Source organism: Bacillus sp. GW823-FHT06A11 (genome assembly GCF_058795355.1).
In genome coordinates this window covers 168,288-574,597 of sequence record NZ_JBXAHS010000001.1, presented here as the reverse complement: position 1 = coordinate 574,597, position 406,310 = coordinate 168,288, and the positions used below count along the sequence as shown (strand labels likewise).

Genomic DNA, 406,310 nt, shown 5'->3' with positions numbered 1-406,310 from the left:
AACTTCAATAGTGAACGAGTAATCTATTAATTATTGACGGTATCAGCCGTTATCTGAACTTGAGCAATCTAGGGAGAAATACGTCTAGATTGGAACAAGGGTGGAACCACGAAAACACATTCGTCCCTTTCCTAGGGATGGGTGTGTTTTTTTACTTTGAAAGGAGGTGCAGTAACATGGAACGATTTGTACGTACGGAAATAACCACCACCTGCATGATTAAAAAGCAGCGCAAGGTGATTGATAGAGATAAATAATAAAATTGTAGGAGGAGATTAGAAGATGAATAACGTTATAAATGTTGGGGTATTAGGTTTAGGTACGGTCGGAAGTGGTGTTGTTCATATTTTGAAAGAACATTATAAAAAAATCGCTCTTGATACAGGATACGAAGTGAAAGTGAAAACAGTCGTTGTACGTGATTTGGAAAAAGAACGCGATGTTTGTATTGACGGAATTGCAGTCACAAGTCATGCAGATGAAGTTCTAAATGATTCAAATATTGATATTGTAGTAGAGGTAATGGGCGGAATTGAAGAAGCAAAACAACATATTGTTAAGGCTTTAGAAAATAAAAAACATGTCGTAACAGCAAATAAAGATTTAATGGCTGTATATGGTGCAGAGCTTCTTCAACTGGCAAATGATAATGATTGTGATTTATGTTATGAAGCGAGCGTAGCAGGCGGTATTCCAGTGTTAAGAGGACTAACTGACGGGCTAGCATCAGATCAAATTGAAAAAATAATGGGAATTGTAAATGGTACAACAAATTATATGTTAACAAAAATGAGTCAAAATGGGTGGTCTTATGAAGAGGCTTTACAGGAAGCACAAAAATTAGGTTTTGCAGAATCGGATCCGACAGCAGATGTAGATGGACTAGATGCGGCGAGAAAGGTAGCAATTCTTGCAAACTTAGGTTTTTCGATGAATGTTTCATTAGATGATGTGCAAGTAAGAGGGATTCGAAAGGTCGAAAAAGAAGATTTACAAATGGCTGAAAAGTTAGGATTTACTATGAAGTTAATTGGGAAAGCAGAAAAACAAGGATCAGCCATTCATTTAAGTGTAGAACCGACACTTTTACCAAGTCGTCATCCATTATCGAATGTAAATAATGAATTTAATGCAGTATATGTTCACGGTCAAGCGGTAGGAGAAGTAATGTTTTACGGACCTGGAGCTGGAAAGTTGCCAACTGGTTCTGCTGTAGTAAGTGATATTATTTCCATCGTTAAAAATATGAATCAAGTGCCGAAAAATAAAAGTGCGTTAAAAGAACCAGTTCCTTATGAATTACAAGGTGATGAAGAAGTAGTTTCGAAATATTTCTTGCGTATTTCATTACGAGATGAGCCTGGGATGTTGCAAAAAGTAACAGAATGTTTCGTTAATTATTCTGTAAGTTTAAAAGAAGTTATTCAATTACCTTTAAACCGTGAACTGGCAGAAGTCGTTGTTGTGACACATCGAACTTCCAAGTATCAATTCGAACGAGTTTTAGGAGCGATAGAAGCTGTCGCAAGTGAAATAAACAGTTACTACATTATTGAGGAGGAAAAACAATATGTATAAAGGACTATTAAAACAATATGCTTCTTATTTACCGGTGAATGAAAACACACCTGATGTCAGTTTAATGGAAGGAAACACACCTCTTATTCCGTTATTAAATATATCAAAGCAATTAGGGATTCAGCTATATGGTAAGTACGAAGGAGCGAATCCGACAGGTTCTTTTAAAGATCGTGGTATGGTGATGGCAGTTGCTAAGGCGAAAGAAGAAGGTTCAGAAGCAATCATTTGTGCATCAACAGGTAATACATCAGCATCAGCTGCAGCATATGCGGCACGTCTTGGGATGAAATGTATAATCGTAATCCCTGAAGGAAAGATTGCGCATGGAAAATTAGCGCAAGCGGTCGCTTATGGAGCTGAAATTATTTCAATAGAAGGGAATTTCGATGATGCACTTAAGGCTGTAAGAAATATTGCTGCAGAAGAGCCGATTACATTAGTAAATTCAGTGAATCCTTATCGAATTGAAGGACAAAAAACAGCAGCATTTGAAATTTGTGACCAATTGCAAAATGCACCAGATGTTCTAGCTATCCCTGTTGGGAACGCAGGGAATATTACAGCATATTGGAAAGGCTTCTGTGAATATGAGAAAGAAAAAGGTTATAAGAAGCCAAGAATTCATGGCTTTGAAGCAGAAGGAGCAGCGGCAATTGTAAAAGGGCATGTAATTGAAGAGCCTGAAACAATTGCAACAGCAATTCGCATTGGTAACCCAGCAAGTTGGGCGTATGCAGTAGAGGCTGCCGAGCAGTCTTGTGGTGAAATAGATATGGTATCAGATGAAGAAATTTTACATGCGTATAGGTTATTGGCAAAAACTGAAGGAGTTTTCGCTGAACCGGGATCAAATGCTTCATTAGCTGGCGTAATTAAACATGTTAAATCTGGAAAAATCAAAAAGGGAGAAACAGTTGTTGCAGTATTAACTGGAAATGGTTTGAAGGATCCTGATATCGCTATTTCTTCAAATCAACTAGACATCGCAAGTTTGTCAAATGATATAGAACAGATTAAAGATCATATTAAAGGGGTGATTATGTCGTGATACCATTAAGTGTTCGTGTCCCTGCTAGTACGGCAAATGTTGGTCCTGGATTTGATTCAGTTGGAATAGCTTTGTCATTGTATTTAGATGTGGTGGTTAAAGAAAAAGCTGATAAATGGCAAGTAATCCATTCCTTTGAAGAATCAATTCCGACAGACGATAAAAATTTAATCGTTAGCACGGCATGTAAAGTCTGTCCTTCTATATCACCCCATATAATAGAAGTTACTAGTAATATCCCATTAACAAGAGGGCTAGGAAGTAGTGCATCAGCGATTGTAGCTGGGATAGAACTTGCGAATCAACTAGGCAATTTGAACTTAACTGCTGATCAAAAAGTTCAAATTGCTACAAATTTTGAAGGACATCCTGATAATGTTGCTGCTTCTATATTAGGTGGAACTGTAATCGGAGCACTTGATGGAAAGGATATTTCCGTCGTAAGAATTGAGAGCAAGGAGTTAGGGGTAATTTCTCTTATTCCGAATGAAGAATTAAATACAGATGAAAGTCGATCTGTATTACCAAAGATGTTTCCGTTTCATGAGGCAGTTAAAGCTAGTGCGATAAGTAACGTATTAGTAGCTGCATTATGTCAAAAGCGGTGGGAAGTTGTAGGTGAAATGATGGAGAGAGACCATTTTCACGAGCCATATCGTTTAGAACTCGTACCGTTATTACCATCTATTCGTAAATGCGCAAAAGAATTTGGTGCGTACGGTACAGCACTTAGCGGTGCGGGACCATCTATTTTTATATTAACGCCATATGAGAAACGTCAAGAAATCGCTGAGCAATTAGCGAGAGTATTTACAGATATGAAAGTATGTGAGCTTGAAATCGACCATAAAGGTATTATTGTAAATAAGGAAGAGCATATTGGATCGTAAAGAAAGCTGGCATGGCTAGCTTTCTTTACGTTGCAAACCTATTTTAAATTAGGTTTTTTCGGAAAAAAATATAAAACAAATGTTGATTTTGAATAATGTAAGTAAAGAGTGCATTCATTTTGGAGGTGATTAAATGAATAAAGAGTCACCAGAAGAAAAAAGAGAGCGTATGAGACAAAGTGAATTAAAAAGTAATCCTACGGGTTCTTTACATGACGGACTCAATAGAGCGGAAACAGGTAGTCCAGTTGATATAGCAGGCGGTATGAATTGGAAAGGTACAGGGATAATCATTTTAGTACTACTTTTAGGATACATTGTATACACTTATTTTTTCAGTTAAAGAGTGCTTGTTAAAATTTTGATTTGTTTAGTTTCATAATTGTTGAGAAAAAATGCAGTTACTGTATTACATATCTTCTAAGCGAATTATAGTTGTTCATATCAACTTTTAATACTCCAAATAGAGCTAGCAAAATGCTAGCTCTATTATTTTTTGCCACATTCCTGTAACAAACCACCTGTATATTCATTGGTGGAGGTGCAGAGGATGAAAAAAATGATAGCGATATGTCTTCTAACAACTATGCCATTTTCGACTTTAGTCGGTTGTGACGTAAAAGGTAGTAATGCTGTACAAGAGTCTAAAATAAAGAAATCGACGTATAAAGATTTTACTTATGATGTAAATCCAGAAACATTCACATTAACTGTAGAACATGAGGGGGTAAAGGAACAGGCATCACAACCCCTACCGAAAATGAAGGTATCGAATGTAAAAAAAGAAAAGGATCGTACATCGTGGGAATATCCAGATCAAAAAGTAAAAATAAAATTAGAAAAGAAAAAAGACCACTTAAACATTGAAGTGGAATCGACTGGTGCAGAAAGCTTTACATGGCCGAAAGTAGAAGCTGAAAATTATACACTTCCGTTATGGGAGGGTAAGCAAATTCCGAGCAATGATGAGAATTGGAAGAAGTTTTTAAAGGATGATGCATATTCATTTGCTGAATCATTTTCTATGAAGTTTTTCGCATTAAATGGTTCGAAATATTCAATTGTATATATTGCAAACAATATGTTTAATAATGAATTGAAATTTCATTCGGATCCGAAAATAGGATTTGATTTTACACATGAATTTCCGAGCATAAATAAAAATAAAATATATGGATTTCAATTATATGTGACAAATAATGATGCGGTAAGCATTGCTAAACTGTATAAGGATGATATTGTTCGAAAAGGTGAATTTAAAACATTACAAGAAAAGGCTAGAAAAAATAAAGAAATCGAAAAGTTATATGGAGCGGCGCATTTTTATTTTTGGAATCAAAATGGTTTATCAGAAAATAATATAAATTGGCCAAAACTAAGGGAGCAAATAAATAGCCCGCTGTTTAGTCATATAAAAGAACTTATTCAAAAGAATAGTTCAGAGCCTGGGGAACTGAATGTATTAGATCAAGTAAGTAAACAAGATTTCATTGATAAGTATCAAAAAAATGTTATTTTACGTTATATAAACGAAGTATTATCCATGAAGGAATTTTATAAAGAGGATATTTTTCAAAACGTTGATCAGGAAGCTAGTGTGCTATTAAAGAAAGGTGTAGGTCACTTAACGAACACAGAATTGTATAGCTTAAATAAGCATTTATTAAAGTCGCTACTTGGTGATGCGGTTGAAGAGGTAAGTAAATGGGGTAATGCAGATGGAACGGACATACTAAAGGAAATGAAAGAGGTAGGAATAGAAAAAGCGTGGATTGGTCTGCCGAACTGGGAACAAGGATTTATGCAACCTAATTTCGTGACAAAAGCGAAGGAAATGGGGTATTTAGTTGGTCCGTATGATTCATATCATTCCATTCACGAAAAAAGTGATAAAAATTGGAACACAGCATCCTTTAATGACCCATCATTATATGAAGTGGCTACTGTAACGAAGAAAAACGGAGAAAAGGTGCAAGGCTTTTTAGGCAGAGGTCGCAAGTTAAACCCGACTTTATCGCTGCCTAGTGTAAAGGAACGCATGAATGATATATTACAAAATGGTCCTAAATATAATTCATGGTTTATTGATTGTGATGCGACAGGTGAAATTTACGATGACTATTCAGCGAAACATATAACGACACAAGAGCAAGATTTAAAAGCACGTTTAAAACGAATGGACTACATTGCACAAGAAAAGGGTATGGTCGTTGGTTCTGAAGGTGGAAATGATTTTGCTAGTAGTACGATTGCATTTGCACACGGAATTGAAACACCTGTTATTAAATGGGACGATGAAGATATGCGGAAAAATAAAACAAGTCCGTATTATGTCGGTGGATATTGGTCACCAAATCAAAATGTTCCCGAAAAATATGCAAAACAAGTACCATTGAAAGAAGAATATAAACAAGTGTATTTAAACCCAGTATATTCGGTACCATTATATAAATTAGTATACAATGATTCCGTTATTACAACGCACCATTGGGAATGGGGAAGTTTAAAGGTAAAAGATGAAGTGGGAAATCGAATGCTGTCTGAATTATTGTATAATGTTCCTCCGTTGTACCATTTAGATGAAGTAGAGTGGAATAAACATAAAAAAGAAATTACAGAGCATCTAAAAGTTTGGAATGAAGTTCATGAAAAAGCAGTAAAAGAAGAGATGACGAATTTTACGTATTTGTCAGAAGATAAGCTAGTACAATCTGTTTCTTATGGAAAAAATATTAAAATCATTGTGAACTTCTCAAATGAAGACATGGAAGTAGAAAAAACGAAAATAAAAGCAAAGTCGGCTTTTATTGATAATCAGGGGAAGAAAAGCATGTATACGCCGTTTGAGAAATAATAACGTGAAATATACTGTATTCATAGAGGTTTTATCATTAGCTGGACTCTTTATTCATATCGTTTATCTGGAAAAAGATATCCTAATTTAAAATGAAAGAGTTAATGAATTTATAAATTTGCATGTTGCGAAGTGCTAAATTTTTGAAATTGGTAAATAGTGACTTGCCAAAAATAAGTACGAGAGTATAATGTGAAATGGAATACATATTGGGTTTTAGTAGTAACCTTACAAAATTGTAAGGTTAATGAAAGGAAATTCAATATGAAGATAAATAGACTTACATTATACTTGGTAAAGAGAAAGAGAGGCGAATGGGTATGAGCTCTGAATTAGAACAAAATACGAGAAGTAATAAAAAGCGTTCTAAAAGAAAGTCAATAAAATGGTTCATATTAATTCCATTTTTCCTACTTATTTTTGGAGGAGTAGGATATGGTTCGTTTATATATAATAAAGCAAAAGCTGTTGTAAATGATGCGTATGCGAAAATTGAAAAGTCATCAAAGCGTGATAAAGAAGTTGAACCTTTAAAGGATAATATTTCAATATTAATCATGGGTGTAGATGGAAGTGAAATGAGAAAAAGCCAATATGGCGAAGCAGTTCGAACAGATGCACTTTTATTAGCAACAATTAATAAAGATGATAAGTCTGTTAAGCTAGTAAGTATTCCACGTGATTCACGTGTTTATATTCCAACTAGAAAAAAATTAGATAAAATTACTCATGCTCACGTATTTGGTGGCGTAGAAAGCACACGCGATACGGTGGAAAGATTTTTAAATGTCCCTGTTGATTATTATGTGAAGTTTAACTTTGAATCATTCGTACAAATTGTCGATTCAATTGGTGGTATTGATATTGATGTACCAGTTACTTTCACTGAACAAGATAGTAAAGACCAAGCTGGTATGATCCATTTAGAAAAAGGTTACCAACATTTAAATGGAGAACAAGCACTTGCACTTGCAAGAACGCGTAAAATTGATAGTGACGCAATGCGTGGACAGAGACAGCAACTTGTAATAGAAGCAATTGCCAAAAAAGCGATGTCTGTTCAATCAATTAGCAAAATGGGCTCTTTACTAGATGCGGTTGATAAAAACATGAAAACGAACTTAACATTTGACGATATGCTTGCCATTACAAAAAATATGGCAGGATCTAATTTGGAAATGGAAAAAATGCAAATAGAAGGTACAGATAAACGTATCGGTGGTATTTATTATTACATTCCAAATGAAAAAAATGTAAAAGATATTTCAAAAAAATTAAATGATCATTTAGGTGTAACGCCAAAACCAGTTCGAAACGAATAATAAAAAAAAGATTGGCTTTTGCCAATCTTTTTTTTTGGAATGTATTTGTAACTTTTCTGTAACGATTTTTTAGTTTAGAAAAATTATACTCATATGTATGAGTATAATGGATAGGTAAAAAAGTAAAAGGACATATTCAAAATTTGTGGTAAGGAAAGATATCATATGCAGAAATGGTTAAGCATGATGGGAATTATCTTTATATTGACTGGATGTAAAATGTCTGAAGCTCCAACAAGTCTAATGGAAGCTCCTACAAATAAAAAATGGATTAATGAATTAAATGAACAAATTGATAAAGATTTACCTGTTAATTATCGCTTACTTACTCCAATGTCTAATAGAGATAAACAGACGACATGGTCAATGAATTTCGAGCGAGATAATAAAAAAGAAGCTGTCATCGTATATAAAATACCTAATGAAGATTATCATATATATTTAGCCGTATATGAGAAGAAAAATAATGGATGGAATATGAAGTCAACCTATACATTTGATGGGGAAGAAGTAGATATTGTTGAGGTAGGAGATTTCACAGGGAGTGGGAAAAGGGAACTATTGATAGGAATAACTACCAATCGTGATTTATTAGAAAACACAATGTATGTTTTTTCCGATGAGAGTGACGATATAAAGGAATTTTATAGACAGAAGTATACAAAGTTATTTATAGATGATTTAAACAAAAATGGTTTTAAAGACATAAGCCTTGTTTCGCATATGAAAGATGAACAGTTGAAGGTTCAGTTCATTGAAAAGTTTAAGGTATTGTCAGAGGTTACATTTGATCCGTATATAAATAGTATTCAAAGAATACAAATGGGTCGTATTTCTAAATCATTAAAGGCAGTTGTAATCGATGCGGGAACAGGGGCTCATTCAGGTATAACTTATGTAGCAAAATTTGATCAGGATCATTATGAAGTATTACCTATAGATGGGAAAGAAGATTTATTTAATGAATATGTTGTAGAAAGTAAAGATGTTAATGAAGACGGCATTATTGAATTTGTTCGTACTGTACGCCCAAAAGGTTGGGAAGATAAATCACATGGTGATAGTCCGCTTTTCGAACGTTACATACAGTGGAGTGAATCTGGAATTAAACCAATTGAAGAACGATATATAGATATAGAAAAAGGGTATTATGTGAAAATCCCTAAAGAGTTAATAGGGAAAATTACAATACCAGATCAGCAAAAAGAATCAAATTCTCAAAAGTTTTTGGATACAAGAACAAATGAAATATGGCTTGAAGTTCATATTTTTAAGCGGAAAGAATGGTTCAATATAAAAGGCTACAGCGCAGCAATTAAAACGGCTTCTCACGTATATGCAGTACCGAAGCAATCAAAATTTGAAAAAGTGAAAGCATATATAAAACCGCTAGCGGATTATCAACAAGAGTAGGAGGTGAGAATTATGTCAAAAATTTTAGTTTTAGAAGATGAATTAACAATCCGTAGCTTTATTGTTTTAAATTTAAAACGTGCTGGATTTTATGTAATAGAAGCTACTACTGGAGAAGAAGCGTTACAAATTTTGAGTGAACAAACTGTTGATATAGCACTGCTGGATGTAATGTTACCGGGGATTAATGGTTTAGAAGTTTGTAAGGCTATCAGGAAAGAAAATAAAAAAATGGGTATTATTATGTTAACCGCACGTGTACAAGATGAAGATAAGGTGCAAGGACTAGGAATAGGTGCAGATGATTATATTGCAAAACCGTTTAGTCCAGTAGTATTAACTGCACGTATACAGTCTTTATTAAGAAGAATAGAAGTACATGAAGAAAAAACGAATATTGTTACGTCAGGTCCATTTTCGTTAAATATTATAGAAGAAAGATTGTATAAAGATGGACAATTAGTCGATTTAACACCTACAGAGTATATGATATTACAGTATTTAATGAATCAGGCTTCAAAGCCAGTTTCGCGTGATGAAATTTTAAATATGATTTGGGGAACCAATTACGTAGGTGAGACGAAAGTGGTAGATGTAAATATGAGACGGTTACGTCAAAAGATAGAATGTAATCCATCAGAACCTGAATTTATTCTTACGGTGTGGGGAAAAGGATATGTGTGGAAGGAAAGTATAAGATGAAACGGAAAGTGACTTTATATTTTATGACGGTCATTACACTTATGCTTGTATTATTTGAAGTTGTATTTTCAGTCTCAATTTATCGATACTATTATAATGGTATTGTGCAATATATAGAGTCTCATGCGAAAACGAGTACACGTTTTTTTTCAGAATACAATTCACTATACTTTATTCGGTTACAAGAATATAGTGGTGACATAATTAGTAGCTTTCAATTAGAAGGAACAGAATTACAGTTAATTGATCGTCACGGCTCGGTTATACAATCTTCAAGTGGTGAAAAGATAGAAGGTAAAGTCAATATTCCACAATCATTATTAGAAGGTGAAATGTATAATCAAGTTACTAAGAAAGGTAATAAAAAACAACTAGAGGTGCTAAGCCCACTTATACATCAAGGACAAACTATTGGTGTTTTAAAATATACGACTGTTTTAACAAATGTAAATAAAAAGATTATTGAAATTATTACGTTTACTATTTCTGTAGGTATTGTTATTTCGGGAGTCGTCTTCTTAATTAGTAGACGTTTGGCAAATTCATTTGTTGAGCCAATTGAATCCATTATTCAAGCCTCTTCACAAATTGCAGAAGGCACATTAAAGCAAAAAATTAAAGAAGATTATCCTGGAGAATTAGGTGACTTGGCACATAGTTTAAATTATATGGCCTATAAAATAGATAAGGCTGAGCAGATGAAAAATGAATTCATTGCTTCTATTTCGCACGAAATACGAACGCCTTTAACAGGAATTAAAGGTTGGAGTGAGACGTTAAAAACAGTAGATCATTTAACAGAAGAAGAAATAAAGCAAGGTATGGGCATTATTTCAGGTGAGACAGATAGGTTGATTCATTTAGTAGAAGAATTGTTAGATTTTTCAAGATTACAATCAAATCATTTTAATTTATATAAACAAAAGGTGCAATTGTACGATATACTAGAGGAGACGATTTGGCAATTAACTCCTAAATCGGAAGAGAAGGAAATTCAATTTATTACTACTATAGACCGAATTGAATTGATGGGAGATCGAAATAGGCTAAAGCAAGTTTTCTTGAATATTGTTCAAAATGCAATTAAGTATTCACATAAAAAAAGCACAATACACATTGAAGCGACTAAAATAGAAGGACAAGCAGTGATTAAGGTAAGAGACGAAGGGATTGGAATTGCTAAAGAACATTTACCATATATTGAGCAATCATTTTACCAAATTAATAATCATGCTGCAGGTGCAGGTATTGGTTTAGCTATCGTTAAAAAAATGGTGGAGCTTCATGGCGGTGCGCTTAGTGTTACAAGTAAAGAAGGAATAGGAACAACAATTTTGATAAAACTCCCATTATAATACAAATAAAATCTATTTATATGGTGAAATAAAAATAAATAGATGTATAATTATATTGGGCGATTTATATATAAGATTAATAGGGAGAGGAATTCGATAGAATGGAAAAAGCTTTAAAAATTAAACAAATAGTAGTCGTTTTAATAGCGATTGCCGCAGTAGCTATTGGGTATTACATGTTTCAATCAATTACTTCACCAGCAAAAGCTGTTGCGAAACAAGAAAATGTAGTGCAGCTTGCAAGTGAACAGCCGAAAGTTGAAATGAATAAAACGGCACCAAGTCGTTTTAATGGAAAAGAAAGAAAAGTTGCTTATCTTACATTTGACGATGGGCCAGGGAAATATACGGCTGAATTATTAAATACGCTAAAACAACATGATGCGAAGGCGACGTTCTTTTTAATTGGAGCGAATGTAAAAGAATTTCCTGATTTAGTGAAACGTGAAAATGCTGAGGGTCATTATGTAGGCATGCATAGTATGACACATAATTTCGCAAAGTTATATAAAAATGGCGAGTATGTAAATGAGATGAAAGAAGATCAAGGTTTAATCGCTAATATTATTGGGAAATCACCTAAATTAACACGTCCTCCATATGGTTCGATGCCTGGATTGAATGAAGGTCTTCGAAATAAAGTGGTAGAAGGCGGATTTAAAGTGTGGGATTGGACAATTGATTCATTAGATTGGAGATACAATAAAATGCCAGTTGATGCAGCTGCAGCACAAATTGCTCAAAACGTATTAACAAATGCAACAAAACCACAAGAAGTAATTTTAATGCATGATATTCACCCGCAATCAGTTGCTGCTGTGCCAGCAATTTTAAAGGGGCTAAAAGAAAAGGGTTATGAGTTTGAAGCTTATCATGAAGAGAGTCACTTCCCAGTGAACTTCTGGCATGATAACCGTATGTAATGGAGGAATGAACGTTGAAGTATGGAAAAGTAGCAGTAGTTGGAGCATTATCAGTAGGACTTTTAACAGGTTGTTTCGGTGAAAAGCCAGAAGAAAATCTATATACAGCTTTTGAAACAGCAGCAACACAAGAAAAATCTTTAGTGGATGAAGCAAAAAAATTAGAGCAGTTAGAGAAACAAGGGCAAGAATTATATGCTCAAATTTTGCAAGAAGGTAAAGATCATAATGAAGCAGTTGTGAAGAAAATAGAGCAAGCTACTGCAAATGTAGATGATCGTGAAAAAGTATTGAAAAGTGAAAAAGAAATGCTAGAAAAAGCACAGAAGGAAACGAAATCTGTTCAAAGTAATATAGAGAAGATTGAAGATATGAAGTTACAAAAACAAGCAAAAGCAGTAGAAGAGTCGTATAAAAATCGTTATGATGCATTCAAAAAGATGAATGAAAATTACACGAAAGTGTTAGCGACTGAAAAAGAACTGTATGAAAAATTAAAAGTAAAAGAAACGAAATTAAAAGAAATCGGTGAAAAAGTTAAAACTGTTAATGAATTAAATGTGGAAGCACAAAAGTCGAAAGAGCAGTTTAACAAATTTACAAAAGAGTATAATGACAGTAAATTAGCATTCTACAAAGATGCAGAAATTAAGATTAAAGATCAGAAATAAAGAAGAATCTAAAGTGTAATAAAAAGCCGGAGAAACATCGTTATAAATGTTTTTTCGGTTTTTTACGTTAAATGAATAGAAAAGACTGGAATTGATATCATAAAAGAGTTATAGTGAGTTATTCTAAGGGAAACATTGTAAAGTAAGGAGAATGGAAATATGTCATATGAATTTTTACTCAAATTAGGTTTAGCACTCTTTTTAGGATTATTCATCGGGATAGATAGGCAGCTAAAGAATAAACCACTTGGTGTGAAAACAAGTATGGTTATTTCTGTAGCAAGTTGTTTAATTACGATGGTTTCAATTGAATCTGTGCATGTATATTCTGTTCCAGGACATACAAATATGGATCCGATGCGACTGGCCGCTCAAATTGTTAGTGGAATTGGTTTTCTTGGCGCAGGTGTCATTTTACGAAGAAGTAATGATGTTATTTCTGGATTAACAACAGCTTCTATGGTGTGGGCTGCTTCAGCTTTAGGGATCGCAATTGGTGCGGGATTCTATTTACAAGCGACAGTTGCTATGGTTTTAATTATTTTAGCGATTAATGTACTTCCGCAACTTGTGAAAATTGCAGGACCGTATTCATTAAGACAAAAGGATTTATCTATAAAAATTACTGTTAAAGAGCATCATGAGTTAGATGGTATATTTAAGCAAATTAAAAATTTAGGCATGCATGTGAAACGCGTGAAAATTAAAGATATAGATAGTGGAGCATTTCAGCAACTGGAGATGGTTATTTTAGCTCCAGAAGATTTATATACAACAGAGTTATATAGTTCCCTGAAAGAGATTGATCGAGTAGTTTCAGTTGAAGTGGAAAGTAGATAATTGTGATAAAAAAGAGTGGAGTGAAAATTCACTCTTTTTTATTTGGATTTTTAAGGAATGAAATTGATATAATGATGAGTAACAAGGGGGAGAAATGATGGGAATACATATTAGAAGAGCAATAAAGGATGATATACCAGGTATAGCAAAGGTGCATGTTGATAGTTGGAAAACAACGTATAAAGGGATATTTGCTGACGAAATTCTAGATAATGTAGCATATGAGAAACGAGAAAAACAATGGGAAGATATTTTTCAAAAAGAAGGTAATCATCAATTTAGATTTGTAGCAGAGAATTTAAATGGAGACATAGTTGGATTCGTCGATGGGGGAGTAGAAAGAACTGGTACATATAATTGTGATGGAGAATTATATGCAATCTACCTTTTACAAGAGTATCAAGGAATGAAAATAGGACAAAAGTTATTTCAAGCTTTATTATCGGATTGTATAAACAATGATATGCAATCACTTTTAGTTTGGGTTGTTACGAATAATCCTTCTAAAAAGTTTTATGAAAAATTTAACCCTGAAAAAATTGATACGAAATTTTTAGAGAGAGTAAGGGTAGAAGAAACAGCGTATTGTTGGAGAGATTTGAATTTGTTATACAAAAAGTTATATAGATTTGCTTAAATAATATTATTATGTAAACTTTATGTTTGAAAGAGGTATACCAATTAAGGTATACCTCTTTTGTTTAACAATTTTGGATAGATTACTAATGAAAAATAGTAAGTATGTAGTTTGAAACTGAGTATTTTTTTTCTTGTATTTTTAACTAGATTAAAGAAAAGAGAGAAAACAAGAAAAATTAAATCAGATAAAAAAATTCTGAAATATACTCTTGAATTGAATATCATTATCAATTAGAATCATAATTGATAACGACATTCAATTATCGTTTATTATATAAAATTTCGATAGCTTTAATATAAAGAGGAGGACCAACATGCAGCATGCGAAACAAATCGCAGAACATGCAACATTACAAAGCTTTTTAAACTGTTATTTAAGAGAAACAGGGAGTGGAGAATGGATTACAGAGGATGAAAGAATGAAGATTATCTTCAGTAATACGTTGAATAGAGATACAGTCCCCACATATTTATGTTGTCGGCTATCGGCACAGAACGTTACTTTGTATGGAGAAGTTATATATAAATCATCAACAGATCGTCATTTGTTTGGAGAACAATTTTATTATCAAATTGGAGATAGTAATTCTGTTATTAAAGCAGATTACGTTACAGTTATTACATTTTTAATAAAAGAGATGTCTATCAACTACGGAGAAGGGACGAATCCTGCGGAACTTATGCTTCGAGTTATCCGTAGTTGTCAAAATATTGAGGAATTTACAAAGGAGAGAATAGAAGATACGTCCGCATTATACGGTTTCCATACAACTTTTATAGAAGCGGAGCAGTCTTTATTATTTGGGCATTTAACTCATCCTACACCAAAGAGTAGACAGGGGATATTGGATTGGAAAAATGCAATGTATTCTCCAGAATTAAAAGGAGAATGTCAGCTTCATTATTTTCGGGCCCATAAAAGTATAGTAAATGAAAAATCATTATTATCAGATTCTACAACAACGATTATAAAAGAAGAATTAAGTAATGATGAGATGGTTAGTAAGGAATTTATAGAGAAGTACTGTAAGGAAGATCAATATGCATTAATTCCAATTCATCCGCTTCAGGCAGAATGGCTCTTGCATCAAGCTTACGTACAAGATTGGATAGTTCAAGAATTGCTTGAGTATATTGGACCTGTAGGTAAGTATTATATGGCAACATCATCACTAAGGACACTGTATCATCCCGATTCGAAGTATATGCTTAAGTTTTCATTTCCGGTGAAAGTAACGAATTCAATGCGTATTAATAAACTGAAAGAACTTGAGAGTGGTCTTGAAGGGAAGGAAATGTTAAAGACGGCTATTGGTGAAGTACGAGAAAGATTTCCAGGCTTTGATTTTATTTGTGATCCAGCCTATATTACATTAAATTATGGAACACAAGAATCTGGATTTGAAGTGATTATTCGCGAGAACCCTTTTTATAGTGAACATGCAAACGACGCAACATTAATTGCTGGGCTAGTTCAAGACGCTATACCTGGGGAACGTACGCGGTTATCGAATATTATTCATCGCCTAGCAGATTTAGAAAGTAAAAGCTGTGAAGAAGTAAGCTTAGAGTGGTTTAGACGATATATGAATATTTCTTTAAAGCCAATGGTATGGATGTATTTACAGTATGGTGTTGCATTAGAAGCTCATCAGCAAAATAGCGTTGTTCAACTAAAAGATGGTTATCCGGTCAAATATTATTTCCGTGATAATCAAGGATTTTATTTCTGTAATTCAATGAAAGAGATGCTTAATAATGAATTAGTTGGTATTGGAGAACGTACTGGAAATTTATATGACGACTATATTGTGGATGAGAGATTTCGTTACTACTTAATTTTCAATCATATGTTTGGCCTCATTAATGGTTTTGGCACAGCAGGATTAATTAAGGAGGAAATTCTTCTCTCGGAATTAAGGTCTGTACTTGAATCATTCCTTCCGTATAACCGGGAACCTTCAACATTTTTAAGAGAATTATTGGACGAAGATAAGTTAGCGTGTAAAGCAAATTTACTAACGAGATTTTTCGATGTCGATGAGTTAAGTAATCCATTAGAGCAAGCAATTTATGTGCAAGTACATAATCCGCTCGTTAGAGAAGTGGCTGTTCGTTCATAAATAGCGTTAAAATTTCACGTAATACAAATAATGGTATTTTGTCATAAGGTGGAGGGTTTTATGAGAGTGGACATGTATCATACGAAAGTATTGAAGGCGCTCGAATCAGAAGATTACATTTCAGTACGAAGAAGAGTGCTACGTCAATTAGTAGAATCGTTAATTTATGAGGGGATTATTACACCGGTTCGCATAGAAAAAGAAGAACAGATTCTTTTTATAATACAAGGACTTGATGAAGAAGACAAAAGTGTCACGTACAAATGCTATGGCAGGGAACGGATGACATTTGGACGTATTTCGTTAGACTCATTAATAGTAAGAGTCCAAGATGAACAGCAAGAAATACAATCTGTCTCGCAATTTCTAGAAGAAGTTTTTCGGGTTGCTAGTGTAGAACAAGCTAAATTAGATTCTTTTATGCACGAATTAGAACAAACAATATTTAAAGACACGATTGCGCAATATGAAAGAAATAATAAGAAAGAATATACTCAAAAATCTTACGATGAGTTTGAAAGCCATTTAATAGACGGCCATCCATATCACCCTAGTTATAAAGCACGTGTTGGATTTCAATATCGTGACAATTTTCAATATGGATATGAATTTATGCAGCCAATAAAACTCATATGGATTGCAGCGCATAAGAATTATGCGACTGTAGGTTATGAGAATGAAGTGATGTATAACGACCTTTTAAAAGAGGAGATTGGCGATCGTAAATTAGAAGAGTTTATGGAACGAATTCGTAATAGGGGATGTTATCCAAAACAGTACGTGTTTATACCTGTTCACCCATGGCAGTGGGAGAATTTCATCATTTCAAATTATGGGGATCATATACAGGGTAATTTTATTATTTATTTAGGAACATCAGAGGACGATTATTGCGCGCAACAGTCAATGAGAACGTTAAGAAATATTACGAGTCCAAAGAAACCGTACGTTAAATTATCGATGAATTTACTCAACACTTCAACACTCCGTACACTGAAACCATACTCTGTTGTGAGTGCACCAGCAATATCAAATTGGTTAAATGATGTTGTAAGTAATGACGCCTATTTAATGGATGAAGCACGTTTAATCTTGTTAAGCGAGTTTTCAAGTGTAACGTATGACACGAATAAGAAAGCTATATATGGTTCATTAGGATGTATTTGGCGCGAAAGCATTCATAAGTATTTAGATGCACAAGAGGATGCAATTCCTTTTAATGGTTTATACGCTAAAGAGAAAGATGGTACACCAATTATTGATGCGTGGTTGAACAAATATGGAATGAAGGATTGGCTACAATTACTTATTCAAAAAGCGATAATACCAGTTATACATCTTGTTGTAGAGCATGGTATCGCACTGGAATCACATGGACAAAATATGATTCTAGTCCATAAAGAAGGGGTGCCTGTTCGTATTGCGTTAAAGGATTTTCATGAAGGGCTTGAGTTTTATCGTCCATATTTGAAAGAAGTTGACAAATGTCCCGACTTTACTAAAATGCATAAAACATATGCGAATGGAAAAATGAATGATTTCTTTGAAATGGATCGCATCGAATGTTTGCAAGAGATGGTGTTAGATGCACTATTCCTGTTTAATTTAGGAGAATTAGCATTCGTATTTGCGGATGAATATGGATTGAAAGAAGAACATTTTTGGATGATGGTTGTTGAAGAAATTGAAAATCATTTAAGAATATATCCACATTTGAAAGGTAGATTTGAAAATATTCAATTATATGCACCTACATTCTATGCTGAACAATTAACGAAACGTCGATTATATATGGATCTGGAATCGCTTGTTCATGAAGTTCCAAATCCATTGTATAGAGTAAGACAACTTATGAAACAAAAATCAGCTGTTACAGGGGGAAATTATGCTAATTGTTAATAAACAAGAGTATAGCAAAAGTGATTTTGAATTGAGATTACAAGTTTATGAGGAAATGGAACAATTTAAAGAAGCAGAAGGAAATAGATTTGCACTTTGTCTGAAAGATCCATTCGATATTATTACGATTGTGTTTTTCTTAAAAGAAAAGAAATCATCAGTATTACTTATACATGAAGATACACCAAAAGAAACAGCTATTGAAATGGCAAAGCGTGCAAATTGTGTAGGAATTTTATATGGAGAATATGGCGATTTTACAAAATTAGAAGTAGGGAACTTTTTACTAGAAGAGCCTTCTTTATTGCAATATAGTTCTGGAACTACAGGGGAACCGAAACTAATTCGTAGAGCATGGACGGAAGTTGATACGGAAATTACCGTTTATAATGAAGCTTTAAACTGTGAAGTAGATGAAGTGCCAATCGTTATGGCTCCTGTTTCACATTCATACGGACTAATATGTGGTACTTTATCAGCAATTAAGAGGGGGAGCCAGCCTGTAATCATTACGAATAAAAATCCTAAATTCGCATTAAATATAGTTCGCAATACAGAAAAACATATTATATATGCAGTACCACTTATGTTACACATTATGGGGAGTTTTCCATTAGGAGTGTTCCAGTTTCATAAAATTATGACATCAGGATCGCCTTTGCCAGAAGCACTATTTTATAAACTAAAAGAAATGACAACATATATGATGCAGCAATACGGTTGTTCTGAAGCAGGTTGTATTAGTATATGTCATGATATGAAAAGCCATTTAGATTTAGGAAACCCTCTACCTCATGTGAGTATAAGCATAGGTTCAGATGAAAAAGCACCGGAAGAAATCGTCGTGAAAATGAATGATAAGGAAATCTTCACGAAAGATTTAGGGTATAAATCTGAGCGTGGCATTCATTTTATGGGGCGTATGGACGATGTAATTAATGTTTCGGGATTAAAAGTCTTTCCTATAGAGGTAGAAGAAACGATGCTTCGATTGGAAGGTGTGCAAGAGGCAATTGTATATCGAGGGAAACATCCTGTGATGGGCGAAATAGTTAAAGCGAAAGTGATCTCTCATGTTGATCCAGTGAAAATAAGAGAATGGTGTATTCAACACTTACCTTCTTATAAAGTTCCGCATGAAATTGAAAGTGTAAATGAAATTCCTAAAAATAAAACTGGAAAAGTAAGTAGAAAGTTACTAGAGATGGGAGAGGTTACAACATGAGACGGGAAGCGTTAAAGAATGCCGTGTTAAAAATTATGATAGAAAAAATGGAACTGAAAAATGTAACGCATTTAGAAGAAACGATGCGCTTAAATCAAGATTTATATATAGATTCGGTAATGATGTTACAGCTTATTGTATACATAGAAATGGATGTAAAGCTATGCGTTCCAGAGGATGAGGTAGATCCAAAGGCATTTCTTACTGTAGGATCTTTGCTTGATTTTATGGAGGAGTTAGAGCCGTTACAGGAAGTAAATGTGAATAACTAACCTTTAGGAAAGTGGATGAGAGTATGACTTCAATTAAAGTGCACTGTTTAGTGAGTTGTTTTTGTGAAATTATAAAAAGGCGTAGCGACATTGATTTTCGTCCATTTTATTTTGGACTATGGGATGGAGATTTTGATATAACAGAAGGCGGAATTATTTCATATCACTCTGAAAACATTAACCATGATCATTATTTACTTTGGTTTGAAAAATTGTACGGTATTAAAGTAAACGAATGGTATGATCATGCAAAAAATAAAGATAGCAATGTAGAAACGTTTTTAGAATTAGTAGAAAACAAGCCGGAAAATCGTTATGTCATTGTAATGGTTGATATGTCTCTATTACCAGAGAGGGAAAATAAATTTCATCAAAAACCGTTTCCACATTATTTAATGATATCAAAAACAGAGAAAGAAGAAGAGTGGTTCATGCTAGATCCTGATTTTCGTTGGGAAGGAAATATGGAAAGAGAAAAAGTACTTCACTCTATTCAAGATAACCCATTTGGTGGAGGTTATTTCATTGATATAGAAGGAATTGGGGAGCCAACGCAAGAAACAGTAGCTAGTTATTTCGCAGAAACATTCAAAAAGAACGACAATGAACTGACTATGGAACTGAAAAATTTAATTGTAAAAATGGCAAATGAGGAAGAAGGATATGCGCTTTCTGGACTTGTAGCAGCAGTAAAACAAATACCAGTACTTGCAATTCGTAAATATAGTTATGAGCATGCCTTTGCATACTTCCGTGAAACGTTGCAATATTCGGAGCAAGAATTTGATTATTGGTGTGATCGGGTAGAGGATATTGTACAAGGATTTACAAATGTACAGTATCGTGCAATTAAAATGGCAATGACGAATAATAAAGGTATGCTAGTATCGATTATTGAAAAACTGGATGAAATGAATGCAATTGAACTGCAAATTAAGAAGGAATTAGAGAGACAGTTTCTATCATGGAAAGGTATGAAAACAAATCAATCTGTCGCAACTCTTTAATAAGCTAACTGAATTTAAGATAGGGGAGTTTAATACTATGAAATATTCGCTATGTACCATTTCATTTCGTCATCAATTAATTTCATTTACTGATATTGTTCAATTTGCATATGAAAACGGTTTTGAAGGAATTGAATTATGGGGGACGCATGCACAAAATTTGTACATGCAAGAACGTGAAACGACAGAACGAGAATTGAATTTTCTAAAGGATAAAAACTTAGAAATTACGATGATAAGTGATTACTTAGATATATCATTATCAGCAGATTTTGAAAAAACGATAGAGAAAAGTGAACAACTTGTAGTACTAGCTAATTGGTTTAATACGAATAAAATTCGCACGTTTGCTGGGCAAAAAGGGAGCAAGGACTTCTCGGAACAAGAGAGAAAAGAGTATGTGAAGCGAATACGTAAGATTTGTGATGTGTTTGCTCAGCACAATATGTATGTGCTGTTAGAAACACATCCCAATACACTAACGGACACATTGCCTTCTACTATAGAGTTATTAGAAGAAGTAAATCATCCGAATTTAAAAATAAATCTTGATTTTCTTCATATATGGGAGTCTGGCGCAGATCCAATAGACAGTTTCCAGCGATTAAAGCCGTGGACACTACATTACCATTTTAAGAATATATCTTCAGCGGATTATTTGCATGTGTTTGAACCTAATAATGTATATGCTGCAGCAGGAAGTCGTATAGGTATGGTTCCGTTATTTGAAGGTATTGTAAATTATGATGAGATTATTCAGGAAGTGAGAGGTACGGATCTTTTTGCTTCCTTAGAATGGTTTGGACATAATTCAAAAGAGATATTAAAAGAAGAAATGAAAGTATTAATAAATAGAAAATTAGAAGTAGTAACTTCGTAATGTGAAATGATGTTAGAGTCTCGTTTTAGAGGCTCTTTTTTTATGGTGAGAAATAACCAAAAATTACCATGTATTTTAATTTGAATTTAACACAATTTATATATAAATAAGGAGGTGATTGGTAATGGCTAGAAATCGTAATTCTAATCAATTAGCATCACATGGAGCACAAGCAGCTTTAGATCAAATGAAGTATGAAATTGCACAAGAGTTCGGTGTACAACTTGGAGCTGATACTTCTTCACGTGCAAATGGTTCTGTAGGCGGTGAAATCACAAAACGCCTAGTAGCGATGGCAGAACAACAGCTTGGTGGCGGATATACTCGCTAAATGTATAAGGTTATAGGAGAAAGGAAGGATTCTTCCTTTCTTTTTTTTTCAATTAATTGGTATGGATATATTGTGAACTGGATTCAAAGAATAGGAATAATACTATAATTTCCCCAATTTCTTTTGTTGTGAATGGGAAGTAGTAAAGATGTAATAGCCCTGGTGGAATGAAAAGTTACGTTCCAGCGGGGCTATTATATGGTAAGAAATATATGATGAAAGGTTTCGAAGCCAACATGTTAAAAAAAGAAAACTGTTGTTTAATTGCGCTTGCATCAGTTCCACTTGTTATGACATTAGGGAATTCAATGCTCATCCCAATTCTGCCGACTATTGAAAAGAAATTACATATTTCATCGTTTCAAGTATCCATGATTATTACAATTTACTCTATCGTAGCCATTCTACTTATACCGATTGCTGGTTATTTATCAGATAGATGGGGACGAAAGATGGTAATGGTTCCGAGTTTGCTGATTGCAGCTATAGGAGGAGCGATAACTGGTTGGGTATCTTGGAAAGTTGATAATCCCTACAATTGGATATTGATTGGTAGAGCGATTCAAGGTATTGGTGCTGCTGGTGCAATGCCAGTTGTTATACCGTGTGTTGGTGATTTATACAAAGACGAAAAACAAGTTAGTACAGGTTTAGGAATCATAGAAACATCCAATACATTTGGGAAAGTGCTGAGCCCTATTTTAGGGTCTGCTCTTGCAGCCGTTGTATGGTTCTTACCGTTTTGGGCGATTCCAGTTTTATGCGTAGTATCAATTGTTTTATTACTTGTTCTAGTAAAGGCAAAGAAACAAGAAGGAGAAGTACCACCACTTAAAGAGTTTATAAAATCTATTCTGTCTACGTTTCGAGAAAAAGGAAGATGGTTAATTGCCATTTTTGCATTAGGTGCAATTATTATGCTTATTTTATTCGGAATTCTCTTTTATTTGTCGACTATACTGGAATCAAAGTATGACATTCATGGTATATGGAAAGGGTGTGTGCTTGCTATCCCGTTACTTGTACTGTCACTTAGTTCATATATGGCCGGTAAAAAAATTGGAGATAATCAAAATGTTATGAAGAAGTGTATTTATATTGGTTTTTTAATGGCAGCTGCATCAGTCATCGTTCCTTTATTTATAAAAGGGATTTATTTACTACTTCTTTGTCTCGTTATTATGGGGATAGGAATTGGTATGGCACTCCCATGTTTAGATGCCCTCATTACACAAGGAATTGAAAAGGAGCAAAGGGGAACAGTTACGTCATTTTACAGTTCAATGCGATTTATCGGTGTAGCAGCTGGACCACCTTTATATTCTTTTTTCATGAAAGGGGCGGACCATGAAGTGTTTTATTTGACAAGTATTTTCGCTGCCATTGGTGCTGTCATAGCAATCATTTGGATTAAACCAGCAAAGGATGCAAAGGCGGTAAAACAGAAACCGGAACCTACTTCATAATTTGTAAGAGAATTGCATGATGTTTTGAGTAACATGCAATTCTCTTTCGTTCATTAAGAATAAATAACTTGTTTTAACATATAAAGTGCGACACCCCATATGATGAGACCAGAAAATTTATTTAATAATAAAATTGTCTTTCCGGTCGAGTCTAGTCTTTTTAGAAATTTCCCCGCTAAAGCTAAGCTTATAAACCAAATCCAAGAAACGATAATAGTTGCAAGTGTAAAAGCCCATTTTTCACTTCCTATGTATTGAATAGAATTTGTTCCAATTACACCGATTGTGTCTAAAATTGCATGTGGATTTAATAACGAAACGGATGCTGCGAAAAGGATTTGCTTTTTTAAGGGCATACTTTTTTCTTGTTTTACATCGTTGGAAGGGTTACTTCTCCAAATAACAAAGCCCATGTATAGGAGAAAGAAAAATCCAATTATATATAACGAGTTAGTTAGCCAAGAAAAAGTAAGGAGTACAAGGGAGACACCTTGCACTGCAATCAATATGAGTAACGTATCACATATAGAGGCAGTTAATACTACGGGAGCTGTCCTCCAAATGTTTGGTTGGCTCGCACCTTGGTTAAAGACAAAAACATTTTGTACACCTAATGGAATGATAAGTCCAAATGCAAGAATGATACCATGAATAATTGCTTCACTCATCATATTACCTCCTATTTTAATTCATTATGATAGTGTATATTGTATAGAAGAAATGAAAATTTGTATCCATCCATATGGTTGGGGAGGTTACCAACCAAAAAGAATATAAGGTGATATAATGGGAAGATTCGTTTGGAAACCGAATATGTCTCTAGCGACTCCGCTGTATAAACAAATAGAAACTTATATAAAAGAAAGGATCGTTAATGGAGAATGGACCGTTGGAACGAAATTACCTTCACAAAGAGAGTTGGCACATACATTTGGTGTGAATCGAAGCACAATTGTAATGGCTTTCGATGAACTAGTTGCAAAGGGATACATAGAAGGGAATGGCAGGAAAGGAACAATTGTTGTAAATAATAATGAGAATGCTTCAACTTACGCACCCCCGCCTAATTGGCAGTCTTATGTAGAAACAGGACTTCATTATCCGAATCTCCCAGCTATTCAGGAGATTAATCAAGCTGAATTTTATCCACATGTAATTCGATTAGGAACAGGTGAGCTCGCGCCGAGTCTCTTACCTGAGAAAAAGATGAAAGAAATTATGAATAAGCTTTTAAAGTCAAATGTGACGCTTGGGTATGAAGAGCCGAAAGGAAATTTTTATTTAAGGGAAAAGATTTCCGAATACTTAAAGGGGCATGGTGTATATGTATCTCCTGACTCTATATTAATTGTTTCAGGAGCAATTCAAGCGCTGCAACTTATCTCTATGGGGCTTCTTCCAAAAGGGGCATCCATCTTATTAGAAAAACCATCCTATTTATATTCGCTTAATGTTTTTCAATCCGCAGGAATGCGTTTCATTGGAATACCAATGGATGAGAACGGTTTAAATACATCATATATTACAAAATATAAGAAGCAATTTAATGCATCTATTTTATATACAATCCCGTCTTTTCATAATCCAACGAACTTTAGTATGAATGCGAAGAGACGAATAGAAGTGATGGAAATATGTAATGAAATTGGATTACCTATTATAGAGGACGCAGTGTATCAAGACTTATGGTTTGATGCACCTTGTTCGAAACCTTTAAAAGCCTATGATAAAAATGGAATCGTACTACATATTGGAAGCATGTCCAAAGTAATTAGTCCAGGGTTAAGAATTGGATGGATTGTTGGACCTGAGCCAGTAATTCAAAGATTGTCAGACATAAAAATGCAAACAGATTATGGTTCAAGCACTATATCCCAGCAAATTGCAGCAGAGTGGTTTACAAATGGTCTATATGATGAGCATTTGCGCTTTGTAAGAAGTGAATTGAAAAAACGAAGAGATTTTATGTTACTAATGTTAGATAAATATCTTCGTGAAATAGCAACTTGGCATGAACCAACAGGGGGATTTTATATATGGGTACATATAAAAGTACCCATTTCATATCGCAGTTTATTTGATAAAGCTCTGCAAGAAAAGGTTTTATTAAACCCAGGTACTTTATATGATAGAAGTGCAAATCAATTTTTGCGCCTATCGTATTCATACGCAACGTTAGAAGAAATTGAAATAGGTATAAAAAAACTTGCACAACTAATGAAAAAGTAAGAGGAGAAAGTAATGAAACAATATGTAATTTGCCAAATGATCAATGGAGAAAAATATTTAGCTGCTTATGCGGAGACGCAGCAAGAAGCAATTGAAAAAGCAGAACTGTTAGGATTAAGAACGGGAAATCGTTACATAGTTATTACTGCAGAAGAAGCCGAAGGGTTATCGTACCCTTAAACAATGTACGAGATTGTATAGGAAGTAAATAAGTCTAGTAATATAAGAAATTACTAGGCTTATTTACTATTAATTTGTCAAACGTTTTTGTATGCAAAATAATAATATTATGAGTCAAGTTGACGAAAAAATCGATTTGTCTTTCGGTCTTGATTTCCTTTTCTATATTCATCAATATATTGCCTAAAGTTCCAAGCTTGTAAAAATTTATTAGCAGAGTTATAACCAGAATTGTAAAGCCATTCTTTTTCTTCCTTTGTCAGTTCAAAATTAGTACTTGTAATCGTTCCTGTTGGAATTGTAATGGTTCTTGCTTTTGATTCGTTATCTAAATGACGTAAATCGTGAGCTTGCATCATTGTTTTAAATAGTCCTTTGAACATAGAAATAGGCTCGTTATAGTGAGCAGGGTCAGCTTGAATCTCATCTTTTACAAAATGAAATCCGAAAGTCGGCCAGCGAGGAGCGGTAGGTGAATCGAAGATCCAAATTGGATAATTACTTAGAATTCCTCCATCAACCATATAACAAGGCTGCTTCCATTTTGGAGTTCTCCATTTTACGGGTTCAAAGAAGAAGGGGATTGTACTACTCATTCTTACCGCTTTAGCGATAGAGAAGCGATAATTTAAAAATCCGTAGTTTGGTAAGTCGTCAGGAAAGACAACCATTTTACCATTACTGATATCAGAGGTGATAATTTTGAGTTTGTTTAGATCTGGTAAATCAGTAAATAAATGAACCCCTTTTTTTCGAAGTAATTCTTCAATCCATTCTTCTATAAATACATTAGAGTATATACCTAGAGTAGTCCATGCACTGAGTCCCTTACCGATAAAAGGAATTCTATCAATAAAAGTTCTTTTCGTAAATTTATTATAATCAATATCAGTTATAATCGTTTTTAACTCTGAACAAGAATATCCTGCCGCTAGGAGCGCTGCAATAATCGAACCAGCCGATGTACCAGCTACACGTTCCCATTCATAACCTTTTTCGGCTAACGCGCAAATTGCCCCAACATGCGCAATACCGCGCACACCGCCTCCTTCAAAAACACCATCAATCTTCATTAAACATACTTCCTTTCAAATAAAAGATTTGGAAATGGAAAAAAAGCACGTATTGTACGTGCTTTTTTTCAATAGTTTTTAAGTTTACTAGCAGCCTACAAAGCCGCCCCAACAGCTAGCTCCGATGATGATTAGAAGGATGAATAAAACGATTAATAAAGCGAAACCTCCGTAACCACAACCACCACAGCTACCGCCGTAACCGTAACCGCCGCAACTATATCCGTAACCCATGTGGAATTCCTCCTTATATTAAAAATAAAAATGAACGAGGGGAAAATGTACTGGAAGAACTAAAGAACTATCGTGTTTGTAGGAACAATGTATAGTATGCTTTTTTAAACTTGTTCGCGTACGAAGGATAAGCCCGTTTTTTGGAGGCTTGTTGATTTTGTAAAGAATGAAGTATAATCTTTGTACTATGATATAAATAAGTATGTAAATGTAAGGAGAATTTATGAATAAAAAAATTGAAGTGTTAATTGATAAATATGAACTAACACACTTGAAAGAGGAACTTATTAATACTGTATTTCCTTGTATAAAAGTTGTGCCAAAGCAGCAGGAAACTGTTGCGATAGGTAGTTCGAAAATGGGAGGAGTTCCTGATCTACCAGCTTTATTTGAATATCCAAAGCATAAAGGAAATCCACTACAATTTATCGCGCAATTTAACTTAAGTGATTTACAAAATGTTGGTATGGATCACAATCTTCCTAAGACGGGGATGCTGTATTTCTTTTGCATTGAAAATTATTTTGAAGAAAATGTGAATCTAACAGAGGCTGGGCGTGTACTTTATTATGATGTTCCTGTAGAGCAATTACGAAGAGAAAATGAAATACAAGCGAAATATAACCAGTGTGCAATTACTTTTGAACTGACATACAAATTACCAGAACTTTTCATTGAAGATGAGGCTGATTCAGATCGTTTCTTGCAATTACTTGAAGAGCTAATTCCAGATAACTATGATAACCATCAAATGTTTGGTGAGCCATTCTCTGTACAAGAAGAAGTGTTATATGAGACAGGAGAATATATGGGAGTAGACCCGCAGCAAATGACTCTTTTATTCCAAATTGATTCAGATCATAAAAATTGTAATATGGTTTGGGGAGAACTAGGGATGCTATATTTCTGTATTAGTAATGAAGATTTGAAAAATCAACGTTTTGAAAATACATGCTGTGTATTACAAACATGCTAATGAAAAAAGGTTGTTCTTTTAAAAAGAACAACCTTTTTATGTGAATTAGTTAATATGCATAATCTCATATGACCTATACGAAAAAGTATTGTATACTCTGAAACTATACGATACTTTTTCGTATAGTTATAGAATATAAGGAGTGACAAGATGGGAAAGACAATTAAGTATGTGACAGCTGCCGCACTTTGTTCAACTATAGTAATGGGAGGCTTACAAGCGTCATCTGTATCTTATGCAGCTACAAATCCGAATACGGTGACAGCACAATCAGATGTAAAGTTATTAGATGATTTCAGAAAAGAATTAAAAAAACAGATTGATAATCGAGAAGAAAATATTACAATCACATATAAAACAAAAGATAGAAATGCTAGAAATATTATGGATCAATTGTATGGTGAGTTTAATAAAATTGTAGATGCTGATGAGTATGTAAAATATAATGTAGCGTCTACTAGATATTCTATTAAAGGAATGCCAGGGGACTATACGTTTACACTGCAAGTAAAATACCGTGAATCAAAAGAACAAACTCAATATGTAAAAGCTCAGGCAAAATCAATTGTTGGATCAATTGTAAAACCAGGGATGGATGAGCATGAGAAAGTAAAAGCTATTCACGATTACGTTGTGAAGCATGTGTCTTATGATACGTCTTATCAAGCGTATACAGCATATGAAGCATTAGCGAATCGTTCTGCCGTTTGCCAAGGATATACATTATTAACGTATGAGTTGTTAAAAGAGGCAGGTATTCAAAATCATATTGTAACAGGCACAGGAAATGGACAAGCTCACGCGTGGAATTTAGTGAACATTGAAAACAAATGGTATCACCTAGATACTACATTTGATGATCCAGTACCAGATAAAGCAGGGCGTGTAACTTACTCATATTTTAATATGTCTGACGAACAGTTAAGTAAAGATCATGAATGGGATCGTAGCAAATATCCAGCGGCAACTACAAGTTATTTTGGTGAATTAACAAATAAAATAAAAGCTGGTAGCTCAAAAACTATTGTATATGAGCAGATGTTAAAAGAAACAAATTTACAATACTTATCTGCAGAATACGGAGCAGAAAATTATAATGAATTTAAGCAAAAGTTGCAGCAACAGTTTGCAGGCAAACCAGAAAAAGTAGAAGTACGATATAAGCAGTCCATGGATGGAACGATGCAAGATATAAAGAAAGTATTAAATGAAATAAATTGGCCAAAAGGTGCAAAGCGTGTGTCTTATCAAGTAGCACCTTATAGTGCACTGGCGGGTTATTCATTGGCGACAATTACATTTACGTATTAAGCAATGAGAAAGAGCATCTGTAAAAGATGCTCTTTTTATATTTGTTGATCACTTTAAAATATTGGGAATTATGTGATAAAATAAAAAGGAGAGGATGTGAATGCTGAATGAACTTGTTCGAAAGTAATATTTTTACATTGATATATACTTGTTTAGTAATCGGACTTATCGTTTTGTTTTTCATATCATTTACTTTGTTTATTAGAAGAGTATTACAAAGCAGCGTTGCAAAGAAACACCACGTGATTAATATGAACCAGAAGCTAGATCGAATTATTGAATTGCTTGAAAAAGATAAGAAATAGCGATAGAAGAAGTATGAAAAGGGGAAGAGAATGGCGAATTATATAAAAGAATTACGTGAAAAAGTAGGGCATGATTATGTTTTCTTAAACTTTGCCGGTGGTTGTGTATTTAATAAAGAAGGAGAAGTATTACTGCAAAAAAGAGGAGACTTTAACGCTTGGGGCTTTCCAGGTGGCGCAATGGAGATAGGAGAATCGGCTGCGGAAACTGCAATCCGAGAAATAAAAGAAGAAACCGGGTATGATGTAGAAATAAATGAGCTTATTGGAGTGTATACAAAATATTTTCAATCATATCCAAATGGAGACAAGGCACAGTCAATTGTGATGTGTTTTTCATGCTCAATAGTTGGGGACGACAAAAAAGTAGATGGTGATGAAACGTTGGATTTGAAGTTTTTCCCGTTAGACGACATGCCACCGTTATTTTGTAAACAGCATGAAGATTGCCTGCAAGATTTATTGGAGAAAAGAGTAGGGGTATATCGTTAACATATAAAAAAGAAGCTAAATGAGATTAGCTTCTTTTTTATGTTTTATTTCCACCAATCATCAAACATTGACGCTGGTACTTGTCTTTTATGCTCACTCACTGTGTAACGTTTTTCAATTTTCTCTGCAACGTCAGCTGGAACTGCTTTACCTTCTAAATAATCATCTAATTGATCATAAGTAATACCTAACTCTGTTTCGTCAGCTTGACCTGGTTTTTCATCTAATAAATCAGCTGTTGGCATTTTTAAGTAAAGTCGCTCGTCTGCACCTAACTCTTGTAATAATGCACGTCCTTGGCGCTTCGTTAATCCCGTTAATGGTAATAAATCTGCACCACCATCTCCGAATTTTGTAAAGAACCCTGTTACAGCTTCTGCAGCGTGATCTGTTCCGATAACAAGTAGCCCTTTTTGTCCACCAATTGCATATTGAGTAACCATACGGATACGTGCTTTCACGTTACCTTTATTGAAATCTGTTAATGATTCACCCAATAAGTTTTCATATTGATTTGAAAAAGCATCAACAGTTAAAGCAATATCAAATGCAACAGATTGATCTGCTTGAATGAATTGTAATGCTAATTGTGCATCATCTTCATCTTTTTGTACTTTATAAGGAAGACGTACGGCGATAAACGTTACATTACCACCTTCGTTACGAATTTCTTCAACTGCAAGTTGTGCTAAGCGTCCTGCTAAAGTAGAGTCTTGGCCGCCGCTAATACCAAGTACAAATCCTTTTGCGCCTGTTTTTTTTACATAATCTTTTAAGAAATCAACTCGTTTACGAATTTCAACTTTTGGATCAATTACAGGCTGAACATGTAATGCTTTCATAATCTGTTCTTGTAATGTCATTATGTTTTCCTCCTATTCATATTAAAGCGGTAAATAAGTTTATATGTATAATGGCACATACTTCTATCCTTTATTATTTCGCAAAACTAACGAATATACAATAGGATGTGTGTATGAATATGAATGTAGTCATTATAAATAAAGTACTACGTATAAGCAATTTTTTTAAACCTTTCAAAACTGTAAGGTTTTTGTCATTTGAATCGATGGAAGGTATTTCCGTACTTTACTAATATAAAAACATAGTTAGTAGAAAGAAGGGCGGAGAAGTAATATGAACATTAGAGAACTCGCATATCGGAATGTAACGCGAAATAGACGGACATACTCAGCCTATTTTTTGAGTAGTGCATTTGCTATTATGGCCTTTTTTGTGTATTCATTTTTTGCGTTTCATCCGGCATTAAGTGCAGGAGAATTGGGTCAGTACGTATTCGTAAGTATGTCTTTTGCACAGTCTATTATTTACTTATTTACATTCTTCTTTATTTTATATTCGATGGGAATGTTTTTAAAAACGAGAAAGCGTGAGCTAGGAATTTTAATGATGCTAGGTATGACGAAATATCAATTAAAGCGTCTTATCTTTTTTGAAAATATTATGATTGGAATAGGGGCAATTATTTTTGGTATTCTTTCAGGTATGTTATTTTCAGGGGTATTACTATTTGTCGCCCCGATGATATTAAAACTAGATATATCCTTATCCTATTACATACCGATGAAAGCAATTGTTGTAACAAGTATTATGTTTTTCATATTATTTATGATCATATCATTGTTTAGTGCAGGAATGATTCGTAAAAATAAAATTATGAAGTTGTTTAGAGGGTCAGCAGAGGCAAAACCGGAACCGAAAGCATCAATCATTTCTTCAATATTAGCAGTAGTATTGCTTAGTGCTGGCTATGTAGGAGCTCTTCTATCGCATGGCGCAATGGTATTTATTATGATGATTCCTGTTACAACGGTAGTTATTATTGGGACGTATTTGTTGTACAAGCAGCTGAGTGTCTTTATTATTCGATTATGTAAAAAAAGTAAACGTTTCTATTGGACACAGACTAATATTATTACGTTATCAGATTTAGCGTATCGCATGAGAGATAACGCAAGAATGTTCTTTATTGTAACCATTATTTCTACTGTAGCATTTTCCGCAATAGGGACATTAGTCGGCTTCGCATCCATGACGAAAGGGATAATGGAGAGACCAATTGCGTTTCATTACCATTCTAAGCAAGGGAATAGTAACGAATCACAACATATACAAATGATTGACAAAGGATTAAAGAAACATAATATAGCAGCTTCAAAAACTAATATTTCGACAAAGAAAACGGAGGAACAGTCGTTAAGAAGCGCCACTTTTATAAAAGAATCAGATTATAAGGAATATGCAAAGTTAACAGGAGAACCATTTAATACTGTAGCCAATAAAGAGATTGTATTTTTGTCAGCTGATATACCAGGGCCAGCGATGAAAGAAAGAAAAGAAATTACTTTACCCAATATGAATGAAAGTTTAAAGGTGAAAAAAGTTACTTCATCTTCATTGGGGAAAATATTAAGAGGAAATGTTTATGTAATCTCTAATAATCAATATGATTCATTACAAGATGGATTTATAGAGACAAAAGATTATATGTATAAAACTGAAAGAACGAAAGATGAGATTGAAATTGGTAAAGAGCTTACTCATCAAATTAAACCGTATCAAGAACAGTCAACGTTTAGTGCGGAAGAGTACGAACAAAACCAAAGTTTACAAATTGCAGGACCGATTTTATTTGTAGGTTTCTTTATTGGTATAGTATTTTTCGTTTGCGCAGGAAGTTTCCGTTACTTCCGTTTATTCTCCGATTTGGAGGATGATGTTCGCTTGTTCGAAATGATTCGAAAAGTTGGATTGACGAGTGGGGAATTATCGAAGGTAGTTACAATTCGATTGGCGCTTTTATTCTTCGTTCCAATTGGTGTTGCAACATTACATGGGGCAGTAGCCTTAACTGCGTTAGGGCAAATGTTTGAGTACTCATTGTTTAAAGAAAATACAGTTGTATTAAGTATTTTCATAGGTATTCAAATTGTATACTTCTTACTTATAAGATCCCGTTATGTAAAACAATTGAAAGAGAGATTACGTATGCATTAAATGTGTTTTTTTAACTCGAGTACAAAATTTTCTAAAAAGAGGCAAGTATTGCCAAAAAGTGATAAAATGGAAAAAGCGAGGTGGAAAAATTAATATAGAGTAAGGGGGGAGAAATATGAAAGCAACAGGAGTTATTCGAAAAGTAGACGAATTAGGACGAATTGTTATCCCTAAAGAATTACGCGATGTATTGGGAATACAAATCAAATCACCGCTTGAAATTTTTGTAGAAGCAGATAAAATCATTTTACAAAAATATCAACCTTACAATGCTTGCCAAATCACAGGTGATGTTTCAGAACAGAACATATCATTAGCAAATGGAAATATTACTGTTGGGATAGAGGGAGCGGAATATTTAGTAAAAGAAATAGAAAAGTTTTTAAACAAGAGTGAGGTTTAGTCTTAATTTATATTATTTTTCAAATTACATATCATTCTTTTAAAAGACTGTAAGAGGACCATTAATTGGTTCTCTTATTTTGGTTAGTAGTTGAACGACATGGGGTGTTACTTCCTACAAATCATAGGGAAAATAAAAAAGTAGTATAAAGTTAGTAAATGATGTTGAGAAATATTTGAAAAGAAGGAAAACAAAAAGAATAAAACGAATGTTACATTTACACGTATTCAAAAGTGGTCTGAAATGAAAATAATACATTTTCAGGAGGGATTACGATGAGTAGTACAGTGAATAAACAAAAAGGTATACAATTGATTCCGTTTACCGTAAATAAGGTGGTAGAACAAGTAAATGAAATTCCACCAGGTGTACAAATGATTCACGCTCCGCAAGTATGGGAAAAGAGTGTGAAGGGGCAAGATGTAGTCGTTGCCGTATTAGATACAGGGTGTGATACTAATCATATAGATTTAAAAGATCGTATTATCGACGGAAGAAATTTCACAAAAGATTATGAAGCTGATCCAAATGTGTATCTTGATAATAACGGACATGGTACTCATGTAGCGGGGACGATTGCCGCGACTGAAAATGGTGTCGGTGTATTAGGAGTTGCACCACTTGCTAAAATGTTAGTATTAAAAGTTTTAGCGGGAGATGGTTCTGGAAGTTATGAGCAAATTATTGAGGCAATTCATTATGCTGTAAATTGGAGAGGGCCGAATCAAGAGAAAGTGAGAATTATTTCAATGTCACTTGGTGGTCCGCAAGATGTTCCAGAATTACATGAAGCAATTCAAAATGCGGTAAAGCAGGATGTTCTCGTTGTATGTGCTGCTGGAAATAATGGAGATTGCGATGATGAAACAGAGGAATTAGATTTCCCAGGTGCTTACTCTGAGGTAATTGAAGTTGGTGCTGTTAATTTAGAGCGGAAGATTGCATGTTTTAGTAATTCAAATCAAGAAATTGATCTAGTAGCGCCAGGTGATGAAATATTATCTACGTATCCAGATGGGAAATATGCTGTGTTAAGTGGAACTTCCATGGCGACGCCGCATATTGCTGGGGCGCTCGCCTTGCTCATTAAACAGTGTGAGAAAGAATACGGTCGAAAGTTATCAGAGCCGGAAGTATATGCACAACTTATTAAAAGAACTGTACCTTTAGGGTACGAACGTACATCTGAAGGGAATGGATTAATAGATTTATTAAAAGAATAGCCATATTAAAAAACATCTCATATTCATATGAGATGTTTTTTAATATGGCTCTGTCGCATGTAATACAACTTGTAACAAACCTGGGAATCTAGCATTTAAATCTTCTTCACGAATTGAAATGAAACGTTGTGTTCCTTCAAGGCGTGTGTACATAACACCTGACTCACAATGAATAGAGTACTAGCTGTATTTTTCACGATAATGTTTATGATCGGTACAGACACTTTCTTAATTTCACCACTGTTGCCGACATTACAACAGGTGTATCATGTTTCAACCGAGTTGTCAGGATGGATGGTGAGTTCGTATGCTTTAGGGTATGCTGGATTTGCGCTTATTGCTGGTCCTATATCAGATGGATTAAACAGAAAAAAAGTGATGGTACTAGGTATGAGTTTTTTTGCAATAAGTACGTTTTTGTGTGGAATTGCACCGAGTTTTTGATGGATGCTAACATTTAGATTTTTAGCAGGTGTAAGTGCAGCTTTTGTATCTCCACAAGTGTGGGCATCCATTCCGCTCCTTATAGAGAAAAAGCAAATTGTGAAAGCAATTGGGGTTGCAACAGCAGGGTTATCAATCTCTCAAATTTTAGGGCTGCCACTGGGAGCTTATTTAGCAACGATACATTATACAATCCCATTCTATTTCATTGGTATATTATCAGCACTACTTGTTATTCTTATTTATGTTGTATTACCAGAAATACAGTCGGTTCATATAGGTGGAAATAAAAAAGTGATTTTACAGCGTTATAAACAATTACTTACAGATTCAAAGGTTTCACTTTCTTATTTTGCATACTTTGTTTTTCAAACCGGAAATTTTGCTGCATTTTCATTTTTTGGTGTATGGCTTTCCATTCAATTTGGCTTACAGGTTCATGAAGTAGGTACGGCTATGCTTGTACTAGGATTAGGAAATTTAGCTGGTAATATTTTTGGCCCTAGACTTGTAAATAAAATTGGATACAATCTTTCTTTCTATGGTGGAATTGTATTTACGGCAGTGTTATATGTAATACTTCCCTATTTAAAGAATCTTATTTTTGTTGAATTCTTTTTCTTTGTTTTATTTTTTGTGACAGGAATTTTGTTTGTATTAATGATGGGACATTTACAAAACATGTCTACTATAGCAAGGGGAACAGGTGCTGCCCTTGCTAACGCCTCGATGTACATTGGCCAAATGATTGGTGCGGTAATAGAAGGAATGTTATTTGCAACATCTCACAATTTTATACTAGTAGGTAGCTTTACAGCGTTATTATATGTTGTAGCTTTATTTCTGTTTAGAAAAGGTGAAAACATTAGTAAAGATAATGAAAAAGGAATTGCATCATAAAGTTTTAGTAAATCAAAAAACAATTTTTTAGGATAAGTTAAAAAGGTGCTTTTTGATTGCATAGTTGCTGTATTTTTAATAATTCGTCGTTGAGCTGTATGATTGAAAAGGATTTGTAATAAAATTATGGGGAAATAAAAAACCCCTATATAGATAGGGGTTTATATATCGGCATATAGCTCCTCGGAAAAGGATATACCTAGTTTAACATATAGGAGTACTTATAATTGTGAAATAGATGTGAAAGTAATGTGAAAAATGTTGTAATAAAAAGCACTGTTTTAGCTAATGTAGCTAAAACAGTGCTTTTCTCTTTGATTGAACAGTTGCAGCATTTTCATCATGTATACCTGCATCTTTAATAATTCGTTGTTTTGCTTTATTTAATAGATGGTTTACTGCTTCACCAAAATAGTTAGCTTCGCTTTTTGTGCGGGCTTCTCGTAAACATTTATAGTTTTCTAGCAGTTCCTCTTTTTCGGAGTTTGTTAAGAAATCTTCTATTTTCTTTTTTGTCATACGAAACACCCTTTCTCCTGACAAACGACGCAATAGAAAATATTTATTTCTCATTATAACAATAATTTTAAAAGAAAGTATACACTAACGTCGCAATAATTTGTCAATTTCTTGAATCTTCTCATCAGCTTTCCCAATTTGCGTATTTTTAGCCTGTTCGCCACCAAGAGCTTGATGTAGTAAGAAAGTTTGACCGGAAATAGCAGTTACAATGGATACTTTTATAATTTCTTTTATTGCGGTGACATCGAATAAAACGAGTCCAAGAAGTGCAGCTAGGCTACCGGTAAAAACATCAGTTAAAAATCCAAAGTGAAAAAAAGTTTTCAAACGGCGTGGAAGCAATAACTTACCTTGGTTATTGATTAGATGGGAAACGAAGCCAGTAATGCCACCAACGAGAACAGCGGTTAGCCATTGATACATTTCCATCGAATCCACTCCTTTTAGTGAATAAGATTCGATTATTTTATATTGATTCCTTTTAATATTTCATATAAGCATATTGAGAAAGTTTGTTTGGGTATATTTTGTATTCAATTTAATTATAACAGAAAATTTCGATAGATTTCAGTCTATTATATGAATCATTTTTACAATAATATGAATGCAGAAAGGGGTGCGTCATATGAATATAGATTATCGAATAAGAAGTGTAGATGGTTATACAAAAAAAATAGGGGAATTAGTAAGCATGCTTGAGCATACGAGAGCTGTAACATTAGGCGAAGTAAAAAATTTATCAGTTGAGCAATTAGATTTAATTATGCAGAGCAGCGGAAATTCAATTGGCGCCTTATTAAAGCATATAGCAGCTATTGAAAAAGTTCATCAGCTTATTTCATTTCAAGATCGTGACTTTACAAAAGAAGAATTAGAAATATGGGAAGATGCATTGTATTTAGGGGAAGCAGGTAGAGCGATCTGTGGTCATGAAATACAGTATTATGTACAACTTCTACAAAGTGTTCGAGAAGAATCTCTGAAGTATTTAAGTGAACAAGGTAATGAGTGGCTCATGTCAGAAAGAAAGTGGCCTAACGGTGTAGTATATAACCAGCACTATCTTTGGTTTCATGTGCTAGAAGATGAAATTAGTCACCGAGGACAAATTAGAATGCTCAAAAACAAGTTATTTGAAAATTACGTTAAATGATGTAGCTTTTTATAGGAGAATTCCATATAATGAGAGTAATAAAAATAAGAACGGGGTGATGTATTATGGCGAAAATAACTTATATGAATAATAAACCAAATACAAAGGTGGATGGAAAGGGCGAAACGATATAAGTGAGCGCACTATCCTTCCACTTAGCTTAAACTAGGGAGGATATCAATTTGAATCAAAATATTTTAGAATCGTATGGCTGGGATTCTTTTTTTGAGGAACAAGCTGTAGAGAACTTTGAAGTAGGGCGTATTTTACTTGAGCATAAGCATATATATCGAATTATTTGTAATGATGGTGAATATATGGCAGAACTGTCTGGAAAGTTTCGGCATGAAGCAGTAACGAAGGGAGATTATCCAGCTGTTGGTGATTGGGTGTATATAAAGAAAATAGAGAATGAAAAGAAAGCTATTATTCATCGTGTTTTTCCGAGAAGAAGCTCTTTTTCTAGACAAGAAGCTGGTACTCGAACGGAAGAACAAGTAATAGCAGCAAATGTAGATTATTTATTTTTAGTGAATGCACTTAATCATGATTTTAATGTTAGAAGGATGGAACGTTATTTATTATTAGCGTATGAAAGTGGCGCTATGCCAGTTATTGTTTTAACAAAGAGTAGTATATGTAATGATGTAGAACAGAAAATTGTAGAAACGGAAGCTATAGCAATTGGTGTTCCTATTTTCGTTGTTGATAGTTTAGAGCATACAGGTATTGATTCGTTGAAACAATTCGTTTCTTCAGGGAAAACAATTGCTTTAGTTGGGTCATCAGGGGTAGGAAAGTCAACTTTGTTAAATGCGCTAATAGGAATTGAGGTAGCAAAAACGGGAGATATACGTGAAGAGGATAGTAGGGGGAGGCATACGACAACGCATCGAGAGTTATTTCAATTGCCAAGTGGCGCTCTCGTAATTGATACTCCCGGCATGAGAGAATTGCAACTTTGGGAAGGAAGCGAAGCGATTCAAACAACATTCTCTGATATTGAAAAACTTGCGACAACATGCCGTTTTCGTGATTGTAAGCATGAGGATGAACCAGGATGCGCGGTGCATAGTGCAATTGATAACGGACTTATTACGATAGATCGTTTGAAAAGCTATAAAAAATTACAAAGAGAACTGGCGTATTTTATGAGAAAACAAGATGTAATCCTTGCCAGAGCAGAGCGTGATAAGTGGAAAAAGCTTTCTAAACAACATAAAAAAATGTAAAAACCAAAGGGTGCCCCTTTGGTTTTTTCTATTTGTAAATTTTATAATAATATTATTCGTATATATAGACAAAGGGAAATTAATTGTTTAAACTTTACAAAGTATTCATCATAATAGGTTATGAAAATAATAATTAGGGATTGGGAAATATTCATAATTAACTCAATTTAACTTTTAAATTTGAAAATTAGGAGGTTCATAATGGATAAACTATTAAATTTGTTTCGTGATATGAAAGTAGCAAAAAAGCTATTAATTTCATTCTTTGTAATTTTAATTGCGGCTGTGTCTATTATCGGAGGCATGTCTTATCAAACAGCCAAAAAGAATTTTGAATCGCAAATTAAGAGTAGTGCCAACGACAATATAAAAATACTGGATAATTTAATCAATCAAATGATTGATGCAAAATTTAATGATGTAAATAATTTTGCACGGGTGATTCAGGGGAATATGTATCAAGGAGATAATCAGGATGAATTAAGAAAAATGTTATCTCAATATATAAATTTGAATAAAGATGTTGAACAAGTATATGTTGCCGGAAATGATAAAAAATTTGTACAAGAACCAAATATACAAATGGCAGCAGACTATGATCCAACAGAGCGTTCTTGGCATAAAGATGCAGTTGCAAAACAAGGTGGTATTGTTGTTACTGAGCCATATAAGGCAAAAGGAAATGGACATATTGTCGTAACAATCGCAAAACAAACAGAAGATAAAAATGGGGTTGTTGCGCTAGATTTAAGTTTAGATAATTTATTAAAAACATCAAAGTTAATTAATATTGGTAAAAAAGGATATGCCTTCATTTTAGATGGAAAGCAAAAAATAATTGCTCATCCACAAGAAAAATCAGGGGAAAAAGCGGCTGATTCTTGGGCAAAGAAAATTTATGAAGATAATCACGGTGCTTTTTCATATTCTTATGGCGGTAGTGAAAAGAATATGGTATTTGCTACAAATGTAAAAACAGGTTGGAAAATTGGTGGGACTATGTACTCAAGTGAAGTAATTGAAGCTGCTCAACCTGTATTTTATAATATGTTAATTGTTATGCTTATCTCATTAGTAATAGGTGGAGCACTTATTTATTTTGTAACACTTTCAATTACGAAGCCTTTAAAGAGATTAGTTGTTACCTCTAAAGAAATAAGTGAAGGGGATTTAACGCAAACAATTGAAATTCATTCTAATGATGAAATCGGCCAACTTGCTAAAGGATTTAATGAGATGACGAATTCGTTACGGACGTTAATCGGAAGAATTAACGATTCAGCTGGGCATGTTGCAGCGGCATCAGAAGAGCTAACTGCAAGTGTAAGGCAAGCAAGTGAAGCGACTGAGCAAATCACAATCGCAATGGATGAAATATCAAGTGGGGCAACGACGCAAACAACAAGCGTAGAAAATGGCGCTATGTTACTGTTTGATGTAACGGAAGGAATTCAGCATGTAGCAAATAGTTCATCATCTATTAATACGGCTTCTGCACATGCTCGTGAAAAAGCAGAAGATGGTGGGAAACTAGTAGGAAGAACAGTAAACCAGATGCAGTCTATTGCAGAATCTGTGTCACAATCAGATGCAGTTATACAATTACTAAATAATAAATCAAAACAAATTGGTGATATTTTAGAAGTAATTCAAAATATTGCAGATCAAACAAACCTTCTAGCTTTAAATGCGGCGATTGAAGCGGCAAGAGCCGGTGAGCATGGAAGAGGTTTCGCAATTGTTGCAGATGAAGTGCGTAAATTGGCAGAGCAGTCTAGCGTATCTTCTAGTGAAATTAGTAAATTAATATGTGAAATACAAGATGATATGGGTAAGACAGTCAAATCTATGAATCATGTAAATGAGGAAGTTCAATCTGGACTTGTTATCGCAAATGAAACGAAGCAAAACTTTGCTGAAATTTTACAATCTACAAATGAAATAGCTAATCAAATTAAGACGATGGTTGAAACGGCTAATGGAATGTCAAAAGGGGCAAATGAAGTATCTATTTCGGTAGGACAAATTGCAATGACAGCGCAAAATAATGCGACAAGCACACAAAACGTTGCGGCTTCAGCTGAAGAACAGCTAGCTTCGATGGAGGAAATTGGATCCGCAGCGGGCACGCTATCTCAAATGGCTGAAGAGTTACAAGGACTAATTGACAGATTTAAAGTTTAATAGAGAACAGACTATCCCCTAGTAGCATTATGCCACTAGAGGGTAGTCTGTTTTATTGTGTAAAATCAAATAGGGATGTAGACTTTCTTTATGACGTTTAAAATGGCATTTTACATAATGTTTGTCGAAAAATAGAGGTATTTGTTAGCTTTGTGTATAATTATTAACGTATAGAATACAAATAAAAGGAGAGTATTATGGGAGTGTATTGGGGGACAAAAAGACATTCTTGGCTTAGTTACGTCTCATTTTGGCTAAGTATTTCATTTTTTATTGTTTTTCTAATTGAAGTGTTTATATTAAAAACACTTTCGAATAGCTCGGTACAAATTGTTAAATATTTTTATTTTATACTTGTACCAGTAAATATTTTTCTTAGTTTAAAGTTACTATTTAAGAAGAATGAAAAGAAAGCGTTACCTATTTTTAGTTTCATTGTCTCATTATTATTTGCAATTTTAATAATCGTATTAGTTTTAGCAGCTATAGGGAAGTTCTTTTAAGGGGAGTGGTATAAGTCACTCTCCTTTTTTATTTGTGGTAGTCTTATTATATGTAAAAGTATGAATGCTGTGAGCTAATAAAAGCGGAGAGTAGACAATATTTGCATGGATTAAAGCCTGTCGTTATTTAAACTTGTAAGAGTGTATGGAGTAATGAGGTAATATACATAATAATGGAGATAGAATTAGTTATTTTATAAGTATCTATGAAGCAAATGAATACGGTAAGAACGGTGATATATGGTACAATAGCTATGGATAGTGATAGAGATAAAGGGTATATAAAATACTCATCGTTTTTTAGTAAGAGAGGGGTTATCTTATGCTATACGAGGATTTGGAGACATTATTTCAAACAGCTCCGAAAGAAGATAGAGGCGGATGGAAATATATAATCCAAGAACAAAATGATACATATAAAATTGTTGATGAAATACTGAAAAATCAAATGAGTGTCGAATTGTATTTTAATGAATACGATGAGGTGAAAATCACTTTATATAAAGATGGAATTCCCATTACGACTATACAAAGAATTGTGATTTCAAAAGTTGAATTAGACGAAGATGAAGAAGGTATTCAATTTGTTTTAGAGCGCATGCCTAGTCGAATGATCCGGTTGCAGTTAAAGCCGTATTTAGCATTAGAAATGGGACCGTACTGGGAAGTATGTGATGATTGTGAATGAACATAAAAAAGCATCCAATAACATGGATGCTTTTTTATGTTTTTTGAAGTTGTTTAAACGCAATGATTGGAAGTATAACAATACTTACCCATCCGATGATAGGATATAGAATATGAAGTAAGTCACTGTAACCGATGTAACTAAAGCAATAACTAATTAGTAAAATGAAGAAAATAATATTGTGATTTTTCCACCCAGTAATAGATTGCATCTGTTTTGTCATTCCGAACACATTACCAACTAAAGTTGTGAAAACTTCACCGAAAATAATGAGAACGAAGAAGAAGTGAAAAGTTGCATTAAATCTTCTTATGACTTCAGCCATTGGGATGTTATATTGATAAAATTGATCGACTGATAAGATTGCTAAATGGCTGCATAATAAAATTAAAGAAAGTCCAGCACCACCTAAAATCCCACCCAAAAAAATGGCTTTTCGATCCTTTACTTCACTGGCTAATGGGACGAGAACACTTTGGGCGAGAGAAAGATTTAAGGCGACATATGTAATAGGGCTAGTAATCCATTTCATATTCCAACTCTCTGCAGGAATAGTGTTATTAATGGAAGGTGTACCGTGAAAAAAGGTTGTAATAGCAAGTCCGATAATAAAAATCATCATAATAGGTACGACAAGTGTATTTACTTCAAAAACACCTTGTAATCCGCGGCTACTTATAATGAGACAAGCGATAACTGTAATGAGAATACCGAGTTGTCTTGGTAAGCGAAGTTGCTCTTCAAATACTGCACCAGCCCCTGATAACATAACGCTCGTTACGCCGAATAAAACGAGTAATAATAATGTGTTTACAACATTCCCAAATACATCCCCAAATAAATATTTGTTAAATTCTTGCGCTGAAAATGCCCCGATTTGTGATGAAAGTAACATCATCTTTGTGCCGAGCCAAATAAAAAAAAATCCACTTACACATATGCCAATTGTCCCGTATAATCCATTCACTGTGAAAAATTCAACAATTTCTCGTCCAGTAGCAAATCCAGCTCCAACGACAGTTCCGATATAAGTAGCAGCTACTTTCTTTGCTACTTGCCATTGTTGATTGTCCATGTTATCCCTCTTTCTACTATGATGAGCTTGATGTACTATTATGCATATGTATGAGCTTGGACAATTAGACGTATGAAGTGTTTGAAAAAATACATGAATTAAATGATATTAGGGAAGTATTAAAGGTGTTAAAACTTTGTTACATATAAGCCGATTGTTCGAAAGGAAAGGGAATGTATGGTAAAATGTAATTAGGTTATTAAAAGATAAACATTACAAAATGATAAGAGGAGTGGATTGTATGAGTACGAAAACAAATGTTGTTGAAGTATTAAACAAGCAGGTAGCAAACTGGAATGTGTTATATGTGAAATTACATAATTATCACTGGTATGTGACAGGGCCACACTTCTTTACATTACATGAGAAATTTGAAGAGTTTTATAATGAAGCTGGAACGTATATTGATGAGTTAGCAGAACGTATTTTAGCTTTAGAAGGTAAACCATTAGCGACAATGAAAGAATATCTCGCAACATCTAGTGTCAGCGAAGGGACAAGCAAAGAATCTGCAGAAGAAATGGTGCAAACATTAGTGAATGATTATTCTGCACTTATTCAAGAATTAAAAGAAGGTATGGAAGTTGCGGGCGAAGCTGGCGATGAAACATCAGCTGACATGCTGTTAGCAATTCATACAACATTAGAACAACATGTATGGATGCTAAGTGCATTCTTAAAATAACGATAAAAAATATAAAGAAACCCATTGAAAAATTATTTCAATGGGTTTTTTTATGATTTTTCAGTTTTCTTTTATGCTATAATATAGTAAAAAGGAGGCGATGCGATGTTTCGCTTTTTCAGAACTGGAAAAGAAGAGCGGGAAATTACGAAAGATGAATTAGAACAAGCGATGGCTCAGTTTTTAGAAACGAATGCTAATATCGTTTATACAGTATTAGTAAATGAAGATTATACAGTAAATTATGATTTGTTAAAACCGTATTTACCTGCATTTCCAACAAATGATTTTCTCATAACGAAGGAAACGCTTGAGGTATTTGAACATACAGCAGAAAATTTAAACCTAGTGAAAGAAATTGATGTCGTACAAAAAGCAGTAGATCAATACGTAACAGAAAAAGAAATGTTCCCAATTGTTGAAGGTAGCGAAGATCGCCTCATATGCGGAATGAAACTAGGACCTTACTTAAATCGTAGCTTAAAAAGAGACTTATATATTTCAGAAAAACATTATTTAGTTTCAAGTAAACCAGATAGAAAAAAACAAAAGAGCGGGTAGACGTAATGAAAACAACAATACATATATTGTTGTCTTTTTTTTGTTTGTTAAAATATTGACTTTTCAGTTTATTAATATTTATATTAAATGTATTGGACAGAGAAGGATAACTATTAAGTATCATTCGGAGAATAAGATATTGCTAGGGCGAGTTATATAAAATCTTCACAAAGTGGTATAAAGATTCGCAAAATAAATATTATAAAAAGTTTCGGGGGAATTGGTACATGAAAAATAGTATGACTTACATTCAATTATTAAATGAAACGTTACGTTGTTATGCAAATAAAGGAAGTTTTGAAGCGTACAATTATATAATGGAAAACGCTACAGGTGTAATAGGGAATGAGGCGCAAATATATAATTTTAAGTATGCGCTCGCAAGTGCATCAGGACTTGAAAAAGAAGCATTACATTTAATGAGGAAGGCCATTATAGAAAAGGGATTCTGGTATGGAAATGAATATTTAATTTCCGACGAAGATTTAAAATCACTACATAAATTTAAAGAATTTCATACAATGGTGCAATTATGTAAAGAAAGAGAAGAATTAGCACATAAAAAGGAAAGACCAGATGTGAAATATATATACAGCAAGAAAGAGGGGAAACTACTACTTACATTACATGGTGACCAAGAAAATATTCAAATAGTAGAGCCATATTGGAAATCAGTTTTGGCACAAGATTACACGTTAGCTTTACCACAGTCTTCACAAATTCAGTTTTCAGATGGATTTGTTTGGGATGATATAGAGAGAGGGAAAGAAGAATTAAAAGAGCATTACAATAAGTTTATAGAAAATCATACAGTAGAAAATGTGATAATTGGTGGTTTTTCTGCAGGGGCAAGAGTAGCTTTATATACGATTTTACAAAAAGATATAGATGTAGATGGTTTTATTTTTATGGCACCATGGCTTCCTGAGATTGAAGAATGGGATGAGTTGCTAAGAGTGCTGCAGGATAAACATATAAAAGGATATATAATATGCGGGAATCAAGATGAAGATTGTTTCGAATCCACGCAGCAATTTGTACGATTATTAAGAGATAAGAATATAGAACATAAGTATAAAGTTGTGCCTAACTTAGATCATGATTATCCTATTAACTTTGATGAGCTATTAAAAGAAGCTATTGAATATATAGGAAATAAAAACAATAAGTAGTAAGAAAAAGAGATGCATCATATGTGATGCATCTCTTTTTAGAGTTATAAATTAAAAGTATTTGCTAGTAAGCGATAAGACTTTAATTTATGTTCAAATTGATGGGTAATCGTGACAATCATAAATTCGTCAGTATTGTATGCTTTGCTTAAGTTTATTATTTTTTCTTTTACAGAAGACGGATCACCAACAATCATACGTTGACGATTTTCTTTTATACGGAATAAATCATAAGCACTGTATGAATAATTTTGAGCAGTTTCAATAGAAGGTGTACCAGTAGTTCGTTTTCCTTGCTCTAATAATAAGATTGATAAATCTAAACTAGAAGCAATTTTTTCCGCTTCTTCATTTGTTTCTCCGCATATAACAAAGATGGCAACGATTGAATTAGGCTTATCTCCTAAAAATGAAGGCTGAAATTGTTCTTGGTAAGCCCTCATAACTTCAGGGCCTCCGAAGCCATTAATAAATTGTGCAAATGCGAAAGAAGCTCCGTTGTTTGCAGCAATTTTAGCGCTCTCTCCGCTAGAACCGAGCATCCACATTTCAGGAGATGTTGGGATAACTGGAGTAGCTTTTAAGTTTGCATAGTGATGGTTTTCTGGTATTTGATCATGTAAGTACATTGCAACGTCTGCAATTTGTTCTGGATATTGATCAAGTGAGACCATTTTCCCTTCTTGAAGTGCGCGAGTTGCTATTGGCATACCACCAGGAGCTCTACCAACACCGAGATCGATGCGGTTCGGATACAGTGCTTCTAGAACACGGAAATTCTCAGCAACTTTATATGGGCTATAATGTGGTAACATAACACCACCTGAACCGACTCTAATACGGTCCGTTTTTGCTGCAATATGAGAAATAAGTATTTCTGGACTTGAACCAGCTAAGCTTACGGAATTATGATGTTCGGATACCCAAAAACGTGTGAATCCGAGTTTTTCAACTTCTTGTGCAAGCGTAACTGTATGTGAAAAAGCTTGGGCTGCTGTGCTACCATCTGAAATAGGTGATTGGTCTAATACACTTAACTTGATCATAGAATATACCTCTCAATCTTAATGTACATCCTATTATATATTTACTTATGAAAAATGCGTAGTGAAATGCTCAAAATGAAAAGCGGATAATCCTATTTCCGCTTTTAACGAGAAAATCCGCGTTCATAATGATTCATTTCGACCAGATTTAAAATATATTCATAGTTGTCAATTTCACATTTTAGCTGTTCACGTTCTTTTTCAGATAGTGTTATATTGCTAAGTTTTTTACATAAGTTTTGTTTCTTTAATTCTAAATGCTTTTTTGTAGCGTGGTAATCATAAGTATGTTTCATTTTTTAGTCACTCCTTCGTTGCGGTTGCTATATTATACGAAGCATAAAGAAATATGAAATCTGTCTCTTATGTACTTTTAGTGAATATTCAAATTGCAATGGTGTTATGTTTATGGAGATTTATGAATAAAATGCACTAAACCACTAACGTCCATTTGATGAAGTAAGGGGTGGAATTGTGCAGAAAGATATAATGTATAACACTGAAATGGATGAAGCGTTAAAAGTTATAGATAAAGGATTGAAGAAGACGATAAATCCAAAACAAATTATTGTAGTGGGAGCTGGTATGGCTGGATTAGTTTCAGCATCTTTATTAAAGGCTGCAGGACATGATGTGAAAATTTTTGAAGCAAACAATCGGGTAGGTGGCCGTATAGAAACGGTTAGAATGGAAGATACCGGATTATATTTAGATGTCGGAGCAATGAGAATTCCGTATTCGCATACATTAACGATGGCTTATATAAGAAAATTTGGGCTACAGGTGAGTCCATTTATTAATAGAAATGAGACGGATATTATATACGTAAATGGACGAAAAACGACGTTGAAACAATATGAAAAGGATCCAAGTATTTTAAGGTATCCTGTGGAAATGAATGAAGTGGGAAAAACGTCTGAAGAACTATTGTTATTAGCAGTACAGCCGATAATAAATTTTATTAAAAGAAATCCAGAGAAAAATTGGGATGTTGTAGTGAAGGACTTTGGGAGATATTCCACAGGACAATTTTTGAAGTATCACCCTTATCAGTATAATACTTACTTTTCGCCAGTAACAATTGAGATGATTGGTGTTCTATTAGATTTAGAAGGTTTTTTGGAACGATCGTTTGTAGAGACTTTACGCTTTCTATACATTATGCAAGAGGAGAGCGGATTTTGTGAAATTGTGGGCGGGAACGATAGATTGCCAAAGTCATTTTTACCGCAATTAGAAGAGAATATTATATATAATCAAAAATTAATGAAGCTACATCAACACGATAATGGTGTGACAGCTTTCTATCGGAACGAGGAAACTTTTGAATATAGTAGTATTACAGGAGATTTAGTTATTGTTACCATTCCGTTTTCGACAATGCGTTTTGTAGAAGTAGATCCGTTTGATTCTATATCTCATGAAAAATGGAAAGCAATTCGTGAATTACATTATATGCCTGCGACGAAAATAGGAATTCAATTTAAAAGCCGATTTTGGGAAGAACAAGGACAATTAGGTGGCAGAATTATAACAGATTTGCCAATTCGTTATGCCTATTATCCAAGTTATGGAATTGGTGAGAAAGGACCGGCTATGATGTTAGGTAGCTATACATGGTCTTATGACGCATTGTTATGGGATGGTTTATCAAAAGGTGATCGTATTTATTACGCATTACACAACTTAGCAACAATATTAGGTGGTCAAGTGTATGATGAGTTCATATCTGGAATATCAAAAAGCTGGACATTGGATCCGTATGCGCTTGGAGGATTTGCACTTTTTCAAGCAGGTCAAGAATCTGAGCTGCAACCAGCGATTGTCAAACCAGAGGGGAGAATATTCTTCGCTGGAGATCATACAACGCTATATCACGGATGGATTCAAGGTGCGATTGAATCTGGAATTCGTGTAGCGGCGGAAGTGAATGAGTAAAAGGTTTTCAATTCAGAAAATTCTTTACTATATAACTTGAGATGGATATTATTATATATAAAAGAATTATGGGGAGTGTTTACAGTGAATCCGTTATTATTCGATTTTCCTTCTGAATTTTATACTGACAGGCTTTTTATTCGAATGCCGAAACCAGGAGATGGTAAAGTTGTATATGATGCAATTCAGGCTTCAATACAAGAACTAAAACCTTGGATGGTGTTTGCACAAAAAGAGCAAACAGAGCAAGAAATAGAAGAAAGTATTAGAAAATCACATATTCAATTTTTGCAACGTGAGGATTTAAGATTACTAGTATTTTCGAAAGAAACAGGTGAATTTATTGCTTCAGCCGGATTACATCGTATTAATTGGGATATACCTCAATTTGAAATCGGATATTGGATTGATACAAGGTTTAGCGGAAAAGGCTATATGGTAGAGGCTGCGAAAGGTATAACGGATTACGCTTTTTCTGAATTGAAAGCAAACCGTGTAGAAATTCGTTGTGATTCTTTAAATAAGAAGAGTAGAGCGATACCTGAGAAATTAGGCTTTAAGTTAGAAGGTACGTTAGAAAGTGCGAGTGTTACGGTAGATGGAAACGGATTAAGGGATATGTGTGTATTTGCCATGACTAGAAATACATATGAAAAAGAAGAGCTGTAAGAAAACAGCTCTTCTTTTTATGCATTATGGTACAGGATGCCCATTAGAGCTTTCGAAAATTGTAAACCATTGTTGACGGTCTAAGTTAACGTTTGTAGCAAGAGCAGCCGTTTTTACGCGATCTAATTTACCAGAGCCAACGATTGGCATCATATTAGCTGGATGAGCAAGTAACCAAGCATACATAACCGTATCGATACTAGAAACACCTAACTCAGTAGCAACTTTTTGCATAGTTTCACGTACACGTACGGCGCGTTCTGATTGACCAGTAAAGATTTCCCCACCAGCAAGAGGTGACCAAATCATTGGATTGATTCGTTTTTCTTGGCATAAATCAATTGTCCCTTTTTCAAAATGCTCAAGCTGCAATGCAGAAACTTCAATCTGGTTCGTAATAAGCGGGAAATCTAAGTACGAACTTAACATATTAAATTGTGAAGGTAAGAAGTTAGATACACCGAAGTGACGAACTTTTCCTTCTTGTTTTAATTGTGAAAATGCTTTTGCCACTTCATTTGGATCCATAAAAGGATCGGGACGATGAATAAGTAATACGTCAATATAATTTGTATGTAAATTTTTAAGTGATGCTTCTACACTTTGCATAATATGCTCTGCACTAGTATTGTAGTGAGCAACATATCGCTCTGGAAATTTCGGTGATGGGGGAGCGATTCCACACTTTGTAATAATTTGCATGTTTTCTCGTAAGGAAGGCTTTAATTGTAAAGCTTCGCCAAATAACCCTTCACACGTATATCCGCCGTAAATATCAGCGTGATCAAAAGTAGTAATTCCCATATCCATACAATCTTCAATGAAAGAAAGTAATTCTTGTTTCGTCATATTCCATTCTGCTAAACGCCAAAATCCTTGAATAATACGAGAAAATTCTAGCGTTTCAGCCATTTGAACTCGCTCCATTATAAGTACCCCCTTGATGAATAATAATGTTTTGAAAAGGCTTTCTTACTACATGTTATTATATAGTTAATTAGGTGTACAGACAATAAATATGTTTTGCTACAAAAATGATTTTCTCTATATGCTATAATGTAGAAACATATAGCTATAAGGAGAGGTACGAAATGATTCCAGTAACAATATTAACTGGTTTTCTTGGATCAGGGAAAACGACTTTATTAAATCGTATTTTATCAGAAAATCACGGTAAGAAATTAGCGGTGATTGTAAATGAAATAGGGCAAATTGGCATTGATAATCAGTTGATTATGAATGTAGAAGAAGAAATTATGGAAATGACAAATGGCTGTTTATGCTGTACTGTACGTGAAGATTTACTTGTTGCTTTAAAACAGTTACTGGACGTAAAAGCAGAAGGGAAAATGGATTTTGATGGTTTAGTAATTGAAACGACTGGACTTGCAAATCCAGGGCCGATTATTCAAACATTCTTTTTAGATCCAGTCATTCAATCTGCATACCAAATTAACGGTGTTGTAACGGTGGTAGATAGTTATCATATACATAAACATTTTGAAAAAGGATTAGAGGCAAAAGAGCAAATTGCGTTTGCGGATGTCGTTTTAGTAAATAAATTAGATTTAATTGAAGAGAGTGAGAAAGAAAATCTCTTGCATGAAATTCAAGGAATTAACCCGACTGCAAAGTTAATTGAGGCGACTAACTGTGAGGTAGATATACCATCTTTATTACAAATCCAAACGTTTAAAACGAAAGATACGTTGCAAATTTACCCTCATAAAGAACATAATCACTTAGAAGGTGTGAAATCATTTGTATTACGTGAAGAACGTCCGCTGGATTTACAAAAGCTTAATGAGTGGATGTCAGCTGTCGTTCAAGAGCTAGGGGAATATTTATATCGTTACAAAGGAATTTTATCGATAGACGGAGTAGATAAACGTATCGTTTTCCAAGGTGTACATACGTTATTTGCCGCTTCGTACGATAGAGAGTGGCAAGAGGGCGAAGAGCGAGTAAGTGAAGTAGTTTTCATCGGAAGAGATATTAATAAAGAGTGGTTCCAAGAACATTTTGAAGAGTGTGTGAAATAAGTCTGCGTAAATTGCAGGCTTATTTTTATGAGCATTCTATTAGATTGCAAAACAGAATTAAATAAGGGAAAGAAATTAAAAATTGATAAATGTATAATAAAAAGCCTGTTTTCACAGGCTTGTATTTTCGTCTATTAGTAACTCCATTACAACACCTACAACTGGACCTTCATCATCAATATCACCATTTAAGCGGAAACCAAATGATTCATACAGTCCCATTGCAAGTTTGTTGTCTGGATGTAAACTTAAGTAAATTATTTTGCATTCAAATTTTTCTTGTAAGAATTGAATGAGTAAGCGAAGGAAACGTTTTGCGTATCCTTTTCCTTGATATTGTTGGTCAATCATAAAGCGATCGAGCCATACACTTTTATGTTTTACTGAATACCATCCATACATTGCATAACCTACAAGTGTTTCTCCATCATATAAACCTACTGACATTCCGTTTCCTTCATATAATGATTCTGCTAAAGAAAACGCGTTACTTTCAATAAATTGTTGCTGATCTTTTGCGACGTCTAAAGCAACTACTGAACGCCAATTTTTTGCTGTTACTTCACAAATGTGAAGATTCATAATTCCAACTCACCTTCTAAATTAATATAGCTTTAAAGCTAATATGGATAATTTTACTTGTTATTTTGGTCAAGTCAAGGATAAATACATAAAAAGGCAGCTGAATACTAGATTCAGCTGCCTAGAAAATATAATGGATTAGTTTGTTGCTTCTTTCAATGTGTTTACGTTTTCTTCCATTAAAGTGAAGTAATCTTTATTATTTTTTGCATCATCTTCAGAAACAGTAGCTAAGTGATTTAAGCGTAAAACTGTTGTACCAGTTTCTTTTTGAATAACAGATGCTACTTTTGGAGTAGAGAAAGTTTCGAATAAAATATATTTTAGATTATGTTCTTTTACTGTTTTTGTAATGTCAGCAAGCTGTTTTTGAGATGGTTCATCAGAAGCTGAAATTCCAGCGATAGGAATTTGTTTTAGGCCGTATCGTTGTTCCCAGTAACCATAGGCAGCATGAGAAACTAAAATTTCTTTCGTTTTTGCGTTCGCTACAGCTGCCTTAAATTGATCGTCTAAATCAGTAAATTTAGTTTGAAGTGCTGCAAAGTTTTTTTCGAATTCTTTTTTATGTTCAGGTTGTAATTCTACAAGTGCATTTTTAATTTTTTCTGCCTGTTTCATTGCTAGAGTAGGATCTAACCAAACATGTGGGTCTTTATCGTGATGATGTTCATCTTCTTTATGGCCATCTCCATGATCATGATGCTCTTCTTCAGTAGAAGCACGAAGCTCAATACCTTTAGATGCATTTACAATTTTAACATTTTCTTTTTGTAATGTTTTTTCCATTTTTTCAGCAAATGGTTCTAATTCAGCGCCGTTATAAACGAATAAATTGGCTTTTGCAACTTGTACTGTTTGTTTTTGACTTGGTTCAAATGTATGTGAATCTGCACCAGGTGGGTAAATTGCTTCAACATTTACATAGTCGCCACCGATTTTCTTTGCGAAATCAGCAAGTGGGAAAATCGTTGTATAAACTGTTAGCTTTCCATCTTTCTTGGCATTACTTTCTTTTTTATTTGAGCAGCCAGCGAAAATTAAGGTAAAAATAAGTAAGAATGAAAATATAGTCAATCTTTTAGGCATGAAGTTCTCCTCTTTTCTTTTTTACGGATATATTTTCCCCAATTATAGAAGAAAAATATCATTTTAATACAAAACGGAATAATTACGTTTTAGTTTGCGAACTTAGTATAATACATCTTTAATAAAGTTGCAATAAATAATAATCATTCCGATTTGTTTTTGTTATAAAGTTGTCAAATATAGGTGTATTATTTTTGCAAATGCATGCATATGTGACAACGCTGTTTTCATATATTGAAAAGGAGGTAAAGAGGGGGATGAGCGCTTGGGTTACTTAATGGAAGCTATTTTATTAATATTAGCGGTAGTATTGCCATTATCTTTCGTATTAATTTTTTTAAGAAGATTAATAAGTAATTTAGGGGACGCTACAACAATAACGAAATTACAAGAGAGAGATGAGAAAAAAGAGTGAGTAAAACACTATGCGTACGCATAGTGTTTTACTTGTGGTAAAATAAGAGCAGGAAACTCCTAAAGGTTGTATTTTACTGAAGGAGAGAAAAGTAAAATAAGAGGTATATGCATATATGAATAAGCGAACAGCGTTAATACTTGGTGCAAGTGGTTTAGTTGGACAAGAGATAACGCGTCTATTACTTGAATCAGATTACTACGATTCGGTTACTATTTTTGTAAGAGAGCCAATGCAATTGCAACATGAGAAGTTACAGCAGAAACAAGTTGATTTTTCGGTATTAGAGGAATATAAAGAGTTCTTTGCTGTGGATGATGTTTTTAGTTGCTTAGGAACAACAATAAAAAAAGCAAAAACAAAAGCAAATTTTAAAAAAGTAGATTATGAATATACGTTACGAGCTGCTTGTTTAGCTGAAAAACAAGGGGTGCAAAATTTCCTTGTTGTGTCTTCTATGGGAGCGAATCCTAAATCATTTTTCTTTTATTCACAAGTGAAAGGAAAAATGGAAGAAGAATTGCAAAAGTTAGTGATCGGTGGTATTCACATTTTTAGACCATCATTATTAGTAGGAAACCGACAAGAATTTCGTTTCGGCGAACGAATGGCTGAAAAGTTATCTCGTATTATTCCTTTTATTTTTAAAGGGGCTTTCAAAAAGTATAAACCAATTTCAGCTAAAGATGTGGCGAAAGGTATGTATATAACCGCGCTGCGAGAAGAATCGGGTATCTATACTTATAATTCAAATGAAATTACAACGATAGAATAAATAAAACCGAGAAGAATGACTTCTCGGTTTTATTTATTCGTATGAATTTTTCCTGGTGCTCGCTTATATTGGTGAGGTTCTTGCAATTCAAAGCCAAGTTCATTGGCTGCTATTCTTGGGAAGTACGGATTGCGAAGTAATTCACGTCCGATGAAAATTAAATCTGCTTCGTTATTATTTAAAATTTGCTCTGCTTGTACTCCGGTCGTAATTAATCCAACTGCACCAGTTGCAATGTTAGCATGCTCTTTAATATGTTTAGCATATTGTACTTGATACCCAGGATAAACATCGATGCGTGCAGGGACAACAGCCCCAGAGCTACAATCAATTAAATCTACTCCTTGTTCTTTCATCCATTTTGTATACTGAACATAATCTTGAACTGTTAACCCGTCAGGATGATAATCATTTGCTGAAATACGGACAAATAACGGTCCGTTCCAAACTTCATTTATCGAGTCAATGATTTCGCGTAAGAAACGATAGCGGTTTTCAGGTGAACCACCATATTCATCAGTCCGCTTATTGGAAAGCGGAGAAAGAAATTCATTAATAAGATAACCGTGAGCACCGTGTATTTCAATAACATCAAATCCAGCTTGTTTTGATCGTACTGCAGCTTGATGAAAAGCTAATACAGTATCTTTAATTTGGTGTTTGCTCATTTCTATTGGCATTTTCATTGTTTCATTAAATGGAATGGCTGAAGGAGCTAACGCATCTGTTTCTAATTCTGCTTTTCTTCCGGCGTGAGCGAGTTGAATGGCAGCTTTTGCACCGTTATCATGTATAAAAGTAGTCGTTTTATGTAAGCCTTCAATTAGGTTGTCATCCCAAATGCCCAAGTCTTTGTTAGAAATTCGTCCTTCAGCTAACACCGCAGTTGCTTCAACCATAACTAAACCTACTTGGCCAGCAGCGCGAGTTCCATAATGAATGAGATGAAAATTCGTAACGCTGCCATCCTCATTCCCTGATGAATACATACACATAGGCGACATAACGATACGATTTTTTAGTGTAACGTTCTTAATTGTATAAGGTGAAAAAAGCTTGGAATTCATCAAATAGCCTCCTTGATTGAATTTTCTTATATTTTATCATTCTCTTTTTTGTTTCTCTAATAAAACGCTTATACGAAAAATTTTGTATATTCGTGTTACAATGACTAATATGAACTGAATTGGAGGATGACATATGTACCAGGCTTATTATGAAAGTGAATTAGGCTTGCTTGAAATTACAGCGAATCAAGAAGGAATTACGTCTGTTATATTTGTTGATGAACGACAAGAAGAAAATAAAAATGAAATGATAGAACAATGTATAAATGAGTTAGATGAATATTTTAAAGGGAAAAGAAAAGAATTTACGGTCCCGCTGTCTGCTAAGGGAACAGCATTTCAAAAAAATGTATGGGATGCACTTTATACTATTCCGTACGGCGTAAGTGCTTCATATTTAGATATTGCAGAGAAAGTTGGAAATACAAAAGCTGTACGGGCAATAGGAGGGGCAAATAGTCGGAATCCAATTTCGATAATTGTTCCATGTCACCGTGTAATAGGAAAGAGTGGAAAGCTTGTTGGATATGCTGGTGGTTTATGGAGGAAAGAGTGGTTATTAAAACACGAAGGTATTTTGAAATGACGTATGGATGGGAAGAGGGATTGTTTTGAAATGTATAAATTGTGGGCAACCTTGCGAGGAGGAACAGTTAAATTGTACAAGTTGTCAGCGAAACTTGGATAATGAACAAGAGGAAGGTAGCTCGTTAATAGATAAAGAACTGGAAGTATATGTAGGGAGACAATATCCGTATTACAAAAGGAAATGGGAGCTTGAGAATAAGCGGATTGCTAGGTGGAGCTGGAATGGTTGGGCTGCTATTTTCAATATAGGCTGGCTAGGATATCGTAAGTATTATGTACCAGCTGCTTTATTTATGTTGTTATTAGTAGCGTGTGATGCATTTTCGTACTATATGGGATTTAATGTAGCGTTGCCAATCATTAATATGGTGCCTCTTACGTTTTTATTACTCATTTTTATTCTGTTTGGAATGGGGATTTTTGCAAATGGATTGTACTATCAATTTGCGGAAAGACGTATATACCGAATAAAAGCAAGAGAAATAAAAGATAAATCAGTTGAAAACTATCTAATCAATGATAGCGGCGGAACGAGCAAAATGGGAGCGACAATTGTTACTATTTTAGCAGTTGCTAGCATATTTTTTAGTCATTTCTTTTTTCCGACTGATCGAGACGTTATTCAAAAGGTTCGTACAAGCTCGCTTTATGAATATCCTTTCTTTTCAATAGGTGAATCTTTCGAAAATTATTTTCAAAATTCAGGTTGGATATATTATCGTGGAACGGAAGGGTTAGAATTAGTAGAATTCCAAGGATATAACACCGGAACGTCAAGACAAAAGGTGAAAATTCAATTTGTTGTCGATTATAAATTAGGTGAAGTGGAACCATACTCACTTATGGTTAATGGTGAATCTAAAACTGAAGAAGAGTTTTTGAAGCTGATGGAAGAAATATTTAAAGTTCAAAATCCATTTGATATAGAGGATGGATTACAAGTAAATGCTATTCAAGGAAGCGGCTGGAAAGAAATTTCCGCTCGCTTTTTTCTATGTTTGTTAAAATAAATATTTAAAATAATCAGAATCTTTTGTATAATAAAATATATTATATAGGATTTAACTTATACATATAGATTGGGGGAAGGAAGAATGAAGAGAAAGACAACAACAATTGCTGCACTTGCGTTAACGACGAGTGTATTGGTTGCAGGATGTGGGAATGGTGAGAAGGCTTCGACAACGAAGAAAGAATCGAATAAGGGAATGGCCGATAAACAAGTTTTAAATTTGCTAGAAACAGCTGAAATTCCTTCAATGGATACATCTAAATCAACGGATTCTGTATCTTTCCGTGTATTTGTAAATGCAATGGAAGGTTTATATCGTCTAGATAAAGATAATAAACCAACACCAGGTATGGCAAAAGATGTGAAGATTAGTGAAGATAAAAAGACATATACATTTGAATTACGTGATGCGAAATGGTCAAATGGTGATCCAGTTCGAGCACAAGATTTTGTATATGCATGGCAACGTACATTAGATAAAGCAATAGCGGCAGAATATGCATTCATTTTATTTGATGTGAAAAATGCACAGAAAGTAAATAAAGGTGAATTACCAGCAGATCAATTGGGTGTTAAAGCGAAGGATGATAAAACGTTGGTAGTAGAATTAGAGCAACCAGCACCTTATTTTCTTGAGCTTACGTCGTTCCCTACATTTTTCCCATTAAATGAAAAATATGTGAAAGAGCAAGGAGATAAATACGGATTAGAAGCAGATAAATTATTATATAATGGACCATTTACAATGAGTCAATGGAAACATGAACAAAATTATCAGTTGAAGAAAAATCCTAATTATTGGGATAAAGATACTGTAAAGTTAGACGAAATTAATGTAAGTATTGTGAAGGAAACAAGCACGGGAGTAAATTTATATGATAGTGATCAAGCAGATCGAGTTATTTTAACTTCTGAATTTGTTGATAAATATAAAAAGAATAAGCCAGATGAATTTAAAACGAAGTTAGATCCACGCATATATTTCTTACGTTTTAACCAAAAAAATGCAACATTTAAAAACCAAAAAGTACGTGAAGCAATTGATTTAGCATACGATAAAAAAGGAATTGCTGATGTTATTTTAAATGACGGTTCATTGCCAGCATATTTCTTAGTACCTGAAAAATTCACGACAGGTCCGGATGGAAAAGATTTCCGCTCTGTAAATAAAAACTTCCGTGATAGTAAAGATAATGCAGAGAAAGCAAAAAAAATATGGGAAGAAGCGAAGAAAGAGCTTGGTCAAGATACAATTACGGTTGAATTACTAAACGATGATAACGGTAGCCGTAAAAAAGTGGGCGACTTTATTAAGGAAGAACTAGAGAAAAACTTGCCTGGTATTAAAGTGAATTTGAAACAGCAACCATACAAGCAAAAGCTAGATTTAGAAAAGAAATTCCAATATGAATTCTCATTATCTGCATGGAGCCCTGATTATCCGGATCCAATGACTTATATTGATATGTTTGTTACTGGAAGCTCATTTAATGAAATGGATTATTCTAATCCGAAGTATGATGATTTAGTAGCGAAATCAAAAGGAGAGCTATTAAAAGATGATAAAGCACGCTGGAATGCACTTGCGGAAGCTGAAAAAATCTTAATTGGTCAAGACGCAGCAATTTCTCCTACGTACCAACAAAGTACAGCTTATTTAGAGAAGCCATTTGTAAAAGGTATTGCTAATCATACGTTTGGCGGGGACTTCAGTTATAAATGGGCATATATTACAAAAAAATAGTATAATAAAAGATGAGTGAATTTTCGCTCATCTTTTATTTGTATAAGGAGGAATTATAGTTGTTAAGGGGAATCAATCATATTTGTTTTTCGGTATCTAATTTAGAAAACTCTATAATGTTTTATGAAAAAGTATTAGAAGGAGAATTATTAGTTAAAGGAAGAAAATTGGCTTATTTTAACATATGTGGAGTATGGATAGCGCTTAATGAAGAGACGCATATTCCGAGAAATGAGATTCATCAATCTTATACGCACATTGCATTTTCTGTTGAACGAGAAGACTTTGAATGTTTAATACAGCGATTAGAAGAAAATGATGTTCATATTTTACAAGGAAGAGAACGTGATATCAGAGATTGTGAATCTATATACTTTGTTGATCCTGACGGTCATAAATTTGAGTTTCACTCAGGGACACTGCAAGACCGTTTAAATTATTATAGGGATGAGAAACCTCATATGACATTTTATTAGGGAGGGATAGCATTTGCATGCACTAGTAATTGGTGGAACAGGAATGCTAAAGAAAGTTTCTATGTGGCTTTGTGAGAAAGGATTTTATGTTTCTATTATCGGGCGAGATGAAGTGAATTTAGAAAATGTTAAGCGAATGAGTTCTGCACCAGAAAATATTACATGCCTTTCGTTAGATTATCATAATGATGGAGATGTAAAGCTAGCTATTAAAAGTACAATTGAGAAAAATGGCCCGATCACATTAGTTGTTGCATGGGTACACACAAGTGCAAAGCATGCACTATCAAATATTTGTAAAGAACTAGATTTGTCGTCTAAAACATATAGTTTATTTCATATTTTAGGTAGTAAAGCATCACGTATGCCTGCACAAAAAATAGGAAGTACGCGATGTATTTATTATAGAATTATTTTAGGTTTTATTTTAGAAGATACATATGGAAGATGGCTTACGCATGAAGAGATAGCTGATGGAGTTATAAAAGGGATTGAAAGTAAACGAGCAGAGTGGATTGTAGGGAGAGTTGAACCGTGGGAATTACGACCAACATGGTGAGGGGGAGTAAGAAATGAAAACAACTATATATGTAACAAGGCATGGTGAAACAGAGTGGAATGTAGCGAAGCGAATGCAGGGACGAAAAAATTCTGCTTTAACTGAAAATGGTATAGTTCAGGCGAAACAATTAGGGAATCGAATGAAAGATTTACCAATCCATGCGATCTATAGTAGTCCGAGCGAAAGAACACTTCATACGGCAGAGTTAATAAAAGGGGAACGTGATATACCCATTATAGCGGATGAGCATTTCTATGAAATCAACATGGGTATATGGGAAGGACAAACAATCGAGGATATAGAAAAGCAATTCCCAGAAGAAGTACATCTATTTTGGAATGAGCCACATCTTTTTCAGTCAACATCAGGCGAAAATTTCGAGGCCGTTTATGAAAGAGTAATTGAAGGGATGCAGCTTCTTTTAGAGAGGCATAAAGGACAAAACATATTGATTGTTTCTCATGCGGCAGCAGCAAAATTACTTATAGGGCATTTCGCGGGAATGGAAATAGAAAATGTGTGGGATGATCCATTTATGCATAGTGCCAGTTTGAGCATAATAGAATTTGAAGAGGGTATTGGTAAAGTGAAACAATTTGCAGATATAAGTCACTTTCAATAAATGTAAAAAAGGCCGCAAAACGGCCTTTTTTGGGTGGTATAAAAACTAGCAGTTACGTTTTTTATACCAGAAGTGATCGAATTTCTTATTTTTGCAAGATGGGAATTTATGTCCGCCTTTGCAATCATTCCATTTGTGTCCGCTATCGTGACAGTCTTTACCATGATCACATGAATCATCGCAAGAGTGACCGTGTCTGTTAGGGAAGAATTCGCATTTTTTACAGAAACTTCGTTTTGTCCAGAAAAATTTCTTTTCAAAGCGTATGCATTTTGTAATGAATGTACAATGTTTTCTGCGAGTCCGTTTTGTAACTAAAACGCATTCTTTTCTACGCGTTACTTTCGTAACGAACGTCCATTTTTGAACACGTACACGAGTACATTTTGTAACAAATGTCCATTTTTTTACATGTGTACATTTTGTAACGAACGTACAATGTTTCACGCGAGTACATCTTGTTCTTGGACATTTACCCCCAGTTGTACATTTACATCCAGTTGTACAATTATGATGAGTGAATTTATCATCATCGCATTCAAAAGTACTTGGATCTTGGTGTAAGAAATCCTCCATCCCAGCACTTTTGATTTCTTCGACAGCTTTTCTAATATCACGTTTCATAGAAATCCTCCTTATCATGTATTAAAGTGAAAAGGTATTCTTTTTCCTTAACATGATATGTATGTAGGCATCTTTCTGAACAGGACAAGAGTGTAATTTTATATAAATAGATGATTGCGGATGTATGGACAAGACAAGGCGCATACATTGAATGAAGAGAACTGAGAAGGGATGAGAAAACATGCTGCCTTCATATGATTTTTTTGTTCATCCAATGTACTTAGTGGAATTGAAAAAGGACATTTGGTCAGATAGTCCAGTGCCAGCAAAATTAACTTATGGAAAAAAGAAGTATGACATTGATATCGTATACCGTGGGGCTCATATTCGCGAATTTGAGAAAAAGTCTTATCATGTTATGTTTTATAAGCCTAAAAAATTTCAAGGTGCGAAAGAGTTTCATTTAAATTCGGAGTTTATGGATCCGTCTCTCATACGAAATAAATTATCTTTAGATTTTTTTCATGATATTGGTGTACTTTCGCCAAAATCACAACATGTATTTATAAAAATTAATGGTCAAATTCAAGGTGTGTATTTACAGTTAGAATCGGTTGATGAAAATTTTTTGAAAAATAGAGGATTACCGAGTGGTTCTATTTATTATGCGATAGATGATGATGCGAATTTTTCATTAATGAGTGAACGAGATAAAGATGTTAAGACAGAGCTCTTTGCGGGTTATGAATTTAAATATTCGAATAAAAATAGTGAAGAACAACTGAGTGAATTTGTATTTCAAGCGAATACTTTGACGAGGGAAGCCTATGAAAAAGAGATTGGGAAGTTTCTACATGTCGATAAATATTTAAGATGGTTAGCGGGAGTTATTTTTACACAAAACTTTGATGGTTTCGTTCATAACTACGCACTATATCATAACGATGAAACAAATTTATTTGAAGTTATACCGTGGGATTATGATGCGACTTGGGGGCGAGATGTACAAGGAAGACCACTCAATCATGAATATATTCGCATTCAAGGGTATAATACGTTAAGTGCAAGATTGCTAGACATACCTGTATTTAGAAAGCAGTATCGAAGTATTTTAGAAGAAATATTAGAAGATCAATTTACAGTTTCGTTTATGAGGCCGAAAGTAGAAGGGTTGTGTGAATTGATTCGTCCATATTTACTACAAGATCCATACATGAAAGAAAAATTAGAAACATTTGATCAAGAGGCTGATATGATTTATGAATATATAAATAAGAGAAGAAAGTATATACAAGACCACTTACATGAATTGGATTAATTTTGAAAGAGATTGAAACGTTATCAATCTCTTTTTTTTGTATAATAAAGATGTATCAATAAAAATGAAGTAATATATTTGATAGAGAATGGGGATGCGGATATATGACGATTAAATGGATTGATTGGGTAAAACAAATACAATCTATAGCTCAAGCGGGTTTAACGTATTCTAAGGATGTGTATGATATTGAGCGTTTCCAGCAATTACGAGATATTTCTATTTCAATGATGTCACATTACACGAAAACAGATTGGGAAGTCGTAGAGAAATTATTTGCAAGTGAGACAGGCTATCAAACACCTAAAGTTGATATAAGAGCGGTTGTTTTTCAAAATGAAAAGTTATTATTTGTGAAAGAAAAAAGCGATGGGAAATGGGCATTGCCAGGTGGATGGGCTGATGTCGGTTATACGCCAACCGAAGTTGCAGCAAAAGAAGTTTTCGAAGAGACTGGTTATGAGGTAGATCATTTTAAGTTACTAGCTATATTTGATAAAGAAAAACATCAACCATCTCCATCGGCGACGCATGTATATAAGATTTTCATTGGATGCGAGATTATTGGTGGAGAAAAGAAAACTAGTATTGAAACAGAAGAGGTGGAGTTTTTTGGTGAAAATGAATTGCCTAATTTATCAATTGCTAGAAATACAGAAGACCAAATTAAAGAGATGTTTGCCTACATGAAAGACCCGCAGAAAGAGAAATTAATAGATTAATCCTGCTTGAATTGTACATATTGTTAAAATGAAGATATTGGCAGATTGCAGCCTTTATGTAATAATGGGATGGTATGTGAAGAAAAAAGGAGATAAAAAAGAACATGTTAGCAAACATAATAGATCAGTTATTGCAATTTTTTGCAAGCTTAGGTTACTTTGGAGTAGCTCTTGCTTTAATGATTGAAGTAATCCCAAGTGAAATTGTACTTTCGTATGCTGGCTTTTTAGTAGCGAATGGTAAAATTAGTTTTGTTGGTGCAGTTATCGCCGGAACGATTGGTGGTACTTTAGCACAAATCTTTTTATACTGGCTTGGATACTACGGAGGGCGTCCGGTTGTAGAGAAATACGGGAAATATCTACTTATTAATAAACATCATTTAGACATAGCAGAAGGTTGGTTTAAACGTTATGGAGCAGGCGTAATATTTTCTGCGCGCTTTATACCAGTAGTACGTCATGCGATCTCTATTCCAGCAGGACTAGCTAAGATGCCATTAAAACTATTTACACTTTATACGGTTGTAGCGATCATTCCGTGGTCAATTCTATTTATATACTTAGGTGAAAAACTTGGTGGGAATTGGCGACAAATTAAAGAGTATGCATCTGATTACACACATTACATAATTATAGGAGCTGTTCTTTTTATTGCTCTATACTTTGGTTTAAAGTATTTCAAAAAGAAAAAAGCTGCGCGTTAAAGTCAATGATTTTTCATTGGCTTTTTTATTTGTTTCCGGTTCTAAAAAAAAGGAGTTGTCCATAATGTGTAATAATAAAGCGTAGCGGAGGAATGTGATGAAAGGGTCACCGTTTATACGTGGAACTATATTTTTAACGATGGCAACGATGATATCAAAAATGTTAGGATTTATATATGTTATACCATTTACAGCAATGGTCGGTACGAGTGGGTATGTTTTATACACGTATGCATATCGTCCCTATACCATTATGCTCAGCATTGCGACAATGGGATTACCACTTGCAGTTTCAAAAATGGTATCAAAATATGATCAACTGAATGATTATCATACGGTTAAGAGAGTGTTGAAAAGTGGAATCGTGTTTATGTTTATAATGGGAGTCATTTCGTGTTTTACGTTATATATGCTAGCTCCGCATTTAGCTAAGCTTGTCATCGATGGGAATGATCAAACGGGGAATAGTGTAGGAGCGGTTACTACTAATATTCGAATTGTAAGTTTTGCGTTAATACTTGTGCCAGTAATGAGTTTATTAAGGGGCTTCTTTCAAGGATTCCAATCGATGGGGCCTTCTGCATTAAGTGTCGTTGTAGAGCAATTTTTTCGGGTTTTAACCATTTTAATAGGAAGCTTTGTCGTTTTATATATTTTAAAAGCATCTGTCTCGCTAGCAGTTGGTATTTCAACATTTGGTGCCTTTATGGGAGCGGTAGGTGGATTAACTGTTTTAAGTGCGTATTATATGAGAAGGAGAAGGCACTTAAAGAAAAAAGAAATGGCAAGTATACCACAAACAACGAAATCTTTTTTCTCGCTTTATAAGGAGCTCTTTACATATTCTATTCCTTTTGTTGTGGTGGGCTTAGCAATTCCGTTGTATCAGACGATTGATACATTTACAATTAATAAACTACTTATACAAATAGGGTATATGCAAGGAGAAGCGGAAAAAATTAATGCGATAATTGGTCTTGTTCAAATGGTTGTGCTTATCCCGGTATCCGTTGCGACAGCTTTTAGTATGTCTCTCGTACCAGAGATGACGAAAGCTTACACAGCAGGAAATACGAAGCTATTGTACAAACATTTTACGAGAACAAATGTATTAGTAGTAGCGATTACGGTACCGGCGGCAATTGGAATGATGGTGTTAGCCAAGCCTGTATATACTCTTTTATTCGGTGCTGGAAATGATCCAGAGATGGGGAGAATCATTTTACAGTATTATGCTCCTGCTTGCATATTATTTTCTCTTTTTACAGTAACGGCTGCTATGCTACAAGGAATCAATCAACAGCAGAAGACGGTGCTAGGACTAGTGATTGGAATTATTGTGAAGATAGTTTTAAATATTGTATTGCTTCCGTATTTCGATTATGTAAGTTTTATCATTTCAACATACGCTGGCTATACGATTTCAGTCGGTTTTAACTTGTGGATGCTTTCTAAATATGTTATAAAGGCAACATAAGCTTTTAAGGCAGAGAGCACTCTGTCTTTTTCTATGTTTATCCCGCTTTAACGGGCAGTGAGACCCTCACCTCAAAATTCAGCGAAAGAAAAGAAGTTTGGTTGGGGGCGGGTAGCCTGTAAAAGCCCGATTTGTGAGGGCTAATAATCAGTGGGGGATGAAGCCACCCACTGATTAAAGTTTCACTTTATAATATTTTTCCTATAAAAACGTTTTCAAAATAATTTTTCTATTGAAATTTAAACGTATGTTTCATATGCTGAGAATGGCGGTTTAAAAACTGTGATTTAAGAGAGGTAGATTCCTACATGTAAAAAGAATCGGGGTGATAGTATGTTAAATATATATTTAACAGACCGAAACGGAAAACTACAAGAGATTGAGGAAATGCAAAAGGGGTGCTGGATTAATGTACTTCATCCAACAGAAGAAGAAATTCAATATCTAGTACAAACTTTAAATGTAGACTTAGATTTCATTAAAGACCCTTTGGATGATGAAGAACGCTCTCGTATTGAAAAGGAAGACAATAATACTTTAATTATCGTGGATATTCCGACAGTTAGACATGACGAAGAAGGAAATTCGATTTATGACACGATTCCAATAGGTATGATTGTGATGCCGGATTGTTTTGTTACAATCTGCTTAGAAGAGAATCCAATTTTTGAACGTTTTATTAATCAACGTATTAAAGAATTTTATACGTTTAAAAAGACGCGCTTTGCACTTCAGCTCTTATATACGATTTCTACTTATTATTTAAGATACTTAAAGCAAATAAATCGAAAAACAATTGATTTAGAGCATCAATTAAATCAGTCAATGAAAAATAAAGAGATCTTCACATTATTAGGCCTTGAGAAAAGTTTAGTATACTTTACAACGTCATTAAAGGCTAATAAAATTGTAATTCAAAAGTTAATGCGTAATAGTACATTTTTAAAAATGTATGAAGACGATCAAGATTTATTAGAAGATGTATTAATTGAAAATAAGCAGGCTATTGAAATGGCGGAAATATATAGTCACATTTTAAGTGGAATGATGAATACTTTTAGCTCCGTTATATCAAATAATTTAAATAGTGTTATGAAACTGTTAACGTCAATTACAATCATTTTATCTTTACCGACGATGGTTTCTAGTTTCTTTGGAATGAACGTAAAGGTTCCGTTTGAAGGGGAAGCCCACGGTTTTGTAATTGTACTCATCATATGTGTAACACTATCTTTCACGTTAGCTTTTGTTTTTTGGAAGAAACGTTACTTTTAACGATAAAAAAGCTGCTCTAGCATAGTTATATAACTACGCTAGAGCAGCTTTTTTGCTATGAAATCTCAAATTTTGAATAGAATATAACTTGTACAATGTAATGTATATAAAGGGTATGTATGCCATATAATCCTTGTCCAATTAATGAAATGGGGTTAAAATTACATATTGTTAATGAAAAGTTGGAGGAAATACATCATGGAATTGTTTCAATTACCGAAAGCATTCCTGCAAATGAATACAATTTTTATCTCCATATTGATCGAAGCACTTCCGTTTGTGCTAATTGGTGTATTTATTTCAGGATTCATTCAAATGTTCGTGACAGAAGATATGGTGGCTAAATGGATGCCGAAGAACCGATTTCTGTCTGTTTTATTAGCTACTTTTTTAGGCATGTTGTTTCCAGGTTGTGAATGTGGAATTGTTCCGATTGTAAGACGATTAATTGGAAAAGGCGTTCCACCATACGCAGGGATTGCATTTATGTTAACTGGACCTATTATTAATCCAGTTGTATTATTTGCTACTTATGTTGCCTTTGGGAGTAGTATGCACATGGTATGGTATCGTTCTATTGTAGCGATTATCGTAGCCATTATCGTTGGAATTATATTATCCTTTATGTTTAAAGAACATCAATTAAGAGATGATCACTTCCCAGAAGTGAATAATAAGCGTCCACTGCGTAAAAAAATGTGGGATGTATGTACACACGCTGTTGAGGAATTCTTCTCAATGGGAAAATATTTAGTACTAGGTGCGTTAATTGCAGCAGCGGTACAAACGTTTGTACAAACTTCAACACTTCTTGCTATTGGACAAGGTCCGTTTTCTTCATCAGCTGTTATGATGGGACTTGCTTATATATTATCACTTTGTTCAGAGGCAGATGCATTTATCGCTTCTTCGTTCCAAAGTACGTTTTCAACAGCTTCACTTGTCGCGTTCCTCGTTTACGGGCCGATGGTGGATATTAAAAATATGTTTATGATGCTTGCGACATTTAAAACGAAATTTGTAATTGTTGTTATAGTTACAGTTACTCTTGTTGTTTATGCAAGCTCACTACTCATTTATGCGATGGGGTGGTAGGTTATGTTTCGAGCATATATATTATTAGGTTTTACAATATTAATTGCGCAGCTTCATATTTCCGGTAACATTACGAAGTATATCAATATGAAGTATGCCTATTTATCAACAACAGCAACAATTATTTTAGGTTTCTTAACGATTATACAAATTATCGTCGTTTTCCAAAAAGAGCACCAAAAGGAAAAAGAGAAAAATGATTGCAGTTGTGACCATAGCCATTGCGGGCATGATCATTCAAAAGATGAGAATACATGGTGGAAAAAAGCATTTTCGTACTCCTTGTTTTGTTTTCCAATTATCTCAGGGTTATTTTTCCCAATTGCGACGTTAGATTCGGATATTGTTAAAGCGAAAGGATTTCATTTTCCTGTTGCACAAGCAGAAAGTAAGGATCCATTTATGACAAGACAATTTCTAAGACCTGATACGAGCATTTATTACGGGAAAGAAGGATACCGTGGTGTAATGGAAAAAGGGAAGAAAGAGTTTGTTACGAAAGACAATATTAATTTGAAAGATGAAGACTTCCTAAAGGGTATGGAAACAATTTATAATTATCCTGGCGAGTTTACTGGGAAAAAATTATCTTTTAAAGGGTTTGTTTTTAGAGATGATTCTTCTAAAAAAGAACAATATTTCTTATTCCGTTTTGGTATTATACATTGCGTAGCAGATTCTGGTGTGTATGGTATGTTAGTGAAAAAACCAGAAGGTGTAGAGTGGAATAATGATGACTGGATTCAAGTAGAAGGAGAGATAACTACTGAGTTTTATCAGCCGTTTCATGCGAATATTCCTGTATTAGAAGTAACAAAATGGAATAAAGTTGAACAGCCGAAAGAACAATATGTATTTAGAGGAGCCGATTGATAAAATCGGTTCTTTTTTGTGGACTAAAAGTTCTGAATGTTGTTAATATTAAACGTGTAATTCATTTAGTATAGTGATTATTGAAATATTAGGGATAAATCATTAAAGGGGTGATAACAATGACAGAAGTGAAGGGGAAAACAGCCAATGAGTCAAGGGTGTTCAAAACGAGCCGGGTATTCCCAACAGATTTAAATGATCATAACACGCTATTTGGTGGGAAGATATTAGCGGAGATGGATATGGTTGCTTCTATTTCAGCATCCAGACATTCGAGAAAGGAATGTGTCACAGCATCTATGGACTGGGTTGATTTCTTACATCCTGTTCGTTCTTCAGATTGTGTTAGTTATGAATCTTTCGTAATTTGGACGGGAAGAACTTCGATGGAAGTGTTTGTGAAGGTAGTGGCTGAAGATTTAATTTCAGGTGAGAAGCGTATAGCGGCAACGTCATTCGTTACTTTTGTTGCACTTAGTAAGGAAAATAATCCAGTTCCAGTACCGCGTGTTATCCCTGAAACAGAAGAAGAGAAAGAATTACATCGTATTGCAGTGTTACGTGCAGAGCAGCGTCATATACGTAAGGCAGAGAGTAAGAAAGTAGCCACATTGTTAACCTTTTGAGATAAATGTTTAGCCATTTAAGTTACAATAGCAGGCGGAAATGGTTTTAAAATGAAAAGCGGACACCTAAAAATAGGTGTCCGCTTTTATAGTTTTTTCATCCACATATCATATGGCAGTAGCTACTTAGCAGAAGCAAGCAGCACCGACGATGATTAAGAGGATAAATAATACGACTAATAGCGCAAATCCATTACCATGTGCGAAGCCCATTGTTATTTCCTCCTTTTATTTTAAGATACAACATACAATATGCAAATGAGCTATTGTTTGATATGGACATATATCATGCAATGACATATTTTCTTGAATGATAATGTAATAAAAAAGGGAAGATATAGAAATAACAGTAAGTGGAGAAAGGAATTTATCCATGAAGCACTTTTTCGCTATAATCCTTTGTTTAATAGGTGTATTCATTTGGATGAACATCGATGTGGAAATGGGGAAGGAAATGGCTAGTGAATATGAATTAGGACAAGTTCGATTAGGTGAATTTCAACTATATACGAACGGTGAAGAGTTATATAGAAAATTATTTGAAGATATAAACGAAGCAGAAAAGTATATATATATCCATTTTTATATTGTAGGAAAAGATGAAATAAGCGAAGAGTTTTTACAGTTATTAGAGAAAAAAGCATCTAGTGGAGTAGAAGTGAAATTGTCAGTCGATCGAATAGGTGGATATAAGCTGAAGAAAAAGGTAATTAGCCGATTAAAGGAAAACGGTGTGAAGTTTACATTCAGTAAAAAACCGAAACTGAAAAATGTTTTCTATTCTTTGCATCAACGAAATCATAGACGTATTGTTACGATAGATGGAAAGGTATCATACGTCGGTGGTTTTAATATCGGAAAGGAGTACCTTGGACAAGATCCGAAGTTCGGGCCATGGCGTGATTATCACGTGCGCATCCATGGTGAGGGTGCAGCGGATATGGAAAGAAAGTTCGCCGAAGATTGGAAAGAAGATACAGGAGAAAAAATGCCTATACATGAAAGTATACCGACATTAGGGAATGTACAATATCAATATCTATTTTCAAATGGAAAAGGCTTATGGGAAAAGTATGGGGCACTTTTAAAAAAGGCTAAAAAGTCTTTAATTATCGCTACACCATATTTTGTACCAAGTAAAGAAATGGTGAAAGAGTTAAAAGCTGCATTAAATCGTGGTGTTAATGTGAAAATTCTCGTGCCATTTAAAAGTGATGCCATATTGTTAAAACAAGCTGCCTATCCATATTTGAAAGATATGTTACATGCTGGAGCGGAGATTTATCAATATCGAAATGGATTTTTTCATGGGAAAGTAACAATCATTGATGGAGAAATTGTTGATATTGGGACAGCGAATTTTGATAATAGAAGTTTTTATTTAAATTGTGAGTCTAACTGTATCATATATGATAAAACAGTTGTTGATGAAGTATGGAGTCGATTAAAGGTAGACTTTCATAAATCAAAACGATTTTCTGAAGAAGATTTTGAGAAAATTAGTAGATGGGATTGGTTTTTAGCAAGAATAGCAAATGTTTTAGCATCATATTTATAACATATAGACCCTAGAGAAGGGAGGCACTTTCATGGATTGTATGAAAGAGTTAATGAGATATAGTTATATGCTAATATACAAGGTTGGAGAGTATGCTGGAAAGGTCAGAGACGAAGAATTAAAAAATCTATTACAGCACCATTTACCATATATGTTACAAGCATATAATGAACAAGTAAATTTTCAAGAAGGAGAGAATGTGCAGCATATAACCTGTGAAACAACGGAGTTTGGTTTGCATGAAATGGAAAAGGAAACAGTTAGTAAATATACAGGGGATATTCATATTGCAACATGTTATATTGCGCACTTAAAACGATTAGCTCTAAAGTTTGCTCAAGTTGCAGTGGAAGTTGCTAATCCGGAGTTCCGCTCATTTTTGGAAAATTGTTTCCTGAAAATGAACCGTTACGCTTATAGTGTGTGGCAATATGTTATGAAGAAGGAATATAAGATTACACATCTATATGAAAATGAAAAGTTTGCATGAGAAACTAAGGCGGAATGGTATGCGCCTTAGTTTTTTTATGTCCATTTAGAGAAAAAATTAGTTTTATTGTGTATCGATTGGAAATGAAATATGTAAATTTAAATTAGTTTTTGTTATCAGAAAATTTACAAAAATTTACCGTATATTTACTGTTTTTCAATCTCTCCTTTAAAAATAGAGAGTAATATGAGGTTGTACATATTCTATCACAGGGAGGAAACGCAAATGAACAAATGGGTTAAATCATTAACTGCTATGGCACTTGCAAGTTCTTTATTAATGGTAGGTTGTAGTAAAGGTGAGGACAAGAAGAAAGAAGACGACACAACAACACAACAAGAGGATAAAAAGGATAAAGAAACAAGCGGAACCGAGAAGTCTACTGATTCTAAAGAGAAGAAATAAAGTAATAAAAAAGCTTCCTCTCATATATGAGGAAGCTTTTTTGTTGTAAATTGATTGATATTATTGAAAAATAGAAAGAGAATGAAAGAGGGGGAAAACAAATGAAAGTATGTATATTGGGAGCAACAGGACGAGTAGGTTCAAACATAATTAATTTAGCATTAAAGGATTCAGCTGAAGTGACTGCATTAGCGCGTGATTTAAATAGAATAGAAATACAACATGAAAGGTTACGAGTGATAGAAGGTAATGTATTGAACGAAAATGATATAAAAAAAGCGATAGAAGGAAGCGATATAGTAATTAGTGCACTTGGAACGGATCAAAATGGAACATTAGCGAAGAGTATGCCACAAATTATTAAGCAAATGGAAGAAGAAGGGGTTCATAAGATCATAACAATAGGAACGGCTGGTATTTTACAAGCAAGAACGGATCTAAATTTATATCGTTTTCAATCAACGGAATCAAAAAGGAAAACGACAACAGCAGCAGAAGATCATTTGGCTGCATATAAGGTACTAAGTAATAGTAATAATTTATGTTGGACAGTTGTTTGTCCGACACATTTAATAGACGGTGAGGCGACAGAGGTATATCGAACTGAAAAAGATATATTGCCAGAAGGTGGATCGAAAATTACAGTGGGTGATACAGCACACTTTGCATGGGATCTATGTAAGAAAAACATATATGAAAATAGTCGAGTAGGTATTGCATATTAAAAAACCATCCCGAAGTCGGGATGGTTAAAATATGATATAACACAAGAAGATGACAATCATAATGATTTGGAGAATTGCTTTCGCTACTGTACTGCTTAAAAAACCAACTACAGTAGCGACTCCAACTAGAAAGGCATCTTTTGGCGCTTTTTTATGCACTAGTTCTGTTATAAATACTGATAAAAACGGTATGATAATAAGTCCGAATGGTGGGAAGAAGAACGATCCAACAATGATAGAAATCATTCCGACACGTTCGCCCCATTTAGAACTACCGTATTTTTTTAAGAAATATCCATTTGCAATAAAATCAGCAACGAAAATGAAAAGAGTGAAAATGACTTGAATAATCCAAAAAGAAGTTGTTAATTCTCCTCCATTTATACCGAAATGGTAAATTAAATATCCAGCCCAGACAGCAAGTATGCCAGGGATAATGGGATAAATAAAGGCGAGAAATGAAACAAGGAAACAGGCAATGATACAAATTGTTAATAAAACCGTCACTTTATAGCTCCTTTTTAATATCTAGTTTATGTACAGCAACTTTTTTGACTTGATGTCCATCAAGTTCTAATACTTTAAATTGAAAACCAGCATATTCAATGGAATAACCAGCTTCAATATTTAAGTCAACTGCTTGAGAGAGAAGCCATCCTCCAATTGTATCTAAATCACTATCATCAATATGTAGGCCAAACATATCATTTACTTCAGAAATGAGCACCTTTCCATCTAAAACAGTAAGCTTAGGTGTACGCTTTTCAATCATAGGTGATTCATCCGCATCGAATTCATCTTGAATTTCTCCAATGATTTCTTCAAGAATATCTTCCATCGTTAAAAGTCCGGCAGTGCCACCATATTCATCCATAACGATTGCCATCTGAACGCGATTTTTTTGAAGATGGACTAACGTTTTACGAATTGGAACTGTTTCAAATACTGTTAAAACAGGATGTATATAAGATTCAAGTGGTTTATAAATACCTTTCGTTTGATCATGGAATACTTCTTTAGTATTAATCATCCCGATGATATCATCTTTATCTTTTTCAATGATTGGATAGCGTGTATATTTTTCAGTTGCGACGATATCCATATTTTCTTCTAACGTATTTTCAGTAGATAAGCAAATCATTTCGGTACGAGGAACCATTATTTCTTTCGCAACTCGATCATCAAATTCAAAAATGTTATTTACATATTTATATTCGGTTTGGTTTATTTCACCGCTTTTAAAACTTTCACCTAAAATGAGTCGCAATTCCTCTTCAGAATGAGCAAGTTCATTTTCTTTGGCAGGTTCTAATCCGAGTAGTTTTGTGAAAAATATAGCTGCACTATTGAGTAACCAAATAAATGGATACATAATTTTATCAAATAAAATAAGAGGTCTTGCAAATTTGAGTGTGATTGCTTCTGCTTTTTGAATTGCAAAAGACTTTGGAACTAACTCACCTAATACAACGTGGAAAAATGTAATAACACTAAAAGCAATAACAAAAGATAAAGTGTTAGCCATTGTTCCAGTAATATTAATTTTTTCAAAGAGCGGTCGTAGTATATGTTCCACAGTCGGTTCACCAAGCCAACCAAGCCCTAAAGAAGTGATTGTAATTCCGAGCTGACAAGCTGATAAATAAACATCTAAATTAGATAGGACGCTTCTTGCAGCTAAAGCTTGTTTATTACCTTCATTTGCAAGTTGGTCAATTCGACTTTTTCGTACTTTTACAACAGCGAATTCTGATGCAACGAAAAAGCCAGAAATAAGAATAAGTACAAAGATGAGAAAAATATTTAATATGTCCAAGTGTGTTCTCCATTCCAAGGTTTGGAATAAAGATGTCACCTCCTGCAATTATGTTATACTTTTATAATAAATCTAAATGAAAAGAATAGTCAAAGGAAAAGGGCAAATATTGGTATGTTTCTGTAATAGTTTTTGAATTTGCTGTTATTTTGTCCGCTATACAAAAGGAATAACCCCCTACTTTTAGATTATAGAGGGTTATTTCAATTAAGGTTTTGGAACGCTTCTCGTTAAAGTGTATGACTGTTGCTTGGAGTAGTTTGTGGTCCATAGTGTTTGAAGGAAAGAAAGTATGCTATATGGGATATAGAGTAGTAATAAGCCGATTGTAGCAATTATGGGTGAATTTCCGCCAAATTGAACGATAAATTGTAACAGTCCACTTGCATGAAAAACGCATTCCATAAAAACGAATGAAAGAATGATGGAACCTAAAATTGATTTATGGTTCGAAGTAAGCGCCAAAAACAATGTATCCACAAGAAAAGAATCATGTTTTATTTCATATTCATTTGTGTTTTTCAAGAAAGGAATCCATTTTTTTACTGCTTGCATAACGATAATCATGGAAGTACTACATACGATGATAAAAGATGAGTAGTAAGGAAGGTTTATAAATTGTGCGACGTATAGAAGTAGTAATAAGACTGAACATTGTAATATTACAGTGCAAAAAGAGTAAGGTATCCAATTCAATACAGTAGTAAACTTTTTAAACGAGTTAGGTACTTTGAAAAATAAATGGCCGATACCCAAACTTATGAAAAATCCGATCGCAAGGGTAAAAGTAAAACGAACAATCGATATAAAATATATTTCCCATATGTAAGGGAATAATGGTGTTGAATGATTAGAAGTATGTATCATTTGATTTGCTGAGAAAAAGATAGATTCATGCATCCAATCAACCTTTGGAATTGATATAGAAGAAAGCTGTGCGAAGTTTTGAAAAATGCTAATAAATCCATTTTGATAAGAGTAATTGTGTGTAATAAAAAGAGCTGGAATAGGACTTATGGCAAAAATAACAATAACACCAATTATAAATTTACATATATGTGAGCGTAATAAGGACATATAAACCACCTACTCTTGGAATATTCAGAAAATTCTTATTCTTATTTTAGCCGTTTTTGGAGCAAGTTACAATATATTTTTCTTCATGTATGGGCATATGGATAATTTTAAATTGTATTTAGAAATCTATTTTTTGTGTGGAATGAAGAGAATGTAGGGAAATGTCGAAAGTATTAAATAGATTTTTACAATTGGAAAGTGATACCATAAAATTAAACGATGTTTAAATCGTTGTTTAACTGATACATTCTAGAGGGGGAGATAAATTGGGAGGGAATGAAAACGTATCAACGAAAAAAAAGATTTTAAATACAACATTGGAATTAATTAAAAAAGAAGGTTTTGAAAAGGTAACGATAAGGAAAATTGCAACATTGTTAGATATAAATATAGCGCTAGTAAATTACCATTTTGGTTCAAAAGAAAAGTTAATTAGTGAGGCGATTAGAGTTTTATTAATTAGCTTTCAAGGCACTTTTTCTATTTTAGATAATATTACAGTGCCAGCAAAAGAAAGATTAAAAATATTTTTATTGGATTATGTACTAGTAATTCGGCAATATCCGGAGTTAGTTAGGAAGATTATTGCAATGGGAACTACGGTATTTACATCTCAATACGAATATGGGGATTTTTTGAAGAGGCTAGGTTTCAGTAAAGTGAAGAATATTTTGAGCGAGATAACAAATGAAACGGATCAGGAAATTTTAATGATGATGACGGTGCAAATATTTGGATCCATTTTTCTTCCCACATTAATGATGCCAATTCTCGAATCAGGGGCAGATATAAAAGTACCATCTGTAGAAAAACAGATTGATTTCCTATTTGAACGCTATTTTTATAAAAATTGAGATAGTGGGTGATAGAGGTGGCTAGTTTCTTTAGAAAGCATTGGTGTGATATAGGGTTAGTTGTCGCTATTGTTGTCGTTGTTTCTTTAGTCGCGAATTTGGGAGAAATGAGTGAAAAAAAAGTACTGTTAGGGTTAAGTTTTGTGGCCATTTTAGTGCATCAATTTGAAGAGTATCGTTGGCCAGGTTATTTTGCTGGTCTGTTTAATGTAGTTATATTTAAAAGTGATATACCAGACCGCTATCCATTAAATACGCAATCTGCTATGGTAATAAATATTTTGATTGCGTATGTTTTTTATTTACTCCCGGTTTTTTTTCAAAATATAATATGGCTTGGGTTGGCACCTATTTTAATGGGATTTTTTCAATTCATATGGCATGGTATTTTTGCGAATATAAAAGCTAAAACAATATATAATCCGGGATTAGGTGCGGTTGTATTACTACATGTTCCAATTGGTTATGTATATATGAGGTATATTCTTTTACACAATCTGGCTACAAATTTGGATTGGTTATTTGGGGTGATCTACTTTCTAATAGCTACCTATTTTTTAATTATAAAAGGAAATATGTTAATGAAAAGTAAGGAGACAAATTATTACTTTTCTAAAAAACAATTAGGTCCGTACAATGATACATTGAAGTGATTCAGAATTCAGAGGGAGGGTTTTAGATGCGGAAGAAAGTGCAAGTGAAGGATTCATGAATAAATTATGACAAGAAAATGAATAATTTTCAGAAAAATAAAATAAATCATTTATTTTTTTCTGAAAATATAATATAGTTATGGCACAGAAAGTATTTTAACATAAGGAGGCTTTTTATGAGGATTAAAGGGAATTACGTGCCAAAAAGGGAAGTTTTACTGTGCTCAAGTTCGATTACGATAGGGGAAGCGTTAGAGCATTTAAATAAAACGGGGTATCGCTGTGTACCAGTTTTAGATGAAAAAAAAGAGAAATTTTTAGGGAATATATATAAAGTAGATATTTTAGAATATAAAGGATCACTTGACGAGAGTGTAATGCAATTATTAAACGATAAAGAGGGATTTGTGAGAGAAGATTCTTCTTTCTTTAAAGTATTTTTTACAATAAAAAAATTGCCTTATTTATCAGTAGTTGACGAAAAAGGGGTTTTCCTTGGAATTTTAACGCATAAAAAAGTTTTTGAGTTATTAGAGGATGCATGGGGCGTTCACTCTAGTAAATACTCTGTCATGATTGGAACGCAAGACTATAATGGAGCAATCCAAAAGTTATCGACAGTTTTAAAGAAATACACTGGTATTCAAAGTTTGATGACTTTTGATAATGATGCCCTATTAGTTCGTAGGATTATGTTTACATTAGGAGAAGAGTTTAACGACGGTGAATTAGAGACATTATTGAAAGATTTAGAAGATCACGGATTTAGAGTTGTATATGTGGAAGAGATGAAAAATCCACGTGAAGTTGAAACGATAGAGTAACATACAAAAGCCATCTAATTATTGGATGGCTTTTGTTATGTTACGTGTGTGAAGTTATTTTAAAATAACGACAGGGTAATAGGTGAGATTATAACAATATTTGTGTAAGAGAATAAAAAATGTAGATAATTTCGATTTTCAAAAAAATCAATTTGAAAATATGTTTTTATTTTGCAACTAAATATGTTACTATATGTGTGATAAAAACAAAGAGGTCTGACAACTATACTCCACGTAATAACACTCTAATGATTTAAAAATTCAAAAAACTCAAAATTCAAAAATAACAATTGTATTAATGATTAGAGTAAAAATAAGGGAAATGGAGAAATTATGGAGAAAGACACTGCTTTGTAAGGGGCATATTTTATCATCTTGAGCAGAGAGGAGGATGCATAGCATATTGTAAAATATAGAGATAAACAATGAAAAAGTGCTATGCAAATGAAGAGCATGAAGGGACGTTTAAGGCCAGGTGATACGGTAGCAATTGGTTTGATGCTATTTGCATTATTTTTAGGAGCAGGAAATTTAATTTTCCCGCCAGTTTTAGGTCAACAAGCAGGAGAGAATGTTTGGATTGCTACAATAGGATTCCTTGTAACGGGAGTCGGATTACCCCTACTAGCTGTAACAGCTGTCGCGTTTGTAGAGGGGGACTTGAAAGCGCTATCTTCTAGAGTCCACCCTATATTTGCGTTTATTTTCCCATTGATTAGTTATTTAGCAATTGGACCATTTTTCGCGATTCCGCGTACTGGAGCTGTTTCGTTTGAAATGGGTATGAAGCCGTTTTTATCAGAGGCAATGGTTTCAGAGTGGTACATGCTATTTCTTTTCACGATAGTTTTCTTCGGAATAACGTGGTATTTATCATTAAATCCATCTAAATTAGTGGATTGGTTTGGAAAGTTTCTTACGCCACTATTGGTATTAATTGTTGCTGTTATTGTCGGAAAGGCAATTATTGATCCAATTGGAGAGCCGGCTGCGCCGTTAGCTGCTTACCAAGAGAATGCTTTCTTTGGTGGATTTATTCAAGGGTATTTAACGATGGATGCAATTAGTGCTCTCGTATTTGGAATTGTCGTTGTACAAGTTATTCGCTCTAAAGGGATAAAAGAGAGTAGCCAAATTGCAAAAATAACAGTCGTATCAGGTATTATTGCTGTACTTGGTTTAACGTTAATCTATTTATCACTTGCTTATCTTGGTTCAACAAGTACATCACTTGGTGTCTCAGAAAACGGTGGTCTTATTTTAACGAATGTTGTAAATGAGCTATATGGGACGAGTGGTAAAGTTTTATTAGGGCTTGTTATTATACTCGCTTGTTTAACAACTTCTGTTGGGTTAACATCTGCGTGTGCGGGTTTCTTTACAAACTTATTCCCAAAACTTTCGCATAAAACGATTGTAACAATGGTATGTGTATTTAGTTTAATTGTATCTAACCTAGGTTTAACACAATTAATCGCAGTAACATTACCTGTGTTAATGATCATTTATCCAGTTGCAATTGTATTAATTGTACTTTCGTATTTCCATAAGTGGATTGGGAAGCGGAATACAATTTATATTGGAGCTATTTTAGGTGCATTGTTAATTAGTTTCTTTAACGGTTTAGAAAGTGCGAAAATTAAAATTGACGCGATTTCTAATGTACTACAAATGTTACCGTTATATAACGAAGGAATCGGATGGTTAATTCCATCATGTATTGGCGGGATTCTCGGTTTCTTCTTCTATAAATCAAATGAATCAAGTGAATTACAAAAGAAAGGTGCTTAGGCACCTTTCTTTTTTTGAAGGGAATTTTTGTATTTTGTCTAAGTAATAATTGGGGGGAATGATAAATGGCTAATTTTGAAGATTTTTTAAATTTGGATTTGAGAATTGGAACTGTAATACATGCAGAGGAATTTAAAGAAGCGAGAGTACCAGCGATTAAACTAGCAATAGATTTTGGAGAAATCGGGATAAAGCAGTCAAGTGCTCAAATTACGAAAAGGTATATTCCAGAAGATTTAATCGGTCAACAAATCGTTGCTGTTGTAAACTTTCCACCAAAGCGTGTAGCTGGATTCAAATCAGAAGTGCTTGTGCTTGGTGGTGTTCCTGAAGCTGATGATGTTGTGTTACTTCAGCCTAATATGGAATTGCCAAATGGAACGAAAATTAGCTAGGGTGAAGGTAGGGGCTAATATGGATATCGGACGAGAATATTTGCAATGTGCGATTTCGAACTTTGAAGCAACAAAGAAGCAAGGGGAACGGGCACTTTCTCAATTATCATATGAACAAATACAATGGTATTCTCATGAAGAAACAAATAGTATAGCGATTATTATAAAGCATCTGCACGGTAATATGCGTTCTAGATGGACGGATTTTTTAACGTCTGATGGTGAAAAAACCGATCGTAATCGAGATGGTGAATTTGAGGGATGCTATCATTCAAAAGAAGAAGCCCTTATAGCTTGGCAAGAAGGATGGAAATATGTTTTTAATACGATGAATACTTTAGCGCCGGAGCACTTATTGAAGACGGTATACATTCGCGGTGAAGCACATACTGTCATGCAAGCAATTGAAAGGCAAATTTCTCATTATGCATTGCATATTGGTCAGATTATTTACATTGGGAAGATGTTAAAAGAAAATGAGTGGGAATGTTTAAGTATTCCGAGAGGTCAGTCTGCACGTTATGTAGAGAAAAAACGTTCAATATAATAATAAGAAAGAAACCGATAAAAAATGGGAAATAAGAAAATCAGCCAAATAATAGATGGTTCTGTAATCATAAGAATGCTGCCAAAAATAAGTCCATACATAATAAGAAAGAAATTGAAAAGTGTATTTACTGGGATAAATCGTGAGAGGAACACTTGCTGTCGTTTAAAACAATCACTGTGAAATAAATAAAAGCGGAAGTACCATGTGGCGGTAATAAGATCTTTCTTTCTCACAATTCTTTTTTTGCATGTATGACAGATAAATGTTGGTTGCATTTCATTACGCTCCATTTTTTATTTTTATAATAATGTGAGACATAAGTAGGTACAACGTGTATGTTCCTATATACGCTCCTGCAATAAGGAAAAATGGATTCAGTAAAATCCCATGAATGCTCGTCATGAAAACTAAATCTTGTATTAAAACATCGTATATATTAATGGAAATAATTGTACCGAGTACATACAGTGCCAAGTACGCAGAAATATGTAGTACAATAGAGACTTTTGGATGCTTAGCGGACAAATAAAAAATGAATGATAGAGCGATTGGTAATATTCCTATTAATAGCTTCAATTCATTTCACCTCATTAACAATATAGCCGAAATTTTAACGGTCTATTCTCTAGGGCTTGTACATAACTTGAAATAGAGAGGTGATAGTATGAATCGGGGCTTTTTTTTTATGAAGTTTACAAGTATGCGTAAGTTAGTTTTATTTGTTATTACTACAGTGCTAGCGACTTTTTTTCTTATTAGTATGATGGTAACCTCTATGAAAGAGACGAAGTCAACGTATTTATATAATTGGTTAAATGAGTTATCGATGAATGGTTACATGTATGTACTTGGAAAAGAGAATCATTATTTTACACAGGAGTATCGAAAGTTGAATCAAGATTTTTCAATTTCTTCTTTTCTCTTTTCTATGGCTACAAATATTCGCTTTAATGATGTACGCAGTTTTGTCGGGAAAGAGCTACCCGGGTTTGGTAAGTACGATACAGAAATTGTTATTGCGGGTGAGGGCACAAACTATTCTAACTTACCGATAGAGTCGAGTGTACCTCTTGAAGAAGTAGTGAAAGAACGGACTAGTGGAACTGGACAAGCACCTAAACAAGATACGAATAAAGAGAAAAAACAGCCGTCCCAAACGACCGGGAAAAGACAAGTTGCGTTTATTTATCATACACATAGCTGGGAATCTTATTTACCTTTACTTAACTTAACGAATGACCCGAATCCGAATAAAGCAACGAGTTCTGTATCGAATATTTCTATATTAGGAGATCGTTTCCGTGAACAACTAGAAGGTGAAGGGATTGGAGCTACTAACGATAAGAGTGATGTTGGTCAAAAGTTAATAAGTAAGGGTTTAAACAGTAATAGTTCGTATAAAATGTCACGAGAAATTGTGCAGCAAGCTATGGCTGGAAATAAAGATCTTCAATACTTTTTTGATTTGCATCGTGATAGTGCTCGAAAGAATGTAACGACAAAAACAATTGGAGATAAATCATATGCGAAGCTTGCATTTGTAGTAGGGAAAGGAAATAAAAATTATGAAAAAAACTTACAATTAGCGACAGCTTTACATGAGGCGATTAATAAGAAATATCCAGGAGTGAGTCGTGGGGTCATTCAAAAAGGTTTCCAAACAGGAAATGGAATCTATAATCAAGATTTATCAGGGCAAGCGATATTAATAGAAGTTGGCGGTGTAGATAATACGGAGGAAGAATTGAATCGATCAATTGATGCACTTGCTAAGGCATTTGGTGAATATTTTTGGCAGGCAGAAAAAGTGAATGGATAAAGTGAAACTTGAATTAGCCAGGGTATCTATCGATAATTATTAGCTCACTTCAATCTTGGAAAAGCGTAAGTGTAATGCTTACGTTTTTTGTGTTGGTTTGAAATGTGGATAGCAAGATGTCACAAAATGGACATGATTAATAATTATTATAGCGATATCGAAATTTGTCTAATTATAATAGGAGAATTAGAAAGGGATTTTTGAAATGGCAGAGAAAATCTTTTTACAAGGAAAATTTTTATATTATGAAATTGATAGGGTGATTTAGGTGATTAGGGAGATCAAAGTAGAAGATGCAGCATCATTTTTGCAATTAAGTAAGCAATTAGATGAAGAAACGAAGTTTATGTTATATGAACCAGGAGAAAGGAAAACTACAGCTGAGCAACAAGAAAAAATGATCCAGCGATTTATAGAAAATGAATATGCAACAATATTTGTAGCAGTTGAAGATGAGAGAATAATAGGTTTTATATTAGTGAATGGAAATAACATTCAAAGAAAGAGGCATGTGGCAAGCATTGTAATTGGTATTTTGCAAGAGTATAACGGGCGAGGTATTGGGACGAGATTGTTTAAAGAGGTTGAGAAGTGGGCAAAATTACATGATGTATGGCGTTTAGAATTAACAGTAATGGCCCACAATACAAGAGCTCAGGCACTATATAAAAAAGCTGGATTTGAGAAAGAAGGTGTCAAAAAAGCTGCTCTTATTATCGATGGAAAGGACATCGATGAGTATGAAATGGCCAAATTATTAAAATAAGAGGTCGTTATATGAAAAAAAGATGGGCACTACTCGGTATCGTAGCTGCAATAATTATTGTTGGAGTAGCAGGAATCAATTATAAAATGTATAAGGATAAGCAGGCGCGGGAAGTAAGTGTAAATAGTATATTTCCAAAAGCGAAAGAAACGATTGCTAATATGGATGGGGATATTGCGGTAATTAATAATCCGAATTCAATGCTTGTACTTGTGAATAAAAGTAGGCGTTTACCAGATGGTTATAGACCGCCAGATTTAGTTATTCCGAAAGTGCGCTACTCTAGTGAAGGTGATCAAGAAAAGAAAAAGATGAGAAAAGAGGCAGCGAGGGCGCTTGAGGAAATGTTCCAGCAAGCTAACAACGAGCGTATTTTCCTTTTTGCAGTTTCTGGATTTAGATCCTTTGATCGACAAAAAGCATTAAATACGATGTATAAAAAACAAGATGGGGAAGCAAAAACAGCAATGTCTAGCGCGGTTCCTGGCACAAGTGAGCATCAAACTGGATTAGCTATGGATATTACGTCTCAATCTGCTAAATTTCAGTTAGAGACGGTTTTTGGGGAAACGAAAGAAGGTCAGTGGCTTTCTGAAAATGCCCATAAATTTGGTTTTGTGATTCGATACACAAAAGCGAAAGAAACGATTACGGGCTATCGGTATGAACCATGGCACGTAAGGTATGTGGGAAATCCACAAGCTACTTATTTGTATGATAATCAACTGACGCTTGAAGAAGTAACAGAGTAAATGATTGAGGGGAGAGACGTATAATGACGATGTTATATAAGAAAAAAGTACATGCATATATTACAAGAGAAAAAGAGGGGGTTATGCAATTACTGGTTTTTAAACATCGTGATATACATGAAGCTGGTATTCAAGTGCCAGGGGGAACGGTTGATGAAGGTGAAACGTTAGAAGCGGCTATATTGCGTGAAGTACAGGAAGAATCCGGATTACGTCATTTATGTATAGAGCGTTTTTTAGCAGATTACATTATACATGTGAAGGAAAAACAGGAATATGAAAAACGTCACTTTTTTCATGTAACTTTACTAACTGATGTAAAAGATACATGGGAACATATAGTAAGTGCTGGTGAGAAAGATCAAAGTTTAGCGTTTAGCTACGAATGGGTTAATATTGCAAAATGCCCTGAATTAGCAGGGAAACAAGGAGAGTTTTTACACTTATTAGATGAGATATATGTAAAGTAATAAAAGAGTCTGAAGCGAAAGTTCATTCGTTTTAGACTCTTTTTATTTTTCGGGAAATTAAAGGCTTTTTGAATAGATAAATTGAATTTCTTTAAAGGAATATTAGTTTGGAATAGTTGGGATGAAAAGATGAAAAAGTAAGAGTTATACGCAAAAAAGTTGCTATAAGGGAGAATATAAATGGAGATTCAGTTTAATCCAGTATTAAAAAAAGAATTAACAATTCATGATATACAAACCGAAATGGAATCTGGGCAGTTAACTTCAAAGGAATTAGTGATGTATTATCTTCATAGAATCGCAAAGTATGACCAAGACGGACCGGAAATTAATTCTATTTTAGAAATCAATCCAGATGCTATTTTTATTGCAGAAGCGTTAGATTATGAAAGAAAGACAAAAGGTATAAGGGGTCCATTACATGGTATACCTGTTTTGCTTAAAGACAATATTGAAACGAATGACTCCATGCATACAAGTGCAGGTACGATTGCTCTAGAACAAAATATAAGCAGTGAAGATGCATTTCTCGTTACAAAATTACGAGAAGCCGGAGCAGTAATAATAGGAAAAACAAATATGACAGAATTAGCAAATGCAATGTCTTTTGAAATGTGGGCTGGATATAGTGCAAGAGGTGGTCAAACAATCAATCCATACGGAACGGGCAAGGACCATATGTTTGTTGGCGGATCTAGTACAGGATCTGCGATAGCAGTTGCCGCTAACTTTACAGTAGTATCTATTGGGACAGAAACCGATGCTTCTATTTTGAGCCCCGCTGTTCAAAATTCTGTAGTAGGTATTAAACCGACTGTCGGTTTAATTAGTCGTAGAGGAATTATTCCATTTACTTATTCGCAAGATACAGCTGGACCATTTGCTAGAACGGTAACAGATGCTGCTATTTTGCTAGGGAGTTTAATTGGAGTAGATGAGAAAGATGTTGCTACTCATAGAAGTGAAGGTAGGGCAGAGCAGGATTATACAAAATATCTTAATGTTAATGGCTTAAATGGAGCGAAGATTGGTGTGTTTAACGATGCACCAAAAGATTATTACGAAAATGGTGAGTATGATGAAATCTTGTTTAAGGAAACGATCCAAGTATTACGTAATGAAGGAGCGACAGTAGTAGAAAATATTAATATTCCTTCTTTTCATAGAGAATGGAGTTGGGGAGTGCCGATTTATGAACTGAAGCATAGTTTAGATAACTATCTTTCTAAATTACCTTCTACTATTCCGGTACATTCTATTTCGGAGTTAATGGAGTTTAATAAAAACATAGCAGAAAGAGCTTTAAAATATGGACAAACTAAGTTAGAGGGAAGAAAAGATTTTCCTAATACGTTACGAAATCCAGAATATTTAAATGCAAGATTAGAAGATATATATTTTTCACAAGAACAAGGCATTGATTTTGCATTGGAAAAATATAATCTTGATGCGATACTGTTTCCTTCCTATATAGCTTCTACTATATGTGCGAAAGCGGGTTATCCGTCTATAGCAATACCTGCAGGGTATATGGAAAGCGGGAGACCTTTTGGAATTACGATTGCAAGTACTGCCTTTAGTGAAGGGATGTTAATTAAGCTAGCTTACGCTTTTGAACAGGCGACAAAACATAGAAAAATCCCAAACTTGTCATGAATAGAATAAATAAAAAGGACAGGGAATGCCTGTCCTTTTTGTTTTAGTGATTAAAGTGAAATATCGTTCTGCTCTGTTTTATGATATTTTAATAAACTAAAAGATAAACAAGCGGAACATAAAATAAGAATAGAAGCGATGATATAAATTGTACGAACACCGAACATATCAGTAATAATGCCAACACTAAGCATAGATAGTCCAGAGGCTGTTGAAAGAAGTACACCATGTGCTGTATACATTTTTGATAATAAAGCAGGGGCGACACTTGATTGTAAAACAGTCGTTTGGGAAATATCTCTAATTTGATAACATGGTCCCATTAGAACACATAGAAAAAGCGCAATAAATCCGCTGCTCGTCATACCATATAAAAATGTAAGAATGCTAAATATAAGAGAGCCAATCGACATAGATCGTATTAAATTGTTTTGAATATAGGAACTCATTTTCCATGCTAATAGACCACCGATTAACGTGCCAACATAATAACTTGTATTAATATATCCCCACCATTCTTCGCCTTTATGAAGAATAGTCGTAACATATGCCATCGTAATAGCGCCAATCCATATTGTCCCGGCGAAAGTTTCAATTAAGTCCATATATGTAACGGTACGGAGAGAAGGATTTTGAAATAAGAGTTTCCAACCTTCCGATAAAGCAGTACTTTTTGAAGAGGGAGGATCTGCTATTCGTTCAGTATGTATGGTACGTAATGAAAAGTGTAATGCAATACATCCAAAAATCATTAACATGTTATTAATCATGAGTGTAGATGTAGCGCCAATGAGAAGAACGATAACACTCGTAAATGAATAAGCGGCGGCTTGCGCAATTTGTGTTGAAAAGGAAAAGATACTATTTACTTTTACTAATTTTTCTTTCGGTGTAAGGCGCGGAAGAATGCTGTATAGTAATGGAGCGCTCCATCCACTACATAATGAAATGAAAAAAATAAAAGTTAATAGAGCTATAATGTTTGTGGATAAGACCGGAAACAAAATCATTAATAATAGTAAAAAGACTGTTTTTAGCCATTGTAGCGTATATAACAACGTATAAGACGGAAAACGATTTATTATTAGTGGTGCAGAGATGTTAGCAATTAGATTTGTGATAACTTGTAATAATGGAAAAAGAGCAGTAATAGTAGCTGATTTAGTTGCTATATAAATATGAGTTGTAATAACCATTACATATACGATGTCAGCGAGAGTAATGCATGTTTTGGAACCTAAGTAGTAGGTTAGTGACAGGTTTCTCAATAAGAATAACACCTCTATAAAAATAGTATTTAGTAATTAGAATAATTGTAATTTAAAAAATGAAATTTTTAAAGAATTTAATTTTTTTGTCACTTTTTGAAAGGAATTTTCATGTATAATGAAGAATATATTGATATAGTATTATATTAATAATCATAGTAACAGTGAGTATGTACAATAGCTTGTAGCAAACGCCCAAGTGTAAGAAAGGGCGGATAAACCATTCTTTTCTTCATATACATATAGAAAATGAGAAAGAAAGTGAGGGTTGCATATGGCTGCTTGGGTAATTTGGTTTATAATAGCTGGTATTTTATTTATTGCAGAAATGTTGTCGATTACATTTTACATGCTTTGGCTTGGAATTGGAGCTGTTGTCGGAGGTCTTATTGCTTTGTTTGCTCCTGATGCACTACTGTTACAAGTTACTGTTGGCGCAATTATAAGTTTAACTTTGACATTCTTTACGAAAAGAATTTCAAAAAACTTTCGAGAAGCAAAAGGTTTTACGGATACAGTAGATATGCTTGTTGGTAAAAAAGGGATTGTTATGCAAGCGATTACAAATGAAGCGAATGGTATTGTGAAGGTGGATGGAGATACTTGGACAGCTATTGCAGATTCTTCAATTGATGCTGGAGAAAAAGTCGTTGTTATAAAGAGGCATAGTACTATATTACAAGTAAAAAAGGAGAGTGAATAAATATGGTAGCATTAACGTTAACGATTATATTCGCACTAATTGTAGTTACATTTATCGCATTAACAATTAAAATTATTCCTCAGCAAAAAGTTGGGGTTGTTGAAAGATTTGGTAAGTTTCAACGTATCATGCACCCAGGATTAAATATTTTAATCCCAATTGTAGATCGTGTTCGTGTATATCACGACTTACGTATTCAACAAACGAATGTACCACCGCAAAAAGTAATTACGAAAGATAATGTTCAAGTAGAAATAGATACAATTATTTTCTATCAAATTGTTGAACCAGAACTTGCGACATATGGTATTTCAAACTATGAATATGGTGTTCGTAATATTACTTCAGCAACGATGCGTCAAATTATCGGTAAAATGGAACTGGATGAAACGTTATCTGGTCGTGAAAAAATTTCAACAGAAATCCGCTTAGCGCTTGATGAAGCAACAGAAAAATGGGGCGTACGTATTGAACGTGTCGAAGTTGTTGATATTAACCCGCCAAAAGATGTGCAAGCATCAATGGAAAAACAAATGAAGGCTGAGCGTAATAAACGTGCAATTATTTTAGAAGCTGAAGCAGCAAAACAAGATAAAGTTCTTCGTGCTGAAGGGGAAAAGCAAAGTAAAATCTTGATGGCTGAAGGGGATAAAGAAGCGCGTATTCGCGAAGCTGAAGGTATAAGAGAAGCAAAAGAATTAGAGGCACAAGGGGAAGCGCGAGCAATTGAAGAAATCGCAAAAGCAGAACAAAACCGTATTGAATTGCTTCGTGAAGCGAATTTGGATGAGCGCATACTTGCTTACAAATCATTCGAATCATTAGCTGAAGTTGCAAAAGGACCAGCAAATAAAGTCTTTATTCCGTCTAATGCAATTGAAACACTTGGTACTCTTGGGGCAATTGGAGAAATATTTAAAGAAAAACAAGCGAAGAAACTACCTTCAAATGATACAGGAAAAGAACAATAAAAGTGAGGAAGAGAAATGGGATACCATTTCTCTTTTTTTTGTGCGTATATTCCGAAAAGCTTGTACATATTCATGTATAAAGAAGGTGATGCAGTGAAAAAGTATGCAACTCGAATACATGGGAAGAAATTAATTTCGTTACTCCTTTTATATGCGCTAATAGTAATTATAATAGCGTCGATTTTGACGTCACTTTTACATACAATGAAATCGAATTATGCAAATCAATGGTTTGGAAAAGTATCGATGCAAGGTTTTGTTCAAATGATAGAAAGTGAGAATCACTATTACGGATTTGATTATTTTAAGCAGAATAAAAGAGAGTCAGTTGGGAATTTAATGTTCTCTATTGCGACAGATTTGAAAATTAAAGATTTAAGAACATTCGTCGGTAAAGAAGTACCTGGTATGTCAAAGTATTATTCTAATATTATCGTAGCTGGGGAAGGGACAAACTTGACGAATATCCCAAATGAATCTAGTGTACCGATTGAAGAAGTAACGAAAGAACGGGAAGTAGCAAAAGATAAAGTTACAGAAGCGGAAAAGAATAATCCGGTTCAGAAAAAGAACGGAGCGAAAAAAGGTGAAAGTGCAGTATATATTTATCATACACATAGCTGGGAATCCTTCTTTCCATTATTACCAGGGGCAACTGATCCATCTAGCCCAGATGTAAATGTGTCCTTACTAGGAAAACGTATGAAGGAACAACTTGAGGGGCAAGGAATTCCAGTAATTCACGATAAAACGAATATGGGTGATTTATTAGCGAGTAAAAAGTGGGTATGGTATCAGTCATATAAAGCATCTCATGAATATGTAAAAGGAGCATTAGCACAAAATAATAAAATTGCGTTTCCGATTGATATACATCGTGATGATCAGCGTAAGAAAGTAACAACAAAAGTAATTAATGGAAAATCGTATGCAAGATTATATTTTATTATTGGGATGGAAAATGAAGGCCGTGCTGAAAATGAAAAAATTGCAAGAGCGATCAATAGTTATTTAGATGAAAACTATTACGGATTAAGTAGAGGGATTTTTCCGAAGTATAAAAAAGATGGAAATGGCGTTTATAACCAAGATCTATCGAAAAATGCGATGTTAATTGAAGTTGGTGGTGTTGATAATACGTTAGATGAATTATATAACACAATTGATGTGTTAACAGAAGCGTTTAGTAAATATTATTGGAATGATGCGGAAAAAGTGAATGGATGAGGGACGGGAGACCGTTCCTTTTTATTTTGAAATCTTAAAATGTGATATAATAGAATTTTGTGAATGTTAAATAAAGGGGGAGAGAGAAACATGCAAATACTACTAATACGCCACGGAGAATCAGAAGCTGATATTTTACATGTGCATGAAGGACGAGCTGATTTTGAGTTGACTGACAAAGGGAGACGACAAGTACAAAGACTTGTACAGAAAGTGAAAAAAGATTTTGCACCAGATTTCATTTGGGCAAGCACATTAAAACGCGCTCGCGAAACGGGTGAAACATTAGCAGAAGCAATTGGTTGTCCAATTCAATTAGAAGAGGAATTAATGGAGTTTAATAATGGAATACAAGCTGGCTTATCATTTGAAGAAGCAAAGAAATATCCAGAGCCAAAATTTCTTCATGACCGTTTTGAAAACGGAGAGTCATTTATTGAGTTTCGAATGAGAATAGAAGGGATTTTTTCTAAAATTGTGACAGAGAATACATATGATCGAATTGCGATTGTTGCCCATGGAGGAGTAATTAATAGTCTATTACGTGCATTTTTCAATATGCCAATTTCAATGGACTACTATTTCAAAATGGGAGATACGGGAATAAGTTTAATTGAAATTGAGGGTGAACAAAAAACGGTGCATTTCATTAATGATACGAATCATTTGGACGGGATGTAAAGACTTATGTACAAAGTTGCATTTTTTGATGTTGACGGTACGCTTTTAAGCGAGATTGATAGAAGTATGCACGAAAGTACAAAAGAAGCGGTACAAAGATTAATAGATAAGGGGATTCACGTAGTTGTTACAACAGGGAGACCATATAGTTTATGCTCACAATTTAAGGGGCTAGGCATAAAAACGTATATTTCTGCAAATGGTGCACATATAAAATTTGGGGAAAAAGTTATACATAAATCAGTACTTTCAAGCGAAATCGTTCATGATATTTCAAATTTTGCTGAATTACATGGTCACAGTGTTTCTTACTTTACAGAAGAATTTGCAATGAATGATATTGCTTCCAAAGATGAACGTGTCATACGAGCGTTAAATGAAACTTTAAATTTAGAGCGGTATCCTGACAAAGTTAAAAACTTGTCAGATGAGATGTATTGCATATGTCTGTATGCTGATGAAGCAGAAGCTCAAAAATTCATTGAAAGATATCCAGCACTTACGTTTGACCGTTTTCATGGTTACGTTATGAATGTATTGGAAGATAGTAAAGTATCGAAGCTAACTGCAATTCAAAAAGTATTGGAACATTTAAATATTAGTAAATCAGAAGCCATTGCTTTTGGTGATGGTGGAAATGATATTGAGATGTTGCAGTATGTAGGATTAGGAGTTGCGATGGGAAATGGTGGAGAGGAGTTGAAGAGAAGGGCTGATTTCGTTACAACGAAGGCGAGTGAAGGCGGAATTTCTTATGCCTTAAAGAAGTTGCACATTATTTAAAACTGATAGCTAGTCAGTGTGAAAAATCCTGTTTTAATAATAGGATTTTTTTGTTCAACAATGTGCTTGCAATAAAAGGAAAAATATGAGTATAATGAGAAAGTAATTAGGTAAGCTAATTATTTAATGAGAAAGGAGAGTGAAGATGAATGGATTCAAGAAAAGATTCTCTTCCTTTAGGGATTGAGCCGTACGCAGAGTTAATCAAAAAGACAGCGTCAGCGGAAACGGATCCAATCGCAGCAAAACTTGGTTTGTTAATGTTATGGACGTCTGATAATGTTCTTGATGCGGTTGACGTAGATTTAGCTCCGCTTGGTATTTCAGAGAGTAAATTAGATTTTTTACTATTGTTTATTTTGCGTGAAATGGAAGCGAATGGGGAAGAGGTGAACATGAGTCCTTCGGATATTGCGAGTCGATTAGGGATTACACGTGCTTCTGTCACTGGCTTATTAGATTGGATGGAGAAACGAGAGTTAATCGTAAGATTCCACCATTCTGAAGATCGAAGAAGATTAAAGGTGAAAATTACTCCGAAAGGAAAAGAACTAGTTACACATTCTTTACCAACTTTTTGGTTATCTTGCGCTTCGTTAGTTGATGGCTTTAATCAAGAAGAGCGTCAAGTTTTAGAAAAGCTATTAAATAAAATGCAAACAACTATGCAGGTGAAATTAGGAGAAGGTAGGTAAATAAGTTGATTATGAAGATCAACTTATTTATTTGGACATATAATTAGCTTACCTTATTATATGCTTAACTAACTTTATGAGCGGTGATAATTTTTGCTATGTAATTAAAATAAATAAGAGTTAAAGGAATGCTATTTTAGTAATTTAGAGAGTTTAAACTAATAAAAACAAATCGTAATAAGGGAGAGAGTTTATGATGGAAATAGGAAAGGAAGTAAATAGTGAAAAGAATTATACAATAATGACAGCAGTATTATGTTGGTCGGGTATGGTAGTTATGTCTAGCCTATATGTAACAATACCTTTAATCTCTCTATTTTCAAACATTTTTAATACGTCATTAGCACAATCGGCAGCTACAGGAAGTATATTTTCTGTTGGCTTTGCTATAGGGTGTTTGTTATTTGGGGCAATTTCTGATAAATATGGACGAAAAAAAGTGATTTTTATTGGATTGCTTGCACTGTCGATTGTTTCTTTTTGCTTAGGGCTTGTAGATAGTTTATTTTGGCTTGTTATTTTTAGAGGTATACAAGGGATAGCAGCAGCTACATTTTCTCCAGTAGCGCTAGCCTACGTTGTAGAAATGTTCCCAGTAGAAAGAAGGGTTACAACAATAGGATTTGTTAGTACTGGTTTTTTAGTAGCTGGAATTGTAGGGCAGGTAATAAGTACTGCTGTTAGTCAGCATTTTGGATGGCATATGGTTTTCTTTCTTCTTAGCATTGTCTATATAAGTACTGCTATATGGGTTTATTATTCTCTTCCGAAAGAAGAGACGTCTCAATCCTATACTGATATTTTGGGGCCAATTAAACAGATGGGTAAAGTTTTTACAAATAAAAGCTTAGTATTAAGCTATATAATTGCATTTGTTTTATTAATGGCTTTTGTTAATATGTATACTGTTTTAGGGAATTATTTGAGCTCTCCTACTTACAATTTAATTGCAGAACAAATTCTTTATTTTCGCTTAGCGGGGCTATTTGGTATGTTGCTGTCACCGCTTACAGGTCGTTTAACGAAGAGGTTTGAAGTAAGAAAAGTTCTTCCGGGAGGATTGTTGATCGCTATTTTTAGTCTAAGTTCAATGGGCTTTGTTTCGTATCTATCTCTACTTGTAATGATGAGTGTCTGTTTTGTAATAGGTATTGCTATATCCGTTCCGTCTTTAGTTTCTCTTGTAGGTCAATTAGGAGGGAAAGCGAGGGGAATAGCAGTATCTATTTATACTTTTATTTTATTTTTAGGTACTAGTATAGGACCTATCATTTCTATTTATCTAATGAAAATAGGAGGGTATGCTCAAACATTTATTTTATTAGGAATGCTACTTTTTATTGGTTTTGTAGCTTCTCTATTTATAATTAATGAATAAGTGGAAAATCACTCAAATAAAGGAATGCGAGGATCTTTCATATGCTCACATAATAAAAGATGAATTTGTCCACGATGATGATAAAAGTGTGCAACGATTTCAAGTAACCATTCAAAGCGCGAATAAGAAATACCCCAATAGGCAGTCATAACTTCTGCTAATTCTATTTGGGAGTAGGAAAGAAATGTTTTGGAGAGAAGGTTGTATCCTTCAATCATCGTTTGTTGCATTTGAGCAACTGTTACGGGCGTATGTTCTATATAAAAGGTATGTAATTCTTTTTCTGGAATACCATTTAAAATGAGCAAATCAGCATGACAAATAAGAGAAAGATGTGTACACATTTCAAATAATGATCGTTTTGAGTGAATCGGTTGTATTTTTAAATCGTTTTCACTATATTGGTTAAGCATATAAATAGAAGTATCAATAGCAACTTTTAGTTGATGTAATGCAGATTGAACAAACATTGTAATTCTCCTCGTCTCCGTATATAATAGTTTCTTGAGGATATTATATCATACTCAAAATTCCGAAAATTCTAGTAGTTTGACTAGCATAATGAAAAGTATTATATTGTAAAAGGTCATATGAAACGTGAAATAGAATGGAATGCAATTATTGAGTTAGGAGTTAGACCAATGAGTTTGAAATATGGAAGAGATACAATTGTAGAAATTGACTTAAATGCTGTAAAACATAATGTAAAAGAATTTAAAAAACATGTAAATGATGAAGAAATTAAGATGATGGCTGCTGTAAAAGCGAATGGGTATGGCCATGGGGCAGTTGAAGTTGCCAAAGCTGCAATTGAAGCTGGAATAAATCAACTTGCAGTTGCATTTGTAGATGAAGCAATAGAATTAAGAGAAGCAGGAATTACTGTGCCGATTTTAATTTTAGGATACACACCAGTAGCGGCTGTAGAAGATGTAATTCAATATGACGTTATGATGACTGTTTATAGAGTAGAAGATTTACATGGTATAAATGAAATTGCAAACCGTCTTCAAAAGAAAGTACAAATTCAAGTGAAAATTGATACAGGAATGAGTCGTATCGGTTTACAAGAAGAAGAAGTTAAACCATTTTTAGAAGAATTAAACCGTATGGAGTATATAGAAGTAGTAGGGATATTTACGCATTACTCTACGGCAGATGAAATCGATAAATCATATACGAATATGCAAACAAGTTTATTTGAAAAAGCTGTTAATACAGCGAAAGAATTAGGAATTCAAATACCATATATTCATAGTTCAAATAGTGCAGGATCAATGGAATTAAGTAACACATTTCAAAATATGGTGCGCGTTGGAATAGGAGTGTACGGTATGTATCCATCAAAAGAGGTGGATCATTCAGTCGTTTCTTTACAGCCTGCGTTGTCGTTAAAATCAAAAGTGGCTCATATTAAACATGCGAAGAAAAATCGTGGTGTAAGTTATGGGAATACGTATGTAACAACTGGTGAAGAATGGATTGCGACTGTACCAATTGGTTATGCTGATGGTTATAATCGTCAATTATCTAATAAAGGCTATGCGTTAATTAACGGGGTTCGAGTACCTGTAATTGGCCGTGTTTGTATGGATCAGTTAATGTTGGATGTTTCAAAAGCGATGCCAGTACAAGTAGGAGACGAAGTAGTATTCTACGGTAAACAAGGTGAAGAAAATATCACAGTAGAAGAAATAGCGGATATGTTAAGTACAATAAACTATGAAGTTACATGTATGCTAGATAGAAGAATTCCGCGTGTTTATAAAGAAAATGACGAAACAACTGCAGTTGTAAATATATTAAGAAAAAACTGAATCATTTAGATTCAGTTTTTTTATTTTTGGCAAGTGAAAAATGCTCTATTTGTACCGTACGATTGAATATTTTTAAAACCTACAGATTGTAATGCATGAGTAATTTCGTCTTTAGTGTAACATGTTTCTTTAAAAGAAAAGTCACTTCTTTTCCAAATATCATTTGTATCACGTGTAAATAATATGAAATTCATTTCTGCTTTTTTGTTTTTATTATCAAATGTAGAATCAATCGTACAAACATATTCTTTCTCTGAAATATGAAACGAAGCAATCCAGTTTTCAAGAAATCCTTTTTCCATATTCATATCAAATGCGAATATACCCTCGTTATGTAATACGGAGTAAACGTTGTGAAACACACTTTTTAGTTCATCTAAATTCATAATATGGTTTAAACTATCACCGGCAGAGATGACGTAGTGGAATTGCTCATTTATATTGAAATAGCGAGCGTCATCGACGAAAAAGGTTGCATCTGGCGCATTTTCACTTGCATATTCAATCATTTGAGTAGAACCATCTATACCAGTTACTACAAAATTATTATCAAGTAGTTTCCTTGTAAGATGACCAGTCCCGCAACAAAGATCTAAAATATGAGAACGTGGTTGTGCATATTGTAAAACGAGTTTTTCAAAAGCTAGATAGGAGTGTTCGGCAAAATTTCCCCAATGTTTATTATAAATAGATGCGAAAATATCGTAATCAGAATAAATAAGTTTTTTAGACATAAATATTCTCCGTGCTATTCATTAAATTATAATAGTCATGCTTCGTTTTAATTTTAAAACCACATTGTGTATATAGTTTTAAAGCATGGTTATTTTTCGTTTCGACGTCTAATTCAATTGTTGAAGTTCCTTCTGTAATAAGGGTATGTACCATATAACTAAGAATATCTTTTCCATATCCTTTACCTTGATAAGAAGGATGAACGGCGAATCCTGATAGTGTAGTAGATTGTTCTTGCTCAGTAACTGTAATTGTTCCAATAGCTTTTTCGTTAATAAGAGCACTGTAAACTTTATGAGAAGGTGAAGTCATCATTTTTTGTAACCATGTAGCCGTATTGTCTACTGAATCACCAAAAGCTGTACTAGAAATTTCAATAAGGTCAAGAAGTGATTCTGAAGTTGCAAGAGTAAGCTGTATATTACTTTCTGTTGTTTTTTGAATTTCGTTTGTTTTGAACTCCATACTATATTCACTATATAAATACGGTAACTTCATATGTTTTACAAATTCATTCCCAGAAATAGAATCCCCATTGATAATAAGAAGAGCTTCATCTGCCTCTCTATTTTGTATTTCTTTCATTGCAGTTTGTAAAAGGGTAGTTCCGAAACGTTGTTTTCTAAAATGAGGATGTACAAAGCCTATTAGTTCAAGCTTTGTTGGTCTTTCGAAATCATACATATTTAAAGTGCCAATTAATTGAGTACCGTTATAAAGAAGAAAATCGTTTATATGATCTTCATTTCGATTTTTTAAAAAGTTGATATGTAAATCTGAAGAGTAATCAAGATTGTCTTGTTGCCCGCAAATATAAGCCAAATCCTTCATTTGCTGTATTTCACTTTCTGTTACAGAACGCTTTTTCTGAATATCCATTGTATACTCCCTCTCAATTGTATTTAAAAATAGGATGGGTGACTTAACCATTCCTTTAATTCCACACTACCTTGCACAGATAACAGTCGGTATAAATAACGATATGGTCGTCTACATTCTTCAAGATGAGGAATAGGCATAATTGTTTCGTAACCACTTTTAAAGGCATGTGCTTCTTTTTCGGTAAGTACATATTCTAGTCCGATAAAATCAAACTCTCGCGGGGCAACCGCGTAAGCTTCAGTATCTACTAAACCCGTAATAGTTGTACCGTCATATAAAAATTGGGTAGGGTCCATATCAAGTAAGACGAGTGTAGCTTCTTTTGGTAGGGACAGGGAAGAAAGCTGTGATTCAAAGGTAGGAAAAGCATTTTGTATGCTTTCATCATCGGAATAAAACATATTCACAAGCTCTTTACTCACGTTTAAAATATGTGATTGGAATTCATCTAGTGGAACTTGGAACGTGCCTGACGGATTTCCTATAAAATCGGCTTTAAACTTATGTATTTCTGCAAGTCCTTTTCCTAGGCTAAATAAAATAGAATCTGGTTGCTCGATAAAAGATTGAACTGTGTTACCTACTAACTTTTCGACCACCACAAATTCACGGCCATTTAAAACATGTTTTTCTAATATTGTTGGGATAGGAAGATTCGTATGTTCTTGCAGCAATGTATGTACAGTTTCTAAATGATGGACGTTCCTTGGATCAATTCCAAATAGATTTTTACATCCCCACCAAAAATCATTATTTGGTTCTTCATTCATTTTAGAAGTACGAACGATAACTTCTGTATCTTCTGTTTGAACGAGAAAAACATCACTTGCATGATCTTCATAACCTGGGTGCAAGGCCTGAACGGATAGAATAGTTGAATTGAATAGTTGTTGTAGCATGAAAAGACTCCCTTTTCTGTAAATTCTATAAATTCATTATATAACAGATGATGTGTTATGAGGATAAAGATAAAAAGATTGAAAGCATAGTTACATTTATAGCGAAAATTCATTAAAAACATTATATTTCTACATTTTTGTGTGAATTGTCTAAAAATTATAGTAGTAAGACTCATATCTTTAAATCTATGAAGAGTAAAAGTAAAATTAAGCATTCATTTATAAGATTGTGAATCAAAATAATGTAGACTATAGAAAATATTTCTCAATAATAAAATGAAGAGAAAAGCATGAAGAAGTAGAATGCATTCATTTATAATAGACTTAAATTAATTAATATAATTAATTGTTAACTTTATAAGATTGACTGGATAGGAGAGAATATTATGGCAAATGTACTCGTAATAAATTTCCCTGGGGAAGGTCATATTAATCCGACTTTAGCTATTGTAAGTGAGTTAATCCAACGAGGAGAAACAGTTGTTTCGTATTGTATTGAAGATTATAGAAAGAAGATTGAAGCAACAGGTGCAGAATTCCGAGTGTTTGAGAATTTTCTCTCTCAAATTAATATTATGGAACGAGTAAATGAAGGTGGGAGCCCTTTGACGATGCTATCTCATATGATTGAAGCATCAGAGCGTATTGTTACTCAAATTGTAGAAGAAACAAAAGAGGAAAAATATGATTATTTAATATATGATAATCATTTTCCAGTAGGACGTATTATAGCGAATATTTTACAATTACCAAGCGTTTCATCTTGTACAACGTTTGCTGTTAATCAGTACATTAATTTTCATGATGGGCAAGAATCGAGACAAGTAGACGAAATGAATCCATTATATCAATCTTGTTTAGCGGGAATGGAAAGATGGAATAAGCAGTATGGAATGAAATGTAATAGTATGTATGATATTATGAACCATCCTGGTGATATTACGATTGTATATACTTCAAAAGAATATCAGCCGCGTTCAGATTTATTTGATGAATCGTATAAATTTGTAGGTCCATCAATTGCTACTCGAAAAGAAGTGGGGAGTTTTCCTACCGAAGATTTAAAAAATGAAAAAGTGATTTTCATTTCTATGGGAACAGTTTTTAATGAACAACCTGCTTTGTATGAAAAGTGTTTTGAAGCGTTTAAAGATGTAGATGCGACAGTCGTATTAGTCGTTGGTAAGAAGATAAATATAAGTCAATTTGAAAATATCCCGAAAAACTTTAAGTTGTATAATTATGTCCCGCAATTAGAAGTTTTACAGCATGCTGATGTATTCGTGACACATGGTGGTATGAATAGTTCGAGTGAAGCGTTATATTACGGTGTCCCATTAGTTGTAATTCCGGTAACAGGAGATCAGCCATTCGTTGCAAAACGATTGACTGAAGTAGGGGCAGGCATAACACTTAATCGTAACGAGTTAACTTCTGAATTGTTACGTGAGACTGTAAAGAAAGTAATGAATGATGTGACGTTTAAGAGAAATAGTCGTAAAGTGGGAGATTCGCTTAGAAATGCTGGTGGATATCAAAGGGCAGTTGAGGAAATATTTGAATTAAAAATGAAGCCGTACGTAAAGATTAAATAGATGTTAGAAACACACTTACTTTTAATTTGTAAGTGTGTTTCTAGTATTACGTGTTACATAAAAATAGCGATAAAGGTGAAACTTTTTTGTATATAAATCGATACCTTTGAATTAGTAGTAAAATTACGTTAAAATAATACTAAGAAAATATATAAGTTTTGGGGGTAATGAATGAAGAAAGTATTTGAATACGTATTATTAACAATTGGCTCAATTATAGTAGCAGGTTCATTAGAGCTTATTTTAGCACCTAATGGATTAGTAGATGGCGGGGTAACGGCTATTGCTATTATGGCAAATAAAGTCGCAGAATTGCCGCTTTATGGTGTGTTCTTAGGAATTAATATCCCAATTTTATTATTTACTGCAAAAGTAATGGGAAAGAAATTTTTTATCCGTACATCTTATGCGAATGTAGTTACAACACTCGGATTAATTTATTTAAAACCATTTCCAGCAATTACGACTTCTGAGTTATTAATTGTACTTTATGGTGGAGTGCTGTTCGGAATTGGTGTTGGGATTGTTGTTAAAATGGGTGGAGCAATTGACGGTTCGGAAATGTTAGCAGTTTGGATGAATAAACACTTTAATGTACCGATTAGTACTTTTTTACTTGCAGTAAATGCAGTTATTTTCATCTTTGTTGCCATTTTATTTTCAATCGAACAAGCGATGTTCTCATTAGCCATTTTCTATATTGTTACGAAAATGATTGATTTTATATTAGATGGTATAAATCAAGGTAAGAGCGTTATGATTATTTCTGGTAAGAATAAAGAAATAGGCGATTTACTTATGAAAGAATTGCAACTATCTGTTACGTATCTACATGGAGAAGGTGGTTTTTTAGGGGAGCATAAGAGAATCATTTATTGCATTACAAACCGATTCATTTATCCGAAAATGAAAGATCTCGTTCTCTCTGTAGATCCAACCGCTATAATTGAAGCTTCTTATTCAACAGAAACGACTGGTGTGAAACGTCCGGGAAGGAAAGCTAGGTCAGGTGAATAACTAGCAGAAGGCTGTCCAAAAAGTTATTTTGGAACAGCATTCTTTTTTATTTTGTTGAATTGTTAGTATGTTACAAGTTAAACCCACTGTTAACAAGTTTCCTTGCAACTAGGGAACCAAGCGTTTTTCAATAATATAGCCAACGTTTCAATTTTATTTTCTGGAATGCTACCAAAACCGAGTAATACGTATGATTCCTTACGTAAATCATTCACGAAATCATATGGAGAAACCGGGTATAATTTAACGCTTTGTTTTTTAGCGGATTCAATCAGTTCGTTTTCATTCATACTGTTATGGACACATAAAACAATATGAAGTCCGGACTGTTCGCCAAGAATTTGAACATTAGCCCCCATTTCTTTCATAATGGATTTTACTAACGCATGATGTTTTCTTTTATATAGTGTACGACTCCGGTTAAGATGACGTTCCCAATTCCCGCTTTGTATAAAGTTAGCAAAAGCAAGTTGTTGTATTGTAGCGACTGTTTGTTTGAAAATTCCATGCAGTTCTTGATATGTTTTTAAAAGATGTGGTGGTAAAACAACATATCCCATTCGTAAAGAAGGTAAAAAAGATTTTGAGAAAGTCCCCATATAAATAACGCGTTCATTTGAATCAAGACTTTGCAAAGAAGGAATCGGCTTACCAGCGTAGCGAAACTCACCGTCATAGTCATCTTCAATAATGTATCCGCTGCAATCATTAGCCCACTTTAACAATTCTGTTCTTCTAGATAAAGGCATAATAATCCCGAGTGGAAATTGGTGTGATGGTGTAACGTATGCGACATTGGCATTTGTGTTATATAAGCTAGAAATATCAATACCTTTTTCATCCAATGGTATGGGATGAATTTGTCTATCACAGCTTTTAATGATTGCGTGTATACGGTGAAATCCAGGGTTTTCAATGCCGTATTCTTTTGTAGGGCCAAGCAGTTGAAGTAGTAGCCAGAGAAGTGGCTGCGTTCCGGCACCGATCACAATTTGATCAGGTGAAGAATGTACACCGCGAGAATGATATAAATATGTTGATATATGCTCTCGAAGAGCGAATTCACCTTGAGGGTCTTCTTTGGCAAATAGTGCATTTTCGTATTTAAGAATGGATTCTTGTAATGCTCGTTTCCAATTTGTAATCGGAAATGTATTTTGATCAATAAGCCCTTGGCTACAATCATATTCGAATTTTTCGTCTATTAAATTGCTCGTCTTCATTGCTGCATTTCGTTTTTTATTTGGGATAACGTCAATATCGAAATTTGCTACAAAAATACCACGTTTCGGTTTACTTTCTACATAACCTTCAGCTAATAATTGTTGATAAGCTGATTCAACAGTAATGCGGCTAATATTAAGTTGTGATGCTAAATTTCTGTGTGAGGGTAGACGTGTGCCAACAGAAATACTCCCTTGTATAATTTCAGCTTTTATATAGTCGTAAATTTGCAAGTAAATAGGTGTGTTACTTTGTAATTGCAATGGGATAGTAAAATCCATATAAAACTCTCCTTTAAAACTGGCCTTATAAAAAATAATTAAACTGTCACTTAAGTAAAGGGCAGTTACTTTCTATAATAATGATATAACATTTAGAAAATTAAATAAATAGTTAGAGGAGAGTTAAAAATGAATGTTAAAGAAGTAGTAACAGAAGAGCAATTACATGAAGTATTACCTGTTTTACAGCAATTAAGAACGAAACTTTCAAAAGAGGAAACAAGCTCTTTATTTCGAAATATGAAAGAAGAAAATTATAAATTATTTTCGCTGCGTAATGAGGAGGATGAAGTTGTTAGCCTTGCAGGTGTAGCGATTTGTACGAATTTTTATAATAAGAAGCACGTTTTCGTATATGACCTTGTAACAGCAGACACACATCGTTCAAAAGGACATGGAAATGTATTACTTTCGTATATAGAGAACTGGGGAAAGGAAAACGGATGTGAATCTATCGTCCTCACATCAGCATTTGCAAGAATTGATGCTCATCATTTTTATGAAAGAGAAGGGTATGATAAGGTGAGTTATTCTTTTCATAAAGAATTATAAATAATAAGAAGAAGCTGTCCCGCAAAAGTTGGGAACAGCCTCTTCTTATTTATTAAGTTATTATTGAACGGTAAATAGGTTGTAAGTTATGGTATATGTATTTGAAAAGGTTATATAGTGTATTTTGTCGAATTGTTTTAATTTAATAAAGAGAATGATTGGAGCGCTTATACTTGAAGAAAATAAAGAAACTATCAATCCCTAATGATGCTAGAGTTATCGTCATATCTGATATTCATGGAGAATTAAATCTTTTAAAAGAAGCACTATATAAAGTTAACTTTAAAGATGAAGATTATTTAATTATTAATGGAGATCTTTGCGAGAAAGGACGAGATAGCGTAGGTGTAGTAAACTACGTTATGAATCTTGTAAAGAACAATTCAAATGTTCACGTTGTTGAAGGAAATTGTGAAGTTTTAGTTGATGCTCTTCTAAATGAAAATCCTCGTCTTATTAATTATTTATGTACGAGAAAGCATTCAATTTTTAATGAATGGCTAGAGCAATTGGATTTTTCAGTTCATGAAGGCACTTCAATTCGTGAAGTGAGAGAAGCCTTGCTAAGTGAATTTTCACAAGAACTATATTGGCTAACGGAGTTGCCAACAGCGATTGAAACAGAAGATTATATTTTTGTGCATGCCGGGCTAGAAGATAGAGTAGATTGGAAAGAAACAGAGCGCAAAAATGCGATAGCAATGCCAGAGTTTTTTAATAAATCACATAAAGCAAATAAGTATGTAATAGTTGGTCATTGGCCTGTCGTGAACTATTCTGAAGAAGCACCGTCTAACAATCCAGTTATTGATGAGGAGAAAAAAATTATTGCAATAGATGGAGGAAATGCAATTAAAGAAGCAGGACAATTAAATGCATTTATTATTCAGAGGAAACAAACGGGCGATACGTTTTCTTATACATATGTAGACTATTTTCCAGGGTACGAAGTAATAGCGGATTTTAATGCGAATTCAGAAATGCAGGGCGGAGTGACATATCCGTATTATTACATAGAGCCTATCGAGAAGATGCAAGATTATACAGTATGTAAGCAAAAGGAAACAAATAAATTACTCACTGTAAAAAATGAATACATGAAACAACTTGAGTCAGGTAAATATACAGTGAAAACTGATATTTCTTGTGCGCAAATAAGCGTTAGAAAAGGAGATATCGTTTCTCTCATTGATGGTAGTTGTTCAGGATATGATTTAATTAAAAAAGATGGTGTAGAGGGGTGGATAGAGAAAGGCATTTTGCTTGAGCTGAAATAGGAGGGATGTAACCTCCTATTTTTTATTGCCTATTTTGCGCCTTCGTACTTCAATTAACCTTTTAAATTAGTGGACTGCCTGCTGTCTTTAATAAGTAAATAAATCGTACTCGGTAGAATGATAAGCGTCATTCCTAAAAGAATTGCTAGTATGCCATAACCTCTATAGGGAGCAGAAACGCTAAAAGGAAGTATCGCTAAAAAAATCCCTGCTATCATCATTGAAATACTACTAATATTTGAAGCTCTTTTTTCGAGGTGCTTATCATTCCATTCTAATGAAACGGTTGATTTAGTCGTATCAATTTTGGAACTGAAATAACCTATTAATATAAATAAAAGCCCTAATGCTAAAAATATGAAATGATCAAGAGGAAGTGAAAAGCCAAGAGCGATGAGGGCAATGACAATATCGACAAAAAATAAGAATAATAACATTGTGTTGCCGATCCAATGGAGAAATTTCTGGTTACTCACTGCTTTAGATAAAGCTAAAAATACAAAGAATAAGAAGAAACATATAATTATATTTACGATTACAAAAGTGCTTTTATCCATTGTTGATGTAGGCGTTCCATTGAAGTCCCATTTTGTAACAATATTTGATGGTAAGAAGAAATATAGAATAATATTTGTCGTAATAATAGTGAGAAATAAAGCAATACTAAATTGATTATTCATTGAATCACCAGCTTTCTAAATCAATAATTGGTATCTTATAACAAAATTATACAATATAATATATGATATTAGTTTTGATTTTTCTGAAAAAATATTATAATTATATATGAAATAAAGGTGAATGCAGGAGGGAATTATGCAAAAGGTTGTATTAAAGGGGAAGAAAGTTACAATTCGTACAATAGAAGAATCGGATATAGAAACATTATGGAATATCATATTTAAAGAAGAAAGCCCAGAATGGAAGAAATGGGATGCGCCATATTTCCCGTTCTCAATGCAAGAATACTCTTCCTATAAAGAGAAGATGCAAACTCGTTTGAAAGAAGAACCACTGTCAAATTTAATTATAGAAAATAACGGTCAAATCATTGGGACAGTCGGGTTTTATTGGGAATATAAACCGACGCGTTGGTTAGAGATGGGGCTTGTGATTTATGACCCAACATACTGGAATGGTGGATACGGTACAGAAACATTGACATTATATAGAGATTTGCTATTTGAAAAAATGGAGATTGGTAGAGTAGGAATCACGACTTGGTCTGGCAATGAACGAATGATGAAAGTAGCGGAGAAAATAGGAATGAGCTTAGAAGGTAGAATGCGAAAGTGTCGTTATTATAACGGAACATACTATGATTCTATTCGAATGGGAATGATTCGTGAAGAATGGGAAGCACTATGTGTAACGAAGGGGTGAGAAAGATTGTACGCTATTATTGCTACATTTGATCGTGTATTTACTAATAAAATTACAGAACTGCAAAATGAATTAACGAATATAATGGGAACAAATCAATTAGCTGGAGTAGAACCTCATATTACGATTGCGGATTATAATGAGTTAGATGTTAATTTGTTTATTGAAAAATTAAAGGGATTTGTAGCTATTCAAGAAAGTATGTCTGCAGTCACTTTTCCTTCTGTTGGAACTTTTCCTACTAACGGTACGATTTTTCTAGCTCCGACTGTTACCGATGAATTGTTAAAACTTCATCATTCTTATCATGATTATTTTAAAAATTTTCATGACAATCCAAATTCATATTACGTACCGGGAAAATGGGTTCCGCATTGTACGATTGCGAATCATTTGAATTCAACTCAGTTTTTAAGTGCGATGGAGTATATATATGAGAATTTTGATGTTACAACAGCCTCGATTGAAAAGTTAAAATTAATTAAGGTGAATTATGAAAATGGTTCTGCCGTTTCTTCTAGTATATTAGCAGAATGTAATTTAAAGAGAATGGAGACATCGAGATGACATATATAATTAGAGAAATGAAGCAAGAAGACATTCACGCTGTACAATCAGTAGCAAAAATAGCTTGGCATGATACATATGAAGGCATTATTCCAAGAGAAATTCAAGACAGTTTTTTAGACGAGGCATATTCTGATGAAAAAATGAAATATCGTCTTAAAAATACACATTTATTCGTTGCGGAAGAAGAGGGAGAAGTAATAGGATTTGCTAACTTTTCACCTGTTAGACTACAAAATGAAGCGGAATTAGGTGCGATTTATTTGTTACCAGATCAGCAAGGAAAAGGGATCGGAAGTGCTTTATTACAAAGAGGGATTAAGGAATTAAATGGGATACGTAAATTGTACATACATGTAGAAGCAGCAAATGAAAAAGGAAAACGCTTTTATGAAGCGAAAGGTTTTGCTGAATTAGAGCAATTTGAAGAAGACTTTGAAGGACATATGATGCAGACAGTAAGGATGGTTTTATATGTATAAGGAGGACTAGCAATGAAAATTTTTGATTTTAGTTAAAAAGTAGGAAAGCACATATCGGTATTTCAATCTAATTTCATAATGTCGAAAATAGTAAACCATCAAGGAAATGTACATATCGGTGCTATGCGTTTACAAGAGAATGGAATCATCGGTTATCATGAAGCAGTTGTATCTCAACTGCTTCTTATTGTGGACGGAGCAGGATATGTATGTGGGGCAAATAAAAAAAAGATAAAGGTAGAGGCGGGACAAGCTGTGTTTTGGGAGAAGGGAGAGCCCCATGAAACAAGTACAGAACAAGGATTAACGGCAATTGTTATGGAGGCGGAGAATCTTGAACAAGGGATAGTAATGCCTATTATTCCAGGGGAGTTGTGAAAAATGATAATTAAGGCAAATCAAGAAGATACCAATGAAATATTAAAACATACAGCTCAAGCGCTTTTTGAAGGGACGAGAGGAAATTGTCAATTAAGTACCGAGAAAGCGATTGAAATTACAAAGCCGATTGTAGAAAAAGGAGCATTTTATTTAATCATTAAAGAAGAAAATAAAGTAATGGGATGGATATTAATAGGGGAAAATACAGACTATTTTTCTTGTGAAAAACTTGGATTTATATATGAATTGTACGTTTTCCCAGAATATCGCGGGAAAGGATTATCGAGAGAACTGATGGAAGCTGGTATTAAGGAATTGAAGGAGAAGTATTCAGAAATTAGGTTGAATGTATTTACTGGGAACTTTGCAAAAGAGATGTACGAAGAGTTTGGGTTTGTTGAAAGACAGGTAATTATGACTTTGAAGTGAGTATAATAGTCTGAATGAGGGAAGCGAAAGCATGAGAAAAGAAAATGAGTATGTATAAAAGCCGATTTTAAATCGGCTTTTAATTATCGATACATCGTCTATTCTTATATTTTCTATGTTATTGCCATATAGCCTACCTAAAAAGATGGCTCTTATTATTTTTGTTTTAATTTTAGGAGCTATTTCCTTAGGGGCGAATAAAGTGGTAGGACGAATACATAACAAATTTAAACAATAATAAAGTTTGAAAAAGGATAGGGATAATCCACTATTAATTAGGAAAAGAAACGGGATTATACGTTAGAGATGGTTATAGGATAGGTGATACTAATAAATTGAAGGATTAAGAGAGGGGCATATTAATATACAATCATTTAAGGCCGGAAAATATATTACATATGTTGCAATTGCTATATTACTTGTAGTCGCTATTATGTCTCCTTATGAATTACCTAAAAAGATTGGCTTTATTATAGGTGTTCTTATTTTAGGGGTATGTGCACTTGGTACTAATAAACTTTACGAACGGATATTCCTTATATGGAAGATATAACTGTAACTCAAAAAATGCACGATTTTAGTAGTATTGTAGGTTATGATGAGTATACAGCCAAGGTAGGTGCGGAATATAGTTCGCGCAAGTATGAATTGCTTTTAGAGAAAATTGATGTTCCGGATATTATTCCGTATTTCAGTGATCACGATATAACAATCCGCTTAGAATTGGGAGTAGGGACTTATGGGTATAAGCTTCACATGGGTCAAGAGAAAGGTTTTTATGCATCATACGAAGGTTTTGGAGGAGGTTTTTTCTTGAAACCTGAAAAAAAGGAGTAATCACACATGTTTAAACAAGGACGTATTTTGATGTATATTTTTACCGCGGTTTTATTTTTTTCTTCATTCTTTTTTCCGCAGCCAATGGAAAAAAGGTTTTTAACAGCTATTGCAGCATTGATTATTGGTGGAATAGGTATTGGAATTTCCTATCTATTAGAAATTTTGAGTAACAAGTCGAATATATCTAAAAAGAACGGAGAATGACGATGGAGCTTTTCCCGATTGGTTCAGTTGTGAAGCTAAAAGATCTAAACCAACCTGTTATGATTATTGGAAGAATGGTCATTTCAGCAGATAAACTTGATTTTGATTACGTAGGGGTTCTTTATCCGGTTGGTTATTTAGGCGATGAAAAAGTGTTATGCTTTAATCATGATAAGATTGTAGAGGAAATACATAGAGGGTATTTGAATGAGAGTGAATTAATTTTACGTGAGAGATTAGTAGAATTGTAAAAATATTGAAAAATACATATTGATTTTAAAAATACGATAGGGGAAACAAAATGGGAAAGATAATGAGAACTATAGTAATCATTGGCATACTTGTTCCTCCAGTGCTGCTGTGGAGTGCACCTGGTATTCCTTTAAATGATAAACTGCTGTTTACAGGTTTACAACTAACTGTAGGATTCACCACAGTAGTAGCGTTAGAGATTATATTTAAAAATCGAAAAAAGAAGAGGGCAAAATAGAGATAGATTGTATGGAATAACAGCTGAAAATATGTAACATGTATTATTAATCGTTTTACTTGGGAGGTGACCTACTGGTTGCCTCTTTTAACGTTATGCTTATAGTTTTATCTGAAAAAGAAAAAAGGAGCAATCAAGCATGTTTAAACAAGGGCGTATTTTAATGTGTACTTTTACCGCAGTGCTATTTTTTCTCCCTTCTTCTTTCCACAGCCAATGGGAAAAAAGGTTTTAACAGCTATTGTTGCTCTAATTATTGGTGGAGTATGTATTGAGATTTCCTGTTTATTGGAAAATTTCAGTAGCAAGTCGAAAAATATATCTAAATAAGAAAAGAGAATAACGATAAAGCGTTCCTAATTGGTTCAGTTGAAAAGATAAAAGATTTAAATTGTTTTTTTATGTTATAAAAATTAACAAGCGTTAACAAGTAAATGCGTAGTATATCATATAGTAACGGCAAGCGGAGTACATGTGAATAGATATTAGTTAAGAAGAGGCTACTTATAATAGGCAGCCTCTCCTGCGTGTATTATGCATTATTATCGATACATCGTCCACATCCCAATGTCTTTAAACCCTAGTCGTTTATAAATTCGTCCAGCAGCTGGATTGTTATAAAATAAACAAAGTGTTCGGCCTTCTTTCGTAAAGTCTTGAATCATTTTTTGTAATATGAGTGAAGCGTAGCCATTTCCGCGATAATTCGGGTGTGTACATACACCAACTACCATAGCAGATAATGAATTTTCAGCGGAAGTAGAGGCGGATGCGATGATTGCACCGTCTTTTTCAATATAATATGTACGTCCTGTATTTGTTTCGATAGCCTGCCTTAATATTTTCTCTGATTCATTAGTAGTCGGAAATTCAGCGATGTCACTTCTTAATTGCATAATTCGCTCTACATCATCTAGTGTGGCAAGTTTAATTGTTTCTTGGATAGGCGTGCTAGGTAAGTTGTTGTCATTTAGACATTCGCAAAAATACATTTCATTTTTGGCGCCTAATTGTAGACTTGGAGAAGTTTCAAACCTTTCTACAATAGTTGACTTGCCAGAGAGTTTAAGCGGTTTATATGCGGAAAGAAGTGCCTCATAATCAATGGTAACAAAGTCTTCTTTACTATATGGTATAAATGAATCGTGGAATCGGAGTAGAATTGATTTTAATGTCCCATTCTCTTTAAATACTCCCCATAATTCTTGAAAATCTGTGTCATAACCGAAAGCTTCAATATCTCCAATAATAAACAAGTTAATGGCTGCTTCTTCTTTTAGGTAAGCGAATACTTGTTCATGATCTTTCTTTTTTAATTTTCGCATCATAACGAATCGACCTCTTTTTTTATTTTTTCTAAATATTACAACTTAAGTTTTTTGAAATCAATATAAAATTTTATGTTTAGTTCACAAACTTTCGGAAAAACTAGGAAAGATATGACAAAGGAGGTTATGAACGGTGGATCATCCAATTCAAGGGTTAATGAAAGCAGCAATGGAAAATTTAAAAGAAATGGTTGATGTAAATACGATTGTTGGAGAGCCTGTTCAAACGGCTGACGGTGGTGTGGTGTTAACGGTTTCTAAAGTAGCGTTCGGTTTTGGAGCAGGAGGTTCTGATTTCCAAACGAATGATGGACAAAGAGCGAACGGTAACCCTGCATTTGGTGGCGGTAGCGCGGGTGGTGTTTCTATTACACCAGTAGCATTTCTTGTGGTGAATAAAGATGGAGTAAATATTCTTCATTTACAAAATGCGACACATTTAGCAGAAAAAATGATTGAATTAGCTCCACAAACAATTGATAAAATTCAATCGATGTTCCAAAAAGAAGAAAAGAAAGAGGGAAATCATCATCCTCAAAACCCTGATGAAATCCTTTAAAAACGCCTGCTTATGAGCAGGCGTTTTTTCTTGTAATCACTATGTAATAAAACACATGAAATTGTAAATAGTTTTTGAAGTTTTTTCTATGTTTCTAAAATTTTTCATGTTAAAATATGCTATAGAATTGAAACATATAAAACGAAGGTGGCTAGGTGCTTTGTCTGGAGGATCTGACCAAGTAAAGAATATGATATATATTAATGGTAATCGTCGAGGTCATTGTTTTATTACATCAGGAATTACGTTTAAAGAGTTTGCGAGTAACATCCCTTCACCGCTTCATCAAGTGTTGCTTTTGAAGCACAACTTTGAATGGACGGATTTTCATTATCATACTTTATTTGAATATGTTGAGGAAGAAAATATACATAAGTTAATTCAAGCAGAGATTGATGAATTTGATGAATTTTGTTGGGTAGATTTTGATGATGCAAGCGATTTAGATGAATTAGAGCCGAAAGAAATTGCAGAATTATTATATTTGGCTCACAAAAAAGAACCACTTGCAAGAACATTCTTTCCGTTACTGAAAAATAGATTTGTTTATTTTTCACATGATGACGGATGGTACAACAAAGTGTATTATCGTAGAATTGCCGATTTTGTAGGAATGTTAAGTAAAGTCATTCCGTATAAACTCGGTGCTTTCGGTAAGAAACGTTTTTCTTTCTTTCAAAAATCAAAAATTTTCCCAGCGATTTCAAAAGAATTGATTATGGGACTTATTCCACTAATGGAAGATGGTCTTTACATTGATCTAGCAGGAAAAATTGAGTCAAGAAGAGGTCTTGAAATTCCGGTATATGTAGTTGGTTCGTATGAAAGTACGGATGAGGTACTAGATAACATTGATGAATTGAAAGAACAAGCAACAGAAACAGGTTGGCTCATTTTTGATAAGAAAGAACAAGAGTGGCAATGGGTTGTTGACTAAGAAAACTTGGCGCATGAAGTCAAGTTTTCTTGTCATTTGAAAGGAGAAAAAATGAAGAAATATTATACAATTGTGGGTATTGTAAGTATTATTCTCGTGGCGATACTACTTATTACTTGTCCGAAAGAATCTGATTTTAATTTGTATTTAGAGGATAAGTATGCGTTGAATTGTAATGAGAGTAGTTTTGAATGCACGCAAAATGTAGATGGTAAAAAAGAAAAACTACAATTTGAAAGTACAGATGCACGAAATGGTGTATTCTTTATGACTGTAAAGCAAACATTTAAAACAGAAGCTGGTGTTTCAAAAGAATATAGCGGAGTAGGAATGTTTGGTACATTTCTTTTTGTTTCAGAGAAGACTTTCTAGTAATAGAAGGTCTTTTTTTTATGCTTATGTTCATATAGATGAAGTAAGACAAGCATAGGAGGGATAGCGATGAAGAACACATGTATCGTTTGCGGTGGTGAGGAGTTTTTTTCCTCAACATTATATGCACGTACGAAACAAGATTGGGCATATGCACCAAACATGTATCGGTTTGAAAAAGTATTTATTGAGCATAGGGATGAAGAAAATTATCCAGTGTTTCAAGAAATTACAGCGAAACATTGTTGTGGATGCGGTCATATTATGTTGTATCATGAATGAACACACCAAGTATAACTTGGTGTGTTTTTTTAAAACGCTGACAAAGCAAGCGGATAAAGTAAAGTAAATAAAACAGAAAAACTACCAAAACCAATTGCTGTATATCCAAGTGTTCTTGCTCCGAAATTGACAGCTAATAGGCCAACTAAAATTGCTAGGGAGCCGAGCGTAACTGGATAAAAAGCAATGGAGAATAACGAAAGAAATAAAGCGACATAGCCTACCATTGCGCCGGTATTTGTACCTTCTATTTCATTTGCAATTTCTTTACGCTTATGTCTAATTGGTATGCCAGCTGGTGATATTTCAGCAGCATACTCTTCGTTTTTTTCACCACTTTTAAAATGATGATTTCTCTTTCTTCGCATGTACATCCCTCTCTTTCAATTGGGTGTACCTATAGTATCTTACATAAAGGTAAGAACATGAGTATGAGTTAAACCCAAGTAAAGCAAAAAATGGAGAATACGTATTCCATCGTTAACATATCCATTTCCTATTGAAGATAAAGTGCGGGATTTTTTCCATCACGACTGATTATCAGCCAGCAACAATTGGATTTTTATGAGCAGTTCTCTCCCATTAACTGGTCCGCATCCATTGAATTTTGAGGTAGGTGTCTTACTGCAAGCGGGATAAAACAGGAATTTTGGAAAATGATGTAGAATGAAATGAATGATAATACGTGAAGGTAGGGGAATGTATGACAACATTTAATTGGCATGAATCAGCAGAGAAGAAATGGGATAGTAGTGCGGAGTTTTGGAATAAAAATAGTCAGGAAATGTGGGATAGCGGGAGTAGGAGCACAATTATTCCGTTTTTTGAACAATACGTAAAGAAAGAAGCACAAGTGCTCGATGTTGGTTGTGGTGATGGGTACGGTACATATAAATTAAGTAGCGCAGGCTATAAAGCAGTGGGAGTAGATTTATCGGAAGTGATGATTCAAAAAGGTAAGGAGCGCGGAGAAGGACCAAATTTATCTTTTATAAAAGGAGATCTTTCTGCATTACCATTTGAAAATGAGCAATTTGAATCAATTATGGCAATTAATTCTTTAGAGTGGACGGAAGAGCCATTACGAGCGTTAAATGAAATAAAGCGTGTGTTAAAGAAAGATGGATATGCATGTATTGCAATTTTAGGACCGACAGCAAAGCCACGAGAGAACAGTTATCCTCGCTTGTATGGAAAAGACGTTGTTTGTAATACGATGATGCCTTGGGAATTTGAACAGTTAGCGAAAGAACAAGGTTTTAAAGTTATAGATGGCATCGGCGTATATAAGCGCGGAGTAAATGAGAAGATGTTAGGTCAACTACCTACAGAGTTACAACAATCGTTAACATTCTTATGGGTATTTATGTTAAAAAACGTATAAAGAAATGAAAGAATTTTTAGGAGGTAAATAAGTGCAGAAAATACAAAAAACTGATACAATATCATCAGAACCAATTAAAGGGGGACTAGGGTATATGACAACTACTACAACAGTGAAATCCGATATTGAAATCGCACAAGAAGCGAGTATGAAGAAGATTCAAGAAATTGCAGCTGATTTAAATATTTTAGAAGATGAATTAGAGCCATACGGGCATTATAAAGGTAAGTTATCTCTTGATATTTTTAAGCGCTTACAAGATGAGAAAGACGGTAAAGTTGTTTTAGTAACAGCAATTAACCCAACTCCAGCTGGAGAAGGTAAATCAACAGTAACAGTTGGTTTAGGTCAAGCTTTTAACAAAATTGGTAAGAAAACAGTAATTGCACTTCGTGAACCATCTCTTGGACCGACGATGGGATTAAAAGGTGGAGCAGCAGGTGGCGGTTTTTCACAAGTCGTACCAATGGAAGACATTAACCTTCACTTTACTGGAGATATCCATGCGATCACAACTGCTAATAACGCATTAGCAGCGTTTATTGATAATCATATCCAACAAGGAAACACACTTGGAATTGATACGCGTAAAATTGTTTGGAAACGCTGTGTTGACTTAAATGATCGTGCCCTTCGTAACGTAGTAATTGGTCTTGGTGGACCTGTACAAGGTGTACCACGTGAAGACGGTTTTGACATTACAGTCGCATCTGAAATTATGGCTGTATTCTGCCTTGCAACAGATATTCAAGACTTAAAAGCGCGTCTATCTCGCATCGTAGTTGCTTATAACTTTGCAAATCAACCTGTAACGGTTAAAGATTTAGGTGTAGAAGGTGCGTTAACGCTATTATTAAAAGACGCATTAAAACCAAACTTAGTACAAACATTAGAAAATACACCAGCTATCATTCATGGCGGACCATTTGCGAATATCGCTCACGGTTGTAACAGTGTTATCGCTACAACAATGGCAGCAAAATTAGGTGATTATGTTATTACAGAAGCTGGATTCGGTGCTGATTTAGGCGCTGAGAAGTTTTTAGATATTAAAGCTCGTGCAGCTGGTATCAAACCAGAAGCAGTTGTTATTGTTGCGACGATTCGTGCACTTAAAATGCATGGCGGCGTAGCAAAAGATCAATTAAAAGAAGAAAATGTAGATGCATTAGCAAAAGGTATGGAAAACTTACAGAAGCATGTTGAAACAATTCAAAGCTTCGGTGTGCCTTTCGTAATTGCAATTAATAAATTCATTACAGATACAGATGCAGAAGTTACATACTTACAAGAGTGGTGTAATGAGCGTGGCTATGCCGTATCCTTAACAGAAGTTTGGGAGAAGGGTGGCCAAGGCGGAGTTGACCTTGCTGAAAAAGTACTAAAAGAAATCGAAAAAGGTGAGAACAACTACGCACCACTTTATGAATTAGAATTACCATTAGAAGAAAAAATTCGTACAATTGCTCAAAAAGTATATGGCGCAAAAGATATTGAATTTGCCCCGAAAGCACGTAAGCAATTAGCTCAATATGAAGGAGAAGGTTGGAGTAACCTACCAGTTTGTATGGCGAAAACACAATACTCTCTTTCTGACGATGCAACGAAATTAGGTCGTCCATCCGACTTTATCGTTACAATTCGTGAGCTAAAACCATCTATCGGTGCAGGTTTTATCGTTGCGTTAACAGGTACAATGTTAACAATGCCAGGTCTTCCAAAACAACCAGCAGCACTTCAAATGGATGTAAATGAAGATGGAAAAGCAGTAGGTTTATTCTAAAAGGTTGTAATTCATCTCGTTTATCTGTAAACTATATATACATCAAGTGGCGCCTTTCCATCGAAAGGCGCCTGTTTTTTGGAGGAAATTATGTTTGATCCAACTGCTTTTGACAATTTAAAAGTAATCGTAGAAGGTGCTGTGTATGATTTTGATCTACATGGAGATATTCTTGTAACAGATCGAAAAGATATGATGGACCTTGCCTCATTAAGTCGTATATATCATATCTCATTTCAATTAACAGAACCGTTCGAACCATTAGTAGAAGCAACATTTTCATTATCTGTGGATGCAAAGAACTTGTCTGGTGAAATACTAGAAGTGCCTCAGTTTACACCAGGTTGTGAAATGAAGCTAGCATTTTCATTCCCGTTAGAACAACCAGAAGTAGGATGCGAAGAAATTGAAACTTTAATGCGTTCTATATGGGGAAAAGAAAGAATGATTATGCAGAAAGTTTCATACGAATATAATAAGCAAGCGATTTCATATCATAATAAGGTAGAGGTTCTATTTCAAAAAGCGATTACAGAAGACCATGTTGATGATTTAATAGCTGTTATTTCACACATGATAGAAACGGTGCGAACAATACAGCATTTTCTTCAAAAATAGAGATAAAGGAGAAAAACAAATGATAAAAGATATGCAACCATTTTTACAACAAGCTTGGGAGAAGGCTGGTTTTAAAGAATTAACTGAAATTCAAAAACAAGCGATTCCAACTATTTTAGAAGGACAAGACGTTATAGCTGAATCTCCAACTGGAACAGGAAAAACGTTAGCGTACTTATTACCCCTTTTACATAAAATTAATCCTGAAGTAAAACAGCCACAAGTTGTTGTTTTAGCGCCAACACGTGAACTTGTAATGCAAATTCATGAAGAGGTTCAAAAGTTTACAGCAGGAACTGAAATTTCAGGTGCATCTTTAATTGGTGGTGCAGATATTAAGCGCCAAGTTGAAAAATTAAAGAAACATCCGAGAGTAATTGTCGGTTCACCAGGACGTATTTTAGAATTAATTCGTATGAAAAAGCTAAAAATGCATGAAGTGAAAACAATTGTATTTGATGAGTTTGATCAAATTGTAAAACAAAAGATGATGGGCGCAGTACAAGATGTAATTAAATCAACGATGCGCGACCGTCAATTAGTATTCTTCTCAGCGACAATTACCAAAGCGGCAGAAGACGCGGCACGTGATTTGGCAGTTGAACCACAAGTGGTACGTGTAACACGTGCAGAGTCAAAAAGCTTAGTTGAGCATACGTACATCATTTGTGAGCGACGCGAAAAAAATGATTATGTAAGAAGAATTATGCATATGGGCGATGTAAAAGCAGTTGCTTTCTTAAACGACCCATTCCGTTTAGATGAAATTACTCAGAAATTGCAGTTCCGTAAAATGAAAGCAGCAGCTCTTCATGCAGAAGCAGGTAAGCAAGAGCGTGAAGCAACGATGCGTGCATTCCGCGGCGGAAAATTAGAAATTCTACTTGCTACTGATATTGCAGCACGCGGTATTGATATTGATGATTTAACACATGTAATTCACTTAGAATTACCGGACACAGTAGACCAATATATTCACCGCTCAGGACGTACAGGACGTATGGGTAAAGAAGGAACTGTCGTATCTCTTGTAACTCCACAAGAAGAGCGCAAATTACTACAATTTGCGAAAAAACTAGGCATCGTATTTACGAAGCAAGAAATGTTCAAAGGAACATTTGTAGAATCGAAGCCACCAGCACCTAAGAAAAAGAAACCAGCATTTACTGGGAAGAAAAAGCCTAGATAAATAATGGGGAAGGCGTAACTATTTATAGTTACGTCTTTTTGTTTGTAATTGAATAACAAAGGGAATTTAAATGTATCTATCTTATAAGAAATATCGATAAGGGTGAATCATTTCTCATTTAGTTTGTACAAGGAAGTAATATAAAAAAGTCGAATATTAAACTGATGCGAAATAATAAAAAGAAGGTACATATATGGATAGGAAATTAGGAATGTTTTTGAATACGAAACATATTGAAGTAAACGAAGGAATACAAAAAGCAAGGGAATGGGATTTAGAATATACTCAATTATATGCTATGAATAAAAACTTCAACTTAGCTAATATTCCAGTGGTAGAATGGACTGCTTTAAAGAAAAGCTTATCTTTTAATGGGATAAAGATTCCATCATTAGCAATTAGTTTTGGAGAAAATGGAATTACAGGAACAGAAGCTGACAGTGCAATAAATCAGATTAAATATATTACTGACAGAGGTTTGGAGCTGGGAGCAAAGATAATAACAGCTCATATTGGGAAAGTTCCAGATGATGAAAAAAGTGAGAGCTATGATAAAATGGTGCGGGTTTGTTATGAGATAGGGGAATTAGCATTCAAATTTGGGGGAGTCTTTGCTATTGAGACAGGATCTGAAAAAGCAATAGTATTAAAACGATTTTTAGAAAATGCAAACTCGAAAGGACTAGCTGTTAACTTTGACCCAGCAAATTTAATAAGTGATGTAAATGAAAATCCGTTAGAAGGTTTATTACTATTAAAAGATTATATAGTACAAACTCATATTAAAGATTGTAAAGAAGTGAAAAGTAATAGTTCAAGTAAGTATATAGAAGTAGGGGTAGGAAATGGTGAAGTGGATTTCGATATATTCTTCAAAGTATTAGATGAAATTGGATTCGACGGATATAACATGATTGAAAGAAACAATTATTTTGACGAACTGGATGGGATGAGTCAGTCGATAAATTTTGCAAAGAAGTACATACCAACTCAAAAGGAATAACGATACCAGCTGTAGAAAGCTACATAGAATGTAAAAAAACAATAGGAGGAATACAAATGATTCATAAAGTAGGACAAATTATGTTATATGTAAATAATCAAGATGAGGCAGTAAATTTTTGGACGGAAAAGGTAGGGTTTCATGTAGTTGCGGAGGAAGATAACAAGCAAGGAATGAGATGGATTGAAATTGCTCCAACTAATGGTGCTGAAACGAGCATTATATTACATAATAAAGAAGTTATTTCGAAAATGAGCCCAGAATTAAATCTTGGTACACCGTCCTTAATGTTCTTCTCAGAAAATCTGGATCAATTATATGCAGGTTTAAAAAATAAAAATGTTACTGTTGGAGAAATGGTAACTATGCCTTCTGGTAAAGTGTTTAACTTTGCTGATAGTGAAGGGAATTATTTTGCGGTTATGGAGAAGAATCAATAATAATATTGCTATGTGAAAATCCCCCTCAAATATATTGAGGGGGATTAAATCTTTGAAGTGGATTTTTCATGAGAGAGTTGTTTAATAAAAAATGCACCTTTTTCAATAGCGGTTTCAATGTAACCGACAATTTGATTAAACGTAAACACCTGTAAGTCTTCATGCAAATGTTGCTCGGGATACAACATATCTTCAAAAAGATACTTTCGAAAAGCTAAAACGTTTTCTTTAGAAACCTCTTCAATATCCACAATGTGAGCCTCTTGATTGAGAAGAGAGAAGAGCTGTTGTTCTTTATCGTAATGATGAAGCAACTTTGCATTTAACAATTTAAAATCGTTATAGTACAGGGGTGCGATAGTTTCGTCATTTTCTATTCTATTTTTTAGCCATGGTAGAAAAAAGCCACTTAGCCAATTATCATCGGCAATGAGGTGGGTGTAATAGCCTAAAATAAAGGGGGAATCTATATGTGCTTCGTATTTATGAAAAAATGAATCATAATCTATTCTTCTCGTATAGTTCTTCGTTGTACCAGCATAAAAATGTGAGGTTCCTTTTTCTTTTTTTGAATGAACAGCATCAGGGGCTACAGCTCCAAGTAAGAAAGAAGTTTTATCTTGAATAGATAGTTTCTCAGCAATACCGTTAGCGATAATAACATGCATAATTCGTGATCCCATGAATGCCACCTCTATTTCAAGTATTCATTTCAGGAAGAAGACTGAACAGTTAGTATTACTTTCCCTGTACTTTTTCTACTTTCGACCCATTCATGTGCTTTCCCTGCATCTTGAAGGGGAAAAGATTTTGTAGCTTTCATTTGCAAACTTCCGTCACGCAAATAACGGAAAACTTCATTTGCCGTTTCTTGGAGTAGTTCAGGACGTTTTTTCCGTGTAGTGCCAAAGCTAAAGCCTAGTATAGAGCGGCAACTTGCGTGTAAATCTTTCGTTTTGAAATTGCCAATTTTACCGCTTGCATTACCGAAATGAACGAGGCGACCGTAATAAGCTAGGCAGTTTAAACTTCTTTCAGAGACAGTTCCAGAAATAGAGTCCAAAATTATATTCACTCCTTCTCCGTTTGTCAGCTCATTGACTTTCTCTACAAAATCTTCATCTTGATGACAAATAACATAATCAGCTCCAGCATCTAAAGCGATTTCTTTTTTCGTTTCACTTCCGACAGTACCGATAACTGTTCCAGCCCCTAATCGTTTTGCAAGTTGAATCGCGGTAGTACCAATTCCGCCAGCAGCTGCATGAATCAGCACGGATTCATTTTGTTGAAGCCTTGCAACATTCACGAGTAAATTATAGCTTGTGAAAGATACGATCGGACAAGCAGCTGCGGTTTGAAAGTCGACTTCATGGGGTAAAACGAAAGTGAGATTTTCATTTGAAACAACGTACTCTGCGTAAGATCCATTTTGAGGAAAAGCAATGACACGCTGTCCAGGTTGAATATTTTTCACATGAGAACCGACGCGTTCTACAATACCAGTTGCATCTATACCTGGAATAAAAGGTAGTGCTTTATTTCCTTTTTTGCCATAACGTGATTTAATATCAGCGAAATTTACACTAGTAGCAACAACGCGAATTAAAACTTGATCTTCTGAAATAGCCGGTATATCCAAATCTGTATATTTCATCACTTCAGGACCACCGAACGACGTTACAACGATAGCTTTCATCATATATCCTCCTAAATTTGACTATATAAATCATTTTAAATCTTTATCAGAAATTGGAAAATTATATAATAGTTATGTGTGGTTATAAGTGAAGCTTATGAACTCATCGGATCATAATATTAATTTATATAAAAAATTTTTTCGGAAAAATCGAACGAAATATGAATTACTTGCCAATATATAGTGTAAGACAAAGGAGGGCTGGAATATGAAGGCTGAAATAGATTACGCACATTTAATTCGATTAACTTTATCAGGAAATAAAGAAGCGTATAGCGAATTGTATGATGTAACGATTCAAGAAGTATATAAAACAGCACATTTTTTAATTGAAGATAAAACGGATGTAGATGATGTCGTTCAAGAAGTATACATACAGCTATATGAATCGCTTCGTAAATATGATAGCGAGAAGCCATTTCGCCCTTGGCTAATTGGGCTTGCGATTAAACAAATTCATTCTTATAGAAGAAAGAGGTGGATGCGACTACGAATTATGAAAAAAGCAGAAGAGCAAAGAAAGCCGGTGCAAATTGATTTTTCTAACGATGTTGTAAGTAAAATATCAAACCAAAAACTAATCGAACTCATTCATAAATTACCGTATAAATTGAAACAAGTTATTATCTTAAGATACTTATACGAATATTCACAAGAAGAAGTAGCACAAATATTACATATTCCAATTGGTACAGTGAAGTCTAGAATTCATGCGGCATTAAAAAAACTACGTCAAAAAGAGCAAGTAGAAGAAATCTTTTTAGGAGAGGTAGGGAATGTGAAATGAGTTTAGATTGTAGAGTTAGAGAATCTATACGAGAAGAAGCGAAGGGGATTGTTGCCCCGCCGGAGTTAAAAGAAAAAGTAATTGTTCAAATCAAAATGAATCGCGGGGGAAGTAAGGTGAAGAAACGTCTTATCGCCGGAGTGCTTGCAGCAGCATTTTTAATCCCTACGACCGGTTTTGCATATCAATCTATTATGGCGGATGGTATATACGGATCTTTTGAGAATTTAAAAAAACACGCCGGAGCGATGACATTAGAAACGTATATGCGTTTTAATGCAAAATTATCAGAAGCGAAAGATGAAATGAGTTCGAAGGAATATGAAGAGTTTACAAAAGAACTGAAAAAATTAACTAATGCAAAGCTTGCGTACGGGGATTCGAATGGTAATATAGATTATGATCAATTATCACCAGCTAAAAAAGAGGAATTGAAAAAGGTAGTAATGGAGCTTCATCCGTATTTTGATAAATTAAATGGCCATAAATCTAGTAAAGAAGTACTAACTCCTGAAGAGTATGAACAATATATGGAGGCATTAATGTCACATCAAACTGTGTTAGTAAAAACGAAATCGAGTGGCGGGATAACAGTAGAAGAAGTGCCTGAGGCGTACAAAGAAAGATTTATTAAAGCGGAGCAGTTTATGGAGTATGTAGATGAAAAGGTGAGATAAGTAAAAAAGCTCAAAGCTTTAGCTTTGAGCTTTCTTTATTAAAAGAAAATAGAGCATTCAATTATATTTTTTCATCGTTGCATTGTCCTTTTGTATAAAACAATCTAATAGTGAATAACCAGCTATTAAACTAATAATCGTAACAAAAGTTGTATTTATTAGAATAATATTAACTAAATAAGGTAGGTATTCGGCAAGTGGTGAAAAGAGTAGTGCTGGGGAAAAGGAAATGAATAGTGTAGGCACTGTAATAGCAATAAATTTATCCGGTTGAAAGCTCCAGTTTTGTTTACTCGTTTCGCGATTAATAGATTGAAGGAAGCGTAATAAAATGCCAACTATAAGAGGGAAGAGTGTAAAGTAGAATAATCTTGGATAAACGTTAAAGTTCACTTGTGCATCTGTATCTAAATAAAATTGAATTTTTACTCCTACAAATAATAATAAGACGATAAATAATGTGAAGCAGAGGTATAGCATCACTTTTTGCATTATATTCCACCATCCTTTACTCAAAATATATTCAAAAAAAGAAGAGATATACAATAACTACTGTTGTATATCTCTTCTTTTACTGTTAGTTAATAGTGGAGTTTGCTTTTTCTTGCTTCGTGAAATAATCAATAATGCCCATTGCGCTAATTTCTATATCTAGATGTAAAATATTATAAACGGAATGATCTGATGGAACGTTTAACTTTGTAAGATGAGAAGAGATTTTATCCATTAACAAAGTTTGTAAAGCTTTAGTTGCTTCATCGAAATCATTATACTTTTCAAAGACTTCCTTACCAGTATGAACGAAAATAGGTAGCCAATATTCCAGTTGATTATATACTTCTGTAACATGAGAGGATGCACCGTAATGACCGAAATAAATAGTATCTACATTCATACTTTGAATGTGATTTTTAGAAGTAATCATCGCATCTGGTTGGAATTGTGAAGGGGACGTTGATGGTAGATATAACTCTACATCAACGTCTGCGAGTTCTCTATAATAAATTCCAATTGTATCGCCAGTAAAAATCCCGTTTGTTAATGAATCGTGAATGCTAATATGGTGCTTCGCATGTCCTGGTGTATCATAAAATGTAAGGGTACGGTTTTTTGCAATTTTTAACGTATCACTATGTTGTACAATATGAACACGTTCTTCTTCAATTGGAAGAATTGGATCAAAGAGTTTATCGAAATCTTCTTTGTAGACAGCTTTTGCACCCAAAATAAGTTTTGTTGGATCAATCATATGACGAGCACCACGAGAATGCACATATAACGTAGCATTTGGGCACTTTTCCATCATTAAACCAGCTGCGCCAGCGTGATCTAAATGCACATGTGTAACGATAATGTTTTTAACATCGTTTAAATCAATATGTAATTGTTGTAAGCCGTCTAAAATATACGGAAGAGAAGGGGCTGCACAAGTTTCAATTAAAGTAATATCGTCACCTAATAAAACGTACGTACCTGTTCGTTCATTATGCTGTAAATCGAAATCATCAATAAGATATAGGTGAGAAGATAATTGCTCTACTTTTTTCATAGTTATCACTCCTTATATACTGCATGTTTTTATTATACGCTAAAATAGAAAAAAGGCAGAAAACGAAGCTCGTCTTCTGCCTTTTTGTAATATTATTATTTCGTTTGTTGTTTATTAATAGACATAATGAACAGTCCAACAATCCCGCCTGCTAATGGAAGCATAATCTCTCCTGCTAAATTAAAGTAGGAGCTTAAGAATAAACCATTTACATCGATTACCCAGCCAGTAACATACAATAACATCATATATAGTACGAAATAAAACTCGCGATTTGAAATCGTTTCATGTTGTGCAGTTTTCATAATGAACACCATCCTTTTCTTTTATAATGGAATATAAACTGTCACATTTTGTTCACATTTCAATTGTAAAACTTTCCATCATAAAAGTCTAGTAGTTTGTGTCGAATTTTCGAACGGAAATAAAGCGCTATCATTACAACTTATAAGTACGTAATAAGAGCTGTATATTCACGAATGTAGTATAGTATAAACATAGAATGATAGTGAAGAGAGGGGCAAAGACAATGACAGTTTATGATTTTTCAGCTAAAACAATTACAGGTGAAGAAAAATCGTTAAAAGATTACGAAGGAAAAGCACTTCTTATTGTCAATGTAGCTAGCAAATGTGGTTTCACACCACAATATAAAGGATTACAAGAGGTATATGATAAATATAAAGACCAAGGACTCGAAATACTCGGATTTCCTTGTAACCAATTCGGGGGACAAGAACCAGGTACAGAAGCGGACATTACTAGTTTTTGTGAATTAAACTACGGTGTAAACTTCCCGATGTTTGCAAAGGTTGATGTGAAAGGTGATAAGGCTCACCCTCTATATACATACATGACAGAACAAGCACCAGGTTTACTTGGTATGAAAGCAGTGAAATGGAATTTTACGAAGTTTTTAATCGGAAAAGACGGGAAAGTAGTAGGGCGTTTTGCTCCGCAGACGAAGCCGGTAGATTTAGAGGTTGAGATTGAGAAGGTGCTTGGGGAATAAGTAGGAGTTTCACTTTATTAAAAAACGTCTCAAAGAACAATGTAGTTCTTTGAGACGTTTTCTGTAAACTCAAATTTTCAAGATTAAATAACTGTATCAAAGCCATCTGATTTAGGTAGAGAAGCTGCTTTTTTCATAAGCACTTCCCATAAGTGTACGGATTTCTTCCATTCTACCGTAGCCTGCCCCTGTTGATACATAGCGTTCTCATAACTGGCAGTAAGTTGTTGCATATCGGCCGAGTTGTAAAGTGTATCGATATGGAGAGCGTATTCTCGGAATGTTTGACTTTCACCCCGTGGTATGCCAATTCTCGCAAATTGTTTTAAAAGTGCACCGTAAGCTTTTTGATAAACAGCATCATCTTTTCGGTATTTATAGAAATGAATAATAAGAAATGTCATCCATTTCATTCTAGTGGTGAAGAGAATGTATCCTATAATACTAATTAGTATCGTAGAGAGGAATACGTACCACCAAGAAAAACTAGTTTTAGAATTTGTGACCTTTTTAGTAGAAGCTTCTTCTGTATTTTCAATTAAACTTTTAAGTTTTGCTTCATTATTTCGTTGTTGTATTTGCTCGTTATTAGAATTATTTGCTTCGCTATTTTGTGAAATAGGAGCAGGCGTATTATTTATAAAATTATAGGGATTAGTAAATCCTTTTGTCGGTTCGAATGGAATCCATCCGTATTCTGGGAAATATACTTCGACCCAAGAGTGTGCGTTATCGTTCGTGATTGTATAAACATCCTCACCTTCTGCAGAGGCAAGTGTATTGTCAAGAGTTCCTTCTGTATAGCCTTTCACCCAGCGAGCTGGAATCCCGGCAGAACGAAGTAGTACAATCATAGACGTCGAAAAATTATTACAGTAGCCGCTTTTTGTATCGAAAAGGAATTGATCTACATAATCTTGGCTTTTGGCAGGGAATGTGACATTCGTTGATTCGTATGTAAAAGAGTTGTCTGTGAAGTAATTTTCAATAGCTAATACTTTATCATATCGGTTGTCTTTATCATTTGTAAGATTGATAGCCAAGTCTTTTACGCGCTGTGGTAATGACTCGGGAAGTTGTGTGTACTTTGTCATAAAATAAGGATTTGTTTCTTGACCTTCATTTGTTTTTACAGCTTTCAAGTTTTTTATGGAAAACTCAGGGATCTCATATGTTACTTTATACGAATGTAAAGTAGTAGAAGAGTCTCCATTCATTGTATAAATTTTTTCTGAAAACGGGTCAACACTGTATGATACATCAGAAGAAGCTTCAACTGTTACTAATCCTGCTGGATAGGTAAGGTGAGGGTAACTTTTTTGCATGGTAATTGTTGCCTCAGTAGTTTCTGTTTTTGTATTTTGTTCGTACCAGCTTACGACGTCGTTTTTATTTTTAAAAGAAACCTTTTTCGGATTTTCAGAAACCTCCCAGCCTTTTCCGGTATAAAAATCTTTCGTTTCGACTCTCCAATATTGTTTGTTTTGCGTTCGTGCTGTGAAAACAATTGTAGGATCCGCCTTAAAAGGACCACCTAATCGTGAGTCATCTAAACCATACCCAATTGTAGAAACTTTTTTTTCTTTACTTGCTTCAGATGTGTTGAATTTTAAGAAATCCATTGGGTTTGGCCATTGAGGGCCAAATTTTGGAGCAAAGTATGCGATGGTTGCTAATAATACAATAAATATTGTAAGTGGTCTAAGTAATTTTGAGATTTCCCTAGCATAATTTTGTAAGTGTTCACGTTCTTTTATTCGTTCTACTTGAAGAAGACTAAGCATAAAAAAGCCGATGACAACAGTACGAATAATAGCGTAGTTTGCATTGTATAAATGTAAGTTATGAAAAGTTGCGATATAAATAATAGTCAATACAAGAAATAGAAACCCACGTTTTTTATGAATAATCCAAAATGAAGTAAAAGAACTCAAAAACCAAAATGAGAGAAAAAATAAAACCGTCGGAAAAACTGGAGAAATATCTAGTAAATTCCCTTGGAAAAACAGGGAGGAATTTCGAAACATATCAGAAAAGAATGCTGTTAGCCAAGATGGATTTATAAAAGCATTTTTATAATATAGGGAATGAATGATAAATAGGACTGTGACAATTTTTATTGGAATCTGCCACCTCGTTTGAAAAAAAGAGAGAGCGAAGCAAATTCCTATAAATGTTACGAAAATATCTAATCTACCTACATTTGTAATACCTATAAGAGGTCTTAGCCATTCTAGTAAAAGAAGAAATACACATGCATGCATAAAGAATCTGTTCGTATCCCACTTGTATTTTGTTTGTAATGTTATCATTTGCTCACCTCAAAAAACACGTTTGTATAACGGTTTTCATAAACCGTTTTTACAAATATTTGTCGTTTTTTTAGAGTTTCTATTATACTGATTTCTCGGTGTGAAAGTTGATTCGCTTTTTCTTTCACGACAAAAACCATACATTTTCTATTTCTTATAGCAGCACAATCAGCCGCCTTTTGAATATCGGGAGAAAGATTACTGGTCACGAGTATAACCGTGACGGGCTCATAAATTTTTCTTAGTTCCATGTCTACACTCTGGGAGAGCGGGAATACACTGTCTGCTTGCACTTTTGCTAAATGACAAAGGATTTGTTGTAACTGCGTATCTCCATTGTCTAAAGGGAAAATAGTTTGTTCTTTTCCGATAGACACGAATGATGCTGGTGAATTTTGTTTCAAGACAGTCCTTACGATAGAGGCAGTAAATGTGACGACTGATTCGAATAGAGGAGACTCGGTTCTGTCTATGAATATCATGACATTATGGCTGCGCTGTTGTTCAAACTCTTTTGTCATAATAGTGTTTGTTCGTGCAGTTGCTTTCCAATCAATCCATGAAAAGCGATCACCAGGTTTATAGTCTCTGACACCGACAGAGATTGTAGAGTCTTTTGCTGAATTTATATTTGCTGAAAGCGCTCCTTGTTCGAAATGATTTTCCAATTGTCGATATGCTATATCTACATACTGGGGATAGACTAAAAATGTATCTGGAACTGAAAAAGTTACTTCTTTCTCTATCATGCCGAATAAATCGCCAGTTTTTACACGAACGCTTGAAAAAGTGTGCTCGCCTCTAGAGATTGTGTCAATAACATATTGAAACGAAATATTTCGTTTCAATCCTGGGAAGAGTACTACCTTATTCATCTTTGTTTGTTTACAACTTATAAATTGTGGTGGCAGTTCATCTTCTATAACTAAATAAAGTAAGGGAAAAGGAAATTTTCTTTTTATTGTAATCGTGCTTATAAATTGTTCTCCTACTACATATCCATTTTGGTTTGTTATTCGTCTTACTTCAGCGTCCCGAAAAGCGTAAAAGGGGAGTAGTAGTGAATAAAGAGCAATGGGAATTGTGCTGTAAAACAAAAACCAACTTACAAACCCTCCTTGAAACATAGCGTACACAAATGTTAAGACTAGACATAAAGGGAGTAGCAATAACTTCGTAACGTGATATAGCGCTCGCAGTATTCGTTTCATCAAGGGTTCATCGTCCTTTGAGTCGGCACAGTAGTTCGTGCAACGATTTTTGCGATAACTTGTTCTCCAGTTATTCCTTCAAATTTTGCTTCCATTTTTAAAATGAGTCTATGTGCTAAAACGTAAGGAGCTAAAAATTTAACATCGTCTGGAATAACATAATTTCTGCCATGGATAAATGCATAAGCTTGTGAAGCTTTCATTAAAGCAATTGAGCCACGTGGACTTGCACCTAGCTGTATAGAACTGTACGTACGAGTCTGATTAACAAGTTTTACAATGTAATGCTTAATTGCTTTGTCCATACTTACTACCCGTACGCTTTGTTGTAAATAAATTAATTCTTCTATTGTAGTAATGGTCTGTAATTGAGAGAGTGGATTTGTTTTTTCCATCCGGTTTAAAATTTCAAATTCTTCTTCTGGTGTAGGATATCCCATTTTTAGTTTCAATAAGAAACGATCGAGCTGAGCTTCTGGTAGAGAATATGTTCCTTCATATTCGACCGGATTTTGTGTAGCCATGACAAAGAACGGCTTTGGTAAAGGCCTTGTAATGCCATCGATTGTAATATTGCCTTCTTCCATACATTCAAGTAAAGCAGATTGTGTCTTTGGAGATGTACGATTAATTTCATCAGCAAGTACAAAATTCCCCATAATTGGTCCAGGCTTGAACTCAAATTGGAGCTCTTTCGGATTATAAATAGAAACTCCTGTTACATCTGACGGCAATAAATCAGGTGTAAATTGAATTCGCTTATAATCAGCATCAATGGATTTAGAAAGAGCACGTACTAGCATTGTTTTCCCGACACCAGGAACATCTTCTAATAGCACATGACCGTCAGCTAAGAGAGCTGTCAAAGCTAAGATCGTTTCTTTTCGTTTTCCGACCATTATTTTTTCAATATTATTGATTATTTTTTCTACAGTGGGATGTAATGAATCAAGCTGGGGCATCGTAATCCTCCTAATGTTATTATCGTTTTCTAATCTATTTAGTGGACATATTTCTAATTCTATTTGTAGATAGTAAAACTTTTACCTTAAATTCTGAGAATATTCAGATTATTTATTTCGATTACATCTAGTATAATTGTTTCCGTAACTAAGGGCAATACAGTAAATAATGATTTGTAGTTTTATGTAAAATCAGACTCGATATAAAATAATAACATTGGGAAAAAATTTTTTACATACAATTTATACTCTTTTCCTTATGGCAGTTTTGAAATAATATCAAAACTCTTTTTCTTTTGCAAAATAGTCGATACCTCAAAATACCATTCTCCTAATAATTAAGATTAACCATAATCTTCACAACGGAACACAAGATTTTCTCACAAACTTATTTTCTACTGAATTTTTGACAATCTCTTGAACTGTGCGAAATGTCACATCTGTATTTTACAACCTCTCTTATAGTAAGGGTATGTAAGAGAGACGTATTAAAGGAGTGAACAGTATGAAGAAAAAAACTTCAGCACTAATGAGACGTTTAAAATATTTTTCACCAATAGATAGTTATAACGATAATCATACACAAGAAACATATGAAGATCGCGAATGGGAAAATGTGTACAGAAAGCGTTGGCAGCATGATAAAGTAATTCGTTCTACACACGGCGTGAACTGTACTGGTTCATGTAGCTGGAATATATATGTGAAAGATGGAATTGTGACGTGGGAAGGGCAGGAGCTTAACTATCCAACGACAGGTCCTGATATGCCAGATTTTGAACCGCGAGGATGCCCACGTGGAGCAAGTTTTTCTTGGTACATTTATAGTCCACTTCGTGTGAAATATCCGTATGTACGTGGTGTTCTTTGGAGTATGTGGCAAGATGAACTACAAAATAACGAGTCACCACTAGATGCTTGGAAAAGTATTGTGGAAAACCCTGAAAAAGCACGTAAGTATAAGCAGGCGCGTGGTAAAGGTGGATTTATTCGTGCGAATTGGGATGAAGTATTACAACTCGTTTCAGCTTCTCTACTTTATACAGTAATTAAATACGGGCCAGATCGAAATGTTGGCTTTTCACCAATTCCAGCTATGTCGATGTTAAGTCATGCTGCTGGTAGTCGTTTTATGCAACTTATGGGTGGGCCGATGCTTAGTTTCTATGATTGGTACGCAGATTTACCACCAGCTTCTCCGCAAATTTGGGGCGATCAAACAGATGTACCAGAAAGTAGTGACTGGTATAACTCTGGTTACATTATGACATGGGGTTCAAATGTACCGATGACGAGAACACCAGATGCTCACTTTTTAGCAGAGGTTCGATATAAAGGAACGAAAGTCGTTTCTGTCAGTCCTGACTTCGCTGAATCTACAAAGTTTGCGGATGATTGGATTAGTGTGAAACAAGGTACAGATGGTGCACTTGCGATGGCAATGGGGCATGTGATCTTACAAGAATTTTACGTAGATAATCAAGTGGAATATTTCACAAAGTATGCGAAGCAATATACTGATTTTCCTTTCTTTGTCACATTGAAACAAAAAGGAGATCAATTCGTTGCTGATCGTTTCTTAAACGCTGCTGATATTGGACGCGAAACGAAGTTAGGAGAATGGAAACCTGTTCTTTGGAACGAGAACACGAATGATTTTGCAACACCTCAAGGCACAATGGGCTCACGTTGGGATAACGAAAAGAAATGGAACTTGCGTTTAGAAGATGAAGAAACAGGTGAAAAGATTGATCCACGTCTTTCTTTACTTGGAATGGAAGAAACGATTGGAACGGTACAAATTCCGTACTTCTCTGATGATGGAAACAAAGTATTAGAACGTACAGTTCCAGTGAAAAAGGTTATGACAGAAGAAGGCGAAGTGTTCGTTACAACTGTATACGACTTAACGTTAGCAAATTACGGGGTGAACCGAGGGTTTGGCGGACAAGAGCCGAAAGACTTCAATGATGATGTACCGTTTACACCTGCATGGCAAGAGAAAATGACAGGAGTGAAACGAGAACTAATTATTCAAATCGCTCGTGAGTTCGCACAAAATGCCGCTGATACAAATGGTCGCTCGATGATTATTGTTGGAGCTGGTATTAACCATTGGTTTAATTCTGATACGATTTATCGCGCAGTTTTAAATCTTGTTCTTCTAGTTGGGGCACAAGGAGTAAACGGCGGGGGATGGGCGCATTATGTTGGTCAAGAAAAGTTACGACCTGCAGAAGGATGGCAAACAATCGCGATGGCAAAAGATTGGCAAGGGCCACCAAAATTACAAAATGGTACGTCTTTCTTCTATTTCGTAACAGATCAATGGCGCTATGAAGATACACCTGTTGGACATTTAGCATCACCAATTGAAGGTAACTCACGTTATCAACATCACGGTGATTACAATGTATTAGCAGCACGACTCGGCTGGTTACCTTCTTATCCAACATTCGAGAAAAATGGAATTGAATTATATAAAGAAGCTGTTGCTGCTGGTGCAACAACGCAAGAAGAAATCGGAAAATATGTTGCACAAAAATTAAAAGAAAAAGAACTGAAATTTGCGATTGAAGATCCTGATAATAAAAACAACTTCCCGCGCAACTTATTCGTGTGGCGTGCGAATTTAATTTCAAGTTCTGGTAAAGGGCATGAATATTTCTTAAAACATTTATTAGGTACAACAAACGGATTAATGAATGACGATAGTGATTCATTACGACCAGAAGAAATTAAGTGGCATGAAGAAGCACCAGAAGGGAAGCTTGATTTACTCATTAATTTAGATTTCCGTATGGCTGGAACAGCGCTGTATTCTGATATCGTCTTACCTGCTTCAACTTGGTACGAAAAACATGATTTAAGTAGTACAGATATGCATCCATTTGTGCATCCATTTAATCCAGCAATCGGTTCACCGTGGGAAGCACGCTCTGACTGGGATATTTTCACTTCACTTTCTAAAGCTGTGTCAGATTTAGCGAAGAAAATAGATCTTGAACCAATGAAAGAAGTTGTTGCAACACCACTTCTTCATGATACACCGCAAGAATTAGCGCAACCACTTGGCAAGATTAAAGATTGGAGTAAAGGTGAATGTGAACCAATCCCGGGTAAAACGATGCCACAAATTCATGTTGTTGAAAGGGATTATAAAACGATTTATGACAAAATGACAGCACTTGGACCAAATGCCGGAAAACAACCGATTGGTACGAAAGGGATCTCTTGGTCAGCAGAAAAAGAGTATGAGCAATTAAAGAGCAAATTAGGAGTTGTTCGAACGGATACTATTGCGAAAGGTTGCCCAGACATAAAAGAAGCAATCAATGCTGCTGAAGCGGTATTAACGCTTTCTTCTACAACAAACGGTCATATGGCAGTAAAAGCATGGGAAGCACTTGAAAAACAAACAGATCTAAAATTACGTGATTTAGCAGAAGAACGTGAAGAAGAATGCTTTACATTCGAACAAATTACAGCACAACCGAAAACAGTAATTACTTCTCCGGCCTTTACAGGTTCAGAAAAAGGTGGACGACGTTACTCACCGTTTACAACAAATGTGGAACGTCTTATTCCTTGGAGAACGATAACTGGTCGACAATCTTTCTACTTAGACCATGACATGATGAAAGAATTTGGTGAAACGATGGCAACATTTAAACCAATTCTGCAACATAAACCGTTCCGTAAGTCACGCCCTGAAGTAGAAGGGAAAGAGATTACACTAAACTATTTAACACCGCATAATAAGTGGTCGATTCATAGTATGTATTTCGATTCATTACCGATGTTAACGCTGTTTAGAGGTGGTCCAACTGTTTGGATGAATAAAGAGGACGCTGCAGAAGCTGGCGTTGCTGATAATGATTGGATCGAGTGCTTTAACCGTAACGGTGTTGTCGTAGCGCGTGCTGTTGTAACGCACCGTATACCGAGGGGAATGGCATTTATGCACCATGCGCAAGATCGCCACATTAACGTGCCTGGTACGAAATTAACAAGCACCCGTGGGGGAACGCATAATAGTCCAACCCGTATTCATGTTAAACCAACACATATGATTGGTGGATATGGCCAATTAAGCTATGGATTTAACTATTATGGTCCGACTGGGAACCAGCGTGATTTAAATGTTGTAATCCGTAAACTGAAGGAGGTAGATTGGCTTGAAGATTAAAGCGCAAGTCGGAATGGTAATGAACCTAGATAAATGCATCGGCTGTCATACTTGTAGCGTAACGTGCAAAAACACCTGGACAAATCGTCCAGGTGCGGAATATATGTACTTCAATAACGTAGAAACGAAGCCTGGAATTGGTTATCCGAAACAATGGGAAGATCAGGAGAAATATAAAGGCGGATGGGAATTGAAAAATGGTGAAATTCAGCTGAAATCTGGTTCGAAAATGAAACGTCTTATGAACATTTTCCACAATCCAGATCAACCAACAATTGATGATTACTTTGAACCTTGGAATTATGATTATGAAACATTAACAAATAGCCCGCAGCGTAAGCATCAACCAGTTGCTCGTCCGAAATCAGCAATTACAGGCGAATTTATCGACAAAATTGAATGGGGTCCGAACTGGGAAGATGATTTAGCTGGTGGACATATAACAGGATTACAAGATCCGAACGTAAAGAAAATGGAAGAAGAAATTAAAACAGATTTTGAAAACGTCTTTATGATGTATTTACCACGCATATGTGAACATTGTATGAATCCGTCTTGCGTATCATCTTGTCCATCTGGTGCGATGTATAAACGTGAAGAAGACGGCATTGTTCTTGTAGATCAAAATGCATGTCGTGCTTGGAGGTTCTGCGTATCATCTTGTCCATATAAAAAAGTGTATTTTAACTGGCAAACGAATAAAGCTGAAAAATGTACAATGTGTTTCCCACGTATTGAGGCTGGTATGCCAACAATTTGTTCAGAAACATGTGTGGGACGTATCAGGTATATTGGGGTAATGCTATATGACGCTGACAAAGTAAAAGAAGCAGCTTCTGTTGAAGACGAAAAAGATTTATATGAATCTCAGCTTACTGTTTTCCTAAATCCAAATGATCCAGAAGTAGCAGCTGAAGCGAAAAAACAAGGCATTCCTGAAGAATGGATTAAAGCAGCACAAGAGTCACCAATCTATAAAATGATTATCGATTGGAAAATTGCTCTGCCTCTTCATCCAGAGTACCGTACAATGCCGATGGTTTGGTATATTCCGCCGCTTAGCCCAATTATGAATATGGTGGAAGGGAAAGGCAGTAACTGGCAAGCAGAAGCGATTTTCCCTGCTATCGATAATATGCGTATTCCAATTCAATATTTAGCGAATTTACTCACTGCAGGAGATGAATCACACATTCGTCTTACATTGAAGAAAATGGCTGTTATGCGAACGCATATGAGAGCGCTGCAAATTAATAAAGAGCCAAATGAAGCTGTATTAAAAGAACTTGGTTTAACGAAACAGGATGTAGAAGATATGTATCGTCTTCTTGCTATTGCGAAATATAAAGATCGCTTCGTCATTCCGGGCACTCACCGTGAACAAGTGGCAGATTTATATAGCGAACAAGGAAGCTGTGGTTTAGCATTCGCAGGTGGTCCAGGCTCTTGTATGACAATTTCTTAAATAAAGGGGGCAGAAAATGATGAAACAAAGTTTACAAACTGCTTTTTCTTGTTCTTCTTTGCTTCTCTCCTATCCTGAACTAGGGTGGAGAGAAGCTGTAACTGAATTGCAAGAAGAGATTGAAACGATAGAAAAGGAAGAAGTTAAAGCATCACTTACAGCCTTTATAAAGCAAGCGCTAGATAAAACGAATGATCAACTCATTGATAGTTACGTATATACATTCGATTTTGGTAAGAAAACAAATATGTATCTTACTTATATGAACACTGGTGAACAAAGAGAAAGAGGTATTGAATTATTAGAGTTAAAGCAGCATTATAAAAAATCTGGTTTTGAAGTAACGGATAAAGAACTACCTGATTATTTACCACTTTTTCTTGAGTTTTTTGCAAATGCAAATGAGCAAGACAGTGAACCAATTATGAATAAATACAAGCAGAATATACAAGCATTACACGTTCAGTTAAAAGAAGCAGGTAGTATGTATGAACCAATTCTTGCGGCTGTGCTACTCGCTATCGAAGCATGGGATGTACAGACAAATTAGAAAGGAGAGTTGTTAAAATGATGAATCAATTTCTATGGGTATTGTTTCCCTATATCATTTTTGCAATCTTTATCGGTGGACATATTTTTAGATACAACTATGATCAATTTGGATGGACATCAAAATCTAGTGAACTATTAGAAAAGAAAATGCTCCGAATCGGAAGTCTATTATTCCACTTTGGGATTATGTTCGTAATTGGCGGTCATGTTATGGGGATATTAATTCCAGAAGCTGTATACCGTTCGATAGGTATTTCTGAGCATACGTATCACATAATGGCAATTAGTTTCGGGCTTCCGGCAGGTGTTGCTTCTATCATCGGTTTAATTATATTAACGTACCGCCGCGTAACTGTAAAACGTATCATTGCAACGAGCACAAAGGGAGATTATATGGCGCTTATTTTATTACTTATCGTAATGTTAGCAGGACTTTCTTCAACATTTTTAAATATCGATTCAAAAGGATTTGATTATCGTACAACAATTGGCCCTTGGTTCCGAAGTCTCTTTATTTTCCAACCGAAAGTTGAATATATGATGGAAGTACCAGTATGGTTTAAAATTCATATTCTTGCAGGGATGGGTTTATTCGCAGTGTGGCCATTTACAAGACTAGTACATGTATTTAGTGCCCCAATTAAATATGTAAGCCGTAGTTATGTAATTTACAGAAGACGTATTCCTAATGAGTTGAAAAAATAATACTGCTGTAAACGGATAGGAGTTAGCAGCTAAAACGAAACGAGGTCTCATATGGCAGGCCTCGTTTTTGTTTACATAGGAAATAATCGTTAATAAGTAGTTTAAATTGAAAAAAGATTAGCATCTAAATAAGATGCTAATCAATGCTACAAACAGAAGCAGAGCAATCTTCACAAGCAATTTCACATTTTAAAAATTGTAAATCGTGGATTGTAATCTTTCCTTTATGAATCGAAATTGTACCTTGCTTTTTTAATTCATTTAACATTCGATTTACACTTTCACGTGAAGTTGCACAGAAATTAGCAAGTTCTTGATTCGTTAATGGTAAATCGATGAGAATCCCATTTTCTTTTAATACACCGTAACTATTTGTCATTCGTATAAGAGTAGAATACAGGGCACCTTTTTTGCCGTGTAATACTAAATCTCGAAACTTCGTTTGCATTCTTCTTAAATGTTCACTAATCCATTTCATAAATTCAAATACAAGTGCGGGTTTTTGGAGTAATGCTTTTTCTAAGGTTTCACGCTTTATAACTCCTACTTCAACATCTTCAAGGCATTTTGAATTTAATAAATACTTCGCATTGTCCGTGAATAATGTTAATTCTCCAATAATGTCGTATGCCGAACAAATACGGAGTGTTAATTCTTGCCCGTCAGCACTTAATTTACTAATTTGTACTTTTCCTGAGTGGATGATATAGAGCTCTGTTGCCTCCATACCCTCTTGAAAAATAAAACTACCTTTTTTAATTTGCATTTTATATTCAACAGATGCAAGTAATTCTTTTAAATCTTGAGATAATGTCATACTGTTTGCCACAGTGATCACCTTTCTTCTTATAAGCAATACATTTCCTATTTTGAGTGTAAGTATGATGAAAATGCAAGAGCTATTTTAAAAATAAATTGAAATTTCAATGACCGTAAGGGGAAGAAATCTTCAGTTTTTAGTTTGAAAAATTCAATAGACAAAGCGGATGAGATTAAAGATGTGAACAAAATTCGAACGGATTTGTGAAGAATTTTTGAATGGGGAAAGTAATGTGAGAAAAGTCACATTGAATATGTAGCTTCTTTTTTATAATGAAGGCAAATAAAAAAATTGAAAGCTTACTAAGGATTGCAGCAGAAAAGAAGGGATATAGATGCACGAGAACATGAAAGATTCTTTAGAACGGCCACTTCAAGATTTACGTATTTCAGTTATTGATCGTTGTAATTTTAGGTGTACATACTGTATGCCTGCTGAAGTGTTCGGACCTGATTACACTTTTTTAAAGGAAGAGCTTTTATTAACGTTCGATGAAATAGAAAGATTAGCGAGATTATTTATAAGTATGGGAGTCAATAAAATTAGGCTTACTGGCGGTGAACCTTTATTGCGTAAAGACTTACCGACGTTAATTGCAAGACTTGCAAAGCTAGAAGGCTTAAAAGATATTGGACTCACAACAAACGGTATTCATTTAGCAAAACAAGCAAAGGCGTTAAAAGAAGCGGGATTAAAACGTGTAAATATTAGTTTAGATGCGATAGAGGATTATGTCTTCAAAAAAATTAATGGACGAAATGTAAGCACAAAACCTGTATTAAAAGGAATTGAAGAAGCGAAGAACGCAGGGTTAGAAGTAAAGGTAAATATGGTCGTAAAAAAAGGAATGAATGATAGTCAAATTCTTCATATGGCTCGTTACTTTAAAGAACAAGAAATTCAGCTCCGTTTTATAGAGTTTATGGATGTGGGCAGTACAAACGGCTGGAACTTTGAACAAGTTATTACGAAGGAACAATTAATAGAGAAGATTAATCGTGTATATCCGATTGAGCCTGTTAAACCTCGTTACTTTGGAGAGGTTGCGAAAATGTATCGATATGTAGGGAGCGATGCAGAAGTTGGATTTATTACTTCTGTTTCTGAGTCATTTTGTTCTTCTTGTACGAGAGCCCGTATTTCGGCAGATGGTAAGTTTTTTACATGTTTATTTGGAACAAAAGGAACGGATTTGCGAACGCTTCTTCGAGAAAATATTTCTGACGCCTCATTATTAAAAATTTTACAACATACATGGCGATATAGAACAGATCGATATTCAGATGAAAGAACGGTTGAAAGTACAAGTAAACGTCCAAAAGTTGAAATGTCTTACATTGGTGGATAGTGAAAGGCGGAGTTCTTATGCAAGAGCGTTATGCAAGACAAGTATTGTTTTCTAGAATTGGTGAAATGGGACAAAGAAAAATAAGAGAAAAGCATGTGCTCCTAATCGGTGCGGGTGCACTAGGAGCTGCAAATGCAGAAGCTCTTGTTAGAATGGGAATTGGGAAATTGACAATTGCTGACCGTGACTACGTCGAATGGAGTAATTTACAACGGCAACAGTTATATACAGAAGAAGATGCACAGCAGTGCAAACCGAAAGCAATTGCAGCGGCAGAGCATTTAAGAAAGATTAATTCTGAAGTGGAAATTGTATCAGTTGTATCGGATGTCACACTGCAAGAAATAAAAGAGTTAACAAAAGAAGTGGATCTCATATTAGATGCGACTGACAATTTTGATACGCGCCTACTTATAAATGACATTTCACAAAAAGAAAATATACCTTGGATATACGGTGGATGTATTGGAAGTTACGGTGTAACGTATACAATTCTTCCAGGGAAAACACCATGTTTTCGCTGCTTAATGGATCATCCTATGGGTGGTGCAACATGCGATACAGCAGGAATCATTCAACCAGCTGTACAAATGGTCGTTACTCATCAAGTAACAGAGGCGATGAAAATATTGGTGGATGATTTCGAGGCGCTAAGAGGAACAATGTTATCATTTGATATTTGGAACAATCAATATCTCTCATTAAAAGTAAATAGACAGAAGAAAAATACATGTCCATCTTGTGGAAATACACGCACGTACCCAAGTTTAACATTTGAAGCACAGATGAAAATGGAAGTGCTATGCGGACGGAATACGGTTCAAATCCGTTCAGGGGTAAAACGTGTTCTTCATTTAGAGGAAGTTCAAAAACGATTACAAAAAAGTGTACTTGTCCAAAAAACGCCTTACTTACTATCATTTCTAATTGATGAATATCGTTTCGTTTTATTTACAGACGGTAGGGCATTTATTCATGGAACAAATGATGTGAAAATAGCAAAACGATTATACGCAAAATATATAGGATGAACAGAAAGAGAGTTGCCCCTTATTAAAACGAGGTGAAAAAGAATGTTAGAAAAACGTATACCAATTCCAGTGGCAGAAGCAGTTGCACGTGTAATGGAATATGCTTACCAAGGTGAAATAGAAAAGGTTTCTCTTATAGAAAGCTACGGTAGAACACTTGGAGAAGATGTTATTGCAGATCATGATGTCCCGCATTTCAATCGTTCTCCATACGACGGATTTGCGATTCGAGCAGAAGATACAAAAGAAGCAAGTAGCAGTAATCCCATTCTGTTTGAAGTGATTGGTGAAATTGGAGCAGGTTTTGTTTTTACAGAAGATGTGAAAGCATTTCAAGCTGTCCGTATTATGACAGGTGCGGCAATTCCTGCGGGGTGTAATGCAGTAGTTATGTTAGAGCTAACGGAAGGATTTGAAGAAAACGAAAAGACTTATATGAAATTGAAACGCTCCTTTGTTGCTGGGGATAACATTTCTTTTAAAGGAGAAGATGTAAAACAAAATAGCATTCTGGTGAAAAAAGGGACTGTTATTAATCCTGGAGTTGCAGCACTTCTTGCTACGTTTGGTTATAGTACGGTATATGTTGTAAAACAGCCAGTCATTGGAATTGTAACGACAGGAAGTGAACTGCTCGAAGTACATGAACAATTAAAGCCAGGGAAGATTCGAAATAGTAACTCTTATATGGTAGCTGCTCAAATTGAACGAGCAGGTGGAATTGTACAGTATTATGGGCAATTCGCTGACAATTTTGAGACGTGTTATAACACTGTAAAAAAAGCGATAAAAGAAGTTGATATATTAATTACAACTGGTGGCATTTCAGTAGGAGACTATGATTATTTACCGGCTATTTATGAGAGATTACAAGCTAATGTACTTTTTAACAAAATAGCGATGCGACCAGGAAGTGTGACAACTGTAGCTGAGTTAGAGGGAAAACTATTATTTGGTCTATCTGGTAATCCTTCTGCTTGTTATGTCGGATGTGAATTGTATGTTCGACCTGTCATTGGAACATACTTGCATAGGAAAGATCCGCACATATATCGTGCAGAGGCAATTTTACAGAAAGACATTTCGAAAGCAAATCCGTTTACTCGTTTTGTAAGAGGGAGAGTAGAAATTGTAGATGGGCAATTGCAAGTTACACCAGTCGGTTTAGATAAATCTAGCGCAATTTCTTCAATTGCAGAAGCGAATGCATTTATCGTTCTGCCGGGAGGAACAAGAGGATTTGAAACAGGAATAACCGTTTCGGTACTGTTATTAGAATCGAACGTCGGAAGTGAGTGGCCGTGGGAAGAGCCGCTTCGATCATACAAGTAATAGAAAAAGAGATTGCTAACTTATATAAGGATCAGAGGTGCAAGATGACACATACGTATTATGAAGTAATTGATACACCTATTTCAATTGAAGAAGTTACAAACAAAGTAATTCGTCGTGAGTGTGGTGCGGTTACTACTTTTATTGGTACTGTTAGAGAATTTACGAAAGGTCGACGTACACTTTGTTTAGAGTATGTAGCTTATAAGACAATGGCGGAGAAACAACTTGAGAGAATTGGCACTGAAGTAGGAGAGAAGTGGCCGGGGACATATGTCGCTATTACACATCGTATTGGTACATTACAAATTTCTGATCTTGCTGTTGTTGTCGCTGTTTCTACACCACACCGGAAAGCTGCATATGAGGCGAACGAATATATTATGGAGCGTATTAAACAAATTGTTCCAATTTGGAAGAAAGAGTTTTGGGAAAATGGTGAGTCATGGATAGGTGATCAGTTAGAGAAGGTAACATATGCAAATGGTGAGCCTGGAAAGGAGAGGAGTATATGATTGAAGTACTATTATTTGCACATTTACAAGAAGAAGTAAGTAAGCCAGCATTACACATAGATTGTGAAAATATTACAGTTGCGAAGCTGAAGGAAGTTCTGATTAAGGAATATAATGTAGCAATTTCAAACGAGATTATGGTCGCGATAAATGAAGAGTATGCAAATGAGGATGACATCATTCAAGTTGGCGATGTCGTAGCAATGATTCCGCCAGTAAGTGGTGGTTGATTCTTCTCAGCCTAATCATGTTAGGACGTGATTAGGCTGGAGAGAATAAATATAACTATGCATACATAGGAGGGAACAGGATGAAAAGTCCTAATTTTCAATTAATTTTACAAACTTCTAATCTAGTTATCGGTTTTATGGTATGGGTCATTTTATCATCATTAATGCCTTATATTAAAGCGGATATTCCATTAACTGCGGGACAAATTTCTATGGTAACAGCAGTACCGGTTATTTTAGGTTCTGTTCTTCGCATTCCAATTGGTTATTGGACAAATCGTTTCGGAGCAAGAAAATTATTCTTTATTAGTTTTATTTTATTATTATTTCCTGTCTTTTATATTAGTGTTGCCAATTCTATGATGGATTTAATTATTGGTGGATTATTTGTCGGAATCGGTGGTGCTGTATTCTCTGTAGGGGTAACTTCTTTACCAAAATACTTTCCGAAAGAGAGTCACGGTTTTGTAAATGGTATTTACGGTGTAGGTAATGCCGGAACAGCAATTACTTCATTTTTAGCGCCTGTTATCGCAACTTCAGTTGGCTGGAGAGCGACAGTACAATGTTATTTGGTTTTACTTGCAGCATTTGCACTTATGAATTTTTTATTAGGCGATCGTAAAGAGAAAAAGGTGAATACACCATTAATGGAACAAATAAAAGGTGTATATAAAAATGAAAAACTTTGGTTTTTATGTATCTTTTACTTTTTAACATTCGGATCATTTGTCGCATTTACCGTATACTTACCAAACTTTTTAGTATCTCACTTCGGATTAGAGAAAGTAGATGCAGGTATGCGGACAGCTGGATTCATCGTACTCGCAACAATTATGCGCCCAATTGGTGGTTGGCTCGGTGATAAGTTTAATCCATTTAAAATATTAATCTTTGTATTTATCGGTTTAACACTTTCAGGTATTATTTTATCATTTATGCCTAGCATGAACGTGTATACATTTGGTTGCCTACTAGTCGCATTTTGTGCAGGTATAGGTAATGGTACAATCTTTAAACTCGTTCCAATGTATTTCTCAGAACAAGCTGGTATTGTAAATGGTCTCGTATCAGCTTTAGGTGGACTAGGAGGATTCTTCCCACCGCTAATTTTAACGTTACTATTCCAATTAACAGGTCATTATGCAATTGGATTTATGGCGTTATCAGAAGTCGCACTTGCTTGTTTAATCATTACAGTATGGATGTATAGCCAAGAGAAATTGTTAGTGATGTTAAAGAATCATTAATAAGGAAAAAGAACCATCCCAAAGTATTTTGGGATGGTTCTTTTTGTAATAGGCTTCAACATGTTTTTATTGCTATCTCAACAAACGCTCGTTTTCTAAAAGAATGTGTTTTTAAAATGAAAAACAGAAGGTTTATGGAATTTTATTTTAAAATATAGAAGTCAAAAGTTATTCAATTAAAGGGTAGATTAGTGAAGGAAATCTTAAATCTATTCTAAAGATCGAACTCATTTTTAGAATGCAAATATTTAATTGAATCGGGATGTTTAGATGAAAAAAATATAAGTCCACTCAAGATAAACAAGTATCAGGTATGTTAGGTGTTTTAAGCGACAAGTATGGAATTGATGTAAGTATTCTTCGCATAGTAACTGCAGTATCAGATTTTTCTAGGGCCAGATTTTTTGGTAAGGCTAATGGATATTGTGAAAAAGAATACTTATAAATAAAAAATACCGTTTAGGTTGATAAGATAAAATTATGAATTTGTATAAACAATCCATAATTTTCTTTATGAGTTATATTTGATATGTTAAAGAAAAGAGAGGGGAGGGAAATGAAATAAGAATTTTTGATGAGCATTTTCATATTATTGATTTAAGTTTTCTGATTATTAAGAACTGAGGGTGTTTTCAGACGAAATAAATGTGGTCCATATTTAGTAAAGAGTTTAATCCAACTATAATATATTTGGAATGAGGTTTTACATGTTTGTTTTTATTATATTAGACGTGATATTACCAATATTAATATTGATGCTAATTGGTGCAATCTTACAAAGAAAGTTTCAATTTAACTTAAAGCAGCTATCTACACTTATTACTTATTGCTTGATGCCAGCGGCTGTATTTGTGAATATATATGATATTCGTATAGAAACAGGTTTGTTGCTCCAGATAATATACTATTTAATGCTTTATAGTCTGAGTCTGATCATAGTAAGTCATTTCATTTCAAAAATATTAAAGTTAGAAAAAGGAGAAAGTGCAGCTCTAAAAAATAGCATTTCGTTAATGAATTCCGGTAATTATGGGTTACCAGTAAGTCAATTGATTTTCAGTCACAATCCAGTGGGGGTTTCCATTCAAATTTTTATTGTTATTTTCCAGAATCTTTTAACTTATTCATATGGGATATATAACTTACTATCAGCAACAAAAACAATCGGAGGTATTATTCAATCATTTCTAAGACTGCCTGTATTTCATGCACTCGTATTAGGGGTTTTCTTTCAATCTTTTACAATTCAAATACCTAATTCTATCTTTATTCCTCTTAATCAGCTTGCGAATGGTTTTGTTGCAATAGCACTCATATTGCTAGGGGCACAATTATCCAACATTAAGCTTAATTTTTTCCATCGAGTCATAACATGGGCTTTAATTGGAAGGTTACTGATGGGACCATTATTAGCACTTGCTATGATATATCTACTAAACATGGATGGTATTGTTGCACAATCATTATTTATTGCAAGTTCTTTTCCTACGTCAAGAAATACATCAACCATTGCTATGGAGTATCAAATAGAACCTGAATTACATGCACAAATCGTTTTATTTTCAACACTTTTCAGCATTATTACAGTAACTGTCGTTATTTATTTGTCATATATTTTGTTTTGAATGTACGTGCAAAAAACGAATAGATTTGAGGTGGTAAATGATGGACGGAAATCCCATCGATATGAGAAGAAAACAGTCTTAAATATATTGAGTGTCGTTTACAATTGTACTATGTCTGATAATCAAGTGGCTTAATTCAAAAAAAGGAACCTCATTAGGGGTTATTTCGTATGTAAATCTTTAAAGCATCTACATATAGATTTGCGAAAAAAGACATAATCTCGCTTATAATTGACGTTACATGAGCTTAGGTTGATAGTGATGGGGGAGCGTCAAGTAAGAATTTTATCTTTATTGATTCCATGTAGTTTTTCCGTATTATTGTAAATAAGGGGGATGATTCCAAGTTGAGTAAACAGAATATCAGCACAACAGTTTCAGGAGATATAATTGTTACCCATCTAGTTGGTAATATAAAAACAGATGATGTGTATGAATGGTTTAATGGTTTCGAGCAGGTTTGTCAGCAATTCATTTCCGAAGGGCGGAAATACAAATTGTTGGTGGATAGAAAAGGATACACGCCAAATCATTTTTCTGTTCAAAAAGTATGGAAAGAGAAGTTTTTCAATGAAACCATTTTGAATCACAGTAAGGCAATTGCATTTCTCCTTGAAGAGGGGGAGATAATGGATTATTTACAACAATCTAATACGAAAGAATCTGTGAGATTTTTTGATGATTATGAACAAGCGCTAATTTGGTTGAATGAATATCCAATATAAAACCTATATTGAAGCAGTTGCTCTCAAGCAACTGTTTTTTATGTCCGTAATTGTTGACGTTGTTTCCAGGCTTCCAACACCGTTATTTTTCTTCACAGATTCTTGTCCAATTGCTTGTCTGAGCCTAAAAAACGAAACTAAAGCAAAAAGAACAAACGCCTCTAAAAACGTTTGTTCAAAGTTAATTACTATTTTAGCTGAGTGATAGATTACAATTTGCGAGTATGAGAAAGTTTTTTTATAAGTTTAGGAAGTATAGATGTTAATTCTTGCTTCATGCGCTTCGTAAACGATGGGTCCTTACCTGAAGTTGAAATAGTGACAACATATTCATCATTTCGAATGACACCAGGTGTGTGAAAAGATGATGCTGTACTACCACTTACAACGTTAACCCACTGGAAATCATGAGCGGCCTGTTTGACCATCATATTTACAGCATGTTGATTTGTAGCTGCATAAATAAGATGAGCATCTTTAATATCATCATTACTAAAAGTTTTTTGCTTCCAAGTAATATAAGAAAGTTCCTTCATTTCCTCGCAAATTTCTGGGCTGACAACAGTGACGAAAGCACCTGTATTTTTTAATCCAGACGCTTTTCGATATGCAATTTTACCTCCACCAATGATAACGACCACTTTATTTTGTAGATTAAACATAAGAGGGTACATGTTATACATATATGCATTCCTCCATTCGTTCTAATAATGTTAACTTCATGTATGTATCAAACTGAAGACAGTTACAAGTCGTAACGTGATCATATTTTTTTGTATGCAATTTAATTTTTTGAAGTAATAATCCGGTAAAGAGAAGATACGGCATGACATATACATGGGACGCAGTCGATGTTATAGCCTTGAGCTCAGCAGCAAAAGAGGGAGTTCCTTTCGTTAAAAAGGAACAGGATACTGGCATACCAAGTTTTTGTTCGACAGCTGCTCTGATTTGTTGTAATTCATGTATCGGTTGTGGATCACTACTGCCTCGTCCTACGAGTAAAATACTACTATTTTGCATTGACATAGCTTCACGTATTCTTTTCACTACAAGTTCCACCATATGTGGATGTGTACTAAAAGGAGGTACAACTGAAAATGTTATTTGTGGATATTTCTTTTGTAGTTGCTCTATTTCAAAAGGAATATCACGTTTATAGTGAGCTGCTGCAAATAATAAAACAGGTACAATCATTATTTCAGTTACTCCCTCTATTATCGTTTCTGTAACTGCATCCGAAATAGTAGGTGTCGTTAGTTCTAGAAAAGCTATTTTTTGAATTCTTTCGTTTCGCTCTTTCATAACAGATTGAATAAATTGAATGAATTGTTCATTACCTTCTTGTAGCCGGCTCCCATGTCCAACATATACAATTCCTTTCATTGTCTCACCATGTCTTTCTTCATAAGAGTTTCTTGTAATTGATGATCTACGTTATGAAACCCAACTTTATTTGCATAGTGTAAAGTTGGAACGTCGGTATACGAGAATGGGAGAGTAAGAATATTGATAAAGCCAAGGCGTTTTATTTCTGCTAGAAACGTATCAATAGAAGCACGACCTTCAAATACAATGCTATCCCATGAGAATTCAGAAAGAATACGTGAATGAATTTCATCGAAGCGATGATCAATTGTGTACTCATGAGTCATCATATAGGAACCAGCACCAATTTTTTCTTGAATAACAGCAATTCGGTTAATGTTTCGTCCTAAATAAATCGTTGAATTCGAAGAAAATTGCGCAGGTTTACTGAACAATCCATATTGCATGAGCTTTTCTTGAATAGAAAGGTTCATATACTGAAGTTCTGCCTGTAAGGAACGAATATCTTTATGATATTTACTGCATGATTGCATTAAGATGTCTACACTGTCAGCGGAACAAAATACAAGACGATCAACGTTAAAAATCTTATTGATTTGTTCAGAGGTTAATGTGTATTCTTTCTTTTTGAAAGTTGGAATTTGATATATTTCTGCACCGGACTCTTGTAACATTTGCTTTATTGCGCTTTTTTTATTTGTTGCAGATGCAAATAAAATTTTCTTGCTGTGCAATGGCTTGCGTTCTTTCCAAGAGATTTGATTACGTAAGGAAACGACATCACCAACAATTGTCATAGAAGGATTAGAAATATTTTCGTTTTTGACAATAGAAACAATGGTAGACAGTGTCCCTGTGACAACGCGCTGTTTACCAGTTGTACCCCATTCAATGACTGCTACTGGCGTATCTTCTTTTTTTCCTGCTTGTAGTAAGTTTTCACAAATTGTAGGTAAGTTTTTTATACCCATGTAGTAGGCAATCGTGTCGCTATTGTAAGATGAATTATATTTTCCATGATCGCTTAAAGGACCTTTTGCATGTCCGGTTAATAAAGTGACACTATTACTGTAGTCACGGTGGGTGAGGGGAATACCTGCATAGATACTAGCGGCGATGCTAGATGTAATACCTGGTACAATTTCATATGGAATATTTGCTGATGCTAAAGTTTCTGCTTCTTCACCAACACGGCCAAAAATAGATGGATCTCCGCCTTTTAAGCGGACTACGATTTTTCCTTCTTTCGCAAATTGAAGGAGGTGTGAGTTAATCATTTCTTGACGCATAGTATGATTCTTTGGCATTTTTCCGCAATAAATAAGTTCACATGTTTCTTTTGTATAATTAAGAAAGGAAGGGTTTAATAAGCGGTCATATAAGACGATATCTGCACGATTTAAGCACTCTATCGCTTTTTTTGTAATAAGCCCTTCATCACCTGGTCCTGCACCAACTAAATATACATATCCGTTCATATTCGCACCTCGTCTATTTTTATTTAAAAGGAAGCCAGGGGAGGCTTCCTTTTGTAAATTACATGTATATATAAATATCTCCGTCAATAACTTCTACTTCATACGTTTGAATACAACCGTCATCAGGTTTTTGAACTTCACCTGTTAGTAGTGAAATTTTCCAATCATGTAGTGGACAAAAGACGAATTCTCCAGATACAATACCTTCCGCTAATGGCCCGTTTTTATGAGGACAACGATTTTCTACAGCTCGAATATCGCCATTTGAAAGGCGGAATAGGGCGAAAGACATACCTTTCATTTGCACCTCTTTACCGATTTGAATAGGAAGGTCTTCTGCACGCATAACTTTTATTTTTTCTTTCGTTTGTATCATATAGGTCACAGCTCCTTATTTCACAGTTTCTACTTCATACATCGCTTTTAATGATTTCGTTTCTAGTGCTTGTCCCCATGCTTCTTTATATGTGCCACGAGCTTTTTGGAAACGTTCATTTAACGTAGTAACCATATTTGCATCTTGCAGTAGTTCTTTTATGTGATCGAAGCCTAAACGTTCTGTCCAGTAGGCAGTACGCTCTCCGTAAATACCAGTTTCACGATAATATTGCATGTAAGCTGTAGCGATGCGAAGGACATCATCTTCAGTAGGGACAATCATTACAAAATCAGCTTCACGTACTTCTGTGCCACCATTTCCGCCAATACAAAGTTGATATCCATTTTCGACACAAACAACGCCAAAATCTTTCGTCAGTACTTCCGCACAGTTACGCGGACAACCAGTTACACCCATTTTCATTTTATGAGGTGTATCTACCATTTCTAATGATTGTTCAAGCAACATACCAAGTCCTAATGAATCTTTCGTACCGAAACGGCAAAAACGAGAGCCAACACATGATTTTACATTACGAAGAGATTTTGAATACGCATATCCAGAAGTCATATTTAAGTCAGCCCATACGTTAGGTAAATCTTGTTTCTTGACACCGTATAAGCCAATTCGGCTTGCACCGGTAATTTTCACAAGTGGAACATCATACTTCTTCGCAACTTCAGCAATTTTCATTAAATCGTCTGCTGTTGTAACGCCTCCGTACATACGTGGAATAACAGAGAATGTACCATCGTGCTGGATGTTACCATTCATTCTTTCATTAACGAAACGGGACGATTTATCATCTTCATATTCTTCTGGAATCGCCATACGTAAATAGTAGTTTAAAGCAGGGCGGCATTTCGAACAGCCGTCTTCATGTGCAAAACCAAGAACATTTCGTACTTCTTTTGGAGATTTTAAGCCTTTCTCGTGAATGGCCGCTACGACTTCATCACGGGATAAAGGTGTACATCCACACATACCGGCAGATTGCGCTGAGGCATCAAAAGCATCTCCAAGTGTATGAGATAAAACTTGTTCCACAAGCGGACGACATTTACCACAAGACCCTGCGGCTTTCGTACAGCCTTTAACTTCTTCAAAAGTCGTTAACTCTTGTTCTAAAATGGCGTGAACGATTGTACCTTTCGTAACACCATTACATCCGCAAATCGTGTCATCAGCACTCATAGTAGCAACGTTAAGTTCACTTTCTTCACCAGCTTTGTGAAGAAGAGAAGCGGCTGTATATTCTTGTATATCTTCTTCTTTCTTTAACATGCTAAAGAGGCGTGTTCCGTCAGCTGTGTCACCATATAAAACGATACCGATGACTTTATTGTCACGAATTAATACTTTTTTATAGGAACGTTTACATTCATCAAAGATTGATATTGCTTTCGTTTGAGCATCTTCATAAATTTGACCAGCAGAGAATAAATCACAACCTGCAACTTTTAATTGCGTACCGACGATACTGCCCGAATATCCATCAGTTTGTAAATTTGTTATATGTTTTGCTAATATCGCACCTTGTTCATAAAGAGGAGCAACAAGTCCATATGCGATACCGTCATGCTCTGCACATTCTCCAACTGCATAAATGGACTCATCATTTGTTAGCATATAGTCATTGACTACAATACCGCGATTTACAATTAAACCAGCATCTTTTGCTATTTGCGTATTTGGGCGTATTCCGACAGCCATTACGACTAAATCACAATCTACAACTTCACCATCTTCAAATTGAATGCCCTCAACATGGTCTGTACCAAGAATTTTTACAGTTTTCTTTTCCATTAGAAATTTCATGCCTTGCGCTTCCAAATCTTCGCGTAATAGAGAAGCTGCTTTCGTATCTAGTTGCTGCTCCATTAAGTTTGGCATTAAATGAACAACATGTACGTCCATCCCTAAGTCAATAAGACCTCTTGCGGCTTCTAAACCAAGTAACCCACCACCAATAACAACGGCCTTTTTCTTTTCTTTAGCGGTGTCTATCATAAATTGTGTATCTTCAATTGTTCGAAATCCTGTTACACCAGGAAGAGTAGAACCTTCAACAGGTAAAATAAAAGCACTAGAACCTGTTGCGATAATGAGTTTGTCATATGTAAGAGTACGATTTTTTTCTGTGATAATGATTTTTGCTTCTCGGTTAATAATTTGAACTCTTTCGTTTGTATATAAAGTTATTTCGTTTTCTTCATACCAACTGTATTCATTCATAATGATATCTTGCATATTTGTTTTGCCTTGTAAAACGTGAGAGAGCATAATGCGATTGTAGTTTGGATGCGGTTCATCTCCCAAAATAGTAATCTCATATGAATCACTATTATGTTTTAATATTTCTTCCATACAGCGTATTCCAGCCATACCATTTCCGATCATAACTAAACGTTTTTTCATTTTCGTTTCCCCTTTTTCTGTGAAATGTTGAACAAAGGATTATATTTCTATTATAGAAAATCCAAAAAAGGGGAGATGTGATATTTATCACATTTTTATAATGATTCACAAATTGTTAAAATTCGGATTTATTCGAGAGGGATGTGTATATTCTTTACCAAATGAAAAAACAGGACATAAGTATGTATACTCATGTCCTGCACTTGATTTATACTCTCGTAATTGCACGTGGAAATAAAATGTTATTTTCTAAATGAATATGCTCAAATAAATCAGACTCTAGTGCTTCAAGGCGTTGGTAAACAAGTCGATAAGTGCCGCAAGCTCCTTCTGGAGGAGTAAAGTCATTTGTAACTTTACGAAGCTCTTTAATAATGTTGCCTGCGTGGTTATGTTCATTTTCCAACTTATCTACTACTTTACGTAAATTCACATAGTTTTCTTCAATTGGATTTTGTTCAAATTCTAAAATTAATGGAAAATCTTCTGTTTCTTCTTTAATTAAATGTTGTTCTAATTCCATCTTTAATTCGTGAAATAGCTTATGAATTTGAGCTAAGTGAGGCTGACTTGCTCCGTGGACGCGTAATACTTTCGTCACATACGGACTTAACTGTGGTAATTCTTCATTTAAATAGCGATGATGCTTATTTATAACATAATCAATCAATTCACGATAAGAAGCATTTTTCCAATCAATTTCAGATTCATTTAATCGTTTCGTATTATTATAAAGTGTATTTAATTCTGTAAGTACTTCTGTTGCTGATAAATTTCTTTCATGAATTGCATCAATAAGTGGTTTATTACCACCACAACAAAAGTCTATTCTATATGATTTAAAAAGATCACTAGCTTTCGGGAATTGTGTAACGATCTCACCGACAATAGAAGTTTCAGTAAATGCATGTTTCATATGAACGCCTCCATAAAGTTTGAATGTAATAACTAAATTAAGAATAGCGATAAATGAAAATCAATGTGGTGATTGAAATCACTTATTATGTGTCAGTTTTAAGGATAATAAAATGAATTTTATAAAAGGAAGTGGGAGGGGAATTTGTCGTAATAGTTTCTGATAATAAAAAAGAAGCTTACTAGAAGCTTCTTTTTTATTACTATTTTTCGCATGCAACTCCATCGCCATCACGATCAAGATGTGAGTCATAACCTGGTTGTCCTTTATGTAAAGGGGCTTTCCCAGCCGCTCTAACTGCAGCACAATTTTTGTAGTATGCACTACTAGTATTTCCTGAAGCGGGTTGTGTTTGAGTTTGCTGTGCTTTTTGCTCTTCTTGTTGTTTACGAGCCTGTTCGTCAGCCTGACGTTTTTGTTCTTCGTGTTGTTTACGAGCTTGTTCATCAGCTTGTCGTTTTTGTTCTTCTTGCTTTTGAGTTTTTTCGTCCGCCTCTTTCTTTTCTAGCTCTTTTTTCTGTTCGCTATTTTTTTGTTCTTCATTGTTAGAGGCAACTTTTGTACTAGTTGCTGTCGTTTTTTCAGAAGAAGGAGCTGAAATAACTAATAGCGCAACAAAAATGACAAATAATACGGCTGTAATAATAAATTGTTTTTTCGCTACACCTGTTTTCTTAATTACAGATAAGATTGCTATAACAAGGAAGAATATAAATAGAATGAAACTTAAAGTAGAAAAAAACTCGACGACGGGGTGTTCCGATTTTGTTGTACCGGTCGTTATTAATATAATAGAAATCATAAAAAGAATAACGGTAGGACATCCATATTGTTTTGCTTTTCCATTTTTCTTAAAGAATGAAATGATACATAAGATTAAAAGAATAAAAGCAATAGAAAATAAAGCTGCACCAATATTACTCAAAATCGCCATTTTCATACCTGCATTTGTAAGATTTTTCTTATTGATTATATAGGAACTTATTGGATATTACACGTTTTATATAAATTTAGAAAATTAATATTTTTACTAGACTTATAAACGATTATTTTGTATATAGAGAAAAATAGATATATTTCCTATTACTTTTTGAAAGATATTTCATAAATTATAGTATATCGATTGAAAGGAGGAGATTTGAATGGAATTTCAATTGTTAGTAACTTGTATATTACAAGAAGGTAATGCTTACTTTTTAGTAACGAAGGTAGACGATGTTATTACGTTAAAAGTACCGATTACTGCGGGAGTAGCAGGTTTATTTTTAGCTTTAGGTGTACCAAGATGTTCTTAATTTAAATCTCTATAGTAGAAGGGGGAGGGACATGCCTTCCTTTTCTACTATTACATAATATAATTATGTAAACTTAAATATCATATTTGTGATAGCACGTTTGAAATGGACATGCATATACTATAATGTTTCATTGGATGTTAGAGGTGAAAGGTAGTTTTAATAAGTGCATCCAGTGATGTTTTTAAGCTATGAAAATAAAAGAGGTGCTATTATATATGAAAAGAAAAACATTGGATATTCCAGTTACATTGCGAAGAGAGTGGTTTTTAATAGAGTTAGCTCATTTAACGAAAAAATATGGAATTGAAATTGCAACTAGCAAAATGGATGCTGCACCGTTTTTAAGAGATCAAGTTACAGAATCAAAGATAGGGAAAGGGTTACAATACGATAAATATGATGATGAATATATAATTGAAAATTAAAGGGTAACAACAAAATTAAATTAATTTATAACAAAATATAAAATAAAGCAGATTCTAAATATAGAATCTGCTTTATTATGAAATACTTGTAGTCAACTAGCCTCTTTCTAGTGTTTTTCCTACATATTTCTCTTGCGTTATTCCAAAAGAGTCACGAAGAATGCGAGCATAATCTTTAGATTCTATTGGTAGTTTATTTTTGGTGCCTTTAAAGGTTTCTGTATAATTTTTATTTGTTAATGATATGTGACCATAAGTAGTTAATTTACAAGTGATAGCTCCTTTATTAAAAGGAGATTCTTTATGCTCTACAATCACTTTTTGAATATTATTCACTTTTTTCTCATCTATTGGATCTACAGTGAAAGCATAGCCTATTTTCCAATCGTTTGAAGGTTCAGATTGTAAGAAACTTGTAGATTCTCCGTTAGCTCCTTTTCTCATTTCTAAAATATGCGTACCTTTTCGAGTATTTCGCTTACGAATTCGATATTCTCCTGTTTGAGAGGAGATGACTTCTCCGTTAAAAGGTACTGGACGTAAAGGGAGATGAGATGCAAAACCTGCATCCACAACATAATCTTTATCCTCATGACTTAATATGATAATGACATGACCATCATCGGGTTTCCATTTATTATCGTACAGATCATAAACAGTACCGGCTACTTTGTATACTTGAAACCCACAATCAATTAAAAAATAATACAATAAGGAGTTTAATTCATAACAAAGTCCACCTCGTTTTTGAATAAGTAACTTTTCTATTAAGTTATCTTTTGAGATATTTTTAATAGTACCAGCCATAATATCAAGATTTTCATAGGGGAGAATCATTCCCATTTTTAAGAGAATTTCATCTAAATCATCAAATGTTATTTCTTTTGCAGGAATTTTTAAGCGTTTAAAAAACTCCTTTTGTAAATTAGTCATCATAAAGTATTCTCCTTTCTTTTTACAGAATTTTCTTCTGCTCACCGATAGGTTAGTACTTCTAAAAAGTTAATTCAAGTGCGCGGAAATTATCATAATATATATTTCTGGAAATGTGATCTTATATTCTGAAATTTCAGTTTAATTTTTAATCGTAGGAAAGTCTTATAATATAAGCTCCTTTAAAATTAGTTTGTATTTAATGAAAAGAAAGTACATATCTTTATTATATTTTTAAATAACTAACTAGTAATAAAATGTTTTTTTACTAAAATTTTTTCAAGATTTGTATGCTTTATATAAACAATAATGATTTAAAAAATATCTGGATGTAGCGAAGTTAACAATTATTGAGAAACTTTTTTGTCGTATTCTATCAAAAGGAAGAGGTAGAAACAAAGAGAATAACGAGAGTTAAGGAAGAGGGTACACAACTAGTAACCTTCTAAAAATAGGGCTAACATCTTTTTAAAATAAAAGATTAGCTATTATTAAGGAAGGGAAAATATAAAAATATTATAAAGAACACCTTCTTTCAAAAAAATAGGGGGAGTAATATGCGACTGATGAGAAGATTTGTGGTCTTACTAATTGTATTTTTTATCATGGCTCCAACGATTAGCACAAATGTACAGGCAGAAGTTGTAAAAGAGCTTGGAAAGGGGTTTCCTGACACAGAAGTATTCACACCTGGAGAATGGTTTTTAGGCCAAAAACCTGCTAATTATGATGAGAATAAACCGCCAATTCTCTTTGTACAAGGAAGAAATGGTAATGCTGATAGTTGGTATGGAAAGACAGTATATCATGATATAAATGATATGTATGATTATGCTTTAAAAGCAGGCTATCAAACAGTGTTTATACAATTGTATGATGCTGCTGGGAAAGGTTCGGCTAGTCAGTGGGATAACGGAAAATTGTTAGCACAAAAACTTGAAGAAATATATAATCATTTCGGTAAAAAAGTTAATATTGTAGCGCATAGTAAAGGTGGTATTGATACACAAGCCGCATTAGTTGAATATGGTGCGAATCGATTTGTTGGAAATGTTATTACACTTGCTACACCGCATCACGGCTCAAATTTAGCAGATTTATCATATAGTTGGTGGGCAGGGTGGCTTGCTTCTATATTAGGTCAAAAAGATGATGGTACGTATTCGTTACAAATAGGTGAAATGGCAAAGTTTCGTTCAACAATAGATAACAACCCAGCAGCTAAATTAAACCGTTACTATACGGCTACTGGGACTAGCTGGGGGCCAACATTTTCTGCATTATCTATGGGCGGGTTATATTTATCGTCGTACGGTTCAAATGATGGACTAGTAAATGAATGGAGTGCGAAGCTATCGTACGGTACACATTTATTTACAGATTCCAGATTTGATCATGACAATATAAGAAAAGGATCAGCTGTTTTTGCACGAATTGAACCATATTTACGTACGACAAATGTGGGATTACCAGCTTTAGTAGCATCCAGCACTAGTTCAAATGAAAATCTAGAACAATTAAATACAACTTCAAATCAAAATATTTTAGGAGGCGAATTACCACAAAATCAGTGGATAGAGCAAAGTATTTCTGTTGATAAAAAGGCTGAAGGAATAGTTTCTGTACTAACTGCTTCTTCTGATGTAGAAGTACAAATGGTATCTCCAAAAGGAAAAATCTATGCAAACAAAGATAGCGCTATAACTACTGGTGAAGGCGAATCTTTCTTTAATGGAGCGACAATTAGAACATTCAAGTTTGATAAATTGGAAGTAGGCGAATGGAAAATCAAAATGATGGCGAAGCAGTCGAAAGATGCATATTTAGTTGTAAGCGATTACAAGAATGACGCGCCATTTGTTCTTCAAATGCCTACAAAGGTTAAAGTAAATAAACCTGAGTATAAACTGAAAAAATCACCAGTGGCACCTGAAATGAAAGGGGATCTATCCATAACAGTAAGAGTCGTTAATAAAGAAGGTAAGTTAGTCTCTGAATTTAATGAATTACAAAATGTTAATACGAATACATTTACAGGTGCTTTGAAAGATATAAAACAACCGGGAGTATATAACGTTACGATGGATATAAAAGGGATGAATAAAGAAGGAAAACCATATAATCGTACGATTGTTAAGTCGGTTTATGTAGAGAAATAAGGAAGAATAAATAAGCATAATATAAAAGTGCAGAAATCTTGTGTTAGAAAGAATTCTGCACTTTTTTTGCGTGATGAGAGATAATAAAAGTCGAAGAAAACTGTTATTCAATAAAAAAAGATGCTGAAATAGCATCTGAATGTGAAGAAATAATATTAACTTAGTTTTGTAACTGTTAATTCAACTGAATTTATACCATTGTCACAAGTTACAATACTTTGACGATTAAAGCCACTATTATTTCTAAGTTGAAGAGTTGAATTAGCTGGCACTGTAACAATCGTTTCGCCAACGAGTTGAAGACATTCGTTATTTGATGAAGTATTCATTTGAATAGCGAAGTCACCTTGACTATTAGCAAGTGGATTGTTATTTAAAAATATAGTTATGACTGGGATATGTGGAAATACAGGATTTAAAGTAGTATTAATACTGGAAATGAACGAAACTCTATAATCACCAGCTTGTCTAAATTGTATAGTAGTAGGGTTTAGTAAGGAAACGCCTCCAGCTAAAGGTCCAACGTGATTAAATGGAAAAGGGTTTCCAAAAGGAACAGTTATAAATTCAGTTTGCCAAAAAGTTCCGTATGCAGGACAGCTTCGTTTATTTGAATGGTCACATGAACATTTTTTATTTGAACTGGAAGAAGATTTACATGAGCATTTTTTATACGAGTTTGAAGAATGATAGTATGAACCCAATATATTACCTCCTATTCTTAATAAATGTAAAACACATAATAGTTTATGAAAATGAATCACAATTGGCGTGTATGCTTGTACTATAAAAGGAGATAGATTTAGAATAGAAAGTGCTCAAATGATGAAATATAGTATTGGGGTATTACCTGTAACACTTTTTGAAGATGATAAGGTTCATAATTTGATAGAAAAATGAATGGGATTTCTAAATGGATTAAAGTAACGAGGAAAAGTTTATCCCGCTATTTTCCGGGCAGTAAGACCCCCATCTCAAAATTCAGTGAAAGCAAAGAAGTTAGTTGGGGGATGAACAAAACCCCCACTGAGTAAAGTTTCACTTTACTATATTAATTTCGTCTGACAAACAGCAATATTATCTTTTGCTGTTTGGATGTTATCGTTTGGTGAAGTTATGATATTTAATCGTATGTATATTAGATTATTTAGTTTATTTTTTTATTTGTGTAGCTGGGCAGGAAGAAGTCAGAAAATATAGAATAAATGTACATATGAAGCATCGTTTGTTTTTGGTGTGAATAGTAATTAAAGATACGCTAAAATATTTAAAATTGTAACGAAAGAGAGATTAAATAATAGAAGGAGCAACTTACATGGAAAATATATTAAAGGTATCTTCAAAATCAAGCCCAAATTCAGTCGCGGGTGCAATAGCGGGTGTACTAAGAACAAGTGGTAATGTGGAAATTCAAGCGATTGGGGCTGGAGCTATAAATCAAGCGATTAAAGCAATTGCGATTGCAAGAGGGTTCGTCGCTCCAAGTGGTATTGACTTAGCTTTTGTTCCAGCGTTTCAAGAGATTTCTATCAATAATGAAGAAAGAACAGCGATTAAATTAATTGTAGGCCCTAGAAAGAAAAGGTCTTAAAAGTAATTGTGAATGGTTCGTATCAATACAAAGTTCACAACAGTAAAAGCAAAGCATACTATGTAACTGCTAATCCTGCTTATGTGTATGCAAAATGAAAATTATAAAAGCAGAACTCTCATCAGGTTCTGCTTTTATTTGTTGTAATTAATAATCGCTATCTAGTGTAAATCCCTATATAGTTTTTTTCTCTTCAATTAACTTAACATTTTTTAAGTTTACAGACATTTCATATTCTGATTTGTTAACATTTTTCATACATTGTATTTTTTATCCTTTTTTTAATAAATCAACGGTGTGTTCTAACCATTCTAAAGGTGTTACTTTTAATCCCTCAAAATATATTCCATCTGCAGCTTCTTTTATATATCTATTTTTTTCTTCCTTACTGTAATCACTTTGAATAAATTTAGTTAAGAAAATAATAGCATTTTGTATATATTCTTTGTATTCCTCTTCTATTAGTTCTTGAATTACCTCTTCATAGAAAGAATCTTGATGAAAGTTTCCTGCTAGGAATTGATAAATTTCATCTTTTGGATTGTGTTTTAATAACATATTTATCCTCCTATTTATTAATTTGGATAGCCAGTTAAAATAAATTTTCCATTTGCATCTTTCTTTAAAATAATTTTAGCATTGGTCATTTCCTCAATTGTCGTAGAACCTCTTTGAATTCCTCTACCAATTATTTCATTACCACCTGAGAAAGCCAAATTATCGCCTTTGCTCAATATTTGTCCAGCTTTTGAGATACCTTGAGAGAATTTAGCACCTTGCGCTAGCTTTGCAGCTTTACTGACTCCTTTATCCCCCCAATAAGACCTAATCCAATTTGTGTTAAAGCATACGATCCCCATCTTGCGCGGGTTTCTGCATCTCCATTTATCACATCTTTCTTAAAAGAATCTGATAATGCATCCCACATAGCAGGTAAAGCTTTATCTAAATGGGTAACAGTGTAGCCTATACCTTTCCAAGTTTCCCAGTCACCTAATGCCTTTGATATAGGAAAGAACAGATGGAAAAATAAAACAGGCCTAATTCATTTAGTTTTATATTTTGTGGGGGCACCCACAACCCCACCCGCAATTTACCCACAAAATAAAAAAAGTGATGAATCACTATGAAATATCATTTTTATAAAAGTTTGATAAATCAACGTTTTTAGCGCACTTTAAAACTTGATGAATTAAGAGGATATATTTAGAACACAAGTTCAACAAATGGAAGGGGAATGTTTATTTATCAAGGGGATCTAATACAGTTTAATTAAAAGGTTATTATTTGCTCACATTTTGCTCACAAATAATATAAAAACATGTGAAAAAATATGAAATACCCTTTTGAAGTAGAATATAATATAACAAATAAAAAGCGTCGCAAATGCTTGTATAACAGGCATTTGCGACGCTTTTATAGTTTTTCTGAACATAAAATAAACAACCCTAAAACTGTTCATTCTTCTCCCAAGATTCTACGATATAATGAGCAATCGTCGGATTGAAGCCTTTACCAACTAAAAACATAATCGCAGCAACTTCTGTTAATGCGTGTTCGTGTGATGTATGTTTTGCTTCATTTAAACCGTAATCTACCCATGGTTTTACGAAATCTAGTACGGGTTTCTTGAAAGGTAAAAACTGTGTACCGACAACTTGTTGAATTTGTTGTTGTGTTGGTTCAGTAATTGGTCCAGGTGGTAAGATTTGTGGTTGTGTAATGTCTAATGTTGGTCCTGGCGGTAAAATTTGTGGCTGCGTTGGATCTATTGTTGGTGGTTTAGGTGGTGAGACACGTGCGTCGTAGTTTGGTTGATACATTTGTTGTTGGTATTGCGGTTGTTGTGGTTGAGTTGTGTATGGGTTTTGTGGTGCTGCATATGGATTTTGTTGATATGGTTGTTCTTGGTTTTGTGGTGCTGCATATGGATTTTGTTGATATGGTTGTTCTTGGTTTTGTGGTACCGCATATGGATTTTGAGGATATTCATAATTTGGACGTGTTTCATATGGATTTTGTTGAAATTCAGTTTCTTGATTTTGCGTTGTTGCATATGGGTTTTCGTCATATTGTTGTTCTTGCTGTTGTAACTCTTGTTCTTCGTATTGTTCTGTGTATCTTTGTTCTTGTTGTTGAGGGTAAAATGGTTGCCTTGGATAAGGCGGTTGATTATTATAGAACATATTTATTCCTCCTTCATGATGATGCTTACCACTCAGTGTATGGGCGGACAAGAAAATATGTGATGAAAAAATGCGGGCGTGTTACAATAAGTAACTGGGTGAAGATAAAATGACAAAACAAGAAAAGATTCAAAAAACAATTACTTTTGTAAAACATATTTTAGAAAAAGATGCGAGTGGGCATGATTGGTATCATATTGAACGCGTACATAAACTGGCGATTTCTTTATCCGAGCAAGAAGGGGGAAATCGTTTTATAATTGAAATGGCAGCATTACTTCACGATGTGGCAGATGAGAAGTTAAATGAAAGTGAAGAAGAAGGAATGAAAAAAGTTTCTGATTGGTTAGAAGAGTTACATGTGGAAGAAGAGGAAAGTAAACATGTTCTTCATATCATCGCCAATATGTCTTATAAAGGTGGTCATGGCGGTAAAGTGGATTCACTTGAAGGGAAGCTTGTTCAAGATGCGGATCGCTTAGACGCCCTTGGAGCAATTGGAATAGCTCGCACATTTGCGTATGGTGGAGCGAAAGGGAGATTAATGTATGATCCAACTATTCCTCCGCGTGAAGTGATGACGAAAGATGAATATAGAAAAAATAACGATCCATCTTTAAATCATTTTTATGAAAAACTTTTGAAATTAAAAGACTTAATGAACACGAACGCAGCAAAACAAGAGGCGGAAGTTCGTCATCGTTATATGGAACAGTTTATTGAACAATTTATGAAAGAGTGGAATGCACAAATATGAAAATGTTAACTGTGGAAAACTTATCAAAATCATATGGAGAAAAACCGTTATTTGATGGATTATCATTTAGTATTGCAGAAGGACACCGTGCCGGAATTATCGGTGTAAACGGAACTGGTAAATCGACGTTATTAAAAATTATTGCAGGGGCAGAAATTCCTGATACAGGTGATATGACTCATTCTCGTGGGTATACAATTAGTTATTTATCACAGCAACCAGAGTTTGATGAACAACTAACAGTGCTAGAGCAAGTCTTCCATGGTGATACTCCTTTAATTCGTCTTCTTCGTGAGTATGAAAAGGCGCTATTACATATTGAAAAAGATCCAAGTAATGAAAAAGTACAGGAACAATTATTTGCAGTGCAGCAACGTATGGATGCAATGAGTGCATGGGAAGCAAATGCAAATGCGAAATCTCTTTTAACGAAATTAGGAATTACGGACTTCACTGCAACTGTTGGAAATTTATCTGGTGGACAGAAAAAACGTATTGCGATGGCGCAATGTTTTATTGAAACACCGGATCTATTAATTTTAGATGAGCCTACGAACCATCTTGATCATGAGACAGTGGAATGGTTAGAGGAATATTTAGCTCGATATAATGGCGCAGTATTACTTGTAACCCATGATCGTTATTTCTTAGATCGTGTGACGAATCGTATTTTCGAATTAGATAATGGAAAACTGTATAGTTATGAAGGGAATTACAGTACGTTTTTAGAAGCGAAAGCACTTCGTGAAGAACAAGAAATTGCGCAAGAATCAAAACGTCAAAACTTATATCGCCGCGAACTAGCATGGATCCGCCGCGGTGCAAAAGCCCGTTCAACAAAGCAAAAGGCACGTATTCAACGATTTGATGAGCTAAAGGGCCAAGAAGGGCCAGCTGCAAAACAGTCAGTTGATATTGCACTTAGCGGTAGCCGTCTTGGGAAAAAAGTACTTGAGTTAAAAGATGTGACGAAAAAATTTGGTGATAAAACGGTATTAAACAACTTTAATCATATCGTGAAACCAGGCGATCGCATCGGAATTATTGGAGCGAATGGAAGCGGGAAATCTTCGCTATTAAATATGCTTGCAGGTAAGTTATCTCCTGATAGTGGTGAAATTGAAGTTGGGCAAACTGTAAAAGTTGCTTATTATACGCAAGAAAATGAAGAGATGAATTTAAATCAGCGTATGATTGAATACATTAAAGAGATTGCAGAAGTTATTCATACAACAGATGGAAAAGTAATTGGTGCATCTCAAATGTTAGAACGTTTCTTATTCCCGACTCATTCACATGGTACACCGCTTGGTAAACTATCTGGTGGTGAAAGAAGACGTTTATATTTATTACGTATTTTAATGGGAGAACCAAACGTACTTTTACTTGATGAACCTACGAATGATCTAGATACACAAACATTAACAGTACTAGAAGATTATTTAGAAGATTTCCCAGGTGTCGTTTTAACTGTATCGCATGACCGTTACTTCTTAGATAAAGTAGTAGATGAACTGTTCATCTTTACTGGCGGAGGCGAAGTGCGTGAGTTCCTAGGTAGTTATACAGATTATTTAGAAATGGAAAAAACGAGAGAACTTATGGAGAAAGCGGAAGTTCAAAAAGAGAAAAAAGTAGTAGAAGAAGCTCCAAAACAACAACGTAAACGTAAACTTTCATACAATGAGCAGCGTGAATGGGAAACGATTGAAGATACAATTGCCGAACTTGAAGAAAAAATTGAGTCAATTGGAGAAGAACTTGCGAAAGTTGGATCTGACTTCACAAAGGCACAAGAATTATCTGAAGCACAGCAGAAAACAGAAGAAGAGCTAGAAAAAAAGATGGAAAGATGGAGTGAACTATCAGACATGGTTGAAGGATTAAAATAAAAACAAGCTGCATATATTGAAAAGTAAAGAGAAAAACTTTACACTATTGGTAGAACCTATTTTAGGAGGGAAAAAATGAGAACATCTAATCCAATGTTGAAAAAAGAGGCATTCCGTAAAGAGGGAGCAAGCGCTTCTGCGATGACGATTGGCGGAACAGTAGGCAAAACGTTCATTATGCTTATCTTGCTACTTGCAACGTCTGTCTATTCATACATACAGATGATGCAGGGGACGATGAAGATGCCAGTATTAATTGGTGCTTTAATCGTTGCGGCAATCATCGCATTTGCGTCTATGTTCTTCCCGCGTATTTCACCTTTTGGTGCACCAATCTATGCGGCGGTAGAAGGGGTTGTGTTAGGAAGTATTTCAGCAGTTTATACAATGAAATTTGGCGATTCTATCGTTTTAAATGCTGTATTACTAACAATCTCAATTCTATTTGCAATGTTAGTGTTATATGCAACACGCGTAGTAAAAGTAACGGATAAATTCCGTACAGGCGTTATGGCAGCAACACTCGGAATTATGGTTATGTATTTAGTCGTATTCCTACTAAATATGTTTGGTGTAACTGTTCCATACATTCACCAAGGTGGTACAATCGGTATTATTATTAGTGCAGTTGTTATTGTAGTTGCTGCATTAAACTTATTACTAGATTTCGATTTAATCGAAAATGGTGTACGTAGTCAAGCTCCGAAATATATGGAGTGGTACACTGCAATGGGACTAATGCTTACACTAGTTTGGTTATACTTAGAAATTCTTCGTTTCGTTTCTTACTTTACGAAAAATGACTAATAAAAAAACCTGCATGAAAAATGCAGGTTTTTTTATTTTCAAAGATATATTGAATGTATGGTATAATATGGATATTGTCAACTTGAATTTAAGGAGATGGAATATGATGAAAGAGAAGAAGGGGATTATGAAAAAACTATTTTCTAAAAGTTTTTTCATAGAACTAGATGAAGCTTTAACGTATCCATCATCAGAAGTTATTACTTCAGCGATTGAAGGATATGCAACTGAATGCAATGAAAGACTAAAATTTGAGAGTAAAGTTAAACCGATTACTTTTTACTTAGAAAATGTAATGTACCGTGCTGAAATAAAGATGGCTCGCGGAGGATATTACATATCTTGTACTGAAGTGTAATAAATTTTGAAACCATACATGTTTGAACTATGTATGGTTTCTTTTTTTGTTTTGTAAGGTCTAAAATAATACTTTTTACTTACGGATATATCATTTTGTGCTTTTTACTATTCAAATACTTCTCCTTACAATGAAGAAAAATATGTGAGGTGGTATAACTTATGATGAATCGAGTTGTATTAATCGGTAGATTGACAAAGGAGCCAGAATTATACTACACAAAACAAGGCGTTGCTTATGCAAGAATATGTATTGCGGTGAATAGAGGATTTCGAAATAGTTTAGGTGAACAACAAGTCGATTTTATTAATTGTGTCGTTTGGCGAAAATCGGCTGAGAATGTAACTGAATATTGTAAGAAGGGATCACTTATTGGGATTACAGGGCGTATTCAGACGAGTAATTACGATGATGAACAAGGCAAGAGAATATATAGAACTGAAGTTGTGATTGAGAGTATTACCTTTTTGGAGAGAAGGCGGGAGGGGGCATCGTAATAAAAGGTGATTTTAAGTAATAGCTACGGAAAAAATTGTGGAAAGTATTTTAATAAACTTAAAGAAGGAGTACCGCCAGCTTTTTTTTGGAAAACAAGTAAAGAGTATACAAAATTTTATTACGTTTTTCGGCTAATCCAGTAACAATCGAGAACCGTAAAACCCATCACAGTATAGGAATGTATAAAAAGATGAATCGAGTGATAGAAAATAAAAAAGGGATTCCTTCTGAGAGTAAGGAATCCTCCTTTTTATTGTTTCTTGCAAGTGAATTATTTAAATTCTTGTCTATATAATTTAAACGAATAAATAGCTCCAACGAAGAATACAAAGGCTTCAAATAATATAAAGATTTGACGGAAATTCTCAATATCTTTACCAACTAAAGAAATGAATATGCAATTCATTAGAATTTGAGTAGTAAACATACAAGAAATAATTTTAAAATAAATAGGAGTTGTTCTTTCATCTGGTTTACCAATTTTTTTGTAAATAATAATAAGTGCAATTACTGAACCCAAAAATAGAAGTGCTGTAAGTCCTACAACGATATTGAAATTTCCTGTACTTTCTAACATCCATTTATTTAATAAATCAATCATTATTATCTTCCTTTCCTACATAAGAGAATATTTCATTCTTCTTTTTCACTATAATAAAAAAAGAAAAAGGAAAACATCGAACTTTCTTACAAATACTCGTGTATTCTTACAGTTTTGTCATTTTGCAAATGTATTCATCGCCTTGTCTTGCACTATTTTCTTTGGAAAACATAGTGAATTACGAGAAAGAGCGCTACAAGATCAACTTCCGAGAACGAAAAATATGTAAATAAGCTGTCTATATGGACAGCTTATTATATTTTTTTGCTTAGCGTGTTTTTTTCAAAAATAATGGCGATGCCTCAAGAAATGGATAAAAAATAAAAATCATCGGAAACGAAAGCTTTTAAAATCCCATCCCTAATTTGAAATGTAAAAAGAATGAAATAGTATGGTAGCGGGAAGAAAGTAGTAAAATTAAGCACCTGAGTAGGAGTATATAGTGATAACATGTTACAATACAGCTAAGAACACGCAATAAAGGAGAGTTTTTTACGTGAAGATTAAAGCAATTGAACCGACGCCAAGTCCAAATACAATGAAAGTTATTTTGAATGAAGTATTACCATCAGGAGCGCGTAATAATTATACAAATGAAAATAAAGAACAAGCACCAATGCAAGTGCAAGAAATTTTGAAAATTGAAGGCATTAAAGGTGTGTATCATGTAGCTGACTTTTTAGCAGTCGAGCGAAATGCAAAGTATGACTGGAAAGTATTATTACAACAAGTTCGTGCTGTTTTTGGCGAAGAAGTAGTGGAAGAAAGTGAAGAACAACAACTGTCTCATTTTGGAGAAGTGAAAGTGTTTGTTCAAATGTTCTTTACAATTCCAATGCAAGTAAAGTTAACAGATGGAACATCGGAAGAACGCGTTGGCTTACCAGAACGTTTCAAAGAATCAATTATGAAAGTACAAATGTCTGCACCAAACGTTGTAAAAGAGCGTAAATGGGTAGAACAAAGTACACGTTACGGTAGTTTTGAAGAAATCGGGAAAGAAGTAGTAGAAGAGATTGTTGCTGCTTATTCAGAAGAACGTGTAAATGAAACGGTTAAAGAATTATTAAATCAAGCAGGTGCTGTTGAAGTAACGATTCAAAAGCGTGAACCATATAAAGTAACAGAAGAGATGATGAAAGATTCTGACTGGAAAAACCGTTTTGCAGCATTAGAACAAATGGATCCTACTGAAGAAGATATTCCAGTGTTGAAGATGGCGTTAGATGATGAAAAAGTTTCAATACGCCGTTTAGCAACAGCGTATTTAGGTATGGTAAAAGGTGATGAAGTATTACCGTTATTATATAAAGCGTTGTTAGATCGCTCTGTAAGTGTTCGTCGTACTGCAGGAGATTGTTTATCAGATGTAGGTGATCCGGCAGCGATGTTCGTTATGATTAAATCTCTGAAAGATCCAAGTAAATTAGTACGCTGGCGTGCAGCGATGTTCTTATTTGAACTTGGAGATGAAAGTGCGATTCCAGCATTAAAAGCAGCGCAAGATGATTCAGAGTTTGAAGTAGCGATGCAAGCACGTCTAGCATTAGAGCGTATTGAAGGCGGAGAAGAAGCAAAAGGTTCTGTATGGAAACAAATGACGGAGTCTCGTAAAGGGGAATAATGTATGATTGTTTTCTATGATAGTTGGTGTCCGATGTGTACGGTCGTTGCAGAACGTACGAAAAAATTAGATAAAAAGGGTAAGATGAAATTTGTTTCATTTCGAAATGAAGATGTAGTTGAGAAATATAAGCTTTCTCAAGAACTACAAAGTAAAATGGAACAAAGACTGTATATTTTTAAAAATAATAAGTGGTATGACGGCATTCAGAGCATAGATGTATTAGCAAAGGCCGTTCCATCTTATTGGTTTGCAGTTCCTTTTATAAAGCTATCTATCGTACTTGGTTTTGGAAGTAAAGTATACGATTATATCGCTAATAATAGAAAACTTGTTCCAGTGGGACATTGCCGCGGTGGGGTTTGTGAAATCCCTACAAAAAAATAAAATCATCGTTATCTTTCTTTTGCACCTATTAATAGAGCGTGATATGATGAATTTGGAATGAAAGTTGAAGGAGAGATTACAAGATGTCAAATGCTTATGAAGAATACATGCGCCAAATGGTAATCCCAATGCGCCAAGAGTTAGTGCGTTCTGGGTTTGAAGAGTTAACTACAGAAGAAGCTGTAACAGAATTTATGGAAAATACATCAGGTACAACTTTAGTAGTTGTAAACTCTGTTTGTGGTTGTGCAGCTGGTTTAGCACGTCCATCAGCAGGTCAAGCGGTTGTTCGTGCTGAAAAACAACCTGATCATCTTGTAACTGTATTCGCAGGTCAAGATAAAGATGCTACTGCAAAAATGCGTGAATACTTCGGAGAAATTCCTCCATCTTCACCATCTATGGCATTATTAAAAGGAAAAGAAGTTGTTCACTTCATTCACCGTCATGAAATTGAAGGTGCAACTATGGACGAAATTATTACGAACTTAGAGCAAGCTTTCGAAAAGAATTGCTAAAGAAGGGGGAGAGTAAATCTCCCTCTTTTCTTTATATAGAGGTGAAACAATGATCGTAACAACAGCTGGAAGAACAAACAAAGAAATGACAGATTATGCAAACAAGGTAGCAGCAGAATTAAATGCTTCTTTCGTTAAACGTAATGACATACCAGTACATAAGCTGCATGAGCAGTATGAACAAGATGTGCTTGTCGTAGGGAAGAACCGATTAGCTATTTATCCAAAAGGTACGGAAGAACCGTTTTTCTTTCATCCGAACTCAGCGATGTTTCGTGTGAAAAGGTTAATGCGTGGAGAACACGATCCGTTTGTACAAGCCACGCAATTAGAGAGAGGAATGACAGTGTTAGATTGTACGCTCGGGATGGCATCAGATAGTATTGTAGCTAGTTATGTGGTTGGTGAAAGCGGAAAAGTAACAGGACTTGAAGGCAATGAGTATATGGCTTATATTATGGAAAATGGTTTGAAAACATGGTCTTCATCCGTTTCTGAAATTGATGAAGCAATGCAAAGAATCCAAGTAAAGCAAACGGAGCATTTTTCATTTTTAGCGCAATGTGAAGACAATAGTTATGATGTCGTTTACCTTGATCCGATGTTTGAAGAAACTGTCATAGAATCTGACGGAATTAAAGGATTAAAACAATTCGCTTTGTATCATGATATTACTGACGAAACAATTGCGGAGGCAAAACGAGTGGCGAGAAAACGTGTCGTTTTAAAAGATCATTTTCGTAGTTCTAGATTTGAAAAACACAATTTTCATGTATACAAAAGAAAAAGTGCTAAGTTTCACTTTGGTGTAATTGACCCTTGCTAATTGTTTGAAAAGATGTATAATAAGCAATAATTAATTAAATATACTGTCTGTGATGAAGAGAGTAGTCTTTTTTAGAAGGAAAGCGAGCTAGGGATGGTGTGAGCCTAGTACGGAAGAAAAAGATGAAGCGCACTTCGGAGATGCTTCTTGAACGAATAGTAGAGAAAGCCGAGGCCCCCTGTCCTCGTTATAAACGGGAAAGTGGTTCGTAACGAACAACAAGGGTGGTACCACGGGTTAAAACTCGTCTCTTTTTTAGAGACGAGTTTTTTGTGTTTTAAAAAATAAGGAGGTTGTATCATGGATTATAAAATGCAGTTTGCGGAAAGTTTATCTAATATTTTCACGAATGAATTAACGCAAAAACAAATTTTAGATTTAATTGAAACACCGAAACAAGATGAATTTGGAGATGCAGCGTTCCCATGCTTTTCATTAGCGAAGCAATATAAAAAAGCACCAGCTCTTATCGCAAAGGAAGTTGCTAAGAAATTAAATGATCCGTTTTTTACGAAAGTAGAAGCCGTTGGTCCTTATGTAAATGTATTTTTCAATCGTGAAACTGTAAGTGATGCAGTATTAAAAACAGTTTTAGCGGAGAAAGAAGAGTTCGGTCAAAACCACTTTGGCTGTGAAAAAACAGTAGTAATTGATTATTCCTCTCCTAATATCGCGAAACCTTTTTCGATGGGGCATTTACGTTCTACAATGATAGGAAATTCGCTGAAACATATCGCTGAAAAATGTGGCTATGAAGTTGTAGGGATTAATTATATAGGAGATTGGGGAACACAGTTTGGAAAATTAATTACGGCTTATAAAAAATGGGGAAATGAAGCAGTAGTTAAAGAAGATCCAATACGTGAGCTATTTAAGTTATATGTCCAATTCCATGAAGAGGTAAAAGACGACGAAGAACTAGAAGAAGAAGGACGTGCTTGGTTTAAGAAATTAGAAGAAGGTGATGAAGAAGCGGTAGAGCTTTGGAATTGGTTCCGTCATGAGTCCCTTAAAGAATTTTCGCGCATTTATGAACTTCTCGGCGTAGAATTTACTAATTTTCAGGGAGAAGCATTTTATAATAATTTAATGGAAGATTTTATTGGGATTTTAGAAGAACATGAGTTGCTTGAAGAATCAGAAGGTGCATTAGTCGTTAATTTAGAAGAAGAAGGAATGCCGCCTTGCTTAATTAGAAAATCAGATGGTGCGACGATTTATGCAACGCGTGACTTAACGGCAGCTTTATATCGTCAAAACACTTATGGGTTTGATAAAGCGCTATATGTTGTTGGTCCAGAACAAAGCTTACATTTCAATCAATTTTTCACCGTATTAAAAAAACTTGGCTATACTTGGGTTGATGGTATGGAACACGTACCGTTTGGCTTCATTTTAAAAGATGGTAAGAAAATGTCGACACGTAAAGGAAGAGTTATTTTACTTGAAGAAGTACTCGAAGAAGCAATCGAACTTGCAAAACAAAATATTGAAGAGAAAAATCCAAACTTAAAACAAAAAGAAGTAGTAGCAAAGCAAGTCGGTGTTGGTGCAATCATCTTCCACGATTTAAAAAATGAGCGTTTGCACAATATTGAATTCTCATTAGAAAACATGCTGAAATTTGAAGGAGAAACAGGCCCGTACGTACAGTACACACATGCACGTGCTTGTTCTATTTTAAGAAAAGAAAGTGTAGAATTTGAAACATGTACATTTGCTTTAAAAGACAATCATAGCTGGAGTGTCGTAAAATTACTAAATAAATTCCCGCAAATAATTGAAGCAGCTTTCAATAAAAATGAGCCATCGATTATTTCGAAATATGTATTAGATGTAGCACAATCGTTCAATAAATATTACGGTAATGTTCGTATATTAGAAGAGAGCAAAGAAAAAGACAGCAGACTCGCATTGGTTTATGCTGTGACGGTTGTATTAAAAGAAGGATTACGTTTACTTGGGGTGGAGGCTCCTGAGGAGATGTAGCATAAAAGGTGTATGTATCATTACAGATATGTATGCCTTTTTATTTGGTATAGGAGTCATGTAAGCAGTAATCTCCCCTTATTAAAACCAATTTCTGGGGGGATTATTAAAAATGTAGGAATGTTTTTGTTAAATGGAGAATTGTAAGGGGTGTATATAAAAGGAGGCGTTAGAGGTTGGAAACATACGATTGGAACAGTAAACTAGCGTATTTAAAAAATACGAGAGATTTATATTACAATATCGATTATGTAAGTTTTCTAGTGAATTCAGTTTGGAAGATTTCTGAGCCAGTCCATGTTGTTGATTATGGTTGTGGATATGGTTATTTAGGCTTATTATTAATGCCTTTACTTCCAGAAGGATCAAAGTATACAGGCATTGATAGTGGAGAAACATTATTAGCTGAAGCGAGAGAGTTGTTTCGTTCACTTCCGTACGAGTCAGAATTTCTGGAGGGAGATGCTATAGAAATTGAATTGAACGATACATACGATATAGCAATCTGTCATGCTTTCTTATTACATATGACTACTCCAGAAACAATGCTACAAAAAATGATACATTCAGTTAAAAGTGGCGGGAAAATAATCTGTGTTGAACCACATTGGATATCAAATATGTCTTCATACACTTTGGATGGAGAGAACCAATCGGAAATTATCCAGCTAGGCATTTTGCAGAATTTATTTGAAAGTGATACACAAAGAAATGGTAAAGATGGCAATATAGGCATGAAAATACCGATATATTTAAGTGAATTAGGTGTGAAAAATATTGAATGTAGAGTAAGCGATAAAGTGAACTTTTTAGATTCAAATATGCATCACAATGATAAAAACGATTTGTATCAATCATTAAAAGAAGAGGGGATTGCAGGCAATCCAGGTGATAAGCAGCAATTTATAGAACGTTTAATAGGCAGAGGATTAACATATGATAATGCGCTAGCTCAATATGAAGCTGAACTACGATTTTTTAAAATATTTCATGTGCATTCTTCTTTAGTGTACGCTCCGAATATGAAAATTACATTTGGTGACATAGTATGTTAAAAGGTATGATATATAAGGATTGTCATTTAATGTCGATAAGTCGATATTCGACATATAATCGCTGATAAATGTTAAGAATCGGTCTATATAATTTGAAAATCGCCGATAAAATGAAAGAATCGCTGATATATTTGAATTATCGCCGATATAATTTTATGTACTGATTTCAGCTTCTACAAGATAAAAAACCGCATGTTACGTTATTCCATATAATCAAACAAAATACAGAGAAAAACAATCATTTTTACTATATTTTGTTATAAATTTGAATAATATTAATTAATACCATCCATTATAAGAGATTTTAGTTGAATACATACTATATGGTGTGTAAAATCTAAGCAAGTAGCAGTATAAATATAAATTCGAGGTGAATGCATGCTAGATTTTAAGCAGTTAGAAACTTGTTTAAAAGACAAGAGATTTGTAGATGGATTACAAGAAATAAATAATGAAATTGCATATATAAAAGAAACGAATACTTTATCCTATGTGAAGAATTGGCTTGCCAATATTACTTCGCATAAGGAGTTCGATATATTAATTCGCCTTACTGATGAAGGGCTTATGCACCAATACAGTTCATTCCTCATTCGTTACGCTTATAAAAAATTCCCAAATATGAGAACGCTCTCTTTATATTGTGATGAGTTAATTGATGAGCGGAAAATTCTTGAAGCAGAGCAGTTGTTAAAATCTTCTTTAGAAGAGTTAAGTAAAGAAGAAATAGATGCAGATTTTTTAGCGAAAACATATTTTACATTAGTACGATGTCTTTTAGAAATGAAAAGAAATGAAGAAGCGCTAATGTATATGCAAAAAGCAGAGGAGTACAGTACGCGCGTAGTGTTTGATAAATGGGGCTACGTTTATATGCATACAGGCGAATGGGAGAAAGCGGAAGAACAATTTATTGCTGGCATGCAGCATGAAGATTGTGAAGAGTTATCTACCTATTTATTATCACAATTGTATGCAAATAAAGGAGAACAAAAACGTGCGATACAGTTAATTAATGATGCGATTGTAAAGTTCCCACAAGTACCATATTTTCATTTTGAGAAGGTAAAGTATTTATTAGATTTAGAGCAATATGAAGAGATGTTAGCGGTAATAGATAACATAAATACTCAGCTGCCATATCATGCTTATAACACTTACTTTGTACATTTACGTGCAGAAGCGCTGTACAAAATGAATAAATTTGCAGATTTACAAAAGCTATTAAAAGAAGAAAAGAGTTTAAAAGAATCTTTATATCATAATTTAGAAAAAAATCCGGATGGAAAAAAGGTTCACTTGCCGATAGTTCCTATTGTACAAAAGGATAATTATTGTGTTCCGACAAGTTTAGAGATGATGTTGCGTATATGGGGAGAGACACGTACACAAGATGAAATAGCAGAGTTTATTTTTGATATGACAGGATCGAAGTTTTCAGATACTGTTTCTTATTTAGAAGAATTAGGTTATGAATATCGTTATTTTAAAGGGAATGAAGAGAATTATAAGAGACTGATTGATGAAGGAATTCCTGTTTTATTAAGTATAGATATTGAGCATGCTTCACACGTACAAGTTCTATCTGGATATGATGATACATTGCAAGCTTTCTATGTTCAAGATTCAAACTTTATAGAACCAGTTCTTGTAGAATATAGTAAATTACAAGAAAAATATCGTTATACAGGCTGTTTAGCAATCACGTTTGTTCCGAAAGAAAAGAAGGCGCAACTAGCGTTTCTAAGTGAGGAAGAAAATCGTTATTTTAAATCTATTTTTTCTCTTACGGATCATTTAGATGAACATGACAAAGAGGGAATTAGTAACTTAGTACAATTTTTAAAAGAAACGAGCGATAATCCAAATACGTGGCTATATACGATAAAGCACTTAGATGTTGAAGTAGATAAAGAATTTATTTTATATTGTATCGATAAGTTAATGGAAAAGTTTCCGAACTCGGACTTTGTTAAATTGCATGGTGCACAGTGTTTTATTCGTCTTCAGGAAGTAGAGAAAGCGGAGCAAATGCTGACAAGCGTTGAGAAGAAAAATAATCGTGCATTATATCATTTGATAAATGGAAGATATGCTTTTGAGCAGGAAAGTTATATAGAAGCAATTTCAAGCTTTCGTTCATCGTTACAATTAGACGCAGATCAGCCTATTGCTTGGAGTTTTCTCGCTTTATCCTATATGTATATTGATCAATCTGAAAAAGCATTGCAATACTCTCAAGTTGCGTTAGAGCGCAGTCCTGAAAGGTTCACTTTAACGAATCACGGTTTAATATTAATAGATTTAGAAAGATATGAAGAAGCATATGAAATCTTTAATGACTTGTTAAAAGAGTATAAATATGAAGCACATGTATGGTATGAACGAGCGAGATGTGCACATCAACTAGGAAAATTATATTTAGCAATAAAAGGGCTTAAAGTAGCGATTCATTTGGATAGTAATGCACCTTACATTTATACGAAACTTTCGGAAATATACGAATCTGATTTGAAGGATGAGGAAAGTACGAAAGAAATTTTATTAAACGGTATTGAGAATTGTGATGATAAAGCACCTCTTTACGTAAAATTAGGTGACTATCATTTTCAAAATGATAGCTTGGAAGAAGCAGAAGTATTGTATAAGCGTGCTTTAGAAGAAAACGATGAGGATGTTTATTCTCACTTCGGACTTACACAAGTGTATATGGCAAGAGAACAATACAAGGAAGCAAAAGAATACATTCTTGGTCTTGAGAAGCAAATTGAAAAGAGCCAAGATTTCCTCATGAATGCAGGAATGGTTTTATGGGATGCTGAACTTGAACTTGGTGGAAATGAAGAAGGGTTTAAAGTAGCGCTATCTAAGTTAGAAAATGGTATAAAGAAAAGCGATTATAATGTAGCAAGTGCGTTAGATGAATATGTGAATCGAATTAAAGGAACGGAATTTGTACAACGAGGTATAGCGTTTTTAAGAACGTTACACAAAGAAAGTAATGAAGTAAGTGAGTACGGTTGTTATGCAGGTATTTTATATGAATCTATTGGACAGTACGGCCAAGCGATGAAAAGATATAATAAGGCGATAGAACAAAAGGAAACGGCATTACCGTATTACCGAATTGGTGAAACACTTATGGCATTAGGGCAATTGACGGAAGCAAAACAAGCGTATGAAACATGTTTAGAGCTTGATGGGAATTTCGTAGGTGTACATTTACAGCTTGCGGAAATATACGAAAAAGAAGAAAACCGTTCTAAAGAACAAAGTCATATGGTTCAGGCGATGAAGGAAGAGCCGTTGCATATTAATATGGAATATTTGGCACAGCTTTCAGTAGATATGAATCTTCAGGAAGAATTGCTGACTGAACTAGAACAATTAGAGGAAGAAGTACCTGAAATATGGCGTTTAGATGCGATTGCATATGTGTACGGAGCGATGAATGAAATAGATAAAGAACAAGCACAGATTGAATACGCGCTACAATTAGATGGTGAGCATATAGAAGTTCTATATCATTATGCAAAAGTATTAGTGAAAAAAAGAAATGTAAAAGCAATTGAAGTTGCAATGAAAGTAATACAAAAAGATTTTGATAATGAACGTATATTTGATGTTTATGTAAAAGCAGTAGAGCAACATAAAAAATTGTCTAACATACGAGATTTTCTTCATACGTTAAAGGTGAAAAAAGCAGAAAGAAGTACAGCATTCATGTATGCTGCAGCTGCGGTTACGGAAATATGGATTGAACGCCAGCTGCATGAACAGCCGAAACGATCTATCATTACGAGAGCTTTTTATCGTATGAAAAATCGTGCGAAAGAAATTTCAATGGTTACTATGATAATTGATTTATATGAAATCTCTTTAAAGTTAAATCCGAAAAATAGTATGGCAGCACAGCGATTTGCGCTATTTTATGAGAATGTAGAGATGAATAAAGAAGCAATAGAGATTCTGCACACGTCACTAGAAAATAGATGGGATTATGAAGTAGCGAAGCAACTTGTAAATCTTTTCGTTGAGTGCGAGGAAGAAGATATGTTAAGAGATGCTTTGGAATTAACGAAGCAAATGGTTCGAGAACTACCAGATGATTATGATACACTTCTTCTGCAAGCACAAGTATTCTTTAAAGCAGGGGAAGAAAGAAAAGCAGAAAAGATGACCTTACAATTAACGGAGCAAACACCGTTCGTAAGTAGAGCATTTCTTGCTTTAGGAGAAATGTATCAAAGTCAAGAAAGGTTTGAAGAGGCAATTCATGTATTAGAAAATGCTTCTATACATCATCCAAATGAAACAGCAATTCTCCTTTCTTTAGCGTCTTCATATCATGGTGCCGGCCAAACACTAAAGGCAGAAAAAATAGCAAATGAAGTATTAACAATGGATGCAAATGATTTGTTAGCAAGATATGATCGTGCTTGTTATTTAGCACAGTTAAATAGAAATGAAGAGGCGAAGGAAGAGCTTGAAATTGTCCTTCGTGAGGATGAATCGGGATTTTTTGCTGAACTTATTGAGGATGATGAAAATTTAGCAGCATTGCGAGAATTTGAAAAGTAATTGTATAAGAATAGGGGATAAGGATAAGCATATATTTTGAATTAGTTGACAATTAGTTGTCAAATGGCATAAAATAACTTTTAATAAAGTATACAAATCTGAAGACGAGAAAGAGTAAAATAGTGAACTGTTCTCCAGAGAGCCGGTATATTGCTGAAAGCCGGTGGGCAGACGTTATTTGAAAATCATCTCCGAGGAGCCGAGGCTGAAAGTAAGTAAGCCCGGACGGATGTCTACCGTTACAAAGAACACGTATGATAGTACGTTGCTAAGTGCTATTAGTGAAAAAGCTAATAGAATTAGGGTGGTATCGCGGGTAAACCCGTCCCTACTTTATAGGGATGGGTTTTTTGTGTGCTTTAAAATATTCAAAGGAGTGATTGTATATGGAAAAAGTAGATGTAAAAGAATCAGCTGTAGGAAGAGAAATGCGAATTCGCAAACAGTGGAACGAACAAAATATTTTCGAACAATCAATTCAGAATCGAGAAGGCGCACAGTCTTTCGTATTTTATGAAGGGCCACCAACGGCGAACGGTTTACCACACGTCGGCCATGCACTTGGTCGGGCAATTAAAGATTTAGTAGCAAGATATAAAACGATGGCTGGTTATAAAGTAGTAAGAAAAGCAGGATGGGATACACACGGTTTACCTGTAGAACTAGGTGTTGAGAAGCAACTTGGTATTTCTGGTAAACATGAGATCGAAGAATATGGCATTGAACCATTTATTCAAAAGTGTAAAGAGAGTGTTTTCACATATGAAAAGCAGTGGCGTGAATTCACTGAAAGTATTGGTTATTGGGTAGATATGGATGATCCATATGTAACTTTAGAGAATCCATATATCGAAAGTGTATGGAATATTTTGGGGACGATCCATGAAAAAGGATTGTTATATAAAGGACATAGAGTTTCACCATACTGCCCAAGCTGCCAAACTTCATTGAGCTCACATGAGGTGGCACAAGGGTATAAAACAGTAAAAGATTTAAGTGCAACAGTGAAGTTTAAAGTGAAAGATAGTGAAAATGAGTATTTCTTAGGCTGGACAACAACGCCTTGGACACTTCCAGCAAATGTTGCGCTTGCTGTACATCCAAATATGGAATACGTTAAAGCAAAACAAGAAGGTCATGTATACATTGTTGCGAAAGAACGTGTACAAGAAGTATTAAAAGAAAACTATGAAGTATTATCTGTTCATAAAGGCGAAGAATTATTAAACACATCTTATACAGCACCATTTCCGATGAAAGAAGTTACAAATGGTTACCGCGTTATCGCAGCAGATTTTGTAACAGCGGATAGTGGTACAGGACTTGTTCATATTGCTCCAGCATATGGAGAGGACGATTATAGAATCGTTCAAAGTGAAGGACTGTCATTCTTGCACGTTGTAGATGAAAAAGGTGAGTATACAGAAGCAGTACCATTTTTAAAAGGGAAATTTGTAAAAGATTGTGATGTGGATATCGTTCGTTATTTAGCGAAGGAAGGTTTACTGTATCATAAAGAAAGATATGAACATAGCTATCCGCATTGCTGGCGTTGTGATTCACCACTACTTTATTATGCAGGAGAAAGTTGGTTAATCCGAACAACTGCAATTAAAGATACATTTTTACAAAATAATGATTCTGTTACTTGGTATCCGGATCATATGAAACATGGACGTTTTGGAAAGTTTTTAGAAAATATGGTGGACTGGAATATTAGTCGAAATAGATATTGGGGAACACCATTAAACGTGTGGGAATGTGAAAGTTGTAATCATCAGTTCGCACCGAAGAGCATTGCCGAATTAAGAAAGCATAGTACGAAAGAAACACCGGAAGATTTGGAATTGCATAAGCCGTATGTAGATGAAGTGCAAGTCTGCTGCGGGAAATGCGGAGGAACAATGAATCGTACACCAGAAGTGATTGATGTTTGGTTTGATAGTGGTTCCATGCCATTTGCACAATATCATTACCCATTTGAAAATAAAGAGTTATTTGAAGAGCAGTTTCCAGCGGATGTTATTGCTGAAGGAATTGATCAAACACGCGGCTGGTTTTATAGTTTATTAGCAGTATCAGCACTATATACAGGAAAAGTACCGTATAAACGAGTGTTATCATTAGGGCATGTTTTAGATGAAGAAGGACAGAAAATGTCTAAAAGTAAAGGGAATGCACTAGACCCAGTTGATTTAGTAGATAAGTTTGGTGCAGATGCGCTAAGATGGGCTTTACTTGTTGATAGTGCCCCGTGGAATGCGAAGCGTTTTTCTGAAAGAACAGTACTGGAAGCGAAATCTAAATTTGTAGATACATTAGTCAATGTGTATAGCTTCTACGTTTTATATGCAAATTTAGATGAGTATAATCCGAAAGAAACGTATGATGTAAAGCTTACAAAATTAGACGAATGGGTATTATCAAGATTGCATAGTACAACGAAAAAAGTGAGAACAGCACTTGATGATTATCAATTTACGAATGCAGCTCGTGAAATTGCAGTACTAGTAGATGAAGTGAGTAACTGGTATGTAAGACGCTCACGTAATCGTTTCTGGGAATCTGGTATGAACGCTGAAAAAGCTGCTGCGTATGAGACACTTCATGAAGTACTTGTAACAATTAGTAAATTAATTGCACCATTCACACCGTTTGTCGCGGAAGACATTCATCTTAATTTAGAAGGAAGTAGCGTTCATTTAGCTGATTATCCAGTTGTAAATGAATCACTACTTCAGCCGAAATTAGAAGCGGAAATGGATGCTGTTTTACAAGTTGTTGAACTTGGAAGAAGTAACCGTAATCAGCATTCTTTAAAAGTAAAACAGCCGCTAGCAGAACTTGTATTACTTGAGCATAACGAGAATGATATGGATTGGGAATCTTATCGTGATATCGTTATGGATGAGTTAAATGTAAAAGCGTTCCATGTTGAACTCGATGAAACAAAATACACATCATATCAATTGAAGCTTAATTTTAAAACAGCGGGGCCGAAATTCGGTAAAAATGTGAATGCAGTGAATGGTTGGCTAAAACAATTATCACAAGAAGAAGTACAAAACTTTGTATCAACAGAAAGAGCAGTTTACGAAGCAACACCAGGAGAAGAAGTAGTTGTAACTGCTGAAGATGTGTTAGTTGAGAAAGTTGCAAAATCAGGATTCTCTAACACGACTAACGGACAATATACGGTTATGTTAGATACGAATGTAACAGAAGAATTGTTACAAGAAGGAGTAGCGCGTGAATTCATTCGTGCGGTTCAAGAATATCGTAAACAGTTGAATTTACCAGTTAATTTACGAGTCGATGTTATTCTCGATACAGAAGAAGAACTACAACGAACGTTAACGAACCATAAAGATTTATTGGAAGAAAACTTACTCGTTAAACAATTTACATTTGGTCACTTAACGAACGAAGACGATGAACTTTCTTTAGGTGAAACAAAATTTAGAATTAAATTAAGTGCAGCTAATTAAAGAAAAAAGGAAGTTGGAATGATTCCAACTTCCTTTTTCGTATGGAGGTAAATTAACTAGCTAATTTCCTCATAATCCATTCGATAGGTCCTCTAGAAAATTTCTTTCTCCATAATACGCTAAACAAAATACTGAAAATGAAAAATACAGTAGTAAATAATAAAACGAAAAGTAGTGTTTGATGTTCCATTCTATTGAATAGAATTAATGTCCCGATCCCGATAAATACATGACTTACATAATGAGTTAATGTTAATTGACCTGTTTGTATAATGGAAGTAACAAACCAATTATTTTCATATTTTTCAGTGATATAGAGGCAAAGTATTAATATAGCAATAGCAGATCCTGTTGCAGATAAAATGTACAATACATTTGGTAAAATGGGTCCTGTATTAAACAAAAATGTAGCAGCTGCTTTGCCAATGTGTGGAATGAAGTAGTACGTGAGCCCTTTTGATAAAAGTTCTATCAGTATGGTGAATGTAATACCGAGCAAGAGCAACCTATCTCTAATCTTTTTATTATGAAGATCTAATCTGCCAATTATCATACCGATTAAGAAGAATGAAAACCATGGGAAAAAAGGGTGATAACCATTAAAGAATAAATTGCGAAGAAAACCGTTAACTGTCCAGAAGTCTACATAGTTTATAAATGGAGTAGGGCCTCCCCAACCTTCGAAAGCATTGAAAGTAAGCTGAAGAGATTGTGCCAAGAGTAGGATAATAATAGATAAGAAGAGTAATGCTTTTTTTCGGACTGTAATGAGTAAGGCAGCAACGAAAAGGTAAACACCATAGTAGTGTAATATATCCCCAGTCCACTCCATTACGTATAAAAGTAATCCTAAAATAAATAAGAATAGTGCCCGTTTCCATATGATCTTTCGGCTATTAGAAATTTTTATTTTTTCATTTCTAGCAATAGAGGATCTAGTCATTAAAGATATTCCAATTCCAGCAAGTATAACAAACAAGGCAGAAGCTCTACCTTCAAAAAGTGACATGAAGGTTATTAAAAATGGGGGACCATTTCCTTCTGCACCTGTTATCACCATAAAATTAACAAGCAGCATACCAAACATCGCCAAGGCCCTAGCAAAGTCTAAGCCGATAATTCGTTTTTTAGTATTCAATTCAATCCCTTCTTTCAAAAATACTGTTTACAGCTTCCATCCATATTTGTCTATAATCTATATCCACATGTAACATCATAAAATTCCCGACATTATCAAGCACTAATGCTAACATATGAGCTTTTGAAACTAGATTTTTATTTTCAATCAATTGAAGCTCATTTGCTTTTGTAAGGAGTGATTCAAACCCTTGTAAATATTCTGTTTGCACAGTTAGTAATCGATCTTTGTACATATCATTTCTTGAAGATAGTAATACATATTCTTGCAACACACGATTAAAATAAGGATCGTTCTGCTGTTCATCAATTATTTTGAATCCAATTTCAATGCATTTCTCAATAAAATTTTCTTTCGTAAACTCTTCTGTATGGAAGAAGGAAGAAAACTGCATCGCAGCACATAATTCTGTGAAAATACATTCGATTAATGTATCTTTAGATTTAAAGTAATAATAAATGGACGGTTTAGCAATTCCGACTTCTTCAGCAATCATTGAATAAGTCGTTTTGGTAATACCATGTCCGGCAAACAGTCGATAGCTTGCTTCCATAATTGAAGAGAGTGTTTCTGCACTTTTGCTCATAATAAAGCCTCCTAAAAAAGGTTATATAAATCGTATCATTCATTAATATTTTTTTCAACCTACCGTTAGGTAAAAAAAAGTGGCCTGTTTTTTACAAAGTCATTTAAAAAGTTTAAGAGTTAAGGAATTGCTTTAGAAATATATTTCTAAAATATTGTGTTCACTTTACACATAAATATTGAGAAAATTTCACTTACCCTAAATGGAAAGGTAATAGAAGTGTCCATAGAGAATTACTCGTAGATTCAATTTTTATCCCCCCATTTTGTGGGGAATGATTGCCGAGTGGTAATGGGATAAGGTTGAGCTACTTTATTAGGGGGAGTGGTTCTATGTTTAATAAAAAAATGGTGGCAATGGCAATGACTGTACCGTTAGTAATGGGGACGATTTCTACGGTTTCGGCATTGGAAAAACAACAGCAAGTAAAGTTAGAAGCTTATTCGCCACAGAAAAAAGCAACTGAATATTTAAAAGAAAATGCTGCGCAGTATGGATTGAAAACAGACCTTTCAGACTTGCAATATATTTCTACAACAGAAACGTCAGTAGCTTCATATGTTAGGTTCCAACAAGTTGTTAATGGTGCACCTGTATTTTCAAAACAAATAACAGTTACGCTTAACGGAGAGGGAAAGGGAGTACTCGCTGTTTCTGATTATCAGCCTGTTACAGGTGTGAAGGAAGTAACGACAAAAATTAGTGAAAAAGATGCAATACAAAAATCAATGGCGTATGTTGGAGAAGCAAGTGAGCAAAATTTATGGGCTCCTACAGATAAAGAGTTCGGATATATTGTTGAAGAAGGAATTGCTCGTCCAGTATATAAAGTTGTAGTCCATTCTAATAGTCCATTTGGTGCATGGGAAACATTTATTGATGCAGAAAATGGAAAGTTAATTAAAAAGGTTGATATAAACCGAAAAGCTGAAGGATCAGGAAAAGTATTTTTACCTAACCCAGTCGTATCTAGCGGTAGTAAAGTAGGCTTAAAAGATAATAACGATGCAGATTCAACAGCTCTAACGAACCAACTGAAAACTGTTACGTTAAAAGGTTTAGATGGAACAGGATTTTTAATTGGAGAATATGTAACGATTTCTTCAAAAGCGAAAACAAAATCTACGAATTTACAATTTAACTATACACGCGCAAATGATAGCTTTGAAGATGTTATGTCGTACTATCATATCGACACATTGCAACGTTACATTCAAAGTCTAGGTTTTAAAAATATTAATAACCGTTCGATAAAAGTGAATGTTAATGGTACAACTGATGATAACTCATTCTATTCTCCATCAACAAAAGCTTTAACTTTCGGTACTGGCGGTGTTGATGATGCAGAAGATGCTGGTATTATCGCACATGAATATGGGCATTCGATTCAAGATAACCAAGTTCCTGGCTTTGGTAGTTCAGCAGAAGGTGGAGCGATGGGAGAAGGATTTGGCGACTTCTTAGGTGCTACATATGAAGATGCAGTATCGACTACAGGATATGGTAAAGCATGTGTTGGAGAATGGGATGCGACAGCTTATTCTAGTTCAGATCCAACATGCTTACGCCGATTAGATACGAATAAAGTATATCCGAAAGATATAACGAATGAAGTGCATGATGATGGTGAAATTTGGGCTCAAGGTCAATACGAAATGGCACAAGCTTTTGGCCGTGATGTAGCAACGAAAATCATTTTACAATCACACTGGTCATTAACACCAAACTCTAAATTCAGTGATGGAGCGAAAGCGATTAAGCAAGCGGATGCTCTTTTATATGGCGGACAACATGCTGCTGATATCGATCGCATTTGGGTAGCGAGAGGCATTAGTACGAATTAATATAAAAAGTCGTGGCATTAAGCCACGACTTTTTAATTTGCTTACGAACTGGTACTAGTAAATAAAGCTATATCAATGTTAGTGTGAATATATCCGGATCCCATTTACTTTTTAGCTTCTTTCAAAACAAAATGCTCTTTAAATTTTCTAGATTCAACTTTTTGACCATTTCGCATCGATCGGAATGGGTGTTCTTGCCATGTAATAATAACATCAACCTCATCCGCTTTTGTAGCAACAGGTAAATTAGCGTGTTCAAATCCAGTTTTTCCACTTGCTAAACGACTTTCCTTTAGGGAAAAGAGTTCATATTTCGTTTTCTTATTTGGTTCGTTGCGGAATACTTCGACGTTTACGTTATATACCTCACTATTCCCAACATTCTTTACTGAAAAATGATATGTTTGAAATTCATCTTTTTTAGCTTGAAGCATATTCTTGTTTGTTTTTTTCGGTTTATCAATATTCACTTGCCATTGATCAGAGTTTTGAGAGATTGGTAAAGATTTTGGTGAATAGGCGTATGTTTCGTTTACTACAATTAGGCAAAACAATAGGAGAAAGAAACTAATTGCTTTTTGCATATACACACCTCGCTATAAAATTTTTTATTAATATGCGTAAATGAATTGGTTTTTATGTAAAAATTGGAAAAAAGGTGACGATTTGATTCAATTACAATTAAATAAATTGGAAGAGATAGTAAATGGTGAAGGACTACAAGAATCATTTCATTATATAGAGATGCAAGGCGTCTGTATTGACTCTAAAAAAATTACGAAAGGGAATTTGTTTGTTCCGATTATTAGGGTGAAAGATGGACACGATTATGTAAAAGAAGCGATGGAAAAAGGTGCGGCTGCTTCTTTATGGAAAAAGTCTTACGGTGATCCTCCAAAAGGAATACCGATTATTTTTGTAGATGACACATTACTTGCACTGCAAAAAATAGCGCGATATTACCGAAAGACAAGTAATGTGAAAGTTATCGGAATTACTGGTAGTAATGGAAAGACAATGGTAAAAGATATAATAAGCACGATATTAAGTACAACTTATCGTGTGCATAAAACGAAGGGAAATTTAAATAGTCAAATTGGTTTACCACTAACGATTTTAGAAATGAAACAGGATACAGAGTTTTTAATACTTGAAATGGGAATGAGCGAAACGGGACAAATTCGAAACTTAGCACAAATAGCACAGCCAGATGTAGCGATCATTACAATGATTGGACAGTCACACTTAGAAACGCTTGGATCAAGAGAAGAGATTGCGAAGGCTAAATTTGAAATTGTAGACGGATTAAATGACGGTGGACTGTTCTTATATAATGGTGATGAGCCATTACTTTCTCAAAATATTAATATGCTAGGTATAGAAAGTAAGTCGTTTGGTGGAAAGTATACAAATGATTTGTTTCCAACGAACGTACAATTAGATGAATATGGTGTTCATTTTAAATTAAAACATTCAAAAATACAGTACGATGTTCCCTTACATGGAAAACATAATATTTTTAATACGATTGTCGGAATCGCTGTAGGTCAATTTTACAAAGTCCCTATAGAAAAAATACAAGAAGCATTGCAGCAAATAAACATTACACAAATGCGCTTTCAGTTTTTAACCGCTAAAACAGGTTTTACAATTATTAACGATGCATGGAATGCCAGTCCTTCCTCCATGAAGGTTGCAATTGAAACGTTGCAGAAATTAAATGCCTATAAGAAAAAAATTATAGTGATTGGGGATATGTTGGAGTTAGGCAAGAAAGCTGAAACATATCATAGAGAAATTGGTAAAATGTTAAATGAGGAGAGCATTCAATATGTATTTACGTATGGAGAGTTAGCCAAAATTGTAGCGGAAGAAGCAAGAAAGAACTATCATACAGGAAAAATAAAGTCATTTGATAATAAAGCCAAAATAGCAGAGGAAGTATTGAAAGTTATAACGAAAAAAGATGTTGTTTTACTGAAAGGTTCACGTGGAATGGCTTTAGAGGAGATTGTACAAAACTGGATGTGAAAAATCAAAATATATTTAAAAGTGCTTGCATTTTATAGGGTGAAGAGTTAGAATACTCTGTAAATATAAAAAGTGATGATCAGGAAAAGTACATGGTGCAAAGGTCTACAGAGAGCAGCCGGTTGCTGGGAAGGTTGCGATACCGCATGATGGAAAGACACCTGTGAGTGTTGCTTTGAACGTGATTATTAGTAAAAGCAAACGGTACCTACCGTTATCAGGGCTAAGATGGTCAGTATGACAATTTGGGTGGTACCGCGGAAAAAAATCCGTCCCTATTTATAGGGGCGGATTTTTGTATTCTTTGAAAGGGGGTGAGTGACCGTGGATGATGACGATGACAACAATAACGTAAATAAATATAAAATTACTGGAGGGAAAAATAATGGATTCAATAATGAAGCGTTCACTCACAAAAGAATGTACAAAGCAAAGTGGAAAGGTTGTATTACTTCAAGGATGGGTAAAAAAAATTCGGCACCTTGGAAATGTTAGTTTTTTATTATTACGGGACAGAACAGGAGTAATTCAATGTGTATTAGAAAATGAATTGGCCGGATATAAAGTTGATGTAGAAAGTGTTGTCCATGTAATCGGTGAGATAGTCGAGACGTCGAAAACGGAATTGGGTATTGAAGTACTTGCTCATGAAGTGAAAGTAATAAACGGTGCAGAGCCACTTCCATTTGAAATAAATAAAAAGAAGTTACAAGTTGGTTTAGATCAACTACTTAATGAGCGGGTAATATCATTAAGGCATGAGCGAACTGCAGCGATTTTTAAAGTGAAATCTACACTCGTTCAGAGCTTTAGTGAATTTCTAATAGAGAACGATTTCGCACGTATATTTACTCCGAAAATTGTTTCACAAGGGGCAGAAGGAGGAGCAAATGTTTTTAAATTTCCATACTTCCAAAAAGAAGCTTATTTAGCACAATCACCACAGTTCTACAAGCAAATGATGGTGGCTGGGGGACTAGAACGTGTTTTTGAAATTGCACCTGTATATAGAGCGGAACATCATAATTCTTCCCGTCATTTGAATGAATATATATCGTTAGACGTAGAGCTTGGTTTTATTCATGATTTTTATGAAGTGATGCAACTAGAAACGGATGTTTTACGATATATGTTTCAACAAGTAGCGAAAAAATGTGAAATAGAACTACAACTATTACAAATAGAAGTACCTGTTATTACTGAAATACCTAAAATTACATTGTTAGAAGCACAAGAAATTTTGAAAAGTAAGTATCGTAAAGAATCTCCTGTAGGGGATTTAGATACAGAAGGTGAAAAGTTACTAGGGAAATATGTAAAGGAAACATATAATAGTGAATTTGTTTTCATTACACATTATCCGAAAGAAGCGAGACCGATGTATACGATGCAAAATAAAGAGAATCCAGCTATTACTGATTCATTCGACTTATTATATAAAGGGCTAGAAATAACGTCAGGGGCACAGCGAATTCATAATTATGAAATGTTACTCGCTTCGTTTAAAGAAAAAGGATTACACCCAGAGAAATTTCAATCTTATTTAAATACATTCCGATACGGTTGTCCCCCGCATGGAGGTTTCGGAATTGGGTTAGAAAGGATTGTATATAAAATATTAGAATTAACAAATGTACGAGAGGCTAGTGCTTTTCCGAGAGATTGTACTCGTCTTATACCATAATATTAAAACCCTTCTATGAATATAGAAGGGTTTTGTATATTTAAACATAAGTTAAAGAGAAGAAAAATATCTTTTTGTGTGAAAATATGTAAATTATATCGAGAACATTTTATAATAAATTGAGAAAAAGAAAATTCATAAGTTATAATGAAATGTGAATATAAAAAAAGTTCATATAATAATGTATGGAAGGGTATGAAACATGTTATATCAAACTCAAGCAACACAACAAACACCAGCTTATATAATCTATCTTCTTGATGTAAGCGCATCAATGAATCAAATGATGGATGTAGAGGGAGAAGAAAAAAGGAGAATTGACATTGTAACGGATGCTCTTTCTTTAGCGATTCGCCAAATGGTATTTCGTTCGACAAAAGGTAGTCGATTGCTTCCAAGATATAAGTTATCTATTTTAGCTTATAGCGATCAAGTTTTTGATCTTTTGGGTGGGGTGAAAACAATAGATGAAGTAGCAAGACTACGTCCACTAGAAAAAATTCAAACGCATCGCTTAACTGATACAGCAAAGGCTTTCTCTGTAGTGGAGAAGTTATTGCAAAAGGAATTACCGAATTTACAAGATGGGCCAGCTCCTGTTGTTTGTCATATGACAGATGGTGCTTCAACTGGCGAAGATCCAGAATTAATTGTGCGAAGAATTATGAATATGTCTGTACCTGATGGAAATGTACTAATTGAAAATATCTTTATTTCGGATGAAATTATGCAAGAACAAATTACTAGTATAAAGAAGTGGGAAGGGATTATGCCACATACAGAAATTACGGATGAATATGGTGCAAAGTTGCAACGACTTTCCTCTCCTATCCCTCAAAGTTATCGTGAGATGATGACTGAGTATGGTTTTCATATTGGGGATGGTGCAGTGATGATGTTTCCAGGTACAAATGCAGATTTAGTATCACTTGGATTTCAAATGTCTGCTGCAACGCCGGTTCGATAGGAGGGAGAAAAATAGTGAAGTATATCCTGTCGCAAGAAAAAGAAACTGTATTACAAGAGAAGAAAGGTGAACATTTTACATATCGATATAGTTACGTAAGAGCTAAAGAAACGCAAGACTTAAATGAGAGTGGACAAGATTTTCTTATATTTCAAGATAATGGGACTAGTGTTACCTTTGCATTATGTGATGGTGTAGGAATGTCTTTTCATGGTGAAATCGCTGCGAAATTTCTTGGTATGAAATTATTAAATTTATTTGAAACATTGCAGGAAAAGAATATTTCTATTCTATTAAATGAAGAGTTGGAAAAGTGGAAAGAAGAAGCAGCAGAGGAAGTGAGGGTATTTCAATTGCCAGAAGAAACACCATGGTTACTTCTCGATGTATTGGAAGAAAAGAGGAGAAAAGGTAGTGAAGCTATGTTCATTGCTGGGAAAATAGAGCTCATTCCAAATCAAGACGAAGTAGATGTAACAATAGTTACACATGGCGATTCTTTTGTACAATTGTTCCAAAATCAGAAAAAGTGCTTAAATGAATTGAATTTTGAGAGAAGTGTAGGGAAAAGATGGTCTACACATCATGGTATTATTGGTGGTGAATTGGATATTTTTTCAAAGAAGTTATCTAGAGAAGAAGTAACTAGAATTGTAATTCATTCAGATGGACTTATGTCGCTTATGCAGTATAACTTTGAGGAAGTCTTACAAAAAATCGAGAGGGCACAGTGCTCACCGACGAGCGATGATATTTCGTTTTTAGATATTTCTTGGTAAGAATACAACGGAAAGGTGAATATACGTGGAAGAGATTATTGTGACGTACATAAAACAATCAAATGAAGAAATAGATATTGCGATCCCAAATGATGTGAAAGTAATACAAATTATTGAAGCAATTTTACATCACGAAAAAATAGATGAAACATTAAGTGAAATTTACGAAATTAGAGTGACAAAGGATAAAGAAGAGTGGCATTCTATTCGAAATGACGAGACTTTGAGAGATAATGATGTTTGGGATGGACAATATGTAATGCTAAATAAAAAAGGGGCGATTATCCCTTCTTTTGAAATGTTACCGGCAGAAGAAGTTAATAATGAACCTGTTAAACAAGGTATATCTTCTAGTGAAGAAGATTATGTATGGAAAATCATTGAGTAATAGTTTTGAATGGGGAAGGAGAAATGCTTTGTGCAAAAATCACCATATTTTCAGCGCTCTCCGCGTGTGAAAGTAGATATACCAACAGGGGATGTTATTATTCATGATCCGCCGAATATACCGGAGGAGCCGAAATTTTCAATTGAAACGATGATATTGCCAGCGGCGATGACAATTTTGACGCTAGTATTATACTTTGTGATGATGAAGGTTATGAAAATGAATTCAAGCTATATGCCTCTTATGATGGTTTCTAGTATTCCTATGTTAGGGTCATATATATTTACATCGATGGGGCATTTACGTAGAAAGAAAGAACATCGTCAAATGGTTGAACAATTACAAACAAGATACTTAGAGCAAATTCAAAAGCGTCGAGTGGAATTAGATACGTTAAAGGTTGAACAAGCAAAGTATTTAATTACACAAAATCCAAGTCCATTAAAAAGTGTGCAAAGAATTGAAAATCAAGAAAGTAACTTATGGGAGCGAACACCCGAAAGCCCAGATTTTTTAGATATTCGTATTGGAACGGGGGAAAGGCCATTCCTTGTAGAGTTGAAAGTGCCTGAGCAGAAAGGCTACGAAGAAAATCCATTAGTTACAGAAGCACAAAATGTCAAAAGGGATTTTACTACAATTCCTAATGGACATATTTCAATATCTTTGAAAAAAAATGATGTAATTGGTGTAGTTGGAAATAAAGAGGATAGGTTGAACTTTATTCGAATTGTAACGACGCAAATTATGACACATCATGCGCCAAATGAAGTGAAAATAGCAGCCTTTTATCATGAGAAGGAGAAAAAACAATGGGATTGGATGAGATGGCTTCCTCATGTATGGGATGAGCAGAGAAGTATGCGTTTTCTATCTGAAAATCAACAAGACGCTCAGAAATTAGCTGAAGCGTTGTTCACACCACTTAATATGCGTAGAATTTATAATTCCTCTGCACAGGCGGATGCGAAAATACCTTTAATCCCAATTTATGTCTTTTTCTTATCTGCGAGAGAGTTTTTAGAGGATGATCCTCTAATTCCAATTTTACTTAGAGAAGGGGAAAGTGTCGGAGCATCTACGTTTATATTTGCAGAACAGAGAGAACGATTGCCGATGGAATGTGATCTTGTTATTAGCTTAAATGGAGAAAATGGTGAGTTAGTAGAAACATTTTCAAGCTCAGCTGAAAATAGCGGGACAACGCGTGCTAGTTTTAAAGTAGACCGACTTTCATTTGAACGATGCGAATCAGGTGCGAGAAGTATTGCTCCTATTCGAATGAAAAGTTCTACAGCGGCTAACATACCGAAAGTATTAACTTTTTTAGATTTGTTCCAAGTGAAAAAAATGGAAGAGTTACAGGTGCTAGAGAGATGGAATAAAAATCGATATCCGACTTCATTGCCGGTTCCAATAGGTGTAAGAGAAGGAAGTAAACCTGTGTTTCTAAATATTCACGATAAAATTGAGAAGAAAGGACATGGTCCGCATGGTTTAATGGCTGGTACAACAGGTTCAGGGAAAAGTGAAGTGATCCAGTCTATTATAGCAGCGTTAGCGGCTACCTATCATCCTCATGAGATGGCATTTATGCTTATCGATTATAAGGGTGGCGGAATGTCAAACACGTTTGCAGGATTACCACATATTATCGCATCTATTACAAACTTAGAAGATCCGAACTTAATTGAGCGTGCAAGAATATCATTAAAGGCGGAATTAGAGAGAAGACAAAAATTGTTTATTCAGGCTGGAAATGTTCAACATTTAGATGAATATTATGAAACAAGCTGGCGTGAAAAAGAACCTTTGCCACATTTATTTATTGTCATTGATGAGTTTGCTCAAATGAAAAAGGAACAACCAGAATTTATGGACGAACTAATTAGTGTTGCTGCAATAGGAAGGACATTAGGAGTTCACTTATTATTAGCTACACAAAAACCTTCAGGGGTTGTAAATGATAAGATTTGGAGTAACTCACGTTTTCGAATTTGTTTACGTGTACAAGATGACGCCGATAGTCGTGAAATGTTAAAAATTCCAGATGCCTCTAAAATTAATGTACCGGGAAGAGGTTATTTACAGGTTGGAAGTAATGAAATATTGGAATTGTTCCAATCTGCATGGAGTGGAGCACCTTATAATCCAGATGAAGAGAAAGTTCTTGATATTGTTGATTTTACAGAAGTTAAGCTCTCGGGTGAAAGAATAAAAGTGAAAAAGCGTCCAAAACCAATGACAAATAGTCCAAAGCAATTACAAGCTTTTATTCAATATGTACAGAACGTATCCGAAAAAGAAAATATTACAGCGTTGCCAGGACCTTGGTTAGCACCTTTACCAGAGAAACTATTATTAAATCAATTCTATGAAATAGAGAATTGGAATGCGGATGTATGGAAGCAAAGAGAAGATAAATTGCAGTTAACGGTAGGACTAATCGACGATGTGGCAAATCAAGCGCAGTATCCTTTGAAATTAGATGTTCAAGAGGGGCATTTAAATATTTACGGTATGCCAGGTACAGGAAAAACGACTCTATTACAAACAATTATTATGTCTCTGGCATTGTCTCATACACCAGAGGAAGTAAACTTTTATGTAGTTGATTTTGGTCGCATGTTTTTAGACTTTAGAGATTTACCACATGTGGGTGGAATTGTACAAGAAGACGAAGTTGAAAAAATGAAACGGTTGTTTAGCTTTTTGAAGAAGGAAGTCACATATCGAAAAGAATGTTTTTCTGATAGGGGAGCAAAATCTTTCGCGATGTATAACCGAATGGTAGAAACAAAGATTCCAGCTATTGTCGTAATGATAGATGGTTATATTAGGTTCCGTAGTGAGTATGAGAAGGAAAATGAAATTTTAGAGCAATTATTACGTGAATCAAGTACGTACGGTATTTCTTTTCATTTATCACTCAACCAAACAACTGATATGTTTGACCGTGTTCGTAACAATATTCCGATGGCAATTTCGTTTGAATTACAAGATAGAACAGAATATTATAGTTTAGTTGGAAGACCAAACTTCCCATTAATTGATGTACCATCTGGACGTGGTTTAGCGAAAGGGCAGCCCCCAGAACTATTCCAAGCAGCATTGCCTTTCATTGGAGAAAATGAATTGGAATATTCTAAGCAATTAAAAACAATTATTCAAAAAATGAATGGAGCATGGACTGGAGAGAAAGCAAAATCAATTCCAATGGTTCCGAAACAGTTGTTTATTGAAGACATGCTAGAGCAATCAGAATCGTCACAAATTTGTGTAGGTATCGAAACAGAAGATATTCGCTTGCAAAACTTTTCATTGGAGGAAATGACAAATATTTTCATTGGAGGAAGAATTGAAGGTGGTAAGACATCTTTATTACAAACACTAATTTTTTCTCTTACCTATCAACATGCACCTGAAGAAATTGAATTATTCATGATTGATTTAAGTGAAAAAACAACGGGTATTTTGGCTCTTGGAGAATTACCACATGTTAAAAAGCGAATTACAGACGGAATGCAATTAAAAAAAATGTTAGATGAGCTGCTAGAAGTAATAAATAACAGAGAAGTGGTCATGCCGTCTTTAAATCCAAATGAAAAAATGAAATTTCCATATTCAAGGATTATTATTGTTATTGATGATATTGATCAAATGCTGGCGTTATTATCTACTGATTTTGATGCGAAAAATAAAATAGAGCAAATTGTTCAAAATGGAAGAAATAAAGGGATCCATTTTGTTGCAGCTGCTACAACTTCAAGTGTAACTAATTATTCACATGAAAAATGGTTTGCGGAAATCAGAAAACGAAGCTGTAGTTATTTATTAGGCACTACGCAAAATAATGATGTGTATTTCTTTAATATAAAGCTCAAGCATACGGAAATGGATCAAGAATTCCAGAGTGGGGAAGGATATTTTGTACGCAGGAAACCTATGAAAGTAAAATGTGCTTTTACACCACTACATTTACTACATGATTTAACAAAAAAGATTGCTAGAAAATGGTTAGAATCGACAGAAAAAATATAAAACTGGGGTAATTTGCAAAAAAATACTATTTTTTTGTAAACTAAACCTTTAAAAATAGTGTGAATATAGTTTATAATCTAATTGTTATGATATTAATAGATTGAAAGGGGAAAAGCAGAATGGCAGAAATTAAAATTACACCTGAACAACTTGATCAAATCGCTGGACGCTTTACAAACGCAGCAGCTGAAGCTCAACAACAAATCAATAACCTTGGAAATGAAATTCAGAGTTTAGAGGGACAATGGTCTGGGGCAACACAAGATAAGTTCAGAGCGAACTTTGAAAGTGCTAGACAAGAAATGCAAAAATACATTCCGATTCTAGAACATATTTCTACTGATTTGAAAAACATTGCTACTAACTTCCGTAACGCGGATAGCTCATATTAATAGCAGAACAATTGCAAAAGACCAGGAGCTATTGTTCCTGGTCTTTTCTTTAAAAATCGTCATATGAGAGCAAGGGGATAAAATGGGATTCAGGCCAGAAGTAGGAGAAAAAATTATTTTAAATAAAGATGCGTATCATTTTTCAAAGCATCCAGCAGTTATGGGAATTGATATGCCATATGGGCAAGAAGGTAGACAAGGAACGGTATATCAGCTACAACATGAAAATAGTGTAGAACGAATAGCATTAAAAGTTTTTAAGGAACGCTATCGTGATGAAAAACATCAATTAGTATTTTTGAAACCACTTTCTTCCTTAGCGGGTCTTAAAGTATGTTCACGCTACATTGTTACAAAAGAAGAACATACATCTGTAATTGAAAAGTCAGAAGATCTTGCGAATAGTATTGTGATGCCTTGGATTGAAGGGCCAACTTGGGCTGATATTTTACAAGAGCAACGAATGCTATCAAAGCAACAATGTTTTTTTATTGCAGAGGCATTTCTAACAACACTTAAGATAATGGAAGAAAATGAGATTGCTCATAATGACTTGTCATCTAGTAACGTACTAATACCTTTTCTAAGTGAAAATCCTATTGAAGGTCAACACCGTATTGAGCTTGTTGATGTTGAGCAAATGTATGGCCCAAAAACGAAAAGACCTTCATTATTGCCAGCAGGTTCAGCGGGTTACGCACCAAAGTATTTGACAAGTGGAGTATGGCAAAAAGAAGCCGATCGATTTGCTGGTGCTATATTATTAGGAGAAATATTAAGTTGGTGTAGTGAAGAAGTTCGAAATAAAAAATGGACTGATGCAAGTTACTTTAAAACGGAAGAAATGCAGACAGAATGTGAAAGATATGCATTACTTCAGCAAGTATTACATAATCAATGGAATGGGGAAATTGCACAGTTATTTAAGCAGGCATGGAATAGTAAAACTTTTGCAGAATGTCCAAGCTTTGCACAATGGCACGATGCATTTAATAGTGCAAGAGAGATAATAAAAATTGATACAGAAAAGCAGTCAGAACAAGAACAGTCTCTTTTTGTATCGAAATGTTTGGAAATTGCAAGATTATTAGAAGAGAGAGGATTTAAGCAAGCGGCATTATATGAATATAAAACAATTTTCAATTCACTTAATCCATCAACTGCTCTAAAACAAGAACTCGCATATATCATTCAAACAATAGAGAGTCAAGAGCCTGGAATAAACTCAAAAAAGGTGCTACAAAGTTATTTGGAACTAGCTACTGAATTGGAGAGAGAAAACAATGCAGAATTTGCTTGTTTCGTCTATTCACGAATCGTACAATTTCCAAACATTGATCATGCGCTAAAAAAGGAAATTGAAAGCATTATTGAGGAGATAAAAGAAGAACAAGAAACATCATTTACAGAAGCAGCAGCTACAATTACAGTTCCAAATAGCATTCTACAGAGCCGAAAACAAACAAAAAAACAAGTTGAATATGATATAGATGATGAAATTTTAAATGCAAAAGCATCGAATCAACCTCTTACATTAACGCATGAACAAAAAGAACCGTCTGCCTTTTCAAAATGGTGGAGCAAAAATAAAAAACGTATTTTGATCATTGGTTCAATTACAATTGTCGTTATAGGTGGTGCTACGGCGTATTACTTCTATACAACGAATGCTAAATATCAACACTTTATGGAACAAGCAAGGCAAGCCTATCATGATAAAAAATATAAACTTGCAGAAGAGGCTGTTGGTCATGCAATTGCAGTGAAAGGAAAAGACGAAGCGCATCTTCAATTAGCAACAATTTACGTTGCTGAAGGAAAGAATAAAATTGCAATCGACTATATTACCAAATTAATAAAGGATAGAGAAATTGATAAAGAAAATAATGAAGCTGCCTATTTATTAGCTTCAGCAAATTTCCGCATTGGAAAATATCAAGAAGCAGTTCCGAATTTCGAACAAGCATTAGCGAATAATGCAAAAGGAATTGAACCGTATAAAAAAGATGCAATGAGAGATTTAGCTGTAAGTCATATGAAGATGAAAGAATTTGAAAAGGCGGAAGACGTTATCGTCAAAATGAGCACGAAAACAAATGAAGATAAGGCGATTGTTTCGTATTTAAAAGGACAACTAGCTACGGCAACTGTGCAGTTAGACAAAGCTGAATCGTTCTTTAAAGAAGCTATTACACAAGATTCAAAGAACGCTATATATACAATTGAACTTTCAAACTTATATGTGCTTTGGAATAAAACAAATTTAATTGATAGTGCGAAAAAAGAGGCGAATTATCAACAAGCATCTCAAGTATTACAAGCTGCAATCCAAAAGGATATGAAAAATATAGAGTTACTAAATCAACTAGGAATTGTATATTATGAAGCTGGTCAATTTTACGAATCGCGAGATGGTGGAAAAAGTAATGCTGCGTATCAACAAGCATTAGAAGCTTATAATCGAGTTGTCAACAGTGGGACCCGAGATACAAATACACTTGTGAATATAGGGATTTTATACGATAAAGTGGGACAAGGAAATGAAGCCGAGAAATTTTTCGCAGAAGCATATTCGCAAAATGATGAAGATCCACATGTGAATTTTGCATTTGGGATGTTCAAAATTAAACAAAAAAAATATGAAGAAGCGAACCGCTTCTTAAGAAAAACAGTACAAGCAAATGAAAATGAAGCTGAAGTAAGAGCAGCACAAGAAAAACTAACAGAAATGAAAACAAACGGCTGGATTCAATAAAGATGGGAAAAGGGGAAAATGCATGGAAGAGAACAATAATAATTTAGGGAAAAAAGTTGCTATATCAGTAATGTCAGCAGCTTTACTTGGAACATCAGGATATCTTGTGTATGACAAAGGATTTAGCACAGCAGGAAGAGAAACCGTAAAACTAGCAAGTAATACAGAAGAGAAAAAAGATGATCGTATTACAGGAAGCAATTTACAATCTATGTTCCCAAATTTAGTTGCTGATCCTGCAAAAAAAGATGACAAACCTGGCGAAAAACCAAACGTTAATTTAGCAGACCTAATCGGAAATAATAAATCACCAATTACACCAGTGACGTATAAGCCAGATGATGTGTCGGTGGAAAAGAAAGATCCACTAATCAAATTATCAGATGCACCAGCGCCACAAAAGCCGGAACTGCCAACTAATATGGGTGGTCCTGTGGTGGAGCCAGTTAAAAATAATGATAATGTTCAATTACCTACACCTACTGTAGAACCACCAAAAACTAATACCGGAACAGGAGGAACTGGAACAGGAGGAACTGGAACAGAAGGAACTGGAACAGGAGGAACTGGAACAGAAGGAACTGGAACAGGAGGAACTGGAACAGGAGGAACTGGAACAGAAGGGACTGGAACAGAAGGGACTGGAACAGGAGGAACTGGAACAGGAGGAACTGGAACAGGAGGAACTGGAACAGAAGGAACTGGAACAGGAGGAACTGGAACAGAAGGAACTGGAACAGAAAAACCAAAACCAGATCCAGAACCAACATACCCCACAATTACAGTATCACCAAAAACGGGTGATATTCTTGTAGAATGGTATACAGCAAATGGGGAGAAATCTAGTGCGGTGTTTTTTGGAGAGTTTTATAAGGCACAAAATCATTTGAAATTAATTGATGGTATGACAAATACAATGGCGGAACGTGATGATTTACAGCTTATTTCTCAGAGCTCCTCGACAGCCAAAGCCAATAAAGCAGCATTATTGTTAGCAGCACAGGATTCTGCTCAATTTGAAAAAGTAGCTAGTTCAAAATATGAGCAACTATTTTATATTCGAAATCAATTAACTTTATATCAAGATCCAGCGTTTAACGACCAAGAATTTGAACGCTTTAAAGAAAATAAGAAATATGTTATAGAAAAGTTGTCTAAAGACATTTTTAATGCGGCGCTTAGAGAAGAAGAACGAGATGTAAATGCAGCTTTAAGTAAATATTATTTATTAACTTCTGTATTACAAGGCGTTGATGAAGACTTACAAAAACAAGCTTACGATCGAGTGCAAGATATTTTTAATCAAATGCTTGAAAAAGAATTGAAACAAATGGTACAAGGGAAAGTTGATGTTCCAACTGTACCAGTTTTAAATCAAGGAAAAGAACAAAAGAAAAATGTAGAAGAAAAAGCAATGACTGAAAAGGAAGTACAACAATCAAAAGGTGAAGAAAAACAAGAGAATAAAGAAAATTCGAAGCCAGAAGAATCGAAAACAAATAAAGAAGATGTAAAACAAGAAGAAGCACAAACGAATAAAGAAAATGCAAAACAAGAAGAAGCACAAAATAATAAAGAAGATAAAAAGAATGAGGAACAAAAAGATAATAAAGATGGTACAAAGCAAGATGAAGTAAAAACACCTGGACAATGGGCGATTGAACAGGTAACAGCGTATATGAACGAAGCGAAGTGGAAAGAAGCAATTGTACTAGCAGATCAATACATTGATCAGACAAAAGGTGAAGAACAAAACACATTGCGGGATCAATTGAAAAATGCAATTGAGAACTTATTAACAAAATCAAAAGCAGAAGAGACATCTGCAGAAGTGGCATTACAAAATTATCACTTTATCTTAAATGTTAAAAATGTAGTTGTTGAGCAGAGAGAAAAGGCAAAATCGTTATCTTTACCTGTAATGTTAGAAGTAAAGGCAGATCAGGCATTAGTAGAGAAAGATTATTATAACGCTGTATTATATATGGCGAATTCTATTCGTAATGGAAATAAACATGCTCGTGCATTTGAAAAATTACAAACAAATACAAACTTCCTTTGGAATCAAACTATGGAGCAATGGAATAATTTAAAGGGGAATTCTGGATGGCAAAGTGAAGTTAAAAAATCTGTTCAACCATCCCTTGAATTAATTGTATATTTAAAAGATATTTCATCAGCTATAGTGGATGATGCAAGATTCAATGAGAAAATAAAGGAAGCAACGAAGAAATTAGAAGGTATTCAATTGTTGAATTTAGCAAATTATGAAAATAGTAAGAGTGATGAAGCTAGTCAATTGAATGCATTATATTATTATGGACAAGCTTATGAACGTGGTATAGCTAATGCAGGAGATATGAGTAACATTTTTAATAAGTTATTAAATAAAGCACGTGGATTTGAAGTATCTGATCCTGCAAGAGCTATGAATTTATACCGATTAATGTATACAACGCCTGGTGCACAAGGACTTGGCTTCCAAGACGTAATTAGAAATTCTATTGATTACCTGAATGATTTCAATGTAGCAAGTCAATCGTTCGCGAAATATGGCAATAGCTCAAATGTGAAAGATATTGCAACTGCATTAGTTTATGCAAATACAGCTATTGAAAATGGATATACAAATGAACAAAGTAAAGCGAAAATAAGACAAATTGCAGAGACGATGGTTATTGTTGGGCAAAATGCATTAAAGGGAAATGATTTAAATACTGCATATCAGTGTTTCGAATTTGTAAGTCGTGCGGATTATAAACATGTTCCGCAGGACGTTCGAAGCCAAGCAAATGATGGGCTACAAGCGATAAAAAATGCTACTAAAAAATAAAGTAATAAAGTTCGCCATCTTACCCTAGGTAAGGTGGCGAACTTATTTCAAATAAGGAGTGAAAATTCATGAGTTTACTAGAAATTTGTCCATTAGATGAGGCGTTAGTGGAGGCTTTACAGAATGAAGAAAAAAGAGTTCGTTTTTATGAGATATTACAGAAATCAAATTTGTACGTTGTTGCTTCGGTAGAGGGCGATACAACTGTAGATGAAGAAGGAAATTTGATTTCAACTGAAAATACACAATTGCAAATTCATTATTTTGAAATGGAAGAAGGATTAATGTTACCACTGTATTCGGATTTAAAGCATCTAGAAATGGTTATTCCAGAAGAATGTCCGTATGTCTCTATGAATGCAGTTGAATTATTAAAAACAATAGATTTAGAGGCAAATGTCATATTGAACCCAGGAACAAAATTTCAAAAATTATTTGTAAAGGAAGAAATTGAAGCGATTTGTGATAACAGTATTTTTGATGTTTTCTCTAAAGAGAATAAGTAAAAATTAATGCAGTTCTATTTCTTTTTGGTATAAAATAGAGGAAGGTGGGAGAAGGTTTGGAGATTAAAGTCAAACCTGAACAACTCGAACAAATTGCCAAAAACATATCAGAGATGCAAACACACAGCCAGACCATACAACAAAATCTCAATCAATCCATGTTTAGTATTCAAATGCAATGGCAAGGAGCAACGAGTCAGCATTTTTATGGGGAATATATGAGATCAATGAGACTCATGGAATCTTACATACGTAACTTACAAGTTACAGAAAAAGAATTACGGCGTATCGCTCAAAAGTTTCGTCAAGCAGATGAAGAATATCAAAAGAAACAAAATGAAAAATTGAAAGAAACCCATAAAACAGAAAAGAAACATGAAAAATCATGGTGGGAAAAGGGAGTAGAAGGAGCAGCTGAATTCATTGGAGTAAATGATGCAATTCGTGCAGTTACCGGTAAAGACCCTATTACAGGGAAAGAATTATCATCAAAAGAAAGACTCATCGCCGCAGGATGGACACTCCTAAACTTTGTTCCTGTTGGAAAAGTGGCAAGTCTTGCTGGAAAAGGAATAAAGTATGTCGCTTCTAGCTTTGGGAAGACGATTGTAAAAGCAGGAAAAAGACTAGGCGAAGGCGTAACAATGGTAGCCGGAAAAGCTGGAAAAGCAGCTGTTGATGGCATAAAAACAGCCAGCCACAAAGTAACAGAAGGTGTAAACTTTGTAGCCTCGACAGCAAAAGGATTTGCCGACAAAATCGGAAGTCTATGGAACAAAGGTGCTACAACTGTAAAAACAACCTTCTTGCAGGGGAATGAAAAGATCCAGCACGCAGTAAAAACATTACTGGAGTACAAATGGATCCCAGGTTTGGGAAAAGCCTATGTCATGCCTGGAGTAGGAATGGTCCGAGAGATGGGACAGCATTCTCTGAAAGATGCTTATCAGTATATGAAAAGTGTTGGAGAGAAGGGTGTTAAGGGTACGGGCGAAGTCAAGCATTTAGATGATATACCTAGGATAAAAGAAATTGAAGTGAAATTTAACTACAAAACAAAATTCGATTCAGAAGAATTTGCAAGACAGTTAAAGGATCAAGAAAAAGGTATGAATGAATTAACCGTACATGAATACCGGGAAAATCGAAATCGATTTATTGATAAAGGTAGGGCAATAGAAGGAAATGCATACCAGCAGGCAGCAAGAGAAAGAGCATTAAGAGATAAAATTGATGAGTTATTTGAACAAGGATTAACACTTAAAGAAGCAAAGACGCAAGCGAATGAATGGATGAAAACTCAAGCAGCACTTCATAATCCAGATCAGGTTGCGGGTGGAAGACCTGAAATAATAGGAGGGATGGGAGATAAGAGGGTTAATTTCTCTATAGGTAGTCAATGGCGGACTAGAATCAAAATTGTTGATAAACAAATCGAGGAAATAGCAAAAAACATGACATCAGAACAACTAAAAAATACTTATTTGAATGTCAAGTTAACACATTAAAGGAGGAAAAAAATTGCATAAATTAAAAATAATGAAGGAATTTAAACTGGAACAAAAAGTCCCTGAAAGTATAATTGAAAAATATTCTAATACACTTCCTGAATCATTAACTGATATTTGGAAAGAGTATGGATTTGGAACGACCTTGAATGGATTTCTTAGGTTAATTAATCCTGAAGATTATTTTGAAATTGTCAAAGAAACATATATTAGACACCAAAATACAATACCATTATTTACAACAAGTATGGGGGATATCCTTTTGCTTGAGAAATATGGTGATAAATCATATATTATTCAATTAAATTATCGTAAGGGGAAATCAAAAGTCATTGCTTCTAAATTTGAGCTATTTTTAAGGTTTCTTGAGGAAGAAGAATATTTAGAAGAAGACATGGAATGGAATCCTTATTCAGTAGCTATCCAAAATTACGGAATACCAACTTATAATGAGTGTTTTGGTTATGTTCCTCTTCTTGGATTAGGAGGGGCAGAAAAAGTAGAGAATCTGCAAAAAGTTAAATTGATTGAGCATATTTATTTAATTACTCAGTTTATGGGACCGATTGAATAAATAGAAAGAATAAATCATTGTAGACCAAGAGATTACTTAAAGGTAGTCTCTTTTATTTTAGATAATACCTATTGTAACACTATGGAGAAGAATTGGCAGAATCTATGATTCTTTTATTAGATTATATGATTTTGAGTACGATGGAGATATAGATGAAGTGAAATTTAATTTTAATTTATAAAGGATCAGTTGTATATGAGGAGTGGGATGAATAGTTTATAATAAATAATTTAAGAGGTTAAGCATATATGTAGATGAGTAAAAAATAAAGTATATTTGCAGTGAAAAGAAAAAGAATAGGCTGTTAGAAAGTACGTACTTCATGATGGTTGTACCATTATGGAGTACTGTGTGCAATGAGAGAATATAAAACGAAGTACGAGCTTAGGTGAGATGACATTTTACTAGGCGATGAATATAAACACATGGATTGTATATGAAACTAATGAACTCGTATAAATTCGTAAGTTTTAAAGTAGTAGTTTTTATGACATACAAAAGGTATCACATTTTTTACTGCAAAACTTACAAATTCATGCTACTTAAAAACATATGAACTTAAAGCACTTGATTGTCTATGAGAGGCAACAAGTGCTTTTTGCATTTTAAGATAGAAGAGAGGATAGTATAATAAATAATAAGTACATATGTTGTTTCAGCAAATAGTATAAGAAAATAGATTAGAAGGAGCAGCTGAATTCATCGGAATTAATGATGCAATTCGAGCGGTTACTGGTAAAGACCCTATCACAGGCGAAGAATTATCAACAAAAGAAAGACTCATCGCCGCAGGGTGGACCCTTTTAAACTTTATTCCCGTCAGGAAAGTTGCGAGCCTTGCTGGAAAAGGAATAAAGTATGTCGCTTCTAGCTTCGGAAAGACAATTGTAAAAACAGGAAAAGGGCTAGGCGAAGGAATATCAATGGTGGCTGGAAAAGCTGGAAAAGCAGCTGTCGATGGTATAAAAACAGCCAGCCACAAAGTAAAAGAAGGCGTAAACTTTGTAGCCTCCACCACAAAAGGACTTGCAAACAAAATCGGAAACCTATGGAACAAAGGTACCACAACCGTAAAAACAACCTTCTTGCAGGGGAATGAAAAAATCCAGCACGCAGTAAAAACATTACTGGAATACAAATGGATCCCAGAAAAGCCTACGTAATCCCTGGAGTAGGAATGGTCCGAGAGATGGGACAGCATTCTCTGAAAGATGCTTATCAGTATATGAAAAGTGTTGGAGAGAAGGGTGTTAAGGGTACGGGTGAAGGTAGTAAGAGTACTAGTGGGAATAGTAAGCATTTAAGTGATGTGAAAATTCCATCAGTAAGAAACAATGAGTTTAATAAATGGTTTGATAATCTATCAGCAAAAGAATTTGAGGAAATGTGGAATAATCCTCAGTTGAGAAGTAAAATAGAAGATAGGATTAGACGCCCAGGAGGATACCATGAGTGGCATCTTGTAGCGAGAACTCCTAAATCTAAGCAGTGGGGAATTAGTATGGATGATATTAAAGAAATGAGGTCTCTGACTAAAGATGTTGAATTTGTAAATCCACCTGGTCGTCATGGAAGAAGAGGCTCGACAAAAGCACATAATGAAATGTTAAAGATTATTGATTCTGCTTCTGACTATGAAAGTTTTGTTAAAGGGCTTAATGAATGGGCTGAAAATAGAATGAAAAATGGCATTATGGATTTACCAGAAGGTTTGAGGAGGTAAAAAATGAAAAACGATGTTTCTTTATGGTTAGGATGCTTTAGTGATTTTGATGAACTCGAAACGTACACTGAAATAGAATATAATGAAGATGGAGATAGTATTCCCTCTATTTTTGAGAAAGATTTTAAATTAGGTTATTATGATAGGGACTTAGTTGAAAAAGATTGGATTCCTGATGCTGAAGATGACATAGAAAAGCTGTTAGTGGATTTTTCATATGATAATCAATTAATACAACAGTACAATAACATTAAGTTAAAGTCTAAATACAATACCATCATTTTAATTTATAATTATGATTATAATAAAGAAGGTAAAATTGTTAACTTCGTAGATAAGACTACCTACAAGTTGGATTTCATTGGTACGGCAGAATATATAGATTAGTGCGAATAAAGTATATTTACAGTGAAAAGAAAAAGAATAGGCTGTTAGAAAGTACGTACTTCATGATGGTTGTACCATCATGAAGTACTGTGTGCAATGAGAGAATATAAAACGAAGTACGAGCTTAGGCGAGATGACATTTTATTGGGCGACGAATATAAACACATGGAATGTATATTAAACTAACAAGCTCGTACAAACTCGTAAGTTTTAATATAGTATTTGTCATGATGTACAAAAGGCGTAATACTGTTACTACAAAACTTACAAATTTACGCTACTTAAAAACATATGAACTTAAAGCACTTGATTGTTAATTAAAGGCAACAAGTGCTTTTTTGCGTTTTAGCGTAGAAATTTAAAAGAGCATTATAATTTTATAAGTGCATTAAGTGTTAAATTTTTATTGTTGTTTTATAGGCTGTAGTGGCTATGTACAGTATACGACGATAGTAGAGGAAAAAATAAAAGGTTGTGTTATTTTTTGAAGTCATCGTAAAGTACGTTTTAACGGGTGATGTAAGAATGCATATAATAAAAGGTGAAGTCACGTTAAAATATTATTAAGCAAAAAAGAGTCTTCGCAACAACAAGATGACAATAATCAAGAAGATGATACTAATAATCACGGTGATGATAATGATGATGGATAATGAAAAATAAAAAAGGTTTCTCAACAAATTTTAATAGATACCTTGACAGTTACAAATATAACCGATATACTTCATATTAATTTCAAAAGAAAATATATTCTAAATATTAAAATGTGTTGAATAGGAGTAGTAAGGTCATGTATTTGTACAGAGAGCTATGGGTTGGTGCGACATAGTCAAATGACATCCTGAACTCGCCTAGGAGCAGTAAGGTGGAACGGAATCACATTCTTAGTAAATCTTAACGGTTAACCTTCGATATTAGGTTTGTAATCAAACGATTACTACTAAGGTGGATTCATAATGGAATCAATAAGGGTGGTACCGCGTTAAGTAAATGGCTTAGCGTCTCTTTATATAGAGATGCTAGGCCATTTTTTTATTATATGGAAGAAGAAATGGAGGGTTTATTTGGATAGGTCTATAAAATTTATTTATTTATATAAAAAGATTTAATTAGGAGGAAAATGAGATGAAACAGACGGAGCAATGGACTTCGAAATTAGGTTTTATAATGGCAGCAGCCGGATCAGCAATTGGACTTGGTGCGATATGGAAGTTTCCTTATATCGCTGGGAAAAGCGGGGGAGGAGCATTCTTTTTAATCTTTATATTATTTACTGTATTAATTGGGCTACCGCTACTTATAGCTGAATTTATGATTGGTCGCAGTACACAGAAACAAGCGGTTGGAGCATTTAAAAGTATCGCGCCAAATACAGGATGGCACTGGATTGGACGACTTGGCGTTGGAACATGTTTTATACTACTTTCGTTTTATAGCGTTGTAGGTGGATGGGTGTTAATTTATTTATTCAGAGGAGTAACGGGACAACTTATTACTCCGGGACAAAATTACGGAGCATTATTTACTGAAACAATTGGAAATCCCACTTGGGCGATTATAGGACATTTCGCTTTTATGTTCATTACGATATGGGTTGTATCAAAAGGTGTACAAAATGGAATTGAAAAAGCAAGTAAATATATGTTGCCAGCATTGTTCGTTTTATTTGTCGCTCTTATTATTCGTTCGTTAACACTTGATGATGCAATGAAAGGTGTGAAGTTTTTCTTACAACCAGATTTCTCAAAGATTACTTCGGAAAGTATTTTGTTCGCAATGGGGCAATCATTCTTTGCGATTAGTATCGGGATTTCGATTATGGTCACGTATAGTTCCTATTTAAATAAAAAAGAAAGTTTACCAAAATCAGCAATAACAATTGTTGGATTGAATTTATTTGTTTCTTTATTTGCGGGTCTTGCTATTTTTCCGGCTGTATTTTCATTAGGAATGGAGCCGACAGAAGGACCTGGATTACTATTTATCGTATTACCATCTGTATTTAGTCAAATTCCATTCGGTGGATTTTTCTTAACAGTATTTCTTGCACTATTTACATTTGCGACATTAACATCGGCATTTTCTCTGTTAGAGACAGTTGTTTCAGCATTAGCAAATGGTGAACAAGAAAGAAGAACGAAACTATCATGGATCATTGGTTTCTGTATTTTCTTAGTAGGTATACCATCTGCGTTATCATTTGGAGTATGGAGTGATATTACGATTTTTGGAAAGAATATTTTTGATGCGGTAGACTTTTTATCTAGTAATATATTAATGCCACTTGGAGCACTATTTATTAGTATTTTCGTTTCATTCAAAATGGAGAAGCAGGTACTAGAAGCAGAGTTTTTTGTAGGTGGTAATTATGGAAAGAAAGTATTTACTTGTTGGGCATTTTTACTTCGATTTGTAGCACCACTTGCAATAATTATAGTCTTCTTAAATGTAATAGGGATTATTTAACATTAAATGTTATAATATTCAGTAAAAAAAGGGAGGTGATGATCATAAAGGCAAATTTGATAGAAGCAGGGAGATACATGAATATTAGAGGGAAAAAGCTATACGTTGAAACGCATGGAAATCCTAAAGATAAACCAGTCTTATATTTGCATGGTGGACCAGGAGAGAGTTGCTATGATTTTTCATTTCATCAAGCGGAACGTTTAAAAGATTCTTTATATGTAATGATGATAGATCAAAGGGGTGTTTGTCGCTCAGAAGAAATTACTGAGGATGAAGCTTTTGGATTAAATGATTTAATTGAAGACTGTGAGGAACTAAGAAAAGCATTACAAATTGAAAAGTGGTCTGTAATTGGACATTCTTTCGGTGGCTATTTAGCATTGTTATATGCGTCGATATATCCAAGTTCAATAGAGAAAATAATATTTGAAGGGCCAACTTTCGACTTTGCATTAACAAGTAGAGCTTTGTTGCAAAAGACAGGGCATTTATTAAAAAAATATGGAAAAGAAGAAGTAGCAGAAGAGTCTCTTGCTTATTCATCTAGCAATGCTAGTTCAAAAGAGTTGTTAGAAGCTTATATAAGACTAAGCAATGAATTAGAAGAAAAAAGAATGGAGATTTACAATAATAAGGAAGATAGGACAGATGAGAGTTTATACAGTGATGAAGAGTGGGAAATATTTTCAAATCGCTCTCAAATTCATTTTGATAGATTAAAATTAGAGGGCTCATGTCATACGTCATTATTATATAAAATAAAAGAAGTACAGAATCAAATGTTATTAATTGTAGGAAAACATGATGTAGTAACGTGTGAAGAACAAATTAAAACATTTAATAAAGATGCCCGAAACGGCAAGTATATCGTATTTGAAGAGAGCGGTCATTCACCTCATTATGAGGAAGCAGATAGGTTTGCAGAAACAGTCATACATTTTTTGAAATGAAGAAAAGGGTGCTTCTATAAATGAGAGGCACCCTTTCTATATTTCTGGATATGTGATTGTGATGTTAGGCCACTTACTTTGCCAATTCTTTTTTATAACTCTGTTTTTGTACATATGTAATCGTTCTTTCGATTCAAGAAAATGAGCTGTTGGTCTCACTTGTAAGGAAAGGACATCTTCAATACCACATGGGGCTGTTAATATGACGTTGTTTAGTTCATCAAGTGTAACTCCTAAAGCCGTTGCTGTTTCAGGAAATTTAGAAATAGCATCAACAGAAGAAGAATATGGTGGCATATTATTCACTACATGCATACGAGCTTGATTTTTTACAGACCAAGGGATAGTAGCATCCATATTCATTAATTTCGTTTCTAATGATTGTTCGTATATCTCATCTTGATGTAGACTATCATAATAAATTAAATCAACATCAGGCATAGCCGTTTTAGCTTCATAGTCATGTAAAGTATCCCAAATTTTAGAACGAACAAAGCCGGCACAAACCCACCAATCAGGTAACTCTAGTGATTTTGCCATTTGTAATACATTCATCATCCATTCGTCGTTTTCTATTAAGCGAATGATATCTTGTTCTGTTTGTATAGTCATTTGTTATCTCACCTGCTTTTTTTTAGAGAGTAAATTTAATTCATAAGCTTTATAATCCATGTAATCCAGTAAGCACCTGGTATGAATAACAGTTGAGCTAGTAATGTACCAAAAAGTCTAGAAATCATTAGCCAAGCATACATTTTACTCATTGCTTCAGCACCTTCTTCTGATTGAAGAGCTCGCTCTGTTAAAAGAGCAATACGTGGATCTAGTAGCACTGTTAATAAAATAGTAGCAAAACCATTAATAAGACCAGAAGCTGTAGTGGCTTTTGTTGCGAAAGCTGGAATTAAAAAAGAAGCATATAGTGCGGAAAGAACTCCCGCTGTATAAATTGCAGTAGCGAACATGTTAATAAGCATTATACGCTTTGGAATACCGCCGATACGCAGTCTATGAATCATTTCTAACTTTGGAAAGCGGACATATTTTTTTGTGTACTTTAATTTTTGAATGTTATTCGTTTTCATCATTCGAATGAAAGAACCGTCTGTTTCAAAGTTTTGAATGACATATCCAAATAGTTTTGTCAAAGTTGGATACAGTATAATCGCAAGCAACGTACCGATAGAAGCAGATAATAGTACAAGACGTATAATATGCTCTAAATCAATAGAAGGATCTAGTTTTGCTTCGTCCACAATCCCGCCAAGTAAAAAGGCTTGTAGTAAGTTTGACGTTCTTGAAATGAGTAATACGATTCCTACGACGGATAATGCGACAGCAATCTTCTTTAAACGAACCCCCGCTAATCGAATACTATAAGAGCTTGTTTCAACTGCGTGGATTACAATTGTGAAAGCCATTATAAAAATTAACGTAATTGACATTTGTTTCACCAGTTTCTATTAAAATAATTGTAACTTTTTTACTTTATCATATCTATCGTATTTTGTAACTGAAAGTATGTGACATATGGAAATTGATTTTTCGAAAAAATAGATAATGATAGTATAATAGGGAGAAGTGGAAGAGATGTTAGCAGTTATTTATACAGCAAATTAAGTGGAGGAATGAAACATGTATAAAACATTTCTATTTGATTTAGATGGAACTTTAACGGATTCGAAAGAAGGGATTGTAAATTCGGTTTTGTATGCGTTAAAAAAAGTAGGAATTGAAGAAGTACATATAAGTGAGTTAGATTCATTTATAGGTCCTCCTATTCAGCAATCATTCATAGAGAGATATAATATGAGTGAAGGAGAGCTTGAACGTGCTGTTTTTTATTTCCGTGAGTATTTAAAGCAGCGTGGATTGTTTGAGAATAATGTATACGAGGGGATTCTGAAGCTCTTGCAACAATTAAAAAGTTCAGGGAATCGCATATTTGTAGCTACTTCAAAGCCCACTGTATTTGCGAAACAAGTTATAGAACATTTTCAATTAACGAATTATTTCGAAGATATCATTGGAAGTAATTTAGATGGTACGAGAATAAAAAAAGAAGAAATAATTGCTCATATTTTACAAACAAATGAAGAACTAAATAAAGAAGAAATGATAATGATTGGTGATAGAAAGCACGATATAATAGGTGCGAATCAGAATGGAATTGCTTCAATTGGTGTTTTATATGGCTATGGCTGTGAGAAAGAACTGACTGAAGTTAGTGCGACTTACATAGTGAAAGATGTTGAAGAACTGTATCATTTTTGTGCAGAAAAAAGTTTAATAAATTAGTAAATATAGATGCTAGCAATCCCTTTATAACGTATGATGAGGAATTCGTTTCTGTTTAAAGGGATTTTTCATATGTAATCGAATATTTATAATTAGACATTTTTAGCATGAAAAAATTGTATGAATAAGAGGAGGGATGTCAGAATTAAAAGATTAGTAGAAGTTTATCAATAAAATTTAGAATATTCTGTTTAATGGAGGGGTAAAATTGGAGTTAGTTATTATATTATTAGCACTAAGTTTACTTATGTTCGTAGCATACAGAGGCTTTTCTGTTATTCTATTCGCACCGATATTTGCATTATTTGCAGTATTTTTGACAGAACCTAGTTATGTATTACCTTTCTTTTCTAATATCTTTATGGAGAAAATGGTTGGATTTATAAAGTTATATTTTCCTGTGTTTTTATTAGGAGCAATATTTGGAAAAGTAGTGGAAATGTCAGGAATTGCAGATTCTATCGCAAAAACGATTATTGAGTTAGTTGGTGAAAAACGTACTATATTAGCGATTGTATTAATGGGGGCTATTTTAACGTATAGTGGTGTTAGTGTGTATGTAGTAGTGTTTGCTGTTTATCCGTTCGCAGCTAAGTTGTTTCGACAAGCTAATATTCCAAAACGTTTAATCCCTGGAACGATTGTTCTTGGAGCAGTAACGTTTACAATGGATGCACTACCTGGATCACCACAAATTCAAAATGTAATACCTACAACATTTTTTAAAACGGATATTTATGCTGCACCGATACTTGGGATTGTAGGAGCAATTTTTGTTCTTACATTAGGTTTACTATATTTAGAGAGTAGACGTAAGAAGGCAAAAGCAGCAGGTGAAGGGTATTTTGGTTTTAATAATGGAAATACTGAAATGGCAGCATCTTTGCAATTAGAACAAAAAAATATGCCATTAATTAATAACATTGAAATCACAAGAGCACAACAACTTATTGCATTTATACCACTTATTTTAGTAGGTGTAATGAATAAAGTGTTTACTATTATGATACCGAAGTGGTATCCAAGCGGTTTTGATTTTTCTGCAATTGGTATGAAAGCATTTGGAAAAGTAGAATTAAGTGCAGTAGTAGGAATCTGGTCTGTAGAATTGGCACTTATTATAGGGATCTTAACAACGTTATTATTATATTGGAAGCGAGTAGTAACAGGTTTCCAAGCTGGATTGAATACAAGTATTGGTGGAGCACTACTTGCAACGATGAATACAGGAGCTGAGTTTGGATTCGGTGGTGTCATTGCAGCACTTCCAGGCTTCGCAATTATGAGAGATGGTATCTCTGCTACTTTCACAAATCCGTTAGTGAATGGTGCAGTAACGACGAATATTTTAGCTGGAATTACAGGCTCTGCATCAGGAGGTATGGGAATAGTATTAAGTGCAATGGGAGATAAATTTATTGCAGCGGCCAATCAATTTGATATTCCATTAGAAGTTATGCACCGTATCGTATCAATGGCATCAGGAGGAATGGATACACTACCGCATAACGGGGCTATTATTACTATTCTTACAGTAACAGGATTAACACATAAACAGTCCTATAAAGATATATTTGCTATTACAATTTTGAAAACGGTTGCTGTATTTTTAGTTATCGCGTTCTATACTTTAACAGGACTCTATTAAACATTCGAATCGTAAAGATTCATCAAATCGATAATTTATATCATAAAATATTAATTAGGATAAGAAGGGGTGGAGTACTTGCAAGAAGTTTCTGAGTTTCGTATGCCAAAGTCGGTATTATATGGAAGGAATTCGCTTGAAAAACTGGGGGAACAATCAAAAAAGTTAGGGAAAAGAGCTTTTATAGTTACTGATACAATTATGGAGAAATTAGGATATGTTGAAAAGTGTATAAAACAACTAAATAAGAAAAGTATTACTGTTAGTACATATAATAAAGTAGATGCTGAGCCTACAAATATACACGTGTTAGAAGCGTTATCTCTTTGTAAAGAGGAAAAGTGTGATTTTATTATCGGTATTGGTGGTGGAAGTTGTATTGATGCTGCGAAAGCAGTAGCGGTTTTATATACAAATGGTGGAGAAGTTGAGGATTATGTCCAAAAGGATATTGAAATAGAAAACAACCCACTACCACTTATTGCAATTCCGACAACTTCTGGTACTGGATCGGAAGTTACAAGTGTAGCAGTAATTACGAATAAAAAAACAGATGTAAAAATGATGATGAAGCATCCTAGTTTTATACCGAAAGTAGCAATTATAGATCCAGTTTTGACAAGTTCATTACCACCACAAATTACGGCAGCAACAGGAATAGATGCGTTATGTCATGCAATTGAAGCGTATATTTCTAAAGTTTCACAACCACTTACAGATGTACTTGCTCTTTCAGCTATTGAAAGTATTATGAAATATTTACGTATAGCATATGAAGATGGACGTAATATGGAGGCAAGAGAAGCGATGATGATTGCTTCCTTACAAGCTGGAATTGCATTTTCTAATGCATCAGTTACATTAGTTCATGGAATGTCAAGGCCAGTGGGAGCATTATTTCATGTACCGCATGGAATATCAAATGCCATACTATTACCTACAGTGTTAGAGTTTACAAAAACAAGTGCAATGAAAAGGTTAGCAAAAATTGGACGTAGTTTAAATAAGGATTTGTATTCGAATTCTGATGAGGAAGTAGCAGATTACACACTTGGTGAAATAAAAAAACTTTGCTTTGATCTTCGTATTCCAAATTTAAAAGAATACGGAATCGATGAAATTGAATTTGAAAATGCTATTTCTAAAATGGCATCAGATGCAATTGAAAGTGGTAGCCCAGCTAATAACCCACGTGTTCCATCATATGATGAAATCAAAGAGCTGTATCGAGAGTGTTTTAATTATAAGTATAAAGAATTCATAAAAAAATCAGATTATTAATTTCAGAATATTCTATAAAAATTTCCTTGGAAATGAAAGTAGAATTATTCTTTATTATTTCCGTATTTTCCGTTAAAACAAGACTTTATATTCCAAACTTAAAGTCTTGTTTTATTATGTATAATATACATAATAAAACATTGCTATTAGTTTTATAAAAATAGTTTAGGTAGGTGTTTGTATGAAAACGATAGGTCTTATAGGTGGTATGAGTTGGGAATCAACTTCTGAATATTATCGAATTATTAATGAAGAAATAAAAGAGAGATTAGGAGGGCTACATTCAGCAAAATGTTTGATTAATAGTGTGGACTTTGAAGAGATTGAAAGATTCCAGTCTAGAGGAGATTGGAATGGAGCAGGTGAAGTTTTAGCGAATGCGGCGTATTCATTACAGAAGGGAGGAGCGGACTTTATAATCATTTGTACAAATACAATGCATAAGGTAGTTGGAAAAATAAAGGAGAAAATTGATATTCCAGTCTTACATATTGCCGATGCAACTGCAAAAGAAATTAAAAGAAAAGACATTCAAAAGGTTGGTCTGCTTGGAACTAAATATACAATGGAGCAAGATTTCTATAAGTCACGTATAGAAGAAAATAATATAAAAGTAATAGTACCATCAGAAAAAAATAGAAAAGAAATAAATAAAGTAATATATACAGAATTATGTTTAGGAAAAATAGTATCTCAATCTAGAGAATATTATAAAAGAGTCATGGAAGAGTTAGTGCAAAAAGGAGCACAGGGAATCATATTAGGTTGTACAGAAATAGGGTTATTAATAAAGCAAGAAAACGTATCTGTCCCGATATTTGATACGACTCATATACATGCAATTGAAGCAGTCAAGGTAGCTCTAGATAGATTATAATTATATTATGTAAACTTAATTCATATATCTGGAAAACATTCAGAAAATATTTTATAATGTAAGTGGTTACATTTAAGGGGGAATGCGTATGTTTTCAGTTCAACCAATCGCATTTGTACATAATGAAAGAAAGGAAATAAAAGATGATGAGTGGGGAGAAGTAAGATCCCGTATAACTTTAACTGAAATGTATGCAGAAGAAAGTATACAAGGGATTGAAGATTTTTCCCATATTGAAGTTGTTTTTTATTTTCATAAAGTAACTGACGAGCAAATTCAGTATTTTGCTAGACATCCTAGAAATAATAAAGATTATCCTGAAGTAGGTATTTTTGCACAGCGCGGAAAAAATCGCCCGAATCGCATAGGTGTAACAATTGTAAAGGTGATCAAAAGAGAAGGTAAATCAATTATTGTTGAGGGATTAGATGCTATTAATGGTACTCCTATATTGGATATAAAACCAATAATGAAAGAGTTTATACCGAAAGAAGAAATACACCAGCCTAAATGGGCAACGGATATAATGAGACAGTATTGGAAGGGGAATGGAGTAAAATGAGAATATATGAGGCAACAATTGCAGATTTAGATGGACTAGCATCAGTTTTTAATAACTATCGCATGTTTTATAGGCAGGATTCTGATTTAGAAGGTGCAAAAGTATTTTTACGAAATCGAATTGAGAAAAAAGAGTCCGTTATTTTCGTAGCAGTTGAAGACGGCGAATATATTGGGTTCACACAACTATATCCATCATTTTCTTCCATTTCAATGAAAGAATTATGGATTTTAAATGATTTATTTGTACAAGCGGCGAAGCGTGGAGCCGGAACAGGTAAAAAATTATTAGAAGCTGCTAAAGAATACGCATTAGAGAATGGAGCAAAAGGTGTAAAATTGCAAACAGAGATTGATAATTTATCAGCACAACGATTATATGCTGAAAATGGTTATTTGAGAGATAATCGTTATTTCCATTACGAATTAACGTTTTAAAAAATTAAGTTGAAAGAGACATTTTCAAGAAAAAGAATTTCTTTGTAATGAGAAATTCTTTTTTATTTTTGCCTAAATTAAACATGAAGAAAACGATATTTATTTATTGTTAAACGATAAATAATATGATAAAATTATGTTATCATTAAATAAATGAGGTATTGTAAATGAATCTTAAACGAAGTTCAACAACGTTCTTAAAAGTAATTATTTTTCTTGTTGGAATTGCAGTACTTGCCTTATGCATATTTTTAGTGCCGGAAATGGCGAATTTCGCAGCGAATTTGTATCCTAATATTACTCTGATAAAATATCTTGTTTTCATTGTGATGTATGGAGCAGCTGTGCCTTTTTACGTTGCTCTTTATCAGGCTTTCAATCTTTTACAGTACATTGATGAGAACACAGCGTTCTCGGAATTATCTGTAAAGGCGTTAAAGAATATAAAGCGCTGTGCAGTTACAATCAGTGGTTTGTATGTATTAGGTTTACCACTTTTTCATTTTATAGCGAAAAAAATGGACCCTCCTATTGGGTTAGTGGGACTTATTATCGTTTTTGCTTCGCTCGTTATCGCTGTTTTTGCCGCTATCCTTCAACGCCTTCTACAAGAAGCAATTAACATAAAATCAGAAAATGATTTGACGGTCTGAGGTGGCGGATATGAAAATTATTATTAATATTGACGTCATGTTAGCAAAACGAAAGATGAGTGTAACAGAGCTTTCGGAGAAGGTTGGAATTACTATGGCGAATCTTTCTATTTTGAAAAATGGGAAAGCAAAAGCGGTTCGTTTTTCAACATTAGAAGGAATATGTAAAGCTTTGGATTGTCAGCCAGGTGATATTTTGGAGTATAAAAGCGACGAGGATACTCAATAAAAACAGATAATAAATGTAATGAATAGGAGTCAATAAAGAAGGGATAGCCACTAAGCTATTCCTTCTTTACGTTAATTGATGTTAGTGGTGAAAAATATAATTTGAATTGCAATGTTTGCGTATCAAAAGGGAAGTTGTTACCTTTTGAGGTGATCCGTTTTGTATCTTTGGGAAGATAATTATTTGCCAAAAAGGATATTTTAACATTATTTCGAGTGCATCAAAATCTTCATTTGTATTATAGTTGATTTAAAACCCAGTTTGTTGCATCTTCAAAGTTATCTGCAATGTAGTTTGGTTCAATATGTGCCCATTTGTCTCGGTACGTATGCAAAGCATCATACCCAGCGCCTGTTCGGACTAGAATCGTTGTCGCATTTACTTTTGCTCCTGCAACAATATCAGTCCAGCGATCACCAACTACAGCACATTGTATTAAATCAAGCCCATGTTTTTTTGCTGCTTTAAGCAGCATGCCTGTACTTGGTTTACGGCATTCACAACCATCACCGTGTTTATGAGGACATACATAAATATCATCAAAACCGAAGCCTTCTAATTCTTGTACAAAATCGGCTACAGTTGCTATTCCATCTGCGATACCAGGTTGATTTGTGAAAGAGAAAATTTTTATATTTTTAGCTTTTAGTTTTTGCAAGGATGTTTTTGTGAATGGAAATAATGTAAAAGATCCTGGATAATGTATTGTAGTGTCACCACCAATTGTACCGTCACGATCAATGAAAATTGCTTTAATGTTTGTCATAGTTATAGTCCCTTCAATTATAAGTAGTTTAAAAATGTTTTACAAATCGGTAGCCATTTACTTCATATCCTAATTTTTTGTAAAAAGGATGAGCTTCTACTCTTTTTGTTCCACTAACTAGCCATGTGCCAATGCAATTATGTTTCTTTGCTAATTGCTCTGCATAATCCATCAATACTTGTCCAATGCCTTTCCGTCGTATGTTAGAATCGACGCTAATAATTGAAATCTCTCCATAACGTGTTACATCTTCTAAATTTTCACGTATACGAAATCCAAGTAATCCAAATATGGCTTCTTCTTCCTCGTAAACATATAAAAAATCAAACGGACTCATTTGTACGAATTGTAATCGATTGTTCATATCTTCATAGGAAATAGAGGAACCTTTTAATTCTTTCGTTAAAGAACAAAGTGCGTCTATATCATCTATCGTTGCTTCACGAATTTGAAAAGACATATTATTCACCCCAATAAAATGTAATCAAACATTTAATATTCTGTTAAAAAATGTTTTTTCCTGCTATGAAAATAAATATTTTATAATGATATACAGATAGTTATATGTTATTCTTTTCCTTGATTGTATTGGAAATGGAAAGAGGGGAAATGCATGTTAGAAGTAAATATCCGCTCAGCCGGATATGAAATAGGCGAAAAAACAATTCATGATATAGCTTTTTCTATCGAAAAAGGTGAACTAGTTGCTCTTATTGGAGCAAATGGTGCTGGGAAGAGTACGACGATAAAAACGATGCTCGGATTACTTGTAAATATGGACGGTGAAATATCATTCGGTGAAAAGAAAAATCCGTATGCATACGTGCCAGAACATCCAACATACTATGATTACTTGACGCTCTGGGAACATATTGAATTATTAATGGCTGCTCGTGGAAGTGAAATGGGAAGCTGGGAAGAACGAGCGGAACAATTATTACATACTTTTCGAATGGATAAGCATAAACATGAGTATTTATCAAAGTTTTCAAAAGGTATGAAACAAAAAACGATGCTAATATTGGCGTTTTTAACTGAGCCAGATTTTTATATCATTGATGAACCCTTTATCGGTTTAGATCCAGTAGCTACGAAAGAGTTTTTAAGTTATTTATATAAAGAAAAAGAGCGCGGAGCAGGAATTTTACTTTGTACGCACGTATTGGATACTGCTGAAAAAATTTGTGAAAGATTTTTACTCATTTCACAAGGTACATTAGTCGCAGATGGACATTTAGAATCTATTCAAATGTTAGCGGAAATGCCGGGTAGCTCATTACTAGACTGCTTTGATGTAATCGTAAGGCGTGAACAACATGATTAAACAACAATTTTATAAAAGATTACGCCATGAGCTTCAGCGGAAGTGGAAGTCTATACGTTCGGTAACAGATTGGACAGTCGCATTATATATTATTATACCAGCACTTATATTTATGGGAATCTATTATAGGTCACTATGGATAAATGAATTATCAACGGAAGAGACGATTTATTTCGGATTAGGATTACTCGCATTTTATCTAGTAACATATCCGAGAGGAGTTCGTTCATTTTTTGAGCAAGCGGATAGTTTATTTTTAATTTCGTATGCAACACATATGCAAAAATTAGTCCAGTATGGCATGATGTACACATTTGTTCGAATAGCGATAACGAATATAATATTAGTCGTTATTATGTTACCGGTGTTGATGAAAAGTATCGGAGTAACAGAGATACAAGTCCTATTATTTTGGGTATTCTTTACTATATTTCGATTTATGATGTCGTTGTTAACGAGATTTATTCATGTACATGCGGAGAAACGATGGGTTTTATGGATTGTAAAAAATGTAGTATTTTCTATGAGCGTGTCCTTTTTTGGAATTAGTTTATTTTTTATTTATAAAAATCCATTTTATTCAATTCTATTTATCGGTTTAGTAATTTTCTTAAGTAGTGTATTAGTAAAAGCGAAAATGAATTATAAAAAGTTCTTTTTTAAAGAAATTGAGAAAGAAAAGGAGGAAAGCATGCGCTGGACGAGCGGAATTATGCAAGTTGGTGGTCATGCGGCTAAACCGAGTAGTTCGAATAAAAAACCGTGGATGTTTCCGTACTCTAAAAGACTTTTAGGAAAAAAAGCTGATTCTCGTATTGTCGAATCTTTTTTGAAAGAATTTTTCCGTACAAGTACTGCACGAATATTTTATATTCAAATTGTATGTATCAGTACTGCAAGTATAATTATGACTCCTAGGTGGATTGCAGCTATTGTTCTCGTATTTGCTGTAGTTGCAATTTCTCGCTATGCACGTGATTATTGGAATGAATTTACGAATAAGATGTTTCTTCATTTATATTGTGATGAAGGGAACTTACTTTTGTTAAGATGGAAGGCAAATCGTTATTTACTACTACCAGCAATACTTTTGTATGGAATAGTTATACTTGCCCAGTTTTATTTATTGCCAGCTGTGATTGGTGGCATTATTTTTATTTTATTAATTGTATGGATTGTATTTTTACCATTAAAAAAGAGCCATTGACGGCTCTTTTTCTAGTCTGTAACACATTGATAAATAAAATATACTAAAACGAGTATGCTTGCGGCGGAATACATGACATCTAAAGTCATCTGATCGCCTCCTTATTATTGTTGTATTTTTATTGTATGAAACCTTACAATTTCATATTCAAGTGAAAAATATGTGAACGTTAACAAAATTGTAAAGTGCAAAAATTACAATCATTTTGTATAATAGAAGAAACCACCGTTATATAAAAAAATAATGAGTGAAAGGGGAGGGAACATAAATGCCAAATTGGTTTAGAAAAACCTTAGTCGCATTAATTACCGTATTTACATTTGGTTTAGTGACGCCTCCTTCCATATTACTTGATAATGCCAAAGCTGCGGACAAGCCTACGAGCACAGCTGGGCAACAAAGTTTGGAGAGCACGTCCTATACATATGAAGAAACGAATGACAGGTTAACCACCGATACTTTTATTACTTATGCAATGCAAGAAGCAGAAAAGCAGTCGATGCAAAAGTTTGGTACTAAAATTGGTCCAGTAATTGAAGATGAGTTTAAAGATGTAATATTACCGAAAATTGAAGAGGCAATTGCTGAGCTTGCTAGTGATGTACCAGAAGATTCACTACAATCATTAGCGATTTCTCAAAAACCAGCTGGTGGAAATAATGAAAAGATTTTTCACGTCTACGATACGAAATCAGGAAATGATTTATTGCGTTTCCATGTAAGAAGAGATCATCCGCCGCAAGATGGTTATTATTTTAATTTCCATTATCACCGTTTTGATGATGGATACTCTGGACATCATGAGTTAGGAAATATTTATTGGAATACGAATGTACCGCCGAAATGGTTGTCTTAAAAAGAACAAGAGAAAATCTTGTTCTTTTTTATTTTTATAGAAGGGACAGACAACTATGTTGTTGAATAACATAGGTTTAGAAAAAAGAAGCAAAAGGAGTATGGAGATGCAAAAATATATTGTTTTTGACTTTGATGGCACATTAGTAGATTCACAAAATATATTTGTACCGATTTATAATCAACTTGCTGAAAAACATGGGTATAAAGCAGTAAAGGAAGACGAAATTGAACATTTACGTAAATTAACGATGACAGAGAGATGTAAACAACTCGATGTACCACTGTATAAATTACCGATATTAGCTTTGGAATTTTATAAATTGTATCAGCCTGCTATAAAAAATCTTGTTTTATTTCATGGGATGAAGGATGTATTAGATGAACTACATAAAACAGGATACGGTATTGCGGTCATATCATCTAACTCAGAAGAGCATATTCGGGCGTTTTTGCACAATAATGGTATCGAAAATATTCAAGAAGTGTATTGTTCTAAAAATTTGTTTGGTAAAGATAAAATGATAAAAAGATTTTTAAAATCGAAAAAGATAACAGAGCAAGATATGTTATACATTGGTGATGAACAGCGAGATGTAGCAGCTTGTAAAAAGGCTGGGGTGAATGTAATTTGGGTATCTTGGGGATATGATGTTATTGAAACAGTGAAAAAAGACGCACCCGATTATATGGTTCATAAGCCGATGGAAATTGTGCAAGTAGTACAAGGAGTGTATTCATCATATTGAATTTTGAGTAGCAAATTTAGAGGAATCCATTTCTTATTATGATAAGTTGTTTCCGATAATTGGATGGAGAAAGTTAAATGAAGTAGCATATAGCACGGGAGAAAGTGAAATATACTTTAAAGAAGTAGATGAGGAAATCGTAAGGACGTTAGGTCCTAGACATATTTGTTATCAAGCTATTCATAGAGAAGTAGTTGATGAAGTAGCAGATTTTCTTTCTAGTACGAAAGTGAAGGTAATACGTGGTCCAATTGAAATGAATCATTATTCAAAAAGGTACTATACGATTGATTTTTACGATTCGAATGGATTTATTGTAGAAGTAGCCTATACACCAAATGCAGAAATGTAAGGGGAATAGATATGAAGATAATTACAGCACGGCAAAACAATATACAAATTGTAAAAGATGCAGCGAATATTGAAGAAATTTCTAAAGGTTTCTCTCCAGATAAGAAATATGTAATTACGAATGCAAATAATGAAAAATATTTATTTCGGACAGGAGATATAAAAGAGTATGAAAGAAAGAAAATAGAGTTTCAAATTTTAAATGAAATGGTAAAACGTAACGTACAGGCACAAAGGCCAATTGAAATAGGTATATTGGAAGAAGAAGGTGTATGCTATAGTATTTTTTCATATTTAGAAGGGGAAGATGCGAAGAAGCTATTGCCTACGTATTCACCAAAAGAACAATATGATATTGGCATAGAGGCAGGAAAAGATTTAGCAAAAATGCATACATATGAAGCTCCTAATGATATACTTCCATGGCATGAAAGAGCAATGAAAAAACATAGTAAATATTTAGAAGCATACAAAACATGCGGAATAAAAATAAAAAATGATGATAAGATTATTAAGTTTATAGATGAAAATGAAATGTATGTAAAGGATCGCCCAAATCGATTTCAACACGATGATTTTCATTTAGAAAATATAATTGTACGGGATGGGAAATATGTAGGTGTAGTTGATTTTAATGGTTATGACTGGGGCGATCCACTGCATGATTTCGTGAAAATTGCACTATTTGCAAGGGACATTAGTATTCCGTATTCAATCGGACAAATAGAAGGATACTTTAATAGGAGAATACCAGAGGAGTTCTGGAAATTATATGCGGTGTACGTTGGCATGACAGTTTTCTCATCAGTTGTCTGGACATTAAGAGCAGCACCACATATGTTGGATGATACGTTAGAGCGTCTTACTATTGTATTGGAAGATCATAAAAACTTTGAGTTATCAAAACCAAGTTGGTTTCAACCAGATAAGATTGATATGAAATAGAAAAGGTAGGTGTGATTTGCACCTACCTTTATTTTTTACCATCAAAATAATTATTTAATTTTCTTAAATGTAAGCGGCTGTGTACTTAACATAGCAGGTACATGTAACTGAAGGGATGGGAATTCACCACGTACATTCATTTCATAAGCGAATAATAAGCTCATTTTCATTTGGAATAAGTCAACTTTTGTAGAGAAGATGTCGTAATGATGATGCCCTAATTGAATATCCATTTCCATAAATTGTACATATAACGAATCATCTCGTTTGTATACTTGTAATGTTCCGTATGCAGGATGTTCAAAAGTACCAGTATAATCCTCTAACTTGTGCGAAGGTGTAGTCCCTTTAATTTGTTCAGGGAGGGATTCAGTTGCTTCTTTCATCATTTCCTTCATTTTTTTAGTATCTTCTACAGCACGTTTATGCCAATCAATGGATTCTAATTCAAGTAGTTCGTCATAAATTTGATTAGCGAGATAAGTAGGAAGTAATGTTCCTCCAGCATTCGTTAAAATGACAAGGCCTATGTTTTCTGTTGGTATAAATGAAACAAGCGCTGAAAATCCATCGATATTACCGCCATGATGAATCACTTTTTTACCACGATAAGCGCTAATAAACCAACCAAGACCGTAACTATTTAATGGAGATTCAGGGAGTGATAAAACCGGTTGGTCTGGAATTGAATTGTGTGGTGTATACATTTGTTGTAATAATTCAGAGGAGATTAATTCATGATCTCCAAATTTTCCTTCATTTAAGTGGAGAAGTACCCAATTTGCCATATCTTCAATTGTGGAATTAATACACCCAGCAGCGCCAACTGTATCGATGTTACGGAATGGAACTGCTTTTATTTCACCGTCATTTTCAATGTAAGGTAAAGCATAATCATCTGTAGTTTGTGAATCGTTAACAGAGAAGTTTGTATGTCTCATATTTAAAGGTTCTAAAATATGTTCTGTAGTGTATTGCTCCCACGTTTGATTTGTAATGTTTTCAACAATGTAGCTAATTGTTGCATACATTAAGTTGTTATATAGAAATGCAGTCCGGAACGGTGCATCAAGTGGTAAATGTTTTATTTTTTCAACGAGATCTTTTCGAGATAAGGAAGAACTATACCAAAGAGCCTCATGACGACTTACTCCAGTTCGATGAGAAGCTAAATCCCGTCCTGTAACTTGTGAGCTAGCAAGTAGTTCAGATAAAGTAAAGTTAGGTATATAAGACTGGATAGGGGTATCCCAATTAAACTTTTTTTGCTGTGCTAACAAGCTTAATGAAAGTGTGCCAAATGCTTTCGTTGAGGAACCGATTGCGAATCGAGTATTCGGTGTAACAGCCTCTTTTGTTTCTATATTACGATAGCCGAAACCTTCTGAAATAATAACTTCACCGTCTTTTATAACAGCGACAGCAGCACCAGGAACATTTAAATCCTTCATCATTTTTTCAACCGCTGTTTGTAAAGAAGTCATAACAGGCGTTTCAATTTTAGACATACTTCTAACCTCCAAATATAAATTTTGTTCTACCGCACTATACTTTCGGTAATAGAAAATGAAAACCTTTTTAAATTTGGAAAGTTAATAATTTTGTAAGAATTAGCGGAAGAAATTTTATTAATTAGGATTATTAAATTTACCATTTTTCATGTTATGATAAATTGCATATACGATTGAAAGAAGGTTTTCCTACATATGAAACATGCTGAAAATGAATACTTAAATTTATGCCGCCATGTAATGGAACATGGTACGAAGAAAGAAGATCGTACAGGGACAGGAACTGTATCTGTATTTGGATATCAAATGCGTTTTGATTTGAGTAAAGGATTTCCTTTATTAACGACAAAAAGAGTACCATTTCGCCTTGTAGCAAGTGAACTACTTTGGTTTATGAAAGGTGATACAAATATTCGCTATTTATTGCAGCATAATAATAATATTTGGAATGAATGGGCGTTTAAGAGCTGGGTAGAAAGTGATGAGTATACTGGTCCTGACATGACGGATTTTGGTCTTCGCTCACAACAAGATGAAGAATTTAAAGTACAGTACGATGAGCAGATGGAATTGTTTAAAAAGAACGTTTTAGAAGATGATGATTTCTCAAATAAATATGGTTATTTAGGAGACGTTTACGGTAAACAGTGGCGAGCTTGGAAAACGACAGCTGGTGAGACACTTGATCAATTAAAAGATGTAATTGAAATGATTAAAAAAACACCAGACTCACGTCGTTTAATCGTTTCTGCTTGGAATCCTGAAGACGTACCAAGTATGGCATTACCCCCTTGTCATACATTATTCCAGTTTTATGTAGCGGACGGAAAGCTTTCTTGTCAGCTATATCAAAGAAGTGGTGACATATTCCTTGGAATACCATTTAACATCGCAAGTTATTCACTACTAACACATTTAATTGCACACGAATGTGGTCTTGAAGTAGGGGAATTTGTTCATACAATTGGTGATGCACACATTTATACAAATCATTTTGAACAAGTAGAAAAGCAATTGGCACGTGAACCACGTCCGTTCCCGAAACTTACATTAAATCCAGATGTGAAATCTGTTTTCGATTTTGAAATGGAAGATTTAACGATTGAAGGATACGATCCGCATCCAGCAATTAAAGCACCGGTTGCAGTATAATTGTAGAGGAGATGAAAAAATGATTGTTTCATTTATGGTCGCAATGGACGAAAATAGAGTAATTGGTAAAGATAATAATTTACCTTGGCGTTTACCGAGTGAATTACAATACGTGAAGAAAACAACGATGGGTCACCCGCTTATTATGGGAAGAAAGAACTATGAAGCGATTGGTAGACCGCTGCCTGGAAGACGTAATATTATTGTAACTCGTAATGAAGGATATCACGTTGAAGGATGTGAAGTTGTTCATTCTGTAGAAGAAGTATTCGAACTATGTAAAAATGAAGAAGAGATTTTTATTTTTGGCGGAGCGCAAATTTACGATCTCTTTTTACCATACGTAGACAAGTTGTATATAACAAAAATTCATTATGCATTTGAAGGAGATACATTCTTCCCAGAAATGGATATGACAAATTGGAAAGAGATTTTTGTAGAAAAAGGTTTAACAGATGAAAAAAACCCGTATACGTATTATTACCACGTATATGAGAAACAACAATAATAAAGAAGATTGATGTGAGAATTCGCATCAATCTTTTTATTTATATTCACCAATATAAGTTTATAGATGAGATTCGATAGTGCTATAATGATAGGTAGCATGTAAAAATGCTAAAATTTTCAAAAGTACTAATATAGAAAGAGGAGGAGAATCGATTGAGAAAGATATGGGGGATTCTTTTTCTTTGCTTAACATTCATGTTAGTTGGATGTGGTAAAGAAGAAAAACCACAAGAAGCGTTTGATACATATGTAAAAGCGTGGAATAAACAAAAATTTGCAGATATGTATGATCAACTATCAAAAAATGCAAAAAAAGATATTTCAAAGAAAGAGTTTACTGAGAAATATGAAAAAATTTATTCTGGTATCGAAGTGAAAGACTTAAAGGTAGAAACAGGGGAAATAAAAGAAGATAAAAAAGATGAAGGCCCTGTTCCTTTTAAAGTAAGCATGGATACAGTTGGTGGTAAAATTACTTTTGGCCATGAAGCAAAAATGGTGAAAGAAAAAGATGGAGATAAAGAATCTTGGAAAATAGATTGGACTCCTGATTTTATTTTCCCTGGCATGACGAAAGATAGTAAAGTACGTATGCAGACAACACAGCCAAAACGTGGTGAAATATACGATCGTAATGGAAAAGGTCTTGCAACGAATGGGAAAGCTTCTGAAATCGGATTGATTCCTGAAAAGTTAGGCGATACTGCTCCGCAAACGAAAGAAACAGTAGCGAAGTTATTAAATATGTCTGTAGAAGAAATTGATCAAAAATTAGCTGCTAAATGGGTAAAACCAGGGTATCTCGTACCAATTGGAATTTTGCCTGAAGGGGCAACGCAAAATACGTACATTGATTTACCAGGTGTTTCAACAAAACCTGTAAATGTTCGTACATATCCGTTAGGGGAAGCGGCAGCTCATCTGACTGGTTATATTGGAAAGGTAAATGCTGAAGATTTAAAAACGCTACAAAAGAAAGGCTATCAAGCTGATGACCCAGTTGGTAAAGCTGGTTTAGAGCAAGTATTAGAGGAAAAGCTACGCGGTAAAAAAGGTGGCCGTGTCTTTGTAGAAGATGCGCAAGGAAAAGAAATTAAAAACTTGGCAAAAACAGATGCTGTTGATGGAGAAAATGTAACTTTAACTATTGATAGTGCTGTTCAAGAAAAAACGTATAATGAAATGAAGGGCGAAGCTGGTTCAAGTGCAGCAATCAATCCGAAAAGTGGAGAAACAATTGCACTAGTAAGTAGTCCAGCATATGATCCTAATTTAATTGCACGAGGAACATCGAAAGCGCAACGCGAAGCTTGGAATAATGATCCGAAAAAACCGATGACGAATCGCTTTACACAATTATCGGTACCGGGTTCTGTATTTAAACCAATTACAGCTGCAATTGGTCTTGAAACGAAAACAATCGATCCAAAAGAAGAGTTGAAAATTGAAGGATTAAAATGGACAAAAGATTCTTCTTGGGGTAATTATTATGTAACGCGTGTGAAAGATGCAAATCCGATTGATTTTGATAAGGCGATGAAATACTCGGATAATATTTACTTCGCACAAGAAGCTTTGAAAATCGGAAAAGACAAGTTTATGAGTGAAGCGAAAAAATTCGGATTCGATGAGAAACTACCAATTGAATATGGATTCCCTGCTTCTAAAATTGCAAATGACGGCATTAAAAATGATATTCAAATGGCTGATACAGGATATGGACAAGGTCAAGTATTAATGACTCCTCTTCATTTAGCTTTAACGTATGCGCCAATTGTAAATGATGGAACGATTCCATCACCGTATATTATTAAAACAGATAAACAACCAAAAGCTTGGAAAGAAAATGTAATTTCTAAAGGAAATCAGGATATATTAAAAACTGCTATGACGAAAGTAATTAATGATCCGGATGGTACAGGGAAAATTGCTAAAATTGATGGAATGACTCTTGCTGGAAAAACAGGTACAGCGGAATTAAAAGTATCAAAAGAGGCCGAAGGAAAAGAACTAGGCTGGTTCGCTGCATTTGATTTGAATGCGCCAGATATGGTCATTACAATGATGATTGAAGATGTAAAAGGTAGAGGTGGAAGTAACATTCCAGCTGAAAAAGTAAAACATGTTTTTCAAAAATAATATGTAATAAAAGGCTATCTCTATAATTTATAGAGGTAGCCTTTTTGTATGAGAAGTCTTAATATCTGTATACTAAATTTTAGAGAAACAAAATAAATCATTAACTTACGAAAAAAAAGTAGCTATTTTTTATTGACATTGAATAAAACTTTTTGTATTATACTTACATAAGGTAAGTTATTAACTTTTAAAAAACAAATCTTGAATTGAAGATAAAGAGAAAAAAGGGAGAGAATACAATGACAAAAGTACTATTTATCACAGCAAATCCAAATTCAGCAGAAGGTTCTTTCGGAATGGCAGTAGGGGAAGCTTTCATCGAGGCTTATAAAAACGAGCATCCACAAGACGAAGTTGTAACAATTGATCTATTCAATACTACTGTACCAGCAATCGATGCAGATGTATTTGCCGCTTGGGGTAAATTTGCAGCAGGTGAAGGCTTTGAAACTTTAACGGAAGCTCAACAACAAAAAGTAGCAGCAATGAACACAAACTTAGAAACATTTATGCATGCAGATCGTTATGTATTCGTAACTCCAATGTGGAACTTTAGCTATCCACCAGTAGTAAAAGCATACTTAGATAACGTAGCAATCGCAGGTAAAACATTCAAATATACTGAAAATGGTCCAGTCGGCTTATTAGAAGGTAAAAAAGCACTTCACATTCAAGCAACAGGTGGCGTATATTCTGAAGGAGCATACGCAGCTGTAGACTTCGGACGCAATCATTTAAAAACTGTATTAGGATTTGTCGGTGTAAATGATACTGATTATATTGCAGTTGAGGGTATGAATGCAAACCCTGAAAAAGCACAAGAAATTAAAGAAGCGGCAATTGCTAATGCTCGTGAATTAGCAAAACGTTTCTAATATAGAATGCTTAAAAAGTCCAAACACTTGCTGTTTGGACTTTTTTTCTTCTTTTTCCTTCGTTTGTCTAGTATAATGAAGGTCGGAATGATAATAGGTGGGGGTTCTGTATGATTCAAACGTTTTTTAAAATCTTTTATTTAATTTTAATTGTAATTGCGATTACACCGAGAATGTGGCGTCTTAAAAGACAAGTAAATACGATGGCGCCAAAAGAAAAAGATAATGCTGTGTATAAAACGACAAATTGGTTTGGTAAGAAAATGGTACGTGTAGCTGGAGGGACAGTAGAAGTGAAAGGGCTTGAAAATGTTCCGAAAGACAAGCCGGTACTAGTTGTAAGTAATCACCAAAGTAATATGGATATCCCTGTTTTACTAGGTTACTTAAATAAACCAATTGGATTCGTGTCAAAGGCAGAGATTAAAAAGTTCCCAGTTGTACCAACTTGGATGGAACTTATGAATTGTGTATTTATGGATCGTAGCGATCGTCGTCAATCTCTTAAAGCAATTAAAGATGGAATCGAACTATTAAAGAATGGACATTCTATCGTAATTTTCCCAGAAGGAACGAGAAGTAAAGGTGGCGAAGTTGGAGAGTTTAAGGCTGGTAGTTTCCATCTTGCAGTAAAATCAGGTGTAGCAATTTTACCTGTAACGTTAGATGGTACATATAAGATGTTTGAAGCGAATGGAAATCGTATGAAGTCAGCTCATGCAACAGTAACAATTTCTAAGCCGATTACACCTGAAGAGTATGCGAATATGGATATTAAAGAATTAACGAAGCATACACAGGAAGTTATCGCATTACAATTACATAAGTAATAAAAAAGGTTTCAGCTTATAGTAAGCTGAAACCTTTTTTATTATGCTGTAGGTAAGACATAAAAGAGTACACAGAAGAACATCATCGTACTACCACCTAAAACGAACAGGTGCCATATGGCATGGTTGAAAGGTAGCTTTTCCCAAAGGAAGAATATAGCTCCGACAGAATATAAAATTCCACCTGCTAAAAGTAGTGAAAAACCATGTCCAGTTAGATTTTCATAAAGTGGTTTAATGGCAACGATTATGAGCCAGCCCATAATGATGTAACATAAAGTTGATGCCTTTATAAAGCGACGTACAAAGAAGATTTTGAAGACGATACCTCCGATTGCAAGTGTCCAAATTATAGCAAGCAACGTCCATCCTAATGGGCCACGAAGTGTAATAAGTAGAAAAGGAGTATACGTGCCAGCAATCAATAAATAAATGGCTGAATGATCTAAAATAGTAAATATTTTTTCTACTTTAGGATGATGAATGCTATGTAGCAATGTTGAAAACAAGTACAGTAAGAACATGCTTACACCATAAACAGTAAATGCGACTACAGCTGATGCGGTACCGTGCTTAGAAGCATGAATAATCAATATGATTAAGGCAGGGATGCTTAAAATGGCACCGATACCATGTGTAATTGCATTTGCAATTTCTTCTTTTACAAATTGGGTCATTCGTGTCATTTTTTCAGTCATAATGCAAATCCTTTCTACTATCATAAAATAATATGTCATTTCCCTTACCATATCATACACAAGAGCAATAGAAAATGAAATTTGTATAATTGATTATATTTTTGAATTTTTTTGACAAAAGGCAATGGATTTGTTGACGTTTTCAAACTTTTTTGACAAAATAAAATTATGTAATAGTAGGACAAGGAAACTACTAATAAAGGGGATGGGGAAATGTTTTCAAATATTGGCTTTCCAGGGTTAATTTTAATTTTAGTAGCAGTACTCATTTTATTTGGACCTAAAAAATTGCCGGAAATCGGGAAGGCTTTAGGGGAAACGTTAAAAGAGTTTAAAAAATCAACGAAAGAATTGACAGATGACGCATTTCAAGAAAAGGAAAAGAAAGAAAAACTGTAATGTATTTTCCTTGTAATGGATAAATAAAGTGTGGTGAACGAGATGGAAGATCGGGAAATGAGCGTAGTAGAACATATTGTTGAACTTCGAAAAAGAGTAATATATACGGTGTTATCCTTTGTACTATTTTTAATTATTGGATTTACTTTTACAAAGGATATTTATTTTTGGCTTGTAAAAGATTTACCAATGAAATTAACTGTTCTCGGTCCAAGTGATGTATTGTGGATTTTTTTCTCGATTGCTACAGTATTTGCTATCGTTTGTACAATTCCTTTTGCTGCTATACAAATTTGGTTATTTGTAAAACCGGGTTTACATCCAAATGAACAAAAGATGACAATAATGTATATACCGGTATTGTCTATATTATTTATCGCAGGTTTATGTTTTGGATACTTTATTGTAATGCCGTTTCTATTTCACTTTTTAACTACGATAGGTAATGAAATGTTTAATACGATGTTTACGACAGAAAAGTATTTTCATTTTGTACTTAATTTAACAGTTCCATTTGCGGTGATTTTTGAATTGCCAGTTGTTGTAATGTTTTTAACTAGTATTGGAATACTTACGGCGGAATTTTTAATAAAAATAAGAAGGTACGCTTACGTAGCATTGATTATCATTGCATCTTGTATATCACCGCCTGACTTTTTATCTCATAGTTTAGTTGCGGTGCCGCTTATTTGTATTTATGAAGTAAGTATTGCTTTATCAAAGGTTGTAAGTAAGAGGAAAAAGAAAAGAGAAGAAATGCAGTCGAAAAGTGCCTCGTTATAAAGGCACTTTTTTATTTATTTGTTATACTATAGCTATAAACGTATACAATATATAGAAGAAAAAAATTATAGAATCTCCAAAATTTAGACAAACTTTGCGCTTTTATAAGCTTATACTAAATGTATTAAACAATTGATGGGTAATGAGGTTCCCGTCTCAGGGATATTTAGGACGGGAAGATGGATTAGGTGGAGATGAATAGAGTATAAATCTTCTAGCCATAAGGACTACAGAAATCATATAAGTCTGATTTTACTCCACTTTAAACAACGTCTTACAGCGCAAAGTAGAGGAAGTTCAAAAATCCAATGAAAAAGAGGATTGATATTGTGATTACGAAAAGTTTTTATTTCACTCATTCAACAGGGGATTGTATTAAAATATTCGAAATCCCTGTCCTACAGGCACAGCATCCATTATCGTTTCTAATTCAGTCTCGTCTTCAATTATTTATTGCAAAAATTCAAAAACAAAAACATCCAAGATTTTCATATTCTTTCCGTGAATATTTACAAAATTGTTTGAAGTGGAATGATTATTTAAATGTATATAAAACAAATACTCTTGAAAAAAATGCATGATATAGAGTAGAGACAGGGTTAGGAGCTCTGTCTTTTTCATTTTAGATATAAAAATATAATTAATTTGATGAAATTTCGTTCCAAATTGTTGAAAGCAGTGGGAATACTAGTATAATAACAAGGAGAGCGTATTGGAAAGGGAAGAATATAATATGCAAAAAATTAAAATTGTAACAGATTCAACGGCAGATTTATCACAAGAGGTAATCGAGAAGTATGACATTCATGTTCTACCATTATCAATCTCTGTAAATGGACAAACATATTTAGATCGCGTTGATCTACAACCAGATGAATTTATTGAAGAAATGATTAAATCAGAGGAACTACCAAAAACATCACAACCTGCAATGGGTACATTTGTAGAAATGTACGACAAGTTAGGTGAAGATGGAAGTGAAGTACTTTCCATTCATATGACAAGTGGAATGAGTGGTACTGTAGCAACTGCAAATAGTGCTGCATCAATGACTGATACAAAAGTAACAGTTGTTGATTCTCAATTTATTACACATGCTTTAGCATATCAAGTGATTGAAGCTGCAAAAATGGCAAATGAAGGACGCTCACTAGAAGAAATTTTAAAACGTGTAGATGAAGTAAGAAAGAATACTCGTTTATATGTAGTAGTAGATACATTAGAAAACTTAGTGAAGGGTGGACGTATCGGTAAAGGAAAGGCGTTTATCGGTTCGCTGCTTAATATAAAGCCAATTGCTAGTCTTGAAGATGGTGTTTATAATCCTGTAACGAAAGTTCGTAGCCAAGGCCAAATTGTAAAAACATTAGCTAAGTTATTTGAGCAAGATACAGCTGGAAAAGTTGTAAAGGCTGTTGCAATTCCGCATGCGAAAGCAATTCCTTTAGCTGAAAGTATGAAAGCGGCGGTTGAAAAAGTGAGTGGGTTTGCTCAATCAGAAATTTTCTATACAACGCCTATAATTAGTACTCATACAGGTCCAGGTGCAATCGGATTTATGTATTTAGCAGAGTAATAAAAAAGCTACTTGAAAATATATTTCAAGTAGCTTTTTTATGTAAATAGAAAGTAAGAAATAAGAAGAGCTATACAGGCACTACCGCTAATGATATAGCGAGTCTGTAAATATTCATTCATAGATAACACCCTTTATCCTGCTATTTGCGGACAGTAAAACTCCCACCTCAAAATTTAGCTGGAGCAAAGAGGTTAGGTGGCGGGCTGTCCGTAAAAGCCCGATTGGTGAAGGTTAATAATCAGTGGGGATAAAGAAACTCCCACTGATTAAAATTTCATTATAGGATTTTCTATATTATATGTTGGATATAGAAAATCAGTCGTTACGTTACACATGTAAAGTTTCAATTTTTTCATTTACTTGCTTATCATTTGTTGCGTTACTATAAATAAAAGTTTGGCCTAAAAAGAGTACATGCAGTTGTTCCCATGGTAACATGCGCAAATTCCAATTATTTCGAAGTCTAGTTATTGCTTCACGAGGTGTTTCATCGGCGAGTGCAAAAGCTCCGTAATGCATCGGTATAAAATGCGTAGCGTTTAAATCTAAATAAGCTTGCACAGCTTCTTCAGGTGAAACATGAGATACTTTCATAAACCATTCTGGTTCATAAGCGCCAATGGGCATAAGAGCAATATCAATTAAAAAGCGTTCACCGATTTCTTTGAAACCTTGGAAATAGCCACTGTCGCCACAAAAATATATGGTTTCCATAGTCGTTTCATTATCAATAATCCATCCGCCCCAGTGAGACGTATTCATATCAAATAAGAATCTTCTCGTCCAGTGCTGAGCAGGTACGAAGTGAAAAGAAACTTCGTTAATTATCGTACTTTCCCACCATTTATACTCTTCTACATGTTTAAATTTCTTACGAGTAAATAATTTTTTTAATCCGATAGGTACAAGATATAGAACATCATCATTCAACTGACGAAGAGTTGAAAAATCTAAATGATCATAATGACCATGTGAAATAAGGACAATATCAATTTTAGGCAGTGCTTCTATAGAGAGTCCAGGTTCTGTAAGTCTTGTAACTAGCTTTAATTTATTGGCCCATACTGGATCTGTTAATATATTAAGTCCATTCGTTTGGATAAGAAAAGTAGAATGCCCAATCCATGTGACAGTCGTTTTTTTTACATTACTTTGCAAAAATGCACTTTGTTTAACGGGTGATTGTTCTACTAAGAAAGAAAAATCTTTTTTGTTTTGCTTTCGTTCTTTACGCCAGCGTAAAAAAGAGCGAATTGATTTTTTTGTACTAACATTATCCATATTTTCATAGCGCTTTGCCATGAACATCACCTCATTTACAATCGTTGTATTTGTATTGTACCGAAATGTTGTTAAGGAATACAGTGTAAAACATGGATTAATGTTTAAGGAATTGTTAAAAAATAGGGAGAGGTATTTACAAAAGTAACAATAAAATTAGTTTTATCAATTCTATTTATAGAAATAATAGTAAAAAAATATATTTTGTCTAGTAATTCGCTTGAAATAAAGAAGTAACATACGTAAATTCGTACGATTTCGTGAACAAATGTAGTAAACAATTTTCTCGTAGTGTTAACTTTTGTTATTATAAACATAACCTATTTAAATTTAGGATAGAGAAAAGAGGTTTATAAATGAAGCGTTATCAAAAAATAATTGGTCTTATGGTTGTATTTTGTCTCTTTGTACTTGCTGGATGTAGTGAATCAGGTTCAAAGCTTCGTAAACCATTAAATTGGGATTTAGAAACTTTCCAATTTACAAATCAAGATGGAAAGCAATTTGGTACAAAAGATTTAAAAGGGAAAGTTTGGGTTGCAGATTTTATGTTCACAAATTGTCAAACAGTTTGTCCACCAATGACTGCAAATATGGCCAAGCTGCAAAAGATGGCAAAAGAAGAGAAGATAGACGTTCAGTTTGTTTCATTTAGTGTAGATCCAGACCTTGATAAGCCGGAAAATCTGAAAGCTTTTATTCAAAAGTTTACAGAGGATACTAGTAACTGGAATTTATTAACGGGATATTCGTTAGAAGATATTACGAAGTTTTCAAAAGATAATTTCCAATCACTTGTAGATAAGCCGGAGAATGGTCAGGTCATGCATGGTACATCATTTTATTTAATTGATCAAAACGGAAAAGTAATGAAAAAGTATAGTGGAATTAGTAATACGCCATATGAAGACATTATACGTGATATGAAGCGATTAGTGGATTAAAAATAAGGGTGCTATGCACCCTTATTTTTTTGCATTAGTCTATGGATAAAATGTCATGTTGTTGGGGAAGTTTCGGCGCCCGAATTTCTAATACGCCGTTTTGATAAGAAGCTTTTGCTGCTTTTTTATTAATTGAATACGGCAACTTAATCAATCTTGATGCTTCTGAAATGGAACGTTCCCGGCGATAATAGTTATGGGATGTTTCTTCTTCTTCTTCGAGTATCTCTTCTTTTACAGAGACTTTTAAGTATTCACTTTGTATTTCAATTTGAATTTGCTCTTTTTGTATACCTGGTAGTTCAGCTGTAACAACGAGTTCTTCACCAACTTCATATAAATCTACAGGGAATGTTAATAAACGGTTTCCTTTTTGGAAAAAATGATTTAAATCAGCGATTACATTGCGAAGAGGTGTTTGCTCGAAGAAATCATCAATTTGCTTTAAGTAATTACGAACCGGTGGGCGAGAAGAATCTTTTTTTTCTTCACTCATGGTATTCCCTCCTAGAAATCAATTTGCAATATCATATGACAAAAGCGGAGAAAGGTGAGTGCCTAGTTTTCATGTTTTCATAAAAAATTGTTAAAAATGTGAAATGGAGTGATTTTTTTATAGTTTTTGGTCGCCATATTCAGTTGATTATGCTAGTATAAATAGGGTTGATATAGTAGTATAGAAACAGAATGAAAACCGAAAGAGGGTAAGAAGTATGTGTGGTTTTGTAGGATGTTTATGTGAAAACCCTAGAGAGTTTTCAGAAACAGAAAAACATCAATTTGAAAATATGAACACGATGATTTTCCACCGTGGTCCAGATGACGAAGGATATTTTCGTGATGAACATGTACAATTTGGCTTCCGCCGTTTAAGTATCATTGACTTAGAGGCAGGACATCAGCCGCTAACTTATGAAAATGATCGATATGTAATTATTTTTAATGGTGAAATTTACAACTATGTAGAATTACGTGAAATGTTACTTGAAAAAGGTGCAACGTTTGCAACACAATCTGATACAGAAGTTATCATTGCATTGTATGCACATATGAAAGAAAAATGTGTAGACTATCTTCGTGGTATGTTTGCATTTATGATTTGGGATCGTGAAGAGAAGAAACTTTTCGGTGCACGTGACCACTTCGGTATTAAACCTTTATACGTCGCACAACAAGGTGATACTACATTCTTCGCATCTGAGAAGAAAAGTATTATGCATGTGATGGAAGATAAAGGAGTTAATCCAACGTCACTACAACATTACTTTACGTACCAATATGGTCCAGAGCCAGAAACATTAACAATTGATGTTAATAAAATTGAGCCTGGTCATTATTTCGTAAAAGAAATCGGTAAAGAGATGGAGATCCATCGCTACTGGAAACCTTATTTCAATGCTTCAAGCGCAACGAAAGAGGAGCATATCCAAGCAATTCGTGATGTGTTATACGATTCAGTAAAAGTGCATATGCGCAGTGATGTACCAGTAGGTTCATTCTTATCTGGTGGTATCGATTCATCTATTATCGCTTCTATCGCAAGAGAAATGAATCCAAATCTTTTAACATTCTCTATTGGTTTTGAACAACGTGGTTTCAGTGAAGTTGATGTTGCCAAAGAAACTGCTGAGAAATTAGGCGTTAAAAACCATAACGTATTCATTTCAGCGAAAGAGTTTATGGATGAGTTCCCAAAAATCATTTGGCATATGGATGATCCTTTAGCAGATCCAGCAGCTGTACCATTGTACTTCGTTGCAAAAGAAGCACGTAAGCATGTAACAGTTGTTCTTTCAGGTGAAGGTGCAGACGAGCTATTTGGTGGTTATAACATTTATCGTGAGCCAAACTCACTAAAAATGTTCTCTTACATTCCTAGCCCAGGTAAGAGCGTTCTAAAAGCATTAAGTGGTGCTCTTAAAGAAGGATTTAAAGGTAAGAGCTTCCTAGAGCGTGGATGTACGCCAATTGAAGAGCGTTACTATGGAAACGCGAAAATCTTCCGTGAAGAAGAGAAAGTTGAATTAATGAAGTATTACAATGAAAGTGTTAACTATATGGATATCACGAAACCATTGTATAACGAGATTAAAGATTATGATGATGTAAGCAAAATGCAGTACATTGACATGTTCACATGGTTACGTGGTGACATTTTATTAAAAGCTGATAAAATGACAATGGCAAACTCATTAGAACTTCGTGTACCGTTCTTAGATAAAGAAGTATTCGATGTTGCATCTAAAATTCCAACTGAATTTAAGATTGCTAACGGAACTACGAAAGCTATTTTACGTGAAGCAGCACGCGGAATCGTTCCAGATCACGTATTAGATCGTAAAAAACTTGGATTCCCAGTACCAATTCGTCACTGGTTAAAAGACGAAATGCATGATTGGGCTATCAATATTATAAACGAGAGTAAAACAGAGCATTTAATCGACAAACAGTATGTATTAAACTTACTGGAAGCACATTGTGCAGATAAAGGCGATTATAGCCGTAAAATTTGGACTGTCCTTGCGTTTATGGTATGGCACCAAATTTATGTTGAGCATAAATACGATACGAATAAGTTCCATGAAGAAACAAAACGTGCGTATAGCTTAGTTTAATTAGAAAAACCTTAAGATCGCATACGGTCTTAAGGTTTTTTTCATAAATAGGAAATATTATTGATACAATAATAGTAAAAGGATGGACGACATATGATTACGTTTGAGAAAGTTACTGTAGAAAATGAAAGCGTTGTTAAAGAAATGTTTAAATCGCATAGTTTAGGTGAGAAAAAGGTACAGTACTGTGTGAAAGTTGATGATACATATATTGGTGTAATAGATTATAGTGTTCAAGAGGAACGAGCTGTTTTATCACAGCTAATTATTCATTTTGATTACCAAGGTTACGGTTATGGTGCAAATACGTATTTTACATTTGAAGAAATGATGAAACAAAGAAATGTGAAAGAAATAAAAGTGCTACAAGAGGAATTAACAGAAAAGGCGAAGTCTTTCATAGAGAGTTTTGGTTTTACTTCAGAAGATGAAGAGTATGTAAAGAAAATATAACGATGATTACTTATGCGATAAAATAAATATAAGGCAGGTGGATGTATGACGATGACTTCTGGTCTTGTATTAATTGGAGGGTGCTTTATAGTAGCAGAATTATGTCATATACTCATTCGGAAAAGAATGAGTAAGAAAAAAAAGCCGTATGAATTACAATACGTCCCTGTCTTTTTCATTATGTTTTGTATGCTTAGTACATTACAAAATCTAATGAACTTTCCACCACTTGTGAATGTTTTTTTAAAGTTCGGTTTACTTTATAGTGGTGCTGGAATAACACTTTTATTTATTTTATTTTGCATACGTTATGTTCACTATCAATCGTATATATTTATTTTAAATTGGTTAAAGCAAGATGATAGAAAACGCCTTACATAAGGCGTTTTTTTTATTTGTAATTGTAACAGAACTTGTACATTTCACATAAAATAGGACGAGTAGCAATGCAAACATATTACAAGAAAGGGGCGGGGCAATAAAATGAAACTTGTTATAGACGCAGGGCACGGTGGATATGATTCTGGTGCTGTTGGTAATGGTTTAGTAGAAAAAAACTTAACACTTCAAATTGCTAGACGCGTTCGAGACATTTTAACGGTAAATTACCCAATTACAATTAAAATGACACGTGATAGTGATGTGTTTATTTCTTTATCGGAACGTGCTAATATTGCCAATGCTTTTGGTGCGGATTATTTTATTTCATTTCATATTAATAGCGGCGGGGGTACAGGTTTTGAAAGCTATATTTATAATGCGTTATCCAACAGCAGCACTGCATATGCAAAGCAACAAAAGATGCATACAGCAGTAAATCCTGTATTAACAAAATACGGTCTTCGCGATCGAGGAGCAAAAAAAGAAAATTATGCGGTATTAAGAGAAACCACAATGGATGCAATTTTAACTGAGACTGCCTTTATTGATACAACGTTTGATGCAAATTTATTAAAAAATCCACAATTTATTGAAGATCTAAGTCAAGCGTATGCGAATGGAATAGCGGCTATTTTTGGAGTAGCTCCAAATCCACAACCTCCTAACCCACAACCGACACCTCAAACGAAGGGAATCGCTTATATCCTTGGGAAAAATGTAAATTTAAGAAATGGTCCATCAACTTCTTCCTCAGTTATTCGTCAATTAAATTCTCCAGAATCTTACGTTGTATATCAGGAAAGTAACGGATGGTTAGATTTGGGGAATGGACAATGGGTGTATAATGATCCTTCTTACATTAATTTTGTAAAGACAAGTAATAGTGATGGAAGTCCGATTGGGGTTGCATATATACAAGGGATGAATGTAAATTTAAGAAGTGGTCCATCAACTACATCTGCAGTTATCCGCCAATTAAATTCTCCAGAATCTTATTTAGTATATATAAATGAAAATGGTTGGTTAAACCTTGGTGGAAAGCAGTGGGTATATAATGATCCATCGTATATTAAGTATACTCAATATTAGCAATTAAAATGATAATGCAATATGGATGCGTATCTTTGTTATGTATAACAAGGGTACGCATTTTAATAACAACATTTATTTTCATACTTATGCACTATGTTTTAAAAAGAAACATTAGAAAAGCGGATAGAATCTAAATAGTATATATTAAAAAAGTTTTCTGATATACATTGACAATGTATGTAGGATACATTAATCTTTAATTGTTAATGATAATCGATTTCATCTAGGGAGGACATATGATACATACTAAAAAACTAATTATGTTCTGCATTATGATACTCATGGTTGTAATTGCAGGATGTAGTAAAGAAGAGAAAAAGGAAAATGATATATCAGCGAAAGCAAAAGATTCATATACGGTAAAGCATGCAATGGGCGAAACGACAGTAAATGGTACACCTAAAAAAGTTGTTGTTTTAACGAATGAAGGTGCAGAGGCTCTTCTAGCTGTGGGCGTAACTCCAGTGGGGACTACAAAACCACGTGCTGGTGATGAATGGTATCCTCATGTAGCGAAAGAGTTAAAAAATACGGAAGTTGTAGGAACTGAACGTGATATTAATTTAGAGGCTGTAATGAAGCTTAAGCCAGATTTAATTATCGGAAATAAAATGCGTCACGAAAAAATATATGATCAGCTAAAAGAAATCGCACCAACTGTTTATGCAGAAACATTACGCGGTGATTGGAAAGAAAACTTTACGCTTTATACAAAAGCTGTAAATAGAGAAAAAGAAGGGCAAAAAGCTCTTGATGATTATAAAAAACGTATTGAAGGAATGAAAGAGAAGTTAGGCGATAAATTGAATTCTAAAGTTTCTATTATTCGTTTCGTGCCAGGTGATGTTCGTATTTATCAAAAAAACTCATTCTCGGGAGTTGTGTTAAATGATATTGGGTTTAAACGACCACCATTACAAGATAAAGATGATTTTGCGATAAAAGGAATTACAAAAGAGCAAATTCCAAATATGGACGGAGACTACTTATTCTATTTCACGTCTGATAAAGATGCAGATAAGAATAATGAAGGAAATTCGTTAGCAAAGGAATGGACAGAAGATCCACTCTTTAAGCAACTACAGGCTTCTAAAAATAATAAAGTATTCCAAGCAGATGAGGTAATCTGGAATACAGCAGGCGGTATTAAAGCTGCGAACCTTATGTTAGATGATATTGAAAAATATTTCCTTAAATAAATGATAAAATACATCACTTTTACGAAGTGATGTATTTTTTGTTTGTGAAAATACAGAAAATTCCTTCTTTCGGGGTGACATAAGTTGTACAATAAAATCAATCATGTGATAAAGGAGTGGGGAAGAATGAAAGCTACTCATAAAGATTGGATCTTGTTTAATGGGAGAATGATTAATACGAAGGAAGAACAGCCGATGGTCGCATTAGAAGAGCGCGGTTTCCAATTTGGTGATGGTATTTATGAAGTATTTAGACTATACGATGGCAAGCCTCATTTATTAGATTTACATTTAGAACGATTCTTTAACTCTATGGCAGAAATAAAACTAATTCCACCATTTACGAAGGAAGAATTAGTAGAAGAGTTATATCAAATGATTGAAAAAAATCAATTTCAAGAAGATGGGAATGTATATTTACAAATATCAAGAGGTGCACAACCGCGCAATCATGTATATGAATCAGATTTACAACCGACATATTTTGCAAATCTTGTTTCGTTCCCAAGACCAGTTGCTTCAATGGAGGCAGGGATTAAGGTAACAGTAGAAGAGGACATCAGGTGGAAGTTTTGCCATATAAAATCTTTAAATTTACTTCCTAATATTATGATCAAAAACAAAATAAATGAACAAGGATATCAAGAAGCAATATTAGTACGGGATGGCATTGTGACTGAAGGGTGTCATTCCAATTTCTTTATTGTGAAAAATAATAAGTTAATTACACATCCAGCGGATCATTTCATTTTACATGGTATTACACGTCACTACGTGATTACATTAGCGAAAGAGTTACATATCGAAGTAGAAGAACGAGAGTTTTCGTTACAAGAAGTATATGAAGCTGATGAGTGCTTCTTTACAGCGACGCCACTTGAAATATTCCCAGTCATTCAGATTGGTGATGAACAGTTTGGAGCTGGTGAAAGAGGACCAATTACGAAAAAATTACAAGCTGCATATGAAGAGAGTATTCGTTTGTTTAAAGTGACAAATTAATCATGAAGAAAAAAGCTGGTATTCTTCCGGCTTTTTTTCATGATATAATTCAAGCATAGGACAAGTTTTGAAAACGCTGTAAAAAGGGGATTTAATATATGAATTATGAAGATTTTAAAGAAGTAATTCACGGAAGACGAAGTGTTAGAAAGTTTAAAGATCAAGAAGTATCTACTAATGATATAAAAGAAATAATTGATTGTGCGCGTTACGCACCGAGTGATACGAATTCACAAACGTGGGAATTCTTAGTTATCATGAATCGAGAGAAGATTAAAGAAATTGAACAAATGACATGGGATGCATTACATAAACTTGCGGCAAAAGCAGCAGAAAATGGAGAAGAGAAAGCAGGGAAATTACTTACACGTTCTTTCGGACCATATGCAACAGCTTTCTCGGAGGCACCAGTATTAATCGTATGTTTGGCAACACCATATGAATCAAAGTTCCGTGAAAAGATATTTGATCCAATTGCTTTTGTTCCAGATTCAGTTTGGGAAGAAGAAGGGATTAAGAGTAGCTGTTTAGCGGCACAAAACTTAATGTTAGCTGCACATGCAAAGGGACTTGGTACTTGTCCAATGACAGGGCCAGTATTGCTAGCTCAAGATGAACTGCGCCAATATTTACAAATTGAGCCTGAAAAACAAATAAATATGGTTATTTCACTAGGATTTCCGAAAGATAAGCCAAAAAAACTTCCAAGAAAAGAAGTAGAAGAAATCACAACATTTGTTTTTTAAAGTGCTACATAGAAAAGACATTGGACATATCAATGTCTTTTTATTTTTGAGGGGGTATTATATCGATTTGTTGGGCTAAAATGATAAATAAGAAGGAATTACTATTTATTTCATAAAAAAAATTAATGTTCTATTAAGGAAAGTATGATACATTAATCGTGAGCAAGCTTCTATATGTTCATAAAAGTTTTAAAAGTTGTCTTAAAATTTAAAAGTTATTTTTGTATAATAAATTATAATCAAATGACAGGGGGGATGAATTTTGAAAAAATTCATAATCACTGGATTGTCTGTATTGTTATTAGTAGGTTGCGGTGCTCCACAGGAAAAAGAGGACGCGCAATCAAAACAGGAAGAACAAGTTGTAAACGCAAGTGATGAGAATATGGTTGTATTTCCTGAAGGTGCAATGTCAATTGGAGAAGGGAAAGTAAAAGTTATTACTCCAGATGGTACTTCTGAAAATGGCAATATACCGACTGTATTCATTAAAAAGGATACTTTAATTCAGCAAGTTGAATTAGAACTTTCTAATTTTCAAAGTGATAAAGAAACCTTCATATTTGTAGATCAAATGTATACAGATAGACATCAAGTAACTAGTACAACGCAGACAACAGTACAATTAAAAGAAAAGACGCTTGAAACAGGTAGTCATACGATTACTGCAGTTCAGTATGAAAACAATGACCCGAAAGGAAAGGTTATTAGTTTTAATCAAGCAACATTTGAGACAAAGCCTGCGTCTTAATAAGAATAAAAAGTACATTACTTAAAAAAGTAGTGTGCTTTTTTATTTGGACTAGAGTGTGCAAGAGTGAATAACTTGTTTCGTTTTCTAATACGATTAAATAGGAAGAAATCACTTGCTACTACTATGACAGAGAAAGAGGTTGAAGATGTGAATCGGTGTATTCGTATCGTCTTGATTAGTATAATGATGGCAGTAATTTGGTTTACGATACAAGAGGTGATTCAAATTACGTTTAATTACCAAATTCATGACTTAGTAATAGGAGCTAGTTGTTTTACCATTGTGTATCTATTATATCCCGCATTAATGGGCAGTAAGACCTCGCCTTAAAAATCGGTATATGTGAGGAGATTAGGTGGGAGATCAACTGTCCGATTGGTTTAACTAATAATCATTGGAGATGAACAAACTCTCCAATGATTAAAGTTTCACTTTATGATAAACTCGAATTAAGGTAAGTTTTACAAGAAAAATGTAGGTATTTCATTTGAAATGTCGAATAGTACATACGATGTCGTAATAACAAATTTTCTATTGTTTACTGTGAAACAGAAGAAGGAGAGATAGTAGTTATGAAACGAGCTCTTATTAATATTGATTATACATATGATTTTGTAGCGGAAAAAGGTGCTTTAACTTGCGGAAAACCAGGTCAAGAAATTGAGAAGGAAATTGTACATATAACGACGCAATATATTGAAAATGGAGATTACGTTGTCTTTGCGATTGATAAACATGAAAAAAATGATGTATATCATCCAGAATCAAAATTATTCCCACCCCATAATATAGCTGGTACAAGTGGAAGAGATTTGTTTGGGGAATTACAAGATGTATACGAAACATATAAAAATGCTGAAAATGTATATTACATGGATAAAACACGATATAGTGCATTTGCAGGAACCGACTTAGAAATGAAGTTAAGAGAAAGAGGAATAGAAGAAGTTCATCTTGTAGGTGTTTGTACTGATATTTGTGTTCTTCACACAGCAGTAGACGCTTATAATAAAGGATTTAAAATTGTTGTTTATGAAAAGGCAGTTGCATCTTTTAATGCGCAAGGGCATGAATTTGCACTTGGACATTTTAAATCTTGTTTACATGCAGAAGTGAAATGAAAAAGAGGCCTTTAAAAAGGTCTCTTTTTTGCGTTTAAACTGAGACGACATTTTGTTCAATTAATTTTTTTATGAATGGGCTAATATTTTGTGGTAGCTCATTTAAATTAAAAAATTGTACATGTAATGATTCGACTCCATCAGCTTTTAGCAAGCCACCTGTAATATCTTTGCAAAGGTAAGCGATTGTTATAAGGTAAAATTCATCTCCGTTCGTTAATTTCACAAAAAATTATTTACCTGAAAATACAGTTGCTAGCTGAAGTGTACCAATTTCGATTCCGGTTTCTTCAAGTACTTCTCGTTTTCCAGCTGCTTCTATAGATTCACCAAGTTCTACAAAACCTCCTGGAACGCCCCACATGCCATTTCGCCTTTGTTGTAGTAGTATTTGTCCTTGTTCATTGAAAACAGCTACCGCAACGCCTGCTAAATTAAGCGGTCTTGATCCAACAACGTCTCTTAGTTCTTCAATATATCCCATTGCTTGCAACCTCCGTGAGTAATAATATTTTCAAATGAACTATTCGATATTATGTAAATGTTTTCCTTTTATTTGGATGGGTAGTGTAGTCTTAAAGTAAAGTCATAAAAAAATTCAATTGTCAGCTCCCTTTAGGTTATGAAAAAGGGTATATTTATAGAAGAATGTCTAATGAATTTTAAAAATATAGCAGCTTTGTATAGAACTTTTATTAGTTAAGGAAGTGGATGAATGAGCTTATTAACGTATACTGAAGAATTTTTTAATTATGTAAGGGAGTTTTTACTTTTAAGATTTTTACTATTTGCTTTAGTTTTAATCATTATTTCATTTGTAATAAATCGTATTATTGATTGGTTTTTTAGGAAATCAAGCTTTTTTGATGAAGAGGTAGAGCAGACGATTCAAAGTGTAATTCGATCTATTTTTAGATATATCATTATCATCAGTCTTATCATATATTTAATTAGCCAATTTGTAGATATAAAAAGTATTATTGCAGGTGCAGGGATAGCTGGAGTTGTCATCGGTTTTGCAGCACAACAGATGCTAAAAGATGTTATATTAGGCTTTGCAAGATTAGCGGACAAAGAGTTCCGAGTTGGTGATTTTGTAACTTTTAACGGAACAAATTCAGGAACTATTGAAGAGATTAGTATTCGTTTTATGCAAATACGTGAATGGTCAGGAAAACTACTTACCATCCCGCACGGAGAGATTAGAACGGTACAAAATTTTAATAAAGGATGGATGCGTGTAATTGAACGCATCACGGTAAGTTATCAGGAAGATCCAACAAGAGTGAAGGAATTGTTAGAAGAAGTATGTGTTATATGCAATGAAAAATTGAATCAAACTCTTTATAGAGTAGAGGATGACGCTGTTGAACCATTTAAATACGTCGGTGTTACAGACTTAAATCCTAACTTGAAATATGTTGGCTATGAATTTTGTATTACAGGTTTAATAAAGCCAGAAGATTATTTTGAAACTTCTAGACAAGTAAGATTTGAATTAATGTCTATGTTTCATAAGAATCAAGTGCAAATGCCAGCAGCGAATATGGTTGTTACTACTGAAGGTTTACAGCATATCCATGGTGGACAATCTTTATCGGAAAGCTAAAGTAGAATCGTTTGTTAACAAAAATTCTGATTCCAACATTGGATAGAATAACAATAATAAAATGATTGATATAAAGAAAGGGCTGAAGGGATTCGGTTCTTTTTTTATTTATAGAATTTAGAAATTTCTTAATGTTATAATTGTAGTTGGTGATGAGAATGAACTTTGAAGAAAAAGAGATGCATCGTTTAGAAGCATTAAAAGAAATTGCTGAATTATTAAATGAAGCAACAAACTTACAGGATATGTTAGAAAAAGTGTTGCATACATTGTTACAAGTAATGAATTTACAAACAGGGTGGATATTCTTTATTGATGAAAGTGGAAAGCATAGCATGCTTGTAGACGAAAATTTACCAGAGGCTCTTACGTGGCAAGAGAAGAAGCCGATGTGTGAAGGAAACTGTTGGTGTGTAGAACGTTTTGTGAATGGGAGATTAGAAAAAGCGACTAATATTATTGAATGTAAGCGAATAGAAGATGCAATTGAATGTAATTGGGGAGAGACAGAAGATGTTACACATCATGCGACAATTCCGCTTAGGTCTGGATCAGAAAAATTTGGTCTACTAAATGTGGCTGCGCCTCATAAGACTCATTTTTCAGAGGAAGAGTTAGCATTATTAGAATCAATTGCATTTCAAATTGGAACAACAATACAACGTATTCAGTTAGTTGAGAAAGAACGTAAATATGTAGTGGTAGCGGAAAGAAATCGACTTGCACGTGATTTACATGATTCAGTAAAACAATTGTTATTTTCTATTATGCTAACAGCGAAAGGTACTTTGAATATGACGCAAGATAGAGAATTGCAAGAGATGTTAAGTTATATTGGAGAATTATCACAAGAAGCATTACAAGAGATGACTCTATTAATTTGGCAATTAAGACCTGAAGGATTAGAGAAAGGGTTAGCAGAAGCAATTCAAAATTACGGGAAGTTATTAGGAGTTCAAGTGGAAGTTCGAATTGATGGGATGGTTTCAATTGGGGATGAAATAGAAGAAGTTTTATGGCGTATTAGCCAAGAGGCGCTACATAATTGTAAAAAGCATGCTTCGTGTGAAAAGGTACATGTTCTTTTGAAAATAGAAAATAACCAGTTACATTTTTACATAGAAGATAATGGAATAGGATTTATACAAGAGCAAGTAAGGGAGTCAGCACTTGGCCTGAAAAGTATGAAGGAACGTATTCAGTTAATGAAGGGGTCGTTTCAAATTATAACAGAGCTGAGAAAGGGTACAAAAATAGAAATTCAATTGCCGATTTGAAGGGGAGAATAAGATTGAAGATTAAATTGCTACTAGTTGAGGATCATCATATCGTTCGAAGAGGACTTGTATTCTTTTTGAAAACGAGAGAAGAATTTGAAATTATTGGGGAAGCGGAAAATGGCGAAGAGGCATTACATTTCGTGCAAAAAGAAAGACCGGATGTCGTACTAATGGATGTATCGATGCCGAAAATGGATGGAATTGAGGCAACAAAACGTCTAAAGCAATACGATGAGACGATAAAGGTACTTATATTAAGTAGTTTTTCAGAGCAAGATTATGTTATACCAGCACTTGAAGCTGGAGCAGATGGTTATCAATTAAAAGAAGTACAACCTGAGCAACTTGTCGCTTCTATTATTGCAGTACATCAAGGAAATGCGAATTTTCACCCGAAAGTAACACCTGCATTAATGGGGCGTACCGCAGTAAAGAAGGAAATAGAAAATCCTTTTTCAATGTTAACGAAAAGAGAGCAAGAGGTACTTCGCGAAATTGCGAAAGGAAGAAGCAACAAGGAGATTGCAGCAGAACTTCATATTACAGAACAAACTGTGAAAACACACGTTTCAAACGTTTTAGCTAAATTGGAAGTGGATGATCGTACGCAAGCCGCATTATACGCAGTGAAACATGGGGAGGATTATTCATAAGCATGAATAATTCTGTTATATCGTATGACAGAATACATAGGAGCAATTAAAATTTATAGTAATCCCTAATATAGGTTTTTCTTCTTTCAATAATTAGGTACAATAAAGTTAAACTAATCGGTTTTTACAGGATAAAGCTACGATAGAAGAGGAGGATATGCTATGCCTGGTACAAGGAGTGGGATTGGAAAGATTCAGGCTTCGTTAAATGGTTTATCACCGAAATTGCGAAGTATTGCCGAACATATTTTGAAACATCCACAAGATGTTGTACATAAATCTATTACAGAATTAGCTGAAGTTACGAGTAGTTCCGAAGCGACGATATTCCGCTTATGTAAACACCTTGGTTTGCAAGGTTTTCAAGATTTAAAGATTACATTAGCTCGTGAAATTGTACATACACCGATGCAAAATATTCATGAAGAGGTATCAGCAGAAGATAGTATGGTAACTGTTGCTAAAAAAGTTTTTCATTCGCATATTACAGGACTGCAAGATACTTTACATTTGCTAAATGAAACAGCACTTGAGCAGGCTGTACGAGCTTTGCAAGAAGCAAGGCGAATTGAGTTTTATGGAAATGGTGGCTCTGGTATTATTGCGATGGATGCGTATCATAAGTTTATGAGAACGGGTATTTCTTGTATCGCTCATACTGATTCGCATTTTCAAATTATGGGAGCAGGTTTACTCTCGGAAAATTCAGTTGTTATTGGCATTTCTCATTCTGGTAGCAATAAAGGGTTACTTGAAGCGTTAGAAGTAGCGAAAGCAAGAGGGGCCAAAATTATTGCGATTACGAGCTATAAGAAATCAGCATTAAGTCAGCTTGCTGATATAACGTTATATACATCAACACGTGAGACTGAATTCCGTACAGAAGCAAGTTCATCACGATTAGCACAGTTAAGCTTATTAGATACTTTGTATGTAGGGTTGTCGTTGCAGCGACAAGAAGAAACACTAAAAAATTTACAAAGTATACGTGAAACGATTTCGATGAAGCGAATATAAAAAAGCTCTTCAAATGAAGAGCTTTCAGATTGTAGACAAACTATTTTTGGAGAGTTCAAATGCTAAAAATAGTTTGTCTCGTATTTTATGGATAATTTATCTAATTGTATTTATATGTAGTGCTTTCTATATATAATTTACTATAAGTGAGGAAGGTGTCTTATGAAAATATCCGTTTATGTTGCAAGTGCATTTAGCAAGGATCATAAAGGCGGAAATAAAGCAGGAGTGGTATTTATTGAGAATACAAATACATTGACCACTACTCAAAAAATGACAATAGCGAAACAACTGGGTTATGCGGAAACCGCATTTATATCAGAATCTGAAATTGCTGATTATAAATTTGAGTATTTTACTCCAAAAGAAGAAGTTGATTTATGTGGTCATGCCACAATTGGCTCTTTCGCGATACTGATGCATTTAAATAAAATTTTCAAGAATCGCTATACGATTGAAACGAACAGCGGTGTTCTTACTATTACCATAACAGATGACATCATATTCATGGAACAAAATAAACCGATATTCTATGATTTTGTATCTCCAAATGAGTTCACCGACTGTTTTGACATTAAAGATATAGACAATAAATACCCAATCCAAATTGTCTCCACGGGCTTAAAAGATATTTTAATTCCTATAAAAAGCGAAACACAATTACATGCACTGCAACCTAATTTTGAAAAAATTAAAGAAATCAGCAAGTATTATAATGTTGTTGGGATGCATCTATATACTTTTAATGACAATCGAATTATATGCAGAAATTTTGCTCCACTATACGACATTAATGAAGAAGCAGCGACTGGAACTTCAAACGGTGCATTAGCTTGCTACCTTTATGAACAGCACTATTTGCAAAAAGAAGTCTATGTATTTGAACAAGGTTATTCTTTACACTCGCCTTCCGAAATATTAGTTAAATTAGCAACCAATAGCAAAAATAAAATAGAAAAAGTTTATGTTGGCGGTAAAGGCTATTACTGTGAAACTAAGTGTTTAAATATAGAAAATATTGAGTGAAGAGCTTTTTTATCGATGAGAAGTTTGTTACTTTGTTTTCTTTTAGAAATGTATGACTTACTTATAGTCAGTGATAAACTCTCATTTTTAAAAATTTAAAATAAAGACCGATTTGTGTAATAATTCAAATATTGTTCATAATTTCACAAATTGTTTATGAAGTGTCATGTTATGATGAAGATGTAAAGATGATTGAACACTTAAATTTGGTACAATAACTAGCCAAAGTAGTGAGGAAAGTAGTTGTGAGATAAACTCATTAAAACGCTAAAACACTAAAGGGGAGATCACATATGAAAGCAGTAGTGGTTAATAAAAACAGCAAAGCAAACATCGAAGTGATTGAAAAAGAATTACGTCCGTTACGCTCAGGCGAAGCGTTAGTAGATGTAGAGTATTGTGGAGTTTGCCACACTGATTTACACGTTGCGAATCATGATTTTGGTAACACTGATGGCCGTATTCTTGGTCATGAGGGTGTAGGTATTGTTACGAAAATAGCTGATGATGTTAATTCGCTAAAGATAGGTGACCGTGTAAGTATTGCATGGATGTTCCAATCTTGTGGACGTTGTGAATATTGCGTAACTGGTAGAGAAACATTTTGCCGTGAAGTTAAAAACGCAGGTTATTCAGTAGATGGTGGTATGGCTGAACAATGTATCGTTACAGCTGATTATGCGGTAAAAGTACCAGAAGGATTAGATCCTGCTCAAGCATCATCAATTACATGTGCTGGTGTAACTACATATAAAGCTATTAAAGTATCAGATATTAAACCTGGTCAACCTATTGTAATCTATGGCTGCGGTGGATTAGGTAACTTAGCTATCCAATATGCTAAAAATGTATTTGGTGCAAAGGTAATCGCAGTAGACATTAATGACGACAAATTAGCCTTAGCGAAAGAAGTTGGTGCTGATATGACTATCAATCCAATTTCTCAAGGTCCTGCTGATAAAATTGTTCAAGAGGAGCTTGGTGGCGCTTATGCTGCGGTAGTAACAGCAGTCTCTAAAGTAGCCTTTAACTCAGCAGTTGATGCAGTACGTGCTTGCGGTAAAGTAGTTGCAGTAGGGCTACCAGTAGAAACAATGGACTTAAACATCCCGCGACTTGTACTGGATGGAATTGAAGTAGTTGGTTCTCTAGTGGGTACTCGTAAAGATTTGGAAGAGGCGTTTATGTTTGGGGCAGAAGGAAAAGTAGTGCCGGTTGTTCAAACTTGTTCGCTAGATAAAGTACAAAATGTATTCGAAGAAATGGAACAAGGTAGAATTCAAGGGCGTATGGTAATTGATTTTAAAAAACATAATTGTGATTGCAAATAATTCACTTTAAATATAAAAAGCATGAGTCTAGCAAAGGACATGTAAAAAAGTTAAACAGCATAAGAAGATGATCCCTGTATTTAATAGGGATCATCTTCTTTATTTTCTACTAATATCGATGCCAATTAATACTTGATTAATGAGAAATGATTAAAGGTTTACTTTATTTGCAAACGAAAAGGAATCTTTATGTTTAACAAATTTTTTATGATCTGGAACGTTTTGAATTGCTACAATTTGCGAATCTCTTGCTTTCAGTGCATCTTGAATCCCGATGGTCATAAGCTTAATAAATAGAATCGTAATAAAGAATGAAGCGAGAGTATAAAAAATAATCCACCATGAAAGATTCATTTCATTACGATTTAATCCAATAAGACCTGCCCAATCATTAGATAGAGAAACAGGTTTGAGCACTCCGTCATAGAGTTCACGCATTTGTATGCCGCCAATTACAATGTTAAGCAACGCTAAATGGATAACGAGTATGAGTGTTTGGACGATATGTTCCATAAATAATACAAATAAGCGGTCAAGTAATAAGACTCGTAAGTGTTTTTTAATAATATGAAAACGACTAGCCCCCAGTAATTGTGAACTTAAGATGTAATCTTGTTTCATAAATTCATCAACCTCTGAGGATATGTATAAAGAAAGTGTAGGCAGAGCGACGAAAATAAGTACGAGTACTTGATAAAACGTAAATGAAATATTTGGATCTACCCCATCAGCATTTGATGTGATTATAATATTAACGGGCGTGATGAGTATGAATGCGATAAATAGAGTTGGAATATAATAAAAAACTTCTGAGCATGACTGGAAAAATCTCTTGAGTTTTGGAGCATATAAACTTAAGAGGATTCCTATACATGTTCCGCATAAAATTCGAAAGAAGCTAATTGCTACGGCTAATAAAATAGTGAATTTTGCTCCTTCTACAATTTGTAAGAAAACAGACTCTCCAAAACGATCAGATCCAAAAGGTGGAATTAACGATGGCGGAAAGGGGGCCTTTCCAAGTAATTCGTTATTGTCATTGTAAAGTAACTGAGGAGGTTTTGGGATGTTATCTTTAAAGAACCAACTATAAATAAAACTAGCTGAAATAAGTATGAATAGATAAGTAAAGCCGATTAAAAAGCGTTTTGATTTCCAAATAGATTTCATAATGATACTCCTTTCAATTGCTTTTTCCATCTATTCATCATGAATGAGACTATTTGGAAAATGGCATAAAACGGTAAAATAATCATAACAAGTATGATAAATGCAGCGGGAGGTGAAACAAACGCCTTATTAAATAGAAATTGAATAATGCCTTCCATATTAAAAACAAATTCTAAAATGAATAAATTAGAAAGTAAGAAAACAAAAATCGTTTTTAAATGGTGAAAGAAGTGGATAGATATATTTTTGAATAAATGAATGCAGAGTATATAACTTGATGAAAGACCTTTTCCATATGCAACCTCTACGTAATGTTTTCCTTCTTCTTCTTTTATGTATAACACCATCATCCGAAACATTTGTAATGTAGGTAAGACAGCTAATGATAAAATAGGGAGTAAATAAGCTCGATTTTCATTAAAAGAAATAATAGTGACAGGAGATTCCCCGAATTTTTGAAGTACCCATATGAAGAATATTTGCAAACAAATCATCATCATCATATCAGGGACAGCTTCTAATATGAACACAATTCGGTTTATCCATTTTTTTATATAATCTTTCGCTAAAAAATAAAAAAATGCCATGCTAGATGATAGAAAGAGAGCAAGAAAAAAGGCTAAAAATAATATAGTAAATGAATATAGGTAAGGTTCTAAAACAGTTGGAAATAATGGTGTTTTTTTGAAATGGCCAAACTTCGGGTCTGATCCTATAATCACTAATGATTCAGGGGAGAAGACCTGTTTTAACATGGTAACGATCTGATTAAAAAAATAAATTGGTTGAAAGGTAAACCCTTGTTGAGTGATAAATAAATAAGGTAAATTTAATAATAGTAAGAGTGATAAAAGAATTGATGAAAGCTTAATTGTGAATTGAGATATTTTATTTAACATTAAATCCCTCCGACATCTTTTTACAACATTATACAATAAATTCTATATTATTGTTTTATTTTTCTGAAAAATAAAAATACTATTAAATTTTATAGTATGTAAGATATATTTACAAGATAAAAAAGTGATAGCAGGGGGGCCGCGCTCTATGTTTATCAAGATAAAAGGACTAGTGAATCTAAAACAATAAACAAGAGCAAAATGCACAGAATTCTCATTCTGCGGGTAGTTACTTTTCTTGGCTTGATGGTTATGTAACGTGATCCCTAAAAATGAATATTGCTTTTCAACGCTTTTTCATGCAAATGAGTAGAACGTATGGAGGACTATGTATGTGTTGTTAATGAGAGGAAAGAGTGTATTGCGTAAAGAAGATAACGTAATTTTACCGCACGGAAAAGCTAAATTTAGTATATAAGTGAAATGGAATGAGGGGATTTACTTTTCGTTGTGAAAAAAATTTTCTTTTTATAACTTGATAAATGAAAAAATATTTTATATACTAATTCATGTAAACGGTTTACTAAATCGTATTTTGCTAGAAATGAAGGGAAGATTCGCATGGAAACAAGGGGGAGAGTAATCGGGATTGATATCGGTACCACAAGTACAAAAACGGTTGTGTTCACAGAAAAAGGAAAAGTCATTGCATCACATGCAATCGATTACCCAATTATTCAACCGAATGTAGGATGGGCTGAGCAAGATCCTGATGTAATATGTGCCGCTGTATACAAAAGTGTAAGCGTTACCATTGAAAAAGGTAATGTATTACCAGAAGATATTTCTTCAATCGGTATTAGTACAGCTATGCACGCATTAATTGCAGTAGATGAAAATGGTGCGCCATTAACGCGTTCTATCATTTGGGCAGATAATCGAAGTACGAAGCAATCAGAAAAATTATTACAACAAATGAATGGGCATGAAATTTATAGACGTACAGGTACACCGATTCATCCGATGTCACCACTTTCTAAATTGTTATGGATGAAAGAAGAGGAACCAGAGTTATATACAAGTGCCTATAAATTCATTTCCATTAAAGAGTATGTGATTTACCAATTATTTTCACGCTACGTAGTTGATTATTCGATTGCTTCTGCTACAGGGTTATTTAAATTAGAAACATTAAACTGGGATGAAGATGTTTTGACTATGTTACATATGTCACCAGAACAATTATCAACCCCTGTACCCACTACATATATTTTATCAGGTATGAAGCCAGAATTAGCACAGAAGATGGGGATAAGTGCAGAAACACCAATTGTCATCGGAGCAAGTGATGGGGTTCTTGCAAATGTAGGAGTTGGTGCGATATCACCGGGTGCGGCTGCAATTACGATTGGAACGAGTGGTGCGGTTCGAACAATCTCATCAAATATAAATACAGATGAGAAAGGGAGAACGTTTTGTTACGCATTAACAGATGAGCACTGGGTAATCGGTGGTCCAACGAATAACGGCGGAATATTACTGAGATGGTTACGTGATGAATTTGGTAGTCCAGAGCAAGAAGTAGCAAGAAAGCTCGGCATTGATCCTTATGATTTATTAATTAAATATGCAGAAAGCGTACCAGCTGGAGCGGATGGGCTATTGTTCTTACCTTTCTTATCTGGAGAACGCGCACCTTACTGGAATGCAAACGCTCGTGGTACATTCTTTGGAATCAATCTTCAACATAAACGAGAACATTTTATACGTGCAGTGATGGAAGGTGTTTGTATGAGTGTATATTCAGTAGCACTCGCAATCAGGGATTGTACAGGGCCACTTACTGAAATACGAGTTTCAGGAGGGTTTGCAAAATCTGCATTTTGGAGACAAATGTTGTCCGATATGATGGGAAAAGAATTGCTTGTACCTGAAAGTCATGAAGCATCTGCGCTTGGGGCAGCGGCAGTTGCTTTATATGCTGTAGGAAAAATTGATTCTCTTGAAGAGGTAAAGGATTGGATTGATATTGTCCATCATCATGTACCGAATAAAGAAAATACGGCTATATATTTAGAAATGTTTTATATGTATGAACGACTTTACAATCGCTTGAAAGAAGAATTTGATTGTATAGCTGCTTTCCAACGTAAACAATAGGGGGATTGGGAGAAATGGTAGTTGGGATCGTACTAGCGGCAGTTGTCATACTACTTTTACTTATTACGGTAGTAAAATGGCATCCATTTGTCGCATTAATTTTAACAGCAATTGGTGTAGGTTTAGCAATGGGAATGCCTTTAATTGGAACTTCACCAAAAGATCCAGGGATTATTGATGCTATTAAACTAGGGCTTGGTAATACGTTAGGCTTTTTAGCGATAGTTTTAGCACTAGGAACGATGCTTGGAAAAATGATGGCCGAATCTGGCGGTGCTGAACGTATCGCTAACACATTAATTAATCGTTTTGGGAAGAAACGAGTTCACTGGGCGATGATGTTCGTTGCATTTTTAGTAGGGATTCCGGTATTTTTCCAAGTTGGATTCGTCCTATTAATTCCGTTAGTATTTACAATTGCGTTAGAAACTGGGGTATCACTTATTACAATCGGTATTCCGCTAGTAGCAGGACTGTCAGTCGTACACGGACTTGTCCCACCGCATCCAGCGGCAATGGCGGCAGTGGGTATTTTTAAAGCAGATGTAGGGAAGACAATTTTATATGCGTTAATTGTCGGACTTCCAACTGCAATTATTTCAGGTCCACTTTACGGGAAATGGATTGGTGCTCGTATACATAAGGAAGTACCATTAGATATAGCGGAGCAATTTATTGAAAGAGATAAGAAGAAAGAACTTCCTAGCTTCGGAAATACATTGTTTACTATTTTACTTCCAGTATTTCTTATGCTTGGTGCATCCATTGCTGAAGTAGCGTTACATAAAACGAGTCAACTTGCACAAGTGTTACACTTTATTGGAGATCCAATAGTCGCTTTATTAATTGCAACGATTTATTCTTTCTTTAGCCTTGGTTATGCAAAAGGATTTTCTAAAGATAAAGTATTACAATTTACAAATGATTGCCTTGGGCCAATTGCAAACATACTGTTAGTAATTGGTGCTGGTGGTGCATTTAATAAGGTATTATTAGATTCTGGAATTGGTACTACAATTGCTGAAATGGCGAAAGAATCACATATTTCACCAATATTACTTGGATGGGGAATTGCTGCACTTATCCGAGTTGCGACAGGATCGGCAACTGTTTCTATGATGACAGCAGCTGGTATTGTTGCGCCGATTGCAGCAAGTACACCAGGTGTAAATGTTGAATTATTAGCACTTGCAACAGGTGCAGGGTCATTAATTTTATCACACGTGAATGATTCAGGATTTTGGATGATTAAAGAGTATTTCGGAATGACTGTGAAAGAAACGTTATTAACATGGACTGCAATGGAGACTATATTATCTGTAGTAGCACTTGGGCTAATTTCGATATTAAATATATTTGTATAAAATAGGAGATTGATTAATATGAAACTAGGATTAATTGGATTAGGAAAAATGGGATTCCCATTAGCTGAACACTTACATGAAGACAAGCATGAAGTAGTTGTATACGATGTAAATAAAGAGCTTGTAGAAAAGGCAGGAAAACTAGGAATTACTGCACGTCATACATTAAAAGAAATGATCGCTGAATTAGAAGCTCCTCGTACGATCTGGGTAATGGTGCCTGCAGGAGAAGTTGTAGAGTCAGTATTAAAAGATGTGTATCCGTTATTAGATGAAGGTGATATCGTTATTGAAGGTGGAAATTCATTCTATAAAGATACGTTACGCCGTGCTGAAGAAGCAAAAAGCTTCGGATTACATTATGTAGATATCGGTACATCTGGCGGTGTAGAAGGAGCTAGATACGGTGCTTGTTTAATGGTTGGTGGAGAAAAAGAAATTTACGACCAATTAGAACCTTTATTTAAAGATTTAGCAGTAGAAAATGGCTATTCTTATGCTGGCCGCGTTGGTAGTGGTCATTTCTTAAAAATGGTTCATAACGGTATTGAATACGGCATGATGCAAGCAATTGCTGAAGGATTTGAAGTACTAGATAAGAGTGACTTTGATTTCAATTATGAAGATGTTGCAAAAGTATGGGCGAACGGATCAGTAATCCGCGGTTGGTTAATGGACTTAACTGAAAAAGCATTTGCAGATGATCCTAAACTTGATGGCATTAAAGGTGTAATGAACTCTTCAGGAGAAGGGAAATGGACTGTTGAAACTGCGCTTGAGTTACAAGCAGCGGCACCAGTAATCGCGATGTCATTATTTATGCGCTATCGTTCTCAGGAAGATGATACATTCCATGGAAAAGTAGTTTCAGCACTACGTAATCAGTTCGGTGGACATGAAGTTGTAAAAAAATAAGGATGTTTTTGAAAAGAAACTTGTGCATAAGCGCAAGTTTCTTTTTTATAGTTTAAGAAATTACTAATTTAAAAATACCAATCAATCATCGTTTTTTTGTCACAAATGACAGCTTCAACATTCATTGATTGAACAATATAATCTATATTTTCTTCTTTAGCTAATAATAAGGTTGTAAAGGAATCGTATATACTCATAAACGCATACTCATTGTCTTCTCCAGTAATAATTAACTCATTATTGCTAATGTCCCAAATATCTAATGGAGTAGTATTATTTACCTGTAATAATCCGTTTGTATCAAGAATTGGTTCAGAGAAATATAGATTTTTTGCACCTTTAGAACCGAGGAGTTTAAGTAATTTGTGTAATAAAAATATAGACGTATAATCTTCTGTTGGATAATAAAGATCTTTTTTTAAGTTTGAATGTAGCTTTTCAGCTAAATCCTCTCTTTTATATTCTTCTGAAAAGGCACTAATGGAAGTCAACATGGCCATTGCTAGGTCTGCGTATGAATGTAATCCACTACAAGACATCATTTCCTTCCAAGAAACGGATTTCCCATTGTGAATGATTTCTTCAGCGCTAGGATAGATGTGCTCATATGGTCTTTTTCTCACAGACTTTTCCCATCCTAAAGGCATTTGGACAAATGGACGTAGCAATATAGCTGCAGATTTAAAATTACTTGGTAGTTGTTCTAAAATTGGTGATTTGTCATTTAGCCAAATGTAATCCAACAAAATATAACCTCCTCTTATACTTTGAAATGTACGGATTCCCGTATTATGTTTTTTTGTATTGATTGTATCAAATATAAAGCGAAGCATGAAATATGTCCCAACATAAAAGTAAGAATAAATAAAATGAAGTTTTCATAAATAGTAAAAGGGTGCTTATGTCATCAGTATAGCTAAAAAATGTTGTTACATATGAGAAGAGCGTGTTAATAAAATATGAGGTGGTTAAATGGGAAATGAGCAAGTGAAGTCTGTAAAGGAAGAAAAAAAGTTATGTCTTTGTATGATTGTCAAAAATGAGTCTAGAATTATGGAAAGATGTTTAAATGCAACAAAATCAATTGTAGATTATGTTTCTATTTGTGATACTGGATCGACGGATAATACGCCTGAAATTATAGAAAATTGGTGTAAGGAAAATGAGATACCTGGGACAGTTCATCATGAGCCGTTTAAAAACTTTGGTTATAACAGAAGCTTAGCAGTTTCATTAGCGCAAAAAACATATCCAGAAGCGGATTATTTATTAATATTAGATGCGGATATGATTTTAGAGGTTGATCCGAATTTCGATAAAACGAGCTTAACGGAAGATCATTATCTTACATTGCAATATGATGTTCATATTAAATATTGGCTTACACGTCTATTAAAAGCTTCTTTACCATGGAAATCTGTCGGTGTTACTCATGAGTATTGGGATATAGATCGCTCAAAAGTTGGAGCGAATTACAATACGAGGGTAGATCGGTTAGAGACTCTTGTCGTGAATGATCCCGGAGATGGCGGGAGTAAAGCTGATAAATTTGAAAGAGATGAGAGGTTGTTGTTACAAGGAATAAACGATTCAGAAACAACGCCAGATTTGCATATAAGATATTTATTTTATTTAGCCCAAACTTATTTTCATTTAAGTCAATTTGAAGATTCGATTAAATGGTATAAAAAACGAGTGGAAGCAGGGGGTTGGGTTGAAGAGGTATTCTATTCGTTATTGCGAATAGGGTTTTGTTATGAGCAGTTAGCAAATCGTTCAGCAAATAAACAAAATGAAGTGACAGATGCTGATGAAAAAGAAACTGTTAAAGGGCAAGAAGAGAAATATTTAGCATTAGCTGTTTTTTATTTTCAAAAAGCGTGGGAATATAGACCAACTCGGGCTGAACCATTATACCAACTTGCAAGGTTGTATCGATTACGATCTCAAAACAATATTGCTTTGATGTATGCTCTGCAAGGCAAGGAAATTCCTTTTCCAAAGGATGATCTTTTATTTGTAGATTATCATGTGTATGATTACTTATTTGACTATGAAATTTCTATTAGTGCTTTCTATATACCTCATAAAAAACATTTAGGGGCCGTGTCGCAAAAGTATTTGGAATCGATTAAAGAAGAGATTCCATTTCATATAGCAAATGTAGTAGAGAATAATGCGAAATTTTATTAAATACATTTTCGATTAAAGGAGTAGTGGAGTAATCATGGAATTAATGCGATGGGCGATTGAACTAGGAGAATCGGTGCATGGAAATACGTATGAAGAATTGATGCCACTACTAGACTATTATTATGATCGTGATCATTTAAAAGCGTATTGTATCGCAAATCTTCTTTTAAACATGGATGTATTAGATGAACATCGTGAAAGAATCGAATTAAGAAGATGCATCGCTGCTTATTATGCTGGATTATATAAAGTAGCAAGAAAACATGCAAATGAGTTAGTACTTAAACATCCGGATGTAGATTTATATAAAAATAATTTAAAATTAATGGAAGCTTATTTGAATAAAGAATATGATTATTGTCTTTTTATATGCCCAAAGACATACGGTAGTTTCATAGATGTTGCGCGAGCTTTAAAGTGGCGGTTGGAGCAGGAGGGAAATACAGTAATTATATCAGAAACAATACTGGAAAATGTAAAGAATACAGTTGTTTTTGGAGCACATACATACGCATATAACCCGAATCTTCTTCCGAAAGATGCAATTATTTATAATTTAGAACAGCTATACGAAGGAAGTCCATATGCGCACCCCCTTTATTTAATATTATTAAAAGATAGAGTGATTTGGGATTATAGTAAACAAAATATAGAATGGCTAAAACAAAAAGGGGTAGGAAAAGAAATAAAACATGTAAAAATGAACTATGCTCCAACTTTGGAAATAAAAAAAGATGCATTTGAAGATGACATTACTGAAGATATTGATATTCTGTTTATAGGTGCTCTTAATCCGAGGCGGCAAGCTATTTTTGATCATCTAAAAGCGATTGCCCCAAATTTAAATATAGTTTTTAAAAATAATGCGTGGGGAATTGTTAGAAATGAATTGATTGCTAGAGCTAAAATTATATTAAATATTCATTTTTACTTATCAGGAATTCTTGAAACACCTCGCGTGTCTTATGCAGTCGCAAATAAGAAATTTATTATTTCCGAAAATAGTAATCCAGAAGATGAGGTAGAGTGGCCGGGAATTGTATTTACTCCGTACGAAAAAATAATTGAAAACGTAATGAAATATATAGAATTACCAGAAGAACGGAAAAAATTAGCGGGAAAAGCATATAATCATTTTGAAGCAAATGAAAGTTTAGGTACATTGAGTCTGAGAGATGAAACGAAGTAATTGTGCGAAACTCATACGAAAGTATGAGTTCTTTTTTGTTTATCATACTATTTTATGAAACAAGTTAACTCTTTATATTGTGTTTTGTATAGAAATTTCTGATAATATATAAGTAGAACTTGAAAACAAAGGGGAGAAATAATCATGAAACTAGTCGTTATTAACGGTACACCAAGAAAATTTGGTAGAACTCGCGTTGTGGCAAAATATATTGCGGATCAATTTGAAGGGGAATTATATGATTTAGCAATTGAGGAGTTACCTTTATACAATGGAGAAGAGTCACAACGTGATTTAGAGGCAGTAAAAAAATTGAAAACGTTAGTGAAAGCTGCGGATGGGGTTGTATTATGTACACCAGAATATCATAATGCGATGAGCGGTGCGCTGAAAAACTCTTTAGATTACTTAAGTAGTAGTGAATTTATTCATAAACCAGTTGCGTTGTTAGCGGTTGCTGGTGGCGGTAAAGGTGGAATAAATGCATTAAACAGCATGCGAACGGTCGCTAGAGGTGTTTATGCAAATGCCATTCCAAAACAAGTTGTGCTTGATGGATTACATGTGCAAGATGGTGAACTTGGGGAAGATGCCAAACCATTAATTCATGATGTAGTTAAAGAATTAAAAGCATATATGAGCGTATATAAAGAGGTGAAAAAGCAACTAGGAGTGGAGTGATATGTCCTCACTTTATCATGATTCTCGATTGTATTACATTCTAGGGGCCAATAGTCTATCTGCTATTGGTTCCGGAATTGTTATGATAACGATTCCGTGGCTGTTAATTAAAGAGAGTGGAGGAGAGACAACGTTTGGTTATGTTTCTATCATTGCAACCCTCATTATGTTTTTATTAACACCATTCATTGGGCAAAGTATTGATCGTTTTTCAAGAAAATCTTTATTGCTATGTAACGAAGGAATCGGAATTGCCGTAATTGGAATAATGGTTATATGGGGATTTGCTGGGCAACCTTATCATTCTATTCACTATATTCTTATTTATATAGCCGGATCATTCTACTATTTATTATTTTATCCTACAATATTTGCGTTCAACCAAGAGATATTTCAAGCGGAACATTATAAAAGTTTAAGTGGAACGATGGAAATACAAGGACAGTTAACACAAGTTATTTCTGGAGCGGCCGCGAGCTTCTTAATTGAAATTGTATCTTTGAAGTGGATTTTGTTAGTAGACATGTTAACTTTTGCTGGAGCATTTTTTCTTTTCTTATGTATACCGTACGTAAAGAAAAAAGAAGTGAAAAGAAAAATAACATTTAAGAAGCAATTGTTTGAAGGAATTCACTTTATGAAAAAACGTCCTAAGCTCTTTTGGTTCTTACTGGCTACTTATATGCCGTTTATAGGTGTCATGATGGCAAATTATTTAATACCCGTGTATATTTCGGATATACTCAAAGCCAATGCCTCTGTATACGCAGTAGAGGGCACGATGTACGGTGTCGGAGCGGTTGTTGCAGGAATTTGTATTCCACTCATAATGAAATATGTCAAAACAGAAGTTTCAATCGTTATGACGATGTTCATTTATGTAATTTCAATTACCGCAATGAGTATTGAACCTTCCGTAATGTTGTTATATGGACTAGCGATTTTTCATGCAATTGGAAATGCGGGGACAAGAGTGGCGAGAAATGTATTGATGATGGAGGAAATTCCAAATGAAGTAATGGGACGTGTAGACAGCTTATTTCGCCTAATTGGTACTGGAATACGAATTTTATTATTAATGTTGTTTACAGCGGGTGTATCTAAAGTGGGAGTCATGCTGCCGTTTTACGTACTAAGCTGCATATTGATCTTCTCATTAGGAATCGCTATTTATTATGTACTATCACAACGTAAAGTAGCGGCGCATGTTTCTAATAAATCAATCGTTTGAAAAAACACTTCTGCCTCCCTTTCTTTTTCTATATAATAACAAGAAAGGGAGTGAATACTTATTTATGAACAAATGGATCTTTCTTATAATTTTATTATTACCGCCACTATACATCATTTATATGACGTTTCGAATGAACAAAGTTGCTCGTGAAAAGTTGAGCTATCACTCTCCGTACGTTCTTATACTGGGTGCAAAGTTATTTGGAGATAGACCGTCTTTATCTCTTCAAAATCGTTTGGATGTAGCGTTGGAGTATTTATTTTCCCATCCTGAAGCGAAAGTAATTGTTTCAGGTGGTCAAGGAGAAGATGAAGATATACCGGAAGCTCATAGCATGAGAAATTATTTAATGGTACACGGTATAGATGAGAGTCGTATTTTAATAGAAGATCAATCTACAAATACGTATGAAAACTTAAAATTTAGTATGGATTTATATAATGTGAAACATGCGGTAGTTGTAAGTAATACATATCATTTATATCGAACGAAAATAATTGCAAAGCGTTTAGGCATGAAGATGGAGGCGCTAGCTGCTGAAACACCAATTCGTTCTAAGAGAAAAATGTATGTTCGCGAATATGCTGCTATTATGAAAACAATATTGTTCGACCGTTAGAGCTCAAATGCGAGCTCTTTTTTAATTTAAAAGCGTATCATTTGAAATGAATGCCATATTCCATCAAAATAAAGGAAACAACAGTAAAGGAGTTGTGTTTGTGATTCAATTTAATCATGTGTCAAAATCGTATGAAGATGGCACGAAAGCAGTGGATTCATTGCATTTAGAAATTAAAAAGGGAGAATTTTTCGTTCTCATCGGTCCGAGTGGTTGCGGGAAAACAACGACAATGAAGATGATTAATCGTTTAATCGAAACGACTGAAGGATCGATTTTAATCGATGGAAAAGATATTCAACAATATAATATAAACGAATTACGTTGGGATATAGGATACGTGTTGCAGCAAATCGCTTTGTTTCCTCATATGACAATCGCTGAAAATATTGCAGTTGTTCCTGAAATGAGGCAATGGAGCAAAAAGGAAATAAAAGCACGCGTCGATGACTTGTTACATATGGTTGGATTAGATCCGGATATATATCGAGATCGTATGCCTGATGAATTGTCAGGAGGACAAAAACAACGTGTCGGTGTCGTGCGAGCATTAGCCGCAAACCCGAAAATCGTTCTTATGGATGAACCATTTAGTGCGTTAGATCCATTAAGTAGGGAACAGCTTCAGAAGGATATTGTACAGTTGCAAAAAAAGATTCAAAAAACAATCGTGTTCGTAACACATGATATGCAAGAAGCATTATCACTTGGAGATCGCATTTGTATTATGAAAGAAGGAAAAGTTGTTCAACTAGATACACCAGAAGGAATTATACATAATCCGAAAAATGAATTTGTAGAGGAGTTCATTGGAAATCGTGGACGAACTTGGTATGAGGAGAAAAGTGTAGCAGATGTATTGCCGCTTGATCAAAGTGTGCAATTAGAAGGGCAGGCACTATCATTACATTCTTCTTTACAAGAAGCGTTAGTTCGTGTGCGTGATGAGGAAATCGTTCCAGTTGAAGAAAACGGTCAATATATTGGAGCGTTAACAAGTCGTCATATCGTCAATTACATTGTTGAACAAATGAAGGAAAGAGGCTAAACAGTGACTAATTTTATACAAACGTTCCAAGAACGAAAAATAGAATTACTAACTGCATTAAGTGAGCATTTACAAATATCGCTTATTTCATTATTTTTTGCAGTAATTATAGCGGTGCCACTTGGCATTTTATTAACAAGAAAAGAACGAATGGCTGAATTTATAATAGGAACTTCTGCAGTAATGCAGACAGTGCCATCACTTGCATTACTCGGACTATTAATTCCGTTAGTAGGAATCGGAAAACTTCCAGCGATTATTGCATTAGTTGTGTATGCACTATTACCTATTTTACGAAATACATATACAGGAATAAGGGAATTAGATGAATCACTAATAGAAGCCGCGAGAGCTATGGGGATGAATAGTTGGAGAAGGCTGTGGAAGGTAGAGCTTCCTCTTGCATTGCCTATCATTATGGCCGGTATTCGTACAGCGATGGTATTAATTGTTGGAACGGCTACATTAGCAGCTCTCATTGGTGCTGGTGGGCTCGGTAAGCTTATCTTATTAGGCATAGATCGAAATGATCATGCACTTATCATTTTAGGGGCCGTACCAGCCGCGTTACTCGCTTTATTCTTTGATATAGTACTTCGCATACTTGAACGACCGAAACGCTCTTCTAAGCGTGTTATATTGACGATATGTATAGTTGTAGTAATGATTGCTTCTCCATTTCTTTGGAGTACAGAAAAGAAAGATATTGTTATTGCGGGCAAACTTGGATCAGAACCTGAAATTTTAATTCAAATGTATAAGCAGCTTATTGAACAAGATACCGATTTAAACGTACAATTAAAACCAGGTCTTGGAAAAACAGCATTTGTATTTGAAGCGTTGAAATCCGGGGAAGTAGATATATACCCAGAATTTTCAGGAACAGCTTTATCTACTTTCGTGAAAGAAGAACCAAAGAGCACAAATCGTGATGAAGTATATGATCAGGCTCGCATTGGAATGGAAAAGAAATATAATATGGTTATGTTGAAGCCAATGGAGTATAACAATACATATGCACTAGCCATGCCGAAAAAAATAGCAGATCAAAAGAATATAAATACAATTTCTGATTTAGGGAATGTTGCGCAGGAAGCCAAAGTAGGGTTTACATTGGAATTTGCTGATCGTGAAGATGGTTATAAAGGAATGCAAAAATTATATAACTATAAGTTCTCGAATGTTAAAACGATGGAGCCGAAGCTGCGTTATAGCGCAATTCAATCTGGAGATGTTAACGTAATTGATGCATATTCAACAGATAGTGAATTGGAGCAATACGGACTGAAAGTGTTAAAAGATGATAAAGGGTTATTCCCACCTTATCAAGGGGCACCATTATTAAGAAAAGAAACGTTACAGAAATATCCTGAACTTGAAAAGGTATTAAATAAATTATCTGGAAAGATTACAGATGAAGAAATGCGAAAAATGAATTATGAAGTTAACGTAAATGGTAAAAGTAGTGAAGAAGTCGCAAAACAATTTTTAGAAAAAGAGAATTTACTTCGTTAAATTTACAAGAAATATACAAATTTATATGTTTGAAATGACCGTTCATTACAAAATGAGCGGTTTTTTTGTGCATACTTATACATTTTTTCAAAAAAGTATTCCATTTTTGTTCATTTTCTTTTAGAATAAGTAATGTTTTCCTGAAAAAATATAAGAGAAACGTCTATTAGAGAAAAAGGTGACTTTAATAGTTGAACGAACATAACACCTAGAATGACAGATGGGGTGGTACAAATAGAAAAGAAGTTAGGATTTTTTCCGTTAATCGCATTAGTAGTTGGAACAATGGTTGGTGGAGGTGTTTTTAGTTTACCGCATGATTTAGCAGTAGGAGCAAACAGTGGTGCAATAATAATTGGCTGGTGTATTACAGCGATGGGAATGATTCCACTTGCGCTCGTATATCAAACGTTAGCAAGACAAAAACCGGAACTTGAAGGTGGAATTTATAGTTATGCACGTGCTGGTTTCGGTGAATATATTGGATTTAATAGTGCTTGGGGATATTGGCTAGCAGGAATCTTAGGTAATGTCGCAACAATTATGTTACTGTTTAGTACATTAGGTTATTTCTTTCCAATTTTCAAAGGAGGAAATAATGTTGCATCTATCGTTGGGGCATCACTTTTATTATGGACACTTCATTTTCTAATTTTATTTGGAATCCGTGAAGCTTCTATTATGAATGTTATCGCAACAATAGGGAAGTTAGTTCCAATCGTTTTATTTATTGTTGTAATGGTAACAGCCTTTCGCTGGGACACATTTACACATGATTTTTGGGGAGAAGGAACCTTCTCACTTTCCGCTATACTTGGTCAAGTGAAAAATACAATGCTTGTAACACTTTGGGTTTTCATTGGAGTTGAAGGAGCGGTTGTATTATCCGGAAGAGCGAAGAATAGCCGAGATGTTGGTAAGGCAACAGTAATGGGACTTATTTTAGTAATGTCCATATATATTTTAATTTCTGTTCTGTCAATGGGAGCGATGACAAGAAGCGAACTTTCTGTGCTAGAAACTCCGTCAATGGGACATGTATTAGAGCATGTTGTTGGTCCATGGGGTGCAGTTGCGATTAACATTGGGTTAGTTGCTTCACTTGTCGGTACATTAATTGGCTGGTTTTTACTTGTTTCTGAAATTTCTCATGTAGCCGGAAAAGATGGCGTATTTCCGAAAGTCTTTACGAAAACAAATAAAAAGCAAACACCGCACATGGCATTATGGATTTCAAATGGTGTTGCCCAAATTATATTTATCATCGTTCTGTTTTCAGAATCAACATATCAAATTATGTATTTCATTGCATCAACATCAATTTTATTACCATATTTATTATCAGCGTTATTCCAATTTAAATTAGTCATTACAAACGAGCTAAAAGACGCTAAATTAAAAAATGGAGCGTTAGCTTTAATTGCTTCTATTTACTCTGTATGGCTTCTTTATGCAGCTGGTTTAAAGAATTTACTACTAGTTTCAATTGTGTATGGAATTGGAATTATTGTTTACACGTTTGCAAGAAAAGAACAAGGGAACCGTTGCTTTGCAGGTGCAGAGAAATATGTGATGTGGGCAATTATTATTGCGGCTATCACATCACTGTATATGTTATTAACTGGAAATATAAAAATGTAAAAAGTCCTTTTCATTTAAAGGGCTTTTTTCTTTGTTTAGAGAATATTTACTACATAAGATATTCAGGAGGGATGAGAATGGAAGAAAAAGAACAGCTGTCTAGAATAATTGATTTAGCTAGTGAGTTAAGGAAAGTATTAGTGCAAGAATCTTTTTTTAATCATCATCCTGAGCTGAGAGGAGTCATTGAGAATTTAGCAAGTTCTGTTGAAAATTTGGCGGAATTGCAAAAAAGTAAAGATGAAAATGCTGAAGATCGATTACGTTACGTACTTGCTAAAATGAAAATTGCTCATAATGCAATTTTACAAGAGAAAAAAGCATTTCCTTCTCATTAATATACGTTTTAATTTTGAACCTGGCGGATAACGTCAGGTTTTTTATTTCTAGTTTTTCGTTTCTTTCATACACTAAGAATAGTATGAAAAAAGAAGGTGACTAAGGTGAAATTACATAAAGCTCTTCAGCCAAGTTTTATAAAACGAATGTACTATATGAGATTTTTAGGGAAATTTACAAAAGCTGAAAAAGAGAAGAGTGGAGAGAATTTCTTTGTACAATGCTTATCGCCAATACCATTCACTTTACAGGAACAATTTGCAAATGAACCCTATGTATTTGAAGGATTATGTAGTAATAAAAAGAATGAAAAAATCTTTTTGGAATTAAAGAAGAGGAAATTAGAAAAGCAATTAGTGATGTTTCGTCTTTATTATGAAAGAGGAAATGTATACGTGGAGTTAATATGTACAGAAGAACCGAAAGAAATAGCAAGCAGCTATAAAATGATTCCGGCACCTAAAGTTACAAATAATAAAAAAAGAGAATCTTTAGAACGAAAACTTAGCAACGGTTATTTATCATTTCTTATGCCAAAATTTCCGAAAGACTTTGAGCCTCCCGAATTATTGTGGCACGATGGAAGACTGTATGGAAACATATCCTTAAAGTCATCAATTAGCTCAATCGCATATTTTGAACAGAAACGTGAATGTAAATATATAAACTGCAGTGACTGGACGAAGTATGTAGAAATAGCGGTAGAAGATCAATTATATTTTGTAAGTGATCATGTGTATGAGCAATTAAAAAAACGAATGCATGAAGAAGGTAAGCTAGTTGAAGTAGAGGATATAAAAGTGCAAAAAGATGAATGGGAATGGGATGAGCGTGAATCGTCTTTTTTACAGTATGTACAAAGTATGGTGCATAATAAAGGGCTATATTTGGATGCAACGGATATATATAATTTCCATATAAGTGTAAAAACAAATATGTTAACGATTCTTGGTGGTATACCGGGCGTTGGGAAATCACGTTTTGTGCAAACTTATGCAGAAGCATTAGGATTACAGTATGGGGAAGAATTGGTTTGGATTCCAATTTCACCATCGTATCAAGAACCACATGATTTACTTGGTTACCTTCATCCAAATGGTACTTTTATTGAAAGTGAAACGAAGTTAGTTAGGACGTTAATGAAGGCGAAAGAAAATCCCAATCAACTGTATATAATCGTTTTTGATGAAATGAACATGTCACATATTGAGCATTGGTTTACTCCATTTTTATCTGTTCTTCAACTTGAAACAAAAAATCGTATTTTAAACTTGTATGAGGGTGTTCAGGACATTGAGAATTCAATTCCATCAACAATTGAAATTGGAGAAAATATTATATTTGTAGGTACTGTGAATTTTGATGAAACAACGAAAGAGCTCTCCGATCGATTATTAGACCGAACGAACTTAATAACGTTACAAAAAATTCCGTTTTGTGAGATGGGCATGGAACTGGGGAAAGTCGTATTACACCCACCTTTGAAAGTAACAGCGGGAGAATTTCGGATAAATTGGATGAGAAATAAAGCGATGATTGAAGTGTTTTCTGAAGAAGAATTAGAGCTATTAGATAAGTTGCATGTCGTATTGTCATCACATGATGCGTCTAAGGGAATTTCTTTCCGATGTGCAAACGCAATTGCGACTTATTTGCAAAATATACCGTTCCAAAATAACCATACCTATATGATTAGTAGAGAAGAAGGGTTTGATTTACAAATAAAGCAGCGTGTATTGACGAAAATCAGAGGGACCGAAATGATGGTTGGTTCTTTACTTTCTGAAGAAGCAAAAAGGGGAGCGACCTTAGTACCTCTTTTGCAATCTGCACTTGCAAACAGAGTATCTACATTTGAACACTCTTTAGCATATATACGAGAAAAACGTAGGGAACTGGAGCTGTATGGATATGCAAAATGAAGGGCGTTACGAAACAAAAATCGTTGATACGAATGAAACGCTCCCTTTTGTATTAAAGTTAATCATTGGAAATGAGGGGAAAGGAGATTATATTTTATTAAATCGTCTTTGTACATCTACTACAGCATTAGTTCAATGCATTTATAAAGTACAAGAATTAAAACCGATTAGATTGCAGTACAATTATGAAATCCCAATGAATATTACTTTTATATGGAATAAAGTATATGAGGGACAGAAAAATATAAAAGAGGCTCAATATGAAATAAATGAAAAAAAACAAAGAGTATTAATATATGAACATGGGAAAACAGAATTCTTTTATCCATGGCGCTGTGGTTTATACCATTTTGAAGTTCGTATAGAAGATACAACGTATTATGGTGCTTTTCAAATCGTACCGAAAAACTTTTTTGATGATCAATTTGAAATGATTCAAGACTATGTGAAGTCAATTTTAAATGAGTTGATTTTGGATAGAGGTTATTATAAAAAGACTTTCTCTGCACTTAGCGATATTGAGGATTCTTCTTATTTAGTGTTGCTTAGAAAGTTACCCCAAAAAATGAAGATGATAAAGCAAATCTTTAAGAAAATAGAATCAAGCTCAAAATTTATAAATGCATATAAATGGGAAGGAAAAGAGAGAAAGCCAACAAGAAAAGGAACCATAGTGGCAGAAAGAAAACCTTATGCAAAACATTATAATCGTAAGTTTATGGAACAAAAAAATAGTAAGGAAAATGCATTTCTTAAATATAAATCGATGCAATTTTATCATTATTTAATTGAAGCTAAAAGTTTTTTACGTCAAACAATTGAAATATTAGAAAGAGAAAAAAAGAAAAAATCAGAAGAGTTTCAAGCCGTAAAAACAATTATACAAACAATTGAGCGTAATGGATCAGTAACCGATAGAGAGAAGCAAAAATATAAAAATATACATTTACTAAAAGAAGCCGATTTACGAAAGAGCTCAATGAAAATACAAGAATATAAAATATTGGCGCACATTGTTCATGAAAATGTACAATATTTTCAAATGTTAATGCACTCCTCGTTTTGGAGGGAAGTTACTGAAACAAGTAACATGAACTTACATGATTTACCGATACCACATCAACAATTACTACATCATTTAGAAGTACTCCCGCAATATACGGATCAATCTCCATCGTTATTATTTGTTTATAAGCCAACGTTTTTAGTGTATGAATATTACGCTTTTTTTATCGTTATTTCAATTTTAGAGCAAATTGGTTTTGAGGCTAGAAATTCCATTCGTGAACAAATACAAGAACATTTTTATGTAGATGGATTACAAGATGGAACGACAGTAGTTTTACAACGAGATGATTTAAAGGTGCATGTCGCATTTAATGACTTAATTGAAACACATCCTCTTATTGCATTAAGTAAAGGGAGTAATTTTTACAATGGTGAGGATACGAAGAAGCCAGATATTCGCTTAGACTGTTATGTAAAAGAAGATGGGAAATACGTATATAAATCTTCTATTATTATTGAAGTGAAGTATAGTCCAATGTACAATATTTTTCAGCACGTCGGAAATACGAAAGCAACTGAGCAAATGTATAAGTATTGGTCTATAAAGTATGTAGAAGAACAGGATGGAAAGCGAGTCTATTATCGAAGGTCAATTTATGAAGTCATTTGTGTATATCCAGGAAGCCATATGCATAGTAAAAAAATTGAGTCTGGATGCGGTGTTTTCTTGCAGTTATATCCATATAAGACGAAACAAGGGGAAGAGAAATTAGCTGGAAAACACGGGATGGTACAAATTTTTGAAAAGTGGTTAAAAAGCATTGAGAAGTAAAAGAAATCCTTTTTCATAAAGGATTTTTTTAGATTAAGAAGAATTATATGCTGTATGGAAAGAAACATATTGTAAGTTAGATTTGAAAAGTGATACAAATGTGTTATTAAAAGGAATGTGAGCGCGGGATAAAAGTCGATTAAATTGGAATCTAATTCATTTTGCAGAATATAATAAGTAATAAATATTTTTAGTTGCATACGAAGATTTGTTCTTATATGATAGATAGTGAAAGCGTTATCAAAAAACAGAGCGACGATGGGAAAGGCGGTTAAATATGTTCCAGCGTGTTCAAACAAAGGAAGAACATTTTGGGTTCGAGCAACTATGGGGAGATTTTTGTGAAGAAAGAAACTTAATGTTCGTAGAACGTAATTTAAATCCATCACGATTTTTATTAATAGAAGATGAACATCCTATTGGTACAGTAGAATGTATTAAGTATACGGTACCTGAACAATCAAATTCTGAGTTTTTCTATCCGTTTTCTAAAAATGATTTAGTAAAAGATTTGAAGAATGTGTATGAAATAGGCAAGTTAAGTATTTCGAAAACGTCTCGTGGGAGAGGACATTTTAAAAGGTTAACAGCTATTTTATTTATACATGCGTTAGAAACAAAAGCTGAATGGTACATTGCAGCAGTAACAAAAAGAATGTATATGTATTTACTTACACTCGGTTTTCCAATTGAACCGATAGATAATCCATTTCAGTTTCATGATACTTTACAAGGTGTACCAGTAAGAATACATGCTCGAAAAGGGGTTACGCATTTGTATTCTTTAAAAGAATTTCGTGATGTGATTCAAGGGAATGCTCATGCACAGGCATTAATTGCAGAATACAGTAAAAATATTATGTTAACGAAATAAAACGAAGTGAATATGTATAATAAAGAGAATAATATTTTTATAAGATATAACTCTTCATTAAAAAAGACCCTTATTATTTTAATAAGGGTCTAAAAATTATAATCCAAATATACTAAAAATCATTTTGCGGCGCTTCGGTTTCTTTTCTCGTTCGTATGTTGGTTTTGAATCAGGAGTAATATAAATGGGTTCTTCTTTCGTTAGGGCAGCTTCTAACTTTTGAATTCGTTCTAACATTTCCTCCATTTCACGACGGTGTTGTAAAAGTTGGTACGTGACGACATCATTTGCCTTATCTTGCATTTGTTCTTCCATTCGATCGAGTCTTCTCGTAATAGTGTTTAATTGATCAGCTAATTGTTCAAAATCATTCGATGATATGTTTTGAACAATTGTATTGACTTGAGTTTTTAATTCTTCAACCTCATTTGAGGAAGTCTTTTGAGTAGGTTGAGGATTTTGAGACTGCTCTATTTGAAATAGATGGTGTTCTAACATTTGATCGACATCATCTTGTGTAAAAATAAAGTGGCCATATTTGTTTTTTTCTATCGTAAGATTTAATTGTTGCGCGATCCGGACAACAGCCTTTGGGCTAACACCTAATTTTTTTGCGATAAATGGTGTTTTATATTCCAAAATAATCCCTCCTATATATATCCTGTTGAATGATTTCGAGCTATGAAGTAAGTTCCCTTCTAGTGCGACAAAAGAAGTGTGGAATCGGCAAAGAAAGTGTTTTTTCACGAAATTGAGTTGAGAAGAATAGTTCGTTTAAATAAAAAAATTTTATCGTAACATTTAGAATAATTTGACGAGTGTAAATGAATTAGATTATCATAATGATAAATATCTTTTTTATGTATGCATATAATATATAAAAAGGTGGTTGCTAATGTAGAATTTTGTTAGAGTATTAGAATGCTTACTTCACTTGAATAAAATTAAGTAGGAGGTGGCTTCCTTGCTTACAATGTAAGTAAGGAAAAGTATTTGGACATATATAGTATAAGTATAGTGATTGTTTTAATTGCCTTAACGGCATTTTTCGTTGCAGCAGAATTTGCAATTGTTAAAGTGAGAAGTTCACGAATTGACTATTTAATTGCAGAAGGAAATAATCGTGCAACATCGGTCAAAACAGTCATTACAAACTTAGACGAATATTTATCTGCTTGTCAGTTAGGAATTACTGTTACAGCTTTAGGAATTGGGTGGTTTGGTAAACCTGCGTTAAAGCAAATGTTTGATACGCTTTTTGCAAATTGGAATATCTCTACTCAACTAGCAGACATTTTTGCTGTAACTTTAGTATTTTTGTTAATTACTTTTTTACATGTTGTAATAGGGGAATTGGCCCCAAAAACATTTGCAATTCAAAAATCTGAACAAGTGAGTTTGCTTGTTTCTAAGCCGTTAATTTTCTTTTATCGTATTGCATTCCCATTCATTTGGCTATTAAATGGTTCAGCTCGAATCATTACGAAGCTGCTAGGGCTGAAACCGCCGAAGGGGCATGATGAGGTTCATTCAGAAGAAGAATTACGGTTGTTAGTTTCAGAAAGTTATAAAAATGGTGAGATTAATCAATCTGAATATAAATATGTAAATAAAATTTTTGAATTTGATGATCGGATTGCAAAAGAAATAATGGTACCTCGAACTGAAATGAATATTATAAGTAAAGAAATGCCTGCTGAAGAAGCTTTGCAAAAAATGTCTCGCGAAAAATATACAAGGTATCCAGTTGTTGATGGTGACAAAGACCACGTAATAGGTTTTGTGAATTTTAAAGATATTTTTACTGAGTTTGTACAACATAAAGCTGTTAATAAGAAGACAGTAGAGCAATATATGAGACCAATTATTTTAGTTATCGATTCTATTCCAATTCATGATTTGTTTTTAAAAATGCAAAAAGAAAGAACACATATTGCTATATTGATAGATGAATATGGTGGGACATCTGGACTTGTTACTGTTGAAGATATTTTGGAAGAAATTGTTGGAGATATTCAGGATGAGTTTGATACGGATGAGCAGCCAGAAATTCAAAAGGTTAGTGAAACGAAGACGATACTAGAGGGAAAAGTACTTGTTAGTGAAGTGAATACGTTATTTGGTTTAGGGATTGATGATGATGGTGTTGATACAATCGGTGGTTGGATTTTAACGAAGAATATAGAGATTGCTGAAGAGGATTCCGTTGAAATTGAAAATTATAAGTTTTGTGTGAAAGAATTAGATGGACATTATATAAAAAGATTAGAAGTTACAAAGATAGTAGAATCGATTGTTATTTTAGAAGATGAAAAACAAATTTCGTTACAAGAGCAAATTAGCTCGTAAACTCTGCTATATAGCAGAGTTTTTTTGAGCATAATGTTTTTTGAGGGATAAGGGCTATGATACAATGACATAAGTTGAAACCTTCACTAGGTGAAGTATTGTTGTATACATATATTTGGAAGGAGAAGAAGTATGAAAAAGCATTTATATATAAACGGAAATTGGAAATCTGTAAACACGTATAAACCATTATACGCACCATATTCTGAAGAAACATTAGCGGAAATTGCACAAGGAACGGAAGAAGATGTAAAAGAGGCTGTTACTGCTGCAAAAAATGCAATGATAAAAATGAATAAATTATCTGCATATGATCGTGCGACTATTTTAGAGAAAGTTGCACAAAAAATGGATGAAAGAAGAGAAGAATTTGCAGAGATTATTGCAAAAGAAGCTGCAAAACCAATACGTGCTGCAAGGGGAGAAGTAGATCGTACTGTTCAAACGTACAAATTTGCAGCTGAAGAAGCGAAGCGTATATATGGTGAGACATTGCCATTAGACGCCGCACCTGGTGCGGATGGGCGTATTGCATATACAATCCGAAAGCCGATTGGGGTTATAGGGGCTATTACACCATTTAATTTCCCGTTAAATTTAGTAGCGCATAAAGTTGGACCAGCAATTGCTGCTGGAAATACAGTTGTATTAAAGCCAGCTGATCAAACGCCATTATCATCTTATGCATTAGTTGAGTTATTTGAAGAGGCAGGATTGCCAAATGGAGCTTTAAATATCATTTCTGGCCCTGGCGTCACGGTTGGTGAGGCAATCGTCAAAAATGATTACGTTGCTTCTATTACTTTTACTGGAAGTCCAAAAGTTGGAATCGGAATAAAACAAAAGGCTCGGCTAAAACGAGTTACGTTAGAACTAGGCTCAAATGCTGCTGTTATTATTGATGAAGATGTAGAGTTAACAGATGAAATAATTGAACGTGTAAAATGGGGAGCATTTGTTAATAATGGGCAAGTTTGTATTTCCGTACAACGTGTTTTTGTACATGAAACGAAAATGCATGAATTTCTCTCGAAGCTAAAGAAAGCGATGGAATCAGTTGTTGTTGGTGATCCACTGCTTGAGGAAACGGATGTATCAGCTTTAATTTCAAAAAAAGATGTAGAGCGAATTGATATGTGGGTTCAAGAAGCAATTAAGGAAGGAGCAACTGTTTTATGCGGTGGTAAGAAGCGGGATGCAAGAATTTTTGAACCAACTGTATTAACAAATGTTCCAGATCATGTATCTGTGCAGTGCCAAGAAGTATTCGGTCCACTCATGACAGTAAATACATTTAAAGAATTTGATGAAGCGATTGAGCAAGTAAATAATTCGCGTTACGGCTTACAGGCAGGAGTATTTACAAATAATTTATTTAAAGCAATGCGTGCAATTGATGAGCTAGAGGTTGGTGGTGTCATGATTAATGATATTCCAACGTTCAGAGTAGATCATATGCCTTATGGTGGTGTGAAAGAAAGTGGCACGGGGCGCGAAGGAATTAAATATGCAATAGAAGAAATGACAGAAATGAAATTAGTATGTATTAAAAAATAAAATAGAAAACTTAAAATTTGCGCTAAAAAACGAGTAGGGAATGTTTACGATTCCATACTCGTTTTTTTACGCTTTTAGTAACTATTTAATTAAGTGTAACTTTTACTTCATTTCTTGTTTGAAAATAGTATCTTCTACATAAATTTGTTCTTTATCTACAGCAGTAGCATGAGTTAATACTAAACCGATTGGTGTTTCTGTATCTTTATTTTGAACAATTGTAAAAGGAACATTTTTTTCGTTTGCTAATTTAATGTATTTTGATAAATGTGGGTAAGCAATGCTACCATTTAGGAGGAGTTGTAATGATTGAGAAGAGCGCATGCTACCTGCCACTTCAGAGTATACATTACTTTGCATTACTTGACCGATCGTTAAAGCGATTTCTACACGCTCACGTAATGTAGTTAAATACATATTACGTTCTTCTGGTTTGTTTTGCTTTTGGCCGTAAATGCCTTCTTGGAGATAATCTTCCACATTTTTATTTACCATATTTTTCACACCTTTCATTTTCTATTGTACGCAAGAATTAAAAATGATGCAAAAAAAAGTCGTTTTGACTACGGAAATAATGAAAATATGTGAAGGAAAAAGGGAATTTGCATACAATTAGTTAAATAAGAAAGAAAAAATAATTTTATCAACAGAAATTAACAAAATGTGACAAAAATCTATTAACGAATCGTATTTTTTGTGTTAATATTCAAAATATAAAGGGTATTCGTCGTATGGAAATGGAGGGAATGGAGGTTTTTCCAATCGATAAGGATATTAAAGAAATATTTTGTTCACACTTGAAAAACAATAGGCACCAATTCGTAGAGAACTGGAAAAACAAAATGATAATTTCCGAAAAAGATCCATTTAAACTAGAAGTAGTTCAAAATGGAGAGGATTTACTAGAGTTAATTATCGAACTTACTATGGAAGATAAAGATATAAATTATCTTCAACCGTTATGCGAGAAAATTGCTATTGAACGTGCTGGAGCAGATGCGAATATTGGAGATTTTGTTTATAACGCAAACGTGGGAAGAAATGAACTTTTCGAAGCGATGTGTGAATTAGATGTTAGCGCTCGTGAATTGAAACCAATTATGGCAAAAATACATACTTGTTTTGACAAATTAATTTATTATACTGTTTTAAAATACTCGGAAATTATATCGAAGAATTTAGAGGAAAAACAGCAATATATTAACGAAACACATAAAGAAAGGCTGACGATTTTAGGACAAATGTCAGCTAGTTTTGTACATGAATTTCGTAATCCGCTTACTTCCATTATGGGGTTTGTCAAATTATTAAAGGCAGATCATCCGAGTTTATCGTATTTAGATATTATTTCGCATGAATTAGATCAATTAAATTTTCGCATTTCGCAATTTTTACTCGTATCGAAAAAAGAAATGTGGAATGAATCGGAACGGTTTTGGCTTAATGACTTGTTTCAAGACATTATACAATTCTTATATCCGAGTTTGGTCAATGCGAATGTTTTGATTGAAAAGAATTTACCGTATCCAATTCCGCTTGTTGGTTATCGAAGTGAAGTGAGACAAGTATTTTTAAACATATTAATGAATTCAATTGATGCTCTTGAATCAATGAAAGAAGAACGAAAAATTATCATTGATGTATTTGAAGAAGATCAAGCTATTCGAATTGTGATAAAAAATAATGGACCAATGATTCCAGCTGAAAATGTAGAAACGATTTTTGAACCATTTGTAACTACTAAAAAGTTAGGAACTGGTATTGGATTATTTGTATGTAAACAAATTGTGGAAAAACATAATGGATCCATTATGTGTCGATCAGATAACGATTGGACAGAATTTCAAATTGCATTTCAAAAATAAACAGTCTACACCAAATGAATGGTGTAGACTGTTTTAATTTGTAAGTATAACGGCTTCTAATTTAGGATCTTTAGTTGAATAACCTACTATTGAAATTGTATAAATAACATTTGGTTCAACATTGAATTTCGGAATAGTCAATAAAACGTTTTTATTATCTGCGAGTGAAATTTCAATATCTGCTGTACCAGGGCTAACTTGTAAAAAATCTGTTATTTGTTTAAAGAGTACATTTTCAAATAAATGATCTCCATCTTTTAAATCTACATTTACAACAGGGGTATCTGGAGAGAAATGTGCAAAGCGTATTTTAGCTTGACCAGCTGGTAAATGTGTATTATCAAGTATAGGTTGTAATTGTAGGTGATTATCACTATTTATTGCAGCAAGAGTATAAGTATGATTTCCCATTATTGGTACCAATGCTGAAAAGATTGGAGTTTCATTTCCGACAGGGACAATATCTATACGGTATTTACCTTGCACTAATGATAAATAAGGGCTGAATTGCTTAAATGAAATACTTTTAATAACCTTTTGTCCGTTTACTAAAATATCAACCGCTGATATATTTGGATCGGCATGAAAAATTCTTATATGTGACGGTAAAGCAGCTTCTTGTGAATCCCTTTTCTCATGCGCCTGTACAAGTTTTGAAAGTGCATCGCAATATTTCATATATAATTCTATATATTTTTTAGGATTACGAAACTGATAGTAACGTGCGAGCTGTTCGTATTGCGTAACTTCTTGTCCATATTTTTCAATTTCAGATTGAGACATGAACATTCCTCCTTTGTCATCATTAAAACTATATGCGAAGCAAGAAAGCGGTTATGCGAAAAAAATAATTTTATAAAGGGAAAATTAAAAATTGACAACAAATATGTTTTCATAAAGAGGTGCTGGTGCTTACGAGTATTTGGCAGAGTAAAGCAGTACATATGACTGCACGAAAGTAAAATAAATGCCAAATTGAAACTGCATTTCAATTAACATATTGAATACATGTCCAGCAATCGCTAGAAAACTAGAGTTTTTTTTAATTATAGGCAAATACACATACAAAGTGATAATTGTCCTACATAAATTATAAAGGAAAGGTAGTTTGAATCTGAGGAAAGGGGTGCCACTTCGGGATAGGGATATCCCGATAGTAATTGTGAATGAAGTTATGAAAAGGTTTTGTCTTATAGGCTGTAGGATGAATTTGTAAACATGATTTTTCTATTTATTTTAGCAATTGACAGTATTAACCCATAAGAGAGCGTCATGACGAACTGATTAGTGTGGTTAATCGGTTCTTTTTTTATAGTTTAAAAATGAAAAGTTTACATATTAAATATGAATTTGAATTGGTTAGTAAGGTGGGGTGTCGAAATTTGTTTTAAAATATGCAATTTAAAGTAGGATATTAGGAAGGAGTTTAACGGGAGTTCCGTCGAAGTGTACAGAATGTCGGCATTTAAGGGCAGCTGGCATTATGCTATAAAAACATTTGGTGATGTAGTCATTTCATATAAAAGGGAGGGTTATTTGGGCGTATAGAAAAGGATTGGTCTTCACTTTGAGTTCTGAATTTTCTGTTTTATAAATATTTTTAAGCACTCATTTGTATATTTTATAATAGTTTTTTGATAAATTCACTGCTTTTGCAGAGGATTCTTTTTTATGAAAGAAACGTCAATTTTCTTCATATATATATACAAATTGGAGAAATGGGGGAGCGCTATGCGCGATTACTTAATTAAACCACTTGTTGGTCAGCCGTATCCAATGATTTCACATGGAAAAGGTGTTTATTTGTATGATCAAAATGGTAATAAATATTTTGATGGTTCGTCAGGAGCAATTACGGCAGGTATTGGGCATGGCGTAAAGGAGATTGCAGACGTTATTAAAAAGCAAGCTGAGGAGATTGCTTTTGTTTATAGATCACAGTTTACGAGTGAACCAGCTGAAAAATTAGCAAAGAAGTTAAGTGATTTAAGTGTAGGAGATTTGAACTGGAGTTTCTTTGTAAATAGTGGTACGGAAGCAAATGAAACAGCTATGAAAATTGCAATTCAGCATTTTCAAGAGCGAGGTATTCAAGGGAAACATAAAATATTATCAAGATGGATGAGTTATCACGGTATTACGATGGGTGCGTTATCGATGTCTGGTCACCCACTACGTAGACAACGTTTCGTATCTATTTTGGAAGATTATCCGACTATACCAGCTCCATATTGTTTCAGATGCCCTGTTCAAAAGGTATATCCAACTTGTCAGCTGGCATGTGCGACTGAACTAGAAAGATCAATTGAAAGAATTGGTGCAGAGCATATTGCTGCTTTTATTGCTGAGCCGATTATCGGAGCAGCTGGAGGCGCGGTTGTTCCGCCGAAAGACTATTATAAAGTCATTAAAGATATTTGCGACCATTACGATATTTTATTTATTGCGGATGAAGTGATGACTGGGCTTGGTCGTACTGGAGCATGGTTTGCAATGGAGCATTGGGGTGTAGAACCGGATATCATGACACTTGGTAAAGGGTTAGGAGCGGGATATACACCGATGGCAGCGACAGTTGTAAGTGATCGTGTTATGGAACCAATATTACGTGGGTCACGTTCAGTAATGAGCGGTCATACGTTAAGTGCCAATCCATTGTCTGCAGCAACGGCTTTAGCTGTTATTGAATATATGGAGAAACATAATCTCCCTGAAAAAACAGCAGAAAAGGGAGAGTATTTAATAAAAGGCTTACAGAAAGTTCAGCAACAATCGACAATCATTGCTGATGTGCGCGGAAAAGGGTTGCTAATCGGAGTAGAATTGCAACCGTTTACAAAAGCGTCGGAGCTTATTTCAGTTGCAGCTAAAAATGGCCTACTTTTATACCAAGCAGTTTCAGGGCAAGCAGGAAAAGAAGATAGTGCACTGCTTGTAGCACCGCCAATGACAACTACATATTCCGAGTTAGATGAATTACTTTCAATTTTCTCTAAAAGTGTGGAAGAGATGATGCAAAAAGGAGGGCATAGTATCGCATGACAACTATTACAAATACATTCGGTAAATTAAAAGAAATTGAGGAAGTAATTTCTTTGTTCCATGATGATATGACATTAATGTTTGGGGGATTTGGAGGGATTGGATCCCCTCCATCTTTAATACAGGCAATTTTAGAAAAAGGCGTTACAAATTTAAATTTGATTGGAAATGACACTGGATTCCCTGATGTAGGTATCGGTCGTCTTGTTACAAATGAAAGAGTTAAATCACTAATTACTTCTCATATTGGCTCCAACCCAAATGCAGGAAGGCAACTAAACGAGGGAAGATTACAAATTGAGTTTTCTCCGCAGGGAACATTAGCAGAGCGCATTCGCGCTGGTGGCGTTGGTCTTGGTGGTGTTTTAGTTGATGTTGGTGTTGATACGATTGTGGAAGAGGGAAAACGAACAGTTGAAATGAATGGTAAGACCTACTTAGTTGAAACAGCATTAACTGCTGAAGTTTCAATTGTATATGCGAAAAAGGCAGATCCGTTTGGTAACCTTGTATTTGACAAAAGTGCACGAAATATGAATCCTCATGTAGCGATGGCTGGGGATATAACAATTGTAGAAGCAGAAGAAATAGTCCCGCTTGGAAGTTTAGATCCAGAGGAAATTGTCGTTCCAGGTGTTTTCGTAAATTATATTGTACCGTCGGAAGGAGTGAACTGGAAATGGGTATGGGCGTAGAAGTGAGGGATAAGATTGCTAGGCGTGCGGCGAAAGAAATACAAAATGGTATGATTGTAAATTTAGGTATTGGCATACCATCGCTTGTACCAAATCATTTGCCTGACGATATAAATGTTATGTTTCATGCGGAAAATGGAATCGTCGGCATGGGACCAACGCCAAGTAAAGGGAATGAAGACGAAAATTTGTGTAATGCAGCAGGTTTACCAACTTCTCTTATAACAGGAGCGAGTTATTTCGATAGTTGCACAGCGTTTGGTATGATTCGAAAAGGTTTGCTAGATATAACGATTCTTGGTTCATTACAAGTAAGTGAAAATGGTGATTTAGCAAACTGGATTGTACCTGGAAAACGTGTTCCAGGTATTGGTGGAGCAATGGATTTAGCACAAAAAGCGAAGCGGGTCGTTGTTGTGATGAATCATGTTGATAAGTACGGAAATGCAAAAATTGTTTCAGAGTGTACATTGCCATTAACTTCAAAGAAATGTGTAGATTTAATTATTACTGATATGGCAGTCATGGAGGTAACTCCGAGTGGACTTATATTACAAGAATTAATGAGCCCATACACAGTAGAAGATATAAAACGACATACAGAAGCTGATTTTCAAATTAATTCTAACTTACTAGTAATTGAATGAAGGGAGATGTAATATATGGAGCAATTAAAAAAGCAAGTTTGTGATTATATTGAGAGCCATGAAGAGGAAAGTGTGAAATTTTTAAAACGATTAATTCAAGAAAAGAGCGTATCTGGTGATGAAAGCGGTGCGCAGGCGATTGTGATTGAAAAATTACGTGAATTAGGTTTAGACCTCGATATATGGGAGCCTTCTTTTTCTAAAATGAAAGATCATCCTTATTTTGTATCACCCCGTACAAGTTTTTCAGATAGCCCAAATATTGTAGCAACTTTAAAAGGAAGTGGCGACGGGAAATCTATGATATTAAATGGGCATATTGATGTAGTTCCAGAAGGGGATGTGAATCAGTGGGAACATCATCCTTATAGCGGTGAGAAAATAGGAAATCGTATATATGGCCGTGGAACGACGGATATGAAAGGTGGAAATGTCGCACTCATGCTTGCAATGGAAGCGATTATTGAATCTAGCATTGAATTAAAAGGAGACATCTATTTTCAAAGTGTAATAGAAGAGGAAAGTGGCGGAGCAGGGACATTAGCAACTATATTACGAGGATATAAGGCAGATGGTGTCATTATTCCAGAGCCTACTAATATGAAGTTTTTCCCGAAACAACAAGGTTCCATGTGGTTTCGTTTACGTGTAAAAGGGAAAGCTGCACACGGTGGAACGCGTTATGAAGGGGTTAGTGCAATTGAAAAAAGTATGTTTGTTATAGAACATGTAAGAAAGCTAGAGGAGAAAAGAAATAGTCGAATTACAGATCCTTTATTTAAAGGGATTCCGATTCCAATTCCAATTAACATTGGGAAAATTGAAGGAGGGAGTTGGCCAAGTTCTGTTCCAGATGAATTAATTTTAGAAGGAAGATGTGGTGTTGCGCCGAATGAGACTATAGAGGCGGCAAAAGAAGAGTTTGAGAATTGGATTGTTGAATTAAATGATGTGGACAATTGGTTTGTTGAAAATCCAGTAGAAGTAGAGTGGTTTGGAGCGAGATGGGTTCCTGGTGAATTAGAAGAGAATCATGAACTCATTACAACACTTCATCACAACTTTGTTGAAATCGAAGGGAACGAACCAATTATTGAAGCATCTCCGTGGGGGACTGATGGAGGTTTATTTACACAAATTGCAAACGTACCAACAATAGTATTTGGTCCAGGAGAGACGAAAGTAGCACACTATCCAAACGAATATATAGAAGTTGATAAAATGATAGCTGCCGCAAAAATTATTGCATGTACATTACTAGATTGGTGTGAGGTGAAAAAATGAAATACTATGAATCTTTTAGAGAACAGACGAATTGTTATACAGTAGAAGGCGTTTTAGATTATTTTAATAAGCGTATTCGGGTAGATCACTATACAGGAAATGTTGAAAGTATTATACAGACAATTGACGAACTAGCAGAGGAACATTCTTTCACTAAATGTATTATTAAAGGAAAGGGAGAGCATGTTTCAACATGGCTCTCTTTCGGTTTTTTGTTGGAAGCAACGATACCTCATTATTTTCAAGGACACGATGCATACTTTTTGGTGAAATATAATAATGATGAAAGACGAAATAGTATGTATTGGACTGAGGAAGATACTATATTAAGCGGTGTAAAAGGAAAAGAAATAAAAGAAAAAGTAGTTCCAGAGAAATTTTTGCTGAGAAAAGCGACTGAAGAAGATGCAGAAGAATTAGCAACTGTATTCGGAAAAGTATTTGAAGTGTATCCGACACCTTTAAATGAAGCGAGTTATGTATTACAGACGATGAAAGAAGACGATACAATTTACTACGTATATGAATATGAGGGAAAAATTATTAGTACAGCATCTGCAGAAATGAATATAAAAGAAGGGAATGCAGAATTAACGAATTGTGCTACTTTACCTGAATATCGTAAACATGGATTTATGAAAAGTTTACTAATTAAATTAGAGGAAGAGCTTCGAGAAAGATCTATTTTCTGCTCCTATACAATTGCTCGATCGCTTTCTTTCGGAATGAATGCTGCCTTTCATCAATTAGGTTATACGTATACAGGAAGACTGGCGAATAATTGCTACATTTTCGATAAGTTGGAAGATATGAATATATGGGTGAAAGATCTATCTAGCTATTCGAAAGCAGTAAAACTTCCGCCTCAAAATTCGGCTGTAAAGCAAAACAGTTAGGTGGAGCTGGGTGTTCGAAAAGCTGTACTAATTAGAGTTTCGAGTTATCTAATGAAAATATAAAATTGGTCAAAATTATAGAACGGAATCGTCATGCTTACAATCGCACATAGGTGTGCCGAAAATTCGGCATATAATTGCTGGATTTTCGGCAAGAGGGGGGATGACATTGCTAGCAGTTTCGACACAAGAAGTCATTGAAGCGATTTTGGGCAGTATTGATGAGGCTATACACGCTGTAGATGAGAATGGAATTACAATATTTTATAATTCTGTAGCTGCGAAACACGATGGATCGAAGATTGAAAAAGTGTTAGGGAAACATCTGTTAGAAGCGTTCCCGTCTTTATCAAGGGAAACGAGTACATTGATGAAAGTACTAGATACAAAAAAACCTATCGTACATCAAGCACAGCATTATCAAAATTTAAATGGTGAAGATGTTTGTACAGTAAATACGACGTTACCTATTTTTATAGATGGGAATATTGCTGGGGCTGTTGAAATTGCAAAGGATTACTCTACAATTCAAAAACTTACTGACACAATTGTTGACTTACAGTCGAAAATAAAGCGATCATCTAGAAAAAAAGTGATTAAAAAGCATGCTGCATTTGAGACGATAGTGACAAATGATACGCGGTTTAAACAGACGAAAGAGTTAGCACAAAAAGTAGCACCAACAGACGCAAATGTTTTAATATATGGTGAAACAGGAACAGGAAAAGAACTGTTCGTACAAGCAATTCATGAAGCTTCTAAAAGAAAAAACAAGCCATTTATTGCACAAAACTGTGCAGCTTTACCAGAGTCGCTATTAGAAAGTTTATTGTTTGGAACGACAAAAGGAAGCTATACAGGAGCGATTGAAAGAGCTGGGCTATTTGAACTTGTTGATGGTGGTACATTATTTTTAGATGAACTGAATTCAATGCCTCTTGATTTGCAGGCAAAAATGTTACGAGTGTTAGAAGATGGAGTCATTAGAAGAATTGGTGATAATAAGACGAGAAAAGTAGATGTTCGTGTTATTACCGCAATGAACCAGCCTCCAGAAATATGTTTACGAGAGAATAAAATTCGCACTGATTTATATTATCGCTTAAACGTATTTTCATTATATATCCCACCGCTTCGTGAAAGAACTGAGGATGTACTATTATTAGCATCTTATTTTTTGAAAGAATATAATAAAAGTTATAAAAAAGGTGTACTTCAAATTGATGAGGAAGCGAAAGATAGACTGCAAGCTTATCAGTGGCCTGGAAATGTCCGAGAGTTAAAACATACGATTGAACATGCTGTTATTATTGCAGAAGGGAATACATTAACAGCCAATTGTTTACCACGTACATTTCGGAAAGAGAATTTTTCGAAGAAGAAGGGTATAATGCCACTTAGAGAAGCACTTCATCAAACAGAAAAAGAATTAATAGATCAAGCGTTGATTGAAACGGAAGGGAATATATTACAAGCCGCAAAAATGTTAGGTATCCCTCGTCAAACGCTTCAATATAAACTGAGCAAGTACGACAAAACCGCCGAATAATCGGCGGTTTTTGTGTGTTTGCACGAATAAAAGAGCGTTTACATATATAAAAAGTAATGAATATGATGTTAAGTATTGATTTCATACAACGCTTAAAAATATTTTTTCGCTTATGTAATAGGGTTCTCCGCACATTTACTTATCAACAATGTAAAGTTGGCATAACTATTGCTTATATAAAGGATGAGCGTATAAAAAGGGGGAATAGCAATGTTACATGATGTATACAAACCAAATCGTCACTGGAAGGATATCGAATTATGGAAAGATGTTACTGAAGAGCAATGGAATGATTGGGTTTGGCAATTAACGAATACGATCAAAACGTTAGATGACTTAAGAAAAGTAATTAACTTAACACCTGAAGAAGAAGAGGGCGTTAAAATTTCAACGAAAACGATCCCGTTAAACATTACACCGTACTATGCTTGGCTAATGAATCCTGATGATCCACGCTGTCCGATTCGGATGCAATCAGTACCGATTTCGGAAGAGTTATATAAAACAAAATATGATTTAGAAGATCCGCTTCACGAAGATGAAGATTCACCAGTTCCAGGGCTAACACATCGTTATCCGGACCGTGTACTATTCTTAGTAACAAATCAATGTTCTATGTATTGTCGTTACTGTACACGCCGTCGTTTTAGTGGACAAATTGGAATGGGTGTACCGAAGAAACAATTAGATGATGCGATTGCTTATATTAGTGAAACACCACAAGTACGAGATGTATTAATCTCCGGTGGTGATGGACTTCTAATTAACGATAAAATTTTAGAATATGTATTAAAAAATTTACGTGAGATTCCGCATGTTGAGATTATTCGTATCGGAACGAGAGCACCAGTAGTATTCCCACAACGTATTACAGAAAATTTATGTAACATTATTAAAAAATACCATCCAGTATGGTTAAATACACATTTCAATACATCTATTGAAATTACTGAAGAATCGAAAAAGGCATGTGAAATGTTAGCGAATGCTGGTGTTCCAGTCGGAAACCAAGCAGTAATTTTAGCTGGTATTAACGACAGCGTTCCAATTATGAAAAAACTTATGCATGACTTAGTAAAAATCCGTGTACGTCCATATTACATTTATCAATGTGATTTATCTGAAGGTATCGGTCACTTCCGTGCACCAGTATCTAAAGGTCTTGAAATTATTGAAGGTTTACGTGGACACACATCTGGTTATGCTGTTCCGACATTCGTTGTTGATGCGCCAGGTGGAGGCGGTAAAATTGCACTTCAACCAAACTATTTAATCTCACAAAGTGCAGATAAAGTTGTACTTCGTAACTTTGAAGGTGTTATTACGACGTATCCAGAGCCAGAGAGCTATATTCCAGGAAGAGCGGAAGGATACTTTAAAGAGATTTATCCGAACTACGAAGAAAAACGTTCAGATGTTGGTATCGCAGGTCTTATGAGCGATAAGAAATTTAACCTCGTTCCAGACGACTTACAGCGTATGAACCGTCGTAAAGACTATGAAGATAATGATACGCATGCATCTTTAAAAGATAAACGTGATAAGCGTGATCAATTAAAAGATAAAAAATATCAAGCACAAATGGCTAAATTAGAAGAAAACGACAAAAAAACTGAGGGTGATGCAGTATGAATTGTATGTGGTGTGACAGTACAGAAGCGAAAGAAAGCTTGAATACTGTATATTGGGAATTACCAGATGGTACGAAAGCCATTGAAATCCAAAAGACACCATGTATTTCTTGTTCCTCGTGCGGGATGGACTATCAATCAGACCATACAGTAAAAGAAATTGAAGATCAATTATTTTTAATTTACACGAAAGATTTACCAAAACAACTAACGTATGAAGAATTAATGGGAAGACCGCGTCTATTAAAAAGAAATTATTTCGACTTTTAACCAGCTTTTATGCTGGTTTTTTTCTTTTTCGCCTTGTATAATGTACCCAAGTTAGAAAGGTAGGGAATATTTTTGAAAAAAACATTTTACCATTATATGATGAAGCATCGTGCAGCTTTATTTAGAAATGAAATTTCAGATTTAGCAGAGGCGATGTATGATGATTTAAGTTTTCCGAAGCAATCTGAAGACTATGATGAAATTAGTTCATACTTAGAGTTGAGCGGAATGCTAGAAAGTATGTCTATATTTGATGAAGCCTGGGATTTATACATACAAGATAGATAAAAACTATTTGAAAACATACAGAATACATTACTTTGTTTAAAGTGAAGTATTCTGTATGTTTTTTTATACGAAATTTGTTGATTTGAAGCTAGTCTAGTTACTAGCTTTTTTTTGAGTGTAACGTAAATTTTATAAGATTATAATTTTTATTGAAAAAATTTATGAATATAAGCTTCTGTGATAAGCGTTTTTATGTAGGTTGCATATACTGATATCAAAATCACGACGTCAAAAAAAGGAGAGATAGAGATGGCAAGAAAAAAACAACCTAAATACAACGTAGGGGACATAGTCGTGATTACGCTATATGGAACCGTTGGGAAAATCACAAATATGAAGATTTTAGATGGAGTTTATGTATACGAAGTCAATAATCACGATGGATTTTACGTAGAGCAAACATTGCAGCACGTTACAGAGCAAGATATGAAAAAGGGCGATACGGAGTGGATTGAATTAAATTATAATTTCACGTTTGGTGATCTTGTGCAAGTAACTGGATATGATAAAGATGTTTTCCGTATTGTTGGTTTTCGTACAGAAGTATGGAGATATAAGAATGACGCCTGGGAAGATACAATTTATGAATTGTCACGGATTACGGATGGTGAATGGTTAGAAGCGGATGAGTCAGATTTAACGTTACTTGCGAATGCTCAAACGGCAAATGCAATTTTGAAGAAACTGAAACAAGATAAAGCAGGTATGAATAAATTAGATTTAGGTAAGTTAAAGTCAATTAACAACTCGAAAAAAGTGAGTGTTAAGACGAATCGTCAAGAAATCATTGATGGGTTACTTGATATTTATAACGATTATCAATTATTGTTCGATACATTTAAAGATGAAGAATATAAAATTGTAATGGATGTTGTTCATAATTATTTAGTTAAATTGACAGAGAAAAAATAGTTAACTAGAAAGAGAGAATAAATTGAACAACAACATATGCAGTATAAGGTATGCCTACAACTATTAAAAAAATAAAAAGCCACTTTATAAGAGAGTCTGCCCATTGATCTTCATGCATGAACTCTTCTTTTGTTTGTCCTACTTCATATTGATTTTCCATTATTATTTCCCCCTTTGAATAGCTTGTACTACAATCGTATGCATCTCGTCCAAAGCTTATGACCTATAAAAAAATAAAATCTATTTTTCTAATCTCATATACATAATTTTGAGATTTTTTCATAAAACAGAAATAAAGGAGTGATGCTCATGAAGGAAATTGAAGTCGTGATTGATACGGAAGAGATTGCGGAGTTTTTTTATGAGCAACTAATTGAAAGAGGGTACGTCCCAAAACGAGAAGAAATTGAAGATCTCGCAGATATTACATTTGAGTATTTATTAGAGAAATGTATGATTGATGAAGTTTTTGATGAAGAGGATGAATGAAAGTAACGACGGGCATAACTCGTCGTTTTTTACTCTTTACAAACCTGTCACAAATATAGTCAATAATTATTGGTATAATGAAAAGGAAATTTTACTCAAGAGGTGAAGGAATGTTCAAAAAAATTATTGATTCTTTATTAGGAAAGAAAAAATATCGTTCGTATTCAAGTAGTGATTATCGTCGTAGAGGGCGCTCTTATTCAAGTAGCGATTATAAACGACGTTCATCTGGTTATGGACATCAACATTATAAAAGAAAACGTAAAAGCCGTAGCTTCTTTTCAAGTAGCTGATGAAATGGCGTCGTGTACTAGCTTTATTTGATAGACCACTGCGAAAAAATACAATTGTTGCAGAACGTTATAAAATTGAATCAGTAATTGGAATGGGCAGTTATGGGGTTACATATGTCGTTAATGATTTACAAATAAATAGATATAAAGTCTTAAAACAATTAAGACAAAGTAAACAAAGATATGAGTCTGGTAGAAAATCATTTGAACAAGAGAAAATGATTTTACAAACATTGAATCATCATGCAATTCCTAGTCTATATGATCATTTCATATGGGAGAAAAAGAGCTTCTTTGTAATGGAGTACATGCCTGGTAAAAATTTTGAAGATTATATTTTCATAGATGGGTATGTATATACAGAACGTGAAGTTTTTGAGATTTTATATGAAATATTAGAAATTGTATCGGTGTTTCATAGTGAAGGCATTATTCATCGAGATTTACGCATTCCAAACATACTAATGAAAGAAAATCAAATTAGTATTATTGATTTTGGATTGGCTAAATGGAAAGGTGAGGATGATGAGCGAGCTACAACTTACGAAGGTGAACAAGCTTTGATGCGAGAAGTTCACTTTCGTAGTGACTTTTATGCGCTCGGTCATTTCTCATTATTTTTATTATATGCAGGATATGAATCTAATGAAAAAAAGGAAAAACCATGGTACGAAGAATTAACTTTGGAAAATTATAATCGCGAAATGCTTATGCGAATGTTACAAATAAAAACGCCGTACTATGAGAATGTACAAGATTTAAAACAAGATGTAGCTTCTGCTTTAGAAAGGATGAAGACTCCATGTTTCAAAAATTTTTAGCAAGCGTTGGTATTGGAAGTGCAAAGGTAGATACTGTTCTTGAAAAAGATGAGTATATTGTTGGGGAAGAAATAGTTGGAAAGGTTCATATAACTGGAGGTTCAGTTAGCCAACAAATTGAAAGCATTTACTTAACATTATCGACGTCTTATGTACGAGAAGTGGATGATAAAAAAGTAACAGCAACATATGATTTAGAGCGAGTACGCTTAACAGAACCTTTTTCTGTAGAACCGAATGAAAAAGTTGAAATTCCATTTTCTTTTCCAATGCCAATTGAAGCACCACTTACACTTGGTATGAAAACGGTTTGGATTCATACAGGTCTTGATATTAAACGTAGTATAGACCCAAGTGACCGCGACTACGTTCAAGTGTTACCCAATGCATTATTAAGTAGTGTTTTAGATAGTGTAAATGAATTAGGGTTTAAAGCACGTCATATAGAATGTGAAGAATTACCGCATCGATTATGTAAGCAAGTTCCATTCGCACAAGAATTTGAGTTTATTCCGGTTTCTGGAGAGCATTATGGGAAATTAGATGAATTAGAATTATTAATCTTGCCACGTGCATACGACCGACTAGAAATTATTATGGAAGTAGATAGAAAATCCCGTGGTTTAGCTGGATTATTCGCTGAGGCGCTTGATCTTGATGAGAAGGTGATTCGTTTTACCGTAACAAGAGAAGATATCCCTGAGATGAAGCAAAAAATTAATAATTATATTTTTTAATAAACTATGCATAAAAAAGAAATGGAGAGGAAAACTAAAACAACCGCTCCATTTTTTTGCATAGTGAGGTTATGTATGTGAAACGATATCGACATTTATACTTGCTAAGTTTTACGTTACTCATTTGTTTTGTCGTATTATCACTTTCGTATCATACCGCTTGTATTGAGAATTTCGACAATATAGTCGCACATTTTATTCAAAGCTTTCGAAACGATTATTTGACGACCTATTTTACTTGGGTGTCTTTTATCGGTTCCAAAAGAATATATTTTCCATTACTCATTATTCTTGTAATGTATTTTCTCGTTAGAAAAAAGTTGCTTAGTGCGTTACTTCTAACAATTAATTACTACGGATCTCGTTATTTAAACAGTATGCTTAAACTATGGTACGAACGAGCAAGACCTGATGTCACGCAGCTTGTTACTGCAACTGGATATAGTTTTCCGAGCGGTCATACGATGAATGCTACTGCTTTTTTAGGATTTATTGCATACGTCACAATTACTGAAGATCGTATTTCATTGCATAAAAAATTATTAATTATTCTTATAGCAAGCTTTGTTGTATTATCTATTTCAGTTAGCCGAATATATCTTGGCGTGCACTATCCATCTGACGTATTAGCAGGATGGGCAGCTGGCGGTAGCTGGCTCGTTTTATGTGTTATATTTCATAAAACGTTCATAAAAAAAGAACCTATGTCATAATAGGTTCTTTTTTCATTGGCTCAACATGAATGTGTGCATGGTAAATTCCAAACTTTTTGCGAAGCATAGCCTCGATATTGTCAGTAATACAGTGACTTTCTCCAACATCCATACGAGCATCTACTTCAATTGTAATATCAACGTACGTTTGATTCCCGTACATACGAGCTCGAATATCTACAATGTTTTCCACACCGCCAATATGCTCAATAGCATCAGCGTATTCCTCCATTTTATCAGGATCAATTCCATCTGTTAGCATATGAGAAGATTCTACGAAAATCTCCCATGCAGTTTTACAAATAATAAGACCTACAATTAAAGCGGCAATAGGGTCTAAAATAGGCATTTGGAACTGAGAACCGACAATACCTACTACAGTACCAATACTTACGAGTGCATCTGATAAATTATCCTTTGCAGCGGCTTCTAATGATTTACTTTTTGTTCGTGCTGCAATTTTTTTCGTATACAAATACACGCAGTACATAACGACAGCAGAAAATAAAGCAACCCATGCAGCGAGTACATTAGGTGCTGCTTGTTTCGGATTTAAGAAAGATTGAATGGCACTAATAACAACTTCTAATCCGACTGTTGCCATAATGAAGGACGCAACAAGTGATGCGATTTGTTCGGCCCGCGAATGCCCATACGGATGATCTGGGTCACGAGGTTTACGAGATATTTTTAGACCAATTAATATCGCTAAAGAAGCACCGATATCCGTTAAGTTATTTAAACCGTCAGCACGTAATGCACTAGAGAGGGTAATATAACTGATGATGATTTTCATAGAGGATAAAAATATGTAGGCCATAATGCTGACAATAGCACCTTTATCAGCTTCTTTATGAGAAAGAGTATCCATTTTAATCACTCACCTTTCTTTAAAGGAATTCTTCCTATAAATAGAGTATCAAACGAAAGTCGTGTGGGTCTATACAAACATTGTTGACGTTTTATAGCTTTTTAAGAAGGGGATAACAAAGTTTCGTGAAGGAAAAATATGTTGAAAAGTACAAAGTCAGGGTGTAAACCGAATTGGAGTTTATTTACTAAAGAGATAGGAGGGGAGATGGATGAAGAAACGAATACTTTTCTTACTATGTATTATTCTTATAATGACAAGGTGTAATTCATTAAACGATGAAAAACGTCAAAAGATAAGTGTGAAAATAGATGAAAGCCCTCTGAAAAATATTTTCCAGAGGGCTTTTATTTTAGTATGCTTCTAAAAACTCAGTAACTTGCTCTTCAGTTTTTGCGTTAGCACTATGTAAGTGGCCTAACTTCTCACCATTTTGGTATACAAGTAAACTTGGAATACCCATTACTTGATACTCTTCAGCGATACTTGGAAACTCATCTTTATTAATAGAATACCATTCAAATTTATTGAACTCTTCCATTACATCTCCGATAAAGTTGTCCATACGTACGCAATCTGGGCACCATGTAGTAAAGAACTTAACAACTACAGGCTCCTCGCTTGCGATGATGTCTTTGAATTCTTGTTCTGTTTTAATTTCTTTCATAAGTAAAACTCCTTTCAATATCACACGAATTTATATGCAAAATTCGTATTTGCAAACATGTTGCAAACTTATTATTTGTTTTTTAGTTTTGTAGTTCGTTCACACTTATAAAATTGTATGTAACATGACTGCGCTACTAAGTGTGAAAATAACGGAACCTCACTTTTCTTTATAAGCTTTTTCCAGGATTGTGTCAAACTTTTGAATTTTATACAGAAATTAAAGAAGCCCACACTTTGATTGAGTATGGGCAGAGGGACTAAAATTAATCGCTTATTAATTTCGAATAGATATTTAAATCGATAAGCTTTCCAGCTGATTTTTCGCTCTTTCTCAGAGTACCTTCAAAAGTAAAGTTTAATTTTTCTAATACTTTTATGGAATTTACATTTGCAGGTTCAACTTTTGCTTCAACACGATATAGTTTTAGATGTGTAAAAGCATAATCTAATAAAGAGGATATTGCTTCAGGTGCATATCCTCTACCCCAAAATGTTTTTGAAATATCATAGCCAATCTCAGTCTTTGAGTTTTCAAAATCTAAGGAATTATAGCCACATGAACCGATAATGTGATTAGATTCTTTTTCAATAATAGTAAAACGTATAGCTTTATTATTTTGAGCGAGTTCGTTAAGGAATTGAATCATATCTTTTGCCTGGTTCTCATCAGTGAAATTACTTATATTCATGAATTTAGTAACATCAGGATCAGACCATATTTTAAACATACTTAGTGAATCAGATGCTTTCATTTTCCTTAAATATAATCTCTGTGAGTGTAGTTCTGTAATCAATACTTTTACCTCCGTTATGTTGTAATGATAGGTAGATTAAAAATATTGATATCTGCGCATAATTCAGTCCCTTCTAGATTAATTAACTTTTATTATACAAGAAAATTACTACATTGAACAAAGGCGTTAATTGGAGGTAACGAAATGACAAACTCATCAATTGAATATTGCGTTCAGTGTGATTAAGAAAGTGGTGTATAAAGATGGGACGAGATGAGAGTTACTTCCAAACTAAAAAAAGAGTAGATAATTTAAAAACATTTTACATTCATTTAACCATCTACATACTAGTCAATCTGATGCTTTTTTACTTTTTAAGTAGTGAATTAGCTATTTTTTATTTTAATTACAAAAATTGAATAAGGTTAGAAATTATATGGTTGTAATGGGAATTGAGGGATATGAATAAAAAATTTTATCCCGCATTAACGGGCAGTAAGCCCCCACTGATTAAAGTTTCACTTTATTAGGGATTTGCCTTAAACATTTATTACAGTCAAGAATATTTATAATAATATGAACTAAAAAAGGTCCAATTTTTGTAATGTTGGAGGGGATTATTGTGGACATAACTCAAAGCGTGGCAAGAATAGTGGTTAATGGGAAAGACCTTTCTTTCACTTCAGTTCAAACCTCTGCATGGAATCATGGACCTGTAAATGATTTAATCATTACGACGAATCAGAGGGTGAATGAGCTTTTTCAATTCATGTGGTCACAAGTACCGGTTACGATGTCAATATATTTTCTTCAAGGGGCGGATTTACTAAGGTTCGTTAGGGTTGCGGGAATTAATGAGCGTGTAACAGGAGAATATGTATATCATTTCATTTGGTAATAAGAAGGAGTCAAAGTAGTCTAGCAGCTACTTTTTTATTTTGTCATTTGAATATAAGCGAGCGGACTAGCTTTATAGTACCCACTGAAATAAAGAATCATAATATAATTTGTAATAAATTATACGGAAGTGAGTTGAAAATCATGTTTTATTCATATTTTAATTCTCAAGCTGGCATGCGACCAGCGTATGGTACGTCTATAACGTATAGTGGAGCACAAAGTACAGTCCAAGCTATTCAACAAGCATTGCAAATGCAACAACAAATGCAAATGCAGCAGCAAGGTGTACAACCATATTACTCATCCGTAGAGTATTTTTACCCAGTACATCAAGTTACACCGTACGGAAGTTCTTTTCTGACTATTCCATATGGGACTGTATACAACTTATAACTAGTAAGGAATGAAGTGGTGTATATAAATAAGGGTGCAGGTTAATAGCGCCCTTATGAATAATAAAAATAGCTAGTCCAAACCTTATAAATCAATCTTACATAATATGTAGTAATAAGTTTGAAAGGGGAATTAGTATGTCTTGTTATTACTACTGTAAGTATTGTAAGGAGTATAAAAAGAAGCATCATGATTGTTGTAAGAACACTTGTAAGTGCCATGATAACAAGGACAATCTTGTTAGAGCATCCGCATTTAGAGCTAGAAATACAGTAAATCAAAATGTTCCTGCTAATACTTTTGTGAAAGTGTTATTTCAAAATGAACAATTTGATTTAGCGAATGAGTATAATCCAGCAACATCTATTTTTATGCCGAAGACTAAAGGAGTATATTCTATTATTGGAACGATTGGTTTCTTTCCAAACGATCCAACTTTAAATTATAGAGCGCGTGTAGAAATTCGTGTGAATGGAAACGCAGCGATAGCTATAGATAATGACTTTTTTGGTCCCATAAGTTTTGGAAATGTAGTAAGTGTTTCGACGATTGTTCAATTGAATGCAGGGGATGAAGTTGAGATTTATGCACAAAGTAGTATAGATGGAGTTTTAAGTCCTTTAGAAGATGGTGCACATTTTGAAGCAGCAAGATTTCCTTCTTCAATTAAATAAAGTCATTAAACAATGAGTTTACAGAAGCTTAAAGGTAAACCCTCACCGAAATGGTGAAGGTTTTTTACTCTATTAAAAATAGTAACAGGTCGTCCAAGCTATTCTAATCTATATAGCATACTATGTAAAAATAAGTGTAAAGGAAAGGGGGACTAACTATGTCTTATTATTACTGTAAGTATTGTAAAGATTACAAAAAGGAAAGTCATGATTGTTATAGGAAAAGTAGTAAATGTGATAGGAAGTATGTAAAGGTGAAGTGTTGTGATGATAAGAAAGAGGAGCTTGTAAGGGCATCGGCATTTAGAGCTGTGAATACAGTTAATCAACCTGTTCTAGCAAATACTCCTGTTAAAGTATTATTTCAAAATGAACAATTTGATCTAGCGAATGAATATAATCCAGTAACATCCATTTTCACTCCGAAAACTAGAGGGGTATATAGTGTATTAGGAAATATAACATTTTCTCCAAATGATTTTAATGTGAATTACAGAGCTAGAGTAGAAATTCGTGTGAATGGAAATCCAGCAATAGCGATAGATAATGATTTCTTTGGAACAGGAGTATTTTTTAATAATGATGTTTCCGTAACTACTATTCTTCAATTAGAAGCAGGAGATGTAGTTGAAATTTTTGCAGAAAGTAGTATTGCTGGCGTAATTGTACAAAATGTTAATGGTGTAAATACGGTTCACTTTGAAGTGGCAAGATTTCCTTCTCCAATTAAATAAAACAGATCATTAAATGTTTTTTAGTAGGTTTAGTTAATCCCCTTACCAAATGGTGGGGGATTATTATTGTTTTTCTAAAATATATAAGTAAACAGGTTAAGTATAGTTTAATTTGTAAGGGTTTCAATCTTCTTCAGATAATAAACAGAATAATAAGTAACATGCTTGTACAAACTCATTGTTAGTAAGTTTACTAGTTTTCTTATAGAACAAGAAAGAAGGAATACATAAAAGATCGTATCGTTACGTTTTTTCTTTACTATATAGAAATTATATATTGAACATAGATTTGTGAAGGTAATACTAATACACTGAAAAGAATAACATAAAGGCGATTACACTATATAAAAACAAAATCAATCCTAAGATGAGTAGTATTGGATGCAGCTTGAACATATTTGACCTCCTTGAGTATATAAAGAATTTTAATATATTATTGGTCAATTTAGAAGGGGGACGGTTGCATAAAAAAAGAGCATACATAATAAGTACGCTCTAAAGAAAGATAGGTTTTATGAGTGGATAATCTCCATACGATAATATATGTTCTTTTAATAAAAACGTGTAAAAAATCAATGAATTATCAATGGAATATCATAAAATGTGTAATTTTAGTTTAGGAATGCATTTATTTTCTTTCTCAGTTATTTTAGGTAACAAATTTGTGAAAATCGTACATTATGCGGACTAACAACGGGATAGCGATCGTACTTCAGTCACATATTTCTTAAAGTCTGGATATTGCGTGATAGTTTGACATTTAGGGGTGCATAGTTGATTAATTATAGACACATTTGTAATTACTTCGTTACAAGGACCGAAAAATGTAACTTTTAGTTTTGAATTTGGTGGGATTTTGAACACGATAGGTTTTTTTTCCATGAAATCAGCTCCTAATATTGAGTATTATAAGTTAAAGGATGTAGAGTCGTATTAGTATAATATGAAACTTCAGTGGATTTGCTTATAATAAAGAATTTCATAGTAGTAAAATTGCTTAAAGATGTAAAGGGGAAATTGAGAATGCGAAATAAAACGTTTAATTAATATAATCAATAAATACGCAAATGGTTAATATAACTAATGCATTTTTTTATTTTCTACATATTATGTTAGTAAGAATTGTATAAGGAGGTAGTATAAAATAGTGGAAGAAAATGTACAAGCTCAGCTTTCGCCACCGTGGATCACATATTTTAATGAATTAAAAAATTCAATAGGTGCTGATCCAACTGTTACAGTTGGGCCGCTTATTCCTGTTGGTGGTAATTATATTATTTTAGTGCATGCGTTAAGTTTGGAAGTTTTAATTTAATAATGTAGGGGGATGTTTTCTAATATCCGTAAAAATGATTGATACCTGGATTGATAGGACGAGATTACATAACAAATGAATAGTAGGGTATATTTCAAATATGAGAATGTTTTATATGGTATATATGTTAAAGTTAATAGAAATATTTCTGAAAGAGAATATATTTTTTAAAACAGTAACGATTCTTTTTATTTATATTATAGATAGCTAGTTTTAGAGAGATAAGGCTTACAATAAAACAAGCTATGAATAAGACATTAAAAAGGAGCTGGAATGTATGGGGTATATTGTAGATATTTCAAAATGGAATGGAACTATCAATTGGGATATTGCAGCATCTCAGCTAGATTTAGTGATTGCTAGAGTTCAAGATGGCTCTAATACGGTGGATTTTATGTATCAAAATTATGTTAGTGAAATGAAAAAGTATAGTATCCCATTCGGTAATTATGCTTTTTGCCGTTTTATATCTATTGCTGATGCAAAGAAAGAGGCACAAGATTTTTGGAATCGTGGTGATCAATCAGCTAAGTTTTGGGTGGCGGACGTAGAAGTTCAAACGATGGCAGATATGCAAGGCGGGACACAGGCATTTATTGATGAATTACGCCGTTTAGGTGCGGAAAAAGTAGGGTTATATGTAGGGCATCACATGTATTTATCATTTGGAGCACGTAATATTGAAGCTGATTTCGTATGGATCCCTCGTTATGGAGGGAATAAGCCAGCATATCCATGTGATATTTGGCAATATACGGATTCAGGGAATGTTCCTGGGATTGGGAAATGTGATCTGAATCGATTAGTAGGAAATAAGTCACTTTCTTGGTTTATAGATTCGAACAAAGCAAATCAATCTAACATAGTGTATAAACAGCAACCGAATGGCATTGGTATTGCAGTTTCGAAATATCCTGATGGATACGGAATAAATTTATATGAGAACCCCATGAATCCTCAATTTACAGGTGCACTCACTCAGAAAATTCCATATTTAATCTTAACAGGTTATTGGGGAGGCGGTGAGCAAGATATGATTTGTTTAGGGAACGATAAGCAGTGGGCATATTTAAAACATTTTAAGGTGAAATGGTTTTATGCAACTTCGAAATATCCTGTCGGCTACAGAGTAAATTATTATGAAGAGCCTGAATGTATGAATTATAAAGGAAATATAGATGGATCGACATCTTTTCGAGTGTGGGGTAGAGTGGGAAATGCGGTAGATATCGGGCAGAATAGTTGGATACCTGAAGAACATGTAAGTATTAAGTAACTATAGCAGCCGTATTGTTTTTGAGGTGTATGTAAAGAGTCTTCTTACTATACATAATAGTAAGAAGACTCTTTATGTTTAAAAATGGAAATGCATGATACATAGTCAACTCATATGAAATGAATTACATGCAGAAAACACACTGTTTTCACAATGCCTGTGTATAGTTAATTTGCATAATGATAAAAGTGAGGTATTTGAATTGAAAAAGAAAAAAATATTTATTGGAACAATTATTTCATGCGTGATGCTAGCATTATCTGCATGTGGTTCTTCAGACAACGTAGTAACATCAAAAGTAGGAAATGTTACAGAGAAAGAATTAAGTAAAGAATTAAGACAACAATATGGAGAAAGTACTTTATATCAAATGATGTTAAGTAAGGCATTGTTAGATAAATATAAAGTTTCGGATGAGGAAGCAAAAAAGAAAGTAGAAGAAGCAAAAGATAAAATGGGTGAGAACTTTAAATCAACTTTAGAACAACTTGGATTGAAAAATGAAGATGAATTAAAAGAAAAAATGAAGCCAGAAATTGCATTTGAGAAAGCGATTAAAGCAACAGTCACAGAAAAAGATGTGAAAAATAACTATAAACCAGAAATGAAAGTAAGTCACATTTTAGTGAAAGATGAAAAGACAGCTAAAGAAGTAAAGGAGAAAGTAAATAATGGTGAAGATTTTGCTGCCTTAGCAAAACAGTATTCAGAAGATACTGGTTCAAAGGAACAGGGCGGGGAAATATCTGGTTTTGCTCCTGGACAAACTGTGAAAGAATTTGAGGAAGCTGCGTATAAATTAGATGCAGGCCAAGTAAGTGATCCAGTTAAAACAACTTACGGTTACCATATTATTAAAGTGACGGATAAAAAAGAATTGAAGCCATTTGATGAAGTAAAGGAAAAAATTCGTAAAGATTTAGAACAACAAAGACTACAAGATACGACAGGTAAATGGAAACAACAAGTAGTCAATGATTTATTGAAAGATGCTGATATTAAAGTGAATAATAAAGAATTTAAAGATACATTTAAATTTCTAGAAAAGAAATAATGATTGTAATCATAATTAGAAAAGGGAACTCATATAGAGTTCCCTTTTCTAATTAGTGTGTGAGTTATAAATAGATAGTAAGACAATACAATATTACATTTAAATATTAAGAATTACAATGGGAAATAATGGATATCGAACATGGTTTAAAAAATAATACATATAATGTTTTTGAATAAATATTTAATATGGATAATTAGTAAAAAGCTGAGCATTCGAATGGAAAGGATGTTCTTTTTGGTGTGAAAATTTTAGGATAAATAATGAATCGTATTAAACGCGTCATTTACCACATCAATAAATTAAGGTGGGGAGAATATATGAAAGTAATCTTTCAAGGAGAGGGCGGCGCGAAAATTTTTGAGTCATATGATGAAAATGTAAGTGATTTATTAGCTATATTAAAAGAAACGAAAGGGATTAAAATCGGGATTGTTGAGTATAAAGTGTTAAAGTACGAACTTAATTATTTTCGTCATCCGAAAAAAGCGGATACAGAGAGAGAGTTACATATAATAGTACAACCTAAGTATATGTAATGAAATATAATAATAAAAATCACTGATTCAGTTTTGTAAAGTTTCATAGAGTATGTAAGAAAAGAGAGTGTTGTAAATGCTCTCTTTTCTTATGCTTTGTGAGTTCGTTCATCATAGTATATGTGTTCAGTTATAGATGGTTAATAAACGAAAAAATTTAAAACTTTTTTGTTTAGGCAGGGATTTTATATTTAAGTAAATAAATATACTATGAAGTATTTTTTATACGAATATTGGAGGAGTATAAAATGAGTTTAGCAAGTTACATAGGCTGTAATGTAGAAATTCCGTTAACGGAGCCCGATTCTAATGATGTAATTGTTTTTGGATCATGTTTTGCAGAGGAAAGTATGCTTGAAATGGTACAAGAGTATCAATTCCAAAAAAATTACATATATGAGGTTTCAACTAGTTGGGGAATTGAACTTGTCGAGTGGCAAAACGTAAAGGAAAAAAAGAAGCGAAAGAAAAACTTTTAACTTTATGCAAGATTATGGAAGGTTATTTGGAAGATGGAGACTATTTCGAATTATTCAGTTGTTGGGTTGGTGATGAAGATAAGGAACGAGTAGGGGAATTGAAATTAAAAATAAATCATTTTAATATAGATGAATTATGTATTCCAGAAAGAACATTAGTTAGGATAGAAAAATAAACATTGAAATATTTTTTAAGAAAAGGCGATTTCACTTTGTGTGAAGTCGCCTTTTAGTTGTTATATGCATTTTACATAAGAAATGAGAAGTTTATTTGATAAAGGAAAAAAGTATGGAGATAAATAAAATTATGTTTTTTGTTAAAAAATAATAAGTATGGCTCTTCTCAAAAGAACGTAAGTTCGTTTATAATAAGAACGAATGTTCTTTTGAGAGGTAACCTAATTATAGTTTAGAAGTAAATCCGAGTTTAGTGCGTATTAAAAATAACTAAGGGATAGTATGGCTAAATAAATGTATAAATGATCAAGGAGATAAAAATGAACGATGTAAAGATACAAAAGGAAGAAAGAGAGTGGGTTCCGTTTACAGTAATATCCGAACAACTTTTAAATATGAGAAAGATTATTGGAGAGAAATTAAAAGTACAAAAACCGCTTTTAACAAACGAAGCAAAAGAGAGAATTTCTGATAAATTATTAACGTCATTACTGTCTGAGAAAGAAATATTGGTAACATATTTTGAAGATGGTTACATACTAACAAACTACATGACTGTTGTACATATCAATCCGGTAAAACAAATTGTAATTTGTACAGACGCCTTTTATAAAACTTACGTATTTAACGCTATGGATATTATTGAAATAACGTAAAAGAAGCTGAATATTAAATGGCAGCTTCTTTTATTTCTGATTTATGAGACAAATAATACAAGAAAAAGCAGCTAGCTTCGTGCTAGCTGCTGAGCCCCAGGGAAAGGGAGAAAAAGATAGGGTACTCCAAAATCAACAAGAGCTGTCAAACAGCCTGATTATAGTATAGACAAATTAAGATTTTCTATACTAAAAGTTGAACATAAGATTAGGCTGTACCCACTTGGTTTTGATCTGCAAGGTCAGAATCAAATGTATTGGTCGCGCTAACACCGCTAAAAGTATTAACAACAAAACCAACGTTTGATGCGCCAGAGCCATTATAAGCTTTCGTATTTTCTTTTGGAGAAACGTTGTAGAAATCACCTAAGTTAAATGAACCATTACTATTTTGTACAACTAAATTCCCTACAACTGATGGCATAATTTTCACCTGCTTTATAATAAGTTGTTAACATTACTATATGGAGTTATAGTCCAGATGGTTCATATAATAAAAATTGTGGAATAGTAAAACGTTTGGAGCATGGATTTCAATAAAAGTGTGTTAAAATTAATATAATAAAGTTGAGTAATTTTTTAAAAAAATTTGTATAATTGATATATACGAAAATAAAGGAGGCAAAATGTAATGAAAGATATTATGAAAAAAGTTGATTTAACAGATGCCAAATCAAGTAATCTTGTTGCACTAATTTATAGTAATGAAGTTATATTAGTTGAAGACGCATTTTGTCCAAATGAAATAAAATTAAAGTTTAATGAAATTGCAATTTTATCTGCAATTAAAACAGCTCATATTGCGAAAGTGTCTATTAGGAAAGAACTTGAAGCGCTTTTTCATGATACGGGTGTTATATTAGTGAAACAAAATGTTGATTATGGTAGTAGCCAATCTATTACCATGCATTTTGAGCAATTTAAAAAATTGCAATATGAGATTGAATATTTAAATAAAAGTATGTAATAAGGCAGCTAAATAAAGGTTCTATCATAAAGGTGGAATGTGTTGTGTTGAAAAAGTGGTTTGAAAATTATTTGGGTGAATCGCATTGTAAACATAAATATATTTTTATTAAGATGCAGGATAATGAGGATTTTAAAAAAGATACATTAGGTGTAGTTTATATTTACCAGTGTGAAAAATGTGGAAAAGAGAAGTTGAAATGTAAAAACGATAATGAAATAAACAATGAATTTTTAGATATATAGCAAAAAGTAACCATGATGGTTACTTTTTTTATTTATGTATGCAATATCAAAACCATTACTAAAGTATGAGTTGAGTTGATACTATAGTAAATGGCTGAATAAAAATGAAGAGAGTAAGATATAGGGAAGGAGGATGAGAGAAATGCAGAGAAAAGAAATTGGTAAATCTGTAATTATTACAGGTGTGACACAAGGGTTAGGACGTGCGATGGTTGACCGATTTGATGAATTAGGGTGGAACATATATGGTTGTGGACGTTCAAAAGATAAAATTGAAGAACTAAAAAAACAGTACAGTAAAATACATGATTTTCAAGTAATTGATGTTTCAGATTCTCAGCAAGTTAACAACTGGGCAAATTATATACTTAATAGACATACGGCTCCCGATATGATAATAAATAATGCATCGATTGTAAATCAAAATGCACAACTTTGGAAAATTACGGCTCAAGAATTCGAAAATGTAATGAATGTAAACGTGAATGGTGTAGTAAATGTAATAAGAGCGTTTGTTCCCGCAATGGTAGCTAGGAAAGAAGGAATTATCATTAATATGAGTTCTAGTTGGGGGAGAGAAGGTGAAGCTGAGCTTGCGCCATATTGTGCCTCAAAATTTGCAATTGAAGGTATCACTAAATCTATGGCACTGGAATTACCTCATGGCATGGCTGTAGTTGCTTTAGATCCTGGAGGGAGTATTAGTACTCCAATGCTGAAGTCATGTGCGCCACAATATATAAATGAATCACCTACACCTGAAACTTGGTCACATAAAGCAACTCAATATATATTGAATATAACAATAGATAAAAATGGAGATTCACTGACATGCCCAGCATGCATATAAAAAGCACCTTTAAGGTGCTTTTTATATTAGTAGCACATTATATCATTCACAAAATTACATTTAAAAAATAAAATAAAAGATTAAGGGTGGAATTTATTTATTCCGCTATTTGCCGATTAGTAAGACCCCTACCTCAAAATTCAGCGAAAGCAAAGAATTTAGGAGGGGGATGAAGAAAACCCCACTGATTAAAGTTTCACTTTATTTTGAAAGGTTTAGAAAATATTTAAATAGGTGATAAAAATGAATCCAAGCGGTTTAAAAGTTACAGGGGCATGGTTTCAAGTAGGTGGGAACCTTACAGCTGCAATTGGAACGACAAGAGGATTTATTGGAGAAGAGAAAGTTGAATCGGATCTCGTTATTGTAGGAAGCTCATTACAAGCCCTCGGGTATATATTACAAATCATTGCGAGCAATTATGATGATGGGGAAGAAAAAAGAGAAAATCAAAATATAGGCTTAGAGAATCAAAGTAAATTACTTGATCAAATAGGAATTGAGCTATTAGCATTAGGGAATATATCAAATGTAATAGGAACATATTTTAATATAAATGAACAATCGAAAGAAAATGATTATCTTATTATTACAGGGAACAGTTTACAATCGATCGGTGCTTTTTTAGGAGTAGAAGCAGCTTTGATGGATATAAATGTACTACAGAAAATTATTATATTAGGTAACTCCATGCAAAGTTTAGGTGCTGGATTACAAGCGTATCAAGGTGTTTCAAATGTATTGAAAGATGAGAGAGAAAATGAAGATAGTATTTTTGATAAGAAGGATGAGAGAATAATTGCACTCATTGGTATTTGGATACAAGCGATAGGAACGTTAATTTCTGCAATTGGAGTAACTGCAATAGAGGAAGAAAATAGGCTAGAAAACAATGAAAAGGTTGAAATACTTATATAAATAGAAGGAGATACATGAATTTTATAGGTACGTTAAGATTAAAATAGTAGTAGGTTTTTTTGCCTATAGATAGAATATATAAAGTAAGAGATGTTATATATACTTAATGAAAATTTATGTAACAACAACATCATAAGGTTTCTTTACGTATGTTTTGAAAAGGGATATATAAAATACAAAATAAGGAGTTTTCAAGGGATGATGTATTTATTAGCAATTTTTCTTCCACCTGTTGCTGTACTATTTTGTGGAAAACCAATTCAGGCAATAATAAATTTCATATTAACATTAATATTTTGGGTGCCAGGAGTTATACATGCAATTCTTGTAGTGCATGATAAAAAAGCTGATCGGCGTTTGAAAAAACAAATTCAAGCATATGATGAAATTAATAAGAGGAATCGAAGATAATTCATCTGTGAAATGTTTTTAAAAGAAAGGAGGATTAACCTCCTTTTTTTAGTGGGTGTTAAGTTTAAATTTTTGTGTGGCGGAAAGAATTTTTAATATAAGTTTTATGATAATAACTTTTAGATTGTGCATGTAATAGGCCAGTATAAATACTTTCTGGTACATTAAAGAAATCGTACATACCATTCTTTAATTGGATTCGCAAAATCATAGAAAAAGGATTATAGCCAACAGCAACTATGTTTTTTGAAATCACGGGAGATAGCTTCATCATTACGCAACTCCTCACTTTTCATTTTTAATAATTTCTTGTAGATATTGAGGTTGTGAAGTTGAAATCCTTATAAATTAAGAGGTATTATACTTATATGCAATATATTAAATGTTTGTTATACGTAATTATAAGGAAGTTCACACGAAGTACATATCGTTGTGCTATTTTTATTTCACCTTTGATTTATAAATAAGAAAATATTGACCATTTGAAAAAAAGGTATATTATTTATACGAGGTATTAAAAATTCACTTTTTACATTCTATGCTTAAAGGGGCAGCGTTATTAGGAAAAATAGAAGTGAAAATAGTTTGTATAAGAAGTATTCTAAAATTTATAATCTGTGAATTGGGAAAATATTGAATGCTCCAGGTCAATATACTTTCTTAATCAAATGCATTTTAGAAAGTGACCTCAATATTTTTAAGTAAATCAACGGGAGAATTGAAAGGCAGGAGAAAGTAACATGTCAGAAAATTATCGTTCTCGAGAGGAACGACGACAAGTTAAAAAGAAAAAACAACCAGCTTCTAAAACACAAAAACCAAAAGGTAAAACATCATTCTTTCGCAAGTTTTTAATTACTTGTTTATTACTTGGTATTGTTGGTTTAGTGGCGGGGGTTGCTACCTTTTTCGTAATGATTAAGGATGCACCAAAACTTGAGAAAGCAAAACTTGTTAATCCGTTATCCTCAAAAATTTATGATAAAAACGGGGATTTGGTATATGAATATGGAAAAGAAAAAAGGACGAATGTTACGTATGAGCAAATACCTAAATTAGTAGAAAATGCATTTTTAGCGACAGAAGATTCACGTTTTTATGAGCATAGCGGAGTAGATTTTAAAGGTACTGCGCGTGCTGTTCTAGTAAGTCTTAAAGGAGATTACGGTTCTCAAGGTGGAAGTACGATAACACAGCAAGTTATTAAAAACTACTTCTTATCAATGGACAAAACACCAAAGCGTAAGGCGCAAGAAATATATTTAGCTTATAAGCTAGAACAACAGTATTCAAAACATGAAATATTAGAGATGTACTTAAATAAAATTAACTTAGGAAACCGTTCATATGGGATCGCAACAGCAGCACAAAACTACTATGGTAAAGAATTGAAGGACTTAACATTACCAGAAGTTGCGATGCTGGCAGGTTTACCGAAAGCACCGAATAACTATGATCCAACGAAAAAAGAAAATGTTCAAAAAGCAACAGAAAGAAGAAATGTTGTTCTAAACTTAATGAATCGACATGGATATATAACAAAACAGGAAATGGAAGAAGCATTAAAAGTTGACGTAGAAAAGGGACTCAAGCCTGCAACTCAACTACAAACAATGCCATACCCTGCATTTATGGATGCAGTTGTGAAAGAAGTAGAAAAAGAATTGCCAGATGCTAATATTGGTTCTGATGGTTTAGAAATTTATACAACGTTAGATCCGAAAGCACAGAAACTCGCTGATAATATTTTAAATAATAATATCATTGATTATCCGAACGATAAATTCCAAGGTGCATTTACATTTATGGATACGAAAACAGGAGAAGTTCGTGCTATAGGTAGTGGCCGTGGAGAAAATAAAGCTGTATTTAAAGGGCATAATATGGCAATTGAATTAGATCGTGCAGCTGGTTCAACGATGAAGCCGATTTTCGACTACGCTCCTGCAATTGAATATTTAAAATGGGCCACGTACCATCAAATTGATGACTCTCCATTTAAGTATTCAACGGGACAAGAAGTACGAAATTCAGATAGAAGTCATATGGGACCTATTACAATGCGTGTAGCATTAGAAAAGTCACGAAATATCCCAGCAATTAAGACTGCGAAAGAAGTTGGAATTAATAAATCAAAAGACTTCTCTGAGAAATTAGGCATTACATTTAATGCGGCACCGACTGAATCAACAGCGATTGGTACAAATGAAGTATCACCAACTGAAATAGCGGGCGCTTATGCGGCATTTGGTAATGATGGTAAATATACGAAACCGCATTTTGTTAAGAAAGTTGTTTATCCAGATGGTAAGTCACAAAGTTTTGGACAAAAGCCAAAACAAGTTATGACAGATTCTACGGCATATATGATTACAGATATGCTTCGTTCTGTAGTTACATCAGGTACTGGTACATCTGCAAATATAGCATCTTTAGATGTAGCTGGTAAAACGGGTACGACAAACTACTCATCAAAACAATTAGCTCAATATAAAATTCCAGAAAGTGCAACTCGTGATAGTTGGTTTGCTGGATATACACCGCAATATACGATGGCAGTATGGACGGGGTATATGAAAGATGGTAAAGACGAGTATATTAGTAGTAAAAATACGAAAATTGCACAGTTGATCTTTAAAGAAATGATGAGTGAAATGGCTACAGATAAATCACGCTTTAAAATGCCAAGTAGCGTTATTCAAGAAGGTAGTGAGCTACGTATAAAAGGTGAAAAACGTGATTCATCGCCAAATACTAGCGTACCGGATACAACGGAGCAACCAAAACAAGATCAACAGCAAAAAACTGAAGAAGAGAAAAAGCAAGAAGAATTAAAGAAACAAGAAGAACTGAAAAAACAAGAAGAGCAAAAGAAACAAGAGGAACTTAAGAAGCAAGAAGAACAAAAGAAACTAGAAGAGCAAAAGAAACAAGAAGAAGAAAAGAAACAAAATGAACAAAATAACGGAAATGGTCAAGGAACGACACCTCCAGCGAATAACGGAGGAGGCCAAGGAACGACACCTCCAGCAAATAACGGAGGAGGTCAAGGAACGACACCTCCAGCGAATAATGGAGGAGGCCAAGGAACGACACCTCCAGCAAATAACGGAGGAGGTCAAGGAACGACACCTCCAGCGAATAATAATGGAGGTCAAGGAACTCCAACCCCACCTGCAACAGTACAACCAAATAATGGTGGAAATGCAGGAGAGGTTCCTGCCAATAATGGACAATAAGAAAAATTTATAGAAAAGTTTTCAAAAGAGCACTTAAGATTTGTAGGAATTTACAATCTTAAGTGCTCTTTTCATTTTGCTACAGAAAATGTAATGTTAAGGGCTGGATAGAAAAAGAGTGAATGTAGTTTATGTGAAATATAACGTAAAGAGAGAAATGATTGTACGTGCGGGTTATCCCGGAAAGGGACTAACTGTGATGGATTACATAAACCATTAAATGAGTGGGAATTATATTCAAATCTTTAATAAATGTCTTTCTTTAACGGTTACTTTAGTTTGGAAAACAATTAAAAAGTCGAATTTCTTATTTAAGGAATTCGACTTTTTATGTTGAAACTGGATTAAAGGTTCGCCTTATTAAAATGTAGGGGTAATACAGTGATAGCTATTAAATGTTAAACGTACCATAAAAATTTTGAAAAAAAATTGAAGGGAAATGATAAAAGACTTGAGTCGGAGGTAGTGGAGGATAACTATGGCTATGAATGGGAGTACTACTGGGGTGTGTACCATGATGCCAAAATGATGGGGTAACTTGACCGGGAATTTGATATTGCTGCCAAGTTGCGGGAAGTTCAATTCCTACATCGGAGCTAGCTGTATGAACTGCAGGAACATGTATTCCAGGAGTCGAAGGAACTACGGCAGTTACTCTTAATAATACCCACATGAAATATTCACTCCTAAGTTGTGATAATAAATTAGTATATTCTTTTCACACATATAAAGGCACATATATAGGACTTTCGTTTAAAACATGCGTACAAAGTCTTAAGACTAATGTAAGCTGATGGTGGACTATTTAATATGAAAAGATACGTCTATTTGCGGAGGGAAAAGAGATAAAAAAAATGTACAATGAGGGTGTTAATCGTAATATTTTACGAGTGTATGGAGGTATTTTTATGGAACGATTATGGACGAAATCATTTATTCAAATGACTTTCGCAATGTTATTTTTATTTACAGGATTTTATTTACTTGTTCCAACGCTCCCGCTCTTTATTAAAGAGATAGGTGGCAATGAATCGCAAGTTGGACTCATGATGGGAATGTTTACAATAGCTGCTGTTGTAATACGACCGATTATTGGAGGAATGTTAGATCAATATGGTAGAAGATCCTTTATTATTTTCGGACTCATCTTTTTTGGATTAACGATGTATTCCTATAATATAGCATCGACTATTGTCCTTTTAGCTGTTTTACGTGTTATTCACGGAGTAACATGGGCTGTTTCTACAACAGCTGTTGGAACAGCAATAACGGATATTATTCCAGATTCACGCCGTGGTGAAGGTATGGGCTGGTACGGGATGGCGATGACAATTGCAATGGCGATCGGACCAATGATTGGACTATGGGTTGTACAAAATTATTCATTTCATGGTCTATTTTTATTAGCGACGTTGTTATCTTTTATGGCAGTCGTATTATCACTAATAACGAAGATGCCATTTACGCCACAAAAAGAAAAAGGGAAAATTCAGCTATTTGAGAAATCTGTATTAACAATCACGATTGTAGTATTCTTTTTATCGTTTGCATATGGAGGAATAACAACCTTTTTACCGTTATTTGCATCATCAATTCATGTGAATCCAGGAACTTTCTTTCTTGTATATGCAATTGCATTAACAATTGTAAGACCAATTTCAGGGAAACTATTAGATAAGTATGGAGAAGTATTCATCATACTCCCAGCATTATGTATTACTATTTTAGCTATAGTTGTTTTAACTATTTCAAATGGTTTGTTAGGTGTAATTATCGCAGCAACATTATACGGTATTGGATTTGGTTCAGCGCAGCCAGCTTTGCAAGCGGCAATGCTTACAATTGTCGATCCGAGTAAAAGAGGAGTTGCAAATGCTTCATTTTTTACAGCGTTTGACTTAGGAATCGGGTTAGGTGCTATTTTACTTGGAGTTGTTTCACAAATGTTTGGTTATCGTATTTTATTTTCAGGGAGTGCAATTTCGGCATTAATAGCCTTAATCATTTTCGTCTTCTTTGTAAAACAACGATTAGGAAAAAAAGAGTTTGCGTAAACTGGAGGAATAAAGATGAGAATTTCAATTGATCGTAAAGCTCTGCAATGGTTCCAGGAAGAATTACGTATAAAGCACGGTGAATCTGTACGTTTTACTGTAAGGTACGGAGGGGATAGTTCAATTCAGCCAGGATATTCTTTAGGGGTTGTTGCTGAGAAACCAGATGGGGAAATAGTGTCAGTTGAGAAGGAAGGTATTATATTTTTTGTAGATTCTGATGATCTTTGGTATTTTCAAAACTATGATTTATTTGTAAGTTATCATGAGGAAATGGAAGAAATTCAATTTAATTATGTAAAATAATAACTTTATTAAAAATGAATAAGTTTTATATAAAAATTATATTTAAGAGATAGTGAAATAAATATCATATAGTAACGAGCTGTATTTATGTACAGCTCGTTTTTTTTATTTCTCAAATAAAATTAGAATAATTGTATATTTGGCGGTGTTATATGAAAAATCTTTATATCTTGTTTTTGAAAATACGCAAAAAAGTCTATTCTTTCTTTATAAAATATAAGAATTATTTTCAAAAAATTGTATTGTTACAGTAAGAAAAGTGTAGGAAACTTATCATTATAAAATAAATTGAAATCTTCTAAAAACTCTGATACATTGAAATAGAAATGTAGTTTCACAATATTGTAAAGGCTTACAGTTATGTGCACGAAGATCTATTAGGATTGGAGGAAATAATGATGAAAGCTGAAGAAAAATTTTCCCCGGGATTAGATGGTATAGTGGCAGCGGAGACGAAAATCTCGTTTCTTGACACAGTAAAAGGTGAAATTGTAATTCAAGGGTATGACTTAATCGAACTCTCAAAAACAAAAGAGTATTTAGACATTGTGCACCTTTTATTGGAGGAACATCTACCGAATGAAGATGAAAAAGCAACACTTGAAAAGAAATTAAAAGAAGAATATGCAGTACCAGAAGGTGTATTCAACGTACTAAAGGCATTGCCTAAAGAGACGCATCCCATGGATGGATTACGTACAGGTGTGTCAGCGTTAGCTGGTTACGATAATGATATCGAAAACCGCTCGTTAGAAGTGAATAAAAGCCGAGGGTACAAGCTGTTAAGTAAAGTGCCAAACATTGTAGCGAATAGCTATCATATTTTAAATAATGAGGAGCCAATTGAACCTCTTAAAGAATTATCTTATAGTGCGAATTTCTTCTATATGTTAACTGGTAAAAAACCAACTGAACTTGAGGAAAAGATCTTTGATCGTTCCCTTGTTTTATATAGTGAGCATGAAATGCCAAACTCTACATTTACAGCGCGCGTTATTGCATCAACACAATCAGATTTATACGGTGCTTTAACAGGTGCAGTTGCATCTTTAAAAGGAAGTTTACATGGCGGTGCAAATGAAGCGGTTATGTACATGCTTTTAGAAGCTGGTAATGTTGAGAAATTTGAAGAGTTATTACAGAAGAAACTATATAACAAAGAAAAAATTATGGGCTTTGGACACCGTGTTTATATGAAGAAGATGGATCCAAGAGCACTTATGATGAAGGAAGCTTTAAAACAGTTATGTGATGTAAAAGGTGATTATACACTATATGAAATGTGTGAAGCTGGAGAAAAGATTATGGAAAAGGAAAAAGGAATTTATCCAAATCTTGATTATTATGCAGCTCCAGTATATTGGATGCTAGGTATTCCAATTCAACTTTACACACCTATCTTCTTTAGCTCTAGAACAGTGGGATTATGTGCGCACGTTATTGAGCAACATGCAAATAATCGTTTGTTCCGTCCGCGTGTAAATTATATTGGCGAGCGACATGTACTTAGTAAATAAGAACAACTGGGGAGTTGTTAGCACCGCCCGCCAGATGGGTGTTTGACCGACACCCATCATTAATAATAACGAATTTTCGACAGAAAGGGAAGGATAGCATGATTAAAACAAATGAAATTAAGCAAAAAGATGCATTATTAGAAGAGATTACGGATTATGTATTAAATAAAGAGGTTACTAGTGCAGAAGCATTCAGTACAGCTCGTTACGTATTACTTGATACACTTGGATGTGGAATTTTAGCACTACAATATCCAGAATGTACGAAATTACTAGGACCAGTTGTGCCAGGAACAGTCGTGCCAAATGGTACACGTGTACCAGGTACGTCTTATGTACTAGATCCAGTAAAAGGTGCATTTAATATCGGATGTATGATCCGTTGGTTAGACTATAACGATACTTGGCTTGCAGCAGAGTGGGGACATCCATCTGATAACCTAGGCGGAATTTTAGCGGTCGCAGATTATATTAGCCGTGTTCGTATTTCAGAAGGAAAAGAAGCTTTAAAAGTACGTGAAGTATTAGAAATGATGATTAAAGCACATGAAATTCAAGGCGTGCTTGCTTTAGAAAACAGCTTAAACAGAGTTGGTCTTGACCATGTATTATATGTAAAAGTAGCAACAACTGCAGTAGTTGCGAAAATGCTTGGCGGAACACGTGAAGAAATCTTTAATGCATTATCACATGCGTGGATTGATAATTCTAGTCTTCGTACATATCGTCATGCTCCAAATACGGGCTCACGTAAATCATGGGCTGCAGGTGACGCAACGAGCCGCGGTGTTCATCTTGCAATGACTGCTCTAAAAGGTGAAATGGGTTATCCAACAGCATTATCTGCGCCAGGATGGGGATTCCAAGATGTATTATTCAATAAACAAGAATTAAAATTAGCAAGACCACTAGAGTCATATGTAATGGAAAATGTGTTATTTAAAGTGTCATATCCAGCAGAATTCCATGCACAAACGGCTGCAGAATGTGCAGTGAAGTTGCATCCGGAAATTAAAGAGAGATTAGATGAAATTGACCGTATTACAATTACAACTCATGAATCAGCAATTCGTATTATTGATAAAGAAGGGCCATTAAATAACCCAGCTGATCGTGATCATTGCTTACAATACATTACGGCAATTGGTTTATTAAAAGGAGATATCGTTGCAGACGATTATGAAGATGCAGTAGCAAACGATCCACGTGTAGATGAATTACGTAATAAGATGGTTGTTGTTGAAAACAAACAGTACAGTTTAGATTACCTTGACCCGAACAAGCGCTCAATCGCCAACGCTGTTCAAGTTCACTTTAAAGATGGCACAGTAACAGAAAATGTGGAATGTGAATATCCACTTGGTCACCGTTTCCGTAGAGACGAAGCAATTCCAAAAGTTGTTCAAAAATTCACTGCAAATATGGCAGGTCATTATTCTAGTAAGCAACAAGAACAAATTCATGAAGTTTGTTTAAATGAAGAAAAACTAGAAAATATGAATGTAAACGAATTTGTAGATCTATTCTTAATTTAATAATAGGGGGAATTTAGAATGGCTTGGGTTGTGAAAAAGCAGTCAACACAAGAGGAGCTTGCGAATCGATTCCGAGCTTTAGTAGAAGCAAATGAAATTTTGCAAATTCCAGGTGCTCATGATGCAATGGCGGCTTTAGTTGCAAAAAATACAGGTTTTTCAGCTCTTTATTTATCAGGAGCTGCTTATACTGCAAGTAAAGGCTTACCAGATTTAGGTATCGTGACGTCTACTGAAGTGGCTGAGAGAGCAAGAGATTTAGTAAGAGCTACAGACTTACCTGTTCTTGTTGACATTGATACAGGATTTGGTGGTGTACTAAATGTAGCGAGAACAGCTGTAGAAATGGTGGAAGCGAAAGTAGCAGCTGTCCAAATTGAAGATCAGCAATTACCAAAAAAATGTGGACATTTAAATGGCAAGAAACTTGTTACTACAGAAGAATTGGTTCAAAAAATTAAAGCGATTAAAGAAGTTGCACCGAGCTTATACATTGTAGCACGTACTGATGCTCGCGGCGTTGAAGGATTAGATGAAGCAATTGAAAGAGCAAATGCATATGTAAAAGCAGGTGCAGACGCAATTTTCCCTGAAGCGCTTCAATCAGAGGAAGAATTCCGTCTATTTAATAGTAAGGTAAATGCACCTTTGCTTGCGAATATGACTGAATTCGGAAAAACTCCATATTATAGTGCAGAGGAATTTGCGAATATGGGCTTCCAAATGGTTATTTATCCTGTAACTTCACTTCGCGTTGCAGCGAAAGCATATGAAAATGTGTTTGCTTTAATTAAAGAAACAGGTTCTCAAAAAGATGCACTTTCTAATATGCAAACGAGAAGTGAATTATACGAAACAATTTCATATCATGACTTTGAAGAGTTAGATACTGGTATTGCAAAAACAGTATTATCAGAAGATCAATAGATAAAGCAGCGAAGGCGATGAAAATACATCTTTGGCAAAATAAAATGCTTGATGTGAAAAATCATCGCCTTCTATTTTCAAAAAAGATATTCCACTCATCGTAGACGAGCATAAGCAAAAAGCTATGAAAGCCGAATGATAGGGGGATACATATGGAGAAAACGAAGTTACCATGGGATGAATTTTTTTCACTTAATAAAGATATAAATCATACTTACTTTACACCAGAAGATTTTTCAGGTGATGAAGATTTAATCGCAAAAACGACAGAACAATTCGTTAAACAAGAAATTGTTCCACAAATGGAGAATATTGAACAACATAACTATAAAGTTTCTCGTCAATTATTTGAGAAAGCTGGGGAACTTGGATTATTAGGCATTGAGGTACCAGAAGATTATGGCGGGTTCGAGTTAGGAAAGGCTGTCTCAGGTCTTGTAGCAGAGAAAATGGGTTACGCTGGTGCGTTTAGCGTTTCTTTTAATATACACGCTGGTGTCGGTACATTGCCTTACATATATTATGGAACGAAAGAGCAAAAAGAAAAATATTTACCGAAAATCGCATCGGGAGAATGGATTGGGGCTTATGCTTTAACGGAGCCAAATGCTGGTTCGGATGCATTAAGTGCAAAAACAAGCGCCGTATTGAATGAAGGGGGAACAGCTTGGAAGTTAAATGGTGAGAAGCAATGGATTACAAATGCTCATATGGCAGATGTATACGTTGTTTTTGCGAAGACAAATAAAGGAATGACAGCGTTTATTGTCGAAAGAACATGTGAAGGTGTATCTATTGGATTAGAAGAAAAGAAAATGGGGATTAAAGGTTCTTCAACAGCGACTCTTATTTTAGAAGATGTTGTCATCCCTGCTGAAAATGTTTTAGGGGAAGTTGGGAAAGGGCATCACGTAGCCCTTAATATTCTTAACTTTGCTAGACTTAAACTTGCTTTTGGAAATATTGGAACAGCAAAACAAGCAATTGGTTTGTCGGTTCAATATGGAAAAGAGCGAAAACAGTTCCAAACGGAATTAGTAGACTTTACGATGATTCAAGAGAAAATTGCAAATATGATTATTGCTACATATGGAGCCGAAAGTGCAGCTTATCGTACAGCAGGTGTAATCGATGAAGCAATTCATGAGAGCGATGAAGATCTTATGAAGAAAATGTCTCAATTTGCAATTGAATGTGCACTGAATAAAGTAAATGCTTCTGAAACACTTGCTTATATCGTAGATGAAGCTGTACAAATTCATGGTGGTTACGGTTATATGCAAGAGTATGAGGTAGAACGATTATATCGTGATGCAAGAATTAGTCGTATTTTTGAAGGAACGAACGAAATTAATAGATTAACAGTTGCTAAAATGTTAATGAAACAAATCGAACAATTAGAAGATACTGAAGTAGAAAGTGATGTAGCAAATGTAGAAAGAAACCATCGTTACATTTTATTAGCGAAAAAATTGTTGAAACAATCTTTGAAAACGCTCTCTAAAACTCCAGGTCTAAAAATTGACCAAGAACAAGAATATTCACGTGTAATATCAAATATGTTGACGGACGTGTACATCATGGAATCAGCGTTTTTACGTACGAGAAAAGCGGTACGTAAAAATGGAGAGGAAAAAGAACGTACGAAGCAACTCATAACGGATGTTATTTGTGAAGAAGGATACCGTAAAGTAGAAGAAGCGGCGATTTCTGTACTTTCAGCAGCTGTCACAAAAGAACAAGATAGAAATGTGATTTTAGCTGAAATCCGTCAATTATTAGTGCCTTTATACACGAACGTATTTACGAAGAAGAGAGAAATTGCGAAAGCTATTATAAATCGCGGGAAATATATTGTGTAAATAGGAGGAAAGCGATATGAAAAAGATTGGTTTTATCGGTTTAGGTAACATGGGTCTTCCAATGTCAAAAAATCTAGTTAAATCAGGTTACACAGTATATGGCGTGGACTTAAATAAAGAGGCGGAAGCGTCCTTTGAAAAAGAAGGCGGAATTATCGGTCTATCAATCTCAAAACTAGCAGAAACATGTGATGTAGTTTTTACAAGTTTACCTTCACCTCGCGCTGTTGAAGCGGTATATTTTGGAGCAGAAGGATTATTTGAAAATGGTCACTCGAATGTAGTTTTCATTGATACAAGTACGGTATCGCCGCAGTTAAACAAACAATTAGAGGAAGCTGCAAAGGAAAAGAAAGTAGACTTTTTAGCAGCACCTGTGAGCGGTGGTGTAATCGGAGCCGAAAACCGAACATTAACGTTTATGGTTGGTGGATCAAAAGAGGTATATGAGAAAACGGAATCTATCATGGGCGTACTAGGCGCGAACATTTTCCACGTTAGTGAGCAGATTGATAGTGGTACAACTGTTAAGTTAATTAATAACTTATTAATTGGTTTTTATACAGCTGGTGTGAGTGAAGCTTTAACATTAGCGAAAAAGAACAATATGGATTTAGATAAAATGTTTGATATTTTAAATGTAAGTTACGGTCAAAGTAGAATTTATGAACGTAATTATAAAAGTTTTATAGCACCTGAAAACTACGAGCCAGGATTTACTGTGAACTTATTGAAAAAAGATTTAGGATTTGCAGTTGACTTAGCTAAGGAAAGCGAACTCCATTTACCGGTAAGCGAAATGTTATTAAACGTATATGAAGAAGCGAGTCAAGCTGGATATGGTGAAAACGATATGGCTGCTTTATATAAGAAAGTTAGCGAGCAATTAATTTCTAATCAAAAATAAATTATACAAAGGAGAGAATACAATGATTACAACTGAAATTAAACGAGTAAAAAATCACATTAACGGTGAGTGGGTTGAATCGACAGGTACGGAAGTAGAAGCAGTTCCAAATCCAGCGACTGGAAAAATTATCGCTTACGTTCCACTATCTCCAAAAGAAGATGTTGAAAAAGCTGTTGAAGCGGCAAAATCAGCATTCGAAACATGGTCTAAAGTACCAGTTCCAAATCGTTCAAGAAATTTATATAAATATTTACAGCTATTACAAGAAAATAAAGATGAGCTTGCAAAAATCATTACGCTAGAAAATGGTAAGACGCTAACGGATGCAACAGGTGAAGTACAGCGTGGTATTGAAGCGGTAGAACTTGCAACATCTACGCCAAATTTAATGATGGGTCAAGCACTTCCGAATATTGCTAGCGGAATTGATGGATCAATTTGGCGCTACCCAATCGGAGTTGTTGCTGGTATTACGCCGTTTAACTTCCCGATGATGATTCCGTTATGGATGTTCCCACTTGCAATTGCTTGCGGTAATACATTCGTATTAAAAACATCTGAAAGAACGCCACTTTTAGCGGAGCGACTTGTAGAATTATTCTATGAAGCAGGTTTCCCAAAAGGCGTATTAAATTTAGTACAAGGCGGAAAAGATGTTGTAAATAGCATTTTAGAAAATAAAGATATTCAGGCTGTTTCGTTCGTTGGCTCTGAGCCGGTAGCTCGTTACGTATATGAAACAGGTACGAAACACGGAAAACGTGTACAAGCGTTAGCAGGTGCGAAAAACCATGCGATTGTAATGCCAGATTGCAATCTTGAGAAAACAGTACAAGGTGTAATTGGATCTGCATTTGCAAGTAGTGGAGAGCGCTGCATGGCATGCTCAGTAGTAGCAGTAGTGGATGAAATTGCTGATGAATTCATTGATGTATTAGTAGCAGAAACGAAAAAATTAAAAGTAGGCGATGGCTTTAACGAAGATAACTATGTTGGACCATTAATCCGTGAATCTCATAAAGAGCGCGTTTTAGGCTATATTAATAGCGGTGTAGCAGATGGGGCAACTTTATTAGTAGATGGCCGTAAAATTAATGAAGAAGTTGGAGAAGGTTACTTTGTAGGTGCGACAATCTTTGATGGCGTGAATCAAGAAATGAAAATTTGGCAAGATGAGATTTTTGCTCCAGTATTAAGCATTGTACGAGTTAAAGATTTAGAAGAAGGTATTAAACTAACAAATCAATCTAAATTTGCAAATGGTGCAGTTATTTATACGTCAAACGGTAAACATGCCCAAACGTTCCGTGATAACATCGATGCTGGTATGATCGGTGTAAATGTAAACGTTCCAGCACCAATGGCATTCTTCGCATTTGCAGGAAATAAAGCTTCATTCTTTGGTGATTTAGGTACAAATGGTACAGATGGCGTTCAATTCTATACACGTAAAAAAGTTGTAACTGAGCGCTGGTTTTAATATAGAGTAAATAACCAAATCAGTTATTAAATGAAACCACCACTATTAATAGTGGTGGTTTTCGTCTTGTTAATTATTTTTTTCAAAAGCTAGTTTAATACCAAATCCAATTAGGACGACTCCTGTTAGCCCTTGAATATAACGTTGCGTCTTCGGTTTTTTCATAAAAGCACTAATTTTATCAATTAAAAATATATAAAATGCAAACCAAATGACTGTTAAAACGAGGTAAGTAAGGCCCATTACAAGAAGTTGAATAAATGTATTATGATTTGGATTTAAAAATTGCGGTAAAAAAGTTAAAAAGAAGACTGCAACTTTAGGGTTTAATAAATTTGTAAGAAATCCTTGGCGAAAGCAAGAAGTATGTTCGTTTTCATTATTCAAAGATAGATCATTTGTATCTAAGTTTTCTTTGTTTCTTACTGCTAAAAGGGCTTTAATACCGATATAAATTAAATAGAGAGCCCCAACGTACTTGAAAATAGAAAATAATAGAGCTGACTTTACAATAAGTGCAGAAAGACCAATTACAGCAGCTAAAGTATGAATTAATAGTGCAATACATGTACCAAACACTGTTTTCACTCCACCGACTTTACCAGCAGCCAATGTATTTTTCGTAGCCATTGCTGTATCTGGACCAGGTAAAATGATAAGGCAAATAGACATAATGATGAAAAGAAGATAATTTTCTATCATAGCCGCCCCTCCTTTTTATTTTTAGAATATTTGATTAAAAATAGTGTAGCACAAAAATGGATTTAATAAAATTAAATTTTGTTAAAAATAATTAAATAAAAAAGGCTATATAGTAGCTGTAATTACACTACTATATAGCTTCGATTTTATACCGCTATTTGCGGGTAGTAAGATTTTCACCGCACAAGATTTAGCTGAAGCAAAGAAGTTAGGTAGGGGATGAACAAAAGATCCCCTCATGACAATTTCATTTTATGCATTAAGTAAGTTAAAGAAACGATTCACATCTTCTTCTGAAACGTCACTTAACTGTTTATATTTATAATTCGGATTTTGATCTTTATCAACGACAACGGAGCGTACTCCTTCGAAGAAATCTTCATGTCTCATGAAATTTTTAGCAAGTATAAGGTCCGTAGCGAAACATTCTTCAACGGATTTATCTTTTCCATCAATAAACTGTTTTAATGTTACTTTTAGTGAAATAGGGGATTTTGATAACAGTGTTTCTTTCGTTTTTAGAGCAAAGGAACTTTCATCTTTCTCCAATGAATGGATGATTTCTTCAATTGTATCGAAAGCAAAATGTGAATTGATTACTTCTAATGAAGGAGCGAGCTCGCTTTCTAAGTTTGGAGCAGTTGCAAATGTACGAATAACTTCTTTTAAATTAGTATGTACATCATCTTCTTTATGCCAATTTACACTTTCAAGTTCAGTAAGAAACTTTGGTAATGAATCAGATGTCATAAAGTAATCAGCAGCATTAATAAATAATACGTCAGAAGCTTTTAAAATAGATGCTGTTAAAGCAACGAATCGTCCTGTATATCCAGGCGCTTTATTTAAGAAATATGCAGCTCCGACGTCTGGGAAGAAGCCGATATTCATCTCTGGCATTGCCCATTTCGTACGCTCAGTTACAATGCGATACTTCGCACCATTTGTAAGACCGACACCACCGCCCATTACAATTCCATCTAAACAAGCAATAATCGGTTTTGTATATTGATAAATATATGTATCAATTTCATACTCTTCTTCAAAAAAACGTTCTGCATGTTGCAATGCCACTTCATTGGAACGCGCTTCATAAAGAGTTTTAATGTCGCCGCCTGCACAAAAACCTTTTGTGCCAGCTCCTTTTAACACGATAAGTGCAATACGCTCATCGTGTTCCCACTCTTTAAGTTTTTGTCCGATAGGTTGTAACATGTCATAAGATAAAGAATTAAGTGCTTTTGGACGGTTTAAAGTAATTGTCGCAACGCCGTTTTCACTAACAGAAAATAAAACTTGTTCAGTCATAATGCATCCTCCCTTACATATCTTCTTATTCTTAATTCTTGATATGTACTGAAATGTCCTTTATAAATTTTGTCAAAAGTTGACGGTAAATATTAATTTGGTCACCGCATATTTTGACGAGTTATCTTTGCAGGATTTCAGAGACTGAGGGGGAATATTACAACATTACTGTAAGTGTAATTATTTGAAGTTATAATGATAAAAGCGCTATTATATAGGTGTGAATTGTTCATTATCAATTCTAAAAAGAGTGTTTGAAGAAAAAATGAATCGTACAATTGTAATAAAAAATTTTACACTGAATTAGAAATAGAGAAAGGAGAAATCGGAATGCCAGGACCTTTACTATTGTCGGTTATTATTTTGTCTTCTTTAATGATAGGGATAACGCAGTATTTTCATCATACAGATACGACAGAAGAAGTGAAGGATAAAGTACGTCTCGTATTTCCGATTTTTATAATATCTATTTCATTCTGTATTTTATTAAATAAAGATGGGTACATTGTCGCAGTGTTCTCATTTTTCGTCGCAATCGTTTTAATTACCGTTTTATATTATGTAATGAAAGACTTTATACAAAAATAAAGATGTCACAATAGGCATTTTTATTTTGGAGAAAATATAAAATTTCACATACCGTATTTTATATAAAATACATAAAACATATAACCATAGAAAAGTGTGTACTTTGCTGTGTATGTACTTGTCAATCTTGCATAGCCACTATACTATTAAAATGTAGAGATTATAAAAAGGGGTTGTATCTATCATGAAATTTGAGATGCATACAAAAATTATTTCAAATGAAAAAGAAGTAAGATTACATATTGAAGAAAATATATTTCAATTAATATTGGATGGTTATCACTTATTTACAATTCAAGAAATATTGCCTTTATATAAATCAAATGAAGAAAGAATTGGAAGTGCAACGATATTGAAGCTAGAGTGGGAGAACGGAAAAACTACAATAAACTATCAACTCGTTTCACTAAAATCAGTAAATTAAAAGGAGTAGAAAAATATGAAGTTATTTCATACAGCGGATTGGCATTTAGGTAAGCTTGTTCATGGCGTGTATATGACTGAAGACCAAAAGATTGTATTAGATCAGTTTGTACAGGCTGTTGAAGAAGAAAAACCAGATGCTGTAATTATTGCAGGGGATTTATATGACCGAGCAATTCCACCTACAGAAGCAGTAGACTTATTAAATGATGTGCTGCAAAAAATAGTTATTGATTTACAAACACCAGTTATTGCAGTAGCTGGTAATCATGATAGTCCGGATCGTATCCATTTTGGGAGTAGTTTAATGAAAAAACAGGGATTACATATTGCAGGCCAATTTCAATTCCCGTATGAACCTGTTGTACTAAATGATGAATATGGAGAGGTTCACTTCCATCTAATACCGTATGCAGACCCAAGCATAGTTAGACACGTGTTGAAAAATGAAGACGTACGTTCTCATGATGATGCAATGCGCATTTTTATGAATGAGCTCTCTGAAACAATGGATAAAGAAGCTAGACATGTATTTGTTGGACATGCATTTGTAACTTCTTCAGGAGAAGCGGAGGAGAATACAAGTGATGCAGAACGACCACTTTCAATTGGTGGTGCTGAATATGTAAATAGTCATTATTTTGATAAGTTTCATTACACTGCGCTTGGACATTTACATCAAGCGCATTTCGTACGTAATGAGACCATTAGATATTCAGGTTCACCACTTGCCTATTCAATTTCTGAAGAGAAACATAAAAAAGGTTATTACATTGTAGAACTGAATGAAACTGGTGAAGTAGCAATTGAAAAAAGGTTACTTTCACCACGTCGTAAAATGCGAACAGTAGAAGCGAAAATAGATGAATTATTACAGCACCCAGTAAGTGAAGATTACGTATTTGTAAAATTATTAGATGAAAACCCTGTCTTACAGCCAATGGAGAAAATACGATCTGTATATCCAAATGCAATGCACGTTGAAAGAGCGATGCAAAGGCGAGAACTCACAGATACAAATGAAGTAACGGTTTCAAGACATAAAACGGATGATTTATCTCTTTTAAAGGCTTTCTATAAAGAAATGAAAGGGTTAGATTTATCAGAAGAGAAAGAACGCCTATTTATAGATGTATTACAAACAGTGCAAGAACGGGAAGGTGAACGAGGATGAGACCGATTCAGCTTATTATGACAGCATTCGGGCCATATAAACAGAAAGAAGTAATCGATTTTGAAGATCTTGGAGAACATCGTATTTTCGCTATTTCTGGGAATACGGGAGCTGGAAAAACAACGATTTTTGATGCGATTTGTTATGTGTTATATGGTGAGGCTAGTGGAGAAGAACGTAGTGATACGAGCATGCTTCGAAGTCAATTTGCTGATGATGATGTTTATACAAGTGTAGAATTAACCTTTCAATTAAAAGGGAAACGCTATGAAATAAAAAGACAACTTGGACATAAAAAACAAGGGAATAAGACCATTACAGGACATGCAGTAGAATTATATGAAGTTATTGATGGAGAAAACGTTCCAGCCGTCGATCGTTTTCATGTAACAGACGTAAACAAAAAAGTGGAAGATTTAATTGGTTTAAGTAAACATCAATTTAGTCAAATTGTTATGTTACCACAAGGTGAATTCCGAAAACTATTAACATCTGAGACGGAAAACAAAGAAGAGATTTTACGTCGTATTTTTAAAACGGATCGTTATAAATTAATGCGTGAGTTACTTGATCAAAAGAGAAAACAATGGAAAGATGTTTTACAAGAAAAACAAAAAGAGAGAGAGCTCTATTTCCGTAATGTTTTTAAATTACCAATCCGTGATGGAGCATTATTAGAGACATTAGCGGCACAAGAACATGTAAATACGCATCAAGTAGTAGAAGCGTTAGAACAAGAAACAACAGTGTATAAGGCAGAGGTTGAGCAATTACAAGTAGAACAAGATGTTCAAACGAAGCAATTAAAGGATGCAGAAACACGTTTTCATGCAGCAAAATCTGTAAATGAGAAATTTATAGATTTACAACAAAAGAATGAGAAATATAACACTTTACAAGAGAACCGTGCAGCAATTGAAAGGAAAGAAAAATCCTTTAAACGTGCGGAACAAGCAAAGCGCTTATTACCATTTGAACAATGGTATGAAGAAGCGATGCAAAATGAGCAGAAAGCTGAAAGTTTGTTAAAACAGATAATCGTCAAACAAGAACAGATAATGAACAGCTTTGAACTTGCTCAGGAGAAGTATGAAGTAGTAAAGAATAAAGAAGCTGAACGAGAAGAGGCTAAAAAACTTGTTCAAAGATTAGAAGAGTTACAAGCAATCATTGAATCATTAGCTGAGAGAAAGCTGAATTTACAAAATGCCGAAATTCAAATAGGGAAATTAAAAGAAAGTATGCAAAAGTTGGATCAACAACTAGAAGAGCATACAAGCCAAAAACAGAGAATGTCTGATGAATTGCATCAATTAGAACAAGCACTTGAGCAATATGTAGCTAAAGTAGAAGAACTAACGAATATGCGAGAAGATGCAAAAGTTTTAAAGCAAGCATACGATGTTTGGCAAGAAAAACAAAAATTCGAGCAAGAAAAAGAAGTGGCAAATAATAAAATGCACGTGGCAGTTCGTGCATATGAAAACATGGAGCGCCGCTGGTTAAGTGAACAGGCTGGTATATTAGCTCTTCATTTACATGACGGTGCATCTTGTCCGGTATGTGGTAGTACGAATCATCCGCAAAAAGCTACAGAGCAAAGTAATGCGATCGATGAAAAAGAGTTAAACGATTTAAGAGATAAGAAGAACATTGCTGAAAAATTACATGTGCAAGTAGAGGAGAAATGGAATTTTTATCGACTACAATATGAACAAGTGATAGAAGAAGTTGTGAAGCGTGGCTATAACTCCGAAAAATTAGTTGAAACATATAGTGCACTTGTTCAAAAAGGAAAACAATTAGCAGCAGACGTTAATACGTTAAAAGCAAGTGAAGAAACACGTAAGCAGATTGCTGCGAACATGAAAAGCGTAGAAGAAAAAATAGAAGAACTTCAGAAACAAAAACGGGAAGTAGAAACAATGCAGCACCGTACAGAAATAGAGTGCATGCAACTTCGTACGTCATATGAACATGATAAACGAAATATTCCAGAAAACTTGCAAACAGTACAAGCTTGGAAATCACAGTTTGACCAAGCTATGCACGAACTTAGGTTAATGGAGGACGAATGGAAGAAAGTGCAGGAAGCGTATCAACATTGGCAAAATGAAAATATACGTATTCAAGCAGAACAGAAAGGTGCTTCTAATCAATTTGAAAGTGCAAAATTGAAGAAAGAAGAGACTTTCGCACGCTTTATGAAAGAGCTAGAACAAAGCGGATTTACAGATCAATTCACGTATAAAGAAGCCAAATTAAGCGACGCCGAGATGGAGATGTTACAGAAAGAAATTCAAGGTTATTATTCATCTCTTGAAGTGCTTGCAAAACAAATTGAAGAGCTAAACTCAGAATTAAAAGATAAAGAGTACATGGATATTACATCTTTAGGTGAACACATAAAAGAACTAGAAATTAATCTCGATATCATTAAAGAAAAACGTCAACGTGCGCAAAATGCGGTAACATATATTTCTGATTTACATGAAAACATTAGACGTATTGACGAACAAATTCACGAGGAAGAAAAAGCCTTCCAAGAACTTGTTGATTTATATGAAGTAATGAAAGGTGATAACGAAAGTCGTATATCATTTGAACGTTACATTTTAATTGAGTATTTAGAACAAATCGTTCAAATCGCAAACGAACGACTACGTAAATTATCAAATGGACAATTTTATTTAAAACGAAGTGAACGAGTTGAAAAAAGAAACCGTCAAAGTGGATTAGGCTTAGATGTGTACGATGCATACACTGGCCAAACGCGCGATGTAAAAACATTATCCGGCGGAGAGAAATTTAACGCATCACTTTGCTTAGCGCTAGGAATGGCAGATGTCATTCAAGCATATGAAGGTGGTATTTCCATCGAAACGATGTTCATCGATGAAGGGTTCGGTTCATTAGATGAAGAATCATTAACGAAAGCAGTAGATGCCTTAATTGACCTACAAAAATCAGGCCGATTTATCGGTGTCATTTCACACGTACAAGAACTGAAAAACGCAATGCCAGCTGTATTAGAAGTAACGAAGCAGAAGGATGGATGTAGTCAGACTAGGTTTGTGGTGAAGTAAGCTTAGAAAATGGAGTAGGGAATCTACCGATACTTTTAGTGTCATATGTATGAATCATAAAACGTCGTCTCTTCATATTGGAGGCGACGTTTTATTTTATAAAATATCTATGAATTATCTGTAGAAGGCGGCGTATTCTCCAAACGATTATAAGTTTTAAAGGCTGAAATTGCTGAGATAACCCCGCCTACTAAAAATAAAGCGGATCCTCCAACTAAGATGATACGACTGACATATGTTTCCCGTGCTTCTTCGACTTCTTCTTGTAACGCTGTAGGCATATGAATTCCCCTTTATAAAAGTTGTTTTATAAATAGTATATACAAACGCCTAAAATGTGTTAAAATAACTGATGATTTTATGCAGTGGGTAATTAGATGAGTAGGATGCGAGTGGCTAAATAAATCTTCATCACAAATTTATGCGAACTTCACATAGAGCACATATTAACATTGTATTATGTATATGTACCAAATAAATAAAGTGAATGTAAGTTCTGTTTTCAAAAATTTAAAATCCTTTTATTTCTATATGAAAGTTTTAATCGAGGGTTTTAAAAATTTTGGAAATAGATCTTATAAAAATGGAATTCATATAAAAGGGGAATGTCTTATGACAACATATACAAGTGAAATGAAAAAAACTTTAGTTTCAGAAGAAGATGTAGATATTTTAAAAATTATGGCGCATCCAATCCGACTGCAAATTGTAAATGAATTAAGTACGAGAAAAACTTGTAATGTAACACAATTAACAGAGTTACTGAATATTCCGCAATCTACTGTTTCACAACATTTATCAAAAATGAAGGGTAAAGTGTTACGAGCAGAGAGAAGAGGTTTAGAAATTTATTATCATATTAACAATTTAAAAGCGAGTAAGATTGTTAATGTTTTAGGGTATATAAACTAGTGAAATATTTTTATATAAAATAGCCCCTGCTGTTGAGCAGGGGCTATTTTGTGTTGTTTTATGTATTTGCATTTAAAACTTTATAGTTTTTATGATTTACAATTGTTCGATCAAATTCAAAAGTACCACCGCTTACATTTGTAATTTCAACTAAGACCGATTCAGTATAAAGTTTTAGTACAGATCCTGTAATCTTTAAATTGTTTCGTTGAAAAAGTATAGTATCCCCTACGTTTGCTTTCATAGTACCTCCTCATTAAAGACAGAAATATTTTTTTATTATATATATTAAACCACGGATAGATATATTAGTGAATATTTAGTTTTATTTATTGGGAAAAAATTTGTGATTTTATAAAAAATAAGGTGAATCGAAGTATAAAAATTTTTTCTATTGTATTTAATCAGTAGTTTTTTGTATTTCATCCTTCGTTTTTTGTAACTGATTCCATGTTTTTGACGCTCTATCTTGTAAGTGCTTACATAAACAAAAACATCTTATACAATGAAGGTGTCAAATCAAAAGAGGTGACCAAAATGAACATAAAAAAAGTAAATTTAGCGAATAGCATTGAAATAGAAAGAGGAGGCGGAAAGGTATGAAAAAATCAACTGTTAATCCATGGTTTGTTGTCCTTGGCACAGTCATAGTACAAATGGGGCTTGGGACGATATATACATGGAGTTTATTCAATCAGCCTTTAGTTAGTAAATACGGTTGGAGTCTTAACGCTGTTGCGATAACTTTTTCAATTACTAGTCTTTCTTTAGCATTTTCAACTTTATTTGCGAGTAAATTGCAAGAAAAATGGGGACTTCGTAAACTTATTATGATAGCTGGATTAGCATTAGGACTAGGGTTAATACTTAGTTCACAAGCTTCTTCATTAATATTGCTTTATGTACTAGCAGGAGTTGTTGTAGGTTATGCAGATGGTACAGCATATATCACTTCACTATCAAATTTAATAAAGTGGTTTCCAGAGCGTAAAGGTTTAATTGCTGGTATTTCTGTCTCTGCATATGGTTCAGGTAGCTTAATCTTTAAATACGTTAACGCACAGTTGATTGAATCAGTTGGTGTATCGCAAGCATTTATATACTGGGGTTTAATTGTTACAGCTATGATTGTAATTGGTGCTTGTTTAATCCATCAAGCTGCAGATCAAGGAGCAGTTCATGAAACAAAAACTAAGGAATACACAACGAAAGAAATGTTAGGCAAAAAACAAGTATACTTATTATTTATCATGTTATTTACATCATGTATGAGTGGCTTATACTTAATTGGTATGGTAAAAGACATTGGTGTTCAACTTGTAGGACTTAGCGCAGCAACAGCAGCTAATGCGGTGGCTATGGTTGCAATCTTCAATACATTAGGTCGTATCATTTTAGGACCGTTATCGGATAAAATTGGGCGTTTAAAAATCGTTACTGGTACTTTTGTTGTTATGGCGAGTTCAGTCTTAGTTCTAAGTTTTGTAGATTTAAATTATGGTATTTACTTCGTATGTGTAGCAAGTGTAGCGTTTTGCTTTGGTGGAAATATCACTATTTTCCCAGCTATTGTTGGTGATTTCTTCGGTATGAAAAACCATAGTAAGAACTACGGAATTGTGTATCAAGGATTTGGATTCGGGGCGCTTGCAGGTTCCTTTATCGGTGCACTTCTAGGTGGATTCAAACCAACGTTCATGGTGATCGGTGTATTATGTGTCGTGTCATTCATTATCGCAATTTTAATTCAAGCACCTAAACAGAAAAAAGAACACGAAGAAGAGTATCGCAGCGTAGCGTAAGTATACAAATCTTCTATAACGCTATGATTACGAAAAAGCATCCTATTCTATTAATTAGGATGCTTTTTTTATGAGTTATTTTAACAAGGTTAAATTATTTTTGGGATTTTTATAGATGTAAAAGTGAGTGGGATATATTGGAATATAATGAATTGATATATCGCATTTGAAATATATATTAAATCTTAAATGATAAAGAAGACATTCGTTAGTATTTGTAAGATATATTTTCAGAAAAATATTGAGAAAATATATACTTGAGTTTTTCATAAAGCATTGTAAATGAACGTATCTCTAGTTTGTCTTCTTCAATTTTAAAAAGAGGATTTGGAATTTTATTTATAATATAAGTACATTTAATACGTTTACATATGATTTTATTAAGAAGCATTAAAATACTTTGTCTGAAAAATAAAAAAAGATTGACAAGTTTATTGAGAAACATTATCATTTCGGTGTAAGATAGTAAATGAAAAACATTATCAATAAAATGGATTTTAAAGTAATGCGCACTTGACCAATTAGTTTAGTAAGTGTATTATTTTTTACAACACCACTGATAATGAAAATCAATATCAGTGGTGTTGCTTAATGAAATTAATGTTTATGTGAAAGGATAGAGAAAATGAACTTAGGGGAATTTGATGGGAAAACAGTTTTAGTAACAGGTGCAGCACAAGGCATAGGCAGTGTTGTTGCCAAAATGTTTTTAGAAAGAGGAGCCACAGTTATTGCGGTTGATCAAAATGAAGAGGGGTTAAATGTACTCTTAAATCAAAATGAATTAAATAATACACGTATGAAAACGTTTCGTTTAGATGTGAGTGATAGCGCTGCTGTTGAAGACATGGTAAATCATATTGCAAATGAAATAGCGCCAATAGATATTTTAATAAATGTTGCAGGGGTTTTACGTATGGGACCAATTCATTCGTTAAGTGATGAAGATTGGAATAAAACATTCTCTGTAAATACTACAGGGGTTTTCAATATGTCCCGAGCGGTAAGTAAAAATATGATGTTAAGAAAATCAGGGGCAATTGTTACAGTCGGTTCAAATGCGGCAAATACGCCGAGAATGGAGATGGCTGCGTATGCTGCGTCAAAGGCTGCAACGACAATGTTTATGAAATGTTTAGGACTAGAGCTTGCGGCATACAATATACGCTGCAACTTAGTTTCTCCAGGTTCTACTGAAACTGAGATGCAAAGATTACTATGGGCTGATGAGAATGGAGCTAAAAATATAATTACTGGTTCTCAAAATACATATAGACTCGGAATTCCATTACAAAAAATTGCACAACCTTCAGAAGTTGCTGAAGCAGTGTTATTTTTAGCCTCAGATAGAGCAAGTCATATTACAATGCACAATTTATGTGTCGATGGCGGTGCTACGTTAGGAGTTTAATAAAAATTCAGGAGGTTATTATATTATGAATGAACATATAGCTGTAAAGGAATTGTCAGAAAAACTTTTAGAAGATTATAAGACTGAATCTTCATTCTTTTTCGCTTCACCAACTCGAACTATATTAGCAGAAGGAGAGTTTACTACAGTAAAGCATCGTGAAATTGAAAATTTCCCAGAGCTTGTGCAAGCGACATTAAGTAATGCGAAACAAGCTGGAAATCCAAATCCTATCGTTGTGGGTGCTTTGCCATTCGATCGTAGAAAAGAAGTCCAACTTATCGTACCAGAATATAGTAGGATTTCTGAGCGTTTACAATTGGATACAACAAATCAGCTTGAAACAAATGAGAACGTAACATTTGAAATGACGCCAGTACCAGACCCTGAAGTTTATATGAATGGTGTGAAGCAAGGAATTAAAAAAATACAGGACGGTGATTTAAAGAAAATCGTTCTATCTAGATCGTTAGATGTTAAATCTTCGGAAAAGATTGATAAGCAAAAACTTCTGCGAGAATTAGCAGAACATAATAAGCATGGTTATACATTTGCTGTGAATTTACCGAAAGATGAAAAAGAGAACAGTAAGACGCTAATTGGAGCAAGTCCTGAATTACTTGTTTCACGTAATGGTATGCAAGTTATTTCTAATCCGTTAGCTGGTTCAAGGCCACGTAGTGAGGACCCAGTAGAAGATAAAAGAAGAGCAGAGGAATTACTTTCTTCTCCAAAAGATTTACATGAACATGCGGTAGTAGTTGAAGCGGTTGCCGCTGCACTTCGTCCGTATTGTCATACATTACATGTTCCAGAAAAGCCATCAGTTATTCATAGTGAAGCGATGTGGCATTTGTCTACAGAAGTGAAAGGTGAACTGAAGGATCCAAATACTTCTTCTTTACAATTAGCAATTGCCCTTCATCCTACGCCAGCAGTTTGCGGAACTCCGATGGAAAAAGCAAGAGAGGCTATACAGCATATTGAGCCATTTGACCGCGAGTTCTTTACAGGAATGCTAGGATGGAGCGATTTAAATGGAGATGGAGAATGGATTGTTACAATTCGTTGTGCTGAAGTACAAGAAAATACACTGCGTTTATATGCAGGAGCTGGAGTTGTTGCTGAGTCAAAACCAGAAGATGAGTTAGCAGAAACATCAGCTAAGTTCCAAACAATGCTAAAAGCTTTAGGGTTAAGAGATAGTTCACTTAATGAAAAATAGGGGGAAGAAAGAATGCTAGTAGGTTATACAGAATGGCCAAAAGAATTTGCCGATCATTATCGAGATGAAGGATGTTGGCTTGGTGAAACATTTGGAGGAGTGTTAAGAGAGCGGGCTGAGAAATATGGAGATCGAATCGCGGTTGTAAGTGGTAAGAAGCATATAACATATAGTGAACTTGATAAAAATGCAGATCGTTTAGCAGCAGGTTTACTGAATTTAGGAATAAAGAAAGAGGACAGAGTTGTAATCCAGTTACCTAACATTATCGAGTTTTTCGAAATATGTTTTGCACTATTTCGAATTGGAGCGCTTCCTGTCTTTGCACTACCTTCACATCGAAGCAGTGAAATTAGTTATTTTTGTGAGTTTGGCGAGGCGAGCGCTTACGTTATTTCAGATAAGGCTCTCGGTTTTGATTATCGAAAACTAGCAAGAGAAGTGAAAGAGAAAGTGCCAACTTTACAACGTGTAATTGTAGTGGGGGAAGAAGAAGAGTTTGTGAACATAAATGATCTGTATATGGATCCCGTCTCATTACCAGAAGTTCAGCCAAGTGATGTTGCATTTCTCCAATTATCAGGAGGGACAACAGGTCTTTCTAAATTAATTCCTAGAACACATGATGACTATATTTATAGTTTACGTGTAAGCGCTGAAATTTGTAATTTGAATGCAGAAAGCGTCTATATGGCAGTTCTTCCAGTAGCACACAATTACCCAATGAGTTCTCCAGGGACATTTGGAACTTTCTATGCGGGTGGAAAAGTGGTATTGGCAACTGGTGGTAGTCCAGATGAGGCATTTGCTCTTATTGAAAAAGAAAAAGTTACAATTACAGCGCTCGTTCCGCCATTAGCAATGATTTGGCTTGATGCTGCATCTTCTCGTAATACCGATTTATCGAGCCTAGTGGTTATTCAAGTAGGTGGTGCTAAGTTTAGCGCTGAGGTTGCAAGACGTATACGCCCTACATTTGGATGTACGTTACAGCAAGTATTCGGTATGGCGGAAGGATTAGTGAACTATACAAGATTAGACGATCCGGAAGAAATTATTATTCATACACAAGGTAGACCAATGTCTGCACTCGATGAAGTACGAGTTGTTGATGAAAATGACAACGATGTACAACCTGGCGAAGTAGGTAGTTTATTAACAAGAGGTCCATATACAATTCGTGGTTACTATAAAGCTGAAGAGCATAATGCACGATCATTTACAAAGGATGGATTTTATCGCACAGGTGATCTTGTAAAAGTAAATGAACAAGGATACATCATTGTAGAAGGAAGAGATAAAGATCAAATTAACCGTGGTGGTGAGAAAGTTGCTGCGGAAGAAGTTGAAAATCATTTATTAGCACACGATGCGGTCCATGACGTAGCAATTGTATCTATGCCTGACGATTATTTAGGTGAACGCACCTGTGCTTTTGTTATAGCTCGCGGACAAGTTCCGGCAGTAAGTGAATTAAAAATGTTTTTAAGAGAACGTGGTATAGCGGCTTATAAAATTCCAGATCGAATTGAATTTATTGAATCATTCCCGCAAACAGGAGTCGGAAAAGTCAGCAAAAAAGAACTACGTAAAGTCATTGCTGAAAAACTTATTACAGTAAAACAATAATAAAAACCGGAAGGAAGTGATTAGATGGCTATCCCATCTATTTCAGTATATAAAATGCCAATTGAATCAGAACTACCAAAAAATAAAGTGAATTGGACACCAGACCCGAAACGTGCAGTACTTTTAATTCATGACATGCAAGAATATTTTCTTGATGCATATAACGATAAAGAATCACCAAAAGTAGAACTTATTTCAAATATTAAAATGATAAGAGAAAAATGTAAACAACTTGGTATACCAGTTGTTTATACAGCGCAACCTGGTGGACAAACGTTAGAACAAAGAGGTTTATTACAAGACTTTTGGGGTGACGGTATTCCTGCTGGACCAGATAAAAAGAAAATTGTTGATGAACTTACTCCTGATGAGGATGATATATTCCTAACAAAATGGAGATATAGTGCATTTAAAAAGACAAATCTATTAGAAATTTTAAATGAACAAGGAAGAGATCAACTCATTATTTGCGGTATTTATGCGCATATTGGATGCCTTTTAACAGCTTGTGAAGCATTTATGGATGGTATAGAGCCGTTCTTTGTAGCAGATGCAGTTGCTGATTTTTCACTAGAGCATCATAAACAAGCATTGGAGTATGCATCTAATAGATGCGCAGTAACGACATCAACAAACCTACTGTTAAAAGATTTACAAAGTGTAAAAGGTGATGAGAGTGAAGGAATCACTATACAGCAAGTACATGAACTAGTTGCACAACTACTTCGTGAGTCAGTAGAGAGTATTGATATTGATGAGGACTTATTAAATAGAGGGCTTGATTCGGTCAGAATTATGAGTTTAGTAGAGAAGTGGCGTCGTGAAGGGAAAGAAATCACGTTTGCAGATTTAGCAGAACGTCCAACTGTTGCAGGTTGGTACAGCTTATTATCTTCACAAACAGCACAGGTGCTGTAACAAATAGACTACATAATAAAGGGGTAGTAAAGAATGCCTAACAGTCAAAAGATTCGTCATTCGTTATCATCTGCGCAGTCTGGTATGTGGTTTGCGCAACAATTAGATCCGCTTAATCCGATATATAATACTGGGGAATATGTAGAAATAAACGGGAATATTCATCAAGACATTTTTGAATTAGCTGTACGTAAAGTTGTAATGGAAGCAGAAGCACTTCACGTTCGCTTCGAAGAGGATGAAATTGGCCCATGGCAAGTTATTGAAGAATCACAGTTTCATATGCATTTTATTGACGCTCGGAAAGAAGAAAACCCTGAAGAAGCTGCTAAAGTATGGATGAAAAATGATTTATCTATACCAGTCAATTTGAAAAAAGATACATTATTTACTGAAGCACTTATTCAAGTTGAAAATAATCGTTTCTTTTGGTATCAGCGCATCCATCACATTGTGATGGATGGCTATGGATTTTCACTTCTTAGCCAAAAGGTAGCGAATGAGTATACATCACTTATAGAAGAAACAAACAAGAGTGAAAAGCCATTTGGTTCTCTTGCAAAAGTCGTGCAAGAAGATATCGAGTATCGTGAGTCTAAACAATTTCAGGAAAATCGTACTTTTTGGTTAGAAAAGTTTGCAGATGCCCCAGAAGTTGTAAGTTTGGCAGAACGAGCACCGAGAACATCAAATGGATTTTCACGAGAAACAGCTTATTTATCTAGTTCTAGCACGAAAACTTTACTAGAAGATATCAATATTTCGTTAACAAGTTGGCCGGAATTCATTGTGGCTGTAACAAGTATTTATATGCATAAATTAACAGGTGAAAATGATATTGTTTTAGGTTTACCGATGATGGGACGTCTAGGTTCTGTATCTATTCATACACCAAGTATGGTAATGAATTTAGTTCCACTTCGTATTACAGTAACTCCAAATATAACTCTTGCGGAATTATTGCAGCAAGTTTCTAAAGAAATCCGAGATGTACGTCACCATCATAAATACCGTCATGAGGAATTAAGAAGAGACTTAAAGTTACTAGGTGAAAATCAAAGGTTGTTTGGACCGTTAGTGAATGTTATGCCTTTTGATTACGGGCTTAATTTTGCTGGAAATCGTGGTATTACGCATAACTTATCAGCAGGACCTGTAGATGATTTATCGATAAATGTATATAAACGTTTTGATCAAAATGAGCTAATGATTCATTTTGATGCGAATCCCGAAGTATATAATGGCGCAGAGCTAGCATTGCATAAAGAAAGATTTATGAATCTATTTGAATTAGTAATAAATAATTATGAGAAAAACGAGCCGATTGGAAAAATAAACATTACTCTGCCTGAAGAAAATCATAAAGTTTTATTGGAATGGAATGAAACGAAGGAAGACGATGAGTTAATCAGTTTACCTATATCATTTGAAAAACAAGTGCAAAAAAATCCAAATAAACTAGCGATTACTTGTGACGGTGTAATCCTTACGTATAAAGAGCTAAATGAACGAGCGAATGAACTAGCACATTATTTAGTAGAAGAAGGAATACGACCAAATCAGTTTGTAGCTTTAGTATTCCCTAGATCAATAGAAATGGTAGTTAGTATGCTAGCAGTCTTAAAGGCTGGTGCAGCGTATTTACCAATAGATCCAGAATACCCAGCAGAAAGAGTTAATTATATAGTAAATGATGCAAAACCAGTTTGTATCATAACACATTCATCTGTTTCATCTAAGTTAGTTATAGAAAAGGATATGAAAAAAATTGTATTAGATGACGAAGAAACGAAACTAGCGTTACATACATATTCTCGTATGAATATAGCATGTAAGAATGATGTATCACTTTTAAACCCAGCCTATACAATATATACTTCAGGCTCAACAGGAAACCCAAAAGGTGTAATTGTTCCTATGAGAGGTTTAAGTAACTTTTTAATGGCTATGCAGCAAAAGTTTTCATTAAATGAAAATGATCATTTATTAGCAGTTACAACGTTTGCGTTTGATATTTCTGCTCTAGAAATTTATTTACCTCTTATTAGTGGTGCAAGTTTAACAATTGCGCAAAAAGAAGACATACAAGAGCCATCAGCATTAACGACACTTTTACAAGAAGAAAGAGTGACAATTATGCAGGCTACACCGACGCTTTGGCAGGCGTTAGTAACTGATTATCCAGAGAAGCTACAAGGGCTAAATATACTTGTTGGTGGTGAAGCTCTCCCAGCGCATTTAGCAAATAAATTAAAAGAATTAGGTTGTTCAATAACTAATTTATATGGACCAACTGAAACGACGATTTGGTCTACTTTCATGAACATTGATGAAGGTGAAAAGGGTATACCACCTATTGGAAAGCCAATTTGCAATACAGAAGTGTATGTATTGGATGCAGGGCTACAACCAGTTCCACCTGGAATTATTGGTGAATTATATATTGCAGGGGAAGGACTTGCAAGCGGATATTTAGGAAAACCTGAGTTAACAGCTGAACGGTTTGTTGCAAATCCTTATGGAGAATCAGGGAAGCGCATGTACCGTACAGGAGATCTTGTGAAATGGCGTAGTGATGGTGCGTTAGAGTACATTAGTCGCGCAGATCATCAAATTAAAATTCGTGGATTCCGAATTGAATTAGCTGAAATTGAAACGGTATTACAACGACATGAAAATATTCAACAAGCGGTAGTAATGGTACGAGAAGATCGTGCAAATGATAAACGCATCATTGCGTATATCATTGCAGAAGAAAAGGAACCGATTAATCTTTCAGAAATTCGTTCTTATGTTTCAGAAAGTTTAGCGAATTATATGATACCATCGGCATTTGTTGTGCTAGAAGAATTACCATTAACGCCAAATGGTAAGGTTGACAGAAAGAAATTACCTGCTCCTGATTTTAATGGAATGAACAACGAGAGAGTTGCTAGAAATCCGAAAGAAGAAATATTATGTGATTTATTTGCAGAAGTACTTGGTGTTTCTCGAATTAGCATTGATGATAATTTCTTTGAAATGGGTGGACATTCACTTCTCGCATCTCGTTTAATGGCAAGAATTCGTGAAACGTTAAGTGTGGAATTAGGAATTGGGAAACTATTTGAATCACCAACTGTTGCCGAACTGGCGAAACAATTAAACCATGCAAAAAGCGCAAGACCAGCTATTCAGAAAGCAAGTAGGCCAAATGAAGTTCCACTTTCATTTGCACAGCGCAGGTTATGGTTCTTAAATTGTTTAGAAGGTCCAAGTCCTACTTATAATATTCCGCTAGTCATTCGTATGAATGGAATATTGAATCGGGAAGCATTACAAGGTGCTTTTTATGATGTAGTTGAGAAACATGAAACACTTAGAACAATTTTCCCTAACGTATTAGGTAGTTCCTATCAGAAAATTTTAGATATGGAAAATTTAAATCTAGAAATGGTTATAACTAATACATGTAAAGATGAATTAGAAAGTGTACTTTCAGAGGCGGTAAGATATAGCTTTAACCTCGATATTGAGCCGGCAGTTCGTTTGCAACTTTTTACAGTGAGTGAAAACGAACATGTATTATTAATTTTATTACATCATATTGTAGGTGATGGCTGGTCATTACAGCCGTTAACGAGAGATTTTACAGCGGCATATAAAGCACGATGTCAAGGTGACAGAGTTCAGCTGGAGACACTACCAGTTCAATACGCAGATTATGCACTTTGGCAACAGCAATTGCTAGGTGATGAAACGACACCAGAGAGTCTTATTTCAACACAATTAGATTTTTGGAAAGAAGAACTTAAAGGTTTACCAGACCAAATGGAGTTACCTACAGATTTCCAGCGTCCAATTGAGACGAGTTACCGCGGGGAAACAATTCATTTTCATATAGATGAAGGTATGCATAGTAGGTTAGTAGAGCTTGCACGTAAAAATGGAGTTAGTTTGTTTATGGTATTGCAAGCAGGGCTTAGTGCACTATTTACAAGATTAGGTGCAGGCACTGATATACCAATTGGAAGTCCGATTGCTGGAAGAAATGATGATGTACTTTCAGATATCGTTGGTTTATTTGTAAATACATTAGTGTTACGTACAAATACGTCAGGAGATCCAAGTTTTAAAGAATTATTAAATAGAGTGAAGCAGGTAAATCTTGCAGCTTATGAAAATCAAGATGTTCCATTTGAAAGGCTTGTTGAAGTGTTAAATCCAGTACGTACTCGAAACAGCCACCCGTTGTTTCAAGTTATGTTAGCTTTTCAAAATACACCAGAAGCAACGTTTAATGCACCAGATTTAGAAGCGAGCCTTGAAATTCAAAGCGTTGGTTCTGCAAAATTTGATTTAACATTTGAAATTAGTGAGAGTAACGAGGTTGATGGTACTCCGAACGGTTTATATGGATTACTAGAGTTTAGTACCGATTTATATAAACGTGAAACGGTTCAAAAACTAATAGAACGATTCATTTTGTTATTAGATGATGCAGCTACAAATCCGGATCAATCAATTGGCAGATTAGAAATATTAACTGTAGCAGAGAAAAATACAGTGTTAGAAAAGTGGAATGGTGGTTTTCAAATTGCACCAGAAATGACATTGCCACAATTGTTTGAAAAGCAGGCTCATATAAATCCAAATTCTATAGCTGTTGTCTTTGAAAATAAGAAATTAACTTATGAAGAGTTAAATAGAAAAGCAAATAAAATAGCTCGATTCCTAATAGCAAAAGGGATTGGTCCTGATCAACTCGTTGCTTTAGCGATGCCAAGATCATTAAACATGGTTGTAAGCTTATTAGCTGTTCTTAAAGCTGGTGCCGGATACCTTCCGTTAGATCCAGATTACCCAGCAGACCGCATTTCATTTATGCTACACGATGCGAAACCATCATGTGTTTTAACGAATTCAGAAGTGGAAATTGAATGTGATGAGGCACTAAAAGTTTTAGTTGATGATGTGAAAGTAATAGCAGAAGTTGAGAAATATAGTGATGACAATATTGATGAAGTGGAACGAATTAAGCCATTATCTCCATCACATATTGCTTACGTTATTTATACGTCAGGCTCAACGGGTAGACCGAAAGGCGTTATGATACCTCATCAAAATGTAGTAAGACTTTTAGGAGCAACTGATCATTGGTTCCAGTTTGACGGAAACGATGTTTGGACGATGTTCCATTCATACGCTTTTGATTTCTCGGTTTGGGAAATTTGGGGACCTTTATTATACGGAGGGCGTTTAGTTGTAGTGCCACATACTGTAAGTCGCTCACCGAAAGAATTTTTACAGCTTCTTGTTAAAGAAAAGGTTACGGTTTTAAACCAAACTCCATCAGCGTTCTATCAATTGATGCAAGCAGATCGTGAAAATGAAGAGATTGGCCAAAAATTATCTTTACGATATGTTGTTTTTGGAGGAGAAGCACTTGAACTAAGTCGCTTAGAAGATTGGTATAGTCGACATCCTCATAACGCACCAAAGCTTATTAATATGTACGGTATTACGGAGACGACAGTACATGTTAGTTATATTGAATTAGATGAAACTATCGTCTCTTTACGAGCAAATAGTTTAATTGGGTGCAGTATACCTGACCTTAAAGTGTATGTGTTAGACAACTATTTACAACCAGTGCCACCTGGAGTAGTTGGAGAAATGTATGTTGCAGGTGCAGGGCTTGCGCGTGGATATTTAGGAAGAGCAGGATTAACGGCTGAACGCTTTATCGCAGATCCATTTGGCAAGCCAGGTACAAGAATGTATCGTACAGGAGACTTAGCTCGCTGGCGTAAAGATGGGACGCTAGATTATATAGGACGTGCAGATCATCAAATAAAAATTCGTGGATTCCGAATTGAATTAGGAGAAATAGAAGCAGTCATAATGAAGCACCCTAAAGTTGAGCAAGTAGCCGTTATTGTACGGGAAGATCAACCAGGGGATAAACGGTTAGTTTCTTATATCGTTGCATCAAATAATGAAGCGATTGATACGAATGAAATGCGTCAGTTTGCTAGTGGTAGTTTACCAGATTATATGGTTCCATACGCTTTTGTAGTAGTAAATGAGTTACCTTTAACTCCAAACGGTAAGTTAGATAGAAAGGCATTGCCAGCTCCAGAATTTATCGCATCATCTTCTAGTCGTGGTCCAAGAACACCGCAAGAAGAAATGTTATGTGACTTGTTTACAGAAGTGCTAAGTGTACCTCAAATTGGAATTGATGACGGATTCTTTGATCTTGGTGGCCATTCACTCCTTGCAGTGCAGCTTATGAGCCGCATTAAAGAGGCGCTTGGAGTGGAACTAAACATTGGTACTTTATTTGCAGCACCGACTGTTGCAGGGTTAGCTGAAAGACTTGAGATGGGGAATGGTCAAAGTGCACTTGATGTGTTGCTTCCATTACGAGCAAGCGGGGAGCAATTACCACTATTTTGTGTACATCCAGCAGGTGGATTAAGTTGGTGCTATGCAGGACTTATGAAATCTTTAGGAACAGATTATCCAATCTATGGTGTACAAGCACGTGGTATCGCTAAAAATGAAGAACTTCCAAAAAGTTTAGAGGAGATGGCGGCGGATTACTTGAAACACGTTCGCGAAGTACAGCCTCATGGACCATATCGTTTATTAGGTTGGTCGCTTGGAGGAAATGTTGTGCATGCAATGGCGGCGCAACTACAAAATGAAGGGGAAGAAGTAGAATTACTCGTTATGCTTGATTCTTATCCTGGACACTTCTTACCGAATACGGAAGCGCCTACTGAAGAGGAAGCGTTAATCGCATTACTCGCTTTAGGCGGATATGACCCAGATAACATGGATGGTAAACCACTTACAATGGAAAGTGCAGTTGAAATCCTTCGTAAAGATGGAAGTGCATTAGCAAGTCTTGAAGAAGAGACTATATTGAACTTGAAAGAAACATATGTAAATTCAGTAGGGTTGTTAGGGAAATATGTACCGAAAGTTTATAACGGAGACATCTTATTCTTTAGATCTACTGTTATACCAGACTGGTTTGATCCTATTTCTCCAAATACGTGGCTAAATTATTTAGATGGGCAAATTGTGCAGCATGATATTGACTGTAGACATAAAGATTTATGTCAGCCAGGTCCACTTACGGAAATTGGACAAGTATTAGCGAAATATTTGCAGAATAAGAAAGGGGTAAGTAGAGTATGACGAATCCATTTGAAAATGATAATTACACATATAAAGTATTAATAAATGAGGAGGGCCAGTATTCTCTCTGGCCTGCTTTTCTCGATGTACCTATTGGCTGGAGTGTCGTATATGAAGAAGCTAGTAGGCAGAGTTGCTTAGAATATGTTGAATATAACTGGAAAGATTTGAATCCAAAAAGTAATCAAGTTCGTGAAAAAACATTAGCAGGAAAACGATAATGAAAGCAAAACTAAATCCAAAAGTAGTCGTAAGTATCGTTTATATAACTGCGATGTTTATGGCTGCGATGGATGCAACGATTGTAAATGTAGCACTACAAACGATAAGTAAAGAACTACAAGTACCTCCATCTGCAATGGGGACGGTTAATGTTGGGTATTTAGTTAGTTTAGCTGTTTTCCTTCCGATTTCTGGTTGGTTAGGAGATCGATTTGGTACGAAAAGAGTATTTTTAATTGCTCTTTTCGTATTTACAATTGCCTCTGCTTTATGCGGAATGGCTAATGATATTACTTCATTGAATATTTTCCGTATTATTCAAGGTGCTGGTGGAGGGCTTTTAACACCGGTCGGAATGGCGATGTTATTTCGAACATTTTCACCAGAGGAAAGACCGAAGATTTCTCGGTTCATTGTACTTCCAATTGCTGTAGCACCAGCAATTGGTCCTATCATCGGTGGTTTCTTTGTAGATCAAATGTCTTGGCGTTGGGCATTTTATATTAATCTACCGTTTGGAATCGTTGCATTGCTCTTTGGACTTCTATTTTTAGCAGAGCATGTTGAAAAATCAGCTGGTCGCTTTGATTCTCTCGGCTTTATTTTATCAGCACCAGGATTTGCGATGCTCATATATGCACTCAGCCAGGGACCATCAAAAGGGTGGATTTCTCCAGAAATTATGAGTACTGGGATAGCTGGGGTTGTATTCATTACATTGTTTATAATCGTAGAACTGAAAGTAAAGCAACCAATGTTAGATTTACGCTTATTAAAAGAACCAGTCTTTAGAAAGATGAGCCTTATATCATTATTTTCATCAGCTGGTTTACTAGGAATGTTATTTGTTTTTCCACTTATGTATCAAAATGTGATAGGAGTTTCCGCGCTAGAATCAGGACTTACGACATTTCCAGAGGCGATTGGATTAATGATTTCTTCACAAATTGTGCCATGGTCATATAAGAAATTAGGAGCTCGAAAGGTAATTTCTATAGGATTAATTTGTACGGCGATTATCTTTGTTTTATTAAGTTTTGTAAATCACGATACGAATCCGTGGCAAATTCGGGCATTATTGTTTGGTATCGGTATTTTCTTAGGTCAATCTGTCGGTGCGGTTCAATTTTCTGCCTTTAACAATATCACGCCGCCTTCCATGGGGAGAGCGACTACTATATTCAATGTGCAAAATCGATTAGGTTCAGCGATAGGAGTAGCTGTTTTAGCTAGTATACTAGCTGGTTTTGGAAGTAATAACGTTCAATCCGATTTTTTACCATATCAAGCAGCATTAATTGGATCAGCAATATTTTTGCTCATAGCACTACTATTTTCTTTACGTATTTCCGATAAAGAGGTAATGTCAAATAAGAAAGAAAAAACATTATCTGTATCAAAAAAAGAGAAAGCACTCGTCAATGAATAACAATATACGTATGCTTTTTTATGAAAATTGATATTCGTTGAATAAAGGAGAGTTTACATGATAGAAAGTAAAGTTGCAGATTCTGTTCCAACTTTGAATGAGAATGATTGTCAAATATGGTGGGCAAGAATTTCAGATTTACAATCATGGCATTACAATTTACTAAATGATATAGAGCGAGAGAAAGCAAATTCGTATCATCATTCGGCAGATCGAGCTCGTTTTATAATAGGTTGCGTAATTAGTAGATTAGTTCTCGGCAAAATACTTTCTATGTCACCAGTCCAAGTACCAATTGATCGAATGTGCTCAGTATGTAAATTGCAACATGGTAGACCACAATTACCAGAAGGTATGCCGCAATTATCTGTTTCGCATTCAGGTGAGTGGGTTGTCGTTGCATTTACAAAATCTGCACCTGTTGGCATAGATGTAGAACAAATGAATCCAAATGTAGATGTTATGAAAATGGCAGAAGGTGTATTAACAGACATTGAAATAGTGCAAGTTATGAAACTACCAAATGAACAGAAAATAGAAGGTTTTTTAACATATTGGACTCGAAAAGAAGCGGTGCTGAAAGCGACAGGCGAAGGACTATTGATTCCACCAGTACATATTACAGTATCAGCTCCAAATACTCCTCCAAAATTGTTAGTTTTTAAAGATAAGCAAGAGTTGGCAGATAATACAATGATGGAAGATGTAAGGCCTAGTTTAGATTATATGGCTTCTGTTGCAGTATTCAGTAAGGAAGTGACTGAAATTACGCAATTAGACGCGGTAGCACTTTTAAATCTTAAATAAAAAAATTATAGAAGAGGTGTTCCTCATGTTAGTGGCGGAAAATAGAAAGAATGAATTCACTTATAACATACAAGCAATTAAAAATATTTTATTTTCTGGAGATACATCATCCATTCATGCTTTAGAAAAGCTTTTAAATGATACAGTTCAGTTTGATGTTCTTGAACAAGAGGCACTTGGTAGACAGTACATTCCGAAAGAAGCAAAGAATTTCTTTGATAAAGATGGAACATTTCTTTACCGTGTATCTAATGTTAGTTATAAAGGCAAGGTGTTATCTGAAAATCTAATTTTTGCAGACACTTCGTTTTTACCGGACGCAATAAAGAGTGAATTAGAGAGTGGAAATATTCCTGTTGAAAAGCTTATAGAAAAGATGGAAGTAAGAAGAAACGTATTATATGAAGGATATCAGCCATCTGGAAATATTATCGAATTGTTTGATGGATGTTCTGTTACAGCGAATGTGTATCCAACTAGAAAGTATCAAATTGTCAGTAACTGCAAATGTGTATTTTATATTTGTGAAGTGTATCATGCAGAGAATATAAAGCAATTGCTTAAATAAAAACAAGAAACCAGCCTATAAAATGGCTGGTTTCTTGTTTATTTAACAGCTTCTTTTAATTCTTTACCTGCTTTAAATGCAGGAACTTTACCAGCTGCGATTTGAATTTCTTCGCCAGTTTGCGGATTACGTCCTGTACGAGCAGATCTTTCGCGCACTTCAAAAGTTCCAAATCCGATTAATTGAACTTTATCGCCAGATTGTAATGCATTAGCAATTGTGTCAAATACGGATTGTACAGCTGCAGAAGCGTCCTTTTGAGAAATATCAGCTGATTGTGCTACGTTTTTAATTAATTCTGTTTTGTTCATGTTTTCACCTCATAAAAAAATTTTTGGAATGAATGTTTTAGTATAATAGATAGTAAAGATAAAGCTATCACTATGATTAGAAAGAATACTATATAATTATGTTAATTTCGTTGCAAGAGACTGAATCCCTTCTATTATTTGGGGATTAATTAAGAATCGATGCATATAAAAAGCTTTAGTATGAGGATGAGGGGGAGTATACGAATGATTTTTCGTGAAAAAAATGAGAAGGAAAGTATATTAATTCGTCAACATGATCATGGTTTTTTAGCTGGAGAGATTGCAAAGCATATAAAAGAACACTTTTTTGAAGGTAAAACATATTTAAAAGAAACAGTTGATGCAATATATGAGCATGACAGAGGATGGATAGAGCTTGATAAAGTACCAATTTTAAATGATGCTAAAAATATTCCATATACATTTATGGATTGTCCAAGCCCATTACGTTTTGTTTTTTATACGATTGGTTTGAATGAAATTGAAAATTCTAATCCATACGGGGCATTGCTTTGTAGTAAACATTTTTTATCATTTCCACTAAACGAGGAAGATGAAGAGATGATGTCATTTTATAAACATGAATTAGAACGACAAAAAAGAATCTTGAAAACGTTAACAAAGGAACAGTTTGCGATGTTCGATAAACATTATAGATTATTAAAGTTTTGTGATGAACTTTCTTTATACGTATGTATGAATAAGCCTGGTGTCAAAAAGAAAGATGAAATTGATTTATTTAAAGATGGTTTTGAAGGAACAGAAATGTTTAATAGTAAAGAGGAGAAACTTATTCAAGCTGAATGGGTGGATGAGGAAACAATTCGGATTACACCATTTCCATTTCAAACGGAATTTTATACGTATGTAAAATATAAAACGATAAATAAGCATGAAATGAAAGAAAAAGGGATTGCAAAGGCTGATAGAGAATCAGAAATGAAGAAACAAACCATTCGTTTCATACAATAAGGAGGTAATATAAATTGAAAGATTATATATTAAAACAGTGTGATTATCATGCTTGGGCTAATACAAGATTATTCAATCGATTAAAAGAGTTACCAAACTATGAGACCATTTTTAAGGAGCAGATACAGAGTGTATTTCCATCCATTAAGGATACTTTTGTGCATATTTATATTACAGATCAAGTGTGGTTACATATATTGCATGGTAAAAGTATGAATGAAGCAATACAAGACCGAGAAGATTTACGAAAACAAATTGAAACTAAATCGTTACATGAATTAGAAAAAATGTTTGAAAACATGGCAAATCAATATAAAGATTTTTTAATTACAATACAAGATGTGAATGCTGTATTTGTTATTGAGAATCCATATGTAGGGAAATTAGAAACTTCGATTTTAGAATTAGTGCAACATGTCGTAAATCATGGTACATATCATAGAGGAAATATAACAGCGATGATCCGTCAACTTGGTCATTCGTCGACAATGATGGATTTTGTACTGTATTTACATATGGTTAAAAAGCAGGGAGAGTAATATAGTTTGTAAGAAGGAGAGGCTTTAATTATAGAAGTCTCTCCTTCTATTTTATTCCGCATTCATGGTAGATCGACTGATTAAAGTTTTCTTAAGAAGCTTTATTTTCTTGTAATTGCTTAGCGTATTGTACAGCCTTATATGCATTGACTCTACCGTTTTTCCAGTACGTACCTGTACCACTAATTTTATCAGAAGTTGACTCAATAATTTGGCGAATTTGTGTATTACTATATCCTTGATTTGCTAAAAGAGCAGCGACTCCTGCAACATGAGGTGTTGCCATAGATGTACCACTTAATGATTGATACGTGCTTCCTTTATATGTTGAATATATATTTGAACCTGGTGCTGCAACATCTACCCAGCTACCATAAGTAGAAAATGAAGATTTTCTATCTGATTGATCTGTAGAACCAACTGCAATTACTTCGCTGTAATAAGCAGGGTAATTAGCTTTTGTATTTCCAGCATTTCCAGCAGCTGCAACTATAACAGAGCCTTTATTCCATGCATATTGAACGGCTTGTTGTAATGCAGTACCACCATTTGGAGCTCCTAAACTTAAACTAATTACTTTTGCACCCGAATCAGCAGCTTCTCGAATACCTTGCGCTACAGCATCAAGAGTACCACTTCCTTGATTATCTAATACGCGGACAGCATAAATTGAAGTTTGTGGGGCAACACCAGCAATTCCGACACTGTTATTCGTAAGTGCTCCAGTAATTCCAGCGCAATGTGTACCATGACCATTACCATCATCAGATGTATTGTCGTTATCAACATAATCATGCCCGTAAATTACTTTCGAAGCCAAATCAGGATGTGAACCTTGAACTCCTGTATCAATAATAGCTACTTTTACACCAGGATCACTTCGTTGGCTATCCCAAGCTTGTGGAGCTTGAATCTTTTGTAATCCATATTGATTTTTAAAATATGGGTCGTTTGGAGTCCAAAAGGCGTGAACGTAATAATTCGGTTCTGCATATTCTACATCTGGATTATTTTTATAACTCTTTATTTTTTCTTTTACAGTACCCTTTGAAAATTGTACGACTTCAAAACCTAACTTATCATCTTTAGATAAGACATTAGCTCCGACAGATTTATGAAAAGATTGCACATTACTTAAAGATGCATTTTGCTTGAACTTAACGATTAATTGGTTAGGAACGTAATCAGTAGATGATGTTTCAGCGCTTGAAGTATTTGTGTTAAAGAAGAAACCACCAATAATAAATGATAAAACAGATAGGAAAACAATGATTTTGTTTTTCAAAAGATTTTTCCTCCCTTTTCTTGGATGAGTTTTTCAGCGACACTTTAATGTCGCATTCCTTTTCAACTATATAGTTAGACCATACGATTTATGACATTTATGTGAAAAACTTTTGGAGGAATAAAAAGGAGTAAACATTGATATAAATATATTTTTAATGATAGTAATTAAGTAAAAGAGGGGATGAAAAAAGGAATGCTCATCATGTATGAGTCATTCCTTTTTTCATAGATTAACTTGCCTGTTTTTTATTATTTTCTTTCAATTTCTCTGCTTGTAAAAAGCGATTCGTTTCAGCAACAACAATACTACTTAATCCAATTAGACCAATTAAGTTTGGAATGGCCATAAGTCCATTTGCAATATCAGCAAATGTCCATACGATTCCTAGCTTTAAATTAGCACCAATTGCAATCATGACGATAAAGATTGCTTTATAATATTTAACAGCACTTTCTCCGAATAAATAAGCTACACATTTTTCTCCATAATACGACCAGCCTAAAATAGTAGAGTAGGCAAATAAAATAATTGCGATACCGAGAATCATACTACCAGCAGTACCAAATACAGATTTGAATGCAAGTGTTGTAGCTTCAACGCCAGTTTTACCAGATTTCCAAGCACCTGTAGTAATTAATACTAGTCCTGTAATTGTACATACAATAAACGTATCTAGAAAAGTACCAGTCATTGAAACTAAAGCTTGTTTTGCAGGTGAATCAGTTTTTGCAGCCGCAGCAGCAATTGGTGCACTCCCTAAACCAGCTTCGTTCGCAAATACACCACGCGCCATTCCAATTTGAATAGCTGATGCAACTGTTGACCCAATAAAACCACCAGCAGCTGCTGTACCATTAAATGCACCAGAAAAAATAAGTGAAAATGCTTCAGGAATTTGGTCGTAGTGATAGAAAATAATTATAAGACCAGCAATTATATAAAAGAAAGCTTTAATAGGAACGACATATCCCGTCACTTTCCCGATTTTTTTTACACCGCCTAAAATAACAATTGCGATTAAAAATGCCATTAGTATACCAGTTAAAGCAGGAGGGAAAGAGAAATTAATTCGCATTGCCTCTGCAACTGAATTAGATTGCACCATATTACCAATACCGAAAGAAGCAGTTGTACCGAATATAGCGAATAATACTGCTAGCCATTTCTTACCCAAACCACGTTCTAAATAATACATTGGCCCACCTGAATATTCACCATTTTCATTACTAACACGGTATTTCACTGCAAGTATTGCTTCAGCATACTTTGTTGCCATACCGAACAATGCGGTAATCCACATCCAAAATATTGCACCAGGTCCACCTATAGTGACAGCTGTTGCAACACCGGCTATATTTCCCATACCAATCGTTGCGGCCATAGCTGTCATGAGTGCTTGGAAGTGACTAATATCTCCAGAAGAAGAAGTATCTTCTGATTTTTTAAACGCTAGTTTGTGAGCGTATAATAGTTTACTAAACTGTAAACCTTTCAAACGCATTGTGAGAATGACACCAGTTCCAACGAGTAGCAACAAAGTTGGTAATCCCCACACGTATTGATTTAGTTGTTCTAATACTTTACTTACTGTCTCCATCTTTATTCTCCTTTTTTAGAAAAAATAAAAACCACTTCAAGTAAATGAAATGGTCTCTGGAGAAACAAGGGATAGAAAAATAAACCGATACAATCGGCTTTTTCTTTCGCTTGTCTCTGTCCTTTTACCTGAGAGATTATCCGCTAAAGTAGCGGATTTGCTCCTTCGGTGCTCGTTTTCCTCCGCGCTCTATAAAAGCGAGAGGGAGTCTCTCCAGAGATTCGTCCCCATGCAGTTCTACTTGTAACCAAGACCTGAGAGTTTCAAAGTTGGTATAACAACTTTTTGCCCCGTCGGTAGATCAATAGACCTTCTCCTGAATGGTTCATCCGAATTATAAAATTTATAAACACATTGATTGTAAATCAATAAAAATATTATAGACATACAAATTGTGAATTGCAATCATTTTTTATTTTAAAATAGTAAATAGTTTTATTTTTTTGTAAGTCCTAATTTATCTTCAACTTCATTTAAAGTAGATAAAGCGATGACAATATGTTGATCCGCAAGTCCTAAAGCTTGTTTTGTTTTTTCAATAGTTTCATTGGTTGGAATAGAGTTATTTGTTCCGTCTATAATCAAATTTGCTGCATTTTTCATGAAATTTGATGCGGATTTAAACTGAGTTGTGAATTGAATTAGTTGTTTTTGTATATCTATATCTGTGATGTTTTCTTCAATTTTAAGTGTGTCTATTTCGTTCATAATTGTTTCATACTGCTTGGAAACGGCATTCATTGTAACTAATAGTTTATTTCGATCTACTGAATCTCCATTCGTGTTAATCTCTTCCCAGGCAGGCAACCAATCTTTTTCAATGATTTCATTATAATTAGTAGTCAATTCATTAATTTTAGGTTGTAATTTCGTTTTGAAAGTTTTTGTATCCGCTGTTTCTACAGGTGCTTTTTCGTTGTTATTTTTAACATTAGTAACGTAGAAAATTGTACCGAAAATGATGAAAATAGAAATAATAACTGTCCATTTAGTAAAAAGTAATTTCTGCAATATGTAACGCCTCCAAAATTTAAAAACTTATAATTATAATATATAACAATAATGTTGTTTGGAGTAGAGAAAATAGGTTGGAAATGATTTAAATTATATCTTTTCTATACATAAATAATTAAAGTTAGTAAAATGATGAAAGTTATATGTGAGAAAAGAGGGTTTTTAGTGAAAATGAATAGAAGAAAACTAGTTTCAAGTATTTCAATGGCTATGTTATTAGTTGGTGTAATTGCATTCATATTTATGAATAAAGAATCTAAAATTAAAGGTTTTCCAGTACCAATGTCAGCAATTCATATTAACGATGATAAGGAAGAGGATTATCAATATATAAGTGTAATGCCAATTACAAAGGCGAGTGGATGGGAGAACTTAGGGGAAAACGGGCATACTGTTAGTTTTAAAAAGGGGGAGCGGAAGGTAACTGTATTACATTATCCAGGAGAAATTACGTATTATTTGTTTGAAAAATAATTGATGATAAAAGAGATAGGGAGTAGATGATAATGTAAGATTGTTTACTTTCTATCTTTTTTGGATTTTAATTCTGAATTGTTTGAATTAAAATTATTATGCGTATAGTATAAAATAATATGTTTTATTGAATGATATAGATAATCGGTAATACATAATAATATTATGTAAACTATAAACAGGGTAAGAAAGCAAGAGATTTTAATTTTTATATTTTAGATGTATTTTTACACGGTAAGTATTCCAATAATCAACTTACAACATTTACGGAGGGCATCAAACTTTGAATAAGTAATGGAGTTGATAACAAAATAAATTAACGTTTGTGTATATGGAAAAATAGAAAGTATGGCGAGTGGGAAATGGATCGAATCATAAGGGGGAATTAAAAATGTTACTAAAAACAATCTACTGTAAGGTGGAAGAAGAGAAAAAAGAATTGTTTTCCAGTGCGCAAGAAAAATGGCGTGATATACAACACCTAGAGGGTTTTCATGGACAATTTGGTGGATGGAATGAAGATGAGGCATGTGTATTTACTTTATGGGAAGATAGAAGTGTATATCAATCATTTATGAATGGAGCTCACGATACAATTTATTTAAATAGTAATCAAGAGGATACGTTTCTTTCATGTGAAATTGAATTATTTCAAACGTTGTATGATATAACTGATATGCATTTGAAAGACGTTGTAATAGAGGGGGCATTCGTAAGAGTTGCTATATGTGATGTAAAGTTGGAAAAGGAAAAGTATTTTTTACATAAGCAAGAAACAATTTGGAATAAAGGAATGGAAAAAGCAAAAGGAATGCTAGGTGGAGTAGTTGGGAAGTCTTTAAAAAATGAAAATCGTTACATAGTGTTAACGTATTGGAAAGATGAAATAGCGCACCAACATTATGTGGAAGAGATTTTCCCAGATTTATATAAATTAGCTAATATTCATGAAGATATAGAAAAGATACAAGGAAAACAAGCTGTATGTAAGGAAGAATGGCTTGTATATTAAACGATGAAAAAGTGCATAAATGATTGTATAATAACGATATTTTCTTATAAACAACTAATTAATAGAAGACGTTATATACCCTTTCATGTTAATATATTTAAGTTATAATAGGAGGCTTACCCTTTTGTATTGTACGGTAGAAGCAGTGTGAGCTTGAAATTTTTTTAGAAAAGGATGTGCCTAATTTGCGTATCAATAAATTTATTAGTGAAGCTGGAAAAGCGTCTCGACGTGGAGCGGATAAACTAATTAATGAGAGAAGAGTAATTATTAACGGTAAGGTTGCAAAAATTGGTGACCAAGTGAACCCAGGTGATGATGTACGAGTAAATGGAGAGCAGCTTCGAATTGCTCGAGATCACGTATATATCGCTTTAAATAAACCAGTAGGTATTACATGTACGAGTGAAAAAGCTGTAAAAGGTAATATTATCGATTTAGTGAACCATCCTTTACGAATTAGTCACATTGGACGTCTTGATAAAGACTCAGACGGTTTAATTTTATTAACGAATGATGGTGATATTGTTAATGAAATTTTACGTGCTGAAAACAAACATGAGAAAGAATATATCGTTTCAGTAGATAAGCCAATTACACCTGATTTCTTAGAGAAAATGGCAGCGGGTGTTAAAATTTTAGGAACAAAAACGCTTCCTTGTGAGGTTACACAGTTATCAAAATATGAGTTCCAAATTATTTTAACACAAGGGCTAAATCGTCAAATTCGCCGTATGTGTGAAGCTTTAGGTTATCAAGTATACACGTTAAAACGTACGAGAATTATGAATATCGAATTGAATAATTTACCAGTTGGGCAGTGGAGAGATTTAACGAAGAAAGAGAAAAGACGTCTATTTGCAGACTTAAATTACGAACCACAAGATTGGTAAAATTGTGAAGTGAAACCAAAAAAATTTGGTTTCACTTTTTTAATTAAATAAATAATTTTTTTAAACACTTGCAAAAATAAAATGAATAAGATATATTAAATAACAATAAATGGATGTTTTACAAAAAGCAAAGAAAAGGACACGAGTTATTTTACCCGGTTATACAGAGAAGGAAGGAGAGCTGAGAACTTCCTAACGCAGAAAAATAACTTACCACCTTAGAGCTGCACTAGGGAAATTAAGTATCTAGTGCCGTGTATGCGACGTTATCGCAAAAGAAGCCATTATGTTTTTTGTGATGGGAATCTGGGTGGAACCACGGATATAAGCATATTCGTCCCTATATTTAGGGATGAATATGCTTTTTTGCATTCAATTTCATAATAAGCGAAGAAAAGGACACGAGTTATTTTACCCGGTTATACAGAGAAGGAAGGAAAGCTGAGAACTTCCTAACGCAGAAAAATAACTTACCACCTTAGAGCTGCACTGGGGAAATTAAGTATCTAGTGCCGTATAAACGACGTTACCGTAAAAGAAGCCATTGCATTTTGTGATGGGAATCTGGGTGGAACCACGGGTATAAGCACGCTCGTCCCTATTTTAGGGATGAGTGTGCTTTTTATTATGAAATGGAGAGATGAAAAATGAAAGAACAAATGATTGAAATTAAATTTCCAGATGGTAGCGTGAAAGAATTTGGAAAAGGAATTACTTTAGAAGAAATTGCGGGATCTATTAGTAGTAGTTTGAAAAAGAAAGCAGTCGCGGGGAAAGTAAATGATGGATTATATGATTTACGCCGAAATATTGAAGAAAATGCGGAAGTAGAAATCATTACTATAGATTCAAATGAAGGTGTAGAAATTGCAAGACACTCTGCGGCACATATTTTAGCGCAAGCTGTAAAAAGAATGTATGGTGATATAAATCTTGGGGTAGGGCCTGTTATTGAAAATGGATTTTATTATGATATGGATCTTCCAAGTAGTGTAAACATAGAAGATTTACGAAAAATCGAAAAAGAAATGAAAAAGATTATAAATGAAAATATAAAGATAGAACGAGTTGAGGTTTCTCGAGAAGAAGCAGCAAAACTGTTTCAAGAAATGAACGATCGCTTGAAATTAGAACTTTTAGAAGCAATTCCTAGTGGGGAAAGTGTAACACTATATAAACAAGGTGAATTTGTAGATTTATGTAGAGGGCCACATTTACCATCAACAGGTTATTTGAAAGCATTTCAATTAACTCACGTTTCCGGTGCATATTGGCGAGGTGATAGTAATAACCAAGTGCTTCAGCGCATATATGGTGTTGCATTCTCTTCTCAAAAAGAATTAGAAGAGTATTTACATTTCGTTGAAGAAGCAGCAAAAAGAAATCATCGTAAGTTAGGCAATGAGCTTGAGTTATTTATGTTTTCTGAAGAGGCTCCGGGAATGCCGTTTTATTTACCGAAAGGACAAATGATTCGTAACGAATTGGAAGCATTTTTAAGAGGAATTCAAAAAGAGTACAATTATCAAGAAGTACGCACTCCGTTCATGATGAACCAAGAAGTATGGGAGAGATCAGGGCACTGGGGACATTATAAAGATAATATGTATTTCTCTGAAGTAGATAATAAAAGTTTTGCATTAAAACCGATGAACTGCCCAGGGCACATGCTTATGTTTAAAAATAAATTGCATTCTTATCGTGAATTACCGATTCGTATGTGTGAATTCGGTCAAGTACATCGCCATGAATTTAGTGGTGCGTTAAACGGATTATTAAGAGTACGTACTTTCTGCCAAGATGATGCACATTTATTTGTAACTCCAAAACAAATTGAAAATGAAATCAAATCCGTAATGGCGCAAATTGATTACGTATATAAAACTTTTGGATTCGAATATGAAGTAGAGCTTTCTACTCGTCCAGAAGATTCAATGGGTGACGATAAATTATGGGAGCAAGCAGAAGCAGCATTAGAAAATGTATTACAATCGCTAAATTATAAATATAGACTAAATGAAGGTGACGGTGCATTTTACGGGCCGAAAATTGATTTTCATATTAAAGATGCTTTAAATAGAAGTCACCAGTGCGGAACAATCCAGCTTGATTTCCAAATGCCAGAGAAATTTGATTTAAATTATATAGATGAAAATAATGAAAAGAAAAGACCAGTTGTTATTCACAGGGCAGTTTTAGGGTCATTAGATCGCTTCTTAGCAATATTAATTGAGCACTTTGGAGGGGCGTTCCCGGCATGGGTGGCACCAGTTCAAGTGAAAGTAATTCCAGTTTCAAATGCAGTACATGAACAATATGCCAATGAGATTGCACATAAATTAGCACAAGCTGGAGTTCGTGTTGAAGAGGATGCACGAGATGAAAAATTAGGATATAAAATAAGAGAAGCACAAATGCAAAAAGTACCGTATATTCTTGTTATTGGGGATAAGGAAATGGAAAACGGAGCTGTAAATGTACGTAAATATGGAGAAGAGAAGTCAGAAGTTGTTGCGCTAGATGTATTTGTGGCAAGTATTGAAGAAGAAATAAAGAATAGAAAATATTGATTGTAAAGAAAACACACTATTAGAAATTAGTGTGTTTTCTTTTTTATCTTACAAAAATGTAAGGTAAATGTAAGCGAAATCGAGGGAACGAGTTGTAGAAAAATGAGAATATGAAGTAGGAAATAGGTTCATGTTAAGGGTGTAACTCTTATTGGATGAATAATTAAAAAATTCTTAAGAATTTACATGACAAAATAATAAGAAATATGTGAGAAATTGATTTTATACAAAAGGGATGGAGTGAAAGAGATGTCAACAAATGTAGTTACTGTAGAAAGTGTAGAAAAAACGTATGGGAAAAGAAATGAGAATCAGTCAAAAGCATTAAGAGGCGTATCGTTAAGTATTAAAGAAGGAGAATTTGTCGGGATCATGGGGCCTTCTGGATCTGGAAAAACGACATTACTTAATGTGATAAGTACACTTGACCAGGCGACAGGTGGTAGTGTGACGATAGCTGGTACAAATATTACTTCTATGAAAGGTAATGCATTATCAGATTTTCGATCTCAAAAATTAGGTTTTATCTTTCAAGATTTTAACTTACTAGAAAATTTATCAATTTATGAAAATATCGCTTTACCACTTTCTTTGCAAGGCGTACCATCAAGTGAGATTACTGGAAAGGTAAATGACGTTGCGAAGAAATTAGGCATCACTGAAATTTTAACAAAATATCCGACGGCTGTTTCTGGGGGACAAAAGCAAAGAACAGCGGCGGCAAGAGCTTTAGTACATAATCCAGCAATTGTATTAGCAGATGAACCGACAGGAGCGCTTGATAGTAAAAATGCAAAAAGTTTATTAGAAGCGATGCAAGATTTACATGAAAATCATAATGTAAGTATTTTGATGGTTACACACGATGCATTTAGTGCAAGTTATTGTGAGCGTATTTTATTTATTCAAGATGGTCTTCTTTATAAAGAATTAAATCGTCAAGGCACTCGAGAGAATTTCTATCAAGACATTTTAGGTGTGCTCGCTCATATGGGCTCAGCTGCTGAGTCTAAGTAGGGGGGCGAAACTATGTTATTTAAATTATCACGTCATAGTATGAAAAAGATGTTAAAAGATTACATGGTTTTACTTATTGGCCTCGTTATTAGTATTAGTATTTTCTACATGTTCCAAACAATGGCGATGAATAGTGAATTTACGAAAGATAATAGCCTAATTAGTAGTATTAGACTCGTCTTTTGGGTAGGTGCAATACTATTATCTTTCATTACTGTATTTTATATTATATATGCCAACTCTTTCTTACTCACGTTAAGAAGAAAAGAACTCGGTATGTACATGATGCTTGGTGCAAAAAAGAAAAAAGTAGCACAGTTATTATTTATTGAAACATTCGGTATGGGTATTGTCAGTATTATTATCGGTATTTTAGTAGGGATGTTACTTGCAAGTGTAGCAGGAAACTTTTTAATGAATGGAATGGAAATTTCAGCAAAAGGTAGTTATGCATCTGTATACACACCAGCAATTTTAGTTACAGCTATTTTCTTCTTAATACTATTTTTCATTACTGGCTTAATGAACAGTGTCCGATTGTTACGTAAAACTGAACTAGAGTTAATTCGTGAAGATGAAACACTAGATGAAGTAAAGAAAAGTAAAACTCGCATTATTATAATGACAGTACTTGGTGTATTACTAGTAAGTACAGGGTACTATTTTATGATCAATGTAAAAATATATGCTGAATTAGGTTTTATTATAGCAACCATCGTTACAACACTTGGAACATATTTTATCTTTAGTTCATTACTCCCATTTTTTGTGATGAAAATTAAGGGGAATAAAAAACGAAATGAAACTGGTCTAAATAGTTTTACATATGCACAGCTACGCTTTCGAGTAAATAGTTTATCGAGAGTATTAGGTACTGTAGCAATGTTAATTGCATTAGGCGCAGGTGCGATGACGGCAGGTATGGCTTTCCAAAAAAATGTAGGTATTATGACAGACTTTTCTCGTGTATATGATGTTGTAATTCATGATCCGAATGATCAAGACAAAGCTGCCTTAAAAGAAATGGAAATTGTTGAAGAAAGCAAGTACAACTATAAAGTAGATGGAGAAGCGGTTTATTATTTACGTAACGACTTAACTGCGAAACCACCACTTGTTTCAGACCATTTTGATACAAAAACGTTAAAAGAGCCTGTTCGTAAACGTGTGACTGAGCCTTTAACTGAACCTGTATATTCAGCTTTAGAGGCTCCTGAATTAGCAAAATTCCCTCAAATGCCAAAGGATTGGGAAGACGCAGTTGTAAGAGAGATACAAATTACGCATAATCAATTTAGCGGAAAACCAGTAAGAATTGCAGACGAAGAGCATTATAAAGGAATTCAAGGAACAGAACACACTGTAATATTAGCAAAAGTAGATGATATGAAAAAATATAAACCGTTATTGATCGAAATAGACAAGAGACAAAAAGCACAAATTGAAAAAGCAACAGGTGAAAAGGTAGACTTATTTACGAAAATGACAATTTATCAGTTTATGAACAGCTTCATGAGCGGAACAATGTTTATGGGATTTTTCCTCGGAATTGCCTTTTTAGCAATGATGGCAAGTTCCCTTATGTTCAAAATATTAACAGGTGCTTCTCGCGACGTACGCCGTTATGAAATGTTACGAAAAATTGGTGTGAGACGCAGTATGTTAACGAAAAGTATATATAAAGAAATTTCATATTTATTTATCTTCCCAGCGATCATTGGCATTTCTCACGTTTTAGTAGGGCTTAACTTATTTAGCTTTATATTAGTTGACCCGTTTGTGAAAGTGTGGGTGCCAATAGGGATTTTCTTAGTCATTTATTTCATTTATTACTGGATAACTGTTCAACTTTATAAAGGTATGGTAATGCCGAAAGAAGAGGTAGCTAAATAGTTTATGAAAAGAGTCCTTGTGTTGAGAATAAGGGCTCTTTTTTTATGTTTTTTATAAAGAAGGAAAAGATTGGATAATGGTCGAAAAATATAATGTAACTTCCAAGAAATGACTAAAACAATACTATTTTGTCGAGAGAAAGGATACGAAGTATGAAAGAAATGCTACAGTTATTTCGCAACAAAGTGTATGCACGTTTTTTTCTAGCAAATATTTTAGAGCGACTCGGTTCTATGATTGCTGGAATTTCTTTAATGTTTTATTTGCTAGATCAATACGGAAAACAACCAGTTTACGCAACGATGACACAAATTATGATTGCATTACCTGCATTAATCTTTTTTCTATTGGTAGGGACAGTAGTGGATCGATTTGATAGACAACGTATATGTACAGTAAGTAACATATGTTGCTCGCTCTGTAATATTGGAATCCTAATTTCGCTTTATTACGGGATGATTATACTTGTCTTTATATTTTTATTTTTGGAAAATGCGTGTATACAATTTTTCTCTCCAGCAGAACAATCGATGATACAGGGAGTAGTTGAATCAGACCAATACGGTGCAGCAGCGGGTATTAATCAAATGGTAAATAGTTTGTATGCTTTGTTTGGTGTAGGAATTGCAACGATGGTGTACTGGACTTTTGGAATTTACGGGAGCATTTTAGTAAATACGCTCACTTTTATTATGAGTGGTATTTTGATTCAAACAATCTCCATTCCAGAAAAAGTTCGTTTACCAAATGGTAGAACAAAATGGAAAGAAGTTAATTTGAAGATGTTAATAACAGAGTTTAAAGAAGGGATTAGGTATATATACCAAAATGAAACTTTAAAAAAATTACTTTTAGGATTTATCGTATTTGGATTATTAAATGGTGTTTTAAGTGTATCCACTACTTACATATTAAAATACAAACTAGCTCCAGAAACGTATGAAAGTTTAGCAATGGTGGGCGGTGTAGTTGGAGGGATTTCATTACTAATTGGAAGCATAGTAGCAACGAGTATAGGTAAGAAATATGCGCCAAAATCTATTATAGTTTTTGGTATGGCAGGCTCAGGAGTCTTCTTTGGTATGTGTTACTTTGTAAATTACGTATGGACTTTTTATGTATGTATCGCTTTAGCGACATTCTTTTTACCGTTTATTAATGTTGCAATATCAGGATGGATGTATGAGATCGTAGAAGAATCGTTTATGGGGCGTGTTCAAAGTTTGCTAAGTCCATTAACGACAGGGTTTCAATTGTTATCTCTTGGAGCGATAGCTATGTTATTCCCAAAATGGATTGAGGCGGATACTTTGTATATTATTTTATTTGGTTTATTATTTTTTGTTACGTGTTTATACCAAGCTATTTTACCTAGTGGGCAAAAGCGAGTACATGTTGTAGCTAAAGAGATGTGACATATTTAGCTCTTTTTGTTTCTAGATATTCTATCGAATGGTAAGGGGTAATAGTTATGTTCATGCGAACTGCTAAGTGGTGTTGGATTACTTGTTTACAATTATTAGCTGCAATTCTATGTATAATCTGTTTAGGTGCGCTCCCTCGATTATTTAAGGGATTGCAAATTGATTTAATCGGTTTTTGGAACACGATTGTGTTTATTGGAGGAAAGTTACTCCGACCATGGGAAATTACATTTGGATTTCGAGACTCGAGGAAATTATTTCCACAAATATGGATTCATTATAGTGAAACTATGATTGTATTTCTATCAGCTTTTTTACTATCTTTGCTTATAGCGTATGTACTTGTTGTTTGGGTATTGCAGCGTTCTCATATGAAGCAAAAAATGTGGAATGGAGTTTTTCTTACGCTAGAGAGTATACCGGATATATTACTTATTTTATTATCACAACTTCTTGTCGTAATTGTTTTTCAAAAAACAGGTTTTATGCCAATAAAACTTGCTGGATTAGGAGAAGAGAGAGTACGATTGTTACCGATTATATGTCTTACAATACCAACAACGTTATTATTTATTAAACTATTGTTATTACGTTTTAAAGAAGAAATGGAGAAAGATTATAGTATATTTGCGAAGAGTAAAGGACTAAGTTTGCAGCATATTTTAACACATCATGTTTCAAGGAATGTTTTATTGACGACAATTTACTATGCGAAAACAAATATTTTATTTATGCTATCCAATTTATATATTATCGAATGGATTTTTAATACATATGGAATGTTTGTATTTGTAAAAGAAAATTCTAAATTAGAAATATTTACAGTGAGTCTAGTTATATTATACGTTCCGCTTTTTATACTATTTCGTATATTACATACGCTTTTACAAAATGTTATAAGGGAGCGTGTGTAACATGTGGCAAGTTGTAAAAAGAGATGTGAGATTTTGGATAGGTGTTACTTTTCTGAGTGTACTAATGATTATTAGTATTGGATATACGTTATTTTTCGATGGGAATATTCGTGAACTTACGATGATGTATAATGAAAAAGGAGAACTAGAGGCTGCTCCATTTTCGCCATCAAGTAAATTTTGGTTCGGAAGTGATACCAAAGGCCGTGACCTTGTCCAATTAATAATAGAAGGCGCGAAATGGACAGTTGGAGCGAGTATAATTATAGCAACTTTACGAGTTATAGTTGGAGGAGGGATTGGTTTACTTCTTGGTATGTATGGTAAGCGATCTTTTCCGGTTATCTCATCCTTTTTTGATCCTTTTAGTATTGTACCAATGGTTATGATTTCTTATTTTATGTTAAATGAAGTTTTAACGTTTGATAGTGGAGCGGAAGTTGTGCCGTTGTATTTGCGGGGGACATTTCAAATTATAGTTCTTACATGTCTTGCTGTACCAACAGTTATGTTGTATGTAGCGCAAGAAGTTAAACGTATTAAGAAAGAAGAATTTATGTTGGCAGCCACTGTGCTTGGCGGGAGTAAATGGCAGAGGTTGAAGCGCCATATATGGCCTCATATGTTACCATCATTTCTTTTATTAGTAGCACAACAATTTGTGAGTACTTTATTACTTCTTTTACACCTTGGTTTGTTGCAATTATTTTTTGGTGGAACAATAACCTTCAGTGGAATGGATCCAGATAGTGTAACAAAAGAATGGACAGGATTAATTGGTCAAAACTTCCGGCACTTAACTACTCATACATGGATTGTACTTATACCGATTGCTTTTTATAGTATGACAATCTTAGCTGGAAACCTAATTAGTAATAGCATGCAAGATGCGATTAAGCTAGGAAATGTGAGAAGGACAGAGAAGGAGAGTAAAGAATTGCAAGTAGAGAAACAAGTACAACCAACTATGAATGACTTTTCTTTTTATAAAGAGATACAAAAATAAAAAAAGATAGCTGAAGACAAATTGTTTTCAGCTATCTTTTTTCGTTTAAAGTGGAGGTAAATCAATCTTACCTTCTTCAAATAATTCTTTTATCATATGCTTCGTATAACCAGCGGCTTGACCAAATGTGATTTTTGCTGGCATTGGTGCTTCGTTAGCATCTACAACTACATCAATAATACACGGTTTATTTTGTTTTACTGCATTTTCGAAAGCGGGAAGTAGCTCATCTAAATTCTCAACACGGTATCCAATACCTCCACACGCCTCTGCATATTTTGCGAAATCTGGGTTCGTTAAGTCTGTTTCGAATTCGATATTACCCATAACTTCTTGTTCAAATTTAATCATCGCAATTTTATTATTGTTTAATACGACGACAACGATTGGTAATTTATATTTTACAGTTGTTACGAAGTCATTCATCGTCATTCCAAATCCACCATCACCACAAACTGCAAATACTTGTTTATCCGGGAAAGCAATTTTTCCAGCAAGTGCACCAGGTAAACCGCAGCCAAGTGTTGCGAGCCAGCTAGAAATGACAAATTGCTGGTTTGTCATACGGAAGTGTCTTGCGGTCCATACTGTTACATTTCCGACATCGACTGATAGAATTGCGTCATCATGTGCTACTTGCTGCAGAGCATGCATAACGCGTTGTGGTTTAATTGGAATGGAAGAGTCTTCTTCTTGATCGTGTAATTTTTCTTCCCACTTTTTCATCATTTCTTGGTGATGTTCTAAGAAGTAATGGTCTGTGTGTTCTTCAACATTTTCAATTAACCATCGTAATGTTTTATCAGCATCACCAGCTAAACCAATATCTGTCGCATAACGTTTCCCGATTTGGGCAGGATCTGTATCGATATGAATTGTTTTTGCTTTTTCAGGTAAGAAGCCGGTGAACGGATAAGAAGTACCGACCATAATTAAAGTATCTGCATGCTTCATTGCTTCATAAGAAGGTTTCGTTCCAATTAATCCTAATCCACCAATACAAAGAGGGTGTTCATCAGGAATAATTCCTTTAGCTGGTAATGTAAGTACGATTGGAGCACCAATATGTTCTGCCAATGCAAGTAAAGATTCTCTCGCATGTTTTGTTCCTTTTCCAGCTAAAATCACAGGCTTTTTCGCTTCATTTATTGCGAGTTTCGCTGCATCTAAATCTTCTTTTTGTGGAAACAACTCAGACAAAGTAAAAGAAGTATTTGTAACACGGGCACCATTTTTCACTTCGAATTTTGGGACATCATCTGGAATAGTAAGAACGGATACACCTTTTTTCGTATAAGCCATTCGAATTGCTTGATTCACTACGGCAGGTAGTTGCTCTGCTGACATAATACGCTGGTTATAAACCGCAACATCATCAAACATTCTTTCTAAATTTACTTCTTGGAAAAAGTCCGTTCCAAGTAAATCGGTTTCTACTTGACCTGAAATTGCTAGAACAGGGGCTTTATCGAGTTTCGCATCATATAAACCATTTAATAAATGAATAGCACCAGGCCCTGCAATTGCCATACAAACGCCAAGTTTTCCTGTTAATTTTGCATAGGCAGCCGCTGCTAATGCACCAGCTTCTTCATGGCGAACTTGAATGAATTTAATTTGATCTTGTTTTTTTCTTAAAGCTTCAATGATAGAATTGATGGAATCTCCAGGCATACCGTATATGTGTTCTACTCCCCAGTCAATTAATAAATCAACTAATGCTTCACCGGCTGTTTTCCCAAACATAATTGTTCCTCCTTATAATAGGTAGATAACATTATGTTTTGGATAAAAAGGGAAAATATACAAATAAGAAAATTTATCTGGTTATTTGTAATCCAAGAATCAGTGTGGGAGGAACAAAAGTTTCACTTTAGCAACTTTAATGATGACCAGCGAATAAAGTGAACACTGTTATTAGTAAAAAACCACTAGTTGCCCACATTAGAAATGTAAGGAAAGAGAGCTGTTTCTTAGCTTTCCAAAGCATTTCATGAATTGTGACATATCCAAGTGAACCAATAGCACTTCCCATAATGAGGCCTTGCAGGTGAAGAGCTTTTCCTTCCATCAAAATGCCAAAAACTGTGCCAGTACCGAGAATAAGAGAAAGTAATAAAGTCGTTAATAAAAAGGAAATATATTTATGTTTTGTAAAAAGAAATGGAATAATTAAAGCTAATCCTTCTGGAATATGGTGAACGACGATTGCTATTAAAAAGGGAATGGCAGAGTCATTATGATTTATAAAAGCTGTACCTAACGCAAATCCACTCGGTATATTATGAATAAATATAGCGAAAGAGAGAAAAAGAAAGGTTTGCCATGCTTGTTGATCTTTTTTATGTATCATTGGATGGTGACAATAGTTATCTAATAAGCCCATAACTAAAATACCGATAGCTATACCAAGTATAGGTCCAATCATTTCATAGCTTGAAAATGTTTCAGGAATAATTTCAAGTGACAATAACCCAAACAAAATACCGCCACATAATGCGTATAAACGATGCATCTTTTCTTCAATGAGTTGGCGTGTTGCTACTCCAACAGCACCGCCTAATAGTAATCCACCGAACGAAAAAAATGTTACAATCATTGGGATCCATAAACGTTCCATAGTATCACACTCCGATTCTATTCCCTTATTTTTAGCTTACGAAAAGAAAAGTTAGATTAGTCCAAGTAATTGTGTTTGAGTATAGAGAAAAAAGTAGTGATTCGTTATAATCTATATATTAAACTTAAGTGAGGAAATGAAAAGGGGAATTGGTTATGCAACAAATTAAAAAAATAGGAAACTCATTTTGGTATATGACACCTGTTTCTGAAACAGATAGACCTATATTAGGAATGGTTGTTGGAAAAGAAAAAACGTTAATGATCGATGCAGGGAATTCAGAAGAACATGCACAATTATTTTTAGAAATGTTAAAAGAACAAAATGTATCGAATCCAGATTTCGTAGCACTAACCCATTGGCATTGGGATCATATTTTTGGATTGCCTGTACTACAAGATGCATTGTCTATTGCACATTCTGAAACGAAAAAAGAGATGCGTACACTTGTTTCTTATGAATGGACAGATGAAGCTTTGGATGCACGCGTAAAAGAGGGTACTGAAATTGAATTTTGTGCGGATTGCATCAAGAAAGAGTTTGAAGAAAAAGCGAGAAATATTAACATTATTCCTCCGGCCTTAACGTTCCAGGATCAAATGAAATTAGATCTTGGTGAGGTGACATGCGTGTTAAAACATGTGGGCGGAGATCATGCACATGATTCAGTTGTTATTTACGTGAAAGAAGAAAAGATATTATTTTTAGGAGACTGTATATATGCAGATATTTTTTCTTCGAAGTGGAACTATACGACGAAAAGAACGTTTAAATTGATAGATGAATTAGAGAAATTTGATGCTAAGACATATATTCTCTCTCATGGGGAAGCGATAAATCGAGAGGAGTTTTTACAAGAGATTCGTATGTTAAAAACAGTAGGAACTTATACAGAAGCTCATAAAGGTGATGAAGAGAAGATAAAGGCAGCGTATAAACAAGAACTAGATAGAGAATTAAATGAAGATGAGTTAGAAACAATAACGTATTTTGTCAATGGTTATGAAATGAATAATCAATAAGACACTACATTAATCCAATATAATTAAATTGCACAAAAAGAGTATTGAAATTTAATTCAATACTCTTTTCAATAGTTAAATATGTAGTTTCAACTAAATTCTAAATATAGGGGTTCATCGTCTGAATTGATTTTATTCTATTTATTTTTCGTATAGATAGTGGTTCAAGTAGAAGCTTTCTTTGCTAATTCAGTAATATATTCAAAGAATACATCACGTTTTACATCATAAACGACATTTACAGGTCGTCCATCAGCAGTTTCCTCTGTACGCCCCTGGCTAGGTCCATATGTATGAACGATACTATTAATCGTTTCAGTTTTTGCAAGGCTAGTGTTTCCGACAAGCGCGGTAGTTAGTACATCCCATAAATAATAAGTAGAGTTCGTTGAGAAGTGAACGAGAGGGGGGACCATTGCATAACATTGACCAAGGAAATCAACACCAATATACTTTCTCTCTTTTGCCCACTGTTCACGTATGTCTATAGTTAACGGAACTTGGTTTGTACTTTCTAGTGTCACTAAGTCGATTTTAATTTTTGCATCCCATACACGAGCTACTGCTTCAGGGTCCCAAAACGAATTCCACTCAGCTGTTCCATCATGCTCTGGTTCATGTACATTGCCTGCTGTAAGAAATGTACCACCCATCCAAACGAGACGTTCAATTTTATCTTCGATGATGGGAGTTTCATATAATGCACGAGCAAGGTCAGTTAGGGGCCCGGTAAATAATAAAGTTGTTTTTCCTTCCGTTTGTAGAAGTGTTTCTATTAAATGGTGATGTGCAGGCTTTGCTGCCATGGGTGTTACAACTTTTCCAGACTCATTTAAAATTGGTAAAGCATCTACATAAAATGCATGCATCCGCCAGTCTTTCGGAAACGGGTTTTGCCCACGAGAGTTTGAAGCGGCTACTGCAATATTATCTTTGCTGAAGCGATCAATAATTTTACGACTTGCAGACATTGCGGGTTCTAAATAACAGTCTGCTGGGATAACAGATACACCGGTAAGTTCAACGTTTTCCATTTGAAGTAATAAAAATAATGAAATTAAATCATCTACGCCGCCATCATGATTGAAGTACACTTTTTTCTTCATTGTAATCTCCATCCTATATGATTTAGTTAGAAATTAAATATGAATTGAGGAAAAGTCATCAATAATTTCCACCACTTCAATTTCTCCATTAATCAGTAGCTCAGGAAGCTCATTTCTAATATTTCCTTTCCAATACTCTCTAGCTTGTTCGATTTTTTGAGAAAAAGGAATACCATCTTCTTTCGGTAAAAGATTACCGTCACCTTCAAAAGAACTTCCGATTACTCGTAGTTTAACAATCTGTAAAACTTCTCGATTGTAAGAATCAAATAATGCTTTCCATTTTAAAGCATCTTCATAGCTTTTTGAAGCGTATAAACAAGATAACCTGGAAGGGTATTCAGGGAATTCTTGTAGTCTAACCATTTCTACAATTGTTTCTCTAACTGCTCTAATTGTTTGATCCATATAACTCATAACTACTTTAGCACTTTCATTATTTATATGTAATTCGTCATTTTTATAGTGATTATTTAAAATTTGTATGCCATCTTCACCATTAGCATTTAATTGTTCTCTTTCAAAAAAGAAGTGATATAGAGTATTGTGTTGATTTTTGTTAAAAGGAATCATTTGTCTGATATGCATTTTTTTCCTTGTTACGATGTGATATGCGTAAAATTCTGCTTCATTCATGGTTATCCTCCTAGTAATAGTGTAATGCAATGTTAAATTTAGTAATTCAACATTGAAATATATAAAACCTTTATAAGTAAAAGTGAGAATTTGAGTTGAAAGTAAAGAAAATATATGAAAACGTTTTAAATTTGTTCACAAAATGTTCACTTACGAAGGGGTTTCCAATGTCGATATAATGACAAAGACTCAAAGAGAGAGGATGATGAAATTTGCCAACAACAAGAAAGGAAAACTTCCAATTTGGCATGATGATGTGCTTTGGAATGGTTATCGTAATGACGTTTTACAATTTACTAATGAATGAAACAGGAGGACCAATTTATATTAAAGAGATTGCATTAGAACTATTAATTGGCTTTATTATTGCGCTATTAATTGAAATAAGTATAGTTGGACCTTGTGCGAAAAAAATTGTATTCATGTTGCCATTTGATAAATCTAAGAAAATAAATATTATCGTTGCAATGGCGACAACTATGGTAATCGGAATGGTGTTCTTTATGTCATTTTTCGGTATGGCTATGATGCATTTACATGGTGGACTACAAGGAGATTCATTTGTTTCAATTTATTTTTCGATTTTTATTAAAAATTTCATAATGGCATATCCATTACAATTAATTATTATGGGACCGCTTGTACGTTTCTTATTTGCAAAATTTGTTATGAAAAAGAAATCTTTTAATGTAGCGTAATTTTTATTTATAAAACATTATATATAAATAATTATAAAACACATCTCGTATTTTTGAGGTGTGTTTTTTTTCATTCCAAGTTATTTTCATAGTGATGTGACATTTGTCCTTTTGCCATTATAGGATGATGGTTTTTAATTAAGTCAGAAATAAAGGATGAGGAGATGATTTTTTGAAAGGTATTCTATTTGCTGTTTTTGCGGGGATATTTATAACACTTCAAGGAACCTTTAATGCGAAACTTAGTTCACATATCGGTATATGGTCGACGAGTATTATAACCCATTTAATTGGATTCATTATTGCAACAACTGTATTTTTGTTAAAGAAAGAAGAGAAAGTAACGGATTTAAAGAGTGTAAAAAAAATATATTTAGTAGCGGGTGCATTTGGTGGATTCATTATTTGTGCAGAAACTATGGCGATATATTCACTAGGAGTTACATTGACAGCTGGCACACTAATGGTTGCTCAATTGTTAACGGCAACAGTTATTGAAATGAAAGGACTGTTTCATATAAAAAAGATACAGATGGAGAGATATCATATTGTGGGAACAATAGTAATGATTATAGGTATTGTTGTATTTAATATGTAAATGAAAGGAGGAAATGAATATGGAGAATAGATCAAGTTTAATTACGCATTATTTGAAAATCAATAAAACGCTCGAGATTTTTTCCAAAATAGATACAGCATATTTTCAATTAAATCATTTTGAAAAAGGCGAGCTTATTTGCAATATAGATGACGAAATGAATCGTTTATATTTTGTTGTTAAAGGTAAAGTAAAAGTTTATACGATTACACCTGAAGGGAAGAAACTAATCCTTCGCTTTATTAATCCACTCGCAATTGTTGGTGATATTGAATTAATTCAAAATAGCAAAGCACATAATGTCGTTGAAGCTTGTTCAGATGTTGTAGCGATTTCCATTTCTAATACGGTTATTAGAAACAAGTTATTACATGATCCTATATTTATGAAATTCTTACTTGAAAACATTGCGAACACGTTAAAAATATCGACTCGTTTTACTGCTCTTAATTTACTTTATCCTGTAGAAGTACGTGTAGCTAGTTATTTACTTTCAATTTCAACAGATAGTAACGGAAATATGTACAAAGGGGATTTGGATACGACATCGGTAACGAGTATTGCAGGCTTTATAGGGGTAAGTTATAGGCACGTAATTCGGGTATTACAAAGATTTTATAATGAAAAATTAATTGAAAAAAGTAATGGAGTTATTGTCATTAAAGATTTTTCTAGAATGAAGGAAGTCGCTAAAGATAATATATATGAGCAATGAAAGGGAGAGGAAGATTTTGATTGGATTTAGTTTAGCTATATTAGCAGGAATATTAATTAGCTTACAATCTGTTTTTAATGCAAAAGTAAATGAAAATGTAGGACAGTGGTTAACGACTACATGTGTCCTTGGAATAGGTCTCATTAGTTCTATTCTATTTTATATCATTACAGAAAACAGTATTAGCATTAAAGTGTATACTGCAAATTATTTGTTTTATGTAAGTGGACTGTTTGGCATCGGGTTAATTATTTGTATAATGGGTGCAATAAAGAGTTTAGGTCCAGCATATACGGTGCTAATTAGTCTTATTACTCAATTGGTCGTTGCGTTATGTATTGATACATTTGGATTATTTGGAATGGAGAGCATTCCATTACAAATAAATAAATTAGTTGGTATAGGTTTATTAATTGTGGGAGTAGGTATTTTTAAAAATCTATTTTCGAATAAGAAAGCTATTCATATAAGAAAGGATAGGGTCTAAAGAATTTAAAGGTAAAATGTTGACGGTCAGAACATATACAATTAAAAAGTAGTAAGTGGGTTATAAGAAGAGAGGGTAAGTGATTCAACATATGTTGCAAGATGGTGTACATGATTTGGAAATCGATGAGATTCAACATTTTAGCTCCTACGTAAAGTGCATGCAAGATTTTATCCCGCTATTTGTCGGGCAGTAAGACCCCTACCTCAAAATTCAGCGAGAGCAAAGAAGTTAGGTGGGGTTCGGGCTGCCCGTAAAAGCTCGATTGGTGAGGGCTAATAATCAGTGGGGGATGAGCAAAGCCCCCACTGATTAAAGTTTCACTTCACAATTATGTTTCTGCCTTTGATTTTATTAAAATTAACATTTATGACCTAAGTATAAATGTATTGAGCTCTTCTTTACTTTTTTATTTTTTGAACCGTAAATGAACAAACTTCAACATTTTTATTAAGTTTACAATTCTCATCATTATACGCGTACTACCGTCCCAATCTTTATTTGTAGCTATATCTTTAAAGAAAGGGGAGCAGCTCAATACTTTTATTGTAGAGGACCATTTTTCTATTGATTTTGGATTATTTACGTAAAAATACATCATAGCACCGTTATTACCAGATTTTTTTACAGTAGCATTCGAAAGATTCAGTGCGAACTTTGATTCAGCGTCAAAATATAATTCTCCTGCAGGGAAACGTTTTGACATAGCGACTACCATCTTTTTTAAATCTTCTTCTTTAAAGTAATAAAACACACCTGCTGATATAAAAAGAATACCGTCGTTTGGATTATATTTTATATCGTCAAACCAAGAAGTATCAAAAAATGATTTAGCAATGCTAATGTTTCTAGGGGTATCTTCAATTAAAGTTTTGCGAAAAGAGATTGCATCGGGCAAATCAAGATTGTACCAATGTATTGTACCGTTATCGATTCTTGAAAAAGTAGTGTCTAGTCCGGAACCGATGTTTACAATAGTAGCATTCGGGTGTTTTATTATAAATTGTTTTATCGTATCGTCAATTTTTCGTGCACGGGTAATGTATGTGATACATCCGTATTCGCCAAATGTATTTGCTATTGTTGAGAAGTCAAAATCACATTCTTTAATTATTCGAATAGCTTCTATATCATCTAAAATATCCTTATTTTTCTCACTGCCATATGCTCTTCCCCATAGTGGAATAAGCATTGTACCTTGTACAGATTGCAAATCTAATTCTTTAACCATGAAACATCCTCCGTTTAATAATAAACAATATATCTAGTCGTTATTTAACATTTTTGAGAGCATTGTATTTGTTTTATATAGTCCATAAGTTAAATCCCGTCTATCCTCTTCAGATAACTTTTCGAGGTTTACTGTGAAATTATTATATATTTGTTTCCATCTCTCATAATGTACTTTTTCAGCTTTTTCTGTCAGAGAGATTAATATAGCTCTTTTGTCTACCATATCTTGCTTTTTTATGATGTATCCGTTTTGTTCTAAGTTACGCACTGTTACACTTAATTGTTGTTTAGGGATGTTTAAATAACTAGCAATCATTTTTAAGTTTACAGGCACCTTTTGCTGGGCGATATACTCTACTACGTGTTGTTCTAAATGTGTAAATTCTGAGGATTTCTCCGATAGTAATTTAAAAGTACCTGACATATTTAATAATAAATTCATGTATTCGTTTAATAATTCGTTTTGGGTCATTGTTTTTGATTCCTTTATGAATTTAGTTATTATTTTATTACTAAATTTACTATAAATCAATTAAAGTTACTCTTTATAGTAAATGAATGTTTACTAATAACTATTTTTTTGAATTTATGTGGACTGAATTATAAGGGCGCGAGAAGTGGTTTTAGGTAAGGAGAATATAACCGAAAAAAATATTACTAAACGTATATAACTAATGAATACAATGTCTTTTTCGGTTATTATGTTGTAAATAATTTTATGATAAAATCTTTTACATAATGAAATAAAGGGGTAGTATTCTATGGGTTATTTCTCAAATGGTTTATTAGTTTTGTTTGTGCTAATCGTATGCAGTTGTATATTTTTTGGTTGATAATATAATGAGAGTCTTATATAAAAGAAGTTATCTTAAGTGAGATAACTTCTTTTTACTTTATATTGAGAAGGAATTCTATCTTTCTTATTGAAGTTTGTTCTAGTTATTTTTACATCAATCAGATTTGTGTAAAGGGAATTTTATGAAATATAAACAAGCCAGAGAATAGGGAGTATTTACATGGAAAATAGTATACGCTACACAAGTGAACATCCTACAGATTTTAATGGATTATTATCCTTATACGAATCTTTAGGATGGAATTCTCTTAAATTAACGGTTAACGAGTTAGAACGAATGTGTAAGCAAAGTTGGTATGCAATTTATGTTTTTGATGATAAGAGGTTAGTAGGGATGGGGCGTGTCATATCAGATGGAGTCATAACAGGCATTATTTGTGGAGTTGGTGTATTGCCAAAATATCAGTCTAGTGGCATCGGAAAAGAAATAGTGAAACGATTAATCCAGCACTGTGAACAAAACAAGGTTATTCCACAACTTATGTGTGTAGAAAAGTTGCAATCTTACTATGAATCTATAGGGTTTGAAGCATTCTCTATTGGGATGACAAAACATATTATAAGATAGAGGTGCTTTATCCCGCTATTTGCCGGGTAGTAAAACCCCCCACTGATTAAAGTTTCACTTTATATTTTCAGTTTACTCGTACATATTTTCAAACTTCAACATAAAGGAGAATGGCTGTATGGAGATTGCTAAAGGGATAGAAATGTTACAACTTGAATTTCAAGAATTTGTTATTCATCCAATTCTTTTATGGGATGATGAAATGGCAGTATTAATAGATACGGGTTTCCCAGGACAAATTGAAGATATACAAGTAGAGATGGAAAAGGTTGGGGTATCATTTGATAAGTTAAAAGTCGTGATTTTGACGCATCAGGATATTGATCATATAGGTAGTCTTCCGGAATTGTTGCAGCGCTGTCGAAGTAATATTAAAGTTTATGCGCACGAACTAGATAAGCCATATATCGAGGGGGATTTACCTTTATTGAAGGACGGAAATATAGAGAACCGACCAAAAGGAAAAGTGAGTGATACTGTGATTGACGGGCAAGAACTTCCATATTGCGGTGGAATACTAATTCTTCATACTCCAGGGCATACTCCGGGTCATATTAGTTTATATTTGAAACAAAGTAAAATTCTTGTCGCTGGAGACTCGATGTATAGTGTGAATGGAGTGTTAGGAGGAATTCATGCCCCAACAACTTTAAATATTATGGAAGCACGGCAGTCTTTGAAGAAGTATTTAAATTTACATATTGAATCTGTAGTTTGTTACCATGGGGGATTTAGTAAGCGGAATATAAATGTTCAACTTCAAAATTTGTAAAAGTTAAAGTGAAATTTTGTGTTAAACAGCATTGAAGTATAATCTGATTATTAGTATATAAATAAATTATAAAAGAGCATGTTTGAAAAAATTCAAACATGCTCTTTTATTAAAGCAAATCAGTTTAATATGTATGACCTAATCCGCTCCAATAAAAAGAAACGATTTCTTGTGATAATTCATCTATATTTGCAAGAATAGGATTGTGATTTTCATCTTTAAAATTCCCAATTGATAATAAAGATACGAAAGCATGAGCCGCAAATTTAGCGTTTCCTTTCGGGATTTCTCCGATGTGCATCGCATTATCGAGTGCTTTTTCTAGTACTTCATACATATTATCTTCAGCATTTTTTAATTCTTTCAATTGTTCTTCAGATAACGACAGTTTTGCATCTTTCATAAAATTTTTCATATCAATATCCATCGTTGCGTGTAAGTAAACTTTAGCGAAGTCTAATAATCTTTCTTCTAACGTTTTGTTTGTAGAGAGTATTTGAGACATATTCTCACGTATACGTACCATCATTTCGATCATAGTAGCGGTAAATAAATCGGCTTTTGTTGAATAGTAATAGTAGACAGTTGCTTTCGTAACACCACAAACTTTTGCGACCTCATCCATAGAAACGACTTGATAATTTTGTGTAAGAAATAAGCGGGTTGCTACTTCTAAAATGGTTTCTTTTGTAGATTTTGTATTTTTATTTTGACGCGGCCTTCCGAGAGGACGTTGTTTTTGTTCCAAATACATTCGCTCCTGACATTTATGATTGAGATAATTATAACATAATTTTCAATCATTCTTGATTAATTAACCGACCAGTATATATAATTAATAATGGAGAAAAAAAGGAAGGTGGGTTTTTATGAAAAAGCACCCGTTACATATGTTAGGGAGGCTTGTAGCAGGGAGAAATACGCAGTGGATCACTTTATCGGTGTGGATTCTTATTACATTATTACTTTCATTTACGTTACCACAAGTAAACAGTACGAAAGAACCGAATCCGAAAAATTTACCTGAAACAGCTATGTCACAGCAAGCGGAAGCGCTTATGAAAAAAGAGTTTCCGAATAATGCAGGGAATCCGTTGTTAGTAGTATGGTATAGAGATGGTGGATTACAGTCACAGGATTATAAACTCATACAAGATGTTTATAAGGAGTTAAAAGCTAGTCCTTTAAAAGAACAATCAACGTTACCACCATTTGATACAATCCCAGAGCAAGTATTATCAAAAAGTGCATCAAAAGATGGTACATCATTTGTTACACCGGTATTTTTTAATAAATCTGCTGGTACAGATATATTAAAAGGAAATCTTGAAGAGTTTAGAAAAATAGTGAATAGTAAGGTGGATGAAGATCCATTTAAACAAAAAATAAGTGAATCTGGTTTACATGTTCGATTATCAGGACCTGTAGGTATTCAAACGGATGCAGTTAGTTTATTTAGTCAAGCAGATGTGAAATTGTTAGTGGCTACTGTACTACTAGTGTTAGTTTTGTTAATTTTACTGTATCGTTCACCAATTTTAGCGATTTTACCTATACTTGTTGTTGGCTTTGCATACGGTATTATTAGTCCTACACTCGGTTTTTTAGCTGATCACGGATGGATTAAAGTAGATGCCCAAGCGATATCAATTATGACAGTATTATTGTTTGGCGCTGGAACGGACTATTGTCTATTTTTAATTTCGAGATATAGAGAGTACTTGTTAGAAGAAGAAAGTAAATATAAAGCATTACAACTTGCGATTAAAGCTTCTGGCGGTGCAATTATAATGAGTGCATTAACTGTTGTACTTGGATTAGGAACATTACTACTTGCTCATTATGGAGCCTTTCATCGATTTGCAGTACCATTTAGTGTTGCTGTATTTATAATGGGAATCGCTGCTTTAACGATTTTACCAGCACTATTATTAATATTCGGTAGGATTGCATTTTTCCCGTTTATACCGAGAACAACTTCAATGAATGAGGAGTTTGCAAGAAAGAAAAAGAGGGCTGTAAAAGTTGAAAAATCAAAAGGCTCCTTTAGTAAAAAACTTGGAGATATTGTAGTACGAAGACCGTGGACAATAATTATGCTAACTGTATTTGTATTAGGCGGATTGGCTTCATTCGTACCACGTATTCAATACACATATGACTTATTAGAGTCGTTTCCAAAGGATATGCCTTCTCGTGAAGGGTTTACGTTAATTAGTGATCATTTCTCAGCTGGTGAACTAGCACCAATAAAAGTTGTTGTTGATACGAAAGGCAAAGAGCTTCCTATTAAACAAGAACTAGAGAAATTTTCTTTCGTAAATACAGTGAAAGAGCCAAAAGAGGGAAAAGAAAATAAGCAAATACAAATGTATGAAGTTTCTTTAGCGGAAAATCCATACTCAATTGAAGCGTTAGATCAAATTCCTAAATTGAAAAGTAGTATAGAAAAAGTATTAAAAGGTGCTGGGATTAGTAATGCTAAAGATCAATTATGGATTGGTGGGGAAACAGCTTCATTATATGATACAAAGCAAATTACGGAACGTGATGAATCAGTAATTATTCCAGTAATGATTAGCATTATCGCTTTACTATTACTTGTCTACTTACGATCGGTTGTTGCGATGATTTATTTAATTGTAACTGTCGTTTTATCATTCTTCTCAGCGTTAGGAGCAGGATGGATATTACTTCATTACGGTATGGGTGCGCCGGCCATTCAAGGTGCGATACCGTTGTACGCATTCGTATTTTTAGTTGCTTTAGGTGAAGATTATAATATCTTTATGGTTTCAGAAATATGGAAAAACAGAAAGACACAAAATCACTTGGATGCAGTAAAAAATGGTGTAATACAAACAGGTAGTGTTATTACATCGGCTGGTTTAATTTTAGCAGGAACTTTTGCAGTGTTAGGTACACTTCCAATTCAAGTATTAGTTCAATTTGGTATTGTAACTGCAATTGGCGTATTACTAGATACGTTTATCGTAAGACCGTTACTCGTACCCGCGATTACAGTAGTTTTAGGCCGATTTGCTTTTTGGCCAGGTAAACTTTCAAGAAAGAGTGAAGAAATACAAAAGGTGGATGCATAGTTAAAAAAGCCAAGGATATTTTCCTTGGCTTTTTTCAATGTAGTTAATTAATTTTTTGAAGTCAAATCATCAGCTGCAGCGTGATCAGCATCTTCAATTGTTGTTTCGGGCATTCCGTATAAGCCGTTCATTGCTTGTTCTTCGATAGTAAGATTTGCAGTATTATTATTTTGAATAGATGTAGTGTTTTCAGTAACATTTTCTTTTTTATTCATATTTTTGTTATTCATGTATGTATCCTCCAAATTTCATTTGATTTATCTATAGTATGTGGATGGATTTCCAGAAATATGTGAATTGATTCTTACATATGTTATATAATTAAATGAATAATTAGGGTGAATTTTAAACTGTTAGGAGTGAACAAGTATGGTGAGAGCAAGGGAATTAGCCTTCTAAAATAAAAAGAAAATTTTAGGAGGCTATTAGAATGAAGTTTCATGTAATTGATAGAGAAGATTGGAATAGAGAGCGGTATTTTGAGCATTATTTAAAGTTGAAATGTACATTTAGTATGACTGTGAATGTTGATATCACGATGTTATTAGAGGAAGTATATCAAAAGGGAATAAAATTTTATCCCGTTTTTATATATTTAATTTCTAGAGTAGTAAATAATCATAAAAAATTTCGAACATGTTTTAACGATGAAGGAGTTTTAGGCTATTGGGAGGAAATGATACCGAGTTATACAATCTTTCATAAAGATGATAAGTCTTTTTCAAGTATATGGACGGATTATTCAAGTGATTTCCGCACTTTCTATAAAAAGTATGAAGACGATATGAGATACTATGCTAGTGTTCATGGTCTTTTCACGAAAGAAAATATTCCGCCTAATGTATTTCCGATTTCTAGCATACCTTGGACTAGTTTTACTGGATTTAATCTTAATATTAATAATGATGAAAATTTTCTATTGCCAATTATAACTTGTGGGAAATATTTTAACGAAGGAAACAAGGTTATGCTACCAGTTTCATTGCAAGTACATCATTCGGTTTGTGATGGATATGATGCGAGTAAATTTATAGAAGATTTACAGCAGTTAAGTAATACTTGCAATGAGTGGCTTAAGTAATATCTAATTTTTAATTATATAAAGTGAAACTTTAATCAGTGGGGGGGGTCAGCCCTCACCAATCGGGATTTTACGGGCAATTGATCCCCCACCTAACTTCTTTGCTTTCGCTGAATTTTGAGGTGGGGGTCTTACTGCCCGGCAAATAGCGGGATAAAATTGAAAATGAATAAAAGAAGAGAACATGTTTATATTACATGGTCTCTTTTTATTATTCATTAATACTAAGTAACTGTGGAAAATATAGGGTGATTTGTAGTTTAATAGTAAAGAGAGTGATTAGTGTTAATTTTCTTAGTTTTTAAAAAGGATATAAATGTTTTAATAGGGGGGAGTAAAGTGAAATTTGTAAGCATTGAAAAAGAGGAGATCCTAATTGGGAATATGGCAAATTTGTATTGTAAAGTATTTGAGAAAACAAATTTCAATGAAATGATCAAGCGAATGAATAGGCATATAGAATATACAGGTTTTAAAGGTATAGTAGCAATAAATGATGAAAATGAAGTAGTTGGTTTTACTTATGGTTATCGCTCAATGGAGGGACAGTACTATAATCAATTAATGAGAGAAGCGTTACATCTAGAGCAAGTAGACGAATGGTTGCAAGATTGTTTTGAATTTGTAGAGTTAGCAGTTCACCCACAATATCAAAATAAAGGTCTTGGAACGAAATTACATAATAAATTACTAGAAGGAGTTTCAAATAGAACGAGTGTTTTAACAACACAAATAAACAATGAAAAAGCACGTTCGTTATATGAAAGATTAGATTGGATAAATGTATTGGAGCCATTTCATCCAAGTAAAAATGATGTTCCATATGTAATAATGGGAAAAGCATTAAAAACAAAAGTGAATTGATAATTATGGCATTCACAAAAATTATTGGTTTGTAATAATGAAGGGGAAAACAACAATGATATCTATAGAAAAAGCTACAATTTTAGATGCTGAGAAATTAACAGAAATAATGAAAAGAACATTTGATGCAGAAGCAAAACAATGGCTATACGGCCAAGATGATGTCATTGATTATAACATTCAACCGCCAGGATATTCTTCAGTTGAAATGATGGAATATTCCATTGAAGAATTGGATTCTTTCAAAGTTGTAATGGATAAAGAAATAATCGGAGGGATAATAGTTACGATTTCTGGTAAGTCGTACGGTCGAATTGATCGTATTTTTGTAAATCCTGTTTATCAAGGAAAAGGCATTGGATCACATGTTATGAAATTAATAGAAAAGGAATATCCAAACATAAAGATTTGGGATCTCGAAACATCTAGTAGACAAATTAATAATCATCACTTTTATAAAAAGATGGGCTACCAAATGATTTTTGAATCGGAAGATGAGTATTGTTACGTGAAAAGAATAAAAACAAGCTCAAATAAAGAGAGTGTAGTTACAAATAAAGATATGAAAAATAGTCAATACGAAAACTGTAATTTAGCAAATACAGAGTATTATCAAGTGAATTTAAAAAACAGTTCATTTGTTGGTAGCAATATAATGAATACGAATATGAGTAATTGTAATGTAAGTCAATCAAAGTTTAGAAATATAAATTTTAGATGGTCATCATATGCAGATTTAAATCTTTCTGGTAGTAAATTTAATTTGGTGACTTTAGGTGGAGTGCAATTTAAAAATACAAGTCTCGGAGATGAGAAGGAACCTATTTTATTCGATAAATGTGATTTGGAAGGTAGCACCATAAGTAATAGTAATCTGAAAAATATTGAAATAGAAAATTGTGATATAGTCGGCATGAAACTAAATGGTATTCTGATCGAAAATTTGCTTAATTTATATAATAAAGTGAAAAGTTAACCATATAGATATAGTTGTTAATCTTTTTGGAAATTAAGTATTATATCGAAATAATTATGTAAAAATGACATAAAGAAATACGGACGAGAAGGTCATTCATGAACGTTTCTAGAATACACACAAATATATTGTTATTTATATGGAGGAGAGAAAGATGGAGATCAATGTTAGAGCAGTAGAAATACAAGATGCTAGAGCAATTCATCGTATATGTATGCAGGATGACGTTTTACCGTATATGGTTTTCTTACCTAGCATGCGTGTAGAAGCTATGGAAAATAGAATTCGAAATTTAGCACCAAATCAATTTGAATTTGTTGCAGAATATGATGGAGAAATTGTTGGATTTGTAGGTTTAACACAAAGTCCGGGCCGAAGATCTCATTCAGGCGATTTATTCATTGGGGTTGATAGTGAATATCATAATAAAGGAATTGGGAAAGCACTTCTTACGAAGATGCTTGATTTGGCTGATAATTGGTTAATGTTAGAGAGAGTAGAACTAGGTGTGTTAGAAACGAATCCAAAAGCAAAAGCTTTATATGAAAAATTTGGATTTGTAGAAGAGGGAGTAAAGATAGGGAATTTGAAAGCTCACGGAAAGTTTATTAATGAAATTATGATGAGTCGTTTTAGACCGGATGGTTTAATTGTACATAATTAGTAGTTAAAAGCATGACAGTATACTGTCATGCTTTTTTATTAGAATTTGGCTGTATTAAAAATAATACTAAACCAATAAAAATAACGGTAATTCCTAGTCCTTGTTGTAAAGAAATGGTCTCATGTAATATAAAGTACGCTAGTATACAAGTGCCAATTGTTTCACCTAAAATACTCATTGAAATTACAGTAGCACTTATCCATTTTAATAACCAATTAAAAATGGTTTGTCCTAAAATTGTAGCAATGAAAGCTAATCCAATAAAGCACAACCAAGTTTGTGTAGAGTAATGGATGAAAGATTCTTGTTGTGTGAAAGCAAATATGCCAAGAAAGCCAGCACTACTTCCATAACTAATTACCGAATATGGTATAAGTGACAAATCTTTACGAACGTGTTGGCTAATGAAAAAATAAGCAGTAATGATACCGGCAGCGATAAGTGCTAAAATATCTCCATATAAAGCTTCTCCACTAATTTGGAAATCTTGCCAGCCAATGATAATACTACCTGAAATAGCGATGAGGCAACCAATAACTGCTCCTTTCGTAAATCTCTCCTTAAATAAAAAATAACCACCAATCATTGAGAACAAAGGTTGTAACGTTACGATAACTGTAGAGCTTGCTACAGAAGTATATTGTAATGATTCAAACCATAGTACATAATGTGCAGCTAAAAATAGCCCAGATACGAATCCAAGTGCCCATTGTTTTTTCGTTAAAGTTTTTAGCTCATTTCGACTATTTTTATTAAATAGTAATAACGGTAACAGAATTAGTGTGGCAAAGAATAATCGGTAAAAAGCAATGATTGTCGCAGGAGCATCTGCCAATTTTACAAAAATAGCTGAAGTTGATAAGGCGAATACACCAAAAAATAAGATGCAATATGAAAGAATAGGTGATTTCAAAGTTTGTCCCTCCGATAGAATGTTTATTATAATAAACTTAATACGATATAATGTACAAAAGTAAGTATATAAGTCCCGGAGATAATAGGGAAGGGTTATTTGCCTTTGTTTAGTATGTCAGCACAAAGACAACGAAACATGCATTATGATGGACGAAAGGAAGTTTTACTGTGATACATGATAGGCTTGGACAAACGGTATTAAGTTATCGTAAGAAAAATAATATGACAATTCGTGAATTCGCTGATTATGCAGGGATTAGTACGTCGTTAATTAGCCAAATTGAAAGAGGACATGCTAATCCTTCTTTAAATGTTTTGGAATTAATTGCAAAAGCATTAAATGTACCGCTGTTTACACTTTTTATTAACGATATTGATACAGATTCACTCATTTCTAAGAAAAAAGATCGAAAAAAAGTATATCGGGAAAACAATGATCACATTGTATATGATGTATTAACACCTGATTTTATGAAAGCACGTATTGAAATGCTAATGATGGATTTAAATAAACAAGCAAACACAACAGAAAGCCATTATTCCCATGAAGATAAGGAAGAGATTGCTGTTATTATGAAAGGGGAAGTGTATGTGGAATTGGAGGGAAAAGAATATTTTTTAGAAGAAGGCGATGTTGTACGTATTCCACCGAATGTGAAGCATCGATTTTTGAATAAAAGTGATGAATCGAATCACATTTTATTTGTCCTGACACCATCTTTAGGATGAAAATATAGTGATTTTTATTAGGGAAGGAAGAAAATGGAAAACAATAGTATTTTAAAAGGCGGCCTTTCAATTATTTCTCAATGTAAAAAAGAAACAAATGATATTTGGCATGCACATTTTGGAGCAGCTGCAATTGCTAGTTATTTTTTTATGAAAGATAATAATATTGATGAAGAAACAGCTCGTAATATGTATTCGCAAACAAGGATGATGCTGAACAAGAAAAAAATTGGTGAGATGATTGATGATAAAAAAGAAATGAATTTTCAAATTGCGGAGAATATGATTATAAAATCTTTAGAACAAACGATTGATGAGCTTCATTGGGTGGGGCATAACGTCATTTATGCGTCATTGAGTTTATTAGCTATGAAAGAGCTACAAAAATGGGGTGATAATCAAGCAATTGAAGGGATTACTACTCTTATTTTATCATTTCGAAAAACAATTCCAGGTAGATCGTGGATTGGTTATACGACGAAAGAAGTAAAACAATTAAGTTTTGAAGATGAGATACAAAGTGAATTGAGTAATCCAACACAAGTATCTCAGTTCATTTTAAATGAGTTATCGAAATTTAATAGTATTTATCGAGCGGAATCACATCATGATTTAATTGGGCATTTGCTTACATACTCCCACGCAATTAATATAATGTATGATTTAGGACATATAGATATATTTCAACGAGGGATACGTCCGCTGTTAAAACTAGTATACGTACTAAGAGCTAGCCAAAAGCTCAAGCTGAATACGGAAATAACTTTACACTCACCTATAGATCGATTACCTTTAATTCAATCTAAACGTGCAAATATTTTACCAACTGAAAATATATTTTGGATAAAAGACTATAGTGAATTCGATTGGGATTTTGGTCATGTATTTAAATTCTCATATAGTTATTTTAATCATATACAGAGAGCTCCAAATTATAAAGATATCACATTAGAAAAATTCCGTTATGTTATTAATTCTTAATGAACGTTAATGATCTGTAAAAGGAAGTTTAATCTAGTTTCTTTTTTTGTTAGTAGTATATTATTTTTTCAAATATGTAAGATTTTACATGCGTATTTTACTTTTACTAATTATGTAAGTAGGCTATACTGAAATACATACATTTTATTTTTGGAGAGATGTAAAACGACATGGAACTAGCGAAATTGGAAAAAGTAATTGAAATAAAAAAAGAAGAACTTTTATATTTAGTATCGGATTATGGAATTCAACATGAAAAAGTATTGGCATTGAGTCAAGAACTAGACAAATTAATCAATTACTTTATGTTTTTAAAATAAAGAGAACTATGACGGGGTTTGTAAATGTTATAGTTCTTTTTTATTAGGTAATTTGAAAATATATTAAAATATATTGTCTAATTTCTTACAGAATGCGCAACTTGCTAGTCGAATATAAGGACTTTTGGTTATAATAAAAAGGAATTATTAATTGTATCGGTTAGGAGCGCAGCACATATGAAAACAGTTGTTGTTATCGGTGGAGGTATAACGGGACTTTCTACTATGTTTTATTTAGAAAAATTAAAAAAGGATTATAATATCGATTTAAATTTAATTCTTATTGAGAAAGAAGAGCATTTAGGTGGTAAAATCCATAGTGTGGAAGAAAAGGATTTCATTATGGAGTCAGGGGCGGATTCAATCGTTGCTCGTAATGAACACGTTATGCCACTTGTAAAAGATTTAAATTTAGAAAATGAAATGGTATATAATGAAACGGGTATTTCTTACATATATTCTGAAAACATGTTACATCCAATTCCTTCTGATACTATATTTGGGATACCGATGAGTGCCCGGTCGTTGTTTAGCAGTACGCTAGTCTCAACGAAGGGGAAAATCGTAGCTTTAAAAGATTTCATAACGAAAAATAAAGAGTTTACGAAAGATACATCACTTGCTCTATTTTTAGAAAGCTTTTTAGGGAAAGAGTTAGTGGAAAGACAAATTGCTCCTGTGCTTTCAGGCGTATATTCTGGTAAATTGAATGAGCTTACAATGGCATCTACATTACCGTATTTACTGGATTATAAAAATAAGTATGGAAGTATTATTAAAGGTTTTGAAGAGAATAAAAAACAATTTCAATCAGCAGGAAATAAAAAATTCGTATCATTTAAAGGTGGACTATCTACGATAATTAATCGCTTAGAAGAAGTGCTGACTGAAACTGTCGTAAAAAAAGGTGCTATAACGACGGCTGTAAGTAAACAAGAAGATCGATATGAGATTTCTTTTGCAAATCATGAAACAATACAAGCAGATTATGTTGTTTTAGCAGCTCCACATGATATAGCGCAAACTTTATTACAGTCTAATGAGTTAAATGAGCAGTTTAATACATTTAAAAACTCATCTCTTATTAGTATTTATTTAGGATTTGACATACTAGATGAACAACTACCAGCTGACGGTACGGGGTTTATTGTAACGGAAAACAGTGATTTACATTGTGATGCTTGTACATGGACAAGTCGAAAGTGGAAACATACATCGGGTAAACAAAAATTATTAGTTAGAATGTTTTATAAGAGTACCAATCCGGTATATGAAACAATCAAGGATTACAGTGAAGAAGAATTAGTACGAGTAGCTTTATATGATATTGAAAAGAGTCTCGGAATTAAAGGTGAACCAGAAGTAGTTGAAGTTACAAATTGGAAAGATTTAATGCCGAAATATCATTTAGAACATAATCAAGCGGTTCAAGCATTGCAAGAAAAAATGACAAATCTTTATCCAAATGTATATTTAGCTGGTGCCTCATATTACGGTGTTGGAATTGGTGCGTGTATTGGAAATGGAAAGAATATTGCCAATGAAATAATGGCTACATTAAATAAATAATACTGTAGAATAAATAAAAACTGTTCCTTCAGCAAAATGAAGGAACAGTTTTTATTTATTTTATTTGAATGGAAATTTTATTGTTTTTTACATTGTTTTCTTTTATTGTTAATGTTATTTCTCCAGATTCTTTAAATGAATACGGTGATAGTTGATAAATATCTTTTATATCATGTTTTTCTTGTAATTTACTTATCGGTATTAATACGATATTTGGCTTCCATGTTTCTTGTTTTCCTGAAGGATATTCTATAAGTATTACCGGATTTTTTAACTGCATTTTTTTCCAAGAGACGAAATATAGTTGAACTTCTGTATCTTTTTTTAATAATTCTTCGGAGAAATAACCGAATTCGCCTACATTACCGAAAACAGTGTAGTTTTGATTTTTTAATTTAATATCTAAATAACTAGGTTGATATGTTACTGCATGATAAGTTCCATATGAAAGTGAGAGTATGGCAGCGATTAAAATACCGATTGAAAATGTCTTAAAGCTATTGCCTTTAAAGTTAGTCATCATGAAAGAGTTTGGTGTGAATTTTTTTGCGAATAAAAAAATAAGTAATATGAGTAAGAGGGATAAGCCGATGAATATATACATAGGAAATTTACACCTCCACAATAAAATAATATATTAACTATATTTTACCATAAATGTATGGGGTAGGGTGGTTGTTTGGAAGGAGAAAATGAAGAAACAATTTTTTTTACAGTTCTTGATAATTTGAAATTCGATTTATGGAAATTATAGCGTAATGTTTGAGTAGTAATCAGAAGGTATCCAATTCGTGTATATAGAATAAAGAGGGAATGCGTCATTAGAAATGTTTGATTTATGGAACAATAAGGACTTTAGTAATTATAAATATTTTTTCTGATATAATGAATGAGTAGAGAGAAAGGAGTGATCCTATGGCATTTCCTATATTAGAAACAGAACGCTTACGTTTAGTTGAAATAGAACAATCTTATTGTCAAAAAATATATGAAATCTTTTCATTGGATGAAGTAACGTGTTATTACGGTATGAATTCTTTTACGGAGTTTGGACAAGCTTCACGTATGATCGAATCTTTTTCGAAAAATTACTTTGAGAAAAAGGCAATACGATGGGGAATTGTGTTAAAAGAAACGAACGTTTTAATAGGAACAATTGGACTAAACAATTTACAATTATGGAGTAAACGATCTGAGATTGGATATGACCTGCATCCTCGTTATTGGGGAAATGGTTATGCGTCAGAAGCGGCTCGAGAAATTATTGATTATGGGTTTAAAGATTTGGGTTTGTTTAGAATTGGAGCTATTACATATCCTGAAAATGTTACTTCTTGTAGAATGTTATCTAAAATCGGCTTTCAAAAGGAAGGTCTATTGCGCGGATATATTCATCAAGGAAATAAGCAACACGATGCATTATTGTATTCTATAGTGCGAACTGATATTGAGGACATAAATTTATAATAAAAAAAACCTCTTAATTAAAAGAGGTTTTTTTTATTATAAATTAACCTAATTTAGGTAATAAACGTTCTCCGCTTTTCATGCTACTTTTACATAAAGGGCATTTAGGCTCTTCTTCAAATGAAAAGTTCTTTCTCATCCATCCTAAACAATCCTCTGATTCACATTCCCAAACAGGGGTTTGTTCTGGTGGTACTTCTGCTACATCGTTCTTTCGATTGCGATACATGTAACCACTCCTTTTATGTAAAAAATTTTAGTTATATATTAAAAAGGTTGTTAACCTTGCTGGTAACAACCTTTTTATTGTTTGAATTATAGCTTTACAACGTTTTTAGCTTGAGGTCCGCGGTTACCTTCTTCAACTTCGAAGCTAACTTCTTGACCTTCGTCAAGAGACTTGAAGCCGTCGCCAGTGATAGCTGAGAAGTGAACGAATACGTCGTTACCGTCTGCAACTTCGATGAAACCGAAACCTTTTTCGCTGTTAAACCATTTTACTTTACCTGTTAATGTCATGGTAATGCCTCCTAAAAGTAGAAAAATTACAATATGATCGGCCTTATTTGAATGAAAATAAAAGTTCACATATTATCAAAAACCCATAAGGAGTACAAAATGTCCCTGATTGATACTTGATAATATGCAAAGAAAATATACTGTTAAATTGACCTTAATTACTATCTTACAACAAATGGTGGGAAATAGCAAGTGCTGGTAATACCACTGACTAATCTGGGTGATAATAGTAAAGGCACAAAGGCATCTCTTTTATTTATATATTATTCCTAATTTGAATTTATTCCAAACAAAAATCATTTATATGAAAAAATAAGTTTAAATAAAAGGCTAAATATTATTTTAATATTGCTGATGAGTACCATAATTAGGAGGATAGAATATTGCAAAATAAACAATTTAAAATAATTGAAGCAGCAAAAGAAGGAAGAAGAAAAGTTCATCCTGTTTTTGCTGTCATACTCGCGATTATATTTTTAACTTTAGGTGAATTATTTATGTTGTTTATGCTGATTTTACCGAAAGCAGAAACAACTTTTATGAAGGCGATTTATAGCGACATTGAGATGATATTAACGTTTGGCGGCGCAATATTTTTTGTGTTTTTATGGATTAGATTTGTAGAGAAAAGATCATTTTCATCCATTGGTTTTTGGAGAAATCAATGGATAAGAAAATATTTGAGAGGTACATTAATAGGATTTGTTTTCATTTCAATACCAGTAATTTTACTCCTATTAGCAGGAGTTGTAACATTACAAATACAAAAAATTACAGTAACCGCTATATTGGGTATTGTAGGTTCTTTAGTTGCATTTTTAATACAAGGGGCAACGGAAGAAATTATTGTACGAGGTTGGTTATTCCCGGTTCTTTCTGTTAGAAGTCGTATATGGGTTGGGATTGTTGTGACATCTTTCTTATTTGGTTTTCTTCATTTACTTAATCCAGGTATTACAATTCTTTCAATATCGAATATAATATTAGTTGGTGTATTTGCAGCTTTTTACGTTTTAAAAGACAGTAGTCTGTGGGGGATTTGCGCATGGCATTCCATTTGGAATTGGGCACAATATAACGTCTACGGTTTTGCAGTTAGCGGGATGACCATATATTCAACTCCGCTATTTAAACCTGCAACAAATGGCCCCGAATTCCTTCATGGAGGCACGTTCGGAATTGAAGGTAGTATCATTACAACAATCATGCTCGCTATTGCTTCAATTGTTTTATGGAGAAAGTTATGGGGAAGAAAAGTGAAACAACGAAATTTTAGTTAATGAAAGAGGGAGAAACTATGGGGATAATAGCATTTGAGGGAGCAAGCGCTGTTGGTAAAAGTACCACGTGCCGTGAATTAGAAAAGAATTATGGTGCTTATATAATACCTGAAGTGAATTCTTTATTTGAAAGGCCAAAAAATGAACATAGAACATGGTATTTTGAAAAACAAGTTGAGCGTTGGAATATAGCTGTTCAGAAGTCGGAGCAATATGAATTCGTAATACTTGATGGGGATATATATCAACCACTTAGTTATAATTGGTGTTTTCATTTTGATATATTTAATCAGCCATTATCTTTAATAGAAAATTTTTATAAAGAAAAGATGGTAAATAGGGAAATTGGTTTTCCGGATCAATATTTTTATTTATATACGAACGATGAAGAACTTAGAAAGCGGAAAGTATATGATGAAACGAAAAGAAGGAGAAACTTTGAAAAACATTTACATATATCAAAATCGTTTCAGCGTTATTATGAAAATTTAAATACTGTTACAGATGGGTATTGTAAATTAATTGAGGCGAAAAGTGTAAAATCGAATGAAATAGAAATTGTAAATAATTTAAACAGTTTAAATGTTTGTGAAGAAAGACGTTTTGATGTTTCGAGGTTAGATGCTATTACGAAGTGGTTAAAAGAAAATCGTGCATAAAGTAAAAACAACGAGTGTTGTAGAACGCGCTCGTTGTTTTTTTGCTTCTTTATAAATATAAAGGAAAAATTTGTAGAATACTTTCAATATTTAACAGAATAATCTTTCAATTTTAAAGAAAAAGAAATACAATATGAGAAAGTATATATAAATAATATGATAGGGGATGGGATGCGATATTTTAAATGAAGTAACAGTTTTTATATAAAAAATAATTAGGTAGTCAGAACAGAGATATTTGGGAGGAAACAAGCGCGATGAAAACACTATTTAAAATAATCGGTATTCTAGCTGGTATGGCGGTAATCGGAGTAGGTTTAACATATGGTATGCTGCATTATTTAAATAATAGTAAAACAGCTGCGAAAAAGGCATCACCAGCTGCTCCAGCAGTAGAAGTACTAGCTGATAGTAACGTAAAAGCAGAAAATGCAAAGCTTTTAGAAAATGGCAATTATTCATTGCCGAATAGTGGTTTTAATAAAAATTTTAAATGGACAGATGAGAACATACAGACAGCATTACATGAAATGGCACATCAAAAAGCGAAAGCTGATCAAAAATGGGGCTATATTTTTATTACACAAGAGCGGATTGAAAGCTTAATTGATATTGTAAAGAGTAATGATCTTGTACAGGGAAGTACATATGTAGAAATTTTAGAACGATGGAAACAAGGAAAATATGAAAAAGTTGATGCAGATCACAATAAGATTTGGAAATTACAAAGTGGGAATTTAGGAGAAGGAAAAGGAGTAATGTCGGAAGCTGAGCAAAAAGAATTAATTAATCAAGTGTTTATGAACAAAGGTACATATTCAGGGAGTAAATTAATTGCAGGTGGCGGACAGACTAATAAATAATATACTAATTAATGTAAGAGAGTAATTGCTTATTAGGCAATTACTCTTTTTATATGTACTTCTTAATATCTTAATCTCGTTCAAGTAAGGAAAGAAACGACTGTAACACCGGGGAAATCCATCTGGATTTATGATAGATTACATGACTTTGAATAACGGATGGAGTTTCGATAGGCTGAAAACATAGTTGTTCTTTTTGACAACTTTCCTGTACAACGATATAAGGAAGAATTGAAATGCCTAACTCACACATGACGGATTGTTTAATGACTTCAACATTGGAAGTTTCAAATGTTTTAGCTGGAATATTTCCGCTTTGACGTAAAAAACGATCTACCATTGTCCTATAGCCGCAACTTTGTTCTGTAAAAATGAACTGAGTTTCCTGTAATAACTGGAATGGATTTGTATGTGCAGCGGAATAAGCTGGTAAAATCCATCCAAATGTTTCATTACTAAAAGTACGCGTAATAAAATCATTATGTTCTATACTTTCTCCAATTATGAAGACAACGTCTGTTTCTCCTTCACGTAATTTTTGTAATGCTTGTTCATTTGTGTTTGTTTCAAGTACGATATTTACTTTCGGATTTTTCTGTTTGTAAGTACGTAATAATTGTGGTAATCGGTATACCGCTAATGATTCATTAGATGTAATACTTAATGTACCTTCTAAATAATCTGTATTTTGGGGGATTTCTTGCGCTTTTTCATATATTGAAAGTAATTCTAATGCATAAGGATGAAATTGATGACCTGCTTTTGTAAGTAGCACTTTTTTCCCTAACCGATCGAAAAGAGGAATATGTAAATCGTTCTCTAAAGCTTTCATATGTGCTGTAACAGTAGATTGCGCATAACCTAGCGCGTGCGCAGCTTTAGAAAAATTACCATACTTCACAATGGCGCAAAATGTTTTAACATGTCTCATTTCCATAAGCGATCCCTCTTTTATTATCATGATTTGTGAATGATTATATCATGTATTTTAATTTTCCAAATGATTAAATTCTGTATAAAATGAAATTGTAGAAATATTCATTCAGGTGATATTGGAGGAGAAAAGATGATCAAAAAGGGCTATCATGTAGCTGTTGTTGGGGCTACAGGTGCGGTAGGGCAAAAAATTATTGAACTGTTAGAGAATGAAATGAAGTTTAATATAGTTGAAGTTACATTGCTTTCGTCAAAACGATCCGCTGGTAAGAAAGTAAGATTCAAAGGACGAGAGATAATTATACAAGAGGCAAAAACAACTAGCTTTGAAGGTGTAGATATTGCCTTTTTTAGCGCTGGGGGAGAAGTATCTAGACAATTTGTAACTCATGCAGTTTCTAGTGGTGCGATTGTAATTGATAACACAAGTGAGTACCGAATGGCACAAGGTGTACCGCTCGTTGTTCCGGAAGTGAATGCGCACACTTTAAAACAGCATAAAGGTATCATTGCAGTTCCAAATTGTTCAGCATTACAGATGGTAACAGCACTTCAGCCGATTCGAAAATCATTTGGTTTAGAAAGAATTATCGTTTCAACATATCAAGCTGTATCGGGTTCTGGCATTCATGCGATTCATGAATTACGAGAGCAGGCTAAGTCTATACTTGCAGGTGAAGAAGTGAAGAGTGATATATTACCGGTGAAAAAAGATAAAAAACATTATCCAATAGCATTTAATGTACTGCCTCAAGTAGATGTATTTACAGACAATGATTTTACTTTTGAAGAAGTCAAAATGATTCAAGAAACGAAGAAAATATTAGAAGATGAAAACCTGAAAATGGCAGCTACTTGTGTACGTGTTCCAGTTGTATCGGGGCATTCAGAATCGGTTTATATAGAACTGGAAAAAGAAGCAAGCGTTGCGGAAATCAAGGAAATACTAATGGATGCACCAGGTGTTATTTTGCAGGATAACCCTAGTGAACAGCTGTATCCAATGCCATTATATGCAGAAGGGAAAATAGATACATTTGTCGGAAGAATACGTAAAGATCCTGATACGCCAAACGGATTCCACCTCTGGATTGTTTCCGATAACCTATTAAAAGGTGCGGCTTGGAATTCAGTTCAAATCGCAGAGACTTTAGTGGAAAAGGGGATACTTTAATATAGTTAAAAAAACTGGGGAATCGTTAATGATTCCCCAGTTTGTATTTCATAATTGTTTTCTTTATTTCGGCCAACTTTAATTAAAATTAGTCGTTATTGAATTTTTATAAATATCTACTTTATGTGCAGTGAAGCGTAAGGTTTTGGATTCTGCATGAATTGTAAGATTAATAATAATCGATAACGGCATTTCGACCGTTTTCACAATATCTTCTATAGCAATATACTCATTTTTTGCTTCCTTATAATAAACAACAGAACGAATTACGGCCTCGTCACCTTCAATATCAATTTCACACATCATAGGGAATTTTTCACCATTATGTAAGAATAATTCGCCTAGTACGATTGAACCGTTTAATTCTTCTGTAAAATTAGTAGTTGCCGCTGGTTTTACCCATGTTTCGTCATGTTCTTCGTTTTCCTCTTCATCTATTGCCCATTCCAAAATGGGGTTTTGTTTTAGGTCCTCAATAGTTAATTTATCAATTGGTTTGCAACTACTCATACATAAATTCTCCTTTTATTTTGATAAATAAGTTTTTTGATTTCATGAATTAGATGATTGCTTATAAGTGGGTTTAACAAAGTATTTTGCTCATTTGATATCCAAACTACTTTATTTTGAAATAAAGCTATTACAGCAATATTAACAAAACTTTAATTGTCTAGTAAATAATTATTAGTGGAGATATTAAAATGGGATGGTGTTAAAGAAAGATAGTAAAAAACATCAAGGATGAATGAAATCCATTTGGTACGATATGGATATATCCAATGTGAGGGGGAGTTTGATGTATCAAGTAAAGGGGTATTTTTCATCATTAAAAGGAAGTTATTATGAGATTGGAAAGCAACAAGGGGAATTCGTGAAACAAAATCCGTATCTTATCCCGCAATTTATACACGAAGAAAATGTAATATCTAATAACCATTGGACAGAATCGAGAAATATACTAAACAAACATTGTCCAGGCATAAATGAAGAAATTGAGGGGTTTTGTGAAGTGTTAAAAATTCCTTCAAAAAATATGATGTATTACTATCAAACACTATTGAAAGCAGGTTGTAGTCATTGTGCAGTATTACCTAAAAAGACCGATTTAGAGCACACATATGTATTAAGGAATTATGATTTGTCACCAGTAATAGATGATATGCGTTTTTGTTCAACTCATGTTGAAGGTGCGTATGCACATAGTGGCTTTTCTACTCAATATTTTGGCCGAACGGAAGGGATAAACGAGCATGGATTAGCTGTTACATTTTCAGCATGTGGTCAACCAGTAGGAAATATTGCAGGTTTAAGAAAGCCAATGGTGAGTGGTTTACAATGTTTTGCGGTAATTCGATTGTTGTTGGAGAAATGTAAAAATGTGCAGGAAGCTAAGTTACTAATAGAAGAAATCCCAATTGCTAGTAATATTAATTTAATAATAGCTGATCCTTTAAATACAGCATATATTGAAATATTTGACGGTCATAAATCCACAATAACGATTGATGGTGAAAAACAAGCTTTTATTGTATCAACAAACCATGCAGTTAGTTCATCAATTCAGAAATTAAATAATAGGAAATTAGAACAATCAACAAAGAGATATCACCTTTTACATGAGCATTTAAATAGATGTGAACAAGTAAGCATAGAGTCTTTAAAAAAGTTAGTAGAAGAAGAATATCCTGCTGGACTTACTGTGCATAACTATGAAGAATGGTTTGGAACTTTACATTCTGTATTATTCGATTTACATGATCGTACAATGAAGATTTGTTTCGGATCACCACTTTTAAACGACTGGTATTCATTGAAAGTTGGAGGAAATATGCCGTTTTCTGAGGTGAACGTGAACTTTAAAAATAAAACTTATACTGACTTTTGGAAGGAAGATAAGAATGAATTGATACCTAAAAGATAAATGGGATAAGATGGTGATGTAAAGAGTGCATTTATACTGGAGGGATTATCAATACTAAAAGTTATGTTACCATTTGTTCTTATCTTTTTTCTTGTCATTGCGATGTATATTGCTTATCAAAAGAGAAAAAAGTCTGGGATAAAAGGATTGAACAGTGCGGTAACTTCTATTTGCTTCTTTTCACTTGCAATCTTAAATATGTTTGCATATTGGTTTCATTTTGGCGGTGCTTTTACATGGTTATTTTCAATTGTATTATGGCTAGTTGGTGCATATTTTACTAAATATATTCCAATATCTAAAAAGGTACATTAAAGTTTATAAGAGTTAAATATAATGTTTACTTTATTTTGAAAAGAGATTATTCTACTAGATCGTTGTGAAACGGTTTCATAGGATAATCTCTTTTGTTTAGTTTTGGAAAGAACGTACTGTGATTTTTAGTTGCTCAATAAATTCTCGAGTTGCAGCACACATATATTTATCTTTTCTATAAATTAGCCCTATTTCAATTATTGGAGTAGGGTTTTCTATTTTAATAGCTTGAATGTTTTTATTTTGTAAAAAGTCTATATATGGTTTGGATAACACTGTAATTCCCATTCCTTTGGAAACCATTTGGATTAAAGATTCCATCGTACTAATTTCTAAAATTGGCCTTGGTTTAAAGTTTAACTTTTGACAATGAGATGTAATTAGTTCGGTTAAAAAGAAATTTTTAGGCAAAAGAATTAAAGGGTAGTTCTGTAATTCAGCAATAGATACATGATTACGTTCAGCTAATCGATGACCAGTGGGCACGACCAATGTAAGATCGCTTTTGTATAGAGGGATGGAGATAATCTCTTTATCTTGCACCGGGAGAAATGTAATTCCAATATCTAGTTCGTTTCGTAATAATTTTTCACGAATATCTCCTGTACGAAGCCCTAATACAGAAAGCTCTATATTAGGATATAAATTATTAAAATTTAAAATAGCTGTTGGTAGTAAATAATTTACGACGGTTAACAAAGCCCCTATTGTTAAGGAACCTTGCTGTAATCCGTTTAGGTCTTGAATAGCTGAACGAGCTTGTTCGACTTCATGAAAAATGGTTTTACTATGTGATAATAAAATCTTCCCTGCTTCAGTTAATGATATTTTTTTACCAATTCGATCGAAAAGTGGCATTCCTACTTCATGCTCTAATGTACGTATTTGTTGACTTAGAGAAGGCTGTGAAATATTTAATTTCTCAGCTGCTTTTGTGAAATGTAATTCTTTTGAAACAGCTAAAAAGTATTCAAGTTGTCGTAATTCGATTGGAATCACCTCAAGTATAATAATAGGTTATACCTATCATTATTATATAAATAATTGAATTGAACAATGATTTTAGAGGTTTTATAATCATTTTTATATAACAGAGAGGGTTGTAAAAATTAATTGAGAGAAAATACATGTAACACCTTTAAAGGAGGAAATAGAATGGCTAATGAATATCAATTATTATCTTTAAATATAGGATTACCAAAAGAGGTTACATACGGTGGAAAGGTAGTTCATACAGGCATAAATAAGAAACAAGTAAAGGAACCGGTATATTTATCCTTTGTAAAATTTAATGGGGATGGACAAGCTGACTTAGTTCATCATGGAGGAGTAGATAAAGCAGTTTGTGTTTATACTGGTGATCACTATCCATACTGGGAAAAAGAATTGAATCAAGATCTTGTATATGGGGCTTTCGGAGAAAATATAACAGTTAGTGGTATGAGCGAAGAGGATGTTTGTATTGGTGATACATTTGAGCTAGGACAGGCAATCGTACAGGTAACACAACCAAGGCAACCTTGTTTTAAATTAGCAAAAAAATATAATATTCCAAAGTTACCACTATATTTTCAAGAAACAGGATATACAGGATTTTATTTTCGTGTATTAAAAGAAGGATGGGTATCATCAGTCGACACCTTAAAAAGACTACAGTCTGATCCAAAAGGTGTTTCAGTAGCATTCGCTAACCGTATTATGCATAAGGAAAAACAAAATATTGAAGGGGTAAAAAGGATATTAGAAGTAAATGCACTTTCAAATAGTTGGAGAAAGTCTTTTGAAAAGCGTATAAGTGGAGAAGAAATTAATACGAAGGAAAGACTTGAAGGGATAAAAGAATAAAAATATTTTATTATAAATAGTGTATTTCTATTAGTAAAAGCTAATTAGAAAGCGCTATTTTTATAAAATAAACTAATTAATATCCGAAAATCTTAATATTTTTTTATTCGACTTATTTTCAAATAGTCGAAACATAAAATTAATTAGACTTTTTTTTTATGTTTTATGATAGTATATTGATTGGTAAGACCTCTATTTTTAAGAGTAGGTCATATAAGTATATCTAATTTAATGGAATTTAACATTTGGAGGTACAACATGGGGAATGTTGAAAAATTGGTAAGTCTTCTAATAGAAGAACCGAAAAGAGAGCAGTTATTTCCTTTATTTGAAGAAGTGTTTGGAATTACAACTCAAACATTGAATGATTTTTCGGATAAAGGGTATTGGGATGATACATATAAAGCTTTATCATTTTTACAAGAAGATAAAGTGATTGCAAATGTTGCTGCATTTTCACTCCCATTATTAATTAATGGTGAAAAAATAAATGCGGCGGGTATTCAATCAGTCATGACACACCCTAATTTTCGTAGACAAGGGCTAATGACACAATTAATGGATAAAATGATAGAAGAAATCGATAAGAAATGTGAATGTGCATTATTGTTTACGGAAAAACCTGAACTATATACAGCATTTGGGTTTAAAGTTGTGCAGGAATATTTGATGACTATACCATATGATAAAAATATTAATAATAACGATTCACTACTTAAAAAGTTAAATTTCTATAATATAGAGAATAGACAGTTAATACATGAAATTATTGATAGTAGCCAAAGACTTTCAAATAGTTTTTCAACTTTAAACTTCCATCCTTCATTTTATTTGAATATGTATGATTCGGAATGGAATGAGAAATTGTATTATTCAGAGAAACTAGATGCTCTAATCGTTTATGAAGTAGACAATGAAAAGTTGAAATTATTTGGAGTATTTGCGCCAGTACTTCCGGTTTTAGATGAATTATGTGGAGAAATCAATGAAAGGTTTACTGAAATCGAATTTTATTTTTCTCCAGATCAATTAGGGGTTGAGGATGTACAGTTTACAGAAGTACAGTCTAGCAAGTATTTAATGGTTCGAAGTGATAAAGAGTTAGATTTTAAAGGTTATAAATTCCCAGTATTAGCGGAGTTTTAAATGTTTATATAAATGCTTTATTATGGAGGAGCTATGAATATATCGTATATACCAGAACATATTGAGCAACTCACTATAATGAATGTACCTGAATACTATAAAATTAATGATAATCATGCGTTTATTGTCCGTTCGAAAGCAGAAACTGATTTTTGGCTTAAAACACATTATGGTTTTGAAGTAATGAATGGTCATGTATTTTATAATGAGATGATGACAGACTTTCAAGCGGAAGTTCAGTTACGTATGAATCCAAATTCAAAATTCGATCAAGCAGGTCTTTTTGTTATGATTTCGGAGAACTGTTGGCTAAAAACATCTTTAGAATATATCCCTGAAGGGCCATCTCACTTAGGTGCTGTCGTAACGAATAATGGATATTCTGACTGGTCAACGCAAGATTATCCAACTGAAGCAGCTAAGCAACAACTTCGTTTTCGAATTATTCGAAAAAGCGGTGATTATACAATATATGTGAAAAAGAGCCATCAATGGGAACAAATAAGAATCGCTCATTTAATGGAGGATATAGGGAAGGAGCCTGTTAAAATAGGTTTTTACACGTGTAGTCCTTCTAAAAATAAGGGATTTGAGACTGAGTTTTTACATTTTACAATTGAAGAAATATAGATGAAAAACCGTATTCTTTTCATTAAGAATGCGGTTTTTGTATTTACATAATATAAAGCACATTTATTGACCAGAAAGTCATTAATACTTATCATTTAATAATGTTAAATATTAATTTACATAATATAATAGAAGTAATGAAGAAATTACAAAATATATCGCTTAAATAAGGAGGGATATGAATTATTCAGTGGTAATTTCATGGGAAAAGGAGATTATGTATGAAATCATTTCGTAAGTTATTACAGTATTTAAAACCATACATGTTCTTCGCTATTATTGGGCCGCTATTTATGGTACTTGAGGTTGCGATGGACTTAATTCAACCGACTATTATGCAACATATCATTGATGTTGGGATTGCAAATCGGGATTTAAATTATGTAATAAAAATGGGGCTTCTTATGATAGGAGCAGCAGCACTCGGTTTAGTTGGAGGGCTTGGGTGTATGATGTATTCTACAAAAGCAGCTGTTAATTTCGCTACAGACATACGAAAAGATGTGTTTGCGAAAATAGAAACATTTTCTAGTAATAATCGTGATTCATTTGGAACAGGTAAATTATTAACGATCGTGACGAATGATATCACTTCCATTCAATCGGCAATGACGATGACATTACGTGTTCTCGTTCGTGGTCCGCTGTTATTTATCGGAAGTATAATTATTGTTTTTGTAACAGCGCGAGAGTTATTTCCAATATTACTTGTAGTTGTTCCGATTTTATTACTTGCGATTATTTTAATTGCAAGTAAAGCAAGTGGTACATTTAAAAAGGTGCAAGAGGCATTGGACAAAGTGAATACAAAGTTACAAGAAAATTTATCTGGTGTGCGTGTTATAAAAGCGTATGTAAGACAAAAATACGAAATCGCTCAATTTGGAAGTGTAAATACAAATTTAACGAAGATAAATATTCGAGCTGTGCAACTTATTTCTTTAATGATGCCAATCATTATGCTAGTTGTAAGTGGCGGGATTGTCGCAACATTATGGATTGGTGGAGAAAAAGTATTCGATGGAACGCTTCAAGTAGGAGCGATTTTGGCATTTATTAATTACTTGAATATCATTTTAATGTCACTTATGTCGATTAGCATGGTATTTATTCAAATTGCGCGAGCTTTTCCATCTGCGGATCGTGTACAGCAAGTGTTAAATACCGAGGTTGATATTATAAGCGAAGCGAATGCAATCGAACCTGAGAAAATCGAGGGGAATATCGAATTTAAAAATGTTAGTTATAGCTATACGAAAAATAATGAATACGTTTTAAAAGATATTTCGTTTAGCATACAAAAAGGTGAAAAAGTAGGGATTATTGGATCAACTGGAAGTGGTAAATCTACCTTAGCGAAACTGTTACCACGTCTATATGATGTGGATCAAGGTGAAATATGTATAGATGGAATAGATGTTAAAACATATGATTTGCAAAAACTCCGTGCTTCAATAGGGTTTGTACCTCAGAAGGCTTTGTTGTTCTCAGGTAGTATAGAAGAGAATTTACGTTATGGTAAAGAAAATGCAACACATGATGAGCTGGAAGTAGCAGCTGCATCAGCTTGTGCGACTGAGTTTATTAATAAGCTGGAAGAATCTTATCAATATAATTTAACACAAGGTGCGACAAATCTATCAGGTGGACAAAAACAACGTGTATCAATTGCGAGGGCACTTGTGAGAAAACCACCGATTCTCATATTAGATGATTCTACATCAGCAGTTGATGCAAAATCAGAGGCTACTATTCAAACAGCTTTAAAAACAAAATATAAAGGCACAACGACTTTATTAATTGCGTCTAAAATTTCTTCCATAATGGATGCGGATAAAATACTTGTATTAGATAATGGTGAATTAGTTGGCAATGGTACACATGAACAATTGTTAGAACAAAGTGAGGTTTATCAGGAAATTTATCTTTCCCAAGGTGGTAATTTGCATAAAGAAGGTGGGGAAGAACATGCGTAATTTTCAAGGGCAATTTGCTAATAAAGGTGGACGAAACACACCAAAGATGGGAAAAGCTAAAAATGCCCAAGGAACTGTAATGCGGATATGGAACTATATGGGCTATCAAAAAGCTGCTCTAATGTTTGTTATATTTCTAGTCGTTGTTACTACTTTACTTGGATTATTAGGTCCCTATTTTATGGGAGTCATTATAGATCAATATATTGTACCGAAAGATTTAAGTGGTACAGCAAGAATGTGTATGTTACTTATCGCGATTTACGGTGTAACTGTACTTTTAACATGGTTACAAACATTTGTCATGATTAACGTTGCATTAAAAACAATTCAAAAAATACGACAAGATATTTTTGAGAAAATCCAAACGCTTTCTTTACGGTTCTTTGATGTGCGTTCTCAAGGTGATTTAATGAGCCGTGTGACAAATGATATAGATAATTTGAATCAAGCTTTGACACAAAGTGTTGTACAAATTATTTCATCAGCGTTAACTTTTATAGGTGTAACGATTGCGATGTTCGCCTTAAATTGGATTTTAGCAATTGTAACTTTAATTACAGTACCTATTATGTTTTACGTTACAAAAAAACTAGTTGCATATAGTGGTAAAAACTTTGCGAAGCGTCAAAAAGATTTAGGTGAATTAAATGGATTTATTGAGGAAGCAATTACAGGTGCGGATGTTACGACGTTGTATGGAAAAGAAAAAGAAACTGTACAAAATTTCAATAAAATTAATGAACAGCTAAGAGTTTCAGCTACGAAGGCTGATACATTTTCAGCTTTTATTTTTCCGAGTATGAACTTTATTAATAACTTAGGTATGGGGCTTGTCATTGGGACCGGATCAGTTATGGTCTTAAACGGAATGACAACAGTAGGAGTTATTGCGGCTTTTATTAATTATTCTCGTCAATTCTCAAGGCCGCTAAGTCAATTTGCGACTTTAATGAATACAATTCAAGCGGCAGTTGCTGGTGGAGAACGTGTTTTTGAAATTATGGATGAGGTACCAGAAATTCAAAATAAAAAAGACGCATTCGTTGTACAAAATTTACAAGGGCATGTTGCACTTGAGAATGTTTCATTTGGCTACGCAGAAAATAAAACGATTTTAAAAGAAGTGAGTCTTAAAGCGCAGCCAGGAGAGACAATTGCTTTAGTTGGTCCGACTGGATCAGGGAAAACAACAATCATTAATTTGTTAACTCGCTTTTACGATATACAGCAAGGACAAATTCATATTGATGGAAAAGATATAAAAGATTATGATATTAATTCTTTACGAAGTAAAATAGGAGTAGTTTTACAGGATACGTATTTATTTGCTGGTTCGATTATGGATAATATCCGTTATGGACGCTTAGATGCTACTGATGAAGAAGTTATCACTGCAGCTAAGGCAGCATCTGCACATTCTTTTATTAAGCATTTGCCAAATCAATATGAAACAGAAATTACTTCAGAAGGATCGAATTTAAGTCAAGGGCAAAAACAACTTCTTGCGATTGCACGAGCAATTTTAGCAGATGCAGATATATTAATTCTCGATGAAGCGACATCTAATATTGATACAAGAACAGAATTACAAATACAAGCAGGACTAAATAATTTAATGAGAGGTCGCACAAGTTTTGTGATCGCCCATCGACTTAAAACAATTGAAAAAGCAGATCAAATCCTTGTTATAAAGGATGGAAGAATTTTAGAAAGAGGGAATCATGAATCTCTTATGAAAGATAAAGGATTCTATTTTGATTTGTATACGAGTCAGTTTAAAATATAGTAAAAGCATTGATATGTTGCGGTTTCTCTTGAGAGGAGAAACCGCATTTTTTATATTTGTAAATATTACTATTCAAATGGTCTTTCACTACATATTTTAACAGCATCCACCTGCATTCCAGGCAAAACATGTGAATAGCGATTTAATGTTATGAACATATCTTTATAACTGAAGTGTTCACTTACAGTCTTTGGATGTATACCTTGTTTCAAAAGTAGCGTAGCATGTGTATAATAACGTAAATCATAAAATCGAACTTTAAAAATCGGAGTTTAAATAAAAAGAGCGCTGTTAAAAGCGCTCTGAGACAAACCATACATTTAGAGAGGAATCAAGATAATATATGGATATTGTGTGAGAATGTTGTAGGTTTTAATTAAAAATAAAGCACACATATAAGTGTGCTTTTATGAACGCTTTAGATTTGTATGACTATATAGTCATACAATAAAATATGCTTGTTTAATATAAATGTGTGTCAAATCTATAAAAAGATATTGTGTATAAGGAACAATAAATGTTAATTAGCTAAGTCTTTTGTTTTTATCCTGCTATTTGCCGGGCAGTAAGACCCCCACCTTAAAATTCAGCGGAAGCAAAGAAGTTAGGTGGGGGCCGGACTGCCCGTAAAAGCCCGATTGGTGAGGGCTGATTAAAGTTTCACTTTATTAACGAATTTGCGAAACTGTTAACGCTGCAGAACGAATATCTACTGTACCTATTACTTCAACGGGGACAATTTGAATTAAATCACCAGGGTTTAAGTTAATTAGAATGACACCACTTGATACATCAACTTCACCAGTTCCGATAATATTAGAACGGACTGCGGTTCCGGATCCTGCAATAACATTAGTCGATGAATTTAATGTCAAGAAAAAGCGTGCTGCTTCTGGGGCTACTGGAACGTTATCAAGACTAATCGTTAATGTATAGCTAATTTGATAAATACCAGCTACTTGAATTTTAATACCAGTTCCAGTACTAATTGTATCATTGATTACAGGGACAGTAATGTTAGGATTTGGGCCTGTACTAGGTAATAGTAGTGGTGTAAATAATGTTGCAAATTGAGGTGAAGTAGCATTGAAGGCAAAACCTAGGGCAGGTAGTGTACTAGGTGCTTGTGCTTCACAATTAAAATTAGTGAATTTACGAATGGATGAGCGCATATTTTCACTCCTTTCTTGTATTTAGATTTCGTGAGTATTAACTTCACGTTTTGGACAAGCATAATACAATATATGAAAATTTATAGTAGATAGTGCACAAGCGTTACTATTACGGATAAAGCTATGAAATAATAAATACTATATGGAAAAAGCAGTTAGCTAATTTAACTAACTGCTTAGTCGGTTCTCCAAGAGCAAATAGGCGAAAAATTATTGCGCTATATAAAAGATCGCTATAGATAAGTGCTCTTTTTGAGAGTGAGTATAAAATTCTATCATTCTATCTAGTATGTGCACTGTATTATGTAGTTGCTACTAAAATTGATGTGAATTTTTAAAATTAGAGGTTTCTTTCAATGAAACCTCTAAAAAGACAACTAAATTTACGTTATAGTAAATTCAATTGCGATAGGAGTGCCTCCATCTAGGACTGCTCCTCCTACAATAGTAGCAGCTGTAGTAGTCACACCAGTAATAGTATCACCTGTTTGAATAACACCATTAATATAAAGTGTTAAAAAGGCATAAGAAGCAGGGAATGTTGTTACAGCACCAGTGTCATCAGTGAAGTCTGTGTTAGCAAAAGTTAAATCTGCACCAGCAGCAGTTCCTGTTGCGGCTGTACTTACAAATCGTCTTCCGGCTATAAAAGGTTTAACGATAGGCATTTATATTCACCCCTTTTTGAGAATTAACTTAGACAAGTTTTTTGAAAGTTTTGTCCTGTATCGTATATTATGCTGTGCTTCTACTAAGAGATACGGCTTGTATACTAGTAAATAAGTATAATTATTATGCGTTTTATAAGTTAGGTTCTTATAAGTAATTAAGTGGTTAAGGTTGGATTTTGTATATGGTATGTTTATGTTAAAAAAGAGAGCTCTTTTAGAAAGAGCTCTTAATCAAATTATTATCTTAGTGTTGGAGGGAAACTGGCGGCCTCAGTGACAGATGGTAGAAATAATTTACGTGGTATTGTAATAAATTCAAGCGCAATTTGCTTTGGATAAAAAAGTATTTGAGTTAAATCTAGAGCATGTATTAATAGTATCATGAAGCTTGTAAGAATGATAAAACTACCCCAAAAGAAACTTTTTGAAGTGTTGCGGAAATCTTTTATTAAAGAAAAGAATGAAAAAAATGCGGTAACAATGAGAATAAAAAATTTATACTTATCAGCCATTGTGATCCTCCTAAAGAACAGTAATTTATATTATACCGTATTTTTCAATATTATTATAAAAAGATTTTAAAGTGAATAATGAGAAAAAAATAAAGCCATAACTTCAAACATTAGTTTAGGTTCTATTGTTTGAATTTTTTGTTTTAGAAGGTATATAATCTGAAATTGAAAATTTTCCAAATGAATTACGATTTTTTATTTCTGATCCAACATCAAGTGCTTAATGAAATGGTATGAAAGATTATAGGCTAGTGATACGAGATTAAATAAGAGGAATTTGCGTGCTGCAAGCGTCCTAGCTCAGATTTCTACTAGAGAAAAGTATTTAGTTGGAGTTGGTATGTTAATAAAAAACGGATAGATGTCGAAACTAAATATTCATGACATTAAGGACAAAGATCAGGAAATATAATTTGGTATTCTGGGAATAACCGGAGATCCGTAGTTAAGGTTGCATAGTATTTGTATTTTTTTTCTAATTTTTCAATTGTTGTTAAGTGATGAGAACCTAATCCACGTCGTACACTATGTTGAGAAAGAGTCGGCCCAATTTGTAATTTTCGTTTTTTCATTGGATCGTTCCATGGACTGTAAAAAAATTTAAAAATAAAAGCAGGTTCCATGTAAATGCTATAAGGATAATGCGAACCATGTCTCCCGACTCTATAGTTCCCGTGCGAATTATTGTGAATTAATCTACCGTTAAGATATAGTTGATTTGGATTAGGTTGAATTATTATGCCGTGATAACGTTGTTTAACAAGCGGAGAACTATATCTTGGATTAGTGTAGCCATAAGTCGGTTCATCAATCATCATAATCATTCTTATTGAAAACATATTGCCGCCCATAGTGCTAAGTGATTTAAAAAATTGTTCTTTATTATAACAGCACAGGAATTCTGTCGTATTCAATACCATTTTCCATCCTGGAATTTCTCTTTCAATTTCCATAACTTCTTGATCAACTAAATAAGCATCAAATTCGAGTGATTTTGAGTTTCGTATTTCCCAATTAGGAGCGAATGTTTTACAGATTTCAACTGAACGATCAGTGGATCCACGATTAATAAGAATGCCATGATCAAATAGCTTTGTATGGTGCATTAACCACCATGGAAGTAAATATTCTTCATTGTAAAAATGAGAAATTAAAGTAGTCTTAATCAAAATCACCTCCGTATTTAACCTGCTTCTTATTTAATATGATATGGAAGGAAACCTATTGTTAGAAGGTTTCCTCTTAAAAGTTTTAAACCACATAGGGTATGTGGATGGATTAGTATATAAAGTAGTCTGATTGATAAAGAGTGGTATTAAAAAGTACAAAATCTAAAATGAGCATCGAATTAGTGTATAACGATTGAAACGGCACTGAAAACTAATAAAACAGCCATAATCATGTTGAATAATTGGTTATGTTTTACTAATAATTTTTGGAATATTGAACCAAATAAACTCCAACTAAATGTACTCAGTAAACCGACTATACCTAGAAATAATGAGAAAAGCAGAAAACTTGAATATGAATTGTAGTAGGGGAGTATAAAAGTAGAGACTACTGTGAGTCCGAATAATATTCCTTTTGGATTAACAAATTGAATGAAAATACCCACTGTAAATAAGTTTTTATTATTTTTTTCATTGTGATCTACACCGCCTTTACTAGTAATTATTTTAAAGGCTAAATATAGCATATACGCGACACCTAAAATTTTTAAAGGAAATTCAATTAAAGGGATAATATTAATTAATACAATATTAAAAAAACTACATAAAGAAGTGAGGATGAAAAAACCAAAAGCTACTCCGAAGCAAAAGTTTATGCTTTTCTTTAATCCATGTTGATTTGCGTATGTCATAGCTAAGAAATTGTTGGGACCAGGTGTGAAGCTACTTATAAATACAAATAACAAAAAAGAAAATATAGGCATTTCAAAACCCCCTATTTTTTGTGTGTTATAATGACCAAAAAGAACAATATAACGTGTGCTTTTTATTATACATAACGGTCGTTATATTGTATACAGTGTAGGAGTGTTTTTTATGGAAGAAATTCAACTTATTCTGGCAAAAAATTTAAAATCAATACGTGAAAAAGAAAAATTAAGTTTAGAAAAGGTCTCTCAATTAACAGGTGTAAGTAAAACAATGATTGGACAGATAGAAAGAGGAGATTCAAGCCCGACACTAACAACAATATGGAAAATTGCTAATGGTTTGAAAGTATCATTTACCTCTTTAATTAATAATCCACAGCCTGATACGAAAGTAGTTTTACGAAATGATGTTCAAGTATTGTCTGAAGACAATGGGAGATATAAGGTGTATCCCTCATTTCCTTTCCAAGATGATAGGAATTTTGAAATCTATATGGTTGAAATTGATACAGAAGGGAAATTAAGTTCAGAAGCGCATAAAGAAGGAACAGAAGAGTTTATAACGGTATTTGAAGGGAAATTGACAATTGACATAAATGATTGTCAATATACGTTAAATAATGGAGACTCAATTCGCTTTAAGGCGGATAGACCGCATACTTATACTAATTCAGGAAAAACATTAACTCGGTTAAGTATGACTATTTATTATCCAGCTTTATAAGCTGGCAATAATATAAAGAGTAAAAATAAATGTGTATTGTTAAAACCATCTATAAGAGATGGTTTTATTTTTTTGAATATAAAAAAAGACACTCAATTGAGTGTCAATATAGTATTGCTCTCGCGTATAGGATTGGAGATGTTCCTCAAATACATATTGAGATGGTCTGTAAAGAAGAAACGATCTTCATCTTTAATGTAACATCGACATGGGGGAAGTGTAAATTGATAATATATATACGGAAAATTTAGTATAGATGTTTTCTACTATGGATATAGTACAATTTATTTTTATTACTTAATCACTATCGTAATATTTATCAATTGAGTATTTAGATTGTTTATTATAAAAAGAATGAATCATTTTTTAATCAATTCGTATAATTGTAAGAGAGGCACCTGTTGATCCACCTCCAACTAAATTCACGACGGATAATATACCAAATAATTGTAGTGAAATTGTATTACCAGCATTTAAATTAGTAATTAAATTATTACTATAATTTGAAGTTGATAAAGCGGGAGAAAAAATAGAGCCAGGAATTGGCGTAGAAGCGTTTAATAGTAGTCTAGTTCCAGCAAGTAGAGCGGTTGTCGTATTAACTTGATAGGTTAAATGATATCTTCCAGTTACAGGAATTGTAAATACGTCATTTGAAGCGTTAACTGTAAAATTACCAAGACTTTGGTTATTTGAAAGTGGAATGTTTGTTCCTCCTAATATGACTGAAACAGGACCACCTGATGTATTATTAGCGAACATAGAGTTTGTTGTAACGATAGACCCAGTACTTCCGGTAGGCCCAGTACTTCCGGTAGGCCCAGTACTTCCGGTAGGCCCAGTACTTCCGGTAGGCCCAGTACCTCCGATAGACCCAGTACTCCCGGTAGACCCAGTACTCCCGGTAGGCCCAGTACTTCCGGTAGGCCCAGTACTTCCGGTAGGCCCAGTACTTCCGGTAGGCCCAGTACTTCCGGT

Annotated in this window: 409 protein-coding genes, 10 pseudogenes, 1 riboswitch and 6 other annotated features; of the genes and pseudogenes, 311 read left to right on the top strand and 108 right to left on the bottom strand. The window is 34.1% G+C overall.

The features are described 5' to 3' along the window. Positions 1–282 precede the first annotated feature (282 nt). From AC1Q8L_RS02750 to bcbE, 21 genes are all read left to right on the top strand, one after another. On the top strand, positions 283–1,578 hold the full coding sequence (locus tag AC1Q8L_RS02750) for a homoserine dehydrogenase (RefSeq protein WP_001066895.1): 1,296 nt from the start codon (positions 283–285) through the stop codon (positions 1,576–1,578). Further along, on the top strand, positions 1,571–2,629 hold the full coding sequence (thrC, locus tag AC1Q8L_RS02745) for a threonine synthase (protein WP_000276432.1): 1,059 nt from the start codon (positions 1,571–1,573) through the stop codon (positions 2,627–2,629). The genes AC1Q8L_RS02750 and thrC overlap by 8 nt, the downstream gene beginning before the upstream one ends. Then, entirely contained in the window at positions 2,626–3,519 is an 894-nt protein-coding gene (gene thrB / locus AC1Q8L_RS02740; protein WP_000612682.1) for a homoserine kinase, read from the top strand. Before thrC ends, thrB begins: the two co-directional genes overlap by 4 nt. Positions 3,520–3,652: 133 nt before the next feature. Then, the gene (locus tag AC1Q8L_RS02735; RefSeq protein ID WP_001031479.1) at positions 3,653–3,862 is read left to right on the top strand and encodes a DUF6366 family protein; all 210 of its coding nucleotides are present in this window, start codon (positions 3,653–3,655) and stop codon (positions 3,860–3,862) included. Between the two features lie 207 nt (positions 3,863–4,069). Continuing rightward, complete coding sequence (locus AC1Q8L_RS02730; RefSeq protein WP_000738101.1) at positions 4,070–6,373, top strand: glycoside hydrolase; 2,304 nt, start codon at positions 4,070–4,072, stop codon at positions 6,371–6,373. A gap of 320 nt (positions 6,374–6,693) precedes the next feature. Further along, positions 6,694–7,695, top strand: a complete 1,002-nt coding sequence (locus AC1Q8L_RS02725) for an LCP family protein (RefSeq protein ID WP_002093954.1) — start codon at positions 6,694–6,696, stop codon at positions 7,693–7,695. Positions 7,696–7,860: 165 nt separating this feature from the next. Next, positions 7,861–9,108: a hypothetical protein gene (locus AC1Q8L_RS02720; protein WP_001174878.1), complete on the top strand. Its 1,248-nt coding sequence runs from the start codon at positions 7,861–7,863 to the stop codon at positions 9,106–9,108. Positions 9,109–9,120: 12 nt separating this feature from the next. Next, positions 9,121–9,810 (top strand): response regulator transcription factor, encoded by a 690-nt coding sequence (locus tag AC1Q8L_RS02715; protein WP_000036074.1) that lies wholly within the window; start codon positions 9,121–9,123, stop codon positions 9,808–9,810. Beyond that, positions 9,807–11,165, top strand: coding sequence for a sensor histidine kinase (locus AC1Q8L_RS02710; protein WP_000824526.1), 1,359 nt, complete (start codon positions 9,807–9,809; stop codon positions 11,163–11,165). Before AC1Q8L_RS02715 ends, AC1Q8L_RS02710 begins: the two co-directional genes overlap by 4 nt. A 101-nt stretch (positions 11,166–11,266) precedes the next feature. Next, complete coding sequence (locus tag AC1Q8L_RS02705) at positions 11,267–12,088, top strand: peptidoglycan-N-acetylglucosamine deacetylase (RefSeq protein WP_000409484.1); 822 nt, start codon at positions 11,267–11,269, stop codon at positions 12,086–12,088. 14 nt (positions 12,089–12,102) lie between these two features. Next, a complete protein-coding gene (locus AC1Q8L_RS02700; RefSeq protein WP_000873568.1) occupies positions 12,103–12,759 on the top strand; it encodes a YkyA family protein in 657 nt (218 codons plus the stop codon). A 159-nt stretch (positions 12,760–12,918) separates the two neighbouring features. Further along, positions 12,919–13,599: an MgtC/SapB family protein gene (locus AC1Q8L_RS02695; protein WP_000119510.1), complete on the top strand. Its 681-nt coding sequence runs from the start codon at positions 12,919–12,921 to the stop codon at positions 13,597–13,599. A 94-nt stretch (positions 13,600–13,693) separates the two neighbouring features. Beyond that, positions 13,694–14,236 carry a GNAT family N-acetyltransferase gene (locus AC1Q8L_RS02690; RefSeq protein WP_061661211.1) on the top strand — a complete coding sequence of 181 codons (543 nt, stop codon included), beginning with the start codon at positions 13,694–13,696 and terminating at the stop codon, positions 14,234–14,236. Between the two features lie 316 nt (positions 14,237–14,552). Next, a complete protein-coding gene (locus tag AC1Q8L_RS02685; protein WP_001163337.1) occupies positions 14,553–16,361 on the top strand; it encodes an IucA/IucC family protein in 1,809 nt (602 codons plus the stop codon). A gap of 60 nt (positions 16,362–16,421) precedes the next feature. Further along, positions 16,422–18,260 carry an IucA/IucC family protein gene (locus AC1Q8L_RS02680; protein ID WP_001261820.1) on the top strand — a complete coding sequence of 613 codons (1,839 nt, stop codon included), beginning with the start codon at positions 16,422–16,424 and terminating at the stop codon, positions 18,258–18,260. Beyond that, positions 18,247–19,485 (top strand): AMP-binding protein, encoded by a 1,239-nt coding sequence (locus AC1Q8L_RS02675; RefSeq protein WP_000909570.1) that lies wholly within the window; start codon positions 18,247–18,249, stop codon positions 19,483–19,485. Before AC1Q8L_RS02680 ends, AC1Q8L_RS02675 begins: the two co-directional genes overlap by 14 nt. After that, entirely contained in the window at positions 19,482–19,757 is a 276-nt protein-coding gene (gene asbD, locus AC1Q8L_RS02670) for a petrobactin biosynthesis protein AsbD (RefSeq protein ID WP_001250560.1), read from the top strand. Before AC1Q8L_RS02675 ends, asbD begins: the two co-directional genes overlap by 4 nt. Before the next feature lie 23 nt (positions 19,758–19,780). Next, positions 19,781–20,764, top strand: coding sequence for a DUF6005 family protein (locus tag AC1Q8L_RS02665; protein WP_000200710.1), 984 nt, complete (start codon positions 19,781–19,783; stop codon positions 20,762–20,764). A gap of 37 nt (positions 20,765–20,801) precedes the next feature. Beyond that, on the top strand, positions 20,802–21,644 hold the full coding sequence (locus AC1Q8L_RS02660; RefSeq protein WP_000877683.1) for a sugar phosphate isomerase/epimerase family protein: 843 nt from the start codon (positions 20,802–20,804) through the stop codon (positions 21,642–21,644). 124 nt (positions 21,645–21,768) lie between these two features. Continuing rightward, positions 21,769–21,975 (top strand): alpha/beta-type small acid-soluble spore protein, encoded by a 207-nt coding sequence (locus AC1Q8L_RS02655; RefSeq protein WP_000113545.1) that lies wholly within the window; start codon positions 21,769–21,771, stop codon positions 21,973–21,975. 236 nt (positions 21,976–22,211) lie between these two features. After that, positions 22,212–23,441, top strand: coding sequence for a bacillibactin exporter BcbE (bcbE, locus tag AC1Q8L_RS02650; RefSeq protein ID WP_033667500.1), 1,230 nt, complete (start codon positions 22,212–22,214; stop codon positions 23,439–23,441). Between the two features lie 53 nt (positions 23,442–23,494). Here bcbE and AC1Q8L_RS02645 read toward each other — a convergent pair whose 3' ends face one another. Continuing rightward, positions 23,495–24,109, bottom strand: coding sequence for a LysE/ArgO family amino acid transporter (locus AC1Q8L_RS02645; protein WP_001287316.1), 615 nt, complete (start codon positions 24,107–24,109; stop codon positions 23,495–23,497). Positions 24,110–24,227: 118 nt separating this feature from the next. Between AC1Q8L_RS02645 and AC1Q8L_RS02640 the strand changes: the two genes are divergently transcribed. Both AC1Q8L_RS02640 and AC1Q8L_RS02635 read left to right on the top strand, forming a co-directional pair. Further along, positions 24,228–25,670: an aminotransferase-like domain-containing protein gene (locus AC1Q8L_RS02640; RefSeq protein WP_000532401.1), complete on the top strand. Its 1,443-nt coding sequence runs from the start codon at positions 24,228–24,230 to the stop codon at positions 25,668–25,670. A gap of 12 nt (positions 25,671–25,682) precedes the next feature. Next, on the top strand, positions 25,683–25,850 hold the full coding sequence (locus tag AC1Q8L_RS02635) for a DUF3933 family protein (protein ID WP_000816390.1): 168 nt from the start codon (positions 25,683–25,685) through the stop codon (positions 25,848–25,850). Positions 25,851–25,957: 107 nt separating this feature from the next. On the opposite strand, the gene AC1Q8L_RS02630 is transcribed toward AC1Q8L_RS02635, so the two are convergent. Beyond that, entirely contained in the window at positions 25,958–26,923 is a 966-nt protein-coding gene (locus AC1Q8L_RS02630; RefSeq protein ID WP_000686810.1) for a patatin-like phospholipase family protein, read from the bottom strand. Between the two features lie 87 nt (positions 26,924–27,010). After that, entirely contained in the window at positions 27,011–27,157 is a 147-nt protein-coding gene (locus AC1Q8L_RS02625; protein ID WP_000540425.1) for a YjcZ family sporulation protein, read from the bottom strand. A 223-nt stretch (positions 27,158–27,380) separates the two neighbouring features. Here AC1Q8L_RS02625 and AC1Q8L_RS02620 point away from each other — a divergent pair, with 223 nt between their 5' ends. From AC1Q8L_RS02620 to AC1Q8L_RS02605, 4 genes are all read left to right on the top strand, one after another. Beyond that, complete coding sequence (locus tag AC1Q8L_RS02620; protein ID WP_001034838.1) at positions 27,381–28,133, top strand: YwqG family protein; 753 nt, start codon at positions 27,381–27,383, stop codon at positions 28,131–28,133. A gap of 150 nt (positions 28,134–28,283) precedes the next feature. After that, positions 28,284–29,444: a transglutaminase domain-containing protein gene (locus tag AC1Q8L_RS02615; RefSeq protein ID WP_000520634.1), complete on the top strand. Its 1,161-nt coding sequence runs from the start codon at positions 28,284–28,286 to the stop codon at positions 29,442–29,444. A 107-nt stretch (positions 29,445–29,551) separates the two neighbouring features. Next, positions 29,552–29,749: a DUF4083 domain-containing protein gene (locus AC1Q8L_RS02610; protein WP_001048104.1), complete on the top strand. Its 198-nt coding sequence runs from the start codon at positions 29,552–29,554 to the stop codon at positions 29,747–29,749. Between the two features lie 30 nt (positions 29,750–29,779). Further along, positions 29,780–30,241: an NUDIX hydrolase gene (locus AC1Q8L_RS02605; protein ID WP_000024994.1), complete on the top strand. Its 462-nt coding sequence runs from the start codon at positions 29,780–29,782 to the stop codon at positions 30,239–30,241. A gap of 44 nt (positions 30,242–30,285) precedes the next feature. Here AC1Q8L_RS02605 and nadE read toward each other — a convergent pair whose 3' ends face one another. Then, positions 30,286–31,104: an NAD(+) synthase gene (gene nadE, locus AC1Q8L_RS02600; protein ID WP_000174903.1), complete on the bottom strand. Its 819-nt coding sequence runs from the start codon at positions 31,102–31,104 to the stop codon at positions 30,286–30,288. A 274-nt stretch (positions 31,105–31,378) separates the two neighbouring features. Here nadE and AC1Q8L_RS02595 point away from each other — a divergent pair, with 274 nt between their 5' ends. The 3 genes from AC1Q8L_RS02595 (at position 31,379) to AC1Q8L_RS02585 (ending at position 34,885) form a co-directional block, all read left to right on the top strand. Next, positions 31,379–33,259, top strand: coding sequence for an FtsX-like permease family protein (locus tag AC1Q8L_RS02595; RefSeq protein ID WP_492339399.1), 1,881 nt, complete (start codon positions 31,379–31,381; stop codon positions 33,257–33,259). A gap of 115 nt (positions 33,260–33,374) precedes the next feature. After that, complete coding sequence (locus tag AC1Q8L_RS02590; RefSeq protein ID WP_000648324.1) at positions 33,375–33,662, top strand: AbrB/MazE/SpoVT family DNA-binding domain-containing protein; 288 nt, start codon at positions 33,375–33,377, stop codon at positions 33,660–33,662. A gap of 275 nt (positions 33,663–33,937) precedes the next feature. After that, complete coding sequence (locus tag AC1Q8L_RS02585; RefSeq protein WP_000099763.1) at positions 33,938–34,885, top strand: S8 family peptidase; 948 nt, start codon at positions 33,938–33,940, stop codon at positions 34,883–34,885. 39 nt (positions 34,886–34,924) lie between these two features. Here the strand turns inward: AC1Q8L_RS02585 and AC1Q8L_RS02580 are convergent. Next, a pseudogene (locus AC1Q8L_RS02580) lies at positions 34,925–35,050 on the bottom strand (transcriptional regulator); the annotation flags it as partial. A gap of 3 nt (positions 35,051–35,053) precedes the next feature. Here AC1Q8L_RS02580 and AC1Q8L_RS02575 point away from each other — a divergent pair. After that, positions 35,054–36,229: pseudogene (locus AC1Q8L_RS02575) on the top strand (MFS transporter). Between the two features lie 294 nt (positions 36,230–36,523). Here AC1Q8L_RS02575 and AC1Q8L_RS02570 read toward each other — a convergent pair. After that, entirely contained in the window at positions 36,524–36,748 is a 225-nt protein-coding gene (locus AC1Q8L_RS02570) for a hypothetical protein (protein ID WP_000162602.1), read from the bottom strand. 84 nt (positions 36,749–36,832) lie between these two features. Next, positions 36,833–37,180 (bottom strand): DUF4257 domain-containing protein, encoded by a 348-nt coding sequence (locus tag AC1Q8L_RS02565; RefSeq protein WP_000426321.1) that lies wholly within the window; start codon positions 37,178–37,180, stop codon positions 36,833–36,835. A 196-nt stretch (positions 37,181–37,376) separates the two neighbouring features. Between AC1Q8L_RS02565 and AC1Q8L_RS02560 the strand changes: the two genes are divergently transcribed. The 5 genes from AC1Q8L_RS02560 (at position 37,377) to AC1Q8L_RS02540 (ending at position 42,511) form a co-directional block, all read left to right on the top strand. After that, on the top strand, positions 37,377–37,904 hold the full coding sequence (locus AC1Q8L_RS02560; RefSeq protein ID WP_001018102.1) for a DinB family protein: 528 nt from the start codon (positions 37,377–37,379) through the stop codon (positions 37,902–37,904). Between the two features lie 182 nt (positions 37,905–38,086). Next, complete coding sequence (rsgA, locus tag AC1Q8L_RS02555) at positions 38,087–39,136, top strand: ribosome small subunit-dependent GTPase A (RefSeq protein ID WP_001073089.1); 1,050 nt, start codon at positions 38,087–38,089, stop codon at positions 39,134–39,136. 201 nt (positions 39,137–39,337) lie between these two features. Next, complete coding sequence (locus tag AC1Q8L_RS02550; RefSeq protein WP_000359515.1) at positions 39,338–41,320, top strand: HAMP domain-containing methyl-accepting chemotaxis protein; 1,983 nt, start codon at positions 39,338–39,340, stop codon at positions 41,318–41,320. A gap of 197 nt (positions 41,321–41,517) precedes the next feature. Beyond that, on the top strand, positions 41,518–41,823 hold the full coding sequence (locus AC1Q8L_RS02545) for a hypothetical protein (protein WP_000539571.1): 306 nt from the start codon (positions 41,518–41,520) through the stop codon (positions 41,821–41,823). A 322-nt stretch (positions 41,824–42,145) separates the two neighbouring features. Then, positions 42,146–42,511: a DUF3979 family protein gene (locus tag AC1Q8L_RS02540; protein WP_000965063.1), complete on the top strand. Its 366-nt coding sequence runs from the start codon at positions 42,146–42,148 to the stop codon at positions 42,509–42,511. A 34-nt stretch (positions 42,512–42,545) separates the two neighbouring features. On the opposite strand, the gene AC1Q8L_RS02535 is transcribed toward AC1Q8L_RS02540, so the two are convergent. Beyond that, positions 42,546–43,586: a YkvI family membrane protein gene (locus AC1Q8L_RS02535; protein ID WP_097912479.1), complete on the bottom strand. Its 1,041-nt coding sequence runs from the start codon at positions 43,584–43,586 to the stop codon at positions 42,546–42,548. Between the two features lie 241 nt (positions 43,587–43,827). On the opposite strand from AC1Q8L_RS02535, the gene AC1Q8L_RS02530 reads away from it, so the two are divergent. The 3 genes from AC1Q8L_RS02530 to AC1Q8L_RS02520 all read left to right on the top strand — a co-directional run bounded on the left by AC1Q8L_RS02530 (position 43,828) and on the right by AC1Q8L_RS02520 (position 46,004). Further along, positions 43,828–44,271, top strand: coding sequence for a Dps family protein (locus tag AC1Q8L_RS02530; protein ID WP_000105199.1), 444 nt, complete (start codon positions 43,828–43,830; stop codon positions 44,269–44,271). Positions 44,272–44,376: 105 nt separating this feature from the next. Further along, a complete protein-coding gene (locus tag AC1Q8L_RS02525; RefSeq protein ID WP_000488209.1) occupies positions 44,377–44,832 on the top strand; it encodes a DUF3939 domain-containing protein in 456 nt (151 codons plus the stop codon). 227 nt (positions 44,833–45,059) lie between these two features. Then, positions 45,060–46,004, top strand: coding sequence for an alpha/beta hydrolase (locus tag AC1Q8L_RS02520; protein ID WP_098311651.1), 945 nt, complete (start codon positions 45,060–45,062; stop codon positions 46,002–46,004). Positions 46,005–46,048: 44 nt separating this feature from the next. Here the strand turns inward: AC1Q8L_RS02520 and AC1Q8L_RS02515 are convergent, their stop codons facing one another. Continuing rightward, the gene (locus AC1Q8L_RS02515; protein ID WP_098311652.1) at positions 46,049–47,050 is read right to left on the bottom strand and encodes an LLM class flavin-dependent oxidoreductase; all 1,002 of its coding nucleotides are present in this window, start codon (positions 47,048–47,050) and stop codon (positions 46,049–46,051) included. Positions 47,051–47,154: 104 nt separating this feature from the next. After that, positions 47,155–47,346 carry a DUF3896 domain-containing protein gene (locus AC1Q8L_RS02510; protein WP_000683362.1) on the bottom strand — a complete coding sequence of 64 codons (192 nt, stop codon included), beginning with the start codon at positions 47,344–47,346 and terminating at the stop codon, positions 47,155–47,157. Between the two features lie 178 nt (positions 47,347–47,524). Between AC1Q8L_RS02510 and AC1Q8L_RS02505 the strand changes: the two genes are divergently transcribed. Together AC1Q8L_RS02505 and AC1Q8L_RS02500 are read left to right on the top strand one after the other, a co-directional pair. Beyond that, positions 47,525–48,988: a flavin monoamine oxidase family protein gene (locus AC1Q8L_RS02505; RefSeq protein ID WP_001168111.1), complete on the top strand. Its 1,464-nt coding sequence runs from the start codon at positions 47,525–47,527 to the stop codon at positions 48,986–48,988. An 84-nt stretch (positions 48,989–49,072) separates the two neighbouring features. Further along, positions 49,073–49,657, top strand: coding sequence for a GNAT family N-acetyltransferase (locus tag AC1Q8L_RS02500; protein WP_001068747.1), 585 nt, complete (start codon positions 49,073–49,075; stop codon positions 49,655–49,657). Positions 49,658–49,681: 24 nt separating this feature from the next. Here the strand turns inward: AC1Q8L_RS02500 and AC1Q8L_RS02495 are convergent, their stop codons facing one another. Then, positions 49,682–50,584 carry an aldo/keto reductase gene (locus tag AC1Q8L_RS02495; RefSeq protein ID WP_000442793.1) on the bottom strand — a complete coding sequence of 301 codons (903 nt, stop codon included), beginning with the start codon at positions 50,582–50,584 and terminating at the stop codon, positions 49,682–49,684. Positions 50,585–50,748: 164 nt separating this feature from the next. On the opposite strand from AC1Q8L_RS02495, the gene AC1Q8L_RS02490 reads away from it, so the two are divergent. Next, positions 50,749–51,699: a CobW family GTP-binding protein gene (locus AC1Q8L_RS02490; RefSeq protein ID WP_000613426.1), complete on the top strand. Its 951-nt coding sequence runs from the start codon at positions 50,749–50,751 to the stop codon at positions 51,697–51,699. Positions 51,700–51,810: 111 nt separating this feature from the next. Here the strand turns inward: AC1Q8L_RS02490 and AC1Q8L_RS02485 are convergent, their stop codons facing one another. Beyond that, complete coding sequence (locus AC1Q8L_RS02485) at positions 51,811–52,281, bottom strand: GNAT family N-acetyltransferase (protein ID WP_001048674.1); 471 nt, start codon at positions 52,279–52,281, stop codon at positions 51,811–51,813. Between the two features lie 138 nt (positions 52,282–52,419). Next, positions 52,420–53,370, bottom strand: a complete 951-nt coding sequence (locus AC1Q8L_RS02480; protein ID WP_001126155.1) for a metal ABC transporter substrate-binding protein — start codon at positions 53,368–53,370, stop codon at positions 52,420–52,422. Between the two features lie 265 nt (positions 53,371–53,635). Here AC1Q8L_RS02480 and AC1Q8L_RS02475 point away from each other — a divergent pair, with 265 nt between their 5' ends. Both AC1Q8L_RS02475 and AC1Q8L_RS02470 read left to right on the top strand, forming a co-directional pair. Continuing rightward, positions 53,636–53,785, top strand: a complete 150-nt coding sequence (locus AC1Q8L_RS02475) for a hypothetical protein (RefSeq protein WP_000540932.1) — start codon at positions 53,636–53,638, stop codon at positions 53,783–53,785. Between the two features lie 115 nt (positions 53,786–53,900). Then, positions 53,901–54,560, top strand: coding sequence for an oxidoreductase (locus tag AC1Q8L_RS02470; RefSeq protein WP_001042737.1), 660 nt, complete (start codon positions 53,901–53,903; stop codon positions 54,558–54,560). 29 nt (positions 54,561–54,589) lie between these two features. On the opposite strand, the gene namA is transcribed toward AC1Q8L_RS02470, so the two are convergent. Continuing rightward, a complete protein-coding gene (namA, locus tag AC1Q8L_RS02465) occupies positions 54,590–55,627 on the bottom strand; it encodes an NADPH dehydrogenase NamA (RefSeq protein ID WP_001086178.1) in 1,038 nt (345 codons plus the stop codon). Between the two features lie 133 nt (positions 55,628–55,760). Here namA and AC1Q8L_RS02460 point away from each other — a divergent pair, with 133 nt between their 5' ends. From AC1Q8L_RS02460 to AC1Q8L_RS02435, 6 genes are all read left to right on the top strand, one after another. Then, positions 55,761–56,213, top strand: a complete 453-nt coding sequence (locus tag AC1Q8L_RS02460) for a methylated-DNA--[protein]-cysteine S-methyltransferase (RefSeq protein ID WP_000283908.1) — start codon at positions 55,761–55,763, stop codon at positions 56,211–56,213. 7 nt (positions 56,214–56,220) lie between these two features. Beyond that, a complete protein-coding gene (locus AC1Q8L_RS02455; RefSeq protein WP_080017575.1) occupies positions 56,221–57,225 on the top strand; it encodes a DUF2628 domain-containing protein in 1,005 nt (334 codons plus the stop codon). Between the two features lie 84 nt (positions 57,226–57,309). After that, positions 57,310–58,971 (top strand): peptide ABC transporter substrate-binding protein, encoded by a 1,662-nt coding sequence (locus AC1Q8L_RS02450; protein WP_000824269.1) that lies wholly within the window; start codon positions 57,310–57,312, stop codon positions 58,969–58,971. A 59-nt stretch (positions 58,972–59,030) separates the two neighbouring features. Then, entirely contained in the window at positions 59,031–59,447 is a 417-nt protein-coding gene (gene fosB, locus AC1Q8L_RS02445; protein WP_000943771.1) for a FosBx1 family fosfomycin resistance bacillithiol transferase, read from the top strand. Between the two features lie 13 nt (positions 59,448–59,460). Beyond that, positions 59,461–60,006, top strand: coding sequence for a short-chain dehydrogenase (locus tag AC1Q8L_RS02440; RefSeq protein ID WP_492339398.1), 546 nt, complete (start codon positions 59,461–59,463; stop codon positions 60,004–60,006). 13 nt (positions 60,007–60,019) lie between these two features. Beyond that, positions 60,020–60,631, top strand: a complete 612-nt coding sequence (locus tag AC1Q8L_RS02435; protein WP_000858833.1) for a phosphoserine phosphatase 1 — start codon at positions 60,020–60,022, stop codon at positions 60,629–60,631. A 45-nt stretch (positions 60,632–60,676) separates the two neighbouring features. Here AC1Q8L_RS02435 and exsB read toward each other — a convergent pair whose 3' ends face one another. Further along, positions 60,677–61,255 (bottom strand): exosporium protein ExsB, encoded by a 579-nt coding sequence (gene exsB, locus AC1Q8L_RS02430; protein ID WP_000817500.1) that lies wholly within the window; start codon positions 61,253–61,255, stop codon positions 60,677–60,679. Between the two features lie 181 nt (positions 61,256–61,436). Between exsB and cotH the strand changes: the two genes are divergently transcribed. The 8 genes from cotH to AC1Q8L_RS02390 all read left to right on the top strand — a co-directional run bounded on the left by cotH (position 61,437) and on the right by AC1Q8L_RS02390 (position 69,288). Continuing rightward, positions 61,437–62,513, top strand: coding sequence for a spore coat protein CotH (cotH, locus tag AC1Q8L_RS02425; RefSeq protein ID WP_000937999.1), 1,077 nt, complete (start codon positions 61,437–61,439; stop codon positions 62,511–62,513). Positions 62,514–62,617: 104 nt separating this feature from the next. After that, positions 62,618–63,235 (top strand): NUDIX hydrolase N-terminal domain-containing protein, encoded by a 618-nt coding sequence (locus AC1Q8L_RS02420; RefSeq protein ID WP_000153584.1) that lies wholly within the window; start codon positions 62,618–62,620, stop codon positions 63,233–63,235. A gap of 104 nt (positions 63,236–63,339) precedes the next feature. After that, positions 63,340–63,942 (top strand): undecaprenyl phosphate transporter UptA, encoded by a 603-nt coding sequence (gene uptA, locus AC1Q8L_RS02415; RefSeq protein WP_000880691.1) that lies wholly within the window; start codon positions 63,340–63,342, stop codon positions 63,940–63,942. 97 nt (positions 63,943–64,039) lie between these two features. Beyond that, positions 64,040–65,419, top strand: coding sequence for a putative polysaccharide biosynthesis protein (locus AC1Q8L_RS02410; RefSeq protein ID WP_000678842.1), 1,380 nt, complete (start codon positions 64,040–64,042; stop codon positions 65,417–65,419). Between the two features lie 333 nt (positions 65,420–65,752). Next, positions 65,753–66,694, top strand: coding sequence for a magnesium transporter CorA family protein (locus AC1Q8L_RS02405; RefSeq protein WP_000932389.1), 942 nt, complete (start codon positions 65,753–65,755; stop codon positions 66,692–66,694). Between the two features lie 198 nt (positions 66,695–66,892). Next, positions 66,893–67,789 carry a permease gene (locus AC1Q8L_RS02400; protein WP_000418716.1) on the top strand — a complete coding sequence of 299 codons (897 nt, stop codon included), beginning with the start codon at positions 66,893–66,895 and terminating at the stop codon, positions 67,787–67,789. Between the two features lie 3 nt (positions 67,790–67,792). Then, positions 67,793–68,662 carry a TIGR03943 family putative permease subunit gene (locus tag AC1Q8L_RS02395; RefSeq protein WP_440038082.1) on the top strand — a complete coding sequence of 290 codons (870 nt, stop codon included), beginning with the start codon at positions 67,793–67,795 and terminating at the stop codon, positions 68,660–68,662. A gap of 119 nt (positions 68,663–68,781) precedes the next feature. Then, positions 68,782–69,288: an acyl-CoA thioesterase gene (locus tag AC1Q8L_RS02390; RefSeq protein ID WP_000141164.1), complete on the top strand. Its 507-nt coding sequence runs from the start codon at positions 68,782–68,784 to the stop codon at positions 69,286–69,288. 126 nt (positions 69,289–69,414) lie between these two features. Here AC1Q8L_RS02390 and AC1Q8L_RS02385 read toward each other — a convergent pair whose 3' ends face one another. Then, positions 69,415–69,501, bottom strand: a complete 87-nt coding sequence (locus AC1Q8L_RS02385) for a YjcZ family sporulation protein (protein WP_000505094.1) — start codon at positions 69,499–69,501, stop codon at positions 69,415–69,417. Positions 69,502–69,661: 160 nt separating this feature from the next. On the opposite strand from AC1Q8L_RS02385, the gene cls reads away from it, so the two are divergent. From cls to AC1Q8L_RS02365, 4 genes are all read left to right on the top strand, one after another. Further along, positions 69,662–70,846 (top strand): cardiolipin synthase, encoded by a 1,185-nt coding sequence (gene cls, locus AC1Q8L_RS02380; RefSeq protein WP_002093961.1) that lies wholly within the window; start codon positions 69,662–69,664, stop codon positions 70,844–70,846. Positions 70,847–70,877: 31 nt separating this feature from the next. After that, the gene (locus tag AC1Q8L_RS02375) at positions 70,878–71,336 is read left to right on the top strand and encodes a spore coat protein (protein WP_000340543.1); all 459 of its coding nucleotides are present in this window, start codon (positions 70,878–70,880) and stop codon (positions 71,334–71,336) included. 225 nt (positions 71,337–71,561) lie between these two features. Then, positions 71,562–71,741, top strand: coding sequence for a hypothetical protein (locus AC1Q8L_RS02370; protein WP_001045960.1), 180 nt, complete (start codon positions 71,562–71,564; stop codon positions 71,739–71,741). 101 nt (positions 71,742–71,842) lie between these two features. Continuing rightward, complete coding sequence (locus AC1Q8L_RS02365) at positions 71,843–72,466, top strand: NAD(P)-dependent oxidoreductase (RefSeq protein ID WP_000861649.1); 624 nt, start codon at positions 71,843–71,845, stop codon at positions 72,464–72,466. Positions 72,467–72,490: 24 nt separating this feature from the next. Here the strand turns inward: AC1Q8L_RS02365 and AC1Q8L_RS02360 are convergent, their stop codons facing one another. The 3 genes from AC1Q8L_RS02360 to AC1Q8L_RS02350 all read right to left on the bottom strand — a co-directional run bounded on the left by AC1Q8L_RS02360 (position 72,491) and on the right by AC1Q8L_RS02350 (position 75,359). Next, positions 72,491–72,973 carry a DUF456 domain-containing protein gene (locus AC1Q8L_RS02360; protein ID WP_000217336.1) on the bottom strand — a complete coding sequence of 161 codons (483 nt, stop codon included), beginning with the start codon at positions 72,971–72,973 and terminating at the stop codon, positions 72,491–72,493. 1 nt (position 72,974) lies between these two features. Beyond that, a complete protein-coding gene (locus AC1Q8L_RS02355) occupies positions 72,975–74,282 on the bottom strand; it encodes a hemolysin family protein (protein ID WP_000353735.1) in 1,308 nt (435 codons plus the stop codon). 207 nt (positions 74,283–74,489) lie between these two features. Next, a complete protein-coding gene (locus AC1Q8L_RS02350) occupies positions 74,490–75,359 on the bottom strand; it encodes a hypothetical protein (RefSeq protein WP_000055269.1) in 870 nt (289 codons plus the stop codon). A 266-nt stretch (positions 75,360–75,625) separates the two neighbouring features. Between AC1Q8L_RS02350 and AC1Q8L_RS02345 the strand changes: the two genes are divergently transcribed. From AC1Q8L_RS02345 to AC1Q8L_RS02320, 6 genes are all read left to right on the top strand, one after another. After that, a complete protein-coding gene (locus tag AC1Q8L_RS02345) occupies positions 75,626–76,213 on the top strand; it encodes a TetR/AcrR family transcriptional regulator (protein WP_000509368.1) in 588 nt (195 codons plus the stop codon). 8 nt (positions 76,214–76,221) lie between these two features. Further along, the gene (locus AC1Q8L_RS02340) at positions 76,222–76,866 is read left to right on the top strand and encodes an HXXEE domain-containing protein (RefSeq protein WP_492339397.1); all 645 of its coding nucleotides are present in this window, start codon (positions 76,222–76,224) and stop codon (positions 76,864–76,866) included. Positions 76,867–77,042: 176 nt separating this feature from the next. After that, positions 77,043–77,690, top strand: a complete 648-nt coding sequence (gene cbpA, locus AC1Q8L_RS02335) for a cyclic di-AMP binding protein CbpA (protein ID WP_001220528.1) — start codon at positions 77,043–77,045, stop codon at positions 77,688–77,690. Positions 77,691–78,143: 453 nt separating this feature from the next. After that, a complete protein-coding gene (gene brnQ4, locus AC1Q8L_RS02330; RefSeq protein WP_396530541.1) occupies positions 78,144–79,481 on the top strand; it encodes a branched-chain amino acid transport system II carrier protein BrnQ4 in 1,338 nt (445 codons plus the stop codon). Positions 79,482–79,546: 65 nt separating this feature from the next. Continuing rightward, positions 79,547–79,876: a chaperone CsaA gene (csaA, locus tag AC1Q8L_RS02325; protein WP_001263013.1), complete on the top strand. Its 330-nt coding sequence runs from the start codon at positions 79,547–79,549 to the stop codon at positions 79,874–79,876. Continuing rightward, positions 79,857–80,423 (top strand): DUF1572 domain-containing protein, encoded by a 567-nt coding sequence (locus AC1Q8L_RS02320; protein WP_002093963.1) that lies wholly within the window; start codon positions 79,857–79,859, stop codon positions 80,421–80,423. Before csaA ends, AC1Q8L_RS02320 begins: the two co-directional genes overlap by 20 nt. On the opposite strand, the gene AC1Q8L_RS02315 is transcribed toward AC1Q8L_RS02320, so the two are convergent. After that, on the bottom strand, positions 80,396–80,701 hold the full coding sequence (locus AC1Q8L_RS02315; protein WP_071714392.1) for a permease: 306 nt from the start codon (positions 80,699–80,701) through the stop codon (positions 80,396–80,398). The genes AC1Q8L_RS02320 and AC1Q8L_RS02315 overlap by 28 nt on opposite strands. Positions 80,702–80,705: 4 nt before the next feature. Then, the gene (locus AC1Q8L_RS02310) at positions 80,706–81,002 is read right to left on the bottom strand and encodes a hypothetical protein (RefSeq protein WP_000770732.1); all 297 of its coding nucleotides are present in this window, start codon (positions 81,000–81,002) and stop codon (positions 80,706–80,708) included. A gap of 88 nt (positions 81,003–81,090) precedes the next feature. On the opposite strand from AC1Q8L_RS02310, the gene spoIIP (AC1Q8L_RS02305) reads away from it, so the two are divergent. The 5 genes from spoIIP (AC1Q8L_RS02305) (at position 81,091) to AC1Q8L_RS02285 (ending at position 85,889) form a co-directional block, all read left to right on the top strand. Then, positions 81,091–82,245 carry a stage II sporulation protein P gene (gene spoIIP, locus AC1Q8L_RS02305; RefSeq protein WP_001079282.1) on the top strand — a complete coding sequence of 385 codons (1,155 nt, stop codon included), beginning with the start codon at positions 81,091–81,093 and terminating at the stop codon, positions 82,243–82,245. A 268-nt stretch (positions 82,246–82,513) separates the two neighbouring features. Continuing rightward, positions 82,514–83,011: a GNAT family N-acetyltransferase gene (locus AC1Q8L_RS02300; RefSeq protein ID WP_002093964.1), complete on the top strand. Its 498-nt coding sequence runs from the start codon at positions 82,514–82,516 to the stop codon at positions 83,009–83,011. Between the two features lie 11 nt (positions 83,012–83,022). Continuing rightward, positions 83,023–83,763 carry a M15 family metallopeptidase gene (locus tag AC1Q8L_RS02295; RefSeq protein WP_000747650.1) on the top strand — a complete coding sequence of 247 codons (741 nt, stop codon included), beginning with the start codon at positions 83,023–83,025 and terminating at the stop codon, positions 83,761–83,763. Between the two features lie 23 nt (positions 83,764–83,786). Next, positions 83,787–84,233: an NUDIX hydrolase gene (locus tag AC1Q8L_RS02290; RefSeq protein WP_000178286.1), complete on the top strand. Its 447-nt coding sequence runs from the start codon at positions 83,787–83,789 to the stop codon at positions 84,231–84,233. A 180-nt stretch (positions 84,234–84,413) separates the two neighbouring features. After that, positions 84,414–85,889, top strand: coding sequence for an amidase family protein (locus AC1Q8L_RS02285; protein ID WP_000405413.1), 1,476 nt, complete (start codon positions 84,414–84,416; stop codon positions 85,887–85,889). A gap of 50 nt (positions 85,890–85,939) precedes the next feature. Here the strand turns inward: AC1Q8L_RS02285 and AC1Q8L_RS02280 are convergent, their stop codons facing one another. Then, positions 85,940–87,157, bottom strand: a complete 1,218-nt coding sequence (locus tag AC1Q8L_RS02280) for an MFS transporter (protein ID WP_001245239.1) — start codon at positions 87,155–87,157, stop codon at positions 85,940–85,942. 274 nt (positions 87,158–87,431) lie between these two features. On the opposite strand from AC1Q8L_RS02280, the gene AC1Q8L_RS02275 reads away from it, so the two are divergent. From AC1Q8L_RS02275 to AC1Q8L_RS02245, 7 genes are all read left to right on the top strand, one after another. Then, entirely contained in the window at positions 87,432–87,860 is a 429-nt protein-coding gene (locus AC1Q8L_RS02275; protein WP_000741971.1) for an NfeD family protein, read from the top strand. A gap of 2 nt (positions 87,861–87,862) precedes the next feature. Further along, a complete protein-coding gene (locus tag AC1Q8L_RS02270; RefSeq protein WP_000226254.1) occupies positions 87,863–88,831 on the top strand; it encodes an SPFH domain-containing protein in 969 nt (322 codons plus the stop codon). Positions 88,832–88,846: 15 nt separating this feature from the next. Further along, on the top strand, positions 88,847–90,058 hold the full coding sequence (spoIIP, locus tag AC1Q8L_RS02265; RefSeq protein ID WP_002093965.1) for a stage II sporulation protein P: 1,212 nt from the start codon (positions 88,847–88,849) through the stop codon (positions 90,056–90,058). Between the two features lie 90 nt (positions 90,059–90,148). Continuing rightward, positions 90,149–90,739: a histidine phosphatase family protein gene (locus tag AC1Q8L_RS02260; protein WP_001166442.1), complete on the top strand. Its 591-nt coding sequence runs from the start codon at positions 90,149–90,151 to the stop codon at positions 90,737–90,739. Positions 90,740–90,745: 6 nt separating this feature from the next. Beyond that, positions 90,746–91,522, top strand: coding sequence for a Cof-type HAD-IIB family hydrolase (locus tag AC1Q8L_RS02255; protein ID WP_000278721.1), 777 nt, complete (start codon positions 90,746–90,748; stop codon positions 91,520–91,522). Positions 91,523–91,671: 149 nt separating this feature from the next. Further along, positions 91,672–92,217: a MarR family winged helix-turn-helix transcriptional regulator gene (locus AC1Q8L_RS02250; RefSeq protein ID WP_000378333.1), complete on the top strand. Its 546-nt coding sequence runs from the start codon at positions 91,672–91,674 to the stop codon at positions 92,215–92,217. Positions 92,218–92,413: 196 nt separating this feature from the next. Continuing rightward, positions 92,414–93,595, top strand: a complete 1,182-nt coding sequence (locus AC1Q8L_RS02245) for an MFS transporter (RefSeq protein ID WP_492339396.1) — start codon at positions 92,414–92,416, stop codon at positions 93,593–93,595. A gap of 8 nt (positions 93,596–93,603) precedes the next feature. Here AC1Q8L_RS02245 and AC1Q8L_RS02240 read toward each other — a convergent pair whose 3' ends face one another. Further along, the gene (locus AC1Q8L_RS02240) at positions 93,604–94,065 is read right to left on the bottom strand and encodes a DinB family protein (protein ID WP_000498006.1); all 462 of its coding nucleotides are present in this window, start codon (positions 94,063–94,065) and stop codon (positions 93,604–93,606) included. A gap of 171 nt (positions 94,066–94,236) precedes the next feature. On the opposite strand from AC1Q8L_RS02240, the gene alr reads away from it, so the two are divergent. Further along, positions 94,237–95,412 carry an alanine racemase gene (gene alr / locus AC1Q8L_RS02235; RefSeq protein WP_002093966.1) on the top strand — a complete coding sequence of 392 codons (1,176 nt, stop codon included), beginning with the start codon at positions 94,237–94,239 and terminating at the stop codon, positions 95,410–95,412. A 20-nt stretch (positions 95,413–95,432) separates the two neighbouring features. Here the strand turns inward: alr and AC1Q8L_RS02230 are convergent, their stop codons facing one another. The 3 genes from AC1Q8L_RS02230 to AC1Q8L_RS02220 are packed head-to-tail and all read right to left on the bottom strand — an operon-like array spanning position 95,433 to position 97,928. Further along, positions 95,433–96,146, bottom strand: coding sequence for a class I SAM-dependent methyltransferase (locus tag AC1Q8L_RS02230; RefSeq protein WP_000038495.1), 714 nt, complete (start codon positions 96,144–96,146; stop codon positions 95,433–95,435). Then, positions 96,139–97,026 (bottom strand): GNAT family N-acetyltransferase, encoded by an 888-nt coding sequence (locus AC1Q8L_RS02225; protein WP_016512971.1) that lies wholly within the window; start codon positions 97,024–97,026, stop codon positions 96,139–96,141. Before AC1Q8L_RS02225 ends, AC1Q8L_RS02230 begins: the two co-directional genes overlap by 8 nt. A gap of 23 nt (positions 97,027–97,049) precedes the next feature. Beyond that, entirely contained in the window at positions 97,050–97,928 is an 879-nt protein-coding gene (locus AC1Q8L_RS02220) for an aminoglycoside phosphotransferase family protein (RefSeq protein WP_000941378.1), read from the bottom strand. Positions 97,929–98,314: 386 nt separating this feature from the next. Here AC1Q8L_RS02220 and AC1Q8L_RS02215 point away from each other — a divergent pair, with 386 nt between their 5' ends. Both AC1Q8L_RS02215 and AC1Q8L_RS02210 read left to right on the top strand, forming a co-directional pair. Then, a complete protein-coding gene (locus tag AC1Q8L_RS02215; protein ID WP_000024463.1) occupies positions 98,315–99,523 on the top strand; it encodes a macrolide family glycosyltransferase in 1,209 nt (402 codons plus the stop codon). A 171-nt stretch (positions 99,524–99,694) separates the two neighbouring features. Continuing rightward, the gene (locus AC1Q8L_RS02210) at positions 99,695–100,540 is read left to right on the top strand and encodes a YitT family protein (protein ID WP_000755122.1); all 846 of its coding nucleotides are present in this window, start codon (positions 99,695–99,697) and stop codon (positions 100,538–100,540) included. A gap of 89 nt (positions 100,541–100,629) precedes the next feature. Here AC1Q8L_RS02210 and pdxR read toward each other — a convergent pair whose 3' ends face one another. Then, positions 100,630–102,045 (bottom strand): MocR-like pyridoxine biosynthesis transcription factor PdxR, encoded by a 1,416-nt coding sequence (pdxR, locus tag AC1Q8L_RS02205; protein ID WP_000348019.1) that lies wholly within the window; start codon positions 102,043–102,045, stop codon positions 100,630–100,632. 129 nt (positions 102,046–102,174) lie between these two features. Here pdxR and AC1Q8L_RS02200 point away from each other — a divergent pair, with 129 nt between their 5' ends. Both AC1Q8L_RS02200 and AC1Q8L_RS02195 read left to right on the top strand, forming a co-directional pair. Beyond that, complete coding sequence (locus tag AC1Q8L_RS02200; protein WP_001101120.1) at positions 102,175–102,597, top strand: GNAT family N-acetyltransferase; 423 nt, start codon at positions 102,175–102,177, stop codon at positions 102,595–102,597. Between the two features lie 173 nt (positions 102,598–102,770). Next, on the top strand, positions 102,771–103,874 hold the full coding sequence (locus AC1Q8L_RS02195) for a metallophosphoesterase (RefSeq protein WP_000721394.1): 1,104 nt from the start codon (positions 102,771–102,773) through the stop codon (positions 103,872–103,874). A gap of 53 nt (positions 103,875–103,927) precedes the next feature. Here AC1Q8L_RS02195 and AC1Q8L_RS02190 read toward each other — a convergent pair whose 3' ends face one another. Next, complete coding sequence (locus AC1Q8L_RS02190) at positions 103,928–104,554, bottom strand: DUF1648 domain-containing protein (protein WP_001064609.1); 627 nt, start codon at positions 104,552–104,554, stop codon at positions 103,928–103,930. Between the two features lie 136 nt (positions 104,555–104,690). On the opposite strand from AC1Q8L_RS02190, the gene AC1Q8L_RS02185 reads away from it, so the two are divergent. From AC1Q8L_RS02185 to AC1Q8L_RS02135, 11 genes and pseudogenes are all read left to right on the top strand, one after another. After that, positions 104,691–105,257, top strand: a complete 567-nt coding sequence (locus AC1Q8L_RS02185; RefSeq protein WP_001174782.1) for a GNAT family N-acetyltransferase — start codon at positions 104,691–104,693, stop codon at positions 105,255–105,257. A 6-nt stretch (positions 105,258–105,263) separates the two neighbouring features. Continuing rightward, the gene (locus AC1Q8L_RS02180) at positions 105,264–105,824 is read left to right on the top strand and encodes a 2'-5' RNA ligase family protein (RefSeq protein WP_097821816.1); all 561 of its coding nucleotides are present in this window, start codon (positions 105,264–105,266) and stop codon (positions 105,822–105,824) included. Beyond that, positions 105,821–106,306: a GNAT family N-acetyltransferase gene (locus AC1Q8L_RS02175; protein WP_000221051.1), complete on the top strand. Its 486-nt coding sequence runs from the start codon at positions 105,821–105,823 to the stop codon at positions 106,304–106,306. The genes AC1Q8L_RS02180 and AC1Q8L_RS02175 overlap by 4 nt, the downstream gene beginning before the upstream one ends. Before the next feature lie 51 nt (positions 106,307–106,357). Next, entirely contained in the window at positions 106,358–106,684 is a 327-nt protein-coding gene (locus AC1Q8L_RS02170; protein WP_234410009.1) for a cupin domain-containing protein, read from the top strand. Positions 106,685–106,687: 3 nt separating this feature from the next. Continuing rightward, positions 106,688–107,116, top strand: coding sequence for a GNAT family N-acetyltransferase (locus AC1Q8L_RS02165; RefSeq protein ID WP_000584233.1), 429 nt, complete (start codon positions 106,688–106,690; stop codon positions 107,114–107,116). 364 nt (positions 107,117–107,480) lie between these two features. Beyond that, complete coding sequence (locus AC1Q8L_RS02160; protein WP_003270359.1) at positions 107,481–107,669, top strand: hypothetical protein; 189 nt, start codon at positions 107,481–107,483, stop codon at positions 107,667–107,669. Then, complete coding sequence (locus AC1Q8L_RS02155; protein WP_002093967.1) at positions 107,657–107,953, top strand: hypothetical protein; 297 nt, start codon at positions 107,657–107,659, stop codon at positions 107,951–107,953. Before AC1Q8L_RS02160 ends, AC1Q8L_RS02155 begins: the two co-directional genes overlap by 13 nt. A 6-nt stretch (positions 107,954–107,959) precedes the next feature. Continuing rightward, positions 107,960–108,160 (top strand): hypothetical protein, encoded by a 201-nt coding sequence (locus AC1Q8L_RS02150; RefSeq protein WP_000476183.1) that lies wholly within the window; start codon positions 107,960–107,962, stop codon positions 108,158–108,160. 2 nt (positions 108,161–108,162) lie between these two features. Then, complete coding sequence (locus AC1Q8L_RS02145; RefSeq protein WP_000418713.1) at positions 108,163–108,411, top strand: DUF4176 domain-containing protein; 249 nt, start codon at positions 108,163–108,165, stop codon at positions 108,409–108,411. 50 nt (positions 108,412–108,461) lie between these two features. Then, positions 108,462–108,650, top strand: a complete 189-nt coding sequence (locus AC1Q8L_RS02140; protein WP_000516417.1) for a hypothetical protein — start codon at positions 108,462–108,464, stop codon at positions 108,648–108,650. A gap of 139 nt (positions 108,651–108,789) precedes the next feature. Continuing rightward, positions 108,790–108,980: pseudogene (locus AC1Q8L_RS02135) on the top strand (hypothetical protein). A gap of 212 nt (positions 108,981–109,192) precedes the next feature. Here the strand turns inward: AC1Q8L_RS02135 and AC1Q8L_RS02130 are convergent. Beyond that, on the bottom strand, positions 109,193–109,978 hold the full coding sequence (locus AC1Q8L_RS02130) for a GNAT family N-acetyltransferase (RefSeq protein WP_098311655.1): 786 nt from the start codon (positions 109,976–109,978) through the stop codon (positions 109,193–109,195). 133 nt (positions 109,979–110,111) lie between these two features. On the opposite strand from AC1Q8L_RS02130, the gene ytfJ reads away from it, so the two are divergent. The 4 genes from ytfJ to AC1Q8L_RS02110 all read left to right on the top strand — a co-directional run bounded on the left by ytfJ (position 110,112) and on the right by AC1Q8L_RS02110 (position 112,128). Then, on the top strand, positions 110,112–110,537 hold the full coding sequence (gene ytfJ / locus AC1Q8L_RS02125; RefSeq protein ID WP_000349991.1) for a GerW family sporulation protein: 426 nt from the start codon (positions 110,112–110,114) through the stop codon (positions 110,535–110,537). A gap of 160 nt (positions 110,538–110,697) precedes the next feature. Then, a complete protein-coding gene (locus tag AC1Q8L_RS02120) occupies positions 110,698–111,474 on the top strand; it encodes a hypothetical protein (protein ID WP_000014088.1) in 777 nt (258 codons plus the stop codon). Positions 111,475–111,525: 51 nt separating this feature from the next. Next, entirely contained in the window at positions 111,526–111,846 is a 321-nt protein-coding gene (locus tag AC1Q8L_RS02115; RefSeq protein ID WP_000761185.1) for a hypothetical protein, read from the top strand. A gap of 69 nt (positions 111,847–111,915) precedes the next feature. Next, on the top strand, positions 111,916–112,128 hold the full coding sequence (locus AC1Q8L_RS02110) for a hypothetical protein (RefSeq protein WP_000798747.1): 213 nt from the start codon (positions 111,916–111,918) through the stop codon (positions 112,126–112,128). Between the two features lie 29 nt (positions 112,129–112,157). On the opposite strand, the gene AC1Q8L_RS02105 is transcribed toward AC1Q8L_RS02110, so the two are convergent. Next, entirely contained in the window at positions 112,158–112,496 is a 339-nt protein-coding gene (locus AC1Q8L_RS02105; RefSeq protein ID WP_001253201.1) for a hypothetical protein, read from the bottom strand. A gap of 335 nt (positions 112,497–112,831) precedes the next feature. Here AC1Q8L_RS02105 and AC1Q8L_RS02100 point away from each other — a divergent pair, with 335 nt between their 5' ends. From AC1Q8L_RS02100 to AC1Q8L_RS02075, 6 genes are all read left to right on the top strand, one after another. After that, entirely contained in the window at positions 112,832–113,512 is a 681-nt protein-coding gene (locus tag AC1Q8L_RS02100; protein ID WP_000206577.1) for a class I SAM-dependent methyltransferase, read from the top strand. A gap of 94 nt (positions 113,513–113,606) precedes the next feature. Beyond that, a complete protein-coding gene (locus tag AC1Q8L_RS02095; protein WP_014482011.1) occupies positions 113,607–115,295 on the top strand; it encodes a formate--tetrahydrofolate ligase in 1,689 nt (562 codons plus the stop codon). 90 nt (positions 115,296–115,385) lie between these two features. Then, the gene (locus AC1Q8L_RS02090) at positions 115,386–115,913 is read left to right on the top strand and encodes a hypothetical protein (RefSeq protein ID WP_000460216.1); all 528 of its coding nucleotides are present in this window, start codon (positions 115,386–115,388) and stop codon (positions 115,911–115,913) included. 19 nt (positions 115,914–115,932) lie between these two features. Continuing rightward, the gene (locus tag AC1Q8L_RS02085) at positions 115,933–117,102 is read left to right on the top strand and encodes a DEAD/DEAH box helicase (protein ID WP_000588611.1); all 1,170 of its coding nucleotides are present in this window, start codon (positions 115,933–115,935) and stop codon (positions 117,100–117,102) included. A 193-nt stretch (positions 117,103–117,295) separates the two neighbouring features. Next, positions 117,296–118,105: a sugar phosphate isomerase/epimerase family protein gene (locus tag AC1Q8L_RS02080; RefSeq protein WP_000375208.1), complete on the top strand. Its 810-nt coding sequence runs from the start codon at positions 117,296–117,298 to the stop codon at positions 118,103–118,105. 56 nt (positions 118,106–118,161) lie between these two features. After that, positions 118,162–118,545 carry a VOC family protein gene (locus AC1Q8L_RS02075; protein ID WP_000581475.1) on the top strand — a complete coding sequence of 128 codons (384 nt, stop codon included), beginning with the start codon at positions 118,162–118,164 and terminating at the stop codon, positions 118,543–118,545. A 44-nt stretch (positions 118,546–118,589) separates the two neighbouring features. Here AC1Q8L_RS02075 and AC1Q8L_RS02070 read toward each other — a convergent pair whose 3' ends face one another. Together AC1Q8L_RS02070 and AC1Q8L_RS02065 are read right to left on the bottom strand one after the other, a co-directional pair. Further along, entirely contained in the window at positions 118,590–119,228 is a 639-nt protein-coding gene (locus AC1Q8L_RS02070; RefSeq protein ID WP_000535626.1) for a zinc dependent phospholipase C family protein, read from the bottom strand. 29 nt (positions 119,229–119,257) lie between these two features. Beyond that, positions 119,258–120,244 (bottom strand): quinone oxidoreductase family protein, encoded by a 987-nt coding sequence (locus tag AC1Q8L_RS02065; protein WP_000644636.1) that lies wholly within the window; start codon positions 120,242–120,244, stop codon positions 119,258–119,260. A gap of 208 nt (positions 120,245–120,452) precedes the next feature. On the opposite strand from AC1Q8L_RS02065, the gene AC1Q8L_RS02060 reads away from it, so the two are divergent. After that, positions 120,453–121,031, top strand: coding sequence for a sigma-70 family RNA polymerase sigma factor (locus AC1Q8L_RS02060; protein ID WP_000642664.1), 579 nt, complete (start codon positions 120,453–120,455; stop codon positions 121,029–121,031). Further along, on the top strand, positions 121,028–121,708 hold the full coding sequence (locus AC1Q8L_RS02055) for a DUF3600 domain-containing protein (protein WP_000050703.1): 681 nt from the start codon (positions 121,028–121,030) through the stop codon (positions 121,706–121,708). Before AC1Q8L_RS02060 ends, AC1Q8L_RS02055 begins: the two co-directional genes overlap by 4 nt. Before the next feature lie 57 nt (positions 121,709–121,765). Here the strand turns inward: AC1Q8L_RS02055 and AC1Q8L_RS02050 are convergent, their stop codons facing one another. The 3 genes from AC1Q8L_RS02050 to AC1Q8L_RS02040 all read right to left on the bottom strand — a co-directional run bounded on the left by AC1Q8L_RS02050 (position 121,766) and on the right by AC1Q8L_RS02040 (position 123,562). Continuing rightward, positions 121,766–122,200 carry a hypothetical protein gene (locus tag AC1Q8L_RS02050; protein WP_001174535.1) on the bottom strand — a complete coding sequence of 145 codons (435 nt, stop codon included), beginning with the start codon at positions 122,198–122,200 and terminating at the stop codon, positions 121,766–121,768. Between the two features lie 85 nt (positions 122,201–122,285). Then, positions 122,286–123,257: an MBL fold metallo-hydrolase gene (locus AC1Q8L_RS02045; protein ID WP_000754967.1), complete on the bottom strand. Its 972-nt coding sequence runs from the start codon at positions 123,255–123,257 to the stop codon at positions 122,286–122,288. Positions 123,258–123,352: 95 nt separating this feature from the next. Continuing rightward, a complete protein-coding gene (locus AC1Q8L_RS02040; RefSeq protein WP_000844983.1) occupies positions 123,353–123,562 on the bottom strand; it encodes a DUF3925 domain-containing protein in 210 nt (69 codons plus the stop codon). Positions 123,563–123,786: 224 nt separating this feature from the next. Between AC1Q8L_RS02040 and bsaA the strand changes: the two genes are divergently transcribed. Next, on the top strand, positions 123,787–124,269 hold the full coding sequence (bsaA, locus tag AC1Q8L_RS02035; protein ID WP_000219434.1) for a glutathione peroxidase: 483 nt from the start codon (positions 123,787–123,789) through the stop codon (positions 124,267–124,269). Positions 124,270–124,352: 83 nt separating this feature from the next. On the opposite strand, the gene AC1Q8L_RS02030 is transcribed toward bsaA, so the two are convergent. Genes AC1Q8L_RS02030 through AC1Q8L_RS02020 form a run of 3 tightly spaced genes read right to left on the bottom strand, consistent with a single transcriptional unit; the run spans position 124,353 to position 128,754 of the window. Then, positions 124,353–126,581 carry a transglutaminase TgpA family protein gene (locus tag AC1Q8L_RS02030; protein WP_098311656.1) on the bottom strand — a complete coding sequence of 743 codons (2,229 nt, stop codon included), beginning with the start codon at positions 126,579–126,581 and terminating at the stop codon, positions 124,353–124,355. Further along, positions 126,578–127,792 (bottom strand): DUF58 domain-containing protein, encoded by a 1,215-nt coding sequence (locus AC1Q8L_RS02025; protein WP_098311657.1) that lies wholly within the window; start codon positions 127,790–127,792, stop codon positions 126,578–126,580. The genes AC1Q8L_RS02030 and AC1Q8L_RS02025 overlap by 4 nt, the downstream gene beginning before the upstream one ends. Then, positions 127,792–128,754, bottom strand: coding sequence for an AAA family ATPase (locus AC1Q8L_RS02020; protein ID WP_001135799.1), 963 nt, complete (start codon positions 128,752–128,754; stop codon positions 127,792–127,794). Before AC1Q8L_RS02020 ends, AC1Q8L_RS02025 begins: the two co-directional genes overlap by 1 nt. Positions 128,755–129,259: 505 nt before the next feature. Here AC1Q8L_RS02020 and AC1Q8L_RS02015 point away from each other — a divergent pair. From AC1Q8L_RS02015 to narI, 4 genes are read left to right on the top strand one after another with little or no spacing between them, the layout of a single operon-like run. Next, positions 129,260–132,943: a nitrate reductase subunit alpha gene (locus AC1Q8L_RS02015; protein WP_098311658.1), complete on the top strand. Its 3,684-nt coding sequence runs from the start codon at positions 129,260–129,262 to the stop codon at positions 132,941–132,943. Continuing rightward, positions 132,933–134,408 (top strand): nitrate reductase subunit beta, encoded by a 1,476-nt coding sequence (narH, locus tag AC1Q8L_RS02010; protein ID WP_492339395.1) that lies wholly within the window; start codon positions 132,933–132,935, stop codon positions 134,406–134,408. The genes AC1Q8L_RS02015 and narH overlap by 11 nt, the downstream gene beginning before the upstream one ends. Before the next feature lie 19 nt (positions 134,409–134,427). Beyond that, positions 134,428–134,958 (top strand): nitrate reductase molybdenum cofactor assembly chaperone, encoded by a 531-nt coding sequence (gene narJ, locus AC1Q8L_RS02005; protein ID WP_002093968.1) that lies wholly within the window; start codon positions 134,428–134,430, stop codon positions 134,956–134,958. A 17-nt stretch (positions 134,959–134,975) separates the two neighbouring features. Then, positions 134,976–135,665: a respiratory nitrate reductase subunit gamma gene (narI, locus tag AC1Q8L_RS02000; RefSeq protein WP_025117810.1), complete on the top strand. Its 690-nt coding sequence runs from the start codon at positions 134,976–134,978 to the stop codon at positions 135,663–135,665. 136 nt (positions 135,666–135,801) lie between these two features. Here the strand turns inward: narI and AC1Q8L_RS01995 are convergent, their stop codons facing one another. Next, a complete protein-coding gene (locus AC1Q8L_RS01995) occupies positions 135,802–136,494 on the bottom strand; it encodes a Crp/Fnr family transcriptional regulator (RefSeq protein ID WP_000013863.1) in 693 nt (230 codons plus the stop codon). Positions 136,495–136,819: 325 nt separating this feature from the next. Here AC1Q8L_RS01995 and moaA point away from each other — a divergent pair, with 325 nt between their 5' ends. From moaA to AC1Q8L_RS01955, 8 genes are all read left to right on the top strand, one after another. Further along, a complete protein-coding gene (gene moaA / locus AC1Q8L_RS01990) occupies positions 136,820–137,833 on the top strand; it encodes a GTP 3',8-cyclase MoaA (RefSeq protein ID WP_025117811.1) in 1,014 nt (337 codons plus the stop codon). A 17-nt stretch (positions 137,834–137,850) separates the two neighbouring features. Then, positions 137,851–138,864: a molybdopterin-synthase adenylyltransferase MoeB gene (locus tag AC1Q8L_RS01985; protein ID WP_001158065.1), complete on the top strand. Its 1,014-nt coding sequence runs from the start codon at positions 137,851–137,853 to the stop codon at positions 138,862–138,864. A gap of 42 nt (positions 138,865–138,906) precedes the next feature. Then, positions 138,907–140,196: a molybdopterin molybdotransferase MoeA gene (locus tag AC1Q8L_RS01980; RefSeq protein ID WP_000890785.1), complete on the top strand. Its 1,290-nt coding sequence runs from the start codon at positions 138,907–138,909 to the stop codon at positions 140,194–140,196. A gap of 44 nt (positions 140,197–140,240) precedes the next feature. Continuing rightward, entirely contained in the window at positions 140,241–140,711 is a 471-nt protein-coding gene (locus AC1Q8L_RS01975; protein WP_000149961.1) for a molybdenum cofactor biosynthesis protein MoaE, read from the top strand. Further along, the gene (gene moaD / locus AC1Q8L_RS01970) at positions 140,708–140,941 is read left to right on the top strand and encodes a molybdopterin converting factor subunit 1 (protein WP_000573676.1); all 234 of its coding nucleotides are present in this window, start codon (positions 140,708–140,710) and stop codon (positions 140,939–140,941) included. Before AC1Q8L_RS01975 ends, moaD begins: the two co-directional genes overlap by 4 nt. Before the next feature lie 80 nt (positions 140,942–141,021). Then, a complete protein-coding gene (gene narK, locus AC1Q8L_RS01965; RefSeq protein ID WP_000841839.1) occupies positions 141,022–142,191 on the top strand; it encodes a nitrate transporter NarK in 1,170 nt (389 codons plus the stop codon). Between the two features lie 707 nt (positions 142,192–142,898). Then, positions 142,899–143,816 carry an AEC family transporter gene (locus AC1Q8L_RS01960; protein ID WP_000497496.1) on the top strand — a complete coding sequence of 306 codons (918 nt, stop codon included), beginning with the start codon at positions 142,899–142,901 and terminating at the stop codon, positions 143,814–143,816. A 317-nt stretch (positions 143,817–144,133) separates the two neighbouring features. Then, positions 144,134–144,541, top strand: a complete 408-nt coding sequence (locus AC1Q8L_RS01955) for an STAS/SEC14 domain-containing protein (protein ID WP_232292659.1) — start codon at positions 144,134–144,136, stop codon at positions 144,539–144,541. 209 nt (positions 144,542–144,750) lie between these two features. Here AC1Q8L_RS01955 and AC1Q8L_RS01950 read toward each other — a convergent pair whose 3' ends face one another. The 7 genes from AC1Q8L_RS01950 to AC1Q8L_RS01920 all read right to left on the bottom strand — a co-directional run bounded on the left by AC1Q8L_RS01950 (position 144,751) and on the right by AC1Q8L_RS01920 (position 151,995). Further along, positions 144,751–145,224 (bottom strand): precorrin-2 dehydrogenase, encoded by a 474-nt coding sequence (locus tag AC1Q8L_RS01950; RefSeq protein WP_000282601.1) that lies wholly within the window; start codon positions 145,222–145,224, stop codon positions 144,751–144,753. Then, positions 145,217–145,927, bottom strand: a complete 711-nt coding sequence (locus AC1Q8L_RS01945) for a sirohydrochlorin chelatase (protein WP_025117814.1) — start codon at positions 145,925–145,927, stop codon at positions 145,217–145,219. The genes AC1Q8L_RS01950 and AC1Q8L_RS01945 overlap by 8 nt, the downstream gene beginning before the upstream one ends. Then, positions 145,924–147,348, bottom strand: a complete 1,425-nt coding sequence (locus tag AC1Q8L_RS01940) for a uroporphyrin-III C-methyltransferase (protein ID WP_001014974.1) — start codon at positions 147,346–147,348, stop codon at positions 145,924–145,926. The genes AC1Q8L_RS01945 and AC1Q8L_RS01940 overlap by 4 nt, the downstream gene beginning before the upstream one ends. Before the next feature lie 58 nt (positions 147,349–147,406). Further along, positions 147,407–147,724 (bottom strand): nitrite reductase small subunit NirD, encoded by a 318-nt coding sequence (nirD, locus tag AC1Q8L_RS01935; protein ID WP_000616683.1) that lies wholly within the window; start codon positions 147,722–147,724, stop codon positions 147,407–147,409. Between the two features lie 15 nt (positions 147,725–147,739). After that, positions 147,740–150,145 (bottom strand): NADPH-nitrite reductase large subunit, encoded by a 2,406-nt coding sequence (gene nirB / locus AC1Q8L_RS01930; RefSeq protein ID WP_025117815.1) that lies wholly within the window; start codon positions 150,143–150,145, stop codon positions 147,740–147,742. A 208-nt stretch (positions 150,146–150,353) separates the two neighbouring features. Next, positions 150,354–151,061: an iron-sulfur cluster repair di-iron protein gene (gene ric / locus AC1Q8L_RS01925; protein WP_000679631.1), complete on the bottom strand. Its 708-nt coding sequence runs from the start codon at positions 151,059–151,061 to the stop codon at positions 150,354–150,356. A 202-nt stretch (positions 151,062–151,263) separates the two neighbouring features. Continuing rightward, the gene (locus AC1Q8L_RS01920; RefSeq protein ID WP_000996479.1) at positions 151,264–151,995 is read right to left on the bottom strand and encodes an excalibur calcium-binding domain-containing protein; all 732 of its coding nucleotides are present in this window, start codon (positions 151,993–151,995) and stop codon (positions 151,264–151,266) included. A gap of 208 nt (positions 151,996–152,203) precedes the next feature. Between AC1Q8L_RS01920 and exsG the strand changes: the two genes are divergently transcribed. Together exsG and AC1Q8L_RS01910 are read left to right on the top strand one after the other, a co-directional pair. Then, positions 152,204–152,356 carry an exosporium protein ExsG gene (exsG, locus tag AC1Q8L_RS01915; RefSeq protein WP_000395679.1) on the top strand — a complete coding sequence of 51 codons (153 nt, stop codon included), beginning with the start codon at positions 152,204–152,206 and terminating at the stop codon, positions 152,354–152,356. Between the two features lie 218 nt (positions 152,357–152,574). Next, entirely contained in the window at positions 152,575–152,784 is a 210-nt protein-coding gene (locus AC1Q8L_RS01910; protein WP_000824207.1) for a hypothetical protein, read from the top strand. A gap of 96 nt (positions 152,785–152,880) precedes the next feature. Here the strand turns inward: AC1Q8L_RS01910 and AC1Q8L_RS01905 are convergent, their stop codons facing one another. Continuing rightward, positions 152,881–153,720, bottom strand: a complete 840-nt coding sequence (locus AC1Q8L_RS01905) for an arylamine N-acetyltransferase family protein (RefSeq protein WP_098311659.1) — start codon at positions 153,718–153,720, stop codon at positions 152,881–152,883. Between the two features lie 554 nt (positions 153,721–154,274). On the opposite strand from AC1Q8L_RS01905, the gene AC1Q8L_RS01900 reads away from it, so the two are divergent. Next, positions 154,275–155,876 carry an esterase/lipase family protein gene (locus AC1Q8L_RS01900; RefSeq protein WP_001238730.1) on the top strand — a complete coding sequence of 534 codons (1,602 nt, stop codon included), beginning with the start codon at positions 154,275–154,277 and terminating at the stop codon, positions 155,874–155,876. A 155-nt stretch (positions 155,877–156,031) separates the two neighbouring features. Here the strand turns inward: AC1Q8L_RS01900 and AC1Q8L_RS01895 are convergent, their stop codons facing one another. Then, positions 156,032–156,580, bottom strand: coding sequence for a hypothetical protein (locus AC1Q8L_RS01895; RefSeq protein ID WP_000536160.1), 549 nt, complete (start codon positions 156,578–156,580; stop codon positions 156,032–156,034). Positions 156,581–157,191: 611 nt separating this feature from the next. Between AC1Q8L_RS01895 and AC1Q8L_RS01890 the strand changes: the two genes are divergently transcribed. Continuing rightward, positions 157,192–157,467, top strand: coding sequence for a stage V sporulation protein S (locus tag AC1Q8L_RS01890; RefSeq protein ID WP_000427801.1), 276 nt, complete (start codon positions 157,192–157,194; stop codon positions 157,465–157,467). After that, positions 157,464–157,565, top strand: a pseudogene (locus AC1Q8L_RS01885) (N-acetylmuramoyl-L-alanine amidase); the annotation flags it as partial. The gene AC1Q8L_RS01890 and the pseudogene AC1Q8L_RS01885, both read left to right, overlap by 4 nt. Before the next feature lie 172 nt (positions 157,566–157,737). On the opposite strand, the gene AC1Q8L_RS01880 reads toward AC1Q8L_RS01885, so the two are convergent. The 4 genes and pseudogenes from AC1Q8L_RS01880 to AC1Q8L_RS01865 form a co-directional block, all read right to left on the bottom strand. Then, on the bottom strand, positions 157,738–158,025 hold the full coding sequence (locus AC1Q8L_RS01880; protein ID WP_000924767.1) for a contact-dependent growth inhibition system immunity protein: 288 nt from the start codon (positions 158,023–158,025) through the stop codon (positions 157,738–157,740). Between the two features lie 17 nt (positions 158,026–158,042). Next, the gene (locus AC1Q8L_RS01875) at positions 158,043–158,183 is read right to left on the bottom strand and encodes an RNase A-like domain-containing protein (protein WP_234410008.1); all 141 of its coding nucleotides are present in this window, start codon (positions 158,181–158,183) and stop codon (positions 158,043–158,045) included. Next, positions 158,163–158,470, bottom strand: a pseudogene (locus tag AC1Q8L_RS01870) (WXG100 family type VII secretion target); the annotation flags it as partial. The pseudogene AC1Q8L_RS01870 and the gene AC1Q8L_RS01875, both read right to left, overlap by 21 nt. A 445-nt stretch (positions 158,471–158,915) precedes the next feature. Further along, positions 158,916–159,653, bottom strand: coding sequence for a hypothetical protein (locus AC1Q8L_RS01865; protein ID WP_061660812.1), 738 nt, complete (start codon positions 159,651–159,653; stop codon positions 158,916–158,918). A gap of 109 nt (positions 159,654–159,762) precedes the next feature. Here AC1Q8L_RS01865 and AC1Q8L_RS01860 point away from each other — a divergent pair, with 109 nt between their 5' ends. From AC1Q8L_RS01860 to AC1Q8L_RS01840, 5 genes are all read left to right on the top strand, one after another. Next, a complete protein-coding gene (locus AC1Q8L_RS01860; protein ID WP_000165961.1) occupies positions 159,763–160,410 on the top strand; it encodes an HD domain-containing protein in 648 nt (215 codons plus the stop codon). Beyond that, entirely contained in the window at positions 160,407–162,302 is a 1,896-nt protein-coding gene (locus tag AC1Q8L_RS01855; protein ID WP_000783192.1) for an ABC-F family ATP-binding cassette domain-containing protein, read from the top strand. The genes AC1Q8L_RS01860 and AC1Q8L_RS01855 overlap by 4 nt, the downstream gene beginning before the upstream one ends. Positions 162,303–162,377: 75 nt before the next feature. After that, complete coding sequence (locus AC1Q8L_RS01850) at positions 162,378–163,109, top strand: Bax inhibitor-1/YccA family protein (protein WP_001260655.1); 732 nt, start codon at positions 162,378–162,380, stop codon at positions 163,107–163,109. A gap of 103 nt (positions 163,110–163,212) precedes the next feature. Further along, positions 163,213–163,467, top strand: coding sequence for a DUF4318 domain-containing protein (locus AC1Q8L_RS01845; RefSeq protein ID WP_000975133.1), 255 nt, complete (start codon positions 163,213–163,215; stop codon positions 163,465–163,467). A gap of 161 nt (positions 163,468–163,628) precedes the next feature. Next, positions 163,629–163,964 carry a single-stranded DNA-binding protein gene (locus tag AC1Q8L_RS01840; RefSeq protein WP_000982012.1) on the top strand — a complete coding sequence of 112 codons (336 nt, stop codon included), beginning with the start codon at positions 163,629–163,631 and terminating at the stop codon, positions 163,962–163,964. 272 nt (positions 163,965–164,236) lie between these two features. Here AC1Q8L_RS01840 and AC1Q8L_RS01835 read toward each other — a convergent pair whose 3' ends face one another. Continuing rightward, complete coding sequence (locus AC1Q8L_RS01835) at positions 164,237–164,566, bottom strand: hypothetical protein (protein ID WP_000566285.1); 330 nt, start codon at positions 164,564–164,566, stop codon at positions 164,237–164,239. Between the two features lie 139 nt (positions 164,567–164,705). Here AC1Q8L_RS01835 and AC1Q8L_RS01830 point away from each other — a divergent pair. The 9 genes and pseudogenes from AC1Q8L_RS01830 to ileS form a co-directional block, all read left to right on the top strand. After that, positions 164,706–164,780, top strand: a pseudogene (locus AC1Q8L_RS01830) (transposase); the annotation flags it as partial. Between the two features lie 282 nt (positions 164,781–165,062). Beyond that, positions 165,063–166,190: a conserved virulence factor C family protein gene (locus AC1Q8L_RS01825; RefSeq protein WP_000692589.1), complete on the top strand. Its 1,128-nt coding sequence runs from the start codon at positions 165,063–165,065 to the stop codon at positions 166,188–166,190. Positions 166,191–166,193: 3 nt separating this feature from the next. After that, a complete protein-coding gene (locus tag AC1Q8L_RS01820; protein ID WP_000634905.1) occupies positions 166,194–166,577 on the top strand; it encodes a thiol-disulfide oxidoreductase DCC family protein in 384 nt (127 codons plus the stop codon). Positions 166,578–166,660: 83 nt separating this feature from the next. Next, entirely contained in the window at positions 166,661–167,095 is a 435-nt protein-coding gene (locus AC1Q8L_RS01815) for a BrxA/BrxB family bacilliredoxin (RefSeq protein WP_000063706.1), read from the top strand. A 49-nt stretch (positions 167,096–167,144) separates the two neighbouring features. After that, positions 167,145–167,921 carry a class I SAM-dependent methyltransferase gene (locus AC1Q8L_RS01810; RefSeq protein WP_000637460.1) on the top strand — a complete coding sequence of 259 codons (777 nt, stop codon included), beginning with the start codon at positions 167,145–167,147 and terminating at the stop codon, positions 167,919–167,921. A gap of 40 nt (positions 167,922–167,961) precedes the next feature. Further along, positions 167,962–168,176, top strand: a binding site (T-box leader). A gap of 45 nt (positions 168,177–168,221) precedes the next feature. Next, entirely contained in the window at positions 168,222–169,910 is a 1,689-nt protein-coding gene (gene argS, locus AC1Q8L_RS01805; RefSeq protein WP_000384925.1) for an arginine--tRNA ligase, read from the top strand. A 176-nt stretch (positions 169,911–170,086) separates the two neighbouring features. Further along, on the top strand, positions 170,087–170,965 hold the full coding sequence (locus AC1Q8L_RS01800; RefSeq protein ID WP_000451275.1) for a class I SAM-dependent methyltransferase: 879 nt from the start codon (positions 170,087–170,089) through the stop codon (positions 170,963–170,965). Between the two features lie 378 nt (positions 170,966–171,343). After that, complete coding sequence (locus AC1Q8L_RS01795) at positions 171,344–175,546, top strand: bacteriocin-processing peptidase family protein (RefSeq protein ID WP_098311660.1); 4,203 nt, start codon at positions 171,344–171,346, stop codon at positions 175,544–175,546. A gap of 92 nt (positions 175,547–175,638) precedes the next feature. Continuing rightward, positions 175,639–175,879, top strand: a binding site (T-box leader). A 53-nt stretch (positions 175,880–175,932) separates the two neighbouring features. Then, the gene (gene ileS / locus AC1Q8L_RS01790) at positions 175,933–179,034 is read left to right on the top strand and encodes an isoleucine--tRNA ligase (protein ID WP_000416527.1); all 3,102 of its coding nucleotides are present in this window, start codon (positions 175,933–175,935) and stop codon (positions 179,032–179,034) included. Between the two features lie 52 nt (positions 179,035–179,086). Here ileS and AC1Q8L_RS01785 read toward each other — a convergent pair whose 3' ends face one another. Both AC1Q8L_RS01785 and AC1Q8L_RS01780 read right to left on the bottom strand, forming a co-directional pair. Then, positions 179,087–180,172, bottom strand: coding sequence for a DUF418 domain-containing protein (locus AC1Q8L_RS01785; RefSeq protein WP_001093111.1), 1,086 nt, complete (start codon positions 180,170–180,172; stop codon positions 179,087–179,089). Between the two features lies 1 nt (position 180,173). Continuing rightward, complete coding sequence (locus AC1Q8L_RS01780) at positions 180,174–180,758, bottom strand: TetR/AcrR family transcriptional regulator (RefSeq protein ID WP_000044993.1); 585 nt, start codon at positions 180,756–180,758, stop codon at positions 180,174–180,176. A gap of 332 nt (positions 180,759–181,090) precedes the next feature. Between AC1Q8L_RS01780 and AC1Q8L_RS01775 the strand changes: the two genes are divergently transcribed. Further along, positions 181,091–182,602: a M36 family metallopeptidase gene (locus AC1Q8L_RS01775; RefSeq protein ID WP_000482282.1), complete on the top strand. Its 1,512-nt coding sequence runs from the start codon at positions 181,091–181,093 to the stop codon at positions 182,600–182,602. Positions 182,603–182,706: 104 nt separating this feature from the next. Here the strand turns inward: AC1Q8L_RS01775 and AC1Q8L_RS01770 are convergent, their stop codons facing one another. Next, positions 182,707–183,186, bottom strand: coding sequence for a YozF family protein (locus AC1Q8L_RS01770; protein ID WP_098311661.1), 480 nt, complete (start codon positions 183,184–183,186; stop codon positions 182,707–182,709). A gap of 82 nt (positions 183,187–183,268) precedes the next feature. Between AC1Q8L_RS01770 and AC1Q8L_RS01765 the strand changes: the two genes are divergently transcribed. The 16 genes and pseudogenes from AC1Q8L_RS01765 (at position 183,269) to AC1Q8L_RS01690 (ending at position 206,589) form a co-directional block, all read left to right on the top strand. Next, the gene (locus AC1Q8L_RS01765; RefSeq protein ID WP_016512884.1) at positions 183,269–184,633 is read left to right on the top strand and encodes a UDP-N-acetylmuramoyl-tripeptide--D-alanyl-D-alanine ligase; all 1,365 of its coding nucleotides are present in this window, start codon (positions 183,269–183,271) and stop codon (positions 184,631–184,633) included. A 66-nt stretch (positions 184,634–184,699) separates the two neighbouring features. Continuing rightward, positions 184,700–184,913, top strand: a binding site (T-box leader). Positions 184,914–185,018: 105 nt separating this feature from the next. Next, the gene (gene aspS, locus AC1Q8L_RS01760; RefSeq protein ID WP_000377338.1) at positions 185,019–186,317 is read left to right on the top strand and encodes an aspartate--tRNA(Asn) ligase; all 1,299 of its coding nucleotides are present in this window, start codon (positions 185,019–185,021) and stop codon (positions 186,315–186,317) included. A 202-nt stretch (positions 186,318–186,519) separates the two neighbouring features. Then, on the top strand, positions 186,520–187,284 hold the full coding sequence (locus tag AC1Q8L_RS01755; protein WP_000966848.1) for a vWA domain-containing protein: 765 nt from the start codon (positions 186,520–186,522) through the stop codon (positions 187,282–187,284). An 11-nt stretch (positions 187,285–187,295) separates the two neighbouring features. Beyond that, on the top strand, positions 187,296–188,063 hold the full coding sequence (locus tag AC1Q8L_RS01750) for a hypothetical protein (protein WP_025118303.1): 768 nt from the start codon (positions 187,296–187,298) through the stop codon (positions 188,061–188,063). A gap of 25 nt (positions 188,064–188,088) precedes the next feature. Then, positions 188,089–188,451 (top strand): ubiquitin family protein, encoded by a 363-nt coding sequence (locus tag AC1Q8L_RS01745; protein WP_000391135.1) that lies wholly within the window; start codon positions 188,089–188,091, stop codon positions 188,449–188,451. A 30-nt stretch (positions 188,452–188,481) separates the two neighbouring features. After that, positions 188,482–192,492: a type VII secretion protein EssC gene (gene essC / locus AC1Q8L_RS01740; RefSeq protein ID WP_001172753.1), complete on the top strand. Its 4,011-nt coding sequence runs from the start codon at positions 188,482–188,484 to the stop codon at positions 192,490–192,492. A gap of 119 nt (positions 192,493–192,611) precedes the next feature. Continuing rightward, positions 192,612–192,884: a WXG100 family type VII secretion target gene (locus tag AC1Q8L_RS01735; RefSeq protein ID WP_000807833.1), complete on the top strand. Its 273-nt coding sequence runs from the start codon at positions 192,612–192,614 to the stop codon at positions 192,882–192,884. Between the two features lie 82 nt (positions 192,885–192,966). Next, on the top strand, positions 192,967–195,639 hold the full coding sequence (locus AC1Q8L_RS01730) for a tetratricopeptide repeat protein (RefSeq protein WP_000506911.1): 2,673 nt from the start codon (positions 192,967–192,969) through the stop codon (positions 195,637–195,639). A 22-nt stretch (positions 195,640–195,661) separates the two neighbouring features. After that, positions 195,662–198,472 (top strand): hypothetical protein, encoded by a 2,811-nt coding sequence (locus AC1Q8L_RS01725; protein ID WP_492339394.1) that lies wholly within the window; start codon positions 195,662–195,664, stop codon positions 198,470–198,472. A 68-nt stretch (positions 198,473–198,540) separates the two neighbouring features. After that, a complete protein-coding gene (locus tag AC1Q8L_RS01720) occupies positions 198,541–198,978 on the top strand; it encodes an SseB family protein (RefSeq protein WP_000054421.1) in 438 nt (145 codons plus the stop codon). Positions 198,979–199,034: 56 nt separating this feature from the next. Next, positions 199,035–200,486 (top strand): WXG100 family type VII secretion target, encoded by a 1,452-nt coding sequence (locus AC1Q8L_RS01715; RefSeq protein WP_025118713.1) that lies wholly within the window; start codon positions 199,035–199,037, stop codon positions 200,484–200,486. Positions 200,487–200,517: 31 nt separating this feature from the next. Beyond that, positions 200,518–201,060, top strand: a complete 543-nt coding sequence (locus AC1Q8L_RS01710; protein WP_029948785.1) for a T6SS immunity protein Tdi1 domain-containing protein — start codon at positions 200,518–200,520, stop codon at positions 201,058–201,060. 671 nt (positions 201,061–201,731) lie between these two features. Continuing rightward, positions 201,732–202,783 (top strand): annotated as a pseudogene (locus AC1Q8L_RS01705) (pre-toxin TG domain-containing protein); the annotation flags it as partial. Positions 202,784–202,786: 3 nt separating this feature from the next. Next, positions 202,787–203,170, top strand: coding sequence for an immunity 22 family protein (locus AC1Q8L_RS01700; protein WP_025118714.1), 384 nt, complete (start codon positions 202,787–202,789; stop codon positions 203,168–203,170). A gap of 760 nt (positions 203,171–203,930) precedes the next feature. Further along, positions 203,931–204,179, top strand: a binding site (T-box leader). A gap of 116 nt (positions 204,180–204,295) precedes the next feature. Continuing rightward, positions 204,296–205,636, top strand: coding sequence for a sodium-dependent transporter (locus tag AC1Q8L_RS01695; RefSeq protein ID WP_000814554.1), 1,341 nt, complete (start codon positions 204,296–204,298; stop codon positions 205,634–205,636). 38 nt (positions 205,637–205,674) lie between these two features. Continuing rightward, positions 205,675–206,589 carry an alpha/beta fold hydrolase gene (locus AC1Q8L_RS01690; RefSeq protein ID WP_000584227.1) on the top strand — a complete coding sequence of 305 codons (915 nt, stop codon included), beginning with the start codon at positions 205,675–205,677 and terminating at the stop codon, positions 206,587–206,589. A 36-nt stretch (positions 206,590–206,625) separates the two neighbouring features. Here AC1Q8L_RS01690 and AC1Q8L_RS01685 read toward each other — a convergent pair whose 3' ends face one another. Together AC1Q8L_RS01685 and AC1Q8L_RS01680 are read right to left on the bottom strand one after the other, a co-directional pair. Continuing rightward, positions 206,626–207,201 carry a nucleotidyltransferase family protein gene (locus AC1Q8L_RS01685; RefSeq protein WP_000155289.1) on the bottom strand — a complete coding sequence of 192 codons (576 nt, stop codon included), beginning with the start codon at positions 207,199–207,201 and terminating at the stop codon, positions 206,626–206,628. 35 nt (positions 207,202–207,236) lie between these two features. Next, the gene (locus tag AC1Q8L_RS01680) at positions 207,237–208,034 is read right to left on the bottom strand and encodes a lipid II flippase Amj family protein (RefSeq protein ID WP_000028911.1); all 798 of its coding nucleotides are present in this window, start codon (positions 208,032–208,034) and stop codon (positions 207,237–207,239) included. A gap of 190 nt (positions 208,035–208,224) precedes the next feature. Between AC1Q8L_RS01680 and AC1Q8L_RS01675 the strand changes: the two genes are divergently transcribed. From AC1Q8L_RS01675 to AC1Q8L_RS01640, 8 genes are all read left to right on the top strand, one after another. Then, positions 208,225–208,887: an HAD family hydrolase gene (locus AC1Q8L_RS01675; protein WP_098311972.1), complete on the top strand. Its 663-nt coding sequence runs from the start codon at positions 208,225–208,227 to the stop codon at positions 208,885–208,887. 208 nt (positions 208,888–209,095) lie between these two features. Next, entirely contained in the window at positions 209,096–210,535 is a 1,440-nt protein-coding gene (locus AC1Q8L_RS01670; RefSeq protein ID WP_000424331.1) for a GntP family permease, read from the top strand. Between the two features lie 78 nt (positions 210,536–210,613). Then, positions 210,614–211,816 (top strand): iron-containing alcohol dehydrogenase, encoded by a 1,203-nt coding sequence (locus AC1Q8L_RS01665; protein WP_001158665.1) that lies wholly within the window; start codon positions 210,614–210,616, stop codon positions 211,814–211,816. 181 nt (positions 211,817–211,997) lie between these two features. Continuing rightward, positions 211,998–212,693 carry an aspartate/glutamate racemase family protein gene (locus AC1Q8L_RS01660; protein WP_000848578.1) on the top strand — a complete coding sequence of 232 codons (696 nt, stop codon included), beginning with the start codon at positions 211,998–212,000 and terminating at the stop codon, positions 212,691–212,693. An 88-nt stretch (positions 212,694–212,781) separates the two neighbouring features. Continuing rightward, positions 212,782–213,255 (top strand): SAM-dependent methyltransferase, encoded by a 474-nt coding sequence (locus AC1Q8L_RS01655; protein ID WP_000493251.1) that lies wholly within the window; start codon positions 212,782–212,784, stop codon positions 213,253–213,255. Then, a complete protein-coding gene (locus AC1Q8L_RS01650; RefSeq protein ID WP_001223866.1) occupies positions 213,252–213,692 on the top strand; it encodes a GNAT family N-acetyltransferase in 441 nt (146 codons plus the stop codon). The genes AC1Q8L_RS01655 and AC1Q8L_RS01650 overlap by 4 nt, the downstream gene beginning before the upstream one ends. A gap of 167 nt (positions 213,693–213,859) precedes the next feature. Beyond that, positions 213,860–214,345, top strand: a complete 486-nt coding sequence (locus AC1Q8L_RS01645; protein ID WP_001050152.1) for a DUF2975 domain-containing protein — start codon at positions 213,860–213,862, stop codon at positions 214,343–214,345. 10 nt (positions 214,346–214,355) lie between these two features. Then, a complete protein-coding gene (locus AC1Q8L_RS01640; protein WP_000691391.1) occupies positions 214,356–214,574 on the top strand; it encodes a helix-turn-helix domain-containing protein in 219 nt (72 codons plus the stop codon). Positions 214,575–214,812: 238 nt separating this feature from the next. Here the strand turns inward: AC1Q8L_RS01640 and AC1Q8L_RS01635 are convergent, their stop codons facing one another. Both AC1Q8L_RS01635 and AC1Q8L_RS01630 read right to left on the bottom strand, forming a co-directional pair. Continuing rightward, positions 214,813–215,340, bottom strand: a complete 528-nt coding sequence (locus AC1Q8L_RS01635; RefSeq protein ID WP_000181780.1) for an HAD-IIIA family hydrolase — start codon at positions 215,338–215,340, stop codon at positions 214,813–214,815. A 28-nt stretch (positions 215,341–215,368) separates the two neighbouring features. Continuing rightward, positions 215,369–215,800 carry a GNAT family N-acetyltransferase gene (locus AC1Q8L_RS01630; RefSeq protein ID WP_000009776.1) on the bottom strand — a complete coding sequence of 144 codons (432 nt, stop codon included), beginning with the start codon at positions 215,798–215,800 and terminating at the stop codon, positions 215,369–215,371. A gap of 153 nt (positions 215,801–215,953) precedes the next feature. Between AC1Q8L_RS01630 and AC1Q8L_RS01625 the strand changes: the two genes are divergently transcribed. From AC1Q8L_RS01625 to AC1Q8L_RS01600, 6 genes and pseudogenes are all read left to right on the top strand, one after another. Next, positions 215,954–216,664 carry an ABC transporter ATP-binding protein gene (locus AC1Q8L_RS01625; protein ID WP_492339393.1) on the top strand — a complete coding sequence of 237 codons (711 nt, stop codon included), beginning with the start codon at positions 215,954–215,956 and terminating at the stop codon, positions 216,662–216,664. Continuing rightward, positions 216,657–217,871, top strand: a complete 1,215-nt coding sequence (locus tag AC1Q8L_RS01620) for an ABC transporter permease (protein ID WP_000595455.1) — start codon at positions 216,657–216,659, stop codon at positions 217,869–217,871. Before AC1Q8L_RS01625 ends, AC1Q8L_RS01620 begins: the two co-directional genes overlap by 8 nt. A 268-nt stretch (positions 217,872–218,139) precedes the next feature. Next, complete coding sequence (locus AC1Q8L_RS01615) at positions 218,140–218,727, top strand: YpjP family protein (RefSeq protein WP_001134421.1); 588 nt, start codon at positions 218,140–218,142, stop codon at positions 218,725–218,727. A 106-nt stretch (positions 218,728–218,833) separates the two neighbouring features. Then, positions 218,834–219,475, top strand: a complete 642-nt coding sequence (locus tag AC1Q8L_RS01610) for an HAD family hydrolase (RefSeq protein ID WP_001174995.1) — start codon at positions 218,834–218,836, stop codon at positions 219,473–219,475. Next, positions 219,462–219,827: pseudogene (locus AC1Q8L_RS01605) on the top strand (VOC family protein). Before AC1Q8L_RS01610 ends, AC1Q8L_RS01605 begins: the two are co-directional and overlap by 14 nt. 11 nt (positions 219,828–219,838) lie before the next feature. After that, positions 219,839–220,771 carry an aminoglycoside phosphotransferase family protein gene (locus tag AC1Q8L_RS01600; RefSeq protein WP_000692072.1) on the top strand — a complete coding sequence of 311 codons (933 nt, stop codon included), beginning with the start codon at positions 219,839–219,841 and terminating at the stop codon, positions 220,769–220,771. A gap of 50 nt (positions 220,772–220,821) precedes the next feature. Here AC1Q8L_RS01600 and AC1Q8L_RS01595 read toward each other — a convergent pair whose 3' ends face one another. Continuing rightward, on the bottom strand, positions 220,822–222,279 hold the full coding sequence (locus AC1Q8L_RS01595; RefSeq protein ID WP_000034318.1) for a serine hydrolase: 1,458 nt from the start codon (positions 222,277–222,279) through the stop codon (positions 220,822–220,824). 198 nt (positions 222,280–222,477) lie between these two features. On the opposite strand from AC1Q8L_RS01595, the gene AC1Q8L_RS01590 reads away from it, so the two are divergent. From AC1Q8L_RS01590 to AC1Q8L_RS01570, 5 genes are all read left to right on the top strand, one after another. Beyond that, positions 222,478–223,434, top strand: coding sequence for a thymidylate synthase (locus tag AC1Q8L_RS01590; RefSeq protein ID WP_000679600.1), 957 nt, complete (start codon positions 222,478–222,480; stop codon positions 223,432–223,434). A gap of 19 nt (positions 223,435–223,453) precedes the next feature. Further along, positions 223,454–223,942, top strand: coding sequence for a dihydrofolate reductase (locus tag AC1Q8L_RS01585; protein WP_000637207.1), 489 nt, complete (start codon positions 223,454–223,456; stop codon positions 223,940–223,942). 155 nt (positions 223,943–224,097) lie between these two features. Beyond that, complete coding sequence (pbpC, locus tag AC1Q8L_RS01580; RefSeq protein ID WP_001227231.1) at positions 224,098–226,083, top strand: penicillin-binding protein 3; 1,986 nt, start codon at positions 224,098–224,100, stop codon at positions 226,081–226,083. A gap of 239 nt (positions 226,084–226,322) precedes the next feature. Continuing rightward, positions 226,323–226,958, top strand: coding sequence for an FMN-dependent NADH-azoreductase (locus AC1Q8L_RS01575; RefSeq protein ID WP_000170028.1), 636 nt, complete (start codon positions 226,323–226,325; stop codon positions 226,956–226,958). Positions 226,959–227,068: 110 nt separating this feature from the next. Beyond that, positions 227,069–227,788 (top strand): lysophospholipid acyltransferase family protein, encoded by a 720-nt coding sequence (locus tag AC1Q8L_RS01570; RefSeq protein WP_000616580.1) that lies wholly within the window; start codon positions 227,069–227,071, stop codon positions 227,786–227,788. Between the two features lie 41 nt (positions 227,789–227,829). Here AC1Q8L_RS01570 and trhA read toward each other — a convergent pair whose 3' ends face one another. Further along, positions 227,830–228,486 carry a PAQR family membrane homeostasis protein TrhA gene (gene trhA / locus AC1Q8L_RS01565; protein ID WP_000136890.1) on the bottom strand — a complete coding sequence of 219 codons (657 nt, stop codon included), beginning with the start codon at positions 228,484–228,486 and terminating at the stop codon, positions 227,830–227,832. 213 nt (positions 228,487–228,699) lie between these two features. On the opposite strand from trhA, the gene AC1Q8L_RS01560 reads away from it, so the two are divergent. The 4 genes from AC1Q8L_RS01560 to AC1Q8L_RS01545 all read left to right on the top strand — a co-directional run bounded on the left by AC1Q8L_RS01560 (position 228,700) and on the right by AC1Q8L_RS01545 (position 231,244). Then, positions 228,700–228,885 carry a twin-arginine translocase TatA/TatE family subunit gene (locus AC1Q8L_RS01560; RefSeq protein WP_000492442.1) on the top strand — a complete coding sequence of 62 codons (186 nt, stop codon included), beginning with the start codon at positions 228,700–228,702 and terminating at the stop codon, positions 228,883–228,885. A gap of 42 nt (positions 228,886–228,927) precedes the next feature. Continuing rightward, a complete protein-coding gene (gene tatC / locus AC1Q8L_RS01555) occupies positions 228,928–229,668 on the top strand; it encodes a twin-arginine translocase subunit TatC (RefSeq protein WP_000390119.1) in 741 nt (246 codons plus the stop codon). A gap of 329 nt (positions 229,669–229,997) precedes the next feature. Then, the gene (locus AC1Q8L_RS01550; protein ID WP_000629012.1) at positions 229,998–230,249 is read left to right on the top strand and encodes a DUF2535 family protein; all 252 of its coding nucleotides are present in this window, start codon (positions 229,998–230,000) and stop codon (positions 230,247–230,249) included. Positions 230,250–230,401: 152 nt separating this feature from the next. Next, positions 230,402–231,244, top strand: a complete 843-nt coding sequence (locus tag AC1Q8L_RS01545; protein WP_029948540.1) for a DegV family protein — start codon at positions 230,402–230,404, stop codon at positions 231,242–231,244. Between the two features lie 330 nt (positions 231,245–231,574). Here AC1Q8L_RS01545 and AC1Q8L_RS01540 read toward each other — a convergent pair whose 3' ends face one another. Next, positions 231,575–232,549: an MBL fold metallo-hydrolase gene (locus AC1Q8L_RS01540; protein ID WP_001129640.1), complete on the bottom strand. Its 975-nt coding sequence runs from the start codon at positions 232,547–232,549 to the stop codon at positions 231,575–231,577. A gap of 335 nt (positions 232,550–232,884) precedes the next feature. Here AC1Q8L_RS01540 and AC1Q8L_RS01535 point away from each other — a divergent pair, with 335 nt between their 5' ends. Further along, positions 232,885–233,472, top strand: coding sequence for an SCO family protein (locus AC1Q8L_RS01535; RefSeq protein WP_000833332.1), 588 nt, complete (start codon positions 232,885–232,887; stop codon positions 233,470–233,472). A 34-nt stretch (positions 233,473–233,506) separates the two neighbouring features. Here the strand turns inward: AC1Q8L_RS01535 and AC1Q8L_RS01530 are convergent, their stop codons facing one another. Then, positions 233,507–233,968 carry an Hsp20/alpha crystallin family protein gene (locus AC1Q8L_RS01530; protein WP_001288086.1) on the bottom strand — a complete coding sequence of 154 codons (462 nt, stop codon included), beginning with the start codon at positions 233,966–233,968 and terminating at the stop codon, positions 233,507–233,509. A gap of 217 nt (positions 233,969–234,185) precedes the next feature. Here AC1Q8L_RS01530 and asnB point away from each other — a divergent pair, with 217 nt between their 5' ends. From asnB to AC1Q8L_RS01480, 10 genes are all read left to right on the top strand, one after another. Then, positions 234,186–236,087 (top strand): asparagine synthase (glutamine-hydrolyzing), encoded by a 1,902-nt coding sequence (gene asnB, locus AC1Q8L_RS01525; RefSeq protein ID WP_000333826.1) that lies wholly within the window; start codon positions 234,186–234,188, stop codon positions 236,085–236,087. Between the two features lie 93 nt (positions 236,088–236,180). After that, on the top strand, positions 236,181–236,540 hold the full coding sequence (locus tag AC1Q8L_RS01520; protein WP_000627519.1) for a GNAT family N-acetyltransferase: 360 nt from the start codon (positions 236,181–236,183) through the stop codon (positions 236,538–236,540). Between the two features lie 51 nt (positions 236,541–236,591). Then, entirely contained in the window at positions 236,592–236,921 is a 330-nt protein-coding gene (locus AC1Q8L_RS01515; protein ID WP_000200465.1) for a hypothetical protein, read from the top strand. A 102-nt stretch (positions 236,922–237,023) separates the two neighbouring features. Then, positions 237,024–238,010: an N-acetylmuramoyl-L-alanine amidase gene (locus AC1Q8L_RS01510; protein WP_000779888.1), complete on the top strand. Its 987-nt coding sequence runs from the start codon at positions 237,024–237,026 to the stop codon at positions 238,008–238,010. 239 nt (positions 238,011–238,249) lie between these two features. Further along, entirely contained in the window at positions 238,250–239,212 is a 963-nt protein-coding gene (locus AC1Q8L_RS01505; RefSeq protein WP_000581985.1) for an ABC transporter substrate-binding protein, read from the top strand. A gap of 126 nt (positions 239,213–239,338) precedes the next feature. Further along, the gene (dat, locus tag AC1Q8L_RS01500; RefSeq protein WP_000648384.1) at positions 239,339–240,214 is read left to right on the top strand and encodes a D-amino-acid transaminase; all 876 of its coding nucleotides are present in this window, start codon (positions 239,339–239,341) and stop codon (positions 240,212–240,214) included. A 98-nt stretch (positions 240,215–240,312) separates the two neighbouring features. Then, positions 240,313–240,960, top strand: coding sequence for a nitroreductase family protein (locus tag AC1Q8L_RS01495; RefSeq protein ID WP_001105280.1), 648 nt, complete (start codon positions 240,313–240,315; stop codon positions 240,958–240,960). A gap of 262 nt (positions 240,961–241,222) precedes the next feature. After that, positions 241,223–241,711: a putative periplasmic lipoprotein gene (locus AC1Q8L_RS01490; protein WP_000713495.1), complete on the top strand. Its 489-nt coding sequence runs from the start codon at positions 241,223–241,225 to the stop codon at positions 241,709–241,711. Between the two features lie 126 nt (positions 241,712–241,837). Beyond that, positions 241,838–242,044, top strand: coding sequence for a hypothetical protein (locus tag AC1Q8L_RS01485; protein WP_015406474.1), 207 nt, complete (start codon positions 241,838–241,840; stop codon positions 242,042–242,044). Between the two features lie 242 nt (positions 242,045–242,286). Further along, positions 242,287–242,835, top strand: a complete 549-nt coding sequence (locus AC1Q8L_RS01480; protein ID WP_000816771.1) for a cysteine hydrolase family protein — start codon at positions 242,287–242,289, stop codon at positions 242,833–242,835. A gap of 34 nt (positions 242,836–242,869) precedes the next feature. Here AC1Q8L_RS01480 and AC1Q8L_RS01475 read toward each other — a convergent pair. Further along, positions 242,870–243,319 (bottom strand): annotated as a pseudogene (locus AC1Q8L_RS01475) (NUDIX hydrolase). Positions 243,320–243,550: 231 nt separating this feature from the next. On the opposite strand from AC1Q8L_RS01475, the gene AC1Q8L_RS01470 reads away from it, so the two are divergent. The 6 genes from AC1Q8L_RS01470 to adhP all read left to right on the top strand — a co-directional run bounded on the left by AC1Q8L_RS01470 (position 243,551) and on the right by adhP (position 249,751). After that, a complete protein-coding gene (locus AC1Q8L_RS01470) occupies positions 243,551–244,444 on the top strand; it encodes a mechanosensitive ion channel family protein (RefSeq protein ID WP_000055443.1) in 894 nt (297 codons plus the stop codon). A gap of 158 nt (positions 244,445–244,602) precedes the next feature. After that, positions 244,603–245,721 carry a two-component system sensor histidine kinase CasK gene (casK, locus tag AC1Q8L_RS01465; RefSeq protein ID WP_001008460.1) on the top strand — a complete coding sequence of 373 codons (1,119 nt, stop codon included), beginning with the start codon at positions 244,603–244,605 and terminating at the stop codon, positions 245,719–245,721. Positions 245,722–245,735: 14 nt separating this feature from the next. Next, positions 245,736–246,377 (top strand): two-component system response regulator CasR, encoded by a 642-nt coding sequence (casR, locus tag AC1Q8L_RS01460; protein ID WP_000694630.1) that lies wholly within the window; start codon positions 245,736–245,738, stop codon positions 246,375–246,377. Between the two features lie 162 nt (positions 246,378–246,539). After that, a complete protein-coding gene (locus AC1Q8L_RS01455; RefSeq protein WP_001119651.1) occupies positions 246,540–247,394 on the top strand; it encodes a MurR/RpiR family transcriptional regulator in 855 nt (284 codons plus the stop codon). A gap of 162 nt (positions 247,395–247,556) precedes the next feature. Beyond that, positions 247,557–248,420, top strand: a complete 864-nt coding sequence (locus AC1Q8L_RS01450) for a PhzF family phenazine biosynthesis protein (RefSeq protein WP_000704324.1) — start codon at positions 247,557–247,559, stop codon at positions 248,418–248,420. A 293-nt stretch (positions 248,421–248,713) separates the two neighbouring features. Next, positions 248,714–249,751 (top strand): alcohol dehydrogenase AdhP, encoded by a 1,038-nt coding sequence (gene adhP / locus AC1Q8L_RS01445; RefSeq protein ID WP_000649129.1) that lies wholly within the window; start codon positions 248,714–248,716, stop codon positions 249,749–249,751. Positions 249,752–249,901: 150 nt separating this feature from the next. On the opposite strand, the gene AC1Q8L_RS01440 is transcribed toward adhP, so the two are convergent. Both AC1Q8L_RS01440 and AC1Q8L_RS01435 read right to left on the bottom strand, forming a co-directional pair. After that, positions 249,902–250,921 (bottom strand): ABC transporter permease, encoded by a 1,020-nt coding sequence (locus tag AC1Q8L_RS01440; protein WP_000836572.1) that lies wholly within the window; start codon positions 250,919–250,921, stop codon positions 249,902–249,904. Then, positions 250,918–251,820 carry an ABC transporter permease subunit gene (locus AC1Q8L_RS01435; RefSeq protein ID WP_000932680.1) on the bottom strand — a complete coding sequence of 301 codons (903 nt, stop codon included), beginning with the start codon at positions 251,818–251,820 and terminating at the stop codon, positions 250,918–250,920. Before AC1Q8L_RS01435 ends, AC1Q8L_RS01440 begins: the two co-directional genes overlap by 4 nt. 561 nt (positions 251,821–252,381) lie before the next feature. On the opposite strand from AC1Q8L_RS01435, the gene gntK reads away from it, so the two are divergent. Genes gntK through gnd form a run of 3 tightly spaced genes read left to right on the top strand, consistent with a single transcriptional unit; the run spans position 252,382 to position 256,199 of the window. After that, a complete protein-coding gene (gntK, locus tag AC1Q8L_RS01430) occupies positions 252,382–253,920 on the top strand; it encodes a gluconokinase (RefSeq protein WP_000450011.1) in 1,539 nt (512 codons plus the stop codon). A 14-nt stretch (positions 253,921–253,934) separates the two neighbouring features. After that, positions 253,935–255,284: a GntP family permease gene (locus tag AC1Q8L_RS01425; protein WP_000260194.1), complete on the top strand. Its 1,350-nt coding sequence runs from the start codon at positions 253,935–253,937 to the stop codon at positions 255,282–255,284. Positions 255,285–255,302: 18 nt separating this feature from the next. Continuing rightward, on the top strand, positions 255,303–256,199 hold the full coding sequence (gene gnd / locus AC1Q8L_RS01420) for a phosphogluconate dehydrogenase (NAD(+)-dependent, decarboxylating) (RefSeq protein ID WP_000765981.1): 897 nt from the start codon (positions 255,303–255,305) through the stop codon (positions 256,197–256,199). A gap of 68 nt (positions 256,200–256,267) precedes the next feature. Here gnd and AC1Q8L_RS01415 read toward each other — a convergent pair whose 3' ends face one another. Continuing rightward, the gene (locus tag AC1Q8L_RS01415) at positions 256,268–257,032 is read right to left on the bottom strand and encodes a DUF2711 family protein (RefSeq protein WP_002093982.1); all 765 of its coding nucleotides are present in this window, start codon (positions 257,030–257,032) and stop codon (positions 256,268–256,270) included. 139 nt (positions 257,033–257,171) lie between these two features. Here AC1Q8L_RS01415 and AC1Q8L_RS01410 point away from each other — a divergent pair, with 139 nt between their 5' ends. From AC1Q8L_RS01410 to AC1Q8L_RS01355, 12 genes are all read left to right on the top strand, one after another. Then, on the top strand, positions 257,172–258,392 hold the full coding sequence (locus tag AC1Q8L_RS01410) for a tetratricopeptide repeat-containing glycosyltransferase (RefSeq protein WP_000526231.1): 1,221 nt from the start codon (positions 257,172–257,174) through the stop codon (positions 258,390–258,392). A gap of 34 nt (positions 258,393–258,426) precedes the next feature. Continuing rightward, positions 258,427–259,581, top strand: coding sequence for a CgeB family protein (locus AC1Q8L_RS01405; protein WP_000422334.1), 1,155 nt, complete (start codon positions 258,427–258,429; stop codon positions 259,579–259,581). A gap of 144 nt (positions 259,582–259,725) precedes the next feature. Next, the gene (locus AC1Q8L_RS01400; RefSeq protein WP_000780355.1) at positions 259,726–260,262 is read left to right on the top strand and encodes an NADPH-dependent FMN reductase; all 537 of its coding nucleotides are present in this window, start codon (positions 259,726–259,728) and stop codon (positions 260,260–260,262) included. Position 260,263: 1 nt separating this feature from the next. After that, on the top strand, positions 260,264–261,493 hold the full coding sequence (locus AC1Q8L_RS01395) for an MFS transporter (RefSeq protein ID WP_000097170.1): 1,230 nt from the start codon (positions 260,264–260,266) through the stop codon (positions 261,491–261,493). 64 nt (positions 261,494–261,557) lie between these two features. Beyond that, positions 261,558–262,115: a YdcF family protein gene (locus tag AC1Q8L_RS01390; RefSeq protein WP_001045713.1), complete on the top strand. Its 558-nt coding sequence runs from the start codon at positions 261,558–261,560 to the stop codon at positions 262,113–262,115. Positions 262,116–262,215: 100 nt separating this feature from the next. Beyond that, positions 262,216–263,163: an ABC transporter ATP-binding protein gene (locus AC1Q8L_RS01385; RefSeq protein WP_000614076.1), complete on the top strand. Its 948-nt coding sequence runs from the start codon at positions 262,216–262,218 to the stop codon at positions 263,161–263,163. A gap of 3 nt (positions 263,164–263,166) precedes the next feature. After that, on the top strand, positions 263,167–264,678 hold the full coding sequence (locus AC1Q8L_RS01380; RefSeq protein WP_000181022.1) for an ABC transporter permease/substrate-binding protein: 1,512 nt from the start codon (positions 263,167–263,169) through the stop codon (positions 264,676–264,678). A gap of 213 nt (positions 264,679–264,891) precedes the next feature. Continuing rightward, the gene (locus tag AC1Q8L_RS01375) at positions 264,892–266,319 is read left to right on the top strand and encodes a basic amino acid/polyamine antiporter (protein WP_000129441.1); all 1,428 of its coding nucleotides are present in this window, start codon (positions 264,892–264,894) and stop codon (positions 266,317–266,319) included. 77 nt (positions 266,320–266,396) lie between these two features. Continuing rightward, a complete protein-coding gene (locus AC1Q8L_RS01370) occupies positions 266,397–266,657 on the top strand; it encodes a hypothetical protein (RefSeq protein WP_000391447.1) in 261 nt (86 codons plus the stop codon). A gap of 105 nt (positions 266,658–266,762) precedes the next feature. Next, a complete protein-coding gene (locus tag AC1Q8L_RS01365) occupies positions 266,763–268,580 on the top strand; it encodes a DUF8727 domain-containing protein (RefSeq protein WP_000766193.1) in 1,818 nt (605 codons plus the stop codon). Next, positions 268,570–270,420 (top strand): hypothetical protein, encoded by a 1,851-nt coding sequence (locus AC1Q8L_RS01360; RefSeq protein WP_001178725.1) that lies wholly within the window; start codon positions 268,570–268,572, stop codon positions 270,418–270,420. The genes AC1Q8L_RS01365 and AC1Q8L_RS01360 overlap by 11 nt, the downstream gene beginning before the upstream one ends. Before the next feature lie 277 nt (positions 270,421–270,697). Beyond that, positions 270,698–271,294 (top strand): hypothetical protein, encoded by a 597-nt coding sequence (locus AC1Q8L_RS01355; RefSeq protein WP_000487795.1) that lies wholly within the window; start codon positions 270,698–270,700, stop codon positions 271,292–271,294. A gap of 96 nt (positions 271,295–271,390) precedes the next feature. Here the strand turns inward: AC1Q8L_RS01355 and racA are convergent, their stop codons facing one another. Continuing rightward, positions 271,391–271,933, bottom strand: a complete 543-nt coding sequence (racA, locus tag AC1Q8L_RS01350) for a chromosome-anchoring protein RacA (RefSeq protein ID WP_000456013.1) — start codon at positions 271,931–271,933, stop codon at positions 271,391–271,393. A gap of 354 nt (positions 271,934–272,287) precedes the next feature. On the opposite strand from racA, the gene AC1Q8L_RS01345 reads away from it, so the two are divergent. Then, complete coding sequence (locus AC1Q8L_RS01345; RefSeq protein WP_000356253.1) at positions 272,288–273,643, top strand: hemolysin family protein; 1,356 nt, start codon at positions 272,288–272,290, stop codon at positions 273,641–273,643. Between the two features lie 132 nt (positions 273,644–273,775). Further along, positions 273,776–275,200 (top strand): aldehyde dehydrogenase family protein, encoded by a 1,425-nt coding sequence (locus tag AC1Q8L_RS01340; RefSeq protein WP_000716481.1) that lies wholly within the window; start codon positions 273,776–273,778, stop codon positions 275,198–275,200. Between the two features lie 102 nt (positions 275,201–275,302). Here the strand turns inward: AC1Q8L_RS01340 and AC1Q8L_RS01335 are convergent, their stop codons facing one another. After that, a complete protein-coding gene (locus AC1Q8L_RS01335) occupies positions 275,303–275,695 on the bottom strand; it encodes a YueI family protein (RefSeq protein ID WP_000247562.1) in 393 nt (130 codons plus the stop codon). Between the two features lie 236 nt (positions 275,696–275,931). Between AC1Q8L_RS01335 and AC1Q8L_RS01330 the strand changes: the two genes are divergently transcribed. Further along, a complete protein-coding gene (locus tag AC1Q8L_RS01330; protein WP_000425086.1) occupies positions 275,932–277,065 on the top strand; it encodes a BA2291 family sporulation histidine kinase in 1,134 nt (377 codons plus the stop codon). 33 nt (positions 277,066–277,098) lie between these two features. Here the strand turns inward: AC1Q8L_RS01330 and AC1Q8L_RS01325 are convergent, their stop codons facing one another. Then, positions 277,099–277,848, bottom strand: coding sequence for a DUF4397 domain-containing protein (locus tag AC1Q8L_RS01325; RefSeq protein ID WP_000083276.1), 750 nt, complete (start codon positions 277,846–277,848; stop codon positions 277,099–277,101). A 948-nt stretch (positions 277,849–278,796) separates the two neighbouring features. Between AC1Q8L_RS01325 and AC1Q8L_RS01320 the strand changes: the two genes are divergently transcribed. The 10 genes from AC1Q8L_RS01320 to yodN all read left to right on the top strand — a co-directional run bounded on the left by AC1Q8L_RS01320 (position 278,797) and on the right by yodN (position 288,279). After that, on the top strand, positions 278,797–280,107 hold the full coding sequence (locus AC1Q8L_RS01320) for an aspartate aminotransferase family protein (protein WP_001205877.1): 1,311 nt from the start codon (positions 278,797–278,799) through the stop codon (positions 280,105–280,107). Continuing rightward, on the top strand, positions 280,104–280,802 hold the full coding sequence (atoD, locus tag AC1Q8L_RS01315) for an acetate CoA-transferase subunit alpha (RefSeq protein ID WP_000208107.1): 699 nt from the start codon (positions 280,104–280,106) through the stop codon (positions 280,800–280,802). Before AC1Q8L_RS01320 ends, atoD begins: the two co-directional genes overlap by 4 nt. Next, positions 280,787–281,449, top strand: coding sequence for a CoA transferase subunit B (locus AC1Q8L_RS01310; RefSeq protein ID WP_000525276.1), 663 nt, complete (start codon positions 280,787–280,789; stop codon positions 281,447–281,449). Before atoD ends, AC1Q8L_RS01310 begins: the two co-directional genes overlap by 16 nt. A 15-nt stretch (positions 281,450–281,464) precedes the next feature. Next, positions 281,465–282,733, top strand: a complete 1,269-nt coding sequence (locus tag AC1Q8L_RS01305; RefSeq protein ID WP_000436691.1) for a peptidase — start codon at positions 281,465–281,467, stop codon at positions 282,731–282,733. After that, entirely contained in the window at positions 282,730–283,629 is a 900-nt protein-coding gene (gene ablB, locus AC1Q8L_RS01300) for a putative beta-lysine N-acetyltransferase (RefSeq protein WP_492339392.1), read from the top strand. The genes AC1Q8L_RS01305 and ablB overlap by 4 nt, the downstream gene beginning before the upstream one ends. 163 nt (positions 283,630–283,792) lie before the next feature. Beyond that, on the top strand, positions 283,793–285,178 hold the full coding sequence (gene rocR / locus AC1Q8L_RS01295) for an arginine utilization transcriptional regulator RocR (protein ID WP_023521852.1): 1,386 nt from the start codon (positions 283,793–283,795) through the stop codon (positions 285,176–285,178). Between the two features lie 210 nt (positions 285,179–285,388). Next, positions 285,389–286,810, top strand: a complete 1,422-nt coding sequence (kamA, locus tag AC1Q8L_RS01290; protein ID WP_000902145.1) for a lysine 2,3-aminomutase — start codon at positions 285,389–285,391, stop codon at positions 286,808–286,810. Next, entirely contained in the window at positions 286,807–287,079 is a 273-nt protein-coding gene (locus AC1Q8L_RS01285; protein WP_000995766.1) for a YokU family protein, read from the top strand. Before kamA ends, AC1Q8L_RS01285 begins: the two co-directional genes overlap by 4 nt. A gap of 72 nt (positions 287,080–287,151) precedes the next feature. Further along, complete coding sequence (locus tag AC1Q8L_RS01280; protein ID WP_000750717.1) at positions 287,152–287,367, top strand: YozE family protein; 216 nt, start codon at positions 287,152–287,154, stop codon at positions 287,365–287,367. Positions 287,368–287,616: 249 nt separating this feature from the next. After that, on the top strand, positions 287,617–288,279 hold the full coding sequence (yodN, locus tag AC1Q8L_RS01275; RefSeq protein ID WP_000101490.1) for a germination protein YodN: 663 nt from the start codon (positions 287,617–287,619) through the stop codon (positions 288,277–288,279). Positions 288,280–288,283: 4 nt separating this feature from the next. Here yodN and AC1Q8L_RS01270 read toward each other — a convergent pair whose 3' ends face one another. Continuing rightward, positions 288,284–288,439: a DUF3930 family protein gene (locus AC1Q8L_RS01270; protein ID WP_000431486.1), complete on the bottom strand. Its 156-nt coding sequence runs from the start codon at positions 288,437–288,439 to the stop codon at positions 288,284–288,286. Between the two features lie 149 nt (positions 288,440–288,588). Here AC1Q8L_RS01270 and AC1Q8L_RS01265 point away from each other — a divergent pair, with 149 nt between their 5' ends. From AC1Q8L_RS01265 to AC1Q8L_RS01245, 5 genes are all read left to right on the top strand, one after another. Continuing rightward, the gene (locus AC1Q8L_RS01265; protein WP_000658451.1) at positions 288,589–288,768 is read left to right on the top strand and encodes a YozD family protein; all 180 of its coding nucleotides are present in this window, start codon (positions 288,589–288,591) and stop codon (positions 288,766–288,768) included. Positions 288,769–288,878: 110 nt separating this feature from the next. Beyond that, complete coding sequence (locus AC1Q8L_RS01260) at positions 288,879–289,061, top strand: hypothetical protein (RefSeq protein ID WP_000473371.1); 183 nt, start codon at positions 288,879–288,881, stop codon at positions 289,059–289,061. After that, positions 289,061–289,882, top strand: a complete 822-nt coding sequence (locus AC1Q8L_RS01255; protein WP_000872058.1) for a serine/threonine protein kinase — start codon at positions 289,061–289,063, stop codon at positions 289,880–289,882. The genes AC1Q8L_RS01260 and AC1Q8L_RS01255 overlap by 1 nt, the downstream gene beginning before the upstream one ends. Then, positions 289,864–290,619 carry a sporulation protein gene (locus AC1Q8L_RS01250; protein ID WP_000486624.1) on the top strand — a complete coding sequence of 252 codons (756 nt, stop codon included), beginning with the start codon at positions 289,864–289,866 and terminating at the stop codon, positions 290,617–290,619. Before AC1Q8L_RS01255 ends, AC1Q8L_RS01250 begins: the two co-directional genes overlap by 19 nt. Before the next feature lie 77 nt (positions 290,620–290,696). After that, positions 290,697–291,332 (top strand): phosphatase PAP2 family protein, encoded by a 636-nt coding sequence (locus AC1Q8L_RS01245; protein ID WP_000833369.1) that lies wholly within the window; start codon positions 290,697–290,699, stop codon positions 291,330–291,332. On the opposite strand, the gene AC1Q8L_RS01240 is transcribed toward AC1Q8L_RS01245, so the two are convergent. The 3 genes from AC1Q8L_RS01240 to AC1Q8L_RS01230 form a co-directional block, all read right to left on the bottom strand. Then, positions 291,322–292,203, bottom strand: a complete 882-nt coding sequence (locus AC1Q8L_RS01240; protein ID WP_000380385.1) for a cation diffusion facilitator family transporter — start codon at positions 292,201–292,203, stop codon at positions 291,322–291,324. The genes AC1Q8L_RS01245 and AC1Q8L_RS01240 overlap by 11 nt on opposite strands. 352 nt (positions 292,204–292,555) lie before the next feature. Beyond that, positions 292,556–292,870, bottom strand: coding sequence for a thioredoxin family protein (locus AC1Q8L_RS01235; RefSeq protein WP_000658787.1), 315 nt, complete (start codon positions 292,868–292,870; stop codon positions 292,556–292,558). Between the two features lie 265 nt (positions 292,871–293,135). Next, entirely contained in the window at positions 293,136–293,666 is a 531-nt protein-coding gene (locus AC1Q8L_RS01230; RefSeq protein WP_000627262.1) for a GNAT family N-acetyltransferase, read from the bottom strand. Between the two features lie 203 nt (positions 293,667–293,869). On the opposite strand from AC1Q8L_RS01230, the pseudogene AC1Q8L_RS01225 reads away from it, so the two are divergent. From AC1Q8L_RS01225 to AC1Q8L_RS01205, 5 genes and pseudogenes are all read left to right on the top strand, one after another. Further along, a pseudogene (locus tag AC1Q8L_RS01225) lies at positions 293,870–294,016 on the top strand (2TM domain-containing protein); the annotation flags it as partial. A 212-nt stretch (positions 294,017–294,228) separates the two neighbouring features. Continuing rightward, the gene (locus AC1Q8L_RS01220; RefSeq protein WP_000355690.1) at positions 294,229–294,504 is read left to right on the top strand and encodes a hypothetical protein; all 276 of its coding nucleotides are present in this window, start codon (positions 294,229–294,231) and stop codon (positions 294,502–294,504) included. A 143-nt stretch (positions 294,505–294,647) separates the two neighbouring features. Then, positions 294,648–294,899, top strand: a complete 252-nt coding sequence (locus AC1Q8L_RS01215; RefSeq protein WP_000500102.1) for a DUF3947 family protein — start codon at positions 294,648–294,650, stop codon at positions 294,897–294,899. 137 nt (positions 294,900–295,036) lie between these two features. Next, on the top strand, positions 295,037–295,573 hold the full coding sequence (locus AC1Q8L_RS01210; protein ID WP_001278087.1) for a C1q-like domain-containing protein: 537 nt from the start codon (positions 295,037–295,039) through the stop codon (positions 295,571–295,573). Between the two features lie 158 nt (positions 295,574–295,731). Next, positions 295,732–296,307 carry a complement C1q domain-containing protein gene (locus AC1Q8L_RS01205; RefSeq protein WP_000122945.1) on the top strand — a complete coding sequence of 192 codons (576 nt, stop codon included), beginning with the start codon at positions 295,732–295,734 and terminating at the stop codon, positions 296,305–296,307. A 687-nt stretch (positions 296,308–296,994) separates the two neighbouring features. On the opposite strand, the gene AC1Q8L_RS01200 is transcribed toward AC1Q8L_RS01205, so the two are convergent. Beyond that, complete coding sequence (locus AC1Q8L_RS01200) at positions 296,995–297,189, bottom strand: hypothetical protein (protein ID WP_000412557.1); 195 nt, start codon at positions 297,187–297,189, stop codon at positions 296,995–296,997. A gap of 265 nt (positions 297,190–297,454) precedes the next feature. Here AC1Q8L_RS01200 and AC1Q8L_RS01195 point away from each other — a divergent pair, with 265 nt between their 5' ends. From AC1Q8L_RS01195 to AC1Q8L_RS01165, 7 genes are all read left to right on the top strand, one after another. Next, positions 297,455–297,622 (top strand): hypothetical protein, encoded by a 168-nt coding sequence (locus AC1Q8L_RS01195; RefSeq protein WP_000392277.1) that lies wholly within the window; start codon positions 297,455–297,457, stop codon positions 297,620–297,622. Positions 297,623–297,899: 277 nt separating this feature from the next. Next, the gene (locus AC1Q8L_RS01190) at positions 297,900–298,898 is read left to right on the top strand and encodes a glycoside hydrolase family 25 protein (RefSeq protein WP_000540668.1); all 999 of its coding nucleotides are present in this window, start codon (positions 297,900–297,902) and stop codon (positions 298,896–298,898) included. Positions 298,899–299,100: 202 nt separating this feature from the next. Next, positions 299,101–299,952, top strand: coding sequence for a peptidylprolyl isomerase PrsA (locus tag AC1Q8L_RS01185; protein WP_000727353.1), 852 nt, complete (start codon positions 299,101–299,103; stop codon positions 299,950–299,952). Between the two features lie 320 nt (positions 299,953–300,272). Next, on the top strand, positions 300,273–300,491 hold the full coding sequence (locus tag AC1Q8L_RS01180; protein ID WP_000864277.1) for a hypothetical protein: 219 nt from the start codon (positions 300,273–300,275) through the stop codon (positions 300,489–300,491). Positions 300,492–300,739: 248 nt separating this feature from the next. Then, on the top strand, positions 300,740–300,970 hold the full coding sequence (locus AC1Q8L_RS01175) for a hypothetical protein (RefSeq protein WP_002152962.1): 231 nt from the start codon (positions 300,740–300,742) through the stop codon (positions 300,968–300,970). Then, positions 300,925–301,146 (top strand): hypothetical protein, encoded by a 222-nt coding sequence (locus AC1Q8L_RS01170; protein ID WP_002093987.1) that lies wholly within the window; start codon positions 300,925–300,927, stop codon positions 301,144–301,146. Before AC1Q8L_RS01175 ends, AC1Q8L_RS01170 begins: the two co-directional genes overlap by 46 nt. Positions 301,147–301,467: 321 nt before the next feature. Beyond that, positions 301,468–301,803, top strand: coding sequence for a YolD-like family protein (locus AC1Q8L_RS01165; RefSeq protein ID WP_002093988.1), 336 nt, complete (start codon positions 301,468–301,470; stop codon positions 301,801–301,803). 208 nt (positions 301,804–302,011) lie between these two features. Here AC1Q8L_RS01165 and gerPF read toward each other — a convergent pair whose 3' ends face one another. Further along, positions 302,012–302,227 (bottom strand): spore germination protein GerPF, encoded by a 216-nt coding sequence (gene gerPF / locus AC1Q8L_RS01160; protein ID WP_001141569.1) that lies wholly within the window; start codon positions 302,225–302,227, stop codon positions 302,012–302,014. 207 nt (positions 302,228–302,434) lie between these two features. On the opposite strand from gerPF, the gene AC1Q8L_RS01155 reads away from it, so the two are divergent. From AC1Q8L_RS01155 to AC1Q8L_RS01135, 5 genes are all read left to right on the top strand, one after another. Next, on the top strand, positions 302,435–302,770 hold the full coding sequence (locus AC1Q8L_RS01155) for a hypothetical protein (RefSeq protein WP_000651909.1): 336 nt from the start codon (positions 302,435–302,437) through the stop codon (positions 302,768–302,770). Between the two features lie 44 nt (positions 302,771–302,814). After that, positions 302,815–303,015 (top strand): hypothetical protein, encoded by a 201-nt coding sequence (locus AC1Q8L_RS01150; protein WP_000915134.1) that lies wholly within the window; start codon positions 302,815–302,817, stop codon positions 303,013–303,015. Between the two features lie 142 nt (positions 303,016–303,157). Beyond that, positions 303,158–303,865, top strand: coding sequence for an SDR family oxidoreductase (locus tag AC1Q8L_RS01145; protein WP_001189038.1), 708 nt, complete (start codon positions 303,158–303,160; stop codon positions 303,863–303,865). A 243-nt stretch (positions 303,866–304,108) separates the two neighbouring features. Then, positions 304,109–304,783: a DUF6944 family repetitive protein gene (locus AC1Q8L_RS01140; protein WP_001069869.1), complete on the top strand. Its 675-nt coding sequence runs from the start codon at positions 304,109–304,111 to the stop codon at positions 304,781–304,783. Between the two features lie 198 nt (positions 304,784–304,981). Beyond that, positions 304,982–305,194, top strand: a complete 213-nt coding sequence (locus AC1Q8L_RS01135; protein ID WP_000990219.1) for a YqaE/Pmp3 family membrane protein — start codon at positions 304,982–304,984, stop codon at positions 305,192–305,194. Between the two features lie 64 nt (positions 305,195–305,258). Here the strand turns inward: AC1Q8L_RS01135 and AC1Q8L_RS01130 are convergent, their stop codons facing one another. Next, the gene (locus AC1Q8L_RS01130) at positions 305,259–305,468 is read right to left on the bottom strand and encodes a KTSC domain-containing protein (protein WP_000977080.1); all 210 of its coding nucleotides are present in this window, start codon (positions 305,466–305,468) and stop codon (positions 305,259–305,261) included. A gap of 466 nt (positions 305,469–305,934) precedes the next feature. Here AC1Q8L_RS01130 and AC1Q8L_RS01125 point away from each other — a divergent pair, with 466 nt between their 5' ends. Next, a complete protein-coding gene (locus tag AC1Q8L_RS01125; protein WP_025118549.1) occupies positions 305,935–308,433 on the top strand; it encodes a transglycosylase domain-containing protein in 2,499 nt (832 codons plus the stop codon). A gap of 391 nt (positions 308,434–308,824) precedes the next feature. On the opposite strand, the gene AC1Q8L_RS01120 is transcribed toward AC1Q8L_RS01125, so the two are convergent. Beyond that, the gene (locus tag AC1Q8L_RS01120) at positions 308,825–309,106 is read right to left on the bottom strand and encodes a hypothetical protein (RefSeq protein ID WP_000270089.1); all 282 of its coding nucleotides are present in this window, start codon (positions 309,104–309,106) and stop codon (positions 308,825–308,827) included. Between the two features lie 235 nt (positions 309,107–309,341). On the opposite strand from AC1Q8L_RS01120, the gene AC1Q8L_RS01115 reads away from it, so the two are divergent. The 8 genes from AC1Q8L_RS01115 to AC1Q8L_RS01080 all read left to right on the top strand — a co-directional run bounded on the left by AC1Q8L_RS01115 (position 309,342) and on the right by AC1Q8L_RS01080 (position 319,024). Continuing rightward, on the top strand, positions 309,342–310,487 hold the full coding sequence (locus AC1Q8L_RS01115; RefSeq protein WP_014482022.1) for an MFS transporter: 1,146 nt from the start codon (positions 309,342–309,344) through the stop codon (positions 310,485–310,487). A 15-nt stretch (positions 310,488–310,502) separates the two neighbouring features. Next, positions 310,503–310,793 carry a HesB/YadR/YfhF family protein gene (locus AC1Q8L_RS01110; RefSeq protein ID WP_001222842.1) on the top strand — a complete coding sequence of 97 codons (291 nt, stop codon included), beginning with the start codon at positions 310,503–310,505 and terminating at the stop codon, positions 310,791–310,793. 395 nt (positions 310,794–311,188) lie between these two features. Further along, complete coding sequence (mmgD, locus tag AC1Q8L_RS01105; RefSeq protein WP_001987369.1) at positions 311,189–312,310, top strand: citrate synthase; 1,122 nt, start codon at positions 311,189–311,191, stop codon at positions 312,308–312,310. 98 nt (positions 312,311–312,408) lie between these two features. Next, positions 312,409–313,845: a 2-methylcitrate dehydratase gene (prpD, locus tag AC1Q8L_RS01100; RefSeq protein ID WP_000598139.1), complete on the top strand. Its 1,437-nt coding sequence runs from the start codon at positions 312,409–312,411 to the stop codon at positions 313,843–313,845. An 18-nt stretch (positions 313,846–313,863) separates the two neighbouring features. Next, the gene (gene prpB / locus AC1Q8L_RS01095; RefSeq protein WP_000312639.1) at positions 313,864–314,772 is read left to right on the top strand and encodes a methylisocitrate lyase; all 909 of its coding nucleotides are present in this window, start codon (positions 313,864–313,866) and stop codon (positions 314,770–314,772) included. A gap of 152 nt (positions 314,773–314,924) precedes the next feature. Continuing rightward, positions 314,925–316,634, top strand: a complete 1,710-nt coding sequence (locus AC1Q8L_RS01090; RefSeq protein WP_016512872.1) for an acyl-CoA dehydrogenase FadE — start codon at positions 314,925–314,927, stop codon at positions 316,632–316,634. Positions 316,635–316,650: 16 nt separating this feature from the next. Continuing rightward, on the top strand, positions 316,651–317,541 hold the full coding sequence (locus AC1Q8L_RS01085; RefSeq protein WP_016512871.1) for an NAD(P)-dependent oxidoreductase: 891 nt from the start codon (positions 316,651–316,653) through the stop codon (positions 317,539–317,541). A gap of 22 nt (positions 317,542–317,563) precedes the next feature. Continuing rightward, positions 317,564–319,024 (top strand): CoA-acylating methylmalonate-semialdehyde dehydrogenase, encoded by a 1,461-nt coding sequence (locus AC1Q8L_RS01080; protein WP_000633363.1) that lies wholly within the window; start codon positions 317,564–317,566, stop codon positions 319,022–319,024. Positions 319,025–319,093: 69 nt separating this feature from the next. On the opposite strand, the gene AC1Q8L_RS01075 is transcribed toward AC1Q8L_RS01080, so the two are convergent. Together AC1Q8L_RS01075 and AC1Q8L_RS01070 are read right to left on the bottom strand one after the other, a co-directional pair. After that, the gene (locus AC1Q8L_RS01075) at positions 319,094–319,726 is read right to left on the bottom strand and encodes a LysE family translocator (protein WP_000572345.1); all 633 of its coding nucleotides are present in this window, start codon (positions 319,724–319,726) and stop codon (positions 319,094–319,096) included. Positions 319,727–319,978: 252 nt separating this feature from the next. Next, positions 319,979–321,034: an enoyl-CoA hydratase/isomerase family protein gene (locus tag AC1Q8L_RS01070; protein ID WP_000139782.1), complete on the bottom strand. Its 1,056-nt coding sequence runs from the start codon at positions 321,032–321,034 to the stop codon at positions 319,979–319,981. Between the two features lie 330 nt (positions 321,035–321,364). Here AC1Q8L_RS01070 and AC1Q8L_RS01065 point away from each other — a divergent pair, with 330 nt between their 5' ends. The 4 genes from AC1Q8L_RS01065 to AC1Q8L_RS01050 all read left to right on the top strand — a co-directional run bounded on the left by AC1Q8L_RS01065 (position 321,365) and on the right by AC1Q8L_RS01050 (position 326,305). Then, positions 321,365–321,622: a hypothetical protein gene (locus AC1Q8L_RS01065; protein WP_001119409.1), complete on the top strand. Its 258-nt coding sequence runs from the start codon at positions 321,365–321,367 to the stop codon at positions 321,620–321,622. A gap of 184 nt (positions 321,623–321,806) precedes the next feature. After that, complete coding sequence (locus AC1Q8L_RS01060; RefSeq protein ID WP_000667344.1) at positions 321,807–322,046, top strand: DUF2584 family protein; 240 nt, start codon at positions 321,807–321,809, stop codon at positions 322,044–322,046. A gap of 15 nt (positions 322,047–322,061) precedes the next feature. Next, the gene (locus AC1Q8L_RS01055) at positions 322,062–323,219 is read left to right on the top strand and encodes an exonuclease SbcCD subunit D (protein ID WP_000765150.1); all 1,158 of its coding nucleotides are present in this window, start codon (positions 322,062–322,064) and stop codon (positions 323,217–323,219) included. Beyond that, positions 323,216–326,305 (top strand): AAA family ATPase, encoded by a 3,090-nt coding sequence (locus AC1Q8L_RS01050; RefSeq protein ID WP_001247451.1) that lies wholly within the window; start codon positions 323,216–323,218, stop codon positions 326,303–326,305. The genes AC1Q8L_RS01055 and AC1Q8L_RS01050 overlap by 4 nt, the downstream gene beginning before the upstream one ends. 107 nt (positions 326,306–326,412) lie before the next feature. Here AC1Q8L_RS01050 and AC1Q8L_RS01045 read toward each other — a convergent pair whose 3' ends face one another. Next, positions 326,413–326,586, bottom strand: coding sequence for a hypothetical protein (locus AC1Q8L_RS01045; RefSeq protein ID WP_001141667.1), 174 nt, complete (start codon positions 326,584–326,586; stop codon positions 326,413–326,415). Positions 326,587–326,917: 331 nt separating this feature from the next. Here AC1Q8L_RS01045 and AC1Q8L_RS01040 point away from each other — a divergent pair, with 331 nt between their 5' ends. Next, complete coding sequence (locus tag AC1Q8L_RS01040; protein WP_000214794.1) at positions 326,918–327,217, top strand: ArsR/SmtB family transcription factor; 300 nt, start codon at positions 326,918–326,920, stop codon at positions 327,215–327,217. Positions 327,218–327,275: 58 nt separating this feature from the next. On the opposite strand, the gene AC1Q8L_RS01035 is transcribed toward AC1Q8L_RS01040, so the two are convergent. Continuing rightward, positions 327,276–327,461, bottom strand: coding sequence for a YkvS family protein (locus AC1Q8L_RS01035; RefSeq protein WP_000646792.1), 186 nt, complete (start codon positions 327,459–327,461; stop codon positions 327,276–327,278). A 355-nt stretch (positions 327,462–327,816) separates the two neighbouring features. On the opposite strand from AC1Q8L_RS01035, the gene AC1Q8L_RS01030 reads away from it, so the two are divergent. The 10 genes from AC1Q8L_RS01030 to AC1Q8L_RS00985 all read left to right on the top strand — a co-directional run bounded on the left by AC1Q8L_RS01030 (position 327,817) and on the right by AC1Q8L_RS00985 (position 344,419). Next, complete coding sequence (locus tag AC1Q8L_RS01030) at positions 327,817–329,019, top strand: L-lactate MFS transporter (protein WP_000750107.1); 1,203 nt, start codon at positions 327,817–327,819, stop codon at positions 329,017–329,019. Between the two features lie 625 nt (positions 329,020–329,644). Then, positions 329,645–330,430: a 2,3-dihydro-2,3-dihydroxybenzoate dehydrogenase gene (gene dhbA / locus AC1Q8L_RS01025; protein ID WP_001048431.1), complete on the top strand. Its 786-nt coding sequence runs from the start codon at positions 329,645–329,647 to the stop codon at positions 330,428–330,430. 25 nt (positions 330,431–330,455) lie between these two features. After that, a complete protein-coding gene (dhbC, locus tag AC1Q8L_RS01020) occupies positions 330,456–331,655 on the top strand; it encodes an isochorismate synthase DhbC (RefSeq protein WP_001002071.1) in 1,200 nt (399 codons plus the stop codon). A gap of 12 nt (positions 331,656–331,667) precedes the next feature. Further along, positions 331,668–333,284 (top strand): (2,3-dihydroxybenzoyl)adenylate synthase, encoded by a 1,617-nt coding sequence (locus tag AC1Q8L_RS01015; RefSeq protein ID WP_000960111.1) that lies wholly within the window; start codon positions 331,668–331,670, stop codon positions 333,282–333,284. A 24-nt stretch (positions 333,285–333,308) separates the two neighbouring features. After that, positions 333,309–334,202: an isochorismatase family protein gene (locus tag AC1Q8L_RS01010; RefSeq protein WP_001007247.1), complete on the top strand. Its 894-nt coding sequence runs from the start codon at positions 333,309–333,311 to the stop codon at positions 334,200–334,202. A 33-nt stretch (positions 334,203–334,235) separates the two neighbouring features. Continuing rightward, complete coding sequence (locus tag AC1Q8L_RS01005) at positions 334,236–341,393, top strand: non-ribosomal peptide synthetase (RefSeq protein WP_001133889.1); 7,158 nt, start codon at positions 334,236–334,238, stop codon at positions 341,391–341,393. Further along, positions 341,390–341,614, top strand: a complete 225-nt coding sequence (locus AC1Q8L_RS01000) for an MbtH family protein (RefSeq protein ID WP_000184060.1) — start codon at positions 341,390–341,392, stop codon at positions 341,612–341,614. Before AC1Q8L_RS01005 ends, AC1Q8L_RS01000 begins: the two co-directional genes overlap by 4 nt. Further along, on the top strand, positions 341,614–343,044 hold the full coding sequence (locus tag AC1Q8L_RS00995; RefSeq protein WP_000644934.1) for an MDR family MFS transporter: 1,431 nt from the start codon (positions 341,614–341,616) through the stop codon (positions 343,042–343,044). The genes AC1Q8L_RS01000 and AC1Q8L_RS00995 overlap by 1 nt, the downstream gene beginning before the upstream one ends. Before the next feature lie 57 nt (positions 343,045–343,101). Further along, the gene (gene sfp / locus AC1Q8L_RS00990) at positions 343,102–343,851 is read left to right on the top strand and encodes a 4'-phosphopantetheinyl transferase Sfp (protein ID WP_000572987.1); all 750 of its coding nucleotides are present in this window, start codon (positions 343,102–343,104) and stop codon (positions 343,849–343,851) included. A gap of 25 nt (positions 343,852–343,876) precedes the next feature. Beyond that, a complete protein-coding gene (locus AC1Q8L_RS00985) occupies positions 343,877–344,419 on the top strand; it encodes a hypothetical protein (RefSeq protein ID WP_000959120.1) in 543 nt (180 codons plus the stop codon). A gap of 38 nt (positions 344,420–344,457) precedes the next feature. On the opposite strand, the gene AC1Q8L_RS00980 is transcribed toward AC1Q8L_RS00985, so the two are convergent. Then, positions 344,458–344,730, bottom strand: coding sequence for an HU family DNA-binding protein (locus AC1Q8L_RS00980; RefSeq protein ID WP_001043905.1), 273 nt, complete (start codon positions 344,728–344,730; stop codon positions 344,458–344,460). Between the two features lie 204 nt (positions 344,731–344,934). Here AC1Q8L_RS00980 and AC1Q8L_RS00975 point away from each other — a divergent pair, with 204 nt between their 5' ends. Further along, the gene (locus tag AC1Q8L_RS00975; protein ID WP_000577301.1) at positions 344,935–345,702 is read left to right on the top strand and encodes a DUF3891 family protein; all 768 of its coding nucleotides are present in this window, start codon (positions 344,935–344,937) and stop codon (positions 345,700–345,702) included. A 14-nt stretch (positions 345,703–345,716) separates the two neighbouring features. Beyond that, a complete protein-coding gene (locus AC1Q8L_RS00970; protein ID WP_000656263.1) occupies positions 345,717–346,241 on the top strand; it encodes a DinB family protein in 525 nt (174 codons plus the stop codon). A 91-nt stretch (positions 346,242–346,332) separates the two neighbouring features. On the opposite strand, the gene AC1Q8L_RS00965 is transcribed toward AC1Q8L_RS00970, so the two are convergent. The 3 genes from AC1Q8L_RS00965 to AC1Q8L_RS00955 all read right to left on the bottom strand — a co-directional run bounded on the left by AC1Q8L_RS00965 (position 346,333) and on the right by AC1Q8L_RS00955 (position 350,137). Further along, positions 346,333–347,526 (bottom strand): S8 family peptidase, encoded by a 1,194-nt coding sequence (locus AC1Q8L_RS00965; RefSeq protein ID WP_000790932.1) that lies wholly within the window; start codon positions 347,524–347,526, stop codon positions 346,333–346,335. A 232-nt stretch (positions 347,527–347,758) separates the two neighbouring features. Next, entirely contained in the window at positions 347,759–349,126 is a 1,368-nt protein-coding gene (locus AC1Q8L_RS00960) for an alanine/glycine:cation symporter family protein (RefSeq protein WP_000451040.1), read from the bottom strand. Between the two features lie 106 nt (positions 349,127–349,232). After that, a riboswitch (glycine riboswitch) is annotated at positions 349,233–349,353 on the bottom strand. 208 nt (positions 349,354–349,561) lie between these two features. Beyond that, positions 349,562–350,137, bottom strand: coding sequence for a hypothetical protein (locus tag AC1Q8L_RS00955; protein WP_001170865.1), 576 nt, complete (start codon positions 350,135–350,137; stop codon positions 349,562–349,564). Between the two features lie 132 nt (positions 350,138–350,269). On the opposite strand from AC1Q8L_RS00955, the gene AC1Q8L_RS00950 reads away from it, so the two are divergent. From AC1Q8L_RS00950 to AC1Q8L_RS00910, 9 genes are all read left to right on the top strand, one after another. Then, the gene (locus tag AC1Q8L_RS00950; protein WP_003278183.1) at positions 350,270–350,614 is read left to right on the top strand and encodes a hypothetical protein; all 345 of its coding nucleotides are present in this window, start codon (positions 350,270–350,272) and stop codon (positions 350,612–350,614) included. A gap of 391 nt (positions 350,615–351,005) precedes the next feature. Next, positions 351,006–351,626, top strand: a complete 621-nt coding sequence (locus AC1Q8L_RS00945; protein ID WP_000925176.1) for a YdbC family protein — start codon at positions 351,006–351,008, stop codon at positions 351,624–351,626. A gap of 185 nt (positions 351,627–351,811) precedes the next feature. Continuing rightward, on the top strand, positions 351,812–352,519 hold the full coding sequence (gene rluF / locus AC1Q8L_RS00940) for a 23S rRNA pseudouridine(2604) synthase RluF (protein ID WP_001222162.1): 708 nt from the start codon (positions 351,812–351,814) through the stop codon (positions 352,517–352,519). A gap of 121 nt (positions 352,520–352,640) precedes the next feature. Beyond that, positions 352,641–352,864, top strand: a binding site (T-box leader). 36 nt (positions 352,865–352,900) lie between these two features. Next, positions 352,901–353,122 (top strand) — a binding site (T-box leader). A 44-nt stretch (positions 353,123–353,166) separates the two neighbouring features. Next, complete coding sequence (gene thrS / locus AC1Q8L_RS00935; RefSeq protein WP_000663044.1) at positions 353,167–355,089, top strand: threonine--tRNA ligase; 1,923 nt, start codon at positions 353,167–353,169, stop codon at positions 355,087–355,089. Between the two features lie 249 nt (positions 355,090–355,338). Beyond that, positions 355,339–356,106, top strand: coding sequence for an ABC transporter ATP-binding protein (locus AC1Q8L_RS00930; RefSeq protein ID WP_000106426.1), 768 nt, complete (start codon positions 355,339–355,341; stop codon positions 356,104–356,106). 12 nt (positions 356,107–356,118) lie between these two features. Continuing rightward, the gene (locus tag AC1Q8L_RS00925) at positions 356,119–357,999 is read left to right on the top strand and encodes an FtsX-like permease family protein (protein WP_000897860.1); all 1,881 of its coding nucleotides are present in this window, start codon (positions 356,119–356,121) and stop codon (positions 357,997–357,999) included. A 143-nt stretch (positions 358,000–358,142) separates the two neighbouring features. After that, complete coding sequence (locus tag AC1Q8L_RS00920) at positions 358,143–359,414, top strand: MFS transporter (RefSeq protein ID WP_254904529.1); 1,272 nt, start codon at positions 358,143–358,145, stop codon at positions 359,412–359,414. Between the two features lie 56 nt (positions 359,415–359,470). Further along, on the top strand, positions 359,471–360,337 hold the full coding sequence (locus AC1Q8L_RS00915; protein ID WP_000481000.1) for an ABC transporter permease subunit: 867 nt from the start codon (positions 359,471–359,473) through the stop codon (positions 360,335–360,337). A gap of 1 nt (position 360,338) precedes the next feature. Beyond that, complete coding sequence (locus AC1Q8L_RS00910; protein ID WP_000267894.1) at positions 360,339–361,343, top strand: ABC transporter permease subunit; 1,005 nt, start codon at positions 360,339–360,341, stop codon at positions 361,341–361,343. 45 nt (positions 361,344–361,388) lie between these two features. Here AC1Q8L_RS00910 and AC1Q8L_RS00905 read toward each other — a convergent pair whose 3' ends face one another. Together AC1Q8L_RS00905 and AC1Q8L_RS00900 are read right to left on the bottom strand one after the other, a co-directional pair. Then, positions 361,389–363,089, bottom strand: a complete 1,701-nt coding sequence (locus AC1Q8L_RS00905; protein WP_098311976.1) for a pyruvate oxidase — start codon at positions 363,087–363,089, stop codon at positions 361,389–361,391. Positions 363,090–363,225: 136 nt separating this feature from the next. Beyond that, positions 363,226–363,963, bottom strand: a complete 738-nt coding sequence (locus tag AC1Q8L_RS00900; protein ID WP_000440615.1) for a ZIP family metal transporter — start codon at positions 363,961–363,963, stop codon at positions 363,226–363,228. A 155-nt stretch (positions 363,964–364,118) separates the two neighbouring features. Between AC1Q8L_RS00900 and AC1Q8L_RS00895 the strand changes: the two genes are divergently transcribed. Next, entirely contained in the window at positions 364,119–364,985 is an 867-nt protein-coding gene (locus AC1Q8L_RS00895) for an MBL fold metallo-hydrolase (RefSeq protein ID WP_001184093.1), read from the top strand. Between the two features lie 164 nt (positions 364,986–365,149). Here AC1Q8L_RS00895 and AC1Q8L_RS00890 read toward each other — a convergent pair whose 3' ends face one another. Further along, positions 365,150–366,103, bottom strand: a complete 954-nt coding sequence (locus tag AC1Q8L_RS00890; protein ID WP_072938365.1) for a nucleoside hydrolase — start codon at positions 366,101–366,103, stop codon at positions 365,150–365,152. 21 nt (positions 366,104–366,124) lie between these two features. Continuing rightward, positions 366,125–366,727, bottom strand: a complete 603-nt coding sequence (locus AC1Q8L_RS00885) for a DUF2441 domain-containing protein (RefSeq protein WP_001001051.1) — start codon at positions 366,725–366,727, stop codon at positions 366,125–366,127. A gap of 212 nt (positions 366,728–366,939) precedes the next feature. On the opposite strand from AC1Q8L_RS00885, the gene AC1Q8L_RS00880 reads away from it, so the two are divergent. The 4 genes from AC1Q8L_RS00880 (at position 366,940) to AC1Q8L_RS00865 (ending at position 369,225) form a co-directional block, all read left to right on the top strand. Beyond that, the gene (locus tag AC1Q8L_RS00880) at positions 366,940–367,425 is read left to right on the top strand and encodes a DUF2798 domain-containing protein (protein ID WP_001143395.1); all 486 of its coding nucleotides are present in this window, start codon (positions 366,940–366,942) and stop codon (positions 367,423–367,425) included. Positions 367,426–367,597: 172 nt separating this feature from the next. Continuing rightward, on the top strand, positions 367,598–368,023 hold the full coding sequence (locus AC1Q8L_RS00875) for a DMT family transporter (protein ID WP_000676258.1): 426 nt from the start codon (positions 367,598–367,600) through the stop codon (positions 368,021–368,023). Positions 368,024–368,042: 19 nt separating this feature from the next. Next, positions 368,043–368,738 carry a Crp/Fnr family transcriptional regulator gene (locus AC1Q8L_RS00870; RefSeq protein WP_000431606.1) on the top strand — a complete coding sequence of 232 codons (696 nt, stop codon included), beginning with the start codon at positions 368,043–368,045 and terminating at the stop codon, positions 368,736–368,738. A 16-nt stretch (positions 368,739–368,754) separates the two neighbouring features. Next, a complete protein-coding gene (locus AC1Q8L_RS00865; protein WP_000579012.1) occupies positions 368,755–369,225 on the top strand; it encodes a DMT family transporter in 471 nt (156 codons plus the stop codon). 409 nt (positions 369,226–369,634) lie between these two features. Here AC1Q8L_RS00865 and AC1Q8L_RS00860 read toward each other — a convergent pair whose 3' ends face one another. Together AC1Q8L_RS00860 and AC1Q8L_RS00855 are read right to left on the bottom strand one after the other, a co-directional pair. Continuing rightward, entirely contained in the window at positions 369,635–370,456 is an 822-nt protein-coding gene (locus AC1Q8L_RS00860; protein WP_000237902.1) for a class I SAM-dependent methyltransferase, read from the bottom strand. 33 nt (positions 370,457–370,489) lie between these two features. Further along, complete coding sequence (locus tag AC1Q8L_RS00855; RefSeq protein ID WP_000192923.1) at positions 370,490–370,930, bottom strand: MarR family winged helix-turn-helix transcriptional regulator; 441 nt, start codon at positions 370,928–370,930, stop codon at positions 370,490–370,492. A 544-nt stretch (positions 370,931–371,474) separates the two neighbouring features. Between AC1Q8L_RS00855 and AC1Q8L_RS00850 the strand changes: the two genes are divergently transcribed. Both AC1Q8L_RS00850 and AC1Q8L_RS00845 read left to right on the top strand, forming a co-directional pair. Continuing rightward, positions 371,475–371,882 carry a GNAT family N-acetyltransferase gene (locus tag AC1Q8L_RS00850; protein ID WP_000431735.1) on the top strand — a complete coding sequence of 136 codons (408 nt, stop codon included), beginning with the start codon at positions 371,475–371,477 and terminating at the stop codon, positions 371,880–371,882. Between the two features lie 118 nt (positions 371,883–372,000). Then, a complete protein-coding gene (locus AC1Q8L_RS00845; protein WP_000401473.1) occupies positions 372,001–372,654 on the top strand; it encodes an MBL fold metallo-hydrolase in 654 nt (217 codons plus the stop codon). A 124-nt stretch (positions 372,655–372,778) separates the two neighbouring features. Here the strand turns inward: AC1Q8L_RS00845 and AC1Q8L_RS00840 are convergent, their stop codons facing one another. Continuing rightward, positions 372,779–373,402 (bottom strand): TetR/AcrR family transcriptional regulator, encoded by a 624-nt coding sequence (locus AC1Q8L_RS00840; RefSeq protein WP_000436024.1) that lies wholly within the window; start codon positions 373,400–373,402, stop codon positions 372,779–372,781. Positions 373,403–373,523: 121 nt separating this feature from the next. On the opposite strand from AC1Q8L_RS00840, the gene AC1Q8L_RS00835 reads away from it, so the two are divergent. Next, positions 373,524–375,755: an MMPL family transporter gene (locus AC1Q8L_RS00835; RefSeq protein ID WP_000716586.1), complete on the top strand. Its 2,232-nt coding sequence runs from the start codon at positions 373,524–373,526 to the stop codon at positions 375,753–375,755. A gap of 47 nt (positions 375,756–375,802) precedes the next feature. Here the strand turns inward: AC1Q8L_RS00835 and AC1Q8L_RS00830 are convergent, their stop codons facing one another. Continuing rightward, the gene (locus AC1Q8L_RS00830; protein WP_001060657.1) at positions 375,803–375,985 is read right to left on the bottom strand and encodes a DUF4021 domain-containing protein; all 183 of its coding nucleotides are present in this window, start codon (positions 375,983–375,985) and stop codon (positions 375,803–375,805) included. Positions 375,986–376,185: 200 nt separating this feature from the next. Between AC1Q8L_RS00830 and catA the strand changes: the two genes are divergently transcribed. From catA to AC1Q8L_RS00810, 4 genes are all read left to right on the top strand, one after another. After that, entirely contained in the window at positions 376,186–376,836 is a 651-nt protein-coding gene (gene catA, locus AC1Q8L_RS00825; protein WP_000668543.1) for a type A chloramphenicol O-acetyltransferase, read from the top strand. Between the two features lie 339 nt (positions 376,837–377,175). Further along, positions 377,176–377,700 (top strand): GNAT family N-acetyltransferase, encoded by a 525-nt coding sequence (locus AC1Q8L_RS00820; protein WP_000673976.1) that lies wholly within the window; start codon positions 377,176–377,178, stop codon positions 377,698–377,700. A gap of 37 nt (positions 377,701–377,737) precedes the next feature. Then, positions 377,738–378,676, top strand: a complete 939-nt coding sequence (locus tag AC1Q8L_RS00815) for a GNAT family N-acetyltransferase (RefSeq protein ID WP_025118050.1) — start codon at positions 377,738–377,740, stop codon at positions 378,674–378,676. 154 nt (positions 378,677–378,830) lie between these two features. Further along, positions 378,831–379,340 carry a GNAT family N-acetyltransferase gene (locus AC1Q8L_RS00810; protein ID WP_000405229.1) on the top strand — a complete coding sequence of 170 codons (510 nt, stop codon included), beginning with the start codon at positions 378,831–378,833 and terminating at the stop codon, positions 379,338–379,340. Between the two features lie 25 nt (positions 379,341–379,365). Here AC1Q8L_RS00810 and AC1Q8L_RS00805 read toward each other — a convergent pair whose 3' ends face one another. Then, positions 379,366–380,253 carry a DMT family transporter gene (locus AC1Q8L_RS00805; RefSeq protein ID WP_000841797.1) on the bottom strand — a complete coding sequence of 296 codons (888 nt, stop codon included), beginning with the start codon at positions 380,251–380,253 and terminating at the stop codon, positions 379,366–379,368. A gap of 170 nt (positions 380,254–380,423) precedes the next feature. Between AC1Q8L_RS00805 and AC1Q8L_RS00800 the strand changes: the two genes are divergently transcribed. The 4 genes from AC1Q8L_RS00800 (at position 380,424) to AC1Q8L_RS00785 (ending at position 383,854) form a co-directional block, all read left to right on the top strand. Further along, entirely contained in the window at positions 380,424–380,984 is a 561-nt protein-coding gene (locus AC1Q8L_RS00800; protein ID WP_000581029.1) for a helix-turn-helix domain-containing protein, read from the top strand. A gap of 33 nt (positions 380,985–381,017) precedes the next feature. After that, complete coding sequence (locus tag AC1Q8L_RS00795; protein WP_098311977.1) at positions 381,018–381,965, top strand: hypothetical protein; 948 nt, start codon at positions 381,018–381,020, stop codon at positions 381,963–381,965. A 170-nt stretch (positions 381,966–382,135) separates the two neighbouring features. Continuing rightward, the gene (locus AC1Q8L_RS00790) at positions 382,136–382,285 is read left to right on the top strand and encodes an aspartyl-phosphate phosphatase Spo0E family protein (RefSeq protein ID WP_000417698.1); all 150 of its coding nucleotides are present in this window, start codon (positions 382,136–382,138) and stop codon (positions 382,283–382,285) included. Positions 382,286–382,462: 177 nt separating this feature from the next. Then, complete coding sequence (locus AC1Q8L_RS00785; RefSeq protein ID WP_000860346.1) at positions 382,463–383,854, top strand: protoporphyrinogen oxidase; 1,392 nt, start codon at positions 382,463–382,465, stop codon at positions 383,852–383,854. Between the two features lie 55 nt (positions 383,855–383,909). Here the strand turns inward: AC1Q8L_RS00785 and AC1Q8L_RS00780 are convergent, their stop codons facing one another. Then, positions 383,910–384,458, bottom strand: a complete 549-nt coding sequence (locus AC1Q8L_RS00780) for a hypothetical protein (RefSeq protein ID WP_000275232.1) — start codon at positions 384,456–384,458, stop codon at positions 383,910–383,912. A 311-nt stretch (positions 384,459–384,769) separates the two neighbouring features. Here AC1Q8L_RS00780 and AC1Q8L_RS00775 point away from each other — a divergent pair, with 311 nt between their 5' ends. After that, entirely contained in the window at positions 384,770–385,321 is a 552-nt protein-coding gene (locus AC1Q8L_RS00775) for a GNAT family N-acetyltransferase (protein WP_000885398.1), read from the top strand. Between the two features lie 43 nt (positions 385,322–385,364). Here the strand turns inward: AC1Q8L_RS00775 and AC1Q8L_RS00770 are convergent, their stop codons facing one another. Together AC1Q8L_RS00770 and cspD are read right to left on the bottom strand one after the other, a co-directional pair. Continuing rightward, positions 385,365–385,550, bottom strand: coding sequence for a cold-shock protein (locus AC1Q8L_RS00770; RefSeq protein ID WP_000286203.1), 186 nt, complete (start codon positions 385,548–385,550; stop codon positions 385,365–385,367). An 86-nt stretch (positions 385,551–385,636) separates the two neighbouring features. Further along, positions 385,637–385,840 (bottom strand): cold-shock protein CspD, encoded by a 204-nt coding sequence (gene cspD / locus AC1Q8L_RS00765; protein WP_000176366.1) that lies wholly within the window; start codon positions 385,838–385,840, stop codon positions 385,637–385,639. Between the two features lie 383 nt (positions 385,841–386,223). On the opposite strand from cspD, the gene AC1Q8L_RS00760 reads away from it, so the two are divergent. The 3 genes from AC1Q8L_RS00760 to AC1Q8L_RS00750 all read left to right on the top strand — a co-directional run bounded on the left by AC1Q8L_RS00760 (position 386,224) and on the right by AC1Q8L_RS00750 (position 388,642). Then, positions 386,224–387,120 (top strand): CPBP family intramembrane glutamic endopeptidase, encoded by an 897-nt coding sequence (locus tag AC1Q8L_RS00760; RefSeq protein WP_001180191.1) that lies wholly within the window; start codon positions 386,224–386,226, stop codon positions 387,118–387,120. Next, positions 387,120–387,779, top strand: a complete 660-nt coding sequence (locus tag AC1Q8L_RS00755) for a nucleoside/nucleotide kinase family protein (RefSeq protein WP_025117739.1) — start codon at positions 387,120–387,122, stop codon at positions 387,777–387,779. Before AC1Q8L_RS00760 ends, AC1Q8L_RS00755 begins: the two co-directional genes overlap by 1 nt. Before the next feature lie 257 nt (positions 387,780–388,036). Beyond that, the gene (locus AC1Q8L_RS00750; protein WP_000853595.1) at positions 388,037–388,642 is read left to right on the top strand and encodes a PRK06770 family protein; all 606 of its coding nucleotides are present in this window, start codon (positions 388,037–388,039) and stop codon (positions 388,640–388,642) included. A gap of 70 nt (positions 388,643–388,712) precedes the next feature. Here AC1Q8L_RS00750 and AC1Q8L_RS00745 read toward each other — a convergent pair whose 3' ends face one another. Then, entirely contained in the window at positions 388,713–389,579 is an 867-nt protein-coding gene (locus AC1Q8L_RS00745) for a LysR family transcriptional regulator (RefSeq protein WP_000425898.1), read from the bottom strand. Positions 389,580–389,708: 129 nt separating this feature from the next. Here AC1Q8L_RS00745 and AC1Q8L_RS00740 point away from each other — a divergent pair, with 129 nt between their 5' ends. Next, positions 389,709–390,752 (top strand): aspartate-semialdehyde dehydrogenase, encoded by a 1,044-nt coding sequence (locus AC1Q8L_RS00740; RefSeq protein WP_000591711.1) that lies wholly within the window; start codon positions 389,709–389,711, stop codon positions 390,750–390,752. 78 nt (positions 390,753–390,830) lie between these two features. On the opposite strand, the gene AC1Q8L_RS00735 is transcribed toward AC1Q8L_RS00740, so the two are convergent. Next, a complete protein-coding gene (locus AC1Q8L_RS00735) occupies positions 390,831–391,262 on the bottom strand; it encodes a hypothetical protein (RefSeq protein ID WP_000093105.1) in 432 nt (143 codons plus the stop codon). A gap of 286 nt (positions 391,263–391,548) precedes the next feature. On the opposite strand from AC1Q8L_RS00735, the gene AC1Q8L_RS00730 reads away from it, so the two are divergent. Next, on the top strand, positions 391,549–392,673 hold the full coding sequence (locus AC1Q8L_RS00730; protein ID WP_492339391.1) for a C45 family autoproteolytic acyltransferase/hydrolase: 1,125 nt from the start codon (positions 391,549–391,551) through the stop codon (positions 392,671–392,673). Positions 392,674–392,736: 63 nt separating this feature from the next. Next, positions 392,737–392,988 (top strand): hypothetical protein, encoded by a 252-nt coding sequence (locus AC1Q8L_RS00725; protein ID WP_000936607.1) that lies wholly within the window; start codon positions 392,737–392,739, stop codon positions 392,986–392,988. 96 nt (positions 392,989–393,084) lie between these two features. Here AC1Q8L_RS00725 and AC1Q8L_RS00720 read toward each other — a convergent pair whose 3' ends face one another. After that, a complete protein-coding gene (locus tag AC1Q8L_RS00720) occupies positions 393,085–393,987 on the bottom strand; it encodes a LysR family transcriptional regulator (protein WP_000612255.1) in 903 nt (300 codons plus the stop codon). A 156-nt stretch (positions 393,988–394,143) separates the two neighbouring features. Between AC1Q8L_RS00720 and AC1Q8L_RS00715 the strand changes: the two genes are divergently transcribed. The 5 genes from AC1Q8L_RS00715 (at position 394,144) to AC1Q8L_RS00695 (ending at position 400,374) form a co-directional block, all read left to right on the top strand. Then, complete coding sequence (locus AC1Q8L_RS00715) at positions 394,144–394,833, top strand: MOSC domain-containing protein (RefSeq protein ID WP_001263003.1); 690 nt, start codon at positions 394,144–394,146, stop codon at positions 394,831–394,833. Positions 394,834–395,091: 258 nt separating this feature from the next. Continuing rightward, a complete protein-coding gene (locus AC1Q8L_RS00710) occupies positions 395,092–395,979 on the top strand; it encodes a GNAT family N-acetyltransferase (protein WP_000528680.1) in 888 nt (295 codons plus the stop codon). A gap of 33 nt (positions 395,980–396,012) precedes the next feature. Next, entirely contained in the window at positions 396,013–396,609 is a 597-nt protein-coding gene (locus AC1Q8L_RS00705) for a DUF1349 domain-containing protein (protein WP_001027676.1), read from the top strand. Positions 396,610–396,830: 221 nt separating this feature from the next. Beyond that, entirely contained in the window at positions 396,831–398,585 is a 1,755-nt protein-coding gene (locus AC1Q8L_RS00700; protein ID WP_000834779.1) for an ABC transporter ATP-binding protein, read from the top strand. Next, entirely contained in the window at positions 398,578–400,374 is a 1,797-nt protein-coding gene (locus tag AC1Q8L_RS00695; protein WP_001243557.1) for an ABC transporter ATP-binding protein, read from the top strand. The genes AC1Q8L_RS00700 and AC1Q8L_RS00695 overlap by 8 nt, the downstream gene beginning before the upstream one ends. A gap of 668 nt (positions 400,375–401,042) precedes the next feature. On the opposite strand, the gene exsF is transcribed toward AC1Q8L_RS00695, so the two are convergent. The 5 genes from exsF to AC1Q8L_RS00670 all read right to left on the bottom strand — a co-directional run bounded on the left by exsF (position 401,043) and on the right by AC1Q8L_RS00670 (position 404,662). Further along, positions 401,043–401,546: an exosporium protein ExsF gene (gene exsF / locus AC1Q8L_RS00690; RefSeq protein WP_001257882.1), complete on the bottom strand. Its 504-nt coding sequence runs from the start codon at positions 401,544–401,546 to the stop codon at positions 401,043–401,045. 383 nt (positions 401,547–401,929) lie between these two features. Continuing rightward, positions 401,930–402,214, bottom strand: coding sequence for a DUF4183 domain-containing protein (locus AC1Q8L_RS00685; RefSeq protein ID WP_001123247.1), 285 nt, complete (start codon positions 402,212–402,214; stop codon positions 401,930–401,932). Positions 402,215–402,456: 242 nt separating this feature from the next. Continuing rightward, positions 402,457–402,729: a hypothetical protein gene (locus AC1Q8L_RS00680; RefSeq protein ID WP_000774115.1), complete on the bottom strand. Its 273-nt coding sequence runs from the start codon at positions 402,727–402,729 to the stop codon at positions 402,457–402,459. A gap of 386 nt (positions 402,730–403,115) precedes the next feature. Next, positions 403,116–403,898, bottom strand: coding sequence for a glycosyltransferase family 2 protein (locus AC1Q8L_RS00675; RefSeq protein WP_000598282.1), 783 nt, complete (start codon positions 403,896–403,898; stop codon positions 403,116–403,118). A 179-nt stretch (positions 403,899–404,077) separates the two neighbouring features. After that, positions 404,078–404,662: a LysE family translocator gene (locus AC1Q8L_RS00670; RefSeq protein ID WP_001121267.1), complete on the bottom strand. Its 585-nt coding sequence runs from the start codon at positions 404,660–404,662 to the stop codon at positions 404,078–404,080. A gap of 55 nt (positions 404,663–404,717) precedes the next feature. On the opposite strand from AC1Q8L_RS00670, the gene AC1Q8L_RS00665 reads away from it, so the two are divergent. After that, positions 404,718–405,332, top strand: coding sequence for a helix-turn-helix domain-containing protein (locus AC1Q8L_RS00665; protein ID WP_072938397.1), 615 nt, complete (start codon positions 404,718–404,720; stop codon positions 405,330–405,332). A gap of 366 nt (positions 405,333–405,698) precedes the next feature. On the opposite strand, the gene AC1Q8L_RS00660 is transcribed toward AC1Q8L_RS00665, so the two are convergent. After that, positions 405,699–406,310: BclA C-terminal domain-containing protein (locus tag AC1Q8L_RS00660; RefSeq protein ID WP_492339390.1), on the bottom strand; the 612-nt coding region annotated here is incomplete at its 5' end.

Coding starts and splice junctions, on each gene's coding strand:
- AC1Q8L_RS01640 (WP_000691391.1), top strand. CDS start 214,356: ATGAAAATTATTATTAATATTGACGTCATGTTAGCAAAACGAAAGATG.
- brnQ4 (WP_396530541.1), top strand. CDS start 78,144: ATGAAGGGACGTTTAAGGCCAGGTGATACGGTAGCAATTGGTTTGATG.
- AC1Q8L_RS01235 (WP_000658787.1), bottom strand. CDS start 292,870: ATGAAAGAAATTAAAACAGAACAAGAATTCAAAGACATCATCGCAAGC.
- AC1Q8L_RS01495 (WP_001105280.1), top strand. CDS start 240,313: ATGAATTATGAAGATTTTAAAGAAGTAATTCACGGAAGACGAAGTGTT.
- AC1Q8L_RS02385 (WP_000505094.1), bottom strand. CDS start 69,501: ATGGGCTTCGCACATGGTAATGGATTTGCGCTATTAGTCGTATTATTT.
- AC1Q8L_RS01530 (WP_001288086.1), bottom strand. CDS start 233,968: ATGAGTGAAGAAAAAAAAGATTCTTCTCGCCCACCGGTTCGTAATTAC.
- AC1Q8L_RS01615 (WP_001134421.1), top strand. CDS start 218,140: ATGCCAAATTGGTTTAGAAAAACCTTAGTCGCATTAATTACCGTATTT.
- prpD (WP_000598139.1), top strand. CDS start 312,409: ATGATTAAAACAAATGAAATTAAGCAAAAAGATGCATTATTAGAAGAG.
- AC1Q8L_RS01040 (WP_000214794.1), top strand. CDS start 326,918: ATGACAACATATACAAGTGAAATGAAAAAAACTTTAGTTTCAGAAGAA.
- AC1Q8L_RS00975 (WP_000577301.1), top strand. CDS start 344,935: ATGATTTTTCGTGAAAAAAATGAGAAGGAAAGTATATTAATTCGTCAA.
- AC1Q8L_RS00845 (WP_000401473.1), top strand. CDS start 372,001: ATGGAGATTGCTAAAGGGATAGAAATGTTACAACTTGAATTTCAAGAA.
- AC1Q8L_RS00900 (WP_000440615.1), bottom strand. CDS start 363,963: ATGGAACGTTTATGGATCCCAATGATTGTAACATTTTTTTCGTTCGGT.
- AC1Q8L_RS00815 (WP_025118050.1), top strand. CDS start 377,738: ATGAAGGGGAAAACAACAATGATATCTATAGAAAAAGCTACAATTTTA.
- AC1Q8L_RS02495 (WP_000442793.1), bottom strand. CDS start 50,584: ATGGAGCGAGTTCAAATGGCTGAAACGCTAGAATTTTCTCGTATTATT.
- mmgD (WP_001987369.1), top strand. CDS start 311,189: ATGATGAAAGCTGAAGAAAAATTTTCCCCGGGATTAGATGGTATAGTG.
- dhbA (WP_001048431.1), top strand. CDS start 329,645: ATGAACTTAGGGGAATTTGATGGGAAAACAGTTTTAGTAACAGGTGCA.
- AC1Q8L_RS02350 (WP_000055269.1), bottom strand. CDS start 75,359: ATGTCCTTATTACGCTCACATATATGTAAATTTATAATTGGTGTTATT.
- AC1Q8L_RS02130 (WP_098311655.1), bottom strand. CDS start 109,978: ATGATGCGAAAATTAAAAAAGAAAGATCATGAACAAGTATTCGCTTAC.
- AC1Q8L_RS01205 (WP_000122945.1), top strand. CDS start 295,732: ATGTCTTATTATTACTGTAAGTATTGTAAAGATTACAAAAAGGAAAGT.
- AC1Q8L_RS01655 (WP_000493251.1), top strand. CDS start 212,782: ATGTTTTCAGTTCAACCAATCGCATTTGTACATAATGAAAGAAAGGAA.
- AC1Q8L_RS01540 (WP_001129640.1), bottom strand. CDS start 232,549: ATGGCAAAGCGCTATGAAAATATGGATAATGTTAGTACAAAAAAATCA.
- rocR (WP_023521852.1), top strand. CDS start 283,793: ATGACATTGCTAGCAGTTTCGACACAAGAAGTCATTGAAGCGATTTTG.
- AC1Q8L_RS02370 (WP_001045960.1), top strand. CDS start 71,562: ATGAACAAATGGGTTAAATCATTAACTGCTATGGCACTTGCAAGTTCT.
- AC1Q8L_RS02510 (WP_000683362.1), bottom strand. CDS start 47,346: ATGAAACATACTTATGATTACCACGCTACAAAAAAGCATTTAGAATTA.
- AC1Q8L_RS02680 (WP_001261820.1), top strand. CDS start 16,422: ATGAGAGTGGACATGTATCATACGAAAGTATTGAAGGCGCTCGAATCA.
- AC1Q8L_RS00960 (WP_000451040.1), bottom strand. CDS start 349,126: ATGGAGACAGTAAGTAAAGTATTAGAACAACTAAATCAATACGTGTGG.
- AC1Q8L_RS01075 (WP_000572345.1), bottom strand. CDS start 319,726: ATGATAGAAAATTATCTTCTTTTCATCATTATGTCTATTTGCCTTATC.
- AC1Q8L_RS02660 (WP_000877683.1), top strand. CDS start 20,802: ATGAAATATTCGCTATGTACCATTTCATTTCGTCATCAATTAATTTCA.
- spoIIP (WP_001079282.1), top strand. CDS start 81,091: ATGAATCGGGGCTTTTTTTTTATGAAGTTTACAAGTATGCGTAAGTTA.
- AC1Q8L_RS00785 (WP_000860346.1), top strand. CDS start 382,463: ATGAAAACAGTTGTTGTTATCGGTGGAGGTATAACGGGACTTTCTACT.
- AC1Q8L_RS01980 (WP_000890785.1), top strand. CDS start 138,907: ATGTTAGAAAAACGTATACCAATTCCAGTGGCAGAAGCAGTTGCACGT.
- AC1Q8L_RS02535 (WP_097912479.1), bottom strand. CDS start 43,586: ATGGACAATCAACAATGGCAAGTAGCAAAGAAAGTAGCTGCTACTTAT.
- AC1Q8L_RS01450 (WP_000704324.1), top strand. CDS start 247,557: ATGAAAATATCCGTTTATGTTGCAAGTGCATTTAGCAAGGATCATAAA.
- AC1Q8L_RS00885 (WP_001001051.1), bottom strand. CDS start 366,727: ATGAATGAAGCAGAATTTTACGCATATCACATCGTAACAAGGAAAAAA.
- thrC (WP_000276432.1), top strand. CDS start 1,571: ATGTATAAAGGACTATTAAAACAATATGCTTCTTATTTACCGGTGAAT.
- AC1Q8L_RS01135 (WP_000990219.1), top strand. CDS start 304,982: ATGATGTATTTATTAGCAATTTTTCTTCCACCTGTTGCTGTACTATTT.
- AC1Q8L_RS01125 (WP_025118549.1), top strand. CDS start 305,935: ATGTCAGAAAATTATCGTTCTCGAGAGGAACGACGACAAGTTAAAAAG.
- AC1Q8L_RS01695 (WP_000814554.1), top strand. CDS start 204,296: ATGAAACAGACGGAGCAATGGACTTCGAAATTAGGTTTTATAATGGCA.
- AC1Q8L_RS02490 (WP_000613426.1), top strand. CDS start 50,749: ATGATTCCAGTAACAATATTAACTGGTTTTCTTGGATCAGGGAAAACG.
- AC1Q8L_RS01055 (WP_000765150.1), top strand. CDS start 322,062: ATGAAGTTATTTCATACAGCGGATTGGCATTTAGGTAAGCTTGTTCAT.
- AC1Q8L_RS01060 (WP_000667344.1), top strand. CDS start 321,807: ATGAAATTTGAGATGCATACAAAAATTATTTCAAATGAAAAAGAAGTA.
- AC1Q8L_RS02565 (WP_000426321.1), bottom strand. CDS start 37,180: ATGGAAATGTATCAATGGCTAACCGCTGTTCTCGTTGGTGGCATTACT.
- AC1Q8L_RS01470 (WP_000055443.1), top strand. CDS start 243,551: ATGAGCTTATTAACGTATACTGAAGAATTTTTTAATTATGTAAGGGAG.
- tatC (WP_000390119.1), top strand. CDS start 228,928: ATGGAAGATCGGGAAATGAGCGTAGTAGAACATATTGTTGAACTTCGA.
- argS (WP_000384925.1), top strand. CDS start 168,222: ATGGATTATAAAATGCAGTTTGCGGAAAGTTTATCTAATATTTTCACG.
- AC1Q8L_RS01410 (WP_000526231.1), top strand. CDS start 257,172: ATGGGAAATGAGCAAGTGAAGTCTGTAAAGGAAGAAAAAAAGTTATGT.
- AC1Q8L_RS01675 (WP_098311972.1), top strand. CDS start 208,225: ATGTATAAAACATTTCTATTTGATTTAGATGGAACTTTAACGGATTCG.
- AC1Q8L_RS02405 (WP_000932389.1), top strand. CDS start 65,753: ATGTTAAATATATATTTAACAGACCGAAACGGAAAACTACAAGAGATT.
- AC1Q8L_RS02320 (WP_002093963.1), top strand. CDS start 79,857: ATGGAACGAAAATTAGCTAGGGTGAAGGTAGGGGCTAATATGGATATC.
- AC1Q8L_RS01270 (WP_000431486.1), bottom strand. CDS start 288,439: ATGGAAAATCAATATGAAGTAGGACAAACAAAAGAAGAGTTCATGCAT.
- AC1Q8L_RS02100 (WP_000206577.1), top strand. CDS start 112,832: ATGACAACATTTAATTGGCATGAATCAGCAGAGAAGAAATGGGATAGT.
- AC1Q8L_RS01435 (WP_000932680.1), bottom strand. CDS start 251,820: ATGTTAAATAAAATATCTCAATTCACAATTAAGCTTTCATCAATTCTT.
- AC1Q8L_RS01400 (WP_000780355.1), top strand. CDS start 259,726: ATGAAACTAGTCGTTATTAACGGTACACCAAGAAAATTTGGTAGAACT.
- AC1Q8L_RS00905 (WP_098311976.1), bottom strand. CDS start 363,089: ATGTTTGGGAAAACAGCCGGTGAAGCATTAGTTGATTTATTAATTGAC.
- cbpA (WP_001220528.1), top strand. CDS start 77,043: ATGAGGATTAAAGGGAATTACGTGCCAAAAAGGGAAGTTTTACTGTGC.
- AC1Q8L_RS02550 (WP_000359515.1), top strand. CDS start 39,338: ATGGATAAACTATTAAATTTGTTTCGTGATATGAAAGTAGCAAAAAAG.
- AC1Q8L_RS01985 (WP_001158065.1), top strand. CDS start 137,851: ATGCAAGAGCGTTATGCAAGACAAGTATTGTTTTCTAGAATTGGTGAA.
- exsB (WP_000817500.1), bottom strand. CDS start 61,255: ATGAAACGTGATATTAGAAAAGCTGTCGAAGAAATCAAAAGTGCTGGG.
- AC1Q8L_RS01780 (WP_000044993.1), bottom strand. CDS start 180,758: ATGAGCAAAAGTGCAGAAACACTCTCTTCAATTATGGAAGCAAGCTAT.
- cls (WP_002093961.1), top strand. CDS start 69,662: ATGAAGCACTTTTTCGCTATAATCCTTTGTTTAATAGGTGTATTCATT.
- AC1Q8L_RS00985 (WP_000959120.1), top strand. CDS start 343,877: ATGTTAGTGGCGGAAAATAGAAAGAATGAATTCACTTATAACATACAA.
- AC1Q8L_RS02155 (WP_002093967.1), top strand. CDS start 107,657: ATGGAAGATATAACTGTAACTCAAAAAATGCACGATTTTAGTAGTATT.
- AC1Q8L_RS01735 (WP_000807833.1), top strand. CDS start 192,612: ATGGCAGAAATTAAAATTACACCTGAACAACTTGATCAAATCGCTGGA.
- AC1Q8L_RS01320 (WP_001205877.1), top strand. CDS start 278,797: ATGCGCGATTACTTAATTAAACCACTTGTTGGTCAGCCGTATCCAATG.
- bsaA (WP_000219434.1), top strand. CDS start 123,787: ATGACAGTTTATGATTTTTCAGCTAAAACAATTACAGGTGAAGAAAAA.
- prpB (WP_000312639.1), top strand. CDS start 313,864: ATGGCTTGGGTTGTGAAAAAGCAGTCAACACAAGAGGAGCTTGCGAAT.
- AC1Q8L_RS01265 (WP_000658451.1), top strand. CDS start 288,589: ATGAAGGAAATTGAAGTCGTGATTGATACGGAAGAGATTGCGGAGTTT.
- AC1Q8L_RS01660 (WP_000848578.1), top strand. CDS start 211,998: ATGAAAACGATAGGTCTTATAGGTGGTATGAGTTGGGAATCAACTTCT.
- narJ (WP_002093968.1), top strand. CDS start 134,428: ATGAAACAAAGTTTACAAACTGCTTTTTCTTGTTCTTCTTTGCTTCTC.
- gntK (WP_000450011.1), top strand. CDS start 252,382: ATGGAAACAAGGGGGAGAGTAATCGGGATTGATATCGGTACCACAAGT.
- AC1Q8L_RS01360 (WP_001178725.1), top strand. CDS start 268,570: ATGCAAAATGAAGGGCGTTACGAAACAAAAATCGTTGATACGAATGAA.
- AC1Q8L_RS01505 (WP_000581985.1), top strand. CDS start 238,250: ATGATACATACTAAAAAACTAATTATGTTCTGCATTATGATACTCATG.
- AC1Q8L_RS02285 (WP_000405413.1), top strand. CDS start 84,414: ATGGAGATTCAGTTTAATCCAGTATTAAAAAAAGAATTAACAATTCAT.
- AC1Q8L_RS01340 (WP_000716481.1), top strand. CDS start 273,776: ATGAAAAAGCATTTATATATAAACGGAAATTGGAAATCTGTAAACACG.
- AC1Q8L_RS02065 (WP_000644636.1), bottom strand. CDS start 120,244: ATGAAAGCTATCGTTGTAACGTCGTTCGGTGGTCCTGAAGTGATGAAA.
- AC1Q8L_RS02395 (WP_440038082.1), top strand. CDS start 67,793: ATGTTTCGAGCATATATATTATTAGGTTTTACAATATTAATTGCGCAG.
- AC1Q8L_RS01010 (WP_001007247.1), top strand. CDS start 333,309: ATGGCTATCCCATCTATTTCAGTATATAAAATGCCAATTGAATCAGAA.
- AC1Q8L_RS01855 (WP_000783192.1), top strand. CDS start 160,407: ATGAAAATGTTAACTGTGGAAAACTTATCAAAATCATATGGAGAAAAA.
- AC1Q8L_RS01710 (WP_029948785.1), top strand. CDS start 200,518: ATGAAGGAATTTAAACTGGAACAAAAAGTCCCTGAAAGTATAATTGAA.
- AC1Q8L_RS01890 (WP_000427801.1), top strand. CDS start 157,192: ATGGAAAATATATTAAAGGTATCTTCAAAATCAAGCCCAAATTCAGTC.
- AC1Q8L_RS01035 (WP_000646792.1), bottom strand. CDS start 327,461: ATGAAAGCAAACGTAGGGGATACTATACTTTTTCAACGAAACAATTTA.
- AC1Q8L_RS02435 (WP_000858833.1), top strand. CDS start 60,020: ATGAAAACAACTATATATGTAACAAGGCATGGTGAAACAGAGTGGAAT.
- ileS (WP_000416527.1), top strand. CDS start 175,933: ATGGAAAAAGTAGATGTAAAAGAATCAGCTGTAGGAAGAGAAATGCGA.
- moaD (WP_000573676.1), top strand. CDS start 140,708: ATGATTGAAGTACTATTATTTGCACATTTACAAGAAGAAGTAAGTAAG.
- AC1Q8L_RS02085 (WP_000588611.1), top strand. CDS start 115,933: ATGATAAAAGATATGCAACCATTTTTACAACAAGCTTGGGAGAAGGCT.
- AC1Q8L_RS02525 (WP_000488209.1), top strand. CDS start 44,377: ATGTTTCGCTTTTTCAGAACTGGAAAAGAAGAGCGGGAAATTACGAAA.
- AC1Q8L_RS02375 (WP_000340543.1), top strand. CDS start 70,878: ATGGATTGTATGAAAGAGTTAATGAGATATAGTTATATGCTAATATAC.
- AC1Q8L_RS01355 (WP_000487795.1), top strand. CDS start 270,698: ATGTTCCAGCGTGTTCAAACAAAGGAAGAACATTTTGGGTTCGAGCAA.
- AC1Q8L_RS01180 (WP_000864277.1), top strand. CDS start 300,273: ATGAAAGTAATCTTTCAAGGAGAGGGCGGCGCGAAAATTTTTGAGTCA.
- AC1Q8L_RS01335 (WP_000247562.1), bottom strand. CDS start 275,695: ATGGTAAATAAAAATGTGGAAGATTATCTCCAAGAAGGCATTTACGGC.
- ablB (WP_492339392.1), top strand. CDS start 282,730: ATGAAATACTATGAATCTTTTAGAGAACAGACGAATTGTTATACAGTA.
- AC1Q8L_RS01865 (WP_061660812.1), bottom strand. CDS start 159,653: ATGTTCTATAATAATCAACCGCCTTATCCAAGGCAACCATTTTACCCT.
- AC1Q8L_RS01680 (WP_000028911.1), bottom strand. CDS start 208,034: ATGTCAATTACGTTAATTTTTATAATGGCTTTCACAATTGTAATCCAC.
- AC1Q8L_RS01510 (WP_000779888.1), top strand. CDS start 237,024: ATGAAACTTGTTATAGACGCAGGGCACGGTGGATATGATTCTGGTGCT.
- AC1Q8L_RS01945 (WP_025117814.1), bottom strand. CDS start 145,927: ATGAAAGGAATTGTATATGTTGGACATGGGAGCCGGCTACAAGAAGGT.
- dat (WP_000648384.1), top strand. CDS start 239,339: ATGAAAGCTACTCATAAAGATTGGATCTTGTTTAATGGGAGAATGATT.
- AC1Q8L_RS01390 (WP_001045713.1), top strand. CDS start 261,558: ATGAACAAATGGATCTTTCTTATAATTTTATTATTACCGCCACTATAC.
- AC1Q8L_RS02215 (WP_000024463.1), top strand. CDS start 98,315: ATGGCAAATGTACTCGTAATAAATTTCCCTGGGGAAGGTCATATTAAT.
- AC1Q8L_RS01115 (WP_014482022.1), top strand. CDS start 309,342: ATGGAACGATTATGGACGAAATCATTTATTCAAATGACTTTCGCAATG.
- AC1Q8L_RS02230 (WP_000038495.1), bottom strand. CDS start 96,146: ATGTCTAAAAAACTTATTTATTCTGATTACGATATTTTCGCATCTATT.
- AC1Q8L_RS02150 (WP_000476183.1), top strand. CDS start 107,960: ATGTTTAAACAAGGACGTATTTTGATGTATATTTTTACCGCGGTTTTA.
- AC1Q8L_RS01690 (WP_000584227.1), top strand. CDS start 205,675: ATGATCATAAAGGCAAATTTGATAGAAGCAGGGAGATACATGAATATT.
- AC1Q8L_RS02615 (WP_000520634.1), top strand. CDS start 28,284: ATGGGAAAGACAATTAAGTATGTGACAGCTGCCGCACTTTGTTCAACT.
- nirD (WP_000616683.1), bottom strand. CDS start 147,724: ATGATACAAACGAAAGAAAAAATAAAAGTTATGCGTGCAGAAGACCTT.
- atoD (WP_000208107.1), top strand. CDS start 280,104: ATGACAACTATTACAAATACATTCGGTAAATTAAAAGAAATTGAGGAA.
- AC1Q8L_RS01260 (WP_000473371.1), top strand. CDS start 288,879: ATGTTCAAAAAAATTATTGATTCTTTATTAGGAAAGAAAAAATATCGT.
- AC1Q8L_RS00685 (WP_001123247.1), bottom strand. CDS start 402,214: ATGCCTATCGTTAAACCTTTTATAGCCGGAAGACGATTTGTAAGTACA.
- AC1Q8L_RS01080 (WP_000633363.1), top strand. CDS start 317,564: ATGATTACAACTGAAATTAAACGAGTAAAAAATCACATTAACGGTGAG.
- AC1Q8L_RS02095 (WP_014482011.1), top strand. CDS start 113,607: ATGACAACTACTACAACAGTGAAATCCGATATTGAAATCGCACAAGAA.
- AC1Q8L_RS01835 (WP_000566285.1), bottom strand. CDS start 164,566: ATGATTGATTTATTAAATAAATGGATGTTAGAAAGTACAGGAAATTTC.
- AC1Q8L_RS02175 (WP_000221051.1), top strand. CDS start 105,821: ATGACATATATAATTAGAGAAATGAAGCAAGAAGACATTCACGCTGTA.
- AC1Q8L_RS02115 (WP_000761185.1), top strand. CDS start 111,526: ATGAAGAAATATTATACAATTGTGGGTATTGTAAGTATTATTCTCGTG.
- AC1Q8L_RS01140 (WP_001069869.1), top strand. CDS start 304,109: ATGAATCCAAGCGGTTTAAAAGTTACAGGGGCATGGTTTCAAGTAGGT.
- AC1Q8L_RS02735 (WP_001031479.1), top strand. CDS start 3,653: ATGAATAAAGAGTCACCAGAAGAAAAAAGAGAGCGTATGAGACAAAGT.
- cotH (WP_000937999.1), top strand. CDS start 61,437: ATGCTGCCTTCATATGATTTTTTTGTTCATCCAATGTACTTAGTGGAA.
- AC1Q8L_RS02750 (WP_001066895.1), top strand. CDS start 283: ATGAATAACGTTATAAATGTTGGGGTATTAGGTTTAGGTACGGTCGGA.
- AC1Q8L_RS01310 (WP_000525276.1), top strand. CDS start 280,787: ATGGGTATGGGCGTAGAAGTGAGGGATAAGATTGCTAGGCGTGCGGCG.
- AC1Q8L_RS01455 (WP_001119651.1), top strand. CDS start 246,540: ATGCCTGGTACAAGGAGTGGGATTGGAAAGATTCAGGCTTCGTTAAAT.
- AC1Q8L_RS00810 (WP_000405229.1), top strand. CDS start 378,831: ATGGAGATCAATGTTAGAGCAGTAGAAATACAAGATGCTAGAGCAATT.
- AC1Q8L_RS02145 (WP_000418713.1), top strand. CDS start 108,163: ATGGAGCTTTTCCCGATTGGTTCAGTTGTGAAGCTAAAAGATCTAAAC.
- AC1Q8L_RS02645 (WP_001287316.1), bottom strand. CDS start 24,109: ATGAGTGAAGCAATTATTCATGGTATCATTCTTGCATTTGGACTTATC.
- AC1Q8L_RS00670 (WP_001121267.1), bottom strand. CDS start 404,662: ATGCCTATATTTTCTTTTTTGTTATTTGTATTTATAAGTAGCTTCACA.
- AC1Q8L_RS02620 (WP_001034838.1), top strand. CDS start 27,381: ATGAATAAAAAAATTGAAGTGTTAATTGATAAATATGAACTAACACAC.
- AC1Q8L_RS01570 (WP_000616580.1), top strand. CDS start 227,069: ATGATTCAAACGTTTTTTAAAATCTTTTATTTAATTTTAATTGTAATT.
- AC1Q8L_RS00755 (WP_025117739.1), top strand. CDS start 387,120: ATGAAAGAGGGAGAAACTATGGGGATAATAGCATTTGAGGGAGCAAGC.
- AC1Q8L_RS01700 (WP_025118714.1), top strand. CDS start 202,787: ATGAAAAACGATGTTTCTTTATGGTTAGGATGCTTTAGTGATTTTGAT.
- AC1Q8L_RS01920 (WP_000996479.1), bottom strand. CDS start 151,995: ATGGCGATTTTGAGTAATATTGGTGCAGCTTTATTTTCTATTGCTTTT.
- AC1Q8L_RS02640 (WP_000532401.1), top strand. CDS start 24,228: ATGGGAAGATTCGTTTGGAAACCGAATATGTCTCTAGCGACTCCGCTG.
- AC1Q8L_RS02665 (WP_000200710.1), top strand. CDS start 19,781: ATGACTTCAATTAAAGTGCACTGTTTAGTGAGTTGTTTTTGTGAAATT.
- AC1Q8L_RS02390 (WP_000141164.1), top strand. CDS start 68,782: ATGACAGAAGTGAAGGGGAAAACAGCCAATGAGTCAAGGGTGTTCAAA.
- csaA (WP_001263013.1), top strand. CDS start 79,547: ATGGCTAATTTTGAAGATTTTTTAAATTTGGATTTGAGAATTGGAACT.
- AC1Q8L_RS02110 (WP_000798747.1), top strand. CDS start 111,916: ATGAAGAACACATGTATCGTTTGCGGTGGTGAGGAGTTTTTTTCCTCA.
- AC1Q8L_RS02275 (WP_000741971.1), top strand. CDS start 87,432: ATGGCTGCTTGGGTAATTTGGTTTATAATAGCTGGTATTTTATTTATT.
- AC1Q8L_RS00835 (WP_000716586.1), top strand. CDS start 373,524: ATGAAAAAGCACCCGTTACATATGTTAGGGAGGCTTGTAGCAGGGAGA.
- nadE (WP_000174903.1), bottom strand. CDS start 31,104: ATGACATTACAAGAACAGATTATGAAAGCATTACATGTTCAGCCTGTA.
- AC1Q8L_RS02595 (WP_492339399.1), top strand. CDS start 31,379: ATGAACATTAGAGAACTCGCATATCGGAATGTAACGCGAAATAGACGG.
- AC1Q8L_RS02060 (WP_000642664.1), top strand. CDS start 120,453: ATGAAGGCTGAAATAGATTACGCACATTTAATTCGATTAACTTTATCA.
- AC1Q8L_RS02200 (WP_001101120.1), top strand. CDS start 102,175: ATGAATGTTAAAGAAGTAGTAACAGAAGAGCAATTACATGAAGTATTA.
- AC1Q8L_RS02705 (WP_000409484.1), top strand. CDS start 11,267: ATGGAAAAAGCTTTAAAAATTAAACAAATAGTAGTCGTTTTAATAGCG.
- AC1Q8L_RS01600 (WP_000692072.1), top strand. CDS start 219,839: ATGAAGATAATTACAGCACGGCAAAACAATATACAAATTGTAAAAGAT.
- AC1Q8L_RS01950 (WP_000282601.1), bottom strand. CDS start 145,224: ATGTATAACATGTACCCTCTTATGTTTAATCTACAAAATAAAGTGGTC.
- AC1Q8L_RS02075 (WP_000581475.1), top strand. CDS start 118,162: ATGATTCATAAAGTAGGACAAATTATGTTATATGTAAATAATCAAGAT.
- AC1Q8L_RS02255 (WP_000278721.1), top strand. CDS start 90,746: ATGTACAAAGTTGCATTTTTTGATGTTGACGGTACGCTTTTAAGCGAG.
- yodN (WP_000101490.1), top strand. CDS start 287,617: ATGGCAAGAAAAAAACAACCTAAATACAACGTAGGGGACATAGTCGTG.
- AC1Q8L_RS02420 (WP_000153584.1), top strand. CDS start 62,618: ATGACGATTAAATGGATTGATTGGGTAAAACAAATACAATCTATAGCT.
- AC1Q8L_RS01285 (WP_000995766.1), top strand. CDS start 286,807: ATGAATTGTATGTGGTGTGACAGTACAGAAGCGAAAGAAAGCTTGAAT.
- AC1Q8L_RS02245 (WP_492339396.1), top strand. CDS start 92,414: ATGGAAATAGGAAAGGAAGTAAATAGTGAAAAGAATTATACAATAATG.
- AC1Q8L_RS01720 (WP_000054421.1), top strand. CDS start 198,541: ATGAGTTTACTAGAAATTTGTCCATTAGATGAGGCGTTAGTGGAGGCT.
- AC1Q8L_RS01635 (WP_000181780.1), bottom strand. CDS start 215,340: ATGACAAACATTAAAGCAATTTTCATTGATCGTGACGGTACAATTGGT.
- AC1Q8L_RS00775 (WP_000885398.1), top strand. CDS start 384,770: ATGGCATTTCCTATATTAGAAACAGAACGCTTACGTTTAGTTGAAATA.
- AC1Q8L_RS01215 (WP_000500102.1), top strand. CDS start 294,648: ATGTTTTATTCATATTTTAATTCTCAAGCTGGCATGCGACCAGCGTAT.
- AC1Q8L_RS01685 (WP_000155289.1), bottom strand. CDS start 207,201: ATGACTATACAAACAGAACAAGATATCATTCGCTTAATAGAAAACGAC.
- AC1Q8L_RS01880 (WP_000924767.1), bottom strand. CDS start 158,025: ATGTTATTAAAACACAATCCAAAAGATGAAATTTATCAATTCCTAGCA.
- AC1Q8L_RS00770 (WP_000286203.1), bottom strand. CDS start 385,550: ATGTATCGCAATCGAAAGAACGATGTAGCAGAAGTACCACCAGAACAA.
- asnB (WP_000333826.1), top strand. CDS start 234,186: ATGTGTGGTTTTGTAGGATGTTTATGTGAAAACCCTAGAGAGTTTTCA.
- AC1Q8L_RS00915 (WP_000481000.1), top strand. CDS start 359,471: ATGTTCATGCGAACTGCTAAGTGGTGTTGGATTACTTGTTTACAATTA.
- AC1Q8L_RS00700 (WP_000834779.1), top strand. CDS start 396,831: ATGAAATCATTTCGTAAGTTATTACAGTATTTAAAACCATACATGTTC.
- AC1Q8L_RS00745 (WP_000425898.1), bottom strand. CDS start 389,579: ATGGAAATGAGACATGTTAAAACATTTTGCGCCATTGTGAAGTATGGT.
- AC1Q8L_RS01065 (WP_001119409.1), top strand. CDS start 321,365: ATGCCAGGACCTTTACTATTGTCGGTTATTATTTTGTCTTCTTTAATG.
- AC1Q8L_RS02695 (WP_000119510.1), top strand. CDS start 12,919: ATGTCATATGAATTTTTACTCAAATTAGGTTTAGCACTCTTTTTAGGA.
- AC1Q8L_RS01240 (WP_000380385.1), bottom strand. CDS start 292,203: ATGGATACTCTTTCTCATAAAGAAGCTGATAAAGGTGCTATTGTCAGC.
- AC1Q8L_RS00795 (WP_098311977.1), top strand. CDS start 381,018: ATGGAAAACAATAGTATTTTAAAAGGCGGCCTTTCAATTATTTCTCAA.
- AC1Q8L_RS00925 (WP_000897860.1), top strand. CDS start 356,119: ATGTTATTTAAATTATCACGTCATAGTATGAAAAAGATGTTAAAAGAT.
- AC1Q8L_RS02725 (WP_002093954.1), top strand. CDS start 6,694: ATGAGCTCTGAATTAGAACAAAATACGAGAAGTAATAAAAAGCGTTCT.
- AC1Q8L_RS02020 (WP_001135799.1), bottom strand. CDS start 128,754: ATGCCCCAGCTTGATTCATTACATCCCACTGTAGAAAAAATAATCAAT.
- AC1Q8L_RS02635 (WP_000816390.1), top strand. CDS start 25,683: ATGAAACAATATGTAATTTGCCAAATGATCAATGGAGAAAAATATTTA.
- AC1Q8L_RS01585 (WP_000637207.1), top strand. CDS start 223,454: ATGATTGTTTCATTTATGGTCGCAATGGACGAAAATAGAGTAATTGGT.
- AC1Q8L_RS02485 (WP_001048674.1), bottom strand. CDS start 52,281: ATGAATCTTCACATTTGTGAAGTAACAGCAAAAAATTGGCGTTCAGTA.
- AC1Q8L_RS02185 (WP_001174782.1), top strand. CDS start 104,691: ATGCAAAAGGTTGTATTAAAGGGGAAGAAAGTTACAATTCGTACAATA.
- AC1Q8L_RS01130 (WP_000977080.1), bottom strand. CDS start 305,468: ATGATGAAGCTATCTCCCGTGATTTCAAAAAACATAGTTGCTGTTGGC.
- AC1Q8L_RS01085 (WP_016512871.1), top strand. CDS start 316,651: ATGAAAAAGATTGGTTTTATCGGTTTAGGTAACATGGGTCTTCCAATG.
- AC1Q8L_RS01175 (WP_002152962.1), top strand. CDS start 300,740: ATGAGTTTAGCAAGTTACATAGGCTGTAATGTAGAAATTCCGTTAACG.
- asbD (WP_001250560.1), top strand. CDS start 19,482: ATGAGACGGGAAGCGTTAAAGAATGCCGTGTTAAAAATTATGATAGAA.
- AC1Q8L_RS02040 (WP_000844983.1), bottom strand. CDS start 123,562: ATGAAAACTGCACAACATGAAACGATTTCAAATCGCGAGTTTTATTTC.
- AC1Q8L_RS02610 (WP_001048104.1), top strand. CDS start 29,552: ATGAACTTGTTCGAAAGTAATATTTTTACATTGATATATACTTGTTTA.
- AC1Q8L_RS02545 (WP_000539571.1), top strand. CDS start 41,518: ATGGGAGTGTATTGGGGGACAAAAAGACATTCTTGGCTTAGTTACGTC.
- AC1Q8L_RS01155 (WP_000651909.1), top strand. CDS start 302,435: ATGAAAGATATTATGAAAAAAGTTGATTTAACAGATGCCAAATCAAGT.
- AC1Q8L_RS02225 (WP_016512971.1), bottom strand. CDS start 97,026: ATGGATATTCAGAAAAAGCGTTCTGTAACAGAAAGTGAAATACAGCAA.
- AC1Q8L_RS01485 (WP_015406474.1), top strand. CDS start 241,838: ATGACAGAGAAAGAGGTTGAAGATGTGAATCGGTGTATTCGTATCGTC.
- AC1Q8L_RS02515 (WP_098311652.1), bottom strand. CDS start 47,050: ATGATCAAGTTAAGTGTATTAGACCAATCACCTATTTCAGATGGTAGC.
- AC1Q8L_RS02105 (WP_001253201.1), bottom strand. CDS start 112,496: ATGCGAAGAAAGAGAAATCATCATTTTAAAAGTGGTGAAAAAAACGAA.
- AC1Q8L_RS01840 (WP_000982012.1), top strand. CDS start 163,629: ATGATGAATCGAGTTGTATTAATCGGTAGATTGACAAAGGAGCCAGAA.
- narI (WP_025117810.1), top strand. CDS start 134,976: ATGATGAATCAATTTCTATGGGTATTGTTTCCCTATATCATTTTTGCA.
- AC1Q8L_RS02090 (WP_000460216.1), top strand. CDS start 115,386: ATGTTTGATCCAACTGCTTTTGACAATTTAAAAGTAATCGTAGAAGGT.
- AC1Q8L_RS01120 (WP_000270089.1), bottom strand. CDS start 309,106: ATGTGGGTATTATTAAGAGTAACTGCCGTAGTTCCTTCGACTCCTGGA.
- AC1Q8L_RS01415 (WP_002093982.1), bottom strand. CDS start 257,032: ATGCTTCGCTTTATATTTGATACAATCAATACAAAAAAACATAATACG.
- AC1Q8L_RS01645 (WP_001050152.1), top strand. CDS start 213,860: ATGAATCTTAAACGAAGTTCAACAACGTTCTTAAAAGTAATTATTTTT.
- AC1Q8L_RS02260 (WP_001166442.1), top strand. CDS start 90,149: ATGCAAATACTACTAATACGCCACGGAGAATCAGAAGCTGATATTTTA.
- AC1Q8L_RS00730 (WP_492339391.1), top strand. CDS start 391,549: ATGTATCAAGTAAAGGGGTATTTTTCATCATTAAAAGGAAGTTATTAT.
- spoIIP (WP_002093965.1), top strand. CDS start 88,847: ATGGGATACCATTTCTCTTTTTTTTGTGCGTATATTCCGAAAAGCTTG.
- AC1Q8L_RS02605 (WP_000024994.1), top strand. CDS start 29,780: ATGGCGAATTATATAAAAGAATTACGTGAAAAAGTAGGGCATGATTAT.
- AC1Q8L_RS00850 (WP_000431735.1), top strand. CDS start 371,475: ATGGAAAATAGTATACGCTACACAAGTGAACATCCTACAGATTTTAAT.
- AC1Q8L_RS02690 (WP_061661211.1), top strand. CDS start 13,694: ATGATGGGAATACATATTAGAAGAGCAATAAAGGATGATATACCAGGT.
- AC1Q8L_RS01250 (WP_000486624.1), top strand. CDS start 289,864: ATGTTTCAAAAATTTTTAGCAAGCGTTGGTATTGGAAGTGCAAAGGTA.
- trhA (WP_000136890.1), bottom strand. CDS start 228,486: ATGACTGAAAAAATGACACGAATGACCCAATTTGTAAAAGAAGAAATT.
- AC1Q8L_RS01110 (WP_001222842.1), top strand. CDS start 310,503: ATGAGAATTTCAATTGATCGTAAAGCTCTGCAATGGTTCCAGGAAGAA.
- AC1Q8L_RS02315 (WP_071714392.1), bottom strand. CDS start 80,701: ATGCAACCAACATTTATCTGTCATACATGCAAAAAAAGAATTGTGAGA.
- AC1Q8L_RS02710 (WP_000824526.1), top strand. CDS start 9,807: ATGAAACGGAAAGTGACTTTATATTTTATGACGGTCATTACACTTATG.
- AC1Q8L_RS01900 (WP_001238730.1), top strand. CDS start 154,275: ATGCGACTGATGAGAAGATTTGTGGTCTTACTAATTGTATTTTTTATC.
- uptA (WP_000880691.1), top strand. CDS start 63,340: ATGTTAGCAAACATAATAGATCAGTTATTGCAATTTTTTGCAAGCTTA.
- AC1Q8L_RS01015 (WP_000960111.1), top strand. CDS start 331,668: ATGCTAGTAGGTTATACAGAATGGCCAAAAGAATTTGCCGATCATTAT.
- adhP (WP_000649129.1), top strand. CDS start 248,714: ATGAAAGCAGTAGTGGTTAATAAAAACAGCAAAGCAAACATCGAAGTG.
- AC1Q8L_RS02250 (WP_000378333.1), top strand. CDS start 91,672: ATGGATTCAAGAAAAGATTCTCTTCCTTTAGGGATTGAGCCGTACGCA.
- cspD (WP_000176366.1), bottom strand. CDS start 385,840: ATGACATTAACAGGTAAAGTAAAATGGTTTAACAGCGAAAAAGGTTTC.
- AC1Q8L_RS01910 (WP_000824207.1), top strand. CDS start 152,575: ATGAAAAGAAAAACATTGGATATTCCAGTTACATTGCGAAGAGAGTGG.
- AC1Q8L_RS01650 (WP_001223866.1), top strand. CDS start 213,252: ATGAGAATATATGAGGCAACAATTGCAGATTTAGATGGACTAGCATCA.
- AC1Q8L_RS01775 (WP_000482282.1), top strand. CDS start 181,091: ATGTTTAATAAAAAAATGGTGGCAATGGCAATGACTGTACCGTTAGTA.
- AC1Q8L_RS00790 (WP_000417698.1), top strand. CDS start 382,136: ATGGAACTAGCGAAATTGGAAAAAGTAATTGAAATAAAAAAAGAAGAA.
- AC1Q8L_RS01730 (WP_000506911.1), top strand. CDS start 192,967: ATGGGATTCAGGCCAGAAGTAGGAGAAAAAATTATTTTAAATAAAGAT.
- AC1Q8L_RS01210 (WP_001278087.1), top strand. CDS start 295,037: ATGTCTTGTTATTACTACTGTAAGTATTGTAAGGAGTATAAAAAGAAG.
- narK (WP_000841839.1), top strand. CDS start 141,022: ATGAAAAGTCCTAATTTTCAATTAATTTTACAAACTTCTAATCTAGTT.
- AC1Q8L_RS02295 (WP_000747650.1), top strand. CDS start 83,023: ATGAAAAAAAGATGGGCACTACTCGGTATCGTAGCTGCAATAATTATT.
- bcbE (WP_033667500.1), top strand. CDS start 22,212: ATGTTAAAAAAAGAAAACTGTTGTTTAATTGCGCTTGCATCAGTTCCA.
- AC1Q8L_RS02470 (WP_001042737.1), top strand. CDS start 53,901: ATGAATAAGCGAACAGCGTTAATACTTGGTGCAAGTGGTTTAGTTGGA.
- AC1Q8L_RS00860 (WP_000237902.1), bottom strand. CDS start 370,456: ATGGTTAAAGAATTAGATTTGCAATCTGTACAAGGTACAATGCTTATT.
- gnd (WP_000765981.1), top strand. CDS start 255,303: ATGAAACTAGGATTAATTGGATTAGGAAAAATGGGATTCCCATTAGCT.
- AC1Q8L_RS01030 (WP_000750107.1), top strand. CDS start 327,817: ATGAAAAAATCAACTGTTAATCCATGGTTTGTTGTCCTTGGCACAGTC.
- AC1Q8L_RS01625 (WP_492339393.1), top strand. CDS start 215,954: ATGTTAGAAGTAAATATCCGCTCAGCCGGATATGAAATAGGCGAAAAA.
- AC1Q8L_RS02210 (WP_000755122.1), top strand. CDS start 99,695: ATGAAGAAAGTATTTGAATACGTATTATTAACAATTGGCTCAATTATA.
- AC1Q8L_RS02080 (WP_000375208.1), top strand. CDS start 117,296: ATGGATAGGAAATTAGGAATGTTTTTGAATACGAAACATATTGAAGTA.
- AC1Q8L_RS01480 (WP_000816771.1), top strand. CDS start 242,287: ATGAAACGAGCTCTTATTAATATTGATTATACATATGATTTTGTAGCG.
- AC1Q8L_RS02530 (WP_000105199.1), top strand. CDS start 43,828: ATGAGTACGAAAACAAATGTTGTTGAAGTATTAAACAAGCAGGTAGCA.
- AC1Q8L_RS01960 (WP_000497496.1), top strand. CDS start 142,899: ATGTTTGTTTTTATTATATTAGACGTGATATTACCAATATTAATATTG.
- AC1Q8L_RS02015 (WP_098311658.1), top strand. CDS start 129,260: ATGAAGAAAAAAACTTCAGCACTAATGAGACGTTTAAAATATTTTTCA.
- AC1Q8L_RS00710 (WP_000528680.1), top strand. CDS start 395,092: ATGGGGAATGTTGAAAAATTGGTAAGTCTTCTAATAGAAGAACCGAAA.
- AC1Q8L_RS01770 (WP_098311661.1), bottom strand. CDS start 183,186: ATGCAAAAAGCAATTAGTTTCTTTCTCCTATTGTTTTGCCTAATTGTA.
- AC1Q8L_RS00950 (WP_003278183.1), top strand. CDS start 350,270: ATGATGAAAGTTATATGTGAGAAAAGAGGGTTTTTAGTGAAAATGAAT.
- AC1Q8L_RS00930 (WP_000106426.1), top strand. CDS start 355,339: ATGTCAACAAATGTAGTTACTGTAGAAAGTGTAGAAAAAACGTATGGG.
- dhbC (WP_001002071.1), top strand. CDS start 330,456: ATGAATGAACATATAGCTGTAAAGGAATTGTCAGAAAAACTTTTAGAA.
- AC1Q8L_RS02585 (WP_000099763.1), top strand. CDS start 33,938: ATGAGTAGTACAGTGAATAAACAAAAAGGTATACAATTGATTCCGTTT.
- AC1Q8L_RS01520 (WP_000627519.1), top strand. CDS start 236,181: ATGATTACGTTTGAGAAAGTTACTGTAGAAAATGAAAGCGTTGTTAAA.
- AC1Q8L_RS02480 (WP_001126155.1), bottom strand. CDS start 53,370: ATGCCTAAAAGATTGACTATATTTTCATTCTTACTTATTTTTACCTTA.
- AC1Q8L_RS01005 (WP_001133889.1), top strand. CDS start 334,236: ATGCCTAACAGTCAAAAGATTCGTCATTCGTTATCATCTGCGCAGTCT.
- gerPF (WP_001141569.1), bottom strand. CDS start 302,227: ATGCCATCAGTTGTAGGGAATTTAGTTGTACAAAATAGTAATGGTTCA.
- AC1Q8L_RS01905 (WP_098311659.1), bottom strand. CDS start 153,720: ATGATGACTAATTTACAAAAGGAGTTTTTTAAACGCTTAAAAATTCCT.
- AC1Q8L_RS01940 (WP_001014974.1), bottom strand. CDS start 147,348: ATGAACGGATATGTATATTTAGTTGGTGCAGGACCAGGTGATGAAGGG.
- AC1Q8L_RS01145 (WP_001189038.1), top strand. CDS start 303,158: ATGCAGAGAAAAGAAATTGGTAAATCTGTAATTATTACAGGTGTGACA.
- AC1Q8L_RS01620 (WP_000595455.1), top strand. CDS start 216,657: ATGATTAAACAACAATTTTATAAAAGATTACGCCATGAGCTTCAGCGG.
- AC1Q8L_RS01860 (WP_000165961.1), top strand. CDS start 159,763: ATGACAAAACAAGAAAAGATTCAAAAAACAATTACTTTTGTAAAACAT.
- AC1Q8L_RS02685 (WP_001163337.1), top strand. CDS start 14,553: ATGCAGCATGCGAAACAAATCGCAGAACATGCAACATTACAAAGCTTT.
- AC1Q8L_RS00855 (WP_000192923.1), bottom strand. CDS start 370,930: ATGACCCAAAACGAATTATTAAACGAATACATGAATTTATTATTAAAT.
- alr (WP_002093966.1), top strand. CDS start 94,237: ATGAGTTTGAAATATGGAAGAGATACAATTGTAGAAATTGACTTAAAT.
- AC1Q8L_RS02270 (WP_000226254.1), top strand. CDS start 87,863: ATGGTAGCATTAACGTTAACGATTATATTCGCACTAATTGTAGTTACA.
- AC1Q8L_RS01820 (WP_000634905.1), top strand. CDS start 166,194: ATGATTGTTTTCTATGATAGTTGGTGTCCGATGTGTACGGTCGTTGCA.
- AC1Q8L_RS02140 (WP_000516417.1), top strand. CDS start 108,462: ATGGGAAAGATAATGAGAACTATAGTAATCATTGGCATACTTGTTCCT.
- AC1Q8L_RS02190 (WP_001064609.1), bottom strand. CDS start 104,554: ATGAATAATCAATTTAGTATTGCTTTATTTCTCACTATTATTACGACA.
- AC1Q8L_RS02070 (WP_000535626.1), bottom strand. CDS start 119,228: ATGGGATCACGAATTATGCATGTTATTATCGCTAACGGTATTGCTGAG.
- AC1Q8L_RS02715 (WP_000036074.1), top strand. CDS start 9,121: ATGTCAAAAATTTTAGTTTTAGAAGATGAATTAACAATCCGTAGCTTT.
- AC1Q8L_RS00695 (WP_001243557.1), top strand. CDS start 398,578: ATGCGTAATTTTCAAGGGCAATTTGCTAATAAAGGTGGACGAAACACA.
- AC1Q8L_RS02520 (WP_098311651.1), top strand. CDS start 45,060: ATGAAAAATAGTATGACTTACATTCAATTATTAAATGAAACGTTACGT.
- moaA (WP_025117811.1), top strand. CDS start 136,820: ATGCACGAGAACATGAAAGATTCTTTAGAACGGCCACTTCAAGATTTA.
- AC1Q8L_RS01370 (WP_000391447.1), top strand. CDS start 266,397: ATGGAAGAAAAAGAACAGCTGTCTAGAATAATTGATTTAGCTAGTGAG.
- AC1Q8L_RS01575 (WP_000170028.1), top strand. CDS start 226,323: ATGACAAAAGTACTATTTATCACAGCAAATCCAAATTCAGCAGAAGGT.
- AC1Q8L_RS02560 (WP_001018102.1), top strand. CDS start 37,377: ATGAATATAGATTATCGAATAAGAAGTGTAGATGGTTATACAAAAAAA.
- AC1Q8L_RS01595 (WP_000034318.1), bottom strand. CDS start 222,279: ATGTCTAAAATTGAAACGCCTGTTATGACTTCTTTACAAACAGCGGTT.
- AC1Q8L_RS01535 (WP_000833332.1), top strand. CDS start 232,885: ATGAAGCGTTATCAAAAAATAATTGGTCTTATGGTTGTATTTTGTCTC.
- AC1Q8L_RS01590 (WP_000679600.1), top strand. CDS start 222,478: ATGAAACATGCTGAAAATGAATACTTAAATTTATGCCGCCATGTAATG.
- ric (WP_000679631.1), bottom strand. CDS start 151,061: ATGAAACATGCATTTACTGAAACTTCTATTGTCGGTGAGATCGTTACA.
- AC1Q8L_RS00995 (WP_000644934.1), top strand. CDS start 341,614: ATGAAAGCAAAACTAAATCCAAAAGTAGTCGTAAGTATCGTTTATATA.
- AC1Q8L_RS01395 (WP_000097170.1), top strand. CDS start 260,264: ATGTCCTCACTTTATCATGATTCTCGATTGTATTACATTCTAGGGGCC.
- AC1Q8L_RS01725 (WP_492339394.1), top strand. CDS start 195,662: ATGGAAGAGAACAATAATAATTTAGGGAAAAAAGTTGCTATATCAGTA.
- AC1Q8L_RS01815 (WP_000063706.1), top strand. CDS start 166,661: ATGTCAAATGCTTATGAAGAATACATGCGCCAAATGGTAATCCCAATG.
- AC1Q8L_RS01305 (WP_000436691.1), top strand. CDS start 281,465: ATGGAGCAATTAAAAAAGCAAGTTTGTGATTATATTGAGAGCCATGAA.
- AC1Q8L_RS02590 (WP_000648324.1), top strand. CDS start 33,375: ATGAAAGCAACAGGAGTTATTCGAAAAGTAGACGAATTAGGACGAATT.
- AC1Q8L_RS01200 (WP_000412557.1), bottom strand. CDS start 297,189: ATGGAAAAAAAACCTATCGTGTTCAAAATCCCACCAAATTCAAAACTA.
- AC1Q8L_RS02410 (WP_000678842.1), top strand. CDS start 64,040: ATGAAAGGGTCACCGTTTATACGTGGAACTATATTTTTAACGATGGCA.
- nirB (WP_025117815.1), bottom strand. CDS start 150,145: ATGAAAAAACGTTTAGTTATGATCGGAAATGGTATGGCTGGAATACGC.
- thrS (WP_000663044.1), top strand. CDS start 353,167: ATGAAAGAACAAATGATTGAAATTAAATTTCCAGATGGTAGCGTGAAA.
- AC1Q8L_RS01975 (WP_000149961.1), top strand. CDS start 140,241: ATGACACATACGTATTATGAAGTAATTGATACACCTATTTCAATTGAA.
- AC1Q8L_RS02365 (WP_000861649.1), top strand. CDS start 71,843: ATGAAAGTATGTATATTGGGAGCAACAGGACGAGTAGGTTCAAACATA.
- AC1Q8L_RS00725 (WP_000936607.1), top strand. CDS start 392,737: ATGTTACCATTTGTTCTTATCTTTTTTCTTGTCATTGCGATGTATATT.
- AC1Q8L_RS00705 (WP_001027676.1), top strand. CDS start 396,013: ATGAATATATCGTATATACCAGAACATATTGAGCAACTCACTATAATG.
- AC1Q8L_RS01425 (WP_000260194.1), top strand. CDS start 253,935: ATGGTAGTTGGGATCGTACTAGCGGCAGTTGTCATACTACTTTTACTT.
- sfp (WP_000572987.1), top strand. CDS start 343,102: ATGATAGAAAGTAAAGTTGCAGATTCTGTTCCAACTTTGAATGAGAAT.
- AC1Q8L_RS01090 (WP_016512872.1), top strand. CDS start 314,925: ATGGAGAAAACGAAGTTACCATGGGATGAATTTTTTTCACTTAATAAA.
- AC1Q8L_RS01050 (WP_001247451.1), top strand. CDS start 323,216: ATGAGACCGATTCAGCTTATTATGACAGCATTCGGGCCATATAAACAG.
- AC1Q8L_RS02220 (WP_000941378.1), bottom strand. CDS start 97,928: ATGCTACAACAACTATTCAATTCAACTATTCTATCCGTTCAGGCCTTG.
- AC1Q8L_RS01755 (WP_000966848.1), top strand. CDS start 186,520: ATGTTATATCAAACTCAAGCAACACAACAAACACCAGCTTATATAATC.
- AC1Q8L_RS02290 (WP_000178286.1), top strand. CDS start 83,787: ATGACGATGTTATATAAGAAAAAAGTACATGCATATATTACAAGAGAA.
- AC1Q8L_RS01545 (WP_029948540.1), top strand. CDS start 230,402: ATGCAAAAAATTAAAATTGTAACAGATTCAACGGCAGATTTATCACAA.
- AC1Q8L_RS01610 (WP_001174995.1), top strand. CDS start 218,834: ATGCAAAAATATATTGTTTTTGACTTTGATGGCACATTAGTAGATTCA.
- AC1Q8L_RS01190 (WP_000540668.1), top strand. CDS start 297,900: ATGGGGTATATTGTAGATATTTCAAAATGGAATGGAACTATCAATTGG.
- AC1Q8L_RS02030 (WP_098311656.1), bottom strand. CDS start 126,581: ATGATAACATTACAAACAAAATACAAGTGGGATACGAACAGATTCTTT.
- AC1Q8L_RS00870 (WP_000431606.1), top strand. CDS start 368,043: ATGGAGAATAGATCAAGTTTAATTACGCATTATTTGAAAATCAATAAA.
- AC1Q8L_RS01850 (WP_001260655.1), top strand. CDS start 162,378: ATGAGAACATCTAATCCAATGTTGAAAAAAGAGGCATTCCGTAAAGAG.
- AC1Q8L_RS02050 (WP_001174535.1), bottom strand. CDS start 122,200: ATGCAAAAAGTGATGCTATACCTCTGCTTCACATTATTTATCGTCTTA.
- exsF (WP_001257882.1), bottom strand. CDS start 401,546: ATGCGCTCATCCATTCGTAAATTCACTAATTTTAATTGTGAAGCACAA.
- AC1Q8L_RS01795 (WP_098311660.1), top strand. CDS start 171,344: ATGCTAGATTTTAAGCAGTTAGAAACTTGTTTAAAAGACAAGAGATTT.
- AC1Q8L_RS00735 (WP_000093105.1), bottom strand. CDS start 391,262: ATGAGTAGTTGCAAACCAATTGATAAATTAACTATTGAGGACCTAAAA.
- AC1Q8L_RS01440 (WP_000836572.1), bottom strand. CDS start 250,921: ATGAAATCTATTTGGAAATCAAAACGCTTTTTAATCGGCTTTACTTAT.
- AC1Q8L_RS01560 (WP_000492442.1), top strand. CDS start 228,700: ATGTTTTCAAATATTGGCTTTCCAGGGTTAATTTTAATTTTAGTAGCA.
- namA (WP_001086178.1), bottom strand. CDS start 55,627: ATGAATTCCAAGCTTTTTTCACCTTATACAATTAAGAACGTTACACTA.
- AC1Q8L_RS00890 (WP_072938365.1), bottom strand. CDS start 366,103: ATGGAGATTACAATGAAGAAAAAAGTGTACTTCAATCATGATGGCGGC.
- AC1Q8L_RS01630 (WP_000009776.1), bottom strand. CDS start 215,800: ATGTCTTTTCAAATTCGTGAAGCAACGATAGATGATATAGACGCACTT.
- AC1Q8L_RS02570 (WP_000162602.1), bottom strand. CDS start 36,748: ATGACAAAAAAGAAAATAGAAGATTTCTTAACAAACTCCGAAAAAGAG.
- AC1Q8L_RS01845 (WP_000975133.1), top strand. CDS start 163,213: ATGATGAAAGAGAAGAAGGGGATTATGAAAAAACTATTTTCTAAAAGT.
- AC1Q8L_RS00750 (WP_000853595.1), top strand. CDS start 388,037: ATGAAAACACTATTTAAAATAATCGGTATTCTAGCTGGTATGGCGGTA.
- AC1Q8L_RS02165 (WP_000584233.1), top strand. CDS start 106,688: ATGATAATTAAGGCAAATCAAGAAGATACCAATGAAATATTAAAACAT.
- AC1Q8L_RS02460 (WP_000283908.1), top strand. CDS start 55,761: ATGTACCAGGCTTATTATGAAAGTGAATTAGGCTTGCTTGAAATTACA.
- AC1Q8L_RS02630 (WP_000686810.1), bottom strand. CDS start 26,923: ATGAAGATTGATGGTGTTTTTGAAGGAGGCGGTGTGCGCGGTATTGCG.
- AC1Q8L_RS01810 (WP_000637460.1), top strand. CDS start 167,145: ATGATCGTAACAACAGCTGGAAGAACAAACAAAGAAATGACAGATTAT.
- AC1Q8L_RS00830 (WP_001060657.1), bottom strand. CDS start 375,985: ATGAATAACAAAAATATGAATAAAAAAGAAAATGTTACTGAAAACACT.
- kamA (WP_000902145.1), top strand. CDS start 285,389: ATGTTACATGATGTATACAAACCAAATCGTCACTGGAAGGATATCGAA.
- AC1Q8L_RS01165 (WP_002093988.1), top strand. CDS start 301,468: ATGAACGATGTAAAGATACAAAAGGAAGAAAGAGAGTGGGTTCCGTTT.
- AC1Q8L_RS01045 (WP_001141667.1), bottom strand. CDS start 326,586: ATGCCTACAGCGTTACAAGAAGAAGTCGAAGAAGCACGGGAAACATAT.
- AC1Q8L_RS00945 (WP_000925176.1), top strand. CDS start 351,006: ATGTTACTAAAAACAATCTACTGTAAGGTGGAAGAAGAGAAAAAAGAA.
- AC1Q8L_RS00680 (WP_000774115.1), bottom strand. CDS start 402,729: ATGGCTGATAAGTATAAATTTTTTATTCTCATTGTTACCGCATTTTTT.
- AC1Q8L_RS01515 (WP_000200465.1), top strand. CDS start 236,592: ATGACTTCTGGTCTTGTATTAATTGGAGGGTGCTTTATAGTAGCAGAA.
- pdxR (WP_000348019.1), bottom strand. CDS start 102,045: ATGGATTTTACTATCCCATTGCAATTACAAAGTAACACACCTATTTAC.
- AC1Q8L_RS02625 (WP_000540425.1), bottom strand. CDS start 27,157: ATGGGTTACGGATATAGTTGCGGCGGTTACGGTTACGGCGGTAGCTGT.
- exsG (WP_000395679.1), top strand. CDS start 152,204: ATGGAATTTCAATTGTTAGTAACTTGTATATTACAAGAAGGTAATGCT.
- AC1Q8L_RS02540 (WP_000965063.1), top strand. CDS start 42,146: ATGCTATACGAGGATTTGGAGACATTATTTCAAACAGCTCCGAAAGAA.
- AC1Q8L_RS01325 (WP_000083276.1), bottom strand. CDS start 277,848: ATGTCTCAATCTGAAATTGAAAAATATGGACAAGAAGTTACGCAATAC.
- AC1Q8L_RS02025 (WP_098311657.1), bottom strand. CDS start 127,792: ATGAAACGAATACTGCGAGCGCTATATCACGTTACGAAGTTATTGCTA.
- AC1Q8L_RS02450 (WP_000824269.1), top strand. CDS start 57,310: ATGAAGAGAAAGACAACAACAATTGCTGCACTTGCGTTAACGACGAGT.
- AC1Q8L_RS01405 (WP_000422334.1), top strand. CDS start 258,427: ATGGAATTAATGCGATGGGCGATTGAACTAGGAGAATCGGTGCATGGA.
- AC1Q8L_RS00895 (WP_001184093.1), top strand. CDS start 364,119: ATGCAACAAATTAAAAAAATAGGAAACTCATTTTGGTATATGACACCT.
- AC1Q8L_RS01330 (WP_000425086.1), top strand. CDS start 275,932: ATGGAAATGGAGGGAATGGAGGTTTTTCCAATCGATAAGGATATTAAA.
- AC1Q8L_RS00980 (WP_001043905.1), bottom strand. CDS start 344,730: ATGAACAAAACAGAATTAATTAAAAACGTAGCACAATCAGCTGATATT.
- AC1Q8L_RS01070 (WP_000139782.1), bottom strand. CDS start 321,034: ATGACTGAACAAGTTTTATTTTCTGTTAGTGAAAACGGCGTTGCGACA.
- AC1Q8L_RS00910 (WP_000267894.1), top strand. CDS start 360,339: ATGTGGCAAGTTGTAAAAAGAGATGTGAGATTTTGGATAGGTGTTACT.
- AC1Q8L_RS00740 (WP_000591711.1), top strand. CDS start 389,709: ATGATCAAAAAGGGCTATCATGTAGCTGTTGTTGGGGCTACAGGTGCG.
- AC1Q8L_RS00715 (WP_001263003.1), top strand. CDS start 394,144: ATGGCTAATGAATATCAATTATTATCTTTAAATATAGGATTACCAAAA.
- AC1Q8L_RS00780 (WP_000275232.1), bottom strand. CDS start 384,458: ATGTATATATTCATCGGCTTATCCCTCTTACTCATATTACTTATTTTT.
- AC1Q8L_RS02655 (WP_000113545.1), top strand. CDS start 21,769: ATGGCTAGAAATCGTAATTCTAATCAATTAGCATCACATGGAGCACAA.
- AC1Q8L_RS01255 (WP_000872058.1), top strand. CDS start 289,061: ATGAAATGGCGTCGTGTACTAGCTTTATTTGATAGACCACTGCGAAAA.
- aspS (WP_000377338.1), top strand. CDS start 185,019: ATGGATTCAATAATGAAGCGTTCACTCACAAAAGAATGTACAAAGCAA.
- AC1Q8L_RS02045 (WP_000754967.1), bottom strand. CDS start 123,257: ATGAAAAAAGTAGAGCAATTATCTTCTCACCTATATCTTATTGATGAT.
- AC1Q8L_RS02055 (WP_000050703.1), top strand. CDS start 121,028: ATGAGTTTAGATTGTAGAGTTAGAGAATCTATACGAGAAGAAGCGAAG.
- AC1Q8L_RS02400 (WP_000418716.1), top strand. CDS start 66,893: ATGGAATTGTTTCAATTACCGAAAGCATTCCTGCAAATGAATACAATT.
- AC1Q8L_RS01000 (WP_000184060.1), top strand. CDS start 341,390: ATGACGAATCCATTTGAAAATGATAATTACACATATAAAGTATTAATA.
- AC1Q8L_RS02730 (WP_000738101.1), top strand. CDS start 4,070: ATGAAAAAAATGATAGCGATATGTCTTCTAACAACTATGCCATTTTCG.
- catA (WP_000668543.1), top strand. CDS start 376,186: ATGAAGTTTCATGTAATTGATAGAGAAGATTGGAATAGAGAGCGGTAT.
- AC1Q8L_RS02675 (WP_000909570.1), top strand. CDS start 18,247: ATGCTAATTGTTAATAAACAAGAGTATAGCAAAAGTGATTTTGAATTG.
- AC1Q8L_RS01375 (WP_000129441.1), top strand. CDS start 264,892: ATGACAGATGGGGTGGTACAAATAGAAAAGAAGTTAGGATTTTTTCCG.
- casK (WP_001008460.1), top strand. CDS start 244,603: ATGAACTTTGAAGAAAAAGAGATGCATCGTTTAGAAGCATTAAAAGAA.
- AC1Q8L_RS02240 (WP_000498006.1), bottom strand. CDS start 94,065: ATGTTTGTTCAATCTGCATTACATCAACTAAAAGTTGCTATTGATACT.
- AC1Q8L_RS02455 (WP_080017575.1), top strand. CDS start 56,221: ATGGGAAGAGGGATTGTTTTGAAATGTATAAATTGTGGGCAACCTTGC.
- AC1Q8L_RS02720 (WP_001174878.1), top strand. CDS start 7,861: ATGCAGAAATGGTTAAGCATGATGGGAATTATCTTTATATTGACTGGA.